At 70.4% G+C, this 461,373-nt stretch carries 389 protein-coding genes, 9 pseudogenes and 1 riboswitch (1 of these 399 only partly in view); of the genes and pseudogenes, 195 read left to right on the top strand and 203 right to left on the bottom strand.

What is annotated here, in order from left to right; all coding sequences use genetic code 11:
• From ACFVUT_RS01990 to ACFVUT_RS01975, 4 genes are all read right to left on the bottom strand, one after another.
• Positions 1–138 carry the start of a fibronectin type III domain-containing protein gene (locus ACFVUT_RS01990; protein ID WP_389642727.1) on the bottom strand. 2,685 nt of this gene lie to the left of the window's left edge, so the window shows 138 of its 2,823 coding nt (coding positions 1–138); the start codon lies at positions 136–138; the stop codon falls past the left edge of the window.
• A 25-nt stretch (positions 139–163) separates the two neighbouring features.
• The gene (locus tag ACFVUT_RS01985) at positions 164–1,084 is read right to left on the bottom strand and encodes a carbohydrate ABC transporter permease (RefSeq protein ID WP_389642724.1); all 921 of its coding nucleotides are present in this window, start codon (positions 1,082–1,084) and stop codon (positions 164–166) included.
• Entirely contained in the window at positions 1,084–1,986 is a 903-nt protein-coding gene (locus ACFVUT_RS01980) for a carbohydrate ABC transporter permease (protein WP_389642721.1), read from the bottom strand. Before ACFVUT_RS01980 ends, ACFVUT_RS01985 begins: the two co-directional genes overlap by 1 nt.
• Before the next feature lie 74 nt (positions 1,987–2,060).
• Positions 2,061–3,350, bottom strand: coding sequence for an extracellular solute-binding protein (locus ACFVUT_RS01975; RefSeq protein WP_389642718.1), 1,290 nt, complete (start codon positions 3,348–3,350; stop codon positions 2,061–2,063).
• Positions 3,351–4,019: 669 nt separating this feature from the next.
• On the opposite strand from ACFVUT_RS01975, the gene ACFVUT_RS01970 reads away from it, so the two are divergent.
• Both ACFVUT_RS01970 and ACFVUT_RS01965 read left to right on the top strand, forming a co-directional pair.
• Positions 4,020–4,721: a GntR family transcriptional regulator gene (locus ACFVUT_RS01970; RefSeq protein ID WP_389642715.1), complete on the top strand. Its 702-nt coding sequence runs from the start codon at positions 4,020–4,022 to the stop codon at positions 4,719–4,721.
• 141 nt (positions 4,722–4,862) lie between these two features.
• Entirely contained in the window at positions 4,863–5,939 is a 1,077-nt protein-coding gene (locus tag ACFVUT_RS01965) for a mannonate dehydratase (protein ID WP_389642712.1), read from the top strand.
• A gap of 192 nt (positions 5,940–6,131) precedes the next feature.
• Here the strand turns inward: ACFVUT_RS01965 and ACFVUT_RS01960 are convergent, their stop codons facing one another.
• Positions 6,132–7,124: a LacI family DNA-binding transcriptional regulator gene (locus ACFVUT_RS01960; RefSeq protein WP_389642709.1), complete on the bottom strand. Its 993-nt coding sequence runs from the start codon at positions 7,122–7,124 to the stop codon at positions 6,132–6,134.
• A 121-nt stretch (positions 7,125–7,245) separates the two neighbouring features.
• Positions 7,246–9,279 (bottom strand): beta-galactosidase, encoded by a 2,034-nt coding sequence (locus ACFVUT_RS01955; RefSeq protein WP_389642706.1) that lies wholly within the window; start codon positions 9,277–9,279, stop codon positions 7,246–7,248.
• Positions 9,280–9,585: 306 nt separating this feature from the next.
• On the opposite strand from ACFVUT_RS01955, the gene ACFVUT_RS01950 reads away from it, so the two are divergent.
• From ACFVUT_RS01950 to ACFVUT_RS01935, 4 genes are all read left to right on the top strand, one after another.
• Positions 9,586–10,368, top strand: coding sequence for an SDR family NAD(P)-dependent oxidoreductase (locus tag ACFVUT_RS01950; RefSeq protein ID WP_389642703.1), 783 nt, complete (start codon positions 9,586–9,588; stop codon positions 10,366–10,368).
• Positions 10,369–10,433: 65 nt separating this feature from the next.
• The gene (locus tag ACFVUT_RS01945; protein WP_389642700.1) at positions 10,434–11,294 is read left to right on the top strand and encodes an SMP-30/gluconolactonase/LRE family protein; all 861 of its coding nucleotides are present in this window, start codon (positions 10,434–10,436) and stop codon (positions 11,292–11,294) included.
• A gap of 247 nt (positions 11,295–11,541) precedes the next feature.
• Complete coding sequence (locus ACFVUT_RS01940) at positions 11,542–12,213, top strand: HEAT repeat domain-containing protein (protein ID WP_389642697.1); 672 nt, start codon at positions 11,542–11,544, stop codon at positions 12,211–12,213.
• A 3-nt stretch (positions 12,214–12,216) separates the two neighbouring features.
• Positions 12,217–13,221, top strand: a complete 1,005-nt coding sequence (locus ACFVUT_RS01935) for a HEAT repeat domain-containing protein (RefSeq protein ID WP_389642694.1) — start codon at positions 12,217–12,219, stop codon at positions 13,219–13,221.
• A 121-nt stretch (positions 13,222–13,342) separates the two neighbouring features.
• Here the strand turns inward: ACFVUT_RS01935 and ACFVUT_RS01930 are convergent, their stop codons facing one another.
• From ACFVUT_RS01930 to ACFVUT_RS01895, 8 genes are all read right to left on the bottom strand, one after another.
• The gene (locus ACFVUT_RS01930) at positions 13,343–14,167 is read right to left on the bottom strand and encodes an NAD-dependent epimerase/dehydratase family protein (protein ID WP_389642691.1); all 825 of its coding nucleotides are present in this window, start codon (positions 14,165–14,167) and stop codon (positions 13,343–13,345) included.
• Entirely contained in the window at positions 14,164–18,186 is a 4,023-nt protein-coding gene (locus ACFVUT_RS01925; protein ID WP_389642689.1) for a hypothetical protein, read from the bottom strand. Before ACFVUT_RS01925 ends, ACFVUT_RS01930 begins: the two co-directional genes overlap by 4 nt.
• Positions 18,183–19,124 carry a carbohydrate ABC transporter permease gene (locus tag ACFVUT_RS01920; RefSeq protein ID WP_389642686.1) on the bottom strand — a complete coding sequence of 314 codons (942 nt, stop codon included), beginning with the start codon at positions 19,122–19,124 and terminating at the stop codon, positions 18,183–18,185. The genes ACFVUT_RS01925 and ACFVUT_RS01920 overlap by 4 nt, the downstream gene beginning before the upstream one ends.
• Positions 19,121–20,020 carry a carbohydrate ABC transporter permease gene (locus ACFVUT_RS01915; RefSeq protein WP_389642684.1) on the bottom strand — a complete coding sequence of 300 codons (900 nt, stop codon included), beginning with the start codon at positions 20,018–20,020 and terminating at the stop codon, positions 19,121–19,123. Before ACFVUT_RS01915 ends, ACFVUT_RS01920 begins: the two co-directional genes overlap by 4 nt.
• A 23-nt stretch (positions 20,021–20,043) precedes the next feature.
• Entirely contained in the window at positions 20,044–21,402 is a 1,359-nt protein-coding gene (locus ACFVUT_RS01910; protein WP_389642682.1) for an ABC transporter substrate-binding protein, read from the bottom strand.
• A gap of 25 nt (positions 21,403–21,427) precedes the next feature.
• Positions 21,428–22,699, bottom strand: coding sequence for an enolase C-terminal domain-like protein (locus ACFVUT_RS01905; protein WP_389642680.1), 1,272 nt, complete (start codon positions 22,697–22,699; stop codon positions 21,428–21,430).
• A 315-nt stretch (positions 22,700–23,014) separates the two neighbouring features.
• Complete coding sequence (locus ACFVUT_RS01900) at positions 23,015–25,843, bottom strand: sugar-binding protein (RefSeq protein ID WP_389642678.1); 2,829 nt, start codon at positions 25,841–25,843, stop codon at positions 23,015–23,017.
• Between the two features lie 79 nt (positions 25,844–25,922).
• A complete protein-coding gene (locus tag ACFVUT_RS01895; protein ID WP_389642676.1) occupies positions 25,923–27,698 on the bottom strand; it encodes an alpha-galactosidase in 1,776 nt (591 codons plus the stop codon).
• An 866-nt stretch (positions 27,699–28,564) separates the two neighbouring features.
• On the opposite strand from ACFVUT_RS01895, the gene ACFVUT_RS01890 reads away from it, so the two are divergent.
• Positions 28,565–28,816: a hypothetical protein gene (locus tag ACFVUT_RS01890; protein ID WP_389642674.1), complete on the top strand. Its 252-nt coding sequence runs from the start codon at positions 28,565–28,567 to the stop codon at positions 28,814–28,816.
• A gap of 217 nt (positions 28,817–29,033) precedes the next feature.
• Positions 29,034–29,387, top strand: coding sequence for an antibiotic biosynthesis monooxygenase family protein (locus tag ACFVUT_RS01885; RefSeq protein ID WP_389642672.1), 354 nt, complete (start codon positions 29,034–29,036; stop codon positions 29,385–29,387).
• A gap of 81 nt (positions 29,388–29,468) precedes the next feature.
• Here the strand turns inward: ACFVUT_RS01885 and ACFVUT_RS01880 are convergent, their stop codons facing one another.
• The 3 genes from ACFVUT_RS01880 to ACFVUT_RS01870 form a co-directional block, all read right to left on the bottom strand.
• Positions 29,469–30,545 carry a LacI family DNA-binding transcriptional regulator gene (locus ACFVUT_RS01880; RefSeq protein ID WP_389642670.1) on the bottom strand — a complete coding sequence of 359 codons (1,077 nt, stop codon included), beginning with the start codon at positions 30,543–30,545 and terminating at the stop codon, positions 29,469–29,471.
• An 88-nt stretch (positions 30,546–30,633) separates the two neighbouring features.
• Entirely contained in the window at positions 30,634–33,714 is a 3,081-nt protein-coding gene (locus tag ACFVUT_RS01875; RefSeq protein WP_389642668.1) for a glycoside hydrolase family 2 TIM barrel-domain containing protein, read from the bottom strand.
• A 102-nt stretch (positions 33,715–33,816) separates the two neighbouring features.
• Entirely contained in the window at positions 33,817–34,845 is a 1,029-nt protein-coding gene (locus tag ACFVUT_RS01870; RefSeq protein WP_389642667.1) for a LacI family DNA-binding transcriptional regulator, read from the bottom strand.
• Positions 34,846–35,045: 200 nt separating this feature from the next.
• On the opposite strand from ACFVUT_RS01870, the gene ACFVUT_RS01865 reads away from it, so the two are divergent.
• Positions 35,046–37,232 (top strand): hypothetical protein, encoded by a 2,187-nt coding sequence (locus ACFVUT_RS01865; RefSeq protein ID WP_389642662.1) that lies wholly within the window; start codon positions 35,046–35,048, stop codon positions 37,230–37,232.
• A 291-nt stretch (positions 37,233–37,523) separates the two neighbouring features.
• On the opposite strand, the gene ACFVUT_RS01860 is transcribed toward ACFVUT_RS01865, so the two are convergent.
• The gene (locus tag ACFVUT_RS01860; protein WP_389642659.1) at positions 37,524–37,892 is read right to left on the bottom strand and encodes a hypothetical protein; all 369 of its coding nucleotides are present in this window, start codon (positions 37,890–37,892) and stop codon (positions 37,524–37,526) included.
• A 442-nt stretch (positions 37,893–38,334) separates the two neighbouring features.
• Here ACFVUT_RS01860 and kdpF point away from each other — a divergent pair, with 442 nt between their 5' ends.
• From kdpF to ACFVUT_RS01835, 5 genes are all read left to right on the top strand, one after another.
• A complete protein-coding gene (gene kdpF / locus ACFVUT_RS01855) occupies positions 38,335–38,424 on the top strand; it encodes a K(+)-transporting ATPase subunit F (protein WP_389642656.1) in 90 nt (29 codons plus the stop codon).
• A gap of 12 nt (positions 38,425–38,436) precedes the next feature.
• Positions 38,437–40,101: a potassium-transporting ATPase subunit KdpA gene (gene kdpA / locus ACFVUT_RS01850; RefSeq protein ID WP_389642653.1), complete on the top strand. Its 1,665-nt coding sequence runs from the start codon at positions 38,437–38,439 to the stop codon at positions 40,099–40,101.
• The gene (kdpB, locus tag ACFVUT_RS01845; protein ID WP_389642649.1) at positions 40,101–42,230 is read left to right on the top strand and encodes a potassium-transporting ATPase subunit KdpB; all 2,130 of its coding nucleotides are present in this window, start codon (positions 40,101–40,103) and stop codon (positions 42,228–42,230) included. The genes kdpA and kdpB overlap by 1 nt, the downstream gene beginning before the upstream one ends.
• Positions 42,231–42,261: 31 nt before the next feature.
• Positions 42,262–42,930 carry a K(+)-transporting ATPase subunit C gene (gene kdpC / locus ACFVUT_RS01840; RefSeq protein WP_389642646.1) on the top strand — a complete coding sequence of 223 codons (669 nt, stop codon included), beginning with the start codon at positions 42,262–42,264 and terminating at the stop codon, positions 42,928–42,930.
• Between the two features lie 148 nt (positions 42,931–43,078).
• Positions 43,079–43,975 (top strand): aminoglycoside phosphotransferase family protein, encoded by an 897-nt coding sequence (locus ACFVUT_RS01835; RefSeq protein ID WP_389642643.1) that lies wholly within the window; start codon positions 43,079–43,081, stop codon positions 43,973–43,975.
• 217 nt (positions 43,976–44,192) lie between these two features.
• Here ACFVUT_RS01835 and ACFVUT_RS01830 read toward each other — a convergent pair whose 3' ends face one another.
• From ACFVUT_RS01830 to ACFVUT_RS01810, 5 genes are all read right to left on the bottom strand, one after another.
• Positions 44,193–45,008: an ABC transporter permease gene (locus tag ACFVUT_RS01830; RefSeq protein WP_389642640.1), complete on the bottom strand. Its 816-nt coding sequence runs from the start codon at positions 45,006–45,008 to the stop codon at positions 44,193–44,195.
• A gap of 149 nt (positions 45,009–45,157) precedes the next feature.
• On the bottom strand, positions 45,158–46,042 hold the full coding sequence (locus ACFVUT_RS01825; protein WP_389642637.1) for an ABC transporter permease: 885 nt from the start codon (positions 46,040–46,042) through the stop codon (positions 45,158–45,160).
• 91 nt (positions 46,043–46,133) lie between these two features.
• Positions 46,134–47,345: an ABC transporter substrate-binding protein gene (locus tag ACFVUT_RS01820; protein ID WP_389642635.1), complete on the bottom strand. Its 1,212-nt coding sequence runs from the start codon at positions 47,343–47,345 to the stop codon at positions 46,134–46,136.
• A 103-nt stretch (positions 47,346–47,448) separates the two neighbouring features.
• Entirely contained in the window at positions 47,449–48,486 is a 1,038-nt protein-coding gene (locus tag ACFVUT_RS01815; protein ID WP_389642632.1) for an ABC transporter ATP-binding protein, read from the bottom strand.
• A 400-nt stretch (positions 48,487–48,886) separates the two neighbouring features.
• Complete coding sequence (locus tag ACFVUT_RS01810) at positions 48,887–49,378, bottom strand: molybdopterin-dependent oxidoreductase (RefSeq protein ID WP_389642629.1); 492 nt, start codon at positions 49,376–49,378, stop codon at positions 48,887–48,889.
• A gap of 317 nt (positions 49,379–49,695) precedes the next feature.
• Between ACFVUT_RS01810 and ACFVUT_RS01805 the strand changes: the two genes are divergently transcribed.
• Positions 49,696–50,463, top strand: a complete 768-nt coding sequence (locus tag ACFVUT_RS01805) for a thioesterase II family protein (protein ID WP_389642627.1) — start codon at positions 49,696–49,698, stop codon at positions 50,461–50,463.
• 104 nt (positions 50,464–50,567) lie between these two features.
• Positions 50,568–51,581, top strand: a complete 1,014-nt coding sequence (locus ACFVUT_RS01800; RefSeq protein ID WP_389642624.1) for a LacI family DNA-binding transcriptional regulator — start codon at positions 50,568–50,570, stop codon at positions 51,579–51,581.
• 138 nt (positions 51,582–51,719) lie between these two features.
• On the opposite strand, the gene ACFVUT_RS01795 is transcribed toward ACFVUT_RS01800, so the two are convergent.
• Positions 51,720–52,343 (bottom strand): histidine phosphatase family protein, encoded by a 624-nt coding sequence (locus ACFVUT_RS01795; RefSeq protein ID WP_389642621.1) that lies wholly within the window; start codon positions 52,341–52,343, stop codon positions 51,720–51,722.
• 148 nt (positions 52,344–52,491) lie between these two features.
• Positions 52,492–54,054: a glycoside hydrolase family 43 protein gene (locus ACFVUT_RS01790; RefSeq protein WP_389642618.1), complete on the bottom strand. Its 1,563-nt coding sequence runs from the start codon at positions 54,052–54,054 to the stop codon at positions 52,492–52,494.
• A gap of 398 nt (positions 54,055–54,452) precedes the next feature.
• Here ACFVUT_RS01790 and ACFVUT_RS01785 point away from each other — a divergent pair, with 398 nt between their 5' ends.
• Positions 54,453–54,599 (top strand): hypothetical protein, encoded by a 147-nt coding sequence (locus ACFVUT_RS01785; RefSeq protein ID WP_389642615.1) that lies wholly within the window; start codon positions 54,453–54,455, stop codon positions 54,597–54,599.
• A gap of 21 nt (positions 54,600–54,620) precedes the next feature.
• Positions 54,621–55,025, top strand: a complete 405-nt coding sequence (locus tag ACFVUT_RS01780) for a hypothetical protein (RefSeq protein WP_389642613.1) — start codon at positions 54,621–54,623, stop codon at positions 55,023–55,025.
• 37 nt (positions 55,026–55,062) lie between these two features.
• Here ACFVUT_RS01780 and ACFVUT_RS01775 read toward each other — a convergent pair whose 3' ends face one another.
• Positions 55,063–55,584: an SMI1/KNR4 family protein gene (locus tag ACFVUT_RS01775; protein WP_389642610.1), complete on the bottom strand. Its 522-nt coding sequence runs from the start codon at positions 55,582–55,584 to the stop codon at positions 55,063–55,065.
• A gap of 434 nt (positions 55,585–56,018) precedes the next feature.
• On the opposite strand from ACFVUT_RS01775, the gene ACFVUT_RS01770 reads away from it, so the two are divergent.
• From ACFVUT_RS01770 to ACFVUT_RS01760, 3 genes are read left to right on the top strand one after another with little or no spacing between them, the layout of a single operon-like run.
• On the top strand, positions 56,019–56,345 hold the full coding sequence (locus ACFVUT_RS01770; RefSeq protein WP_389642607.1) for a helix-turn-helix domain-containing protein: 327 nt from the start codon (positions 56,019–56,021) through the stop codon (positions 56,343–56,345).
• Complete coding sequence (locus tag ACFVUT_RS01765) at positions 56,342–56,977, top strand: hypothetical protein (RefSeq protein ID WP_389642604.1); 636 nt, start codon at positions 56,342–56,344, stop codon at positions 56,975–56,977. The genes ACFVUT_RS01770 and ACFVUT_RS01765 overlap by 4 nt, the downstream gene beginning before the upstream one ends.
• Positions 56,978–56,981: 4 nt before the next feature.
• Positions 56,982–57,284: a hypothetical protein gene (locus tag ACFVUT_RS01760; RefSeq protein ID WP_389642602.1), complete on the top strand. Its 303-nt coding sequence runs from the start codon at positions 56,982–56,984 to the stop codon at positions 57,282–57,284.
• Between the two features lie 712 nt (positions 57,285–57,996).
• On the opposite strand, the gene ACFVUT_RS01755 is transcribed toward ACFVUT_RS01760, so the two are convergent.
• Positions 57,997–58,473 (bottom strand): MarR family winged helix-turn-helix transcriptional regulator, encoded by a 477-nt coding sequence (locus ACFVUT_RS01755; RefSeq protein WP_389642599.1) that lies wholly within the window; start codon positions 58,471–58,473, stop codon positions 57,997–57,999.
• Positions 58,474–58,562: 89 nt separating this feature from the next.
• Here ACFVUT_RS01755 and ACFVUT_RS01750 point away from each other — a divergent pair, with 89 nt between their 5' ends.
• Both ACFVUT_RS01750 and ACFVUT_RS01745 read left to right on the top strand, forming a co-directional pair.
• Entirely contained in the window at positions 58,563–60,713 is a 2,151-nt protein-coding gene (locus ACFVUT_RS01750) for an MMPL family transporter (protein WP_389642596.1), read from the top strand.
• Between the two features lie 65 nt (positions 60,714–60,778).
• Positions 60,779–60,913 (top strand): hypothetical protein, encoded by a 135-nt coding sequence (locus tag ACFVUT_RS01745; protein WP_389642593.1) that lies wholly within the window; start codon positions 60,779–60,781, stop codon positions 60,911–60,913.
• A gap of 133 nt (positions 60,914–61,046) precedes the next feature.
• Here the strand turns inward: ACFVUT_RS01745 and ACFVUT_RS01740 are convergent, their stop codons facing one another.
• The 4 genes from ACFVUT_RS01740 to ACFVUT_RS01725 all read right to left on the bottom strand — a co-directional run bounded on the left by ACFVUT_RS01740 (position 61,047) and on the right by ACFVUT_RS01725 (position 71,916).
• The gene (locus ACFVUT_RS01740; protein ID WP_389642591.1) at positions 61,047–61,709 is read right to left on the bottom strand and encodes a lysophospholipid acyltransferase family protein; all 663 of its coding nucleotides are present in this window, start codon (positions 61,707–61,709) and stop codon (positions 61,047–61,049) included.
• 401 nt (positions 61,710–62,110) lie between these two features.
• Positions 62,111–65,371, bottom strand: a complete 3,261-nt coding sequence (locus ACFVUT_RS01735) for a family 78 glycoside hydrolase catalytic domain (RefSeq protein ID WP_389642588.1) — start codon at positions 65,369–65,371, stop codon at positions 62,111–62,113.
• A 113-nt stretch (positions 65,372–65,484) separates the two neighbouring features.
• Positions 65,485–68,919 carry a glycosylhydrolase-like jelly roll fold domain-containing protein gene (locus tag ACFVUT_RS01730; RefSeq protein WP_389642585.1) on the bottom strand — a complete coding sequence of 1,145 codons (3,435 nt, stop codon included), beginning with the start codon at positions 68,917–68,919 and terminating at the stop codon, positions 65,485–65,487.
• A 423-nt stretch (positions 68,920–69,342) separates the two neighbouring features.
• Positions 69,343–71,916 carry a beta-L-arabinofuranosidase domain-containing protein gene (locus ACFVUT_RS01725; protein ID WP_389642582.1) on the bottom strand — a complete coding sequence of 858 codons (2,574 nt, stop codon included), beginning with the start codon at positions 71,914–71,916 and terminating at the stop codon, positions 69,343–69,345.
• Between the two features lie 253 nt (positions 71,917–72,169).
• Between ACFVUT_RS01725 and ACFVUT_RS01720 the strand changes: the two genes are divergently transcribed.
• Positions 72,170–75,148 (top strand): glycosyl hydrolase, encoded by a 2,979-nt coding sequence (locus ACFVUT_RS01720; protein ID WP_389642579.1) that lies wholly within the window; start codon positions 72,170–72,172, stop codon positions 75,146–75,148.
• Between the two features lie 118 nt (positions 75,149–75,266).
• Here ACFVUT_RS01720 and ACFVUT_RS01715 read toward each other — a convergent pair whose 3' ends face one another.
• Positions 75,267–76,115, bottom strand: a complete 849-nt coding sequence (locus ACFVUT_RS01715; RefSeq protein ID WP_389642577.1) for a helix-turn-helix transcriptional regulator — start codon at positions 76,113–76,115, stop codon at positions 75,267–75,269.
• 138 nt (positions 76,116–76,253) lie between these two features.
• On the opposite strand from ACFVUT_RS01715, the gene ACFVUT_RS01710 reads away from it, so the two are divergent.
• Entirely contained in the window at positions 76,254–77,033 is a 780-nt protein-coding gene (locus ACFVUT_RS01710) for an NAD(P)H-dependent oxidoreductase (protein ID WP_389642574.1), read from the top strand.
• 73 nt (positions 77,034–77,106) lie between these two features.
• Here ACFVUT_RS01710 and ACFVUT_RS01705 read toward each other — a convergent pair whose 3' ends face one another.
• From ACFVUT_RS01705 to ACFVUT_RS01680, 6 genes are all read right to left on the bottom strand, one after another.
• A complete protein-coding gene (locus ACFVUT_RS01705; protein ID WP_389642572.1) occupies positions 77,107–78,243 on the bottom strand; it encodes a LacI family DNA-binding transcriptional regulator in 1,137 nt (378 codons plus the stop codon).
• Positions 78,240–78,560 (bottom strand): L-rhamnose mutarotase, encoded by a 321-nt coding sequence (locus tag ACFVUT_RS01700; protein WP_389642569.1) that lies wholly within the window; start codon positions 78,558–78,560, stop codon positions 78,240–78,242. The genes ACFVUT_RS01705 and ACFVUT_RS01700 overlap by 4 nt, the downstream gene beginning before the upstream one ends.
• Before the next feature lie 76 nt (positions 78,561–78,636).
• Positions 78,637–79,725, bottom strand: coding sequence for a rhamnose ABC transporter substrate-binding protein (gene rhaS / locus ACFVUT_RS01695; RefSeq protein ID WP_389642566.1), 1,089 nt, complete (start codon positions 79,723–79,725; stop codon positions 78,637–78,639).
• Between the two features lie 153 nt (positions 79,726–79,878).
• Positions 79,879–80,913 (bottom strand): ABC transporter permease, encoded by a 1,035-nt coding sequence (locus ACFVUT_RS01690; RefSeq protein WP_389642563.1) that lies wholly within the window; start codon positions 80,911–80,913, stop codon positions 79,879–79,881.
• The gene (locus ACFVUT_RS01685) at positions 80,906–81,961 is read right to left on the bottom strand and encodes an ABC transporter permease (RefSeq protein WP_389642560.1); all 1,056 of its coding nucleotides are present in this window, start codon (positions 81,959–81,961) and stop codon (positions 80,906–80,908) included. Before ACFVUT_RS01685 ends, ACFVUT_RS01690 begins: the two co-directional genes overlap by 8 nt.
• Positions 81,958–83,487: a sugar ABC transporter ATP-binding protein gene (locus ACFVUT_RS01680; RefSeq protein ID WP_389642558.1), complete on the bottom strand. Its 1,530-nt coding sequence runs from the start codon at positions 83,485–83,487 to the stop codon at positions 81,958–81,960. Before ACFVUT_RS01680 ends, ACFVUT_RS01685 begins: the two co-directional genes overlap by 4 nt.
• Before the next feature lie 388 nt (positions 83,488–83,875).
• Between ACFVUT_RS01680 and rhaI the strand changes: the two genes are divergently transcribed.
• The 4 genes from rhaI to ACFVUT_RS01660 all read left to right on the top strand — a co-directional run bounded on the left by rhaI (position 83,876) and on the right by ACFVUT_RS01660 (position 90,253).
• The gene (gene rhaI, locus ACFVUT_RS01675; protein WP_389642555.1) at positions 83,876–85,036 is read left to right on the top strand and encodes an L-rhamnose isomerase; all 1,161 of its coding nucleotides are present in this window, start codon (positions 83,876–83,878) and stop codon (positions 85,034–85,036) included.
• Positions 85,037–85,236: 200 nt separating this feature from the next.
• On the top strand, positions 85,237–87,276 hold the full coding sequence (locus ACFVUT_RS01670; RefSeq protein WP_389642553.1) for a bifunctional aldolase/short-chain dehydrogenase: 2,040 nt from the start codon (positions 85,237–85,239) through the stop codon (positions 87,274–87,276).
• Between the two features lie 208 nt (positions 87,277–87,484).
• On the top strand, positions 87,485–88,990 hold the full coding sequence (locus tag ACFVUT_RS01665) for a rhamnulokinase family protein (protein ID WP_389642550.1): 1,506 nt from the start codon (positions 87,485–87,487) through the stop codon (positions 88,988–88,990).
• Between the two features lie 159 nt (positions 88,991–89,149).
• Positions 89,150–90,253, top strand: a complete 1,104-nt coding sequence (locus tag ACFVUT_RS01660) for a serine hydrolase (RefSeq protein ID WP_389642547.1) — start codon at positions 89,150–89,152, stop codon at positions 90,251–90,253.
• Between the two features lie 97 nt (positions 90,254–90,350).
• Here the strand turns inward: ACFVUT_RS01660 and ACFVUT_RS01655 are convergent, their stop codons facing one another.
• Positions 90,351–92,921, bottom strand: coding sequence for an ATP-dependent Clp protease ATP-binding subunit (locus tag ACFVUT_RS01655; RefSeq protein ID WP_389642544.1), 2,571 nt, complete (start codon positions 92,919–92,921; stop codon positions 90,351–90,353).
• Between the two features lie 837 nt (positions 92,922–93,758).
• Here ACFVUT_RS01655 and ACFVUT_RS01650 point away from each other — a divergent pair.
• Positions 93,759–94,913 (top strand): DUF3103 family protein, encoded by a 1,155-nt coding sequence (locus tag ACFVUT_RS01650; protein WP_389642541.1) that lies wholly within the window; start codon positions 93,759–93,761, stop codon positions 94,911–94,913.
• A gap of 106 nt (positions 94,914–95,019) precedes the next feature.
• On the opposite strand, the gene ACFVUT_RS01645 is transcribed toward ACFVUT_RS01650, so the two are convergent.
• A complete protein-coding gene (locus tag ACFVUT_RS01645) occupies positions 95,020–95,796 on the bottom strand; it encodes an IclR family transcriptional regulator (protein ID WP_389642538.1) in 777 nt (258 codons plus the stop codon).
• A 217-nt stretch (positions 95,797–96,013) separates the two neighbouring features.
• Here ACFVUT_RS01645 and ACFVUT_RS01640 point away from each other — a divergent pair, with 217 nt between their 5' ends.
• The 6 genes from ACFVUT_RS01640 (at position 96,014) to mmsB (ending at position 103,503) form a co-directional block, all read left to right on the top strand.
• Positions 96,014–97,168, top strand: coding sequence for a mandelate racemase/muconate lactonizing enzyme family protein (locus ACFVUT_RS01640; RefSeq protein ID WP_389642535.1), 1,155 nt, complete (start codon positions 96,014–96,016; stop codon positions 97,166–97,168).
• 83 nt (positions 97,169–97,251) lie between these two features.
• Complete coding sequence (locus ACFVUT_RS01635) at positions 97,252–98,253, top strand: zinc-binding dehydrogenase (RefSeq protein ID WP_389643583.1); 1,002 nt, start codon at positions 97,252–97,254, stop codon at positions 98,251–98,253.
• Positions 98,254–98,513: 260 nt separating this feature from the next.
• On the top strand, positions 98,514–99,515 hold the full coding sequence (locus ACFVUT_RS01630) for a hypothetical protein (protein ID WP_389642532.1): 1,002 nt from the start codon (positions 98,514–98,516) through the stop codon (positions 99,513–99,515).
• 2 nt (positions 99,516–99,517) lie between these two features.
• Entirely contained in the window at positions 99,518–100,618 is a 1,101-nt protein-coding gene (chvE, locus tag ACFVUT_RS01625; RefSeq protein ID WP_389642529.1) for a multiple monosaccharide ABC transporter substrate-binding protein, read from the top strand.
• 82 nt (positions 100,619–100,700) lie between these two features.
• Positions 100,701–102,242, top strand: coding sequence for a multiple monosaccharide ABC transporter ATP-binding protein (gene mmsA / locus ACFVUT_RS01620; RefSeq protein WP_389642526.1), 1,542 nt, complete (start codon positions 100,701–100,703; stop codon positions 102,240–102,242).
• Between the two features lie 4 nt (positions 102,243–102,246).
• Positions 102,247–103,503 carry a multiple monosaccharide ABC transporter permease gene (gene mmsB, locus ACFVUT_RS01615; RefSeq protein ID WP_389642524.1) on the top strand — a complete coding sequence of 419 codons (1,257 nt, stop codon included), beginning with the start codon at positions 102,247–102,249 and terminating at the stop codon, positions 103,501–103,503.
• 145 nt (positions 103,504–103,648) lie between these two features.
• Here mmsB and ACFVUT_RS01610 read toward each other — a convergent pair whose 3' ends face one another.
• From ACFVUT_RS01610 to ACFVUT_RS01590, 5 genes are all read right to left on the bottom strand, one after another.
• The gene (locus ACFVUT_RS01610; protein WP_389642521.1) at positions 103,649–104,572 is read right to left on the bottom strand and encodes a TIGR03620 family F420-dependent LLM class oxidoreductase; all 924 of its coding nucleotides are present in this window, start codon (positions 104,570–104,572) and stop codon (positions 103,649–103,651) included.
• A gap of 225 nt (positions 104,573–104,797) precedes the next feature.
• Positions 104,798–104,980, bottom strand: a complete 183-nt coding sequence (locus ACFVUT_RS01605) for a DUF6480 family protein (protein WP_389642518.1) — start codon at positions 104,978–104,980, stop codon at positions 104,798–104,800.
• 158 nt (positions 104,981–105,138) lie between these two features.
• Positions 105,139–107,847 carry a M4 family metallopeptidase gene (locus ACFVUT_RS01600; protein WP_389642516.1) on the bottom strand — a complete coding sequence of 903 codons (2,709 nt, stop codon included), beginning with the start codon at positions 107,845–107,847 and terminating at the stop codon, positions 105,139–105,141.
• A 152-nt stretch (positions 107,848–107,999) separates the two neighbouring features.
• On the bottom strand, positions 108,000–109,169 hold the full coding sequence (locus ACFVUT_RS01595; RefSeq protein ID WP_389642513.1) for a helix-turn-helix transcriptional regulator: 1,170 nt from the start codon (positions 109,167–109,169) through the stop codon (positions 108,000–108,002).
• 318 nt (positions 109,170–109,487) lie between these two features.
• A complete protein-coding gene (locus ACFVUT_RS01590) occupies positions 109,488–110,069 on the bottom strand; it encodes a TetR/AcrR family transcriptional regulator (RefSeq protein ID WP_389642510.1) in 582 nt (193 codons plus the stop codon).
• 102 nt (positions 110,070–110,171) lie between these two features.
• On the opposite strand from ACFVUT_RS01590, the gene ACFVUT_RS01585 reads away from it, so the two are divergent.
• On the top strand, positions 110,172–111,395 hold the full coding sequence (locus ACFVUT_RS01585) for an MFS transporter (protein ID WP_389642506.1): 1,224 nt from the start codon (positions 110,172–110,174) through the stop codon (positions 111,393–111,395).
• Between the two features lie 101 nt (positions 111,396–111,496).
• On the opposite strand, the gene ACFVUT_RS01580 is transcribed toward ACFVUT_RS01585, so the two are convergent.
• Positions 111,497–112,630, bottom strand: coding sequence for a glutathione-independent formaldehyde dehydrogenase (locus tag ACFVUT_RS01580; RefSeq protein WP_389642503.1), 1,134 nt, complete (start codon positions 112,628–112,630; stop codon positions 111,497–111,499).
• Positions 112,631–112,804: 174 nt separating this feature from the next.
• Between ACFVUT_RS01580 and ACFVUT_RS01575 the strand changes: the two genes are divergently transcribed.
• The 8 genes from ACFVUT_RS01575 (at position 112,805) to ACFVUT_RS01540 (ending at position 118,184) form a co-directional block, all read left to right on the top strand.
• Positions 112,805–112,996, top strand: coding sequence for a hypothetical protein (locus tag ACFVUT_RS01575; protein ID WP_030931808.1), 192 nt, complete (start codon positions 112,805–112,807; stop codon positions 112,994–112,996).
• Positions 112,997–113,243: 247 nt separating this feature from the next.
• Positions 113,244–113,531 (top strand): hypothetical protein, encoded by a 288-nt coding sequence (locus tag ACFVUT_RS01570; RefSeq protein WP_389642501.1) that lies wholly within the window; start codon positions 113,244–113,246, stop codon positions 113,529–113,531.
• Positions 113,532–113,753: 222 nt separating this feature from the next.
• Positions 113,754–114,359 (top strand): TetR/AcrR family transcriptional regulator, encoded by a 606-nt coding sequence (locus ACFVUT_RS01565; RefSeq protein ID WP_389642498.1) that lies wholly within the window; start codon positions 113,754–113,756, stop codon positions 114,357–114,359.
• Positions 114,360–114,606: 247 nt separating this feature from the next.
• Complete coding sequence (locus ACFVUT_RS01560) at positions 114,607–116,064, top strand: FAD-dependent monooxygenase (protein WP_389642496.1); 1,458 nt, start codon at positions 114,607–114,609, stop codon at positions 116,062–116,064.
• Positions 116,065–116,350: 286 nt separating this feature from the next.
• Positions 116,351–116,692 carry an ArsR/SmtB family transcription factor gene (locus ACFVUT_RS01555; RefSeq protein WP_389642493.1) on the top strand — a complete coding sequence of 114 codons (342 nt, stop codon included), beginning with the start codon at positions 116,351–116,353 and terminating at the stop codon, positions 116,690–116,692.
• A gap of 3 nt (positions 116,693–116,695) precedes the next feature.
• Positions 116,696–117,202, top strand: a complete 507-nt coding sequence (locus ACFVUT_RS01550; RefSeq protein ID WP_389642490.1) for an SRPBCC family protein — start codon at positions 116,696–116,698, stop codon at positions 117,200–117,202.
• Positions 117,202–117,822, top strand: coding sequence for a dihydrofolate reductase family protein (locus tag ACFVUT_RS01545; protein ID WP_389642487.1), 621 nt, complete (start codon positions 117,202–117,204; stop codon positions 117,820–117,822). Before ACFVUT_RS01550 ends, ACFVUT_RS01545 begins: the two co-directional genes overlap by 1 nt.
• A gap of 86 nt (positions 117,823–117,908) precedes the next feature.
• Positions 117,909–118,184 carry a hypothetical protein gene (locus ACFVUT_RS01540; protein WP_389642484.1) on the top strand — a complete coding sequence of 92 codons (276 nt, stop codon included), beginning with the start codon at positions 117,909–117,911 and terminating at the stop codon, positions 118,182–118,184.
• 127 nt (positions 118,185–118,311) lie between these two features.
• Here ACFVUT_RS01540 and ACFVUT_RS01535 read toward each other — a convergent pair whose 3' ends face one another.
• Positions 118,312–118,734 carry a winged helix-turn-helix transcriptional regulator gene (locus tag ACFVUT_RS01535; RefSeq protein WP_389642481.1) on the bottom strand — a complete coding sequence of 141 codons (423 nt, stop codon included), beginning with the start codon at positions 118,732–118,734 and terminating at the stop codon, positions 118,312–118,314.
• Between the two features lie 86 nt (positions 118,735–118,820).
• Between ACFVUT_RS01535 and ACFVUT_RS01530 the strand changes: the two genes are divergently transcribed.
• Entirely contained in the window at positions 118,821–119,642 is an 822-nt protein-coding gene (locus ACFVUT_RS01530) for an NAD(P)H-binding protein (RefSeq protein ID WP_389642478.1), read from the top strand.
• Positions 119,643–120,207: 565 nt separating this feature from the next.
• On the opposite strand, the gene ACFVUT_RS01525 is transcribed toward ACFVUT_RS01530, so the two are convergent.
• On the bottom strand, positions 120,208–120,810 hold the full coding sequence (locus ACFVUT_RS01525) for a TetR/AcrR family transcriptional regulator (protein ID WP_389642476.1): 603 nt from the start codon (positions 120,808–120,810) through the stop codon (positions 120,208–120,210).
• An 86-nt stretch (positions 120,811–120,896) separates the two neighbouring features.
• On the opposite strand from ACFVUT_RS01525, the gene ACFVUT_RS01520 reads away from it, so the two are divergent.
• From ACFVUT_RS01520 to ACFVUT_RS01505, 4 genes are all read left to right on the top strand, one after another.
• Positions 120,897–122,384 carry a carboxylesterase/lipase family protein gene (locus tag ACFVUT_RS01520; protein WP_389642474.1) on the top strand — a complete coding sequence of 496 codons (1,488 nt, stop codon included), beginning with the start codon at positions 120,897–120,899 and terminating at the stop codon, positions 122,382–122,384.
• 331 nt (positions 122,385–122,715) lie between these two features.
• Complete coding sequence (locus ACFVUT_RS01515; RefSeq protein ID WP_389643580.1) at positions 122,716–124,113, top strand: glycoside hydrolase family 76 protein; 1,398 nt, start codon at positions 122,716–122,718, stop codon at positions 124,111–124,113.
• Positions 124,114–124,296: 183 nt separating this feature from the next.
• Positions 124,297–125,085: an NPP1 family protein gene (locus ACFVUT_RS01510; RefSeq protein WP_389642471.1), complete on the top strand. Its 789-nt coding sequence runs from the start codon at positions 124,297–124,299 to the stop codon at positions 125,083–125,085.
• Between the two features lie 310 nt (positions 125,086–125,395).
• Entirely contained in the window at positions 125,396–126,841 is a 1,446-nt protein-coding gene (locus tag ACFVUT_RS01505; RefSeq protein ID WP_389642468.1) for a glyceraldehyde-3-phosphate dehydrogenase, read from the top strand.
• A 249-nt stretch (positions 126,842–127,090) separates the two neighbouring features.
• Here ACFVUT_RS01505 and ACFVUT_RS01500 read toward each other — a convergent pair whose 3' ends face one another.
• On the bottom strand, positions 127,091–127,327 hold the full coding sequence (locus tag ACFVUT_RS01500; protein ID WP_389642465.1) for a hypothetical protein: 237 nt from the start codon (positions 127,325–127,327) through the stop codon (positions 127,091–127,093).
• A gap of 354 nt (positions 127,328–127,681) precedes the next feature.
• On the opposite strand from ACFVUT_RS01500, the gene ACFVUT_RS01495 reads away from it, so the two are divergent.
• Positions 127,682–128,353 carry an HAD family hydrolase gene (locus ACFVUT_RS01495; protein WP_389642462.1) on the top strand — a complete coding sequence of 224 codons (672 nt, stop codon included), beginning with the start codon at positions 127,682–127,684 and terminating at the stop codon, positions 128,351–128,353.
• A 263-nt stretch (positions 128,354–128,616) separates the two neighbouring features.
• Positions 128,617–128,823 (top strand): DUF5988 family protein, encoded by a 207-nt coding sequence (locus tag ACFVUT_RS01490; RefSeq protein ID WP_389642459.1) that lies wholly within the window; start codon positions 128,617–128,619, stop codon positions 128,821–128,823.
• 73 nt (positions 128,824–128,896) lie between these two features.
• On the opposite strand, the gene ACFVUT_RS01485 is transcribed toward ACFVUT_RS01490, so the two are convergent.
• Positions 128,897–129,604: an SDR family NAD(P)-dependent oxidoreductase gene (locus ACFVUT_RS01485; protein ID WP_389642457.1), complete on the bottom strand. Its 708-nt coding sequence runs from the start codon at positions 129,602–129,604 to the stop codon at positions 128,897–128,899.
• Positions 129,605–129,705: 101 nt separating this feature from the next.
• Here ACFVUT_RS01485 and ACFVUT_RS01480 point away from each other — a divergent pair, with 101 nt between their 5' ends.
• Together ACFVUT_RS01480 and ACFVUT_RS01475 are read left to right on the top strand one after the other, a co-directional pair.
• On the top strand, positions 129,706–130,536 hold the full coding sequence (locus ACFVUT_RS01480; RefSeq protein WP_389642454.1) for a helix-turn-helix transcriptional regulator: 831 nt from the start codon (positions 129,706–129,708) through the stop codon (positions 130,534–130,536).
• A gap of 550 nt (positions 130,537–131,086) precedes the next feature.
• The gene (locus ACFVUT_RS01475) at positions 131,087–131,806 is read left to right on the top strand and encodes a peptidoglycan recognition protein (protein WP_389643577.1); all 720 of its coding nucleotides are present in this window, start codon (positions 131,087–131,089) and stop codon (positions 131,804–131,806) included.
• 119 nt (positions 131,807–131,925) lie between these two features.
• Here ACFVUT_RS01475 and ACFVUT_RS01470 read toward each other — a convergent pair whose 3' ends face one another.
• On the bottom strand, positions 131,926–132,486 hold the full coding sequence (locus tag ACFVUT_RS01470; RefSeq protein ID WP_389642452.1) for a TetR/AcrR family transcriptional regulator: 561 nt from the start codon (positions 132,484–132,486) through the stop codon (positions 131,926–131,928).
• A gap of 124 nt (positions 132,487–132,610) precedes the next feature.
• Here ACFVUT_RS01470 and ACFVUT_RS01465 point away from each other — a divergent pair, with 124 nt between their 5' ends.
• The 4 genes and pseudogenes from ACFVUT_RS01465 to ACFVUT_RS01450 all read left to right on the top strand — a co-directional run bounded on the left by ACFVUT_RS01465 (position 132,611) and on the right by ACFVUT_RS01450 (position 136,593).
• Positions 132,611–133,297 carry an SDR family oxidoreductase gene (locus ACFVUT_RS01465; RefSeq protein WP_389642450.1) on the top strand — a complete coding sequence of 229 codons (687 nt, stop codon included), beginning with the start codon at positions 132,611–132,613 and terminating at the stop codon, positions 133,295–133,297.
• Positions 133,298–133,560: 263 nt separating this feature from the next.
• Complete coding sequence (locus ACFVUT_RS01460) at positions 133,561–134,478, top strand: NmrA family NAD(P)-binding protein (protein WP_389642448.1); 918 nt, start codon at positions 133,561–133,563, stop codon at positions 134,476–134,478.
• A 101-nt stretch (positions 134,479–134,579) separates the two neighbouring features.
• A pseudogene (locus ACFVUT_RS01455) lies at positions 134,580–135,462 on the top strand (ABC transporter ATP-binding protein).
• A gap of 516 nt (positions 135,463–135,978) precedes the next feature.
• Positions 135,979–136,593, top strand: coding sequence for a GPP34 family phosphoprotein (locus tag ACFVUT_RS01450; RefSeq protein WP_389642445.1), 615 nt, complete (start codon positions 135,979–135,981; stop codon positions 136,591–136,593).
• Positions 136,594–136,965: 372 nt separating this feature from the next.
• Here ACFVUT_RS01450 and ACFVUT_RS01445 read toward each other — a convergent pair whose 3' ends face one another.
• Positions 136,966–138,432 carry an MFS transporter gene (locus ACFVUT_RS01445; protein WP_389642443.1) on the bottom strand — a complete coding sequence of 489 codons (1,467 nt, stop codon included), beginning with the start codon at positions 138,430–138,432 and terminating at the stop codon, positions 136,966–136,968.
• Positions 138,433–138,608: 176 nt separating this feature from the next.
• On the opposite strand from ACFVUT_RS01445, the gene ACFVUT_RS01440 reads away from it, so the two are divergent.
• On the top strand, positions 138,609–139,055 hold the full coding sequence (locus ACFVUT_RS01440; RefSeq protein ID WP_389642441.1) for a MarR family winged helix-turn-helix transcriptional regulator: 447 nt from the start codon (positions 138,609–138,611) through the stop codon (positions 139,053–139,055).
• Between the two features lie 343 nt (positions 139,056–139,398).
• Here the strand turns inward: ACFVUT_RS01440 and ACFVUT_RS01435 are convergent, their stop codons facing one another.
• Entirely contained in the window at positions 139,399–139,989 is a 591-nt protein-coding gene (locus ACFVUT_RS01435; RefSeq protein ID WP_389642438.1) for a hypothetical protein, read from the bottom strand.
• 668 nt (positions 139,990–140,657) lie between these two features.
• Here ACFVUT_RS01435 and ACFVUT_RS01430 point away from each other — a divergent pair.
• Complete coding sequence (locus ACFVUT_RS01430) at positions 140,658–141,125, top strand: DUF1348 family protein (protein WP_389642435.1); 468 nt, start codon at positions 140,658–140,660, stop codon at positions 141,123–141,125.
• Between the two features lie 95 nt (positions 141,126–141,220).
• On the opposite strand, the gene ACFVUT_RS01425 is transcribed toward ACFVUT_RS01430, so the two are convergent.
• On the bottom strand, positions 141,221–141,736 hold the full coding sequence (locus ACFVUT_RS01425) for a DinB family protein (RefSeq protein WP_389642432.1): 516 nt from the start codon (positions 141,734–141,736) through the stop codon (positions 141,221–141,223).
• Positions 141,737–141,945: 209 nt separating this feature from the next.
• On the opposite strand from ACFVUT_RS01425, the gene ACFVUT_RS01420 reads away from it, so the two are divergent.
• Positions 141,946–142,635: a YoaK family protein gene (locus tag ACFVUT_RS01420; protein WP_389642429.1), complete on the top strand. Its 690-nt coding sequence runs from the start codon at positions 141,946–141,948 to the stop codon at positions 142,633–142,635.
• A gap of 204 nt (positions 142,636–142,839) precedes the next feature.
• Here ACFVUT_RS01420 and rpmG read toward each other — a convergent pair whose 3' ends face one another.
• Complete coding sequence (rpmG, locus tag ACFVUT_RS01415; RefSeq protein WP_389642426.1) at positions 142,840–143,004, bottom strand: 50S ribosomal protein L33; 165 nt, start codon at positions 143,002–143,004, stop codon at positions 142,840–142,842.
• A 493-nt stretch (positions 143,005–143,497) separates the two neighbouring features.
• Between rpmG and ACFVUT_RS01410 the strand changes: the two genes are divergently transcribed.
• Complete coding sequence (locus tag ACFVUT_RS01410) at positions 143,498–144,952, top strand: PP2C family protein-serine/threonine phosphatase (protein ID WP_389642424.1); 1,455 nt, start codon at positions 143,498–143,500, stop codon at positions 144,950–144,952.
• Between the two features lie 154 nt (positions 144,953–145,106).
• Here ACFVUT_RS01410 and ACFVUT_RS01405 read toward each other — a convergent pair whose 3' ends face one another.
• Positions 145,107–146,606, bottom strand: coding sequence for a hypothetical protein (locus tag ACFVUT_RS01405; protein WP_389642421.1), 1,500 nt, complete (start codon positions 146,604–146,606; stop codon positions 145,107–145,109).
• 231 nt (positions 146,607–146,837) lie between these two features.
• On the opposite strand from ACFVUT_RS01405, the gene ACFVUT_RS01400 reads away from it, so the two are divergent.
• Positions 146,838–147,974: an aminoglycoside phosphotransferase family protein gene (locus ACFVUT_RS01400; protein WP_389642418.1), complete on the top strand. Its 1,137-nt coding sequence runs from the start codon at positions 146,838–146,840 to the stop codon at positions 147,972–147,974.
• Between the two features lie 96 nt (positions 147,975–148,070).
• Here ACFVUT_RS01400 and ACFVUT_RS01395 read toward each other — a convergent pair whose 3' ends face one another.
• Positions 148,071–149,402, bottom strand: a complete 1,332-nt coding sequence (locus ACFVUT_RS01395; protein WP_389642415.1) for an N-acetylmuramoyl-L-alanine amidase — start codon at positions 149,400–149,402, stop codon at positions 148,071–148,073.
• A 413-nt stretch (positions 149,403–149,815) separates the two neighbouring features.
• On the opposite strand from ACFVUT_RS01395, the gene ACFVUT_RS01390 reads away from it, so the two are divergent.
• Positions 149,816–152,029, top strand: a complete 2,214-nt coding sequence (locus ACFVUT_RS01390; RefSeq protein ID WP_389642412.1) for a germacradienol/geosmin synthase — start codon at positions 149,816–149,818, stop codon at positions 152,027–152,029.
• Between the two features lie 152 nt (positions 152,030–152,181).
• On the opposite strand, the gene ACFVUT_RS01385 is transcribed toward ACFVUT_RS01390, so the two are convergent.
• The 6 genes from ACFVUT_RS01385 to ACFVUT_RS01360 all read right to left on the bottom strand — a co-directional run bounded on the left by ACFVUT_RS01385 (position 152,182) and on the right by ACFVUT_RS01360 (position 157,424).
• Positions 152,182–152,682, bottom strand: coding sequence for a hypothetical protein (locus ACFVUT_RS01385; protein ID WP_018550733.1), 501 nt, complete (start codon positions 152,680–152,682; stop codon positions 152,182–152,184).
• 167 nt (positions 152,683–152,849) lie between these two features.
• Positions 152,850–153,254, bottom strand: a complete 405-nt coding sequence (locus ACFVUT_RS01380; RefSeq protein WP_389642409.1) for an ACT domain-containing protein — start codon at positions 153,252–153,254, stop codon at positions 152,850–152,852.
• A 199-nt stretch (positions 153,255–153,453) separates the two neighbouring features.
• Positions 153,454–154,620: a thiolase domain-containing protein gene (locus ACFVUT_RS01375; RefSeq protein ID WP_389642407.1), complete on the bottom strand. Its 1,167-nt coding sequence runs from the start codon at positions 154,618–154,620 to the stop codon at positions 153,454–153,456.
• Positions 154,613–155,665 carry a thiolase domain-containing protein gene (locus ACFVUT_RS01370; RefSeq protein WP_389642405.1) on the bottom strand — a complete coding sequence of 351 codons (1,053 nt, stop codon included), beginning with the start codon at positions 155,663–155,665 and terminating at the stop codon, positions 154,613–154,615. The genes ACFVUT_RS01375 and ACFVUT_RS01370 overlap by 8 nt, the downstream gene beginning before the upstream one ends.
• Complete coding sequence (locus ACFVUT_RS01365) at positions 155,666–156,607, bottom strand: Zn-ribbon domain-containing OB-fold protein (protein WP_389642402.1); 942 nt, start codon at positions 156,605–156,607, stop codon at positions 155,666–155,668.
• A gap of 16 nt (positions 156,608–156,623) precedes the next feature.
• Positions 156,624–157,424, bottom strand: coding sequence for a crotonase/enoyl-CoA hydratase family protein (locus ACFVUT_RS01360; protein ID WP_389642400.1), 801 nt, complete (start codon positions 157,422–157,424; stop codon positions 156,624–156,626).
• A 166-nt stretch (positions 157,425–157,590) separates the two neighbouring features.
• Between ACFVUT_RS01360 and ACFVUT_RS01355 the strand changes: the two genes are divergently transcribed.
• The 3 genes from ACFVUT_RS01355 (at position 157,591) to ACFVUT_RS01345 (ending at position 161,670) form a co-directional block, all read left to right on the top strand.
• Entirely contained in the window at positions 157,591–159,219 is a 1,629-nt protein-coding gene (locus ACFVUT_RS01355; protein WP_389642397.1) for an acyl-CoA synthetase, read from the top strand.
• Between the two features lie 250 nt (positions 159,220–159,469).
• Entirely contained in the window at positions 159,470–160,558 is a 1,089-nt protein-coding gene (locus ACFVUT_RS01350; RefSeq protein ID WP_389642394.1) for a nitrous oxide reductase family maturation protein NosD, read from the top strand.
• Between the two features lie 35 nt (positions 160,559–160,593).
• On the top strand, positions 160,594–161,670 hold the full coding sequence (locus ACFVUT_RS01345) for a methyltransferase (protein WP_389642391.1): 1,077 nt from the start codon (positions 160,594–160,596) through the stop codon (positions 161,668–161,670).
• A 69-nt stretch (positions 161,671–161,739) separates the two neighbouring features.
• Here ACFVUT_RS01345 and ACFVUT_RS01340 read toward each other — a convergent pair whose 3' ends face one another.
• The 7 genes from ACFVUT_RS01340 to ACFVUT_RS01310 all read right to left on the bottom strand — a co-directional run bounded on the left by ACFVUT_RS01340 (position 161,740) and on the right by ACFVUT_RS01310 (position 167,039).
• The gene (locus tag ACFVUT_RS01340) at positions 161,740–162,072 is read right to left on the bottom strand and encodes a TcmI family type II polyketide cyclase (protein ID WP_389642388.1); all 333 of its coding nucleotides are present in this window, start codon (positions 162,070–162,072) and stop codon (positions 161,740–161,742) included.
• Between the two features lie 67 nt (positions 162,073–162,139).
• Entirely contained in the window at positions 162,140–162,619 is a 480-nt protein-coding gene (locus ACFVUT_RS01335; protein ID WP_389642385.1) for an SRPBCC family protein, read from the bottom strand.
• A gap of 1 nt (position 162,620) precedes the next feature.
• Entirely contained in the window at positions 162,621–162,878 is a 258-nt protein-coding gene (locus ACFVUT_RS01330) for a phosphopantetheine-binding protein (protein ID WP_389642383.1), read from the bottom strand.
• 16 nt (positions 162,879–162,894) lie between these two features.
• Positions 162,895–164,145 (bottom strand): ketosynthase chain-length factor, encoded by a 1,251-nt coding sequence (locus tag ACFVUT_RS01325; RefSeq protein ID WP_389642380.1) that lies wholly within the window; start codon positions 164,143–164,145, stop codon positions 162,895–162,897.
• Positions 164,142–165,410 (bottom strand): beta-ketoacyl-[acyl-carrier-protein] synthase family protein, encoded by a 1,269-nt coding sequence (locus ACFVUT_RS01320; protein ID WP_389642378.1) that lies wholly within the window; start codon positions 165,408–165,410, stop codon positions 164,142–164,144. The genes ACFVUT_RS01325 and ACFVUT_RS01320 overlap by 4 nt, the downstream gene beginning before the upstream one ends.
• On the bottom strand, positions 165,407–165,841 hold the full coding sequence (locus tag ACFVUT_RS01315) for a cupin domain-containing protein (RefSeq protein ID WP_389642375.1): 435 nt from the start codon (positions 165,839–165,841) through the stop codon (positions 165,407–165,409). The genes ACFVUT_RS01320 and ACFVUT_RS01315 overlap by 4 nt, the downstream gene beginning before the upstream one ends.
• Positions 165,842–165,917: 76 nt before the next feature.
• On the bottom strand, positions 165,918–167,039 hold the full coding sequence (locus tag ACFVUT_RS01310) for a SchA/CurD-like domain-containing protein (RefSeq protein ID WP_389642372.1): 1,122 nt from the start codon (positions 167,037–167,039) through the stop codon (positions 165,918–165,920).
• Between the two features lie 265 nt (positions 167,040–167,304).
• On the opposite strand from ACFVUT_RS01310, the gene ACFVUT_RS01305 reads away from it, so the two are divergent.
• Positions 167,305–168,933: an FAD-dependent oxidoreductase gene (locus ACFVUT_RS01305; RefSeq protein WP_389642369.1), complete on the top strand. Its 1,629-nt coding sequence runs from the start codon at positions 167,305–167,307 to the stop codon at positions 168,931–168,933.
• A gap of 107 nt (positions 168,934–169,040) precedes the next feature.
• Here ACFVUT_RS01305 and ACFVUT_RS01300 read toward each other — a convergent pair whose 3' ends face one another.
• Entirely contained in the window at positions 169,041–170,564 is a 1,524-nt protein-coding gene (locus tag ACFVUT_RS01300) for an alpha/beta fold hydrolase (protein ID WP_389642366.1), read from the bottom strand.
• Between the two features lie 213 nt (positions 170,565–170,777).
• On the opposite strand from ACFVUT_RS01300, the gene paaK reads away from it, so the two are divergent.
• Positions 170,778–172,067: a phenylacetate--CoA ligase PaaK gene (gene paaK, locus ACFVUT_RS01295; protein ID WP_389642363.1), complete on the top strand. Its 1,290-nt coding sequence runs from the start codon at positions 170,778–170,780 to the stop codon at positions 172,065–172,067.
• A gap of 62 nt (positions 172,068–172,129) precedes the next feature.
• On the opposite strand, the gene ACFVUT_RS01290 is transcribed toward paaK, so the two are convergent.
• The 4 genes from ACFVUT_RS01290 to ACFVUT_RS01275 form a co-directional block, all read right to left on the bottom strand.
• A complete protein-coding gene (locus tag ACFVUT_RS01290; RefSeq protein WP_389642360.1) occupies positions 172,130–173,629 on the bottom strand; it encodes an acyl-CoA synthetase in 1,500 nt (499 codons plus the stop codon).
• A 79-nt stretch (positions 173,630–173,708) separates the two neighbouring features.
• Positions 173,709–174,137 (bottom strand): DUF3592 domain-containing protein, encoded by a 429-nt coding sequence (locus ACFVUT_RS01285; RefSeq protein WP_389642357.1) that lies wholly within the window; start codon positions 174,135–174,137, stop codon positions 173,709–173,711.
• Between the two features lie 302 nt (positions 174,138–174,439).
• The gene (locus ACFVUT_RS01280; protein WP_389642354.1) at positions 174,440–175,990 is read right to left on the bottom strand and encodes an acyl-CoA synthetase; all 1,551 of its coding nucleotides are present in this window, start codon (positions 175,988–175,990) and stop codon (positions 174,440–174,442) included.
• Complete coding sequence (locus ACFVUT_RS01275) at positions 175,987–177,096, bottom strand: NAD(P)H-dependent flavin oxidoreductase (protein ID WP_389642352.1); 1,110 nt, start codon at positions 177,094–177,096, stop codon at positions 175,987–175,989. The genes ACFVUT_RS01280 and ACFVUT_RS01275 overlap by 4 nt, the downstream gene beginning before the upstream one ends.
• Positions 177,097–177,277: 181 nt before the next feature.
• Here ACFVUT_RS01275 and ACFVUT_RS01270 point away from each other — a divergent pair, with 181 nt between their 5' ends.
• The 3 genes from ACFVUT_RS01270 (at position 177,278) to ACFVUT_RS01260 (ending at position 182,402) form a co-directional block, all read left to right on the top strand.
• The gene (locus ACFVUT_RS01270; RefSeq protein ID WP_389642349.1) at positions 177,278–179,125 is read left to right on the top strand and encodes a serine hydrolase; all 1,848 of its coding nucleotides are present in this window, start codon (positions 177,278–177,280) and stop codon (positions 179,123–179,125) included.
• Between the two features lie 303 nt (positions 179,126–179,428).
• Positions 179,429–180,310, top strand: a complete 882-nt coding sequence (locus ACFVUT_RS01265) for a phosphotransferase (protein ID WP_389642347.1) — start codon at positions 179,429–179,431, stop codon at positions 180,308–180,310.
• 706 nt (positions 180,311–181,016) lie between these two features.
• Positions 181,017–182,402, top strand: a complete 1,386-nt coding sequence (locus ACFVUT_RS01260; RefSeq protein WP_389642344.1) for an endo-1,4-beta-xylanase — start codon at positions 181,017–181,019, stop codon at positions 182,400–182,402.
• Positions 182,403–182,650: 248 nt separating this feature from the next.
• On the opposite strand, the gene ACFVUT_RS01255 is transcribed toward ACFVUT_RS01260, so the two are convergent.
• Entirely contained in the window at positions 182,651–183,760 is a 1,110-nt protein-coding gene (locus ACFVUT_RS01255) for a LacI family DNA-binding transcriptional regulator (protein WP_389642341.1), read from the bottom strand.
• A 226-nt stretch (positions 183,761–183,986) separates the two neighbouring features.
• On the opposite strand from ACFVUT_RS01255, the gene ACFVUT_RS01250 reads away from it, so the two are divergent.
• From ACFVUT_RS01250 to ACFVUT_RS01200, 11 genes are read left to right on the top strand one after another with little or no spacing between them, the layout of a single operon-like run.
• Complete coding sequence (locus ACFVUT_RS01250) at positions 183,987–185,255, top strand: ABC transporter substrate-binding protein (protein WP_389642338.1); 1,269 nt, start codon at positions 183,987–183,989, stop codon at positions 185,253–185,255.
• Positions 185,256–185,267: 12 nt separating this feature from the next.
• A complete protein-coding gene (locus ACFVUT_RS01245) occupies positions 185,268–186,239 on the top strand; it encodes a carbohydrate ABC transporter permease (RefSeq protein WP_389642335.1) in 972 nt (323 codons plus the stop codon).
• Positions 186,226–187,149 carry a carbohydrate ABC transporter permease gene (locus tag ACFVUT_RS01240; RefSeq protein WP_389642332.1) on the top strand — a complete coding sequence of 308 codons (924 nt, stop codon included), beginning with the start codon at positions 186,226–186,228 and terminating at the stop codon, positions 187,147–187,149. The genes ACFVUT_RS01245 and ACFVUT_RS01240 overlap by 14 nt, the downstream gene beginning before the upstream one ends.
• A 45-nt stretch (positions 187,150–187,194) precedes the next feature.
• Positions 187,195–187,959, top strand: a complete 765-nt coding sequence (locus ACFVUT_RS01235; RefSeq protein ID WP_389642329.1) for an SDR family NAD(P)-dependent oxidoreductase — start codon at positions 187,195–187,197, stop codon at positions 187,957–187,959.
• The gene (locus ACFVUT_RS01230; RefSeq protein WP_389642326.1) at positions 187,947–189,737 is read left to right on the top strand and encodes a heparinase II/III family protein; all 1,791 of its coding nucleotides are present in this window, start codon (positions 187,947–187,949) and stop codon (positions 189,735–189,737) included. The genes ACFVUT_RS01235 and ACFVUT_RS01230 overlap by 13 nt, the downstream gene beginning before the upstream one ends.
• A 3-nt stretch (positions 189,738–189,740) precedes the next feature.
• Positions 189,741–191,726 (top strand): hypothetical protein, encoded by a 1,986-nt coding sequence (locus tag ACFVUT_RS01225; protein ID WP_389642324.1) that lies wholly within the window; start codon positions 189,741–189,743, stop codon positions 191,724–191,726.
• A gap of 2 nt (positions 191,727–191,728) precedes the next feature.
• Entirely contained in the window at positions 191,729–192,331 is a 603-nt protein-coding gene (locus ACFVUT_RS01220) for a DUF624 domain-containing protein (protein ID WP_389642321.1), read from the top strand.
• Positions 192,328–193,407: a DUF1565 domain-containing protein gene (locus ACFVUT_RS01215; RefSeq protein WP_389642318.1), complete on the top strand. Its 1,080-nt coding sequence runs from the start codon at positions 192,328–192,330 to the stop codon at positions 193,405–193,407. The genes ACFVUT_RS01220 and ACFVUT_RS01215 overlap by 4 nt, the downstream gene beginning before the upstream one ends.
• Positions 193,404–194,555 (top strand): SGNH/GDSL hydrolase family protein, encoded by a 1,152-nt coding sequence (locus ACFVUT_RS01210; RefSeq protein WP_389642315.1) that lies wholly within the window; start codon positions 193,404–193,406, stop codon positions 194,553–194,555. Before ACFVUT_RS01215 ends, ACFVUT_RS01210 begins: the two co-directional genes overlap by 4 nt.
• Positions 194,512–196,989: a polysaccharide lyase 8 family protein gene (locus tag ACFVUT_RS01205; RefSeq protein WP_389642312.1), complete on the top strand. Its 2,478-nt coding sequence runs from the start codon at positions 194,512–194,514 to the stop codon at positions 196,987–196,989. The genes ACFVUT_RS01210 and ACFVUT_RS01205 overlap by 44 nt, the downstream gene beginning before the upstream one ends.
• Positions 196,990–196,993: 4 nt before the next feature.
• The gene (locus ACFVUT_RS01200) at positions 196,994–197,971 is read left to right on the top strand and encodes an acetylxylan esterase (protein WP_389642309.1); all 978 of its coding nucleotides are present in this window, start codon (positions 196,994–196,996) and stop codon (positions 197,969–197,971) included.
• Between the two features lie 6 nt (positions 197,972–197,977).
• Here the strand turns inward: ACFVUT_RS01200 and ACFVUT_RS01195 are convergent, their stop codons facing one another.
• From ACFVUT_RS01195 to ACFVUT_RS01180, 4 genes are all read right to left on the bottom strand, one after another.
• A complete protein-coding gene (locus ACFVUT_RS01195) occupies positions 197,978–199,522 on the bottom strand; it encodes a phytoene desaturase family protein (protein ID WP_389642306.1) in 1,545 nt (514 codons plus the stop codon).
• A 22-nt stretch (positions 199,523–199,544) separates the two neighbouring features.
• Positions 199,545–201,821, bottom strand: coding sequence for a tetratricopeptide repeat protein (locus ACFVUT_RS01190; RefSeq protein WP_389642303.1), 2,277 nt, complete (start codon positions 201,819–201,821; stop codon positions 199,545–199,547).
• 27 nt (positions 201,822–201,848) lie between these two features.
• The gene (locus tag ACFVUT_RS01185; RefSeq protein WP_389643574.1) at positions 201,849–202,736 is read right to left on the bottom strand and encodes an oxygenase MpaB family protein; all 888 of its coding nucleotides are present in this window, start codon (positions 202,734–202,736) and stop codon (positions 201,849–201,851) included.
• 282 nt (positions 202,737–203,018) lie between these two features.
• Positions 203,019–204,332: an MFS transporter gene (locus ACFVUT_RS01180; protein WP_389642301.1), complete on the bottom strand. Its 1,314-nt coding sequence runs from the start codon at positions 204,330–204,332 to the stop codon at positions 203,019–203,021.
• A gap of 62 nt (positions 204,333–204,394) precedes the next feature.
• On the opposite strand from ACFVUT_RS01180, the gene ACFVUT_RS01175 reads away from it, so the two are divergent.
• Positions 204,395–204,787, top strand: coding sequence for a MerR family transcriptional regulator (locus tag ACFVUT_RS01175; RefSeq protein ID WP_389642298.1), 393 nt, complete (start codon positions 204,395–204,397; stop codon positions 204,785–204,787).
• A gap of 201 nt (positions 204,788–204,988) precedes the next feature.
• Here the strand turns inward: ACFVUT_RS01175 and ACFVUT_RS01170 are convergent, their stop codons facing one another.
• The 3 genes from ACFVUT_RS01170 to ACFVUT_RS01160 all read right to left on the bottom strand — a co-directional run bounded on the left by ACFVUT_RS01170 (position 204,989) and on the right by ACFVUT_RS01160 (position 207,697).
• Positions 204,989–206,167: an acyl-CoA dehydrogenase family protein gene (locus tag ACFVUT_RS01170; RefSeq protein WP_389642295.1), complete on the bottom strand. Its 1,179-nt coding sequence runs from the start codon at positions 206,165–206,167 to the stop codon at positions 204,989–204,991.
• Between the two features lie 101 nt (positions 206,168–206,268).
• The gene (locus tag ACFVUT_RS01165) at positions 206,269–207,426 is read right to left on the bottom strand and encodes a methyltransferase (RefSeq protein WP_389642292.1); all 1,158 of its coding nucleotides are present in this window, start codon (positions 207,424–207,426) and stop codon (positions 206,269–206,271) included.
• Positions 207,427–207,496: 70 nt separating this feature from the next.
• The gene (locus ACFVUT_RS01160; protein ID WP_389642290.1) at positions 207,497–207,697 is read right to left on the bottom strand and encodes a hypothetical protein; all 201 of its coding nucleotides are present in this window, start codon (positions 207,695–207,697) and stop codon (positions 207,497–207,499) included.
• Between the two features lie 247 nt (positions 207,698–207,944).
• On the opposite strand from ACFVUT_RS01160, the gene ACFVUT_RS01155 reads away from it, so the two are divergent.
• From ACFVUT_RS01155 to ACFVUT_RS01145, 3 genes are all read left to right on the top strand, one after another.
• The gene (locus tag ACFVUT_RS01155; protein WP_389642287.1) at positions 207,945–208,769 is read left to right on the top strand and encodes an endonuclease I family protein; all 825 of its coding nucleotides are present in this window, start codon (positions 207,945–207,947) and stop codon (positions 208,767–208,769) included.
• A 354-nt stretch (positions 208,770–209,123) separates the two neighbouring features.
• Positions 209,124–210,239: a chemotaxis protein gene (locus ACFVUT_RS01150; RefSeq protein ID WP_389642285.1), complete on the top strand. Its 1,116-nt coding sequence runs from the start codon at positions 209,124–209,126 to the stop codon at positions 210,237–210,239.
• A gap of 135 nt (positions 210,240–210,374) precedes the next feature.
• A complete protein-coding gene (locus ACFVUT_RS01145; RefSeq protein ID WP_389642281.1) occupies positions 210,375–210,698 on the top strand; it encodes a plasmid stabilization protein in 324 nt (107 codons plus the stop codon).
• Positions 210,699–210,909: 211 nt separating this feature from the next.
• Here ACFVUT_RS01145 and ACFVUT_RS01140 read toward each other — a convergent pair whose 3' ends face one another.
• The 8 genes and pseudogenes from ACFVUT_RS01140 to ACFVUT_RS01105 all read right to left on the bottom strand — a co-directional run.
• Positions 210,910–212,334: an NADP-dependent succinic semialdehyde dehydrogenase gene (locus tag ACFVUT_RS01140; RefSeq protein WP_389642278.1), complete on the bottom strand. Its 1,425-nt coding sequence runs from the start codon at positions 212,332–212,334 to the stop codon at positions 210,910–210,912.
• A 164-nt stretch (positions 212,335–212,498) separates the two neighbouring features.
• Positions 212,499–213,008, bottom strand: coding sequence for an ATP-binding protein (locus ACFVUT_RS01135; protein ID WP_389642276.1), 510 nt, complete (start codon positions 213,006–213,008; stop codon positions 212,499–212,501).
• 173 nt (positions 213,009–213,181) lie between these two features.
• Entirely contained in the window at positions 213,182–215,281 is a 2,100-nt protein-coding gene (locus ACFVUT_RS01130; protein WP_389642273.1) for a xanthine dehydrogenase family protein molybdopterin-binding subunit, read from the bottom strand.
• A 41-nt stretch (positions 215,282–215,322) separates the two neighbouring features.
• Positions 215,323–216,309 carry an FAD binding domain-containing protein gene (locus ACFVUT_RS01125; RefSeq protein WP_389642270.1) on the bottom strand — a complete coding sequence of 329 codons (987 nt, stop codon included), beginning with the start codon at positions 216,307–216,309 and terminating at the stop codon, positions 215,323–215,325.
• Entirely contained in the window at positions 216,306–216,872 is a 567-nt protein-coding gene (locus ACFVUT_RS01120; protein ID WP_389642267.1) for a 2Fe-2S iron-sulfur cluster-binding protein, read from the bottom strand. Before ACFVUT_RS01120 ends, ACFVUT_RS01125 begins: the two co-directional genes overlap by 4 nt.
• A gap of 135 nt (positions 216,873–217,007) precedes the next feature.
• Entirely contained in the window at positions 217,008–217,433 is a 426-nt protein-coding gene (locus tag ACFVUT_RS01115) for a hypothetical protein (RefSeq protein ID WP_389642264.1), read from the bottom strand.
• A pseudogene (gene nrfD, locus ACFVUT_RS01110) lies at positions 217,430–218,257 on the bottom strand (NrfD/PsrC family molybdoenzyme membrane anchor subunit); the annotation flags it as partial. The pseudogene nrfD and the gene ACFVUT_RS01115, both read right to left, overlap by 4 nt.
• 120 nt (positions 218,258–218,377) lie before the next feature.
• Positions 218,378–219,028: pseudogene (locus ACFVUT_RS01105) on the bottom strand (formate dehydrogenase); the annotation flags it as partial.
• A gap of 212 nt (positions 219,029–219,240) precedes the next feature.
• On the opposite strand from ACFVUT_RS01105, the gene ACFVUT_RS01100 reads away from it, so the two are divergent.
• The 3 genes from ACFVUT_RS01100 (at position 219,241) to ACFVUT_RS01090 (ending at position 221,153) form a co-directional block, all read left to right on the top strand.
• A complete protein-coding gene (locus tag ACFVUT_RS01100; RefSeq protein WP_389642261.1) occupies positions 219,241–219,573 on the top strand; it encodes a DUF6479 family protein in 333 nt (110 codons plus the stop codon).
• 172 nt (positions 219,574–219,745) lie between these two features.
• Positions 219,746–220,573 (top strand): VOC family protein, encoded by an 828-nt coding sequence (locus ACFVUT_RS01095; RefSeq protein WP_389642258.1) that lies wholly within the window; start codon positions 219,746–219,748, stop codon positions 220,571–220,573.
• A gap of 190 nt (positions 220,574–220,763) precedes the next feature.
• Positions 220,764–221,153 carry a VOC family protein gene (locus ACFVUT_RS01090; protein ID WP_389642256.1) on the top strand — a complete coding sequence of 130 codons (390 nt, stop codon included), beginning with the start codon at positions 220,764–220,766 and terminating at the stop codon, positions 221,151–221,153.
• A 78-nt stretch (positions 221,154–221,231) separates the two neighbouring features.
• Here ACFVUT_RS01090 and ACFVUT_RS01085 read toward each other — a convergent pair whose 3' ends face one another.
• The 6 genes from ACFVUT_RS01085 to ACFVUT_RS01060 form a co-directional block, all read right to left on the bottom strand.
• Positions 221,232–221,723 (bottom strand): GNAT family N-acetyltransferase, encoded by a 492-nt coding sequence (locus tag ACFVUT_RS01085; RefSeq protein WP_389642254.1) that lies wholly within the window; start codon positions 221,721–221,723, stop codon positions 221,232–221,234.
• Positions 221,724–221,809: 86 nt separating this feature from the next.
• Positions 221,810–222,214: a DUF1992 domain-containing protein gene (locus ACFVUT_RS01080; protein ID WP_389642251.1), complete on the bottom strand. Its 405-nt coding sequence runs from the start codon at positions 222,212–222,214 to the stop codon at positions 221,810–221,812.
• Between the two features lie 131 nt (positions 222,215–222,345).
• Positions 222,346–223,143: a tyrosine-protein phosphatase gene (locus ACFVUT_RS01075; RefSeq protein WP_389642249.1), complete on the bottom strand. Its 798-nt coding sequence runs from the start codon at positions 223,141–223,143 to the stop codon at positions 222,346–222,348.
• Between the two features lie 187 nt (positions 223,144–223,330).
• Positions 223,331–225,298, bottom strand: coding sequence for an ABC transporter permease (locus tag ACFVUT_RS01070; protein WP_389642246.1), 1,968 nt, complete (start codon positions 225,296–225,298; stop codon positions 223,331–223,333).
• Between the two features lie 272 nt (positions 225,299–225,570).
• Positions 225,571–226,371: a molybdate ABC transporter substrate-binding protein gene (modA, locus tag ACFVUT_RS01065; protein ID WP_389642243.1), complete on the bottom strand. Its 801-nt coding sequence runs from the start codon at positions 226,369–226,371 to the stop codon at positions 225,571–225,573.
• 49 nt (positions 226,372–226,420) lie between these two features.
• On the bottom strand, positions 226,421–226,816 hold the full coding sequence (locus ACFVUT_RS01060) for a molybdopterin-binding protein (protein WP_383074873.1): 396 nt from the start codon (positions 226,814–226,816) through the stop codon (positions 226,421–226,423).
• Between the two features lie 195 nt (positions 226,817–227,011).
• Here ACFVUT_RS01060 and mutA point away from each other — a divergent pair, with 195 nt between their 5' ends.
• The 5 genes from mutA (at position 227,012) to ACFVUT_RS01035 (ending at position 234,669) form a co-directional block, all read left to right on the top strand.
• Positions 227,012–228,877 (top strand): methylmalonyl-CoA mutase small subunit, encoded by a 1,866-nt coding sequence (gene mutA, locus ACFVUT_RS01055; RefSeq protein WP_389642241.1) that lies wholly within the window; start codon positions 227,012–227,014, stop codon positions 228,875–228,877.
• A complete protein-coding gene (scpA, locus tag ACFVUT_RS01050) occupies positions 228,877–231,078 on the top strand; it encodes a methylmalonyl-CoA mutase (RefSeq protein WP_389642238.1) in 2,202 nt (733 codons plus the stop codon). Before mutA ends, scpA begins: the two co-directional genes overlap by 1 nt.
• A 12-nt stretch (positions 231,079–231,090) precedes the next feature.
• Positions 231,091–232,110 carry a methylmalonyl Co-A mutase-associated GTPase MeaB gene (meaB, locus tag ACFVUT_RS01045; RefSeq protein WP_389642235.1) on the top strand — a complete coding sequence of 340 codons (1,020 nt, stop codon included), beginning with the start codon at positions 231,091–231,093 and terminating at the stop codon, positions 232,108–232,110.
• 335 nt (positions 232,111–232,445) lie between these two features.
• On the top strand, positions 232,446–233,585 hold the full coding sequence (gene rho, locus ACFVUT_RS01040) for a transcription termination factor Rho (protein ID WP_389642232.1): 1,140 nt from the start codon (positions 232,446–232,448) through the stop codon (positions 233,583–233,585).
• Between the two features lie 85 nt (positions 233,586–233,670).
• The gene (locus ACFVUT_RS01035; RefSeq protein ID WP_389642230.1) at positions 233,671–234,669 is read left to right on the top strand and encodes an aldo/keto reductase family protein; all 999 of its coding nucleotides are present in this window, start codon (positions 233,671–233,673) and stop codon (positions 234,667–234,669) included.
• Positions 234,670–234,773: 104 nt separating this feature from the next.
• On the opposite strand, the gene ACFVUT_RS01030 is transcribed toward ACFVUT_RS01035, so the two are convergent.
• The 11 genes from ACFVUT_RS01030 to ACFVUT_RS00980 all read right to left on the bottom strand — a co-directional run bounded on the left by ACFVUT_RS01030 (position 234,774) and on the right by ACFVUT_RS00980 (position 249,562).
• Complete coding sequence (locus tag ACFVUT_RS01030) at positions 234,774–236,135, bottom strand: NAD(P)/FAD-dependent oxidoreductase (protein WP_389642227.1); 1,362 nt, start codon at positions 236,133–236,135, stop codon at positions 234,774–234,776.
• A 132-nt stretch (positions 236,136–236,267) separates the two neighbouring features.
• Positions 236,268–236,609, bottom strand: coding sequence for a hypothetical protein (locus ACFVUT_RS01025; RefSeq protein WP_389642224.1), 342 nt, complete (start codon positions 236,607–236,609; stop codon positions 236,268–236,270).
• Positions 236,610–236,637: 28 nt separating this feature from the next.
• Positions 236,638–238,368, bottom strand: coding sequence for a cytochrome c oxidase subunit I (ctaD, locus tag ACFVUT_RS01020; protein ID WP_389642221.1), 1,731 nt, complete (start codon positions 238,366–238,368; stop codon positions 236,638–236,640).
• Between the two features lie 353 nt (positions 238,369–238,721).
• The gene (locus ACFVUT_RS01015) at positions 238,722–239,459 is read right to left on the bottom strand and encodes an SDR family oxidoreductase (RefSeq protein ID WP_389642218.1); all 738 of its coding nucleotides are present in this window, start codon (positions 239,457–239,459) and stop codon (positions 238,722–238,724) included.
• Between the two features lie 195 nt (positions 239,460–239,654).
• A complete protein-coding gene (locus tag ACFVUT_RS01010) occupies positions 239,655–241,874 on the bottom strand; it encodes an NADP-dependent isocitrate dehydrogenase (RefSeq protein WP_389642216.1) in 2,220 nt (739 codons plus the stop codon).
• Positions 241,875–242,023: 149 nt separating this feature from the next.
• Entirely contained in the window at positions 242,024–243,070 is a 1,047-nt protein-coding gene (locus ACFVUT_RS01005; protein ID WP_389642213.1) for a glutathione S-transferase family protein, read from the bottom strand.
• A gap of 10 nt (positions 243,071–243,080) precedes the next feature.
• The gene (locus tag ACFVUT_RS01000; protein ID WP_389642210.1) at positions 243,081–244,598 is read right to left on the bottom strand and encodes an MFS transporter; all 1,518 of its coding nucleotides are present in this window, start codon (positions 244,596–244,598) and stop codon (positions 243,081–243,083) included.
• Between the two features lie 259 nt (positions 244,599–244,857).
• Positions 244,858–246,219, bottom strand: coding sequence for an MFS transporter (locus ACFVUT_RS00995; RefSeq protein WP_389642207.1), 1,362 nt, complete (start codon positions 246,217–246,219; stop codon positions 244,858–244,860).
• On the bottom strand, positions 246,219–246,620 hold the full coding sequence (locus ACFVUT_RS00990) for a nitrite reductase (NAD(P)H) small subunit family protein (protein WP_389642204.1): 402 nt from the start codon (positions 246,618–246,620) through the stop codon (positions 246,219–246,221). Before ACFVUT_RS00990 ends, ACFVUT_RS00995 begins: the two co-directional genes overlap by 1 nt.
• Positions 246,617–249,190, bottom strand: coding sequence for a nitrite reductase large subunit NirB (gene nirB / locus ACFVUT_RS00985; protein ID WP_389642201.1), 2,574 nt, complete (start codon positions 249,188–249,190; stop codon positions 246,617–246,619). Before nirB ends, ACFVUT_RS00990 begins: the two co-directional genes overlap by 4 nt.
• A gap of 99 nt (positions 249,191–249,289) precedes the next feature.
• The gene (locus ACFVUT_RS00980; RefSeq protein WP_389642199.1) at positions 249,290–249,562 is read right to left on the bottom strand and encodes a hypothetical protein; all 273 of its coding nucleotides are present in this window, start codon (positions 249,560–249,562) and stop codon (positions 249,290–249,292) included.
• A 192-nt stretch (positions 249,563–249,754) separates the two neighbouring features.
• Between ACFVUT_RS00980 and ACFVUT_RS00975 the strand changes: the two genes are divergently transcribed.
• Positions 249,755–250,882: a uroporphyrinogen-III synthase gene (locus ACFVUT_RS00975; RefSeq protein WP_389642197.1), complete on the top strand. Its 1,128-nt coding sequence runs from the start codon at positions 249,755–249,757 to the stop codon at positions 250,880–250,882.
• The gene (locus ACFVUT_RS00970; protein WP_389642194.1) at positions 250,879–251,712 is read left to right on the top strand and encodes a sirohydrochlorin chelatase; all 834 of its coding nucleotides are present in this window, start codon (positions 250,879–250,881) and stop codon (positions 251,710–251,712) included. The genes ACFVUT_RS00975 and ACFVUT_RS00970 overlap by 4 nt, the downstream gene beginning before the upstream one ends.
• Before the next feature lie 200 nt (positions 251,713–251,912).
• Here ACFVUT_RS00970 and ACFVUT_RS00965 read toward each other — a convergent pair whose 3' ends face one another.
• Positions 251,913–252,623 carry a hypothetical protein gene (locus tag ACFVUT_RS00965; RefSeq protein ID WP_389642191.1) on the bottom strand — a complete coding sequence of 237 codons (711 nt, stop codon included), beginning with the start codon at positions 252,621–252,623 and terminating at the stop codon, positions 251,913–251,915.
• Between the two features lie 212 nt (positions 252,624–252,835).
• On the opposite strand from ACFVUT_RS00965, the gene ACFVUT_RS00960 reads away from it, so the two are divergent.
• From ACFVUT_RS00960 to ACFVUT_RS00950, 3 genes are all read left to right on the top strand, one after another.
• Positions 252,836–253,351, top strand: coding sequence for a universal stress protein (locus ACFVUT_RS00960; RefSeq protein ID WP_389642188.1), 516 nt, complete (start codon positions 252,836–252,838; stop codon positions 253,349–253,351).
• Between the two features lie 900 nt (positions 253,352–254,251).
• Positions 254,252–254,710 (top strand): Crp/Fnr family transcriptional regulator, encoded by a 459-nt coding sequence (locus ACFVUT_RS00955; protein ID WP_389642185.1) that lies wholly within the window; start codon positions 254,252–254,254, stop codon positions 254,708–254,710.
• Between the two features lie 49 nt (positions 254,711–254,759).
• Positions 254,760–255,383, top strand: a complete 624-nt coding sequence (locus tag ACFVUT_RS00950) for a CBS domain-containing protein (RefSeq protein WP_389642182.1) — start codon at positions 254,760–254,762, stop codon at positions 255,381–255,383.
• A 545-nt stretch (positions 255,384–255,928) separates the two neighbouring features.
• On the opposite strand, the gene ACFVUT_RS00945 is transcribed toward ACFVUT_RS00950, so the two are convergent.
• Together ACFVUT_RS00945 and ACFVUT_RS00940 are read right to left on the bottom strand one after the other, a co-directional pair.
• Positions 255,929–256,954, bottom strand: coding sequence for an alpha/beta hydrolase (locus ACFVUT_RS00945; RefSeq protein ID WP_389642179.1), 1,026 nt, complete (start codon positions 256,952–256,954; stop codon positions 255,929–255,931).
• Between the two features lie 245 nt (positions 256,955–257,199).
• Positions 257,200–257,393: pseudogene (locus ACFVUT_RS00940) on the bottom strand (sporulation domain-containing protein); the annotation flags it as partial.
• Positions 257,394–258,051: 658 nt separating this feature from the next.
• Here ACFVUT_RS00940 and ACFVUT_RS00935 point away from each other — a divergent pair.
• From ACFVUT_RS00935 to ACFVUT_RS00925, 3 genes are all read left to right on the top strand, one after another.
• Positions 258,052–258,558: an NUDIX domain-containing protein gene (locus tag ACFVUT_RS00935; protein ID WP_389642176.1), complete on the top strand. Its 507-nt coding sequence runs from the start codon at positions 258,052–258,054 to the stop codon at positions 258,556–258,558.
• Positions 258,559–258,733: 175 nt separating this feature from the next.
• The gene (locus tag ACFVUT_RS00930; RefSeq protein ID WP_389642173.1) at positions 258,734–259,579 is read left to right on the top strand and encodes a hypothetical protein; all 846 of its coding nucleotides are present in this window, start codon (positions 258,734–258,736) and stop codon (positions 259,577–259,579) included.
• Positions 259,580–260,052: 473 nt separating this feature from the next.
• Complete coding sequence (locus ACFVUT_RS00925) at positions 260,053–260,484, top strand: MarR family winged helix-turn-helix transcriptional regulator (protein ID WP_389642170.1); 432 nt, start codon at positions 260,053–260,055, stop codon at positions 260,482–260,484.
• 18 nt (positions 260,485–260,502) lie between these two features.
• On the opposite strand, the pseudogene ACFVUT_RS00920 reads toward ACFVUT_RS00925, so the two are convergent.
• Positions 260,503–260,685 (bottom strand): annotated as a pseudogene (locus ACFVUT_RS00920) (ISAzo13 family transposase); the annotation flags it as partial.
• A 658-nt stretch (positions 260,686–261,343) separates the two neighbouring features.
• Between ACFVUT_RS00920 and dhaK the strand changes: the two are divergent.
• From dhaK to ACFVUT_RS00905, 3 genes are read left to right on the top strand one after another with little or no spacing between them, the layout of a single operon-like run.
• Complete coding sequence (gene dhaK, locus ACFVUT_RS00915) at positions 261,344–262,336, top strand: dihydroxyacetone kinase subunit DhaK (RefSeq protein WP_389642160.1); 993 nt, start codon at positions 261,344–261,346, stop codon at positions 262,334–262,336.
• Between the two features lie 21 nt (positions 262,337–262,357).
• Positions 262,358–262,972, top strand: a complete 615-nt coding sequence (dhaL, locus tag ACFVUT_RS00910) for a dihydroxyacetone kinase subunit DhaL (protein ID WP_389642152.1) — start codon at positions 262,358–262,360, stop codon at positions 262,970–262,972.
• The gene (locus tag ACFVUT_RS00905; protein WP_389642149.1) at positions 262,969–263,379 is read left to right on the top strand and encodes a PTS-dependent dihydroxyacetone kinase phosphotransferase subunit DhaM; all 411 of its coding nucleotides are present in this window, start codon (positions 262,969–262,971) and stop codon (positions 263,377–263,379) included. The genes dhaL and ACFVUT_RS00905 overlap by 4 nt, the downstream gene beginning before the upstream one ends.
• Positions 263,380–263,498: 119 nt before the next feature.
• Here ACFVUT_RS00905 and ACFVUT_RS00900 read toward each other — a convergent pair whose 3' ends face one another.
• Complete coding sequence (locus ACFVUT_RS00900) at positions 263,499–266,927, bottom strand: phosphodiester glycosidase family protein (RefSeq protein ID WP_389643571.1); 3,429 nt, start codon at positions 266,925–266,927, stop codon at positions 263,499–263,501.
• A 310-nt stretch (positions 266,928–267,237) separates the two neighbouring features.
• Between ACFVUT_RS00900 and ACFVUT_RS00895 the strand changes: the two genes are divergently transcribed.
• Complete coding sequence (locus ACFVUT_RS00895; RefSeq protein ID WP_389642146.1) at positions 267,238–267,744, top strand: NUDIX domain-containing protein; 507 nt, start codon at positions 267,238–267,240, stop codon at positions 267,742–267,744.
• Positions 267,745–267,831: 87 nt separating this feature from the next.
• On the opposite strand, the gene abc-f is transcribed toward ACFVUT_RS00895, so the two are convergent.
• The 3 genes from abc-f to ACFVUT_RS00880 form a co-directional block, all read right to left on the bottom strand.
• The gene (gene abc-f / locus ACFVUT_RS00890) at positions 267,832–269,481 is read right to left on the bottom strand and encodes a ribosomal protection-like ABC-F family protein (protein WP_389642143.1); all 1,650 of its coding nucleotides are present in this window, start codon (positions 269,479–269,481) and stop codon (positions 267,832–267,834) included.
• 403 nt (positions 269,482–269,884) lie between these two features.
• The gene (locus ACFVUT_RS00885) at positions 269,885–270,829 is read right to left on the bottom strand and encodes a M56 family metallopeptidase (protein WP_389642140.1); all 945 of its coding nucleotides are present in this window, start codon (positions 270,827–270,829) and stop codon (positions 269,885–269,887) included.
• Positions 270,826–271,158: a BlaI/MecI/CopY family transcriptional regulator gene (locus tag ACFVUT_RS00880; RefSeq protein ID WP_389643568.1), complete on the bottom strand. Its 333-nt coding sequence runs from the start codon at positions 271,156–271,158 to the stop codon at positions 270,826–270,828. The genes ACFVUT_RS00885 and ACFVUT_RS00880 overlap by 4 nt, the downstream gene beginning before the upstream one ends.
• 255 nt (positions 271,159–271,413) lie before the next feature.
• Between ACFVUT_RS00880 and ACFVUT_RS00875 the strand changes: the two genes are divergently transcribed.
• The 3 genes from ACFVUT_RS00875 (at position 271,414) to ACFVUT_RS00865 (ending at position 274,033) form a co-directional block, all read left to right on the top strand.
• Entirely contained in the window at positions 271,414–272,082 is a 669-nt protein-coding gene (locus ACFVUT_RS00875) for a DedA family protein (RefSeq protein ID WP_389642138.1), read from the top strand.
• Entirely contained in the window at positions 272,082–272,684 is a 603-nt protein-coding gene (locus ACFVUT_RS00870; RefSeq protein ID WP_389642135.1) for a phosphatase PAP2 family protein, read from the top strand. Before ACFVUT_RS00875 ends, ACFVUT_RS00870 begins: the two co-directional genes overlap by 1 nt.
• A gap of 266 nt (positions 272,685–272,950) precedes the next feature.
• Positions 272,951–274,033, top strand: a complete 1,083-nt coding sequence (locus tag ACFVUT_RS00865; RefSeq protein ID WP_389642132.1) for a bile acid:sodium symporter family protein — start codon at positions 272,951–272,953, stop codon at positions 274,031–274,033.
• Between the two features lie 174 nt (positions 274,034–274,207).
• Here ACFVUT_RS00865 and ACFVUT_RS00860 read toward each other — a convergent pair whose 3' ends face one another.
• The 7 genes from ACFVUT_RS00860 to ACFVUT_RS00830 form a co-directional block, all read right to left on the bottom strand.
• Positions 274,208–274,522: a DUF6191 domain-containing protein gene (locus ACFVUT_RS00860; RefSeq protein ID WP_389642129.1), complete on the bottom strand. Its 315-nt coding sequence runs from the start codon at positions 274,520–274,522 to the stop codon at positions 274,208–274,210.
• 111 nt (positions 274,523–274,633) lie between these two features.
• Positions 274,634–275,674 (bottom strand): NAD(P)-dependent alcohol dehydrogenase, encoded by a 1,041-nt coding sequence (locus ACFVUT_RS00855; RefSeq protein ID WP_389642126.1) that lies wholly within the window; start codon positions 275,672–275,674, stop codon positions 274,634–274,636.
• 91 nt (positions 275,675–275,765) lie between these two features.
• The gene (locus tag ACFVUT_RS00850; RefSeq protein ID WP_389642123.1) at positions 275,766–276,539 is read right to left on the bottom strand and encodes an SDR family NAD(P)-dependent oxidoreductase; all 774 of its coding nucleotides are present in this window, start codon (positions 276,537–276,539) and stop codon (positions 275,766–275,768) included.
• On the bottom strand, positions 276,536–277,207 hold the full coding sequence (locus ACFVUT_RS00845) for a TetR family transcriptional regulator (RefSeq protein ID WP_389642121.1): 672 nt from the start codon (positions 277,205–277,207) through the stop codon (positions 276,536–276,538). Before ACFVUT_RS00845 ends, ACFVUT_RS00850 begins: the two co-directional genes overlap by 4 nt.
• A gap of 43 nt (positions 277,208–277,250) precedes the next feature.
• On the bottom strand, positions 277,251–278,543 hold the full coding sequence (locus ACFVUT_RS00840; RefSeq protein ID WP_389642118.1) for a PP2C family protein-serine/threonine phosphatase: 1,293 nt from the start codon (positions 278,541–278,543) through the stop codon (positions 277,251–277,253).
• Between the two features lie 177 nt (positions 278,544–278,720).
• Positions 278,721–279,497: a GNAT family N-acetyltransferase gene (locus ACFVUT_RS00835; RefSeq protein ID WP_389642115.1), complete on the bottom strand. Its 777-nt coding sequence runs from the start codon at positions 279,495–279,497 to the stop codon at positions 278,721–278,723.
• Entirely contained in the window at positions 279,494–280,414 is a 921-nt protein-coding gene (locus ACFVUT_RS00830) for an NADP-dependent oxidoreductase (RefSeq protein ID WP_389642112.1), read from the bottom strand. The genes ACFVUT_RS00835 and ACFVUT_RS00830 overlap by 4 nt, the downstream gene beginning before the upstream one ends.
• Before the next feature lie 234 nt (positions 280,415–280,648).
• Between ACFVUT_RS00830 and ACFVUT_RS00825 the strand changes: the two are divergent.
• The 8 genes and pseudogenes from ACFVUT_RS00825 to ACFVUT_RS00790 all read left to right on the top strand — a co-directional run.
• A pseudogene (locus tag ACFVUT_RS00825) lies at positions 280,649–280,852 on the top strand (VOC family protein); the annotation flags it as partial.
• 168 nt (positions 280,853–281,020) lie between these two features.
• Positions 281,021–282,673: an ABC transporter substrate-binding protein gene (locus tag ACFVUT_RS00820; protein ID WP_389642109.1), complete on the top strand. Its 1,653-nt coding sequence runs from the start codon at positions 281,021–281,023 to the stop codon at positions 282,671–282,673.
• 58 nt (positions 282,674–282,731) lie between these two features.
• On the top strand, positions 282,732–284,879 hold the full coding sequence (locus tag ACFVUT_RS00815) for an alpha/beta hydrolase family protein (RefSeq protein WP_389642106.1): 2,148 nt from the start codon (positions 282,732–282,734) through the stop codon (positions 284,877–284,879).
• On the top strand, positions 284,876–285,949 hold the full coding sequence (locus ACFVUT_RS00810; protein WP_389642103.1) for an ABC transporter permease: 1,074 nt from the start codon (positions 284,876–284,878) through the stop codon (positions 285,947–285,949). The genes ACFVUT_RS00815 and ACFVUT_RS00810 overlap by 4 nt, the downstream gene beginning before the upstream one ends.
• Positions 285,946–286,773, top strand: a complete 828-nt coding sequence (locus tag ACFVUT_RS00805) for an ABC transporter permease (RefSeq protein WP_389642100.1) — start codon at positions 285,946–285,948, stop codon at positions 286,771–286,773. The genes ACFVUT_RS00810 and ACFVUT_RS00805 overlap by 4 nt, the downstream gene beginning before the upstream one ends.
• Positions 286,773–288,749 (top strand): ABC transporter ATP-binding protein, encoded by a 1,977-nt coding sequence (locus tag ACFVUT_RS00800; protein WP_389642097.1) that lies wholly within the window; start codon positions 286,773–286,775, stop codon positions 288,747–288,749. The genes ACFVUT_RS00805 and ACFVUT_RS00800 overlap by 1 nt, the downstream gene beginning before the upstream one ends.
• A 45-nt stretch (positions 288,750–288,794) precedes the next feature.
• Complete coding sequence (locus ACFVUT_RS00795; RefSeq protein WP_389642094.1) at positions 288,795–289,409, top strand: helix-turn-helix domain-containing protein; 615 nt, start codon at positions 288,795–288,797, stop codon at positions 289,407–289,409.
• A 307-nt stretch (positions 289,410–289,716) separates the two neighbouring features.
• The gene (locus tag ACFVUT_RS00790; protein WP_389642091.1) at positions 289,717–290,625 is read left to right on the top strand and encodes an RNA polymerase sigma factor SigF; all 909 of its coding nucleotides are present in this window, start codon (positions 289,717–289,719) and stop codon (positions 290,623–290,625) included.
• Positions 290,626–290,756: 131 nt separating this feature from the next.
• Here ACFVUT_RS00790 and ACFVUT_RS00785 read toward each other — a convergent pair whose 3' ends face one another.
• Together ACFVUT_RS00785 and ACFVUT_RS00780 are read right to left on the bottom strand one after the other, a co-directional pair.
• On the bottom strand, positions 290,757–291,665 hold the full coding sequence (locus ACFVUT_RS00785) for an NAD(P)-dependent oxidoreductase (protein WP_389642088.1): 909 nt from the start codon (positions 291,663–291,665) through the stop codon (positions 290,757–290,759).
• Between the two features lie 54 nt (positions 291,666–291,719).
• Entirely contained in the window at positions 291,720–292,304 is a 585-nt protein-coding gene (locus ACFVUT_RS00780; protein WP_389642086.1) for an adenosylcobinamide amidohydrolase, read from the bottom strand.
• 404 nt (positions 292,305–292,708) lie between these two features.
• On the opposite strand from ACFVUT_RS00780, the pseudogene ACFVUT_RS00775 reads away from it, so the two are divergent.
• Positions 292,709–293,017 (top strand): annotated as a pseudogene (locus tag ACFVUT_RS00775) (PRC-barrel domain-containing protein); the annotation flags it as partial.
• 1,164 nt (positions 293,018–294,181) lie between these two features.
• Positions 294,182–298,363 (top strand): carboxypeptidase regulatory-like domain-containing protein, encoded by a 4,182-nt coding sequence (locus ACFVUT_RS00770; protein ID WP_389642083.1) that lies wholly within the window; start codon positions 294,182–294,184, stop codon positions 298,361–298,363.
• Between the two features lie 106 nt (positions 298,364–298,469).
• Here ACFVUT_RS00770 and ACFVUT_RS00765 read toward each other — a convergent pair whose 3' ends face one another.
• The 11 genes from ACFVUT_RS00765 to ACFVUT_RS00715 form a co-directional block, all read right to left on the bottom strand.
• Positions 298,470–299,270: an ABC transporter ATP-binding protein gene (locus ACFVUT_RS00765; protein WP_389642080.1), complete on the bottom strand. Its 801-nt coding sequence runs from the start codon at positions 299,268–299,270 to the stop codon at positions 298,470–298,472.
• Positions 299,267–300,277, bottom strand: coding sequence for a FecCD family ABC transporter permease (locus ACFVUT_RS00760; protein ID WP_389643565.1), 1,011 nt, complete (start codon positions 300,275–300,277; stop codon positions 299,267–299,269). Before ACFVUT_RS00760 ends, ACFVUT_RS00765 begins: the two co-directional genes overlap by 4 nt.
• Before the next feature lie 89 nt (positions 300,278–300,366).
• Complete coding sequence (locus ACFVUT_RS00755) at positions 300,367–301,425, bottom strand: ABC transporter substrate-binding protein (protein ID WP_389642077.1); 1,059 nt, start codon at positions 301,423–301,425, stop codon at positions 300,367–300,369.
• Positions 301,426–301,467: 42 nt separating this feature from the next.
• Positions 301,468–301,658, bottom strand: a riboswitch (cobalamin riboswitch).
• 77 nt (positions 301,659–301,735) lie between these two features.
• Positions 301,736–302,959 (bottom strand): beta-ketoacyl-[acyl-carrier-protein] synthase family protein, encoded by a 1,224-nt coding sequence (locus ACFVUT_RS00750; RefSeq protein ID WP_389642075.1) that lies wholly within the window; start codon positions 302,957–302,959, stop codon positions 301,736–301,738.
• Positions 302,956–303,234 (bottom strand): acyl carrier protein, encoded by a 279-nt coding sequence (locus ACFVUT_RS00745; protein ID WP_389642072.1) that lies wholly within the window; start codon positions 303,232–303,234, stop codon positions 302,956–302,958. The genes ACFVUT_RS00750 and ACFVUT_RS00745 overlap by 4 nt, the downstream gene beginning before the upstream one ends.
• An 87-nt stretch (positions 303,235–303,321) precedes the next feature.
• Entirely contained in the window at positions 303,322–303,498 is a 177-nt protein-coding gene (locus ACFVUT_RS00740) for a hypothetical protein (RefSeq protein WP_389642069.1), read from the bottom strand.
• The gene (locus ACFVUT_RS00735) at positions 303,495–305,369 is read right to left on the bottom strand and encodes an acyl-CoA dehydrogenase (protein WP_389642066.1); all 1,875 of its coding nucleotides are present in this window, start codon (positions 305,367–305,369) and stop codon (positions 303,495–303,497) included. The genes ACFVUT_RS00740 and ACFVUT_RS00735 overlap by 4 nt, the downstream gene beginning before the upstream one ends.
• 13 nt (positions 305,370–305,382) lie before the next feature.
• Complete coding sequence (locus tag ACFVUT_RS00730; protein ID WP_389642063.1) at positions 305,383–306,660, bottom strand: beta-ketoacyl-[acyl-carrier-protein] synthase family protein; 1,278 nt, start codon at positions 306,658–306,660, stop codon at positions 305,383–305,385.
• Between the two features lie 196 nt (positions 306,661–306,856).
• Positions 306,857–307,789, bottom strand: coding sequence for a carbohydrate kinase (locus ACFVUT_RS00725; protein WP_389642060.1), 933 nt, complete (start codon positions 307,787–307,789; stop codon positions 306,857–306,859).
• Positions 307,790–308,176: 387 nt separating this feature from the next.
• Complete coding sequence (locus tag ACFVUT_RS00720; protein WP_389642057.1) at positions 308,177–308,440, bottom strand: type B 50S ribosomal protein L31; 264 nt, start codon at positions 308,438–308,440, stop codon at positions 308,177–308,179.
• Positions 308,441–308,590: 150 nt separating this feature from the next.
• Positions 308,591–309,478: an ABC transporter substrate-binding protein gene (locus ACFVUT_RS00715; protein ID WP_389642054.1), complete on the bottom strand. Its 888-nt coding sequence runs from the start codon at positions 309,476–309,478 to the stop codon at positions 308,591–308,593.
• A gap of 209 nt (positions 309,479–309,687) precedes the next feature.
• Here ACFVUT_RS00715 and ACFVUT_RS00710 point away from each other — a divergent pair, with 209 nt between their 5' ends.
• Positions 309,688–310,188 (top strand): GNAT family N-acetyltransferase, encoded by a 501-nt coding sequence (locus ACFVUT_RS00710; protein WP_389642051.1) that lies wholly within the window; start codon positions 309,688–309,690, stop codon positions 310,186–310,188.
• Positions 310,189–310,255: 67 nt separating this feature from the next.
• Here ACFVUT_RS00710 and ACFVUT_RS00705 read toward each other — a convergent pair whose 3' ends face one another.
• The gene (locus tag ACFVUT_RS00705) at positions 310,256–310,573 is read right to left on the bottom strand and encodes a cupin (RefSeq protein WP_389642048.1); all 318 of its coding nucleotides are present in this window, start codon (positions 310,571–310,573) and stop codon (positions 310,256–310,258) included.
• A 292-nt stretch (positions 310,574–310,865) separates the two neighbouring features.
• Entirely contained in the window at positions 310,866–311,348 is a 483-nt protein-coding gene (locus ACFVUT_RS00700; protein ID WP_389642045.1) for a GNAT family N-acetyltransferase, read from the bottom strand.
• Between the two features lie 249 nt (positions 311,349–311,597).
• On the opposite strand from ACFVUT_RS00700, the gene pgm reads away from it, so the two are divergent.
• From pgm to ACFVUT_RS00685, 3 genes are all read left to right on the top strand, one after another.
• Entirely contained in the window at positions 311,598–313,238 is a 1,641-nt protein-coding gene (gene pgm, locus ACFVUT_RS00695) for a phosphoglucomutase (alpha-D-glucose-1,6-bisphosphate-dependent) (protein WP_389642043.1), read from the top strand.
• Positions 313,239–313,438: 200 nt separating this feature from the next.
• On the top strand, positions 313,439–315,793 hold the full coding sequence (locus ACFVUT_RS00690; RefSeq protein ID WP_389642040.1) for an FHA domain-containing protein: 2,355 nt from the start codon (positions 313,439–313,441) through the stop codon (positions 315,791–315,793).
• Between the two features lie 450 nt (positions 315,794–316,243).
• Entirely contained in the window at positions 316,244–318,280 is a 2,037-nt protein-coding gene (locus ACFVUT_RS00685; RefSeq protein ID WP_389643562.1) for a SpoIIE family protein phosphatase, read from the top strand.
• Positions 318,281–318,695: 415 nt separating this feature from the next.
• Here ACFVUT_RS00685 and ACFVUT_RS00680 read toward each other — a convergent pair.
• The 3 genes and pseudogenes from ACFVUT_RS00680 to ACFVUT_RS00670 form a co-directional block, all read right to left on the bottom strand.
• A pseudogene (locus ACFVUT_RS00680) lies at positions 318,696–319,184 on the bottom strand (lamin tail domain-containing protein); the annotation flags it as partial.
• Positions 319,185–319,900: 716 nt separating this feature from the next.
• Entirely contained in the window at positions 319,901–320,674 is a 774-nt protein-coding gene (locus ACFVUT_RS00675; protein WP_389642037.1) for an ABC transporter permease subunit, read from the bottom strand.
• Positions 320,671–321,591 (bottom strand): ABC transporter ATP-binding protein, encoded by a 921-nt coding sequence (locus ACFVUT_RS00670; protein ID WP_389642034.1) that lies wholly within the window; start codon positions 321,589–321,591, stop codon positions 320,671–320,673. The genes ACFVUT_RS00675 and ACFVUT_RS00670 overlap by 4 nt, the downstream gene beginning before the upstream one ends.
• A gap of 178 nt (positions 321,592–321,769) precedes the next feature.
• Between ACFVUT_RS00670 and ACFVUT_RS00665 the strand changes: the two genes are divergently transcribed.
• Positions 321,770–322,978, top strand: a complete 1,209-nt coding sequence (locus tag ACFVUT_RS00665; RefSeq protein WP_389642031.1) for a sensor histidine kinase — start codon at positions 321,770–321,772, stop codon at positions 322,976–322,978.
• Entirely contained in the window at positions 322,975–323,721 is a 747-nt protein-coding gene (locus ACFVUT_RS00660) for a response regulator (protein WP_389642028.1), read from the top strand. The genes ACFVUT_RS00665 and ACFVUT_RS00660 overlap by 4 nt, the downstream gene beginning before the upstream one ends.
• A gap of 340 nt (positions 323,722–324,061) precedes the next feature.
• Here the strand turns inward: ACFVUT_RS00660 and ACFVUT_RS00655 are convergent, their stop codons facing one another.
• The 3 genes from ACFVUT_RS00655 to ACFVUT_RS00645 all read right to left on the bottom strand — a co-directional run bounded on the left by ACFVUT_RS00655 (position 324,062) and on the right by ACFVUT_RS00645 (position 326,439).
• Positions 324,062–324,697 (bottom strand): DUF6629 family protein, encoded by a 636-nt coding sequence (locus ACFVUT_RS00655; protein ID WP_389642025.1) that lies wholly within the window; start codon positions 324,695–324,697, stop codon positions 324,062–324,064.
• 211 nt (positions 324,698–324,908) lie between these two features.
• Positions 324,909–326,021 carry an XdhC family protein gene (locus ACFVUT_RS00650; RefSeq protein WP_389642022.1) on the bottom strand — a complete coding sequence of 371 codons (1,113 nt, stop codon included), beginning with the start codon at positions 326,019–326,021 and terminating at the stop codon, positions 324,909–324,911.
• A gap of 118 nt (positions 326,022–326,139) precedes the next feature.
• Entirely contained in the window at positions 326,140–326,439 is a 300-nt protein-coding gene (locus ACFVUT_RS00645; protein WP_389642019.1) for a DUF1876 domain-containing protein, read from the bottom strand.
• Positions 326,440–326,612: 173 nt separating this feature from the next.
• Here ACFVUT_RS00645 and ACFVUT_RS00640 point away from each other — a divergent pair, with 173 nt between their 5' ends.
• Both ACFVUT_RS00640 and ACFVUT_RS00635 read left to right on the top strand, forming a co-directional pair.
• Entirely contained in the window at positions 326,613–327,443 is an 831-nt protein-coding gene (locus ACFVUT_RS00640) for a PP2C family protein-serine/threonine phosphatase (RefSeq protein ID WP_389642016.1), read from the top strand.
• 66 nt (positions 327,444–327,509) lie between these two features.
• Positions 327,510–328,490 carry an MASE1 domain-containing protein gene (locus ACFVUT_RS00635; protein WP_389642013.1) on the top strand — a complete coding sequence of 327 codons (981 nt, stop codon included), beginning with the start codon at positions 327,510–327,512 and terminating at the stop codon, positions 328,488–328,490.
• Positions 328,491–328,523: 33 nt separating this feature from the next.
• Here the strand turns inward: ACFVUT_RS00635 and ACFVUT_RS00630 are convergent, their stop codons facing one another.
• Positions 328,524–329,783 (bottom strand): FAD-binding protein, encoded by a 1,260-nt coding sequence (locus ACFVUT_RS00630; protein ID WP_389642010.1) that lies wholly within the window; start codon positions 329,781–329,783, stop codon positions 328,524–328,526.
• Between the two features lie 334 nt (positions 329,784–330,117).
• On the opposite strand from ACFVUT_RS00630, the gene ACFVUT_RS00625 reads away from it, so the two are divergent.
• On the top strand, positions 330,118–331,659 hold the full coding sequence (locus ACFVUT_RS00625) for a sugar transferase (protein ID WP_389642007.1): 1,542 nt from the start codon (positions 330,118–330,120) through the stop codon (positions 331,657–331,659).
• Positions 331,660–331,774: 115 nt separating this feature from the next.
• Here the strand turns inward: ACFVUT_RS00625 and ACFVUT_RS00620 are convergent, their stop codons facing one another.
• Positions 331,775–332,758 carry a GDP-L-fucose synthase family protein gene (locus ACFVUT_RS00620; protein ID WP_389642004.1) on the bottom strand — a complete coding sequence of 328 codons (984 nt, stop codon included), beginning with the start codon at positions 332,756–332,758 and terminating at the stop codon, positions 331,775–331,777.
• Between the two features lie 113 nt (positions 332,759–332,871).
• On the opposite strand from ACFVUT_RS00620, the gene gmd reads away from it, so the two are divergent.
• The 4 genes from gmd (at position 332,872) to ACFVUT_RS00600 (ending at position 337,734) form a co-directional block, all read left to right on the top strand.
• Positions 332,872–333,885, top strand: coding sequence for a GDP-mannose 4,6-dehydratase (gene gmd / locus ACFVUT_RS00615; protein WP_389642001.1), 1,014 nt, complete (start codon positions 332,872–332,874; stop codon positions 333,883–333,885).
• Between the two features lie 80 nt (positions 333,886–333,965).
• Positions 333,966–336,227, top strand: coding sequence for a LamG-like jellyroll fold domain-containing protein (locus ACFVUT_RS00610; RefSeq protein ID WP_389641998.1), 2,262 nt, complete (start codon positions 333,966–333,968; stop codon positions 336,225–336,227).
• Positions 336,224–336,910, top strand: a complete 687-nt coding sequence (locus ACFVUT_RS00605) for a hypothetical protein (RefSeq protein WP_389641995.1) — start codon at positions 336,224–336,226, stop codon at positions 336,908–336,910. The genes ACFVUT_RS00610 and ACFVUT_RS00605 overlap by 4 nt, the downstream gene beginning before the upstream one ends.
• Positions 336,907–337,734, top strand: a complete 828-nt coding sequence (locus ACFVUT_RS00600; protein ID WP_389641992.1) for a glycosyltransferase family 2 protein — start codon at positions 336,907–336,909, stop codon at positions 337,732–337,734. Before ACFVUT_RS00605 ends, ACFVUT_RS00600 begins: the two co-directional genes overlap by 4 nt.
• On the opposite strand, the gene ACFVUT_RS00595 is transcribed toward ACFVUT_RS00600, so the two are convergent.
• On the bottom strand, positions 337,706–338,896 hold the full coding sequence (locus ACFVUT_RS00595) for a glycosyltransferase (RefSeq protein WP_389641989.1): 1,191 nt from the start codon (positions 338,894–338,896) through the stop codon (positions 337,706–337,708). The two genes, ACFVUT_RS00600 and ACFVUT_RS00595, sit on opposite strands and share 29 nt — an antisense overlap.
• A 105-nt stretch (positions 338,897–339,001) precedes the next feature.
• Here ACFVUT_RS00595 and ACFVUT_RS00590 point away from each other — a divergent pair, with 105 nt between their 5' ends.
• The gene (locus tag ACFVUT_RS00590) at positions 339,002–340,513 is read left to right on the top strand and encodes a hypothetical protein (protein WP_389641986.1); all 1,512 of its coding nucleotides are present in this window, start codon (positions 339,002–339,004) and stop codon (positions 340,511–340,513) included.
• On the opposite strand, the gene ACFVUT_RS00585 is transcribed toward ACFVUT_RS00590, so the two are convergent.
• From ACFVUT_RS00585 to ACFVUT_RS00575, 3 genes are read right to left on the bottom strand one after another with little or no spacing between them, the layout of a single operon-like run.
• On the bottom strand, positions 340,482–341,729 hold the full coding sequence (locus tag ACFVUT_RS00585) for a hypothetical protein (RefSeq protein ID WP_389641984.1): 1,248 nt from the start codon (positions 341,727–341,729) through the stop codon (positions 340,482–340,484). The two genes, ACFVUT_RS00590 and ACFVUT_RS00585, sit on opposite strands and share 32 nt — an antisense overlap.
• Positions 341,726–343,402 carry a lipopolysaccharide biosynthesis protein gene (locus ACFVUT_RS00580; RefSeq protein ID WP_389641981.1) on the bottom strand — a complete coding sequence of 559 codons (1,677 nt, stop codon included), beginning with the start codon at positions 343,400–343,402 and terminating at the stop codon, positions 341,726–341,728. Before ACFVUT_RS00580 ends, ACFVUT_RS00585 begins: the two co-directional genes overlap by 4 nt.
• Complete coding sequence (locus ACFVUT_RS00575; RefSeq protein WP_389641978.1) at positions 343,399–344,664, bottom strand: glycosyltransferase; 1,266 nt, start codon at positions 344,662–344,664, stop codon at positions 343,399–343,401. The genes ACFVUT_RS00580 and ACFVUT_RS00575 overlap by 4 nt, the downstream gene beginning before the upstream one ends.
• 210 nt (positions 344,665–344,874) lie before the next feature.
• Here ACFVUT_RS00575 and ACFVUT_RS00570 point away from each other — a divergent pair, with 210 nt between their 5' ends.
• Positions 344,875–345,324 carry an adenylyltransferase/cytidyltransferase family protein gene (locus ACFVUT_RS00570; RefSeq protein ID WP_389641975.1) on the top strand — a complete coding sequence of 150 codons (450 nt, stop codon included), beginning with the start codon at positions 344,875–344,877 and terminating at the stop codon, positions 345,322–345,324.
• Here ACFVUT_RS00570 and ACFVUT_RS00565 read toward each other — a convergent pair.
• On the bottom strand, positions 345,290–346,021 hold the full coding sequence (locus ACFVUT_RS00565) for a CDP-alcohol phosphatidyltransferase family protein (protein WP_389641972.1): 732 nt from the start codon (positions 346,019–346,021) through the stop codon (positions 345,290–345,292). The genes ACFVUT_RS00570 and ACFVUT_RS00565 overlap by 35 nt on opposite strands.
• Positions 346,022–346,168: 147 nt before the next feature.
• Positions 346,169–346,861: a ribonuclease H gene (locus tag ACFVUT_RS00560; protein ID WP_389641968.1), complete on the bottom strand. Its 693-nt coding sequence runs from the start codon at positions 346,859–346,861 to the stop codon at positions 346,169–346,171.
• 143 nt (positions 346,862–347,004) lie between these two features.
• Between ACFVUT_RS00560 and ACFVUT_RS00555 the strand changes: the two genes are divergently transcribed.
• A complete protein-coding gene (locus ACFVUT_RS00555; protein ID WP_389641965.1) occupies positions 347,005–347,196 on the top strand; it encodes a DUF6381 family protein in 192 nt (63 codons plus the stop codon).
• Between the two features lie 449 nt (positions 347,197–347,645).
• Positions 347,646–349,367, top strand: a complete 1,722-nt coding sequence (locus ACFVUT_RS00550) for a protein kinase (RefSeq protein WP_389641961.1) — start codon at positions 347,646–347,648, stop codon at positions 349,365–349,367.
• A 25-nt stretch (positions 349,368–349,392) separates the two neighbouring features.
• Here ACFVUT_RS00550 and ACFVUT_RS00545 read toward each other — a convergent pair whose 3' ends face one another.
• The 5 genes from ACFVUT_RS00545 to ACFVUT_RS00525 form a co-directional block, all read right to left on the bottom strand.
• Positions 349,393–350,022 (bottom strand): hypothetical protein, encoded by a 630-nt coding sequence (locus ACFVUT_RS00545; protein ID WP_389641958.1) that lies wholly within the window; start codon positions 350,020–350,022, stop codon positions 349,393–349,395.
• Positions 350,019–350,399 (bottom strand): hypothetical protein, encoded by a 381-nt coding sequence (locus ACFVUT_RS00540; RefSeq protein WP_389641955.1) that lies wholly within the window; start codon positions 350,397–350,399, stop codon positions 350,019–350,021. Before ACFVUT_RS00540 ends, ACFVUT_RS00545 begins: the two co-directional genes overlap by 4 nt.
• 21 nt (positions 350,400–350,420) lie before the next feature.
• On the bottom strand, positions 350,421–351,395 hold the full coding sequence (locus ACFVUT_RS00535) for an acetylxylan esterase (protein WP_389641953.1): 975 nt from the start codon (positions 351,393–351,395) through the stop codon (positions 350,421–350,423).
• 227 nt (positions 351,396–351,622) lie between these two features.
• On the bottom strand, positions 351,623–352,111 hold the full coding sequence (locus ACFVUT_RS00530) for a TetR-like C-terminal domain-containing protein (protein WP_389641950.1): 489 nt from the start codon (positions 352,109–352,111) through the stop codon (positions 351,623–351,625).
• Entirely contained in the window at positions 352,108–353,367 is a 1,260-nt protein-coding gene (locus ACFVUT_RS00525) for an MFS transporter (RefSeq protein ID WP_389641947.1), read from the bottom strand. The genes ACFVUT_RS00530 and ACFVUT_RS00525 overlap by 4 nt, the downstream gene beginning before the upstream one ends.
• 96 nt (positions 353,368–353,463) lie before the next feature.
• On the opposite strand from ACFVUT_RS00525, the gene ACFVUT_RS00520 reads away from it, so the two are divergent.
• Together ACFVUT_RS00520 and ACFVUT_RS00515 are read left to right on the top strand one after the other, a co-directional pair.
• On the top strand, positions 353,464–353,916 hold the full coding sequence (locus tag ACFVUT_RS00520) for a winged helix-turn-helix transcriptional regulator (protein WP_389641944.1): 453 nt from the start codon (positions 353,464–353,466) through the stop codon (positions 353,914–353,916).
• A gap of 382 nt (positions 353,917–354,298) precedes the next feature.
• Positions 354,299–355,366: a PP2C family protein-serine/threonine phosphatase gene (locus ACFVUT_RS00515; protein ID WP_389643559.1), complete on the top strand. Its 1,068-nt coding sequence runs from the start codon at positions 354,299–354,301 to the stop codon at positions 355,364–355,366.
• 147 nt (positions 355,367–355,513) lie between these two features.
• Here the strand turns inward: ACFVUT_RS00515 and ACFVUT_RS00510 are convergent, their stop codons facing one another.
• The 4 genes from ACFVUT_RS00510 to ACFVUT_RS00495 form a co-directional block, all read right to left on the bottom strand.
• Positions 355,514–356,737, bottom strand: coding sequence for an aromatic acid exporter family protein (locus ACFVUT_RS00510; RefSeq protein ID WP_389641941.1), 1,224 nt, complete (start codon positions 356,735–356,737; stop codon positions 355,514–355,516).
• Positions 356,738–356,831: 94 nt separating this feature from the next.
• Positions 356,832–356,957, bottom strand: coding sequence for a hypothetical protein (locus ACFVUT_RS00505; protein ID WP_389641939.1), 126 nt, complete (start codon positions 356,955–356,957; stop codon positions 356,832–356,834).
• Between the two features lie 154 nt (positions 356,958–357,111).
• A complete protein-coding gene (locus ACFVUT_RS00500; RefSeq protein ID WP_389641936.1) occupies positions 357,112–358,038 on the bottom strand; it encodes a carbohydrate kinase family protein in 927 nt (308 codons plus the stop codon).
• 209 nt (positions 358,039–358,247) lie between these two features.
• The gene (locus ACFVUT_RS00495) at positions 358,248–359,834 is read right to left on the bottom strand and encodes a glutamate synthase subunit beta (protein WP_389641933.1); all 1,587 of its coding nucleotides are present in this window, start codon (positions 359,832–359,834) and stop codon (positions 358,248–358,250) included.
• A 325-nt stretch (positions 359,835–360,159) separates the two neighbouring features.
• On the opposite strand from ACFVUT_RS00495, the gene ACFVUT_RS00490 reads away from it, so the two are divergent.
• Together ACFVUT_RS00490 and ACFVUT_RS00485 are read left to right on the top strand one after the other, a co-directional pair.
• Positions 360,160–360,609: a hypothetical protein gene (locus tag ACFVUT_RS00490; RefSeq protein WP_389641931.1), complete on the top strand. Its 450-nt coding sequence runs from the start codon at positions 360,160–360,162 to the stop codon at positions 360,607–360,609.
• A gap of 106 nt (positions 360,610–360,715) precedes the next feature.
• Positions 360,716–361,924 (top strand): MFS transporter, encoded by a 1,209-nt coding sequence (locus tag ACFVUT_RS00485; RefSeq protein ID WP_389641928.1) that lies wholly within the window; start codon positions 360,716–360,718, stop codon positions 361,922–361,924.
• A gap of 142 nt (positions 361,925–362,066) precedes the next feature.
• Here the strand turns inward: ACFVUT_RS00485 and ACFVUT_RS00480 are convergent, their stop codons facing one another.
• Genes ACFVUT_RS00480 through ACFVUT_RS00465 form a run of 4 tightly spaced genes read right to left on the bottom strand, consistent with a single transcriptional unit; the run spans position 362,067 to position 365,540 of the window.
• Positions 362,067–363,311 carry a cytochrome P450 gene (locus ACFVUT_RS00480; protein WP_389641925.1) on the bottom strand — a complete coding sequence of 415 codons (1,245 nt, stop codon included), beginning with the start codon at positions 363,309–363,311 and terminating at the stop codon, positions 362,067–362,069.
• The gene (locus ACFVUT_RS00475) at positions 363,308–364,318 is read right to left on the bottom strand and encodes an amidohydrolase family protein (protein ID WP_389641922.1); all 1,011 of its coding nucleotides are present in this window, start codon (positions 364,316–364,318) and stop codon (positions 363,308–363,310) included. Before ACFVUT_RS00475 ends, ACFVUT_RS00480 begins: the two co-directional genes overlap by 4 nt.
• Positions 364,315–365,205 carry an NAD(P)-dependent oxidoreductase gene (locus tag ACFVUT_RS00470; protein WP_389641919.1) on the bottom strand — a complete coding sequence of 297 codons (891 nt, stop codon included), beginning with the start codon at positions 365,203–365,205 and terminating at the stop codon, positions 364,315–364,317. The genes ACFVUT_RS00475 and ACFVUT_RS00470 overlap by 4 nt, the downstream gene beginning before the upstream one ends.
• A complete protein-coding gene (locus ACFVUT_RS00465; protein WP_389641916.1) occupies positions 365,202–365,540 on the bottom strand; it encodes an antibiotic biosynthesis monooxygenase family protein in 339 nt (112 codons plus the stop codon). Before ACFVUT_RS00465 ends, ACFVUT_RS00470 begins: the two co-directional genes overlap by 4 nt.
• A gap of 494 nt (positions 365,541–366,034) precedes the next feature.
• Here ACFVUT_RS00465 and ACFVUT_RS00460 point away from each other — a divergent pair, with 494 nt between their 5' ends.
• Positions 366,035–366,190: a hypothetical protein gene (locus tag ACFVUT_RS00460; protein WP_389641913.1), complete on the top strand. Its 156-nt coding sequence runs from the start codon at positions 366,035–366,037 to the stop codon at positions 366,188–366,190.
• Between the two features lie 175 nt (positions 366,191–366,365).
• On the opposite strand, the gene ACFVUT_RS00455 is transcribed toward ACFVUT_RS00460, so the two are convergent.
• Positions 366,366–367,295 (bottom strand): LLM class F420-dependent oxidoreductase, encoded by a 930-nt coding sequence (locus tag ACFVUT_RS00455; protein WP_389641910.1) that lies wholly within the window; start codon positions 367,293–367,295, stop codon positions 366,366–366,368.
• Positions 367,296–367,634: 339 nt separating this feature from the next.
• Here ACFVUT_RS00455 and ACFVUT_RS00450 point away from each other — a divergent pair, with 339 nt between their 5' ends.
• Both ACFVUT_RS00450 and ACFVUT_RS00445 read left to right on the top strand, forming a co-directional pair.
• Positions 367,635–368,663 carry a sporulation protein gene (locus ACFVUT_RS00450; protein ID WP_389641907.1) on the top strand — a complete coding sequence of 343 codons (1,029 nt, stop codon included), beginning with the start codon at positions 367,635–367,637 and terminating at the stop codon, positions 368,661–368,663.
• Entirely contained in the window at positions 368,663–368,890 is a 228-nt protein-coding gene (locus ACFVUT_RS00445) for a twin-arginine translocase TatA/TatE family subunit (RefSeq protein ID WP_389641905.1), read from the top strand. The genes ACFVUT_RS00450 and ACFVUT_RS00445 overlap by 1 nt, the downstream gene beginning before the upstream one ends.
• 180 nt (positions 368,891–369,070) lie before the next feature.
• Here the strand turns inward: ACFVUT_RS00445 and ACFVUT_RS00440 are convergent, their stop codons facing one another.
• Together ACFVUT_RS00440 and ACFVUT_RS00435 are read right to left on the bottom strand one after the other, a co-directional pair.
• The gene (locus ACFVUT_RS00440) at positions 369,071–370,003 is read right to left on the bottom strand and encodes an SRPBCC family protein (protein WP_389670888.1); all 933 of its coding nucleotides are present in this window, start codon (positions 370,001–370,003) and stop codon (positions 369,071–369,073) included.
• Between the two features lie 34 nt (positions 370,004–370,037).
• A complete protein-coding gene (locus tag ACFVUT_RS00435) occupies positions 370,038–370,781 on the bottom strand; it encodes a histone protein (RefSeq protein ID WP_389641899.1) in 744 nt (247 codons plus the stop codon).
• Positions 370,782–370,904: 123 nt separating this feature from the next.
• Here ACFVUT_RS00435 and ACFVUT_RS00430 point away from each other — a divergent pair, with 123 nt between their 5' ends.
• The 8 genes from ACFVUT_RS00430 to ACFVUT_RS00395 are packed head-to-tail and all read left to right on the top strand — an operon-like array spanning position 370,905 to position 374,579.
• Complete coding sequence (locus tag ACFVUT_RS00430; RefSeq protein ID WP_389643556.1) at positions 370,905–371,225, top strand: gas vesicle protein; 321 nt, start codon at positions 370,905–370,907, stop codon at positions 371,223–371,225.
• A 32-nt stretch (positions 371,226–371,257) separates the two neighbouring features.
• Positions 371,258–371,728, top strand: a complete 471-nt coding sequence (locus ACFVUT_RS00425) for a gas vesicle structural protein GvpA (RefSeq protein ID WP_389641896.1) — start codon at positions 371,258–371,260, stop codon at positions 371,726–371,728.
• Between the two features lie 3 nt (positions 371,729–371,731).
• A complete protein-coding gene (locus tag ACFVUT_RS00420) occupies positions 371,732–372,445 on the top strand; it encodes a GvpL/GvpF family gas vesicle protein (protein WP_389641893.1) in 714 nt (237 codons plus the stop codon).
• Positions 372,446–372,455: 10 nt separating this feature from the next.
• Positions 372,456–372,716 carry a gas vesicle protein GvpG gene (locus ACFVUT_RS00415; protein ID WP_389641890.1) on the top strand — a complete coding sequence of 87 codons (261 nt, stop codon included), beginning with the start codon at positions 372,456–372,458 and terminating at the stop codon, positions 372,714–372,716.
• Positions 372,717–372,724: 8 nt separating this feature from the next.
• Positions 372,725–373,162, top strand: a complete 438-nt coding sequence (locus ACFVUT_RS00410) for a gas vesicle protein (RefSeq protein WP_389643553.1) — start codon at positions 372,725–372,727, stop codon at positions 373,160–373,162.
• Positions 373,155–373,976, top strand: coding sequence for a GvpL/GvpF family gas vesicle protein (locus ACFVUT_RS00405; protein WP_389641887.1), 822 nt, complete (start codon positions 373,155–373,157; stop codon positions 373,974–373,976). The genes ACFVUT_RS00410 and ACFVUT_RS00405 overlap by 8 nt, the downstream gene beginning before the upstream one ends.
• A complete protein-coding gene (locus ACFVUT_RS00400) occupies positions 373,973–374,185 on the top strand; it encodes a gas vesicle protein (RefSeq protein WP_389641884.1) in 213 nt (70 codons plus the stop codon). The genes ACFVUT_RS00405 and ACFVUT_RS00400 overlap by 4 nt, the downstream gene beginning before the upstream one ends.
• Positions 374,175–374,579, top strand: a complete 405-nt coding sequence (locus ACFVUT_RS00395; protein ID WP_389641881.1) for a gas vesicle protein K — start codon at positions 374,175–374,177, stop codon at positions 374,577–374,579. The genes ACFVUT_RS00400 and ACFVUT_RS00395 overlap by 11 nt, the downstream gene beginning before the upstream one ends.
• 88 nt (positions 374,580–374,667) lie before the next feature.
• Here ACFVUT_RS00395 and ACFVUT_RS00390 read toward each other — a convergent pair whose 3' ends face one another.
• The 4 genes from ACFVUT_RS00390 to ACFVUT_RS00375 all read right to left on the bottom strand — a co-directional run bounded on the left by ACFVUT_RS00390 (position 374,668) and on the right by ACFVUT_RS00375 (position 377,479).
• On the bottom strand, positions 374,668–375,387 hold the full coding sequence (locus tag ACFVUT_RS00390; RefSeq protein WP_389641878.1) for a dienelactone hydrolase family protein: 720 nt from the start codon (positions 375,385–375,387) through the stop codon (positions 374,668–374,670).
• Between the two features lie 320 nt (positions 375,388–375,707).
• Entirely contained in the window at positions 375,708–376,601 is an 894-nt protein-coding gene (locus tag ACFVUT_RS00385; protein WP_389641875.1) for a sulfurtransferase, read from the bottom strand.
• The gene (locus ACFVUT_RS00380) at positions 376,598–377,032 is read right to left on the bottom strand and encodes an OsmC family protein (protein WP_389641872.1); all 435 of its coding nucleotides are present in this window, start codon (positions 377,030–377,032) and stop codon (positions 376,598–376,600) included. The genes ACFVUT_RS00385 and ACFVUT_RS00380 overlap by 4 nt, the downstream gene beginning before the upstream one ends.
• A 9-nt stretch (positions 377,033–377,041) precedes the next feature.
• Positions 377,042–377,479, bottom strand: a complete 438-nt coding sequence (locus ACFVUT_RS00375; RefSeq protein ID WP_389641869.1) for a hypothetical protein — start codon at positions 377,477–377,479, stop codon at positions 377,042–377,044.
• Between the two features lie 362 nt (positions 377,480–377,841).
• On the opposite strand from ACFVUT_RS00375, the gene ACFVUT_RS00370 reads away from it, so the two are divergent.
• Genes ACFVUT_RS00370 through ACFVUT_RS00340 form a run of 7 tightly spaced genes read left to right on the top strand, consistent with a single transcriptional unit; the run spans position 377,842 to position 386,828 of the window.
• Positions 377,842–379,461, top strand: a complete 1,620-nt coding sequence (locus ACFVUT_RS00370) for an ABC transporter substrate-binding protein (protein WP_389641866.1) — start codon at positions 377,842–377,844, stop codon at positions 379,459–379,461.
• A 4-nt stretch (positions 379,462–379,465) separates the two neighbouring features.
• The gene (locus tag ACFVUT_RS00365) at positions 379,466–380,395 is read left to right on the top strand and encodes an ABC transporter permease (protein ID WP_389641863.1); all 930 of its coding nucleotides are present in this window, start codon (positions 379,466–379,468) and stop codon (positions 380,393–380,395) included.
• A gap of 1 nt (position 380,396) precedes the next feature.
• Positions 380,397–381,308: an ABC transporter permease gene (locus ACFVUT_RS00360; protein ID WP_389641860.1), complete on the top strand. Its 912-nt coding sequence runs from the start codon at positions 380,397–380,399 to the stop codon at positions 381,306–381,308.
• Positions 381,295–382,962 carry a dipeptide ABC transporter ATP-binding protein gene (locus ACFVUT_RS00355; RefSeq protein WP_389641857.1) on the top strand — a complete coding sequence of 556 codons (1,668 nt, stop codon included), beginning with the start codon at positions 381,295–381,297 and terminating at the stop codon, positions 382,960–382,962. The genes ACFVUT_RS00360 and ACFVUT_RS00355 overlap by 14 nt, the downstream gene beginning before the upstream one ends.
• A 25-nt stretch (positions 382,963–382,987) precedes the next feature.
• On the top strand, positions 382,988–384,442 hold the full coding sequence (locus ACFVUT_RS00350; RefSeq protein ID WP_389641854.1) for an NtaA/DmoA family FMN-dependent monooxygenase: 1,455 nt from the start codon (positions 382,988–382,990) through the stop codon (positions 384,440–384,442).
• The gene (locus ACFVUT_RS00345) at positions 384,439–385,806 is read left to right on the top strand and encodes an NtaA/DmoA family FMN-dependent monooxygenase (protein WP_389641851.1); all 1,368 of its coding nucleotides are present in this window, start codon (positions 384,439–384,441) and stop codon (positions 385,804–385,806) included. Before ACFVUT_RS00350 ends, ACFVUT_RS00345 begins: the two co-directional genes overlap by 4 nt.
• 8 nt (positions 385,807–385,814) lie before the next feature.
• On the top strand, positions 385,815–386,828 hold the full coding sequence (locus ACFVUT_RS00340; RefSeq protein WP_389641849.1) for an aldo/keto reductase: 1,014 nt from the start codon (positions 385,815–385,817) through the stop codon (positions 386,826–386,828).
• An 85-nt stretch (positions 386,829–386,913) separates the two neighbouring features.
• On the opposite strand, the gene ACFVUT_RS00335 is transcribed toward ACFVUT_RS00340, so the two are convergent.
• Entirely contained in the window at positions 386,914–387,780 is an 867-nt protein-coding gene (locus ACFVUT_RS00335) for a sulfurtransferase (protein ID WP_389641846.1), read from the bottom strand.
• 391 nt (positions 387,781–388,171) lie between these two features.
• On the opposite strand from ACFVUT_RS00335, the gene ACFVUT_RS00330 reads away from it, so the two are divergent.
• The gene (locus ACFVUT_RS00330; protein WP_389641844.1) at positions 388,172–389,194 is read left to right on the top strand and encodes an aldo/keto reductase; all 1,023 of its coding nucleotides are present in this window, start codon (positions 388,172–388,174) and stop codon (positions 389,192–389,194) included.
• A 121-nt stretch (positions 389,195–389,315) separates the two neighbouring features.
• Here ACFVUT_RS00330 and ACFVUT_RS00325 read toward each other — a convergent pair whose 3' ends face one another.
• Complete coding sequence (locus ACFVUT_RS00325; protein ID WP_389641841.1) at positions 389,316–390,023, bottom strand: hypothetical protein; 708 nt, start codon at positions 390,021–390,023, stop codon at positions 389,316–389,318.
• Here ACFVUT_RS00325 and ACFVUT_RS00320 point away from each other — a divergent pair.
• The gene (locus tag ACFVUT_RS00320; RefSeq protein WP_389641838.1) at positions 389,994–390,464 is read left to right on the top strand and encodes a helix-turn-helix domain-containing protein; all 471 of its coding nucleotides are present in this window, start codon (positions 389,994–389,996) and stop codon (positions 390,462–390,464) included. The genes ACFVUT_RS00325 and ACFVUT_RS00320 overlap by 30 nt on opposite strands.
• Before the next feature lie 19 nt (positions 390,465–390,483).
• On the opposite strand, the gene ACFVUT_RS00315 is transcribed toward ACFVUT_RS00320, so the two are convergent.
• Complete coding sequence (locus ACFVUT_RS00315) at positions 390,484–391,143, bottom strand: response regulator (RefSeq protein WP_389641835.1); 660 nt, start codon at positions 391,141–391,143, stop codon at positions 390,484–390,486.
• 406 nt (positions 391,144–391,549) lie between these two features.
• The gene (locus tag ACFVUT_RS00310; protein ID WP_389641832.1) at positions 391,550–393,019 is read right to left on the bottom strand and encodes an MFS transporter; all 1,470 of its coding nucleotides are present in this window, start codon (positions 393,017–393,019) and stop codon (positions 391,550–391,552) included.
• A 123-nt stretch (positions 393,020–393,142) separates the two neighbouring features.
• Here ACFVUT_RS00310 and ACFVUT_RS00305 point away from each other — a divergent pair, with 123 nt between their 5' ends.
• Positions 393,143–393,790: a TetR/AcrR family transcriptional regulator gene (locus ACFVUT_RS00305; protein ID WP_389641829.1), complete on the top strand. Its 648-nt coding sequence runs from the start codon at positions 393,143–393,145 to the stop codon at positions 393,788–393,790.
• Positions 393,791–393,877: 87 nt separating this feature from the next.
• On the opposite strand, the gene ACFVUT_RS00300 is transcribed toward ACFVUT_RS00305, so the two are convergent.
• The 4 genes from ACFVUT_RS00300 to ACFVUT_RS00285 all read right to left on the bottom strand — a co-directional run bounded on the left by ACFVUT_RS00300 (position 393,878) and on the right by ACFVUT_RS00285 (position 399,083).
• A complete protein-coding gene (locus tag ACFVUT_RS00300) occupies positions 393,878–394,717 on the bottom strand; it encodes an SMP-30/gluconolactonase/LRE family protein (protein WP_389641826.1) in 840 nt (279 codons plus the stop codon).
• Between the two features lie 100 nt (positions 394,718–394,817).
• Entirely contained in the window at positions 394,818–395,747 is a 930-nt protein-coding gene (locus tag ACFVUT_RS00295; RefSeq protein WP_389641823.1) for an NADP-dependent oxidoreductase, read from the bottom strand.
• A gap of 67 nt (positions 395,748–395,814) precedes the next feature.
• Positions 395,815–396,660, bottom strand: a complete 846-nt coding sequence (locus ACFVUT_RS00290; RefSeq protein ID WP_389641820.1) for an alpha/beta hydrolase — start codon at positions 396,658–396,660, stop codon at positions 395,815–395,817.
• A gap of 89 nt (positions 396,661–396,749) precedes the next feature.
• On the bottom strand, positions 396,750–399,083 hold the full coding sequence (locus tag ACFVUT_RS00285) for a CoA transferase (protein WP_389641817.1): 2,334 nt from the start codon (positions 399,081–399,083) through the stop codon (positions 396,750–396,752).
• A gap of 678 nt (positions 399,084–399,761) precedes the next feature.
• Here ACFVUT_RS00285 and ACFVUT_RS00280 point away from each other — a divergent pair.
• Entirely contained in the window at positions 399,762–400,820 is a 1,059-nt protein-coding gene (locus ACFVUT_RS00280; protein ID WP_389641814.1) for an LLM class flavin-dependent oxidoreductase, read from the top strand.
• Positions 400,821–400,933: 113 nt separating this feature from the next.
• Positions 400,934–401,698, top strand: a complete 765-nt coding sequence (locus ACFVUT_RS00275; protein WP_389641811.1) for a dienelactone hydrolase family protein — start codon at positions 400,934–400,936, stop codon at positions 401,696–401,698.
• Here the strand turns inward: ACFVUT_RS00275 and ACFVUT_RS00270 are convergent.
• Positions 401,670–402,206 (bottom strand): winged helix-turn-helix transcriptional regulator, encoded by a 537-nt coding sequence (locus tag ACFVUT_RS00270; RefSeq protein WP_389641809.1) that lies wholly within the window; start codon positions 402,204–402,206, stop codon positions 401,670–401,672. The genes ACFVUT_RS00275 and ACFVUT_RS00270 overlap by 29 nt on opposite strands.
• Here ACFVUT_RS00270 and ACFVUT_RS00265 point away from each other — a divergent pair.
• Positions 402,159–402,794: a TetR/AcrR family transcriptional regulator gene (locus ACFVUT_RS00265; protein ID WP_389641807.1), complete on the top strand. Its 636-nt coding sequence runs from the start codon at positions 402,159–402,161 to the stop codon at positions 402,792–402,794. The genes ACFVUT_RS00270 and ACFVUT_RS00265 overlap by 48 nt on opposite strands.
• Before the next feature lie 55 nt (positions 402,795–402,849).
• Here the strand turns inward: ACFVUT_RS00265 and ACFVUT_RS00260 are convergent, their stop codons facing one another.
• Together ACFVUT_RS00260 and ACFVUT_RS00255 are read right to left on the bottom strand one after the other, a co-directional pair.
• The gene (locus tag ACFVUT_RS00260) at positions 402,850–404,433 is read right to left on the bottom strand and encodes a class I adenylate-forming enzyme family protein (protein ID WP_389641804.1); all 1,584 of its coding nucleotides are present in this window, start codon (positions 404,431–404,433) and stop codon (positions 402,850–402,852) included.
• Complete coding sequence (locus tag ACFVUT_RS00255) at positions 404,430–405,662, bottom strand: MaoC family dehydratase N-terminal domain-containing protein (protein ID WP_389641801.1); 1,233 nt, start codon at positions 405,660–405,662, stop codon at positions 404,430–404,432. The genes ACFVUT_RS00260 and ACFVUT_RS00255 overlap by 4 nt, the downstream gene beginning before the upstream one ends.
• A 408-nt stretch (positions 405,663–406,070) precedes the next feature.
• Between ACFVUT_RS00255 and ACFVUT_RS00250 the strand changes: the two are divergent.
• Positions 406,071–406,890 (top strand): annotated as a pseudogene (locus ACFVUT_RS00250) (12-oxophytodienoate reductase); the annotation flags it as partial.
• Positions 406,891–406,901: 11 nt separating this feature from the next.
• On the opposite strand, the gene ACFVUT_RS00245 reads toward ACFVUT_RS00250, so the two are convergent.
• Together ACFVUT_RS00245 and ACFVUT_RS00240 are read right to left on the bottom strand one after the other, a co-directional pair.
• Positions 406,902–407,663 carry an SDR family NAD(P)-dependent oxidoreductase gene (locus tag ACFVUT_RS00245; RefSeq protein WP_389641798.1) on the bottom strand — a complete coding sequence of 254 codons (762 nt, stop codon included), beginning with the start codon at positions 407,661–407,663 and terminating at the stop codon, positions 406,902–406,904.
• A gap of 81 nt (positions 407,664–407,744) precedes the next feature.
• Positions 407,745–408,737: an NAD(P)H-dependent flavin oxidoreductase gene (locus ACFVUT_RS00240; RefSeq protein WP_389641795.1), complete on the bottom strand. Its 993-nt coding sequence runs from the start codon at positions 408,735–408,737 to the stop codon at positions 407,745–407,747.
• 304 nt (positions 408,738–409,041) lie between these two features.
• Here ACFVUT_RS00240 and ACFVUT_RS00235 point away from each other — a divergent pair, with 304 nt between their 5' ends.
• Entirely contained in the window at positions 409,042–409,644 is a 603-nt protein-coding gene (locus ACFVUT_RS00235; RefSeq protein WP_389641792.1) for a flavin reductase family protein, read from the top strand.
• 13 nt (positions 409,645–409,657) lie between these two features.
• Here ACFVUT_RS00235 and ACFVUT_RS00230 read toward each other — a convergent pair whose 3' ends face one another.
• Positions 409,658–410,341 carry a GntR family transcriptional regulator gene (locus ACFVUT_RS00230; protein ID WP_389641789.1) on the bottom strand — a complete coding sequence of 228 codons (684 nt, stop codon included), beginning with the start codon at positions 410,339–410,341 and terminating at the stop codon, positions 409,658–409,660.
• A gap of 252 nt (positions 410,342–410,593) precedes the next feature.
• Here ACFVUT_RS00230 and ACFVUT_RS00225 point away from each other — a divergent pair, with 252 nt between their 5' ends.
• The 3 genes from ACFVUT_RS00225 (at position 410,594) to ACFVUT_RS00215 (ending at position 413,754) form a co-directional block, all read left to right on the top strand.
• On the top strand, positions 410,594–411,535 hold the full coding sequence (locus tag ACFVUT_RS00225) for a fumarylacetoacetate hydrolase family protein (RefSeq protein WP_389641786.1): 942 nt from the start codon (positions 410,594–410,596) through the stop codon (positions 411,533–411,535).
• A 43-nt stretch (positions 411,536–411,578) separates the two neighbouring features.
• Positions 411,579–412,391 (top strand): cupin domain-containing protein, encoded by an 813-nt coding sequence (locus ACFVUT_RS00220; protein ID WP_389641783.1) that lies wholly within the window; start codon positions 411,579–411,581, stop codon positions 412,389–412,391.
• Positions 412,392–412,503: 112 nt separating this feature from the next.
• The gene (locus ACFVUT_RS00215) at positions 412,504–413,754 is read left to right on the top strand and encodes a DUF3500 domain-containing protein (RefSeq protein ID WP_389641780.1); all 1,251 of its coding nucleotides are present in this window, start codon (positions 412,504–412,506) and stop codon (positions 413,752–413,754) included.
• Between the two features lie 108 nt (positions 413,755–413,862).
• On the opposite strand, the gene ACFVUT_RS00210 is transcribed toward ACFVUT_RS00215, so the two are convergent.
• The gene (locus ACFVUT_RS00210) at positions 413,863–414,054 is read right to left on the bottom strand and encodes a hypothetical protein (RefSeq protein WP_389641777.1); all 192 of its coding nucleotides are present in this window, start codon (positions 414,052–414,054) and stop codon (positions 413,863–413,865) included.
• 1,049 nt (positions 414,055–415,103) lie between these two features.
• On the opposite strand from ACFVUT_RS00210, the gene ACFVUT_RS00205 reads away from it, so the two are divergent.
• Complete coding sequence (locus tag ACFVUT_RS00205; protein ID WP_389641774.1) at positions 415,104–416,486, top strand: MFS transporter; 1,383 nt, start codon at positions 415,104–415,106, stop codon at positions 416,484–416,486.
• Positions 416,487–416,540: 54 nt separating this feature from the next.
• Here the strand turns inward: ACFVUT_RS00205 and ACFVUT_RS00200 are convergent, their stop codons facing one another.
• The gene (locus ACFVUT_RS00200) at positions 416,541–417,020 is read right to left on the bottom strand and encodes an NUDIX domain-containing protein (RefSeq protein ID WP_389641772.1); all 480 of its coding nucleotides are present in this window, start codon (positions 417,018–417,020) and stop codon (positions 416,541–416,543) included.
• A gap of 30 nt (positions 417,021–417,050) precedes the next feature.
• On the bottom strand, positions 417,051–418,652 hold the full coding sequence (gene lnt, locus ACFVUT_RS00195) for an apolipoprotein N-acyltransferase (RefSeq protein WP_389641769.1): 1,602 nt from the start codon (positions 418,650–418,652) through the stop codon (positions 417,051–417,053).
• Between the two features lie 168 nt (positions 418,653–418,820).
• Here lnt and ACFVUT_RS00190 point away from each other — a divergent pair, with 168 nt between their 5' ends.
• On the top strand, positions 418,821–420,008 hold the full coding sequence (locus ACFVUT_RS00190) for an O-antigen ligase family protein (RefSeq protein WP_389641766.1): 1,188 nt from the start codon (positions 418,821–418,823) through the stop codon (positions 420,006–420,008).
• Positions 420,009–420,069: 61 nt separating this feature from the next.
• Here the strand turns inward: ACFVUT_RS00190 and ACFVUT_RS00185 are convergent, their stop codons facing one another.
• On the bottom strand, positions 420,070–420,627 hold the full coding sequence (locus ACFVUT_RS00185) for a hypothetical protein (RefSeq protein ID WP_389641763.1): 558 nt from the start codon (positions 420,625–420,627) through the stop codon (positions 420,070–420,072).
• Between the two features lie 59 nt (positions 420,628–420,686).
• A complete protein-coding gene (locus ACFVUT_RS00180; protein WP_389641760.1) occupies positions 420,687–421,472 on the bottom strand; it encodes a glutamate racemase in 786 nt (261 codons plus the stop codon).
• A 58-nt stretch (positions 421,473–421,530) separates the two neighbouring features.
• Between ACFVUT_RS00180 and ACFVUT_RS00175 the strand changes: the two genes are divergently transcribed.
• The gene (locus tag ACFVUT_RS00175; protein WP_389641757.1) at positions 421,531–422,703 is read left to right on the top strand and encodes a glycosyltransferase; all 1,173 of its coding nucleotides are present in this window, start codon (positions 421,531–421,533) and stop codon (positions 422,701–422,703) included.
• Between the two features lie 52 nt (positions 422,704–422,755).
• Here the strand turns inward: ACFVUT_RS00175 and ACFVUT_RS00170 are convergent, their stop codons facing one another.
• Positions 422,756–424,072 carry a TerD family protein gene (locus tag ACFVUT_RS00170; RefSeq protein WP_389641754.1) on the bottom strand — a complete coding sequence of 439 codons (1,317 nt, stop codon included), beginning with the start codon at positions 424,070–424,072 and terminating at the stop codon, positions 422,756–422,758.
• Between the two features lie 393 nt (positions 424,073–424,465).
• Positions 424,466–425,128 (bottom strand): hypothetical protein, encoded by a 663-nt coding sequence (locus ACFVUT_RS00165; protein WP_389641751.1) that lies wholly within the window; start codon positions 425,126–425,128, stop codon positions 424,466–424,468.
• Positions 425,129–426,048: 920 nt separating this feature from the next.
• Between ACFVUT_RS00165 and ACFVUT_RS00160 the strand changes: the two genes are divergently transcribed.
• Positions 426,049–426,582: a hypothetical protein gene (locus ACFVUT_RS00160; protein ID WP_389643550.1), complete on the top strand. Its 534-nt coding sequence runs from the start codon at positions 426,049–426,051 to the stop codon at positions 426,580–426,582.
• Positions 426,583–426,586: 4 nt separating this feature from the next.
• On the opposite strand, the gene ACFVUT_RS00155 is transcribed toward ACFVUT_RS00160, so the two are convergent.
• Positions 426,587–426,775 carry a hypothetical protein gene (locus tag ACFVUT_RS00155; protein WP_389641748.1) on the bottom strand — a complete coding sequence of 63 codons (189 nt, stop codon included), beginning with the start codon at positions 426,773–426,775 and terminating at the stop codon, positions 426,587–426,589.
• 260 nt (positions 426,776–427,035) lie between these two features.
• Here ACFVUT_RS00155 and ACFVUT_RS00150 point away from each other — a divergent pair, with 260 nt between their 5' ends.
• The 3 genes from ACFVUT_RS00150 (at position 427,036) to ACFVUT_RS00140 (ending at position 430,965) form a co-directional block, all read left to right on the top strand.
• A complete protein-coding gene (locus tag ACFVUT_RS00150) occupies positions 427,036–427,518 on the top strand; it encodes a DUF6643 family protein (RefSeq protein ID WP_389641745.1) in 483 nt (160 codons plus the stop codon).
• A gap of 279 nt (positions 427,519–427,797) precedes the next feature.
• A complete protein-coding gene (locus tag ACFVUT_RS00145; RefSeq protein WP_389641742.1) occupies positions 427,798–428,388 on the top strand; it encodes a hypothetical protein in 591 nt (196 codons plus the stop codon).
• 150 nt (positions 428,389–428,538) lie between these two features.
• Positions 428,539–430,965: a right-handed parallel beta-helix repeat-containing protein gene (locus ACFVUT_RS00140; protein WP_389641739.1), complete on the top strand. Its 2,427-nt coding sequence runs from the start codon at positions 428,539–428,541 to the stop codon at positions 430,963–430,965.
• Here ACFVUT_RS00140 and ACFVUT_RS00135 read toward each other — a convergent pair.
• Positions 430,935–433,325, bottom strand: coding sequence for a hypothetical protein (locus ACFVUT_RS00135; protein ID WP_389641736.1), 2,391 nt, complete (start codon positions 433,323–433,325; stop codon positions 430,935–430,937). The genes ACFVUT_RS00140 and ACFVUT_RS00135 overlap by 31 nt on opposite strands.
• A 183-nt stretch (positions 433,326–433,508) precedes the next feature.
• On the opposite strand from ACFVUT_RS00135, the gene ACFVUT_RS00130 reads away from it, so the two are divergent.
• The 4 genes from ACFVUT_RS00130 (at position 433,509) to ACFVUT_RS00115 (ending at position 437,243) form a co-directional block, all read left to right on the top strand.
• Entirely contained in the window at positions 433,509–434,345 is an 837-nt protein-coding gene (locus tag ACFVUT_RS00130) for a DeoR/GlpR family DNA-binding transcription regulator (protein WP_389641734.1), read from the top strand.
• Positions 434,346–434,411: 66 nt separating this feature from the next.
• On the top strand, positions 434,412–434,864 hold the full coding sequence (locus ACFVUT_RS00125; protein WP_389641732.1) for an SRPBCC family protein: 453 nt from the start codon (positions 434,412–434,414) through the stop codon (positions 434,862–434,864).
• Positions 434,865–435,012: 148 nt separating this feature from the next.
• Positions 435,013–436,524 carry an SDR family oxidoreductase gene (locus ACFVUT_RS00120; protein WP_389641729.1) on the top strand — a complete coding sequence of 504 codons (1,512 nt, stop codon included), beginning with the start codon at positions 435,013–435,015 and terminating at the stop codon, positions 436,522–436,524.
• Positions 436,525–436,763: 239 nt separating this feature from the next.
• Positions 436,764–437,243 carry an SRPBCC family protein gene (locus tag ACFVUT_RS00115; protein WP_389641726.1) on the top strand — a complete coding sequence of 160 codons (480 nt, stop codon included), beginning with the start codon at positions 436,764–436,766 and terminating at the stop codon, positions 437,241–437,243.
• Positions 437,244–437,284: 41 nt separating this feature from the next.
• Here ACFVUT_RS00115 and ACFVUT_RS00110 read toward each other — a convergent pair whose 3' ends face one another.
• Positions 437,285–438,418 carry a PLP-dependent cysteine synthase family protein gene (locus tag ACFVUT_RS00110; RefSeq protein ID WP_389641724.1) on the bottom strand — a complete coding sequence of 378 codons (1,134 nt, stop codon included), beginning with the start codon at positions 438,416–438,418 and terminating at the stop codon, positions 437,285–437,287.
• Between the two features lie 228 nt (positions 438,419–438,646).
• Between ACFVUT_RS00110 and ACFVUT_RS00105 the strand changes: the two genes are divergently transcribed.
• The 4 genes from ACFVUT_RS00105 to ACFVUT_RS00090 all read left to right on the top strand — a co-directional run bounded on the left by ACFVUT_RS00105 (position 438,647) and on the right by ACFVUT_RS00090 (position 441,204).
• Positions 438,647–438,964, top strand: a complete 318-nt coding sequence (locus tag ACFVUT_RS00105) for a hypothetical protein (RefSeq protein WP_389641721.1) — start codon at positions 438,647–438,649, stop codon at positions 438,962–438,964.
• A 187-nt stretch (positions 438,965–439,151) separates the two neighbouring features.
• Positions 439,152–439,673, top strand: a complete 522-nt coding sequence (locus ACFVUT_RS00100; protein WP_389641718.1) for an ATP-binding protein — start codon at positions 439,152–439,154, stop codon at positions 439,671–439,673.
• Positions 439,674–439,809: 136 nt separating this feature from the next.
• Complete coding sequence (locus tag ACFVUT_RS00095; RefSeq protein ID WP_389641716.1) at positions 439,810–440,379, top strand: TetR/AcrR family transcriptional regulator; 570 nt, start codon at positions 439,810–439,812, stop codon at positions 440,377–440,379.
• Between the two features lie 243 nt (positions 440,380–440,622).
• Positions 440,623–441,204, top strand: coding sequence for a DUF4865 family protein (locus tag ACFVUT_RS00090; protein ID WP_389641713.1), 582 nt, complete (start codon positions 440,623–440,625; stop codon positions 441,202–441,204).
• A gap of 162 nt (positions 441,205–441,366) precedes the next feature.
• On the opposite strand, the gene ACFVUT_RS00085 is transcribed toward ACFVUT_RS00090, so the two are convergent.
• Positions 441,367–442,581 carry an ROK family protein gene (locus ACFVUT_RS00085; RefSeq protein WP_389641710.1) on the bottom strand — a complete coding sequence of 405 codons (1,215 nt, stop codon included), beginning with the start codon at positions 442,579–442,581 and terminating at the stop codon, positions 441,367–441,369.
• 122 nt (positions 442,582–442,703) lie between these two features.
• Between ACFVUT_RS00085 and ACFVUT_RS00080 the strand changes: the two genes are divergently transcribed.
• The gene (locus tag ACFVUT_RS00080) at positions 442,704–443,918 is read left to right on the top strand and encodes an MFS transporter (RefSeq protein ID WP_389641707.1); all 1,215 of its coding nucleotides are present in this window, start codon (positions 442,704–442,706) and stop codon (positions 443,916–443,918) included.
• Between the two features lie 136 nt (positions 443,919–444,054).
• Positions 444,055–444,804: a maleylpyruvate isomerase family mycothiol-dependent enzyme gene (locus tag ACFVUT_RS00075; protein WP_389641705.1), complete on the top strand. Its 750-nt coding sequence runs from the start codon at positions 444,055–444,057 to the stop codon at positions 444,802–444,804.
• 192 nt (positions 444,805–444,996) lie between these two features.
• Here ACFVUT_RS00075 and ACFVUT_RS00070 read toward each other — a convergent pair whose 3' ends face one another.
• The gene (locus ACFVUT_RS00070; protein ID WP_389641702.1) at positions 444,997–445,917 is read right to left on the bottom strand and encodes a LysR family transcriptional regulator; all 921 of its coding nucleotides are present in this window, start codon (positions 445,915–445,917) and stop codon (positions 444,997–444,999) included.
• A 180-nt stretch (positions 445,918–446,097) separates the two neighbouring features.
• Between ACFVUT_RS00070 and ACFVUT_RS00065 the strand changes: the two genes are divergently transcribed.
• The 3 genes from ACFVUT_RS00065 to ACFVUT_RS00055 are packed head-to-tail and all read left to right on the top strand — an operon-like array spanning position 446,098 to position 449,933.
• Positions 446,098–446,895, top strand: coding sequence for an enoyl-CoA hydratase/isomerase family protein (locus ACFVUT_RS00065; RefSeq protein WP_389641699.1), 798 nt, complete (start codon positions 446,098–446,100; stop codon positions 446,893–446,895).
• Positions 446,896–446,940: 45 nt separating this feature from the next.
• Positions 446,941–448,578: an acyl-CoA synthetase gene (locus tag ACFVUT_RS00060; RefSeq protein ID WP_389641697.1), complete on the top strand. Its 1,638-nt coding sequence runs from the start codon at positions 446,941–446,943 to the stop codon at positions 448,576–448,578.
• Positions 448,575–449,933: an MFS transporter gene (locus ACFVUT_RS00055; protein WP_389641694.1), complete on the top strand. Its 1,359-nt coding sequence runs from the start codon at positions 448,575–448,577 to the stop codon at positions 449,931–449,933. Before ACFVUT_RS00060 ends, ACFVUT_RS00055 begins: the two co-directional genes overlap by 4 nt.
• Before the next feature lie 106 nt (positions 449,934–450,039).
• Here the strand turns inward: ACFVUT_RS00055 and ACFVUT_RS00050 are convergent, their stop codons facing one another.
• Positions 450,040–450,750, bottom strand: a complete 711-nt coding sequence (locus ACFVUT_RS00050; RefSeq protein WP_389641691.1) for a TetR/AcrR family transcriptional regulator — start codon at positions 450,748–450,750, stop codon at positions 450,040–450,042.
• A gap of 127 nt (positions 450,751–450,877) precedes the next feature.
• Between ACFVUT_RS00050 and ACFVUT_RS00045 the strand changes: the two genes are divergently transcribed.
• Positions 450,878–451,330: a nitroreductase/quinone reductase family protein gene (locus ACFVUT_RS00045; protein WP_389641688.1), complete on the top strand. Its 453-nt coding sequence runs from the start codon at positions 450,878–450,880 to the stop codon at positions 451,328–451,330.
• Between the two features lie 63 nt (positions 451,331–451,393).
• Here ACFVUT_RS00045 and ACFVUT_RS00040 read toward each other — a convergent pair whose 3' ends face one another.
• Positions 451,394–452,644 carry a geranylgeranyl reductase family protein gene (locus ACFVUT_RS00040; RefSeq protein WP_389643547.1) on the bottom strand — a complete coding sequence of 417 codons (1,251 nt, stop codon included), beginning with the start codon at positions 452,642–452,644 and terminating at the stop codon, positions 451,394–451,396.
• A 147-nt stretch (positions 452,645–452,791) separates the two neighbouring features.
• On the opposite strand from ACFVUT_RS00040, the gene ACFVUT_RS00035 reads away from it, so the two are divergent.
• Positions 452,792–454,156 (top strand): dipeptidase, encoded by a 1,365-nt coding sequence (locus ACFVUT_RS00035; RefSeq protein WP_389641685.1) that lies wholly within the window; start codon positions 452,792–452,794, stop codon positions 454,154–454,156.
• 161 nt (positions 454,157–454,317) lie between these two features.
• Here ACFVUT_RS00035 and ACFVUT_RS00030 read toward each other — a convergent pair whose 3' ends face one another.
• Positions 454,318–455,355, bottom strand: coding sequence for an NUDIX domain-containing protein (locus ACFVUT_RS00030; protein ID WP_389641682.1), 1,038 nt, complete (start codon positions 455,353–455,355; stop codon positions 454,318–454,320).
• Between the two features lie 485 nt (positions 455,356–455,840).
• Here ACFVUT_RS00030 and ACFVUT_RS00025 point away from each other — a divergent pair, with 485 nt between their 5' ends.
• Both ACFVUT_RS00025 and ACFVUT_RS00020 read left to right on the top strand, forming a co-directional pair.
• Positions 455,841–456,041: a CsbD family protein gene (locus tag ACFVUT_RS00025; protein ID WP_389641679.1), complete on the top strand. Its 201-nt coding sequence runs from the start codon at positions 455,841–455,843 to the stop codon at positions 456,039–456,041.
• A gap of 356 nt (positions 456,042–456,397) precedes the next feature.
• Positions 456,398–456,661 carry a hypothetical protein gene (locus ACFVUT_RS00020; RefSeq protein WP_389641676.1) on the top strand — a complete coding sequence of 88 codons (264 nt, stop codon included), beginning with the start codon at positions 456,398–456,400 and terminating at the stop codon, positions 456,659–456,661.
• A gap of 667 nt (positions 456,662–457,328) precedes the next feature.
• Here ACFVUT_RS00020 and ACFVUT_RS00015 read toward each other — a convergent pair.
• A complete protein-coding gene (locus ACFVUT_RS00015; protein ID WP_389641673.1) occupies positions 457,329–458,294 on the bottom strand; it encodes an ROK family protein in 966 nt (321 codons plus the stop codon).
• A 180-nt stretch (positions 458,295–458,474) separates the two neighbouring features.
• Between ACFVUT_RS00015 and ACFVUT_RS00010 the strand changes: the two genes are divergently transcribed.
• Positions 458,475–459,503, top strand: coding sequence for a LacI family DNA-binding transcriptional regulator (locus ACFVUT_RS00010; protein ID WP_389641670.1), 1,029 nt, complete (start codon positions 458,475–458,477; stop codon positions 459,501–459,503).
• Between the two features lie 329 nt (positions 459,504–459,832).
• Here the strand turns inward: ACFVUT_RS00010 and ACFVUT_RS00005 are convergent, their stop codons facing one another.
• Positions 459,833–461,119: a DUF6986 family protein gene (locus ACFVUT_RS00005; protein ID WP_389641668.1), complete on the bottom strand. Its 1,287-nt coding sequence runs from the start codon at positions 461,117–461,119 to the stop codon at positions 459,833–459,835.
• Positions 461,120–461,373 lie beyond the last annotated feature (254 nt).

Genomic DNA, 461,373 nt, shown 5'->3' with positions numbered 1-461,373 from the left:
GCCGCTGTCGAATCCGGTGTCCAGGTCCGGGGCGAGAAGATTCGTCGGCGGGTCATCGGCTGCTACGGCGGGGGTGCCTGGTGCCGCCAGAAGAAGGGCGGCACACACGGCCGCCAGACTTCGCGTCAGGATGTTCATGGATCATCCTTTCGGGGTGGGTGAGCTACTTGACGGCTCCCGTGACGAGGCCCTTGCTCCAGAACGACTGCAGCGACACGAACATGGCGACGACGGGCACGACGGAGACCAGCGCGCCGGTGACGACGGTGGTGTAGCTGACGGGATAGCCCTGGAGTTCGCGCCAGCCCACGAGGCCCACCGTCACCGGCTGGAGCGAGGTGTCGGCGAGCATGAGCGAGGGCAGCAGGAAGTTCGTCCAGATCGCGACGAACTGGAACAGGAAGACCGTGACCATCGCGGGTGCCATGAGCCGCGCGCACATCGCGAAGATGCGCAACTCGCCGGCTCCGTCGATCCGCCCGGACTCGATGAGGGCGTCGGGTATCGAGGACGCGGCGTAGATCCGGCTGAGGTACACACCGAAGGGGCTGACGATGCTGGGGATGAACACGGCCCAGAAGGTGTTGATGGTGCCCGTGTAGCTGAACACGAGGTAGAGCGGGATGGCGAGCACGGGTGCGGGCAGCAGCACGGCGGCGAGCACCGTCCCGAAGACGGCCTCGCGCCCGGGGAACGGGAACTTGGCGAGCGCGTATCCGCACAGGGACGCGAGGAGTGTGGAGACGATTCCGCCGCCCACCGCGTACAGCAGTGAGTTGAGCAGCCAGCGCGCGTAGATGCCGCCCTGGGTCTCGAACAGGGTGCGGATGTTGTCGAAGAGCGCGAAGTGCCCGCCGAACCAGAATCCGTTGCCGGAGAAGATCTCTCCGCTGCCCTTGGTGGCGGAGACGACCAGCCACCACACCGGGAGCAGGAAGTAGACGGCGAAGAGGGTCATGACGCCCAGCACGAACAGGCGCGAGACCGGGGTGACCGTCGTGAGGGCGCCCGACCGGGAGCGTCGCGGCCCCGGTTCACGGGGCACGGGGGCGGTGCGGGTGGGCGGTTGCAGGGTGGCGGTCATCAGTCGACGCTCCTGGCCGATGCGCGGAAGACAAGGACGGACAGCACGCAGATCAGCGCGCCGAGCACCACGGACTGGGCGGCGGCGTAGTTGAAGTCGTTGGCCGACAGCGACCGCAGCGCGGCCATGATGGGTGTGTAGGCGGACGACAGGTTCGGCGCCACGGACTTCATGGTGGCCGGCTCGTTGTACAGCTGGAACGTGCCGATGATGGAGAAGACGAGGGTGAGCAACAGGGCCGGCCGGATCTGCGGGACCTTGATGAGCAGCGCGGCCTTCCAGCCGGAGCAGCCGTCGAGCGCGGCGGCCTCCATGGTCTCCTCGGGGACCGCCTGCAGGGCCGCGTAGATCAGGATGGTGTTGTAGCCGGTCCATGCCCAGGTCAGGATGTTGGCGATGGAGAAGGGCAGGGCGCCGTCGGTGACGAAGCTGAAGTGGACGCCCATCGAGCCGAGGTACTGGGTGATGGGGCTCAGTGAAGGCGCGTACAGGAAGGACCACACCAGGCCGGCGATCACGCCGGGCAGGCCGTAGGGGATGAAGTAGGCGATCCGGAAGAACCTGCGGCCCTTCGTGGCGGACGAGTCGATGAGCAGGGCGAGCAGGAGTGCGAGGACGAGCATCACGGGCACCTGGATGACGCCGACGAAGGCCACCCTGCCCAGGGACGCGAGGAAGTCCGTGTCGTGGAACACGCGGACGTAGTTGTCGAAGCCCGCGAAGACGGACTCGGCTCCGGACAGGCCGAGGCCCGAGCGTTTTTCGGCGAAGAAGCTCTTCACCACGGAATACCCGGTGGGCACCAGGTAGACGATGACGAACAGCAGGAGGAACGGCAGGACGAAGGGCGCGGCTCGCCTCAGTTCGCGCAGTCGGCGCCGTCGGATCGTCGAGGAGGACACGGTCACCTCTTCCGTGGAGTGGCGGATGTGCGGATCCGGCGGGGGCCGCGTCGGAGCGCGGCCCCCGCGCGGGACTACTTGCTCACGGAGAATCCCTGGGACCGCAGTGCGGAGACCGTGCCCTTCTGGGCGCTGTCGAGGGCGTCCTGGAAGGTTCCCTTCTTGGTGTGCACCGTGCCGAGGCCGTCACCGAGCGCCGTGGCGGTGGTGGACATGACCGGACCCCACTGCCAGTCGGGGTTCACCTTGGCCGCTTCCTGACGGAACAGCTGGTAGACGGGCCGGCCGCCGTAGTAGCTCTGGGGGGCGTCCAGTGCCTTGTTGGCGAGCCCGGACTCGGAGGCGGGGAGGATGGCCGCGGAGGCGATCAGGTTGGACACCGAGCCGGAGTCGGTCGACATCCACAGGGCGAACTCGGTGGCTTCCTTCGGTCGTGCACAGTCCTTCGTCACTGCCGTGGCCGAGCCGCCCGAGTTGCCGACGGTGTCCTGGGCGCCCCACCGGGGCATGGGCGCGACGTCCCATTTGCCCGCGGAGCCTGCGGCGTTGTCCCGGATGAGGGAGGCGGACCAGACCGGGCCGACCTCCGCCCAGACCTTGCCCTTGCTCCACGCGGAGTACAGCGCGGCGTCGAAGGCGGGGTGGGAGGTGACGAGGTCCCGGTCGAAGAGTCCCTGCCAGTAGTCGGCGACCTTGCCGTTCGCAGCGCTGTCGAGCGAGACGGACCAGGCGTCGTTCTCGGTGCCGAACCAGGGCGCACCGCCCTGCCAGGCGAATCCGGCGTAGAGGTAGGGGTCGGTGGGGAGGTTCATGATGCGGGACGACGGGTCCGCGGCCTTCACCGCGGTGGCGGCAGCGGTGAACTCGTCCCAGGTCCTGGGGACTTCGATGTGCGCCTTCTCGAAGAGGTCGGCGCGGTAGAACATCGCCATCGGAGCGGTGTCGACCGGGACACCGTAGGCCTTGCCGTTGACGCCGACGTTGCCCCACACCCAGTCGGCGAACTCGCCCTTCTTCGGTGCGACGTAGCTGCTGACGTCCTGGAGGACACCGGCGGCGAGGAAGCTGGAGAAGGTCTCGTATCCGACCTGCGCCAGGCAGGGGGCTTTGTGCGCCTTCGCGGCGGTGAGCATCTTGTCGTAGCCACCCGCGCCGCCGTCGGTTATCGCCTCGTACTTCACGTGGATGTCGGGGTGCGACTTGTTCCACAGCTCGACGGATTTCTCGTAGCCCGACGCCCACCCCCAGAAGGTGATTTCGGCCGGGCCGCTGGTGCTCGCTCCGGTACTGCCGCTGCTGCACCCCGACAGCGTGATTCCGGTGGCGGCGATGATGGCCGCCGCGGCGAGTCTCGCCCTGCGCATGACCATGACGTCCTCTCAATTTCGGCTCTGTACAGCGTGGTTCGTGTCAATGAGTGGATCGAGGCCGACCGTGCGGACGGCCTGAGGCGTGCCTGACTGGGCCTGCGGGATGTTCTGGTCGGTGTCGAGTCCGTCGGCGCGCTCCCGGACCCGTGCGGGCCGGCGGCTGCACAGCCCGGTGGGAGGGGCGCGGTGGACGTACTGACGCGTGGCCTGGCGCGGACAGGTCGTCCGCGGGGGCCGGATGACGGCTCGGAACGCGATGCCGGTGGAGCGGGCACCGGGCGCGGGCGCGAGGGGGGTTCGCGCTGCGGGGACATACCGGAACCGCGATCGTCCGCGCGTTCCGGCAGTTCGGCGGAAGGGGTTCCCGGAGAGACGCGGCTTCCGGCGTCAGCGGGAGACGGGCGTGGGGCCTGTTCTCACGGTCGTCGCCACCGTGACGGCGCGTCCCCGTACGGGCACGGGCCCAGGTCCCTCCGTCGAACCCCTTGGACAGGAGGGGAGGTGAGAGCGGGCCCTACGGTGACGGGTCTCGCGAGTCGGCGCACACGGTGAATCCCTTCCACGGCGGGTGGGGCAGTGGTTGGGATACTTGCATACAAGCATACGGCGTGCAACGATCATTTCGTGAATCCTCCTCAACAACCTCGTATCCCTGAACGGACCTTGGCCGGGAACGATGCGGGACTGACCCCCGTCACCCGGGACGGGGCGCGGACCCGGACGTCCGACCGCGTCTACGAGGAGCTGGTCGCGGCGGTCCGTGAACTCCGGCTCGCTCCGGGCGCCTCCCTGTCCGAGACCGACCTGGCCAGACAGCTCCACGTCAGCCGCACCCCGGTGCGCGAGGCGCTCGCCCGGCTCGTCGACGCGGGACTCGTGCGGGTCGTGCCACAGGTCGGCACGCGGGTCGGGCTGATCAGTCTGCGTGACGTCGAAGAGGCGCGGTTCGTCCGCGAGAGCCTGGAGGTCGCGGCCTTCGAAGTGGTGTGCGCCGACCCGGCGGTGGACGTCACCGTACTGCGCGACCTCCTCGAACAACAGGAACACAGCTGCCGCGCCGAGGACTACGACGCGTTCTTCACCGCCGACGAGGCGCTGCACTGCGAGATCTTCTCGCTCAGCGGCTACCCGGGGGCGTGGCAGGCCGTGCAGCGGATGAAGCTGCAACTGGACCGGCTTCGCCGTCTCGCGCTGCCGGACTCCGCCGCGATGCGCGAACTGATCGACGAGCACCGGCTGATCGTGGACGCGCTGGAGAACGCCGATCTGCCCGCCGGTCGCGCCCTGATCAGCCGGCACGCGCGGCGCGCCCTGGAACGCGGCCCGGCGCTCCGGGCCGCGCACCCCGGCTACTTCACCGACTGACTTCGATCCGGACACGCGGCCGGTCCACCACCACGCACGCCCGAGGGCGTGACCGCGGCCGGCCACTCCCCTACCTCAAGGAAGGCGACGCATGGACTTCGCGCACGCGGACGGGCTCGGCCGGCAGCGGGTCGGGCAGGCATGACCATACGACTCTCCCTCGGCCACATCGACACCTACGACGCCCGGGTGGCGACCTTCGCCCACCAACTCGGGCTCACCGGCGTGCAGTTCCACACACCGGATCTGCTGCCCGGAGCCGACGGCTTCTGGAGCCTGGAGGAGTTGCGGGCCCTGCGGGACCGCTGCGACGCGGACGGTCTGGCGATCGACGGCGTCGAGAACGTGCCCCTCGCTCATTTCTGGAAGATCCAGCGCGGTCTGCCCGGCCGCGACGAGCAGATCGAGAACTACCGGAAGACCATCCGCAACCTCGCCGCCGTCGGGGTGGACGTACTCGGCTACAACTTCCTCGCCACCTACGTCTGGCGCACGGACATGGCGGCGAAGGGCCGCGGTGGCGCCAAGGTCTCCGCCTTCGACCTGGCCGACGTCCACGCGGGCAACGCGCTCGCCGGCTACCGGCTGACCCCCGACCGGAGTCCGGACGAGCCGATCACCGCCGAGCGGATGTGGGAGAACCACCAGTACTTCCTGGACGCCGTACTCCCCGTGGCGGAGGAAGTCGGAGTGCGGCTCGCCCTCCATCCCGACGATCCGCCCACCCCGGAGCCGCTCGGGGGCATCGCCCGGATCTTCACCTCTCCGGATGCCATCGGACGGGCCCACGCGCAGGCCGGCGGCAGCCCCTCGTGGGGGCTGAACCTCTGCCTCGGCACCGTGTCGGAGATGGCCGGCGAGCAGAGCGTCAACGAGGTCATCGACCTGCTGGGACCGGCCATCTGCTACGTCCACTTCCGAGATGTCCGCGGCACCGTGCCGCGCTTCAGCGAATGCTTCCTCGGCGAGGGGAACTTCGACCCGGCACGAGTGATCCGCCGACTCGAATCGGCGGGCTTCGACGGGTTCCTGATCGACGATCATGTGCCCGCGATGATCGGCGACTTGGACACCTGGGGGGACACCTCCTCCGAGGCGTACTGCAGCCGGGGCCGGGCACACGCGATCGGATATCTGCAAGGCGTCCTGAACGGCCTGTCACTCGACGAGCCGATCGGCACACGCGCTGCTCCGGCGAACGGCCGAGTGTCGGCGTGACGGGGTGAGATGCCCCCGTCCGCGTGCGGGTGGGCCCGGCCGGGGTCGTGGATACGGCCCCTCGAATTCGCCGAACCAGGGGCCCGCATCGCGGTCCTGCGCCGGGGTCCTGCGCCTCATCTCCCTACGCCGCGTGCGGGACCGATCCCCGGCGGCCCGGCCGGCTCGCGGGCACCGCGCCGGGCCTCCCGCCTACCGGGCTTCTGCCGGATCCGGTCGCTCGGATCCCCTGAGGACGAGCCGCGTGGGAAGCACCCGGGTGACGAACTCCGAGGTGTCGCCGTTGAGCCGGCCGATCATCAACTCGGCGGCCGTACGCCCCATCAGCTCGATGTCCTGGCTCACCACCGACGCCGGAGGGCTGCCGAGCAGCGACGTCTCGAAGTCGTCGAAGCCGACCAGCGGCAGCCGCCGACCGGTCCGCTGGAACGCGAGCAACGCACCGATCGTCGCCCGGTTGTTGGCGGCGAAGACGGCGTCGGCCGAGCCGTCGTGCAGCAGGTCCCCGACCGCGCACTCCGCCTGCTCCCTGGTGTGCGCCGTCGTGACCGTCGGTGCGTCCGCCACCGGGATCCCCGCGTCGGCGAGCGCCGTGGCGTATCCGGCGTACCGTTCGCGCATCGTGTGGATGCCGGGCGAGTCACCGACGTACGCGATACGCCGTGCACCGGCGCGGCAGAGCGCCGAGGTCGCCTCGTGGGCCCCGCCCGCGTTGTCGGCGAGCACCGTGTCGGCGAACGGGTACGGCGTCGGCCGGTCGAGAAGGACCAGCGGAGGAATGGGTGACGCGACCTCGGACCAATCGCGCGCCGCGTGCTGCGGCGGTACGACGATCAAGCCGTCCACCCGCTGTTCCATGAGCCGGTCGACCAGACGGTCGTGGCGCGGCCCCTCCTCGTTGGAGCTCGCGATCGTGACGAGGTAGCCCGCGGCGTCCGCCACGCTCTCGACGGCGCTCGCGAGCGTGGAGTAGTAGGGGTTGGCGAGATCGCTGATGACCAGACCGATGGTCCTGCTTGTCCGGCCGGGCCGGATGCTCGCCGCCGAGAGGTTGCGGCGGTATCCCAGCTTCACGATGGCCGCGCCGATCCGAGCCGCGAGTTCGGGATCGATGTTCGTCGCGCCGTTGACGTGACGCGAGACCGTCTTCAGGCTGACGCGCGCTTCGCGGGCGACGTCGTTCATGGTGGGATTCCGCGGCACGGCTCTCTCTCCAGCCGACGACTGTGGGGCGGTCGATCGTACTCGGCGAAGCCTCGCGCCGGTCTTCCTCGGCCTGCCCGCGGGCAGGTACCTTCCGGGGCGGTCAGTGGGCCCGTCCGAGGACTCGCACCCCGCCCGCGGGCACCGATACCCCGTCCTCGTGCACCGATCCGTCCAGCAGGTCGGTCCCCCGGCCGGGAACGGTGGTGTCGGTGTCGCCGTGGTTGATGAGGAAGACGTAGTCGCGACCGGCCGTGCGACGGGTCACGGCCTCGATTCCGCTTCCGGCCGGAAGCGCCGTCGCCCCGGAGCGCTTCACGAGATGCCCCACCAGACGCGCACGCGCGTCGGCATCCAACTCCACACCCGTGTACCAGGCTTCCCCTTCTCCCCGGTCCACGCGAGTGATCGCCGGTGTGCCGGCGAAGTCACCGCTGTCGTACCAGCAGGCCGCTTCCGCGTCCGTGAGGTCGATCTCCTCGTGCCAGGTCGCGACCCGGACCGGCCCCGTGACCCCGTCGATGTCCACGAAGTCACCGTCCACCATCGGTGCGAACTCCTCCACGCGCACGCCCAGCAGTTCGCGGAACGCTCCGGGATAGCCGCCGAGCCGTACCCGGTCGAGCGGATCGACAATGCCCGAGAAGCAGGTGACGAGCACGGTCGCCCCGGCGTGCACGGCGGCGGTCAGTGCGGCCACGTCCTCGTCGTGGACCAGGTAGAGCAGGGGCACGATGATCAGCCGGTAGCCCGACAGGTCGGCCGACGGCGCGGTGATGTCCACGGTGACGCCCGCGTCCCGCAGCGCCTGGTACCACCCGAGGGCGGACTCCATGTACGACAGACCGTTGTGCGGGTGCGACTCGCGGTCGGCGGCCCACCACGACTCCTCGGAGAAGAGCAGCGCGCAGTCGGCCGCCACCCGGCTGCCGAGCACCTCGGCGCAGCGTGTCAACTCCGTGCCCAGCGCCTTCACTTCCCGGAACTTTCTGCTGGTGGGACCGGCGTGCGGGAGCATCGCGGAATGGAACCGCTCGGCGCCCGCGTGTGCGGCGCGCCATTGGAAGAAGCAGATTCCGTCGGATCCGCGGGCGAGGTGGGCGAGTACGTCTCGCCGCAGCTGCCCCGGTCGCTTTGCCGGGTTGACCGGCCGCCAGCTCGTGGCACCGGTGGCCGTCTCCATCAGCAGCCACGGCTTCCCCCGGGACAGTCCGCGGGCCCGGTCGGCGGAGAAGGACAGCTCGGTCCGGGCATCGGACGTCGGACGCAGGTAGTGATCGGCGGCGATGAGGTCCACATCACCGGTCCATGAGCTGTAGTTCATGTTCTTGCCGGCGTCGAAGAGCACCAGGTTCGTGGTGACCGGCACATCCGGCGTGACCCTGCGCAGGACGGCCGTCTCGGCACGCAACTGCGCTCGCAGCTGGTCGGAGCTGAACCGGTCGAAGTCCAGCACCTGCGTGGGGTTCGAGTCGGTGAACGTCAGGCGCGGTGGCTGGATCTGCTCCCATGCCGCATAGGTCTGGCTCCACGCGGCGGTCGTCCACGCGGCGTTCAGCTCGTCGAGCGAGTCCCCGTAGCGGTCCTTCAGCCAGCTCCGGAAGGCCACGGCGCTCGCTTCGCCGTAGCACCGGGAGTTGTGGCCGCCGAGTTCATTGGAGACGTGCCACAGTGCGAGCGCCGGGTGTCCGCCGTAGCGCTCCGCCAACTTCTCCACCAGCGCGAGCGAGTGCTCGCGGTAGATCCGTGACGACGGCGACCAGGCCTGGCGTCCGCCCTGCGCCATCGTCCGCCCCTCCCGGTCGACGGGCAGCACCTCCGGGAAGCGTGTGGTGAGCCACGGCGGAGGGGAAGCGGTGGCGGTGGCGAGATCGACAGCGATGTCGCCCGCGTGCAGGAGATCGAGCACATGGTCCAGCCAGCCGAAGTTCCATCGGTCGGGCTCCGGCTGCAACGTCGACCAGGCGAAGACGCCCACGGTCACCAGATTGACGCCGGCCTCGCGCATCAGCCGGACGTCCTCGGGCCACACACTCTCGTCCCACTGCTCCGGGTTGTAGTCGCCGCCGAACGCCACCGGTTCCCCGCCGAACCGGTCAACGACGTTGGCGGGCCATCTGATCCACTCTGCCGTCATGAGCTTCTTCTCCTCACCGCCCGACGAACGAGCGCCCACGCGAAGGACCCCGGCACGACGTCGAGCGATGGCCGGGCACAGCGAAGAAGCACCCGCTCCGAAGTGCGCCGGAGTGCGGAACGACCACAGACTAGCGGGCTGAGACAACGTTGTTTAGAGTGAAGTCGACACCATCGGAGCGCAGTTCGTCCGGCCCGTCCGTGGGTGGTCGTCAGCCGAAACCGCCCGTCGCAGCTGCTTGTGGATCGTCTCGGCGGCGGGGCCCGGCCGGGCGCGAGGCCCGGAAACACATCGAGGGAGTGGAACGTGGCGGAGTTCGATGGCAAGGTCGCCATCGTCACCGGTGGATTCAGTGGCATCGGGGGCGCGACAGCCCGGGTGCTCTCCGCACGCGGGGCGACGGTCGTGGCGGCCGGCATCCCGCCGGAAGGCGCGTTCGACGAGCTGCCTCCCGGTGTCGAACGCATCGAGGTCGACGTCACCGACGAGGCGGCCGTCGCTCGGCTCGTCTCGCGGGTCGCGGCGGCACACGGCGGACTCGACATCCTCGTCGCCGCGGCCGGGATCCAGCGCTACGGTGCCGCGGCGGAGACCGGCGCAGACGAGTGGAACGAAGTCCTCGCGGTCAACGTGACCGGCGCCTTCCACGCCGTCAAGCACGCGCTGCCCCATCTGCGCGCCCGTGGGGCGGGCTCGGTCGTGATCGTCTCCTCCGTGCAGGCCTTCGTCACCCAGACCGCCGTCGCCGCCTACACCACCAGCAAAGGGGCGCTCAACGCGCTCGCCCGGTCGATCGCCATCGACGAGGCGAAGAACGGGATCAGGGCCAATGCGGTCTGTCCCGCGTCGGTGGACACCCCGATGCTGCGCGCCTCCGCCCGTTCCTTCTCCGACGGCAGCGACCGGGGCACGCAGGAGCTGGTCGAGTCCTGGGGGCGGATGCATCCGCTCGGACGGGTGGCGCGACCGGACGAGGTCGCCGAGGCGATCGCCTTCCTGGCCGGGGACCGTGCCAGCTTCATCACCGGCGTCTCGCTGCCCGTCGACGGCGGGCTGCTGGCCAACGCGGCTGTGGTACTGCCTGGTTGAGGGCGGCGGATGCCGTATTCGACCGCAGGCGATGACGGCGGACATTCGATGACGGAGGACTTTTCATGACGGCCGAGGTCGCGATTCCGGGGACGGCCAGGGTGGGCGAGGGGCCGGTCTGGGATCCCGGGCTCCGGCGCCTGCACTGGGTGGACATTCCCGCCGGGCTGATCCACACCAGCGACCCGGCCACCGGCCTGACCACCAGCCTTCGGCTGCCGACGCAGGTCGGCGCCGCGGTGCCGCGGCGCGGCGGCGGAGGATTCGTGGCGGCGACGGCCGAGGGGTTCGCGAGCGTCGACGCCGACGGTTCGATGACGACCCGGCGGGCGTTCCTGCCCGCCGGTGAGCGCATGAACGACGCGAAGTGCGACCGGCAGGGGCGGTTCTGGGCCGGCAGCACGGCACTGGACTTCCGGCCGGGCAGCGGCGCTCTGCACGTCCTCCTGCCCGACTGGACGAGCCACGTGCTCCTCGAAGGACTCACCCTGCCCAACGGGCTCGGCTGGAGCCCCGACGGCCGCACCTTCTACCTCGCCGACTCGATCGCGGGCGAGATCTATGCCTTCGACACGACTGACGACGCCCCGTGGATCAGCCGTCGGCGCACACTGGTGCGGCTTCCCGCGCACACGGGCATGCCGGACGGACTCACCGTCGACTCGGCCGGGTGCCTGTGGGTCGCGCTGTGGGGTGGCGCACGCGTGGCACGGATCTCCCCCGACGGCGACCTGCTCGGCGGGATTCCGCTGCCTGTGCGCCAACCGTCGTCCTGCACGTTCGGCGGACCGCGCCTCGACGCCCTGTACGTCACCTCGGCCCGGGAGGGCCTGGAGCTCCCGGGCGACGATCCGGCAGGGTCCGTCTTCGTCGTGGACGAGATGGGCGGCGCCGTGGGCCTGCCGTCGGCCACGTTCGCCGGATGAGCAGATCGGCCGGGGCAGCACCGGGCCGGGCCGGCCGGGCCGCGGCATGGACCACGACCGCGCGGGCACAGCCCCACTTCGACGGCGGGCCATGGTGGCGGACCGGCCGACAACGCGGCCAGGTGCCGTAGCTGTCACCGTGCCCCCACCAGGGATCACGGGCCGGCCCGTGGCCCTCTCCGAGCCTGGCTCCGCTTGACCTTGACACAGTGACAAGGTCTTCACTGTGGCCAAGGAGGTGGTCCCGATGACCGTGCCGAAAGAGGACACGAACACGATGCGAGCTCTCCAGGCGCTGGAGAACCACAGCTCGTCGATCCGGCTGCGGGCAGCGCTCGCGGTGGGCACGACCCCGGACCCGGGGTTCATCGACAAGATCGTCGAGCGATGCGCGATCGAACCCGAGTTCCACGTGCGCGAAATGCTGACGTGGGCACTCACCCGCCACGCGGCATCGATGACGGTCCCGGTGCTTCTCGAAGAAGTCCGCTCGGAGCGTGCGCAGGCACGGAGCCAGGCGTTGCACACGCTGTCCAAGATCGGGGATCGGCGGGCATGGCCGGCGATCACACCGGCGCTGCTGTCCGACGCCGACGACGACGTGGCCTTGAGCGCCTGGCGGGCAGCGGTCGTGCTCGTGCCCGAGGGTGAGGAGCACGAGTTGGCCGTAGTGTTGGCGACACAGCTCGGGCGCGGCGGACGCGAGACGCAGCTGAGCCTCAGCCGGGCGCTGATCGCGCTCGGCGAGGCGATGTTGCCGACACTGGGCTCCGCGAGGGGGGATCTCGACCCTCGGGTGCGCGCGCACGCCCTCGCCACGGAACGGCTGTGGCACGACCCGGATGCCGGTTTCGAGTGCGCGATCGAGGAGGCGAAGCGCGTCGTAGCCCTCGGCGGGGCCGGCCAGGAGGGACGGTAGGCAGTGTTGATCGGCGATGTCGCACGGAGGTCCGGGGTCAGCGCCCGCATGCTCAGGCATTACGAATCGCTCGGCCTGGTGCGGTCGACGGGTCGTACCGGCTCCGGCTATCGCGAGTACTCCAACGAGGACATCCGGCGAATCTTCCACATCGAGAGCCTGCGGTCATTGGGGTTGTCGCTGCGCGACGTCGGGCGCGCGCTCGATGACCCCGGCTTCGCGCCCGCGGAGCTCGTCGACGACCTCATCCACCAGACGCGAGACCGCATCACAGCGGAGACGGAGCTGCTCACGCGGCTCCGTCGGATCGGTGCCGCGGAACCCGCCGGCTGGGAGGACGTCCTCCAGATCGTCGCGCTCCTCCAGGCGTTGGGGGCGCAGAGCGCGGGGGCGCGGCAACGCGCGGCCCTGTCCGCGGGCGGGCAAGTCAACGTGCCGGTGGAAGCACTGGTCGAGGCCGTGCTGAGCGAGTCGGACCCGAACGTCGCCGGAGCCCTTCGTTGGGCTCTGGCGCAATCGGGCGAGGACGGGCTGCCCCTGCTGGCGGAGGGCCTCGGCTCACCCGCGGCCGAGGTGCGGAAACGTGCCGTCCGGTCCATCGCCGAGATTCCGAGCGGTGAGGCGACCGCACTGCTGCACAACGCCCTCACCAACCCCGACGTCGTGGTCCGCGGGTACGCGGCTCTGGCGCTCGGGGCACGTGGCGTGGCCGACGCGGTCCCGACCCTCATCGACATGATCGTCGAGGAGAGGAACGACGCCGACGCAGCCGATGCGTTGAGCACGCTGGCGAGTGATCCCGCGCTGGAGGACCAGATCTCCACTGGGCTCGTCGACTGCCTCGACCGCGTACCCGTCGGATCGTCTGCCCGTCGACGGCTGACACAGGCGCTCGCGGACATCCCGGGGATCGCGACGTCACGTGCCCTCGCCGATCTTTCACATGACGAAGACCCTGCCGTTGCGCTGACTGCCACGTACATTCTCAAGCTGCGCAGCGCACGCTAGTACGGCAACAGGCACTGTGCCGCGTCGCGACGCCTGGCACGCACGCTCACCGCACCCGGAACGCACAGCGCTCCCGCGCAGGGTGCAGGCCGCACCCCCCGTCCCGCGGCCCCTCCGGCCGTCAGCCGAGCGGCATCGTGCAGAAGCGGGCGCCGACGCGGAAGTTGCGGGGCTCGGCGGGGTCGAGGTCCGTCGGGACGAAGGTCCCGGGAGCGAGGATCGACGCCAGATGGTGTTCCGCGTCGTCCTCGGGCCGGTACCCGATGGCCTCCGCCTCCGCCAGGGACCACCACCGGCGGGTGTTGCGGGAGATGCCCCAGAGGACGCGGAACGCGGCGGGCCCGGCCCGCAGACACGCCTCGACGAGCCGGGCCGCGTCACCCGGCGACAGCCAGGCCGCCAGGTCCTCGGGGGCGAGCGGGCGCGGCCGGAACGCCCCGATGCGCAGGCAGGTGACGTCGATGCCGAACCGGGAGTGGTACAGGCTGCCCAGCGCCTCGACTGCGGCCTTGCTGACCCCGTAGTAGGTGTCCGGGCGTGGCGGTGCGTCGGCGGGCAGGAGGCCGTCGGTCGCGTCGTCCCGCGTGTGGAAGCCCGCGGCGTGGATGCTCGACGCGAGGACCACGCGGGGCACGCTCTGCCTCCGTACGGCTTCGAGGACGTGCCGGGTGCCGTCGATGTTGATGTCGGCGATCCGCTCCCATGACGTCTCACCGGCGAGTCCGCCCAGGTGGAGCACCGCGTCGACGTTCCGGCAGGCCGCGTCGACGGCGTCCTGGTCGGTGAAGGACGCCTGTACGGTCTCCACGCTCTCGCCCGGTCCGGCGGGCTCGGTCTCCGCGATGTCCATGAGCCTCAGCGTCCGGCCCGCGCGGGCCAGGCGCGGACGCAGTTCGCGGGCGATGCGGCCCGCGGCGCCGGTGACCAGGATCCGCTGCCCGGTCACGGCGCCTCCCCGCACGGGTGGGCGACGGCGGGCAGTTCCGGGGGCGGAGCCGGGCGGTCGTAGGGGCGCGGGGTCGCGGACGCGGGCACGTAGGGAGGCTGGTTGTAGGTGTGCTGCCGGCGGAAGGCGAGTTCCACCGGTGGGGACCAGTGCCGCCAGCTGCCGGGGTCCGTGTCCACGGCCGCCGACCTCGGGCCGACGCCGTTGCCGTTCTCGGCCGCGACGGCGTACTCGTACACGGTCGCGTCCGCCGGGCAGGCCCGGCCCGGATCGTCGTGGGCGGGACGGACGCCGGGCGCGTGATCGACGTGACGGAACCCGAACCCGGCGAAGATCTCGTCGTAGGTGACCTCACCCTTGCGGCGCCGGTAGAGCCGGTACCCGCCCGCACCCAGCACCTCGCCCCAGGTGGCGGTGACGGTGCCGTGGCCGAGTCGGAGTCTGAGTCCGTCGGGCGGTTCGGGCGCTCTGCGGCTCGGGTGGAGGGGGTAGTCGGTGCCCGGCGCGGCCTGTCGCCGGCTGTTCCGGGCGATGACGCGGACGTGGCGCTTCTCGTCCTCGACGAGACCGGTCAGGTGGACGGGGCTGTGTTCCGCCTCCTCGGCCGTCGCCCAGGTGCGGCCGCCGTCGGAGCTGAGCTGAATGGCGTAGCGGTCCGCGGCGGCGGCCGTGGAGAAGTGCACGAGCGCGCCGTCACCGACGGTCTCGGTCCGTACGACCTGGGACGGAGGCGGCTCCGGCTGTCGGCTCGTCAGTTCCCAGTGGTGTCGGCCCCGGGGCAGGGCCACGGTGAGCGTGTCCGGTGCCGTGGCGAGGGGGCGTACCCGCTCGCCGTCGATGTGGAAGCGGGCCGCCGCGTCGAGACCGTGGGGAGTGTGCAGGGTCACCGAACTGTCCGACGGGGCGTGGTAGATGCCTCGCATCTCGGTGAGGTCCCGGTAGTGGAGGCTGATGCCGAGGTCGTCGTCCTCGGTCGTCAGCAGGAGGTCGGAGGTTCCCACGGCGCTTCCGTGGAAGAGGCTGAGGTGGCGCAGGCCGTCGTCGAAGAGTCTGATGGTGCCGGCCGTACCGGCGAAGCGCAGTCCCTGTTCGGCGAACTCCACCGTCCTCGGCTCGTAGTGCGTGGACGGCTCGTGCCGGAACACGAAGTCCAGACTGTGCGGGGTCCGGATCCGGGCGCCCCAGGGTGTCGAGTGCGCGGGGGCGATCTTCAGGTCGTCGCGGTGGCTCACGACGGCCAGCGTGTTGCCGTTCGCACCGTCGGCCCTTCCCTCAAGGCGCACGCCTCGGGAGGATCCCGTCGAGAACGTGCCGTCGAGTGCGCCGTCCGTACGTACGCCGCGGACCACATGGATGAACGGCATCCGCTCGGCGAGGTGCGGGAAGCTGTTGGCGTCGTGGCCGGTGGCCTCGGTCAGCGTGGACCAGGTCCACACCATGCGCTGGCCCGCGGCGAACGCGTCGTGGACGACGAGGTAGTCGTTGCCGACGAGCAGCACGCTGCGGCTCAGGTAGAGGCCGGCCACCGGGCCGTCCGGGTCGGGGACGATCTCCGCGTACTGTGCGCCGCCCAGGTCGTGGAGGGGCCGGTCCAGGGTGTTCTGGCCGATCGAACGGTAGGCGCCGTCCTTCCAGAGCGCGCAGGAGGTGGCGAAGGTGGCATCGGGGGCCCTGCGGTCCCCGGCGTCCTCGGGACCGTGGCCGCTGTAGGAGTGTCCGGCGGCGTAGTAGTAGAGGTGTCCGCTGCCGTTGTCGTCGGCGATCCCCCACCGGTAGTTGGGGCCGCGGTCCACCTGCTGGAGGAAGACCGCGACCTCGCCGGGCCCGTCGACGTCGGCGCGCAGCGTGATGCCGTACCCGGTGTACTTCGAGCTCCTCAGCCGCGGATTGGTGCCCCGGTCCCCTGCGGACCGCACCGTGACCCGCCACGGGTCAGGGGCTCCGGGCGGACTGTCGAGCCGGTGGGCCGCCTCGTCGCTCCCCCAGAGCAGATGTTCCGCGACGAGTGGGCGGTAGCGGCGCAGAGCCTCGCCGAGGAGCCGCATCTCGATGGGCGGGCGCCGGGGCCAGAAGGCGTGGGCGCCCTGCGCGGGGTGCAGGCGGCGCATTTCGCCGTCGGCGCCGGTCTCGACCGGGGCGGTCAGGGCGTTCACCAGCCAGCCGCCGAGGGCCGCCAGTTCCGGTGTGGCGAGGCGGTTGCGGCCGTCGGTCAGCTGACCGAGGAAGTTGCCCTGGGTGACCGGGCGGAGGAAGGCCCAGACGTAGGTGGCCAGGCTCTCGGTCCAGCGGCCGGCCCGGGATCCGTGGGCCGGCAGTGCCGGTCTGGTGTGGAGGACACCGGCCAGTTCGACGAACTTCTCGAACTGGTCGAGCCATTGCGGTGCTGCCTCGTGGTCGGGGAAGAGCCGGGCGAGGCAGGCGAGTGCGGCCTTGCCGTCGGCGAGGAAGTTCGGGTGGCCCGCGATCATGCGGCGCAGCGGGCCGATCTCCTCGCCCGCCGAGATGTGGGCGGTCAGCAGCAGCAACGCGTCGGCGCGCTCGCGGTCGGTCGCGTCGAGCCCGTCGGCGAGACGGTCGTAGCCGTCCAGCAGCCGGTCGTAGAGCGGGCGTTGACCGATGTTGAGGTAGCCGGGGTGTTCGTTGACTCCGTGGGCGATGAGGCTCGGGCCCTCCTGTCCCGTGAAGAGGGCGGCGATCAGGTCGTCGGGGGAGCCGAGTTCGCCTTCGGAGCACAGTCGGGCGGGTCGTCTGCCCGAGTAGGTCAGCCTCCAGTCCTTGACCCGGTCGAGGCTGAGCGTGCCCTGCCAGTGGTGCAGGTGGCGTACGTACGAGGACGGGTACCGGACGCCTTTCTGGGCGCTCAGCACCTCCCGGTCGCGTGCGTGGTCGTAGAAGGCGATCGCGGTCCGGCGGGTTCCGGAGCGCAGGGGCCAGGTCCAGCGCAGAACGCCGTCGTGACGGAAGCGGAGCTGGAGGTGTTCCGCGGAGGCCCAGGAGGCGTAGGCGCGGTCGTCCCATCGGTCGTGGTCGCGGATGAACACGCCCATCGCGTCGTCTCCGGTGGCGTCCCGGAAGGTGGCGTGCGGGCGGATGTTCCAGGCGTAGCTCGGGGCGTACGGGCCGACCGTGAAGGCGAAGTCGGTGTCCGGTCTCTCTCTGCCGCCGGGCCCGGAGAACGACGGGTCCTCGCCGCTGTCGCCGAGCACGATCGGCTCGTCGATGCCGAGCCAGTGGTAGAAGTGCGGTGATTCCCGGTCGGCGTGGTCGTCGGAGGACTGCGAGAACGGCCAGGTCGACGAGAAGCGGTGCGTGGGTGTCACGCCGTCCCAGCTGAGTTCCCATGCTGTCGTGGTGGAGTCGAGCGCCGTCATCTCCTCGGCCACGTCGACGAAGTCGCAGCCCTGAAGGCAGGTGACGGTTGCCGTGTAGGCCGCCTCACCGGTGAAGCGGTAGCGGAGTTCGTGGGTGGCGAAGAGCGGACCGGCTTCGAGGAGCCGTACGTCCAGGCGTTCGACGCGTTCGGTGCCGCAGCGCAGGGCGGACCGTCCCACCCAGCCTTTTCCGCGGTCGAGCTGGAGGACGGGGCCCGGTGCGGCGTCGGCGCCGAACCGGCCTGTGGAGGGCAGCCGGATCCGGAGCGCTCCGTTGTCGACGACGGTGGACGAGCCGTCCTCGGTGATCCGGACCGGTCGCGGAACGTGGGCCTTCGGCAGCGACGCGTCGGCGCACAGCGTGAATGCGCGCGTCGCGCCGGACGGCAGGTCGGCGAAGAAGCAGACGTCGGCGGACTCCAGTTCCCCGCCCGCCGCCGGGATCACCCGGGAGAGCTGGAAGGGCACCGCCCGCCCCGTCTCGTCGACCAGCCGGAGCTGTTCGGCGCGGATCGACGGGGCGGCCCAGCGCACCGGGTGGTGGAGCAGCGTCCTGGGCCAGGCGAAGTCCGGGTGGCGCAGCGGATCGGCGAGCCGGAACCGCACCCCGTCGGCGCCCGCGGGCCAGGAGGTGGCCGGGCCGGTCACGATCCGTCCTCGCCCTCGGCCCGGACGGCAGCCGCTCCGGTGACGCCCTGCGTGCCGAGCGCCGCGCCGCCCGCGACGCCTTCGACGAGATAGCGCTGGAGCAGCACGAACAGGATCAGGATGGGCGCGGCCACGATGAAGGTTCCGGCGGCGATCAACGGCCAGTTCTGTGTGTACTCGCCGAAGAACGAGTACAGCCCTCGGGTGACCGGCCACAGGTTCGGGTCGGACAGCATGATCAGCGGCAGGATGAGGTTGTTCCAGGCGTGCACGAACCCGAAGATGGCGAAGGCAGCCAGGGCCGGTTTCATCTGCGGAATGATCATCGTGAAGATGAACCGCACGTACCCGCAGCCGTCCAGTGCGGCGGCCTCGTCGATCTCGCGCGGGATCCCCTTGATGTAGCCGACGAAGAAGAAGAACCCCGCGCCCGACAGGCTGGTCAGGATCAGGTACCCGGCCGCGCTGTTGTAGAGGTGGAGCGACTGGGCCTCGATGAACAGCGGGATGAGGCCGCCGGGCAGGAAGCCGGAGAAGATGAAGAACGTGTACAGCGCGTTGGAGCGTTTGAAGTAGCCGCGGGAGATCGGGAACGCCAGGAAGACTCCGAGGATCAGCGTGACCACGTCGGGGATGACCGCGTAGATCAGGCTGTTGATCATCTGGCGCCCGAAGTGGCCCTGGCTCCAGGCCGTCGAGAAGCTGTCCGTGGTCCAGGGGCTCGGCAGCCCGGTCGGGTTCTGGAGGAATCCGGTGTACGTCTTGAATCCCTGGATCAGCATGTACACCAGCGGTACGGCGAACAGCACGGCGGCGATCGCGAAGCACAGCAGGTTCGCCCCGGCGGACTTGGCCGGCCTGAGGGACAGGGGGAACGTCCTCGTCCGCGGGCCGCTGTCGGGGGCGGTCCCATCGAGCACCGCGGGGTTGGCTTTCACAGCGAGACCTCCCGTCGGCGCAGGGTGAACAGCACGCCGGCACCGATCACCACGGTCAGGAGGAACTGGAGCATGGCGAGCATCGAGCCGTAGCCGAGCTGGCTGTCGCCGCCGAACGCGGACTGGAACATGTACAGGCCCAGGGTCTTGGTGCCGAAGTTGCCGCCGGTGAGGACCATGATCAGCGCGTATTCACCGAGGGTTCCCATCGCGGTCAGGAACACGGTCACCGTGGTGGCCGGGGCCAGCAGCGGCCACGTCACGTGCCGGAACACCCGCAGGCGTCCGGCGCCGTCCATGGCCGCCGCCTCGTAGACCGCCGGCGGGATGTTCCGCAGCCCGGCGATGTAGATGAGCATCGTGTAGCCGGAGAACATCCACACGTTGACCAGGATCACCAGGGGCAGGGCCAGCGACGTCGATCCGAGGAACGCCGTCGTGCCGCCGAGGACACCGTGCACCACCTTCTCCGCCGGGCCCGAGTACGGGTCGAGGATCAGGGAGAAGATCGCGCCGACCACCGCGACCGAGAAGATCTGCGGCATGAAGATGATCGCGCGGTAGACGGTGTACGACCGGCCGGGCCGGTTCAGGAGCAGGGCGAGTCCCAGGCCGACCGCGGTCTGCAGCACCGTCACGCCGACCACGTAGATCAGTGTCACCCTGATCGCGTCTCCGACCACGGACGACAGCGAGGTGAAGGCAGCCTGGTAGTTGCACAGGCCGCAGAAGTTGAGGGGCGTGCCCGGCAGACCGGAGTACCGGGTGAAGGAGTATCCGATGGTGGCGAGCGACGGGTAGAGCCCGAAGAGCAGCCAGCCGGCGCCGGGGATCGCGATGCTGGCCCAGGGGATGAACCGCCGTGTCCGCCGGGTTCCGAAGGGGCAGCGTGCCACGCTGGGCCTCCTTTCCGTGGGCACTAGTTGCCGACCGACTTGCGGTAGGCCGTTGCCGCGCGGGACAGGATGGTGTCGACGCCGTCGCCGCCGATCGGCGCCAGCTTGTACAGGTCGGGTCCGGCCGCGTCCAGGGGTGCCCCGGCCGGTACCCACGGGTTGGTGAGCTGCGGGTAGGCGTCGTCCATGTGGCTGTTGAGCCAGTCCATCCACGGCAGGCTGGTGTTCTTCAGCGCCGGCTGCGTGGAGATGGAACCGGTCGCTGCCAGCCACTTCGTGTAGTTCTCGGGCTCGGAGAACATCGCGAGCCACTCCATCGCCAGGTCCTTGTGCTTCGACCCGGTCGGTACCACCCAGCTCAGGTCGGGCTTGAACGCGACGCGGTTGGCCGCGGCGTCGTCAGTGCCCGGCATGACGAAGAACCCGAGGTCGAGCTTCGGGTTGGCCTGCTGGACGGCCGCTCCGTCCCAGGAACCGTCGAGCAGGAACGGGTAGTTGTCGGCCTGTGCTGCCCAGACGCCGGGCGCGGTCTGCTGGGACACGCCGGAGGCGCCGGGCTCGATGTACCGCATGACCTTCTGGTGCTGCTGGGAGATCTCCTTGTAGATCGGGTCGGCCCAGGACTGTGAGCCCTTCCAGAAGGCGGCGGCCCGGTCCTGGGACACCTTGACGGACTCCGAGGGCTGATGCCCCTTCATGATCATCTGGTTGGCGATGCCCTGCCACACGCCGCCGTGCATGCCGTCCTTCGCGGACACGAAGATCGGCGTCACCCCTGCCTTCTTGAGGGTTTCGCAGTCGTCCAGGAACTCCTGGAGCGTCGTGGGGACGGTCAAGTGGTACTTCTTGAGCAGGTCCTTCTTGTACCAGATCGCGCCCGCGCCGACGTACTCCGCGGCCATCACGCCGTAGACGCCGCCCTTGTACCCGACGGCGGCAGCCTGATCCGCCGCGTCGTAGCGCTTCATGAACGGCTGGTCCTTCAGGTCGGTCAGCTGTCCCGATGTGATGAGCGCGGCCGATCCGCCGGGCTTGAGGTCGGTGTAGTCGGGGGCGAATCCCTGCTGGGTCGGCGCGAACTGGGCCAGGACGTCCACCGACTTGGAGTGCAGCATGCTGTTCCACAGCTGCTGCCAGGCGCCGTTGGCGGTCGGGGCCGTCTGCAGTTTGACGGTGACGCCCGGATGCGCCTTCTCGAACTTGGCGTTGAGCTCCTTGGTGAACTCGACCGCGCCGGGGTTGGTCCACTCCGCGACGGTCAGCGTGACGTTCTGCTTCGTACTGCCGCCGCCGTTGTCGGAGGCGGGGGTGGTGCAGGCGCCGAGGGCCGTCGTGAGACAGACGGTCGCGGCGAGGATCGTGAAGGGTGTGCGGGTTCTCATGGGTCGGGCTCCTTCGGGCGGTCGGTCAGGGGCGCTGGAGCGTGCCGTCGGCTCGTCGCGGCGGCTTCCACGCGCGACCGGGGGCGGGGGTCCTGGGCGGGTACTTCAGGGCGAGGCGTTCGTCGAAGCCGATGCCGAGTCCGGGGCTGTCGCTCGGCCACAGGTGGCCGTCGTGGATCTCGGGGCAGCCGGGGAACACCTCCCGCGCGGCAGCCCCGAACAGGTGCTGCTCCTGGATCCCGAAGTTCGGGCAGGCCAGGTCCAGCGCCAGGTTGGCGGCATGGCCGACCGGCGAGACGTCACCGGGCCCGTGCCACGCGGTGCGCACGCCGAACAGTTCGCACGCGGCCGCGAGCCGCCAGGCCGGGGTGATGCCGCCGATGGCGGAGATGTGGACACGGATGAAGTCGCACAGCCGCTCCTGGACGACCGGCCGGTACTCGGCGGGGTTGGTGAACAGTTCACCGATGGCGATGGGTGTCACGGAGCGGCTGCGCAGGGTCCGGAGCCACTCGATGTCCTCGGGCGCCACCGGGTCCTCCAGATAGAACAGGTCGTACGGCTCCAGGTCCTTCGCGAGCCGTACGGCATCGGTGGGGTGGATCCGCTCGTGGACGTCGTGGATCAACTCGACCTGGTCGCCCAGCTCCTGGCGCAGATGCCCGAACAGCTCCCGGACGGTGCGCCGGTACGCCGCCGGATCCCAGGCGTTCGGGGTCAGGGGCGGGCGGGCGCCGATGGGGGCCGCGGCGGCAGGCGCCCCGTAGGTTCCGGCGCCGGGCACGGCGACCTGGCAGCGCACATGGCGGTACCCCTGGGACATCAGGTCGCGCACCTCGTCGGCGACCTCCTCGGCGTCCCGCCCCTGGGCGTGCGCGTACACGGGAACGGCGGTACGGCACCGGCCGCCGAGCAGCTGCCACACCGGGAGACCGGCCTGCTTCCCCTTGATGTCCCACAGCGCCATGTCCACCCCGGACAGTGCGTTGTTGAGCACCGGACCGGAGCGCCAGTAGCCGCTGACGTGCAGGGTCGACGCGATGTCGGTGATGTCCGCCGGGTCGCGCCCGATCAGCTGCGGCGCCAGGTACGTGTCGACCGCGGTGGCGACCGCCGCCGCCCGCTGGGTGAAGGTGGCGCAGCCGAGGCCGTACAGTCCGGGTTCGCTCGTGTCGACCCGGACGACGACGAGCGTCGTGCCGGCCGGTGCGGTGAGAACGGCCCGGACCGAAGTGATCCGGATGCCGGAGGGCTGCGCCCACGGCGGCTCGTCGGGCTTGTCGGGAGTGTCGCTCACGGGTGTGTGCTCCTGGTTCTGGGCCGGTGCTCGCCGTGCGGGCGGGCACCGGGCTGACGGGTACCGCTGGGGCATGTTCGGTACGGTTCGCCGGTCGGGACCACGGGTCGTGTTCGAACCCGCCGCCCCCGGCCGGGACTACGGGCCGTGTGCCGATCCGGTCCCCCGCCGGGGCTACCGGCCGTGCGCGATGCGGCCCCGGCCGGGTGCCCGACGGTGTGTGCGGGGCGGGCGGGAGCCCGGCGTCGGAACCGCCCGGCCGTCGGACTGCCGCCGGGTGTCCGACGGGCGGGCGCCGCGGACGGCCGGGGGCGCTCAGCGCCCGATGCCCCACCGGGTGTCGACGCGACCGCCGGTGAACTGCGCGCCGGTGCCCCAGAACGGGGCGAAGTTGTAGCAGCCCGATGTGGGGGGCTCCGACTGCGCCGTCCAGTAGGTGGCTCCGTGACCGGTCGTCCCGGCGTCCTGCACCTGGACGGCGAACGTGGCCCGGGTGACGCTCCCGGGACGCGCCGCTCTCACCTCGGCCGCCAGTTCCGGGAGTTGACTCCACGCGAGAGCGATCTCGTATCTGGTCAGCTTGTTGGCGTCATCCCTGGAGACGAGGACACGGCCCTCGCTGCCCTCGGCCGGCTGCGCGTCCATCGGGCCGAGCGGCGTCGGGAGCACCGCGTTGGTCGGGTAGAACGTCTGGTAGTTGGTGCCCGGCGCGAGTTGCCGGTGCAGTTCGGAACGGCCCCCGGTGGCCAGGGTGGCGACGTACAGGTGCGAGACCGACCGCAGGCACTTCTCGTAGTGCGGGTCACCGGCGAGCAAGTCCTCGGTCTTGTCAGCCGTGGCGTCGAAGGCCAGTTGGACGCTGTCCGCCTGGAACGGGAACTTGTAGGCGTCGGCGGTGAACGCCGGGTTCGACACCTGGACGTCGTCCTCGACCAGGGCCCTGACGTACAGGAATCCGTCGTCCCAGGCGGCCTGGAACGAGTAGGACCTGCTGTCTCCGGCCGCGGTCACGCTGGTCATCGTCACCGGGACGACGTCGTTCCACTGGCTCGCGCTCCCGCCGACAGTGATGTGCCGGAACGGCAGATAGGCGACCTGAACCGTCCGCGATCCGCTCTGCCGCGGGCCCGCCGCGTGATCCACGGTGACGTCGTATCCGATGGTGTACCGGTTGTTCTCGCTGACCACGGACTCCGTGACGGGGAAGGAGATCACGCGGGACTCCCCCGGCTCGATCCCGTTGACCGGGACCGTCCGCGGTGCGACCCGCCACCCCTGCGGCGGGGTGATCCTGAGCGAGGCGTCCAGCGCCTTCGGCGTGACGTTCTCCACCCGGACATCGATGGTGCCGGCCGAGTCCACCGGCTTCACGAAGGACAGGGGGCTGACGAGCAACGGCGTGGTGTAGTCGAAGCGCGCGCCCTGGGTGAGGGCCTTGCGGAGCGCCGCCGGTGAGAGGTCGCTGTCGAAGTAGACGGCCTCCCACGGTTTCAGTGTCAGCGTGACACGGGACGACCTGCCGTCGGTGAGCCGGCGCCCCAGGTAGTCGTAGGCGCGAATGCCTCGGGCGTCGTTCAGGGTGAGGGTGCCGGTGTAGCCGGCGCTCTGGTGCTCGTCGGTGCCGTCGTACAACTGGTCGGCGTAGACGGCGGCTCTGCCCTTGCCGTCCGCGCCGCGGAAGAGGAAGCCCCAGGTGGACTTGGCGTCCGGGTACAGCTCCTCCTGCAGTGCGGAGTCTTCGAGCAGGCTCGTCATCGTGGCGTAGGCGACCACCACGGGCCGCGGGGTCTTGGTGGTCGCGTCGTAGATGTTGAAGTCGTCGCCGGAGTAGCCCTTGTCGTAGGACAGGGAGAACCAGAAGATCCGGATGGGCGTGTCCTCTTCGGCACCGGCGAGCATGTGCAGCAGATACGTCGGCGCCAGTGTCCGGGCCACCCCGTAGGCGGCCTCCTCGGCCGGCAGGTCCGCGAAGTTGTAGCGGGTGGCGGTGCCCAGCTCGGTCTGCCACTGCCCGGCGCGCCCGTTCGTCCGCGACCAGAGTCTGTCCATCTTGATCTGCGTCTTGGTCATCGCGTACTGCGTCGCGTCGGGGTATCCGTAGGCGTGGTTGACCGAACCGTCGATGTAGCCCGTGTCCTTGGAGCCCTGGGCGTAGACGATGTCGCGGTTGTACGAGACCGAGCCGCCGCCGATCAGGTTCACGTCCGGGTACTCCGGCTTCACGCGTTCCCAGATCATCCGGCACATGTCCCGGTAGTCCTGCGCCTCGCCGGTCTTCCAGGTCCAGCCGTGGACCCACGGCTCGTTCCACAGCTCCCAGTTGGGGACCAGGTCCTGCAGTGGCGCGATCGCGTGGTAGACCATCTCGACGTGCGCGGTCATGTCCTTCGGCCGGTTCTGGTACAGCTTGAGCGGCTCGCCGTTGGGCCCGGGCTGGACGTTCCACGACATGTTGTAGTTGATGCCGCCGAGGGTGTCGATCCCGTGGTCGTGCCAGTCGGCTATCTCGGCCCGGGCGATGTCGATCTGGGGCTGCTGCCAGAACACCCCCGCCTTCGGGGACACGGTGTCGGGCTGGACGGAGGCAATGCCCCGGGTCCACTTCACGCCGATGCGCTGCGCGATCTGCTTGGTGATCGCCGGGGTGGACTCCGACCGGATGCCCATGCCGAACACGGACTGCGGACGCCGTCCGGCGACCGTGGGCCGGACCACGCCGAGTCCGACGGTGCGGGCGAGCAACTGCGCGCCGGCCGAGTCGGTGACGGTCGCGGTGACCAGGTAGTAGTCGGGGCCGAGCGGGCCGAGCGGGATCGTGACGGTGCTCGGGGTGCCCGCCGCCGCCTCGAACGGCTCCGTTCCGTTTCCGGGTGACTGGCTCCGCGCCGAGACGGACCAGGCGATGGTTCCGCTCAGCTCGATGGGGCTGGACACCGTGACCAGCAGGTCGGGGGTGGCCGGGGCGTCGCCGTCGACCGGGTAGAGACCGGTCGGATCGGAGAAGGCGAGGGTGACCGCGGGCCCTGCGGCGGCATCCTGCGGGGCGGCCGGTCCGGCGGCCTGGGCACGCGGTGCCAGGAAGCCGGTGGCCGCTGCTCCGAGGACGGTCGCCGCCCCCAGACCCACGACGTTGCGGCGGGACATCTCGCCGGAAGCCGTCGATTCCGCGGTGGTACGAGGACGTCGATCTTGACTGTTCGACACGAGCGGACCTCTCCAGACGTCAGCGCGGGCAATCCGCGGATGGCACCGGCCTGAGTACGCACAGGCCGGAGGGGGGAACAGGGATCGAGTGCAGGCCGGGGCCCAGGGTCCGGACGGACGATCCGGCGGGCCGGCCACAGGCGTCCGACGCGTCCAGCCGGACCTCCACGGCACTGCCGTCGACGGCCAGGGCCACGTGCGCGGCGGCGGTGGAGTTGACGAGAGCGGTCTCGGTGAAGGCTTCGAGGCGCAGCGGGGCGATACGGTGTTCGGCGTAGTAGGTGATCACGGCTCGTTTCCCGGCGCTCGCAATCACCGTCTCGTAGAGCTGGTCGGGCCGTCCCGCGTGGATCTCGCCGCGGGTGAGGACATCGCGGTGGTCCCGCCAGAACCCGAGCCAGAAGGCCGTCATCGCGCGGTGCTCGGCGGACTGCCCGGCCAGGCGTACGGAGATCTGCGGGGTCGCGTACAGGGCCGAGTGGAGCTGCCTGGCCGCCGCCTCCGCCGTCGCCCCGGGATCCCACATGAGCATGTCCGAGTGCACGGATCCGGCCGTCGTGGCGGCGGCGATGTCGAGCGTCCGCACCCGGTTGGCGGTCGCGTCGGCGGGGCAGTCCCCGGCGCGCAGGAGGTTGCCGAAGCCGAGCATGCCCGGACCGGTGTAGGGCTGCCGGAGTTCGACGAGCAGGTCGTCGCCGCGCAGTTCGCGCAGCCTCTCGCGCAGCTCGGTCAGCAGCAGCCGCATCGCCACGCCGACGTCGGTCCCGGCCCGGCCGTCCTCCTCCTGGGCGTGGACCATCGCGAAGTCCAGGAAGTCGATCTTCAGCCCGTCCAGCCCGTGGCGGCGTACGAGATCGACGCAGGATTCCGTGACGAATCGTCGGACCTCCTCGTGGCGCGGATCGAGGACACGGCACGAAAGGCGCGGTACGGCATGAGGGGCGAACTCCTTCATCTCCTCGTACGCCAGGGTGCGTTCGCCGAGCAGCAGTGGGGCGATCCACGCCACGTAGCGCAGTCCGAGGCCCTGAACGGTCTTGACGTGCGCGGCGAAGTCGGGGAACTTCGCCGGGTCCGGCGTCCAGTCACCGCTGCCGGAGTAGCCGGGGCCCTGGGCTCGCCGCTGCCAGCCGTCGTCCAGCAGCAGGACCCCGCAACCCGCCTCGGCCGCGTGCACCGCCTCCGCCTCGACACGTGCCGCGTCCACGTCCCGGTGCAGCGAGTACCAGGTCGAATAGGCCGGGGTGCGGGCCGCGTCGGGCGTGGGCAGTTCGTTCCCGTCACGAAGCCGTCGTGTCAGGGCCCGCGTCGTGTCGGCGAAGGACTGTCCCGGGGCCTGCACGCGTACCCGGCAGCTCTCTCCCGGACGCAGGTCCATGGCCAGCCAGACCCCGAAGCGGGCCGTCTCCTCCGCGACGCCGAACCGGATCCTGGTCGTCTCCGTGACCCGGTCGGACGCGAACGCCAGCAGCGCCGAGCCGGCCGCGTCGTACAGGCAGCCCAGCGGTGCCGAGTCGACGAGGCCGACGCTGCGCCAGCCGCTCACCCAGTCCGCGACCAGGTGCCGGTCCCAGCCCGCTGCGGGATGCCAGTAGCCGACGGCGTCGCCGATCGGGACGTCCAGACGCAACAACACCGGCCCGGACGGACCGGTCCGAAGGTGGATCACCGCGCCGTCCTCGTCGTGCTCCACCTCGGGGCGCGGCCCTTCGGTCAGCAGGGCGACCTCAATGCCGTGCACGTGGAGCGTGTCGTGGTCGGCCCACAACCGCGCCAGATCCATGATGTCGGCCATCTCCGCTTCCCTCCTGGGTTCGGCTCCTCAAACACCACACAACAAGGTGAGACAACGTTGCCTCACGGCGGAACGCTCGCTCTTGGGACACCTTCATCGGCCTGAAGGTGTCGGCTCCGCATCGGTAGTTTTCCCGTGGACAGCCGGGGTGAGCGTCCCTGACCAGGCAGTTGACCGCAAGAAACTGGTGGCCGTCGACTCGTGCGACGCGAGCCGCATCAACACAGGGCCGTCGCCGTCGCCCTTCCTGGACCGGTTCTGAACCATAGCCAGTCGAGACAACGTTGCCTAGGGGTTGGGAGCGACTGTCGGCAGTCGGTTGCCCGAGCGGCTGACACCCACGACACTCGGGTGTTCCCTGCGCCTCACTGTGTCCAACTGGGCCTGGTGGCAAGGACGTCACACCTGGATGCGGCCGGCGCTTCCTGACGGACGTACGGCGGGAGGCGGGAGGCAAGGGTCGGTGGGGTTGGGGGTGGCGGTGGGCAGTGCACTCGGGGGTGTCCACCGTGTGCGCCTGGGGGTGTCCACCGTGTGCGCCCGGATGGCGTCCGCCGCCATCTGCCCGCCGCCATCCGTGGACGCCCGAAACGCATCGCCGGACACACCTCGTGGGCAACGCCGGTGCGCGACACGCATCGAGCCGCGTGGACAACACCCGCTGCACGGAACATCGTTGGGCGGCCCCGTGGAGCGGACCACACAGAGCAGGCCCCGTGGAACGGACAACACCGCTGCACGACGCGTAGCCGGACACGCCTCAGGACGGCATCCGTCGGGCGATCCACCGGAACCCCCGTTGCCGGGGCCTTGCCTCACAGCGCACCACCGCCTCAACGCGTCGGCAGTGCCGGTACCGTGGACCCTTGACCCGTGCGTCCGCCCACGAGTTCGCGTCCGACGGCCACGCCGGCGCCGCCATTGCCCTGCTCGCCGCCATCGTCAGGGAACTGGATCCCCTGGACGACCTCGAAGACGAAGACGCGCGCGAGGAGGCCCTGAAGGCGGCCCTCCAAGAGGTCGACGCCTTCGTCGAGGCGCTCCCGCACGACCTGGGCGGCTCCCACTTCTGGAAGAGAGCGACCGAGGGCCTCGCCGACCACTACGAGACGTGGTGACCGGCCCTTCAGCCCATCCCCCAACCAGTGCCGCAGCAGGCAACGTTCGCCCCTGAGTTCCCCGTCCCTTGCGCCGTTCTGTGAGCCGGTGGCCTCGTGCCCGTTTCCGGGAGCTGGGGGAGAGCTCGCACGGCTTCGGTCAAGAGTCCGATCCCTCATGTATCCCGTTCAGGAAAGACGCTGGATCGTGGGGCACATCCCGCCCTACGGTGGCGCCATGAGCGATCACTCGGAAGCGCCTGTCACGCCCGTCGAGGCATATGAACCTCCTTACTACGTCGCTGTCTTCACTACGGTGCGAACCCAGGACCAGAACGGCTACGGCGAAACCAACGCACGCATGGAAGACCTGGTGAAGGACGTCCCTGGGTTCCTGGGGATGGACCACGCGCAGACTCCGGGCGGGCTGGGCATCACCGTCGGGTACTTCCGCGACGCCAACGCCCTCACGGAGTGGCGGAGCAACGCCGAGCACCGCGCGGCGCAAAAGCGCGGGCAGGCCGAGTGGTACCAGAGCTACACGCTGCATGTGGCGAAAGTGGAGCGGAGCCACGGGTTCACGCGAGCGTAAGTAGTGGTGTGTTCCTGGACAGCTCCACCACACCGGAGGTCTTCGCCCTCATCGAGTCCCCCGTGTCCACCACGCTCGTGATCAATACACCTGTCGGACGGCGCCCGGTGCGGTGGGACGGTCTGCCGCCGCGGCGCCGGACGTGCGGCGCTCGACGAGGGTCGTGGGGATGACGACCGTCTTGGGCCGCGACTTGTCCCCCGCGATGCGCTTGAAGAGCAGTTCTGCGCCGATCCTGCCGATGGCTCGCACGTCGTAGGAGACGACGGTCAGCGGACGCGCCATCAGACCCGCGGCCTCGAAGTCGTCGAAGCCGACCACGTCAAGATCCTCCCCCAGCCGGTTCAACGCGCCGAGGGCGCCGAGGGTGATCCGGTTGTTGAGGGCGAAGAGCGCGGTGGGCGGCTGCGGCACCGCGAGCATCCGCTCGACCGCGGCCTCGGTGTCGCGCAGTGTGTGCAGGCCGTACCGGATCAGGTCGGGCCGATAGGCCAGCCCTGCCCCCTCCAGCGTGCTCTCGGCGGCCGACAGCCGCTCGGCCATGGGATGGATGCTCAGCCAGTCCGACAGCACGCCGATCCGCTCATGCCCTCGGGCCACCAGGTGCTCGATCGCGGCCCGCGCTCCCGCCGCGTTGTCGATGAGCACGGTGTCGGCGCGCAGGTTGGTGGGCGGTCGGTCGAGAAACACGGCCGGGGTGCCCATCTCTATCTCGGCCCGCAGGTAGACGTGGTCGGCGGTGCTGCCGGCTGGAACCACCAGCAAGCCGTCGACCCGGTGTTCGCACATCTGGAGCAGGAGCTTGCGCTCGCGGTCGGCGTCCTCCTCCGAACTGGCCGTGATCAGCAGCGTGTCGTGCTCCAGGGCGCACTGCGCCGCGGCGGCGGCGATGCCCGCGTAGAAGGGGTTGGCCAGATCCTCGATGAGCAGTCCGACCGTCGCCGACGTACTGCTCGAACGCAGGTCCCTGGCCTTGTTGTTGCGCCGGAACCCCAGCCGGGTCACTGCGGCCAGCACGCGCTCCGCCAGCTCCGGGTCGACGGTCGACACGCCGTTGACGACCCGCGAGACGGTTTTGAGGCTGACGCCCGCCTCGCGTGCGACGTCGACCATCGTCGGGCGTCGCGGCCTGGACGTGCTCGGACCCGGTGTACTCATGGACGGAACGCTCCTCCCGGCGACATGGCGCTGCAAGGTGCCCACGTTGTCTCATGGGGCAATCGCACAGCCGCCGAGGTCCCGCGGATCACCCTACGCCATCACGGGCCTCCGCTTCGATGGGCCTGATCCCGAGCGTGAAGTGGGCGGGGACCGCGGCCAGATGATGGCGCGGCTGGGCGGAAGGACCGCACGCACCGCTGCCGAGGCCGTGGTGTTCGAGGTCGATGTTGAGGTGGACGAGGCCGTCGGGTTCCAGGCCGACGGTGTGGGCGGTACTCCGCAGCACCTCCGTGGACCACGGTTTCACGGTCAGGTCGAACAGCGGACTGCCGGTGATCTCGATGCCCGCGGTGCCGTCCCCGCCAGGACGTGGAGAGGTTCCGCCCGCACCGTCCCCGCCAGGACCCTGAGAGATTTCCCCCGCACCGTCCCCGACCGGACGGGAGCGGGTGAGGCGGGCCCACCGCAGGTGTCTGCGGTTGCCGTTCTCCTGCGGGCGCACGTAAGGGGTCTGCAGGGCGTCGACGGTGCTCTCGTACCGTCCGACCCGCACCGCGGTGTCGCTGTCCCGGTATGCCTCACCGGGGCCGAGACCGAACCAGGTGACCCGGTCGAACTCTCCCGGCACGGTCATCGCCACGCCGAGCCGCGGCAGCGGAACGGGCCACGGCCGCGTGGGTGCGGTGTCGACGGTCAGCACGAGCCCGTTCCCGTCGCCGGTACTCCAGTGGTAGTCGGCGAGCAGGGCGAGGTCCGAACCCGCCGGGGAGATCCTGGTCCGTACGGTGATCCCGTCGTCGTCGGTCTCGACGTCCAGGACCTTGTGCCGGAGGCGGTCAAGTCCGGCCTGCTGCCATGCCGCACCCAGCGATGAGAACCGGTCGTTGTCGATCGGCGCCCGCCACACATCGACCCGGGGCCCGGCTACGGGCAGTTCACCGAGGCGGACCAGGGCTCCGGTGGCCGCGTCGAACCGGCCGGCGCCCAGCGTGATCGTGTCACCGTCGCGGTGCGGTCCCGCGCCCCGGCCGCCGCTTCCGCGTACCGGCGGAGTGTCCGGCGGGACCGTCCGCGACACCTTGTCGGCGCCCACATCGATCTGGGTCCATGCGACGGTGTGGCCCGCGTCGGCCCAGGGTTCGTTCGCGGCGAGTTCGGCGCTCACGGTCAGCCAGTGCTCTCCTCGCCCGGCCGTGCCGACGGCCTTGGTCAGGGAGTCGGGCCAGTCGACACGGTCCCGTGCCCCGGGCCCGACCACCGGCATCTCCCAGTCGCCCCCGGCCAGGGGAACCCCCTCCGCCTCCAGGCGCCAGGTCCACCTGAGATACCCGGTGTCGCGCGTGTGGTGGAGGTTGCGGACCACGATGCCCCGGTCCGGCGCGGCCTCGATCCTGACCGGTTCGATGACCTTCGCGTACTCCAGCAGTCCGGGCGAGGGGGTGCGGTCCGGGAACAGCAGCCCGTCGATGACGAAGTTGCCGTCGTGGACCGGCTCCCCGAAGTCCCCGCCGTAGGCGTGGTACAGGTTTCCGTCGGCGTCCCGCCGTGCGATGCCGTGGTCGATCCACTCCCAGACGAAGCCTCCGGCCAGTCGCGGATGCTCCTCGAACAGCTCCTGGTACTCGCGCAGCCCTCCGGGCCCGTTGCCCATGGCGTGCCCGTACTCGCACAGCAGCAACGGCATGGCGCGCCGCCGCGCGTCGTTCGCGGGGTCTCCGGTCAGTGGTTCCTGCCCGCAGGCGATCGTCGCCACCGTGGAGTGGTCCGGGTACATCACCGAATAGAGGTCGGTGCACACGCAGTTGTCCCAGTCGCCCTCGTAGTGGACGAGGCGGTCCGGATCCCGGTCGCGAATCCACGCCGCCATGGCCTCCAGGTTCGCCCCGGTGCCGGACTCGTTGCCCAGCGACCAGATCACGACGCTGGGATGGTTCTTGTCCCGCTCCACCATCCTCTCGGCCCGGTCCAGCAGCGCCGCCCGCCAGGCCGGGTCGGCACCGGGGTTGCCCCGCCAGGCGGTCTTCGAGAAGCCGTGCGTCTCCAGGTCGCATTCGTCGATCACCCAGAGCCCGTACGCGTCGCACAGGTCGAGGAAAGCCGTGTCCGGCGGGTAGTGGCTCGTTCTCACGGCGTTGACGTGGTGCCGTTTCATCAGCAGCACGTCATCGAGCATCGTGTCGTGCGACAGTGTCCGTCCGGTGACGGGGTGCCATTCGTGCCGGTTGACACCGCGGAACAGCAGGGGCTTGCCGTTGGCGGTCAGCACGCCGTCCTCGACCGCGACCCGTCGGAAGCCGATCCGGACCGGCACCCGTTCCGTCGCTGTCGTCAACTCGCCGTCGTAGAGGCGTGGTTGTTCGTCGCTCCACGGGGATACCCCGGCCACGGCGTGCGGTCCGGCCGGGTCGGCGTCGACGAGCCCGAGCTCCGGGACGGTGAGCCGGGCCTCGCCCCGGACATCGACACGCAGCGTGCCCAGCCCCGTTCGGTGGTCGTAGTCGGCGTGGACGAAGAAGTCCGCGATGCCCCCGGCGGGTCGGGCCGACAGCCGCACCGAGCGGAAGATTCCCGACAGCCACCACATGTCCTGGTCTTCCAGGTAGGTTCCGGCGGACCACTGGTGCACCCGGACCGCCAGCACGTTGCGTCCGGGGCGCAGCACGTCCGTGACGTCGAACTCGGTCGGCAGCCGGCTGCCCTTGCCGTCGCCCAGCCGCACCCCGTTCAGCCAGACCGCGAAGCACGAGTCCACGCCTTCGAACCTGAGGACCGCCGCTCCCCCGTCGGCGAAGCCCTCTTCGGCCTCGAACTCCCGGCGGTACTCCCCCGTCGGGTTGTCGTCGGGCACCCGGGGCGGGTCGACCGGGATCGGGTACGTGATGTTCGTGTAGGCAGGGGTGCCGAACCGGGTGGGCCCCGGCAGTCCGTCCATCTGCCAGCACGAGGGCACCGCGATGCGGGGCCAGTTGTCCGCGTCGAACGCGGGGTCCTCGAATCCCGGCGTCAGGTCGTGAAGGCCGGCGGCGAGCCGGAAGCTCCACGAGCCGTCCAGTTCGATCACCGGTGCGTCGGAGCGGAAGGACGCGTGGGGCCGTGCCCGGCCTGTACCGGGTGACACGTCCTCGACGTACGTGTTCGCCGCACGGCAGCGCTGCGCGTGGTCCATCGGTTCGGCCGTCCTTTCCCTGTGCTCGGATCAGTGCGCCCTGGGGCGGCGCCCGCTGTGTCGGGATCAGTGCGTCCTGGGGCGGCACTCGCTGTGTCGGGATCAGTGCGCTCTGGGGGGCGGCGCCGTTGATGCGCGGACCTTCAGGGTGCTGGGCATGACGTTGTCGCGCTGGGCCGGAGGCCTTCCGTCCAGGAGGTCGAGCAGGATCTGCGCGGCCCGTCGGCCCACGTCGACGCTGTGCGGACTGACGCTGGTCAACGGCGGATCGACGAGTTCTGCGGCGGCCGTGTCGTCGAAACCCGCGACCGAGACGTCGGCGGGCACGGCTCGTCCGTGCTCCCGCAGCCAGCGCATCGCGCCGAACGCCATGCCGTCGTTGAAGGCGAAGACGGCGGTGGGCGGCTCGGCCCGCGCCATCAGCCGTCCGGTCGCGGCGTAGCCGGACTCCCTGGTGAAGTCGCCGTGTTCCACCAGGTCGTCCGGGATCGTACGGTGCGCATCGGCGAGGGCGCGACGCACGCCACGCAGCCGGGCGGCCATGGCGAGCCGGTTCTCCACCGGGCCGCCCACGATGCCGATCCGGCGGTGCCCCAGGGCGAGCAGGTGCTGGGTGACCGCGTAGGCGCCGCCCTCGTCGTCGGGGTGGACCCGGTAGAGGTCTTCGTCGGTGTAGCCGATGACGACGGTGGGATAGCCGGCCGACCGCAGTGCGGGAAGCGCCTCCCCGCCGACCCCGGCCTCGACGAGCAGCCCGTCGACCTGTCGGCGCCGGGTGAAGCGCCGGTGGGCCGACGCCGCGTCGTCGGGTGCCTCGCGGGTGGAGAGCAGCAGGCCGTAGCCGCGGCCTGCAAGCTCCTGGTCCGCGCCCCCGACCAGGCGGATCAGGTGGTCGTTCGAGAATGCGAAGCCGGGGGCGTGCGGAAGGACGACGCCGACGACCTCCGTGCGGCCGCTCGCGAGGGCGCGAGCGCCCGCGCTGGGGCGGTAGTCGAGCGCGCGCATGGCGGAGAGCACCTTGTCCCGGATGCCGTCGGTGACCGTCGGGTCGCCGTTCACCACCCGGGAGACCGTCTGGTGCGAGACACCCGCCTTGGCTGCGACGGTGCGCAGAGTCGCCCGATCGGACACGCAGAGACCCCTGTTCCATGACCGCTCACTTGAGGACATCGGATCATACGGCTCAGGATCGCCCCGTGGAAGCTGATCGGAAGCTGATGCAGATGGATTGACGCGGTACTTGAGCGACTCTATCTTCAACGACGTCAAGTGAGCGGTCACTTGACGTCGCACCAGACCGGATGCAGCTCGCCGAGCAAAGGATCCTGACCATGAGCGACAGGACGCCGGAACGCAACCTCCCCTCACCCGGCAAGAGCGCGGTGACCCGCCGCCAGGCGCTGGCCTACGGCAGGAACGCCGCGATCGCCGCGGGACTGGCCGGTGTGTTCTCCTTCGACAACGCCGCCACCGCGGCAGCCACGACCGACGCCGCGTCAGGGAGTCTCCCTGCGCGGGCGCCGGGCGCCATCCCGTACGCCGGCACGTCCGACGTCGTCACCTCCTGGACCGGGAACACGTTCTCCGGGGCCACCGAGTGGGTGCAGGACTTCGTCTTCGACATCGCCGTCGCCGCCGACGGCACGGTCTACACCGTCAGCTTCTGGGACGAGGCCGGCAACTACGCCGGTATCTACAAGGACGGCCACCTCGTCGGGAACTGCCGAGGGGCCAACGGGGACGCGGTCGCGGTCAACGGGGCCTACGCCTACCTCGCCGTCGGCAACGGCCTGACGCGCTTCGCCCTGAACGGCACCGGCACGTCTTTGACGTTCAATGTGGGCAGCCCGCCGGCCGCGGCGACCGCCTCGGCCACACAGGTGGTGGCCACCGACCGGGTGTCCAACCTGGTGAAGGTCTTCGACGCGGCCACCGGATCGCTGCTGCGGAGCTGGAGCGTCAGCAAGCCGGGTGCGGTCGCGATCGACGCCGACGGCGGCATCTGGGTCGTCGAGAACATCACACGGGACACGAACGACGGGCACTTCTGGCACGTCGATGCCGCGCATCCGGCACGGATCCTGCACTTCTCCAACACCGGGGCCGCGTTACCGGGCACCATCAGCGGGCCTGCGAGCGACTGGATCCCGACCTCGCTGGCGATCGACGTCCACGGGGATCTGCTGGTCGGCGACAACGGCCCGCTCCGCCAGGTGCACACGTACGGCAATCTGTCCGGGACGCCGGTGTTGGCGCGGAGCCTGGGACTCGCGGGCGGCATCGGGGCGGGGACGCCGGGCCGGAACCTCGCCGACAAGTTCTTCGGCATCACCGGGGTCGGCGGCGACGCGGCGGGCAACGTCTACGTCGCCCTGTGCGAATTCGGTTCGTGGATCCGCAAGTTCGACTCGGCGGGCAACCTGGTCTGGCAGCTCCAAGGGAGCGCCTTCGTGGACGCCGCCGACTTCGACCCGGACTCCGACGGGCTGGACGTCTACACCAAGCAGTGCCATTACCGCATCGACGTCACCAAACCACCGGGGCGCGATGTCGCCTGGCGCGGCTACTCCCTCGATTCCGTCAAGTACCCCCAGGACCCACGCCTGTTCCTGACCGGGCACCAGCACCACGCCGCGTCTCCGACGCTGCTGCGCAAGAACGGCTCCCTGTACATGTACGTCACTGGCATGTACTGCTCGCACCTGCTCATCTACCGTTTCGAGGGCGAGATCGCCAGGCCGTCCGGAGCGTTCTTCAAACAGCACTGGACGGGCGACGACCCCACGTGGCCCCCGTACCAGCCGGCGCAGGGCCAGTGGATCTGGCGCGACGTGAGCGGGAACGGCGCGTTCGAGGCCGGCGAATACCTCCAGCCCGGCACCGGTCTCAACTCCCCGGGGAACTGCTGGGTCTGGTTCGTCGACACCAACGGCGACGTCTGGGAGGGCGGGGACCGCGACCTGCGCCGGTATCCCCTGCAGGGCTTCGACGCCAAGGGCAACCCGATCTACGACTACGCCAGCATGGTCACGATCCCCCTGCCCGCCCCGTTCACGACCGTCCGCCGCCTGCACTACGACGTGGACAGCGACGTCATGTACATGGCCGGGTACACGCCCACCGCACCGTTCGAGAACGCGTACTGGAAAGAGTGCGGCAAGGTCCTGGCACGCTACGACCGTTGGAGCACCGGCAACCGTACGGCGACCTGGACCATGCTCCTCCCCTGGGACACCACCGCGACGCCGGGCGTGACGACGGTGAGCCTCGCGTGGGCAGGCGACTACATCTTCACGGTCGGCGTCCAGACCCGCGGCCAGGTCTGGGTCTGGAGGGCCAGTGACGGAAGCGCCGTCGGCAGCTGGCTCCCCGGCAGCAATGTCGGTGGAGTCACGCGGACCGGGTGGGTCGACATCCCCTACGGCATCTCAGCAGTCCAGCGCTCCACCGGGGAGTACCTGGTCAACGTCGAGGACGATCTCTTCAACAAGGTGCTGCTCTACCGCTGGGTTCCCTGAGGGTCGTCCCGCCGGAGTCGTCGACGGCCGCAGCACCTGGGCAGACGACCTGTCGAAGTCACCGGCCACGCTCGGTACCCTGCCCGGTCCGGCCGGCCGGTGGGGATGTGTCGTCCTTCTGCTCCCTGCCGCCCGTCCCCCCTCGACACCAGGCCGAGCAGAACATCGGGCCGCAGATCCCACGCCGGCCCGCCTTCGCCGCGGCGGACTGCGGGTCGGCGGCGGTGGAGAGCCAAGGGCGACGGGGAGATGCTTCAGCCGGATCCCGCCGCACGGCTGTCCGCACTGCTTCTACGCGCTGCCGAGCACCCCGAAGACACGAGCCACCCACTGATCCATCCGGATCCCGAAGTCCGATCCCGAGGTGATGTCCGAGGCCGGGAGGCAGCCGACGTCGTCGAGGTCGGCAGCAAAATCCACGTCGGCCCAACCACCACGGAACAGCACGACAGACAGCTCGGCTTCCGCCGGGTCGGAGATGACCACACCGACCGAGTCGGGGTCGTGAACCCGAGCCCTGTCGGTTTCGAGCGGCTGCGGCCACGAAGCCTCCGCGTCCCGCCACGTCAGCTGTCCCACTTCGAGACCAGCCGATCTCCAGCTCACGGCCCGTCCCAGCAGAACGGCAGCAGCCTCGTCGAGGTCGAGCGCTCTGTCCATGACGGGATCATCCCTCATGGACGGAGCCCGGCCGAGCCGGGGCACACGTGCGCCGGACGGCCACGACGCCGCCGCCGGGGCCCCGGCCCACGCAGAACGCCGTGATCACCGCCCGCACCAGGTCGAGGGAGCGCGGACGCCGGTCCGGGGCACAGCCCCAGGCCCTCTCGCCGGTGTGACGACCGGATCCGGTGGCGGTTCCATCCGGCGAGGCCGGTAGGGGGTCACGGCGATCACCCCATCGGCCCGCATCACATCGGACTGATCCGGATTTCTACTGATATAGCCTCAGGTGCTGCAGTGATCTCATCCACGGGTGGGACGAAGAGTTCCGCTCACTGACTCTGCGGGGTGCCTCGCGCATGTCGGACGTCGTGTACATCGGCCTCACCGTCGCGGTGTTCGCCCTCATCGGTCTGGTGGCCAGGGGGGTCGAGCGCTTGTGAGCGCGGACAACATCGTCGGCCTGAGCGTCGCCTGCGTCCTGGTGGTCTACCTGGTCGTCTGCCTGATCTTCCCCGAACGCTTCTAGGGACGGGCCCGGATGAACGAAACCCTTGCGGGCTGGCTCCAGGTCATCGCCCTGGTGGTGGCGCTGGCACTCTCGTACCGCCCGTTGGGTGGATATCTCGCACGCGTCCTGACGAGCAGTCATCACTGGCGGGCGGAACGTCTGGTCTACCGGTGGGGCGGAGTGAGCGGCGACGCCGACCAGAGCTGGCCGGCCTACCTGCGCGGGGTCCTGGCCTTCTCCGCCGTATCGGTGCTGTTCCTCTACGGGTTCCTGCGTCTGCAGAACCACTTCCTGCTCTCCCTGGGCATGAAGCCGGTGGCCGCTGACCTGTCGTTCAACACCGCCGCGTCCTTCGTCACGAACACCGACTGGCAGGCGTATGCGGGCGAGTCGACGATGGGACATCTGGTCCAGATGGCGGGCCTCGCGGTGCAGAACTTCACCTCCGCGGCCATGGGAATCGCCGTCGTCGCCGCACTCATCCGCGGCTTCACCAGGAAGAAGACCGATCGGGTGGGCAATTTCTGGGTGGACCTGACCCGGATCGTGCTGCGTGTCCTGCTGCCCATCGCGTTCGTCTTCGCGATCGTCCTGGTGGCCACGGGCGTCATCCAGAACCTCCACGGCGCCCAGACCGTCACCACCATCGCCGGAGACCACCAGAGCCTGACCGGCGGTCCCGTCGCCTCGCAGGAAGCCATCAAACAACTGGGCACCAACGGCGGCGGCTTCTACAACGCGAACTCGGCGCACCCCTTCGAGAACCCCAGCGCCCTCACCAACCTGATCGAGATCTATCTGATGCTGGTGGTCTCCTTCTCGCTGCCGCGGACCTTCGGCGAGATGGTCGGCGACCACCGGCAGGGCTACGCGGTCCTCGCCGTCATGGCGGTCATCTGGACCGCTTCGGTCGCCGTCGTGACCGCCAACGAGCTGCACGACGTGAGCAGTACCGCCGGTCAGGCGGCCGGCGGAATGACGGAGGGCAAGGAGACCCGGTTCGGGATCTGGGCCTCCGTCCTGTTCGCCGTGTCCACCACGCTCACGTCGTGCGGAGCGGCCGGCTCGTCCCACGACTCGTACACACCGGGCGGGGGCGGGATGACGATCTTCAACATGATGCTGGGCGAGATCGCGCCGGGGGGTGCGGGCTCCGGTCTCTACGGGATTCTCGTCCTGGCGGTCGTCGCGGTCTTCGTCGCCGGGCTGATGGTCGGCCGTACACCCGAGTACCTGGGCAAGAAGCTCCGCGGCCGGGAGATGAAGTTCGCCTCCCTCTACATCCTGACCACGCCCGCCCTCGTGCTCGCGGGTGCGGGATTGGCCATGTCGTTCCCCGGCGAACGCGCGGCCATGCTCAACACCGGGGCACACGGCTTCTCCGAGGTCCTGTACGCCTTCACGTCCGCGGCGAACAACAACGGCTCGGCGTTCGCGGGTCTGAGCGCGAACACCGTCTGGTACAACACGACGCTCGGCGTGGTCATGCTCTTCGGCCGGTTCCTGCCCATGGTGTTCGTCCTCGCCCTTGCCGGATCGCTCGCCCGTCAGCAACCCGTGCCGGTGAACGCGGGCACACTCCCCACCCATCGTCCGCAGTTCGTCGCCCTGCTCACCGGAGTGGTCCTCATCGTCGTGGGGCTGACGTACTTCCCGGCCCTCGCACTGGGCCCCCTCGCAGAGGGGCTGCACTGATGTCGACCACCTCCGCCTCCGGCCCCGTCCCGCCGGGGACCGGGCCCCGTCAGGACCGGATCCCCGGCGGGCTGATGGATCCGGGACAGTTGTTGCGATCCTTTCCCGACGCCCTGCGCAAGCTGGATCCGCGCTCGATGTTCCGCAATCCGGTCATGTTCGTGGTGGGCGTCGGGGCGCTCCTGACCACGCTGTCGGCGGTCGGATCCCCCAGCGTCTTCGCCTGGGTGATCACCGCGTGGCTCTGGCTGACGGCCGTGTTCGCGAACCTGGCCGAAGCGGTCGCGGAGGGGCGGGGCAAGGCACAGGCGGCGACGTTGCGCCGTACCAAGACCACGGTGACGGCCCGGCGTCTCACCGGCTGGCGGCCCGGCGCGACCGACACCGCGGAGGAGGAGGTTCCGGGCGCCGACCTGCGACTGGGCGACCACGTGGTCGTCGAAGCCGGACAGACGATCCCGGGCGACGGCGATGTCGTGGAGGGGGTCGCGAGCGTCGACGAGTCGGCCATCACGGGAGAGTCGGCACCGGTGATCCGCGAGTCGGGCGGCGACCGGTCGGCGGTCACGGGCGGCACGAAGGTGCTCTCGGACCGGATCGTGGTGCGGATCACCTCCAAGCCCGGTGAGACCTTCCTCGACCGGATGATCGCCCTCGTCGAGGGGGCGGCCCGTCAGAAGACGCCGAACGAGATCGCGCTCGACATCCTCCTGGCATCCCTCACGATCGTCTTCCTGATCGCCGTGGTGACCTTGCAGCCCTTCGCCGTCTTCGCGGGGGCCGAGCAGAGCATCGTGGTCCTCGTCGCCCTCGTCGTGGCACTGATCCCGACGACCATCGGCGCGCTGCTCTCGGCGATCGGCATCGCCGGCATGGACCGCCTCGTCCAACGCAATGTGCTGGCGATGTCCGGGCGTGCCGTGGAGGCCGCGGGCGACGTCAACACCCTCCTCCTCGACAAGACCGGGACCATCACCCTGGGCAACCGTCAGGCCGCCGAGTTCCTGCCGGCGCGCGGGGTGAGCGTCGATGAACTCGTCGACGCCGCTCAACTGTCCTCCCTCGCCGACGAGACACCCGAGGGCCGTTCGATCGTCGTTCTCGCCAAGCAGCGGTACGCCCTGCGCGCACGGGGCGAGGGCGAACTGGACCGGGCCGTGTTCGTCCCCTTCACCGCTCAGAGCCGGATGAGCGGGGTCGACCTCGATGATCCGGGGGAAAGCCGGTCGCTGCGCAAGGGCGCGGCGACCGCGGTGATGCGCTGGGTGCGGGACCACGGCGGCCACCCCACCGACGATGTCGGACAGATCGTCGACGGCATCTCGGCGAGCGGCGGAACCCCGCTGGTCGTCGGCGTCGTCTCCCGGACCGAGGGGACACAGACCGCGCGCGTCCTGGGTGTCATCCACCTCAAGGACGTCGTCAAGGCGGGCATGCGGGAACGCTTCGACGAACTCCGCCGCATGGGCATCAGAACCATCATGATCACCGGGGACAACGCGCTCACGGCACGCGCCATCGCGCAGGAAGCCGGTGTGGACGACTTCCTCGCGGAGGCGACGCCCGAGGACAAGATGGCCCTGATCCGGCGCGAACAGGAGGGCGGGAAGCTCGTCGCCATGACCGGCGACGGCACGAACGACGCCCCCGCCCTCGCCCAGGCGGACGTGGGCGTGGCGATGAACACCGGCACATCGGCCGCCAAGGAGGCCGGGAACATGGTCGACCTCGACTCCAACCCGACGAAACTCATCGAGATCGTCGGAATCGGCAAGCAACTCCTCATCACCAGGGGCGCGTTGACGACCTTCTCGATCGCCAACGATGTCGCGAAGTACTTCGCGATCATCCCCGCGATGTTCGCGAGCGTCCATCCGGGGCTCGACCTGCTCAACATCATGCGCCTGCACAGCCCCACCTCGGCGATCACCTCGGCGATCGTCTTCAACGCGCTGATCATCATCGCGTTGATCCCCCTGGCGCTGCGTGGCGTGCGCTACCGGCCGTCCTCCGCCTCCCAGTTGCTCGGCCGCAATATCCGGATGTACGGGCTCGGTGGTCTGGTCCTGCCGTTCGTCGGCATCAAGCTGCTCGACCTCGTCATCCAGTACATCCCCGGACTGCGCTGACCACGGTCCGACGAGAGGAGAAGGCGATCCCATGGCGCCCGTCACCCTTCCAGCCGTGCTCCGCCACCATCTGGCCGCCCTGCGCATGCTGCTCGTGTTCACCGTCGCCACGGGCCTCGCGTACCCCCTGCTCGTCACCGGCATCGCCCAGGCCGGCCTCACCCACCAGGCCAATGGCTCGCTGCTCACCACCGACGGCCGGCCTGTGGCCTCCCGGCTGATCGGCCAGAACTTCGCCCTGCCGAGGAGCGACCCGCGCGACCCGCGCGAGGAGCCGCGTCCGGACCCCGTGTGGTTCCAGCCGCGCCCGTCCAACGGTGGCTACGACCCACTGAATTCGGGCGCCTCCAACCTCGGCCCGAACAGCGCCCGGCTCATCAGGACGGTCCGGGAGCGTCGCGCCGCCGTCGCAGCTTTCGACGGCGTGCCACCGGCGTCCCTTCCTGCGGACGCCGTCACGGCCGGCGGCTCCGGCCTCGACCCGGCGATCTCCCCGTCGTACGCGTACGCACAGGTCAACCGGGTCGCGAAGGCCCGCCACCTCGCTCCGGCCAGGGTCAGAGCCCTGGTCACCCGGCATGTCCGGGGACGTGTGCTGGGCTTTCTGGGGCAGCCCTGCGTCAACGTCGTCGAGCTCAACCACGATCTGGGCCCACTGGACCGGGCGGCGTCCCCGGGCCCCGGGCACACACACGGCTGATGTCCCGTCTCCCTTGATCTGGTCCGGATGCCGGGCTGTGGCCTGGGGCGATACGGTCACGCGAAAGAGGGACAGCCCCGCCTCGGGCAATCTGGTCGCACTGCCTGACGAATTCCGGACGCAGGACCAGAGGAAGAGAGTGCGAGAGATGGCCATGCACGATGACCAAGTGGACGTGACCACCGCAACAGTTGCGGCCTTGATGCGGGAACAGTTCCCTCGGTGGAGCGGCAAGCAGATCCGACTCCTGCAGTCGACAGGGACGGTCAACGCCGTCTTCCGCATCGGGGACGACCTCTCAGCACGTTTCCCCCTGCGTCTGACCGATGCCGCAGAGGTGCTGGCGGTTCTGGAACAGGAAGCCCGGGCGAGCACGGAGCTGGCACGGGTGTCTCGGTTCCCCACCCCGGAACCCGTAGCCCTGGGAGAGCCCGGCGCGGGCTATCCCATGCCGTGGTCGGTCCAGACGTGGCTGCCGGGAACGGTCGCCTCGGACGCCGACCCGAGTGGGTCGGATGCCTTCGCACAGGATCTTGCGCTCTTCATCGCCGCCCTCCGTAAGGCCGATACGCGAGGGCGGGTCTTCAGCGGCGAGGGTCGTGGCGGCGTCCTCACTCACCACGACGCATGGATGGAGAGGTGCTTCGAGGAGAGCGAGGGGCTGCTCGATGTTCCCCGGCTGCGCCAACGGTGGAGCCGGCTGCGGGAACTGGCTCGCACAGGTGCCGATGTGATGAGCCATGGTGACTTGATCCCCGGCAATGTGCTGGTCACGGGCGACCGGCTCAGCGGCGTGCTCGACACCGGCGGCTTCGGACCGGCCGACCCTGCGCTGGATCTGGTCAGTGCCTGGCACCTGCTGCAGCGGGGTCCGAGGGCAGTGTTGCGGCGGACACTGGGTTGCGACGAACTCGAATGGGAGCGCGGCAAGGCGTGGGCGTTCGTACAAGCGATGGGCGTTGTCTGGTACTACGTCGAAAGCAATCCGACGATGAGCGGGATGGGGCGCCGGACACTCGACCGCGTTCTGGAGTCGGTGGAGTGATGTCGCCCGGCTGCAGGTCGTGACCAGGACGATCGATTGCCACCCCCACCGACCGCAGCACCGACGGGGCCCGACCATAAATCCTCCGCCGTCCGAACGTACGCGTCCGGATCGCCGCGGTCGGGGTCGTGCGGGTCATGGATCGCGGCGAACCGTGTGTGTGTCCGAAGCAGCCGTCAGCCATGCGGCGGGGCGCCACGCCTCCGTGCGGGTGGCCTCAGACCCTGCCGCCCGAGACCGTGTCCGAGGACAGCCGTTGGGCGATGTAGATCGGAATCACGGACAGCAGGACGAGGAGCGCAGCGACCACGTTGACGACCGGGGCCTGCTGCGGTCTGGCCATGTTGTTGAAGATCCAGATCGGAAGAGTCTGGACACCGGGGCCCGCGGTGAAGGTGGTCACCACGACCTCGTCGAAGGACAGCGCGAAGGCCAGGAGCCCGCCTGCCAGCAGAGCCGACCGCAGCAGGGGGAAGGTGACGTCGGCGAAGGCGCGGAAGGTGTGTGCGCCCAGGTCCATCGCGGCTTCCTCGTAACTGCCGGGCATGCGGCGCAGTCGCGCCACGACGTTGTTGAAGACGACGACGACACAGAAGGTGGCGTGGCCGACGACGACCGTGAAGAGGCCGAGGCCCACGCCCAGTGGCTCAAGCACGGTGTGGAAGGCCGAGTTGAGGGCGATTCCGGTGACGATGCCGGGCAGCGCGATCGGCAGGACGACGGCGAACGAGATCGCCTGACGGCCGAAGAACGTGTGGCGGTGCACCGCGAAGGCGACCAGTGTGCCGAGCGCCAGCGCGATCGCCGTGGCGGCGAGGCCCGCCTCGACGGATGTCCACAGGGCGGACCGGGCACCGTCGTTGCGCCAGGCCGCGGCCCACCAGTCGAAGGTGAGGCCGGGTGGCGGCCAGCTCGAACTGCGTTCAGGGTTGAAGGAGTTGAGAAGGACGAGCAGCAGCGGAAGGTAGATGACCGCGAAGCCGATGCCGGCGGCGGTACGCACCGCGATGCGTGCGGGGCGGGAGAGTCGCATGACGTGGGCTCCTCGAAGCCGGCGGTGTTCGAAGACTGCGGTGTCCGTGAACTGCGGTGTGCGCGAACTGCGGTGTGCGCGAACTGCGGTGTGCGCGAACTGCGGTGTCCGCAGACGGCGGTGTCCGCAGACGGCGGTGGCGGCCGTGCTCAGAGACTGCTGAGCGCACCTGTACGACGCACCGCGAGCAGATAGAGCACAATGACGATCACCGGAAGGGTGCCGAGTGCCGCGGCCAGGGGCAGGTTCAGTGTCACGTTGGAGTACACGAGGTTGCCGATGAGCTGGGTCTTGCCGCCGACGATCTGCACGGTGATGTAGTCGCCGAGGCTGAGCGAGAAGGTGAAGACCGATCCGGCGGCGACGGACGGCAGCACCATCGGCACCACCACGGAGCGGAAGGTGCGTGCGGTGCGGGCGCCGAGATCGGCGGAGGCGTCGAGCAGGCTGTCAGGAAGGTGTTCGAGCGCCGTGTGGATCGGCAGGATCATGTACGGCAGCCAGAGATAGGTGAGGACGATGACGGTGGCGGGCAGACCGTAGCCGGGGCCGCCGAGGCCGAGAGGCTTGAGCAGCCAGTCGAGCGGGCCGCCCTCGGACAGGATGAGCCGCCAGGCGTACACCTTCACCAGGTAACTCGCCCACAGCGGCGTGAGGATCGCCACCACCAGCAGTGGACGCCATCTGGGCCGGGCCACCCGTGCCGTGCAGAGAGCGATCGGGAACGCGATCACGGCACACAGGACGGTGACAAAGAGCGCTACACCGATGCTGCGCAGCGCCACCTGCCGGTACAACGGTTCGGTGAGCAGCGCCTCGAAGTTGTCGGTGGACCACACTTTCACGACTTCCGAGGTGAAGGAGTCCGTGGTCCAGAACGCCGACAGGAACAGCACGGCCAGTGAGCCGAGGTAGGCGAGGACGAGCCACAGCAGCGGCGTGGCCAGGAGCAGGGACAGCCGCAACCGGGGGCGGCGGTGCAGGTTCCCAGCGAGCCGCCGGACGGGTCCGGCGGCTGCGACGGATTCGGTCATGGGTCAGCCCCTGCTCTGTTTCACAGCCACGTCCGGTCCCGGACGCGCGTCATCGACGGATTCAGCCTTGCTCCGCGCGTCATCGACGGATTCAGCCCTTGATCTCGTTCCAGGCCCGCACCCACGTCGCGTACGGCACGCAGGTGACGTCGGTGCGGCCGTCCAGGCACTGCGGGATGGGCGTGTTCCAGTAGTGGACGTTCTTCCAGTAGGGCTCGTCCGCGGCGTGGTACGTGGCGCAGTGGTTTGTGTCGGCGGTCTCGACGCAGGACTTCTCATTGGACGGGGCCTCACCGAAGTACTCGGCGACCTGCGCGTTCACCTTGGGTGAGATGATCCAGTCCAGCCACTTGTAGGCACAGTTGGGGTGCTTGGCCTCAGCGGCGAGCATCCAGGTGTCGGACCAGCCGGTGGAGCCCTCCTTGGGGAGGACCGCCTTGACCTCGGCGCCTTCGGACCGGGCGAGGTTGGCGATCACCTGCCAGCTGGTGCCCACCACCGAGTCACCGCTCTTGAAGGCGGAGATCTCCTTGAGGTAATCGCTCCAGTATTCGCCGATGTTCGCGTTCTGCTTCTTCAGCAGGTCCACGGCGGCGTCGAACTGCTTCTGGTCCAGGGCGTACGGGTTCTTGATGCCGAGGTCCGGCCGTGTGGCCTTCAGGTAGAGCGCGGCGTCGGCGATGTAGATCGGCGAGTCGTACGCGGTGACCTTTCCCTTGTGCGCGGACGCCTTGTCGAAGACCGCGGACCAGGAATCGGGGGCGGGCGTGACCTTCTCCGTGTTGTACATGAGGAGATTGGCGCCGCGGCCGTGCGGGATGCCGTACGGGACACCCTTGACCGAGTTCCAGTCCTGGTTCTTCAAGCCCTCGAAGACGTACGCGTAGTTGGGCACGAGCTCGGTGTTGACGGGGGCCGCGTCTCCGGAGGCGATGAGGCGCAGCGAGGCGTCCCCCGAGGCGGACACGGCGTCGTAGGCGCCGGTCTTCATGAGGCTGACCATCTCGTCGGAGGTGGCGGCCGTCCTGGCGTTGACCTGACAGCCCGTCTGTTTCTCGAAGCCGCTGACCCAGTCGGTCTTCGGGTCGTTCGAGCCGTCCTCGACGTAGCCGGCCCAGGCGATCAGATTGACCTGGCCCTCCGTCCTGCCGAGCTTCGACTGTGCTGTGAGGTCCGGGGGGTTGAGCCCCTTCGAGGACGGGCCGCTGTCCGGGTCCGAGGAGCCGCAGGCGGTGGCCAGGAGCAGCGCGCCGATGGCGGCTGCGGCCTTGAGCGAACGGTTCAGGCGCACGAATCTCTCCATGGGTATGGGGGCGGAGCGGGACGGAACGTGCGGGCTGTGCGGTCAAGGCGACGTGGGGCCGCGTGCGGTCATGGCGGTGTGGCGGCGTGGCGGCGTGGTGCGGTCACCGCGCCTCGGGAACCCGGAACGTGTGGCGGTCGCGCCAGAGCAGCCTGACCCGAGCGCCCCGGTAGGCCGCGACATCCTCGGAGGAGGTCTCCAGGTTCTGCTGGACGGCGGTGAGGCGCCCTCCCGCGTCGAGATCCACCAGGAAGCGGGTGACGTCGCCGAGATAGACGACTTCGGCGACGGTGCCGGTGGCGGTGGAGTGCTCACGTTCGTCGGGGGTGGCGGACTCCTTGAGGACGCGGATCTTCTCGGGCCGGATGCTGTACGTACCCGTGGAGCCGACGACCCGTTCGGCGGCGTCCCCTGCGAGCAGGTTGGAGGTGCCGACGAAACCGGCGACGAAAGCAGTCGCCGGTCGCTCGTAGATCTCGGCGGGAGTGCCGGTCTGCTCGATACGGCCCTTCCGAAAAACGGCGATCCGGTCGCTCATCGTCAGGGCCTCCTCCTGGTCGTGGGTGACGAACACGAAGGTGATGCCGATATCACGCTGGATGGCCTTGAGTTCGACCTGCATCTGCTCGCGCAGCTTGAGGTCGAGGGCGCCGAGCGGTTCGTCGAGGAGCAGCACCCGGGGTCGGCCGACCAGGGCGCGGGCGAGAGCCACGCGCTGGCGCTGGCCCCCGGAGAGCTGTGAGGGCCGGCGTCCGTCGAAGCCGTCGAGGCGGACCTGAGCGAGGGCTTCGCGGGCGCGGTCCAGCCGTTCGGCTCTCGGCACCTTCCGAATCTTGAGTGCGTACGCGACGTTCTGCTCGACCGTCATGTGCGGGAAGAGCGCGTAGTCCTGGAACACGGTGTGCACGTCGCGCTCGAAGGGTGCGAGGCGGGTGACGTCGCGACCGGCGAGCTCGACAGTGCCGGAGGTGGGCGTCTCGAATCCGGCGATCATCCTCAGCACCGTGGTCTTGCCCGACCCGGACGGGCCCAGCATCGAGAAGAACTCACCGTCGGCTATCTCCAGGTCGACCCCGGTCACCGCCTCGGACCGGCCGAAGGCCTTGCTCAGCCCATGCAGCCGGATCGCCGTTCCCTCCATGGGCGGACACCTTTCTGATGCTGTTGAGCGTCGGACGGGCACCGCAGCGGGTGCTGCGGCCGGAAGGGCTCACCGGCGCACGACGCCCGGCAGACCTTTCCGGCCACGGCACTGGAACCATAGGAAGCCGTCGTTCACATCTCAATGGCCACCTCGCGGCGCAGGACGGGTCAACACATGAGCTTTACAGGGTGGTTGCCGTTGAAACCCATGAAGCCGAGAGAAGCGGTACGCGAAGCGCCGGTTGCGCGGCGGTCGACGCCCGTGGTGCAGCCGGTCCGGGCTGCCGCACGCGCAGGGGAGGCGGACCGCCGCTCTGCACGGTCGGCCGCTCGGTGCGGTCGGCCGCTCGGTGCGGTCGGCCGCTCCGTTCGGTCAGCCGCTCCGTTCGGTCAGCCGCTCATCGGGGGCCGCTCATCGCGGGGTAGCCGCCGTCCACGCGGATCGCGTCGATGCCGCTGATGTGCCGGGCCCCGCAACGGTCTTGGGGCAGGACGAGTTGGGCGCCCGCGTGATCGAGGGGGCTGTCGTCGATGGTGACCGCGAGGAGAACGGGGGCGCGGCCGAAGTCGGGGTCGATCTCGGCCCAGGACAGCAGGGCGTGGTGGCCGTCCGCGCCACGTACGGCGATCAGGAAGCGCAGGCGGTCCTTGCGCCGTGCGAGGTCGAAGGCCGGACCGGCGGACGTCAGGACGTCGTACAGGAGCGGTCCGGTGAAGGTGTGGTGCTGGATGCCGCTGGTGGCGCACTCGAAACTGACCCGTGCCCGGTGCTGGGGCCAGGCGAGCAAAGCGGAGACCGTCAGGCGGGCCGGACGGGCGAGATCACCGGTGAGGGTGAGTTCCGCCACCGGACCGGCGGTCGTACCGGCAGCTGCGTGGGACTGACTCACGGGCTACCACCTCCCGCATGACCGTACCCGAACACCCCTCCCCCACAAACGCACATACCATCCGTTTTGATGCGTGTCCGAGCTCATGCAAGGAGACAGATGGCATTCACCTCGCATCTGCGGATGCATTCCGCGCGTATGCGTCCCCGCCGGAGACGCGTATGCGTCCCGCCGGAGCGGGGCGCGACCGCTGCGACGGCGCCTGCGCTCCGACCGTTCAAGCGAGGCTTTCGAGGCTTTCGCCGAGGAGCCGGACCGCATGAGGGTCTTCCGATTCTTGTGGCCGAAGTCAAGTGCCGGATGAGATCGTGGTCTTCATGAATCCCAACGTCCAGAACCCATCGGCCACCGACTCCTGGATGAGGCGCTATCACCGCGCCGACGAGGGTGTGCGGCTCATCTGCCTTCCGCACGCCGGCGGCAGTGCGACCTTCTACCGCCCGATGTCGGCCGCGCTGGCGCCGCACATCAGCACCGTAGCCGTGCAGTATCCGGGGCGGCAGGACCGCTACAGGGAGGCGTGCATCGCCACCATCCCTGAACTGGCCGATGCTATTTTCGACGCACTCGTGCCGTGGGCCGACGAGCCGATGGCCCTGTTCGGGCACAGCATGGGTGCCACGCTCGCCTTCGAGCTGGCGGTACGCCTGGAGAAGCGGCTGGGGAAGCCTCCGCTGGCCCTCTTCGTCTCAGGACGCCGAGCGCCCTCCCATTTCCGGGCCGAGTTCGTGCACACCCGCGACGACGAGGGCATCATCGCCGAACTGACGACGCTCAGCGGCACCGACCCCGCGCTCCTGAAGAACCGGGAAATCCTCGACATGGTGTTGCCGATGCTCCGCAGCGACTACCGGGCCATCGAGACCTACCGGGGCGGAGCGGATGACGTGGTCTCCTGCCCGATCACCGTGCTCACCGGCGAGAGCGACGACCGGGTATCCGCCCAGGAGGCAGAAGGCTGGGCGAACCACACCCGCGGCGGCTTCGTCCTGAAGACCCTCCCCGGGGGCCACTTCTTTCTCAACGACCATGGGGAAACGGTCACCCGTCTCGTCCGCGATGGCCTTTCAGATGTGCGGAGTTGAGACGCCCGCGGTTCGCGCCTGTCGGGATCTGCCGGGCTGTGTGACACCATCACTGTTGAGGCAGAGGTCACGGTCGTGCGGTCGAGGGCGGAGAAGCGAAGAACATGAATCGCCCCCCAGGGATGATGGATGTGGCGCGTGAGGCCGGCGTATCGCACATCACCGTGTCCCGGGTCGTCAATGGCCACCCGTCGGTACGCGCGGAGACCCGGGCCCGGGTGGAAGTCGCGATCCAGAAGCTCGGTTACCGTCGCAACAGCGTGGCCAGAGCCCTGAAGAGTCGCCATTCCTCGACGATCGGCGTGGTCATAGCCGGATCGGAGCTCTTCGAGCTGTCGCACGTCCTGCACGGGATCGAGACGGCGGCGAAGCAGGCCGGCTACTGGGTGAGCCTGGCGAGCTGGCAGGGAGACAGTCCCGGAGACCTGGTCGAGACGCTGCGGCGGCTGACCGACCAGTCGGTGGAGGCCATCGCGGTCATCGCCGACCGGCCCGTCGCAGTGGAGGCGTTGGCCGACCTGGTGTTCAACGTGCCGATGGCAGTGATCATGTCCGGGAACGCGCCCAACCCCGATCTGAGCTTCGTCGAAGTCGATCAGAAGCTAGGCGCACGACTGGCCGTACGGCATCTGCTCGACCTCGGCCATCGCCGCGTCGCGCACCTGACGGGTGCCCTGCACACCTTCGACGCACGGGAGCGGGTCGAAGGCTGGCGGGCCGAGATCGCTTCGGCGGGGGCCGAGGGCATCGTGCTGGAGGGTGATTTCACCGCGGAGAGCGGGTTCCGTCTCACTCGTGAGCTGTGTGCGAGCGGTGACGGACTGCCGTCAGCGGTCTTCGCAGGGAACGATCACATGGCCATGGGGGTGCTGGCAGCATGCGCGGAACAGGGCGTGCGGGTACCCGAGGACGTTTCGCTGGTCGGCTTCGACGACATGGCGGGGGCCGGGTACCTGGTACCCGCGCTGACCACGGTTCGGCAGGACTTCGGCCGTCTCGGCAGGAGCTCCGTCGAATCGCTGCTGCGCATGCTGCGTGGGGAGCGGGCGGTACGAGAGAAGATCTCACCCGAGCTCATCGTGCGACGCAGCACTGCCGCACCCCAGGTCCGCCGTTAGCGCTGCGACCGGAACGGTTTGCCGCAGGCCTCGCCGACCAGCCGCTCGCGCTCCAGCAGGCCGCAGGCCGGCCCGCACGGCCGACGGCCCTGCGAGCCGAGCCGGGTCGTGTCGTCGGACCGGCCGCAGGGGACGCACTCAGACGCGCGCCTCAGGGGGAAAGCCGGTCCAGCACAGTTCGTCGGGCAGATGCCGCATGTCGTTGGAGAGGAGGACGGAGGCCGGCCGGCCGGGCGCGTAACGGATGACCGTCAGGGCGGCGTTGCAGTGGTTGAGGCCGAGCCAGCGCCACTTCGGCGCGTACATGGCTTCCCGGACGAACCAGGCAACGAGGAAACTGTGCGTGACGACCAGTTCGTGCCGGTCCTCCTGGCCGTCCACCGGCCCGGTGTACAGGTCCAGCGCCTGACGGGCCAGGACAGGTCCCCGCTCCCGCTCCTCGGCAGTGGCACCGTCGAGGAAGCGCAGGAAGAAGTCCGCCGATTCCGGCGGGAGTTCGCCTCGCTCCGGCATGTAGGGGACATAGTCGCCGGCAGCTTCCGAGATCCGCAGCGGAACGTTCTTCAGCTGGTCCGCGATCAGGCGTGCGGTCTGCTCGGCCCGGGGCAGCGGGCCATGGTGAACCGCCGCGAAGGGAATGTCCCGGAGCCGTCGGCCGAGCAGTTCGGCTTGCCGGCAGCCGGCCTCTGTCAGCCGCGTCTCGTCCGGCGACGCCTCGCCGTGCCGAACGAGATAAAGGTAGCGGGTACCTGTGGCGGCCATCTCAAACTCCTTTGCGCCCATGGTCGATCTTGCACATGGACGGACGCTGCCTCGTCGGCACCGGTTCCCTCTGCCGTGCGTGCCGGGATGCCGTACAGCCGACGTCAGGACGGACCGGCCCCTGGGCGATGGTTTGCGTCAGGAGTGCTCAGTCCGTGCGGCGAGGGACGTAATCGAACCACCGCACGTGGGCTTCGCCCCTGCCCGCCTCTCCGTTGGTGGTGCCGTACGGGCCGATGTGGACGCCGACGAATCCGCCGGCCCGCTCGGTACTGAAGAAGGCCCGGTCGATGCTGCCCACGGTCGTCCAGGCGCTGTCCTTGACGTGGAAGGTGTAGCCGGTCTCGTCACTGTCGACGGCGAGGATGACGTCGTCTTCCGACACGGCCACCGCGGCGAGGCGGGTGCCGACGCCCGCCTCGCGGACAGTGAGCACGACGTGAGGGGTTCCTGCGGCGTCGGAGGTCAGGGCGAGGGTGGCGTGGTGGTCCTGGTTCTGGAAGACGGCCAGTCCCGCTTCCTGGGCCGGTGTGGCAGCGGTGAAGCGGATACGGAGGGCGGCCCGGACGCACAGGTGCTGCTGGCGGCGGGCGATGAAGGCGGGTGTGCCTGTCGAAGCCGGCGATTCCGTGGACAGGCGGATGGTGAGGCCGCCGCGCCCGGGGCGGGGCATGACGAGGTCATCGACCGGACCGCGCAGGCTGCTCCACTCCGGAGGGAGGGTGGCCTCGTCGAAGTGCTCCCGCAGGGGGCTGTCCAAGTGCGGGACCGCGGCCGCCTCCGAGACTCCCGCGGGCAGCCGCTCACGGAGACTCACTCCCCCGGTGTCCGGCGCGAAGACAGGCCCCGCCGGGGTCCAGTCGACCGGAACGAGAAACACTTCGCGGCCGAGGGTGTGCGTGCCGTCGACCGGTCGCACGCCCAGGGTGACCGCCCACGTCTCTCCGGCGGGGGTGTCGACGAGGTCGGCGTGACCGACGTTGTGGACGGGCTCCGCCGCACCACGGTGGCGGTGGGTGAGCAGCGGGCTTCTGGGGTCGGTGACATAGGGGCCGGTGACGGCCTGTGCGCGAGCCGCGGTCACGGCGTGATGGCTTTCAGTGCCTCCCTCAGCGGCGATCAGGTGGTACACCCCGTCACGTTTGTGGATGTGCGGGCCCTCCACCCAGGTCCCACGCATCGCACCGTGCCACAGCACATGGGTCGGTCCGGTCAACATCAGTGCCTTGAGGTCGAGTTGACGCATCCACAGCTCACCGGGCCCGGCCACATCCGGACGGGCGGCGTCCCGGCAGGCGGTGAACCAGCACCGGCCGTCGTCGTCGAAGAACAGGGACGGGTCGATACCTTCCGCGTCCAGAGGCACTGGAGGGGACCAGGGGCCCGCGGGATCGGAGGCGGTGGTGAGAAAGGTGACGCCGCCCCGGCGGCCCTTCGCCAGGGTCGACACCACGTAGAAGATGCCGTCGTGATGACGAATGGTCGAGGCCCAGATGCCGTCGGAGGTGTCCAGCCCCGACAGGGACACAGCGCGGGAGTGGTGCAGCACATGACCCAGCTGGCGCCAGCGCACCAGGTCGCGGCTGTGGAAGACGGGGATCCCCGGGTAGTACGCGAACGATGACGTGACCAGATAGAAGTCCTCCCCTGCCCGGCAGATGGACGGGTCCGGGTGGCTTCCGGGCAGGACAGGGTTGACGAAGGTCGGCACGTGGACACTCCGAGTCAGGTGGGATGGCACCGGTCCGTTCCGTCGCGGCGCAGAGCTCGACGGGTTGTTAACGTTAACATCATGGCGGTTCCGGACCGATTGACAAGGTGTTTCTGAACTCGATCCGGCCTACGAGCCATTGACCTCTGGCCGCCGAGTCCGACGGCGACGTGAAGTCAGTGGGCCTCCGCCTTGAGGGCAAGACGACTGGAAGCAGGTGGAGAGGTCACACGGGTACTCGCAGTAGAACTCGACGGCTCCAGTGGACATGAACGCCCCCGCCCTCCAAGTGGTAGCACTCTGTGCTCTGCCGGCCTGTGACGCAATTTCGAGATTCCTGAAGCGTTCTCATCTCGTCCGACCCATCCGCAGTCGGGCCGACGGCGAGGAGGCTCGGGTTGGCGGCGCCGGCGGTCGTACGGGACCTGCGTGAGCACTGGGCGCCCACGTCGGCGGACGAGCTGGAGCGGTTCGAGACCGACATGCTCCACCGCCGGCTTCTGGAAACGGCCGCCGAACAGAAAACCCGTGAGGGCCGACAGTGACCTTCTGCCATTCTGCTTGCCATGTCCGCACGAAATCGAAGACTGCCCCGGCACCGTGCCTGGCCACTGACCACCACCGACATCAACGAGTGTCTCGGCCCCTACATGACCCGAGTCACGGACGTGCAGTTCCTCACCGGACATGACAGCGGGACCATCGTCCTGGGAGCAGCATGGATCGCTCCGAACCCCCGCAACTACGGCCGCGGCATCCACCCGGACATGGTCGGCTTCCGCATGGACGTCCACCCCGTCGATGCCACTGAGCGTGCTGCCACCCGCGCTGTTCTACGAGCGCATGCCCTCCCGCAACTCCACGAATGGATCACACAGGCGATCGCCGCCGACGAGACCTGGCAACTGACGCCGCACCAGCACTACTGGCGGCTCACCAACGGCCACCTCACCCACCGCGACGAAGCGTGAACCGAGTCCGGACGACACGCCCCCCACATCAGCGAGGTCACACGCGCGGGTTCACAACGGGCGTCCTTCCCGGCCAGCCGCTGTCGATGAACGGCGGGCGGTCCACCCGCTCGAAGCACCGCAGCAGGAACTCGGTGAAGGTGCCGGCGGTCTCGAACCACTCTCCGATCTCGCTCCAGACGATGATGCGCCAATCGTCCGGGTCCGGTTCCACGGCGAGGAAGTAGTACGTGTTGCCCTGTTCGTCGTGCCCCCAGTTGATCAGACCGCCCTCCTCGGGATGGAACGGCCATGGGTACAGTTCGGGGTCATTCATTCCCTGCCACCGCTGGTGCCAGAGCCGCTCCGCCTCCTCGTGGCTGCCGTCCATCGGCCGGTCCAACCACACGTATCCGTCTACGGCGCCGGGCCCAAAGAGGTCCAGAAACGCCTTGTAATCGGTCGGCAGGGCCAGGCCCAGGTAGGCCTCCGACGCTTGCCACAACTCCGGCCGCGCCTGGCCCCACCACTCCGGCTTGCCAAGCCGATCTCTCAACATATCCAGCGCCGTTGCTGGCATGACCGCCCCCATCTGCCGTGTCCCATTGGTGCTGGAAGCATCCTGCCGCCACGGACCGGCAGAACGGCGCCCGCCCTCGCATCAGGCCCGGCAATACGGCCGGCCGACAGGTCCGAGCTGAGCACGTTCTTCCGTACTTGGCTGAGCACCTCAACGCGTACGCGGACATGCCAGGTCAATAACGATCGGCCCGTACTGAAAGGACTCCCAGTGCCCGCATCCGCTACGTCACGGCGAACCACCGCGACGCAAACACCCAGGTCAACAGCCTGCCGGGCAAGCGAACTCAAGATAATCCAGCAGCAGGTTGGCCATGACCACGCTTCGACCACCGCCATCTACACCTGCGTCTCCTCCGACTTCCGCACCCGCTCCCTGCGCCGCGTCCTGGACGCCACCATCGAGGCCGCTCTGCGGCCGGGAAGGACCTCCTGATGCCACGCCAGATCAGCTACCGGTGGCGCCTGCGCGAACTGATGGCCGCCCGCGGCATGTTCACCGTCGCCGAACTCATGCCGCACCTGACCGAACGCGGCATCACACTGTCCTCCTCCCAGGTCCACCGCCTAGTCTCCGGCACCCCGGAACGACTCTCCCTGCCGGTGCTGGCCACCCTCTGCGACATCCTCGACTGCACGACCGCCGACCTGATCACTACCTCGGCCCAGAACCTCCCAGCTCGACGCGCCGCCGGCGAGGAGGCGCCGATCAATCTGGCCGCCCGGCGGCCCACACGGGTCCGCCTGACACCCGAAGGATGAGCAGTGACGCCGGCGGCGTCCTGCCGCGCGTCGACCGGCAGCTCATGCTCTATCAGCGTTGGCTGACCGAACGGCTCGCCACCATCGAGAACCCCGAACACCGTCGTCATCTTCAGCACTTCGCCACCTGGCACCAGATGCGGCGCCTGCGGAGCAAGGCGGAGAAGGGACCGCTGGGACGCTCCCAGACCAACCAGACGAAGCAGGAGATTACCCAGGCCGGCGCCTTCCTCACCTGGCTTGCCGACCGAGGCCGCACCATCGAGCACTGCCAGCAGGCCGGCCTCGACGCCTGGCACACGGAGAGGCTGGCCACCCGGCGCCCGGCCCAGACGTTCCTGCGCTGGTGCATGAAGACGAGCCGGATGCCCCGCCTCACCCTGCCACCCCAGGTCATCAACCAGGACCAAGCGCCGCTGCACCAGCATCGCCGACTCGCCATTCTCCGGCGGGCCCTCAACGACGACTCTCTGCCCCTGCGGGCCCGGGTCGCCGCCGCGCTCGTTCTCCTCTACGCGCAGCCCGTGACCAGTATCGTCCGCCTCACGGTCGACGACGTCCTCGACGACGGCGCCACCGTTGCCGTCCGGCTGGGAGATCCACCGTCCCCCCCTCCCGGAGCCCGTGGCTGACCTCATGCGGGCCTACATACAGTCCCGCCAGCATCTGCCCTACGCCAGCAGCAGACGCTCACAGTGGCTCTTCCCCGGCCGCCAGCCCGGACAGCCCATGAACCCGGTCAGCCTCCAAGTCCACCTGCGAAAGATCGGCGTCCCGCCGCAGCGCGGCAGGACCTCCGCGATCCGACAACTCGTCCTCCAGGCCCCGGCCCCCGTCATCGCGAAGGCACTCGGTTACCACGACAAGACCGCCACCCGTCTGGTCACCGAAGCCGGAGGAACCTGGGCCCGATACGCCCCCGGCGACCACTCTCGGTGACGCCAGGGCCGACCTCACCGAGAGAAGAGTACGAGGAGCACCCCAGTCGGTTGAGCTGCACATCATCCCTGCCCGACGCCCCTGTCGAGCAGGCCCAGAACTGAGTACAGCGAGATGGAGAGGGTCATCCATACGACGAATGCCCCACCACCGCAGAGCACTGCACGTGGCACGCTTCCGTCCGCTGCCCAAGACAGCACACCAGCGATGACTGCGACTAGCAGGGACAGGACAGTTGCCAGGGCGACGAGCAAGAGGCGCGTCAACGGTCCGGAACTCAACGGCCGACATCCTTCTGTGAGGGTGGCCGTTCCGAGACATGCCGTCTCAGCCCGACCACCGAAGCACGATGGTTGGCTGAGACGGTGTAACCCCTGGGAAGCGGCGGACCGTTACAGGTCCGCGCAGCCGCGAGGTCACGCCCTCAATCAGTTCTCGGATGATAAGCGACTCCAGGAGAGCACGCCAGAGTGTGGTCAGAGCGAGGACTATCGGCCGTTGCCCAGGGTGACCGCAGGGGTGGCCCTGGCAGCAATACGCGACACTTCAACATGCGAGCCCACCAGTCCCGAGGCCGTCCACCAAACCTGGAACAGCATCCGGCCCTCCCTCCACGACCCGGCTCCGGGAGGCAGCAGGCGAGACCACCCGGACCTCGCCGACACAGCTGATCGTCAGGCAGCCGAGGGACCGCCGCGGCGGCGAATCCGTGTCAGCGCTCGGCGGCAAGCTCGGTGTTGAGGGCATCGAGGAAGGCGGCGATCGTCTCAAGCTGCTCGGGGGTGAACTGCCGCCGGGCCGCCTCGGTGCTGCGCGCAAGCGGGCTGAAGTACTGGCGGGCGAGGTCGCGGGCTGCCGGGTTGTAGTGCAGGTGCACCACGCGGCGATCCGCGCTGTCACGGTTGCGCGTGATATGACCCGCGCGTTCGAGCCGGTCCAGACAGGCGGTGACGGCGCCCGACGTGAGGTCAAGACGCTCCCGGAGGCGCGAGGGGGTCATGGGCTGCCCGTCCGCGGCCGAGGCGTCCATGATCGCGGCGAGGGCGTGCACATCCGTGGCGTGCAGGTCGTGCGCCTGTGCGAAGGCATGGGCGATCCGGTTGAACTCGCCATTCATACGACGCAGGAGGACGGCGTACCCCTGGAGGTCGCCGGCCGGACCTTCTGGAACCTCAGGGCTGGACTGCATGGTTCAAGTCTATTATCTCTCGATGCTTGAGATACTTTCTCCTTGAGATATCTTCGCTCCCGTACCTGCCCTCGCCCCTGGGGAATTGAATGAAGACCGCGCGTCGACCGGCCCGATGGCTGGTCCCTCTCGTTCTCACCGTCGTCTGGCTCGGCCTGGGTGGAGCGTTCGGCTCCTACGCGGGCAAGCTCGGCGAGGTATCCACCAACGACCAAGCCGCCTTCCTGCCGCAGAACGCCGAGTCCACCAAGGTCATCGCCGAGCAGCGGGCGTTCGACCAGCAGGAGACCCTGCCCGCCGTCGTCGTATGGACCGGGAACGGCGGCGAAAGCGTCAACGCGGCTCAACAGGATGCCGCCACCCGGGCCCTGGGGGACCTGGCGAACACGGAGGGCGTCGAAGGTGCGCCCTCCCCGGCGATACGTTCGGACGACGGAAAGGCTCTTGAAGGCATCGTTCCGCTGAGCCCCGGCCTCGGTGACAAGCTGAGCGAGGTCCTCGACAGGGTGGAGCGGGCCGCTGCAGGCGTCGACGGCACCCGCGTCCAGATCGCCGGACCCGCGGCCGGCCAGGCGGACCTCTCCGACGCCTTCGCGGGCATCGACGGCATCCTGCTCGGTGTGGCACTGGCCGCTGTCCTGGTCATCCTGTTGCTGGTCTACCGGAGCGTGCTGCTCCCGTTCACCATCATCATCAGCTCCGTGTTCGCCCTGGGCGTCGCATGCGCCCTCGTCTACGTGCTCGCCGACCACGACATCGTGCGCGTGGACGGGCAGGTCCAGGGCATCCTGTCCATTCTCGTGATCGGCGCGGCCACCGACTACGCCCTGCTGCTGACGTCACGCTTCCGCGAGGAACTCCTCCGGGTCGACGACCGGACGGCCGCAGCCTGGGCGGCCCTGCGGGGCTCCTTCGGCGCGATCACCGCCAGCGCCGCGACCGTGGCACTGGGCCTGCTCGCCCTCCTGATCAGCGACCTCACCAACAACCGAGCATTGGGCCCGGTCGGGGCGATCGGCATCGTCTGCGCAGTGCTGACGACGCTCACCTTTCTCCCTGCCGTGCTCGCCCTCATGGGCCCTGCCGCGTTCTGGCCGGCCAAGCCCCGGTCGACCGACGCGCAGAGCGGCGGACACGGGATCTGGCGGCGCGTGGCACGCGCGGTCGACACACGTCCCCGCCGGCTGTGGCTGGCCACCTTCGCCGTACTGCTGGTCGGAGCGGCCTTCGCCCCCACGCTGGAGTCCAAGGGCGTGCCACAGAACGAACTCTTCATCAACGACGCCCCGTCCGTCGCGGCCCAGGAAACGCTCGGCAAGCACTTCCCCGGCGGATCCGGTCAGCCGGTCGTCATCATCGCGGACGCCGACAGGGGCGCCGAGGCAGCGGCGACGGCCGCGAAGACCACCGGGGTCGCCGACGCCGAGCTCGTGACCACGTCCGGGCAGCCGGGCGGTACGCCGCTGGTGGTGGACGGCCGGTTGCGCATCGACGCCACCCTGGCCGACGCGCCGGACAGCGACGCGGCGAAGCAGACGGTACAGCGGCTGCGCGATCGTCTTCCCGCAGTCGAGGCGAACGCGCTGGTGGGTGGCTACACCGCGCAGCAGTACGACACTCAGCGCACCGCCGAACACGACCGCGATCTGATCGTCCCCGTGGTTCTGATGATCATCCTGGTGATCCTGATCGTGCTGCTGCGCTCGCTGCTGCTGCCGGTCGTACTGGTCGCGACGGTGGCACTGAACTATCTGGCAACGCTCGGAATCGCCAGTCTGGTCTTCCAGCACGGTTTCGGCTTCTCCGGCACCGATGCCTCGGTTCCGTTGTACGGATTCGTCTTCCTGGTGGCCCTGGGCGTCGACTACAACATCTTCCTGATGTCGCGCGTACGCGAGGAGACCGTGCTCCACGGCACACGGGAGGGCATGCTCCGGGGGCTCATCGCCACCGGCGGGGTCATCACGTCCGCCGGTGTGGTGCTGGCCGCCACGTTCGCTGCGCTCATCGTGATCCCGCTCGCGTTCCTCGCTCAGATCGCCTTCATCGTCGCCTTCGGCGTCCTTCTCGACACCATCGTCGTGAGATCGCTGCTGGTACCCGCTCTGGTCCGGGACATCGGGCCCGCTGTCTGGTGGCCCAGCCGTCTCCGCCGCACGTCCTTCGACCAGCCGCGTGAGCGGCCGCTGCGGGTCGAGACCGTGGAGGGGGCGATCACCGGGCACGGAGCGGACCGTTGAATCCGGCCGCTGCGCGGATTCCCCGTCATCAACAGCGATGAGGGCTGCCGGTACGTGTCGGCACCGTGCTGGGAACGACCCGGCTGGAGGGCACCGACGGCGCTCTCCCGCGCGTGCAGGATCTCGCGACGGTCCTGGCCACGCGCATCCAGCAGGTGGAGCAAGGCGAGAAGGCCGACGCGGCGCCGTCCGCGAACTGACGAAGAACGTCCACGCGCGCGGATCCGACGGCAGACTGTTCAGGCTGTTGGCTGCGGATGCCGACGGCGTCGCCGCGACCGCCGGACCCGCTCCCCGCGGGATGCGACGGTGCGAGTCACGGTCGGTAGCACCTCAGGCGGCGAGCGCGGCGGGCTCGCGAAGGTGGACGGCCGCCGTCCTCCATGCGGCCGTGACCGCCGTGTGGGCCTGCAGCGTCCGCGCGGCGCGGTCGCCCGCCGGCGTCAGCGGAACCCCCACGTGAACGTGGAGACGCGGGCGGCGCAGCGGCGCCGTGGCAAGGCCGGCGAGTTGCTTGCCGACGTTGCCGGAGGTGATCCGGCGGACGCCGGCCTGACCGAGGGGGATGACCGGAGCTCCGGTCCGCTCGACCAGTCGGGACAAGCCGCTGCGGAAGCGCCTGGGTGCGTCTTCCGCTGCGTCACGGCGGTCCGGGAGACCGCCTTCGGCGTAGATGAGGACGATGCGCCCCCGCTCCAGGGCCGCCACGGCCAGGTCGAGCGAGCGGGCGGCGCGCCGGTCCCCCCGGTGCACGGGTATGTATTCCATGTGGGAGAGAGCGCGGCCCAGCACGGGGACGCGCCACAGGCCGGCGGCCGCCATCACCGTTGGCTGGACACCGAGTCGGTGGAGCGCGGCAAGCACCACGGCGGGGTCCGCGAGCGAGGTGTGGTTCGCGGCGATGATGCTGCCCGGTGCGAAGTCGATGTCCGCGTCGGCGGTCACCGACAGGCGTCCGAACACGGGCACCAGAACGTCGGCGAGGCGGCTGAGCATGCGTGTCTCCTGATGTCGATGGTGGTCCTCATCGTCATCGAGCGTGCGACCGTCGGCATGAGTCCTCCTACTCACTTTCGGATGTACGGGGTTCCCGGATCGTCGACGGCCGGTCGATGTCGCGCAGCGTCTCACCACTCACCGGGGCGGCAGGTGTCAGTCGAGGCCGGGTGCGTCGCGGCGCGGTCACGTGGCGAGGCGCCGTGCCACGAAGGTCTGTACACGCCCGGGCCGTGCCCACCGCACGCCCGCCGGGAAGCGCGACGACGGGCGCCACACACCGCGGCCCCGGGAGGGGCGCCCGGCAACGAACCCGGGCGCCCCTCCCCCACGCTTCATGACGGCGCCTCCCTCGGCGCCTGTACCCCACACTCGGTTGTGGAGGCTCCTTGAGGGTTCGCTCAATTCCCGGGTGTGTAACTCGACTTGAAGGTCCAGGTCCCCGATCCCACCTGGTAGATCCGCACGCCGTCGCGGTGTCCGACCAGCCGGGCGCCGTCGGGGGCGTTGACCCGGTCGGAGGTGGACGGGACCTCGACGGTGGCTGTGGTGCCGGCCGGGACGCGCGCGGTGAGCGAGAGCCTGTCCTTGTCGCGCTGCCACTCGCTGGCCGCCTCGCCGTACGGCGTGAGGAAGGTGGCACGTGCCGAGGTCACGTCGCCGACGACGGCAGGGGCGATCCGCAGCGTGCGGTAGCCGACCGATCCGGGTGCCTGGTCGAGGCCCGCGAGCCGGGTGGTGAACCAGGAGTCGATGGCGCCCAGCATGAAGTGGTTCTGCGACTGGCCCGAGCCGCCGTCCCAGGATTCGCCGAGGGCGGTGTTGCCCGCCAGGACCTGGTAGCCGTAGCTGGGGCTGGTGGTCTGCGTGGCGATCCGGTGGACGATGTCGTCCCGGCCCGCCCCGGACAGGACGCGGAACGCGGCCGGCAGGGAGATCTCACCGAGCAGCAGATGGTGGTCGGCTGCCTCCACCGATGCGGTGAAGTGGTTCAGGAGACGGTCGCGTTCGCCCTCCGGGTAGGCACCCATGTCCAGGGCGAGGGCCTCCGCACCCTGGCCGCCGCCGCCGAAGGTGCCGCTCTGCCGGTCGTAGTACGTGTCCGACAGGGCCTTGACGCTCGCGTCGGCCTTGGCGCGGTAGGTGGCCGCGTCCCCGTCCTCTCCCAGTACCTTCGCCATGGCGGCCAGGGTGTCGACGATGTGCCAGTAGCCGTAGGTTCCCGACACCGCCTTGGGGAAGGTCTTGTCCGGGGTGAACCAGTCGCCGAGGGAGTAGTCGAGGAGGCCGCCGGAGACCTTCTGCTCCAGGAACGCCACGTACTCCTTCATCCGGGGGTAGTACGCGCGCATCGTCTCCCGGTCGCCGTAGGTGGTGTACAGCTGCCAGGGCACGAGCACGAACGCGCCGCCCCAGTTGGCGTCGTTGCGGTAGGTCCCCGCGAGTTCGACGTAGTCGGGGACGGTGGAGGGGATCAGGCCCTCATCGGTCTGAGCGTCGGCCATGTCCCGCACGATCTTGCGGAGGTAGGCGCGCATGTCGTAGTTGGCGGCGAGGGCGGGGAAGACCAGTTGGTCCTGTTCCAGCCAGCCGAGCTTCTCACGGCTGGGGCAGTCGGTGAGGATGCTCATCATGTTGCCCTCGACGGAGCGCCGGATGAGCGAGTGGATGCCGTTGATCAGGTCGTCGGAGCTGGAGAAGGAACCCGCGGAGTCGTTGTCGGTCCGCAGCACCTTGCCGGCGACCGAGACGCTGGCGCCCTTCGGCAGTCCCTTGATCTCCACGTAACGGAAGCCGTGGTAGCTGAACTTGGGATGCCAGGTCTCGGAGCGCCTGTCGCCGCCGGTGGTGTAGCTGTCCCACAGCGGGGCGCCGACGTTGCTGATGGACTGGTAGGCGTGCCCGTTCTTCAGGCTCTCGGCCGGGTAGGCGCGGACCGTGGTGCCCTTGGGGGCGGAGACGGTGATCTCCGGCCAGCCCGCGATGTTGCGGCCGAGATCGAAGATCCGGCTGCCCTCGGCGGCCCCGTCGACCTCCTTGCCCTTCAACGTCTCCACGACGCGGACGGGTTCCGTCTCGCGGGCGCTGAGAGCGGCCGGGGCGGAGCCGGCGCCGACGGTGACGGCCCGGTCCCAGTCGGAGTGGTCGCCCCGGGGGCCGTCCCAGTCGCGGATCTCGCGCCGGGCGTCGTAGTCCTCGCCGCCGTACCAGTTGGAGGAGGTGGTGGCGCCGAGGGTGGTGCGCCAGTCGTCGCCGCTGGCGATGCGTCGTACGGTGCCGTCGGCGAGCGTCACCTCCAGCTGGGCGATCAGCTTGGGGTCGCTGCGGTTGCCGTACAGCTTGCGGTACCGGTCGGCGGTGCTGAGCTGGTTGGAGATGCCGTTGCCCAGCTCGACCGCGAGCGTGTTCCCGCCGTTGCGCAGCCGGTCGGTCACGTCGTAGGTGGCGTACTGGACCCGGTCGGCGAAGTCGGTGTTGGCGGGTTCCAGGACGGCGTCGCCGACCGGTTCACCGTTGACGCGGGCGTCGTACACACCGAGTCCGGCGATGTAGAGGCGGGCCGACCGGATGTTCCCCGGGAGGGTGAAGTCCTTCGCGAACAGCGGCAGTCCGGAGGGCAGATAGGGCTTCGGCGGCTTCTGGCCCGTGACCTGCGCCATCCGCGTGTACGAGCTGTCGGCCTCGGCGGACGCGGACAGTGTGTAGTCGACGGGGAAGCCGGGCACCTGCCCGTCGTCGGTCAGGACGTCGGCACGCGGGTACAGCACGACCTGGTCGAAGGTCTTGGTCTCCTTCAGGTCCAGGGTGACGGTGACGGGCGTGCCGGACACGTCGGAGCCGGTGTGCGGCAGGCTGGAGTAGCCGGCTGCCTGGCTCCAGGCGCTGTTGGTGACGGCGTCGGTGGCGAGCTTGGGCTCCCACACCTTGCGTTCGGTGTCCGACTCGGAGGCGGTGACCGCGGCGCCCTCGGCGAGGTCGGTGCCGGAGTCGTCGCTGTCGCGCACCTCGATCTCGGCGAGCTGGAGCCGGTGGGCGAGAGCGGGAAAGTCGTCGGCGAGGGGCAGACCCAGCTCGGTGACGTCGAGCCGGACGTACCGGGCGGAGGTCCGGGGCACCGTGACGACGACCGGTTCGACGGTGTGCTTGCTCAGCTGCCAGTCGTCGTGGGTGATCCAGTCCGCGGACCAGTCGGCGGCGCGGGTCAGTCCGGTCTCGAAGACGACGGGGCTGCTCCAGTTGCCGGGGTGTGCGCCGCCGCGGGACCAGAGCTGGACCTTCCAGTGGACGCGGGTGCGGGAGCCGAGCGCGCGGCCCGCGTAGGTGGCCTGCGGGACGGACGACACGACCTTGCCTGAGTCCCACAGGTCGGGCCGTCCCGACATCAGCCGGTCACGGCTGGTGGCGGCCTGGACGCGGTAGGCGGTCTGGGCCGTGTCGCGTCCGCGGGAGGTGAGCTGCCAGCTCAGGTCGGGGGTGGTGTCGTCGATGCCGAGGGCGCTGCTGAGGTGCTGGGTGCGCAGCTCCTCGGCGGTGACCGCGGCCTGCCGGGGGGAGGCCGCGGCGGGCGGCACGAAGGGTGCCGTGGTGACCAGGGCGGTCAGCGCGCAGGCGAGCACGAGGGACCGTCTTGACGTGCGGGGTGTACGAGGTGTGCGGGGCATGCGGAAACTCCACGAGTACGTCGGGACAGTGCGTCGGAACAAGGTCGTGTCGTCGCACGGCAGACGGCAGTGTGACGACACGGCCGAGGAGTGCGGCCGGTACGGTCCGGGCGTCAGTCCAGTTCGACGGTGAACGGCAGGCGCGGAAGCAGCTTCACCGGGCCGAGCAGGCCGGACGGCAGGGGCTTGTTCCGCTCGTTGGAGAGGGTGTTGGAGACCCGTACCGAGAACCGGTTGACGCCCGGCCTGAGGGCTTCGGTGACGTCGACGAGGTAGGGCGACCACAGGGCCGGGGCGAGCTTGTGCCCGTTGACGGTGACCTCGGCGACCTCGCGGACCGTGCCGAGGTCGAGGATGTGGTGCCGGCCGTCCAGGGCGCGGGCGTCGAGCGTGACGTCCTTGGTGTAGGTGCCGCTGCCCGAGTGGAGGCGGGCGATGTCGCTCCAGTCGGCCAGGGGGCGGGTGACGGGTTCGGCGCCTTCCTGGGCGAGGGTGAGTGTCCAGTCGCCGTCGAGGGCGACGGGCGTGAGCCGGTCGGTGACGCGGGCCGTCCCGGTGCGGGAGTGGTTGCCGTCGCGGGCGGTGAGGCGGTACGTGCCGGGGGCTTCGCCCAGGACGGTCACCCGCAGCCTGTTGCCGTGCCGGGTGATGCCGGTGACCGGCAGGCCGTCGGTGCCGGTGAGGTACGGCACCTCCTTGGCCTTCTTGCGCACCACGACCGCGAGGGTCTCGTAGGGGGCGAGGGCGATCCGTACCCGGACGCCTTCGGTGGTGGGCAGGCCGCGCACCAGGGCGGGGCCGGTGGCACCGGTCGCCGGATCCCACACCTCGGGCACACCGCGGGCCGGCAGCAGGGCCTCGGTGGTGACGGCCGCGCCGCTCTCGTTGTTGAAGAGGAACGCGATGTCGTCGCCGCGCCGGGTGCGCAGCACCCGCACGGCCTCGGCGGCCGGTTCGAGGACCGCCGCTGCGACACCGGCCGCGTGGCAGGGGGCGCGGAGGCCGGTGTCGTCCGCGACCCGTACGGCTCTGCCCCTGCCGACGGTGCGGCTGCCGGTGCCGGACGGGAAGAGCTCCGCCAGCGACCGCTTGAGTGTGGTGTTGTCCCCGTCGGCGGCAAGGGTCGGCAGGTCCCCCACGGCGACGACGGTACCGCCGCCGCGGACGAACGAGGTCAGGGTGTGCACCGCGGCCGTCTCCAGCACGGGGGTGACCGGCAGCACCACCAGGTCGTAGGTGGCCTCTCCGACCCGGAGCACACCGTCGCGCGGCTCGGCGTGCGCGAGGAGGTCCGGGTCACCGGCGAGGGCGCCCTCGTGCAGCAGGTCGAAGTCGACCTGGGCGCGCTCCAGGGCGAAGGCCGTCCGGGCGAAGGCGTCGTCGACCTCGCCCTGGCGGGCGGTGGCCGTGAACTGTTCGGCGGCACGCTGCGGTTGCAGCAGCGCGGTGCGGGCACCGGAGGTGCCGCGGGCCAGCTCCATGACCCGGCCGATCCAGGCGGTGATCGGAGGCATCGCCCACCACCAGGGGTTGCGGGGGCCGAACGGCGGCGCGAAGTAGACATGGGTCTCGTCGGTCCACAGTGCGTGCAGCACGGTGAAGTTGATGCCACGCGTCGCGTACGCGCCGAGCAGGGCCCGTATGAAGTCGGGGGCGACCTGCCAGCCCATGTTGCCGAAGGTCTCCATGAGGACGCGCGGGCGCCCCATCTGGTGGGCGACGGAGGCGGGGTTGCGCGGATCCATGGTGGGCGTGTCGAGTTCGTACTCGGCGGTGATCGCGTCACCGCCCGGCACCTGCGCCCACTGGTTGACCTTGTGCAGGTCGCCGGTGGACTGAAGGCGCTTGGAGGGGGACGTCTCGTCGTAGAGGGGGTTGGTGATCAGTTGGACGCCGCGCTCGCCGTACCACGTGGCCTGCTTGGCGAAGTACTGGGCGAAGCGGTTGGACACGGCCTCCCAGTAGCGGCCGTGCAGGATGCGTCCCTGTTCGCCGAGTTCGTCGAAGGCGCCGGCGTAGGCGGCGCCGGGCTCGGCGCCGACGGCCTTCAGTTCCGCGGCGAGCGTGGGCGACCAGGGCCTGCGCTTGAAGGGGTGGGGAGCAGCGGAGGCGATGAACGGCTCGTCGTCCCAGAAGCCCTTGAGTACCGAGCCGAAGTAGCGGCGGAACCGGCGGTAGTACTCTCCGGGCACGATGTCGAGGAAGAGCTCGACGGGCTCGTCGTCGAGGAGGTCGGCGTACCCGCGCGTGTAGCCGCTGGAGTCGTCGGTGAGCGTCGCCGCGCCGAACAGGTCGATCTGCCAGCGTCCCGACGGAACCTGCCAGGTGCCGTCGAGGTGTCCGGTGAGTTCGATCAGGTCGCCGGCATCGGCGGTGCCCACGGGGCGCGCGGTGGCGGCGACCGGGCGGGCGACGTCCTCGGGCAGGTCCCGGACGGCGAAGTCGCCCGCGGCGGACGACTCGTCGAAGGTCTGCTGGTAGAGGACGGTGCCGTCGTCGGCGGTGACGGTCAGGCTGTCCCACAGGGAGCGCTGCCCGTCCCGGGCGTGCACGCCGACGCCGCCCCCGGAGAGGGCGTCGACGGTGACGGTGCCCTTGTCCTTCCCGTCGAGGGTGACGGTGGCCGTGCCGTGGCTGACCTGGACGGCCAGGGTGTGGAACTTGGTCTTGTTGAAGCCGTCGGTGCGTGTGGACCGGGCGAGCTGGGTGACCCCCGTACCGGCGATCCGGCTGAGGGTGACGACGCCGGTCTGCTCGAACTCCACCAGCAGCGCGTCGTCGCCCGCCGCCGATGCCTTCACCAGCATTCCGGCCGCGATGACATCGGGCTTGATGGCGGCGGAGACAGTGCAGTCGCCCCATCCGGCGCTGCCGTCCAGGACGGCGGGGCCTGCCAGGACAGCCGCGTCGGCGACCAGGTTCCCGGTGTCGACACCGACTCCGGTGGTCCGGGTCGGGCGCGTGCTCGTCGGTCCCTGAACGATGTGGGTGGAGCGCCAGAGGCCCTTCAGGCGCAGATCGGGGCGGGCCTCGTAGGTGCGTGAGCCGACGGTGCCGCCCTGGGTGATGAAGTAACCGGCCCGGCCGCTGGGGAAGTGGTTGTCGTTGAACAGCCATACCTTCATGCCGGTCTTCTCGGCCGTGGTCAGCACGTGCTCGATGATGTCGAACCAGTCCTCGGTGAAGAAGGCGGGCTGCATCTCGGCATTGTCGAAGGGGAAGACGATGACCTCGTACATGCCCTTGGAGCGGAGGTCGGCCATCTGGGTCTCGACGAGTTCGTTGGTGACCGGGCCGTTCCAGTACCAGTACACGGCGGGCCGGCTGTCGCGGCCGGGGTCGGCGAAGTCGATGTCGCCGAAGGCGGGCAGGGTGGTTCCGTCGGAGTGACCGGACTGCCCGGACTGCCCGGACTGCCCGGACGCGAAGGCGGGCAGTCCGTTCAGAACACCGCTGGTGGCGGTCGCGGTGGTGAGTGCGGCCAGGGTCACGAAGCGACGTCTGGTCAGGCGCGAGGCGCCATCGGGCGAGCTGAAGAGATGCGGCATGGGAGTGCGATCTGCTTTCTGTGCCGGGGGCGTACGGACGGCACGGCGCGGCACGCATGAGGCGTGGCAGTGCCGGGGAGCGACGCTCTGTCAGGTAGGGGCGGGACTGGCGGGAAATCGGCGCTCGATCGATGGCGGGACTGGCAGGTGGTGGTGGTGGTGGTGCTGCTCGGCTCATGACGCTGTGTCAGATATCGATGCTCGACTCATGGCGTTCTGTCCGACGCTGATGCTCGGCTCATGGCGTTCCGTCAGATGCTGATGCTGAGGTAATGGCGCGCTGCCCGGGTCCGGTGTCGACGGCGTCCGACCGTCGGCTCCGGGGGCGGGTCCGCGAGCGGGGTACGGTTCACACCGGGCCCGCTCCGGCCGCGTACCCGGCAGTTCAGGACCGGGAGGTTCGCGGCCGGCGCGGAGGCGGGCTCATCTGCGGGCCATCGCCGCCACGTCCTGCGGCGACAGCACCCGGTTGTGGATGCGGAAGTCCGCCACGGCACCGTGCAGATAGGGGTGGGTGGCGTTCTGTGAACGCCCCAGGTAGTTGCGGCTGGTGTCGCCGAGCAGCAGGGGCGAGCAGACCATGGCCTCGTTGCGCCCGGTCTCGGCCCCGTCGATGTACAGCACTCCCCTGCCGCCGCCGAGGGTGAGCGCCACATGGACCCAGCTGCCCAGCGGCAGCGGCAGGGCGGAGTCCACGAAGTCCTCGCCCTCCATCCCGGCGATCTTGACGGCGGCCCGCGGAAAGCCCGTTCCGGTGCGGGCGGCAAGGAAGAGGTAGGTGCCCTTGTGGTAGCCGAGATCGAAGATCCGTGCCGAGTTGGCCACGGAGTCCAGGCGTGTCCAGGCGCTCACCGTGAGTTCGGTCAGGCCGGTCAGCAGGCCGCGCGGCAGCACGACATGGCCGCGCGTGCCGTCCAGGGCCACCGCGCCGGCCGTTCCGCGTCCGGTGGTCCACTCCGCGCCTTCGGCGAGCCGGCCGTCCGGACGGTGTCCTGTGGTGTCGGCGACGGTGGTTCCGGTGCCCTCGTCGAGCAGGTAGCGGGCGATGTCGCGCGGGGGGTCCTGCCGGGGCGGGCGCGCGAAGTAGACGTTGTAGTGCTGGTGGTGGACCTGATGGAAGGGGCGCAGGCTGATCGGCGCCCCGTTCGCACGTGCCGTGAACGCGGTCCCTCCGTGCGCGGTCTGTCGTACCGGTCCGTCCTCAAGCGTGGGAATCGTCACGGACCCGGACGTCCCGTACTCGCCGGCCAGCACCAGCGGCCCGTAGGACAACCCCACGACGTGCGGGTTGTCCGGGGCGGGGCGCTCCACGACCTCACGCGGCAGGGTCATCTCGACGGTGTCGCCGGACCGCCACTGCCGGTCGAGGGTCGCGTACTCCCCCGGCCCGGCGTCGCAGTCGACGCCGCGGCCGTTGACGGTGATACGCGGGGTTCGGTGGCGCGTGCCGTCGCCGAGCCATCCCGGCACCCTCACGCGCAGCCGGAACCGGGACGGCGATCCGGTGACCGTGAGCCGGACGCGTCCGGATTCCGGGTATCCGCTGCCCTCTTGACGGATTGTCACCTTCTGTTCGTGCCAGTGCAGTTCGGACGGGATGAAGAGGTTGACGTACAACTCGGGGCGGTCGGCGCGGGCCGAGCGGAAGTAGATGCTGTCCGCGAACTTCGTGTGGGTCTCCAGGCCCGTGCCGTGGTCGCAGGAGAAGTTGTCGTAGTCGCTGCTGTAACTGCCGGGCGCGGCACCCAGACCACCCTTCGGACTGCGCTGCGACCCTGCCCACAGGCCGGTGTAGTAGGTGACGAATCCGTGCTCGGAGTCAGGGTCCTGCTCGCCGAGCATCTGGTTGTACAGGGCCCATTCGTAGTGGTCCATGCGCTCGGTCCGGGACGGGTCGTGCAGGAACAGCCGCCGCCCCAGCTTGAGCATGTTGTACGTGTTGCAGTTCTCGCACGTCTCCGCGGACAGCCGGCTGACGATCTCGCCGGGCGGCCCGAAGAACTCCTGGTTGGCATTGCCGCCGATGACGTACGAGTGGTCGTGGACCACGATGTCCCAGAAGTTCGAGGCGATCGCGCGGTAGCGCTCCTCACCGGTCGCCTCGTACATCCGGGCCGCGCCCACGATCTTGGCGATCTCGGTGTTGGCGTGCCGGCCGTCCAGCTCGTCGCGCCCCTCGGCGAGCGGACCGAACAGGTCCTCCTGGTCGAAGCGGCGGGCCGTGCGCAGGGCCGCCTGACTGCCGGTGGTCAGATACAGGGAGGCGAGCACGTCGTTCATGCCGCCCCACTCCACGCGGCGCACATGGTCGAGCTGGTCCGGGGTGAGGGGTGCGGTGCGGCGGTCGGCCCAGGCCGCCATGGCTTCGAGGACGCCCAGAGCCCGCTCGTTCCCGCACAGCCGGTACTGGTCGAGGAGACCGGCCATGATCTTGTGGATGGTGTAGTATGGCGCCCAGGGCTTGGCACCCGCTTCCAGGTCGGCGAAGACCTGCTCGGGAAACGCGGAGAGGTAACCCTCGTGGTACCCCGCGGCGGGGGAGGCCGCCTGACACTCCGCCAGCACGTCGACGATGCGGCGCCCCTTGTCCGCGTACCGGTCGTCCCCGGTGCCGGCGTGCGCCAGCGCGAGCCCGGACAGCAGGTGCCCGGTGCTGTGGCCGCGCAGCTGGATGTCAGGGGCCTCCCAGCCGCCGCAGGGCTGCGCGCTCGACGGCAGGCCGACGTTGACGCGGAAGGTGTGCAGGAGACGGTCGATGTCGACGGCTTCGAGGTAGGCACAGGTGCGCCGCATGTTGTCGAGGAAGGGGCTGTCCAACAGCCGAACCGATCCCGGCGCGAACTCGGCCAACGCGGGGCGCGGGCCCGTGGATCCGGCCGGGGAGCCGCGGTCACCGGCCGCGGCGGCCGGCCCCCCGGCCACCGCCCAAGCGCCTACCGCGGCCCCGGTTCCGGTTCCGGTCACGAAACGTCTGCGCGTCAGGCCCTGTCGTGGCATGCGGAGACTCCTCTGCACAGCGAGAGTTGAATCGTTTTTTTGGGACGACGGCAACTCTGGGGGTGCGATCACCGCACGTCAAGATGTACGCAACAGCTCTTTCCCTCACCCTTCCTTCGCCCCTATTGCCTTCAGCCCAGCCGAGGACGTAGGTTTCCGGCGCGTTAATTGAATCGTTTGAAACGTGGTTTCAAACGGACCTGTGTTCCGGGGCCCGGTACGTGGCGCCCCGGTGGGCCCGACAAGGAGCAACATGAGCCTGCGACGGCGAACGGTACTGACGATGGGGGCCCTGGCCGGTGCGGCCGCAACGTCCTTGCCCCTGGCAGCAGTTCCCGCGACGGCGAAGGAGGGCGGGGGCGGCAGCCTCGCGCCGCGCGGCTTCGACGACCCCTCGTCCGGCGTGCGTCCCAAGTTCCGCTGGTGGTGGCCCGACGCACTGGTGAACACCCGTGAGATCGCGGACGAGATCGAGAGGATCGCCGCCGCCGGTTTCGGCGGGGTGGAGATCGCGGCCGTCACCCACAGCCTCAGTCAGCCGATCGACGCCGGGCGCTACGGCTGGGGCACCCCGGCGTGGACGGCGGCCGTGGAGGCCGCGCTGCGGGCCGCGAAACGGCATGACGTGGTGGTGGATCTGACGATCGGCCCGGCCTGGCCGGCCGCGGTTCCCTCGATCACCCCGGACGGTGCGGCGTCGGCCAAGGAACTCGCGCACGGCCAGGCCCTGGTGGCGTCGGGCGAGACCTACTCGGGGCCGCTTCCGGCCGCCGTGTCCGAGGCCGAGCAGGGCGTCACCGCCCAGCGACTCCTGCTGGTGCAGGCCGTCCGGATCGCCACGGGCAGCTCGGCCGGCGCCGTCCCCGTCGTCCTGGACCGGTCCAGCGTCACCGACCTCACCTCGACGGTCCGCGGCACCGCCCTGACCTGGACCGCACCCGGCGACGGCGACTGGCTGGTGATCGCCTACTGGGAGCGCGGCTCCGGCCAGCGCCCGGAAGGCCCCGCGCACACCGCCCCGCTCTCCTACGTCGTCGACCACTTCAGCGACGCGGGCACCGAGGCCGTCACCGCCTTCTGGGAGAAGCACATCCTCACCCCAGCGATCCGGTCACTGCTGCGCCAGGTGGGCGGCGCCCTGTTCGAGGACTCCATCGAGCTGGAGACCGACGCCACGCTGTGGACCCCGAAGCTGCCCGCCGAGTTCGAGCGCCGCAAGGGGTACGGGCTGCTGCCGTACCTGGCGACCGTCGTCGAGAAGAAGGAGAAGCCCGTCTACAGCTTCGGTCCGGACATCGACAAGCCGGTGCGCGGCGACGTCATGGACGTCATCACCGAGCTGTACGTCGAGCACCACCTGCTTCCGCTGCAGAACTGGGCACACACCCTGGGGCTGAAGCTGCGCATCCAGCCGTACGGCCTGGAGACCGACGCGATCTACAAGGCGGCGATCCTGGACATCTCCGAGGGCGAGTCGCTGGGCTTCAAGAACCTGGACGACTTCCGGTGCCTGGCGGGCGGCCGGGACATGGGCGGCCGGCTCATCCTGTCGAACGAAGCCGGGGGCGTGGCCGGCGGCGCCTACTCGACCACCTGGTCCGCCACCCTGAAGAAGCTGGTCACCCAGTACGCGGCCGGTGTCAACCAGGCGGTGTTCCACGGCTTCGCGTACGCCGACGCGCCCGGTGCCGCCTGGCCGGGCTTCGCCGCCTTCTCGCCGTACAACGGCGGTGCCGGATACGGCGAGGCATGGGGGCCGCGCCAGCCCACCTGGCAGCACGCCGACATCGTCGCCGACTGCCTCGCCAGGATCCAGCAGGTGCTGCAGACCGGGGTCAACCGGGTCGATGTGGGGGTGCTGCGCCAGAAGGGCTACGCGGGTGCGGGGCTGGGGGCGCCCTGGTTCACCAGTGACGGCGTGCCCGTCGGCTGGACGCACACCTTCCTCAGCCCGCGGCTGCTCGACCTGCCCGGCGCCGTGGTGCGTGACGGCCGCTTCGCTCCCGACGGCCCCGCCTGCAAGGCGCTGGTCGTCGACGGCGATGTCATGAGCGGCCGTGAGCACACGCTCCGGCTCGATGTGGCCCGACGTCTCGTCGCGTACGCGGACGCTGGTCTCGCGATCGTCCTGATAGGCGACTGGTCGGACGCGCATGTGCCCGGGATGCCGGCCGCCGCGGACGACAACACGCGGCTGCGCGAGCTTCTCGTGGAGTTGCAGAAACGCCCCACCGTGCACACCGTCGCGGACCGGCCCGACGTCCCCGAGGCCATCGAGGCACTGGGTCTGCGCCGCGACGTGGAGTACGCCGAGACGTCGATGCTGGTGCACGCGCACCGCCGGGACGACGACGCGGACTACTTCTTCTTCGCCAACGACGCGGTCAGCAAGAAGGGCTCCACGGGCTCCCGGATCCGTCATGACGTCACCCTGAGCGGCCATGTCCGCGGGGCCGTCCCCCACCTGCTGGACCCGTGGACCGGTTCGGTCGCGCCGCTCGCCGCCCATACCCGTACCGAGGACGGGCGGATCCGTTTCACCGTGGACCTGGCGCCCGGTGCCGTGAGCATCGTGCGGCTGTCCCGGCCCACCGGTCGGGGCTCCGTCCGGTACGTCACCGCCACCGCGGCCGACGAGGTGGTCACCGCCGACGGCCGGAGGTTCGAAGTGCGGGCCGCTGCCGCGGGCGCCTACCGCACCACGTTCGACAACGGGCGTTCGGTGGACGCCGTCGTCGGGGCGGTGCCGCCGCCGTTCGCACCGGAGTCGTGGAAGCTGGACGTGGAGGACTGGCGGCCGGGCTCGAACGCCACCGAGACGGTTCATGTGCGGCACCGGCTGTCGCTGCCGGACGGCCTCCTGCCGTGGTCGCAGATCCCCGAACTGGAGGACGTGTCGGGCGTGGGCACCTACCGCGCCACCTTCACCCTGGGCAAGGAGTGGACGCCGGGGACGGGCGCGCGGCTGGAGCTGGGCGAGGTGTGCGACACCTTCCGTATCCGCGTCAACGGCCACGCCCTGCCCCCGGCGGACCAGGTGACGCGGGTGGTGGACCTGGGTACGCGGCTGCGGCACGGATCCAACACCGTCGAGGTGGAGGTGGCGACGACGCTCCTGAACCGGCTGCGGGTGGCGAATGCGCCGGTGTTCGGCGCCGCCAAGCGTCAGGAGTACGGGCTGCTGGGCCCGGTACGGGTGGTGCCGTACGGCACCACGACCGTGCACGCGTGAGCACCGCAGGCGGGTGAACGCGGCGGTCCGGGGCGCGGGTATCCGGGATGTGACCCGGATACCCGCGCCAAGACCGTCTGTGGTGAGGCGTTCCCGGCGGCGGACGGGTGTCGTCGAGTTACTCGCGGACCTGAGCGTTCACCGTGGGATGCGCGTCGTCGCTGTCCGCGCCCAGGCCCGCGAGCAGACGCAGTCCGTCCTCGGCGGGGCTGCCGGGGGCTGCGGACAGCACCAGCAGCTCCATGCCTGATCCGCCCGGTAGTGCGAAGTTCTCCTGGTGCAGTTCCAGCAGTCCGACCAGCGGATGCCGGTACGCCTTGCGTCCATGGGTGCGGGCGCGCACGTCCGCGCGGGCCCAGAGGCGGCGGAAGCGCTCGCTGCCCATCGCCAGCTCGCCGATGAGCGAGGCCAGACGGGGGTCCTCGGGGTATTTGCCGGCGGCCAGGCGCAGGTGCCCGACCACGTCGAGGGTGCATTTCTCCCAGTCCGCGTAAAGGCCGCGCTCGGACTCGTCAAGGAAGATGTGCCGGGCGGTGTTCAGGCCCGGCATCGGCCGGCCGTAGAGGAGCCCGGCGAGGCGGTTCCCGGCGAGCACGTCCAGGCGGTGGTCCATGATCAGTGCGGGTGCGTCGGCGACCAGGTCGAGGACGCGGAGCAGCTCCGGCCGGACCCGCCCGCCCGGCGCCTTCGCGCGGCGGCGGCGCTGCCGGGCGAGCCGGTGGAGGTGCCCGCGTTCGGTCTCGTCCAGGCCGAGGACGCGGGCGAGCGCGTCGAGGACCTGCTCGGAGGGCTGGGTCGCGCGGCCCTGCTCCAGGCGTACGTAGTAGTCGACGCTGACTCCGGACAGGTGCGCGACCTCTTCGCGGCGCAGCCCTTCGACCCGGCGGCGGCTGTCGGTGGGGATGCCGACGGCCGCCGGATCGACCCGGGAACGCCGGGTCCGCAGGAAGCCCGCAAGATCGTCCATGCCTCAAGTATGGCCTCGCTGGTGCCCGTGAAGGTGGTCCTGCCGTTACCAGGAAGTCCCGTCCGATGGAAGCGGCGCCCCTGAACGCCCGGCGTCGCGGCGCCCAGAATCGAAGGCATCCGATCCGAAGGACTTCCCATGAAGACGCTGATTGTCTACGCCCACCCTGAGCCGAAGTCGCTCAACAACTCGCTGAAGGACCTCGCGGTGTCCACACTGGAGACCGCCGGGCACGAGGTACGGGTGAGCGATCTGTACGCGATGAACTGGAAGGCGGTCGTGGACGCCGCGGACTACGGCCCGGACGCCTCAAGTCCGCTGAAGGTCGCCCTGGACTCGGGCCGGGCCTTCGACGCCGGGACGCTCACCCCGGACGTCCTCGCCGAGCAGGAGAAGCTGCTGTGGGCCGACACGATCATCTTCCAGTTCCCGCTGTGGTGGTACTCGATGCCCGCGATCCTCAAAGGCTGGGTGGACCGGGTGTTCACCTACCATTTCGCGTACGGCGTCGGCGAGCACAGCGACACCAGGTATGGCGAGCGCTTCGGCGAAGGCACCCTCGCGGGCAGGAAGGCTCTGCTGTCGGTGACCGCCGGCGGCCCGGAGTCGCATTACGCCGCTCGCGGGATCAACGGCCCCATCGACGATCTGCTGTTCCCGATGCACCACGGCATCCTCTACTACCCGGGTATCGAGGTGCTGCCGCCGTTCGTGCTGTACGGCACCGACCGGATGACCGGGCAGGACTTCCCGGACGTCGCCAAGGCCTGGGAGCAGCGCCTGCTCACCCTGGAGTCGACCGAGCCGATCGCGTTCCGGCGGCAGAACTTCGGTGACTACGAGATCCCCTCGCTGCACCTGAAGGAGGGACTGGAGCCCGCGGGCCGCACGGGTTTCGGGCTGCACGTGCGCGGCTGACCACCGGCGGGGGACGGGACGGGCCGGGGTACGAACCCGAGGGGCATCCCGAGGGCCGTGGCCCCGGCGCGCCTCAGACGCCGGGCGTGCTCGACTGCCGTACCACCAGCTCCGGCTGGAGCACCACGTGTTCGTGACGGTGTTCGTCGGCCTGCTCACCCGTCTCCCGCAGCAGCAGGTCGGCGGCGATGGTGCCGATGGCGTAGGCCGGCTGCCGTACCGAAGTGAGCGGCACGGCGGCCGCGGCCGCGAACTCGATGTCGTCGTAACCGACGATGGCGATGTCGTCGGGCACCCTCACCCCCGCGGTGTACAGCGTCTGGAGCACCCCCAGGGCCAGCAGGTCGTTGACGCAGAACACGGCGGTGGGCCGCCGCGCCAGCCCCAGCAGGCGGGCTCCGGCGTCGCGGCCCGCGGCCACGTCGAGGCGGTCGGTGGGCAGTTCGTGCAGGGCTTCGGGGGACAGTCCCGCCGCGGCGAGGGCCGCCAGAGCGCCCGACCGCCGGTCCTGCACCTGTTTGAGGTGTTCGGGCCCGCTGACGAAGGCGATCCGGCGGTGCCCCACGGACGTCAGGTGCCTGATGGCCAGGGCGCCGCCGGCCACGTTGTCGACGGCGACCGAGCAGCCCTCCTCGTTGCCCGCCACCCGGTCCACGACCACGAAGGGAATTCCGAACCGGCGGAACTCGCGGAGCGTACGACCGCTGGAGTCGGCGGGAGTGATCAGTGCCCCGCGCACCCGTTGCTCGGCGAAGAGCGCGAGATAGTCCGCTTCCTCCTGGACGCTCTGGCCGCTGTTGCAGACCATCACGCCCATGCCCGCGTCGCGTGCGGTGCGTTCGGCCCCGCGCACGACCTCGACGAAGAACGGGTTGCCCATGTCCAGGACCAGCACCGAGACGATGCGGCTGCGGCCCGCCCGCACTTGGCGGGCGAACTCGCTGCGCACGTAGCCGAGTCGGGCGATCACCTGCTGGACGTGGTGGCGGGTCCGGTCGGAGACCCGTTCGGGGCGGTTGAGCACATGGGAGACGGTGCCGACGGAGACTCCCGCCTCCCGTGCCACGTCCTTGATACCGGCCGGGGGCCGATGGCCCGTCGTACGTTCTGCCGAGCCGCCCTCCCGTCCGGCGGCGCGGACGACGGGTCCGTCGGGCGGCGGGAACGGCGCGGGGCCGTCCGGTCCGGAGAAGCCCTGCCCGGTTCTCATGTCAGGTGGAACACCTCCGTGAGGGGGAGCATGGCGGCGTCCGGGGCCCGGCCGTCCAGCTCCTCGAAGAACCCCGACATCTCGGCCTGCCACCGCGCGTTCACGCCGGTGGCGTCCATGGCGGCGCGGGCCGCGTCGAAGTCCTCGGTCTCCAGGTAGCCGACCAGCAGACCGTCCTCGCGCAGGAAGAGCGAGTAGTTGTGCCAGCCGGTCGCGGACAGCGCCTCGCGCATCTCGGCCCACACCTGCCGGTGGCGTTCGCGGTACTCCTCGGCCCGGTCGGGCCGGACCTTGAGCAGGAAGCAGACACGCTGCATGTCATGTCCTCGGTGGGTACGTGCGGGGGTGGGGCCGCTCCCGCGGTCGCGGCGGAGCGGCCCCACACCGGCCGGATCAGAACTTGTACTGGTCGATGTTCTTCGCGTCGAAGACGGTCGGCTTCCCGAGGGACACCACACCGTCCTTGCCGATGGTGTACGTGCCCATGTCACCGGCCTTGAACGTCTGCCCCTCGGCACCGGTGATCTGGCCCGACTGCAGGGCGATGACCGTGCGGGCGGCGAGCTCACCGAGCTTGTTCGGGTCCCACAGCTCGAAGCCTTCGACGGTGCCGTTCTTGACGTAGGCACGCATGTCGTTGGGGGTGCCCAGGCCGGTCAGCTTGACCTTGCCCTTGTACTTGGAGCCGGACAGGTACTGGGCGGCGGCCTTGATGCCCACGGTGGTCGGGGCGATGATCCCCTTCAGCTGGGGGTGCTCCTGGAGCAGGCCCTGGGTCTGCTGGAAGGACTTCTGTGCGTCGTCGTCGCCGTAGGCGACCTTGACCAGCTTGATGTCCTTGTACTCGGGCTTCTTCAGTTCCTCCTTCATGAAGTCGATCCAGGTGTTCTGGTTGGTGGCGGTCTGGGCGGCGGAGAGGATCGCGATCTCGCCCTTGCCGCCGATCTGCTGCGCCAGTTGCTGGACCTGGGTACGTCCGATGTCCTCGGTGGACGCCTGGGAGACGAAGACCTGACGGCAGTCGGTCTTGGTGTCGGAGTCGTAGGTCACGACACTGACGCCGTTCTTCATGGCCTGCTTCAGCGCGGTGCACAGGGCGCCCGGGTCCTGGGCGGACACCGCGATGCCGTTCACCTGCTGCTGGGTGAGGGTGTTGACGTAGGAGACCTGGCCGGAGGTGTCGGTGCCGCTGCTGGTGCCGACCTCCTGGTAGGTCGAACCGAGCTCCTCGACGGCCTTCTTGCCGGCCGTGTCGGCGATGGTGAAGTACGGGTTGTTGACCTGCTTGGGCAGGAAGGCGATCTTCAGGCCCTTCTTGGTCTCCGCGTTGGCGTCGGCCTTGCCGGTCGTCACGGCGGAACCGGACGTCTTGTCCGTGTCGTCCTTGGTGGTGCCGCCGCAGGCGGTGGCGCCCAGGGCGAGAACGGTGGCGGTGGCGACGGCAAGGGTGAGCCGACGGGTTCTGACGGTGGCGAGAGACATGGCAAAGGGTCCTATCGTTGCGAAGTACGGCTTTGTACAGGGCAGTTGTCTGGTTCGGGGTGCGGCGGACGGTGCTTGCCCGCCTCCCCTCGGGTGCGGCGGACGGTGCCGGTCCGCCTTCCCCCGGGTGCGGCGGACGGTGCCGGGGCCTCGTCAGGTGATGGCGGCCGGTGGTGACAGGGGGGCCGCTGTCGCCTTTCTGCGGGCTCTGCTCTGGGCGATCTGCCGGCCGACGCGCGGGGCGAGGACGGAGACCACCAGCAGGACGCCGGTGACGACGATCTGGGACTGGGCGGAGACGTTGAGCAGGCTCATCACGTTCTGCAGGGTGCCGAGCAGGAACACCCCGGCGATCGCGCCGCCGAGGGTGCCCTTGCCGCCGTCGAAGTCGATGCCACCGAGCAGGACCGCGGCGATGACGGAGAGTTCGAGGCCGGTGGCGTTGTCGTAGCGGGCGCTGGCGTAGTGCAGGGCCCAGAAGACGCCGGTGAGAGCGGAGAGCACGCCCGTGGTGACGAACATGGACAGCTTCAGGCGCTTGACGCGGATGCCGGCGAACCGGGCCGCTTCCTCCGAGGCGCCGGTCGCGAACAGCGAGCGCCCGACGGGAGTCGCGTGCAGGACGACGACGGCGATCGCCAGCAGCACGAGGAACGGCAGCGCGGCGTACGGGATGAAGGTGTCGCCGATCCGGCCCGCGCCGAAGTCCAGGTACTGGGCGGGAAAGTCGGTGACCGAGTCGGAACCGAGGACGATCTGGGCGATGCCGCGGTAGGCGGCCATCGTGCCGATGGTGACGGCGAGGGACGGCAGGCCGAGACGGGTGACGAGCAGCCCGTTGATCAGGCCGCAGACCACGCCGAGCACCAGGCACAGCGGGATGATCGTCTCGATGGCCATGCCCTCGTTCCACAGGGCCCCCATCACCGCCCCGGACAGGCCGGCCGTGGAACCCACGGACAGGTCGACCTCGCCGGAGATCACGAGCATCGTCATGGGCAGCGCGATCAGGGCGATCGGCAGGGTGTTGCCGATCAGGAACGAGACGTTGAGCGCGTTGCCGAAGTTGTCGACGAACGAGAAGGAGCACAGCAGCAGGACGACGAACAGGGCGCCCACCGCGGTGTCCCAGCGCACCGCGCCGCCGAGGCCGAGTCGGCCCGTGGCCTTCGTAGTGGTGTCAGTCATGGCGGGCACTCCTCATCTGTGCTGCCTTCTTGCGCAGCGCTGCGGCGACCCGCAGGGCCAGGATCCGGTCGACGGCGATGGCGAGCAGCAGCAGGATGCCGTTGATCGCGGTGACCCAGACCGAGCTGACGCCGATCGCGGGGAGCACGCTGTTGATGGAGGTGAGCAGGACGGCTCCGAGCGCCGCTCCGTAGACGCTTCCGGAGCCTCCGGTGAAGGCGACGCCGCCGACCACCACGGCGCTCACGACGGTGAGTTCGTAGCCGTTGCCGGTGGCGGAGTCGACGTTGCCGAAGCGGGCGAGGTAGAGGGCGCCGGCGAGTCCGGCGAGGGCTCCGCACAGGACGTAGGCGGTCATGATGCGGCCCCGGACCGGGACACCGGCGAGTCGGGCCGCCTCGGGACTGGAGCCGAGGGCGTACAGGTCGCGTCCACTGCGGTAGCTGCGCAGGTAGTAGCCAACCGCGAGGAGCACGGCGAGGGCGAGCAGGGCGAGGTAGGGAATCGCCCAGACGCCGTCGTGGCCGAAGTCGACGAAGCCTTGGGGCAGCGCGTCCGCGGTGATCTGGCGGGAGCCGACCCAGATGGAGTCGATGCCGCGGATGATGTAGAGGGTGCCGAGGGTGACCACGAGGGCGGGCACCTTGCCGAGGCTGACCAGGGCGCCGTTGAGCAGTCCGAAGAGTGCTCCGAGCGCGGCGGCGAGCACCACCGCGATCAGCGGACTGCCGCCGCCGCTCAGGTAGTTGCCGGCGGCGAAGGCGGAGATGCCGAGCACCGAGCCGACCGACAGGTCGACGTTCCGGGTGATCACCACGACGGCCTGGCCGGTGGCGACGAGGGCCAGGATGGTCGCGTTGAGCAGCAGGTCCTTGATGCCCTGTTCGGACAGGAACTCGCCGTTGTAGATCTGGGTGGCGCCGAGCATCACCACGAGTACGGCGAGGACTGCCAGTTCGCGCACCTTGAACATCTTGTCGATGAGTGTGCGCGCGCCGGTGGTCCGGGATGCGGGTGCGCTGCGCACCGGTTCGGCTGTGGTGGTCATGCCGCGTCCCTTCCACGGGCTGCGCGGCCGGTGGCCGCCGCCATCACGGTCTCCTCGGTCGCCTCCGCACGCGGTATCTCCGCGGCCAGGCGGCCTTCGTGCATCACGAGGACCCGGTCGGCCATGCCGAGGATCTCCGGGAGGTCGGAGGAGATCATCAGCACCGCGACGCCCTCGGCGGCGAGCGAGGACAGCAGCCGGTGCACCTCGGCCTTGGTGCCGACGTCGATGCCGCGGGTCGGCTCGTCCACGATCAGCACCTGGGGAGCGGTCGCGAGCCACTTGGCCAGGACGACCTTCTGCTGGTTGCCGCCCGACAGGGTGCCGACGACGTCGGCCAGCCGGGCGTACTTCACCTGGAGCTTCACGGCCCAGTCGACGGCCCGGTCGCGCTCGGCCCGGCGGTTCATCAGTCCGGCCCGGGTGGTTTCGGCGAAGCCGGTGAGCCCGATGTTGCGTCCGATGGACATGTCCATCACGAGGCCCTGGGCGCGGCGGTCCTCCGGGACGAGGGCGACTCCGGCGGCCATCGCCAGGCTCGGGGAACCCGCCTTGAGTGTGTGGCCGAGCACCTCGACCTCGCCTGCGTCCCAGCGGTCGACGCCGAACACGGCCCGAGCGACCTCACTGCGGCCCGCACCCACCAGTCCCGCCAGGCCCACGATTTCGCCGCGCCGCACCTCGAAGGACACGTCGGTGAAGACGCCTTCCCGGGTGAGCCGGCGCACCGTGAGCGCGGCCTCGCCGATCTCGGTCTCCTGCTTGGGGTACAGCTCGTCGAGGTCGCGGCCGACCATGCGGCGCACCAGGTCGTCCTCGGTGAGGCCGGCCAGCGGTTCGCTGCTGATCCAGGCTCCGTCGCGCAGGGTGGTCACCCGCTGGCACAGCTCGAAGATCTCCTCCAGCCGGTGCGAGATGAACAGCACGGCGGCACCCTGCTCGCGCAGCGTCTTGACGACGCCGAAGAGGCGGGCGACTTCGCTGCCGGTGAGTGCGGCGGTCGGCTCGTCCATGATCAGGACGCGGGCTTCGAAGGAGAGCGCCTTGGCTATCTCGACGAGTTGCTGGTCGGCGATGGACAGTCCGCGGGCGGGCTGTTCCGGGTCGAGATCGACGCCGAGACGGGCGAAGAGACCGGCGGCGGCCTGCTTCACCGCGCGGTGGTCGACCCGGCCGAGGGAGCGGGACGGCTGGCGGCCCACGAAGATGTTCTCGGCGACCGACAGATCGGGGAAGAGCGTCGGCTCCTGGTAGATCACGGCGACACCCGCGTCCCGGGCGTCGGCGGGGCCGTGGAACTCCACCGGTGATCCGTCGAGCAGCACCGTGCCGGTGTCGGGCCGGTGCACGCCGGCCAGGGCTTTGATCAGGGTCGACTTGCCCGCACCGTTCTCGCCGGCGAGGGCGTGGACCTCTCCGGCGAACAGCTGTAGGGAGACTCCGCGCAGGGCCCGGACGGCGCCGAAGGACTTGCTCACCTCCTCCAGCGCGAGGACCGGAGTGGCATCCGGTTCGGGTTGCGTCATGTGTCTCTCCATGGAGGTCAGGGTCGGCCGGGGGATCCGGGCACGCCGAACCGCGCCGATGCGATCACCCGGCATGAAATGTTTCAGTGAGGTTGCCCGGAAGCTAGCCCCGCCCGCTCCTCAGGTCAAGGGGTCGACTCTGGCGCAAGGGGCCGAATCAGGAGAAGACCATCCAGTACAACCGGCCCGCACCCCTTGATCTGTGCGGAATAAGGGCTGCCCGACGGCCACCTGGGGCCAATAGCACGATTGAGTAACGCGACACCGGGCTGACGGAAGCCCTTGACGCTCACGAAACCCGGGGCTAACTTGCCGATGCAATGAATCGATTCACACAATTGTGTGTCTGCCGGCCCTCTTCAGGGCTGTCGCGCTTCCCGAGGTGAACATGACTGACATCGCTGCCGTGAAGGCCGCACTCGCCGGACAGCGGATCGAGACGCCGTCCTGGGGGTACGGCAACTCCGGTACCCGCTTCAAGGTGTTCGCGCAGACGGGAGTGCCGCGCACCCCGTGGGAGAAGCTGGACGACGCGGCCAAGGTCCACGAGTTCACCGGGGTGGCGCCGACCGTCGCGCTGCACATCCCCTGGGACAGGACCGAGGACTACGCGGCACTCGCCTCGTACGCCGAAGAGCGCGGCCTCACGCTGGGCACCATCAACTCCAACACCTTCCAGGACGACGACTACAAGCTGGGCAGCGTCTGCCATCCGGACGCCGCCGTCCGCCGCAAGGCCCTGGACCATCTCTACGAATGCGTCGACATCATGGACGCGACCGGTTCGAAGGGCCTCAAGCTGTGGTTCGCCGACGGCACCAACTACCCGGGTCAGGACGACGTCCGCGAGCGCCAGGACCGGCTCGCCGACGTGCTGGCCAAGGTGTACGAGCGGCTCGGCGACGACCAGCGGCTGCTGCTGGAGTACAAGCTCTTCGAGCCCGCCTTCTACACGACCGACGTGCCGGACTGGGGCACGGCGTACGCCCACTGCCTCAAGCTGGGCGAGAAGGCGCAGGTCGTCGTCGACACCGGACACCACGCCCCGGGCACCAACATCGAGTTCATCGTCGCCACGCTGCTGCGTGAGGGCAAGCTCGGCGCCTTCGACTTCAACTCCCGCTTCTACGCGGACGACGACCTGATGGCCGGTGCCGCCGACCCCTTCCAGCTGTTCCGGATCATGTACGAGGTGATCCGCGGTGGCGGCTTCACGCCGGACGTCGCCTTCATGCTCGACCAGTGCCACAACATCGAGGCCAAGATCCCGGCGATCATCCGTTCGGTGATGAACGTCCAGGAGGCGACGGCCAAGGCGCTGCTCGTCGACCGTGCGGCGCTGACCGTCGCTCAGCGCTCGGGCGACGTGCTCGCCGCGAACGCCGTCCTGATGGACGCGTACAACACGGACGTACGTCCGCTGCTGGGCGAGGTGCGTGAGGAACTGGGCCTGGACCCGGACCCGGTCGCCGCGTACCACCGTTCCGGCTGGGCGGCGAAGATCGCCGCGGAACGGGTCGGCGGGCAGCAGGCCGGCTGGGGCGCGTGAGCGAGGCGGCACAACCGGCCGGGCCGCCACGGGACCGCGCACGTGCGGTGGTCCCGCCGGGACGGCCGCGTCCGCCGCACGGCCGCCCGGCGGCGGCACGGTTCACCGCCCCCTGACAGGGCCGTACGGCCGGTGCCGCGGCTCCCCTCGCCCCTCGGGGCTCCGAGCACAAGCAGACACTCTTCTTAAGGACTAGGAACATGGCTCCCCATCCTGAAGCCGCGGCCCTGCTGGCCCGGTCCCACCGGCTCGGCGCCGATCCCCGCAACACCAACTACGCGGGCGGCAACACGTCCGCGAAGGGCACCGGAACCGACCCGGTGACCGGCGGCGACGTCGAACTCATGTGGGTCAAGGGGTCGGGCGGTGACCTCGGCACGCTGACCGAGGCAGGTCTCGCCGTACTGCGCCTGGACCGGCTGCGCGCCCTCACCGACGTCTACCCCGGCGTGGAGCGCGAGGACGAGATGGTCGCCGCGTTCGACTACTGCGCGCACGGCAAGGGCGGCGCCGCCCCGTCGATCGACACCGCGATGCACGGCCTGGTGGACGCGCCCCACGTCGACCACCTGCACCCCGACTCCGGCATCGCGCTGGCCTGCGCCGCCGACGGCGAGAAGCTGACCGCCGAGTGCTTCGGCGACCGTGTGGTGTGGGTGCCCTGGCGCCGCCCCGGTTTCCAGCTCGGTCTGGACATCGCGGCCGTCAAGCGGGCCAACCCGCAGGCGATCGGCTGCGTGCTCGGCGGCCACGGCATCACCGCCTGGGGTGCCACGGCCGAGGAGTGCGAGCGCAATTCGCTGCACATCATCCGCACCGCCGAGACCTTCCTCGCCGAGCGCGGCAGGGCCGAGCCGTTCGGGCCGGTCGTCGAGGGGTACGAGGCCCTGCCCGCGTCGGACCGCCGGGACCGGGCCGCGGCCCTGGCACCGCACATCCGGGCCCTCGCCTCCCAGGACCGCCCGCAGGTCGGCCACTTCACCGACTCGGACGTCGTCCTCGACTTCCTCGCCTGTGCCGAGCACCCCCGGCTCGCGGCGCTGGGCACCTCCTGCCCGGACCACTTCCTGCGTACGAAGGTCCGCCCGCTCGTCCTCGACCTGCCGCCGACCGCTCCCCTGGACGAGGCGGCCGCCCGGCTGAAGGAACTGCACGCCGCCTACCGCGAGGAGTACGCCGCCTACTACCGGCGCCACGCGGAGCCCGACTCCCCCGCGATGCGCGGCGCCGACCCGGCGATCGTGCTCGTACCCGGCGTCGGCATGTTCTCCTTCGGCAAGGACAAGCAGACCGCGCGCGTGGCCGGCGAGTTCTACGTCAACGCGATCAATGTGATGCGCGGAGCGGAGGCCGTCTCCACGTACGCGCCGATCGAGGAATCGGAGAAGTTCCGCATCGAGTACTGGGCCCTGGAGGAGGCCAAACTCCAGCGGATGCCGGCACCCAAGCCGCTCGCCACCCGCGTCGCACTGGTGACGGGCGCGGGCAGCGGCATCGGCAAGGCGATCGCCCGCCGACTCGCCGCCGAGGGTGCCTGCGTCGTGATCGCGGACCTCGACGCGGCGAACGCGCAGGCGGTCGCGGACGAGCTGGGCGGCCCCGACAGGGCCGTCGCCGTCACGGTGGACGTCACCTCCGAAGAACAGATCACCGACGCGTTCAAGACGGCGGTACTGGCCTTCGGCGGCATCGACCTGGTCGTCAACAACGCGGGCATCTCCATCTCCAAGCCGCTGCTGGAGACCACCGCGAAGGACTGGGACCTCCAGCACGACATCATGGCCCGCGGCTCCTTCCTCGTCTCCCGCGAGGCGGCCCGCGTGATGATCCAGCAGGAACTGGGCGGCGACATCGTCTACATCGCCTCCAAGAACGCGGTCTTCGCCGGCCCCAACAACATCGCCTACTCGGCCACCAAGGCCGACCAGGCCCACCAGGTACGGCTCCTGGCGGCCGAGTTGGGGGAGCACGGCATCCGCGTCAACGGCGTCAACCCGGACGGCGTGGTCCGCGGCTCGGGAATCTTCGCGGGCGGCTGGGGCGCGCAGCGCGCGGCCACCTACGGCATCGAGGAGGAGAAGCTCGGCGAGTTCTACGCCCAGCGCACCCTGCTCAAGCGCGAGGTGCTTCCCGAGCACGTGGCGAACGCGGTGTTCGCGCTGACGGGCGGGAACCTCACGCACACCACCGGCCTCCATGTCCCGGTCGACGCCGGTGTGGCCGCCGCCTTCCTGCGGTAGCGCACATGCCGTCACCGGTCCGGGCCGACCGCGCCCGGCCCGGTGACGGCCCGCCGATCCCGCCGATCCCGCCGGAGCCGGTCTCCCCACCCGGAGGCGTTCGGAACCCGCGCGAAGGCGTCCGGACGGTTCACCACCGCACAGGCCGTCCCGTTCGCCCCGCCCTGCCCATCGACACCACCGCAACGCCTCGCGGAGGAGCCCCCCCATGACCACCGTCCCGTCCCCCTCCGCGTCACCCTCCCTGTTCGCCGCGGCCGATCTGGGCGCCACCAGCGGACGGGTCGTCCTCGGCGAGGTCGCACCGGACCGCCTCGTCCTCACGGAGCTGCACCGGTTCGCCAACACCCCGCTGCGGCTGTCCGACGGGCTGCGCTGGAACGTACTCGCCCTCTTCCAAGGTGTGCTCGACGGGCTGCGCGAGGCCGCCCGCAGGACCGACGGCCGCCTCGCCTCCATCGGGGTGGACAGCTGGGCCGTCGACTACGGGCTGCTGGACCGTGACGGCGCGCTGCTCGGGCACCCCTTCCACTACCGCGACAGGCGCACCGAGGGCGCCGCCGACACCGTGTGGTCCCGGATCGACGCCCAGGAGCTGTACCGGATCACCGGTCTTCAGCACCTCCCCTTCAACACGGTCTTCCAGCTCGCCGCGGCGGCGGGCACCGCGCAGATGGACGCCGCCCGCACCCTGCTGCTCGTCCCGGACCTGTTCATCCACTGGCTGACGGGGACCGTGGGCGCCGAGGAGACCAACGCCTCCACCACCGCGCTCTTCGACGCACGGACCGGCGCCTGGCGCCCCGACCTCCTCGACCGGCTCTCCCTCGCCCCCGGCCTGCTGCCGCCACTGCGCGCACCCGGTGACCCCGCGGGCACCCTGCTGCCGCACATCGCCGCGTACACCGGACTCGACACCAGCACCCCGGTCACCGCGGTCGCCTCCCACGACACCGCCTCCGCCGTCGTCGCGGTACCGGCCACCGACCCGCGCTTCGCGTACATCTCGTGCGGCACCTGGTCCCTGGCGGGCCTGGAGCTCAACGCTCCCATCCTGAGCGAGGAGTCCCGGGAGGCCGGCTTCACCAACGAACGCGGCATCGACGGCACCATCCGCTATCTGCGCAACATCATGGGCATGTGGCTTCTGGAGGAGTGCCGGCGCACCTGGGCGGCGCAGGGCCTGCCGGCCGGGCTGCCCGAACTGCTCGCCGAGGCCGACCGGGCCCAACCGTTCGTCTCGGTCATCGACCCGGACGCACCGGAGTTCCTCGCCCCCGATGACATGCCGGAGCAGATCCGCGCCCACTGCCGCCGCACCGGGCAGCCCGTCCCCGACAGCCGGGGCGCGCTGGTGCGCTGCGTCATGGAGAGCCTGGCACTGGCCCACCGCCGCGTCCTGCGGCAGGCCGCCCGGCTCGCCGACCACGACATCGCCCAGGTCCATCTGGTGGGCGGCGGCTCGCGCAACGAGCTGCTGTGCCGGCTGACCGCCGACGCCTGCGGGCTGCCGGTGGTGGCGGGCCCCGCCGAGGCCACCGCGCTGGGCAACGTCCTCGTCCAGGCCAGGGCGGCCGGTCTGGTCGGCGACCTCTCCTCGATGCGCCGGCTGGTCGCGGACACCCAGCCATTGCGTCACTACACGCCCGGCGGCGACCCCGGCGCCTGGGACGCGGCCGAGGCCCGTCTCGCGTCGTTCGCGAAGGAACGGTGACGCGCGGGACAGCCGGGCGGCGAACCGGGGCGGGGGGAGTGACAGGGGACACCACCCCATAGTCCGGTTTGGGCCGATGTGCTTATCATCACGAACTATTTCACGTAACTGTTACGTGCGACATAGCTTGTGCCGGAACTGTCTCCTTATTCTCACGCCATGTCCCGGCATTCCTTCGCTCCCCTGCTTGTCACACTCACCCGGCGCCGTGCGTCGCGCTTCGCCCTGGCCGCCCTCGCGCTCGTCATGACCGGCTCCTGGGCGGCGACCGGCGCCGACCTCGACACGGCCGGGGACGACGAGGCGCGGACCGCCGCACGGTCGGGCCCGGCGGCGGGGCGGACGCCCGCTGCCGTGGGGCTGGGTACGGTTCCCACCGTGCCCGCTGCCGTGAGGCTGGGCGCGGTTCCCACCGTGCCCGCTCTCATGGGGCTGGGTGCGGTCCCCACCGTGCCGTCCGCCTCCACCGCGGTGGCGTCCCCGCCGGCGGTGTCCGCAGCGTCGCTGCGTACCACTGGGGCCGGTGGGGCCCCTGGTTCGGCTCCGGACCAGGTGCTGTCCCAACGGCTCGACCCGGTCGTGGCGGCTTCCCCCGCCTCGCTCTCGGTGGCGGTGCTCGACCCGGCCGACGGGCGCACGGCGCGGTACGGCGTGCGGGCGGACACGACCTACGACACGGCGAGCATTGTCAAGGTCGACATCCTGGCGGCTCTGCTGCTCAAGGCCCAGGACGAACACCGCGGACTCACGGCGCAGGAGAAGAAAGCCGCCGCGTCGATGATCCGCGTCAGCGACAACGCGTCCGCCGACGCGCTGTGGCGCGTGATCGGCAAGGCACCGGGCCTGGAGGCCGCCAACCGCAGGCTCGGCCTGACCGGCACGACCGGCGGCCTCGACGGGCACTGGGGGCTGACCCAGACCACAGCGACCGATCAGCTCGCTGTGCTGGCGGCCGTCTTCGGCACCGACTCCCCGTTGAACAGCTCGAACCGTACCTACGTGCGCGGCCTCATGGGAGACATCGCGGCAGACCAGTCCTGGGGCGTTTCCGCGGCCGGCCCCGTCACCGGCCTGAAGAACGGCTGGTTGCAGCGGACGGCGACGGGCCGCTGGGACGTCAACAGCATCGGGCTCGTCCAGGTGAACGGACACGACCGCCTCGTGGCGGTGCTGTCGCGGGGCAGCGTCACCATGGCGGACGGCGTCTCGCTGGTGGAGAAGGCAGCCGAGGCGGCGGTCCAGGCCCTGGAGGAGACGGCCTGACCCCGCACCACGGCCCCGGTCGGGCCCCGGGGCCGCAGCACCACCTGCGCCGGGCCCGAAGCCGCACACCTCACGGTGCCACCACCCGGTCCCGGGCCTACCCGCCGGCCGTCTGCCGGCCGCCGCCCGGTTCCGTACCGTCGGCGTCGTCCGCCGCCATGACCTCCTCGGCGTCCTTCTCCTGCCGCGCCGAACCGCGCACGGCGCAGTGGAGGCTGTCGTCCACCACATCGGCGACGATGGTGTCTCCCTGCTCGGCCTCACCGGAGAGCAGGAGGGAAGCGACGCGGTTGTCGAGTTCGTTCTGGATGGTCCGCCGGAGGGGACGGGCGCCGAACTCCGGCTGATAGCCGTGGGCGACCAGTAGTTTCTTGGCGGCCTCGGTGACTTCGAGCGTCATCCCCTGGGCGCGCACCCGGCGGTCGCTCTGGGCCAGGAGGTGGTCGACGATCTCCGCGAGGTCGTCCTCGGTGAGGCCCCGGAAGATGATGATCTCGTCGATACGGTTGAGGAACTCCGGCAGGAACCGCGCCTTGAGGTCCTCCATGAGATCGTCCTTGATCTCGGACACGTCGCCGTGGTGATCGAGGATGAGGTGGGCGCCGATGTTGGACGTCATGATGATTACGCAGTGGCGGAAGTTGACCGTGCGGCCCTGCGCGTCCGTGAGCCGGCCGTCGTCCAGGATCTGGAGCAGTGTGTTGAAGATGTCGGGGTGGGCCTTCTCGACCTCGTCGAACAGCAGCACACTGTACGGCTGCCTGCGTACCTTCTCGGTGAGCTGGCCGGCTTCCTCGTAGCCGACGTATCCGGGAGGTGCTCCGACGAGGCGGGCCACGGTGTGTTTCTCCTGGAACTCGCTCATGTCGAAGCGGATCATGCGGTCTTCCTCGCCGAACAGCAACTCGGCCAGGGTCTTGGCCAGTTCCGTCTTGCCGACGCCGGTGGGGCCCAGGAACAAGAAGGATCCGACGGGGCGCTTGGGATCGCCCATGCCTGCCCGGCTGCGGCGGACCGCGAGCGAGACCGCGGTGACCGCCTCGTCCTGACCCACGACTCTGGCATGCATCGATTCCTCAAGCCGCAACAGCCGGTCCTTCTCACTGGCGGTGAGTTGTGAGACGGGGATCCCGGTCCGGCGCGCGATCACATCGGCGATGTCGGCGGCGGTGACGGAGACGACTCCTTCCCGGCGCTCGTCGATCCCGGCGAGTTCCCCTTCGGTTTCGGCGATCTCGGCCTTCAGCTCAGAAGCTCTGTCGAAGTCCTCGGCGGCGACGGCCTGGTCCTTCTCGCGGCGCAGTTTCGCGAGGCGGTCCTCACGGCTGACGACTTCGGTGGACCGTGCCGCGCTGCGCAGGCGCACCCTGGCTCCCGCCTGGTCCATGACGTCGATGGCCTTGTCCGGCAGGAAGCGGTCGCTGATGTAGCGGTCCGAGAGCTCCGCGGCGGCGGACAGGGCTCCGTCGGCGAAACGGACCTGGTGGTGGGCTTCGTAGGTGTCACGCAGACCTTCGAGGATGGCGACGGTCTCCTCGACCGACGGCTCCGGAATGAGAACCGGCTGGAAGCGGCGTTCGAGAGCGGCGTCCTTCTCGATGTGCTTGCGGTACTCGTCGATGGTCGTCGCCCCCACCACATGGAGCTCTCCACGGGCCAGGGCGGGCTTGAGCATGTTGCCCGCGTCCATGGAGCCCTCACCGGTCGCGCCCGCCCCGACGACCGTGTGCAGTTCGTCGATGAAGAGGATGATGTCGCCCTCGGCCGCCTTCACGTCCTCGATGACCTTCTTGAGACGCTCCTCGAACTGACCGCGGTACTGCGCGCCGGCCACCAAGCCGGACAGGTCGAGGGAGATGACCTGTTTGTCCTTGAGAGTGTCCGGTACCTCGCCCGCGATGATGCGCTGGGCGAGCCCTTCGACGATGGCGGTCTTGCCGACACCGGGTTCCCCGATGAGCACGGGGTTGTTCTTGGTGCGCCGGGAAAGGATCTCGACCGTCTGCTCGATCTCCTCGGAGCGCCCGACGACGGGATCGAGTTTGCCGGCCTTGGCCTCGTCGGTGAGATTTCGGCCGAACTCCTCCAGCGTCGTCGCGGGCCCCGCCTCACCGGGCTGCGCGCCGTCCGCCCCCGCGGCCCTGCCCGCCGGCTTCCGGAGTCTGTCCACTTCGATGTCGTTGGCGCGCAGGATGCGCGACGCACCCGAGTCCGGATCGTCCAGGAGAGCAAGGAGGATGTGCTCGGGGCCGATGTAGGAGACGCCCGCTGCCTGCGAGCGCGCGTAGGCGGTGGCGAGTGTGCGCTTGGCCGCCGGAGTGAGGCCGGGCTCGGAGGACGGCTCGCCGGATTCCTTGGGCAGGACCCGTGAGATCTCCGTGGCGAGTTCCTGCGGGTCGACCCCGGCCTGGGCGAGGATCCGCCGCGAGGGATCCACCTGCGACGCGGCCCACAGCAAGTGCTCCGTGTCCAGGTCGGCGGTGCCGTCCTGGACCGCACGCTGCGCCGCCAGGTTCAGCAACTCGTGCGACGAGTCGCTCAGGAGGCGTCCGATCGGTACGCGCTGCACGGCGGGAGGTGACGATGCCGGTGACGTACCGAAGAAACGGCTCAGCATCTCACTGAACGGGTCTGCGGAACCGAAGGCTGAACCGAAGGGGATCGACATGACAGCTCCTGTGCATGAGACCGGCTTCCACTCAAACAATCGCGCGAAACACCCGCAACCGGAGTCGGTACCACCCTTGCTCCTCCTGCTCTCCGCCGACCATGGCGCCGGCCGGAGGCGACACCCGTCGGGGCCGCGTCGTCACACCTCGTGAACCTGTGGCCCGAGAACCGTGCGCACCTGTTCGGGGTGAGGGTCGAAGGACGCTCTGCGTACGGTCAATCCCCGACGGGCTTCTCGGCCTCGACGGACCCGGCGCATTCGGCGCCGCCACCGGCTCCCGGGCCCACCGCGGCCGGACCGAACGGGGAACGGTGGCACGCCGGGGAGTCCGGCGTCCGTGGAGTACGAGGTGAGGGCGGCGGACTCGGTGACCGGCAGCAGACCCTCGCAGTACGTGGCCAACCGGCCTTCGTCACACCACCGTTGACCGGTGTCGCTCATCCGGTACCCGCCGTGGCCTACGCCGAGCACCAGGGCCGGCGGCATCACGGCGTACAGCGCGATGCGGCGCATGATCTTCATCAGGCGTCGCCCTCCCCCGTATCGATCAGACGTTCCTGCCCATCATCCGCGGGCCCGGATCCGGCGCCCGCCCCCTCCGGATGAACACCACTCCGGACCTCGAACCGCACATGTCACACCACCGATGAACCCATCATCCGGAGGCGAGTCCGGTGACCACTCGGACGCGCACGATCGGCCTGAACACACCGGTTCACGCGGCGGAATGGTTTGGCCACACCTTGTCATGCACATCCTTACAGACGGGTCTACCCGCATAGACAAGACCTGCTCATCCCCCGCAGCGCACCACTGACTCAGCAGGAGACCGCCTTGCGTGCTTCCACCCCGCTGCGTACGGCCCTGATCGGGCTCGTACTGGCCGCGACCGCACTGATCCCGATTCAGGGCACGGCTCTGGCAGCGCAGACCGAAACGGCCGAGACCGCCACCACCCCGGCGCCCTCGGTCTTCACGACAGCGGACGCGACCGCTCGCACCCTCGCGGGTTCCCTCGCCGACCCCGCCTGGAACAGACAGGTCCGCACGGCCCTGCTGGCCGCCGAATCGGTGGAACTGAGCACGCTGACCCGCGGATCAACCACCGCGGCCGGCCAGCGGCTCGCCGCCGGGGTGGCCTCGGCCGACCGCAGCGTCGCCACCGCCAAGGGCCTTGGCGACGAAGCCGGTTCACTGCTGCGGGTGGGCCTGGCGGACGCCTCGATGAAGGCCCGGCTCGCCGGGGGCGCGGCCCCGCTGGTGGCCGCCACCCCGTCCGATGACGACGCCTCCACGTTCACCGCGTACGACAGCCGGGGCGCCGCCCACGTACTGCCCCTCGACACGATCCCCGACCGGCCCGTCTACCTCGTCGACATCGACGGCGCCAAGGCGGTCACCGAGGGCCTCGCGATCGTCGACGCCGCCCTGGCGAAGGCGGGACTCGACGTGCCGGTCCCGGCGGCCGAGGTGAGGGCCGTCGCGCCGTCTGCCACGACGGGCATCGACACCACTCTGATCAACTCGGTCCGGGTCTCCGACGTGAAGGAGCCGTGGATCAAGGGTGACGCCGAGATCTTCACGCTCGTCACCGGGTTCGGCAAGGACGGCAAGCCGCGCGTCGACACCGTCGAGATGCCGTACCTGGACAAGGACGCCACCACGTACTACCCGAACCAGGTCCTCGTGAACTGGTCGAACTACAAGTACGACTTGGCCGACGCGGTCATGATGGAGGACGACGGCGACACCAACTACCAGGCGCTCGCCAAGGCCATCGTCGCGGTCCTGCTGACCATCACCGACCAGGGCGCGTACATCCCCCTCGCCGACGCCCTCCTGGACGCCATCCCCACCTCCTGGTGGACCGACGACCCGGACTACGTCGACTCCTGGTACACCCTGGCCAAGACCAGCAGCGGCACGCGCAACGGGGCCGCGGCCAACGGCTGGATGAACGTCTCGCCGTACTACGTGTCGGAGCTCTGACCCGACACGCACGCACCTCGCACCCCTCGCCCACCGGCCGGCCCTTCCCCCGGGGCCGGCCGGTACCACGCGGGCAGCCGCTCCTCCCCTGCGGCCCCGGCCGCCGTCACCGAGCGCCGGCGCGGTGGCCGAGGCTCACGGAGAGATCACCCGCGCCCTTGGCCACCAACTCGGCGAGTTCGGCCTCGCGCTCCTCGGACCAGCGGACCATGGGAACCGAGATGGACAGCGCGGCGACGACGCGGCCCGAACGGTCACGCACGGGCGCGGCCACACAGCTCACGTCCGGATTGGACTCGCGGTGTTCCGTGGCGATGCCACGACTGCGGATTCCGGCAAGGACGGCGCGCAGTTCGTCGGGGTCGGTGATGCTGTCGCGGGTCATCGCGGCCAGAACACCCTCCTCCTCGATGCGGAGATCCAACTCGCCGGCCGGGAGCGCGGCGAGAAGCATCTTGCCGACCGATGTGCAGTGCGCGGGAAGTCTGCGTCCCGCCGCCGAGACCATGCGGACCGCGTGGGTCGAGTCGACCTTGGCGATGTAGATGACATCCATCTCCTCCAGGATCGCGACATGGACCGTCTCGTCGCAGGTCTCGGCGACCTCACGGGCCACGCGCAGGCCCTCGGCGGCGAGGTCGAGCTGTTCCGCGTACCGGCTGCCCAGCTGGTAATTGCGCACGCCGAGGCGGTAGCGGCCCGGTCGCTCGTGGACCGCCACGAGGTAGGAGCGGGCCGCCAGCGTCGCCACCAGCTCGTGCACCGTGGTGCGGGGCAGTTGGAGCTTGCGGGTGATCTCCGGCGCGGAAAGGGTTCCGTCGCCTTCCAAGAACAGTTCGAGCACATCCAGTGCCCTGGTCACCGCCGGGACAAGACGTCCCACGCCCCTCACCCACCCCTGTTGTTCGAGATTACGGTCAATGACCGGCATGACGAACACAGGCTATCCACACGACTGTTGGGCGGGCAATGGACCCGTGGGAAACGGCTGTCGCACGCCCCATTGACACTCCCCCGGCAGCCTGAATACCGTCACGCCAACATTTCGAACGTGTGACGAAATCTCGAACGCCCAGACATAGACCTGAGGGACAACTGCTGTGCGCATCACGGGAATCAGCACTCACGTCGTCGGGACACCCTGGCGCAATCTCACGTACGTTCTCGTCCATACCGACGAGGGCCTCACCGGAGTCGGCGAGACCCGCATGCTCGGCCGCACCGACGCACTGATCGGCTATCTCCGCGAGGCGGAGGCCAACCACATAGCCGGTTCCGACCCCTTCGCCGTGGAAGATCTCGTACGCCGCATGAAATACGGCGACTACGGACGGGCGGGCGAGATCGTCATGTCCGGCATCGCGGTCGTCGAGATGGCGTGCTGGGACATCAAGGGCAAGGCGCTCGGCGTACCCGTGTGGCAGCTGCTCGGCGGCCAGGTGACCGACAAGGTCAAGGCCTACGCCAACGGCTGGTACACGACCGAGCGCACCCCGGAGGCGTACCACAAGGCGGCCCAGGAGGTCATGGCGCACGGCTACCGCGCGTTGAAGATCGATCCGTTCGGGACCGGGCACTTCGAGCTGGGCACCGAGGAGACCCGGTACGCCGTTTCGCTGATCGAGGCGGTGCGGGACGCGATCGGGCCCGACGCCGAGCTGATGCTGGAGATGCACGGGCGGTTCAGTCCCTCGACGGCGGTGCGGCTCGCCCGGGAGCTCGCGCCGTTCCGGCCCGCCTGGCTGGAGGAACCGGTGCCGCCGGAGAACCTCAAGGCCCTGGAGAAGGTCGCCTCGAAGGTGGACCTCCCGGTGGCGACGGGTGAGCGGATCCACGACCGGATCGAATTCCGGGAGCTCTTCGCATCGCAGGCAGCCGACATCATCCAGCCGGATGTCGGCCACATCGGCGGCATCCTGGAGACCCGCAAGCTGGCGGCGACCGCCGAGACGCACTACATGCTGGTCGCACCGCACAACGTCGGTGGTTCGGTGCTCACCGCGGCCTCCCTCCAACTGGCCGCCTGCACACCGAACTTCAAGATCCTTGAGCACTTCAACGACTTCGCGGACGCGGAGATCAAGAAGGTGGTCAGGGGCGCACCGCAGGTCGACCCGGAGACCGGATGTTTCGAGGTGTCGCACGCTCCCGGTCTCGGCGTCGAGCTGGATGTGGACGCGGCAGCCGAGTTCCCGCAGCAAAGAGCCCGCTTCGACCTGTGGGCCGAGGGCTGGGAGCGGAGGTCACCCGAGTGAGCGCCGTCCCGAGCGAAGCGGCCCGTCCGCCCGGCGGGAACCGCCCGGGGTCCGACCGCTCCCCGAGCGGGGGCAACCGTTCCCTGGTCATCGAGCGCCCCGGCGAACACCGTCTGGTGCTGAGCGAGGTGCCGGTACCGGACCCCGGTGAGGTCCTGGTCCGGGTGGCCGCCGCGGGGATCTGCCTGAGTGACCGCGAGGTCTACGAGGGACATCGCGACGCCTCCTACGTCAGCTACCCCGTGACACCCGGGCACGAGTGGTCCGGGACCGTCGAGGCGGTCGGCGAGGGCGTCGACCCCGCGCTGCTCGGTCGCAGAACCGTGGCCGAGGGATTCAGGGCCTGCGGGGTCTGCGAGCGCTGCCGGTGCGGTGAGACGAGTCTGTGCACCGGTGGGTACGCCGAGACCGGGTTCACCGAGCCGGGGGCGTTCGCCGACTGGCTGACCGTGCCCGCCCGCCTGCTGCACCCGCTCGACGACGACGCCGACCTGCGGGCGGCGGCCCTCATCGAACCGGCCGCGGTGATCGCCGCGGCGGTGCGGGCCGGGCGTCCGAGCCCGGGCGAGCGGATCGCCGTGGTCGGCGCGGGCACCCTCGGACTGCTCGCGGTCCAGTGGCTCGCCGCCTGCTCGCCCGCCGAGCTGACGGTGATCGAACCGCGGGCCGAACGCGGCGAGCAGGCACGGCGGTTCGGGGCCGGCGAGATCCTTGCGCCGGATGCTGCCGCATCCCTGTTGCAGGGCCGTTTCGACCTGGTCGTCGAGACCGCGGGAGCGCCGTCCACGGCCGCCTCGTCCTGCCTCCTCGCGCGCCGGGGCGGCCGGGTGGTGCTCACCGGGATGTTCACACCGGGGGCCCTCGGCATCGACCCGGTGCACCTCTCGTTGAGCCAACTGGAGATCCGCAGCGTCTTCGGCGCCTCTTCGTCCGCCTGGTCGGACGCGGTGCGGGCCTTCGGCCTGGGACTGCTCGATCCCGCGCCACTGATCACCCACGAGTTCCCCCTGGAGCGGTTCGACGAGGCCATGGCGCTGGTCGGCGGCGGCGACCCGAAAACCGGGAAGGTGCTGCTCCGCCCCTGAGCCGCACGGGCGGACAGCTGTCGTCACGCCGCACAGAACTGATCCGCCGCACCCGCACCGTGGACCGCACCGGGTCCGTCCATCGCCCGCACCGACTCCGCCCGTCGACCCACGGGTCCGTCCCTCGTCCCCATCGACCCCACCGGCTCCGCCCGTCGGACGGACTCCCGGCCAAACGGCGGTACGCGGCCGCCCGACCTGCTCCTGCCATCGCCCCCATCACCTCGAACATCGTCCGATATATCGAACATGGGAGTACCGTGATCGCCCGATCCTCACCCCGTCGCCCCGGCGTCGACGCCCTGACCCGCATCGGGCATGCCGTGCCCGTCCTGGACCCGGCCGACGCATCGGCGCACTCCTTCCCCGACGGCGGCACCTGGCGCATCGAGATCCCCTCGGTGGAGGGCCCCGAGGCGCTCTCCGCCGTCCTCAAGGAGAGCGCACGCCTGGATGTCCCGATCCACCGGATCAGCCAGGGCAGCGGCGTCTGGATGCTGTCCGACGCCGAGATCACCGAGATGGTGGAGACGGCCGGCGAGCGCGACATCGAGCTGTGCCTCTTCACCGGCCCCCGCGGCACCTGGGACACCGGCGCGTCCGTGCGCACCGACTCCCACGGCGCGGGGCTGCGCGCCCGTGGCCACGACGCGCTCGCCGGATGCGTCGAAGACGCCGTGCGCGCCACGCAGTTGGGCGTCACGTGCCTGCTCGTCGCGGACGAGGGCGTGCTCTGGGCGTTGCACCGGGCACGCCTGGCGGGCGTCGTGCCGGCCGACACCACGCTCAAGGTCTCGGCACTGGCCGGGCCCGTGAACCCGGCCTCGTACGCCGTGTACGAGCGGCTCGGCGCGGACTCGCTCAACGTGCCGTCCGACCTCACGCCCGCCCACCTCACCGAGATCCGCCAGGTCTCCGCCGCGCCGATGGACATGTACGTCGAAGCACCGGACGATCTCGGCGGCTACGTGCGGATGTACGAGATCGCCGAACTGATCCGGCGCGGCGCACCCCTGTACCTGAAGTTCGGTCTGTCGAGGGCGCCCGGGATCTATCCCTACGGTGCGCATCTGCGCGATCTCACTCTCGCCACCGCCCGCGAACGCGTCCGCCGTGGGCGCCTCGCCCTCGATCTGCTGGCCCGGCACGGAGCGGAGGGCGGCATGTCACCGCTCGGCTCCCGCCTGCCCGGCACGCTGAACCGCTTCACGACCCACCCCGTAGAAACCGTTCCGGAAGACGCCATCGAGAGGGATTCCTGATCATGCGCACACGTATCGCGGCAACCGCGGCAGCCTGCTTCGCCCTCGGTCTCGGCCTCACCGCCTGCGGCCAGGACGGATCGGGCGGCGACGAGAAGAAGGACACCAAGAACGCCACGGTCGGCATCGCGATGCCGACGAAGTCGTCCGAGCGCTGGATCTCCGACGGAAACAACGTTGTCAAGGACCTCAAGGCCAAGGGCTACCGGACCAAGCTCGTCTTCGGCGAGGACGACCCGGACCAGCAGGTCTCGCAGATCGAGAACATGATCACGCAGGGCGTGGACGCGCTGGTCATCGCGGCCATCGACAACAAGTCCCTGGACAACGTGCTCCAGCAGGCCGCCGACGCCGACATCCCGGTGATCTCCTACGACCGTCTGATCCTCAACTCGAAGCACGTCGACTACTACGCGTCCTTCGACAACGAGAAGGTCGGCAGGCTCCAGGGCACGTACATCGTCGAGCAACTCGGTCTGGACAAGGGCAAGAAGGGGCCGTTCAACATCGAGTTGTTCGCCGGTTCCAACGACGACAACAACACCCGCTACTTCTTCAACGGCGCGATGAAGGTCCTGCAGCCGTACATCGACAAGAAGCAACTCGTCGTCCAGTCCCGGCAGACGAAGCTCAACCAGGTCACCACCCTGCGCTGGGACGGCGGCACCGCCCAGCGGCGCATGGACGACCTGCTGACGTCCTCGTACGGCGGGTCCAAGCGCGTGGACGCGGTGCTCTCGCCGTACGACGGCATCTCCATCGGCATTCTCTCCGCGCTCCGCGGCGACAGCTACGGCACCGCGTCCAAGCCCTGGCCGGTCGTCACCGGTCAGGACGCCGAGGTCGCCTCGGTGAAGTCGATCATCGCGGGCGAGCAGCGGCAGACCGTCTACAAGGACCTGCGCCGGCTCGCCGAGGTCGCCACCGGCATGGTCGACGCCGCGCTCAAGGGCGAGAAGCCCGAGACCAACGACACCACGTCGTACGACAACGGCGCGAAGGTCGTCCCCGCCTATCTGCTCAACCCCGTGAGCGTCGACAAGAGCAACTACAAGAAGGAGCTGGTCGACAGCGGCTACTACAAGGAGAGCGACCTCGGCTGACCGGCCCGGTCCGCCTTCCCCGCCCTCCGGGCTTCCGCGCGGAGGGCGGGAGCCCCCACCCGTGACAGAGAAAGGCAGGACCATGGCGGAACCCGTCCTGGAAATGCGCTCGATCGTCAAAACCTTCCCCGGAGTCAGGGCGCTCTCGGACGTCACCCTGACCGTCCGCCCGGGCGAGGTCCACGCCGTCTGCGGGGAGAACGGCGCCGGCAAGTCGACCCTGATGAAGGTCCTCTCCGGCGTCCATCCGCACGGCAGCTACGAAGGGGAGATCCTGTTCCAGGGCGAGCCGTGCCGGTTCAAGGACATCAGGGCGAGCGAGCAACGCGGCATCGTGATCATCCACCAGGAACTCGCCCTGGTGCCCCATCTCTCCCTCGCGGAGAACATCTTCCTCGGCAATGAGCACGCCGTGCGCGGCGTGATCAGTTGGCACGAAACCCTGCGGCACGCCTCGCAGTTGCTGCGCCGGGTCGGCCTCGACGAGCATCCACAGACCCGGGTCGCCGACATCGGCGTGGGCAAGCAGCAGCTCGTGGAGATCGCGAAGGCACTGTCCAAGGAGGTGAAGCTGCTGATCCTCGACGAGCCGACGGCGGCGCTGAACGACGAGGACAGCGGCAAACTCCTCGATCTGATAATGGAGTTGAAGGACCACGGCATCACCTCGATCATCATCTCGCACAAGCTGAACGAGATCGCCCGGGTCGCCGACTCCGTGACCATCCTCCGCGACGGGTGCTCCATCGAGACCCTGGATGTGAAGGCCCCGGAGACCACCGAGGAGCGGATCATCAGCGGCATGGTCGGCCGCGATCTCGACCACCGCTTCCCCGACCGCACCCCCCATCAGCCGGAGCACGGCACGGCCCCGGCCCTGGAGATCCGCGGCTGGACGGTGCACCACCCGGTCGACCAGCACCGCAAGGTGGTCGACAACGTCTCGCTGCAGGTGCGCCGCGGCGAGATCGTGGGCATCGCCGGGCTCATGGGCGCGGGCCGCACCGAGCTCGCCATGAGTGTCTTCGGGCGCACGTACGGGCGCTATGCGGGCGGCACCGTCCTCAAGGACGGCAAGGAGATCCGCACCCGGACCGTGCCCGAGGCGGTGCGGCACGGGATCGCCTACGTGACCGAGGACCGCAAGCACTACGGGCTGAACCTGCTCGACACGATCGGCCGCAATGTGTCGCTCGCCGCCCTCGGGAAGGTCGCCAGGCACGGCATCGTCGACGAGCACGCGGAGCGGCGGGTCGCCGAGGGCTTCCGCACCAGCATGAACATCAAGGCGCCGACGGTCGCCGAGCCGGTCAGCAGGCTCTCGGGCGGCAACCAGCAGAAGGTCGTCCTCAGCAAGTGGATCTTCGCCGGTCCCGACGTCCTGATCCTGGACGAGCCGACCCGCGGCATCGACGTCGGCGCCAAGTACGAGATCTACACGGTGATCGACGCGCTCGCCGCCGAGGGCAAGGCCGTCGTCTTCATCTCCTCGGAACTCCCCGAACTGCTCGGCATGTGTGACCGCATCTACACGATGTCCGCCGGCCGGCTGACCGGTGAGGTGCCGCGGGCGGAGGCCACGCAAGAAGTACTGATGCGCCGGATGACGAAGGACAAGGGGTAGCGGGATGAGTACGGATCTGACAGCCACGACTCCGGCGGGCGCCCCGCTGCCGTCCGGTGTCGGCAAGGGCGGCGGCCGGGCGGGGGGCGGTCTGCTGGACCTGCTCCTCGACGGTCTGCGCCGCAACATGCGCCAGTACGGCATGCTGATCGCGCTCGGCCTGATCGTGGCCCTGTTCACCGTGTGGACGGACGGCGACCTGCTGCTCCCGCGCAATGTCTCCAACCTGGTGCTCCAGAACAGCTACATCCTGATCCTCGCGATCGGCATGATGCTCGTCATCATCTCGGGCCACATCGACCTGTCGGTCGGCTCCATCACCGCCTGCGTCGGCGCGGTCGCGGCCGTGCTGATGGTGCAGCACCACATCTCCTGGCCGATCGCGGTCGTGCTGTGCCTGGCTCTCGGCGCGGCCGCGGGCGCGATGCAGGGCTTCTTCATCGCGTATGTGGGCATCCCTTCCTTCATCGTCACGCTGGCCGGGATGCTGCTCTTCCGGGGGGTCACCGAGATCGTCCTGAAGGGGCAGACGCTCGGCCCGTTCCCCAAGGGCCTGCAGACCGTCGCCAACGGCTTCCTCCCGGAGGTCGGCCCGGACACCAACTACCACAACCTCACCCTGCTGCTCGGCTTCGTCCTGATCGCCTTCGTCGTCGTCCAGGAGCTGCGCGACCGCAAGCGGCAGCAGGAGTTCGCGCTGGATGTACTGCCCGCGAAGATGTTCGCGCTCAAGCTGGTCGCCCTGGTCGCCGCGCTGCTGGCGGCCACGTTGCTCCTGGCCAGCTACAAGGGCGCCCCCGTGGTGCTGCTGATGCTGGCCGTCCTGGTCGTCGGCTTCGGCTACGTGATGCGCAACGCGGTCGTGGGCCGTCATGTCTACGCGATCGGCGGCAATCTGCCCGCGGCCAAGCTGTCCGGTGTCAAGGACAAGAAGGTCACCTTCCTGGTGTTCCTGAACATGGGCATGTTGGCCGCCCTCGCCGGGCTCGTCTTCGCGGCCCGTTTCAACGCCGCCTCTCCCAAGGCCGGCACCAACTTCGAGCTGGAGGCGATCGCCGCCTCGTTCATCGGCGGCGCGTCCATGAGCGGCGGCGTCGGCACGGTCCTCGGCGCGATCATCGGTGGCCTGGTCCTCGGCGTGCTCAACAACGGCATGAACCTCGTCGGCGTCGGCACGGACTGGCAGCAGGTCATCAAGGGCCTGGTCCTGCTCGCCGCGGTCGGCTTCGACGTGTGGAACAAGCGCAAGGGCGGCTCGTAGGGGTACGGCGGGCGCCGCCGGGGCGGGTGCGGGCGATGCGACGGCGCCGGGAGAGGAGCGCCGCGCGGGGACGGACCGGACGCCCGCAGTACCGTCCGGGTGCGCGTTGGGGCTCGCGCGCACCCGGCGGGAGCGGGGCCCCGGGTCAGCGGTGCAGGACGGGGGCGAGCAGGCGCAGGTCCTCCAGCTGCCGGTCCAGCGTCGGTGCGATCGGCTGCACGGCGACATGGTCGGCACCGGCCCGGTAGTGCGCCCCGATGTGCTCGGCCAGCGTCTCCGGATCGCCCCACGGCACCACCGCGTCGATCAGCGCGTCGCTGCCTCCGTCCTCGAAGTCGGAGTCGGCGAAGCCCAGCTCGCGCAGGTTGTTCAGATAGTTGGGGAGGGACAGGTACATGGCCGCGTACGCGCGGGCTGCGGCGCGCGCCCGCCCGGGGTCGGTGTCGACCACCACGGCCTGCTCGGGGGCGAGGAAGGGGTCGGGGCCCAGGGTCTCCCGGGCCTTGCGGGTGTGTTCGGGCGTGACGAAGTAGGTGTGCGCGCCGTGGGCCCGTGTCGCGGCGAGTTCCAGCATCTTCGGGCGCAATGCGGCGAGCACCCGCGGCACCGCGTCGGGCAGCGGCGCGCCGGGGGGCGTGGCGTCCATGGCGTCGAGGTACGCCCGCATGGTGGAGACCGGTTTGCCGTAGTCGTGCCCGCGTCCGCTGACCAGCGGCACATGGCTGACGCCGAGGCCCAGCACGAAACGGTTCTGCCACGCTTCGAAGAGCGTCCTGGCTCCGTTGGCCGCGGCGGTGGCGTCGCGCCCGTAGATGTTGGCGATGCCGGTGGCGATGATCAGGCGCCGGCTCGCGGACAGCAGGACGGCCGCGTGGGTCAGCGCCTCCTTCCCGGTGGGGCCCTCGGCGAACCACAACGTGCCGTAACCGAGTTCCTCGATCACGGCGACGGCTCTGCGCTCCTCCTCCGCGGTCACCTCGGACAGGGACGAGAGCCACACCCCCGTGCGGCCCAGGCGCTGCTTGAAGGCGGGCAGCTCCGCAGGAGTGGGCGGGTTTCCTTCAGCCATGCGTGTGCTCCTCATCGTCCTCGGAGATGTTCACAGAATCGGAGATGCTCACAGAACAGGTGATCCGGTCGGTTGGCCGCGTCCGGTGGCTCCGGTCGGGTGGCGGCATCCGGTGGCCGAGATCGCCGCGGCGCACGCCTACGGGACGGTGAGCATCAGGTGTCCCGCTCACCGCCGCCCAACAGTGCCGAGGTCCGGTCGCCGGTCATCGCCGGGTGCGGACGGTCATCCGTATCCGAAGATCCGCGCGATGAAGAAAGCCGCGAAGACGACCGATCCCAGCAGGATGAGTCCGGCCCACAGAGCAGGGTGTTCCCAGACTCCTCCGTCCGCCCGTTCCTGATGGGCTTCACTGATGGAGCCCTCGGCAGGTGGTGTCTCCCCTGGGGGATTCAGTGATATAGCCACACGTCCATAGTCCCTCGGCTTCTTCCTGTTCGCATCGCACGCGAAGAGGCGGTCAGTCAGTACGGGACGGGCCGAACGAGCACGGTTCAGCTCCTCCGCCCGTACGCGCAGAGGCGGCCACCGGAGGATCCGGTGACCGCCCCTACCCGTGGCGGGTGTTACGCGCAGGTGCCCGCGAACGTCCCGCGCGTCACGACGTCCGTCGCGGCGGCGGTGGTGTCCAGCCAGACGATCCGCTGTCCGTCACCGAGCGACGGGGCCAGCTGCGAACCGGAGGAGCAGGACGCGAGGCTGAAGTTGTTCAGCCCGGCCAGCACGTCCGCCGTGGTGGAGACCTTCACCTTGGTCGGGCCGCTCCAGGAGCCGAGCGCGCCCCAGAGGTCGTACGTGGAGTACGCGAAGTACGCGTCGGTGACGGAGAACTGGGCGACGTACAGGCTCCTCGGGTAGGACAGGCTCTTCATCTGGGTCACATCGGCGGCCGGCGTCGATCCGATGGTGGTGCTCGGGATCAGGAAGCCGCCGGTGGTCCGGTAGAAGACCCGGTCCGAGGTGAGCTGGATGTCCGAGATCCGGTCGAACAGGAAGCCGGAGATCCGCTTGTTCTGGGTCGTTCCCGTGGCGATGTCGTAGACGTACAGGTACGTCCCGTCGACACCGGCCCAGGCGATGGTGCCGTTCTTCATGGCGAGGCGCGAGGCCTTGGTGCCGGCCTCGGGCGTCACGTTGACCGTGGTGCCGTCCGCCTTCAGGAGCATGACGTCCTGCTCGCCGTCGGCGGTGGTGCTGATGTAGGCGAGGGAGCCGTTCTCCGTGACCGGCTCGGTCTCGTCCGCGTCCGGCCTGTCGACCAGCTTCTTGATGGCGCCCTGGCCCTTGTCACCGGCCCGGTAGATACCGACGCCGTCGGCGGAGATCCGGGTGAAGACGACACGCTGGTCGTCGAGGGACGGGTCCATCAGGTAGGCGTCCGACTGCGCCAGCTCGTGCTGCGGCTTCTTGCCGAAGCGGCCGACCGTGATACCGAAGGCGGCGCCGCCCTGGTCCCAGGCGATCGCGTCACCGTGACCGATGGCGTAGACGTCGCCGTTGATCTGGGCGGCCTGCTCGTCGATGCCGCTGTAGACCTCGTAGGCGGGCAGGACGTCGGCTCCGATGGTGGTGCCGTCGTGGGTGCCGGACTTCTTCTCCCAGCCCTGCTCGATCCCGTGGCCGTCGAAGGCCCGGCCGATGGCGTCGAGGTCGGCCCGGGACACCTTCAGCGACTTCGCGGCCAGGGTGACCGCGTTGCGCATGTCGGTGAAGCCGGACAGCGGGGTGAGGTAGTTCTGGGCCGCCCGGTACAGGATCCGGTCGGCGAGGTCGGCGTCGATGTTCTTCCGGATGTCCCACAACGCGCCACCGACGATGGTGGAGTTGTAGTGCACGCCGCCGTTGTCGATGTCGAGCGTGATGGGCTCGTAGTCCGTCTGCGCGTTGCGGCCGTCGTTGAGGTCGCGCAGCGCGCACTCCTCCAGCGGCTTCGTGCCGTTGCAGAGGTACTCGCCGACGAGGCCGGAGGTCGGGTCGCTCATCGCGACACCCTTGTCCGCGGTCTCCATGGCGTTGCCGAAGTAGTCCGAGATCGCCTCGTTGAGGGCACCCGACTGGTTCAGGTAGACGAGCCCGGCGGAATGCTCGGTGACGCCGTGGGTCATCTCGTGGCCGACGACGTCCAGGCCCACGGACAGCGGCACGCCGTCCAAGTGCCCGTAGACCATCTTGGAGCCGTCCCAGAAGGCGTTGGCGTAGTCCTTGCCGTTGCTGGCGACGTTGACGACGGAGTAGATCGTGCCGCCCTTGCCGTCGACCCCGTCGCGGCCGAGCTTGTCCTTGAGGTATTCGTAGACCTTCGTGGCGTTCAGGTGTGCGTCGACCGCGCCGGACGTCGTGTTGGCGGCGTCGAACCGGTCGCTCGCGGAGGTCGCCAGGGGAATGTCGTCGGTGACGGGACCGCCCGCCACCAGCGAGTAGCTCTTGCGCTGGGCGTCGTACGTGCGTATCTGACCGCCCGTGTTCGCGTACATGTCCCGGGTGGAGTCGACGAGCGTGTAGGACCCGCTCGTCTCCTTGTTGATGTCCAGCTCCGCCTCGGAACCGTCCACGCGCACGCCCGTGCCCTTGGCCGGTGCGGCGTCCGCGGCGTCGATGTTGTTGTAGGACAGGGCGATGCCGCCGATGTTCGCGTCGACGTACACCTCCTGGCGCACGGGGCTGCCGTTGGCTTCGGCGCCGGTGACGGTGAAGTGCCAGGCCAGCCTGCCGCCCCGGGCGTCCGGCAGGACGATGAGGCCGTGGTCCTCGGTCGTGGCGCCCTTGACCCGCGACAGCTTTCCGTCGAGCGAGAACATCCGCTTCCGGGCGAGGGACTCGGACACGCTCGGTGCGGTGGAGACCGTCAGGTCCGTGTACAGGGTGCCCGTGGCGGAGTCGACGCTCTGGCCGCCGTCCGCCGCCTCGGTCTGCACCGCGTACTCGGCGCCGAAGACCGGCACCCCGTTGTGCTTCTGCTGGAAGCGGACGGACGACTGCTTGCCGTCCTTGCTGGTGCTCACGGTCTCAAGGTCCGAGACCGGAACCCTGTACGTGTCCTGATGGGCCTTCAGGTGCGCCCGTGCGGCCTGGGCCGGAGTGCCCTTGCGGACCGTGTCGTCGATGCGCTGCGTCATGGCCGGCGCGACGGGCACCCGGTCACCGGCCACCGTCGTGGCCGGCGGCGCCTCCTCGTCGGCCCAGGCCGGTGACGTCAGCAACGTCGAGCCGGTGGCCGCGACGACCACTGCGGCGGCCAGGACACGGCGGAGCCGTCTTTGTCGTGTCGGGAACACGTGAACCCTCCCCTATCGCACGGATGCGTGAACTCGCCCGACTGCTGGGGTTGTGGGAGAACCCCCGCGGTCGGTGCCTTGATGGTTCGGCACGGCCGGTGGGGCGTACAAGAGATGGACTTGGCGTGAACACGCCGCGGCGTAAATACGCCTCAGACAGCGCTGCTTTCACTCCGGTTCAGGAGGTTTTGCGCTTCCGCCCCCTCCAGCCAGCCGCTGCGCGCCGCATGCCACCCGAGCTGAAAGCGGGTGGCCGCGCCCACCTCGGCCATGAGGGACTGCAAACGGCGTTGGACGGTACGGTGCCCCATGCTGAGCTGGCGGGCGATGGCCGCGTCGGTGAGCCCCACGTACAGCAGCGAGACGATCTGGCGGTCCACGGCGTCGAGTTCGACTCCGGGGGTGTGCCCCGCCCCGGGAGCCGTGCCGGCGGGCAGCAGGCGCCAGCCCCTGCCGAAATGCGTTTCGAAGAGCGAACTGAGCGCGGTGAGCAGTCCGGTGCCGTGCACGACCAGCGCGACGGGATCGATGCCTTCACGCTCGGGGGCGAGCGGCAGAAGAGCGATCCGTCGGTCGACGATGATCAGTTTGATGGGAAGCTTGTCGACGACGGAGATGAACTGGCCCTGGGCGGCATAGGTGGCAATGGTCGACGCGATTCCGGGACGGTCCAGCCAGTCGCGCTCGATGACGCCCCGGATGGCGACGCCACGCCGCATGAGGACATCCTCGATCTCGTCGTAGTTGTCCTCGAAGGTGATCACCGCGTGGTATTCGCGCAGCGGAATCATGCTGCACACTTCGATGGTCGCCTGATCCTGCATCAGCAGGAGTCTGCGCCGGATCGCGACCGCGCCCGACAGCACTTCGATGGGCACTCCCGAGGCGTGGGCCTGGGCGGAACGGTGGCGTTCGGCCAGGGTCGTCACGAGCGACTCGACGTGGCGCAGCGTCGCCCGGCGGCCCTCCAGCAGAGGGCCCAGCGCGAGCACGGGGGCGGCGGCCCGGTACTGGACGACGGCACCGCCGACGGGTTGAGCACTGGCGAGACCGCGCTCCACCAGGACGTCGAGGGCGCGCGCGACGTCCTCGACGTGCCCCGTCGAATCGCCCGCGAGCGCGGCGGGTTCGCTGTCGGGCCGGTCGACGAGGAGCCGGTACACGGCATCCTCCAGCGGCTCCAGGCCGAGGAACGTGAGCAGGGATGCCTCTGCTCCGTCCGGCGTGACGAGGGCGTCGCCGGACGGGCGAGGGCCGTCCGCGCTCAGGGCCGTCTCTCGACGCGGTGATGCCCGGCCGCGCCGGTCGCCCGCATCGGACACACACCACGACGCGGGAGCAACCCGGTCCCTGCCGCACCGTCGGTCATCGTCCCCACCCCTTGCCGTCGCACCGCCACCGCACGGATGATCACACTATCCGGCTGACTCGGCGCGCGATACAACGACGTCCGGGCGGCCGGGACGCGATCCCGAGGGCGGTCAGCCCGGCCCGAAGCGAGGCGGCGCCCGACGGCGACGAGTCCGGACAGCCGGGAGCCGGCCCCGACGGCAACGAGTCCGAGCAGCCGAGAGCCGGCCCCGACGGCAACGAGTCCGAGCCGCCGGCCGGGGAACAGCCGGAGCGCTCCGGCTTCCGGCTCACGTGCTGCTGCGGCCATCTCCGCATGCGGGGCGGGCGCTGACCGCGTCCACGACGGCGGCGACGTCGTCGCGGCTCATCGGTTCGGAGTCCATGGAGTTGTGGATGGTGAGCCCTTCCACCAGCGCGTCGAGAGCGCGGGCGGTCCTGGGGTCGAAGTGCTTGCTCAGCGAGGTGCGACTGGCGCGCATCCAGGACCTGATGACGCCGAGCAGCGCCGGGTTGCGTGACGCGAAGGCGTACAGCTCGTAGCTGAGAATGAGCTCCCGGGAGCTTCCCCAGTGAGTCCCGCAAATGATCTCCACGACCGCGGAGCGCGCCTCCTGAGTCGTCTCCGCGGCGTCCAGCAGCTCGCGATAGCGGGCGGACATCGATTCCGCGAGGCGGGTGAAGGCTTCGATGAGCAGCTGCTGCATGCCGTCGAAGTAGTAGGTCATGGATCCCAACGAAACCCCGGCGGCCCCGGCGATGCGCCGGTGCGTGGCGCCCGTGACTCCATGCTCGGCGATCACGTCCAACGCCGCATCGATGATGCGGTCCCTGCGCCCCGGGTCGTTCGGACCGCGAGAGCTCCCCGTCACACTGATCCCCTTCTCCCTGTTCCGCACCGGCGTGTACGTTTGTACATACTTAGCCGAGGGCGCCGTCCGCCCTGCCACTTCCTCTCGAAAGAGCACGTTCCGATGGACCTGGCCACACGCCGCCGCCGAACGGCATTGTTCCTCTTCTTCCTCATCCCCGGCCTGTCGATCTCCTCCTGGGTGACCCGGACACCCGACATCAGGGACCAGCTCCATGCCTCGACCGCGCAGATGGGCGTGATCCTTTTCGGCCTGTCCGTCGGCTCCATGCTCGGCATCCTCAGCTCCGGTGCGCTGGTCTCCAGGTTCGGCACCAGACCGGTCATGGGCATCGGAACGCTGCTGGTCATTCTCAGTTTGACCGTCATCGGGTGCGGAACCCTGATCTCGTCCGCCCCCGCCGTCACAGCCGGGCTGTTCCTCTTCGGCGCCGGCATGGGTGGCGGAGAGGTGGCGGTCAACATCGACGGCGCCGAGGTGGAGCGGATCACCGGCCGGACGGTGCTGCCCACCCTGCACGGCTTCTTCAGCCTCGGCACCGTCGCGGGAGCCGCGCTCGGCATCCTGAGCACGGCCGTCGCGTTCCCCGTGCACTGGCACCTGATCGCCATGGCCGTCATCGCGGCCGCGTTGTTCGCGCACGCCTTCCGCGCCATCCCCGGCGCCGTCGACATGCCCGCAGAAACGGTTCAGCAGACCGAGGTCGAGACCGGCCCCGCATCGGCACCGGTGGCCGTCCGGAAGGACCGGCGCCTGCTGCTGATCGGCGGCATCATCCTGGCCATGGCTCTGGCCGAGGGTGCCGCCAACGACTGGCTGCCCCTCCTCATGGTCGACGGCCATGGCATGGATCCCGCCCTGGGGTCGGCCGTCTACGCCGGTTTCGCCGCAGCTATGACGATCGGCAGGTTCAGCGGCGGATTCTTCATCGACCGCCTCGGCCGCGCGCCCGTCGTGCGGGCCAGCGCCATATCCGCGGCGCTCGGGCTCGGCCTCGTCGTCTTCGCCGACTCCACTGTCCTCGCCGGTGCCGCAGTGCTCTTCTGGGGGCTGGGAGCCTCGCTCGGCTTCCCCGTCGCCCTCTCCGCGGCCGGCGACTCCGGCCCGGACTCGACGGCCCGGGTCAGCCTCGTGGCGATGATCGGCTACATCGCGTTCCTCGTCGGGCCGCCCAGCCTGGGCTTCCTCGGCGACCACTACGGCTTGCGCACCGCGATGATCCTCGTCCTCGCCGTCGTCGCCGTGGCGGTCTTCCTCGCCCCCGCCGTCGGCGCCCGCCGCACCACCGGCCCGCACCCCGTCCCCGACCCGGCAGTCCGGCACTGAACGGTGGCCGAGGTGGCGTGCCGGCGGCAGACGAACCGTTTCAAGGGATCAGCACTGTCGAAGGCCCTGCTTCAGGGGCGCAACTCCGCCGAGGCGCCGCTTCAGGGGTGCAGCACCACCTTCGTGTAACCCTCGATCCGCTTGTCGAACTTCTCGTACGCCGACGGCGCCTGGTCCAGGGACAGTTCGTGCGAGACGACGAAGCTCGGCTTCGCCCGGCCCTCGATGATCATGTCGCGCAGGTACCTGTTGTAGCGCTTCACGTTGCACTGCCCGGTGCCCATGCGCAGCCCCTTCTCGAAGAGCTTGCCGATCGAGACGAGGAGCATGCCGTGCTTGGCCTGTTCGTCGGGACCGCCGGGGTCGGACGGGACGTACAGACCGGGTACGCCGAGTGCCCCGGTGGCCCGGACCGTGCCGACGAGCGAGTTCAGGACGGTGGCCGGTTCCTCGCCGCCGGTGCCGCGCGCCGCCGCCTGGTAACCGACAGCGTCCACGCCCTTGTCCGTACCGACGCCCTCGGTCTGCTCCTTGATCTGCTCCACGGGATCGCCCTCGGCGAAGTTGATCGGAACCGCACCCATCTCCCGGGCCTTCTCCAGCCGCTCGGGCACGCGGTCCACGACGAACACCTTCTTCGCACCGCGCAGCAGGGCCGAGTAGGCGGCCATGAGCCCGACCGGCCCGCCGCCGTACACGGCGACGCTCTCGCCGGGACGGACGTCGGCGAGTTCGCAGCCGTGGTAGCCGGTGGGGAAGATGTCGGCGAGCAGCATGAAGTCGGTCTCGTGCTCGCTTCCCGGCGGCAGCTTCAGGCAGTTGAAGTCGGCGTAGGGAACGCGCAGATACTCAGCCTGGCCGCCGGGCCAGGGCCCCATCGCGACGTAGCCGTAAGCACCGCCCGCGAAGCCGGGGTTGACGGTCTGGCAGAACGCGGTGAACCCCTCGACGCAATTGATGCAGAAGCCGCAGGCCACATTGAAGGGCATGACGACGCGGTCGCCCTCCTTGAGCAACGTGACGCCCTGGCCGGTCTCCTCGATGATTCCCATGTTCTCGTGACCGAAGACGATGCCGGGTTCGGCTGCGGTACGACCCTCGTACATGTGCAGGTCGGAGCCGCAGATCGCCGTGGAAGTGATCCTCACGATCACATCGTTCGGGTGCTGGATCCTGGGCTTCTCGACGTCTTCGACCGCCACGGTGAACGGTCCCTTGTACACGACGGCCTTCATGGCTGCCACCTCCGCTCGGTGCTGTGCGCACGTACTTCTGTCCGCTCTCGCCCGTTCAGTTCCGCGTGACCCACCTCTCATGATTCTCCGGCCTGAACAAACAGACAACCCGGTAATATCAGGATGAATATGCACTGCGTTTCTGCATCGAGAAACGGAAAAGGAGGGCACGGAGTGGCCGCCCAACGCCTCGGAACCCTGCTCGTCCCCGTGCCCGGCCTGTCCGGCACCACGTACCCGCCGGGAACGACGGTGACCGTCCGCGGTCGCGGCGCGACTGTCGACGCCTTCGTCAACGGCGACTGGCTTCCGCTGTCGTGGTGGGAGTTCTCCGACGGCCTCCGCGAGGACATCGCGGACCGCTGACCCCGACACACGGACGTGCCCCCGGCACACGGACGGCGATCCACCAGAGGCGTCCGGCGCTCGCGCGCGATCACGCCGACGGCGGGGCCGAAGCGGCCGGTGAGCCGATGCCGCCACTCCGGCGCCCCGGATCGGGACCAGGACCCGTCCGGCACCGGGCATCCGGCGTCCGGCCGCCTTCGCCGACCGGGCCCGTCGTACGGCCCATGACCTTGCCGGTTCGACGCGGTGCCGCAACGATGAGCGGATGCCAGGGCAGAGGAAGCGGAAGCGACAGCGACAGCAGGGGCGCGAGTGGGCTGCCGCCCGCTTCAGCCCCGAGGCCGGACACTGGGAAGTGCTCTTCGAGACCCACGACCAGTCGGAATTCCGCGCCCGGATTCAGCGCCTGCGAACCGAGAACCGGCAGCTCGACGACACGTCCCTCCGACTGGACACGCTCTGCGGGCGGTTGACCCACCCCACCACCTACCGACTGAGCCTGTTCGCGCCGGCCGCTGCACCCGTCGCCGCCGATGACGACGACCATCACTGAGCCTTCGGCAGGCCGGACAGAGACGTTCTCGCAACCGCAGTTCCGGACCGCGTGGATCGACACGCCGCCCTCAACCGCTTCCCGAGATTCTCGACTGCTTCTCGACCGCTTCTCGACTGCGCACCGAAGCAACTTATCTGCGTGAGACGCACTTTTTCGCGACAAGCAACTTTACGTTGCACGCATCTTTACGTGTCACGCAATATTCACTACGGTGGATTCATGGGGTTGCGGGAGCGGAAAAAGGTCGAGACGCGCACGGCGCTCAGCTGGGCGGCGCTCCGGCTCACCGTCGAGCGCGGGCTCGACCACGTCAGGGTGGACGACATCGCCGAGGCCGCCGGTGTCTCGCCACGCACGTTCAACAACTACTTCTCCAGCAAGGCCGAGGCCGTCGTCGCCCGCCACCTCGACCGGTGCCTGCGCATTGCCGAGGCGCTTCGCGAGCACCCGGCGGAGCCGCTGTGGGAGGCCATCCCCTTCGCGGTTCTGCCGCAGTTCGAACTGGACACCGCTTCGTCCGCCGCCCCTGTTCCCGACGCGGAGCAGTGGGCCGCCGGCGTGCGCGTGATGCTCGCCGAACCGGCCCTGCAAGGCGAGATGTTGCGGGCCGGCGCCCTGGCCGAGGCCGGAATCGCGGCAGCCGTCGCCGAGCGCACCGGAACCGACCTGCGGCAGGACCTGTACCCCCACCTCGTCGCAGCCGCGGTCATGGCGGCCACGAACGCCGCCATGGCTCACCACCTCCGCACCGATCCACCCGTACCGGTACGGCAGTTGCTCGCTGACGCTCTCGGCCGGATCGCGGCAGGGCTGCCCGCACCCTAGCGCCGTGGCCGGACGGGGGTGCCGGGAAACTCGCGGTGTCCGGCGCGGTGCGTCGCAAGGCGGAGGACCGCTCTCGTACAGGACGTGCTCGGGCAAGGCGGCGAGGTGCCGGGCCGTCGCGAGCAGGCGCACCCTCCCGGTCGCCCTCCGGCCTCCTCCCGGCCTCACAGCACCAGTTACCCACCAACGGCGGAAGGCCCGGCAGGCAGTCGGGCGGAGCCCCGCTGCCCGGAGAGGGAGTCCGCCCATGATCGACGTCGTCATCGCAGGTGCCGGGCCCAACGGTCTGATGGTGGCCTGCGAACTCGCTCTGGCCGGCGCACGTCCGCTCGTACTGGAACGCCTCACCGAGCCCACCGGCGAGCAGCGCGCGAACGGATTGGTCGGCCAGGTCGTCCGCATGCTCGACCGGCGCGGACTGTACGAGCGGCTGACCGCGCCCGGTAGCGCGCCCGAACCCGTACCCGGCTTCGTGTTCGGCGCGTTCCCCCTCGACCTGAAGGACCTGACGGACAACACGCTCCATACGCTGATGGTTCCGCAGCGCCGGATCGAGCAGATGCTCGCCGAGCGTGCGGCCGAACTGGGCGTCGAGGTCCGCCGCGGCCACGAGGTCACCGGCCTGGCTCAGGGCGAGCAGTCGGTGGTGATCGAACTGCGCGGACGGGAGCCGGTCGAGGCCGCGTTCCTGGTCGGGGCCGACGGCGGACACAGCGTGGTCCGCAAAAGCGCCGGAATCGAGTTCCCCGGCGTCACCACGGACGACTCGGTGTCCCGCACCGGACATGTGAGCGTGCCACGGGGCATGGTCGGGGCCGACGGCAGCCTGTCCGTGCCCGGGTTCGGCATCGTGCCGCCGTTCCAGCACCTGCGGACCGAACGCGGCCTGATCGCCTGGGCGCCGTTCCCGGGCAACGACCCACTGATCAGCATCGTGGAATGGCAGCAGCCGGCCGAGGGTGAGACCTCGCTCGACGAGCTTCGGGCCGGCGTCTCCCGGGTGCTCGGCGCGGACGTACCGCTCGGCCCGCCGACCGGACCGGGGCCGCACCTGATGAGGCGGCTGTTCGGTGGCAACACCCGGATCGCGGCACGGTACCGCGCCGGGCGCGTGTTCCTGCTCGGGGACGCCGCGCACGTGCACTCGGCGATCGGCGGGCCAGGGCTCAACCTGGGTTTGCAGGATGCGGTGAACCTCGGCTGGAAGCTGGCCGCGGAACTACGCGGCCACGCGCCGGAGGGCCTGCTGGACACCTACGAGTCGGAACGAGCCCCGGCGGCACGGCGGGTCGTCATGCACACCCGGGCGCAGTCGCTGCTGATCCGACCGGGCGGCGACGTGACGGCACTGCGCGAACTGTTCGGCGAACTGCTCGCCCAGCCCACAGCGCGGCAGCACATCGCGAATCTGCTGTCCGGCGCGGACATCGCCTACGACATGGGGCCCGCGACCGGAACACATGTCGGCCGATGGGCGCCGGACGTGCCGGGCCTGCGCGAACTGACCCGTAGCGGCCGCCCCGTCCTTCTGGATCCCACCGGCAGCCTCGACACGGGCCCCTGGGCATCACAAGTCGACACGGCGACGCTCCCGGAACTCGACACCGCGCTGCTGCTCCGACCCGACTGCTACGTCGCCTGGCAGGGCACCACGGGCGACGGCCTGCACGAAGCCCTGGAAACCTGGTTCACGGGTGAGCAATAGTCCCCGAGTTCCGCGTTCGTCCGTGGCCGGCTCGGCGCGGAGCCGGGGCACCAGCATGAAGCGCGGGGGGTGACCCTTCGGGGCGACCTTGCCGCCGCAAGTGCGGCAGGTGCTTGCAGACACGAAGCGTGACGGTTTCCGCCTGAACCAGGTCAGTCGCGCCGATCATCGAGACCTGCCATCGCTCGGTTTCCGCAGCCGCCGACAAGGGTCGCGATCGTCATCCGACAAGACCCGACTGATTCCTCCGGCTTGACGCATGCCGATATCGGAATACGATGAACCCATGGCACGAGCAGCGACGACGTCGGACGTCTTCAACGCGATCGCCGAGCCGCAGCGCCGGGAGATCCTGGTGCTGCTGCGGGCGGGTGAGCGGTCGGTGACCGAGTTGGCCCAGGAGTTGGGGATGACCCAGCCGGGGGCGTCCAAACACCTGCGGGTGCTCCGGGAGGTCGGGCTGGTGCGCGACCGCAGGGCAGGCAAGCAGCGCCTGTACGGCCTGGACGCCCGCGGGCTGCGACCGGTCCACGAGTGGACCGGCGGGTTCGAGCAGTTCTGGAACGAGAGCTTCGACCGGCTGGACGCCTACGTGCAGGACCTGAAGCAGACAAGGAATGCGGAGTAGCTGATGGGCACGACAGAAGAAGGAACGCCGACGCAGTCGGCGACAGCGGACCGCGAGATCGTCATCTCCCGGACCATCGACGCCCCACGGGAGCTGGTGTTCGAGGCGTTCACCGAGGTGCGGCACCTGTCACGGTGGTGGGGACCGGAGGGGTTCACCACCACCACGCGGGCGTTCGAGTTCCACGTCGGCGGAGCGTGGGACTTCGTGATGCACGGACCGGACGGGACGGACTACCAAGAGTGGATCACCTGGACCGAGCTCGCCCCACCGGAACGGATCGCGATGCTCCACGGTGAGACCCGCGACGACCCGAACGCCTTCGAGTCGGTCCTGACGTTCGCGCCCGACGGTGCGGCGACCCGGATCGAGATGCGCACAGTGTTCCCCACCAAGGAGCTGCGCGACGAGGCGGTCGAGAAGTACCACGCGATCGAGGGCGGCCGGCAGACCCTGAGCAACCTGGCTGCATACGTCACCGAGATCGTTCGGAAGGGAGCGGAGGGCTGATGGCCGGGAAGGTGTTCTTCAGCGTGTCGATGTCGCTGGACGGTTTCATCGCGCCCGAGTCCCCCGAGGAATTGATGGGGCAGCTATGGATGGAACTGCAGCAGTGGATCTTCCCGCAGCGGTTCTTCCGGGAGAACCTGAAGCTCGGCGAGGGCGGCGAGGAAGGGCGCGACAACGACATCGTGCGGGAGACGTTCGAGCGCACCGGCGCGAGCGTGATGGGCAAGCGCATGTTCGACGCCGGCGAGAGGATGTGGCCGGAGGAGACGCCGTTCCACACGCCGGTGTTCGTCGTGACGCACGAGAAGCGTGACCCCTGGGAGCGTCCCGGCGGGACCACCTTCCACTTCGTCAACGACGGCATCGAGTCCGCGCTCGACCAGGCCCGCGAGACCGCCGGCGACCGCGACGTCCGCATCGCGGGCGGCGGCGCGACGATCCTGGAGTACGTGAACGCCGGCCTGATCGACGAGTTCTCGATCGCGCTGTCACCCGTGCTGTTCGGCTCCGGAATCCGCCTGTTCGAGGGCGTGGACGCGGGCCGCGTGGCCCTGGAGCAGGTCCGCGCGGAGCCCTCCCCAAGGGTGACGCACCTGACCTACACCGTCCGGGAGCGGTAACTGTCCCGAACTCAGCGCTCTCCCGCCGAGATCAGCTGCCCGCGGACGGCCCGGCCCGCCCTGGCGGCGACAACGGATGGCGATACGTGCTCACCTATGGGGACGGGGAGCTGGCCATGTACGCCGACTCGGTGTCCGAACCGCTGTCCGCAGTGATCCCCGGCCACGACGAACTTCCCAGCAACGAGAACGGCGACGAAGCAGCGTTCGTGGCTCGCTACGAGGCGGCGATCGAGCTGGCCGACCTGGTGCGGACCGGGCTGGTGATCGACGCCACCGAGAACGACGGCTGGTCACCGGAACAGGTCACCGCCAGGCCCTCACGGGGCCGTACGCTCCAGGCGTCCGAACGGGGAGAGTGACGGCCTTCGTCCAGGCGTGACCACCAGGTCCGCCGCCCGGCGCACAACACCCTCCGACCCGACTGACGGCAGGCGTGCGACGCCGACGACCGGTCAGGCACAGGCCCCGTCAACGGCACCGACCCCGTCAGCGGATGTCGTGGTCCGGGTGGGTGCGGTCGTACGCGTGCCGTGCCTCGGTGATGACGGCGCGGTGGGCGAGGGACCAGTCGGCGAGCGCCTTGACCAAGTGGGTGAGGCCGGCTCCTGTCTCCGTCAGGCGGTAGTCGACGTGGGCCGGGACGGTCGGGTACACGGTGCGCAGCACGAGGCCGTCGCGTTCGAGCCTCCGTACGGTGAGGGTGAGCATGCGCTGGGAGATGCCGTCGACGGCGCGCTGGAGTTCACGGAACCGCCGTGGCCCGCCCGCGAGTTCGACGATCAGGAGCACCGACCACTTGTCCCCGATGCGGTCCAGGACATCGCGGATGCCGCAGTCGGGGTGGTCCGCGCGTCCGCAGGGGTCGAGGTCGGCGGGGGTGGTGGTTACCCCGGTGTGCGTGAGTGACATCGAACTGCCTTCTTGTGGCCGGTGGGCGTGCGATCAAGGATCAAGCGTAGTTACCGATGAGAACCACGAGGAAGACGGTGATTGACATGATCTTGGTGACGGGAGCGAGCGGGAAGCTCGGCTCGGCCACTCTTGCGGCGCTGCGTGCTCGCGGCATCGACGCGACGGGCGGCAGCCGCACGCCGGACGCGGGAATGCGGCATCTCGACTTCGACGATCCCATGAAGCCGGATCTCGCGGGTGTGTCGACTCTGGTGCTGATCTCCGCCGGTTATGCCGAGGACGACCAAGTCGTCACGCGGCACGCGGCGGTCCTGGACGCCGCCGTCCGCGACGGCGTCGACCACGTCGTCTACACGAGCCTGACCGGCGCCGGCGACCACCTCGGCTTCGCGCTCGCACACCGTGCGACCGAACGCCTTTTGCAGGCAAGCGGATTGTCGTGGACGATCCTGCGCAACGGTCTCTACGCCGATCTCTTCAGCGGTCTCCTGATGTGGGCCGGCAACGCGGTGGAGTCCGCGTTCGGCGACGGCGCCCTGGCCGCGGTCGTGCGAGAGGATCTGGCCGATGCCGCGGCGACTGTTGCGGCGGATCCGGCACGGCACAGCGGGCTCGTCCATGACCTCGTCGGCACCACGATCACGGCGGGGCAGGTGGCCGAACAGCTCGGGGTTCCGCACCGCACCATCAGCCTGGGCGAGTATCGGCGCAGACTCCTCGACGAGACGCCGGGGCTGCTGCCGTTCCAGCCGCCGATGCTCGCCTCGATCGCCACGAGCGTCCGGCACGGTTTCCTGGGAGGCTCCTCTCCCGCCCTCGCGGACCTTCTCGGCCACCCGGCCCGCGATCCACTGGCCACGGCCGTCGCGGTCGCGTCCGCCACGAGACCGGAGGCGAGCGTTTAGATCGTGTCCTATGGGGTGACGGCTTTCACGAAGCGGGTCTCGCCCATGAGCCACCGATGACGGGCCGCCCATCGGCCAACGCGAGCGGCTCCTCGAACACCATGGTGAAAGAAGGATCCGGTCCGGTTCTTCGTCGAGCGACTCGACGAAGAACCGCACCTTGATGAGCTGGATCTGAGCCCGCATCCGGACCCCTACGTGGGTCTCGCAGGCAACCGTGGCCTCTTCCCTCAACTCCAAGACCGGCAGCCAGTCCGTCGGCCCAGCGCCAGGGCTGGGTGATTGACATACACCTCGACGCCAGCGACCTGCATGCTCAGTCCTCCTCCCGTCTCGCGTCGCGAAACGCTGCGATGCCAGCCGGGAGCACTGGCATGCCCTGAGGGTGCTTACCGAGTGACGCCTTGAGAGCCAATCGCCCACGCGAGCGGGTCACAAGATCAGCGACGGAGCCCGTTCATCTGCACGTGGCCATGCGCTTTCACGTGTACGCCGACATCAGATTCTGCGAACCCGCGCGCTTCGAGCCTCCGTCCCGGAACGTGACCGCCGGCGATTGGTGCGGTCAGGCCTTGTTGGTGAACAGTCGGTTGAGGTGCTGGTCGACGGCGGCCAGGGCCTCCTGGGGCTTGATCACGCTCAGTTCGATGAGTGGGGTCAAGCCGGTGAGTGTCAAGAGCAGGTTGGTTTCTGTCGCCGGGTCGCGGTCGGGGCTGATGTGGCCATCGGTGATTGCCCGGCGGACGATCTGCTCGATGAGGTCGCGGCCATGAGTCAGCCCGTCGCGTGCCCGTGTATGGATGTTCGCGTTGTGCAGTGCCTCCAGGACGTAGGCGGCGCTCATCCGGCTCGTCGCGCGTGCGTCGGGATGCAGCGGGAGCATCTCCGCGAGCATCACTCGGAGCATGTCACGGGGGTGTGGTGCGTTGCCGAGTTCTCTGATGCCTTCGGCGACGCGTAGTGATGTCTGTTCGGACGCGAAGTCCATGGCGAAGACCAACATCTCTTCTCGGGTGGCGAAGTAGTGCTGCACCGCGCCGTGGGAGATGCCCGCTTCATGGGCTACTTCGCGCACGCTCGCGTGCGCGATGCCGCGTTGTTCCACTACGCGCCACAGTGCTCGGGCGATCGTCTCGCGGCGTTCGCGGTGATCCACTTGCTTGGGCATCGTTGGCCTTCCCTGTTTCAATACAGTTGACATATTACATCTGACTGGTAAAAGCTGGGAGTCCGTCCGTGGAGGAAGGGTGTGGCATGTCCGAACGACCAAGGGCACGGACTGCGGCGGGCCTCGTCGAAGGGCGCCGGCGGGGAGAGCATGCGGTGTTCCGCGGCATCCCCTATGCTCGGCCGCCGATCGGGCCGCTGCGCTTCCAGGCGCCTGCCCCGGTCAAGGGGTGGGACGGGACGAGGCAGGCGGCCGAGTTCGGCCCCGTGGTTCCGCAGGCGGGGCCGACGGCCGAGAGCTCAGTCGGGAACGACTGGCTCACGCTCAACGTCAGCACCCCGGCCCTGGGGACGGTCGCGCTGCCTGTGCTGGTGTGGATCCACGGTGGCGCCTACATCGCGGGAGCCTCCAGCGATCCGATGTACGATCCTGCGGCCCTGTCCGGCGCCGGCCTGGTCGTGGTGAGCATCAACTACCGCGTGGCAGCCGAGGGTTTCGCTCTTGTCGAGGGTGCCCCGGCCAATCGCGGGTTGCTCGACCAGATCGCGGCCTTGGAATGGGTACAGCGCAACATCGCCGCTTTCGGCGGAGACCCTGACCAGGTCACGGTAGCGGGACAGTCCGCCGGAGCGGGGTCGATCGCGGCCCTGCTGACGATGAAGCGGGCGCACGGGTTGTTCCGCAGGGCCATCGTGCACTCGGTGCCGGGAACACTGTGCACCCGCGCACTGGCGGAAGAAGTCGCCGCCGCGCTCGCGGCCCGGGTCGGTGCGACACCCGACGTCGAAGCCCTGTCCGGCATCGACCCCTCACACCTGGCCGTCGAGCTCACCGCTCTTGGTGTCGACCTTCCTGGCCATCACAAGAGTTGGGGACGGCTCTCGCAGACCGGTGTCGCCGTGTGCCCGGTCCTCGACGGCGTGGTGCTCACCGAAACACCCTGGAGGGCGCTGGCCGGCGGGCGTACAGGCGGGATCGAGCTCCTCGTCGGCCACACCCGCGATGAATTCCGGCTGTTCAGCGTCATGATGGGGCGGCTGGGCACCTTCACTGAGGACGAGGCCCATACGGCCTTGGATCTGTTCGCCCCAGCACCAGCCGGCGCCGATGCCTACCGTGCCGCCTGCCCACAGGCCACCCCTGAAGAACTGCTTGAACTGGTCTACTCCGATGCCCTGTTCCGGATGCCCTCACTGCAGCTGGCCCAGGCGAACCAAGCGGCTGGAGGCACGTCGTTTCTCTTCGAGCTGCAACTGGCGGCTCCGGCGGGCGGCGGAGTCCTGGGCGCCTGCCACAGCCTCGACGTTCCCCTGGCGTTCGGCACGTTGGACAGCCCCGCCGGCCGGCACTTCTTCGGCGACCGGCCAACGCCGGAGGTCTCGGCAGTATCCCGGGAAATGCAGCGGGGATGGGTCCGCTTCGCCACGACCGGCGACCCCGGGTGGCCCGCCCACCGACCCGAGCGACAGCTGACTCGCGTCCTGGACATCGAGTCGAAGACCTTGCCCTACCCAGAAGTGGCCTCTCGCCAGATCTGGGAGGGACACGACCCGGCCCCCTTTGACCTCATGTAGACGAGGTTCCAGTCCGCCTGGGTCTCCCCTGGCTTCGTTCGGCTTCAGCGACAGCGCTTGCCGGCCAGTTTGGGCAGCGGTGAGCGATCTCCAGGGCGACAGGTCGAACCGCAGTCGGCGTGCGGACCTGTCCGGTCCGCACGCCGGCTGGGCCTTCGGACCCACATCAGGCCCAAGCGGAACAGAAATCCTTGACATGGACAGAGCGATGCCGGTTCGGTTCTCGCGGCGGCACTCAGCCCTCTCAACCAGACCGGAGGCCCGGCCCATGCCCCCCACGCGACCTGCCCCCACCGGAAGAACCGTCTTGTTCGCCTCACTGCTCGCCCTGATGACCGTCGGCGTCGCACCGACCGGCGCGCAGGCGGCCGAGAACCAGGTGTGCAACAAGCAGTGCGACGCCCGCGATCCCCGGTACGCCACGGGAGAACGCGTCCCGGTCACCACATCCCTCTACGGACGCACCATCAGACTGCACCTTTCCGACAACGATGTCATGGGGTGGGCCTCGCTGGACGACGGCGCTCCCGGCGATCAGGTCTGGCTGGACCGGTCGTTCGACGGCGGCCGGTCCTGGTCCTCCGGCAGCAAGCTCGGGGTGACCGCGGTCCCGGAAGGAGCGGCCGGCTGGCGCACCCAGATGTACAACGTGGACGAGTGGGCCACCGGCGGCATCGGCGCGCTCCGGGCCTGCGGGAAGGCCGGCAACCGGGCGGAGATCTCCTGCACCGGCTGGGCCCGGACCCATTGGAACGCGTGGAGCAGGAGCACGGCGGCGGCCACCTCGCTCATGATGGAGTACGACCGGAGCACGGGGAAGTTCGCCGGGTGGTGGACGTCGGCCACCGCGCTCACCTCACTGATCGACAACATCCGCGTCAGTGGGATGCCGAGCTATCGCTACGCGATCTCCGAGACGTACGACAAACTCATCGACGACGAGGGGGGTGATTTCACCAACGCGTATCTGGACGACACCGGTTGGTGGGGCCTGGCCTGGGTGGCGGCGTTCGACGCCACCGGTGACGAGCGCTATCTGCGGACCGCACGCACGGACGCCGACCACATGCACGACTACTGGACCTCCACGTGCGGCGGCGGAGTGCAGTGGGCCACCGACAAGCCGTACAAGAACGCCATCACCAACGAGCTGTACCTCCAGCTCAACGCGGCGCTGCACAACAGGATCGGCGGGGACACCACCTATCTGCGACGGGCCCAGGACGAGTGGGCATGGTTCCGGACCAGCGGCATGATCAATGCGGGTGGCACCGTCAACGACGGCCTGACGTCCGCCTGCGCGAACAACGGTGACACCACGTGGACCTACAACCAGGGCGTGATCCTGGCCGGTCTCGCGGAACTGCACCGTGCGACGGGCGACGAAGCGCTGCTGGACAACGCCCGCGGCCTGGCCGACGCCTCGACCTCGTCGGATTACCTCAACCCCGGCGGCACCCTGCACGAGCCCTACGAGCCCGACGGCACCGGTTGCACCTCCGACGGCGACTCGTTCAAGGGCGCCTACGTCCGTGGTCTTGGCATTCTCAACAAGGAACTGCCCGACCGCCCCTACAGCGCCTACCTGGATCGCCAGGCGTCCACGCTGTACGCGAACCGGAACTCGCTGGACCAGTACGGCCCGCACTGGGCCGGTGCCTTCACAGTGACGGGCAACGGCTGCCAGCACAGCGCCCTCGACCTGCTCAACGCCGCCGAGGACAGCTGACGCGCGCGGTGGGCTGCCGCGTACACCCCGCTCCCGCACCGCCGTTCCACGGACACGGCATCGGGACACCCGCGATTCCCGCGTCCCTGCGGGCAGTCCGCGGGCACCCCCGTGACCGTGCCCGGGCACGCCTCGGGCCGACCGGCCCATGACACAGCGACTGATGAACGGAATCGAGGACTCATGACCGACAGGCAATCAGCGGACCGCAGGACGAGGACATGGCGCAAGGGCGCGGCCACCGCCCTGGCCGCGGCCGCCCTGGTACTGGTCTCCCCCGCGTCGGCCCACGCCGCTCCGCCACCGGCGTTGCCGGGCAACGCGGACGCCAGGGAGCTGGAGTTCCAGCCGGCCTTCGACTACGACAAGGACGGCTGCTACGCGAGCCCGGCCATCGGGCCCGACGGAACGATCGCGCCCGGCCTGAAGATCGGCGGGGACGTGAACGGCAACTGCCGTGATCTGTCCGACCTGGAGAACACCAACAGCTACTCCCGGGAGAAGTGCAACAACGGCTGGTGCGCCATCATGTACGCCCTCTACTTCGAGAAGGACCAGGTCTCGCTGGGCGGGGGCAGCGCCGGTCACCGCCACGACTGGGAGCATGTCGTGGTCTGGGTGCAGGGCGACCAGGTCGAGTACGTCGCGACCTCCGCCCACGGCGGGTTCACCGTTCACCCGCGCTCGGAGATGTTCTTCGAAGGCACGCACGCGAAGGTCGTCTACCACAAGGACGGGGGGAGCACCCACTGCTTCCGGGCGGCGAACGATAACGACGAGCCGCCGGAGAACCATCGGGGCACCTGGCAGTACCCCACGCTGGTCGGCTGGAACGGCTACCCCGACGGGTTGCGTGACCGGCTGGGCGCCGCCGACTTCGGGAGCGCTCTGCTCGGCATCAAGGACGGCGAGTTCAACCGGCATCTGGCGAAGGCGAAACCCTCCGGCATCCCCTTCGACCCCGAGGGCTGACCCCGCGCCGACCCCCTGCTGACCGCGCGCCGACCACCGGGGCACGCCGTCCGGGACGCGACCCCGGCCCGTATCGGCTCATGCGTCTCACGCGTGCACCGGGGCCGTCGCGGACGGCGGAGAACCGTGGTGTGACGGCTTCGCGAACCGAGCCGCACGTGCCCCGGGCGGGCCGGGCCGCCACACGCGCCGGTGGTCCTGCGCAGCGCGTCGGCCGGGCCCGCCCCGGCCCTGGCGCGCTGGGCCGTTCGAATGATCAAAGTCGCCGGGGGTTACCATATGAGCGCCGCCTAGCTCGAAAGATAATCCTGTGACTGTCAACGAAGACTCGTTCACCAACTGGAAGAACCGCGAAGAGATCGCGGAGTCGATGATCCCGATCGTCGGGAAGCTGCACCGCGAGCAGGACGTCACGGTCCTGTTGCACAGCCGCTCCCTGGTGAACAAGTCAGTGGTCAGCATCCTCAAGACCCACCGTTTCGCCCGGCAGATCGCCGGTGAGGAGCTTTCGGTCACCGATACGCTGCCGTTCCTGCGGGCTCTCACCACGCTCGATCTCGGCCCTTCCCAGATCGACATCGGCATGCTCGCCGCGACGTACGCGACCGACGACCGCGGCCTCTCGGTGGAGGAGTTCACCGCCGAGGCAGTCGCCGGCGCCACGGGTGCGAACAAGATCGAGCGTCGCCAGGGGCGTGACGTGGTCCTCTACGGCTTCGGCCGCATCGGCCGCCTCGTCGCCCGTCTCCTGATCGAGAAGGCCGGTTCCGGCAACGGTCTGCGGCTGCGCGCCATCGTCGTCCGCCGGGGCGGCGAACAGGACATCGTCAAGCGGGCGTCGCTGCTGCGCCGCGACTCCATCCACGGTCAGTTCCAGGGCACGATCACCGTCGACGAGGCGAACAGCACGATCGTCGCCAACGGCAACACGATCAAGGTGATCTACGCCAACGACCCGGCGGAGGTCGACTACACGGCGTACGGCATCAAGGACGCCATCCTCATCGACAACACCGGCAGGTGGCGCGACCGCGAGGGGCTGTCCCAGCACCTCCGCCCCGGTGTCGCGAAGGTCGTCCTGACCGCACCGGGCAAGGGCGATGTCCCCAACATCGTCCATGGCGTCAACCACGACACGATCAAGCCGGACGAGCAGGTGCTGTCCTGCGCGTCCTGCACCACCAACGCGATCGTGCCGCCGCTGAAGGCGATGGCGGACGAGTACGGTGTCCTGCGCGGACACGTGGAGACCGTCCACTCCTTCACCAACGACCAGAACCTGCTGGACAATTACCACAAGGCCGACCGCCGCGGTCGCTCGGCGCCGCTCAACATGGTGATCACCGAGACCGGTGCGGCCTCGGCGGTCGCCAAGGCTCTGCCCGACCTCAAGGCACCGATCACCGGCAGCTCGATCCGTGTCCCGGTGCCGGATGTCTCGATTGCGATCCTCAGCCTGCGACTGGGGCGCGAAACCACCCGCGAGGAGGTCCTCGACCACCTCCGCAACGTGTCGCTGACGTCGCCGCTCAAGCGTCAGATCGACTTCATCAGCACTCCCGACGCGGTGTCGAGCGACTTCATCGGCTCCCGGCACGCCTCGATCGTCGACGCCGGCGCCACCAAGGTAGACGGGGACAACGCGATCCTCTACCTGTGGTACGACAACGAGTTCGGCTACTCCTGCCAGGTCATCCGCGTCGTCCAGCACGTCTCCGGGGTCGAGTACCCGACCTTCCCGGTTCCGGTGGCCTGACCTCGGCCGGCTGTCCCCGGCGGCCCGACCCCCGCCGACTGCCCCCAGTGCCCGACAGGCGGAGCGGCAACCGACCCCGGTCGGTGTGCGGTTGCCCATCCGGCGCCCCCGTCCTCCACCGCCGGCAGCGGCCCTTCCCGGCTGCACCGCGGGCCGCCGCTCCGCACAGTCCGCGGCCGTCGTCCGAGCCAGGGGCAGGCGGTCGGCGGTCGGGCACCCGAGCATCCGAATGCCGGCAGCCGAGCCGACTCAGTGCAGCCTCCAGGTGTACTTGCCGCCGCCCACCCAGCGGACCACGTCCGGGTCATCGAGGTCGTGGACCATGATGCCCGCGGCCAGGGCGGTGGCGAGCACATCCGTCATCGAGGTCGCCGCGCAGACGACGTCCCCGTCGATCTCCACCAGCCGGAAGGGGGGATCACCCGGTTGCACTGCCAGCACGGTGATCCTGGGCGCGGCGATATGAGGGCTTGCACTTTCGGTCATGCGTGGATCCGTTCCACGCCATGGTCGGCAATATGCCCGGCGGCCGAGTGGGTGAAGCGGCGTCACCCGGTGCTCCTCGGCGGTCGTTCCGGGGCGACCATACGACCGGGAGCAGCCCGTTGCGCATGAGCCGACGGCGGGTCGGCGCGCCGCAGGAACTGCATGTTCCCCTCACGGGCGTTCGCCCCACGTCTTCGGCGTCACCGGCCCGCCGGACCTGGATCTGGACCTGGATCTGGACCTGGATCTGGACCTGGATCTGGACCTGCCAATCCGGACCCACCGCACGCAGCCGACGCACATCAGCAGGCGCGGTCCGCCGGCCCCACGGTCGGGCCCTCTACGCTGCCGGTCATGACTTCGAACCCTGTTGAACTGGTGATCTTCGACTGCGACGGCGTGCTGGTGGACAGCGAGCGGATATGCACCAAAGTGGACGCGGTGGTCATGGCCGACCTGGGGTGCTCGTTCACCGAGGCCGAAATCGTCGAACGGTTCGTGGGCTCGTCCACCGAGGTCTACACGGCTGCCGTGGAGGAGCGGCTCGGGCGCCGGCTGGAGAAGAACTGGCAGCAGCGCTACAACCACCTGTACGAGGCGGCGCTCGAAGCCGAGCTGACCGCTGTCGACGGCATAGCAGAGGCCCTGAACAGCCTCACCGTACCCGTCTGCGTCGCATCGAACGGCAGCCATCACGGCATCAGGCGAAACCTGGAGATCACAGCGCTGAGCAACCACTTCGCGGAGCGCATCTTCAGCGCCCGCGACGTCCCGAGGGGCAAGCCCGCCCCTGATCTCTTTCTGCACGCCGCCCGGTCCATGGGCGTGGATCCCGGACGATGCGCGGTGGTCGAGGACAGTGCGTACGGAGTTCAGGCGGCCCGTGCCGCCGGAATGCGGGCCTTCGGCTACTGCGGCGGTCTCACACCGGCCTCGCGGCTGGAAGGCCCGGGCACCGTTGTGTTCGACGACATGCGCGGTCTGCCCGAGTTGCTGCGGCACGGAGCCCGCCGACAGGCGCCGTGACACCCCCACTCGCCTTCAGGTGCGGGACCGGACGCCCGCACAGGGCCGGACAAGCACGGCACCCACCCACCCACACTGCAATGCACCGCACTGCACTGCACTGCACCGCATCCAGCGGGATTACTCAGGGATCAGGCATACGGCGCCCCGGACAGCCCCACCAGGTGTCACGCATGCGCGGTGGGCTGCCGACTGGGCACCCGGCGATGCGCCCTTCGGCGCGTCATGGAGGAGCCGGACCACCGTCCGGGGACACTTTCGCCATGACCAAAGCGATGAAAGCAGTCCTCGAAGGCGGACCTGACGATCTTCCTGAGCGGGTCGTTTCGCTCACCGCACCCGGGACCGACATCAAGATTCCGTTCCGTGGTGGCTACGAGCATTTCAAGGCCACGACGCGCCACCAGGAAACCGCCGAAGGCTCATTGCCGGTCTACCAATGGTGGGAGCGCACGGAAGTGCCGGGATGAGGGGTGCACGCCACTCCCCACGCCGGACAGGGGGCGGGCGGGGCGACGCCGAGGCCGTGGCCCCCGCCGCCTGTTACCAGGGAAGGGCGCCCTCGGCGTCGAAGTAGCCTCCGGTGGGGCCGTCGGGATCTACCTGTGCCATGCGCACGATGATCTCGGCCCCCTGCTCGACCGTCTGGATCCCGGTGTTGCCGTTCAGGTCGGTCCGGGTGAAGCCGGGCTCCACCGCGTTGATCCGCATGTCCGGGAACGCCTTCGCGTACTGCACCGTGATCGCGTTGACCGCGGCCTTGGACGCCGGGTAGGCAACGCCCGGATAGGCGTACGTGGGAGTGTCCCGGGTGGTGAGCCCGGTGAGCGAGGCCAGGCCGCTGCTGACGTTGACGACGACCGGGGCGTCGGAACCCTTGAGCAGCGGGAGGAAAGCGTGCAGGACGCGTACGGTGCCGAAGACGTTCGTCTCGAAGGTCTTCCGCATCAGGTCGGCGGTCACCTCCGCCGCCCCGATCACACTGTTTCCGGGGCCCCTTTCCTCGATGCCCGCGTTGTTGATCAGTACGTCCAGACCGCCGTCGGACCCGATGGTCCGCACGGCGGCCTCGACGGACGCGTCGTCGGTGGTGTCGAGCCGGACCAGCCGTGCGCCCAACTGCTCGGCGGCCCGGCGCCCGCGTTCCGCGTCCCGGCTGCCGACGTACACGAGGTGGCCCGCGGCAATGAGCCGTCGGGCGGTCTCGAAGCCAAGCCCCTTGTTCGCTCCGGTGATCAGTGTCGTCGTCATGTCTCCACGGTGCCGCTCAGTGGTGCGTTCAGCCACGTACCCCGTCTTCCTGGGACTGCCAGTACCACGACGGTCCGGGCGGGGCGGTGCACAGTGGTGACATGGCGAGCACGGAGTTCGGGCGGACGGTACGGCACTGGCGCGACCGGGTGTCGCCGGAAGCGGCCGGACTGCCTACCGGCGGCCATCGGCGCGCGATCGGCCTGCGCCGCGAGGAGCTGGCCCTGCTGGCCGGAATCTCGGTCGACTACGTGACCCGGCTGGAACAGGGCCGGGCGACGAACCCGTCGGATCAGGTCGTCGAGGCGCTGGGGCGGGCGTTGCGCCTGTCGGGAGACGAACGCGAGCATCTGTTCCGTGCCGCCGGGCTCGTGCCGCCGGGGCAGGGCACGGTGCCCGCCCACATCACTCCGGGTGTGCACCGGGTACTGGACAGGCTGACCGGCACGCCCGTCGCGGTCTTCGACGCGGCGTGGACGCAACTGCTGGCCAACCCGCTGTACACAGCGCTCATGGGCGAGCGGCGCGGCCGGGAGCGCAACGGCGTGTGGCGCGCATTCCTCGGCTCGGGCGGTCGCGTCCGCCACACACCGGAGTCCCGGCGGGCGATGGAGTCCGCGGTGGTCGCCGATCTGCGTGCGGCTGCGCGCCGCTATCCGGCAGACCGAGGAGTGCGGCATCTTGTCGCGGAGCTGCGCGCGAGCAGTGAACGGTTCGCCGAGCTGTGGGAATCCGGTGCCGTGGGCCGGCACGAGTCGTCCCGCAAGACCATCGATCACCCGACGGTCGGCGCCATCACGCTGGACTGCGACGTACTCGGCGTCGCGGGCGGCGACCTGCGCATCATGATCTACACGGCCGAACCCGGATCGGGGGACGCCGAACGCCTGGATCTCCTCGCCGTCCTCGGCGTCCAGGCTCTCGTCGGATAGGCGCGCCGCCGCCGTGCGCCCTCGTCCAGGCGCACACGGCGGCCCGCCGGTCCCGGTCCCGAACTCGTTCCCCGGCCCCGGGGCCAGGTCCGGATCCCACTTTCCCGCTCCCGCTCCCCTTCCCGCTCCTGCTCCTGCTCCTGCTCCTGCTCCTGCTCCCCTTCCCGCTCCCTTTCCCGCTCCTGCTCCCGCTCCTGCTCCTGCTCGCTGTCGCGACGCCTGGGGCGGATCCTCCTGCCGGTCCTCAGCCGTGCGGCGTCTGCGTGAGGGACATGCTCGCCTGCATGCAGTAACCCGGGACGCGCACCGAACCTCGCGCCGCAAAGCTATGGGGATACGCGCTCCCGCCATCCTCTCGGCGAAAGACGAAGAAGGTTCACCCGTGCGTTTCTACCGCATAGCGCTGTGGGTCTCGGCTCCTGTGGCGATTCCTCTCCTGGTGGCACCGCCCGGAACACCGACGGCCGGTGCCGCCGGTGAGACGGCACCGGAAGGCCCGCTTTCCGTATGGCGCGCCGGAGCAGGCCCGGCGCTGGCCGTCCAATCCGCGTTGCCGTTCCCGGCTCTCGGGGCGGCATCGGTGACGTTCCTCCACGGAGCGCCCCGTCCGGCCATCGTGTCGCGTACGCAGTGGCAGGCCGACGAGACCAGACGCGATCCCCACGCCCACTACGCGCAAGGGGTGAAGGCGGTCTTCATCCATCACACGGACACTCCCAACACCTACGACTGCGCGGACGTCCCACGCACCGTGCGCAATCTGTACACGGGCCAGACCCGTGACCGGAGCTGGGGAGACCTCGGCTACAACTTCCTCGTCGACAAATGCGGCACCATCTACGAGGGCCGCGCCGGCGGCACCGAGCGTCCGGTCGTCGGCTCCCACACGCTCGGGTTCAATCAGGACACCACGGGCATCGCGGCGATCGGCACCTTCGGACGAGGCACGCCCGTACCGGCGGCCATGGAGCAGGCGATCGCGGCCCTCGCCGCCTGGAAGCTCGGCTTGAGCGGTATCGACCCCGCCGGCAAGGTGCGGCTCACTTCCACGAACGACAAGAGCCGTTTCACCAAGGGAACTTCGGCCTCATTCGATGCCATCTCCGGCCATCGCGACGGCTATGCCACCAACTGCCCCGGCGACGCCCTGTTCGCGCGGCTTCCGGCGATCCGGACTCTCGCTGCCCGCCTCCAGGGCAGATCCCTGCGAGCACCCTCCCTCGTCGGCCTGCCCACGGGCCTGCCGGGTCTTCCGCCCGCCGGTCATTGACGACTGTGGCGCCTTCTGACGCGCCGGCCGGTCCACCCCGGGTTCCGAAGCGACCTGCGCGGCACGGCACTTGGCGGTGGCATCGGCCGGCGGTGCGACGGACGCGGACCGGGCAGAGGTCAGACGCCATCCGACAGCGCCGCGCGTGCGGAGGCGAGGATCGCGTCGGACAAGGGGGATTCCCTGGTGGCGCGGGCGAGAACGAGCGCGCCGACCATGGTGCAGAGCCGGGCGATGCCGTCGTCGTCACCGGTGGCCAGCCAGCGTGCGAAGTCGCTCACACCCTCGGCGTAGGCGCGGTGGGCGTCGTCGTCGCCGGGGGTGCGTCCCATGTCGGCGGCGAGACCGGCGACAGGACAGCCTGTTGCGGCGTTGTCCCGGTGCCGGGCGGAGAGATAGTTGTCCACCAGGGCCCGCTGAGCGGCGTGGCCGTGCCCTTCGTTCTTCTCCGACTCGGTCGTACGCTGCTCGGCCAGTTCGCCGAACGCATGGAGGGTGGCCTCGTCGATCAGGGCCTCCTTGGAGGCGAACTGCTTGTAGAAGCCGCCATGAGTCAGGCCCGCCGCCTTCATGAGGTCGGCGACGCTGACGCCGGTGCCCTGCTCGCGGAACAACTGCGAGGCGGTGGCCACGACCCGCTCCCGGTTCTCCTGCGCCTGCGCCTGCGATACGCGGCCCATCGGACCACCTCCTCGAATGGATGACGGTTGCCATCTATTCTATGGGCATGTTTAGATTATGAACGAAATCTATTGATCGCCCGTGTCGCCTTCCGGCCGGCACCGCCCTCACCAGGAGAAGACCATGGACCTCAAGGACGCTGTCGCGGTGGTCACCGGCGCAAACCGGGGACTGGGCCGCCATCTCGCCATGCAGCTTCTGGAGCGCGGAGCGACGGTGTACGCGGCCGCGCGCCGCCCGGAGAGCGTGGACCTGGACGGCGTGACGCCCCTGCGCCTCGATCTGGCCGACCAGGGCTCCATCCGGGCCGCCGCCCGCATCGCCTCGGATGCGACGGTACTGGTCAACAACGCCGGGATCTCCACCCGCACCCCCCTGATCGAGGGCGACCTGGATGCCGTACGGCTGAACATGGAGACGAACTTCTTCGGGCCGCTCGCGGTGGCCCGGGCTTTCGCACCGGTCATCGAGAGCAACGGCGGCGGCTCCGTCCTCAATGTCCTGTCGGTGCTGTCGTGGCTGCACCCGGCCGGCTACGGAGCCTATTCCGCGTCCAAGGCCGCCGCCTGGTCCCTGACGGACTCGATCCGCGAAGAGCTGGCCCCGCGCGGCATCACGGTCACCGCCCTGCATGTCGGGTACATGGACACCGGCATGGCCCGCGACATCCCCGCCGACCAGAAGACCGACCCCGCCGCGGTGGCGGCCCAAGCTCTGGACGGGATCGAGAAGAACCTCCCCGAAGTCCTGGCCGACGAGGTCACCCGGCAGGTCAAGCAGAGCCTGAGCATGACCCCGACCGCGCCCTGACCCGCGGATCCCCGTCACCCTCGGGTACCGGTGCGCCGGTATGGCGCCCGCACGCCGCTCCCGGGCCCCGGCCCCCGGGCCCGGAGCGCGCGTCGGCGTCATCTGCGGTCCGCCGGTGGCGTCGGGCCGGGCTCCCCCGCGACTCTTGAGCGGACGCAGCGCAGGGCGACCGCCTCGGCACCGGAACGGACGCAGCGCAGGACGGCCGCCGTCCGGAAGCGAAGACTTGGCTGTGAAGACCACGTCCCGGAAGGAGACACACCATGGTGACCAGCGACCTCTTTCTCGTCACGGGGGCGGGTGGCGGCACGGGAAGCGTGAGCCGGATCGTCCTCGACTCGCTCCTGGCGCACGGGGTGCCCGTGCGCGCGATGGTGCACCGCGACGACCGACGCGCGGACGAGCTGCGCGCACGCGGCGCCGAAGTGGCCGTCGGCGACCTCACCCGGCCCGCCGATGTCGCGGCCGTCCTCGACGGCGTCGGCCGGATGTACTTCAGCATGAGCGTGTCACCGGACTACCTGCTGGCAGCGACCGTGGTGGCCACGGTCGCACGCGAACGCGGCACACTCGACTGCCTGGTGAACATGTCGCAGATGACGGTGGGCCAGATGACCGCCACCAGCACCGCCGAGTCGCACCAGCAACGGCTGCACTGGCTCTCCGAGCAGGTGCTGAACTGGTCGGGCCTGCCGCTGGTGCACGTACGGCCCACGATGTTCCTCGACAACCCGCTCTTCACCACCCTGGCCGCGCTCTCGATCCGGGAGAACGGCACACTCGCGCTGCCGTTCGGCACCGGCCGCACGTCGCCCGTGTCGGCGGACGACGTGGCACGGGTGGTCGCCACCGTGCTGCGCGAACCCGCCCCACACGTCGGTCACGTCTACGAGCTGACCGGCCCGCGCACGCTGGACATGAACGGCGTGGCGGAGGAGTTCTCCCGGGGGCTGGGCCGCCCGGTGGCGTATGTGGACGTCCCCCTGGATCAGTGGACGACCACCGTGCTCTCGAAGGCGGGACTGCCGCCCCACACCGTGCAGCACATCACAACCATGGCCCGGCTCCACCAGGAGAACCGTTACGACCGCGCGACCGACGACGTCGAACGCCTCACAGGCCGACCGCCACGGACGATCGAGTCGTACGTGTCCGCCCGCCGGGACTTCTACCTCGGCTGAACCCGCCCGGCCCCGGGGAGCGGGCCGGACACCTCGCACGAGGTGGACCGCCTCCCGGCAGGCCCCCGGCCTCGACCGGCGGGCCGGGACACCTTCGGCGGATGACGATCACATCACAGAAGGCCGCGCCGCTGCTGGCGGTGGACGGACTGCGCAAGACGTACGGGCTGCCCGGCAAGGGCCGTGTCACGGCCGCGGAAGACATCACCTTCGGTGTCCCGGCGGGCGGCTCACTCGGGATCGTCGGCGAGTCCGGGTCCGGCAAGACGACCGTGGCCCGGATGCTGGTGGGTCTCGTACACCCCGATGCGGGCAGCGTCTCCGTCGCGGGTCGGCCTCGTGCCCCGCGCGGCCGGGAGGCCCGGCTGGCGCGGGCGCGGGAGATCCAGACGGTCTTCCAGGACCCGTACCTCCCCCTGGACCCCCGGCTCACCGCCCGCCAGTGCCTCACCACAGCCCTACGCCTGCACGGCCGGGACAGAGCCCTGGCCGACGGGCGGCTCGACCGGGTGGGGGCTCGGCAGCCGGGAGGCGGATGCCGGACCCCACGGTCTCTCCGGTGGCCAGCGGCAACGGCTGGCCGTCGCCCGGGCGCTCGCGGTCGACCCCGCGGTGCTGGTCCTCGACGAAGCGGTGGCCGCGCTGGACGTCTCCATCCAGGCCCAGATCCTGCAACTCCTGAGCGAGATCCGCCGGAACACCGGGGTGGCCCTGGTCTTCGTCAGCCATGACCTGGCGGTCGTCCATCACGTCACCGACGAGGTCCTGGTGATGCGCCGCGGCAGGATCGTGGAGCAGGGGCCGACGGATCAGGTGCTCGCCGGTCCGCAGGACCCGTACACCCGGTTGTTGCTGGCCTCGGTGCCACGGGCCGGCTGGGATCCGGCGGACGCGGTCACGGCCCGGACCGCCATGGCCGGCCGGGCCCGCGGTCGGCGAGGGCCGGAAGGCGCGGGCGTTCCACGGACCGGGGCGCCGCGGTGAAGCAGCCGGTGCGGTAGGCCCGGGCGACCGCGCCGGAGCGCGGGCGGGTGCTGCCGGTGTCTCGCAGCGCACAGTGTGTATCCGCTCAGGTGGAGTCGCTTCCCTCGGGCGGCGATCACCCCGATCACGGTCTCGACCACGTTCGGCCTGCCGGTGCGGGGCCGCTCGGGTCCGGTGGGCCGACCGTGCTCGGTGATGTGCGGAGGCGGCGAGTGCCCCGCCCCGTCACCGGCCCCTCCCGGCTTGTGCGTTCCCCGGGCCGGAGCGTCGGTGCGGGATGCAACCGCCATCCGTACTCCGTAAGCTGGAGGGCGGCACCGGCCGGACGTCACACCCGCCGCGCTTCACGCTCATCGGCCGCACGCAGCACTTCCGTACGCGGCGCTCGCGGCGGCCGTCGAGTCGCGCGTCCGGCCTGATCCGTACGAAACCTCCGGCCGCCCTGCGTCACGCCGGACGCCGGACCGACTGATCAGCGACGCTTCGCCACTGACGCTGCCTGACGTGGAGCCATTCATGACCACACCGCGGGACCTGTTGATCACCGCCATGGACACGTCGACCAGTCGGTCTCTGGAGCGAGGCGATCTGTCGCTCGCGCTCGCGGGAGCTGAGCTGATCGACCTGCTGGACACCCGGGCCGTCGGGCTGGACGGCGATCGGGTCGTGCCGGACCACCCGCCGGAGTCGACCGACCGCCTGTTGGACGAGGCCGCGTCATCGCTCGTCCGACAGCCGCCGTACGAGTCGGTCGACGACTGGCTGTGGCGCAGGGGCCGTGGTCTGGCCGCGGTCTACCTGGACGCGCTCGAAGCCGATGGACAGCTCGCCCGGCAACGGCATGCCCGGTGGATGCCGGCCCGGGCCGACGAGATGGTGCTGGTCGATTCACCGGCTCGCCGCGGGGCGGCTGACCGCTGGGCATCGGGCGAGCCCGTCCTCATCGCCCTTGCCGCGGCCGTCGGGATCCGCGACAAGCCCGCGGAGGACTCGCCGGTCGCGGTGGACGACGCGGTGACGACGGTGCTCGCCGCCACTGAGGACGCGTTGAGGGATCTGGAGTTCCAGCGGCAACGGAAGGCCCTCGACCAGGCGGCCTTCGACAACATCTGGAGGGCTTGCGGCTTGTGAGCCGCCGCCGGACCGATGGAATCGTCGTCGAGGGAACGCCTCGACGGCCATGCGCGTCCCGGTCCGGGCCGAGCGTCGCCACGAGCACGGGCGAGCCGTACCACGGAGCCGTGCACATCCGTCGCGCCCGGACGACGTCCGGCGTACGCCGCGCGCCCAGCCGTTCGGCGCACGCCGGTAGAGCGTGGGGTGACGGCGTCGCGGCCATGCCGTGAGCCGGTGCGTGGGTCGGTCCGCTCCGAGGGGGCCGGCTCCCCGGGGCCGGTGAGCCCTGCCGCCCGCCGGCCCGCCCCTCGACGGTGCGTACAAAAGGAGCAGGCTGCCCCGCCCCGCGACGGGACAGGGCAGCCTGCTCCAACAGGTAATGGCCCGTCAGGCCTTGACCTCGACCTCGGGCACCTCTGATGTGGTGTGCTCGGGAGTGACGGTCTCCTGCTGTGCGCCTGCCCTCAGGGGGATGAGGGAGGCAACCACCGCGGCCACGAGAGCCACTGCGGACCCGATCAGCATGGCCGTGCGGAAGCCGCTCTCGGACGGCAGCGCGTAACCACCGAAATTGGTGGTCATCTGGGCCATGACCACACCGATCACGGCGGCCGAGACCGAGCTGCCGATCGAACGCATCAAGGTGTTGAAGCTGTTGGCCGAAGCGGTCTCCGACTGGGGAACCGCACCCATGATGAGGGCCGGCATCGCGCCGTAGGCGAAGCCGACACCTGTGTTGCAGACGATGGTGACCACCAGCAGGCTCCACGTGGAGCCGGAACTGATGAGCGGCAGGGAGATGCCGTAGCCGATGGCGATGATCAGGCTGCCCAGGGCCAGGGTGACCTTGGGGCCCTTGGCCGCGGAGAGCTTGGCGCCGATCGGCGACATGGCCATCATCATCAGACCCGCCGGCGCCATCCACAGACCCATGGCGAGCATCGACTGGCCCAGGCCATAACCGGTCTCCTTGGGCAGCTGGAGCAGCTGGGGCACGACCAGGGACTGGGCGTACATCGCGAAGCCGACCAGGATCGAGGCCGCGTTGGTCATCAGAACCTGCGGACGAGCGGTCACACGCAGGTCGACCAGCGGGTCACTGATGCGCAGCTCCCACCAGCCCCAGGCCAGCAGCACGACGACGGCGGCGGCGAACAGACCGAGCGTGGTACCGCTCCCCCAGCCCCAGTCGGCACCCTTGGAAACGGCGAGCAGCAGACAGATCAACGCGCTGCCCAGACCGACGGCGCCCAGCAGGTCGAAGCCTCCCGAGGCGCCGTTCTCGCGCCCCCCGGGCACGAAGAACCAGATCAGGGCACCGACGGCCAGAGCGAGGGCGGCGACCACCCAGAACAGCACGCGCCAGCTGGCGTTCTCGGCGATCGCGGCGGCGAAGGGCAGGCCGAGCGCGCCGCCGACACCCATGGACGCGCTCATGATCGCGATGGACGAGCCGAGCTTCTCGGCCGGCACGACGTCGCGCAGGAGGCTGATGCCCAGGGGTACGACACCCATGCCCAGGCCCTGGAGACAACGACCGGCGATCATCGGGACGACGGAGGAGGACACGGCGCAGAACACCGAGCCCGCGATGAGCGGAACCAGGGAGACCAGCAGCATGCGCCGCTTGCCGTACATGTCCCCGAGGCGCCCGGCGACGGGCGTGGCCACGGCGGCCGCCAGGAGTGTGGCGGTGATCACCCACGAGGCGTTGGACGCGGAGGTGTCGAGCAGCTTCGGAAGTTCCGCGATGAGCGGCACCACCAAGGTCTGCGTGATCGCGGCCACGATGCCCGCGAAGGCGAGGATGCCGACAACACCGCCTGAGCGGGCTGCGGGTTGGGGTCTGTCCACGGGTACTCCCTCTTATCTCTTCCGGACCATGGCGAAATGCACCATGCAATCGATGTGCACCATACACTGGATATGTTTCATGCACTTCACGTGCACCATGCATACAATCCGTGGTATATCTACCGAAGGTGACCTTCCCGAGGGGAAGGCGAGCCAGGAGCCAAAGGAAACCTTGCGTGGACAAGCACCTTGACCGGATCGAGTTCGAGACGATGCTTCTGAGCCGGTACATGCACCTGCTCACCTATCGGGGCACCGGGCGACTCGACCGCAGCGCCTACATCCTCCTCAGCCGCATCCAGGCGGAGGGCCCGCTGTCCATCAGCCAGCTCAGCAACGCCTTCGGCCTGGACACCTCCACCCTCAACCGGCAGACCGCCGCCATGCTGCGCGCCGGCGTCGTCGAGCGCATCCCCGACCCCGAGGGAGGCATCGCCCGCAAGTTCGCGATCACCGCCGAGGGCGAGCGCCGCCTGGACAACGACCGGACCGCGAACGTGAACGGCCTGGCCCGCGTCCTGGCCGACTGGTCCCCCGAGGAAGCGGCCCGCTTCGCGGACGGCCTCGGGCGCCTCAACCGCGACATCGAACGCCTCGACGGCCGCCCCTGGCCCCGCGGCTGATCCGGACCGGCCCGGATCACCCCCTCGGCACCCGCACCGGTCCGCGTTCCACTCCGATGGCGGAGCCTCTTCGCAGAAGACGCGGACGAGGCCCTTGCCCGCCCTCCCCCGTCGGCGCACGCCGAGGCCCCGCCGCACACCGGAATCCGATGGTCGCGCACGGCGGGGCCGTTCCTGATGAGCTGGCAGCACCTCACCGTCCGGCTCTAGAATGGCGAGGTAGCAGCACCCAGACCGGAACCCCGGCCCGATTCCGGCGGGCCGGGGTTCTGTGTCAGACGGGTGACTCGATCACCAGCCTTGTGTGTGGTGCTCGGTTACCGACCATCGTGATGGTGCTCGGTCACCGGTCGCCGAAGTCGCCGCCACCGAAGTCGCCACCGAAGTCGCCGCCGAAGTCGCCGCCACCGTGGTGACGCTCGATCACGCGGAAGCTGCCCACCACGCCGTTGTGGACCTTCACGCCACCGCGGACACGGCCCGGGTGGACGCCGTCGCTGGAGCTCCAGGGTCCGACGACCGCGAGCGGGGCGCCGTTGTCGCAGGTCGCGCCACGGAAGACCTCGACGGTCCGGCGGCTGTCGTTGCGGATGTTGAGGGTCTTGGAGCCGAGACCGCTGACCACGGTCACGCAGCCGCCGCCTTCGGCGGTGTAGGTGCGCTCGTTGATGTGGATGCGGCCCTCGAAGTGGCGCCTCTCGCCTCCCTTGTTATTGCCCTTCTCGTAGCCACCCCTGCCCTCGTTGCCCTTGCCCTCTTCACCCTTGCCGGCGTCGCCGCCGTTGAGAGCCGAGAGGGGGGCGGTGGCCTGCTGGACGACAGGGGCTGCCTGGGCCGGCTCCGTGGAGGCGGCCGAGGCGTACGTGATGCCGGTGGCGGCCAGAGCCGCGGCAGCCGCGAGAGCGGCGGTAACGACGGTGGAACGGGTAACCATGTCACTTCTCCTGTCTCAGAGAGGTCGGCTGAGCAGTCGACCCGAGATTGAACGTACTGAGGGCCACCAGAGCTGTCATATCGGACATATTGAAAGACTGGTCCCGTGGCGCCGATCGGGGTACACGGGACACCCGGATGCCATACCTAATTCTTCCGACGAGAAGTCAATGCGCCTTTTTTATAGGCGAGTTGAACTCCCTCTAGTCCGTCCAGGCGACTTGCTGATGCCCGCTCACCCCAGATGACAGCGTGTCTTCGTTGACACGGCCCGAATCCGGGTCGAACAACGCCACACCGCATGCTCGTCATACGCACCCGCACCCGCCGTGACCTGGGACGACACCCCCAACAGGCGCTACCCCCCGGCGCATTCCTGACGGACGAGGCGGAGGACGCCCCAGGAGTGACGCCGGAGTCCGACGAACTACGCACAACGAACGTGCGCATGCCTCGGCGTGCGCGCATCGCGGCGCACCGGAGCCATCGGACGCTCACAGAACGGTCCGCGCAAGCGCCGGCCGTGTCCGCGATGTTCCGGACCGGGAGGACCTCCTGCTTGCCCGTCAGGCCGCCGAAGTTCACCTGGTGGGCGACCGTGGCACCGGTGAAAGGGGCCCTACCCTGCAAGGCACGTCGGGATCACCGTCACACGCGTCAGGAGAGAACATGTCCGCACGTCCCCCCGTCCCGCCGTTCACGCGCGAGTCGGCGATCGAGAAGGTCAGACTGGCGGAGGACGGCTGGAACTCCCGGGCGCCCGAGAAGGTGGCGCTCGCGTACAGCGAGGACTCCCGGTGGCGCAATCGCGCCGAATGGGTCGCCGGGCGGGACGACATCATCGCCTTCCTGACCCGGAAATGGGCCAAGGAGCTCGACTACCGGCTCATCAAGGAGCTCTGGGCGTTCGACGGGAACAGGATCGCCGTCCGGTTCGCCTACGAATGGCATGACGACTCGGGCAACTGGTACCGCTCGTACGGCAACGAGAACTGGGAGTTCGACACGGACGGGCTCATGACCGTCCGGCACGCGTCCATCAACGACGTACCCATCCGGGAAGCCGATCGAAAGTACCACTGGCCGCTGGGCCGCCGTCCCGACGATCACCCCGGACTGAGCGACCTCGCCCTCTGAGGAGCCGACCGGGTGGACACGAGGCCACCGGCGACAGGAGCCGAAGTCGCCCGGCATCCGCTCGGATGCCGGCCCGGACCCTGCTCAGTGGCGCATCACCCGCCGGTCACGCCGTCGATGCGCTCACGCAGCAGATCGGCGTGGCCGAGGTGGCGCGCGTACTCCGAGATCATGTGGATGTGGACCATCCGGAGGGAATACATCTCGTCGGCATGGACGAAGGTGTCGTCCATCGAGGCACCGGCGACGATCTCGTCCGCCAGCCGGCATTCCTCGACGAGACGCGCGTAGTCCTCGGCGGCGCGGGCCGGGTCCAGGTCCTCGAAGTCCGCGTCCTTGCCCTTCTCGGGGTCGTACATGGGGTCGAGCGGCTGACCGGCGAACCGCTGCCGGAACCAGACACGCTCGACCTTGGCCATGTGGCGGATCAGTCCGAGCAGTGTGAGGTTCGACGGCGGAACGGCCTGTTCGGCGAGCTGATCGCCGGTCAGACCCACACACTTGTGCAACAAGGAAGTGCGGAACCACGCGAGATAGCCGGTGAGCATCTCCCGCTCACCGGCCACGAGCGAACCGGGTACGCGTTTCACATCAGGTGCTGTCCATGTCATCCCGCGATCTTGCCTCGTCCGCACCGGAACCGGAAAGAATCCATCCGCCGGTGGGCTCGCTCGCAGGATGGAAGCCACGACGCCGGGTCCGCCGTGCGCCGTCGTACGAGCGGCGGGCAAGCGCGGCGGCGCCCGGTCCGTGGCCGGCTCGGCACGCCGTACCGGCCGCGGGTCGGCACCCTCGGCGCGGCCGCGCCGAGAATGCAGACGTGTCTACTCCCACCCTCCCCGCCGGCCGCGATCCACGGAGCGAAGGGGCGCTGCTGCTTCTGTCGGCCGCTTCCGGGGCTGCCGACGCCTTCGTCTTCATCTGCGTCGGTCAGGTCTTCGCCGGAGTGATGACCGGAAATCTGGTCCTACTGGGCGCCTCCACCGCCGGCGTCGGGGAGCACGGGGTGGCCCTGCGCGTGATCACCGCGCTCGGTGCGTACGGCTTCGGAGTCATGTGCGGCGCGTGGATGAGCGACCGCCTGCGGTGGCCCCTGCCGGTGATGCTGCTGATCGAGGTGGCCCTGCTCGCGGCGGGCGCCGCGCTGTGGGCCGGGGACCTGATCGTCTCGGACGGGGACCGGCTGGGACTGCTGGCCCTCATTGCCGTGGCCATGGGGATTCAGGGGCGTATCCGCGCGACGCCCACCAACTACTTCACGGGCACGCTCACGTCCCTCGTGAGCCGCGTGACGCTGCGTTCGCGGGTCCAGGGAGACGGCTGGGTGGCCGGTCGGCTGATCGCGGTCGTGGCGGGCGCGGCGGTGACGGCGCTGGCGGTGAGGTTCTGGCCGGGCGCCGCAGCCATGGCGGCCGTGGTGCCGGCAGCGGGTGCGCTCGTGATGGAGTCCGCGCCCGGGCTGTTCTCCCGCATCCGTCTCCGCCGTTCCCGCCCACCCCGCATCGGGTAAAAAGATGCCCCGACCGGATCGGGGGAATCCGGCCGGGGCCGCTGGGCTGTGGGCGCGATGCGCGGCATCCACATATAGGTGAACACTAAACCATCAAGGATGGTTCCCGGGCACCCGCACCCCGCACTGTGACTCACGGCACGAAATCAACCATTTCGGAGTGCGGGCGACCTCCGACGGACCCACCTCCGACGAACCCTCCGGTCAGCGCTCCTCACGGAAGAGAACATGCTGCCCCGCCACGGGGTCGAACTTGCGCAGGACCAGTCGGTCGGGGTTGTTCCGGCGACTCTTGCGCGTCACATAGGTCTGCCCCGTTCCCGCCGTCGACCTGAGTGTCACGACAGGACGGATCTCGCTGCGCGCCATGGGCGTCTCCACTCTCTCGCACCGATCCCGCCCCCTTACCTGATGAGGATGGGTATCGTTTTCGTTCTGCTCGTCACCAACGCGCGCGCACCCCGCCGCATTCCCGTCCCCCCGCACACCGCCCCCGCCCCTTGGGCCACATCGAGACGCGGCCCGCTTCGAGACCCGTCCGCGACCCCCGTCCACCTCTCGCATCGAGACCCTCACTCACGCCGGACGCCCTCGCATATGCCCCGCCACAGTGGGACGCGGCACCCGTGAGACCACTCGCGCGGGCACACAGCCGCCCGGACACACCGGGCGACTTGCGTCAACGTCCGGCAACAGCATGGCTGTTCGACGAAGCGGCGCCCCGTACGGCCTGAGGCATATGCCAGAAGCAATAACTCATCGAGTGTTGCCAAATCCCTTACGGGGTTCGGCCGCCTGTGCAACAGTCTTCATCGGTCCCCCTTTCGGACTTGGTCGTGCCGCGCCTGTATCGGAGTACGAAATGCCGTCCCATTCCCTCGGGGACCGCCCAGCCCCCCAGCCGCCCGGGCGCGACGCCGTCGACGCGTTGATCACCCGGACCCGTCGGCTGCGCGGCGACGTGGACGCCGTGCGGCGGGACACGGTACTGGTCGACGAGGAAGACCCGCAGACGCGCTGGCAGCGCGCACTCTGCGATCTGGCGGTCCATCACCTCGATGATCTCGGCACACATCTGGGGCAGCTCCGAGAGGGACTTTCGCCGGACGCCCCGGGGCGGCCCACAGCGGTGTCGACGCCGGACGCCGTGCAGGAGACCGTCGAGGAACCGCGGACCGGTTCCCTGATCGGCCGGGTGGGCAGCGCCGAATGGAACCTGCTGACGGACGAGGTCACCTGGTCCGAGGAACTGTTCCAGATCTTCGGCAGATCCCCCGCCGCCGGACCTCTCTCGCTGGACGAACTCCCGTCCATGCTTCTCCCCGAGGACCAGCCCGTACTCACCGCCCTGGTGACGGACTGCTTGATCGACGGAAGACCGATAGACGGCGAGTTCCGCATTCTGCGGACCGATGGCCGGATGCGCACACTCCACATGATGGGCGAGCCCGTCCTCGACGCGGACGGGTGCACGGCCTCCATGTGGGCGGTGCTCCGCGACGTCAGTGCGCTGCGGCGCAACCAGCACGCCGCGCGTACGAGCCATGACTCACTGCGGCACCGGCAGAACATGGCACGGACCGAGCGCCGGATGGCGGTCGAGCTCAAAGAGGCCGTGCTCCCCCCGTGGCGCGGCTCCCTGCCGCTTCCTTCACCAGGACCGGGCGCGCTGGACATCGCCGCCCACTGCCTTCCGTCGGAGTCGAGCTCCCTGATCGGCGGTGACTGGTACGACGTGCTGGAACTGCCGGACGGCAGGTCCGCCCTCACGGTCGGCGATCTGACCGGTCACGGCATCCAGACCACCTCGGCGATGGCCATGCTCCTGGGTGCACTGCGCGGAATGGCCGTGGCCGGCATCGAGCCGGGGGCCCTGATGGGGCATCTCAATCAGTTACTGGAGTCCTCCGTCCAGTCGGCTCTCGGCAGTGCGCTGTACTGCCGCTACGACCCGGCCACCGGCACCCTCGCCTGGGCGCAGGCGGGGCACCCCGCACCGCTGCTGTTCCGCGACGGAGCGGGACGCCCCCTGATGCCGCCGGACGGCGTCCTGCTCGGCGCGGCCTCCGGTGTCGCGTACGAGCAGGACGAAGTACGCCTGCTGCCCGGTGATGTGCTGGTCCTGCACACCGACGGGCTGAGCCCCCACAGCGACCGGGGTGCGGGCCGGGACGCGCTGCTCGCTCTCGCACCGCACTTCGCGCGGTCCCGTACGGCACAGGAGTGCGTACGGAGGGTCGTCACGGAGTTCGGCGGCGCCGAACGCCTGAACGGTGCGTGCGTACTGATCGCCCGCATCGGGGACCGGGCGCAGTGAACCCGCACAAGGTCGCGGACACGCGGAACACCGAACACGGCGCGGTACGCAGGAGGTCGAACCGCCTGCGAGCGGGGCGCTCGGACAACCGGTGCCGGACTGCGGCCGGTCGGACAGGTGAAGGCCGGGTCGGCCTCATCGCGGCACCCGTAGGTCAGATCTCCGTGGAGCGCCTCGACTGCTTGACGATCGAGCTCTGCGGCAGGGAGAGCTCGATTTCCTCGCGCAGGTCCTTGATCCTCGCGTAGCCCGCGAACTGGCCCGTCAGTCGGTACATCTCACGCAGCCGGTCCCAGGTGCGGTGCGAGGAGGTCTCCCCCATCGTCACCAGGGCGAGCCGCGCGTAGCGGTCGGCCTGCTCGGGATCATCGGCGATGAAGCACGCCGAGGCGAGCGAGATGTAGTCGAAGATCTTGGACCGTTGACGCCCGTTGACCCGAAGCTCCAGAGCCCGCTTGGCGTGGCGCTGAGCCACGACCGCCACCGACGGGTCGTGTTCGGCGAGCGTACGGAACGCCAGCGCCTGCATGCCGTGCAGATCCGCCTCGTCGAACAGCTGCATCCAACTGGGCGGCGGCACATCGCTCTTGTCCGATACGAAGAGCTCCTCCGCCTTGCCGAGGGTGCGGCGCATGGCCTGGCCCCGGCCCAGGGACGCCTGCGCCCAGGCCTCAATGGTGTGCAGCATGGCCTGGGTTCGCGGAAGCACCATCTCCCCGGAACCCGACTTGGCGAGTTTCATCAGATCCAGGGCGTCGTCGGGACGGCCGAGGTGAACCATCTGGCGGGCGGCGCGGGAAAGCGCCTCGCCCGCGCGCGGGCGGTCGCCGCCCTCGCGCGCCGCATGGGCGGCGATGATGAAGTACTTCTGGGCGGTGGGTTCGAGTCCGATGTCATGGGACATCCATCCCGCCAGTACGGCGAGATTGGCCGCCACGCCCCAGAGACGGCGCTGCAGGTGTTCGGGGTGGCGGAAGGCGAGCATGCCACCCACCTCATTGAGTTGGCCCACGACGGCCTTGCGCTGCAGTCCGCCGCCCCGGGACGCGTCCCAGGCGCGGAACACCTCGACGGACCGTTCGAGCGCCTCGATCTCCTCCGACCCGATGGGTGCGGCCTCGTACCGGTCGAAGCCGGCCGGATCCGCGGTCAGGGGGTCGTCGGTCCTTGGAGCATCGGCCGTCAGGACGGGGTCGGTGTGCAGCCAGTCGTGCATGGGGCCGGTGATGGTCGATCCTGCGGCGAGCGCGGCGCCCGCGCTCACCAAGCCGCGTCGGTTGAGCATGAGGTCCATTCCCGTGAATTCGGTGAGGACCGCTGCCGTCCGCTCGGGCGCCCACGGCAGTCCGTCGGGATTGTGCTGCTTCCCGACCTCTCTCCGCTTCCCCACACGCCCTCGCCGGCCGAACCCGAGGTCCTCGATGGTCACGACACGGCCGAGCCGCTCGGTGAACAGGGCAGCCAGCACTTTGGGCACGGGATCGCGGGGGGACTCCCCCATGTCGATCCAACGCCTCACCCGCGAGGTGTCGGTGGCCAGTTGCGGATGGCCCATGGCCGCCGCCTGCCGGTTCACCATTCTCGCGAGTTCGCCCTTGGACCAGCCGGCGAGGCCGAACAGGTCGGACAGGCGGGTGTTGGGTTCTCCGGTCACGTCAAGCCCCCAGGTTCTCGGCTGTCTTGACAGTAACGCCCTGGCAGATGCGTTGCGACTATTCGCCAGGGTTCGCCAGGGTGCGCCAGATGGTCTGCCACCCGCGGCCCGGTGTCAGGTAGGAAAGCGCCACCCCGCCCGGCAGCCCTAGGTACTCCCCAGGGTGCCGAACGGCCGCCGGCCGGGGCGGTGCACGCAACTTGTCGGCGCGCGAAGGGATCTGTCTCGCCCATGTACACAGCATCGTCCTCCGTGACCGCCCCGCCCCGTCCGCTTCGTCCCCTGGGGGCGGGCGGCGGACCGTACCTCGCTCCGCACGCCGCTCCGTCGGTACCCGGCGCGGTCCGGCCGCGGCGGCCGGCGGGGGCGGGTGGCCCACAGCTCAGCGGCCGGCTGGACCTCTCCGGTCCGCAGGGCGCCCAGCTGAGGATGGCGATCGCCTCGGTGCACCGGATCTGCCCGGAGTTCAATCCGGTGCAGGTGCTGCGCCGCAGCGGCCGTTCGGTACTCCTCGTCGGCTCCACCGGTCGCGCCACCGCGGTCGCCAAGTGTTTACTGGACCACTCCCCCGCGTGGTCGGAGCGATTCCGTCACGAAATAGCGGCATATCGCGCGTTCGTCCGGCACCGCCCGCCGGTGCGTGTGCCGAGACTCATCGCGGCCGACCCGGAGAACTGCACCCTGGTGATCGAGCGGATGCCCGGCCGGGTGGCGGCGCTGACCCGGCATCCGTCGGAGGCACCGCCCCGTGCGGATGTGCGAGCAGCGCTCGGAGCGATCAGCCGGGTCAATGCCTGGAGACCGGCTCCGGGGCTCTTCGAGGCGCCGCTGAACTACGCCTCGCGCATCGCCCACCATCACGAGCTGGGGCTGTTCACCGACCGCGATCTGGGCGACATGCAGAAGCTGTTGCACGGTCTGGCACACGCCGGCGGCCGTCACGGCATGGGGCAGTTCTGCCACGGTGACGCACTGCTCTCCAACATCCTGCTGTCGCCCGCGGGTCCGGTGCTGGTGGACTGGGAGCACGCGGGCTGGTATCTGCCGGGCTACGACCTGGCGACGCTCTGGGCGGTCCTGGGTGACGCGCCTGCGGCGCGGCGTCAGATCAGCCAGTACGCGCAGGCCGCGGGGCCCGCGGCGCGGGATGCGTTCCTGGTGAACCTGATGCTGGTGCTGACGCGGGAGATCCGTACGTACGAGACGGCGGTCCAGCGGGCCATGCGGGAGCCCGCGCCCGCGGTGGCCGGTCAGGACCGGCCGGGTGCGCTCTCGTCGAGTGAGGAGCAGCGGCTGCTGCTGCGCCGGCTGCACGACGACTGCGCGATGGCCCGCCGGGCCATGCGTGCGGCGGTCGGCACTCGCTGACCCCGTCCTCGGGGGAACACGCGCGCTGCGGGTCCGGTGCCGACACTCCGGTCCCGCAGCGCGCTGTCGTACGTGCCGGCCCGGCGGGGCCGTGGCTCAGTGCGCGCGCACGATGTCCACGTCGGATGCCTTCACGAAGGCGACGCGGTGGCCGATCTGCACCGTCACGTACTTCTCCTTGCCACGGAAGTACGAGTGGTCGAGCGGGTACGAGGCATCGATCGTGGGGGCGTAGAAGAAGCCCGTGGGCGCCTCACCGCCGCCGGGGTAGGACTGGCCGGCCTTGATGGTGTAGGCCAGCGGCGCGCCCACCCGCTGGTCCGCGAAGTCCGCGGGGTACTCGGCCTTCTCCGGGTACGCCACGCCGTACACCGGCACCTCCGTACGGCCCGCCTTCGGCCGGACCACGTAGCCGGAGGTGGGTGTGGTGGTCCGGGTACGCGCCGGGGTCTGGAACCACGCCTTCTGGCCGTACCACCAGATAGCCGTCCAGCCCGGGGCACGGTCCGCGACGACAGCCTGCTGGGTGGCGCTGATCTTGCTGCCCCAGTCGGCGGCGCAGTTCGTGCCGGGTGAGCCGTCGGTGTGCAGGCCGGGGTCGGAGAAGAGCGGCGCGTCGGTGGACGGCGCGGTGTGGAGCGGGACGGCGCTGGATCCCTGGACGGGCAGGTCCACCCCCTTCTCGCAGTCGCGGAACGCCTGCTGGTTCTTCTTGAAGTCCGGGCTGACGGTGATGAGTTCACTGCTCTTGGGTGCGCTGGGCACGGTGGGCTTGCCGAGCAGCGCCATGAAGTGGTTCCAGTCCCAGTACGTACCCGGATCCCAGTGCATGCCCTTGGTGCCGGACGCGCTGGTGGGCGGCACGCTGTCGTGCCCGAGGATGTGCTGCCGGTCGAGCGGGATGTCGTACTTGGCCGCGAGGTGACGCACCAGCTCGGCGGTCGAGCGGTACATCTCGGGGGTGTACCACGTGGCGCCCTCGACGGCGACGCCTTCCTGCTCGATGCCGATGGAGTGGCTGTTGACGTACCAGTTGCCCGCCTGCCAGGCGACGTCCTTGTTCTTGACCATCTGGGTGACATGGCCGTCGGCCGAGCGCACCACATAGTGGGCGGAGGCCTGCTTCAGCGGGTTCTGGAAGATCTTCAGGGTGGTGTCGAAGTCTTCCTCGGTGTCATGCAGAACAATGAACCTGATCTTGTTGGTCTGCGGCCGGTCCGAGGTGTCGTAGTTCCCGTACGTCTCCTTGTCGGCGGCGTCGCCCGTCTGCTGGTAGGCCGCCGGTACCCAGTCGCATTCGAGGCCGCGCGGGCACTCCGGCCGTACCCCGTCCGCGCCGGCCTGTGCCGCGGGGCTGAGCAGCGCCATGCTCAGTGCGCCGACCGTCGTCAACGCGAGTGCGAGTCCGGTCCTCTGCTTGGACGTCATGACAACCCTTCTTGGAGCCGTGCGTGATGAACCCGTGCGTGATGGAGCCGTGCGTGATGGAGCCGTGCCTGATCCGATCTCATGTTCTGGTGTGCGCGCACACTCTCTGACCTGAGGTGATTGCACGTCAAGGGTTCCGTGGAGGTCGCGAGTCGAGCCAGTGGACCAGACCACTGGCAGGGTTCCTGACCTGCGCAGGAAAGGAGCAACCGGCTGTTGAGGACGCCGCGTTACCCAGGTTTTACGGAGCGGCCCGCCGGTCGTCGGCATGCCCTCGCCCGCCGCAGACGAGCGCACTTTTTGTATGACTAATTTCGGATGTGCGTGCCTCGAACAGCCGAAGGGTAGTGCTCGCGCGGACACGACCGGTCCGTGCGGCGCACGCACGGAAATCTCGGAAAGGCCGTACGTACATGGCTCAGCCCTTCACCCTGCCGGACTTCTACGTACCGTATCCGGCGCGGCTCAACGCCCACGTCGAGGAGGCTCGCCGGCACACCAAACAGTGGGCACGCAGCATAGGGATGGTGGAGGGTTCCGGCATCTGGGAGGAGAAGGACCTCGACTCCCACGACTACGCGCTGCTGTGCGCGTACACCCATCCCGACTGCTCGTCCGAGTCTCTCTCGCTGGTCACCGACTGGTACGTGTGGGTCTTCTTCTTCGACGACCATTTTCTGGAGCTCTTCAAGCGCACCCCCGACCGCGAGGGCGGCAAGCAGTATCTGGACCGGCTGCCGGCGTTCATGCCGATGGACCGGGGGGCCGGGATGCCGGAGCCGACGAATCCCGTCGAGGCGGGACTCGCCGATCTGTGGACGCGGACGGTGCCGCACATGTCCGACGCCTGGCGGGTCCGGTTCGCCGAGGCCACGAAGAACCTGCTGAACGAGTCCCTGTGGGAGCTCGCCAACATCAACGAGGGGCGGATCGCGAACCCCGTCGAGTACATCGACATGCGCCGCAAGGTGGGCGGCGCCCCGTGGTCTGCGGGTCTCGTGGAATACGCCGCGGGAGCCGAGGTCCCCGAGCAGGTGGCCGACGCACGTGCGCTGCGGGTGCTGCGGGACGCCTTCTCCGACGGTGTGCATCTGCGCAACGACCTGTTCTCGTACCAGCGGGAGGTCGAGGACGAGGGCGAGAACAGCAATGGCGTGCTGGTCCTCGAACACTTCCTGGGCTGCTCCACACAGGAGGCCGCCGACGCGGTGAACGATCTGCTGACATCACGGCTGCAGCAGTTCGAGAACACAGCCCTCACCGAGCTCGGTCCGCTCTGCGCGGAAAAGGGTCTCGGCCCGGCGGGGACGGCAGCGGTCCTGGCCTATGCCAAGGGGCTCCAGGACTGGCAGTCGGGCGGTCACGAGTGGCACATGCGCTCCAGCCGCTACATGAACGGCGGCGGGGCCGGTGAGGCCGTGCCCGGCTTCGGGATGTCCGCGGCGTCGATCCGGTTCACCTCCCGCGCGGAGTCGGCCCGGCTGCGCAGCCACACCCATGTGCCCTACCAGCACGTCGGTCCTTCTCTGCTGCCCGACGTGGAGCTGCCGTTCGACACGACCCTCAGCCCGCATCTGGAGGGGGCGCGGGTGCGGATCGTCGGCTGGGCGGAGCGCATGGGGATTCTGGAGGCACAACCGGGTGTGCCGGGTTCGCACATCTGGGACGAGGAGCGGCTCCTCGCGACCGACCTGCCGCTGTGCGCGGCGGGTTTGCACCCGGATGCGACGCCGGAGGAACTGGATCTGTCCTCCCAGTGGCTGGCCTGGGGGACGTACGGCGACGACTGGTTCCCGGTGGTACACGGGCGGACCCGCGACCTGGCAGGGGCCAAGCGCGCCAATGAGCGGCTGTCGCTGTTCATGCCGCTGGACGGGTCCGCGACGCCCGAGCCGGTCAACGCCCTGGAGCGCGCTCTGGCCGATCTCTGGGTGAAGACCTCGGCTCCGATGGACACGAGCGGACGCCTGGCCTTCCGGACGTCGGTCGAGGAGATGACCGCCAGTTGGCTGTGGGAGCTGGCGAACCAGGCGCAGAACCGCATTCCGGACCCGGTGGACTACATCGAGATGCGGCGCATGACGTTCGGATCGGATCTCACCATGAGTCTGTGCCGGCTGGGGCATGGCCGGAAGGTGCCTGAGGAGGTCTACCGCAGCGGTCCGTTGCGCTCACTGGAGAACGCGGCGGCCGACTACGGGTGTCTGCTCAACGACCTGTTTTCGTACCAGAAGGAGATCGAGTACGAGGGTGAGGTCCACAACGGCGTCCTGGTGGTGCAGAACTTTTTCGGGGTGGACTATCCGACCGCGGTGGGGATCGTGCACGACCTGATGAAATCCCGGCTGCGACAGTTCCTGCACGTCGCTGAGCAGGAACTGCCAGTGCTGTACGACGACTTCGGGCTGGACACGGAGGCCAGGGAGATCCTGACCGGGTATGTGCAGGAGCTCAAGCACTGGCTGGCGGGCATCCTGATCTGGCACCGGGGCTGCCGGCGCTATCGCGAGCAGGATCTGCGGCGGGGTACCGGTACCCCGTGGCACGTCAGCGGTCCCACCGGGCTCGGTGTCTCGGCGGCGCGGGTGACCGCGCTGTTCGCCCGGCCTTCGGTCACCAGGGTGTAGCGCCCGCCGGGGCGCGCCTCGGGAGACCTTCTCACCGCTCGCGAACGGCGAGCCGCGCACGGTCACTTCGTGGCTGCGGCTCGCCACCGCCACCACACGGCGAGCCTGCCTGACGCCCCAGGCCGCCCCCTGCGTGTGGGCGGAGGGCTGTTTCAGCCCTGCTGGAACAGCTCAGCGGGCAGGGGCTTCAGCAGCGTGTACAGGTCGTCGGTGATCGGCCGGTCCCAGCTGGCGATGGTGACGAGCACGCCGTCGCTGCGGTCGAACTGGACGCAGGAGATCCGGCTCTCGGAGAGCTTGACACGGCGGACGATCAGCAGATTGTCGCCCTGCATCACGGGCATGTCCTCGGTGCCGGTGACCTCGACCGGCTCGTCGTTCTCCAGCGCGAGCAGCAGCTGGGCGACCTCGAACGGAACCTGGCCCTCTTCCGTCTCGCGGGCGGGCGAGCCCTCGGGGAGATTTCCGATGATCATCGCGGGGCCGCGGCCGCCGAACAGGTCGTAGCGCAGAAAGACACCCTGACAGCTGCCGTCGGGCGCGGGCAGCAGACCGGCACCGAGGTTTCCGGGCCAGTCCCCCGGGTCCATGGCCAGGACGTCGAAGTCGGGGCCCGCGGGTGTGGCGGCGCTACGGCGGCGGAGGAAGGACATGCAGACATGTTACGTGTCCGAGCTCACGTTGCGGAGCCGGGTCCTCGCGGGCCGGGGCCCGGCCGCCTGCCCGGGTCGGGCCCGGCCGGGCCCTGTTGCCGCACTTCGGGGGGTTTCCCGGACTCCGGCCGCTCCCCTCCAGGGGAACGCGGCACCTCGGCCTCACGTCATGAGGCGGACTCGGCGGCCAGCGCCCTCAGCACGTCGACGGCCTCGGCGGCCCGGTCGTACGGGACGAAGAGGTGGTCGTGGTGGAAACCGGCCACCACATTGCAGCTCAGTCCGACATCGGTGAGCGCCAGGGACACCGCGGCGGTGAGCCCGACCGCGTCCAGAGCGGAGTGGATACGGAGGGTGATCCAGCCTGCCACGTAGTCGTACCGGAGCCCGGCGGAGACGGCTTCGGCCTCCGGCAGCACGAGCGTGAGTCCTTCGGGCTCGGCGACCGCGACGACCGGGTGGACGCCGTCGGGCATCACGCCGCCGGGCGTTGTGGTGAAGACATAGCGGCCCGGGTTCAGCTCCGGCCGCATGCCGCTCAGCAGGGTTCGAAGATCTCGCTCGCCCGTCACGGTCACCACGCTAAGGGCTGTCCCGTGATCCCTGGTGGATGAGCGCGCGGCGTCGGACGCGGTGCATCGCAAGGCGTAGGGACGCCCGCATGCCGAATGTGTTCAGGCGTTCCGACAACGCGGCGAGGTGCCGGAGCCGGCGGCGCGCGCCCGCCGGGGAATGCGGCGTCGCGCGCCGCCAGGAATCGCGGCGTCGCGGTCAGCGGGTGGGAGGTTCCGCCCCGACCAGCCACATGGAGAAGAACTGCGCCCCGCCGCCATACGCGTGGCCGAGCGCCTTCCGTGCCCCGGCGACCTGGTGCTCGCCCGCCTGTCCCCGTACCTGCAATGCGGCCTCGGCGAAGCGGATCATGCCGGAGGCGCCGATGGGATTGGTGGAGAGCACCCCGCCCGACGGATTCACCGGCAGATCTCCGTCGAGCTCGGTGACACCGGACTCGGTGAGCTTCCAGCCCTCGCCCTCGTCGGCGAAGCCGAGGTTCTCCAGCCACATCGGTTCGTACCAGGAGAACGGCACGTACATCTCGACGGCGTCGATCTCACGTCGCGGGTCGCTGATCCCCGCCTGCCGGTACACATCGGCCGCGCAGTCCTTGCCCGCCCGCGGCGAGACGAAGTCCTTGCCCGCGAAGAGTGTCGGTTCGCTGCGCATCGCGCCGCCGTGCACCCAGGCGGGCGGACACGGCGCACGCTCCGCTCCGGCACGGTCGGTGAGGATCATCGCGCAGGCCCCGTCGGAGGACGGGCAGGTCTCCGAGTAGCGGATCGGATCCCACAGCATCGGTGCGGACTGGACCTTCTCCAGGGTGATGCCGTGGTCCTGGATGTGGGCGTACGGATTCCTGAGCGCGTTGCGACGGTCCTTGTACGCGACGAGGGAGCCGATCGTGTCGGGCGCACCGGTGCGCCTCATGTACGCGCGTACGTGCGGGGCGAAGAACCCACCCGCTCCGGCCAGCAGAGGTTGCTGGAACGGGATGGGCAGGGAGAGGCCCCACATGGCGTTGGACTCGGACTGCTTCTCGAAGGCGAGCGTGAGGACGGTGCGGTGCACCCGTGCGGAGACGAGGTTGGCGGCGACGAGTGCCGTGGAGCCGCCGACCGATCCCGCGGTGTGCACTCTGAGCATCGGTTTGCCGACCGCGCCGAGGGCGTCGGCGAGATAGAGCTCCGGCATCATCAGGCCCTCGAAGAAGTCGGGTGCCTTGCCGATGACGACGGCGTCGATGTCCGCCCAGGTCAGTCCCGCGTCCTCCAGCGCACGGACGGCGGCCTCGCGGACGAGCCCGGCGATGGAGACGTCCCGGCGGGCGGAGACGTGCTTGGTCTGGCCGATGCCGACGACGGCCACGGGCTCCTTAGGCATGAGCGCTCTCCCCTTCGAGGACGGCGACCAGGTTCTGTTGCAGGCAGGGTCCGGAGGTGGCGTGGGCGAGAGCCCGGTCCGACTCGCCGCGGTGGATGCGGGCCGCGGCCTCGCCGAGGCGGATGAGCCCGGCGGCCATCATGGGGTTGGCGGCGAGGGCACCGCCGGACGGATTGACGGTGACGCTGTCGTCGAGCCCGAGCGCCTTGCGGAGCACCACCTCCTGCGAGGTGAACGGCGCGTGCAACTCGGCGGTGTCCACAGGGCGTTCGAAGACTCCGGCGTGCGTCGCGGCGAGCCGGGTGGACGGCGATTCGGTCAGTGTCCGTACGCCGAGGCCGTGGGCCTCGATGCGGTGATCGATCCCACGGATCCAGGCGGGGCGGGGACACAGCGCGCGGGCGGTGTCACCGGCGGCGAGCACCACGGCGGCCGCGCCGTCGCCGACCGGCGGGCAGTCCCCGGTCCGCAGCGGCCGTACGACGTAGTCACCGGCCGGGACAGGGCCGCCGAGCTGGGCGTGCGGGTTGTCCGCGGCGGCTGCGCGGCTGCGGGTGGCGATCGCGGCGAGGGCGGCCTCGTCGGTCTCCCCCGCGTCGATCAGCGCCTGCGCCTGGAGTGCGGCGAGCGCGACGGGGTCGGGCCAGAGCGGGGCGGCGTAGTACGGGTCGAGCTGCCGGGTGAGGACGTCGCGCAGCTCGCCGGGCGACGACTTCCCGTAGGAGTAGACGAGCGCGGTGTCGGCCTCGCCCGTCCGGATCTTCACCCAGGCCTCGTACAACGCCCAGGCACCGTCCATCTCCACGTGGGACTCGGAGATCGGCGGGTAGGCGCCGACGCCGTCGAGCGCCATGGTGAAGGAGAAGGCGCGGCCGGCGAGGTAGTCGCTGGATCCGGAGCAGGTGAAGCCGATGGCGTCGGCGCTGAGCCCGGTCGCCGCCAGGACCTGGTGGAGGACGGGCATGAGCATCTCGACTTCGGAGAGTTCGTCGGTGCGCCTGAGGTGGTCCGTCTGCGCGAAGGCGACGATCGCTACGTCCCGCATCTACAGCAGCTCCTTGTACGCGTCGTAGTCGGCGTCCGGCTCCCCGGTCGGCCGGTAGTGATCGGGGTGGCGCCCGCCCTCGGTCCAGACGGGTTCGACCCGCAGGCCCATGCGCACCCGGTCGTACGGGATACCGCCGATCCGCGCGTGCAGTGCGAGGTCGGCCCCGTCGAGTGCGATGTGCGCGTACACGTAGGGAACCTCGATGTCGAGGTTCTTCGCCTTGATGTTGACGACGCAGAACGTGGTGACCGTGCCGCGCGGGCCGACCTCGACCTGTTCCGCGGTGGCGACACCGCAGGTGGGGCAGGCGCCGCGGGGCGGTACGTAGACCTTGGCGCAGGACGGGCAGCGCTCGCCGACGATGCGCTGCTCGGACAGTGCGCCGAGGTACGCGCTCTGCGCCCGGCCGGGGGTGTACCGGTAGTCGAGGCGGGCGGGAGTGACGATGCCGTGGACGGGGTCGGTGAACGCGCCGCTGTGCGCCGACGGCCCGCCGGCGGGCCCGTCGTACGGTTCGAAGCAGGCGATGTCCGTGATGGCGCCGGTCCGCTCGGCGGCCCAGCGGATCCGTACCCGCATGCCGGTGCGGACCGCTTCCGGTCCGGGCGCGGCGAGGACGTGCAGCAGGGCGGTGTCGGCGCCGTCGAGGCGGACGAGGACCCAGGCGAAGGGGGTGCCGAGGGGCTGGCCGGGCCGCGGGGCGGGGTTCCAGGCCCAGGTGGTGACGGTGCCGGTGGCGGCGACCTCGGTCAGCTCGCGGATCTCCTCCGCGGTGACGGGGTCGTACTCGACGGGTGGGACCAGGATCTTTCCCCCGCCGGTGCGGACGCCGAGTACGGTGCGTTCGCGCAGTCCGGTGAGGAAGGCGCTCTGCACGGGTCCGAGGGAACGGGTGAAAGGGAATTCGAGCACCAGCGGTGCGCTGAGGATGTCGGACACGGTCGGACTCCTGGGCTCAGGCGCGCCGGTAGACGGGCGGGCGCTTCTCGGCGAAGGCGCGGGCGCCTTCCTTGGCGTCGTCGGTGGCGAAGATCGGCCAACCGCGTTTCAGTTCCGCGGCGAGCCCCTCGGTCTCGGTCAGTTCGGCGCTCTCGTACACGGAGGCCTTCACGGCTTCGACGGCCAGCGGTCCGCAGGCGTTGATCTGCTCCGCGACGGCGAGGGCGTGTTCGAGCGCGGTGCCGTCGGGGACGACTTTCCCGATCAGCCCGATTCCGGCTGCTTCCTCGGCGCTGTACGGGCGTCCGGTGAGGAGCATTTCGAGCGCGTGGGTCCGGGGGATCTGGCGCGGCAGCCGTACCGTCGACCCTCCGATGGGGAAGAGGCCGCGCTTGACCTCGAAGAGTCCGAAGGTGGCGCCCTCCCCGGCGACGCGGATGTCGGTGCCCTGCAGAATTTCGGTGCCTCCCGCCACGCAGTGGCCCTCGACGGCGGCGATGACCGGCTTGCGGGGGCGGTGGTGGCGCAGCATCGCCTTCCAGTGCAGATCGGGGTCGGCGGTCAGCCGGTCGCGGTACTGCTCGCCTTCCATCCCCTTGCCCGCCAGGGCCTTCAGGTCCATGCCGGCGCAGAAGCAGCCGCCCGCGCCGGTGAGGACGACCGAGCGGACGGTGTCGTCCTCGTCCGCCGCCAGCCAGCCGTCGTACAGCCCGACCAGCATCGGCAGCGAGAGGGCGTTCTTCGCCTCCGGCCTGTTCAAGGTGAGCACCAGTGTGGCGCCCTCGCGCCGCACGGTGAGGTGTTCCGTACCACCCATTGCCTGCCTCCCGTCTCACGACCTAGAACAGGTTGCAGTAGCCGGGGTTCCAGTTCAATAGTTTTCTGACAGTCAGTCAGTTTTCTTCATCGGCCCCCTTCCCACTTGTGCCTCCCGGCGCTCTAATGACCGCCGAGCCAGTCAGCATCCCGGGTCAGGAGGAACGGTGGAGTACAACCTTGCCGACCTGTTCGAGTCGGTCGTCGACGCGGTCCCCGAACGCGAGGCGCTCGTCTACCTCGACCACCCCGGTACGGGTGCGGAACGCCGACTGACGTACGCGGAGCTGGACGCGGCCGCCAACCGCCTCGCCCACCATCTGATCGAGGCGGGCGTCACCCCTGGCGAACATCTCGGACTGCACCTGTACAACGGAGTGGAATACCTCCAGACCGTGCTGGCCTGCCTGAAGGCCCGCATCGTCCCCGTCAACGTCAACTACCGCTATGTAGAGGAGGAGTTGGCGTATCTCTACCGTGACGCCGATCTGGTGGCCCTGGTCTTCGACTCCGAGTTCGACGCCCGGGTCTCGGCAGCGGCACCGAAGGCTTCGACCCTCCGTCACCTGATCCGGGTGGACGCGACGGCGGCCGGCGCCGGCGGCCCGGAGGCCGTGGCGTTCGCGGACGCCGAGGCGGCCGGGAGCCCGGAGCGCGGCTTCCCACCGCGCTCGGCCGACGACCAGTTCATCATCTACACCGGCGGCACCACCGGCATGCCCAAGGGCGTGATGTGGCGCCAGGAGGACCTCTTCTTCTCCGGTCTCGGCGGCGGCGCGCCGACCGGTGAGCCGGTGAAGTCCCCTCAGGAACTGGCCGAACGGGTGGCCGCGGGCGGCGACGGGATCACCTTCTTCCCCACCCCTCCGCTGATGCACGGCACGTCGACCCTCACGGCGTTCATCGGTTTCAACTTCGGGCAGAAGGTCGTGATCCACCGCAAGTTCGTGCCCGGGGAGGTGCTCCGCACGATCGAGAAGGAGAAGGTCACCAGCGTGTCCCTGGTGGGCGACGCGATGCTGCGGCCGCTGATCGACGCACTGAAGGGCCCGCTGCGGGGCACCGACTGCTCGTCGATGTTCTCCGTCTCCAGCTCGGGCGCGATCATGTCGGACTCGGTGCGTGCGGAGTTCCAGGCACTGGTGCCCACGGTGATGCTGCTGAACAACTTCGGCTCGTCGGAGTCCGGCTTCAACGGCACGGCGACAGCCGATTCGGGCCCGGAGAAGGGGTTCCGGATCCAGGTCAACTCCCGTACGGCGGTGGTCGATCCGACGACCCACGAGCCGGTCGCCCCGGGCGAGCCGGGGCGGATCGCCCAGCGCGGCCATGTGCCCCTCGGGTACTACAACGACCCGCAGAAGACGGCGGAGACGTTCTTCCACCGGGACGGACGGCGCTGGGTCCTGCTCGGCGACATGGCGACGGTCGACGCGGACGGCGTCGTCACGGTCCTGGGGCGGGGCTCGCAGTGCATCAACACCGGGGGCGAGAAGGTGTACCCCGAGGAGGTCGAGCAGGCCCTGAAGGCCCATCCGGACGTGTACGACGCGTTGGTCGCCGGGGCGCCCGACGCCCGGTGGGGCAGCCATGTCGCGGCGGTGGTGCAACTGCGCGAGGGAGCGGCCGAGCCTTCGCTCGACGACGTCCAGGCGCACTGCAGGACCCGTCTGGCCGGCTACAAGATTCCCCGCCGGCTGGTGATCACTCCGCAGATCCGGCGCTCACCGAGCGGCAAGGCCGACTACCGGTGGGCCCGCTCGGTCGTCGCGCCCCCGCACGCGCCCGAGAACTGAGGTCCACAACCGTCACGCGCACCCCGGGGGCACGCACGCTGCCGCGCGTGCCCGGGAACCGAGGCCGCTGGCCGGAGCCCGGGGCGGGGCGTCACCCGAACGCCGCCGCGGCCCGAATCACCCGAACGCACCCTCGCGCCTCCGCTCCGCACGCCGGGCGGCGGATTCCGACTGAGCCATTCAGGCACGCTCCGTGTCCAACCGCTCACTTTATGTGGCAATAGGAGTAAATCGCCCATAGCTTCGGCTCATGAGGAAACGACACATCATGAGCCTTGCCTCTGTCGCGGTCGTCTCGGCGGGAGGACTCGCCGTTTCGGCCGTGGGGCTTGGCGCAGCCGACCCGTCTGCCTCCGTCGCGAGTCCGCGCGTGGTGCACCCCAACCAGTCGATCCAGAAGGCCGTGGACGCCGCCAAGCCGGGTGACACGGTCGTCATCTCTCCCGGCACGTACCGGGAGAGCGTCCTGATCGACAAGGCGGGCCTGACCCTGCGCGGTTTCGGCGACCGGACCGTCATCAAACCCCCGTCGGCGAAGACACCCGCCGCCGACGCCTGCGCGAAGGCCGGTAACGGAATCTGCGTCCTGGGCAGATCGGGCCGGACCGTGGACGGCGTGCGCATCGACTCGCTCACCGTCTCCGGATTCAAGAAGACCGGCGTCTGGGCCTCCTGGACGGACCAGCTGACCGTCCGGCACGTGACCTCCGAGCACAACGGCGTCTGGGGCATCGCCCAGGAGCGCTCGACCCGAGGTCAGTTCACGGGCAACACCGCCCGCGCCAACGGCGACGCGGGCCTCTTCGTCGCGAACACCGTCGACGAGGAGGGCGGCGCCACCGACACCCGCGGCACCGAGGTCCAGGACAACACGCTGACGAACAACCGGATCGGCTTCACCGCCAGGCGCGTGCGGAACATGTCGGTCCACGACAACGCCTTCACCCGCAACTGCAGCGGTGCGTTCATCGTGGGTGACGAGGGCAAGCCGCAGGCCGGAGCCATGACGATCAAGTCCAATCTGATCAGCGACAACAACAAGTCCTGCGCCAAGACCGAACGGCTGCCGGCCATCCAGGGCTCCGGCATCGTGCTCACCGGCGCCGCGGACACCCAGGTCCGCTCGAACACGATCAGCAACAACGTGGGTACCACGCCCCTCTCCGGCGGCGTCGTGCTGTTCAAGAGCTTCGTCGGCACGAAGAACACCGGCCACACCATCAGCGGCAACGTCGCGCTCGGCAACAAGCCGGCCGACCTGGCCAACGGGGACACCGGCAAGAACAACACCTTCGTCGCCAACGTCTGCACCAAGTCCACCCCCGCCGGGATGTGCTGACCGGCGCACCCCCGCACGAGGAGAAGCGAAACAGTATGACCACTGTGAGCCCCACCCCCGCCCCGAACTCCGTACACGCCGCACTCCCGCACCCCGTCACGCCCCCTCAGCCGGCCATGCAGTTGCGCGAGATCGCCTTCGGGGCAGCCCGCGCGGCCGCCGTGCGCGCCGCCGCCCGGCTGCGTGTCGCCGACGCGCTGGGCGACACGCCCGCGACCGCACAGGAGCTCGCGGCGCAGGTGAAGACCGAGCCCGCGCCCCTGCGCCGCCTGCTGCGTGCCCTGTCCTCCTGCGGAATCTTCACCGAGACCCCGGAAGGTGCCTTCGCGCACACGGAGATGTCCCGCCTGCTGCGTGAGGACGACCCGAACAGCCTGCGCTACATCTCCCTGTGGTGCACCGAACCCTGGACCTGGGACGTCTGGCCGCGCCTCGACGACGCGGTCCGCACCGGCCGGAGCGTCTTCGAGGACGTGCACGGCAAGGGGTTCTTCGACTACCTCCACCAGGACGCCGACGAATCGGCCCACGTCTTCAACCGGGCCATGACCACCTCCAGCATGCAGTCCGCGCTGGACGTCGCCGAACTCCTCGACCTCACCGGGGTGTCCGCGGTGGCGGACATCGGCGGCGGCCAGGGGCACGTGCTGGCGAGTCTGCTGGAGAAGCACCCTTCGGTCCGCGGCACCCTGATGGACCTGCCCGGTGTGGTGGCACGTGCCGACGCCCGGCTGCGGGACGAGGGACCGCTCGTCGACCGGACCCGCATCGTGGCCGGGGACTGCCGCGAGGCCATCCCCGTCGAGGCCGATCTCTACATCATCAAGAACATCCTGGAGTGGGACGACGACAGCACGCGCAGGACGTTGCGCAACGTCGTCGCGGCAGCCCGCCCCGGGGCCAGGGTCGTCATCATCGAGAACCTGGTCGACGACACCCCGTCGATGCGGTTCACCACCGCGATGGACCTGCTGCTGCTCCTCAACGTCGGCGGCGCGAAGCACACCAGGGAGAGCCTGGTGAGCCGGATCTCCGACGCCGGGCTCCAGATCGACAGGGTCGTCCCGGTCAACCCGTACCTTGACGCGTTCGAATGCGTGATCCCGCGCTGATTCCGCTGCCAGGGAAACGACGGACGTCGCCCCGGGTCCGGCCGGCCGGACCCGGGGCGACGTCACGTCTCAGGCAGTGGTGTCGCGCTCCCACCGGTAGAACTCGTGGGCCATGGCGTCCTTGGGGCCGCGCCAGGTCTGCGGGTCGTACGCGCTCACATAGGCGGTGAGCTTGTCACTGATGTCCTTGAACGCCGGGTGCTCCGTCACCTTGGCGATCTCGGGGCCCGGCGGGCGTTCCGATTCGATCAGGTGCAGATAGACGTCGCCGAACTGGAAGAGCTTGCGCCTGGTGACCCCGACGAGGTGCGGCAGTTCGCTGCTGTCGGAGGCGGCGAACAGTTCGGCGATGTCCGGCGCCGAACCCGGCGCCATCTTGGCGACGATCAGAGCGTGGTGCATCGTGGGATGCCTTTCTGGTTCCCGGCCCGGCGCCCGGCCGGGCGCCGGGCCGTGGGTGGACGGCGGATCAGCCGGCGGCGACCGAGGCCGTACGCTGCTCCCGGGCGCGCTGCTCGACCTTGTCCCGGATGAGCTCCATCTGAACCTTGGAATTCCGGTTGATGTTGTCCGTCATCCACGCGTCGTCGACGGGTGCGTCGGGCTTCATCGCGAAGTCCTGCACCCAGCGCATCTTCGTACCGCCGGGGACCTCGGAGTAGTCCCACCGGATGTCCATGCGCTGGAACGGGCCGGTCTCGACCCGGCGGGCCCGGACCGTGCGGGCGGCGCGGTCGACGGTCCGCTCCGAGACCCAGCTCCAGACCTTGTCGTCCTCGTCGGGGTGCATGGTCAGGCGGAACGTCGTGCTGTCACCGTTCCGTTCGATCACGTCGACCGAGGCGTACTCGCTGAACAGCCGCGGCCAGTTCTCCAGATCGTTCGTCACGTCCCAGACGAGGTCCAGGGGGGCGGCGATGGTGATCTCGTTCTCGGTGTGTCCGGACACTTCAGGCTCCAGTCATGAGGGTGTTGTTGACGAGGTCGAGGAATTCCTGCGGGGTCTTGCAGCGGTCGGCGTCGGCCGGCAGCGCCCGGCCGTGCCGGTTCTCCAGCACGCCCACGATGCCGAGGAGGCCGAGCGAGTCGAGGCCGAACTCGTCGAAGGCGGACCCGGGGCGCTTCTCCATGTCCCGCGGGTCGACGGTGAGTCCGGCGCCCTTCTTCATCAGGACGGCGAGTTCCGTGTAGGTCAGTCGGTCGGTCATGAGGACTTCTCCTTGCTCACACTTGGATATCGGTGGGCCGCCGCAGCACCATTGCCGCGTTCGAGCCCATGAGCCCGCGGCTGAGCACGAGCGCCGTCCGCAGTTCGACGGGGCGTGCCCGGCCGGTCACCAGGTCGAGGTCGTGGCAGACGTCGAACACGTTCGGGGTGGGCGGTATCAGCGCGTTCTCCATGGAGAGCACGGCTGCCGCCGCGTCCAGCACCGGCGCACCGCAGTAGGCCCGCCCGATGCCGGTCTTGGGTGCCGTCACCGGCACCCGCCGGCCGTGCGCGCCGAGCGCGTCCGCGATCGCGAGCGCCTCGGCCCGGTCCGCCGCCGGTACGCCGAGGGCGTCCGCGAAGACGACATCGATCTCGTCCGGCGCGCAGTCGGCCTCCCGCAGGGCACCGATGATCGCCTGGGCGAGCCCCTCCCGGGACTCCTCCCAACGGGACGCGCCGGTGAACGTGGCGGCGTGCCCGGCGACTTCGGCCCGGACCCGGGCTCCACGCCGAAGGGCCGACTGTTCCTCCTCGACCACCAGCATGGCGCCGCCCTCGGCCGGCACGAATCCGCGGGCGTCCGCCGTGAACGGCCGGTAGGCCCGGGTGGGGTCGTCCTCCGTGCTCAGGTCCTCGTACCCGAGCTGGCAGACGACCGAGTACGGCGCCAGCGGTGCCTCGGCGGCGCCGACCACGACCGCTTCGGCGCCGCCGCGAATCGAACGGGCGGCATGCGCCACCGCGTCCAGACCGCCGGCCTCGTCGCTGGCCACGACCGCGCACGGCCCCTTGAAGCCGCCACGGATCGAGATCTGTCCGGTGCTCGCGGCGTAGAACCAGGCGATGGACTGGTACGGACCCACGTAGGTGGATCCCTGCCCCCACAGCCGTTGGAGTTCGCGCTGGCCGAACTCGCCACCACCTGATCCGGCGGCGGTCACCACACCGACGTCGAAGGGCGCGTTCTCGTAGTCGGCACGGCCCAGCCGCGCGTCGTCCAGCGCCATGTCCGCCGCGGCCATCGCGAAATGCGTGAACCGGTCGGTCTGGACGAGGAAACGCTCCTCGATCAGCTCGGACGCCTCGAAGCCCCGCACCTCGCCCGCGACCCTCAGCGGCAGCTGTTCGCATCCCTCGCGGGTCACCCCGTCGAGGACACTCACGCCTTCGTGCGTCCGCTTCCAGAACGCCTCGGTGTTGGTGCCGTTGGGGGCGACGACACCGATGCCGGTGACGACGGTGCGCCGCGCTCTACGGGTTTTCATGGTGTCCTCCCACCTGTTCTCGTCAGGGCCACCGCAGACTGGAAGCCGCCGAATCCGCTGCCGACCGAGAGAACGCTGCGCAGCTTCATCGGACGTGCCGTGCGCGGCACGTAGTCGAGGTCGCACTCCGGGTCCGGGCTCTCGTAGTTCGCCGTCGGCGGCACCGTCTGGTGGACGAGGGCGAGAACACAGGCGGCGATCTCAATGGCCCCGATCGCGCCGAGCGAGTGGCCGACCATGGACTTGATCGAACTCATCGGAACGTCATAGGCGTGCGCGCCCAGTGCCCGCTTCACGGCGGCCGTCTCGTGCCGGTCGTTCTGCTTGGTGCCCGAACCGTGTGCGTTGACGTAGTCGATCTGCGAGCCGTCCATGTGGGCATGGCCGAGGGCTCGGTTGATCGCCTCGGCCATCTCCAGCCCTTCGGGGGTCAACCCGGTCATGTGATAGGCGTTGCCGAAGGTGGCGTAGCCCGCGATCTCGCAGTACACGGTCGCCCCGCGGGCACGGGCGTGCTCCAGCTCCTCCAGCACGAGCACCGCTCCGCCCTCGCCCATGACGAAGCCGTCGCGGCGGGAGTCGAACGGCCGGGAGGCGTGCTCGGGGTCGTCGTTGTTCGCCGAGGTGGCCTTGATCGCGTCGAAGCACGCCACCGTGATCGGGGTGATCGGCGAGTCGGACGCGCCGGCGATGCAGACGTCGACCCGGCCCTCCTCGATGGACTGGAAGGCGTACCCGATGGCGTCGAGACCGGAGGTGCAGCCCGTGGAGACGGTCTGCACCGGACCGTGTGCGCCGACCTGCTCGGCGACGGCCGAGGCGAGGGAGCTGGGCGAGAACGCCCGCTCCAGATGCGGGCCGGCCGGCCGGTGGTCGACATCCCACCGGGCGCCGCTGCCGCTGACGGCGACGTAGTCGTGCTCCAGCCGGGTGGTGCCGCCGACCGCGGTGCCCAGTGACACGCCCATCCGCCAGGAATCCACCTTCTCCGGGTCGAGGCCCGCGTCACCGAGCGCCTCTCGGGCGGCCACCGTCGCGAACTGGATGTACCGGTCCGACCTGGCGATCTCGTCCGCGTCCAGCCCGTGCGCCGCCGGGTCGAAATCGCACTCGGCGGCGATACGGGAACGGAAGCCGGCCGGGTCGAAGAGTGTGATGCCCCGGGTCGCGGTGCGGCCGTTCGCGAGGAGGTCCCAGAAAGCCGGTGCGCCGATGCCGCCGGGGGCCACGACACCGACGCCGGTGACCCCCACGCGGCGGGTCATGAGGCGGCCTCCGTTCGTTCCGGCGGCGCGACGCGTCCGGCGGACTCCGTGTGTTCGGTGTCGACATGGCCGAGTTCCGGGCGCGGGGCCAAGGGACCGAGGTGGAAGACCATGCGTGCCTCGACATCGCCCACGTTTCGGAATCGGTGGCGTACATGGGGAGGGATCAGCAGGCCCTGGTCGGGCCGCATCGGGTGCGGTTCACCGTCCAGATCCACCTCCAGGAGACCGTTCACGACGTAGACGAACTCCTCGGAGTACGGGTGGTAGTGCTCGCCGATGCGGTCGCCGGGCTGAACGATGGCCAGCCCCATGAAGCCGCTGGTGGCTCCTACCGCCGTCGGTGTGAGCATGGCGCGAAGGTCGCCTCCGCGCCTGCGGTTGGGCTGCGTCTCGCTGAGGTCCACGATGCGTGGCCGGTGCATGGTCATGACTGCTTTCCTCCTGGCGCATTGCGCGTTGTATTGACGGGTTGAGCGAGAACCCCCCAGGGTGCGGATGCGCGGTTCAGGACTGCGTGGCCCGCCGATCTGTGATCTGGGTCATCTCGGACTCCTTCAGGAACTGCGAGGTGTCCAGCTCGGTCGCGGGCACGGCGTGCGCGCCGCCGTCGAGGAGGCGACCGAGCCGGGCCACCTTGCCGGGGCCGTCGATACCGACCACCTGGGCCGGCTGCGCGTCGATCGGTCCTGCGGCTTCGAGAACGCGGACGACGACGTCGTCACGCTGGAAGATGGTGCTGCTGTCGATGACGCTCGCCGGGTCGTCGGCCGCCTCCTCGTCGTGACCGGCGAGCAGCCGGGCGAGTGCCATGCCGCAGCCTTCCTTGGCCTGGTAGAAGAGTGCGTGCCGGCTGATGTCCTCGGCCTTGTGCCGGCCCGCACTCACGTGGTGGACGGTCGGGAGCGCCGCCCGGGTGAAGAACATCCGGGCGGAGTCCGGATCGCTGAGGTCCCGGTCCTGTTCCAGATACGGGTTGATGGCCTCTTCGACGGCCCTGACCTCGGGCTGCCGGGCGACGTGACGCAGGGCCGCGAGGAGGTCGCCCTCGACCTCGATCGCCCGCACGACGCGGTTCCCGTGCATGAAGAGGGAAGTCCGGCGCAGTCGGGTTACTTCGTCGACACGGGCGCTCGGGGAGTCGTAATCCGCCAGGATTTTGGCCACGATGTCCTCTGTGCCCGGCTTGACGGTGAAAGTGAGCGCGTGGCGCACGACTCCATCACCCAGTCGCGGGGACGCCTGCAGTCGGCCCTTGGGCGCCTCGGGCGCCGCCTCGAAGGCCTTGCCGGTCTCCCGCAGAACGCTGAAGCGCAGCGAACGGGTGTCACGCACGCAGTTGTGCAGTGGCTGAACGGTCGCGACGTGCTCCTCGCTGTTCACCCAGGCGAGGAACGGCGGAGCGCTCTCCCATTCGCTGGTGATCAGCCACTGGGAGGGGTTCTCGATCGACTGGCACAGTTGGTCGCTGACGTGCCCGGGGACGGATGCCACCTGGTTGCGCAGGTGCTCATACGCCTCCAGGAACTGCTTCTGGGCCCCGTCGTAGAGGTCCAGCAGCAGAACGACTCGAAGCCGGGAACCGTCGAAGGCGGACTGGGAGATCCGTTCCGAGAGGGTGGCGGTCATCTTTCGATCTCCTTCGAGACGGCGTCGTGGTCAGGCCGGGTGGCATGCCGTCAACCGTCGGTTGGCGAGTGGTTTCGGAGCGGGGACTCTCCCGCGGATGTGATCGGTCCGCCCCGTGACTGCAAGCAACGTCTCCGTGACCGATCGTGAAACGCTGGTCCGGGTGGCGCGAGATTTATGAACCGTTCAGGTGAGCAGCCGTCCGAACCGCCCCGACAAGGGCATTGAACAATGCATCCGCACAGCGTCCGACCTGGAGCAACTGATGAACGAGAACGTCGACATTCGCGTACCGGTCCTCATCGTGGGCGGCTCCCTGGTGGGCCTGTCCACCTCGCTTTTCCTCGGCCGGCTCGGCATTGAGCATCTGCTCGTCGAGAAGCATCGATCCACCTCGACGCATCCTCGCGGACGCGGCAACAACGTGCGCACGATGGAGGTTTTCCGCACCGCGGGCGCCGAGCAGGGCATCCGGAAGGCCGCTTCGGTCCTCGCCGACAACCACGGCATCCTGCAAGCCGGATCGCTCACGGGGGACGACCAGGAGTGGCTTTTCAAGGAGATCGACCCGGGTGGCGGACTCGCCCGTTTCAGTCCGACGGGATGGTGTCTGTGCAGCCAGAACGATCTGGAACCCGTGCTCGTCGAACTGGCCCGTGAACAGGGCGGGGATCTTCGGTTCTCCACCGAGATGCAGAGCTTCGACCAGGACCGGTCGGGGGTGGACGCGGCGCTCAAGAACCGCGAGACCGGCGAGCACATCAGTGTGCGCGCGGACTACCTCGTCGCCGCCGACGGGCCGCGCAGCCCCATCCGTGAGCAGCTGCGCATCGACCGGACGGGCCCCGGTGACCTCTTCCACAACGTGAGCATCACCTTCCGCTCCCGACAGCTCGCCGAAGTGGTGGGCGACCGGCGCTTCATCGTCTGCTATCTGACCAACCCCGCTGCGGACGGCGCCCTGTTGCCGGTGGACAACACGAAGGAGTGGGTGTTCCACGCACCGTGGCAGCCCCAACTCGGCGAAACGCTGGAGGACTTCACCGACGAGCGGTGTGCGGAGCACATCCGTACGGCGGTCGGTGCTCCCGGTATCGACATCGAGATCACCGGGAAGGCGCCGTGGCACGCGGCGGAGCGGGTCGCGGAACGGTACGCGTCCGGCCGGGTCTTCCTCGCCGGGGACTCGGCCCATGAGATGTCCCCCACCGGGGCGTTCGGCTCCAACACCGGTATTCAGGACGCGCACAACCTCGCCTGGAAGCTCAGCTCCGTGCTGCGGGGCGAGGCGGGCCCGGGTCTACTGGGCACCTACGAGGCGGAGCGGCTCCCGGTGGCGCGGGCGACGAGCGCGCGGGCCTCGGCGCGCTCCAGCGAGCACAGCCATCCCGGGTACGCGCCGGCGGCGGGCATGGGCGGCGGCAGGCAGGGCGGCATGCTCACCGTGGCACTGGGCTACCACTACGTCAGCGGCGCCGTGCTGGGTGCCGATCCGCAAGCACCGGTGGTACCGCAGGGGATGCGGTTGAACGGTCAACCCGGAAGTCGAGCTCCGCACCTGTGGGTACGTCAGGCCGGTGAGCGCAAGTCCACACTGGACCTGTACGAGCGCACTCTCGTACTGCTCACCGACGGTGACGACGCGGTGTGGCGGCAGGCTGCGGCGCGGGTCGCCGACCGCCTCTCGGTACGGCTCCCGGCGTACGGCATCGGCCCGGGTGCCGATCTGGAACCGGAGGACGGGGCCGACTGGGCCGAGATCCACGGCACGACGTCGCAGGGTGCCGTGCTGGTGCGTCCCGACGGCTTCGTGGCCTGGCGGTCGACGGGTTCCGTGGCCGACGCCGAGACCACCCTCCAGGAGGTCCTGACCTCGCTGCTGCACCGGTCCTGACGCCGCGGGCGTCGGGCACCGGGCACCGGGCGTCGGGCGTCGGGCGTCGGGTGTCGGGTGTCGGGTGTCGGGTGTCGGGTGTCGGGTGTCGGGTGTCGGGTCGAGTGTCAGGCCAGGCCGAACGACCGCAGTTCCGTGAGGAATTCGTCAGGTCGCTCGGTGTGGACGAGGTGCCCCGCGTCGATGGTGACGAAGCGTCCGCGGGGTATCCGCCCCGCCATCCAGGCCAGTCGGTCCTGGGCGATCTGGCTGGTGGGGCCACCGCCGATGACCAGGGTGGGGGCGGTGATCTCTCCGAGGCGTTCCCGGGCGGCCGGGTCCGGCGCGTTCAGCTGGGCATCGGTCGACGGCACCACCGGCCAGTCGAAGTCCAGCTCCTCGTCGGGCCGTTCGGCGCGGCCGCGGGGCGGGTCGAGCGGAAACGGCGGCGGGACCTCCTCCAGTACGAGCCGGCCGATCAGTGCGGGTTCCCGCTCGGCGAGCAGATAGGCGGCAGCGGCCCCCATGGAGTGTCCGACCACGGTCGCGCCCGCCAGATTGCGGGCCTCCAGAAATGCGTGCAGATCATCGCGGAACAGCTCCAGGGAGTAGCTGCCGGGCCAGTCGCTGAGGCCGTGGCCCCGGAAGTCGAAGGCGTAGACCCGGTGTTCGGCGGCCAGGCGTTCGGCGACCTCGGTCCAGGTCCTGCTGTCGCCGCAGCGGCCGTGGGCAAGCACGACGGGCGGCGCCGACGGCTCCCCCCACACCCGGTAGGCGAGCCGGATCCCGCCGGCCTGGACGCTCAGGACCTCCGGGTCGAGGAAGGCGCCGACCGTGCGGACGAAGGCGCCCGGGTCGTCGAGCCAGGGGTAGTGCGCGGCGCCGCGCTGCACGACGAACTCGGTGTGCGGGAAGAACGCGACCAGTTCGGCGGCACGGTCGGGCGTCGGCGCTCCGTCGTACTCCCCGGCGAGGACGAGGACCGGCGCGGTCACCTCCGCCAGCGCGGCGACGGTGGCAGCGGGGTCGAAGACGCTGTCCCGGTCATAGATCGCCGCCGCTTCGGAGTTGGTCTGCTCGGGTGCGGTGGCCGCGTGGGCCCGGGCGAGGGCGTCCCACCGCCCGTAGGTGAACGGCTCGACGGCGGACCGGACGCCGGCCGCGTCGCGCCCCGACCGGATGTCGTCCGGGGCGGCCCGCCCGGTCGTGTGCCACGGTTCGTCGCCGCGCAGGTCACCGGCTTCGCGCCGGTCCTGGTCGGTGACCTCGATGCCGACGGCCCGGGTGCCGGGTGTGATGAGGGCGAGCGTGCGCAGTCGCCGCGGGTGCCGGGCGGCGTAGAGCATGGCCGGCTCGGCGGCCCCGGAGTGGGCGAGCAGGTCGACGCGCTCCTGGCCGAGGTGTTCGCGCAGTGCCTCCACGTCCTCGACCAGCCGGTCGCATCGGTAGGTCGACGGGTCGTCCGGAACCGCGGAGTCCCTCGTGCCACGCAGATCGAGGACCACCAGCTGCCGGTGGGCCTGGAGTCCGCCGAGGTCACCCAGGTACGCGCCGGCTCTCATCGGGCCACCGGGCAGGCAGATGAGCGGTGCGCCCGTTCCGATGAGGCGGTAGGCGAGTTCGGTTCCGTCGTACGCGTGGAAGGTCGGCATGTACGTCATCCAAACAGGGCCGCCGCGGCGGTGCGGCCGTGTTCGGTGTGAGCGTATCCGTGAGCGATGGCACAGGCGCACCCGGTGACGCCGGCGCCGGGGCGAGGCGGATGAGCTGCCTCGCCCCTCTTGCCAGGGGCGGAACATCCTGAATTACTGCTCCCGAGAGATCGACCGAATGATCGGTCGTCTGCACGGAAGAGGGAGATCCGGATGACGGCTCTGCTGGACACGGCGGAACGACTGAGCCGGGGCGAGCTGGAAGCACTCCAGCTGGAGCGGTTGCGGGCCACGCTGCACCACGCGTACGAGAACGTCGGGCACTACCGCGCCGCGTTCGACAAGGCCGGGCTGCGCCCGGACGACTGCCGTACGCTCGCCGATCTCGCCCGCTTCCCCTTCACGACCAAGGCGGATCTGCGGGACAACTACCCCTTCGGCATGTTCGCCGTCCCCGAGGACCGTGTGCGGAGGATCCATGCCTCCAGCGGGACGACGGGCCGCCCGACCGTGGTCGGCTACACCCAGCGGGATCTCGACACCTGGGCGGACGTGGTCGCCCGCTCGATCCGGGCCGCCGGCGGCCGTCCGGGGGACAAGGTCCATGTCGCGTACGGGTACGGGCTGTTCACCGGGGGTCTGGGGGCGCACTACGGGGCGGAACGGCTCGGCTGCACGGTCATCCCCGCCTCCGGTGGCATGACGGCTCGTCAGGTCCAGCTGATCCAGGACTTCCGGCCCGAGATCATCATGGTGACGCCCTCGTACATGCTGACCCTCCTCGACGAGTTCGAGCGGCAGGGAGTCGATCCGCGGACGACCTCCCTGAGGGTGGGGATCTTCGGCGCCGAGCCGTGGACACAGGAGATGCGGCGCGAGATCGAGGAGCGGTTCGCGATCGACGCGGTCGACATCTACGGCCTTTCGGAGGTGATGGGGCCCGGTGTCGCGCAGGAGTGTGTGGAGACCAAGGACGGGCTGCACATCTGGGAGGACCACTTCTATCCGGAGGTCGTTGATCCGTTCACCGGCGAGGTGCTTCCCGAGGGTGCGAAGGGCGAGCTGGTCTTCACCTCGCTCACCAAGGAGGCCATGCCGGTGATCCGCTCGCGGACGAGGGATCTGACCCGGCTGCTTCCGGGCACGGCGCGGGTGTTCCGGCGGATGGAGAAGGTGACCGGCCGCAGCGACGATCTGGTGATCCTGCGCGGGGTCAACCTCTACCCGACCCAGATCGAGGAGATCGTGCTGCGCACGACGGGGGTGGCGCCGCACTTCCAGTTGCGGCTGACCCGCGAGGGACGCCTCGACGTGCTGACCGTCCGGGCCGAGGCGCGTGCGACGGCCACGCCGGAGCAGCGGACGGCGGCCGCGGAGATGATCAGGACGGCGGTCAAGGACGGCATAGGGGTGTCGGTCGGTGTGGAGATCGTCGATCCCGGGACGCTGGAGAGGTCGGTCGGCAAGTTCAGGCGGATCGTGGACGAGCGCGGGAGGGATTAGGCGCCTCGGGGGCCCGGGACATGGTGCCGGGCGCCGCCGCGTGGGACACGGTCCGGATGCCGCTACGCGAACCGGTCGCGCAGTTCCCGTTTGAGGATCTTGCCGCTCGCGTTGCGCGGCAGTTCCGTCACGAAGAGGACCCGCTTGGGGGCCTTGAAAGGGGTGAGCCGCTCGCGCGCGTGAGCGATGAGTTCGGGCGCTGTCGCTTCACCGCGCAGGACGACCACTGCGGTGACGGCCTCGATCCACCGCTCGTCGGGGAGCCCGATGACCGCGGCTTCGGCGACGGCGGGATGCGTGTAGAGGGCGTCCTCGACCTGGCGGGAGGCGACGAGGACACCACCGGAGTTGATGACGTCCTTGACCCGGTCGACGACGGTGAGGAATCCCTCCGCGTCGCGCACGGCGAGGTCTCCGGAGTGGAACCAGCCGTCGCGGAACGCCTCCGCGGTCTCCTCGGGTTTGTCCCAGTAGCCCTCGCACAACTGGGGTGAGCGGTAGACCACTTCACCGGCCGAGCCGTCGGGCACCTCTGTGCCGTCCTTGCCGACGACCCGGGCCTCGACGAAGAGGACGGGCCTGCCGCAGGAGTCCATCCGGCCCTCGTGCTCGTCCGGCCCGAGGACGGTGGCGAGCGGGCCGATCTCGCTCTGGCCGAAGCAGTTGTAGAAGGAGAGCGCGGGCAGCCGGTCGCGGAGGCGTTCCAGTACGGGCACGGGCATGATCGACGCGCCGTAGTACGCCTTGCGCAGGCCGCCGAGTTCGCGGGTGGTGAAGTCCGGGTGCTGGGAGAGGCCGATCCAGACGGTGGGCGGGGCGAAGACGCTGTCGGCCTGCCCCGTCTCGACGAGGTCGAAGATCCGGTTCACGTCGGGTGCGTCGAGGATGATGTTCTGGGCGCCGACCGCGAGGTAGGGCAGCAGGAACACGTGCATCTGAGCGGAGTGGTAGAGCGGCAGTGAGTGGACAGGGCGGTCGGTGGCGCGCAGGTCGAGTGCGGTGATCGCGCTGACGTACTCGTGGACGAGCGCTCCGTGGGTCATCATCGCGCCCTTGGGGAGCGCGGTGGTGCCCGAGGTGTAGAGCAACTGGACGAGGTCCTTCGCCTCCGGTTCCCGCTCCGGGGTGAACGGGCGCGGGTCGGCGGTGGCGGCGAGGAGGGAGTCCGGTGCGTCGCGCAGCGCGCGTACGGAGAACGCGTCCGGAATCCGGCCGGCGAGATCCGGGTCGGTGAGCACGAGGGCGCTGCCGGACTGTTCGAGGATGTACGTGAGGTCGTCGCCCGTGAGGTTCTGGTTGACCGGCACGTGGACCAGGCCCGCCCGGGCACAGGCGAGGTAGCCGATCAGATAGGCGTCGGAGTTGTGCGCGTAGCAGGCGACCCTGTCCCCGGGACGCAGTCCGTGCTCGTCCGTCAGCACCGCCGCGGCGGTACTGACGGCGGTGTCGAGTTCCCCGTAGGTCCAGGACCTGTCCGCGTACCGCAGTGCGGTACGCGCGGGGGTACGCCGGGCGCTGCGCGCCACGACGCCGTCGACTGTGCTGCTCCGTACACCGGTCATGGCGTGATCCTGTGCGGTCGGCACCCGGTGGTCAAGGGGTCGGATGCCGGCCGGGACGCGTACGGGGGTGCGGGAGTGGTTACAGGACCGCGGCCAGGACGGCGGCGGTGGCCAGGGCGAACGCGCCGCCCACCACGGTGATCAGGGCCCTGAGGTGGCGCGGGGCGAACGCGGGAGGCCGGGTGGTGGCGGCCTCGGGGCTCTGCGCGCTGTAGTGCACTGTCACGAAATCGCCCTCGGCCGGACCGGGGCGCGCCTGGTGCTCCTCGAAACTGACGGTACGGCCGTCGGCGGTACGGAACTCCAGGGTGAGGTGGACGCGGACGAACGGGACACCGTCGGCGTCCTCGACCTCCTCCGTGCGCACGCTGACGCACCGGGCCTCGGCGGTGAGGCCCTCCGCCCAGGCGGCGCGCAGCCGAGGGCCCTGCACCTGACGGTCCAGGGCCCTGCCGAAGAACACGGCTGCGCCCACGGCGACTACGAAGTACACGACGGCGATGACCATGGCTCCCCCGGAACGGTCCCGGCCCTGCCGGACGCGGTGGCGTCCGGCCGCCGAAGATCTCTGTGGACCGCCATGATCCCGTGGCCACCGCCCGTCGGCAAGGCCGCTGATGAGCCGGGCCACCGGTGCTACGGCGCGGTGCCATGATGCCTCACCGACCGGCGGCGAGTCGGTCGTGGACGGCCCGGCGTGCGCCTGCGGAGGCCGTACGGGACAAGCGGCGGGGCGGCGGTTCACAGCGGGGCGGCGGGCGGCAGTGGGCCGTGGTTCACAGCGGGCGGCAGCGGGCGGCGGGCAGTGGTTCACAGCGGCCGTCGGTGGCCTTCCCAATACGGGTCGCGCAGCCGCCTCTTGTACAGCTTGCCGTTGGGGTCGCGTGGCATTTCCTCGATGAAGTCGATGCTCCTGGGGCGTTTGTACCCGGCCAGGCGCTGTTCGCAGTGGCGCAGGATCTCGGCGGCCAGCGCGTCGTCCGGCCGGTGTCCCCCGGCCGGTTCGACGACCGCCTTGACCTCCTCGCCCCAGTCGGGGTGCGGAATGCCGAAGACGGCCGCGTCGGCGACCGCGGGGTGGCCGAGGAGGGCGCCCTCGATCTCGGCGGGGTAGATGTTGACGCCACCGGAAATGATCATGTCGATCTTGCGGTCGCGGAGGAAGAGATAGCCGTCCTCGTCGAGGATGCCGAGGTCACCGACGGTGAAGAAGTCGCCGATGCGGTTCTTCTTCGTCTTGGTCTCGTCCTTGTGATAGCTGAAGCCGCCGGTGTTCATCTTCAGGTAGACGGTGCCGAGTTCACCGGGGGGCAGGCGGTTGCCGTCGTCGTCGAAGACGGCGATCTCGCTGATCGGCCAGGCGCGGCCGACCGTGCCCGGTTTCTTCAGCCAGTCCTCGGCGGTGGCGAAGGCGCCACCGCCCTCGCTGGCCGCGTAGTACTCCTCGACGCACCGCCCCCACCAGTCGATCATGGCGCGTTTGACGTGGTCGGGGCAGGGGGCCGCACCGTGGATGGCGTGGCGCATGGCCGTGACGTCGTATGCCCGCTTCACCTCGTCGGGGAGGGCGAGGAGGCGGTGGAACTGGGTCGGGACCATGTGCGTGTGGGTGCAGCGGTGGGCGTCGATGAGCCGCAGCATCTCCTCGGGCGTCCACTTGTCCATCAGGACCAGCGGGTGCCCGATGTGCAGGGACGCTCCCGCGAACTGGAGGACGGCCGTGTGGTAGAGCGGCGAGCACACCAGATGGACGTTGCCGTCGAAGGGTCTGATGCCGAAGATGCCGAGGAATCCGCCGAGGTGGCTCTCCTCGGGGAGCTTGCCGGGGAGGGGGCGGCGGATGCCGCGCGGGCGTCCGGTGGTCCCCGAGGTGTAGTTCATGACCCAGCCGAGGGTGCGGTCCTCGGGAGGCGTGACGTGCTGTCCTTCGAGGAGTTCGGCGTACGGGCGGAAGCCGTCGATGCCGCCCACGGCGTAGCGTCGGTCGGCCGGGAGCCCGGCCTCGTCCGCGGCGGCGACGGCCGCTGGTGAGAACCGCTCGTGGGCGATGAGCACCTTGGCACCGGAGTCGGAGACGATCCAGGCGATCTCGGGGCCGACGAAGTGGTGGTTGACGGGTACGAGGTAGAAGCCCGCCTGGGTGGCCGCGAGGTAGGCGGTGAAGAACTCGACGCCATTGGGCAGGACGACGGCGAAGGCGTCGCCCCGTCGGAGCCCTGCCGCGCGCAGTCCGTGGACGAGGCGGTTGGCCGCGGCGTGCAGTCGGCCGGCGCTCCAGCGCTCGCCGTCGGGTGCGATCAGGACCGTGCGGTCGGGGTCGGCGGCGGCGTGGGCCCAGAAACCGTTGAGCGTCGGGTTCATGAGGCGCTCCGTCCGGCGATGCGGTTGATCCGGTCGACGGCGCGTTCGAAGCCGCGGGTCAGGTCGTCGAAGACGGCCTGCACGCTGCGTTCGCTGTTCATCCTGCCGACGATCTGGCCGACGGGAGTGCCGAGCAGCGCGCCGGTCTCGTACTTCTGGATACGGGAGAGGGCTTCGGCGACCAGCAGCCCCTGGAGTGGCATGGGCAGGGTGCCGGGTCCGGACGGGTCGTCCCAGGCGTCGGTCCATTCGGTCCGGAGCTGGCGTGCGGGTTTGCCGGTGAGCGCGCGGGAACGGACGGTGTCGCCGGAGCTTGCGGCAAGGAGTTTGCGGGTCAGCGCGCGGGAGTGGAGGTCGGCCTCCTGCGTGGTGAGCCAGAGGGAGCCCAGCCACACGCCCTGGGCGCCGAGTGCGAGTCCGGCGGCGATCTGCTCACCGCTGCCGATGCCTCCGGCGGCGAGGACGGGGAGAGGTCCGACGGCATCGACCACGTCCGGGACCAGGACCATGGAGGCGATCTCACCGGTGTGGCCGCCCGCCTCGTAGCCCTGGGCGACGACGATGTCGATGCCCGCGTCCGCGTGGTGGCGGGCGTGTCTGGCGCTTCCGGCGAGCGCGGCGACGGGTACGTCCTGGTCATGGGCGCGTCGGACGACGTCGGGGGGCGGGGAGCCGAGGGCGTTGGCGAGGAGTCCGATGGGGTAGTCGAAGGCGACGTCCAGCTGGCTGCGGGCGACTTCCTCCATCCACCCGGTGATCCGCCAGCCGGACGGCTCCCCCTCGGCGAGTTCCGGCACGCCGTGCTTGGCCAGGGTCTCCTGGACGAACTGACGGTGCCCGGCCGGGATCATCGCCTCGACGTCGGCCTCGGTCACCCCCTCCACCTTCTTCGCGGGCATGACGACGTCGAGCCCGTACGGCTTGCCGTCGGTGTGCTCCTGCATCCAGTCCAGGTCGCGCACGAGGTCGTCAGGGGCGGTGTAGCGGACCGCGCCGAGTACGCCGAATCCGCCGGCCCGGGTGATGGCCGCGGCCACCGCGGGGAACGGCGTGAAGCCGAAGATGGCGTGCTCGACTCCCAGTTTCTTGCTCAGCTCCGTCTCCATGGGGCGCAGGATGCCGCAGTCCGACAACCGAGGGAAGAGATTTTCTGATGCAGTGTCAGATTGTTTGTGACGCCGGGGCCCTCCGCGGCGGCAGCGGTGACAGTAACCTCTGCGCGGAAAGAAGTTTCAAGGTCGGACGACATTTCGAAAGTTACTTTCGTGCAGCGGGAAGGGGTTCCGGATGACCGAGGACACGGCCGGCAGAGGGATCAGCCGACGCAGGCTGGGTGGGATGCTGGCCCTGGGCGGAGCACTCGCCCTGGCGCCGGTTCCGTTCGCGGAGCGGGCGTCGGCCATGGAGTCGGGGACGGAGCCGTCGGGGATGCGCGCAGCGAACGGGCAGGACGCCGCGGCCGGACGCGCACGGCCGACGCTGCGACGCGGATCCGCCGCCCGTGCGGGGCTGTTGCAGGAACCGCTGGACCAACTGGTCACCGATGCTGAGAAGTTCCTCTCCGACTCCCCCAAGCACCCGTGGTACGCGGGTGCGGTGCTGCTCGCCGGACGGGGCGGCACCGTGGCTCTGCACCACCCGATCGGCAAGGCCGTGCGCTACGCGGCGTACGACGAGAAGACCGACACGGGGGTGGAGTTCCCGCCCGACCAGCAGATCGACATGGCCGAGGACACGGTCTTCGACCTGGCGTCGGTGTCGAAGCTGTTCACCTCGATCCTGGCCGTGCAGCAGATCGAACGCGGAACACTGGAGCTGGAGGCGAAGGTCGCCTCGTACCTGCCCGATTTCGCCGGCGGCGGCAAGCAGGACATAACGATCCGCCAGCTGCTGACGCACACGTCGGGCTTCCGTGCGTGGATTCCGCTGTACAACGCACCGACGCGGGAGGGGAAGCTGGAGCTGCTGTGGAACGAGGTGCCCGCCAACCCGCCCGGCACGGTCTACCTCTACTCCGACCTCAATCTGATCTCGCTGCAACTGATCCTGGAGAAGATCACCGGCCGCACTCAGGACGTCCTGCTCCGTGAGCAGATCACCGCTCCGCTCGGGATGACCCGCACCCGGTACAACCCGCCGGCCTCCTGGCAGCCGAAGATCGCCGCGACCGAGGACGCCCGGCTCCCCTGGTCCGGCCTCGACCGGGGACTGGTCTGGGGCGAGGTGCACGACGAGAACGCCTACAGCCTGGACGGCGTGGCGGGGCACGCCGGAGTCTTCTCCTGCGCCTGGGACCTCGCGATCCTCGCCCGTACGCTGCTCAACGGCGGGGTCTACGGCCGCGCGAGGATCCTCTCCTCGGACTCGGTCGACCTGCTGTTCACGGACTTCAACACCGCGTTCCCCGGCGATGCGCACGGCCTGGGCTTCGAGCTCTACCAGCACTGGTACATGGGGGCGATGGCCACCCCTCGCACCGCGGGCCACACCGGTTTCACCGGCACCAGCCTGGTCCTGGACCCCACGACCGACTCGTTCCTGATCGCCCTCGGCAACTCGGTTCACCCGGTGCGTAGTTGGCGTTCCGGCAGCGCACCGCGCGTCGCCACCGCCAACCAGATGGCACGCGCCGTCGCGGTCCGTCCCGCCCGCGGACGGACGGCGTGGTTCGCGGGACTGGCGAGCGCCACCAGTGCGACGCTCACGCTGCCCGCGCTGCGTCTCGCGTCCTCGCGGGCCCGGCTGAGCTCGGCCCTGTGGTGGGACACCGAGCCGGGGTCCGACTTCCTCTTCCTGGAGGCGTCGTCGGACGCAGGGGCGACCTGGCAACCGGTGCCGTTCACCACCGTGCCGTCGGCCGGTCAGTCCCAGCCGGATCCCGAACAGCATCCGACGGGCTCGGTCTCCGGCTGGTCCGGCCGGGTCTGGCACCGCCTCGACGCCGACCTCGCCGCATGGCGCGGGAAGGAGGTGCGGCTGCGGTGGCGGTACGCCACGGACCAGTTGTACGTCGGGCGCGGGGTGTACGTGGACGCCGTCCGGGTCGAGGACGGCAACCGCACGGTCTTCGACGACAGCCGGTCCGGCGATGCCGGAGGTATCGAGGCGCTGGGGTGGACGGCTTCGGCGGACTGAGGGGGGTGGGGCCCGCCGCGGACGCGGCGGGCCGCGCGAGACGACCGCGGTTCGCCGCGGGCCACCGGATCACGGACCGGCCGAGCCGGGGCAGGACCGTCACCCTCCCCCGGCAACGGCAACGGCCACGGCGGCCGGCCCGCGAGACCGACCAGCCACTGCCCGTGCGGCATCCGTCCATGGACGCACACGGGCGGGTCGGCCCGGCAGCGCGACCGCCGACCGCGGCCCTCCCCCTTGGTCGACGGCTCGGCATCGGCACCCCCTGCCGCGGGGTGGAGCCCGGCGGCGGAGAATGCTGCGATGACCACATCTCCCTCGCCCCGGAACCTGCCGCGCGCCGAGCGGCTGGATGCCGACCGACTGGCACGGGCCCTGCATGCCGGGACGGGCGTCCGGCTGATGGTGGAGGGGCCCTGTGAGGGAGGGGAGGTCGGTGCGGCGTACGTGCGGTGGCCGGACGGCCACAGGTCCGTGCTGAAGTGGCGGCCGGACACCCGGCTCAGGGATCTGCGAGCGGGACCGTTGGCGGTCTGCGAGGTCCTGCGCAGGCAGGGATACCCCTGCCCTTCAACGGAGTTGGCGGTTCAGGTGGATCACGCGGTCGTCCTGGTCCAGGAGCTTCTGCCGGGCACACCGATGGAGTCCCTGGACCACCACGGCCTCGACCAGGCACTCGCCCTCAACGCGTCACAGGCCGGGCTGCTGGCCGACCGGAGAGACGTCCCGTCGATGCATCTGTACCTGCTCGACGACGGCCCCGGCTACTGTCTCCACGAGCCACTGCGTCGGCACAGCCGTCGCAGTGGTGCGCTGGAGCACCGGATCACCACGCTCGGAACCCGTCACCCGCGGCAACTCCTCGGGGACGACGTCGTGCACCAGGACTTTCACCACGGCAACGTTCTCGCCCTCGACGGCTCGGTCACCGGCGTCATCGACTGGGACGGCGCCGGCCGTGGCGACCACCGCTTCGACCTGGTCACCCTGCGCTTCGGACTGCATGCGAGCGAGCAGGCCCCGGGCGTCACGAGCCGGCTCGACGCCGTCCTGGACGGCCTGCCCGACGAGATCCTGCGCCCCTCCTGGGCCCACATGAGTCTGCGGATGGTCGACTGGGCCATCAGGCACTTCCCCCCGGGCGAGGTGGAGCACTGGCTCGACCTGGCCGAACAACGGCTGTGAGGCACCGGAGCCTACGAGTGGGACCAGGGCCTGGGCCCCGCCGTCGAGGATGAGGCCGGCGGAGCACCCCACCTCGGCCTCGCCGCCGGATGCCTTCTGCGACGTGACACCGGATACCTTCTGCGACATGCCAGGTGACGCCCCGGACGGCGCCCGACACCACCGTACGCACAGTCGCTCCGGACGAGGCCGCAGAAATCACCCGCCATCCGGCAGAACTTCGAAATCTTTCGACATCCAAGCGATCGACTTTCGAAGAAAACTCAGGCCCTCATGAGATCGCTTCCTTGAACAGGCCAGGTCAGCATCCCACTTGCCGTCACGGAGCTTGATCCATCCGATCGATTTCGACCGCGAAACCCAACATCATTTCGGAAGACTTTCGTAATGCTCGGACACGATTTCACACCACCGCTCACATCTGAAGCCCATATCGACCCCATCGCATGCCATAGAGGCAGGTCAGAGCATCAGGTCGAGTAGGTCGCACGGTTTTCCGCTACGAAACATTTCGGAAATGCAGCGTTGACGTTGTGCGTCGGCGCGCGCATACTCTCCCTCACCCCCTTGCAACACCGATCAACTCCGCGCCATGGAAACGCCGTTCTTCGGCGTGTCCGGCGTGTACACAACCCTGCGAACGGTCCACCCCCTGCCCGGACGGTCCGCTCCGTTCCGTCCGGCAACCGGAAGAAGAGGTTGGAAAGTGATCGTCAATTCCTCGCGCGGCTCCGCCCCCGCACGCCCACAGCTCCGCACCCGGGCCAGACGGGCACTCGTCCTCACCACGGCAGGTCTGCTGAGCGCCGCCGGCGTCCTGTCGCTGGCCGGCACGGCGAACGCCGCGAGCACTCTCGGCGCATCGGCTGCGGCGAAGGGCCGGTACTTCGGCACGGCGGTCGCGGCCAATCACCTCGGCGAGGCCGCCTACGCCTCCACTCTGGACACCGAGTTCAACGCGGTGACCCCCGAGAACGAGATGAAGTGGGACGCGATCGAGCCCACCCGCAACTCGTTCTCCTACGGCTCCGCCGACCAGATCGTCAGTCACGCCCAGGGCAAGAACATGCAGGTCCGCGGCCACACGCTGGTGTGGCACTCGCAGTTGCCGGGCTGGGTCAGCGGGCTCGGCACCGACGATCTGCGCTCGGCGATGAACACCCACATCACTCAGGTCATGACGCACTACAAGGGCCAGATCTACGCCTGGGACGTGGTCAACGAGGCGTTCCAGGACGGCAGCAGCGGGGCACGGCGCAGCTCACCGTTCCAGGACAAGCTCGGCAACGGCTACATCGAGGAGGCGTTCCGCACCGCGCGCGCCGCCGACCCCGGGGCCAAGCTCTGCTACAACGACTACAACACCGACGGTCAGAACGCGAAGAGCAACGCGGTCTACGCCATGGTGCAGGACTTCAAACAGCGCGGCGTCCCGATCGACTGCGTGGGCTTCCAGTCGCACTTCAACAGCGCCTCCCCTGTCCCCAGCGACTACCAGGCCAATCTCCAGCGCTTCGCCGACCTCGGCGTCGACGTGCAGATCACCGAGCTGGACATCGAGGGTTCCGGCTCGGCCCAGGCCACCAGTTACGGCAACGTCGTCCGTGCCTGCCTGGCCGTGTCGCGCTGCACGGGCATGACCGTCTGGGGCATCACCGACAAGTACTCGTGGCGCAGCAGCGGTACCCCGTTGCTGTTCGACGACAACTACGGCAAGAAGCCGGCGTACGACACGGTGCTCTCCACCCTCGGGGGCACGAGCGGAGGCGGCGGGGGCGGCGGCAGCGCGGGCTGCACAGCGGCCTACACCCAGACGAGCACCTGGGACGGCGGCTTCAACGGACAGGTGACGGTGACGGCCGGAAGCTCCCCGATCAGCAGCTGGACGGTGCCGGTGACCGTCACCTCGCCGCAGAAGGTCTCCGCGACCTGGAACGGCAACCCCACCTGGGACAGCAGCGGGAACGTGATGACGATGGCTTCGAGCTACAACGGCAACCTGGCGGCCGGGGCGTCGACGTCCTTCGGGTTCACCGTCGTGACGAACGGCAACACGAGCACACCCGTGGTGGGCGCCTGCACCGCCTCCTGACCATCCGGCACCCGGCACCCGGCACAGGCATGACGGCGCGGCGATCCCTGATCGTCGCGCCCTTGTGTGTCGCATCGGCAACCGAGGGAACACCGTGCACGCTGCGGACACTGCGGCCGTCCGCCGCCGGGCGCCGGTGCGGTGGTCGCCGACGGCACCACCCCACCGCTGACCGGACCACGCCCTCGCGGCCCTCGCGGCCCTCCGCCGTGTGGGCGCGCCGGGCGCGCGCTGCGTGCGTCGGCGCACTATGCCGGAAGGCCCGCCACCGGAGCCCCGGCCACACTCTGCCCGGGCACCGAGCCGATCGCACCGGCCGGGGCCGGAGCCGTCGACTCCCGTACGACCAGCCTCGGCCGGATGAGCAGCGACCGTCCCGCCGCCGGCGCCGAGTCGATCCGTGCCCGCAACTGCTGGAACGTCTCCGCGGCCATCTCCGGCAGCGGCTGGCGGACGGTCGTGAGCGGCGGCTCGAAGAGGTCAGCGAGGAGGATGTCGTCGAAGCCGACCACGGAGATGTCCTGCCCCGCGCTGCGCCCGGCATCCTTCGCACCCCGGCAGATCCCGATCGCGCACATGTCGTTGATGGCGACGAACGCGGTGGGCGGGCGCGGTCCGGCGAGGAGTTCCCTGGCCGCGTTCCGCCCCAGTTCGGCGGCGTCCTTGTCGCCGAACTCGGCGGTGTCGGCGCCGGGCCAGACGATCGCGTCGGCCGGGTCCAGGCCGGCCGACTCCAGGGCGGCCCGGAAGCCGCGCAGCCGCTCCCGCCGGTTGACGCTGTTGACCGAGCCGGAGACGAACGCCAGTCGGCGGTGGCCGAGTTCGATCAGATGCCGGGTGGCGAGCTCGGCGCCCATGGCGTTGTCGACACTGATGGAGGCGAGGGACGGCGGGTCGCCCGCCTGCGCGGTGCGGTCGAAGGCGACCATCTTCAGGCCGCGGCTGAGCAGCGGCGTCACATGGTCGAGCGAGGGCAGCGAGGAGCAGAGCACCACTCCGCTCACCCCGTCCGCGAGTAGTTCCTCGCCGTACCTGAGCTCGCGGGCCGGATCGCGCTCGCTGTTGCAGAGCAGTACGTGATACCCCTCGGCGAGCGCGATGGCTTCCAGCTCACGGGCGAGCGCCCCCCAGAAGGGGTTGGCGACGGACGGCACGATGAGGCCGATGACCTTGATCCGACCCGTGCGCAGCATCCGGGCCGCGCGGTTGGGCCGGTAGCTGAGCTGCTCGATCGCCTGCTCCACGCGGGCCAGTGTGGCCGCCTGCATGCGGTCCGTTCGCCCGTTGAGGACATTGGAGACCGTGCTCGCAGAGACCCCCGCAGCCGCCGCGACCTGATGGATCGTTACCCCGCTCATGCCACCTCCTGTTCGGAACGCGTTTGACCATACCAGTGTATCGATTTACTGAACTCTGTTCACCGTTACACCCGTTAACATCCCTGAAAATTCATGTGCATCAGCTGTTGACGTCCGTCTCGGGGCGTTCCTAGCATCAGTGCATCGATTTACCAGCGCTTCCCGGCCATGACCGGGTCGTCATGGCTGGATCGATCCACAGCTTCCACCTCAAAAGGGGTGTCCCATGGAACTCAAAAGACGGTCGCTGCTTGCTGCCATCGGCGCCGGGACGGCTGCCGCGGCCCTCAGCGGGTGCGGCACCGGCACTTCGACGACCGGCTCCGCCAGCGGTCCCGCCGAGGGCGAGATCACGCTGCTCACCCCGATCTACGAAGGTGCCGACGGCAAGACGCTGTTGGAGAAGGAGATCCTCGGCGGGTTCCGGAAGAAGTATCCGGACGTCAAGGTGAACGTGGACTACACCACGTACGCGCAGCTCAACGAGAAGATCACCACGGGCCTGGCGGGCGGTCTGCTGCCCGATGTCCTGATGATGGGTGTGGGCTGGATCCCTCCGTTCGCCGCGAAGAAGGCGATCGCCGAGCTTCCCGAGAAGTTCGCCACCGCGCACGACTACGAGAAGCGGGTGCTGGAGCCGTCCCGGTACGACGGCAAGCTGTACGCGCTGCCGGTCGTGCTCGACACCCGGATCGTCGTCTACCGCAAGGACCATTTCGCCGAGGCCGGCATCAAGAAGACCCCTGCGAACTGGGCCGAACTGCGCGCCGTGGCGAAGCAGCTGACCAAGGCAGGCCGGATCGGGTTCGACCCGTTCTCCATCGATCTGCGCCAGTGCTGGGAGACCTTCCTCTTCGCCAACGGCGGCCAGTTGTTCAGCGCGGACGGCAAGAAGGTGCTGTTCACCGACGCCCGCGGGGTCGAGGCGCTGCAGTTCTTCAAGGACCTGATCAAGGACGGCTCCGCCGACTACGCCAAGAAGACGGACGCCGGCGCCCCGTCCAACGTACAGACCGGCAAGGCGTCGATGATGATGTCCACCAGCGCCCTGTGGAGGCAGGCCGGGGATCAGTCCCCGGACCTGCTGAAGGACGACAAGCTCGGTGCGTTCGTCCTCGCCAACCGCAAGCCCGCGATGCTTCAGGGCGGCACTCTTGTCAGCCAGTCCGCCCGTTCCAAGCACCCGGCGGCGGCACGTGCGCTCGTCGAGTACCTCGCGTCGCCCGAGTCCATCCTCGGCGCGGCCAAGCAGCGTGGTTCGGTGCCCGGGCTGAAGGATCTCAGCGATACCAGCTATGTGAAGGAGAACAAGTTCGTCGACCTCTCCCTCCAGAGCATGGGCGATGCCTGCTCCGAGGGCGGCACCGCCGCCTGGATGGAGATCCGCGAAAAGATCAAGCCCACGCTGGAGCCCGCGATCGTGGGCAACCAGTCCGCGAAGGACGCCATCGCGGAACTCGGCCGGCTCGCCGAGGCCGCGATCGGCCGGATGTAGGGACCGGTCACTGTGGGAGCGACATCCGTACTGAAGGCGCGGCCCGCGCGGCCCCCTTCCCCGACCGCGCACAACACGGTCGCGAAGAAACACTCCGGCCGGACACCCGTCGGCCCGGGCCGCCGCAGGGAGCGCGCCGGGATGCTGATGGTGGCGCCCGCCCTGCTGCACGCCGCCCTCTGGATCGGCCTGCCGGTCGTCGCGTCGGTGGCCCTGGCCTTCACGAAGTACGACGTGCTGACGGCGCCGCAGTTCGTGGGCCTGGACAACTTCCGGGACATGTGGGAGGACGCGGTCTTCCGGAAGTCCATCGTCAACACCGTCGTCTACACCTTCTTCACCGTGCCGTTCGGCATGATGCTGGGGCTGCTGGTGGCGCTGGCGCTGCACACCGGGCTGAAGGCACGCGGTATCTTCCGCACCGCGGTCTTCCTTCCGCAGGTGACGGCGACCGTGGCGATCGCACTGGTCTGGCTGTGGATCTACAATCCGGGCAACGGGCTGCTGAACACGCTCCTGTCGTTCGTCGGGATCGACGGGCCCGCCTGGCTCTCGTCGACCTCGTGGGCGATGCCTTCGGTGATCCTGGTCGGCATCTGGCAGGGCATCGGCATGAAGATGCTCATCTACTTGGCCGCGTTGCAGTCCCTGCCGAAGGAGCTGTACGAGGCGGCTTCGGTGGACGGCGCGTCCAAGGTGCGGCAGTTCTTCTCGATCACCCTGCCGCTGCTGAAGCCCGCGACGTTCTTCGTGCTCATCACGTCGATGATCAGCGCGTTCCAGTCGTTCGACCAGATCTACATCCTCACCGACGGCGGCCCTGCCAACAGCACGACGATGATGACGTACGAGATCTACAAGTCCGCCTTCAGGGAGTTCCGCGTCGGCTACGCCTGCGCTCAGTCACTGGTGCTGTTCGTGCTGCTGATGGGCTTCACCCTCGTCAACCGGCGGATCATGGGAGGCACCCGTGGCCACAACTGAGCTGCAGAGGGGCGGGGTGGTGAAGCGCACCCGGCCCCGGACCAAGGGCAAGCCGCTCTCCGTCGGCCGGATCGCGCTCTACGCGACCCTGACCGTCGTCTCGCTCCTGATGGTGGTGCCGTTCGTCTGGATGGTGCTCACCTCACTCAAGACGCCCGTCGAGATCGCCTCGCAGGACACCGGACTGCTGCCGGAACACTGGGAGTTCGGGAACTATGCCGAGGCGCTGAAGGCGGCGCCGTTCGCGACGTACGCACGCAACAGCTTCATCATCGCGTTCAGCCACACCCTGATCAATGTGGTGGTGGCCTCGATGGCCGGATACGCGCTGGCACGGATCAAATTCCGCGGCAGCGAGGTCATCTTCTACCTCTTCATCGCCGCGCTGATGATCCCGACGTACACCAAGGTGCTGCCCGAGTTCCTGATCGTCCGCTTCATGCCGCTGGCCGGCGGGAACGACATCTTCGGTCAGGGCGGCAGCGGCTGGCTGGACTCCTGGTGGGCGCTCATCGTTCCCGGTGCCGTGACCCCGTTCGCCGTCTTCCTCTTCCGCCAGTTCTATCTGGATCTTCCGGTGGAGCTGGAGGAGGCGGCCAGGCTCGACGGTCTGGGCGAGTTCCGGATCTACGCCCGGATCATGACGCCGCAGGTCAAGCCCGCGCTCACCACCGTGGCGCTGCTGACCTTCGAGTCCTCGTGGAACAACTTCCTCTGGCCACTGCTGGTGACCCACTCGGACAGCCTGCGGGTGATCCAGGTCGGACTCTCCGTCTTCAAGACGGAGAACGGCCCCCAATGGCACTTCCTGATGGCCGGCACCACGCTGGCCACCCTGCCCATGGTCGTTCTCTTCCTCATCGGCCAGCGCTACTTCGTGCAGGGATTCGCAACCGCCGGTCTCAAGTGACCGGTCCCGGCCCCCAGTGACCGGTAATCGAAAGGTTTTCACTTCATGTCTGCTGATCTCAACGGCTCCCGCGCACTGGTGACAGGGGCGGGCCACGGAATCGGCCGCGCCATCGCCATCGCTCTCGCCGAGGCCGGCGCCGACGTCGCCGTCCACTACCACTCCTCCGCCGACGAGGCCGCGAAGACGGTCTCGGCGATCGAGGCGCTGGGCCGCCGGGCGAAGGCGCTCCAGGCCGATGTCACGGTGACGGGCGACGTGGACCGGCTCGTCGAGGAGGCGACAGGGTTTCTCGGCGGCCTGGACGTACTGGTCTGCAACGCGGGACATCTGATCGGCCGGGCCACCATCGCCGAGATGTCCGACGACCACTTCGACCAGGTCATCTCCACCAATCTGACGTCCACGTTCCGCACCGTGCGGGCCGCGCTGCCGCATCTGACGCAGTCGTCGGCCGGACGCATCATCACCATGTCCTCGCTGGCCGCGCACAACGGCGGCGGCCCCGGTTCGGTCGCCTACGCGGCGGCCAAGGCCGGCATCCGCGGCTTCACCAAGGGCCTGGCGAAGGAGCTGGGCGGCACCGGTATCACGGTCAACACGGTGGCGCCGGGCTTCATCAAGGGCACCGCGTTCCACAACACGTTCACCGCGCCCGAGGCGCAGCAGGCGATGGAGGCGGGCATCCCGGTCGGCCGGGCCGGCACCCCGGAGGACGTCGCCGCCGCGGTCGTGCACCTGGCATCGCCGTCGTCCGGCTTCCTGACCGCCACCACGGTGGACATCGACGGTGGCGTGTGGCCGCGTTGAGGCGGATCGCCCGGGAGCGCGGCGGCTGGTGGCACGCGTACGTCTGCCCCGCGCACGGTGTGGAGCTCGACCACGGTGACCTCCTCACCGGTGTCTTCCCGGCAGGCGGCGCGCGCTGCGCGTACGGCTGCCGGGTGGACGACGAGGCCGTCCGCGGTGCCTGGCTGGTGCTGTCGCACCAGGCGTGGGCGCGGCACCTGCGGGTGCTCGCCCACCGCGGCGACCGCACCGAGGCGGTGGAGCGGCTCGTGGAGTACGCCGGTCTGTACGCGGAGCTGGCCGCCGAGCGGCACGGCGAGGCGCAGAGCTGGATGCTGCGCGGCAGGCTCTTCCACCAGGCACTCACCGACGCCATCTGGGCCGTCAGCATCGGACACACCGTGATCACGCTGGCCGAGAAGTCCACGGAGGACCTGGCGGAGGTGGTGCCGCTCCTCGACGCCCTGGAGCGCGCGGCGCTGGACGCCCGCGCGGTGCTGACCGGTCAGGGCCACCTTGCCTCCAACTACACCGCGTGGCTCAACGCCGCGGGTGCGGCGGCGAGTCGGGGCGCCGCCGCGGCCCGCGGCCAGGAGTGGGACGGCGCCGGTCAGTGGCTGGAGGGCGAGCACGGGCTGTACGCGCACCTGCGGGTCGCGGTCGCCGATGACGGCTGGGAGTGGGAAGGCAGTACCTATTACCACGGGTTCGTGCTGCGAGCCGCCCTGCTGGCGCTGCGTGGCACCGCCCCTGCGGCTCTTCCGTCGGACGTGGTGGACGTACTGGCCGGGATGACGGACGTGCTGGCGGCGATCGCCACGCCGGGCGGCATCCTTCCGGCGTTGCACGACGGCCCGTACCTGCGCGGTCCTCTCGCCCTGGAGTGGCTGGAACTTGCCGCGCTGGCCCAGCAGTTGGTTCCCTCACCGGCTCTCGACGCGGTGGCGGCGCGGGCCCGTGGGGAGCTCGGCGCACACGACGACGGGCTCGACCGCGAGTTGGGCGGATGGTTCGCCGGACCACCGCTGCCCGAGCGTCCGTCGGCCGGTCCGGTCACGGTGTTCCGCACCGCCGGCTACGCGGTGCTGCACCACGCGGGCGTCCACGCGCTTCTGGACTTCGGTCCGCACGGCGGCTCGCACGGACACCGCGACAAACTGTCGCTGTATCTGTACGGGGACACCACCCCCTGGCAGCCCGACCCCGGTCAGGTGCCCTACGCCCACGCCGAGTTCCGTGATCTCTACGCCTCCACCCGGGCGCACCCCGCCTTCCGGGTGGACGGAGCCGAACAGGCGGAGTGCACGGGGAAGTTGCTCGGTTCGGACCGTTCCTCCGTCACCGCCGAAGTGACGACGGCGTACGAGGGTGTGCGCGCGGTCCGGCAGGTCGCGCTCGGTGACAGCTTCGTGGTCGATCTGCTGACCGTGACCGCCCACGACGAGCGGCGGCTCACCGCGCAACTGCGTCCCGGTGTCGCGCTGGACATCCAGTTCCAGGCCGCGGGTCCGGTGCGCACCACCTGGTACGGCGACGAGACCCTGCACGGCTGGCACACCCACACCCCGGGCCGGGCCGTGCGTCCGGTCACCCGGCCGGGCCCCGGTCCGGCCGACGATCCGCAACGCATGGCCAGCTGGGTCGACTTCACCGCGGAGTCGGACCGGATCACCTTCGCCTCGGTGTACCAGGCGGCGTCGGCGGGCCCGGCGGTGACCGACGTGCAGCTGGACGGCGACGGGCTGCTGACGGTCGCGCTGGCCGACGGCCGCACCGCACAGTTCCGGACGGAGGACTGACCCTTGTTGCTCTCGGCGACCCCGCCGCCCGGCCCGCGCCCCGCGCAGGAGGTGCGGTTGTACGAGGAGGCCGCCCGCCACCGCGGGCTGACCCCGCCCCTCACCCACCCCCTGGCCAGCATCACCTGGCTGGGCCCCGCCGCCTCCAACCCGGCGCTGGCCTACCGGGTCGGCGGCGATCCTGCCCATCTGGCGGAGAGCCGGCGCTGGATCGAGGCCGCGGTGCGGCTGCCCCACTGGGGCAGGGCCCATATGCCGGACCACGACCTGGACGCCGGCTGGCTGCTGCACCACCTGTCGCTCGCGTACCGATGGATCGGCGACGACCTGCCGGACGAGGTACGGGCGCTGCTCCGGTACAAGCTGCTGCTCCAGGGGCGGCGGCTGTACGAGTTCGCGGTGGCGAGCGAGGGCGGCTGGTGGTCGTCGTCGTACTGGCAGAACCACAACTGGATCTGTTACGCGGGCCTGGCGACGGCCGGATACGCGCTGGGCAAGGAGGAGTGGACCGAGCGTGCCAAGGACAATCTCGGCACGGTCCTCGACCTGATGCCCAAGGACGGCTCGCACGCGGAAGGTGTCGTGTACTGGCGCTACGGCGTGCCCTTCCTCGCCATCCATCTGGACCTCCTCCAGGAGGCGGAGGGCATCGACTGGTGGGAGCGCGGCGACTTCCTTCCGCACACCTTCCGCTACCGGCTGCACCAGACCGCTCCGGGTTTCGCGTTCAACGTCGACCACGGCGACTGCCACGACCGGCGCAGCGGGCACAGTGCCGGCCTGTACTACCGTCTCGCGGCCCGGTTCGGCATCCCGGAGGCGCAGTGGATGGGCGATCTCGCCTCGGGGGAACTGCTGTGGCAGGAGGCCGCGGAGAGCGGGGTGCGACCCGGGATCCTTCCGGAGGCCTACCTCGAATACCTCTGGTACGACCCGTCCGTGCCCCGTGCCCGTCCCACCGAGACCAGGGCGTTCTTCCCGGACCTCGGTCTGCTCGCGGTCCGCACCGGGTGGGACGACGACGCCACGCTGGTGTCGTTCAAGGCGAGTCCCGGTGGTGGCCACGGGGCGTGGGAGACGTCGGCGAAGCACCGGGCCGAGCGCGGGTGGGAGACCCTCAACCAGGGACACCACCACCCCGATTCGGGCTCGTTCGTCCTGATCTCGCAGGGGGCGTTCCTCGCGGTCGACGAGGGTTACAGCAACCGCAAGCGGGCCGCGCACCACAACTTGCTGCTGGTGGACGGACAGGGGTACGCGGACGAGGACCGCTACCACGTCTACAAGGACATTCCGTACGAGCGGCAGGCCCGGCAGCGTGATGTGCTCGTCTCCCCCGACTGCGGCTGGGCGCATGCCACGGCGGAGATCGCCGCGATGTACGACCCGGGACTCGGCGTGCGGCGGCTGGACCGGACGCTGGTGTTCACGCCGTCGGGGCGGCTCGTGCTGCTGGACCTCGCCGAGGCGGACGCGGAGCGGGAGTGGACGTTCCTGCTCCAGACCGACGGGCCGACCGAGCCGCAGCCGGACGGCAGCCGGCTGATCCGGTCCAAGGGCGCCTCGGCGCTGGTGAGGCAGTTCGCCCCGCTCGACGGTGCGATCGTCTCCCAAGTCACCGAGGTGGAGGCCAATCCGACCTCCAGCACGCCGGAACTGCGCCTCACCCGCACCCTGCACACGCTGCGTTCGACGGTCCCGCGCTCGTCGAGCGCTCTCTTCCTCACCGTGATCGTTCCGGGCACCGTGCCGACCGCCCCCGAGCGCGTCGTGTGCGAGGAGGGCGAGGGCGTCACCTTCGGCGAGGAGACGGTCCTCCTCTCGCCGGCCGCCCGTCGCATCCGCACCGCCGGCGTCTCGGCCGATGCGGCGGCGGTGCTGCTGGGGGGCGGCGATCCGGCCCCGTACGTGGTGGCGGCCACCCGGCTGGAGCTGGACGGCCGCCTGCTGCTCGATGTCCCGGAGCCGTACACAGGAAAGGTCGGCTGACCATGCAGGCAACCCTCTCGTCCGGCTGGCCGACGCTGCTGCGGCGGCTGGAGTTCGTGGCCTATCCGGCCGCCGCCGGGGCCGCGTTCGCCGTGATGTCGCTCGGTGTCGTGACGTGGCTTCCCGCGCTCGCCGCGATGGGGCACGCCCTTCAGCGGTGGCGGGCGGAGGGTGACAGCCATTGCTTCACCCAGGCGTTCCGGGCCTTCCCCCGGTACTGGCGCGCGCTGTGGCGGCACGGTCTGGCGTCCACCGCGGCGGGACTGGTCCTGATCGCCAACATCGTCCATCTGCTGGGCCGTCCGGAGCCGTGGACGTTCGTGCTGCTCGCCGCGCAGGTGGGCATCGCGGCCGCTCTGGTCATCCATCATGTGGCGCTCGCCGCCGAGGCGGGGCGGTCGCCGCACGGGACGGTCCGTACCTGGACGCGCGGTGCCCTGGCCCTCGGGTTCGGGTCCGCCGCCCGCGGCACCGCCCTGCTCGGCGCGGTGATCTCCGCCGCGCTGCTCTCCCTCGTCGTACCGCTGGGTCCTCTGCTCCTCGGTCCCAGCATCCCCGTACTACTCGCTCTGTCCTTCGCAGACCCCAGGAGGCACACCCCATGAGCCGTGTACTACGCACCACTCTCGTCGCCGCGCTCGCGGCCGGCGCCCCGCTCTCCCTTCCGGCGGCGTCCGTGGCCGCCGAAGCCGCCACCGCGTACTACGTGTCTCCGTCCGGCAGCGACTCCAATGCCGGTACGTCGGCGGGCGCCCCGCTCGCCTCGATCCAGAAGGCGGTCGATCTGGCGCCGACGGGCGCGGTGGTGAACCTCGCCGCCGGTACGTACAAGCAGGACGTGGTGACCAAACGCGCCGGGGTCACCATCACCGGCCCGTCCACCGCCGTGGTGAAGGGGGCCGGTGACGCCCGGATCATCCAGGTGCAGCACGACTCGACGACGCTCAGCGGCTTCACCGTGGACGGACTGCACGGGTCGTCCACCGATGTGTCGGGATACCGCCTCAAGCTCATCTATGTCATGAGCACGACTCCCGGCAATGGCGTGGGAGGTCTGCGCATCACCGGGATGACGCTGAAGAACGCCGCCGACGAGTGCCTGCGGGTGCGCTACCTGGTGACCGGCGCCGACATCTCCGAGAACACGATCACCAACTGCGGCGTCAACGACTTCAAGTTCGGCGGCGGCGGCAAGAACGGCGAGGGCATCTACCTCGGCACGGCCCCCGAGCAGCAGGGCGCCAACGGCGCCCCGGACGCCGCGCCCGATGTCAGCAAGAACAACCGCATCCACCACAACACCATCGCCACCCAGGGCAACGAGTGCGTCGATGTGAAGGAGAACTCCACCAACAACTACGTGGAGTACAACGACTGCAGCGGTCAGCAGGACCCCAGCTCCGGCGGCCTGGACGCACGCGGCAACGGCAACATCTTCCGCTACAACACCATTCACGACAACGTCGGCGCGGGCATCCGGCTCGGCGGTGACGCCGAGACCGACGGCATCGACACCAGCGTCTACGGCAACACCATCACCGGTAACGCGGGCGGCGGCATCAAGTTCATGCGCACCCCGCAAGGACCCGTGTGCACCAACACGATGAGCGGCAACACCGGTGGCGACGCGGTCGGCACCTACGGCAGCGCGTACGACCCGACGGGTGCGTGCCCCAAGTGAACGGGAGGGGGCCCGCGCGACGCGGGGTACTGACGGCGGCAGCCGGTCTGGCGGCGGTCGCCGCGACGGCACCGGGAGCACAGGCCGCCGAGGCTTCGAGCAGCGGCGGGGGCCGGTCGCGCTGGACGACCTCCTGGGCGACCGCGCAGACCGCGCCGACCGCCACCGACGAGGTGGCGAGCGCCGGTCTGACCGACGGCACCTTCACCGCCGGCGTACGGCTGTCGGCGGGGGGCACGGTCCGGCTGCGCTACGGGCACGCCTTCGGCACGGAACCCGTTCTGATCGGTCCGGTGACAGCGGGCGGGCGGCCGGTGACGTTCGGCGGGCGCCAGCAGGCGTGGATCGCCGCGGGCGCCTCGCTGACCAGTGACCCGGTCAAGGGGCTGCGTACCGCCGAAGGAGCCCGGCTCACCGTCGAGACGCGGCTGCCCGGACCCACCGGGCCGCTGTCCTTCCACCGCAACACCCATGCCTCGCACACCGTCGACGGCGTGCGCACCACGTCGGTGTTCCTGCTGACGGGGGTCGAGGTGACGGGCGCGCACGGGCCGGTGATCGCGGTGCTCGGCGACTCCATAGCGGAGGGCGTCGGCACACCGGACGACGCCGACCTGCGCTGGCCCGACCAGCTGGCCCGGCGCCTGCGCGGTTCGGCCGTCGCCAATCTCGGTATCAGCGGCAACCGGGTGCTGCTGGACGACGCCCGGTTCGGGCCGGGCGGACAGGCCCGCTTCGACCGTGATGTGCTGTCGCTCCCGGGGCTGCGGACCGTTCTCGTCCATCTCGGCGTCAACGACCTCCAGCAGCCGCCGAGCCAGACCGACCCGGCGCGTGTCCTGGCCGGGTACCGGCAGCTGGTGCTGCGCGCCCGCAAGGCCGGGCTGCGGGCGGTCGGCGCGACCGTCACCCCGTTCGAGGGCTGGACCCGCTGGACGCCGGAACTGGAAACGGTACGGCAGCAGATCAACGCGGCGGTACGGACCGGACGCGTCTTCGACGCCGTGGCCGACTTCGACGCGGCGCTTCGCGACCCGAGCCGCCCGTCGCGGATGCTGCCCGCGTACGACAGCGGCGACGGACTGCACCCCAACCCCGCCGGTCATGCCGCGTTGGCCGCGGCCGTGGACCACCGACACCTTCTGTGAGGGCCGCATCATGATCCAGGACACCGCTGTGGGCACCACCCGGCGCACCGTTCTCGCCGGGGCGGCGGCGCTCGGCGCGGCCGCCGCCCTGCCCGTCGCCCTCAATCCGGCCACCGCGCACGCGGCCGCCGGGGACGCCGCCGCCGACGACGCCGCGGCCCTGCGCACCCGGTGGCACACGCTGCTCACCGGCGGCCCGGGCCTCGACCTGACGGACGCGCAGATCGCCGCGGCCGTCGCCAGGACCGGCAAGGCCGCGACCAGTTCGGCGAAGGGCCTCGACCCGGCCCGTACCGACGGACTGTTTCCCGATCTGACCAGCACCACGCTCTCCAACCACGTCACGACATCCTTCAAGCGGCTCGCCACGGTCGCGACCGCGTGGGCCGTGCCCGGCACTCCTCAGTACGGCGACACCGCACTGCGCGATCTGCTGCTGGCGGGCATCGACTGGATGCTGACGAACCGCTACGGCCCCGACCACACCAGGTTCGACAACGACTGGGACTGGGAGATCGGCTCCCCGCTCGCCCTCAACGACGCGACCGTGCTGCTGTACGACGTGCTCGGGACGGAACGGCTCGACCGGATCACCACGGCCGTACGGCACTACACGCCCGACCCGAACCTCTGGCGCGCCGACCGGCAGATCGCGACGGGTGCCAACCGGGTGTGGATCTCCACCGTCGTCGCCGTCAACGCGGTACTCAGGAACGACGGCGACGATCTGGCCCGGGTCCGTGACGCGCTTTCGGACGTCGAGGGTTCGGGGGCCAACAGCGTCCTCGCCTTCAACGACGCCGGCACGGCGGCGGAAGGCACCGGGGAGGGCTTCTACTCGGACGGTTCGTTCCTCCAGCACTACAAGCACCCGTACAACGGCGGGTACGGCAAGGAGCTGCTGAACAACCTCTCCCGGCTGCTGAACCTCCTCGCGGCCACGGCATGGACGGTCACCGACCCCGATCTCGACAACATCCGCGGCTGGGTCGACGACGGCTTCGACCCGCTGCTGGCACGCGGCGACGTGATGGCGTCGGTGTGCGGGCGCGAGATCGCCCGGCCCAGCAAGCAGGGCCACGTCTCGGCGCAGACGGTCATCGAGGCCGTGGTGCGGCTGATCCCAAGCTTTCCCGGGGAGACCGCCGACCGGTTCACCGCCCTGGTCAAGCAGTGGATCGCCGAGGACACCTACCGGGACTTCCTCGCCGTCACCGACCTCGCCTCGCTCGTCGCCGCCCGGCAGGTCATCGCCTCCCCGGTTCCGGCGCGCGGGCCGCTGGTCACGCACAAGCAGCACCCCCGGATGGACAAGGCGGCCCACCACCGGCCGTCCTTCGCGCTCGGCATCTCGGCGTACTCGTCCCGGATCTACAACTACGAGTCGATCCAGAACGAGAATCTGCACGCCTGGCACCTCTCCGACGGCATGGTCCTGCTCTACACCGACGACCTCGGGCACTACAGCGAGGACTACTGGCCGACCGTCGACCCGACCCGCCTCCCGGGCACGACCGTCATCGCCGGACGCCAGGAGGACGCGGCGGGGCAGCGCATCACCAGCACCGCGGACTGGGCCGGCGGCACCGTGCTGCCGGGCACCACGCTCGGGGCGTACGGCATGGAGCTGCGTGCGTACGGGAGTTCGCTGCACGGGCTGAAGAGCTGGTTCTGCCTGGACGACGTGATCGCCTGCGTCGGCTCGGGGATCACCTCGGACGCGGGCACGGCCGAGACGGTCGTGGAGAACCGCAAGCTCCGCGACCCGAAGGCGGCCCTGCTCGTCAACGGCACGGCCGCCCCCGCCGACACCGGCTGGTCGGACCGGCTCGACCAGGTGCGGTGGCTGCACATCGACGGCACCGGCGGCTACGTCTTCCCGGAGCCCGCCACGCTCCACGGACTGCGCGAGGAGCGCACCGCGACCTGGCGCGAGATCAACATCAAGTACGGCACCGACACCCCGGTGACCCGCCCGTACCTGACGCTGTGGCAGGACCACGGCACGGCGCCGAGCGGCGCGGGCTACTTCTGGTTGCAGGCCCCGGCCGCCTCCGCCGAGCGCACGAAGCAGTGGTCGTCCGCGCCGCCGGTGGAACTGATCGCCCGCTCCACCGCCGTGCACGCGGTACGCCGCTGCACGGACGGGCTCGTCGCCGCGAACTTCTGGACCGCGGGCACGGTGCAGGACCTCTCCTCGGACGGTCCGGCCTCGGTGCTCGTACGGCCGGACGGCCGGACGGTCCGGGTGTCGGTGTCCGACCCGACGCAGTCACGGTCGTCGGTCGTGCTGGACCTGGCACGGCGCGGTCTGAAGGTCGTGGCGGCCGATCCGGGGATCGGCGCCGCGCCCTCCGGCAAGGGCATCCGGATCACCGCCGACACGGCCGGACGCCACGGCGAAACCCTCAACCTCACCCTGAAGTGGAGCTAGACCCTTGCTGTTCGACATGGATCTCGACCGGCTGCGTGCCTACCGGCCGGAACCGGAGGAACCTGCCGACTTCGACGCGTTCTGGGAGAAGACGCTCACCGAGACGGCCCGCCACCCGCTGGACGCGGAGTTCGTCCCGTACGACGCCGGACTCACGACGGTCGACGTCCTCGACGTGACGTTCCGGGGCTGGGGCGGGCAGCCCGTGAAGGCATGGCTGATGCTGCCGAAGACCCGCTCGGGCCCGTTGCCCGCCGTGGTGCAGTACATCGGGTACAACGGCGGCCGGGGCATTCCGTACTCCTGGCTGACCTGGAGCGCGCTCGGGTACGCGCATCTGGTCATGGACAACCGGGGCCAGGGCGGCGGCGGCAAGAACACCGCGGACACCCCGGACATCGGTCCGGACGGGCACGGCTCCTCCTCGCCCGGCTTCCTGACCCGCGGCATCGAGGACCCGTACCGCCACTACTACCGGCGGCTGATCACCGACGCGGTGCGGGCCGTGGACGCGGCGAAGGCCCATGAGGCGGTGGACGCCTCCCGGGTCGCGGTGCTCGGGGGCAGCCAGGGCGGCGGGCTCGCCCTGGCCGTCGCCGGGCTGCGGGACGACGTCGCCGCCGTCGTCGCCGACGTGCCGTTCCTCTGCCACTACCGGCGTGCCTCGCAGATCACGGACGCCGGACCGTACGCCGAGATCGCCCGCTGGCTGTCCGGGCACCGCTTCCGGATCGACGAGGCGATGGAGACCCTCTCCTACTTCGACGGGGTCAACTTCGCGGCGCGGGCGACCGCACCGGCGTGGTTCTCGGTCGGTCTGATGGACAGGATCTGCCCGTCGTCGACGGTCTTCGCCGCGTACCACCGCTACGGGGGTCCGGCCGAGATCGAGGTGTTCACCTACAACGGGCACGAGGGCGGCGCGGAGTACGACCTGCCGCGCAAACGCGACGCGCTGCGTGGCGTGTTCGGCCGCCCGTAGCGAGGGTCACCGGCCCAGCGCCGCCATCGCGGCGTTGTGGCCGGGAACTCCGCTGACCCCGCCCCCGCGCACGGCGCCCGCCCCGCACAGCAGCACGTTGGCGTGCGCCGTCTCCACACCCCACCGGCCGGTGGAGTCGGAGGCGTACGGGAAGGCGAGGTCGCGGTGGAAGATGTGGCCGCCGGGCAGCCGCAGATCCTGTTCGAGGTCGAGCGGTGTCTTCGCCTCGATGCACGGCTCGCCGTGCTCGTCGCGTGCCAGGCAGTCGGTGATCGGCTCGTCCAGGTGCGCGTCGAGTTCGGCGAGCGTGGCCGTCAGCAGCTCGGCGCGCGTCGCCGCGTTGTCGGCGGCGAAGAGCCGGGCGGGGGTGTGCAGACCGAAGAGGGTGAGGGTCTGGTATCCACGTGCGGCGAGGTCGGGGCCGAGGATCGACGGGTCGGTCAGTGAGTGGCAGTAGATCTCGGACGGCGGGGCGGCGGGGAGCCGGCCCGCCGCCGCGTCCCGGTAGGCGTCGGCGAGCTGCCCGTACCCCTCGGCGATGTGGAACGTGCCCGCGAAGGCCTCACGCGGGTCCACGGAACGGTCACGCAATCGGGGCAGCCGGGTGAGCAGCATGTTCACCTTCAGCTGCGCACCCTCGGCCGGGACGGGTGGCTCGTCACCGAGAAGGGCGGCGAGCGCCTGCGGTGAGGCGTTGACGAGGACCGTGCGGGCCGTGACGACGTATTCCGCCTCGGGCGACCGGACGGTGATCTCGGCCCGTGTCCCGTCGGTTTCGATGTGGGTCGCCTCGTGCCGTACGCGGATCCGCGCCCCGGCTTCACCGGCGGCACGGGCCAGGGCGTCGGTGAGCGCGCCCATGCCGCCGACCGGGACGTCCCAGTCGCCGGTGCCACCGCCGATGACGTGGTAGAGGAAGCAGCGGTTCTGGAGCAGGGACGGATCGTGTGCGTCGGCGAAGGTGCCGATCAGGGCGTCGGTGAGCACGACCCCGCGCACGAGGTCGTCCCTGAAGTTCTTCTCGACGGCGACGCCGATGGGCTCCTCGAAGAGCGTCCGCCAGGCATCCTCGTCGCCGATCCGCGTCCGCAGCGCGTCGCGGGCCGGCAAGGGTTCGGTGAGGGTCGGGAAGACGCGTTCGGCGACGCGTCGCGTCATGCCGTAGAAGCGCTGCCACGCCTCGTACTCCCGGTCCGATCCGGTGAGCGCGGCGAAGGAGTCCCGGGTGCGGTCGCCGCCGACGAGCAGTCCGGTGGCCCGGCCGCCGCGGACGGTCGGGGTGTACGAGGAGACGGTCCGCTTGCGTACGGCGAAGTCCAGTCCGAGATCGCGGACGATCTTCCGCGGCAGCAGGGACACGAGGTACGAGTAGCGCGACAGCCGGGCGTCGACCCCCTCGAAGGGGCGGGTCGAGACGGCCGCTCCGCCGGTGGCGGCGAGCCGTTCCAGGACCAGGACGGACTGTCCGGCGCGGGCGAGATAGGCGGCGGCGACCAGACCGTTGTGGCCGCCGCCCACGATCACTGCGTCACAGCTGTCGGGTGCGGGCATGCCCCTTCGTAACACGGGTCGATCACCGCTGACCAGAGGTGGTGGTTCCCGGTGGGTGCGGCGGCGCCTCCTGCCCGTTGCGCAGTGCAGCGACCCGGCGGTAGAGCTCCACGGCCTCCGGTCCCCGGCCGAGCTGTTCCAGACAGTGCGCCTCGTCGTTGCGGGCGGCGAGCGTGTCGGGGTGGCCGGCGCCCAGGACGCGCTCGCGGGCCTCGGCGACCTCGCGGTAGGCGGTGAGGGCGTCCGCCCAGCGGCCGAGCCAGCCGAGGCCGACGGCGACCTCGCGGCGGCTGACGAGGGTGTCCGGGTGGTCGGTGCCCAGCACGCGCTCGCGGACCGCGCACACGTCGCCCGCCTCGGCGAGTGCCTCCTCCCAGCGGGCGAGGCGTCCCAGGTTCACGCCGAGGCCGTGGCGGGCGCGGAGCGTCTCGGGGTCGGCGGGCCCGCCCACTCTCGTCCGGTCGTCCACGAGGGCGCGGTACAGCTCCAGGGCCTCCGCGCTGCGGCCCAGGCGGCCGAGGCTGATGCCGACCTCGTAGCGGGCGGAGAGCGTGTCGGGGTGGTCGGCGCCGAGCGACCGCGCACGGGCCTGGACGACCTCCCGGTAGGTGTGCAGGGCCTCCGCCCAGCGCCCCAGCCTGCCGAGCGTGTACGCCACTTCGTAGCGCGTGACGAGCGTGTCGGGATGGTCGGCGCCGAGCAGACGGGAGCGGGCCGAAGCCACGTCCCGCGCCATCCGGTACGAGTCCTCCAGACGGCCGAGCCGGCCGAGGTTGAAGGCGAGGTTGTGGCGGCAGCGCAGGGTGTCCGGGTGGTCCGGGCCCATCGACCGCTCCCGGGAGGCGAGGACCTCCGCGTACACCTGATGGGCCTCCAGGTGCCGGCCCAGCCGTCCGAGGACGTACGCCATCTCCTGGCGGGCGGCCAGCGTCTCCGGGTGGTCGGGGCCCAGGGCGTGTTCGCGGCCCCGGGCGACACGGCCGAACTCCCGGAGTGCGTCGGACGCGCGCCCGGTGCGGCTGAGGGTGAAGGCGACCTCGTACCGGCTGGAGAGGGTGTCGGGGTGGTCGGGGCCGAGGGCGTGCTCGCGTTCGGCGGCGACCACGCGGTGCACCTCGCCGGCCTCCTCCCAGTGGCCGAGCCGGCCGAGGTTGAGGCCCGCGCTGTGCCGGTTGGCGAGGACGGAGAGCAGTTCGGGCGACGGGGTCGGCCGCTCGGCCCCGACCGCCGGCAGTGGGCCGGTGGCGTGCCGCAGGTCGGTGCCGGTGGTCCACTCGCCGGTGAGACCCGCGGAGTGGTCGGGCAGGGCGAGCCCGTGGTGGACGCGGGACGCCTTGTGTCCGGTGGTCATGCCGCGGGTCCAGGCCGGCAGCTGCTGCCCCGGGCGTACGACGGGAACGGGGGGCGCGAGGCGTACCCCTCCCGTGGAACGGAGTTCCGGCTGCTCGCCGGTGCGGCCGACGACGATCCGCTGCCGCAGGTCGCCCGCGTCCACGGGCCGTTCCTCGGGGGCCTTGGCCAGCAGGTCCAGGACGACGCGGTCGAGGAACCCGGGGAGTTCGGCCCGGTGGGTGCGCGGGGGTTCGGGCTGGGTGTCGCGGTGTCCGACGAGGATGGCCCAGGCGTCGTCGAGGTCGAACGGCGGTACTCCGGTGGCGATTTCGTACAGGACGCAGCCCAGGGAGTAGAGGTCGCTGCGGTGGTCGACATGGCCGCCGCTGATCTGCTCGGGCGACATGTAGTGCGGGGTGCCCATGGCGATGCCCGTGCCGGTGAGGCGGGAGGTGAAGCCGATGTCGTGACCGAGCCTGGCGATGCCGAAGTCGCAGATCTTCACCGTGCCGTCGGTCAGCCGCATGATGTTGGCGGGCTTGAGGTCGCGGTGCACGACGCCCTGCTGGTGGGTGTAGCGGAGGGCGTCGGCCACCTGTTCGGCGATGTCGACGACGTCGGACACCGGGAGCGGATGCTGTTGGTTGTCCTCCAGGAGCTGGCTGAGGTTGCGGCCGTCGAGGAGTTCCATGACCAGGTAGAGGACACCCTCGTCCTCGCCGAAGTCGTGCACGACCGTGATGCCGCGGTGCTGGAGCGCGGCGGCGACGCGGGCCTCGCGGCGGAAGCGCTCGCGCAGCACGCGGGTGAAGGACCGGTCGTGCTGGGGCGCCATCGGCTTGAGGCACTTGACGGCCACGTGGCGGCCGAGCGACTCGTCGCGGGCACGCCATACCTCGCCCATGCCCCCGCGCCCGATCCGGTCGAGCAGTCGGTACCGGCTCTGGATCAGCCTGGTGTCCGCCATCGCCTGGTGTCGCCCCCGTCGCGTCGCCTACCCCTGTGCTCTCCCCGGCCCGTCCAGTATGGCGGCCTGGCTGCGCAGTTTGTACGGGGTGGGTCGGCTGCCGGGACCGAGCCGGGCCATCGCGTTCCGGATGTGACCGGGCGGGAGTTGCCAGCGCAGCCGGGAGGGAATGCGGCGCAGCACGGTTCCGGTGGTGCGCAGGCGGCGGTCGACGACGTGCACGGGTTCCCCGGGTCTGCCGTAGAGATCACGGGCGTACGGGGGCAGTGACTGGTAGGCGAGTGCGGCGACGCGCTGCCACAGCAGGGCGCGGGCCGGCCGGAGCAGCGGGTGGACCGGCGGGCGGCTCAGGAAGTCGTCGACGTCCCGTGCCTCCGGGGTCGCGGCGAGTTGCGGCCTCACCCGTTCGAAGTAGGCGGCGAGCTGTGCGGTGGTGGCCGGTACGCCGGCGGGGTCGAGGCCCACCAGGCGCGCGCTGTGGCGGTGCTCGTCGATGTAGCGGTCGGCCTGGGCGTCGGTGAGCGGGAAGCCGGAGCGGCGTTCGACCTGGAGGTAGGAATCGACCTCCGCGCAGTGCACCCAGAGCAGCAGCTCGGGGTCGTCGACGCCGTACGTCTCTCCGGTCACCGGGTCGGTGGCCTTGAGGAGGCGGTGGATCCTGCGGACCCGGGCGCCCGCCTTCTCGGCCGCTTCGCCGGTGCCGTAGGTGATCGTCGCGACGAAACCGGCCGTACGCATCAGGCGCCCCCAGGTGTCCTTGCGGAAGTCCGAGTTCTGCATGACCCCGCGTACGGCGCGCGGGTGCAGCGCCTGGAGGTAGAGCGCTCGCACTCCGGCGACCCACATCATCGGGTCGCCGTGCATCTGCCAGGTGACGGAGTCGGGCCCGAAGAGCCCGGGGTCGGCTTCGGCCATCTCTGCGCGTACCTCCCGCTCGGCGGCGTACGTACGTATGCCGTACGCCCCCAGCATGCGCCGTGACCGGGCCGATGCTCCAGGCCCCGCCCCCTCGTCACGCCCCGGCCCGTCACACCCCGGCGATGACCGCCCCGCAGACCTGCCCGCCGTCGGCGCCGAGCGCGGTGTCGTGGACGAACGCCGCCTCGTCGCCTGCCTCTGACCCGCGACGGGACACCCGCGAAAACGGTCCGCGACTGACGCACGCGCCCGGTCCGCGGTGCAGGGAGTCGGCAACCGTCAACGATGTCCGGTCTCAGGCAGTGCGCCCTGCTCCCCCGGCCGGACTGCGTGAGGGCTGATGCCGCGTCGGTGCCTTCCGCGGAGCGTCAGCACAGCGGCGCTGATGGGGACGATGACGATCATCAGTGCACCGCAGCCGACAAGGACGACCGGGGCATCGGTCCGATCGAGGAGAAAGCCACCGAGGGCCGCTCCGAGGGGAGAGGCCGTCAGGAGCACGGCACCGCGCACAGCCAGAACCGTGGTGAGCGCGTCGGCGGGTGCGCGTTCCTGGAGCAGGGTGAGGGAGAGCGCGGAGTAGGGGCCGTAGACGAGTCCGGCGAAGGCGAAGCCGATCAGGGAAGGAAGAGCGGTGTGCGTGTGGGCAAAGGGAAGCATGGCGATGCCATGGCCCGCGATGATGCCGAGGATGGCCGGCCACAAGGGGAGTCGTCTGACCGCGCCCAACGCGGAAGCCCCGATGACGGCTCCGACACCGAAGGCGGCCCAGTAGGCGCCGAGCAGCCCCGCGGTGGCATGGAGGTTGTCGGAGACGAACAGGGGCAAGGCGACTTCGACGGGGCCGTACGCAAGGTTGAACACCCAGGTCACGACGACCAGGCCGAGGAGTTCCGGTTGATGGCGCAGAACGCTGAGCCCGCGCTGTGCGCCGCCGGCCACCGGTGCCGGTGCCGGTGCCGGTGCCGGAGACGGGGGCAGGACCGTACGGGCGGTCTGGAGAGCGAGCACGGCGAACGTGGCGGAGTCCAGGCCGATGATCCAGGCCGGCGACACCGTTCCCATGAGAAGGCCGGCGAGAGCGGGGCCCGCGATGGTCGCGCTCCACATGCTGGTGCTGAGCACACTGTTCGCTGCCAGACGCTGGTCGCCGGAGAGCAGAGGGACGAACAGGGCGTGCTTGCCGGCCTTGCCCCAGGCGTGAAGCAGCGAGGAAGCGCCCAGGAGCCCGACATACACGGCCGGGGTGAGCAGCCCCGCCACGTGCGTGAGCGGGACCGCCCCCAGCAGCACGGCCCGCAGCGCGGAGTCGGTGACCAGGAGTCGCCGAGCGGGAAGCCGGCGCATCCACCTGGCCAGGATCAGTGCGCCGAGTGCGCCGGGCAGGACGTAGGCGGCGACAGCGAGGCCGGCCAGCGCGCCTCGGCCGCCGTCGGGCCCCAGCGCGAGCGCGAGCCACGCGACGGCGACGACGGTCATGCCGTCGCCCAGGTCGGACAACGCGAAGACCGGCATCAGCCGCCGAAACGTCCGGTCGGCGAACAGCGCGCGGTAGGGGCCGGGCACCAGACGCCCCGGTAGCACTGAGAACATGCAGGCCACAGTCGTCCTTCAAGCACGCTTGAAGTCAAGGCCGGACCGGGAAAGGGACAGCCATGCGGTATCTGCCCATCGGTGAACTGGCAGACAGGGCCCGCGTGCGTGCTTCGGCGCTGCGCTACTGGGAAGAACGCGGTCTCCTTCCCGGCGCGCGCCGGGAAGGAGGACGCCGAGTGTGGCCCGCGACCGCCGTCCGCCGGGTCGCCCTGATCAGAATGGCGCAGCGGGCCGGGTTCACCCTCGCCGAGATCACGCAGTTGCTGGCCGACAACACCACACCATCGGCAACCCGACAGTGGCGGGACATGGCCACGCGCAAGCTGCCCGAACTCGACCGGCACATCGCACAGGCCCAGGCCCTGCGGCAGGCAGTGGCCAACTGCCTGGAGTGCGGCTGCATGAACTTCGATCAGTGCGTGCTCCTCGACACCACGGACGCGGCACCCTGACCGCGGGCGCGCCCACCGGCCGTGCACCTGCCGCAGCGGCAACACCCGCCCGCATCAGGCCATGCCCGGCGATACCCGATGCAACTGCCTTGCTCTCACCGGCTGACGCGGCCCCGTACCGGGACGGATCTCAGCGCCCGGTCCTCGCGACGACGGCGCGGTCTCGGCCCGTCCTCCGCAAGGAGTCCGCGCCGCACGCCCTCAGCGTCGCACGCGCGGCATCCCCAGCCCGATCCACGAGATGATCTCCCGCTGGATCTCGTTGTTGCCGCCGCCGAAGGTGAAGATGACCGCGGAGCGGTAGCCGCGTTCGAGTTCGCCGTGCAGTACGGCCCCCGCCGACCCTTCCTTCAGCGGTCCCGCCGAGCCGACCACCTCCATCAGCCAGGCGTAGGCGTCGCGGCGCGCCTCGGAGCCGTAGACCTTGACGGCGGAGGCGTCCTGCGGAGTGAGAGTCGCGTTCTGGACCGCGGACACCATCTGCCAGTTGAGCAGTTTCATGGCGTCGAGCCTGGTGTGGGTGCGGGCCAGGAGGGCGCGGACCCAGCCGAGGTCGATGACCCGGCGGCCGTCGGCGAGCCGGGTGTCCGCCGCCCAGCGCTGCACGTCGTGGAGGGCCCGGACGGCCATGGTGCCGTGTGCGGCGAGGGTGACGCGTTCATGGTTGAGCTGGTTGGTGATGAGCCGCCAGCCCTTGTTCTCGTCGCCGACGCGGCGGGAGACGGGTACGCGGATGTTCTCGTAGTAGCTGGCGGTGGTGTCGTGCGAGGCGAGGGTGTTGATGACGGTGCAGGAGTAGCCGGGGTCGCCGGTCGGGACGAGGAGCATGGTGATGCCCTTGTGGGGCGGGGCGTCCGGGTCGGTGCGGACGGCGAGCCAGACCCAGTCGGCGGTGTCCCCGTTGGTCGTCCAGATCTTCTGGCCGTTGACGACGTACTCGTCGCCCTCGCGCACCGCCCGGGTCTTGAGCGCGGCAAGGTCGGTGCCCGCGTCGGGCTCGCTGTAGCCGATCGCGAAGTCGGTCTCGCCCGAGAGGATCTTCGGCAGGAAGTGGTCCTTCTGTTCGTCGGTGCCGAATCGCATGATCGTCGGGCCGACGGTGTTCAGGGCCATCAGCGGCAGCGGCACACCGGCCTGGGCGGCCTCGTCGAAGAAGATGAACTGTTCCATCGGGGACAGGCCGCGTCCGCCGTACTCCTTCGGCCAGCCGACACCCAGCCAGCCGTCGGCGCCCAGGCGCCGGATCGTCTCGCGGTAGAAGCGCTTCTGCACGGCCGGATCGGCGTGGCGCGCGTAGGCGTTGTCGGGGACGAGTCCGGCGAAGTACGCACGCAGCTCGGCACGCAACTGCTGCTGTTCAGGCGTGTATTCGAGGTGCACGGCCCCTCCAGGTGTCTCGCGGTCGCGTCGCCCGTGTGCGGCGGCGCACACAGTAGAACGTGTTGCAAGAATCTGGAAGGGTCAGGGCACCGCGACGGGTGTCAGCGCTTGACGGCGCGCAGGACGACGAACTTCGGATCTCCCGCGACCGTGGTGCAGTTGCCGAAGATCCGGCGCAGCCGGGAGTGGTGGCCGAGGTGCCGGTTGGCGACGACCCACAGCTCGCCGCCGGGACGCAGTGCGGCGCGTGCGCCCTGGAACATGCTGCGGGCGGTTGCGTCGGTGGTGGCCTGATGGGAGTGGAACGGCGGGTTGTTGAGGATCAGGTCCACACTGGCGGGCGCCAGGTGAGCCACCCCGTCGCCGACCACGAAGTCGGCCTCGGCGTCCGGGCCGGCGTTGGCCCGGAACGTCTCCTCGGCGGAGGCGACCGCCTGGTAGGACTCGTCGATGAAGGTGACCGCAGCGTCGGGGTTGGCGAGCGCGGCGGAGAGCCCGACGACACCGTTCCCGCAACCGAGATCGACGACCCGGTCGGGGCCACTGCGCGCGGGGAGGTGGCCGAGGAAGAAGCGGGTGCCGATGTCGAGGCGGTCCGCGCAGAAGATCCCGGCGTGGTTGGTGACGGTCCGCCCGGAGACGGGGCCGACACCCTCGGGCAGCGCGTAGCGGTACGGCCAGGGGCTGGGCGTACGGTCCAGGGCCGGGTCCGGCGTGCAGAAGATGAGCCGGGCCTTCTTGACCGCGAGGGACGTGCGGGTCGGCCCGATGATCCGCTCGAAGAGGGCGAGGGTGGAGGTGTGGATCTCCTTGACCATGCCCGTGCCGATGACGACGGTGCCCGCATGGACGGCCGGAGCGAGGCGGTGGAGCTGGTCCTCCAGGAGCGCGAGGCTCTTCGGGACGCGTACCAGCAGGACGTCGACACGGTCCGGTGGCACGTCCCTCGCCGACAGCAGCCGTACGGCGTCCGCGGCCACTCCGTTGCGGTCCAGATTCGCCAGGGTCGCGCGCTGCGCCAGGTAGGAGTCGGTGATCTGGACGGGGCGGTGCGCGGCCAGCACGGTGCTCAGGGCGCCCCAACGGTCGCCCACCACGACCACGGCGCCCGAGAGGTCGACCGGTTCCGATCCGTCGACCCCCTCCAGCCGCCGCAGCAGGTACTCATCGGCGGCATCCCAGGCGCGGAACGGGTCGCGCGGGTCCTCGGGGAAACGGGTGAGGTCGTAGCCGACCCCTGACACGGTAAAACGGTTCATTGTGCCGCTCAGGCTAGCCGAGACGCGGGGAGCGCCCACACGCTCCCCGCGCCGGCTGCCGGACCACTCGCTACGGCAGCGTCTTGTCGATCGCCGCCCGGCCCTCCCGGGCGAGCCTGCGCTCGGCCCACTGAAGATTCTTCGGAGTCAGGTCCCGCCCGGAGGCGAGCACCAGGTCCTCTGCCGACGGATTGTCGCTCCCGCCGGTGTGCAAGAGGCTGTCGGGAGTCACTCCCCGCACTGGGGATACGGATTCGGGCTCGTCGCTCATGCCGCCTCCTCGTCCTTTCGGTCATTCTCGCCCCGCGCCACGCCCTCCGCATCCGATGCTCCCGCACCCCTCCCCGCGCCGCGGACAGGCCCTCACTTGACCTGCACATGATAGGTACACAGCGTTCACACCCTGGTCACGGTGCGTGTGGAAGGCTCCCGCTGACCACGTTCCACACGACCGCCGCGGCGCCGCCTCCACCTCGTGACGGCTCCGCGGTGCCCGCATTTCGGAGAGGACACCCCACATGTCCCGTCGTCACGTTCCTTACCGGCGCCCCCTGCTGGCGACCCTGGCCGCCTTCGCGGTCGTCGCCGGCACCGCGGCCGCCGCACCGGCCGCCCTGCCCCAGGCCCCGCCGGCCGCCGCGACGCCGCTCGCCACCCTCGACGACACGTACTACCAGGACGCGCTCGGCAAGTCCGGAACCGCCCTCAAGAGCGCCCTGCACACCATCATCAGCGACCAGACCAAGATCTCCTACAGCCAGGTCTGGGAAGCCCTCAAGGACACGGACGAGGACCCCGACAACCCCTCGAACGTGATCCTTCTCTACTCCGGACTCTCCGAATCCAAGAGCAACAACGGCGGATCGGTCGGCCAGTGGAACCGCGAACACGTCTGGGCCAAGTCCCACGGCAACTTCGGCACCGCCACCGGCCCCGGCACGGACATCCACCACCTGCGGCCGGAGGACGTCCAGGTCAACTCCATCCGCGGCAACAAGGACTTCGACAACGGCGGCAGCGCCGTCAGCGGCGCACCGGGCAACTACACCGACAGCGACTCCTTCGAACCGCGCGACGCGGTCAAGGGCGACGTGGCCCGCATGATCCTCTACATGGCGGTGCGCTACGAGGGCGACGACAGCTTCGCCGACCTCGAACCCAACGAGAAGGTGTCCAACGGGTCCGCGCCGAACATCGGCCGCCTCTCGGTGCTCAAGGAATGGAGCCAGGAGGACCCGCCGGACAGCTTCGAGCAGCGGCGCAACGACGTCATATACGAGCAGTACCAGCACAACCGCAACCCGTTCATCGACCACCCGGAATGGGTCGAGTCCATCTGGTAGACGGACCGCCCCGGACAGACCCCTTTCCCATAGCGGCCGGCCAGGCCGCTCGCGCGCCGGGCCAGGGTCTCGTCACGGGAGGAAGAGCACCGAAGGGCCGCCTCGTCCCGCATCCCCTCACCGGGAGGCGGGGCGGGGCGGCCTTCCGCGTCACCAGAGACGGCGCCAGAGGCAGAGGCCGAAGCAGAGGCGGCGGCAGAGACAGGAGCGGAGGCAGAGGCCGAAGCAGCGGCCGAGACAGAGTCAGGCACTGCGCAAGAATTCGCCCACCCATGGATCAAACGGTATGAATTGACTCGTCGAGAGCACCGCTTCGCTCGGGAGCGGATGCCGCCGAAGCCCCTGGGAGAGCACATGGATACGGACGCCCTGACCGCCGGTGTGTTGCAGGAACTGCGGGCGGTCAAGCCCTATCCGGCCCTGTCCCTGACCATGCCGACGCACCGCCGCGCTCCGGACCATGCCCAGGACGCCGTCCGGCTGCGCAACCTGGTCGCCGAGGCCGTCGGCCGGCTCGAAGCGGACCCCGCGGTCACCCGTGAGGCGCGAACCGCGATCAAGGAGCAGTTGGACCGGGCGGTCACCGATGTGGATCCCCGACGGGCCCTGGACGCCCTGGTGCTCCTCGTCACCGCCGACGAGCACCAGATCTGGCAGCTCCCCCGCACCGTGCCCGAACGGGTCGTGCTCAGCGACACCTATCTGACCCGCAACCTGGTCGCCGCGAAGGCCCAGGCCCAGCCGTTCTGGGCGCTCACCGTGTCGGCCGAGCGCGCCACCCTGTGGAGCGGCACGACGGACGCCCTGCACGAGGAGCAGGGCGACGGGTTCCCACTGACGGCTCCGCGGGAGGCGCCCAACCCGCAGCGCGAGGAGCGGATCGGCGACACCCCGAGCACCTTCAGCGACGAGGAGACGCGCAATTTCCTGCGCACGGTCGACGAGAAGCTGCGCGCGGTACTGGCCGCGGACCCGCGTCCGCTGTACCTCGTCGGCCTCGCACCCGCGCTCGCCCTGCTGGACGAGGTCGGCGAGGGTGCGGCGTCGGCCGTCGGCCGCGTCACGAAGGGTGCGCCCGCCGACATGGCACCGAGCGACCTGCTCAAGGAACTGCGGCCGGCGCTCGACGAACGGCAGCGGCGGTTCGCGGCGGAGATCGACGGCAAACTGGACGAGGCGCGCGGTCGTCGTGCCTTCGCCGGCGGTCTCGACGAGGTGTGGGCCGCCGTGCGCGAGGGCCGTGCCGGACTGGTCGCGGTGGAGGAGCACTTCCAGCAGACGGTACGGATGGCGGACGCGCACCTGGAACCGGTGAGTGGCGAAGCCGCCGACCTCACGGACGGCTCAGTCCGGGAGGACATCGTGGACGAGCTGGTCGAGGCGGCCCTGGACAGCGGCACGGACGTGGTCTTCCTCGCGGACGACTCCCTCGCGGAGCACGGACGGATCGCGGCGGCCCTGCGGTACTGAACAGGCACGGACGCCACCCGCGCACCGCATCGGGGCCCGCACGCGGCAGGCGTGCGGGCCCCGATGTCCGCTGGGACACTGAGGAGGGGCCCGATCGAGCCCCGGGACAGGTCCCGGGAGAGGAGTGAACCCACCATGCCACGCGGATCCAACCCCAAACGGGAACGACAGTACGAACACATCAAGGAGAGCGCGCAGGAGCGCGGGGTCAGCGAGGAGCGGGCCGAGGAGATCGCGGCTCGTACGGTCAACAAGGAGCGCGCCCGCGCCGGTGAGTCGAGGACCGCGAGCCGTACCTCCCTGGAGGACATGTCGTCCTCACGGCGCGGTGGCCTGCGCTCGCACACCGGAGCCGCAGGGCCGACGCGCGACCAGCTCTACGAAGAGGCCAGGAAGAAGAACGTCCAGGGCCGTTCGCACATGACGAAGGCCCAGCTGGAACGGGCGCTCGGCCGCTGATCCCGCGTCACCGGGTCCGGGACCGCGGTGTCAGCCGCTCCAGGACCGGTCGGCGGCCTCGGACAGATCCGTGCCGCGTTCCCGGATGCGGGTGGGGTAGCGGGTGCGGGCATCCGCCACCCCACCCGGCGTACATCCGCCGCCCCACCCGGCGTCGTACCCACCCGGCGTAGATCCGCCGCCCCGCCACGTCGTACGCGGAGGTGTCCGCCTACGACGTGGCGGGCACGGCCTCGGGCCCGTACCAGACCGTGGTCGCATTGCAGAACTCGCGGATGCCGTGCCCGGCGAGTTCGCGCCCGTAGCCGGAGCGCTTCACGCCGCCGAAGGGCAGCGCGGGATGGGACGCGGTCATGCCGTTGAAGAAGACAGCGCCCGCTTCCAGGTCGCGCACGCAGCGGCGTGCCTCGTCGGAGTCGCGGGTCCACACGTTGGAGCTCAGCCCGAAGGGGCTGTCGTTGGCGAGTTCCACGGCTTCGTCCAGCCCCTCGACGCGGTACAGCGTGGCGACGGGGCCGAAGGTCTCCTCGCGGTGGATGCGCATGCCGGTCGTGATCCCGGTGAGGACGGTCGGGGCGTAGAACCAGCCCCGTTCCAGCTGCGGGCCGAGGCCCTCGGGCCGGCCGCCTCCGCACAGCACGTCCGCGCCCTGCCGCACCGCGTCGTCCACCAGCTCCTCCAGGTCGGCGCGGCCCTGTTCGCTGGAGAGGGGTCCGACGTCGGTGGATTCCCGCATCGGGTCGCCGACCGTCAGGTCCCGCATGCCCAGGGTGAACCGCTCCGCGAACTCGTCGTACACCTGCGTGTGCACGATGAACCGTTTGGCGGCGATGCAGGACTGGCCGTTGTTCTGCACCCGCGCGGTCACGGCGGTCCGGGCGGCCCGTGCGACGTCCGCCGACGGCATGACAAGGTACGGGTCACTGCCGCCCAGTTCCAGCACGGTGTGCTTCACCTCGTCCCCCGCGACCGCCGCGACCGAGCGCCCGGCCGGCTCACTACCGGTGAGCGTGGCAGCGGCGACCCGCGGGTCACGGAGGATCGACTCGACCGCTCCGGAACCCACCAGCAGTGTCTGGAAGCACCCCACCGGAAATCCGGCCCGGCGGAACAGGCCCTCCAGATACATCGCCGTCTGCGGCACGTTCGACGCGTGCTTGAGCAGGCCGACGTTTCCGGCCATCAGCGCCGGGGCGGCGAAGCGTACGACCTGCCAGAGCGGGAAGTTCCACGGCATCACGGCGAGGACGGCGCCGAGCGGCCGGTAACGGACGTAGGCGCGGGAAGCACCGGCGTCCTTCACGTCCTCCGGCCGCGGACGCTCGTCGGCGAGAAGTTCCTCGGCGTGGGCCGCGTACCAGCGCATCGCCTTCACGCACTTGGCGGCCTCGGCCCGCGCCGCCTTGACGGGCTTGCCCATTTCGGTCGTCATGGTGCGCGCGATGTCCTGCACGTCCTCGTCGAGAAGACCGGCCGCCGCGTTCAGCAGGCCGGCCCGCTCGCCGAATCCGGTGGTGCGGTACTTCCGGAACGCGGTGGCGGCGGCAGCGAGCTTCTGCTCGATCTCCGCCTCTCCCAGGGCGTCGAACGTTCTGAGAGTCTCGCCGTTCACGGGATTGACCGTCGCGATGGGCATGGCTGTGGCCTCCTTGCCTCGGTACTTCGACCGTGCAGCGCCGTGCGCCGCACCGCAACGCGGACCCTGCCGGGCGCACAACCCACCGGCGCGGACCCTGCGTGCGCTGTGCACGCCGTCCGCGCCGGAAGGGTTCGGCGTCTCACGGGTCCGGAATCGGCACCTCAGGCGGGCGCGGGCACGAAATCGCCGGCCGTCGCGGGCTCGGGTGCGGGGTCCGGAGCGACGGCGGGCGGGCGGCGGAACTCGCCCGCGCCGGGCAGCGGCGGCAGCGGCATCAGGCCGACGGTCTGCGGCTCCTTCGCGTACCGGGTGAACCACACGACCTTGCCCTCTGCCGTACGGCAGGTGCCCCAGCTGTCGCTCAGGGCCATGACGCGGCTGAGGCCCCCGCCGCCGGTGCTGAGCAGGCGCGGCATACCGGAGCCGTTGTCGGAGACGGAGACCGTGAGATGCCTCCCGGACCAGCGGAGTTCGACGACGCATTGATTGTCGTCACCGACATGCCGGTGGACATTGGTCAGCAGCTCCTCCACACCGCGGCACACCGGCCGGATGTGGAGTTCGAGACTCCAATGGCGGAGGTGCGCGGCAATGATCCGCCGCAACTGCGAAACACGCTCTGCCGAAACCTTGAGTTCGACCAGATAGTGCCGGTCGAATGGAACGGTCATCGTCGAGGCTCCTCACATCGAGGCCCACTGACTTCGCCCCGTTGAACCAACGACCCCCGAATACGAAGAGTGAGCAGATGTCACTTCTGGGTCACTCAACAGGGTGACCCCGCGGAGCCGGTTGTGCAACACAGGAACGGACGGCTCCGCCATCCGGGGCACATCGGCCCAGGTCACAGAAGGTAGGGCAGAAGGGTGTCCGGAGTGAGGGGAAGGCTGCGCAACCGGACTCCGGTGGCGTGCCGGACGGCGTTGCCGACGGCCGCCGCGGCGCCGACGATGCCGATCTCGCCGATGCCCTTGCTGCCCATCGGGTTGAGGTGCGGATCGTGCTCGTCGATCCAGTGCGCCTCGATCTCGGGCACGTCCGCAGAGGCCGGCACGTGGTAGGAGGCGAGATCGCTCTCGACGAAGTCGCCGAAGACCGGATCCATGGTGCTGCCCTCGGTGAGCGCCATGCCGATTCCCATCGTCATTCCGCCGATGAACTGGGAGCGTGCGGTGCGGGGGTTGAGGATGCGCCCGGCAGCGAAGACGCCGAGCATGCGGCGCACCCGCGCTTCGCCGGTCCGGGAGTCGACGGCGACCTCGGCGAAGTGCGCACCGAACGCGTGACGTGCGTACGGCGACCGTACGGAGGTCTCCTCCCCGGTGTCCGCGAAGGCTGTCAGCCCCTCGGCGGGAAGGGGATCCGTGCGCTCGCGCAGCTGTCCCAGGAGGGCGGTGGACGCCTTGTGCACGGACCAGCCCCAGGAGGCCGTGCCCGAGGAGCCACCGGCCAGCGGGGCGTCCGGCAGGTCGCTGCTGCCGATGTCGATCCGGACGTTCTCCGCCGGTGTGTCCAGTACGGAGGCCGCGATCTGCGCGAGCACGGTGCGGGAGCCGGTGCCCATGTCGGTGGCGTTGACCCGGATGCGGTACGAGCCGTCGGGTGCCGCGTGTGCCGAGGCGCTGGAGCCGGAGATGTACACGGGGTACGTGGCGGACGCCACGCCCGTGCCGACGAGCAGCGGACCCTCTTCACGGACCGCGGGAAGGGGATCGCGGTCGTACCAGCCGAACCGTGCGGCGCCCTCCTCCAGGCACCGGGCGAGGCCCCGGCTGCTGAACGGGCGGCCGGAGTCGGGTTCGTCGACCGGGTCGTTGCGCAGACGCAGTTCGACGGGGTCGACGCCCAGGGCCGCGGCGAGCTCGTCCATGGCGGATTCCAGCGCGTACATGCCCGGCGCCTCGCCCGGTGCGCGCATCCAGGACGGGCTCGGCACATCGAGGGCGGTCACGCGGTGGCTGGTACGGCTGTGCGGCGACCTGTACATGATGCGGGTCGGTACGGCGGCCTGCTCCACGAATTCCTTGAGGGTGGAGGTGTGGGTGACGACCTCGTGCGCGATCGAGACGAGGGTGCCGTCCAGCTCGGCACCGAGCCTGACGCGCTGCACGGTGGGCGCGCGGTGGCCGACCACGGCCGCCAACTGGCGCCGGGGCAGGACGACCTTGACGGGACGACCGGTGTGACGCGCGGCCATGACCGCCAGGACGGACTGCGGGCGCGGGGTGCCCTTGCAGCCGAAGCCACCGCCGACGTGCTCGGAGACCACGGTGACCTGGTGCGGTCGGAGTCCGAAGGCGGCCGAGAGGCTTTCGCGGACCGTGGTGGAGCCCTGGCTGCTGTCGTGGACGTGCAGGTGCCCGTCCCGCGTCCACCGCGCGGTGGAGGCGTGGGGCTCCATGGGGTGGTTGTGCAGCGCGCCGATGGTGTAGGTGGCGTCGATCTGCGCGGGTGCCCCGGCGAAGGCCCGGTCGGCGTCGCCGCGTTCGCGGACGGCCGGGTAGTCGCCGTTGACCGTCTCCGGGGTGTACAGACCGGGGTGGTCCTCGGACAGCAGCACATCGTGCTCGGCGGTTTCGTACGTGATCCGCAGCGCCTCGGCCCCGGCACGGGCGTGGTCGAGCGTGTCGGCCACCACGAGCGCGACGGGCCAGCCCCGGTGCGGAACCCGGTCGTCCTGGAGGACGGCGAGGATCGGGTCGTCGGGCTGCTTCAGCCGCGGGGCGTTGTCGTGGCTGAGGACGGCGTGCACGCCCGGCAGGGCCAGTGCCTCGTCGGTGCGGACGGCTTCGACGCGTCCGCGGGCGATGGTGGCGGGGACGGGCCAGCCGTACAGGCAGCCCGGTGGGGTGTGCTCGGCGGCGTAGCGGGCGGTGCCGGTGACCTTGTCCCGGCCCTCGCGTCGCGGGACGGGGGTGCCCAGTGGTGGAGGTGCCTGGCTCATGACGGGTCCTCACGTCTGCGGGTCGGCGTCGGTGCGATGGCTCAGCTGTCGGCCGCGAGTTCGGTGAGCGCGGCGACGGCCAGACTGCGGGCGAGACCGACCTTGAACGCGTTGTCACGCAGCGGCCGGGCCGCCGCGAGTTCGGCGTCCACGGCCCGTGCGAAGGTCTCGTCGTCGGCCGGTGCGCCCCGGAGCGCCTCTTCCGCGGTGTGGGCGCGCCAGGGCCGGTGGGCGAGTCCGCCGAAGGCGAGGGCGGCGTGCGCGATCCGCCCGTCGCGCACGCCGAGTACGGCGGCGACGGACGCGAGGGCGAACGCGAACGAGGCACGGTCGCGGGCCTTGCGGTAGAGGGAGCCGGCCCCGTCCGGGCGCGGCGGCAGGACGACTTCGGTGATCAGTTCGCCCGCCCGGATCTCGGTGTCCCGGTCAGGGGTGTCGCCCGGCAGCCGGTGGAACGCCGCGGCGGGTACGGTCCGTTCGCCGTCCGGCCCGTGGAGCCGGACGGTGGCGTCGAGGGCGGACAGGGCCACGGCCATGTCGGAGGGGTGTGTGGCGACGCAGTGCTCGGAGTGGCCGAGTACGGCGAGATCGCGGTGGGCGCCCTCGACGGCGGGGCAGCCGGTGCCGGGCTCCCGCTTGTTGCAGGGCTTGGACGTGTCCTGGAAGTAGGGGCACCGGGTGCGCTGCAGCAGGTTTCCGCCGGTCGTGGCGGTGTTGCGGAGCTGACCGGACGCGCCGGACAGCAGCGCCTGGGACAGGACGGGGTAGCGGGTGCGTACGGCCGGATGGGCGGCCAGGTCGCTGTTGCGCACGGTCGCGCCGATACGCAGCCCGCCGTCGCCGGTGTCGGCCACCTGGTCCAGGGGAAGCCGGCTGATGTCGATGAGCAGGTCGGGGGTTTCCACACCGAGTTTCATCAGGTCGACGAGGTTGGTGCCGCCGCCGAGGAATCCGGCGCCGGGGTGTGCGGCGCTCGCACGGACGGCTTCGGCGGTGGACCGGGCGCGGACGTAGGCGAAGCGTTTCACGGCGCCACGTCCTCGATCGCCTCGACGATGCGGGGGTAGGCCCCGCATCGGCACAGGTTGCCGCTCATCCGCTCGCGGATCTCGGGGGCGTCGAGCGGCGCCGGGACGGACACGGATGCGGTACGGGCGGTGGCGTGGGACGGGAAGCCGTCCGCCGCCTCGCCGAGCATGCCGACGGCCGAGCAGATCTGGCCGGGTGTGCAGTAGCCGCACTGCAGGGCGTCGCGGTCCAGGAAGGCTTCCTGGAGGGGGTGGAGCCGGTCGCCGTCGGCGAGGCCCTCGACGGTGGTGATGCGGGCTCCGTCGTGCGCGACGGCAAGCAGCAGGCAGCTGTTGGCGCGCCGCCCGTCGACGATGACCGTGCACGCTCCGCACTGACCGTGGTCGCAGCCCTTCTTCGCGCCGGTGAGGTCGAGGTGTTCGCGCAGGGCGTCCAGGACCGTGGTGCGGTGATCGAGCGTCAGGGTCCGCTCGGCGCCGTTGATGTGCAGGGTCAGGGTGGCGCGGTCGCCGGTCGCTCCCGGCTGTTGCGCAGCGTCTTCCCGCCCGTGAGAGGGATCCACTCACTCGCGCCTTTCAGAGGTGGCATTTCATCCGTTTTCTACCAGACAGGTGGTGCCTTCCCGTTTCATTGCTCCGTCGCCGGGCGGTGACCTGCCCGGCGATCGACTCTCCCGGCCCTCCCGGCTCCTCCGGCCCTACCGGCTCTTCCGGCTCCCCTGGCTCTCCCGGCTCCCCCGGTTCTCCAAGCGGAGGCGGACCTCCTCCTCCTGGTCTCCGGAGACCGTGCCGACGACCCGCACGTCGAAGGCGTGCGCCAGGCTCCGCCGGATCCGTTCGACCGCCCAGTAGCCGCCCTGCACGTCGACCGACACGGGCGCGCCGATCGTCACCGGTCCCGTGACCACTCGCTCCTCGGTGACATCGACGGTTGCCACCCAAGCGGTGGGACGTTTCTGCGCGAGCTTTTTCGGTACGTCGACCGAGGCCCGGTCGGTGGTGAACGCGGCCCGCAGCGCGTCGAAGACCGCCCGCGCGTCGCCCGTGTCGCACCCGCTGATGACGACCGAGACCTCCTCGCCGTGCAGGCTCTCCTGCGACGGCTGCTCCTTGATGGTGTTCACCGCGGCTCCTTCCGCTCGGCTCGGTGCGGTGCGTCCCCGCGCTGGGGACCGACGGTGTAGACGGGGTCCTCGGCGGAGGCGATGCCTGCCGCGAAGATCCCGAAGCGTGTGCAGGCCGAACCGGCGAGCAGCGCCAGTCCTGCCCCGACGGCGGCCGGACGGCCGCAGCCCGCGAGGAGCGCCGCGCCCGCGCCGCCGGCGACGGTCAGGATGCGGGCGGAGCGCAGCAGCGCACCGGCCCGCCCCCGGTGGTAGGTCTCGGCCACCATGCCGAGCCGGCGATCCGCCGCCCCTTCCGCGAGACTCTCGCCCGCGGCGGCGAGCACTGCGGCGTACCGGGCCGGTGCGTTCTCGTGTGCGGGGGCGATGGCCAGCGCCATCCCGGCGGCGGCCGCCGTCGCGGACGCGGCGAAGAGGTACGGGAGTTCGCGGTGTACTCCGTGCCAGGCGGGTACGGCCGTGTCCGCGGCGAGGACGGCGGTGTAGGTCGCCACGGCGGGACCGAGGAGCGCGGCGGCGCCGGTGGCGGCGGCCCCGGCGCGCGGCAGTCGGCCGGTGGTCGCACAGAGTGCGGCGACGCCCGCGGCCGGCCCGTATCCGGACAGCAGCCAGGAGCCGACGCTCATCGGGGAGGTCGGTTTGAGGACGCGGAGCATGTGGGTGAATCGGGCGGGGCGGCCGAGGTCGTGGACGAGCGCGGCGGCCGAGAGGGTGACCGCAGCGAGGGAGGACACCTTCATCGCGGTCGCCGTCCCGCCGCGGCCGGTCAGCTGCGCCCCTGCGGCGATCACGGAGCCCGCCCCGGCGAGTCCGCCGAGGAAGAAGTAGCCGGCGATGTCACGCGCGGACCAGGCCGGCGCCTTGATCACGGGGCGCCCGTAGTACGAGCCGAACTCGGCGCGCGGAACCATGGGTTCGTCACCGCGCCGCCGTCGTCCCGGCCGGTCCTTCCGCTGGAGGTCCTGCATGAAGGTAGTCGCTCCGCCGCGTCCGAACGAGGTACCGAGGCCGGACACGGTCGAGCTGTGGCAGACCCGCGCCTGGTTCTCCACCTGCACCACACCGAGCCCGGTCAGCAACTTCTTGATCAGGTAGTTCTCCTCGTTGTCGAGGGTGGCCCCGCCGAGACTGGCGATGCCGAGCGTGCGTACGGTGCGCAGCCCCTCGTGCTCCCACTCCCAGGTCCGGCGCCGGGTCTCGATCACCCGGTCGGCCACCATGTCCATGGCGGTCTCCAGGTCGAGCGGCTCCCAGTCACGCGCGTACGGGCGGCGGTGGAGCACCTGATGGCGGCGGGAAGGGCCCGTGGTGAGCTGGAGCGTCGCGGAACCCTTGGGGCAGAGCCGGCCTCGGCTGATCGGGGAATCGGGGTCGCCCTCGATCTGCACGACACGGTCGTCCTTGACGTACACCTGCTGCCCGCAGCCGACCGCGCAGTACGGGCAGACGGACGGCACGACCCGGTCGCTCGTGGCGGTGCGCGGTCTGATGCCCTCCGTCGCGGACGACATGGCGGCACGCCCTCTGCCCAGCGGGTCACCCCCGGTCAGCTGCCGGTACACCGGCCACCGGCTGAACGGATTCGGCACTCCCATCGCTTCCCTCCGGCGGTTCGAGGATCCTCTCCAGGCTCGCCCCACGACGGGCCGACTGCGACACGGAACGGCCGACCGGATCGACGCCTCCGGCAGTGGGCTCGCGCCGATTGGCCTGACGAGACCGAAACACTTTTAGGTCCATATCCACTTAAAACATGAATTCATGGTCATTGCCGAGTGATGCCCCTGCCTCGGGGTATCCGGGAGGCATGGACGTATCGAACGGAGACTTCAGCGCACTGGCCTTCCCCCTCGCCGACGGGCGGGGTGCGACCGGGGCGGTGATGGGCATTGTCGGAGTGGTGCTGGTGGCCGTACTGATCGGCGCGGTCTGGCTGGGCAGGCGGCGCCGCGCCCAGGAGCTGCCTCCGCCCCGGCCCGAGGAGCAGCCGCCGCACCCCGACCACCGGAGCCACATCGAGCAGCGCGATGTCCACGGCGACGACAGCTTCCCGCCCGACAAGCGGGGTCTCTCCCCCTACGAGCTCGGTGACCACGGAAGCGAGACCATCCGCCGCGACACCGACGAGCAGCGCGACTGATCCTCCGGGAGCCACTGGCCTTCCGGGAGCCGAAGCGTCCGGTCTCCTCGCCGGGCGGCGCGGCGCGCGGCATCGCCGCGTGTTGCGGGAGCGGGCGACCGCGGTGAGGCTGGTGAGGCTCCGACGGCCGCCGCCACGCGCAGGCCGCAGAACCCATGAAGGCAGTAGGACCATGACCGGAAGCCATCCCGGAACGGCGTCGATGCCGGCGCCGCTCACCGGATCCGCAGCGCCCTGCTGGGTCAACCTCATGACCCGGGACCTGGAAGCGGCACAGGCCTTCTACGCCGCCGTGCTGGGCTGGACCTTCCGCCCGGGCATGCTGGGGCAGGGGTTCTCCGTCGCACGCCGGGGGGATGTGCCGGTGGCCGGGATCGGCGAGGTGGCCGCCGCGTATCGGGTGGCCGTGGCCTGGACCCCGTACTTCGCGGTCCCCGACGCCGACGCGGCGGCCTCACGCATCCGTGAGCGCAGCGGCACGGTCGCGGTGGGCCCGATGGCTCTCGGCAAGGGGCGCGGGGCACTGGCGGCGGACCTTGACGGTGCGGTGTTCGGCATCTGGGAGCGGACCGAGCCCGCGACCTCGCCCCCCGCTCCGGACGGCCACTCGCACGCCTGGCTGCGCCTGCACACCAGGAACGCCTTCGACGCGGCGATCTTCTACGGCGGGGTGCTCGACTGGGCGAGCGGGCGCCCCGGGTGCTGCGAGGTCTCCTACGAGACGGACGAGGTCATCGTCGTCTGCGAAGGGCGTCAGCTCGCCCGGATCAGCTCCGGTGCGGTGGAGGCGGCGCCCGATCCGCTGGTCCGCCCGCACTGGCAGGTCCACTTCCCCGTAGCCGATGTGGCGGCCACCGTCGACGTCGCGCGGAAGGCCGGCGGCAGCCTCGTCGAGCAGCGCCGGCTGGAGCGGGGCTACGAGGCGACGCTGCTGGATCCGGACGGCGGGCTCTTCACGGTCACGGATCTCGCGAACCCCACGGCAGCCCCTTCCGGCTGAGCGGACGGCCTCGGCGGCGTACCCCCTCGCGGTCGGCGGTCACTCCCGGCGATCGGGATCTCGCAGGTCGCATCAAGTCTCGACGGGCGGTGGGAGCACGCCTAGGATTTTCAGTACGGCATCGCGCGCCGGTCACCGGCCCGGTGAGGCGTGGAGATGCTGGTGAGATGCCCGATGGAGGCATTCCACAGTGTCAGTCGAGTTGAATCACACCATCGTCCATGCCCGGGACAACCAGAGATCCGCGGAATTCCTGGCGGACATACTCGGTCTCGAAGTCGGTGCGGAATGGGGCCCGTTCGTCCCGGTCGCCACCGCGAACGGCGTCACCCTGGACTTCGCGACCGTTCAGGAAGCGCCGATCGCCACGCAGCACTACGCCTTCCTCGTCTCGGAGGCGGAGTTCGACGCCGCGTACACCCGCATCAAGGACCTCGGAATCACGTACTACGCGGATCCGCATCACAAACACCCGGGCGAGATCAACCACAACGACGGCGGCCGGGGCATCTACTTCCCCGATCCCGCCGGGCACGCCATGGAGATCATCACGCGCCCCTACGGGGGCTCCCCCTCATAGGCACAACGCGACAGACACCACGCGCGAGAGGGTGTGGCCACCATCGCGTCGACTGCGGCCGAACCCTCCCGTGCCGGTTCAGGCGATCGGCAGCATCAGTTCAGGCCGGTCCCACATCACCGCGGGCGGCCGGGCCGCGAGGGTTCCGGTCCGCCGGGCACCCACAGCACGGTAGAAACCCTCGGCGGGCGGATGGGCGACGATGCGGACGTCGGCCAGGCCGGCGCGTCGCGCCTCGTCACGCAAGTGCCCGATGAGCAGCCGGCCGATACCGAGCCCCTGCGCCCCGTCGGCGACGAACATGAGGTCGAGCTCCGCAGGGGCGAGGATCAGCGCGTAGAAGCCCAGGAGGCGGCCGGTGTCGGGCTCGACGGCCGTGAAGACCTGGTGGGTCTCGATGTAGTCGGGCCCCACCCGGTATCCGGCGACCATGGCGGCGTAGCGCCCCTCATAGGCGCGAGAGGTCCTGACCAGCCGGGTGAGCCGCTTGGCGTCCCGTGCGGTCGCCCGCCTGATCTGTACGGTCTCGCCGCGTGCCCCGCCGACGAGTCGCGTAACGCTCGGTTCCATAGACGGAGTATTACGCACCTCACTGCGGCACCTCATTGCGGCACCTCATTGCGGCACCTCACTGCCGGGTCCGCGGACCCGGCGCGCTACGACGGTCCGCGCGCGGCGCGCCACTCCTCGACCACGGCGTCGATGTCGAACGGCTGGAGGTTCAGCAGCGGACCGGGCGGTGGCCGCCTGACGGCCGCCGCGATCTTCTCGTTGACCTCGGCCAGCATGCGCCGCACCTCGGCCTCCGTCCGTGCCCGGGACACGGCGTCGCGAACGTCCTCGGCCTCTTTGCGCAGCGCCAGGGCGGGCGGGAGCATCGACACCCCCTCCCGCTGCATCTTCTGCTTGATCCACCAGGTTTCGTCGTAGGGGGCCGAGAGGCTGTCGAGCGGCTTGCCGAATCCTGGCAACTGCGCGAAGTCGCCGCGCTGTTCGGACTCGTGGATCTGCCGGTCGACCCATGATTCGAAGCTGACACCCGCAGGCTTACGATCGGTCAACGCACACCCCTCCCGGAGGACTCGTCACCCTCTCCTCTCACGATACCCAGGATCGCGGTGCCGGTGTCCGGGGTGCCGGTGCCCGAAGTGCCGGAGTGCCGCTGTCCGGACTGCCGGTGCCGGCACCCAGCTCAGGCTGACACCACGAGCCCGTTGCGCAGCCGCTCCACGGCGGCCTCCGGAACCCTCAGCCCGTCGCGCACATATCCGTCGAGCCCGCCCCACCTCTCGTCCATGGCGTCCAGTGCCATGTCGAGATAGCGGGGGCGGGCCTCGATGACCGCGGACGCGATATCCGGGTCGCCGCCCGCGTCGAGAAACCCCTGGACGTACGGGGCGTAGGCGACCCGTACGACCGGGTTCACCGCGAGGAACTCGGCGCGCACCACGTCCCGTGACGCACCGACGAGCATCAGGAGCAGCGCGGTGGCCCAGCCGGTGCGGTCCTTGCCCGCCGTGCAGTGGAAGAGCACCGGGCGGGCCAGGTCGTCGGCGGCCGTCTCGACGAAGGCCCGGTACGCGGCGGCGGCGCAGGGCGAGAGCACCATCTGCCGGTAGGTCTCGGCGAACATCTCCTCGGCCTTCCCGCTCCCGAGCAGCAGCTCCGCCTCGACCGGGTCGGCGAGCAGCGCGCGCAGCCGGGCGGGTGCGACGCCCGGGTTGTCACCGAGCACATCGGCGACGAAGAGCCGCGCACCGGGCGGCAGCCGGTCGGGGGCCATCGCCCGCTCGTCGGCGGTGCGCAGATCGACGACGGTGCGGACGCCGAGCGAGGTCACGGCCGCGTCCCGTGCCACGTCCAGTTCGTTGAGCTGGCCGGAGCGCAGCACGGCGCCCGGACGGAAGCGACGGCCGGGCCCCAGAGCGATGCCGCCCAGGTCGCGCAGATTGATGACGGAGGATGCCGGGACGGCCCTGGCGGTGTGCACGATGAACTTCCCCTTTTCCCGACACGTGTCCGAATAGGTGCGATCCGACCGAAGTAGCATGATCTGACCGGATCCAACGTCGCACGCGGTCGGGGGAATCGACAACGTAAAACGCCGGAGGACATCGATCGGCGACGCCGGAGGAGACGCGGTCGAGGCGTTGGGGGCCGGCCCCCAACGGATGCCGTCACAGGGTGACGACGGTGACCTCGGTGGCCTTCACACCGGTCCACACGGCCGTCCCCTCGCTGAGGCCCAGTTCCGCCGCAGCCTCGGGGGTGATCTCGGCGACCAGGTCCGGAGCCTCGTGCGAGACGACCACCACCCGGAGCCGGCTGCCCACGGCTATGAGCTCACGGACCGTGCCGGGCCAGACGTTGCGGGGACTTCCGCCGGGCCTCTCGCGGTGCACGGAGACCGCTTCCGGCGCGATGATCGCGAGAACCGCCGCCCCTTCGTCGGACGAGTCCGCGACGACCAGGCGGCCGCCGTCGGCGAGCGCGAGGCTGCCGTCGGGGGCCACGGTCCCGGGCCAGGCGTTGCGGCCGAGCATCCGGGCGACCCAGGGCGAGCGCGGATGCCGGGTCACCTCGGCGGGTGCCGCGTACTGGAGGGCGCGGCCTTCGTCGAGCACGAGTACCCGGTCGGCCAGCGAAACCGCTTCGACGGGGTCGTGGGTGACGATCAGGCAGACTCCGCCGAACGCGGAGAGATGCCTGCGCAGGGTGTGCCGGACATGGGCCCGGGTGGTCTGGTCGAGGGCGGCGAGCGGCTCGTCGAGCAGCAACAGCCGTGGGCGGGCGGCGAGCGCCCGGGCCAGGGCCACGCGCTGGGCCTGACCGCCGGAGAGCTGGGCGGGCCTGCGGTGGGCGAGATGGCCGACGCCCAGCCGGTCGAGCCACTGCTGCGCCTCGCGGCGGGCGTCGGCCCGGCGGACGCCGTGGGCCCGGAGCCCGTACGCCGTGTTCGTGAGTGCGCTCAGGTGCGGGAAGAGCGCGCCGTTCTGCGGCACCCAGGCGACGTGCCTGCGGTGCGGGGGCAGTGCGGTGACGTCGGTGTCGCCGAGGCGCAGCCGGGCCCGGGAGCGCGGGGTCAGGCCGAGGAGGGCGCGCAGGAGGGTCGTCTTGCCCGCTCCGTTGGGGCCGACGACGGCGATCGTGGTCCCGGGGGCCGCGTCGAGGCTCAGTCGGTTGAAGCCGGTGACCTCGGCGTGCAGCGAGCGGAGTTCCCGCGCAGCCGGAGGGATCCCGTCGCCCGGTCCGGCGGCCGACGGGCCCACTGTGTCCCCGCCGTCCACACCGCCCCCGCCGTCCACGTCGGCTGCGGGTTCGGTGCGGTGCGTGCGCTCGCGCGGTGTCCCGGTCCAGCGCCCGCGCAGAGCCATGAGTACGGCCATGGCGATGGCGAGCAGGAGGAGCGAGACGGAGGTGGCGGCCTCCGGGGATTCCTGGAGCAGCAGATAGACCTGGAGAGGCAGCGTCTGCGTGGTGCCCGGCAGGTTGCCCGCGAAGGTGATGGTCGCGCCGAACTCGCCGAGCGCCCGCGCCCAGGTGAGCGCGGCACCGGCGGCCAGACCGGGGGCGACCATCGGGAGGGTGACGGTGAAGAACACCCGGGCCGGTGAGGCTCCCAGGGAGGCTGCGGTCTCCTCGTACGAGGGCCGCAGGCCGGCCAGTGCTCCTTCGAGACTGATGACGAGGAACGGCATCGCGACGAACGTCGCCGCGACCACCGCGCCCGACGTGTGGAACGGCAGCGTGATCCCGAAGGTGTCCTCAAGCCAGGGGCCGAGCAGACCCCGGCGGCCGAAGCCGAGAAGCAGCGCGACGCCGCCGACGGTCGGCGGCAGCACCATCGGCAGCAGGACGAGCGACCGGACGAGCGCCTTGCCGGGGAAGTCGACCCGGGCCAGCAGCCAGGCCAGGGGCACCCCGAGCAGCAGCGAGAGGCCCAGGGCCCAGAACGAGACGAGCAGGGACAGTCTGAGCGCCTGTGCGACGCCCTGACTGGTCAGGTGGGCGCCCAGGTCGCTCCACGAGGTACGGACCAGGATGCCGATCAGCGGCACCAGGAGGAACGCGACGGCGAGCAGCGCGGGGAGCGCCAGGGCGACGGGCGTGCGCGTGCCGGGCACCCGGCTGCGGAGGGCTCTCATCGAAGGTTCCCGTGATCGGTCGGTACGTGCGGAACTGGTTCGGCCGCGCGCTGCTGCCCCGGTCTCCCCCGGTCCGGGGCAGCAGCGCGCGGGATGCCGGTGGGCATCCTTCGTCCGGGTCGGGCCGAGACGGCGAGCGGGGTCCGGAGCCCGGCGTCGCGAGGAGCGGCGGGGAGCCGACGCGCCGTGTCGGCTCCCGGTGGCCCCGCGGCGGGGCACGCCGCCGGCCCTCCGCGCGAACCCGGCCCGGTCCGGACCCGGACGAAGGAGCCTCAGGGCTGCTGGAAGCCTGCGGCCTGAAGGATCTTCTGCGCCTCGGGGGTGCTCAGCCACTTCACGAACGCGGTGGCGGCCTCGGCGTTCTTGGACTGTCGCAGCGTGGCCGCCGGGTAGGAGGCGACGGCGTTCTGCGCGTCGGGGATGTCCACGGCATCGACCTTGTCGGTGGCCGTGGCGGCGTCGGTCTTGTAGACGATGCCCGCGTCGGCCTCGCCCAGTTCGACCTTGCTCAGGACGGCTCGGACGTTGGGCTCCTGGGAGACTGCCTTGACCGTGAGCTTCTGCGCGTCGAGGACCTGCTTGCTGTAGCGGCCGACCGGAACCTCGGGGGCGGCCAGGACCACCTTGAGGTCGGGGTTCGTGAGGTCCTTCAGGCTCGCGATCTTCTCCGGGTTGCCTTCCCCGGTGGCGATGACGAGACGGTTCTTGGCGATGACGGTGGGCGTACCGGTGTCGGACTTCAGCCCGTCCATCGTCTTGGTGTCCGCCGTGACCAGGGCGTCGGCGGGGGCGCCCTGCTTCACCTGCGCGGCGAGTTCCTGGGATCCGGCGAAGGAGAACGTCACCTTCGTGCCCGGGTGTTCCTTCTCGTACGCGGCACCGGCGGTCTTGAACACATCGGTGAGCGAGGCCGCGGCCAGCACGGTCAGCTTGGCCCCATCGGCGGAGGAGGCCGTGGACTTTCCGGCGGAGTCCTTCGGCTTGTCGTCGCCGCCGCAGGCGGCGAGCGGGAACAGGAGTGCGGCGGTCACGATCGCGGCAGCGGTGCGGCGCGTGGTGAGGGTGTTCGTCATGGTGCCGTGGGCTCCTTGGAATTGAGGGGCGTCGGAGGGTGAGGGGCGGTCAGACGCGGTCGATGTGCACGTTGGTGGACTTCACCCGAGCGGTCGCCTGCATGCCGACCTCCAGGCCGAGTTCCTCGACGGCCTCCCGGGTGAGCAGCGACACCAGCCGGTGGGGGCCGGCCTGGATCTCGACCTGGGCCGCGACATCACCGAGCTTCACCCCGGTGACGATGCCCGGGAAGGCGTTGCGGGCCGACGTGTACGAGGTCTCGTCCTCGCCTCCGCCGCCCTGGCCGATCTCGATGGAGAACGCGGCCAGATCACGGCCGTCGATGAGCCTGCGGCCGCCTTCGTCGCGGTGGGTCGCGACCCTTCCGGCGTCCGCCCAGCGACGCGCGGTGTCCGGGCTGACTCCCAGCAGGCGCGCCGCCTGCCCGATTGTGTAGGACTGCATGTGCGACAAGATATTCGGATTTCCACCGCAGCTGCAATCCATTCGGCCCAGTCAAGGAGCACATGCCAGGCCCGGGGAAGGCGGCACCAGAACCCCGTTCCGGAACCGTGCGTGAAGAAGCAAGTGCGCTCGGAGAGGGCAAGGTCACAAGCGAAGTCCCTGCTGCTTGTCGGGGACCTGCCCTAGAGTCTGGGCATGACGGTCCTGCCTGCCGACGGGCTTTCGTTGGCCGCCGAGTTCCCTCACCCCTCCCACGAGCAGTGGCAGAGCCTCGTCGAAGGCGTGCTGCGCAAGTCGGGCAAGGACGTTGCGGGTCCGGCCGCCGAGGAAGCGCTGTCCACCACGATCGAGGACGGGCTCCTCACCCGCCCCCTCTACACCTCTCGCGACAGCGCACCCGATGCCGGATATCCGGGATTCGCCCCCTTCACCCGCGGCAGCAAGGCCGAGGGCAACGCGGCGGGTGGCTGGGACGTACGGCAGCGGCACGCCCTGTCGGATCCCGCGCGCCTCAACGAGGCAGTGCTCGCCGACCTGGAGAACGGGGTCACGTCGCTGTGGCTGACGGTGGGGGGTGCCGGCGGTGTCGCAGTGTCCGCCCTGGCGGCATCCCTGGACGGCGTCCATCTCGATCTGGCTCCGCTGGTGCTGGACGCCGGCAGCGAATTCGACGCCGCGGCAACGGAGTTGCTGCGTCTCTACGCGACGCGGGGCGCCGATGCGCGGGCGGCACGCGGCAACCTCGGCGCCGATCCTCTCGGGCAGGCCGCCCGCGGCGGCACCGAGGCCGACTTCACCGCGGCGGTCGGCTGGGCCCGGCGATGTGCGCGTGAGTTTCCCGGACTGCGGGCCCTGACCGTCGACGCGCTGCCGTACCACGAGGCGGGCGGCTCGGCCGCCCAGGAGCTGGGCGCCTCGCTGGCGACCGGCGTCGCCTATCTGCGGGCGCTGACCGGGGCCGGCCTCTCGGTCGAAGAAGCCTGCGCACAGCTGGAGTTCCGGTATGCGGCGACAGCCGATCAGTTCCTGACCATCGCCAAGCTGCGGGCAGCCCGGCGGCTCTGGGCCCGGGTGGCCGAGGTGTGCGGGGCCGCCGACGCCGGGGCGCAGCAGCAGCACGCGGTGACATCCTCGGTGATGATGACGCGGCGCGATCCCTGGGTGAACATGCTGCGGACGACACTGGCCTGTCTGGGCGCGGGTGTCGGCGGGGCCGACTCCGTCACCGTGCTGCCGTTCGATCACGCCCTGGGCCTGCCGGACGCGTTCGCCCGGCGCATCGCCCGCAACACGTCGACGATCCTGCTGGAGGAGTCGCATCTGGCCCGGGTGATCGACCCTGCGGGCGGTTCCTGGTACGTGGAGCGGCTCACCGCCGAACTCGCCGACTCCGCCTGGGAGTTCTTCCAGGAGATCGAGCGGGCGGGCGGGCAGGCCACGGCCCTGCGCTCGGGAATGGTCGGCGAGCGTCTCGCGGCCACCTGGGCGGCGCGGACGAAGAACCTGGCGCGTCGCAAGGAGCCGGTCACCGGCGTCAGCGAGTTCCCGCAGCTGGCGGAGCAGCCGGTGGAGCGCGCGGCGGCCCCCGCGGAGGAGTCCGCCACGGTATCGGGCGGTCTGCCCAGGGTCCGTCGTGACGAGGCGTTCGAAGTGCTGCGTGCCCGGTCGGACGCCCATCTCGCGGTCACCGGGCAGCGGCCCCGGGTGTTCCTCGCCGCGCTCGGCCCGGCCACGGCCCACACCGCGCGGGCGTCGTTCGCCTCGAACCTGTTCCAGGCGGGCGGGATCGAGCCGGTCCACGACCCGGTCTCGGTGGACGCGGCAACGGCCGCCGACGCGTTCCGGGCGAGCGGGGCCCGCGTGGCGTGCCTCTGCTCCAGCGACACGCTCTACGCCGAGCAGGCCGGTGCGGTCGCCGAAGCACTGGGGACGGCCGGCGCCGAGCGGGTGTTCCTCGCGGGCCGGCCCGGCGAGTACACCGGTGTCGACGAGTACGTCTTCGCGGGCTGCGACGTGGTGGCCGTCCTCTCCTCCGTTCTCGACCGTATGGGTGTGGCGTGATGGGTATCCCTGACTTCTCCGACATCGATCTCGGTCCGGGCGGCGCCGCCGAGGTGACCGAGGACCAGTGGCACGCCCGCGTGAAGGAGTCCTCCGGGACGTCCGACGGCGATCTGCTGTGGGACACCCCGGAAGGCATCGCGGTCAAGCCGCTGTACACGGGGCGTGACCTGGAGGGGCTCGACTTCCTCGACACGTACCCGGGCGTGGCCCCCTATCTGCGGGGCCCGTATCCGACGATGTACGTCAACCAGCCCTGGACGATCCGGCAGTACGCCGGGTTCTCCACCGCCGAGGAGTCCAACGCCTTCTACCGCCGCAACCTCGCGGCCGGGCAGAAGGGCCTCTCCGTCGCCTTCGACCTGCCGACCCACCGCGGCTACGACAGCGACCATCCGCGGGTGACCGGCGACGTCGGTATGGCGGGCGTGGCGATCGATTCGATCTACGACATGCGTCAGCTCTTCGACGGCATCCCGCTGGACAGGATGTCGGTGTCGATGACGATGAACGGCGCGGTGCTGCCCGTACTGGCGCTGTACATCGTGGCCGCCGAGGAACAGGGCGTCGCGCCCGAGAAGCTGGCCGGGACCATTCAGAACGACATTCTGAAGGAGTTCATGGTCCGCAATACCTACATCTACCCTCCGAAGCCCTCGATGCGGATCATCTCCGACATCTTCGCGTACACCTCGCAGAAGATGCCGCGCTACAACTCGATCTCCATCTCCGGCTACCACATCCAGGAGGCGGGCGCGACAGCCGACCTGGAGCTGGCGTACACCCTCGCGGACGGTGTGGAGTATCTGCGGGCCGGACGGGACGCCGGTCTCGACGTGGACGCGTTCGCACCGCGACTTTCGTTCTTCTGGGCGATCGGCATGAACTTCTTCATGGAGATCGCGAAATTGAGGGCGGCCCGGCTGCTCTGGGCCAAGCTGGTCAAGGAGTTCGAGCCGAAGAACGCCAAGTCGCTTTCGCTGCGCACTCATTCACAGACGTCGGGGTGGTCGCTGACCGCGCAGGACGTGTTCAACAACGTCACCCGGACCTGCGTGGAGGCGATGGCCGCCACCCAGGGGCACACCCAGTCGCTGCACACCAACGCGCTCGACGAGGCCCTCGCGCTGCCGACGGACTTCTCGGCGCGGATCGCCCGGAACACCCAACTGCTGCTCCAGCAGGAGTCGGGCACCGGCCGGGTCATCGACCCGTGGGGCGGCAGCGCATACGTGGAGCGGCTGACGTACGACCTGGCGCGCCGGGCCTGGAAGCACATCGAGGAGGTCGAGGCGGCGGGCGGCATGGCGCAGGCCATCGACGCGGGCATCCCGAAGCTCCGCGTTGAGGAGGCCGCGGCGCGCACCCAGGCGCGCATCGACTCCGGGCGCCAGCCGGTCATCGGCGTCAACAAGTACCGGGTGGAGAGCGACGAGCAGATCGATGTGCTCAAGGTCGACAACTCCTCGGTGCGCACCCAGCAGATCGAGAAGCTGCGCCGGCTGCGTGCGGAGCGCGACGAGGAGGCGTGCCGGGCGGCGCTGCGGGCGCTGACTGCGGCGGCGGAGCGGGCCCCCGGTCCCGGTCTCGAAGGCAATCTGCTGGCGCTGGCCGTCGACGCGGCCCGCGCGATGGCCACCGTCGGCGAGATCTCGGACGCCTTGGAGAAGGTGTACGGCAGGCATGCGGGCCAGATCCGTACGATCTCCGGTGTGTACCGCAACGAGGCAGGTGAGTCCCCTTCCGTGGACAGGACCCGGGCACTGGTGGACCGGTTCGAGGAGGCCGAGGGGCGCCGTCCGCGCATCCTGGTCGCCAAGATGGGCCAGGACGGTCATGACCGCGGCCAGAAGGTGATCTCGACGGCCTTCGCCGACCTCGGCTTCGACGTCGACGTGGGCCCGCTGTTCCAGACCCCGGCCGAGGTGGCACGACAGGCGGTGGAGGCGGACGTGCACATCGTGGGCGTCTCCTCGCTGGCCGCCGGGCATCTCACGCTCGTACCGGCACTCCGCGAGGAGCTGGCCGCCGAGGGCCGCGACGACATCATGATCGTGGTGGGCGGGGTGATCCCGCCGCAGGACATCGAAGCGCTGCACGAGGCGGGGGCGACGGCGGTGTTCCCGCCCGGCACCGTGATTCCGGACGCCGCACACGACCTGGTGACGCGCCTCGGTGCCGCGCTCGGCCACGAACTGTGAGCCGCTGACCCGATGCCTCCGAAGATCGACATCGACAGTTATGCGAAGGGGGTGCTCGACGGGAAGCGTGCGTTCATCGCGCGCGCGATCACTCTCGTCGAGTCCGTCCGCCCCGATCACCGGTCGCTGGCCCAGCAGCTGCTGCGTGAGCTGCTGCCGCACTCCGGGCACGCCCGGCGCATCGGCATCAGCGGCGTGCCGGGGGTCGGGAAGTCCACCTTCATCGACGCGCTCGGCACCATGCTCACCGGGCTCGGTCACCGGGTCGCGGTGCTGGCCGTCGATCCCTCCTCCAGCCGTACCGGCGGCTCCATCCTGGGCGACAAGACCAGGATGGAACGCCTCGCGGTGGATCCCGCGGCGTTCGTGCGCCCCTCCCCCACCGCGGGAACGCTCGGCGGAGTGGCGAAGGCGACCCGCGAGTCCATCGTGGTGATGGAGGCCGCCGGATACGACGTGGTGCTGGTGGAGACGGTCGGCGTCGGCCAGTCGGAGACGGCGGTGGCCAATATGGTCGACACGTTTCTGCTGCTGACTCTGGCCCGTACCGGCGATCAGCTCCAGGGCATCAAGAAGGGCGTCCTGGAGCTGGCGGACGCCATCGCGGTCAACAAGGCGGACGGTCCGCACGAGCGCGACGCCCGCGCGGCCGCACGCGAACTGGCGGGCGCACTGCGGCTGATGCACCCGGTGGACGCGGCCTGGACGCCTCCGGTCCTGACCTGCAGCGCCCGGGAGTCGGCCGGTCTCGACACCCTGTGGGAACGGCTGGAGCAGCACCGCGCGCTGCTCGACTCGACCGGCCGGCTCGCGGCGAAGCGGCGTGACCAGCAGGTCGACTGGACGTGGACGATGGTGCGGGACGAGCTGCTGGAGAGTCTGCGCAGCCATCCGGAGGTGCGCTCCATCGCCCCGGATCTCGAACAGCGCGTGCGGGACGGCGCGTTGACGGCCACGCTGGCGGCCGAGCAGATCCTGGGCACGTTCCGGGGCACGCTCCCGGCAGCGGAGGACAACGCCCCCACGGGCTGACGAGGACCGGTCCGAGGACCGGTCCGGGGACCGGTCCGGGGACCGGCTTCGGAGATCGATCCGGTGCCCGCGCCCCGCAGCCCGGGTGCGCCGTGGTACGGTGCAGTTGGTACGTGTGTACGCCTCGGTTTGAGGCGCCGGTGCCGATTCACCTTTACAAGCCCCAGCGTCCGTCCTTCTCGGACCGACGATCCGGCTTTCCCGCACCATTTCATCCCGTTCGGTTCGGGCCTTCCCCGTCCGGGCTTTCCCGCCCGTCGTCCGGGGCGTGATCTCTTCCGCCCCCATACCGTCCGGGCCCCTTCATTCGCCATGTCCGCGAAAGGACCACCCGCATGACCAGCCTCCTCGAACACCCCGTTGTCCAGCAGGAATCGCCCACCGAGGCCGTCGGTGTGCTTGACATCACACACCAGGGGCACGGTGCGCTGCGCGTCCGTGACGGCCGCCCCTCCCCGGCCGATGTACAGGTCTCGGCCACCCTGATCCGCCGCCACGGGCTGCGCAAGGGAGATCTCGTCGAGGGCTCCTGCGACCGGCCCCGCGTCCTGTCCGGCGTCGTACGGATCAACGGCCGCTCGCCGCAGGCCCTGCGCGGTCGGCCCCACTTCCGGGACCTCACCCCGCTCCACCCCCGGCACCGGCTGCGTCTGGAGACACCGTCCGGCAGTCCGGCGATGCGCCTTGTCGATCTGGTCTCCCCCATCGGCAAGGGGCAGCGCGGGCTCATCGTCGCGCCGCCCAGGACCGGCAAGACCGTGCTGCTGCAACAGGTCGCGGCAGCCGTCGCCGCCAACCACCCCGAGTGCCGTCTGATGGTGGTACTGGTCGACGAACGTCCTGAGGAGGTCACGGACATGCGCCGGTCCGTGCGGGGCGAGGTGCTGGCCTCGACGTTCGACCGGCCGGCGAAGGAGCACGTCGCGCTCGCCGAACTCGCGATCGAACGCGCCAAGCGCATGGTCGAAGAGGGCCAGGACGTCGTGATCCTGCTGGACTCCCTCACCCGGCTGTGCCGCGCCCACAACAACGCGTCGGCCGCGGGCGGACGCACGCTCAGCGGCGGTGTCGACGCGAGCGCCCTGCTCGGCCCCAAGCAGCTCTTCGGTGCGGCACGGCTCACGGAGGAGGGCGGCTCGCTCACCATCCTGGCCACCGCGCTGGTGGAGACCGGCTCCCGCGCCGACGACTACTTCTTCGAAGAACTGAAAGGCACCGGCAACATGGAACTCCGGCTCGACCGCTCCCTGGCGGACCGGCGCATCCACCCCGCCGTGAACATCCAGGCGTCCGGCACCCGGCGGGATGAACTGCTGGTACCGGCAGGCGAGTTCCGGGCGGTGCGGGGGCTGCGGCGCGCGCTGCACTCCCGGGATCCGCAGACTGCGCTGGAAACGCTGCTGGACAGGATCCGGCACACTCCGGACAACGCGGCCTTCCTCCGTACGATCCACCGCACCGTTCCGGACGCCTGAGCCTGTCCGGGAGGGACGGGGCGTCGCAATACCATGGACCGTTCTCGAATGATCCGCCCCTCACCAGCACAGGGAGTGCAGGCCCATGGAATTCCGCCGACTCGGCCGCAGCGGTCTGACCATCAGTGAGATCGCCTACGGGAATTGGCTCACCCACGGTTCGCAGGTGGAGGAGGACGCGGCGGCGGCCTGTATCCGCGCCGCCCTCGACGCCGGGATCACCACCTTCGACACGGCGGACGTCTATGCCGAGACGCGGGCCGAAGCCGTCCTGGGCCGGGCGCTCAAGAACGAGCGCCGCGAAGGACTTGAGGTGTTCACCAAGGTCTACTTCCCGACCGGTCCCGGCCAGAACGACCGGGGGCTCGGCCGCAAGCACATCATGGAGTCCATCGACAACTCACTGCGCCGCCTGCAGACCGATTACGTGGACCTGTACCAGGCACACCGCTACGACCACTCGACGCCACTGGAAGAGACCATGGAGGCGTTCGCCGACGTCGTCCGCTCCGGCAAGGCCCTCTACATCGGCGTTTCGGAGTGGACGGCCGACCAGCTCCGCGCCGCCCATGGACTGGCCCGCGAACTGCGGGTACCGCTGATCTCCAACCAGCCGCAGTACTCGGCCCTGTGGCGCGTCATCGAGAGCGAAGTGGTGCCCGCGTCCGAGGAGCTGGGCATCGGTCAGATCGTCTGGTCCCCGATCGCTCAGGGTGCTCTCACGGGCAAGTACAAGCCGGGTGCGCCGCTCCCGGCCGGCTCCCGGGCGACCGACGAGAAGGGCGGCGCGTCCATGGTCGCCGGCTGGCTGCGCGACGAGGTGCTGGAGCGCGTCCAGCGGCTGCGGCCGCTCGCCGACCAGGCCGGTCTGAGCCTTGCCCAGCTCGCGGTCGCCTGGGTACTGCAGAATTCCAATGTCTCCGCCGCGATCATCGGTGCCTCCCGGCCCGAGCAGGTGACGGAGAACGTCGCGGCGGCGGGGGTGACACTCGACGCGGAACTGCTGAAGAGCGTCGACGACATCCTGGACCCCGTGGTGGAGCGGAACCCGGGGCTGACGGCCGGGCACGAGAACAACAGCTGATCCGCCGGGCTCGCGCGTGCGGTACGGGGTCGGCCGGTCCGGCGGACCCCGTCCCGTCCTCGGGCGCGCGGGACGGCGCGTCACCGGCACCGACAGGTACGAGGTCAGGTGCCGGTGTGCAGGGAGGCGGTGTGTTCGCGGACCTGCGCGGGTGTGAGGTAGTAGTCCGTGTACTCGAAGTCGCGCAGCTTGGCCGGCTTGCGGGCCTGGAATCCGGTACGTACGAAATCGTCGCCGGCGATGGCGTTGAGCATCCAGTTCGTCATGACCCGCGCCTTGGCCACATTGGTCCGCAGAGCCGACCAGTGGTAGCCGCGGGCCACGGCCTGCGCGGTGATTCCATGCATTTCGATCCCGAGCGGCTTGGAGACCGCGTCCTTGCCACCGAGGTCCACCACGAGACCGAGATCCTTGTGGACGTACGGCTTCAACGGCTGGTGCCGCAGCGTGGCGATGAGGTTGGCGGCGAGCCTGCGGCCCTGGCGCATGGCGTGCTGCGCGGTGGGCGGGCAGACCGCGCCGCCCCCCTTGCTCAGGTCCGGTACCGCCGCGGCGTCGCCGAGCGCGAAGACGCCGTCGAAGCCGGGCAGCCTCATCTCGGGCGTCACCGCCAGCCGGCCGCGTACGGTCTCCGCGTCGAAGGTGGCGACCAGCGGACTCGCGGTGACTCCGGCGGTCCAGATCAGGGTGCGGCAGGGCAGCACCCGGCCGTCGGTGAAGGTGACCTCCTCCGGTCCGGCTTCCGCGACCGAGACGCCGAGCGACACCTCGATGCCGCGTGCCCGCAGCACCTCCAGGGCGCTTCGGCCGAGCTTGTCCCCCAGTTCGGGCATCAGCTTCGGAGCGATGTCGATCAGATGCCACTTGATCAGTCTCGGGTCGAGCCGTGGGTAGTGCCGCACCGCGTTGGTGGTGAGGCGCTGGAGGCAGGCAGCCGTCTCGGTGCCCGCGTATCCGCCGCCGACCACCACGAACTGCAGGCGCGAGGCCCGTTCGTGCTCGTCGTGACTGGCGTCCGCGAGATCGAGCTGGGCGATCACGTGATCGCGCACGTAGGCCGCCTCGGCGAGCGTCTTCATGCCGCGGGCGTTGTCGAGCAGGCCGGGGATGTCGAAGGTACGGGTGACGCTCCCGGGACTGAGCACGATGTAGTCGTAGGGCTCGTAGACGACCTCGTCGGTGATCTTGCGAATGACGCAGACCTTCGCCTTCGGATCCACTCCGATGGCCCCGCCCGGGATGATCCTCGTGCGGTGCCTGCGACTGCGGCGCAGCGACACCGCGACGGACTGCGGGGTGAGCACACCTGCCGCGACCTGTGGCAGCAGGGGCAGATAGAGCTGGTACGAGAACGGGGCGACAAGCACGATCTGCGCCTCGCCCGGCCTCAGTCCGCGTTCCAGACGCCGGACGCACTCCACCCCGGCGAATCCGGCACCGACAACGAGAATCCTGGGTCGTGCCACAGTGTGTGTCCCTTCTCGGGCCTGCGCGGTCGTCCGTCCGCCTGCCCTGTCGCACGCGTCCGTCGTCTCACATCCTGACGAGCCGCACCCGACTTCGCCTGCTGAGGACGGCGGACGGACGACACCACCGGGTCAGCGGGCCAGGAAGGTGACCGCCGTGCAGGTGCTGCCGACCGCGCCCACCAGCACGACGCCGGCGGCGACGCAGCGTGTCCTGAGCCTGCGATAGCGCGCTTCGTACTCGCCGCGCAGTTCGGCGGCGCGGGCGGAGATGCGGCAGAGCGTGGACCGCGACACGGCGACACGGTCCGCGATGTAGACCCGTGTCACGTCCTCGCGCTGTGCCGTGGTGAGCCACGGGAGCGCGTCGGTGAAACGGCGGGCCTGTCGACGCGCCGCCTCGACCTCGGCGTTCCACATCAGATAGCCCTCCAGCTGTGCCAGGCCGCGGGCGCTGTCCTTGTCGGGATCCATTCGCTTCTCCTCTCCGGGGCCGCCGTGCTCACGGCTGCCGGTCCCCCGGGGGCCACGTCGTACCGGTGTCGGGTCGGTTGACGGCTTCGTCGACGGCACGCACCGAGGGGTGGTGCAGGTCGAATGCCGGGGATTCGGAACGGATCCGCGGCAGGGTGAGGAAGTTGTGCCGCGGCGGCGGGCAGGAGGTCGCCCACTCCAGCGAACGGCCGTAGCCCCACGGGTCGTCGACGCCGACGTTCTTCCCGTACTTGGCGGTCTTCCACACGTTGTACAGGAACGGCAGCAGCGACAGGCCGAGCAGGAACGAGGCGATCGTGGAGATGGTGTTCAGTGCGGTGAAGCCGTCCGCCGCGAGGTAGTCCGCGTAACGACGCGGCATGCCCTCGGCACCGAGCCAGTGCTGCACCAGGAACGTGCCGTGAAAGCCCACGAACAGCGTCCAGAACGTGATCTTGCCGAGCCGCTCGTCCAGCATCTTGCCGGTGAACTTCGGCCACCAGAAGTGGAATCCGGCGAACATCGCGAAGACCACGGTGCCGAAGACGACGTAGTGGAAGTGCGCGACGACGAAGTACGAGTCCGAGACGTGGAAGTCCAGCGGGGGCGACGCCAGGATCACACCGGTCAGACCACCGAAGAGGAAGGTGACCAGGAAGCCGATCGACCAGAGCATCGGCGTCTCGAAGGACAGCGATCCCTTCCACATCGTGCCGATCCAGTTGAAGAACTTCACCCCGGTCGGTACCGCGATGAGGAACGTCATGAACGAGAAGAACGGCAGCAGCACACCGCCGGTCACGAACATGTGGTGCGCCCACACGGTCGCCGACAGGCCGGCGATCGCGATCGTCGCGCTGATCAGACCGATGTAGCCGAAGACCGGTTTGCGGCTGAAGACCGGAAGGATCTCGGTGACGATGCCGAAGAACGGCAGCGCGATGATGTACACCTCGGGGTGGCCGAAGAACCAGAAGAGGTGCTGCCAGAGCAGGGCACCGCCGTTGGCCGGATCGAACACGTGTGCGCCGAACTTGCGGTCCGCCTCCAGCACCAGCAGGGCCGCCGCGAGGACCGGGAAGGCCAGCAGGACCAGTACGGCGGTCAGCAGCACGTTCCAGACGAAGATCGGCATGCGGAACATCGTCATGCCGGGGGCACGCATGCCGATGATCGTGGTGATGAAGTTGACCGAACCGAGGATCGTGCCGAAGCCGGAGAAGGCCAGGCCCATGATCCACATGTCGCTCCCCACGCCCGGCGAGCGGACGGCGTCGGTGAGCGGGGAGTAGGCGAACCAGCCGAAGTCGGCCGCACCCTGCGGGGTGAGGAAGCCGGCCACCACGATGAGCGAGCCGAAGAGGTACAGCCAGTAGGCGAGCATGTTCAGCCGCGGGAACGCCACATCGGGCGCGCCGATCTGCAACGGCATGATCCAGTTCGTGAAGCCGGCGAACAGCGGCGTCGCGAACATCAGCAGCATGATCGTGCCGTGGATCGTGAACGCCTGGTTGTACTGCTCGGGCGAGACGATCTGGATCCCGGGACGGGCCAGCTCTGCGCGCATGACCAGGGCCAGCACACCGCCGACGACGAAGAAGGCGAACGAGGTGACGAGGTACAGCGTGCCGATGGTCTTGTGGTCGGTGGTGGTCAGCCACTTGATGACGACGTTTCCCGGTTCCTTGGCGCGGACCGGAAGCTCGTTCGCGTACGCCTCCTCTTCCTCCGCTGCCCCTGATGTGCCCGTCGTCGTCACTGGGACGCTCCTTCGATTGTCATTCGCGGGTGGACTGAACACCCGGCAGGGGCGCCGCCTCCTCCGGGCGGCCGTCAGGCCGTTCCCGCGCGTCGCGCCAGATTCCAGATGCAGCAAATCAGCCGCGGGGCCCCTGTGCGCGGCCCTGCGCCCGCCGTCGCACGACTTTCACTCGTCAGGGCGTCCTCGGGCTCGGGGCCCGGCCCGCTCGCCTACGACGCGTCCCGGTGGGGATCTCCACGTCGGCGCAGGGCATGCCAGGGTTCGACGAACTCCCTTACCAGTCACCGGAGTCAATGAAAAAATCGGTGCACGCCGGATCGTCGGCCGGCTCCGGGCGAGCGGCGTCTCGCTCAGGCCAGCCCGCCCGTCGCGCGCACATTCTGGCCCGTGATCCACCGGCCGTCATGACCGGTCAGGAAGGCGACCACGTCGGCCACATCGGCGGGTTCACCCAGTCGGCGGAGGGGGGTCGTGCCGGCGGCGGCCTCAAGTGCCTGCGGCTGGTTGGCGGCGCGCAGCAGATCGGTGTCGGTCGCGCCGGGCGAGACGGTGTTGACGGTGATCCCGCGCGCTCCCAGTTCGTGGGCGGCGATGGCGGTGAGCTGCTCGACCGCGCCCTTGCTGGCGGCGTACGCACTGATACCGGAGCCGGGCCGCACGGTGTTCGCCGTGGAGATGTTCACGATGCGGCCGCCGTCGCGCATCCGCAGGGCGGCATGGCGGACCGTCATGAAGACCGCTCGGGTGTTGACCGTCATCACCTGGTCGAACACCGCCGGGTCGGTGTCCGCGATGAGGGACGGAGTCGGGCACAGTGCTGCGTTGTTCACCAGGATGTCCAGGCCGCCCAGCTGTGCCTCGGCGGTCTCCATCAGCTGCTGCGGCGCGTCCGGGTCCGCGAGGTCGAGGCGGATGGGCCAGGCACTGCCGCCGTGGTCGCGCACCGTGCGGACGACCTCCGCGGCGGCGTCGTCGCTGGTGGCGTAGTTGAAGACCACATGGGCCCCGTCGCGGCACAGGCGTTCGACGATCGCGCGGCCGATGCCCCGTGATCCTCCGGTGACCACGGCTTTCTTGCCTGTCAGCACGGTCTCCCCCTCGAAGAGCAGTCGATCCCGGTGAGGCGAACCTACCGGCGTGACGGCTCACTGTCCGCGATTGCGCGGAGAACGGCCGGCCCGGGCCGGGGCGATCGGGACACACCACCGCCCCGGCCGGGCAGGTGCCGACCGGGGCGGGAGGGGCGAGGGGCGTCCGGATGTGCCCCTTGCGCAGGTGTCGCGTCAGCCGATGGTGGCGAGGGCCTGCGTGAACGCCGCCGACGGACGCATGACGGCCGCGGCCTTGGCCGGGTCGGGCTGGTAGTAGCCGCCGATGTCGGCCGGCGAGCCCTGTACCGCGATCAGCTCGTCGACGATGGTCTGCTCCTGCTCCTCCAGCGTCTTCGCGAGCCCGGCGAACGCCTGCGCGAGCTGCGCGTCGTCGGTCTGCTGTGCCAGCTCCTGCGCCCAGTAGAGGGACAGGTAGAAGTGGCTTCCGCGGTTGTCGATGCCGCCCAGCTTGCGGCTCGGCGACTTGTCCTCGTTGAGGAAGGTGCCGGTCGCGCGGTCCAGGGTGTCCGCGAGGACCTGGGCCCGCGCGTTGCCCGTGGTCGTGGCCAGGTGCTCGAAGCTGGCCGCGAGCGCGAAGAACTCACCCAGGCTGTCCCAGCGGAGGTAGTTCTCCTTGACAAGCTGCTGGACGTGCTTGGGAGCGGAGCCGCCGGCACCGGTCTCGAACAGTCCGCCGCCGTTCATGAGCGGGACGACGGAGAGCATCTTCGCGCTCGTGCCCAGCTCAAGGATCGGGAACAGGTCGGTCAGGTAGTCACGCAGCACGTTGCCGGTCACCGAGATGGTGTCCTCACCCCGGCGGATGCGCTCCAGCGAGAACGCGGTCGCCTTCTGCGGCGACATGATCTCGATCTGCAGACCGTCGGTGTCGTGGTCGGCGAGGTAGGTCCCGACCTTGGCGATGAGCTGCGTGTCGTGGGCGCGGTCCTCGTCGAGCCAGAAGACGGCCGGGGCGCCGGTGGCGCGGGCGCGGGTGACGGCGAGCTTGACCCAGTCCTGGATCGGCAGGTCCTTGGTCTGGCACATGCGGAAGATGTCGCCCGCGCCGACGACCTGCTCCAGCACGACGTCGCCGTTGCCGTCGAGGACCCGCACCGTGCCCGTGGTGGGGATCTCGAAGGTCTTGTCGTGGCTGCCGTACTCCTCGGCCTTCTGCGCCATCAGACCGACGTTCGGCACCGAGCCCATGGTCGACGGGTCGAAGGCGCCGTTGGCCCGGCAGTCGTCGATCACGACCTGGTAGACGCCGGCGTAGCTGCTGTCCGGCAGGACGGCGATGGTGTCGGCCTCCTTGCCGTCCGGACCCCACATGTGGCCGGAGGTGCGGATCATGGCCGGCATGGACGCGTCGACGATGACGTCACTGGGGACGTGGAGGTTGGTGATGCCCTTGTCGGAGTCGACCATCGCCAGGGCGGGGCCTTCGGCGAGCTCGGCCTCGAAGGACGCCTTGATCTTGGCGCCGTCGGGCAGCGCCTCGACGCCCTTGAGGATGCCGCCGAGCCCGTCGTTCGGGGTCAGGCCGGCCGCGGCGAGCGTGTCGCCGTACTCGGCGAAGGTCTTCGGGAAGAAGGCACGCACCACGTGACCGAAGATGATCGGGTCGGAGACCTTCATCATCGTCGCCTTGAGGTGCACCGAGAACAGCACGCCTTCGGCCTTGGCGCGGGCGATCTGCGCGGTGAAGAACTCGCGCAGGGCCGCGACGCGCATGACCGCCGCGTCGACGACCTCGCCCGCGAGGACGGGAACCGACTCGCGCAGAACCGTGGTGCTGCCGTCGTCACCCGCGAGCTCGATGCGCAGCGAACCGGCCTCGGCGACGACGGCGGACTTCTCGGTGGAGCGGAAGTCGTCGACGCCCATGGTGGCGACGTTCGTCTTCGAATCGGCCGTCCATGCGCCCATGCGGTGCGGGTGCGTCTTGGCGTAGTTCTTGACCGAGGCAGGGGCGCGGCGGTCGGAGTTGCCCTCGCGCAGCACCGGGTTCACCGCGCTGCCCTTGACCTTGTCGTAGCGGGCGCGGACGTCCTTGTCCTCATCGGTCTGCGGGTCGTCCGGGTAGTCCGGCAGCGCGTAGCCCTGTGCCTGCAGCTCGGCGACGGCGGCCTTCAGCTGCGGGATCGAGGCCGAGATGTTCGGCAGCTTGATGATGTTGGCCTCGGGCTTCTTGGCCAGGGCACCGAGCTCGGCGAGCGCGTCGTCGATGCGCTGGCCCTCCTGGAGGTACTCGGGGAAGCCGGCGATGATGCGCCCGGCCAGCGAGATGTCACGGCTCTCGACATTGACCCCGGCCGTCGAGGCGTAGGCCTGGACCACGGGCAAGAAGGAATAGGTCGCCAGGGCCGGAGCCTCGTCGGTGTGTGTATAGATGATGGTCGAGTCAGTCACCCTGCGCTCCGCTCCACGTCTGCAACATTGCTTGACATCAAGATATCTCGTGATCGCTGCCGACTCGACAGGGCCCTGCCCCCTTGCCCCGCGGCTCTCGACGGGGCCCCGCCTCCTTGCCCGGCAGCGGCCGTCGCGCGCTCCGGAGGTCAGGGCCGCCCCGGCGGCGGGACCTCCTCCCCGGGCGGCACAGGACCTGGCGGAGTGCCGTCGCCGAACGGGCGTCCGCCCAGCTCCTCCCGGTGGTGCGGGGCCGGCCAGCCCGACAGATCCGGGCCGGCGGGAACGATGCCGGTGGGGTTGATGCCGGTGTGGACCCGGTAGTAGTGCTGCTTGATGTGGTGGAAGTCGACCGTGTCACCGAAACCGGGCGTCTGGTACAGGTCCCTGGCGTACGCCCACAGAACGCGGTCCTCGGCGAGCTTCGAGCGGTTGCACTTGAAGTGTCCGTGGTAGACGGCATCGAACCGCACCAGGGTGGTGAACAGCCGGATGTCGGCCTCGGTGAGGGATTCGCCGACCAGGTAGCGCCGGTCCGCGAGTCGGGCGGACACCAGATCCAGTCGGCGGAAGACATCGTGGTAGGCGGTGTCGTACTCGGACTGCTGTGCCGCGAAGCCCGCGCGGTACACGCCGTTGTTGACGTCGTTGTAGATGTCCTGCATGACGTCGTCGATCTCGTCGCGCAGGGCCTCGGGATACAGATCGGGGGCGCCGGGCCGGTGCAGCGCGGTCCACTCGGTGGCGAAGTCCAGCGTGATCTGCTGGAAGTCGTTGGTGACGAGCCTGCCGCTGGGCACGTCGACGATCGCGGGCACGCTGACCCCTCCGGTGTAGTCCCGCTCCCGCGCCTGGTACGCCTCGCTCAGGTACTCGATGCCGAGCACCGGATCCCTGCCGCCCTCGTCCAGGGTGAACCGCCAACTGCGCTCGTCCTGGAGGGGGTCGGCGACGGCGAGTGAGAGGGCGCCCTCCAGCCCGAGGAGCCGACGGGAGACCAGGGAGCGGCTCGCCCAGGGGCAGGCGCGGCTGACGACCAGCCGGTAGCGGCCGGCCTCGACGGGCCAGCCGTCCCGGCCGTCGGCGGTGATGCGGTCGGCGAAGTGACTCCTGGACCGTTTGAACGGTTTGTGCCCGTACGCCGCGTTGCTGTCGGTCTCCGAACCGGTGGCCGCGCCGGTGTCGCTCCTGTTCATGATGTTCTCCCTACGATGGCGTTTTCCGTGCGAACGATCTGCGGGCTGCCCGATGGGTACGTGTCCGGCCGCGGTGCTCCCCGCGCGCATCCGCCAGCCCGATGAGCAGAGCGACGACGACGAAGGCGGTCGCGACGACAAGTCCGTGGTCGTACGCGGTGGCCCACCCGTCCCGGCCCAGTTGCGCGAAGAACATCGAGCCGACCGCGGCGATCCCGACGGCCGAACCGACGCGCTGGCTGGTCTGGAGGGTGCCGCCGGCGCTCCCCGCACCCACCACCGGCACCTCGGACAGGGTCAGCGTCTGGTTCGGGGCGATGACCAGGCCGCTGCCGAGCCCGGCCAGCAGCAGGGGCGCCGCCATCGCCCATCCCACGCCCCGGCCGGGCACCAGATGCGCGGCGAGCACGGTGAGCGCCAGCCCGAGGGCCACCGTGGCCAGCCCGGTGACGACGAGGGGCCGGCCGAAGCGGCCGACCAGCCGGCCGCCGGGGGTCGCCGCGACGGCCGCGCCCACGGCGAAGGGGGTGATGGCGAGCCCCGCCTGCAGAGCCGAGTAGTGCAGGCCGCTCTGGAGGTAGAGCGTGGTGATGAAGAAGATCGAGGTGAATCCGGCGAAGTACAGCAGGATCAGCAGACAGCCCAGCCAGTAGGAGCGGACCCGGAAGAGCGCCAGGTCGACGACGGGTTGCGTGCCGCGTCTGCCGCAGCGGGACTCCCACCCGACGAAGGCGGCGAGGAGCACCGCGGCGCCCACGAGCAGCAGCCACTTCCGGTCTCCGGGCCACTGCTGCGACTGGACGAAAGGCAGCAGCAGGGCGAGCACGCCCGCGCCGAGCAGGAGCACTCCGAGCGGGTCGAGGTCGCGCAGGCGCACCCGTCCGGCCGAGGGGGTGTCCGGGAGCAGGCGCCGGGCGAGCAGGAGGCAGACCGCACCGAGCGGCAGATTGACGTAGAACACCCAGCGCCACCCCTCCCCGGAACCGGCCGCCTGGATCAGCAGCCCGCCCGACAGCGGGCCCACGGCGGTGGAGATGCCGACCACGGTGCCGAACATGCCGAAGGCCCGGCCGCGCTCCCCACCGGAGAACATCTGCTGGATCAACGCCGAGATCTGGGGCGAGATCATGCCGCCGGCCACACCCTGGACGAGACGGGCGATCACCAGCCACTGACTGGACTGCGCGGCTCCGCAGGCTGCCGACGCCAGGGTGAACAGCGCCAGCCCGGTCATGAACACCGCGCGGCGCCCGCGCGCGTCACCGAGTCGCCCCGCAGGAATGAGGAACAGGCCGAAAGCGAGGGAGTAGCCGGAGAGCACCCATTGCAGGTCGGACTCCGGCGTGTGGAGGCCCTCCCGGATCGACGGCAGGGCGACATTGACGATGGAGACGTCCAGCAGGGTCATGAACCCGGCGATCAGACACACGGCGAGCGCCCGCCAGCGGCGCGGGTCCGGGGTGCGGGGGCCCGGGGCGGGGTGGTCGTCCCACCCCGCGGCACCCCGGTGACCTGCGCTCTCTGCCATGGCTCGCACCCTAGGACGAAGCGCACCGATACTCGTCCCGGCAGGGCCGCGGCGGCGCCTTTTCCGGCGTCCGTTCCAGCCGACGGGCGGCACCGGACACGGCCGTGCCCCCTGGGGTGAGGGGACACGGCCGTGGTGGTCGGTGGAGCGTCCGGGACGGTGTCGGGTGACGGGCGGGCCCGGTGGGCGCCGCTCGCAGCGCCGGCCCGGTCACGTCGCTCGGGGCGGCGTGCACGCTCCGGGCCCCGCGGACCGGTGGTCAGACCCCCGGCAGGCGGTGCTCGGACCGTCGCAGGTAGAAGACCCAGGTCGCCACCAGGCACAGGCCGTAGAACCCGACGAAGGCGAGATATGCCGCCTGGCCGTTGCCCGTCTCCAGGAAGGACTGCCGGAAGGCCAGGTTGACCAGGACTCCGCCGAAGGCGCCGATCGCCCCCGCAACCCCGATCAGTGCGGTGGTCAGCTGGCGCGAGCGCCGCTCGGCCTCGTCCCGGTCCTCGCCGGCCTCGATCCGGGCCCGCGCCTTGGCCCGGAAGATCGCCGGGATCATCTTGTACGTCGATCCGTTGCCGAGCCCACTGAGCAGGAAGAGTGCGATGAACCCGCACAGGAAGAGTGGCAGTGAGTGCTGCCGGGACGCCTCCAGTACCAGGCCCGCGCCCAGCGCCATCGCGGCGAAGGTCCAGAAGGTCACCCGGGCGCCGCCGAACCGGTCCGCCATCAGTCCGCCCAGCGGGCGGGAGAGCGAGCCGAGCAGTGGTCCGAGGAAGGTGAGGGAGGCCGCCTTCACCGGAGTGTCGAACTGCTCGTGGAACTGCACCTGGAGGACCTGCCCGAAGGCGAAGCCGAAGCCGATGAACGAGCCGAAGGTGCCGATGTAGAGCAGCGACATCACCCAGCTGTGGGTCTCTCCCAGCACCTCACGCATCGCCCCGCGTTCGTTGCGCGCACCGGCGAGGTTGTCCATCCGCAGCGCCGCGCCGAGTGCCGCCAGCACGATCAGCGGCAGGTAGATCAGCACCAGCACCCGTGGGTGTCCGGCGCCGGCGGTGGCCAGGACCAGCAGGCCGAGCAGCTGCACCACCGGTACGCCGAGGTTGCCGCCGCCGGCGTTCACGCCGAGTGCCCAGCCCTTGAGGCGCTGCGGGTAGAAGGCGTTGATGTTGGCCATCGAGGAGGCGAAGTTGCCGCCGCCCACCCCGGCCACGGCGGCCACCGCGAGCAGCGTGCCGTAGGAGACGCCGGGCTCCAGCACGATCCCGGCCAGCACGGTCGGGACCAGCAGCAGCAGCGCGCTGAAGACGGTCCAGTTCCGCCCGCCGAAGCGCGCCACCGCGAAGGTGTACGGGATGCGCAGTACGGAGCCGAGTGCGGTGGGCACGGCGGTGAGCATGAACTTCCCGGCCGCGTCGATGTGGTACTCCGGGCCGAGGAAGAGCACCAGCACCGACCACAGGCTCCAGATGGAGAAGCCGATGTGCTCGCTGAGCACCGAGTAGACCAGGTTGCGCCGGGCGATCCGGGCGCCCGCCAGGGTCCAGAAGGAGGTGTCCTCGGGATCCCAGCCGTCGATCCGGCGCGTGCTGGTACCGGAGTCCGCGGCGGTTGTGGTGGTGGTCATCAGCATGCCTCCGCGGGGATCATCGCGAGCACCCGCACCGGCCAGACCCGCAGGTCGGCGGTGGAGCCGTCGGGGGTGCGGTCCTCGTCCAGGCAGTGCCCGGTCCGCAGGTCGAACGCCTGCTTGAGCATCGGTGAGATCACCACCGGTACGTTCCCCCGACTGCCGAGCAGGCCGCGGGAGATGACGTGGGCGCCGCTGAACGGGTCGCGGTTCGCCACGGCGTGCACCGCGCCGCCGCGGTCGCGGAAGACGGCCACTTGCTCGTCCCGCGGGCCGACGAGCACGGCTACGCCGCGCCCCGGAACCAGGTCCTGGTACCGGCAGACCGGTGTCCATGACAGGCCGTCGTCGATCTCCACCATGTGCTCGGTACTCATGGGCAGGCTGGCCTCGCTCATCGCGTGCGTACCTCCAGGGAAGGGCCGGCGATCATGGCCGGCGCGAGGGGGAACCCGTCCTCTTCGGGACGGGCCGGGCGGATCTGGTCGCGCTCGTGGACGAAGCGCACGGTGGGATCGGGGGTTCCCGGGGCGTTGGTGAAGGAGACGAAGCGGCGTACCCGCTCGGGATCGGCGAGCGTGGCCGCCCATTCGTCCTCGTAGGTCTCCACGTGCCGGGACATCAGTTCGTCCAGTTCCTCGCAGATGCCCAGCGAGTCGTCCATGACGACCGCGCGCAGGTGGTCCAGGCCGCCCTCCAGGCGGTCCAGCCAGGGGGCGGTGCGCTCCAGGCGGTCGGCGGTGCGGATGTAGAACATCAGGAACCGGTCGATGGTGCGGATCAGCGTGTCGTGGTCCAGGTCCTTGGCCAGCAGATCGGCATGGCGTGGTGTCATGCCACCGTTGCCGCCGACGTAGAGGTTCCAGCCCTCCGCCGTGGCGATCACGCCGAAGTCCTTGCTCTGCGCCTCCGCGCACTCCCGGGCGCAGCCGGAGACCGCGGACTTGAGCTTGTGCGGTGACCGCAGGCCGCGGTAGCGCAGTTCGAGTTCGATCGCGAGGGCGACCGAGTCCTGCACTCCGTAGCGGCACCAGGTCTGCCCGACACAGGACTTGACCGTGCGCAGCGCCTTGCCGTACGCGTGACCGGACTCGAAGCCCGCGTCCACGAGGCGGCGCCAGATGCCGGGCAACTGGTCGACGGTGGCGCCGAACATGTCGATCCGCTGCCCACCGGTGATCTTGGTGTAGAGGCCGTAGTCCCGTGCGATCTCGCCGATGGTGATGAGGCCGTCGGCGGTGATCTCGCCGCCGGGGATCCGGGGCACCACCGAGTAGGAGCCGTTGCGTTGCAGGTTGGCCAGGAAGTGGTCGTTGGTGTCCTGGAGGGAGGCTTGCTCGCCGTCCAGGACATGGCCGTTGCCGAGCGTGGCCAGGATCGAGGCCACGGTCGGCTTGCAGACGTCGCAGCCCTCACCGGACCCGTGCTCGTCGATCAGACGGGAGAAGCTGGTGATGCCCTTGACCCGGATAATCTCGTAGAGCTCGGCGCGGGTGTGCGTGAAGTGCTCGCAGAGGCCGCGGGCCACCTCGATGCCGCCCGCCTCCAGTTCCTCGGCCACGAGGGAACCCAGCAGTTTGACGCAGCTGCCGCAACCGGTACCGGCCTTGGTGCACTTCTTGACCTCGGGGACGGTGCGCATGCCCTGTTCGGACACGGCCGCCCGGATGGCGCCCTTGCTGACGTTGTGGCAGGAGCAGACCACCGCCTCGTCCGGCAGTACCAGGGGGCCGCTTCGTCCTTCCCCGGCGGGAACCAGCAGCTCTTCGGGCGAGCCCGGGAGTTGGGCCCTTCCGATGGCGAGGGGGCGGAGCGTGGCGTAGGACTCGGCGTCGCCGACCAGGACTCCGCCGAGGAGCCGGCCGTCCGCGCTGACCACCAGCTTCTTGTAGATCCCGGCCCGGCTGTTGGCGTACAGCACCTCCAGGGCGCCGTCGGTGGCGCCCAGCGCGTCACCGAAGCTGGCCACGTCCACCCCCAGCAGCTTGAGCTTGGTGGAGGTGTCCGCCCCGGTGAACTCGGCAGTGGTACCGGTGAGTTTCCGGGCCGCTGTGTCGGCCATCGCGTAACCGGGGGCGACCAGTCCGTAGACCCGGCCGTCGACGGCGAGTGCGCACTCGCCGATCGCCCAGATGTGTGGGTCCGCGGTGCGGCAGTGCTCGTCCACGGTGATGCCGCCGCGCTCGCCGACCGGCAGGCCGCAGTCGCGGGCGAGTTGGTCGCGCGGGCGCACCCCCGCCGAGAAGACGACCAGGTCGACGGCGAGATCGGTGCCGTCGGAGAGGGCCATGGCCCGGGCCCGGCCGTCCTCGTCCGCGTCGATGCGCTGGGTGCCGGCGCCGGTGTGCACCTGGACGCCGAGCTCTTCTATCTTGCGTCGGAGCACGGCGCCGCCGCCGTCGTCGACCTGGAGGGCCATCAGCCGGGGCGCGAACTCGACCACGTGTGTCTCAAGTCCCATGGCCCGCAGCGCACCGGCCGCTTCCAGGCCGAGGAGTCCGCCGCCGACGACCGCGCCGACCGTGGCGCGCTCGGCGCTCGCGGTGATGGCCTCCAGGTCCTCGATGGTGCGGTAGACGTGGCAGCCCTCGGCGTCGTGGCCGGGCACCGGCGGCACGAACGGGTAGGAGCCGGTGGCCAGCACCAGGGCGTCGTAGTGCAGTTCGGCGCCGCTGCGGGTGGTGACGGTGCGGGCGCCGCGGTCGATCGCGGTGGCCGGGTCGCCGAGACGCAGGTCGATGCCGTGCCGCTCGATGAACCCGGCCGGGCACAGGCTCAGTTCTTCAGCCGTGGTGCCGGAGAACCAGCTGGTCAGGTGGACCCGGTCGTAGGCGGGGCGGGGCTCCTCGGCGAGCACGGTGACGCGCCAGTGGTGCGGTTGTCCGGCGGCCGGCTGTTCGAACAGGGCTTCCAGGAAGCGCTGTCCGACCATGCCGTGGCCGACCAGGACCAAGGACTTCTCGATCACGGGCGGGCTCCTCGGGTGGCGGTGCAGACGGTCATGGGGTGGCGGTAAGGACGTCGCGAGGGTCCGGCGGCAGCGGGCCCTCGCGCTCGCAGGCCCTGGTCAGGGTGGGGGCGGCGGCCAGGTCGCCCGGCAGACCGGACCACCGTGTCGTCGACGATCGCCAGGTGCAGCAGTCCGAGCGCCGGTGCCAGGTCGGTGCCGGGAACCGGGAGAAGTGCAGGCCGACCGGCCCTTGCCGCACAGTGCGCCGCGGTTGACCGGGACGTCGGGGCGCGCCGGCACCTGCGCCTCACCGCCGTCGTACGGCGCCTCCAGGCGCATGCCGCACCGCGGTGAGCAGGACGGGCAGCAGTGGGTGTCGGTCGTCGTCATGCCGTTGAGCGTCGGTCCGCACGATTACGCGACCGGGTCACACGTGTTGCGTACGAGGTACGGCTCCTTCACCGTCCACCGGGCCCAAGGTGACACGGCGGAAATCCTGCGTAACGTGGGGGAAGCCTCCGCTTACCTCTGCGTGATGGTCACGCAACCAGGACGAAACAGTGCTGGCCGAGCCTGCACGACATGGACAGCACGCACCTTTCGGGCCCTCTGGTCGGCTTCACCGTCGGAGTCACCGCCGCGCGCCGCCGCGAGGAGCTCGTCGCGCTGCTGCGCCGGCGCGGCGCCAGAGTGGTGGAGGCACCGGCCCTGCGGATCCTCCCGCTGGAGGACGACGCGGCGCTGCGCCGAGCCACCGCGCGCTGCCTGACGGCACCGCTCGACTACGTGGTGGCGACCACCGGAGTGGGCTGGCGTGGCTGGCTGAGCGCTGCCGACGGCTGGGGCTACGGCGGGCGGCTGGCCGAGGTGTGCCGGGACGCGGTGGTGCTCACCCGCGGTCCGAAGGCAACCGGCGCGGTGCGCGCCGGAGGTCTGAGCGAGACCTTCTCCCCCGTCACCGAGGCCACCGACGAGCTGCTGACCTGGCTGCTCGCGCGCGACCTGCCGGGCAGGCGGATCGCCGTGCAGGAGCACGGTGTGCCGCTCGACGCCTTCACCGCCGCACTGAGCGAACGCGGGGCCGAGGTGATCCCGATTCCGGTCTACCGGTGGGGTCCGCCCGAGGATCCGTCGGCGCTGCGCCGCCTGGTCGAGCAGACCGTGCGCAGCGAACTGCACGCCCTCACCTTCACCAGCGCACCCGCGATCACTGCCTTTCTCGCCTCCGCGGACGAACTCGGTCTCCGCGAGGAGGTGCTGGTGCGGCTTCGGGACGATGTGCTGTCGGTCTGCGTCGGTCCGATCTGCGCCCGGCCGCTGGAGGAGGCCGGCGTTGCCGTGCTCTGCCCCGAGCGGGGCCGGCTCGGGGCCATGGTGCGGACCATCGAGGACGCTCTGCCCGCCCGCGGCAGGCGTGAAGTCCGCAGCGGTGCCAGCACGTTGGTGCTCCAGGGGAACGCCGTGCTGGTCGACGGCGGTCCGCCCGTGCAGCTGCCGCCCCTGCTCGCGGCGGTGTTGCGCGCGCTGGCCGAGCGGCCGGGGAGGGTGCTCAGCCGGGCCGAACTGCTGCGCCGGGTCTGGGTCACCGGCCAGGCCGACGAACACGCCGTGGAGGCGGCCGTGGCCCGGCTGCGCGCGGCCCTGGGCGGGCACGCACGGCTGATCCGTACGGTGCCCAAGCGCGGCTACAGCCTGGTGGCGGCGGCATGACGGACGCACCCGCGGCGCCCACCCGTGCCACACGACCCGACCGGCCCGAAATCCTCCTGGCGGACGGCCCCGCGGCACCCACCCTTGCCGCACGACCCGAAAACCTCGTGGCGGACTCACCCGCGGAACCCACTGAACCCACCCTGCTGGCCGTCGCCCATGGCACGCGCGACCGGGCGGGCATCGCCACCTATCACGCGCTTCTCGACGAGATCCGCGCCCAGCGCCCCGGCCTGACGGCCCGTCTCGCCTTTCTCGACCTCGCGGCGCCCACCCCGGCCCAGGTGCTGGCCGACGCGTGCGGCCCGGTGGTCCTGGTCCCGCTGCTCCTGAGCACCGGGTACCACATCCGGGTCGACCTCCCCGCCGTACGGGCCACCGCACCGCACCTGGATGTGCGGATGGCCGCGCCGCTCGGCCCCGACCCGCTGCTCGCCGCCGCTCTCGACGACAAGCTCGCCGAGGCGGGCTGGTCCCCGACACGTTCCGGATCCGATGCCGTCGTGCTCACGGCCGCCGGCTCCACCGATCCGGCGGCCGGCGCGGACACCGCGCTGATGGCCGACCTGCTCCGGACGCGGCTCGGACAGCCGGTCGTCCCGGCCTACCTCTGCGCGAGCACGCCGACCCCGGCCGAAGCGGTGGAGGCCCTGCGGGCTGCGGGCCACCGCCGGGTGGCGGTGGCCCGCTATCTGATGGCGCCAGGCCATTTCGCCGTCCGCGCGCAGACCGCCGGTGGCTGTCTCACCTCCGCCCCGCTCGGCGCGCACCCGGCCGTGGCGCGCCTGGTACTCAAACGCTTCGACGAAACGGCCGGGGGGACGGCGTAGCCGCGAGCCGCGGGACGGCGTAGCCGCGATCGCCGATCCGGTCACGGCCGTTCACTTCACGGCGTTCACTTCATGACCGATCTGCTCACGGCTGTTCCGATCACAGCCCGCTCCGGTCACGGCCGACCGGGTGCGGTCGTTCCGGTCGCAGCCGATTCGGTCGAAGCCTTCCGGTTACGGGGCGCCCAGTCGCGTGCGCGTCACTCGCGGGGCACCCGCACCGGAGCGTCGCTCGCGTCCCGGCGCCTGCTGTCGCTGTGCCGACGCAGCTCCTCGACCTGGCGGACGAGTCGGTCCACGCGACCGGCGAGGTCAGGGCTGGCTTCCAGATGGGGGCGCGCGTCGGCGAGGGGCCCGATGAGACGTCCGGGGTCGTTGTCGGCCAGGGCTTCTCCGAGAGCGTCGACGGCCGGACGGGACCGCTCGGAAAGACCGGTGAGCGAGGTGATCTGTCCGGCGAGCCCGCGCAGGTCCGCTGCGTTGTCCCGGGCCCAGGCGGCGACTGTGCGGTTGGCGGCGCGGTGGTCGCGGATGGCCCGCACCCGCTGTTCCCCGGTGGTGCCCAGAGGGCCGGTGCGCAGGCGCAGATAGCGACGTTCGGCGGCCTGACGGCTGGTGACGCCGAGCGGGTGGGCGATGTCGGCCCAGCTGGCACCGGCCTCGCGGGCGGCCTCGATGAGGGACGGCTCCCAGGCCGCGAGCCGACGCCGTACGTCCCGCAGGAGCAGGAGGGCGTCCAACGCCTCTCCGCGCTCGGTCGCGACGCCGACCAACTCCGTGCCGTCGGGCACGCATGCCCGACGCAGAGCGGCCTCGATCGCGCTCAGTGCGACCGTGGTTGCCGGGAGAGAGACCGGCAGACCGAGGTCGCCGGGCGTCTCCGCGGGGATCTGCGGGTCGACTTCAGTCACGTTCAGCCCTTCAGGGTGAAATGAGCGTCATCATCCGCATGACATCGCACATGTCATCCTTTGGATGACATGTTACAACCGGATCGATGGCGAAGCGCGTAATCAACAGGTGTCTCGATCGATCCGGAGGTCATGCGTTCTTCCGGTCCTGGGCAGTGGGGCCGGCCCCGCTGTGACACTGTGGACCGGGCCGCAAGCCATCGGAGGCCGACGTGACCGTGCTCGTGTGGATCAATGAAGGCACCTGGCAGGCTGCGGTGGACGCCGCCCGCGCCCACACCTCGGCCGGGGACGAGATCGCGCTGCTGCACGTCACCGGCGACGACGTCGCGGAAGCGGTGCACGGCGCGTTCGTCGGCCTGTTGGGCCGTGGCCGCCGCGAGCGCGACCCCGGCGACCGGGTGGCGGCTCTGTCGGCGAGCGCGGCAGCCGACCTCCTGGACGCGGCGGCCGAACGTCTGGACCGGCCCGCGGTCCACCTCCAGGCCCACGGTCGCGCCGAACGGGAGGTCGTCCGCGCTGCCGCGGAGGCCGATCTGCTCATCTGCGCACGCGACGGCGACCGGCGCCGTCTGGGGCCCCGCAGCCTGGGCCCCGAAACACGCTTCGTCGTCGACCACGCCCCTTGCCCGGTCCTCTTGGTCTGGCCCGAACCACCGCCCGGCATCGGCTCGCTGCCTCCGCCTCCGCACCCGCACCCGCACCCGCACCCGCACCCGCACCCATGAGCGCGAAGGCGCGCCCCTCGTAGCCGGGCGGGGCGCGCCGGATCCGCCCGCTTCTGTTCTCGTCACGGGCCGCGCCCTCGACGCAGCGCGTGCGTCCCGTCCGGCGGACCAGCGCCCACCGGTGAGTACCCCTGCACGGCTCCTTCACAGCTCCGGTGCCTACCCCAGGAATGCCGCGGTGGTCGCCACGAACCCGTCGGGGTCGTCGAGCCAGAAGAGCGCCGTTGCCCGAACACGTGATAGGCGAGCTCGGTTCCGTCATGCGCGGAGAAGGGTGGCACGGCCGGAACCCTTTCAGCGGCGACCCGGCACAGCAACGGGAATATCCCGCCGTGCGCCCGAAGGGCCCGCGCGTGGGGCCGGGAACGCGTGCACGCCCACCGTGCCGAGGAATCGGCGTCGGGCGCGCTCGGCTGCCGTGCCCGCAGAACGTCGACGCCGCTGACACCCGGCATCCGCATCCGCATCCGCCACCCGGCTGGCCCACGGTGTGCGGGAGGCAGATAGTGGAGGAAAGAACGCAGGGGGCCGGTGTGACGTGGCGCCGCGGGGACGTGCGGCGAAGTGTCCCGCAGCGTGCCCCGTGCGTGCGAGGGCGTCCGAGCCGGCCGCCTCGCCGTTGTGAGCTGCACACGTCTGCCAACGGCGGTGGCCCCGGCGCAGCGGGGAGACCGACGGGGCGGGGAGGAAGGTGCCGCCGATCCGAATGCCACGGGCACCGATTCTCTACGGGGTCACGCCGGCTCAGCCGTTCCGGGATCGGACGGCCACGGACCGTGCGCGATGCCGCACCCTCGTCGCTGTCATCGATCGACAGCGGCCCGGCAGGGACCGCCCGACCACATCCGTGAACCGGCCGTCCGGCCCTGTCGACGTCGGAGGTCACGAAGGAGGCCAACGATGACCGCTTCGGCAACCCGCATCACCACCGCCCTGCCCGCCCTGTACCGCAACCGCCTGATGCAGCAGGCGCAGGAGGTCAATTTCCCCCAGGGAGCCCGCCTCTTCCAGGAAGGAGACCACGCGGAACGCTTCTGGATCCTGCGCTCGGGCTCCGTCACGCTGGACTTCCGCGTACCGGGCAGTTTCCCGGCAGTGATCGAGAGTCTCGGACCCGGCGAACTGGTCGGCTGGGCCTGGCTGTTCGAGCCCTACGTCTGGCACCTGGGCGCGGAGGCGATGACACCGGTCCGTACCCATGAGTTCGACGCGGCGGCCGTGCGCATGATGATGGACGCGGATCCTGCCTTCGGTTCGGCCGTCGGCCATTGGGTCGGGCAGGTGCTGGCCCACCGGTTGCAGGCCACGCGGATCCGTCTGCTCGATCTCTACGCCCCGCACGGCAGCGGCTCCGTGTGAGGCGCATGACCGTGCCGCCACTGCGCGAGCCACGTCTGAGGAGCACGTCATGGCCGCATCCCGGTACACCGTCAGCGATGTCATGACCCGCACCGCCGTGGCGATCGGCCGCGATGCCTCGTACAAGGAGATCGTCGAGCTGATGCACCGGTGGAAGGTCAGCGCGGTGCCGGTACTCGAAGGTGAGGGCCGTGTCGTCGGGGTCGTCTCCGAGGCGGACCTGCTGCCGAAGGAGGCGTTCCGGCAGGTCGAGCCGAGGCTGCCCGACCAGCTGGCGGATGCCTCCAAGGCCGATGCGGTGCTGGCCGAGGAGCTGATGACGAGTCCGGCCGTCACCGTCCACCCCGATGCCACGCTCGCCGAGGCCGCCCGCATCATGGCGCGCAAGCGAGTGAAGCGCCTGCCCGTCGTGAACGGCCAGGGCATGCTGGAGGGGGTCGTGAGCCGCAGCGACCTGCTGAAGGTGTTCCTCCGCCCGGACGAGGAGATCGACGAGGAGATCCGCTCCGCCGTTGTCGCCGAACTCGCGCCATCGGACCGGCCGGAGTTCTCGGTGCTGGACGGTGTCGTCACCCTGCGTGGGCCTGTCCGGAACCGTTCCCTGCTGTCGATTCTCGCTCGGGCCGTGCGCGCGGTGGAAGGCGTCGTGGACGTGCGCACGGACCTCGCCTGACACGCCACGGGAACGCCGCGTCCCGTGGGGCCGATCCGGTGTCCCGCTCGCGCCACCGGTGGTGTCCTGCGCGTCCACGGCCGTCACGGGGTGTCCGGTGCGGCGTCCGGTGCGACCGCCGAGCGCTCGCACCATGGGACGGAAAGAGTCCATCCACTTCTCGCGGATCCCGATTGTGCGGTGCGCGACCCATCGGCCGCTTCCCCGCATCCTGACGATGACTCTTTCCGTCACTCTCATCAAAGCACTGTTCGAGCCGGGACGACAGGGCAGACGGTCACGCCTGGGCTCGGGGCGGCCTGCCGCCCCGAGCCGAGGCGCCGGAAACCCGGCAGGGCTCGCGGAGACATGGGCTACGACGATCACCCTCTGCGCAACGGCTCCGCAGCCGCAGCATCACCCACCGCATCGCCCGAGTGCGATCGGCTTCTCCGAACGCCGGAACCGCCACCGACCGGAGCGTGGAACGGCCGATGTCCCGGCTCGTCGGCTGCCGCCGCCTCCACCGCCACGTCGCACACCGACCGGACCCGACGCGCGGCCGTTCAGCCGTGGACCCGCAAAGCCTGGAGCAGCATGGGCAACGAGGAGTGCAACTCCCGCTGCCAGTACGCCCAGCCGTGCGTCCCCGGTCCGTAGAAGTTGGTGGTCACGCGCTTCGCGCCGTTGCGTTCCAGTTCGCTCGCAAGGGCCTGGTTCTGCCTGTTGAAGTCCGCTTCGAGCGCACTCGTGCTGCCCGGCGGGTCCAGGGGGCCGGTGGTGCCGTCACCGCACGACAGGTAGACGGGGATCGACGTGAGGCGCTTGGCCAGGTGGAACGGGTCGTGGGCCGCCCAGACCTCCCGTTGTGCCACCGGGTCGCCCCAGACCCTCAGCGGGTCGTCGCCCTGACCGGCGAAGAACCCCATGATGCGGTTCACCGACTCGTCGTTGAGCAGCGGATGCACGGAACCGGAGTACGCCGCGGCCGCCTTGAACATGCCGGGGTGCCGGGCGGCATACAGCAGGGCGCCCTGGCCACCCATCGAAAGTCCTGCCACGACGCGGTTCGTGCTCGCCCCCCAGCCGTGTTCGAGGAGCAGGCGCAACTCCTGGGTGTGAAAGGTCTCCCACGCCGGGTCACCGCCCCGGCCGTCGTTCCACCAGTCGCTGTACCAGCCGTTCCAGCCGGCCTCCGGCATGACCACGAGAACGTCGCGCAGGCTGTCGGTCCGTGCGATGTCGGTCTGACCGGTCCAGGACGTGTAGTCCCCGCAGCAGCCGTGCAGCAGCCAGAGCGTCGGCCAGTGCCGGCTCCGGTCGGCCGGGTTCCAGCCATCGGGGGTGAGCAGACGTACGTTCACCGTCCGGCCGCCGAGGGCCGGTGAACGGACCGACAGGTCGACCTGCCGGTCGGCGACCCGGGTGACCCCAACGACCTCGGCCCCCCGGGACGGGCGGCCGGACCCACTCTCCTCTCCGGCAGGTGACACGGCCGTCGCGGTGGCGAGCGCTGGCGGGGACACCAGGCTGAACAACACCGCGGCGAGGAGGAGCAGGAGGCGGGTTCGGCGGATCGGGACGGCGGTCATGACTGCTCCCGGAGGTCGGCGGTTGGTGGTCGGCGGTCGGCGGTTGGTGGTCGGCGGTCGGCGGTCGGCGGTTGGTGGTCGGCGGTCGGTGATCGCTGGCTCGGACGTTCTCGGAACGGACGGGGTCAGCCCCGGTCGGGCAGGATCAGCAACGCGTCGCCGACGGGGCGCTCACCGGCCGCGTCGGACGGCTGGTTGATCACGTCGCGGCCGAGCACCATGGTGGTCGAGCGGCTGCCGTGGAGACGGTCCGTGGCGTTCCCGTCCCAGCCGCTGTGGACGGGCGCCCCGGTGTACCCGGCCCGCTCAGCCGGGCGCGTTCGGCCGTCGCGGCGGACTGCGGGTCGAACCGCCCGACCCGGACCCGCCACCCGAGTGTGCCTCCGGTGCAGTCGGCGACCGCCGGAGTCGTGACCTCCTCGCCCCGGGCGTCGAAGCCGAAGCAGGCATCGACACGGCTGCCACGGCGGCGAAGAGGACCAGGGCCGTACACGCGCTGGGCAACTCGCTTGTTCACGTACCCCCCTTGGAATCAACGGCCCAGCAACGGTGCGTGCGACAGCAACCCTCCGTCAAGGCGTGTGCACGTCAATCTCGTCCTGTCCGGCGCCGCACGGATCGGCTCGGACCTGACGGCGGCTCCGGCGCATTACGGCGACGCGCGCACTCCCGCTGCTTTTCGCCATTCGTCATCGGGGCGCCGCCTCTCACGTCCGGCGCCGTTTCCTCAGGTGAATGGTGCCGATTCCTCGGGTGAGTGGCGCCGTTTCCTCGGGTGAGCGAGGAATCGGCCGCTGCACCTCGCGGGATCCGGAGCGGGAGCGGCGAGGGTGACAAAGGGGCGGATACCCGCGTCCACCGAGGTCAGCGACTCGGGCGTGCAGACTCATGCGCGACCGGGCGGTGTGACGCCGATGGCTTGATGGCGGCTCGGGCGGGATCGGCGCCGTGATGATCCAACTGTTGCTGCCCGCGCCCCCGTTCCACCCGTTCGGAGCTCGCCACAGGCGCGTCGGACCTGCCGATGACACGCACGTCCGGCGCTCCCCTGCCCGGCGTCCGACCTGGCACAACCGGCCCGACCACGAGGAGATCCGTTGACCCGCACCTGGCTGCCGCCCGAGCAGTACGCCGCGACCCTGATGAAGGCGACCGGCTTCGCCTGCTTCCACTTCACCGATGAGCAGGACCGGCCCCTGCAGTTCCATTCCACGTATTCCCCGTCGCACCCCTGGCACATGGCGGGCGGCACGATGGAGCCCGGCGAGCGGCCCTGGCAGACGGCGGTACGCGAGTGCCGCGAGGAGACCGGCCTGGACATGAACGGACCCCCGCGTCTGCTGGCCACCGTCTTCGGGCTGCCCGGCGCCGAGTGGCCGTACTCGACCATGGGACTGATCTTCGACGGCGGACGGCTCACCGGCACTCAGATCGATGCCATCACACTGGATCCCGACGAGCACGACGAGGTCCGCGCCCTGTCGCTCGATCAGTGGCGGCCACTCATGCCGCGGCGCGACTACGCACGACTGGAAGCCGTGGTGGAAGCCCGCCGCGCGGGCACCACCGCGTACTTCGACTCGTGGGACTGGGGGCAGGAATGACTTCGCGCGCAGGCGCAGCGAGGGCCCGTACCCCGGGAACCACGGCCGGCAGGGCGGGCGCACCCCGTTCTCGGTGAACCGTCCCCGCCGCAGCTCTATATTGGTCCGGGGGAACATCGTTGCGGGGCGGGGAGGTTGAGCTCTTTTGCGATCCGGGAGAACGCGTGGAGCGACCGTGGCCACTCTGCTCTGCGCTGTCGCCGTGCTGCTCCTCGGCGCATGCGGGACACAGGTGGCGGGCCAGGGTGGAGGGAGGCCAACGGCTACCGGGCCGATCCCGTGGAGCACGATGCAGCCGTCCGCGGTCACGGGGGCCCGCCTCACCGACGACCGCCGCACACTGCTCCTCGACGCGCAGGTGCCCAGTGGCGAGCACCCGTGTGTGCGGGATCTCAAGGCGGTGCTCACCGACCCTGCGCTCGACCCCGTGCGCGTCCAGATCACCTTCACCACACCGTCTTCGGACAGGCGGTCCGGATGCACCGAGGAGAGCACGGCCACGGCGCGGGTCGGACTGCCCGAGCCGCTGGCCGACCAGGTAGTGGTCGTCGACCACTACGTGCAGTTCACCGCTGACGGTGCCCAGCCGCCCGCGCTGCGACTGTGCGGGCAACTGGGATGCCACCCGCCGGCCACTGGCTGCACCGCCGCGTCCTACGAGCAGGCCTTGTTGGCGGTCAATGCGCCCAAGCACACGTACCGGGACTCCGAGGACTGCAGAGGGAAGTGGCTGGTGCTGGAATTCTCCTGGCGCACGGGACCGGCCTGCGGCGGCTCGCCGGACCCCGCCTGCTCGTCCCGGCTGGGCGACCGCTGGTTCTTCCGGGCGGAGAGCTCCGGCTGGGTTCCGATCGCCGAGGGCGCCGCCGGGGGCTGCCGGGACGTGCAGCGCACAGAGCCCGCTTTCCCGACCTCGATGTGCGACCTCGGTCCGCTCTCCCCCTCGTTGCATCCGAGTCACCCCGCGTCATCCGTCTCCCCGAGCCCCGGTGGGCGTTCCCCCGCGGCAACGGCCCCGTGAACCTGCGTGAGCGTCCTCTCCGGGCTCTGCGGCTGCGTGGCACGTCGTACGGAAGCCGGTGGCGGACCGAGTCCGGGGCCGTCCACTGACCGGGCACCCACCACCACGAGCCGCTTCGTACCCGCGAGCCCTCCACTGCCGACGGGTGAAGAACCGCCCGGTACGCACTCGCGCCCGGACTCGGCGTCTTTCAGACATGGGGAAAGGGCATCTGAAAGAGCGTCTGGCCGTCAGGCGCCCTTCTCGGCGCACCTGCGGGGTCACCGGGCAAGCCGACTCCAGGATCTCGTCCGGCACCGGCTCGGCGGACTCCTGGGCGGTACGCGGGGCAGCCGGCAGGAGGACAACTGCTGCCGGAACGTGGCCAGGGTCGAGGTGGCCGTCATGAGGGCCTTCGATACGATCGACAAGAACCTGACGAGCCCGGCATGCAGAGTCGTCAGGAACCTGTCGACATTTGAGGAGGCTGGGCGTTGGATCCCAACGGGACCGTGGCCGGCTCGCTGACCTTCCTGGTCCGCAAGGTCTGGTTGAACATGCGGTCGGCGATCGCCGCCGAGCTCAAGGAATTCGGGCTGTCCACCTCGCAGTACGCCACCCTGCTGATGGCCGAGGCACAGCCCGGACTGTCGGCCGCGGACATCGCCCGGGAGGTGGCGAGCTCACGTCAGGCCGCCAACGAGATGCTCACCGGTCTCGAAGCGGAGGGGCTGATCGAACGGCGCCCGCATCCGACCGATCGGCGCAGTCGGCTGATCTTCGTCACCGAGACAGGGCGGAACCGCCTGGCCGAGGCCCGGGCCGCCGTCGACCGCTGCGAAGGCGAGTTGGAAGCCGCGTTCACACCGGAGCAGCGAGCCGCGAGCCGCAATTGGCTGGAAGGGATCTCCAAGGCTTGCAGCTGAAGGGCTTGCAGATGACTGACACGTTGTCTTGATCTTCTTGTTGGGCTGGGTGGTCAGAGCGAGGACCTCGCCTGGAGGGTTGCGAGGGCCGCGGGGGGTCGTCGCGGGTGGGATGGCGGTCGCGTGGGTCTTGAGCAGTCTTCTGTGCTTCAGGAGGGTGCCGTGCATGGCTGTGCGGCTGCTGCCGAACAGTGCGGCAAGAATCAGCGCGCTGTCGTAGATCGCTTTGCCGCACCAGTGAAGGGCGGACCGGTCCGGCGCCGATGCGAACACCGAGAGAATATCCAAGACGAAACTGTCGCTTTCGGTCCACCAACGGTCCTGTGGGGTCATGCCCCTGCCTCTCGACAGGTGCCCCGAAGCGTCGCGATCTGCGGGCCGGGTGCCATGCGATCCTGCCGGTCGGCGGATGCGCGGAAAAGGACGTGCGAGCCGGTGAAGCGGCGCATGGAAGTGCCCGCCCCATCGGTGTAGCCGTTCGGGTACACCGATCGCGCGCCCCGGGACCGCGGCCGCACCGAGGCGGCGCGGGCAGCACGGAGTCCGGCCTGTCTGGACGGCACGGAAGCATGCGCCGGGGTCTCGGGGTGACGCACCACCGGCACACATCACGTATCGCCCTCGTGACCTTCGCAGTCGCACGGTCGATACTGCCGACAGCAAGGTTTTGGCCGACACGCAACCAACCCGCCGCAGATATGTGACGTACCGTCATCGAAGTCGGCGTCACGTCAGCACCAGTACCGCCCACAGCCGCTTCCGACCACCGCCGACCGGCACGACCAAGAGTGAAACCCCCCTCCGACCGGTGGAAACACAGGTCGGAGGCCGACCTTCCGAGCTCACCAGGAGGTAACCCGTGAGGATGCTCATCAACGTCCCCGAAACCGTCGTCGCGGACGGGCTGCGCGGGATGGCAGCCGCCCATCCGGAGCTGGCAGTGGATGTCGAGAACCGTGTCGTCGTGCGGCGTGACGCACCCGTGGCCGGGAAGGTGGCGCTCGTCTCCGGCGGCGGGTCGGGGCACGAGCCGTTGCATGCGGGATTCGTCGGGCCCGGGATGCTGTCCGCTGCCTGTCCGGGAGAGGTGTTCACCTCGCCGGTGCCCGATCAGATGGTCCGGGCCGCCGCGGCGGTGGACAGTGGGGCGGGGGTGCTGTTCGTCGTCAAGAACTACACAGGTGACGTGCTGAACTTCGAGATGGCTGCCGAGCTCGCCGAGGAGGAGGGCCTGCGGGTCACCCGGGTGCTCGTCAATGACGACGTGGCCGTGACCGACAGCCTCTTCACCGCGGGGCGGCGGGGCACGGGCGCGACCCTGTTCGTCGAGAAGATCGCCGGTGCGGCCGCCGACGAAGGCGCGCCGTTGGAGCGGGTGGAGGCCGTCGCCCGGCGGGTGAACGAGTCGTCGCGGAGTTTCGGGGTGGCGCTCAGCGCCGTCACCACACCGGCCAAGGGATCCCCCATGTTCGATCTGCCGCCGGGCGAGCTGGAACTGGGGATCGGAATCCATGGCGAGCCGGGGCGGGAGCGGCGTCCGATGATGACGTCGCGGGAGATCGCCGATTTCGCCGTGGACGCGGTGCTGGCGGACCTGCAACCGCGCGGACCGGTGATCGTGCTGGTCAACGGCATGGGCGCGACGCCGCTGCTGGAGCTGTACGGGTTCAATGCCGAGGTGCAGCGGGTGCTGTCCGAGCGGGGTGTCGTGGCGGCTCGTACGCTCGTGGGGAACTATGTGACCTCGCTCGACATGGCGGGCTGCTCGGTGACGCTCTGCCAGGTGGACGAGGAGTTGCTGCGCCTCTGGGACGCGCCGGTGGAAACGCCCGCGCTGCGCTGGGGCCGTTGAACCGCCGGAAAAGGAGATCATGTGCTGGACGCCGACTTCTTCCACCGTTGGATGATCGCGACCGCCGATTCCGTCGCACGCGAGGCGAACCATCTCACCGAGCTCGACGCGGCGATCGGGGACGCCGATCACGGCAGCAATATGCAACGCGGATTCGCCGCAGTGAAGGCGGCCCTGGACAAGGAGCCGCCCCCGACCCCGGGAGCCGTGCTGATGCTCGCCGGGCGACAGCTGATCTCGACCGTCGGCGGGGCTTCGGGGCCGTTGTACGGGACGCTGCTGCGGCGTACCGGCAAGGCTCTGGGCGACGCGCCCGACGTCGCGCGGCCGCAGTTGGCGGAGGCGCTCGGGGTGGGCGTCGCGGCCGTGGCGCAGATGGGCGGGGCGCAGGCCGGCGACAAGACGATGCTCGACGCGCTGCTGCCGGCAGCCGAGGCGCTCGGCACCTCGTTCCGGGCAGCTCGGGAGGCGGCGGACGCGGGGGCGCTGGCGACCGTGCCGCTGCTGGCACGCAAGGGCAGGGCGAGCTATCTGGGTGAACGCAGCATCGGGCATCAGGACCCGGGCGCGACGTCGTCCGCGCTGCTGATCACCGCATTGGCCGAGACCGACGGTGTGAACGGTGGTGACGCGTGAGCGGCGGGAAGATGGTCGGGATCGTACTGGTCTCGCACAGCGGGCCGGTGGCCGAGTCCGTCGCCGAGTTGGCCAAGGGGCTCGCGGCAGGTGGCGCGACGGCTCCGGTGGCCGCCGCCGGGGGCACTCCCGAAGGCGGTCTCGGGACGAGCACGGAGCTGATCGCCGAGGCGGCCAGGTCCGTGGACGGCGGTGCGGGGGTGGCGTTATTGGCCGACCTGGGCAGCGCGGTGCTCACGATCAAGACGATGCTGGCCGAGGACGACGAACTGCCGGCAGGCTCGCGGCTGGTGGATGCCCCGTTCCTGGAGGGTGCGGTGGCGGCTGTGGTCACCGCTTCGGCGGGCGGCGACATCGCGGCGGTGGCGGCTGCTGCGTCGGAGGCCCACGACTACCACAAGGTGTAGGCGGACGCGGCTGCGCGGTCGTGACGGCGCCCCGCACCGCTGCCCACGGGTGGTACGGGGCGCCCGCGGGCCCGTCCGGCCGTGATCGCCGGACAGGCCCCCGGGCCGTCAGGCCGCCGTCAGGCCGCCGGCGCGGCTGCGGCTGCCTCGATCCTGATCTGCACCTTCCGGGTCGTTCCGTCGACGGTCACGGCGAGCGTGATCGTGCCGGGCCGGAGCGCGGTGAGGGTGCCGGTGGACGGGTCGAGGACAGCGGTGTGCCGGTGGCGTGCGTCCTGCGGGGCGCCGATGTGGACGTTCGGGGATCCGGTCCAGTCCGCGGCCAGCGGGAAGCCGACCGGGACGCTGCGGGTGCCTTGCGTGACGGTCGCGGTGACCTTGCCGCGGCTTCCGGCGCCGAGCACCGCGGGCGCGTCGATGTCCAGCGCGTCGACGTGCGCACGGGTCTGTACGGAGACCCAGTCGGGCCCGCCCTGCCAGGGCCGCTGCTGTGCCGCCCGCTGTTCACCGGGCGTGATGCGGTCGGCTCCGACCAGCGACCAGCCGGTGAAGCCGCCCGCGTCCGCCGGCCCGGCCGGTGCCTTGCCCGCGTTGCCGTTGATCAGATAGGGCACTCCGTCGACGTGGGAGGCGTGGAAGACGCCGACGTGGCTGCCGATGAAGGCCGCCCCCTTGCCCGTCGAGCGGCGGAAGTCGGCGAGCCACTGTTCGACGAGGGCCGCCTCCTTGCGGTCTCCGAGCTGGCTGCCCTTCTGTACGGTCGGGTCGCGCGGCGGCACGTGCTCGATCAGCATGACGGAGTCCACGGCCCGGTCCTTCGCCGCCGCGTCCAACTGGGCGCGCAGCTGCTCGATCTGGGCGAAGCCCCCGGCCCGCAGGCTGAGGCCGGACGTGTCGAGCGTGATGACGCGGGTGCCCTTGTGGTCGAACGTCCGCCGGGCGGGTCCGAACTCGGTGACGAAGTTGTCGATGGTGCCGCCCATCACCTCGTGGTTGCCCGGTACGTAGTACCAGGGCAGTGAGTCGCCCAGTTCCTCGGTGAGGATCCGGTGGGCGAAGGCCAGGTCGGCGGGCGATCCCTCGTCGACGAGGTCGCCGTTGATCACGAGGAAGTCCGGGCGGGCCGCCTTGATCTCGCGCAGGGTGCGCCGTGCCTGGGCGACGATGGCGCTGTCCGGGTCACGCGCGACGAACTGGGCGTCGGACATCACCGCGAACTGCCAGTCCCTGCCCTCGGTCACGGCTGCGGGGTCGATCAACGGGTCGACGGGAGCGGCCTGTTCGGGAAGGTCGACGGTGGGCGGAACCTGGGCGGTCAGTTCATCGATGACGATGTCGCCCGTGTACTGCTCGGCGGCTGCGGTCTCCGCGAGGTAGAAACGGGACACGGAGAGCGGCATGGCGGCTCCCGGCGGTACGGCGAAGGTGACCTGACGCCAGCCGGTCCAGGTGACGTACGGTCCGCGCAGCAGTTGGTCGGAGCCCGCCGCGTCCTTGAGGTGCAGGGTCGGCCAGGCGCCGTTGCCGTCGCCCTTGATCCACAGCTTGAACGACTGGGGCTGGCCGGGCACGGTGATCGGCTGGGGCGGGGACGCGTAGGCGGCACGGGTCGCGGTGGACTGGGTGAAGTCGTAGGTGAGCCGTAGTCCTGTGCCGGTGCGGCCGTCGGGCGTGGCGGCGAGCGCACCGCTCGCCCGGGCCTGGCTGAACTTCCAGTCCGCCGCGTCGTCGAAGGAGGAGACGGCCTGCTCGGCGAGGCCGACGCTGACGGCGAGGACGGTGGTGGTGCCGGCCACGGTCGCCTCGATCTGCCCGGCACCGGCGCCGGTGCGTGAGGTGACGGTGAAGGAGCCCTGGCCGTCGTCGCGGATGTCGAACAGCGCGTGGTCGTAGTCGAGGTCGATGTCGCCCGGTTCGACCGGGGCGCTGGTGCCGTGGGCGTCGAGTCCGACGATGCCGAACGTGCCGGTGGCCTCGGCGTCGGCGAGGCCCACCCGCCGGGTGGTCGGCTCGATCCGGGCCAGCTTGTCGAGGACGGTCAGGGTCGTCCTGCCCCGCGCCGGTCCGTGTTCGGCGCGTACGTCGGTGGTGCCGCTGCGGCGTGCGGTGAAGAGTCCGTCGCTGTCGACCGTACCGACGGCGCCTCGCGTCGTGCGCCAGTGCGGCTCGCCTTCGGCGGGGCCGTAGGTCTCGTCGTATCCGGTCGCGGTGAGGCGCCGGGTGAGTCCGGGGAAGACCCGGTCGGGGTGGCCGCCCTTGACCGGGTCGACGCCCGGTGCGGAACCGGCGGGTGTGCGGGGCTGGACCCAGAAGCCCTTGAGCCGGCCGCTGCCGTCGGGGGCGGTCAGGGCGAGGCCGTTGGGGACGGTGCGTTCGCTGCCGTCGGACGGACTGTTCTCCACCCGGAGCGCGTCGCTGCCGGGCACCCGTGCCACGAGGGTCGACGATCCGCCGCCGTCCAGGTTGAGTGCGCTGTACGAGCCGGCGTCCCGCATCATCAGACCGAGTTCGGTGAGGGTGACACCGCCGCTGTCGGCCTGCCGTCCGTCGACGGTGAGGATCTGCATGGAGCGGCCGTCCTGGGAGAATCCGACGGCGGTGCGGGGCGCGGCGGTGTTGTTGCCCTCGCCGTCGTGGTTCTGCGCGACCCCGTCGACGACGAGCAGTTCACGGCCGCCGACGGCGGTGCGCGGCACGGCTCCGCTGTCGGTGCGTGCCCGGTAGGTCAGCGACACCGGGTCGCCGGGCTTCAGCGCGTCGAGTGCGGCGGCTCCGGCTTCACGGCCGATCAGGACGGTGGTGTCGTCGGGGACGGCTCCCGATCCGGGGGTGTGCGCGACGGAGACGACCGTGCCGTCCCGTACGACCGCTTCGGTGACCGGCGCGGCGTTGTCCACGGTCAGGGCCCGGTCGGCGGCTCCCCAGGCGGAGGTGTACGCGCCGATTCCCCCGGCCGGCACGTTGGCGGCGTTGTACGCGGCGAGCGGCTGCTGCCCGGCGGGCAGGGTGAGTGTTCCCTCGAAGTACAGGTTCAGGATGCGTCCGGCGCCGTCCGGTCCGATGCCGACGGCCCGGTTGATTCCCGGGGCGGGCGACTGGACGGTGGCGCCGTCCCTGATACCGATCCCCTCGGGTGCGCCGGTCTGGTTGATGTCGAAGAAGTCGGCGTTGATCGCGGCGACCGTCCGGCGGCCTCGGCCCGCGTCGTGTCCGGCGGCGAGTTCGGAGACCGTGCGCCGGTCGGAGACCTTGCCGGAGGAGAGGTAGTCGGCCTGTACCCCGGTGCCGGAGAGATCGACGGAGAGCGCGTCGATCCGCAGCCACTTGTCGGATTCGAGCCGGTCGTAGGAGTCGAGACGGACACCGGGGGCGATCGGGCGCGACGCGCGTGCCGTCTCGATGCCGTCGTCGTCCGCGACGGCTCCGGCTGTCCCCGCGGGGTTGCTCGCGGGGGGCGGGGCGACGGGTCTGAGAACTTCGGCGGAGGTACGGGGCCGGGGATCGGGGTTCGTATCGGCGAGAGCGGGAGAGATCGCGCCGACCGTCATCGCGGACACCGTCGCCAGCAGGACGAGCGGTCGGACAGCCCCGTACCGTCGTTCCTTCCTGCCACCCGGTCCGGTCGTCCCGCCGACTATGCCAAGGAACACAAATCCTCCTGAGATTCCCGTGGTTGCGCGGTCGCCCGTGGGCGGGAAGCGCTGTCGGCGGCCAGCATGGCCGCGCGCGCAGCGGCGCACCAGAGGGCATCGGGAACCCCGGGCGGAACAGGAAACGTCGAGTGGATGACGGCGTCGATCGGCGGGACGAGGGTGTCGTCCGCGGCGGCGTACGGTACCGGGACGCAGACTTGACGTCATGTCATCCCAGAAGCGCGCCACGCGCAGTGCGGGTCTTCTGCTGTTCCGCCGGCCGGAGGGGACCGCGGACGGCGGTGATGGTTTCGAGGTGCTCATCGGGCACATGGGCGGCCCGTTCTGGGCGGGCCGTGAGAGTGCCGCGTGGTCGATTCCCAAGGGGGAGTACGGCCCGGCCGAGGAGCCCGCGGACGCCGCCCGCCGGGAGTTCGAGGAGGAGTTCGGCCTTCCGGTGCCGGACGGTCCGTGGGTGGCGCTCGGTGAAGCCCGCCAGTCCGGGGGCAAGACCGTGGCGGTGTGGGCGATGGAGGCGGATCTCGATGTCACGGCGGCCGTTCCGGGGACGTTCACCATGGAATGGCCGCGTGGCTCCGGTGTCGTGCGCGAGTTCCCGGAGATCGACCGGTTCGCCTGGTGCACGCCCGCGGCGGCCGCCCAGCGGCTCGTATCGGGGCAGCGGATCTTCCTCGACCGGCTGCGGGAACACCTGGAGCGGTCGGCGGGGTGACGCCCGCTCAGGACGGTTCCTGAGCGGGGCGCGCACCGGCTGCGGGGCCTGGCCCCGGGCCGCGGAGATCCCGTTCCCGCTCGGGGCTCACCCAGGGACGTCACCGACCGGGTGGCCGCCGTTCAGCTCCAGCCGGTCACCGGTGAAGCGGCTGCGGAAGCTTCGGTCGTGCGAGACGACGACCACGGCTCCCCGGTACTCCCCGAGTGCCGCTTCCACCTCCTCCACCAGGCTCAGCGCGATGTGGTTCGTCGGCTCGTCCAGCACCAGCAGGTCGGCGGGGCGGGTGACCAGCCGGGCCAGTGCGAGCCGCCGCTGCTGGCCGACGGAGAGGGCGGCGACCGGCACCGTCAGGTCCTCGGGGCGGAACAGTCCCAGAGCGAGGAGGCTGTCGGCGTACTCGTCGGGGTGGCCGGGCCGTCCCGCGGCGAAGGTCGCCAGCAGTGTGCGGCGCGTCGGCCGGACAGGAAGCTCCTGCGGGAGGTAGCCGATCCTGGCCCGGCGGCGCACCGTGCCCCCGTCGGGCGCGAGATCCCCGGCCAGGACCCGCAACAGGGTGGACTTCCCGGCGCCGTTGGGACCGGTGACCAGGAGGCGCTGCGCCGGGTCCACCCGGAGAGCGGGCAGGTGGAGCCGGTCGCCGACGACGACGGAGTCGAGCAGGACGAGGGTGCCGGTGCCGGCATCGTCGTCCGCTGCGACGGGGATGTCGGCGCGGAAGCGCAGGGGCCGGGGCGGGGCGGGCACGGGTTTCCCGCGCAGCCGCTCCAGTCGGGTTCTGGCGGCCCTGACCTGTCCGGACAACTTGGCCTCGTGTGAACGCCGGTGCTTGCCCAGACCTTCGCGCGGGTCCTTCCCGGTACCGGTGAGCCGCCGGCCGGCGGCGCTCACGAGTTCTTCGGTGCGGGCCACCTCGTCCAGCCATTCCTGGTGGTCCTGCGCCCAGCGGCGTCGCGCGGACGCTTTCGCGGTGCGGTAGCCGCCCCAGCCGTCCCCGTACCGGACGACGCCGCGCAGGTCGCGGTCGACCTCAAGAATGGCGGTGGTGGTCCGTTCCAGGAAGGTCCGGTCGTGGGTGATGACGACGGCGGTGCCCCGGTGAGCCCGCACGTGCTCCTCCAGCCAGGTGGTGGCGCGGAGGTCGAGGTGGTTGGTCGGCTCGTCGAGCAGCAGGAGTTCGGGAGCGGAGGCGAGTACGCAGGCGAGCGCGAGTCTGGACTGTTCACCTCCGGACAGTGTGCCGAGGGTGCGTTCGCGGCTGAGGTGGGCGAGTCCCAGTCCGTGCAGGGCCGCGTCGACCCGGGTGTCGGCCAGGTAGCCGCCGCGTTCCTCGTACGCCGTCAGCAGGTCGCCGTACGCGTCGAGTCGGGAGGCGTCCGGGGTGCGGGCGGTGGCGAGCGCTTCTTCGGCGGCGCGGATGTCGCGCTCCAGCCGGCGCAGCTCGGCCAGCGCCGTGTCGACGGCGTCCTGGACCGTGCGGCCGGGGGCGAGCGCGAGTGTCTGGGCGAGGTGGCCGGTGCCGCCGGGGAAGCGGACGGTGATCTCGCCGCTGTCCGGTGCCTCTCCTTCGGCCATGAGCCGGAGAAGCGTGGACTTTCCGGAGCCGTTCTCGCCGATCACTCCGATTCTTTCGCCGGGGTGGACGGTGAACGACACCTGGTCGAGGACGGTTCGCTCCCCGTAACTCTTGGAGACGTCCTTCATGGTCAGCTGGGCGTGGCTGTGCTCGGGGGCCATGGGTGCTTTCCCTGGGGTGACATGCCGCGGCGGCGCACGACGATGCGCTGCGGGGCGGGAGTTCCGGACGGACGAGAGGGACTGCGGCACGCGGGACGGCCTGAGGCATCCGGCGACGCTCGGCGTCACACGGCGTCAGACATCACGCGGCGTCACGCATCACGGTGCGCTCGGCGTCACGCGGCGGCGTCCGTGCCCGGAATCAGCGAAAGAAGTAGTACGAACCCATGGCGCCCAGTGTAGCCACGGCAGCCGGTGCCGCCACGGGATTTCGGCGGCCAGTGGCGGGGGTCGTTGTCGGCGGCCAGTGGCGGGGGTCGTTGTCGGCGGCCGGTGGCGGGGGCTCGGCCACCGCGGAGAATCCGGCAGGGGCGGTACGCCGGGCGGGGTCAGTGCTGCGGGGTCAGTGCTGCGCGCTCTCGCCCTGTGCTGTCTCGATGCTGCTGTGGAGATCGCTCGTCGCGTCGAGCGCGGCGGCTCCGGAGACGACCAGGCAGGCCAGCAGCGTCGCGGCGGCCGCCCGGCCGACGCGCGGTCGCGGGGTGCCGCGGCCGAGAAGTGCGGCGACGCGGCGCGGTACGGGTCCAGCAGCCGCCGCGAGCGCCATGCGCGGACGAGTCCGCGCGGCGCCTTCGGCGGCGCGTGCGGCGAGTGCGGCTCGGCCGATGGCCCGTGCGGCGACCCGCCGGTCACCGACGGCGGAGGCGGCCGCCTCGTCGGCGCAGCGCTCCAGGGCGTAGCCCATGGGGGCGCGCAGAGACCGCAGCGCGGGGTGGCAGAGTGCCGACAGCTCGGCCGCGGCGATGAAGAGGTGGTGGCGGCCCACGAGATGGGCACGCTCGTGCGCCAGCAGGGCGTCGCGTTCGGCGGGGTCCAGGGCGCGCAGCATTCCCGTGGTGACGACGATCCGTCCGGGGGTGCCCGGGCGTCCGGGCAGTGCGTACGCGTCGGGGCTGCTGTCGCGCAGAACCGCGAGCTCGCCACCCGCGTACGCGGTCGGCCGCACGGGCCGGTGCAGTTCCGTCCAGTGGCGGCGGATGCTCCGGGCGACGGCGACGGCACAGCACGTGAGCAGCGCCAGCGCGGTGGCCGCGAGGGGCACGGCGAGGGCGGGAGCGACGTCGGAGAGTGGTCTGACGAGTTCACCGAAGGCGGAGACGGCGGAGAAGCGGGTCGCGCCGGGCACGACCAGGAGGGCCAGGGCGAGCAGGCTGCACAGGGCGAGGCCGATGCCCGTGGAGGCGAGCAGACGTACGGCGCGCACCGGCGACAGGGCGTCCGCGAAGCGACGGGCCGCGGGGACCGCGACGAAGGGCATGAGCAGCGGAACCCACACGGCGTAGATCATCGGGCTTCTCCGTCGAGCAGGTCCCGCAGCAGTTGCTCGTCCTCGTCGGTGAGCTGGGACACGAATCGGGCCAGCACCGTGCTGCGGTCCTCCTCCTTCTGTAGTTCGCTGTGCATACGACGGGCGGTCAGCCCGGGGGCGTCCTCGGTCGGGGTGTACGCGAACCCACGGCCGGCGCGGGTGCGGGTGACTGTTCCCTTTTCGTAGAGCCGGGACAGGATCGTGGTGACGGTGGTGCGGGCGAGCGCCGCCCCGATGGCCCCCTGCACCTGGCCCGGCGTGAGCGGGGTTTCCGCCGCCCACAGGGCCGCCAGGATCGCGGACTCCAGCTCGCCGGAGGGGCGCCGCTCCGGCGCGGCGTGGTGCGGTGACGGGCGCTCCGGCGCGGCTTCCGGGGCCGGTCCGGGGACCGGTTCGCCGCGCCGACGGGGGTCGGGCTCTCCGCTCGATATCCCCTTCACCTGTGGCATGGGAACTCTCCTCCCCCTTCGGGCGTCTACAGTGACGTAGACCGTCTACACCACTGTAGTCAGTCCGGGCGTTCCGCACGGCCGCCCGCTCACCATTATGGGAGACCCTCCACCGTGTCCGTATTCTCATGGGCGGCCGCGCCACAAGCGGTGAATCTGCTCGACGCGGGTTCCCTGCTCGGAACGTTCGGTGCGCTCGGCATCGCCGTCGTGCTCTTCGCCGAGACGGGACTGCTCGTCGGCTTCTTCCTGCCCGGCGATTCCCTGCTGTTCACGGCGGGGCTTCTCTGCGTGACCGGCACGGGCGGCCCGGTCGAACTGTCATTGTCACAGGTGCTCATCGCGGCCGTGGCCGGCGCGCTGCTCGGCGCGCAGGCGGGTTACTGGATCGGCCGCCGCGGCGGCCGGGCCCTGCTCGCCCGCAGCCGCGCGAAGCGACTGCACGAGGGTGCCGCCCGCGCGGAGGAACTGCTCGGGAGATACGGGCACGCGCGCGCGATCGTGCTGGCCCGCTTCGTACCCGTCGTGCGCACGGTGCTGAACCCACTGGCCGGGGCGCTCAACGTCCCTGCCGGGCTGTTCACCCTGTGGCAGGTCATCGGCGGGACGGTCTGGACCGTGGGGCTGGTCCTCGCGGGATACGCCCTGGGCTCGTCGGTGCCCAACGTCGACCGCTATCTGCTGCCGATCGTGGCCGTCGTGGTCGTGGTCTCCCTCATTCCGCTCGCCGCCGAACTGCTCCGTTCCCGCAACGGGCGCACCGCCGAAGGAGACCGCAGCTGATGCTTCTCGCCTCCACCGCCACCACGATCGACGGCGGCCTGTACACCTGGATCACCGAGCTGGCCCGGCACTCCCCCGCCGCTCTGGACTCCGCCGTCCGCGTCTGGTCGGACTACGGGCTGGCCCTGTTCGCCCTGCTGATGCTCGCGTCCTGGTGGCGTTCCCGCTCGGCGGGCCCCGCCCGTACCGCCATGGCGCTCTGCACGCCGCTCGTCGTAGGGGCCGCGTACGTCGTCAACGACCTGGTGAAATCGATCGTCCACGAGCAACGGCCGTGCCAGACCCTGCATGTGGTGACGGTGGAGGCATGTCCCGCGCTCGGTGACTGGTCCTTCCCCAGCAACCACGCCGCCATCGCGGCGGCCTCGGCGACGGCCATCTGGCTGGCCGATCGCCGGCTGGGAGCGATCGCGGTGCCGGCCGCTGTGCTGATGGCGGCGTCCCGGGTATGGATCGGTGTGCACTACCCGCACGATGTACTGATCGGGCTGGTCACCGGCGTGCTCGTCGCATGGCCGCTGACGATCGCGGCACGACGCTGCGCCCCCGTCGTGGTGCGACTGCGCGACAGCGCCCTGCGCCCCCTGGTGGCGAGCCGGTGACCGGGGACGCCTCGACGGCCGCGCGCGCCGGGTCAGGGCCCGTCGCGTTACGCCTCCGTGTGCCCCTGGCGGCCGTGGTCGCCGGGGTGCTCGGCCTCTGCGGGCCGGTGGCCCCCGTCCGGGCGACTAGGCACGGCGTGCGCGCGGGACGGCTGTCCGCCACGATCCGGGCCGGGTTCGGGACCGCGCTGATACGGAAGGCACTGCCGCTCCCGCAGTGACCGTTCCGTCAGGCCCCACCCCCACCGAGGTCCCCGATGCCCCTCATGGCTCCCGTCCGTGCCGACCGTGTCCACCGTGCCCCTGCCGTGCCACGGCTGCTCTCGCTCCTCCAGCGCCGGCTGACCTGGGTGACGGTCGCCGCGTACGCAGGGGCCGCGCTCCTGCCGCAGGCCGGACTGGCGCTGCGGCACCTGCACCTCGCCACGGTTCCCGTGCCCGGTGGCGCCCGTGCGCACCTCGCCCTGCCGTCGCTCCTGCTGGGCCTTCTGCTCTTCGTCGCGGCGTTACGGGTACCGGCCGGCCGGTTGCCGCAGCTCCTCCGACGGCCGCTTCCGCTGCTGGTCGGAACGGCCGCCAACACACTCATTCCGCTGGCCCTTCTGCCCTGCGCCGCGGCCGTGCTGGGCCGACTGCCCGACGCGGACGGCTGCAGCGGGCTGATCACCGGACTCGCGCTCGTGGGAGCCATGCCGGTCGCCGCGGGCGCCACGGTCTGGGGCGGCCGGGCGGGCGGCAGTCACTCCCTCGTCGTGGGCATCGTGCTCGCCTCCACACTGCTCAGTCCGCTGACCATTCCGCTGACGCTCTCGATGGCCTCGACGGTGACACGTGGCCACTACGCTCACGATCTGTCCCTGATGGCGGCGACGGACGGCGGGGCGTTCGCCGTGATCAGTGTGATCGTGCCGTGCGTCGCGGGTCTGGCCGTCCAGTGGGCGACACCCGGTCCCGTGCTCGCACGGCATCTGCCGTGGCTGGGACTGCTCGGACTCGTCGACGCGGTGCTCCTCACCTACAGCAACGCCTGCGGGGCGCTCGGCGGGTTCCTCACCCACCCGCGGCCCATGCTGCTGGTCGCGGACGTCGTCGTGACCGGGGCGCTGTGTGCGGCATCGTTCGTCATCGGCTGGTGCCTGGCCCGTACGGTACGGGCGAACCGCGCGGACACCGTGGCGATCACGCTCACGTGCGGGATGAACAACAGCAGTGCCGGTGCGGTGCTCGCCGCCACCCATCTCCCGAGCAGTCCCCAGGTGCTCCTGCCGGTTCTCGCGTACAGCCTGCTCCAGAAGTGCGGGGCGGGGTTGGCTGACGCGGTCCTGCGCCGCCGCGCCGCCTCGTCCTGAACCCGGCGCGGTGGCCGGGAAGGCGTGCCGGGAAGCGCGCGGCGACCGGTGCGATGCCTCGCAGGGCGGACGATCGCCCTCGCACCGGCGGAACGGGGATGCGGGGACCACGCGGCGAGGTGCCGTGACGGACGCCGTAAGCCGGTGACTCCATGCACCCGTGCTCTCGCGGCGTCAGCGGCCTGGCAGGCGGATGACGGCGCGGCCGCCGTCGAGGTCGACGGTGGAGCGGTGGGGCGGGGCGCCGTCCTCCTCGTCGTCGCGCAGCAGCAGGGCGCTCTGGCGTTCCTTGAGTTCGCTCTGCTTTCCGGGCGAGAAGCTCGCGTGCAGCTGCTCGAACCCCGTTGCCGACACCTGCCCCTGGCGTGCGCTGTTGCGCCAGGGCAGCAGCCCCGCCCGCCCTGCGCGCAGCATCAGTTGATCGAGGAAGGCGACGACGGTCAGCCCGATCACCAGTCCGGGCAGCGTCATCAGCGCGACGAATTCCATCCGCGCATTCTCGGCGGTGCGCGGTGCGGTGCGCATCGGTCGCGGGGATGACCGTGCGGGCCGGCGCACTGCGCGACGGCCCGCACGGCACTGCCGAGGAGGTCGGACCGGTCAGCCGTTGGGGAGGATGACGGCGCGTCCGTTGATCTTGCCGGCGTGCAGCCTCTCGTACGCCAGCGGTGCCTCGTCCAGGGAGTACGTCTCGACGTGCACCTTGACCGATCCGGCGCGGGCCAGGTCGAGGACCTCGGCGAGCTCGGAGCGCGAACCCCAGTACGGGGCGGTCACCGTGGTCTCGAAGGGCAGGTGGCCGAAGCCGACCGGCAGGGCACCGCCGCCGATGCCGACGATCGTGACATCGCTTTCGACCGCGGCCACGGCACCGGCCGTGGCCACCGTGGACGGTGCCCCGACGAAGTCCAGGACGACCTGGGCGCCGACGCCGCCGGTCAGTTCGCGGACCTTCGCCGCGGCGTGCTCGTCGGAGAGGACCGCCTCGTGGGCGCCGACGGTGGCGGCGAGGGCCAGCTTCTCCTCCGTGACATCGAGCGCGATGACACGGACGGCCGTCATGGCGCGCAGCAACTGGATCGCGACATGGCCGAGGCCGCCGGTACCGATGACGACGGCGGTGGCACCGGGCACCAGCTTGGGCAGGGACCGCTTGATCGCGTGGTACGGGGTGAGACCGGCGTCGGTGAGAGGTACGGACTGCACCGGGTCGAGGTCGCCGAGCGGGACCAGGTGGCGCGGGTCGTCGACGATCATGTACTCGGCCATGGCCCCGGGCGAGCCGAGTCCGGGCGGGTTGATGCCCAGTTCGGTGGCGCGCAGGCAGTAGTTCTCCTTGCCCTCGGCGCACTTGACGCACGTGCCGCAGCCCCACGGGCCGTAGACCGCGACGGACTCGCCGAGCGCGAGGCCGGTGACGCCGTCGCCGAGGGCCGCTACGGTACCGACGCCCTCATGGCCGAGCGTGAGCGGCAGCGGGTAGGGGAACCCCTCGGCCGGCCAGCTCATCACGGCGATGTCGGAGTGGCAGACACCTGCGGCGGTGACCTTCAGCAACACCTGGCCGGGGCCGGGCTCCGGGTCGGGCACGGTGACGACTTCGGGTGCCGAGCCTATGGTGCGGTACTGAACGGCCTTCATGGGATTCTCCTGACTCTTTCTTCGTGTGCTGTGCTCGCCCCCGTTCCCCCGTTCCCCCGTTCCCCCGTTTCCCCCGTTTCCCGTCCGTCGATCAGGAGGCGGAGTAGGCGCCGTCCACCAGGTGGTAGCTGCCGTGGATGAAGGAGGCGCGGTCGGAGAGCAGGAAGGCGGCGAGTTCGGCGACCTCCTCCGCCCTGCCGAGGCGTCCGGCCGGGTGCAGCGAGATGAGGTGGTCGCGGGCCGGGCCCTCCGTGTTGCGCAGCAGCGGCGTGTCGATGAAGCCGGGGCCGACGGCGTTGATCCGGATGTTCTGTGCCGCGTATTCGAGAGCCGCCGACTTCGTGAGGCCGACGACACCGTGCTTGGCGGCCACGTACGCGGGCGATCCGGCGAAGCCGTTGGTGCCGAGGATCGACGCCATGTTGACGACGGCGCCGCCGCCCGCCGCGGCGATCGCGGGAAGCTCGTAGCGCATCGAGTAGAAGACACCGTTGAGGTTGGTGGCGACGACCCGGTTCCAGTCCTCGATCGCGTACTCACCGGTGGGCTTGCTGGGGCCGCCGATGCCCGCGTTGTTGACGGCGAGGTGCAGGGCGCCGAACGTCTCGACGGCGAATCGCACGCCCGCTTCGACGGACTCGGGGTCGGTCACGTCCATGGCGACCGCGGCGGCCTTGGCGCCGGCGCTCTCCAGTTCGGCGACCGCCTTGCGGGCGTTGGCCTCGTCGTAGTCGGCGACGACGACGGCCGCGCCGCCTGCGGCCAGCCGGTGGGCGAGGGCCAGTCCGATGCCGGAGGCGCCGCCGGTGACGAGGGCGGTCCTGCCCGCGAACTCCTGGTCGGCGGGGGTGAGGGGGGTGCTCATGAGGTGGTGTTTCCTTCCGTGGTGCTGTGCGGCGCCGGCCCGGCGGGAAGCTGCGCGAGCAGTTCTCCGGAGAGGGCGTCAAAGGCCTGCCCGACCAGTCGGGGCAGGTCGTCCGGGTGTCCGCCACGCGCCCAGGCGGCCTGGGCCGCGAGGAGTGCCCCGGCGCCCGCGGCCACCGTGACGGCGGGACGGATGTCCAGCCGCGGGTCGACTCCGAGCCGGTCCGCGACGATGGTGACCGAGTCCTCCTGGGCGTCCACGCGGATGTGGTGGAACGCGGCGTAGAGGGTCGGCTCCTGCTCGGCGAGGACCAGCAGGTCGAAGATCCGCTCGCGCCGGTGCCATGCCTGCGCGCCCGGGTCTTCGAGCCAGGCGAGAACGGCACGGTGGTAGGCGGTGAGCGGGGGCTCGTCGGCGGGGCGTACGCGCAGGGCGTCGTTGATCCGGTCGCCGTCGCCCCGGAGCGAGTCCAGGACCGCGGCTTCCTTGCTGGTGAAGTACCGGCTGAAGGTCCGCCGGTCGACGTCCGCGCGTTCCGCGATCTCCTCGACCGTCACGTTCTTCAGCCCTCGGTCGAGTACGAGCTCGAACGCGGCCTGCGCCAGGGTGTCCCGGGTCCTGCGGGCCTTGCGGCTGCGCCGCTCCGGGGTCTTCCGTTCCGGATCCATAAGTGCACGGTACACCGGAAAATGTCCCATCGCGACAGGAGTCTCACCGGGACAGTCGATCAGCATCCAGGTGCCCCCTCGCCGCCTGTCCACGGGCCACTGGAGGCGTCGGCCCTGTCCGGTCCACGAAGGTCTCCGCGGCGCGGCGAGCACCGGCGCCGGCGCCGGCGGCCACAGGCTGTCGGCGGCTGTCCGCCGTCGTCCGGCACAGGGCGAGCGCGGCGATGTCGTCGCGTCGCACGCCTCCGGAAAAGGTCGCCAGGTCGGCATGGAGGGCGTCCAGGATGTCGCGGGGGCCGAGCCGCGCCCAGCGTCCCAGCCGGGCGTCCAGCGGATAGAAGGCTCCGGACGCGTCGCGGGTCTCGGTGACCCCGTCGGTGAGGACCAGGAGCGTGGCGCCGGGCGGGAAGTCCAGCCACTCCGCGGCCCGTGCCTCTGTGCTGAGCTCCGCCAGGCCCAGCGGAACGGATGTGCGGCGCAGCGGGACCGGGCGGGCCACGTCGTCGTCCAGGAGCCGGGGCGGCAGATGGCCGCAGTTGACGACCCGCACGCGGTCGCCCTCGTCGAAGCCGAGGACCAGGGCGGTGACGAAGCGTTCGATCTCCCCGGTCTGGGCGGAGAACATGTTGTGCCGGGCGACCGCGTCCTCCAGCGCGTCGACCACCCCGATCAGGGTGGGCTCGCGGATGGCCGCTTCCCGGAAGGCTCCGAGTACGGCGAAGCCCGCCCCGATCGCGGGGAGCCCCTTGCCCTGGACGTCTCCGATGATCACCCGGGTTCCGTAGGGCGACTGGACGACCTCGTAGATGTCACCGCCGACCAGGCGGTCCTCCTCGATCGGCGTGTAGATGCCGTGGGCGAGGATCTGCTCGGTCGGGATAGGCAGCGGGCGCAGGATCTGCCGCTGGAGCGCGACGGCCGCGGAACGCAGCCTGGCTATCTCGGCGGCGTGCCGGATGCGCAGCGCACAGGAGCCGACCCCCAGGAAGCAGGCCAGCACGGTGAAGGCGACGCTGCTGGCCATGTCCCAGAACGTTCCGCCGGTCACCAGCCGTGAGCAGACGGCGACGGTCATGATCGCGGTGGCCACGCCCACGGTCTGCCGGATCGTTCCGAAGACGGAGACGAGTGCGGGCACGACCACGAGGAGCGGCACCAGGCGCAGCTCGTCCCCGGTCCAGATGTCCAGGATGCCGACCAGGGCGGTCAGTACCGCGAGGCCGCCGAACAGCGTTCCGTTTCCGACCCGGGGAGCGAATACGGCCGCCTCCCCCGCGTCCGTGCCCGGGAGCGTCGCTCCACCCGTCGCCCATCGGCGCTGGAGCCCGATCGTCACGGCCCGTTCCTCCCGGGATCGGCCGGCCCTGTGCCGGCGTGTGCTCCCAGTCCATCCCGTACGCGGGCGGCGGCGCACGAGGCTTAGGGCCTCATGGGGTGCGCCGAAGGTCCCGGTGCGGTGCACGACAGTGGCCTTCGGCCCGGAGCTCCCGGGCCGAAGGTCCCGCGTCGCGGATCAGCGCACGGCTGCCGCGCGGGCATCGCCGTCGCGGCGGGCATCGCCGGTCCCCGGCCGGGGCGTCAGGGGGTGTGCCGGTGCGAGCACGCCGAGGAAGGACGTCCGGCGGCGGAGCACGAATCCCAGCGACTCGTAGAGCCGGACGGCTCCGGTGTTGGACGCGGCAGCGTGCAGGAACGGCGTTTCGCCGCGCTGCCTGATCTCGTGGGCCACCGCGCGGACGAGTCCGCTGCCGAGCCCCTGTCCGCGCACGGAGTCGTCCGTGCAGACGGCGCTGATCTCGCTCCAGCCGGGTGGGTGGAGTCGTTCGCCGGCCATCGCGACGAGCGCTCCTTCGCGCCGGACGCCGAGGTAGGTGCCGAGTTCGACCGTACGGGGCAGGAACGGACCCGGGCGGGTGCGGGCGACCAGGTCGAGCATCTCGGGCACATCGGCCGGACCGAGCCGCTCTGCCTGCGGGAACGGGGCCGCGTCGACGCCGGCGTCGACGAGCTGGACGCCCTCGGCGTGGAAGGTGATCTCCCAGTCGTCCGGCGGCGGCTCGTGGAAGGACATGAGGGCGATGGCCCCACCGGGACCGGAGAGTGCGGCGGCGTCGGCCCAGTCCTCGGCCTGTGGCGCGTCGGGGAGGGCGGCCCAGGGTGCCACGTCCACCGCGTAGCGCAGGACACGGCCGCGGCGCTCGGCGAAGTGCGCGTGCGGACCGGTCAGTGCGGCGTGGGCCGGGCTGTCCAGCGGGTGCGGGTCACCGCTGGTGGCGTGGGGCGCGCTCACCGGGTCGCCTCGATCACGATCTTGCCGCGCGCGTGGCCGCTCTCCACGGCACGCAGTGCTTCTCCCGCTTCGGTGAGCGGGAAGGTCCGCGTCACATGCGTCCGCAGGACCCCGGTGACCACGAGCTTCGCCACCGCGTCGAGGACCGCCGCGGTGCGGGCCCGTGCGACGGCCGCGCCGCCGAGTTCCTCCGCCAGAGGCTTGCCCCCGGCGCTGATGAGCGCGGAGCGGTCGGCGACCAGCGGGGCCACGTCCCTGAGCGTGTCGCCTCCGACCAGGTCGAAGACCGCGTCGATGCCGTCGGGGGCCGCTGCCCGGATCCTGTCGGCCAGGTCCGCCCCTGATGCGACGTGCACCGCGCCGAGCGACTCGATGAAGTCCTTCTTGCCCGCGCTCGCGATGCCGATGACATGGACACCGGCATGGTGGGCAAGTTGCGCCGCGACCGTCCCGACGCCGCCGCCCGCCCCGGTGATCAGCAGGGTGGAACCGGGGGCAGGAGAGAGCTGGACGAGACCGTCGTACGCGGTGGCCGCCGCGACGGGCAGCACGGCCGCGTCGGTGAACGACAGGTCCGCCGGCTTGTGTGCCGTCACGGCCACGGGCAGCAGCGTGTACTCGGCGTACCCGCCGGTCACCGGGTTGCCGAAGACCTCGTCCCCGACCTCGAATCCCTCGACGTCCGGGCCCACGCCCGCGACGACTCCGGCGGCCTCGCTGCCGAAGACGGTGGGAAACGGCTTCGGCTCGCTTCCGGGCCTGACGTAACCGGTGCGCAGCTTCCAGTCGACCGGGTTGACCCCGGCCGCGCGAACGGCGACGAGCAGCTCGCCGGGGCCGGGCACCGGCACGTCCTGCTCGACGAGTGCCTCCACCTCCGGTCCGCCGTTGCGGGTGAACACGTACGCCTTGGGCATGGGTTCCCTCTCTCCTGTTCGTGGCAGCGAGTGCACGACAACGGCTCACGGTTCCACCGGCCGGGCCGGTCACCGCGGCGTCACAGCAGACAGGAAGGTCCTTCTCCGTTCGTGTATTCCCGGGCGTGCGGAGTGTTCACCGGGTCGCAACGATCCAGCGGAAGCCACCCGTTTCGCGCTCCACGAACGCATCCACCGGGAGTGCGTGAGATGCCTCGGGCCACCGCCCTCCGACGGGGCGCGCATGCCTCCGCGACCGTCGTCGTGTCGGATCTCGACGCACTCGTCGAGAGCCTCACGGCCCACGGGGCGACGATCACGACACCGCCGAGTACGAGCGAGACGGGCCGCTGTCCCTGCGCCCGGCACGCGGGCGGGGCCGAGGTCGAGTACGTCGAATGGAGGCCCGAGCTGGTCCGCCGGATCGTCGCACGGTGATCCCCTGCCGGTGATTCCCTGCCAGGCGGTCTCCTGCCGGTGATTCCCCGCCGAATGTCCACGTCCTGGACATTTATAAGCCGCCCTTTGACGACCTCAAAGGCATCGGATACTGTCCACGCCCAGTTGGGCAGTTCTAGTGGACAGATGCGAGATGGGTGGTTCCCGATGACCTCGGAACCGGGTGGCAACCTCAGCCGACGGCGACTGCTGCGCCTTGCCGGTGCGGGAATGGGCGTATTCGCCGCTTCGGGTGTGCTCGCCGCGTGTGCGCCCCAGCCTGCGAAGGAGTCCGGTGACGACCAGGCCGGTTCGGGCGCCCGGGCCCAGGGCGCGGACGTGCCGGTCGACAGCCTCACCCTCGCCCTGCCCTCCTCCATCTCCAGCCTCGACGTGGGCCGCGAGTCGGGCGTGCTCAATTACACGGTCGCGGTGCTGGCCCAGGAGTCCCTGCTCTCGGTCGACCCGTCCGGAGAGCTGAAGCCCGGTCTCGCGTCGTCCTGGAAGCAGCCCGATGCCAGGACGTACGTGTACACGCTGCGCCGCGGGGTCACGTTCACCGACGGCACTCCGTTCACCGCGGACGACGTGGTGGCCTCCGTCGAAGCCATCCGGGATCCGAAGAACGGTTCAGCCCTCGGTTACGCCTACGCGGGGGTGCAGTCGGTGAAGGCCACCGGCGACCACGAGGTGACGATCCGGCTCAAGGAACCCGACGCGATGTTCGCGTGGACGACGACCGCGGGCGGACTCCTCATCAGCAGCCGCGCGTTCCTCACCCGCAACCGGGGACGGATCGGCACAGCGAAGACGCTGCTGCTCGGCACCGGCCCGTACCGGATCACGGAGTTCGCCGCCGACGACCACGTGCTGCTCGAACGCAACGACGCCTGGTGGGGCGAGAAGCCCGCTGTCCAGAAGCTCAAGCTGTCCTTCGTCCCGGACGCCGGAACGCGGCTGGTCGCGATGAAGTCCGGCGCGGTGGACGGCGCCCTGAACCTCGCCTCGGACGAGGCCCGTACCTGGGAGTCGACCGCGGACGTCACGTACACCGGCGACCGCTCGGTGGTGTCGCTGGCGTTCGACACGGCCAAGGCCCCCTTCGACGACCTCCATGTCCGGCGTGCCCTCGCCCACGCCACCGACCGCGAGGGCATGGTGAAGGGCATCCTGCACGGCAGGGCCGAGGTCGCCGACGCACTGCCCTCGCGCGACATGTGGGGCGATCTGATGCCGGCCGACGAGGTCCGCTCAGGCTACGACGCGATCCCCGCCCTGCCGTACGACCTGGACGCCGCCCGTGCGGAGCTGGGCAAGTCCTCGGCGAAGGACGGCTTCACCGCGGAGCTGCACTACCCCAACAGCGGGCCGCAGCTGGGCAAGGCGGCGCTCGCCCTCGCCGCCGCGCTCAAGAAGATCGGCGTCACACTGAACGTCAAGGAGATCACCCTGGAGCAGTGGGTGGCGGAGCTCGGCTCCGGCAAGCAACCCCTCCAGTTCCTGTGGTACTTCCCCGTCACGGGTGACCCGGCCGAACTGGCCGACCCGTACCTCAACGCCGCCGCCACGGCGACGGACATCGCGCACTACGACAACAAGACGGTCAACACCGCGCTGAACACCGCGAAGGCCGCCACCGACAAGGAGACGCGGGCCCGGGAACTCATGAAGGCGGTGCAGACGGCCGGCGCCGATCTGCCGTATCTCCCGCTGTGGTGGGCGCAGACCGCCACAGCGCTGTCCAAGGACCTCGTGCTGCTGGACCAGGGGCCGTTCGCGTTCATCGGGCCGTGGGCGACCCGGATCCGCAAGGCCGCCTGACCCCATCTGCTCCCCCGGCTCTCCGGGCACATCACCCCCGCACAAGGAACGGACCGTCATGCCCAGTACCACCGCGCCCAGACCGCCGCAGCGGCGTGCCGCCACCGTCGTGCGGCGCGTGCGTGAGGCGATGCTGCGACTGGTCCATCCCGTCGAGGCCCGGATCAGTCCGGACGGACGCGCGGTCGCCGTCGCGGCGGCCGGTCCGCAGAACGTCGGACTGGTCCTGGCCCCGGTCCCGGCCGGACCGCGGGGCGCGCGGGCCGACGAGCGGCCCCCGGTGCTCCTCGCGCCGCCGGAGCCGTCCACACCCACGAACCGCCACAGCCCGCGCTGGCTGCCGGACTCCCGGACGCTGCTGCACATCGCCGAAGCCGAAGGGCGCACCGGGACCGATGTGCGGCTCGCGGCCCTGGACACGGCCTCCGGAGTCGTCCGCACCATCGCCGCCGCACCCGGTTCGGTGGAGGAACTACTCGTCTCCGACGACGGAAAACAGGCGCTGCTGCTCTGCGCGCGGGACGGCGCGGAACGCGACGGCATGCATCTCGGCCTGCCGGTACGTCTCGGAGCCGTCCCCGCGCCCGAACGGTTCGCCCCGGGCACCGGCCGCCGCTCACTGCATCTCGTCGATCTCGCTGAGGGCACGGTGCGCGAGGCCGGACCGGCCGGGCTGACCGTGTGGAACGTCGCCTGGCGCGGTGGCGCCACCGCCGTCGCCACCGTCTCCGAGGAGACGCTGCCCGCCGGCTACTACGGCGCCCGGTTCGCGGCTCTGGATCTCGAAGCCCGCACGGCCAGGACCCTGCACACACCCCAGGGGCAGCTGGGCGCTCCCGCCGTCTCGGCGGACGGCCGGACCGCGGCGGTCTGCGAGGGGATCTCCATCGTGTCCGGACAGCCCGTGGTCGCCGACCTGACGACCGGGCGCACCGAGGCGGTGCCGGGCGTCGAGGACGCGACCTGGCTGCGGTTCGACGACTCCGGCGCTCCCGCGTCCCGCTCGCTGTGGTTCGCGGGCTGGGACGGGACGGGTTCCCGCGTCGGACACAGCGGGCACACCGCGGGCACCCTCTGGTCGGGGCCGGTGACCCTCGGCGGGGCCGGCTTCCAGCCCGAGCTCTCGCTCAGCGGCGACGGACGGCTGGCCGCCACCGTGCTCGACGCACCGGGCCGCCCGGCCGAGGCCGTCGTCGCCCGCACCGACGGACCGGACGCCTGGAACTGGGTGCCCGTCACCGCGCTGAACGTGCCCGCCGACCCCGCAGTCGCCGCGATCCGTACCGAGGAGACCTCCTGGTCCGCGGCCGACGGACGTACGGTACGGGGCCTGGTTCTCTCGTCCGGCGAGCACGCGGGGCCACGCCCGCTCGCCGTCCTCGTGCACGGCGGCCCCGCCTGGCTGTGGTCCGCGGGATACGCGCCCGGCGACGTCCTCGGGCTCGCGCCGGCGCTGGCCGCCGCCGGGTACCTGGTCCTGCTCCCCAACCCGCGCGGCAGCAGCGGCCGAGGGCTGGAACACGCCCGCGCCGTGGTCGGCGACGTCGGCGGCGCCGACCTGGACGACGTGCTGTCCGGTGTGCGCCACCTCGTCGACGCCCGGCTCGCCGACCCGGACCGTACGGCCGTCCTGGGGCACAGCTACGGCGGCTACCTCGCCGCTCTGGCCGCGGCCCGCACCGATGTGTTCCGGGCGGCGGTCGTCGTCTCCGCGCCGACCGACTGGCTGAGCTTCACCCACACCAGCAACATCGGCGGCGGCTACGACCGCACGTACCGGATCGGTGGCGCGGACGCGCACGCCGAACTGATCCGGCGCTCCGCGGCCTTCGCCCACGGCGGCGGCGGCACACCGACGCTCATCGTGCACGGGTCAGCGGACCGGGTCACTCCGGTCGGCCAGGCGCACGAGCTGTACCGGTCGCTGCTGCGTGCCGGACGCGCCGCCGTCGAACTGTACGTATACCCGGACGAGGGCCACGAGTTCACCGACGAGGCCCACCTCCTCGATGCCGCCGCGCGCGTCGAGGAGTGGCTCGCCACCCACCTGGACCGGGCCGCAAGGGCCCTCCACCAGACCGCCGTGCCCGGAGACGCTTCCCCCGAGCGGATCCCCGGCACGGCTTCCGAGGCCGGGCCGGAAGGTGCCACCCCCCGAGCGCCCTCCGGCCCGGCCGCCCTCCACCCGGCCGGGGGTGGGCGATGAGGCCCGCCGCCCGCTCGCGGCTGCGCGCGGCTCTCCCCCTCGGCCTCGTGGTCCGCCGTCTCGGCGGCACGCTCGCGCTGCTGTTCGTCCTGTCCGTCGCCGTGTTCGCGCTGCTCCAGGCCGCGCCGGGCGACCCGGCCCAGACGCTGCTCGGGCCGCGCAGCGCGACCCCCGAGGCGCTGGCCGCCGTACGGGCCCGCTACCACCTCGACAGCCCGCTGGCCGTGCAGTACTGGTACTGGCTCAGCGACGCCGTCCGTCTCGATCTCGGCACGTCGATCCGTACCGGGGAGAGCGTCGCCGCCGCGCTGGGCGACCGGCTCGTGCTCACGGGACAGCTCGTCGGTCTCGGTTTCGCCGTGGCGTTGCTGCTCGGTCTGCCGCTGGGGGTCCTGGCGGGCCTGCGGAGCCGGCGCTTCACCGACCGGGCCGTACAGAGTCTCGGTGTGGTCGCGCTGTCCACTCCCGCGTTCGCGGGCGGTCTGCTGCTCATCTATGTGTTCTCCCTGATGCTCGGCTGGTTCCCTGCGTACGGACCGGGAGAGGGCTCGGGTACCGACCGGTTGATGCATCTGGTGCTGCCCGCGCTGGCGCTCGGAGTCGCCGTGACCGCCGTCCTGCTGAAGCTGACCCGGGCCGCGGTGATCCGTGAGCTCGAACGGGAGCACGTCACGTTCGCCCGTGCCCGGGGTGTGCGTGAGCGGGACATCCTGATGCGGTACGTGCTGCGCGGCACCGTCGTTCCCGTGCTCACCGGGATCGGTCTGATCCTCGCCTATCTCCTCGCGGGGACGGTCATGGTGGAGCAGGTCTTCGCGCTGCCCGGCCTCGGTTCCCTGCTTGTCGATTCGGTCACCTTCCGGGACATCCCCGTCGTCCAGGCGGAGGCGCTGCTGATCGCCGCCCTGGTCTGTCTGGCGAACCTCGTCACCGACCTCGTACAACCGCTCCTGGATCCACGGCTGCGGAGCGCCCCCGTGACGAGGACACCGCCCGTGAGGAAGAAGACGCCCGGGTCACCGGTCTCCATCGCCGCGTCGTTGGAAGTCCGTGAGGAGGAGGGCCGTTGAAGACCCGATCGCTCCACCGCCGGTTCTCACCGCTCACCGTCTGCTGTTCCGTCCTGTTGGTGCTGTTCGCGTGCGCCGCGGCCTTCGGCCAGTTGGTCCTGCCCGACTGGGACGCGCAGGATCTCGCCACCGGTGCCACCATGCCGGGCGGCGGCCACCCGCTCGGCACCGACGAACTCGGCCGGGACATCGCCCAGATGGTGATCGCCGGGGCACGGAGCACACTGGTCGGTGCGGCGCTGGTGGCCCTCGGTTCGATGGTCATCGGCAATGTGCTCGGGCTCGTCGCGGGCTACCGGGGCGGCTGGATCGACACCGTCGTGCGCCGCTGGGCCGATCTGCTGCTGGCGCTGCCCGCCCTGCTCGTGACGATCGTCGTCGCGGGGATCGGCGGTGGCGGTTACGCGCTGGCCGTCGGCGTCCTCGTCGTGCTGACGTCACCCGCCGACATCCGACTGGTGCGGTCCGCCGTGCTGGAGCAACGCCACCGCGCCTACGTCGAAGCGGCACAGACACTGGGTCTGTCCCGGTTCACGGTGATGACCCGGCACATCTGGCCCAACGTGCTGCCCGTCGTGGTGGCCAACACCCTGCTGAACTTCGCCGGGGCGATCGTCGCGCTGAGTTCGCTGTCCTTCCTGGGACTCGGTGTGCCGCCGGGCGCCCCGGACTGGGGCCGGATGCTCTCCGAGAACCGCACCCTGCTGTACGACAACCCGTCCGCCGCCCTGGCACCGGCCCTGCTGATCATCGCCGCCGCCGTGGCGCTCAACCTCCTCGGCGACCGGCTGTTCGAGGCGTTCTCCGACCGTGGGAGGTCCTGATGACAGCGCGCACGGCGACACCCGGCCCTTCCGCCGCCCACCCGGCACCTGGCACCGGCCCGCTGCTCTCGGTGGAGGGCCTGAGGGTCGCGGCCACGGCGGGGGCGGGCGGCCCGGTCCCGATCCTGGACGGTGTCTCGCTGGAGGTCGGCCGGGGCGAGTGCATCGGCATCGTCGGCGAGTCCGGCAGCGGCAAGTCCCTGGCCATGCGGGCCGTGGCGGGTCTGCTCCCGACCGGGACCGGAGTGACGGGCGGGTCCGTACGGATCGACGGGCAGGAAGTCCTCACCCTGACGCCGCGCGAGCGGCACGCCCTGCGCGGACGGCGCGTCACGCTGCTGATGCAGGACCCGTTCACGATGCTGCACCCGCAGCTCACCTGCGGACGGCAGATCGCGGACGGGCTGCGCGGCCTCGACGGCCCGCTCCGGGGACGGGCGGGGAAGGCGGCCAGGCGCGCCGCGGTGGAACGGCGGCTCGCCGAGGTGGGGCTCGGCCCCGATGTCGCCGACCGCTATCCGCACGAGCTGTCCGGAGGCATGCGCCAGCGGGTGGCGGCAGCCGCGGCGCTCGCGGGCGACCCGGAGCTGCTGATCGCGGACGAACCGACCACCGCGCTGGACGCCGCCAACCAGCGCGCCGTGCTCGATCTGCTGCGCGGCCTCCAGCGCGGCCGGGGCATGGGACTGGTCCTGATCACCCATGACCTGCGGGTCGCGTTCTCCGCCTGTGACCGGGTGTACGTGCTCTACGCGGGCAGTGTGCTGGAGCACGGCCGCTCCCACGAACTGGAGTCGGCCCCGCTGCATCCGTACACGGCCGGCCTGCTGGCCTCCGAACCGTCCGTACGCGAGCGGTACGCCGAACTCCCGGCCATTGCGGGTTCCGTGCCGGCACCGGGCGCCAGGAGTGGCGGCTGTCCGTTCGCCGACCGGTGCGCCCATGCGGCCGCTGTGTGCCGCACCGAACCGGTCGTGCTGCTGGCGCCGCCGTCCGCCGCCGGTGCACCGGACGACGGCTCGCCCGGAACGCGGCGGCTGTCGGCCTGCGTGCGGCTCGCGGAGATCGGCGACGCGCTCGCCGCGCCGCCGGTGCGGGCCGCCGCCATGCCGTCGTCCGGGTCCGGGCACGCCCCGGACGACGAGGCGCACGCCCGGGACGCCGCGCTGGTCGTCCGCTCCGTCGACCGCACGTTCCGGTCCTCGGCCGGCGATCACACCGCGCTGCGCGACGTGAGTCTGACCGTTCCCCGGGACGGCGTCGTGGCCCTGGTCGGCGAGTCCGGCTCGGGCAAGACGACACTCGCGCGGATCGCGATCGGGCTGGAGACCTTCGACGGTGGCGCGGTCACCGTGGGCGGCGTCGCCCTGCCCCCTGGGCGTCTTCCCGGCACCGCGGACCGGCGGCGCCTGGCCGGACAGGTACAGATCGTCTTCCAGGACCCGTACTCCTCGCTCAACCCACTGCGCACCGTGGGCGCGACGCTGCGCGAGGCGCTGGCCGCCGCGTCCGGCCGGCGAGGGCGCGGCGCCCCGGAGGCCGAGGTGATCACGCTGCTCGAACAGGTGGGGCTGCCGGGCTCGTACGCCACGCGACGCCCGGCCGCGCTCTCCGGCGGCGAGCGTCAACGGGTCGCCCTGGCACGGGCGCTGGCCGCCCGGCCCAGGCTGCTGATCTGCGACGAGGCGGTGGCGGCGCTCGACGTGTCGGTCCAGGCCCAGTTGCTCAATCTGCTCGCCTCGCTCCAGCGGAGCGAGGGCTTCGCGGTGCTGTTCATCACCCATGACCTCGGTGTGGTGCGGCAGATCGCCGACCGGGTGGCCGTGATGCATCGGGGGCGGATCGTCGAACAGGGCGCCACGGACGAGGTACTGGACGATCCGCGGCACCCGTGGACCCGGCGCATGATCGACGCGCTGCCCGAACTCACGGGCCACGACGACACAGCTCTGACCGATGGCCGGCCCCGCCGGTAGAGTGTGCCGCTGACCTGCACGTACCACCGACAGCGAGGAGGAACGGTGTCCGAGCCGCCTCTCACCATCGGCCTGCCCGCGCCCGCGCATCCCCCGGAGACGCAGCCGTCCGCCGCCTCCGGGGTACGGGCGGCGTTGGCCGGGAACCTCAACCGCCGTCGGCTGGCACGTGGGTGGAGCCTGCGCGAGCTGTCGGCTGCCACCGGTGTCAGCAAGGGGCTGCTGTCCCAGATCGAACGCGCCGAAGCCAATCCGACGGTCGAGGTGCTGGTACGGATCGCCGACGTCCTGGACACGAACTGCACGGATCTGCTCCGTCAGCCGCTGCTGCGGCCGGAGATCATCCGCGCCGCCTCGCTGGACGAACCCGCGGACGAGACCTCCGTCAATCTGCTCTACTCCGGCCACGAGCCCGGCCGCATCGAGATATACCGCACCCGTCTGCATCCGCACGCCCAGAGCCAAGTCAGCTCGCACGGTGTGGACTCGGTGGAGTACGTGCTGGTGATGTCCGGTCAGGTGACACTCGTCGTCAATGACGTCCCGCATCTCCTGGGCACAGGTGACACGGCCCGGTTCTCGGGGCTCAGCAGCCACTACTACACCACCGAGGACTCCCCCGCCGTCACACACACCATCGTCGGCTACCCGCGCGACTGAGCCCCGCGCGCGCCGCTCCGCGGTCGTGCCACCGTCGATTTCGACTCAACCATCGCTGGATATGCCCCGGTCGGCCCCGATGTGCCGTCCGGTGTGGCACTCTGGAGACGACCGCCCCACCGGGCTCCCCCGTACCGGTGGGGCGGTTCCGCTGTCCGGCGCGCGTCGCCCGCGCGGACACCGACGCGCACACGACGGTTCTCGGCCGTTGACGCCATTTCGCAGATCGCCCCCTCTTCTCGCGCATGAGAACTCCCTTCGGGGGCAGGCGCATCCACCTCACCTACGACCCGGGGAGCGTGACGAGATGACGGCGCACACGGCGCGGACCGCCGGTACGGAACGAGCGGGGGGCGCACGGTCGACGCCGGCGGGAGAGGCCGCCGGGAACACCAGCGACCTGCCATGGATCGAGGACGCGGGGAAGATCAGCCCGCCGGACGCACGTGAGCTGTCCCGGCTGTTCTTCGACCGCCTCCAGCTCCTGGAGGAGGGAACCCCCGACCACCAGTACGCGCGCAACACCCTCATCGAGATGAACCTCTCCCTCGTCCGGTTCGCCGCGGGCCGGTTCCGCAACCGCGGCGGCGGCGACATGGAGGACATCGTCCAGGTGGGCACCATCGGGCTCATCAAGGCCATCGACCGGTTCGATCTCTCCCGCGAGGTCGAGTTCACCACCTTCGCGATCCCGTACATCACCGGCGAGATCAAACGATTCTTCCGGGACACGAGCTGGGCGGTGCATGTCCCGCGCCGGCTCCAGGAGTTGCGGGTCGACATCGCCAGGGCCAAGGAGTCCATGGCCACCCGGCTCGACCGTGACCCGACCGTCGCCGAACTCGCCGAAGAGCTGGGGCTCACCGAGAGCGAGGTCACCGAGGGCATCGTGGCGGCGAACGGGTACACGGCGGGTTCGCTGGACATGTCGGCCGATCCGACGGACGCGGATCTGCGGAACACGCCGAAGCGCACCTTCGCCGACGTACTGGGCGAACCCGATCCCGGCATGGAGGCGGTCGAGAATCTGCATACGCTCGCACCGCTGATGGGCGGCCTCGACGGCCGTGAACGCCGCATCGTCGACATGCGTTTCGGCCAGGAGATGACCCAGTCCCAGATCGGCGCGGAACTCGGCATCTCGCAGATGCATGTGTCACGGCTGATCAGCAGGATCGTGCGCAAGCTCCGCGACGGGATGCTCGTCGAGGAGTGATCCGGGCGAAGGCGGTCTCCGGCTGCCGCCCCGACCGGTCCACGACTGCACACGCCGTCCCGGAGTGCGGGCGGTCCGGCGGCGGTGCCGGAGTGGGCGGCACCGGCACCCGGCCGCCCGGACGGCGGGGCTCAGCCGCCGTCCCTCTCCGGGGCGCGACCCGCGTAGTAGGTGGCGATCATGTCCTCGTCGCCGTGCCCCGCCTCCTCGGCGCGTGCGAACCGTTCGGCCGACGCGGCGACGAGATCCAGTCGCACCCCCGCCGCCTGTGCCGCGTCCAGGATGAGGCGGCTGTCCTTGAGCGCGTTGGACAGGGTAAAGCTCGGGGTGAGGTCACCGGAGAGAAGGGCGGCGGACTTGCCCTGGAGGTAGCCGGTGTCCAGCGGGCCGCCCTTCATGGCATCCAGGAACATCTGCGGATCGATCCGAAGCCCTTCGGCGAGATTGAGGCATTCCGCGATGTTGTTGACCATGCCGATCACCCAGGTGTTGGCGACAAGCTTCAGCCGCGAGGCCGTTCCGGGGGTCTCCGCGACCCAGACCGTGCGCTGCCCGATCGCGTCCAGTACAGGGTTCACCACCGCCCGGGCGGCGGACGGACCGGACACGAAGACCGTCAACGTGCCCTGTTCCGCGGGCTGTTTCGTACCGAGGACCGGTGCGTCGACGTAGACGAGGCCGGCCTCGCTCGCGCGGCGGGCGAGATCGGTGGTGGCTTCGAGCCCCACGGTCGAGCTCTGGAGGAGCACCTGGCCGACGTGCAGCCCCGGTGACGCGGCGGTCAGTGCGTCGGCGACGGCGGAGCCGTCGTTGAGCATGGTGAGGATGACATCGGCACCGCGCACGGCTTCCTCCGCCGTATCGGCGACCGTGGCTCCCTCGGAGGCGAGCGGGGCCGCCTTCACCCTCGTACGGTTCCAGGCACGGACGTCGAGTCCGGCCCTCAGCAGACTCCTGGCCATGCCGGATCCCATGATTCCGGTGCCGAGGACGGCGACGGTCGGCCGCTGCGGGGTGGCATCGGCAGCGCTTGAGGTCATGAGAGGACTCCCTTCATCGGCGGCGCCCCGGTCGGCTCGCGCCACGGTGAGCTCTCAGGATTGCCGCAGCGCGCCGTCGAGGACGGCAGCGTGCACGGCCCTGGCGAGTCGCGCGCCCCAGCGGGAGCGCGGTCCCGCGAAAGGTTCACCGGGGGCCGCGCCCGGGGACGGGGCGGCGATGCAGACGGCGTCGGTGGGGGTGCCGGAGCAGTCGAGTCCCGCGTCCAGGAGTGCTTGGACCTTGGCCTCGGTCGCCGTGGCGACCGCGTTGACGAACGCGGCGTCGGAGAGCGCCACCGGCAGGGTGACGACGACGTTGACCGTGCCCGGGCGCGGGGGCTCCTCCGTGTCCTCGGCCGGGGCCGCCGCCCACCCCCGTACGCCGAGTCCGCAGGTGGCGGTCGCCGTCACGCCGTCGTCGGCCGCGACCGTGTACGCGGTGACATCGGCGGCGGTCATCAGTCCGGCGCCGGGTCCGGTGAGGCGCTCCGCGGCGGCGATCTCGGCGAGGTGACGGTCGGGGTCGAGGCGCGGATAGCCGCCGGGCACCTGGGCGTTGAGGATCCAGGCGCGCGGCCCGATGCCTCCGCCGAGCACGGCGCTGCTGCACACCCGCCACCCCGGACCGAGCCGCCACACCAGATGGTGCAGGTCCAGACCGTCCTCGCGCCGGGTCAGCAGTTCGCCGCGCTGTTCGGGCAGCCGAATGCGTACGGAACGGATGAGACACCCCCGGTGGCGCGGCAGGACGACGGTCGTCAGTCGGCAGGTCGATCATATGCGCCGGTGTCCGTCGGCCCGCCCCCGGTGCGGCGCGGGCCGACGGACACCGAAGTCCGACTCCGGGAAACGCCACCCGACCGGGCCAACCCGAAAGCGGTGTGTGTGCCTCCCCTGCCTCCCCTGTGGACGGCCGCCGGGCACGTCGTGGGCGGCCTGCGGGAACGCGGGCGGTTGCGCCCTCCGCACGGGTGCGGCGCGATGGATCCCGGACACGCCGCGAGCCCAGCCATGGGCCGCGCCCGGGCGAGGAGGAATCGGACATGGAAGCCGCCGGCGGTTTCACGGATCCCGGAGAGCTCGACGGCCTGACGGTGTACGACGCGACGGGTGAGAAGATCGGCAGCGTGGGCCGGGTGTACGTCGACGACGACACCGGCCGTCCGGACTGGATCACGGTGAAGACCGGTCTGTTCGGGATGAAGGAGAGCTTCGTCCCCCTCGCCGGGGCCCGTCGCGTGGGTTCCGATCTGCACGTCGCGTATCCGAAGGAGCGTGTCGTGGGAGCTCCCCGGGTGGACGCGGACGCGCATCTGTCCGTGGCGGAGGAAGAGGAGCTCTACCGCCACTACAGCCCGTCAGGACCGCGGCCGCCGGGCCCGGAGGCCGCGTAGCCCTGTTGAGCCCGCGGAGATCCGCACGAGATGCCCCAAGGGCTGTCCGGTCATCCCTGGCGGGACAGCCCTTCCCTATGGCCCGGAAGGCGTGGCCAGCAGGAACGAGATCGAGGACTTCCTGGCCTCCATGACAGTGGCTCCCGCGTTCGTCCGCGACAGTCGCCTCGCCTTCCTCGCCGCCGGCCGACTCGGCTACGCCCTGTACGCACCCCTGTTCGCGGAGGGGCAGCCTTCCCTGAGCCTGACGGCCATGAGCGCCGAACCCGGATCCCCCGTCGGCCGTGCCCGGCGCCCGCGGCCGCGGGCGCTTTCGTCCCGGACGACTTCATCCGCTGTGTCGCGTTTACCTTTCGAACCCCGCCGGAATTTCCACCCACGCATCGCCGATAAACCTTGCCGAGCCCTCTGGGCGTTTAGTGGTTTTCTGCCCGAACGGCGGACCTGAGCACAAGACCGCCGAAATGGAGAAGAAATTTCCAAAAACCGTTCCACAGCAGAAAAATGCCTCACTCGTGTAACGTACATTGTTCATTGTCCGAAAGCGATCGCCCCGCCCCGTCCACCGCCGGAAAAATGCTGGTCACGCTCGTCTCGCACGAGCCCGACGGGCGTCCGGCCGCCACCGGTTGGCTGGATTCCACCCCCACCCTCCCCGAGACTTTCGACCGGTTTCCGATCACGTACCGCCCAGCCGCACCCACCCCGGCCCCCTGGTGCGGAATGAACAACTCCCCTTGCGTGAGCCAAGGTTGGAGCGCTTGCGGTACGAACTCGCACGGCAGCGACCGAGCCGGGTCGCGACGGCGACCAGCGACGGACCGTCACCGATCCCGTCCCGGGCATCACCCCGGCCACCGGCGATATCCGGTAACGGCCGATCTCACCCAGGACGCGGAGAATATCCCGGAACAGCCGCTCGATCGACATCACGCGGGCGCCGCTTTCCTCTCGACTTGCCGGTAAATGAGCCCCTTTGACGTCGCGGAGAAATAAATCATTAACAGCAACATCATTGACAGGCGTCTCCCGGATACCGACCAATTGTTGAACGGCGAAAACTATTCGCCGTCGACCCGAAAAGCGTGTGGTCGACCCGTGCATCACATGGGAGACACGCAATTGACTGTCACCGGCATATCCAGACCGGCAGCCAGACCCTCAGCGAGACGAAGAAGATCGGTCTGGACCGGGCTGACCGCCCTGGCCAGCGCCTCAGCCATCGCCGTACTGGGGCTCACCGCCCCGACGGCCGTCGCGGCGACCTCCGCGGGCTCTGACACCACCGCCAAGCCGTCCGTGGAGGCCTCCTGCGCCGAACCCGGGCCCGGCGAGGTGAGCTGCTTCGCTCTGCGCCGCACCGACGTGACGCCCAAGGAGGGCGTCCAGCCCAGCGACACCACCCCGAGCGGCTGGGGCGCCTCCGCGCTTCAGGACGCCTACAACCTGCCGGCCGACGGCGGCGCGGGCCAGACGATCGCCATCGTCGACGCCTACGACGACCCGACCGCCGAAGAGGACCTGGCGGTCTACCGCGCTCAGTACGGGCTGCCTGCCTGCACCACGGCCAACGGCTGCTTCAAGAAGGTCGACCAGCGGGGCGGCACCGACTACCCGGCTCCGAACAGCGGCTGGGCCGGTGAGATCTCGCTCGACCTGGACATGGTCTCGGCGTCCGCCCCGTACGCCAACATCGTCCTGGTGGAAGCCGACTCCGCAAGCTTCGAGGACATCGGCGCCTCGGTCGACCAAGCGGTCGCGCAGGGCGCCAAGTTCATCTCCAACTCGTACGGCACGGGGTACACCAGCACCCCCGGCAGTGGCGAGGACCCGTCGGAGACCACCGAGCTCGACGCCCACTACGACCACCCTGGTGTCGCCGTGGTTGCCTCCTCCGGCGACGACGCCTACGGTGTGGCCTACCCTGCGGCCTCGCAGTACGTGACGTCCGTGGGCGGCACCGCGCTGGTCCAGGACTCCTCCACCAGCCGCGGCTGGTCCGAGTCGGTCTGGAACAACAGCTACGGCGGTCCGGGCTCGGGCTGCTCGGTCTACGAGGCCAAGCCGGCCTGGCAGGAAGGCGTCACCACCGACTGCGACAAGCGCGCGGTCTCCGACGTCTCCGCGGTCGCCGACCCGTTGACCGGCGTCTCCGTCTACCAGACGTACGGCGGTGACGGCTGGGCCGTCTACGGCGGCACCAGCGCCTCCTCGCCGATCATCGCCGGTGCCTACGCCGCGGCCGGCACACCGACCGCCGGCACCTACCCGGCCGCCTACCCCTACGCGGCCGGCGGCAGCGGTCTGAACGACGTCACCGACGGCGACAACGGCTCCTGCTCCCCGGCCAAGCTGTGCACCGCGGGTGAGGGCTGGGACGGTCCGACCGGCCTCGGCACCCCGAACGGTGTCCAGGCCTTCCAGAACGGTCCGCACGGCGTGCTGAACGGCACCGTCACCGACAGCACCACCGGTGACCCGGTCACCGGCGCGGAGATCACCGCGGGCGACTCCAAGGCCAAGTCAGGGGCGGACGGCACCTACTCGCTGACCCTGGCGGCCGGCACCTACGACCTGACGGTCGACGCCTACGGCTACACCACGGCCACCTTCTCCGATGTCGAGATCACCGACGGAGGCACGGTCGCCAAGAGCTTCGCGCTCACGCCGGTCCCGACCCAGACCGTTTCCGGCAAGGTCACCGACGGCTCCGGGCACGGCTGGCCGCTCTACGCCGAGATCTCCGTGGACGGGCTGCCGGGCGCGCCCATCGAGACCGACCCGCTCAACGGCACGTACTCGGTGAACCTCCCGGCCGGCAAGAAGTACGCCCTGAAGGTCACCAGCAACTACCCGGGTTACCAGAGCGCCACCAAGATCATCACCGTGCTCGACTCGGCGGTCTCCGCCAACGTGAGCCTGCCGGTGGATGTCTGGGCAGGCACCGCGGCCGGGTACACAGCGGTGGACGACGGCACCACCGAGCCCTTCGACTCCACCGCTTCGGCCCCCGAGGGCTGGACCGTCGGCAACGCCGAGGGCACCACCGGCGGCTGGCAGTTCGACGACCCGGGCAGCCGCAAGAACACCACCGGCGGCACCGGCGCCTTCGCCATCGTGGACAGCGACGACGCGGGCAGCGGCAAGACCCAGGACTCCACGCTGACCAGCCCGTCCTACGACTTCTCGGACACGGACCTGCCGGAGCTCAGCTACCGGACCAGCTACAAGTCGTACTCCGGCCAGACCGCCAAGGTCGAGGTGAGCTCGGACGGCGGCACCACCTGGTCCGCGGTCTCCTCGCTCACCAGCGCCGTGACCGGTTCCAAGATCACGCTCCCACTGACCGACTACGCGGGCGAGTCCGATGTGCGGGTGCGGTTCCACTTCACCGGCAAGTTCGGCTGGTGGTGGGAGGTCGACGACGTGTTCATCGGCGCCCGCGGCGTGTCGCCCATCCCCGGCGGTCTGGTCGTCGGGCAGGTCGACGACGCCAACACCGGCGACGGCATCAGCGGGGCCACTGTGACCGGCTCCGGAACCGGCGCCGTGAGCACCACCTCGGCCGCCACCCCGAACGACGCGGCCCTCGGTGACGGCTTCTACTGGGCCTTCGCACCGGTCGGCAAGCAGACGCTGGCCGTCGCCAAGTCCAAGTACACCTCGGCCTCCAAGGCCGTGACCTTCGCCGCCGACTCCACCGTCGAGAAGAACTTCTCCCTGAAGGCCGGCGAGCTCAAGGTCACGCCCGCTGCGATCGACTCGTCGGTGGCCTGGGGCGGTTCGGCGACCAAGACCCTCACGATCAAGAACACCGGTGGTGCCGACGCCACCGTCAAGCTGGCCGAGAAGACCGGCGGCTACACCCCGGCGGCCTCGGGTGCGCCGTTGATCAGCAAGAAGGGTGACTACTCACCGCTGTCGGCGAAGAGCCAGGCGGGCAAGTCCGGTGCCACGGCGGCTCCGGCCGAGGCGGGCGACGCCTGGGAGACCGTGGCCGATCTGCCCGACACCATCGAGGACAACGCCGTCGCCGCCGACAACGGCAAGATCTACTCGGCCTTCGGCTACAACGGTTCGGCCGACATCAAGTCGCTGTACTCCTACGAGGCCGAGAGCGGCTGGACCAAGCTGGCCGACGCGGCGGACACCCGGGAGGCCCCGGCCCACGGCTTCATCAACGGCAAGCTGTACGCCGTCGGCGGCTGGGGTGCCGGCGGGAGCCCGGACGCCAAGCTGGAGATCTACGACCCCGCCACCAACACCTGGACGACCGGTGCCTCCTCGCCGGCTCCGCTGGCGGGCTCGGGCTCCGCGGTCCTGGACGGCAAGCTGTACTCCGTCGGCGGCTGCACCGCCGACGCCTGCGGCTCCGACTCGGTGACGGTCTACGACGCTTCGGACAACTCCTGGTCCACCGCGGCGAGTTACCCCGAGATCGTCGCCTGGGAGTCCTGCGGCGCCATCAGCGGACTGCTGTACTGCTCCGGCGGTGTCACCGACGACGGCGAGCTGAAGTCCGCGTACGTCTACGACCCGGCTGCCGACTCCTGGTCGGCCCTGCCGGACATGCCGAAGACCCTGTGGGGCTCCGCGTCCACCGCGGCGAACGGCCTGCTGCTGATCTCCTCCGGCGTCAGCGGCAACGCCCTCACCAACGTGGGCTACGCCTACGACCCGGCCGCGGGTACGTGGTCGTCCCTGCCCAACGCCGATGTCGCGACCTTCCGCGGCGGCGGCGCCCCGGGCTTCTACAAGGTCGGCGGCGCGATCGGCAGCGGCAACCCGGTCAGCACGGTCGAACTGCTCCCCGGCTACGACCAGACCGGCGGCTCCGACGTCAGCTGGCTGTCGCTGGGCTCCTCGGAGTTCGAGCTCGCTCCGGGCGCCAGCGTCTCGGTCGCGGTGTCGGTGAAGGCCTCGGTCGACGAGATCACCCAGCCGGGTGAGTTCACCGCTCAGATCGCCCTCTCCTCCAACACCCCGTACGCGACGGCGCCGGTCCCCGTCACCATGACGGTGGCCCCGCCGAACACCTGGGGCAAGATCACCGGGACGGTGCTCGGCAAGGCGTCCGACGGCAGCACGGCACCCCTGACGGGGGCGACCGTCCAGGTCGACTCGTGGGCGTCCTCGTACACCCTGATCACCGACAAGGACGGCCACTACGCCCTCTGGCTGGACGCCCGCAACAACCCGCTCACCGTGATCGTCGCCAAGGACGGTTACGCCCCGACGGTGACCACCGTCAAGGTCGTCAAGAAGGGAACGGTGACCACCGACTTCACCCTGAAGAAGTCCTAGAGGACGGAGCGGGCCCGGCCGCAGGACGGGCCCGCTCCGCGCCGGATGTCCCGGGGCCGCGCTCACCACGGTGGGCGCGGCCCCGGCCGGTCCCGGGCCGGCCCCGTCAATCGGTCCGCGCCGCCCGCTCCGGCAGGAAGCGCACGGAGGGCCGTCCGTCCGGGCCGTCGGGAGTGACCCGCGCCCCGACCCGGTAGACCTCGGCTATCAGCTCCTCGGTGATCACCTCAGCCGGGGTTCCGGCGGTCACCACCCTCCCCTCCGCCATGACGACGATCCGGTCACAGAACATCGCCGCCAGATTGAGGTCGTGCAGAGCGATCACACAGGTGAGGGGAAGTGTCGTGATCAACGACAGCAGCTCCAGCTGGTGCTGGATGTCGAGGTGGTTCGTCGGCTCGTCGAGCAGCAGTTCACGCGGCTGCTGGGCCAGGGCGCGCGCGATCTGGACCCGCTGCCTCTCGCCTCCGGACAGGGTGTGCCAGGACTGGTCGCTCCGGTCGGCGAGACCGGTCCGCTCCAGGGCTTCGCGCACCGCGTCGTCGTCCGCCCGGCCGGGTGCCGACCAGGCCCTGCGATGCGGGATGCGTCCGAGGCCCACCACGTCAAGGACGCTCAACTCGACCTGTGTGGTGGCGTGCTGGTCGACCACGGCGACCCGCCGGGCCACCCCTCGGCGGCCGATCTCGTCGAGCCGCCTGCCGTCGAGCGTCACCGTCCCCTGCTGCGGGGCGAGCACTCCTGCCAGTACCCGCAGCAGGGTCGACTTGCCGGATCCGTTCGGTCCGATGAGCCCGATGGTGGCGCCGGGCGGCGCGGCGAGACGGACCCCGTCGAGGACGAGGCGCCCGCCCGCCTCCCGGCTGACCCGCTCGGCCCGCAGGCCCTCGGCGGCTCCGTCCGTCATGTGACCCTCCGGGTGCGGTACAGGACCAGGACGAACGCGGGCACGCCGAGGAGAGCCGTGACGACTCCGACCGGCACCTCCTGCGGGTCGAGGGCCGTCCTGGCGAGAGTGTCGACCCAGACCAGGAACACGGCCCCGGTGAGAGCCGTGACGGGCAGCAGCCGCCGGTGTCCGGAGCCGATGAGCGCGCGGGCGGCGTGCGGCAGGACCAGGCCGACGAAGCCGATGGCTCCGGCCGAGCTGACGAGTACGGCGGTCAGCAGCGCGGTCGTGCAGAGCAGCACGATCCGGGTGCGCGCGACGTGCACGCCGAGTGCGGCGGCGGCGTCCTGGCCGAACGCGTAGGCATCGAGCGTCCGGGCGTGGCCGAGACAGACGGCCAGGGTCGCGACGAGAACGGCACAGCCGACCCACACATCGGTCCAGCCGACCCCGCTGAGGGAGCCGAGCAGCCAGAACAGCACGCCGCGGGTCTGCTCGGCGTCGGCGGAGGTCATCACGACGAAGGAGGTGAGCGCGGAGAACAACTGCATGGCCGCGACACCGGAGAGGACGACCCGGTCCGTCGTTCCCCCCAGGGTGTGGCTCAGCAGCAGCACGAGGGAGAACGAACAGAGCGCCCCGAGGAACGCGCCGGCCGAGATCGACACCGCTCCCCCACCGATACCGAGGACGACGACCACGACCGCGCCGGTCGAGGCGCCGGACGAGACGCCGAGGACGAACGGGTCGGCGAGCGGGTTGCGCAGGAGCGACTGCATGACGGCGCCGCACACCGCGAGCCCGGCGCCGCACACCGCGGCGAGCAGCGTGCGCGGCATGCGGAGGTTCCAGATGATGCCGTCCCGGATCGGGGTGAGCGGCGACCGGCCCCAGCCGACGTGGGCGGCGACCGTGGACCAGACGTCGCCGACGGAGATCCGGGCCGGACCGATGGTGACCGCGACCGCCACGGACAGCACGAGCAGTGCGATGCCACCGGCCCACAGGGCTCCGCCGCGCAGCATCTCCGCCCCCGCCCGTACCCGTTCGCCGCCGCGCGGGGGTGCTTCGGGGGCCCGCGGGGCATCCGCCCGGGTGGCCCGTCCCGTGTTCGTCACCCGGCGAGCCCGAAGGTGCGCAGCCCGGCGGCGACGCGTTCCACGCCCTCGACGGTCCGGATGGACGGGTTCATGGCCTGGCCGCTCAGCAGGACGTACCGCTTGTGCTTGACGGCGTCCATGTTCTTCGTGACGGGGTCGGACTCCAGGAATTCGATCTTCTTCGCGGCGCTCTCGGCGGTCTGTGTCCGGCGGGTCAGGTCGCCGATGACCAGGACATCGGGGTTGCGGTCGGCGACGGTCTCCCAGCTGATCTGCGGCCATTCCTCACGGGTGTCGTCGAAGACGTTCTTCGCACCGAGTTCGCGGGTGATGACACCGGGTGCACCGCAGCAGCCGGCCAGGTACGGGGCCTTGGAGTCGGAGAACCAGTAGAGGAGGGTGGTGTCGGAGGCGTCGATGCCCTCGGTCGCCTTCTTCACCCGGGCGCGCAGCTCTGCCACGAGACGGTCGCCGCGCTTCGGCACCCCGAACACCTTGGCCAGGTCGCGGACTTCTTCGTACACGTCGTCCATGGTCAGTGGCGACGTACGGGCTCCGTCGCCGCTGCCGCTGTTGTCCTTGCCGGTGCAGTCGGCGGGCGAGACGTAGGTCGGGACGCCGAGTTCCTCGAACTGTTCGCGGGGGGCCACACCGCCCTTGGAGAGCGTCGACTCGAACGACGCGCTGATGAAGTCGGGTTCCTGGTCGAGGACCTTCTCCGACGACGGCCGGTTGTCCGCGATCCTGGGAACCGTGGCGTTGGCCTTCTCCAGGCCCTTCATCACCGGGTCGGTCCAGGTCGCGGTGGCGGCCAGCCGGTCGGCGAGACCGAGGGACAGCAGGATCTCCGTCGATCCCTGGTCGACCGGGACGGCGTGGTGCGGCGGGGCTTCGACGGTGACGGTCCGTCCGCAGTTCTTCAGCGTCACCGGGTATCCGTCGACAGGATCCGACTTCGCCGCGGAGTGGTTCGTCCCGCCCCCGCAGGCGGTCAACAGGACGAGTCCCGTCGCGAACAGGGCGACGGTGCGGACAGGGTTGGCTATGGGCGGCACGGAGTCCCTCTGCGTCATGGGGCTCATGCGCGGAGCCCGCCGTACGGAGCCTGCACCCGTTACCGGGTGGCAGGTGCCAGCAGGTCTTCGGACTCGGGTTCTTGCGGACGGAGCGCCTTCCCAGGACTCCCGAGGGTGGTCCCAGTGGCTGTGGCCCCGCCCGTCCCCCTCACCGCTGCGCGTCAGTTCCGGATTCCCACCGGATTCCCTGACCCCATACGTGGAGTTCGACTGGCTCCGGCAAGCTATCACGAGCCTCCGCGCAGCTCACCGGCGGTGCGACCGGTGGTACGCCGGGCTGTGTCCCGTCGCACCACCCGCCCGGTGCCTACGGATGCTGGAGGGCGATCACGGCGTTGTGTCCGCCGAAGCCGAAGGAGTGACTGACGGCGCGCCTGATGGGCTGCCGCAGGGGTTGCTTGGTGACGCAGTTGATGTCGAACTCGGGCGCCGGGGCGTCGAGGTTGGCGATCGGCGGGACGACGCCGCGTTGGAGCGTCAGCACGGTCAGTCCCGCCTCGATCGCTCCGGCCGCCCCCATGCAGTGCCCCAGCACGCCCTTGGGGGCGGTGACGGGCGGCCGGTGGGGGTAGACCCGGCCGATGAGGGCGGCCTCGGCGGCGTCGTTGGCCGGTGTGGCCGTGCCGTGGGCATTGACGTGGTCGACGTCTTCGGCGGCCCAGCCCGCGTCGCGCAGCGCGGCCTCGACCGCGGCCTGGGCCACCGCGCCGGAGGGGTGCGGCCTGGTGGGGTGGTAGGCGTCGGTGGTGGCGCCCGTGCCCGCGAGCAGTGCCCGTGGCGCGGCGTTCCGGGCGGTGGCGTCGTCCGCCCGTTCCAGCACCATGACGGCGGCGCCCTCGCCCATGACCAGCCCGGAACGGTCGGCCGCGAAGGGCCGGCAGCGCCCGGCCGGGTCGCCGTCCGCCCCGGCCGCGGCTCCGGACCGGGAGAAGCCGGTCATGGCGACCCGGTGGATGATCGACTCGGTGGCGCCGGCGATCGCGATGTCGCACCGGCCCATGGCCAGCAGATCGCGGGCGACGGACAGCGCGGTGGCGCCGGACGAGCACGCGGTGCACGGGGCCATGCTGGGACCGGTGGCGCGCAGTTGGATGGCGATCTCGGCCGCGGGCATGTTCGGAATGGTGAGCAGGATGCCCGACGGCGAGGTCGCGTCCGGTCCGTGCCGGTCGAGCACGACGGCCTGTTCGGTCAGTGCGGAGGAGCCTCCGCTGCTGGTGCCGACGACGACGGCGACCCTGCTGCCCTCCCACCCCGCCGGGTCGAGTCCGGCGTCGGCGACCGCCTCCCGGGCGGCGAGTACGGCGAACTTGACGTACCTGCCCATCCGGAAGGGCGTACGGCCGCCGATCGCGGCGTCCAGATCGATACCGTCGACCGTGCAGGCGAAGTCGACCGCGCACCCTTCGAGTGCCGCGACGGTACGCACCGGTGAGACTCCGGCGCACACACCTTTCCAGGTGGATTCGGTGTCGTTGCCGACCGGGGTGATCATTCCCAGGCCGGTCACGGCGATGTCGGGCCTTTTCATCGGGTGTTGCTCATCGGTGCCTCGCCGCCCGCCGGTGTCCCGCTGTCCGCTGTCGTGTCGATGAAACGCGTGATGTCGGCCAGGGTGGCGCCCTTGGGGAGCTTGTCGAAGTCCCCGTCGCCGCCCGTCGTCTCCCTGATGAGGACGGCGAACTCGGCGACGGCCAGGGAGTCCATCTCCAGGCTGTCCATCGTGGAATCCGGGTGGATCTCGGCAGCGGGCACTTTGAAGGTGTGGATCAGCACCTCGGTGATCCTGGGATGAATCGCACGCATGAGCTTCCTCTCCATCGTTCGGTACGGCTGTCGGTGACGGTGCGGGAATCGTCCCGACGCCGAATCAACTGGGTGGAGTCCCTCCAGTTACGCCTTGTGGCGAACCGATTCGTCACCGCGCTTCCCGAACCACGCGCAGCACCGGGCCAGGACGGCTGGCGTACCCCAGAAGGCCAGCAGCACAGCACGGACGCCGAGGGCCTCGGCCGCCTCCCGTGCCCGGCCGGACCGTACGGCTGTTCCCGTCCTCGTCGCGGCGCTCATCGCTCCCCCCGGTCGCGCGTCCGGCCCGCGTCCAGGTGCCAGCCGCCCGCCGGATCGTCGTACGCGTCGACGTAGTCGGGCCCCGCGATGGGCCAGTCGGCGAGCAGTTCCTGCGGCAGCGCGAAGGAGTCGGCGAGCACGGGCAGGTGCGCGGCGACGGTGGCGATCAGTTCGTCCGTCAGGTCCGGCAGCGCGTTGACCTGCGCGGCCGTCACATACCCCGCAGCCAGCAGATCACCGCTGCCGCGGGCGATCCGGTCGAGGGCGAACAGCCGTTGCAGCTCGACCAGCAGTTCGCGGGCGGGCCCGTACGGCAGGCCCGCCACCGCGTCCGCGTACGCCTCGGCCGCCTGCCGGTGGGCGTGCGCCTCGACGCCGCGCAGGGCGGCACCGGATGCGGCGTTCCACCGTGCCAGCGGGTCTCCGTGCGGTGCGCGGCCCATTCCGTGCCTGGCCCGGTCGAACCAGATCTTCTCCAGCGCCGCCAGGAGTCTGCCGAGGAACCGTGGATCGGAGAGGTCACCGGATTCGCCGCCCACGGGGACGTCGTACACGGCCGGTTCGGTGGCGAAGAGCATCTCCGCTGCCGCCTTGGCGTGGATGGCGAGGTTGTCCCCCTCGGCGGTGATGGCGCCTTCCACCCCGGTGACGAGCGCGCTCATGCCGTTGTTCTCCAGGAGCGCCTGGGCACCGCACCGTTCACGGCATTCGACGATCACGTCCCTGGCCTGCCAGGTGATCCATCCCTTGGCTACGGCGACCAGCCGCTCCGCCTCCGCCCGGTCCGGTGCAGAGTCCTCGTCCAGTCCCTCCCAGCGGTCCAGCGCCCTGCGGTGCAGCAGGCTCATCGCGAAGACGGCGGCCATGGACCGGGCGAGCGGACCGTGGTGACTGCGGTGCGCCATCACCGGCACCTGGTGTGATCCCCGGGGCCCGGAGATGTACCGGTGACCGCCGTAGCGGACGGCGACGGCGAGCGTCGCGCGCGCGGAGCCGACCGCGCAGGCGCTCATCGAGATCTTGCCGGAGGTGACGCGACCGATCGACGTGAGGAGGCGGCGCCTGCGGTTGGCGACGGCGCTGGTGAACTCGCCGTCGTCACCGATCCGTCCGTGGTCCCCGCCGAGCAACGCGTCGCGCCCCACGAAGACCTGGTCGAAGGAGGTCAGGGCGTGGTCCACCGGGCTCCCCAGGCGCGCGGGAAGTGTGCGCACCCGCACGCCCGGCAGGGTCCGCACCGCATCGGTGAGCGGCACGAGGAAGAGGAAGACACCCTGGTCGACGCCGTCAACGAGCAGGCGCGCGGCCACGAGGCCGGTCTTGGGGCCGCCTGCCGGCGTGGTGTTGGGCATGAACTTCTGGGCGCCGGCGTGCGGCGTGCGCAGCACGAACCCGTCACGTGCGCGGTCGTACGCCGCGGTGGTCTCGACGGCCGCCGCGTCGTTGCCGTGCGCCACCTCCGTACAGAGGAAGGTGCCGATGCCGCGCAGCAGCAGGAAGTCCGACAGATCGCGTCGGCCGCCGTCGCCCTCGTGATCGAGGAGGCTGCCGAGGAAGAGGTTGTAGTGGATGCCCGCCACCGTGGCGAGGGCCGGGTCGACCGGGCCGAGCCATTCGTGCAGGGCCGCGAGGGCACGTGTGTCGGCGGCGAGCCGGGCACCGCTGTCGAGACTGTCATTGAGGACGCGCAGCCGGTCGTAGGCGAGACGCAGGCGTTCCTCGGGGGTGCGGAGTTCCGGACGGCGGAACGGTTCTGTACTGATCAGCCGCCGCCAGAAGCCGTGCTCCTGGCGGACGTTGTCGCCGAGGAGCACACCGGTGAGGAGTTCCCTGGTCCGTTCGGCAGAGGGGCTGTCGAGGATTGCGGTCATGAGACAACAACGATCAGCCGACGGTGAGGACACCGGGGGCCGTCCACGGCGGGCCGTCCGGCTCGGCGCGCCGGAAGGCGAGCACGACGTTGTGTCCACCGAAGCCGAAGGAGTGGCTGAGTGCCCGCTCGACGTGCTGCCTGCGGGGCTCCTTGAGCACACAGTCGAGGTCGAAGCCGTCCGGCAGCGAGTCCAGGTTGGCGATCGGCGGGACGAGGCCGTGTTCCAGGGTCAGTACGGTGGCCACCGCTTCGATCGCGCCGGCGGCGGCGAGCGTGTGCCCGAGCACCCCCTTCGGGGCGGTCACCGACGGCCGGTGGGGGAAGAGTCCGGAGATGACCGCGGTCTCCATCGCGTCGTTCAGTGGGGTCGAGGTGCCGTGGGCATTGATGTGGTCGACCTCGTCCGCCGCCCACCCCGCCTCGTCCAGGGCGGCCTCCACGGCCCTGCGCGCCCCCGCCCCTTCCGGGTCCGGGGCCGTGGGGTGGTACGCGTCGGTGGCGGAGCCCGCACCGGCCAGCAGGGCGCGCGGCCGTCCCCCGCGGGCGTGCGCGTCGCGGGCCCGCTCCAGTACGAGCACACCGGCCCCCTCACCGATCACGAAACCGTCCCGGTCCGCGGCGAACGGCCGTGACGCCCCCGCCGGATCAGCGGTGCGCAGGGAGAGCGCCCCCATTCCCGCGAAGGCGCTCACCACCAGCGGATTCAGTACGGACTCCGCCCCGCCGGCCACCACGACATCGCATCGGCCGCTCGTCAGCAGGTCACGGGCGACGGCGATCGCGGTCGCCCCGGACGCGCAGGCGGTGGCCGGTGCCAGGCTGGGGCCGTGGGCCCGCAGGGCGATGGCCACCTCACCGGCGGCGGCATTGGGCATCATCATCGGGACGAGGAGCGGCGACACCGCATCCGGTCCGCCGCCGTCCAGCCTGCGCACGTTGTCGACGAGCGCGGACACCCCGCCCACCCCGACGCCGAGCACCACTCCGACCCGGCCGCCGTCCCACCGTCGCGAGGACAGCCCGGCGTCCGTCACCGCCTGACGGGCGGCGACCAGTGCCATCTTCACGAACCGTGCCATCCGCCAGGCCGAGCGCCCGCCGACGGCCTCGTCCAGGTCGGTTCCGTCGACCGGACAGCCGAAGTCGACCGGGAGTCCTGCCAGTTCGTCACAGCTCCGGGCCATGGAGGCTCCGGCGCACAGCCCTGCCCAGAAGGTGTGCTCGTCCGCGCCCGCGGGAGTCACCAGTCCTACTCCCGTCACCGCGATCCCCGTGTCGGCCCGCCCCATGTTCCGCACTCTCCTCCGTAATCGATCACGTCTACCGGTTGTCGAACGGCCGTAGCCCCCGGGAGGATGCGTCCACTGGGCCGAACGGGTCATGGACGGGCCCGGTGGACGGAGCGGCGCGGTGCGGCCCGGGGCCTCGGGCCGGCCCTGCCGCCACAGGTGCCACCGCCGCGCGGGGGCGCTGGCACCGTCGTGTTCAGCCCCGGGCGAGTGCCGCCCTCAGCTCGGCCTCGTCCGGTGGGTTGGCTCCGGCCCGTGCGACGGTCACGGCGGCGGAGGCAGTGGCGTGGCGCAGGATGTCGGTCGTGGTGTCCCTGTCCAGCGAGCGCAGCCGCGTGCGGCCGTCCGTACCGAGCAGGCCGTGGGTGGCGAGCGCGTGCAGGGTGCCGGACATGAAGGCGTCACCCGCCCCCACTGTGTCGACCACATCGGTGGCGAACGCGTCGACCGTCACATGCCCGCCGGGGAGGACGGCGAGGGCGCCGTCACCTCCCCGGGTGACGAGGACGACGGCCGGGCCCGTGGCGAGCCACCGCTCGGCGACCGCCCCCGGATCCTGGCCCGGATACAGCCACTCCAGGTCCTCGTCGCTGGCCTTGACCACGTCGCTGAGCGCGACGCAACGCTCGGCCTTGCGAACGGCCTCGTCGTGGTTCCCCATCAGCTCGGGGCGCACGTTGGGGTCGTAGCTGACGGTCGCGGAGGTCCGCAGCGACTCGACTGCGGCGAGGACGGTGGCCGCTCCGGGCTCGCTCACCGCCGCGATGGATCCGGTGTGGACGTGGTGGGGCGGCCTGTCCAGGGAGGTCGGGGCAAGTGTCCAGGTGATCTCGAAGGTGTACGTGGCCCGGCCGTCCCCGTCCAGGGTCACGGCGGCGGACGGGGTGGGCGCCGTGGCTCCGTCCGTGCGGACCTCGACCCCGGCACCCGCGAGATGGTTCCTGATCAACCGCCCGTCGTCGTCGGGGCCGAGCTGGGTGAGCAGGGTGGCGCCGTGCCCGAGCCGGGCCAGACCGTAGGCGACGTTGGCCGGGCTGCCTCCGGGGTGGATCCGGTCGGCCTCACCCGGTACCCGGACGATGTCGGCTACGCATTCGCCGATGACCAGCAGGTCGAGTCTGTCGAGCATGAGGTTGGGATCTCCTGGAGTGCGGTGACGAAGGTGTCCTGGCAGGCGGTGCGGCCTCCCCACACATTGAGCCCGATGCTGCCGCCCGCGCGGCGCGGGGGTCGGTCGCATCGGTGGCGCGGGTGGGCGAAGGCATCAAGGGATGTCCGGAGGGCGCGTGGACGCACAACGCCCTCCGGCCCCGGAAGGGGGCGGGAGGACGCTGTGCGGGAGGCGGGGCGGTTCGGCCGGGCAGGGGGCTGTTTCGGCCGTGTACGGCCCGTCGGGTCCGGGCCGGGCCGCACGCGAGTCCCCTCGGGGCCGAGTACGGGCCGAGTACGGGCCGAGTACGGGCCGAGTACGGGCCGAGTACGGGCCGAGTACGGGCCGACTGCCGTGGGGACGCGGTCAGGAGGCGTCCGTGTTCCCCTGTTCCCCGTACCGGCGCTCGAACTTCGCGACCTGCCCCTCGGAGTCGACCACGCGCGCCTTCCCGGTGAAGAACGGGTGGCTCTCCGCCGAGATCTCGACGTCGATGACGGGGTAGCTGTTGCCGTCGTCCCAGTCGATGGTCTGCTCGCTCGATGCGGTGGACCGGGTCAGAAAGGCATAACCCGCCGAACGGTCACGGAAGACCACGGGACGGTACGGCGGGTGCTTGTCCTGCTGCATGTCTGCTCCTGGCAACGTACGGTGTCGGCTCGGGGCGCTCCGGATCAGCCTGACGAACCGGTGCGGCCGGCGCGATCGGTGGCGTCCGTACGGGGCAACGGCACACACGGCGGGCACAGCCCGCGACCGCGCCCCACGGCCACCTGCGCGTCATCGCCCCTGGGCGACGGCCTCCAACGCGTCGGCCACGAGCGTCAGGAACCGTGCGTGGGCCTGGGCACTGCACACCGGCTCAGGGTTCCAGGGCAGCACCCGGGCGGCGTGCGCGATCGCCGACCACTGCTCGTGCACCCGGAGCTCGCCGAGCGGGGTGGCGTTGGCCCGGGTGTCGACGAGCACGATGTCCGGGTGCAGGTCCGCGGCGTCCGCCCAGCCGACCGTGGACCAGTTCGCCCCGGGTCCGTCGGCCGGTTCCACGAGGCCGACGCCGAGCTCGGCCAGCACGCGCAGTTCGGGCCACATGCGGGGACGCGCGAGATGTGCCTGATCCTGACCGGCCGGCGACAGGGCGACGACCCGGGGCCGGTCCGGTCCGTCCGCGAGCGCGCGCAGCCGGTCCCGTGCGGTGTCCAGATCCTGGGACGCCGTCGTGCCCTCCTGCGCGCCGAGCGATCGTGCCAGCTCCGCGAACCGGTCACCGATCTCCGCGAGGGTGCGCGCCTGTCCCACGTCGATGACGACGACGGGGACCTGCTCCTCCAGATGCTTGGCGGTCTCCGGGGCGAGCCCGTAGACATGACCGCCGCCGTAGCTGACGGCGACGACCAGATCCGGCCCGCCGCTCAGCAGGGTGTCCACATCCAGTGTGCTGCCCGCGCCGAGATAGCCGACCTCGGTGAGCGGCAGCGACCCGGTCTTCGCCGCGTCCGGCACAACTCCGTTGTCGTGATCGGATCCGAATATCGCGTCCGGACGTATGCCGTGGTCCCACAGCGTCGCCCCGGCCTGGACATAGGCGAGCACCCGAGTCGGGCGCCGCCCGGCGGTCGACACCTGTCCACGATCGTCGGAGAACTGCCACACGGTTTGCTCCCTCACGTCACACGGCCCTCAGCACCGGCCGCTTCGCCCCTCGTCCGAGCTCGTACACCTGTACTGCCCACCCCGACCGCGCGACACCCTCCATTTTCGGCCTGTCCGGTACGGGTGGCGCGAAGACGCTCGCGGGTGTCCGGGGCCGGCGCGCGTCCGGCTCCGGTGGACGGGCCCGCGCGGGCTCGTGGGAACGGGCGTGTGATGCTGGGGCCATGACCGATCGAGCCGGAGTTGCCGTGTCCCGGTGGCCCGGGCGGAGTCCTGCCGACGAGGAGGGGCCCGCGCGGCTGCTGACGGCCTACCATCTGCGGACCCAGGCGGAGAAGGGCGAAGCCGTCGCCGACGCGGCCGATCTGCCCGCCCGCTACCGCGCGGAGATCTCCGACCCGCGGACGGCGTTCCATGACGACACCGTCCTGCTGGCGACGGACGAGGGTGTCGCCGTGGGCTGTGTCGTGGTCACGGCCCACGTCGGGGGACGGTCGGAGATCAAGCGGCTGTGGACCGATCCGGAGTTCCGTGGGCGCGGCATCGCTTCCCGTCTGATGGAGGCCGCTCTGACGCACGCCGGTCAGAGCGGCGTCGGCACGGTCCGGCTCTCCGTGTGGAAGTGGCGCACGGGTGCCATCACCCTGTACGAGCGGCTCGGCTTCGTAACCACTGATCGGTGGGACGCGCGGGACGATCTGTTGTGCATGGAGCGCACCGTGTGAGTGGGTGCCGGACGTCGCCCCGCCGGGGAGGGCAGTCGGACACCACCGGAATTCGTGGACGCCGCCGTCACTCGTTGACGGTCGTGAGCAGGACCACCGCGTCCTCCAGCGCCAGCAGCCCGTGCCGCTCCTGCGGGATCGGCTGAAGTCCGCCGGCGCCCACTTCCACGTCGCCCGAGGCCGCCGTGAGACGCACCCTGCCGCGGAGCACCTGGAGGGAGGCCGCAGTGGGTGCGTTGTGTTCGTCGAGTGCGGAGCCCGAGGTCAGGGCGATGACAGTCTGGCGCAGGGGGTCCTCGTGCAGGAGGCGGTGGGCGCTGCGGCCGTGCGCGGAGCTGCGGGCCGTGGCCAGGTGCTCGTCGGCGAGGGCATTCAGATCGTCCATAGGCCCACTGTGCCGCAGCCCCCGCCCGCTCGCGATCCTGCCGGGAGCCTGCGCACGGGGCATCCGCACCTCTCCGCCGGCCCCGCACGGTCTCAGCTCCGCGGCCGGTCGCGGAGCTGACGGCCGCGGAGCTGACGGCCGCGGAGCTGACGGCCGCGGAGCTGACGGCCGCGATGTCCTTCGGTGGAGCCGGATCGGTGCGACACGGGCGCAGGGCTTCGCCGTGGCGGCTGAGCCCCGACTGCGGACCCGTGCTCAGCCGGTCGTCGGCGTACGCGGACGGGGCGGCCCGTCAGTTGTGCGCGGTCCACCGGTATCTGACGTCCGGTTCCTTCTCCTCGTTGCGGCTGCCGTCGTCGAACCCGACCGCGGTGAAGCCGTGCCGCTCGTAGAAGGCCCGGGCGTCGGAGTTGCGCTGGAAGGCGTACAGGTTCAGCTCGTCGGGGGCGAGCTCCCGTGCCTTGGCCAGGAGGAGCGATCCGATGCCCCGCCGCCGCACGTCCGGTCGCAGGTAGAGGTGTTCCAGCTCGGTTCCGTCGAGGGAGGCGAATCCCAGCAGCTCCCCGGTGCCGGTCTCGGCGGCCCACACCGTTGTTCCGGGCAGCACGACGTGGGTCATCCAGGCGAGTGTCTCCTCGTCGCTGTGCACCTTCGGCAGGTACGGCATGGTCGCGGCGCGGCAGGCGAGGAAGAGTCGGGTGAGCGGCTCCGCGTCCTCGGCGGTCGCCTCGCGCAGCAGGACGCGGTCGGCCGTGGCGGACACATTCGGTGCCATCCCGTCTCTTCCCCTCCGGTCAGAACCCGCCGCTTCTCACGAGCCGCGGTGGACTGTTCGTGTTCGTGCCCGCACCATAGGCCCCGGACCAGCCGCTTCTCCACGGAATTCCGGCCGCCCGTCCCGTCCGGCTCCGCCTTTCGCGCCGGTGCGCGTCCGCGGCGGGGCAGTCGTCGGCCGGTGCGGGCCACCCGCGAAAATGGCGGAGGGGAAGATCGCAACGACCGACCGATACGGAGGAGTGGGCACATGCCGCACGAACGAGCTGGACAGCCGGCCCGGCCGGAGGATCTCATCGATGTGGCCCGGCTGGTGACGGAGTACTACACGCTCCACCCGGATCCGGCCGAGCCCGGCCAGCGGGTGGCGTTCGGCACCTCCGGCCATCGGGGGTCGTCCACGGCCACCGCGTTCAACGAGGACCACATCGCCGCCACCAGCCAGGCCATCAGTGAATACCGGGCACGACAGGGCACGGACGGACCGCTCTTCCTCGGCGCCGACACCCATGCGCTGTCGGAACCGGCCCGTGTCACCGCCATCGAGGTGTTCGCCGCGAATGACGTGACGGTGCTCATCGACCCGGCCGACGGCTGGACTCCGACTCCGGCGGTGTCGCACGCCGTCCTCACGCACAACCGGGGCCGGACCTCCCGGCTCGCCGACGGTGTGGTGGTCACCCCGTCCCACAACCCGCCCGGCGACGGCGGCTTCAAGTACAACCCGCCGAACGGCGGTCCGGCGGGTTCCGAGGCCACCGGCTGGATCCAGGAACGGGCCAACGAGATCATCGCGGGCGGGATGAAGGACGTGCGCCGCCTCCCCTACGCCCGCGCGCGGGCGGCATCGACCACCGGGACGTACGACTTCCTCGGCACCTACGTCTCAGACCTGCCCACCGTGCTCGACCTCGACGCGATCCGCTCGGCCGGGGTACGCATCGGTGCGGACCCGTTGGGCGGCGCGTCGGTCGCCTACTGGGGCCGTATCGCCGAACAGCACCGGCTCGATCTGACCGTGGTCAATCCCCTGACCGACCCGACCTGGCGGTTCATGACGCTGGACTGGGACGGGAAGATCCGGATGGACTGCTCGTCGCCGTACGCGATGGCCTCGCTGATCGGGCAGCGCGACCGGTATGACATCGCGACCGGAAACGACGCCGACGCCGACCGGCACGGCATCGTCACGCCCGACGCCGGGCTGATGAACCCGAACCACTTCCTCGCCGTGGCCATCAACCACCTGTACACGCATCGCGAGCAGTGGCCGGCCGGCGCGGGCGTCGGCAAGACGCTGGTCTCCTCGGGAATGATCGACCGGGTCGCCGCCGACCTCGGCCGCGCACTGGTCGAGGTGCCGGTCGGCTTCAAGTGGTTCGTGGACGGGCTGGTCGACGGAACCCTCGGTTTCGGCGGCGAGGAGTCCGCCGGGGCCTCGTTCCTTCGCCGGGACGGGTCGGTGTGGACGACCGACAAGGACGGCATCATCCTGGCGCTGCTCGCCTCGGAGATCCTCGCGGTGACGGGCACGTCCCCGTCGGAGCACTACGCGGAACTGACCGCCCGGTTCGGCGAGCCCGCGTACGCCCGGATCGACGCACCCGCCGACCGCGAGCAGAAGGCGGTACTCGCGCGCCTCTCCCCCGAGCAGGTCACGGCCGACACCCTCGCCGGTGAACCCGTCACGACCGTGCTGACCCACGCGCCCGGCAACGGCGCTCCGATCGGCGGCATCAAGGTCACCACCGAGAACGCCTGGTTCGCCGCCCGCCCCTCGGGCACCGAGGACGTGTACAAGATCTACGCCGAGTCGTTCCTGGGCGCCGACCACCTCGGCCGGGTGCAGGAGGAGGCCAAGGCCGTGGTCTCCGCGGCGCTGGACGCCTGAGTCAGATGTGCGGCCGGGGCCGCCACCCGACCTGCCCGAGAACGGGGCGGACACGGCCCCGGCCGTGCGGCGCGACAGCGCCCGGTGCCGGCGACGATCCGGGCGGATCGCGGGTCGGCCGATGCGTCCTGTCGAACGGCCGTTGGCCGTCCGACAGGACGCATCGGGCATATAACGGGACGTATCGCTAGAATTTGGGCATGGGAGAACGGCCTGTCACGACCGCGCCCGAACTCGTTCTTGAAACCGACGCGGGGCCCACGGTGATGAGTCCGAGCCGGGACTACCACGTCGGACGCGACCCCCGGAGCGACATCGTCTTCGACGACGCACGGGTGTCGTGGCACCACGCGGTGCTGCGGCCCGTCGCCGATCACTGGTCACTGGAGGACGAGGACAGCGCGAACGGCACCTACACCGGCGGCAGGCGCATCCATGAGTCGGGCGTGGGCCCCGGCAGCATCATCCGGTTCGGCGATCCCGCGGACGGGCCGTGCGCGGTTCTGGTCAGCCAACACATACCCTCGCCCCCCGCACCGCATCCGGCCGACCGTCCCACCACCGTCACCATGCCCGCGGCCACCGTCACGTTTCGGCAGCCGACCACCGTGCGGCCACGACCCGTCCATACCGTGCGTATCGGCCGCAGCGCCGACAGCGACCTCGTCGTCGACGACCTGACCGTCTCGCACCGCCACGCAGAGCTGCGGGCCCATCACGACGGAACGTACGAGATCGTCGACCTCGGCTCGTACAACGGCACGTACCTCAACGGCCAGCTGGTCGGCCGCGCCCCGGTCGCCGCCGGCGACATCATCGGCATCGGCCACTCCGAGTTCTCGCTGATCGGCGACGTGCTCCAGGAGTTCGTCGACACCGGCGAAGTCTCACTCGACGTACAGGACCTGGCGGTCACGGTGGACGGCGGCCGCAAGCGCCTGCTCGACGGTGTCTCCTTCCCGGTGGGCGAGAAGTGCCTGCTCGGCGTGGTGGGTCCGAGCGGTTCCGGTAAGTCGACACTGCTCAACGCGTTGACCGGCCTCCGCCCGGCCGACGAAGGCACCGTCCTCTACGACGGGCGCGACCTGTACCGCGACTACGCCGAGCTGCGCCATCGCATCGGGGTCGTCCCGCAGGACGACATCCTGCACACCCAGCTGACCGTGGGCCGTGCCCTCGGATACGCCGCCGAGCTCCGCTTCCCCCATGACACCGCCCCGTCCGAACGCCGGGCCCGGGTCACCGAGGTGATCCGCGAACTGGGGCTGGAGAAGCGCACGAACCAGCCGATCCACAGCCTTTCCGGCGGCCAGCGCAAGCGCGTCAGCGTCGCGCTGGAGCTGCTGACGAAACCGTCGCTGCTCTTCCTCGACGAGCCGACGTCGGGGCTCGACCCCGGAATGGACCGCTCACTCATGCATATGCTCCGCGGGCTCGCCGACGACGGGCGTACGGTCATCGTCGTCACGCACAGTGTGCTCAGCCTCGACGTCTGCGACCGGCTACTGGTCCTCGGCCCCGGCGGGAAGACCGCCTATTTCGGGCCCCCCGACGACGCGCTCGCCTTTCTCGGGTTCGAGCACTGGCCGGAGGCGTTCGAGGCGTTCGAGAGCGACCGGGACCGTGACTGGTCGGGGCAGTTCCGCGCGTCCCCGACCCACCAGCAGTACATCGCCGACTGCACCCCCCAGCCCCCGCCGCCGCATGTCGCGGCAGCCCCGATCGCGCCGCCGCCCAAGGCCCGGAGCGGCGGCGCACAACTGCACACGCTCGTCCGCCGCTACGCCGCTGCGCTGAGTGCCGACCGGACCTTCCTGGCCGTCATGATCGCCCTGCCGTTCGTGATGGGAGCGATGACCCGGGCTCTGGCCGGCGGCCGGCTGACCCAGGAGACGGCGATCAACGCGCTGCTGATCCTCTGCGTGGGCAGCGTGCTCACCGGCGCCGCCAATGCCGTACGGGAACTGGTCAAGGAGCGGGCGATCTACCAGCGGGAACGGGCCGTCGGCCTGTCCAGATCGGCGTATCTGATGTCCAAGGTGGTGGTCCTGGGCACCATCACGGTCCTTCAGGCCGTGGTGCTGACCCTGGTCGGCCTGGTGGGCGTCGATCTGAACGCCCCGGGCGGCAAGGGCGTTCTCCTGCCACCCCTGGTCGAGATCACGCTGGCCGTGGCCCTGTTGTCGTTTTCGGCGATGATGCTCGGTCTGGTCGTCTCCGCACTGGTCCGCAAGGAGGAGGTCACCATGCCGCTGCTGGTGCTCCTCGCGATCGTCCAGGTCGTCTTCTGCGGCGCGTTGCTGAAACTGCACGGGGTGCCCGGTCTGGAGGAGCTCGCGTGGCTGGTGCCGTCCCGGTGGGCGCTCGCGGCCATGGGCGGGACCATCGGGCTCGCCCGGATCGTGCCGGGCAGGGTGAGCTCGGATCCGCTGTTCGATCACTCCCCGGCGGCGTGGTTGCTGAACATGGGGATGCTGATCGTGCTCTCCGTCGTCTCCGGATTCGTGGTCACCCGCCTGCTGCGCCGGCAGGAGCCCGCCGTCATGCGGAAGTAGCGGAGGCAGGACCACGACCACTCCGGCCACTCCGGAGTTCCGCCCGGTCCACGTCGCCCCCCGGGACGGGATGCCCGCCCGGGAGGCGCCGGATGCCTCCCGTCCCGCCGAGCCGATCGACCTGTCGCTCCCCCGTCTGCCCCCTCTGCGGTGGCGGAGCACGTGAGGTGGTCCGACTCTTGTCCCTAGGGCTGTCCCGTGATCCCTGGCGGGCGCACGACGACAGCTACGGCGCCTCGCAGCGTTGTCGGAACGCCCGCATGCATCCGGTATGCGAACGTGCCTCCGCCTTGCGACGCACCGCATTCGACGCCGCTCGCTCATCCACCAGGGATCACGGGACAGCCCTTGGCCGCTGATTTCGACAGGTGACAGGTAGACGCAGCCGATGGGGGTGAGTTCGTGGCGAACGCCGACGCACCGGGCAGCGCGTCGACCGCGGCCCACGGCATGGGCGCGGCGATCCTCCACACCCTGTTCGCCCAGCCCGCGGTGGGCCTGCACGTGCTGGACACGCAGTTGCGGGTGGTCCGGGCGAACGCCCTGACCGGCCAGGTCCCGGCCGAACGCCTCGTGGGGCGTCACTTCACCGAGGCTTACCACTTGGAGAGCCCGGACGAGTCGGAACGGGTGCTGCGCGCGGTACTGGACAGCGGCGTGACCGTGCGCGACCACGTGGTCCGCGGCTGTGTCCGGGGGGCCTCCGGCCCCATGCGCAGCCTCAGGGTGTCCGTCAACCGCCTGGAGGATGCCCAGGGAACCCCCCTCGGGCTGCTGGCTGCGGTCGTCGATGTCACCGAGCAGGAGAAGGCACGCACCCGGGCCGCGTGTCTCGCCGCGGTGCGCACACGGGTGGGCAGGTCGCTCGATGTGGCGGCCACCTGCGAGGGGCTCGTCGAGGCCGTCGTTCCGGTGTTCGCCGACTTCGCCGTGGTCGAGGTCGTGGACGACGTCCTGCGCGGTTCGGACCCGCCGATCCGCCCGCTGGGGCCGGATGTCCCGCTCCGTCGAGCGGCGGTCCGGAGCCAAGAATTCGAAGGCCACCAGGACGGCCTGGTCGGAGAGATGCGCCGACTGCCCGCCCGTACGCCCTACGCACTGGCCGCGTCGGATCTCCGGCCCCGCCTCGTCCAGATCGGGCCCCGGACACCGTGGCTCGACGCGGACCCCGACACAGCCCGGGTGATCGAGGCGACCCGGGCCCACTCCTTGATCGTGGTCCCGCTGAAGCTGCGCGGCGCGATTCTCGGCCTGGCGAGTTTCTACCGGTGCCGGGGCACGGAGCCCTACGAGGAGGACGATGTCCCGCTCGCTCTGACGGCCGCCGCGCACGTCGCGCTGAGCATCGACAACGCACGGCGCTACGAACGCGACCATGTCATCGCGTCGACGGTCCAGCGACGGCTCCTCCCCCAGCGCCACGGTGACCGGATCGCCGTGGACACGGCGCACGTCCTGCTTCCCGGACGCAACAGCGGCAGTTGGTTCGACACCGTCGGTCTCTCCGGCGCACGCACCGCGCTGATCATCGGGAACGTCGAAGGCCCCGGCCTCCAGACGGCCATCACGATGGGGCAGCTGCGGACCGTCATCCACGCCCTGGCCGGTCTCGACCTGGAGCCCGACGAGGTACTGGCCCGGCTGGCGGACACCGCCGGCCGCCTCGCCATGGAACGGGCGTCATTGCCGCCCGGCGACCGGCTGCGCCGGGTATCACTCCGGGCCACCTGCCTGTACGCGGTCTACGATCCCTTCTCCCGCACCTGCACCGTCGCGAGGGCGGGGCACCCGGCGCCGTTGCTCGTCACGCCCGACGGGAACACGACCACCTTGGACGTGCCCGAGGGGCCCCCGCTCTTCTCCACCGACAGTTCACCGTTCGCCACCGCCTCCTTCGCACTCGACGAAGGCAGCCTTCTGGCGTTCTTCACCGGCGGTCTCGCCGAGCACGCGGCCACGGACCGGATGCGCGATGTGCTCGCACGGCCCGGCCGGAGTCTGCGGCGCCTGTGCGACGAGGTGGTCTACAACCTTCCGGCCGACGCCTGTCCCGACGGTGCCGCGCTTCTCCTGGCCCGTACCGGCGTCGTACCGCCCGAACGGATCGCGACCTGGGAGCTGGCCCACGACCGCACCACGCCCGCCATCGCCCGTACGCTCGTGCGCGACCGGCTCGACGGCTGGGACCTCGACGAGGAGACGATCGAGGCGACCGAACTCATCGTGAGCGAACTGGTCACCAACGCCGTGCGCTACGGCACCCCTCCGCTGCAACTGCGGCTGATCCTCTGCCACACACTCACCTGCGAGGTGCATGACAGCAGTCGGGTGTCACCCCATCTGCGCCATGCGCGGACCGTCGACGAGGGCGGACGCGGGCTGTTCATCGTCTCCCAGCTCGCCAGCCAGTGGGGAACCCGGTTCAGCAGCGAGGGCAAGGCCCTGTGGACCGAGCAGGACATCCCGTCCGCGGCGGACGAGTCCTGACCTCGACATGCGTCACCCGCCGCGCACGATCGCCCGTCCCGGGAAAGCCGTCGGTTCGGCACCGTGGTCCCGCGTGTTCCACCAATCCGGAAGGGCGACGCCGTTCGTCGCGCCCGCCCGGCGTTCCGGTGATCGTTGACGCGTGCGGCGCCCCGCGGCCGGGAGGGCCGCGGGGCGCCGCGTTCAGGATGAGGACGGCCGTTCCGGGGACGGGGAGCGGTCGCCTGCCGGATCAGTGACGACCTTCGTGACCCTTACGACCGTCGTGACTGTTGCGACCGTTGCGACTGTCCTGTCCATATCGGCCGTCGTGGTCACGGCTGTCGTGGTCACGGCCGGTCCGGTCACGGCCGTCGTGGTCACGGCCGTCGCGGTCACGACCGGTCCGGTCACGACCATCCCGGTCACGGCCGTCGCGGTCACGACCGTCGCGGTCACGACCCCAGGACTTCGAGTCGACCCGGTGACCGCGCGCGTCCCGCAGGGTCGCCGTGTCTCTCGCGTCCCAGACGTACGCACGGAGGCCCTGATAGACATCGCGGCTGGTGTCACGGCCGACTCCGGTGTGCACACGCACCGAGGAGCGGCCGGCCAGCCGCAGGGTGAAGCGGTAGGTGCGGTGGCTCTCGTCGCTCAGGGTCCAGCCGCGGAGATTGACCGAGTGACGGCCGGTGTTGGTGACGGTGACCCATTCACCGTTGAGGCTGCGGTTGGAGCCGTTGTCGCGACCGGGGCTGTCGTACTGGACCTCGCCCAGGACCACGGACGAACGCGGGTCGATCCTGGTGTGGCCGTGACCGTATCCGTGGTCGTGCTCGTCTGCGATCGCCGGCAGTGCGGCGGCGGCCACCAACGCGCCGGAAGCGAGAACGGCAGCGGTGAACCGTCGTGCGGAACGGGACATGAAGACCCCTTCTGATGCGGGCTCGGACCGTACGGCCCGAGCCTTGTTCGGTCTCGGCGTGCTGCCGAGAACGCACACTGTGGCCCGATTGCCCGAGTCACGAAAGACGCACCCATGCGTGTTACCAAGTACGGACATTTCCGTCACGCGCGTCTGTAACCGGCACACATCCCGACCGTCCGAGTACCTGTCAATTCCTGCCCGCAGCACGCATCCGCGCGACGCTGCACGGACACCGTCCCTGGCGCAATCTGCCGCCCGGCACGCACCGCGCGCGCCCCGCGCGAGCGGTACGGCGAATCCGTAACAGGCGTCACCCGCCCGCCCGTGAACTGCCGTTCTCCTGCCCACGAAAAAGGGGAACGGCAGTTCTACGGAAGGTCGTTGCACCGCCCGTTCAAGCAGCTCTCGGCCGACCGAGGCCACGGCCGCGACGCATACGGGCAGGACGGGCTGCGGAAGCCGATCCAGCTGACGGCCGGGCGCCTGGGTGTGGACCATCGGCAGTTGCAGCGGTTCATGACGTCCTCGACCTGGCCGGTTGACCGGGAAAGGCGAGTACGAGCCGGGAGAAGGCAGGGGCGACGCCGGCCTCGTACCGGTCGAGGCCGACGTCGACAGCGGCGGTGAGGTCGGTGATGGCCCGGTCGTATCGGCCGGCCTGCCGATGGGCTTCCCCACAGGACCTGGCGACGCGGGACCGGCTGGTTGTCCCGTCAGGCGTCCTTTCGGCGCAGTACCAGGTAGCCGCTGATCAGGGCGGCGGCCGTCCAGGTCAGCAGGATGGCGAGAGCCGCCCCCGATCCGTAACCGGGTCCGTAGCGTCCGTCGTTCGACGGCCCCGCGATGTGCATCAGTTCCAGGCCGGCCTGGTCGGGCAGATACCGCAGGACGGGCTTCAGAGCGGGGATGTTGCCGAGCCCCTGGGAGCCGAGGAACAACAACGGCAGCAGGATGCCCATCGAGATCGCCGAACTGCGCACGACGGTCGCGATCCCCATGGAGAAGGCGCAGATCAGGGTCAGGTAGACGACTGCCCCGGCGAGCGCGGCCGGCACTCCGTCCGCGGTGAGGTCGGTTCCGTACGGGCCGAGCGCCGCCTGTGCCGCGACGAACGTGATGAGGACGATCACCGTCGAGGCGGTGAGGGCCGTCAGAGTGCCGGCCAGCACCTTGCCGCCGTAGAACAGACCGCGTCCCGGCACCGCGGCCAGCGAGGTCCTGATCGAACCGGACGAGTACTCGGCCCCGACGAGCAGGACACCGAGCACGACGAGGGCGAGCTGCCCGAGGGTCACGCTGTACAGGGCGGCGACCAGCGGATCGAAGTTGACGACGTGCTCGATGTCGTTGCGCCAGTTGGACGCGATGAGTGTGCCGATACCTGTGCTGAGCACGAAAGCCAGCAGCAAGGTGTAAGCGGTCGAGCGCACGGTCCACACCTTGGTCCATTCGGCGGCGAGCACCGCCCTGGGCGAGTTGCTGGTCATCGCTGTGCTCCTCCCGGCTGCTCCGCCCGGTACTCGACCGCTTCGGCGGTCAGCCGCATGAACGCCTCCTCCAGCGATGCGTGACTCCGTGCCACCTCGTGCACCGGCACCGCATGGGCCGCGACCAGTTCACCGATCCGCTCCGGGCCGGCGGCCGCACTCAGGCTCCCGTCCGCGCATTCGGTGACCTCGATCCCAGCGCCGGCCAGCACGTCGAGCAGCCGCTGCGGTTCCGGAGTACGCACCCGCACCCCTGCTTCCGTGTGTTCGTCGATGAACGCGGTCATGCCGGTGTCCGCGAGGAGCCGGCCGCGGCCGATCACGAGCAGATGATCGACGGTGAGTGCCGCCTCGCTCATCAGGTGACTGGAGATCAGCACGGTTCGCCCTTCGGCCGCCAGGTCCCGCAGGAGGCGCCGGATCCACAGGACGCCCTCCGGATCGAGCCCGTTGACCGGCTCGTCGAGCACCACGACGGCCGGTTCGCCGAGCAACGCCGCGGCGATTCCCAGTCGTTGGGCCATACCCAGCGAGAACGTCCCCATCCGTCGGCGCGCGGCGCTCGCCAGCCCGGCCAGCTCGATCACCTCGTGCACGCGGCGTGCCGGGATCCGGTTGCTCCGGGCCAGACACCGCAGATGGTTCAGTGCGGTCCGGCCGGGGTGCACGGCCCTGGTGTCGAGCAGAGCGCCCACCGTACGCAGCGGATCGCGCAGCTGTCGGTACGGTGCGCCGTCGATCCGCACCTCGCCGGCGGTCGGGCGGTCCAGGCCCAGCATCATGCGCATCGTGGAGGACTTTCCGGCGCCGTTGGGGCCGAGGAATCCGGTCACCAGGCCGGGCCGTACCCGGAAACTGAGCCCGTCCACCGCCGTGGTGTTCCCGTAACGCTTGGTCAGGTCGGTCGCTTCGATCATGTCGGCGATGTTCCGGGACGAAAGGCCGCTGCCACATCCGGCCCAGGGCCTACCGCCTTTCCTCCACCCACGGGTGGAGGGGGCCGGCATAGGAGCCTGTGCCTCCGCCCCTGGGAGGAGCGCCAGGTTCAACTGCCGGACGGAGGTGGCGGGCTTTGCGCCTGGATAGGGTCGAGAGGTGCGAGCACGAACTACTGAGGTGGACCCGGACTATCATCCGATCCTGGCCCCGCGGCTGAGCCGACGCCAACACATCGCTCTGGACTGCGTGTTCGTATGCGTGTACGCGGCCGCGCTGTTGCTGACCGGCTCGACGGCCGATGCGCCGTCGTCCACGGCGCCCTCCCCGGCCCCGGTGCCGTGGGAGCGGCTCGTACTCATCGCGGCGGCCACCGCGCCCGTCGCCGTGCGGCGGATCTGGCCGTTGCCCGTGTTCGTGTTCGTGCTGGCGGTTACCGTCGTCGCCGTTGTACGGGACGCCACCTGGGATCCGTTCCTGGCGGCGGCGTTCGCCATGTACACCGTCGCCCTCACGGTGCCGTCACACCGTTGGTGGCAGCGGTGGCTGCCCGGACTGGCGCTGGCGGCCCTGTCCCTGGCCGGTGCCGCCGGAGCGACGCACGCGGGCGACGCATACTGGTGGCGCGGCGGCCCAGGGCTGCTGTTGCTCGGCTTCACCGCGCTGCTCGGCGCCTGGCAGCTGGGACGGGCCGCGCGGCAGAGACGCGCGTTCGCCATTCGGGCGGTGGAGCAGCTCGCGCAGCGAGCCGTCACGGAGGAACGCCTGCGGGTCGCCCGCGAACTGCACGACGTCGTCACCCACAGCATGGGCCTGATCGCGGTCCAGGCCGGTGTCGCCAACCATGTCCTGCATGTCAGACCGCAGGAGGCGCACGACGCGTTGCAGGTCATCGAACGCACGAGCCGCACCGCACTGAACGACATGCGCCGGATGCTCGGTGTGCTCCGCACTCCCGAGGGCGAGCGGCAGCCGGCCTCTCTCGGCCCGGTCCCCGGCGCTGCCGCACTTCCCGAACTCGTCGGGCAGGCCGGTGCGCAGCTGACGATGCGCGGTGTCGAGAACCTGCCCGCCGGAGTCGCTCTGGTCGTCTACCGAATAGTCCAGGAGGCGCTCACCAACGTCGCCAAGCACGCCGCCCCGGACTCCCGTTGCCAGGTGGAGGTCGTCGCGAACGGCCGCGACGTCCGGATCGACATCACCGACGACGGCGGAGGCCGGGCGCCCCTGACGAAGACGACCGGCGGCCATGGCATCGTCGGCATGCGCGAGCGCGTCGCCATGTACGGCGGAACCCTCACCACCGGACCGCGTCCGGAGGGCGGCTTCGCGGTGCACGCGTCCCTGCCGTACGAGGAGAGCACATGACCAGGCCCGCCGGCTCGCCCGCCGAACCGCCCGCTGTTCCGCCCGCTGTTCCGTCCGGAGATCCGGTCCGGGTCCTGATCGCCGACGATCAGGCCCTGCTGCGCGGCAGCCTCCGCGTGCTCGTCGATGCCGAACCCGGCCTGGTGACCACATCGGAGGCGGCGAACGGGACGGAGGCGGTGCGCTGCGCCCGGCAGGACCCGCCGGACGTGATCCTGATGGACGTACGGATGCCCGGGATGGACGGCATCGAGGCGACCCGGCAGATCTGCGGTTCTCCCAGCAGCGCGAACGTCAAGGTGCTGATGCTGACGATGTTCGACCTGGACGAGTACGTCTATGCCGCGCTGCGGGCCGGCGCGAGCGGCTTCCTGCTCAAGGACACGCCGCCCGGCGAACTGATCGCGGCGATACGGGTCGTGGCTGGAGGCGATGCGCTGCTGGCACCGGCCGTGACGCGGCGCCTGATCGCGGAATTCGCGCATCGCCCACACCCCTCGCGATCACTGCCGCACACCCTGGACGGTGTGACCGGGCGCGAGCGCGAAGTCCTCACCCTCATCGCCCGCGGCCTGTCCAACACCGAGATCGCCGAACGGCTGTACCTGGGCATCGCCACCGTGAAGACCCACGTCGGCCATCTGCTCACCAAGCTCGACTGCCGCGACCGCGCGCAGTTGGTGATCGTCGCGTACGAGAGCGGCCTGGTCACGGCAGTACGCCCACCGGCGATCGGTCCTTGACGACCGCCTTCCGGCACCGCGGCCGGAGGCCTCACCCTGCCGCGGACGATGTGGGCCCCGAAGAGGTGCGGGTTGTGTTCCGGCATTCCGATCACCACAGCACCGCACGATGCGGCATCAATCGCGGACCACGGACCGCAGACCGGACAAGCGGTCCGCACTGGTCGGCGCGCCCGGCCGGAGCCGGTGGGCGTGCCTGAGAGCCGCAGGCGCCGCGCTCAACCGTGCGCTGATGGTTCTCACATGAACCGGCGGCCGTGACGAATGCCGAGCGCGCGAGGGTGATGCTGCTCGAAGACGAGGGCGATCCCGGCGAGCATGCCGTGGATCCCGGGGCCGATCAAAGAGATACGCTCTGGGCCCGGCCCACGGCGCGACCGCGGATCCAGCCGAGCAGGACCACCGAGCACACCGCCGCGAAGGCGCACCAGGTGGAGACGAACTCCAGCCGCCAGAGCGCCGCACAGACAGCGGACCCGGCCGCGACCAGCAGACCGAGACGTCGCAGTAGGTCTTCGCCGGACAGGAGCAGTGAGCCCACCGTGGCCAGGAGGTACCCGCCGACGAGCACACCGGAGCCGGGAAGGTCGAGTACGTAGCCGAGGGTGTGCCCGCGGATCTCTGCCGTGACGGGACGGTTCGCCAGGCAGTACGCGAGTGGGACAGCGGTCGCGATTCCGGCCGCGAGGGGCATCAGCAGCCGCCGTCGGGCATGCGGCGGCGCGGCGCACAGCACACCCAGGGGAACCCACAACGGCAACAGGGGAAGAGCGATGACGGCCCAGGCGAGGGTGGCGGGCCCGGTGCCGCCGCCCGCGTGCCAGATCACGGACTCGATGATCTGGTGGATCCCGAGGAGCAGCGGAAGCGCCGCGAGCGGCAGGTCACGCACCCGGCGCACCTGCGCCACACACGCCACTCCGACGACGGCGATGCCGGTGCCCGCGACGAGATCGGCGGTGGCACTCCAGCACATGGCTCCCCCTGGCCCCCGGCATCGCGGTATCGGTCGCTTCCGGGCTCAACGCTACGGTTCTTCCGGCAGCCGCCCGACGTGGCACGACCGGCACACCCGGCGCGAAGGGCTGCCGGGCGTGCCGCCCGAAACGCGTTTGCCGTCGAGAAGCGCCCGCCGGGCGTCGTCCTCCTCAAGGCACCCGAACCACGGCCTCACACGGAGCACCGGGTCACGCGGTTTTCGGCTGCCGCGGGTGGATCGCCCCGGCCGTGTCCGTCAGGGGGCCGCCGGTGCCGCCCCAGCGCAGGGCCACGATCTCCGCCGCGATCGAGACGGCCACCTCTTCGGGGGTGCGCGCGCCGAGGTCGAGGCCGATGGGTGAGCGCAGGCGCGCCAGTTCCGCATCGCCGAGGCCGGCCTCGCGCAGCCGGGCCACGCGGTCCTCGTGGGTGCGGCGGCTGCCCATCACACCGATGTACGCGGCCGGGGTGCGCAGGGCCACCTCAAGCAGTGGCACGTCGAACTTCGGGTCATGGGTGAGAACGCACATCACGGTCCGTCCGTCGGTCTCCGTGCCGCGAAGGTACCGGTGCGGCCAGTCGACGACCACCTCCGCACCGTCCGGGAACCGGCGAGGGTCCGCGAAGGCGGGACGGGCGTCGCAGACGGTGACGCGGTAGCCGAGGAACGCACCGATCCGCGCCACCGCCGCGGCGAAGTCGATCGCGCCGAAGACCAGCATCCGGGGCGGTGGCGCGAACGACTGGAGGAACACGGTGACATCGTCCTCACGCCGTTCGCCGTGGGAGCCGTAGTGCCGCAGACCGGTTGCGCCCTGGGCGAGTTCACCCCGGGCGTCGGCGGTGACCGCGGCGTCCAGGCCGCTCGTTCCCAGCGAACCGCGGACGGTGTCCGGACGGACGGCGAGGGTGGCACCGCGCGGGGCGGGCCCGTCCGTCACGGTGGCCAGAACCACCGGGTGGTGGACGGCGACCGCTGCGGCGACCTCACCGAAGGTGGTGTCGTGCTCCGCTGCCACACGACGCACGAGAAGGGTGATCTCGCCACCGCAGGTGAGTCCGACAGCGAAGGCGTCCTCGTCGCCGCAGCCGAAGCTCCGGAGCTGGGCCCGGCCCGTTTCCACGACTTCCTTGGCCAGTTCGAAGACCGCGCCCTCGACGCAGCCGCCGGAGACACTGCCCACGACATGGTCGTCCGGACCCACGGCCATCACCGTGCCGGGACCGCAGGGCGCACTGCCGCTGATGGCGACGACGGTGGCCAGCCCGAACGGTTCCCCCGCGCTGTACCAACGGCTGAGCGCCGGAAGAATCTCACGCATCGGCCGCCTCCGCCGGAGCGGAGGTGACGGAACGGCAGCGGGCGGGATGCGGCGCCGTGCGCGTGCCCCGTGCCGGCCGCGCTCTGCGAGACGTGGGGCGCATGGCTTCTCCAGGGGCTCAGGCCGTGGTGTCGGACCATGCGTACGGCGGTGCGACGGGCCCGTTCGCGGGTCCGGCCCCGACCGTTTCCATCTCCTGGTCGGCAACCTTCATCAATTGCGCGGCGACGTCCTTCATGGCACGACTCGCCGCGAGTTCGTCACCGATGGCGGGGATGTCGACGTCCTGCGGGTTGCAACGGGCGACGCCGTGTCCCACGACCTTCTCGGAACCGGTGTCCAGCACCGCCTCGGCCCGGGTCGTGCCGTCCTCCTCGGACAGTCCCACTCGGACCTTCCACTCCAGCGTACGAGTCATCGCGCACCTCCTGCGCCCGCGCCCGTGCCCGGCCTCGGTCCGCCGCCACGGCACGTTCCCTGCCCCCAGGATCCACCCGGCCGGACCGGTTCGCGCGTTCCGGCTCGTCCTGCGGGGATCGCACCGTCGAAATACTATGGGTCACGTCACTTCCACCCAGTGCGGAGCGGCCAATGAACCGGCGTCGTCCTGCTCGTTCGGCGAGCGCCGGCGAACTGCTCAGCACGTTGCAACAGCTCACCTCACGGGCACGCCGTGAGGTGGAGCTGCATCAGGCGCAGGTGGAGCTGGCCGAGGCACTGCAACGCGGGATGCTTCCCGCGGAACTGCCCGTCTGCCCGAGTCTGCAGACGGCCGCCCGGTACGCGCCGGCCCGCAGCGGGCTGGACATCGGCGGTGACTGGTACGACGGATTCCTGCTGCCCGACGGATCGCTGGCGTTCGCGATAGGGGACGTACAGGGCCATGACGTCGAGGCAGCCGCCCTCATGGGGCAGATCCGCATCGCCATGCGCGCGATAGCCGCCACCACCACGGACCCCGGAGAGGTGCTGGGCCGGACCAACGACCTGCTGCTGTCGGTCGGCTCCGACCTCTTCGCGACCTGTACGTTCGCCCGCCTCGACCCGGTCACCCGGGAGCTCCGGAGCGCCCGGGCCGGGCATGTCGCGGCCGTGTGGGCCACCGCCGACGGACGGTCCGGCCTCACCTCCGACGAGGGCGGCCTTCCTCTGGGGATCAAGCCGGGCGAGCGCTATCCGGTCACGCGACGACGGCTGGCCGGCCGCGGCGCCTTCGTCCTGGTCACGGACGGCGTCATCGAAGGCCCGTCGTTCCCGATCGACGACGGTCTGGAAGCGGTCGAGCGGCTGGTGGTGTCCCGGGTCCGGGACGGCGCCGGTGAACTGGCCGACGCGGTGCTGCGGGCGGCGGAGCGGACCGGGCACGAGGACGACGCCGCCGTTCTCGTCCTGCGCCACGGAAGCGCCCCCGGCAGCGGATGAGGCCCGTACTCGGGCCGAGCGTGTCAAACAGCCGACACTCGTCCGGGTCGGTGTCTGATGAAAAGTGTGATCCACAGCGAGAGAACCAGACATACGACGTCGGCCGCACTGCGTCTCCTGGCCGTCGCCGTCGCCTACTACCTGGCCGGTGGGCTCGGTCTGATCCGCGGGGTGTACATCAACGGCGCGGTCGTCACACCGCTCTGGCCACCCACCGGGATCGCACTCAGCGCGCTGCTCTGCCTGGGCCTGCGCGTCTGGCCCGGTATCGCGCTGGGCGCCCTGCTCGTCGTCGCCACGCTCGACGGCTCGGTCTCGCTGTTCACCTTCGCCGTCGTGGCGGGGAACACCCTCGCGCCCGTCTGTGCCTTCCTCATACTCCGCAGGGCCGGGTTCCGCCAGGAGCTGGACCGGCTGCGTGACGGAGTGATGCTGGTCTTCCTCGGCGCGCTGGCGGGCATGGTCATCAGCGCGAGCGTGGGCGCGGGCACGCTGGTGCTGGACGACGGCCTGCCGCTGGGTGAATTCTGGCCGGTCTGGGCGGCGTGGTGGTCGGGTGACGCGATGGGCGTACTGGTCGTCACCCCTCTGCTGCTCGTGCTCCGCAGGGCCCGGATGCCGCGGGTGACCGACCGGTGGATCGAGGCGAGCGCGCTCGTGGTGGTCTCCGTGGCGGTTTCGCTGGTGGCCACCCGGACCCCATGGGCGATGATCTACCTGGTGTTTCCGCTGCTCATCTGGGCGGCCCTGCGCTTCCAGCTCGCGGGGAGCGCGCCATGCGCCTTTCTGGTGTCGGTCCTCGCGGTCGTGGCGGGAACGCAGGGCGTGGGACCGTTCGAAGGCCACTCGGTCCTTCATGTGATGGTCAACCTCACCGTGTACAACGGCTGCGTGGCCCTGACCGCGCTTCTGCTCTCGGCCGTCGTCACCGAGCAGAGCAACATCCGCCGGCGCATCGAGCGGGCCTGTGAGGAGCTGGCCGATGTGGTGGAGCATCTGGCGCGGAACGCCCGGCCGCGGTCGAAGGACGAACTCGACGGCCTCTGACCCCGGCGGCCGGCCCCACTTGGGCCGGACGGCTCAGTTCGGGAAGTGGTGGGCCAGGAACGCGTTGCGGAAGGTGCCCTGCGGATCGAATCGGGCCACCAGCCGCTCGAAATCGGCGTAGTGCCCGTACAGCGTGCGCAGTGTCTCGGGAGCGGTGGTGAACACCTTGCCCCAGTGCGGCCGCGCGCCGAAGGGGGCCAGGGCCTCCTCGACGGCCCTGAGCACCGGTGCGACAGCGGCCGTGTCGGGCACCCAGGTGAAGTGGAAGGCCACCGAGTCCCTGCCGCTCGCCGGGCTCAGCCACAGGTCGTCGCGCGCGGCGGTACGGATCTCGGCGATCTGCAGAAGAGGAGCGATCCGCTCCCGGAGCCGGCTCAGTGCCTCGTACGCCGCGGGCGCGTCCTGCCGGGCCACGAAGTACTCCGACTGCAGCTCGTCACCGTTGCTGGGGGTGAACTCCAGACGGAAGTGCGGAAGGCGCCGGTGCCACGGTCCGGGCACGCCCTCCTGGCGGGTGCAGTTCTCGGCCGGCATCCCCGCGATCGGGTGGCGTGGGCCGTCAGCGAGGCGCGCGCCGAGCCACTCCCGGGGCGCGCGCTGCGGCCCCTCGGAACCCACCCGCTGCTTGAGCCACACCTGGTTGAGCGGCCCTTCACGCCAGTCGGTGAAGACGCTGACGCTGTACGCGGCCGACATCACCTCGTCGAAACTGTCGGTGAGCCGCGCCTCCGGCAGATCCTCGTAGACCCACTGCTGTACGTCGAAGGACGGCACCAGGTCCAGCGTCAGCGCCGTCACCACGCCCAGCGCGCCCAGGGCGACCACCGCTCCGGGGAAATCCGCTTCGCCGCGCCGCAGGGACACGATCCGGCCGTCGGCCGTGACCATCTCCAGCGCCCGGACGGCCCCCGCGATGCACCTGTTACCGACTCCCGAACCGTGGGTTCCGGTGGCGCAGGCACCGGCGACGGAGATGTGCGGCAGCGAACCGAGATTGTGCAGGGCGTACCCGTTCTCGTGCAGCTCGTCGGCGAATTCCCCGAAGCGCAGCCCCGCGGAGACGGTCACCGCGCCGGCCTCCCGGTCGATCTCGACCCTGCGGGGCAGCCCGGCGACCGACACCAGATCGCCCCGGGTGTCGGCGACGGCGTTGAAGGAGTGCCGGGTTCCGAGCGCACGCGCCGAGTCCGAGGCGCAGACCAGATCCCGCAGCTCGGCCACCGAGCGGGGCACACTCAGCCGCCGCGCCCCGAATGTGATGTTTCCGGCCCAGTTCTTCTCCGCGGGAGTCACCGCACGTCCCCACTTTCGCTCATGGCCGGATGTCGCAAACCCGACGGGCCATCCTCCCAGACGGGCCCATCGGTGCGACCATGCACCCCGTGGCGAACATGTCCGCACACGGTCCGATTCCACCACCTCCCCATGCGAACACTCACCCGCAGAAGGCCACATCCCGCACGGAACGGGATGAGTTCGGAGTCGGTACAGATGTCTGAACTTCACTGGAACTCCAGCGAAATGGCACGTGTGTGGATATCGTGCACCGAGCTAGGGCGCATCCGTCAGTCCGTGGGATCGGCGGATGCGCCCCGTTTGTGGCGATGCAACTGTGGCTGGGGGGTTCATGGGGCATGTCGAGCTACCCGATTCGGACAGATCAGGACCTGTGGGACTGGCGGGGGCGCCTCGTCCACGGGCTGCTTCGCATCCGTCTCGCAGCAAGGAACTCGAAGATCTGTGGAGATCGCCGACCGTACAGCGCGAACGCCGCGAGCCGGCTGCGGCCCGGAGGAGACCGGGCCGGTGTCGGCCGGTCGTCGTCGGGGTCGAACTTCTCGGCCTGGGCATTCCGGCATGGCTCGTGCTGCGGGCCGGCGGGCAGCCGGGGGCCGCGCTCGCCGCTTCGGTGGGCGCGCTCGTGTGGACCGGTGTGCGGGCCGCCCGGGGCCGGTACGCGGACCGGCCGGGGGGCCGTTCGCCGGGGGTGCTGAGCACGACCGGTGACTGGTTGCTGCTCATCGGCGCGCTCGCCGTGCTGCAGACCGTGACCGGTGATGCGGACGATCCCGCGACGGCGGTCGCGGCACTGCTGCCCGGCCTGCTCGTGGGCCTTGCGGCCGGGGGGTTACGGCGGTTGCCGTGGCCGCGGCGGCGGGAGACCCGGCGGGTTCTGGTCGTCGGCGACGCCGCAGGAGTGGACCGCGCGGTACATCTGCTCGGTTCACGCGCGGACCATCCGTACGCGGTCGTCGCCGCCATACCGGTGGGGACCGCACCGCTGACGTGCGAGGTCCAGGTGCCGGGCCGGCTCGCACCGGCACCGGCGGACGACGACGCGTCGACGGTACTGGGGGGCGCCTTCGCCCATGACGCGGATCTGGCCCTGGTGGTGGCCGGGCCTCAGCTCTCCGAGGAGCGGCTGCACCGCCTCTTCCGGGCGCTGCACGACGGCGGGCTTCCGCTGTCCGTTCTGTCGGATCTCTCGGGCATCGCGGCCTGCCGGGTCAGTCCCGTCACAGCGGCCGGACTGACCCTGCTGCACATCGCGCCGCCACTGCGCCAGGGACCTCAGATGGTCGTGAAGGCCGTGCTGGACCGGGTCGGCGCCGCACTCGGTCTCCTGGTCCTGGCACCGCTGCTGCTTCTCATCGGAGCGGCGGTACGGCTCGGCTCGGACGGGCCGGCGTTCCACCGGCAGATCCGCCACGGGCGGCACAACCGGCCGTTCACCATGTGGAAGTTCCGGACGATGGTGGTGGACGCCGAGAACCGCAAGGAGCAGCTCGTCTCGGCGAACGAGAACGACGGCCCGATGTTCAAGATGCGCCGCGACCCCCGGGTGACCGGGATCGGCCGTCTGCTGCGCCGGACGTCTCTCGACGAGCTGCCACAGCTCCTCAATGTGCTCCGGGGTGACATGTCGCTGGTCGGTCCACGGCCTCCGCTGCCGGAGGAGGTGTCCCGCTACGACGAACGCGAGCTCCACCGGCTCGCGGTCAGGCCGGGGCTGACCGGGCTGTGGCAGGTCAGCGGGCGCTCGGACCTCTCCTGGCAGGAGACCGTCTCGCTCGATCTGTGGTACGTCGACAACTGGTCGGTGGCTACGGACATGGGGCTGATGGCCCGTACGCTGCGCGCCGTCGCCGACGGCCGCGGGGCGTACTGAGAGCGGCGGCCGAAGGATGCGAGCCGTACGAATCCACCGGCCGTACGGGGCCGGAGGGACGGGCGGTCGTCGAGTGCCGGCGGCCGGCCCGTGCCGATGGGACCACCGGGCCCGCTCAGAGCTGCACGGTCTGCCGCTCCAGCCACCACGCGTAGGTGTGGGCGATGCCGTCGCGCAGCGGGATCTGCGGTGCGAAGCCGAGGGAGGTGAGCCGGGAGACGTCGAGCAGCTTGCGCGGGGTACCGTCGGGCTTCGACGTGTCCCATACGACACTTCCCTGATATTCCGTCACCTGACTGACTATGAAGGCGAGTTCACGGATGGTCAGGTCTTCCCCGCAGCCGATGTTGACGGGCTCGTCGCCGTCGTAGCGCTCCAGCAGGAGAAGGCACGCGGCGGCCAGATCGTCCACGTGCAGGAATTCGCGGCGCGGGCTGCCCGAGCCCCAGAGCGTGACCGTCGGCGAGCCGTCCCGTCGCGCCTCGTGGAAGCGGCGGATCAGCGCGGGCAGCACGTGCGAGGTCTCCAGGTCGAAGTTGTCCCCCGGCCCGTAGAGATTGGTGGGCATGGCGCTGATGTACGAGGCCCCGTACTGGCGGCGGTAGGACCGGGTCTGCACGATTCCGGCGATCTTGGCCAGTGCGTACGCCTCGTTGGTCGGCTCCAACGGGCCTGTCATGAGGGCGCTTTCGGGGATCGGCTGCGGCGCCTGCCTGGGGTAGATGCAGGACGATCCGAGGAAGAGCAGCCGCTCGACCCCGGCGGCATGTGCTCCGGCGACGACGCTGAGCTGGATGCGGAGATTGTCCTCAAGGAACTGCACCGGATACGTGTGGTTGGCCATGATCCCGCCGACCTTGGCGGCGGCCAGCACCACGGCGTCGGGACGGACGTCGCGGAGAAACGCCTCGGTCCGCGCCGCGTCACGCAGATCGAGACGGTCACGCTCGCGGGTGACCACCTCGTGTCCGGCGGAGGCGAGGCGGCGTACCACCGCCGAACCGACGAGACCGCGGTGGCCCGCGACGAATATGCGGGCGCCGGGCCGCAGGTGCGGGCGGACGGATTCCTGGGGAGAGCCGGGGAAATCAGTCGTCATGGCTCGGATTGTGCCAGCAGCCGCAGCCCGCGGTGACGTTGTGCCGCAGATCGCTCAATTCCGATATTTCGGCGAGAATCTACAGCCTTTCAGGCGAAGGCGGAGGGGGAGTCGTGGCGAAGACCGCGCTCATCACCGGCGTGACCGGGCAGGACGGTTCGTACCTGTCCGAGTTGCTGCTCGAAAAGGGGTACACGGTCCATGGACTGATACGCCGTTCGTCGAGCTTCAACACCGAGCGGATCGACCACATCTATCAGGGGCCGGAGGAGGAGAACCGCTCGTTCGTCCTGCACCACGCCGACCTCGCCGACGGCGTCGCACTGGTGAATCTGCTGCGCGACATCCGGCCGGACGAGGTCTACAACCTGGGTGCGCAGTCGCACGTCCGCGTCTCGTTCGACGCTCCGCTGTACACCGGTGATGTCACCGGTCTCGGCACGATCCGGCTGCTGGAGGCCGTCCGGGCGAGCGGGGTCGACACCAGGATCTATCAGGCGTCCTCGTCGGAGATGTTCGGCGCCACCCCGCCGCCGCAGAACGAGAAGACCCCGTTCCACCCGCGGAGTCCGTACAGCGTCGCCAAGGTCTACTCGTACTGGGCCACCGTCAACTACCGTGAGGCATATGGGATGTTCGCGGTCAACGGCATCCTCTTCAACCACGAGTCACCGCGCCGTGGTGAGACGTTCGTGACCCGGAAGATCACGCGTGGCGTGGCCAGGATCAAGGCGGGGCTGCAGGCCCACCTCCATCTGGGCAACCTCGACGCCGTGCGCGACTGGGGCTACGCACCCGAGTACGTCGAAGCGATGTGGCGGATGTTGCAGTGCGACAGCCCGGACGACTATGTGGTGGCCACCGGTGAAGGCGTCAGCGTCCGGCAGTTCCTGGAGTACGCCTTCGCGCACGCCGGCCTGGACTGGCGGGAGCACGTCCGCTACGACGCCAAGTACGAACGCCCCAGCGAGGTCGACGCGCTCATCGGTGATGCCGCCAAGGCCGAGGAACTACTCGGCTGGAAACCGTCGGTCAGAGCGCGGGAACTCGCCAGGATCATGGTCGAGGCGGACATCCGCCAACTGTCCGACCAACTCGCCGGAGCGGCTGTGCGGGTGGACCGATGAGAGGTCCGGGCACGACCGGCAACCGCACCGCCCACAACCGCGGCCTCCCGGCCGCAGCTCGTTCCCACCTTCGGAGCTGAATGATGAAGAGACGTACGGGGCGCAGACTCCTCGGACGCGGCAGGGCCCGCGCCGCGGCCGGAGCACTCTGCCTGCTCGCCGGAGCCCTGACCGCCGCCGCGTCCGGGGGCTCCCCGGCCGCGGCCCTCACACCGCCGGTCTCCCTGACCGCGGACGACCTCACCACCTGGCAGACCAACGGCATCGTCTGGTCGATGGCCGCGTCGGACGCCGGCGTCGTGTACACCGGCGGGACCTTCTCCACCATCCGGCCGCCGGGCGCCGCAGCCGGAACATCCGACCAGCCGGCGGTGAACTTCGCCGCGTTCGACGCGGCGACCGGTGCGCCGACCGGTTGCAGCCTGTCGTTCACGCTCTCGTCGGGGACAGCGACCGTCCGCGCACTCGCGCTCTCCCCCGACCAGAAGACCCTGTACGTCGGCGGGCAGTTCGGGGCGGTGAGCGGCGTCGGAGTGAGCAATATCGCCGCGATCGACACCGCGACCTGCACCCCGCGCCAGGACTTCAAGTTCGCCGTGTCCGCGACGGTCCGGGCGCTGGCCGTCACCGCCGACACCGTCTATCTGGGCGGTGACTTCAACAGCGTGGCGGGGCAGACCCGGAACAAGTTCGCCGCGGTCACCACGGGCGCCGCGCTGAAGCCGTGGAAGGCCGACACCGATGAGGTGGGACGGGCTCTGGAACTGACGCCCGACCAGAAGCACGTACTGCTCGGTGGTGACTTCTTCACCGTCAACGGCACCACCTCGCACGCACTGGCCGTCGTGGACGCCACCACCGGGACCGTCACCAAGAGCTACCCGGCAGGCTTCATTCCGGACACCTCCACGGTGCAGGACCTGACCACGGACGCCACCGGGTTCTACACCGCCAACGAGGGCACCGGCGGAGGTGTCTTCGACGGCCGGATCGCCCTGGACCTCAGCAACTTCGAGCAGCGCTGGCGGGACACCTGCCTGGGCGCCACCCAGGCCGTACTCGTGCACAACGGCGTTCTGTACAGCGGGAGTCACGCGCACGACTGCGCCAGCATGGGCGAGTTCCCGGACCAGCCGCGCAAGCACCTGCTGGCCCAGTCCGTCGACGATCCGAAGCTGCTTCCCTGGTTCCCGGACACCAACGACGGCATCGGGGAGCCGGTCGGACCGCGGGTGATGGCGCAGACGGACAAGGGCGGCCATCACTACCTGTGGGTGGGGGGCGAGTTCACCACCGTCAACGGCTCCGCGCAGCAGGGCCTGACGCGGTTCGCCGACGGTCCCGACACCGGAACGCCCTGGGTGCCGAACGTCAGTCTGTCCACCGTCACCCCGGGCAAGGTGGAGGTGAACTGGCAGACGAGTTTCGACGCCGACGACGGTGAGCTCACCTACCGGATCTACAAGGACGGTGCGACCACCCCGGTGTACACCACGACGGGGTACTCACTGTTCTGGGACCGGCCGCAGCTGCGATGGACCGATACGGCCGTGGCCGCGGGTGAGACCCACTCGTACCGGATCAGTGCGAGCGACGGCACCAACACCAGCGCCAAGTCGCCCGCCGTGTCGGCCACCGTGGCGTCGACGGCCCCGAAGTACTCCGCCAAGGTGCTGGCGGACGGCGCCTCGCTGTACTGGCGGTACGACGAGGGCACGTCGACCTTCGCCGCGGACACCGGCGGCGGCCTGGACAACGGATTCCTGCGCAACTCCCCCGCCTACCGGCAGACCCCGGCCGCCGTCGCGGGCGCGTCGACCGCGATCGGCTTCAACGGATCGAACCAGTACGCCTACAGCAACAAGCGTCATGCGCAGCCCACCAAGTTCTCGGTGGAGACCTGGATCAAGACCACGACCACCAGAGGAGGGAAGATCATCGGCTTCGGCAACGTGACCATGCAGAACAGCACCCAGTTCGACAAGCATGTGTACATGAGCGATAACGGGCGGCTGGTCTTCGGCATCTACAACAGCGGCGCCAAGACCATCACGACGCCCGCCGCCTACAACGACGGCGCCTGGCACCATGTCGTCGCCACGCAGGGAACCGGCGGCATGGCGCTGTACGTGGACGGGCAGCTCCGCGTCTCGAACACCCAGTACACCACCAACCAGAACTACAGCGGTTACTGGCGTGTGGCCGGGGACAACCTCAACAACTGGCCGAACCAGCCGACGAGCAACTTCTTCGCCGGGCAGATCGACGAGACGGCCGTCTACCCGACCGCGCTCAGCAGTTCGCAGGTCAGTGCCCACTACGCACTGAGGACGAGTGGATGAGGCGTCCGTTCCTGGCCGGCGTCGTCGTCGTACTGACGGCGGTGCTGGCCGCCTGCGGCTCGTCCGGCGACAAGCACGGAGCGCCGGGCGCGGAAGGGCCGTCCGCCTCCGGATCCCCGGCCATGGCCCCCTCGGCCGGTCCCGGGACCGTCGCGCCCGGCGATTCCCCGGCCCCGCGGACGAGCGAGCCGCCGAAGCTGCCCAGCGATCAGCTCACCCCGGCCACCGGCTCCTTCACCAAGAAGCAGAAGGAATACCTGGTCGACCGCGTCCCCACCGGCATGGATCCGGCCGCCGTGCTCCAGACCGGCCAGGAGACCTGCGACAAGCTGACCTACCTCGTCAAGGTCGACCGGGACACAGCCGTCGGCGCGATCGTGACGGGCGAGATCGCCGATGCGGAGCCCGCCGTCGAGCACCTCTGCACCCAGCACCGGGAGCTGGTGCAAACGGCCGCGCGCGGGTACGCGGACGGCACGTACAAGGACGAGCAGATCCGGCCGGGCCGATACCGCGACGTCACTCCCGGCCCGAACTGCACCTGGCGGATCACCGGGGCGAACGGCAAGAACCTGGTGTCGGGCTCCTCCGGCGAGCGGGCCGGGATCACCGTCCCCCAGGCGGCCCGGGTCTTCACCTCCACAGGCTGCTACGCCTGGCTGCCCGAAGGAGGGCACGGATGAGCAAGCTGCCGATAGCCGTGGCGATCCCCACGAAGAACGAGGGGCTGAACATCGCCGAAGCGGTGACGTCGGTGCTCGGCCACTTCGAGGCGGTCGTCGTCGTCGACTCGCACAGCACGGACGACACCGTGAAGATCGCCGAGGAGTGCGGTGCCGAGGTGATCACCTACACCTGGGACGGTGGCCATCCACGCAAGAAGCAGTGGTGCCTGGACCATGTCCGCACGGACCTGGACTGGATTCTGCTGCTCGACGGCGACGAGCGGCTCAGCCCCGGTCTGCTGGCCGAACTGCGGCAGATCTTCGCCGATCCCGGCGCGCCGAAACCGGCGGCGTACGACATCCCGCTGGGCTACTGGTTCTCCGGGAAGCGGTTGCGCCACGGCTACACCATCCGCAAGCGGTCACTCACCGACCGCACCCGCTGCCGGTACCCGGAGGTCGGGGACCTCGACGCGCCGGGCATCGGCGAGGTCGAGGGCCACTACCAGCCGGTCGCCGAGTCGGTCGGCTCGCTCCGCGGTCCGATCGAGCACCAGGACCTCGATCCGGTCACCGCCTGGTTCGAGCGGCACAACCGGTACTCGGACTGGGAGGCCTGGCTGGAACTGCATCCCGAGGTCAAGGAGCAGGTGCGGAAGGTGAAGTCGCGCCAGGGACAGCTGTTCCACAAGGCCCCCTTCAAGCCCTTGGTGTCGTTCGCGTACATGTATGTGTACCGACGGGGTTTCCTGGACGGACGGGCGGGCTTCGACTTCGCGCTGGCGATGAGCTTCTACCGATGGCAGATCGCGCTCAAGTCCCGTGAGGGGAAGACGGCGTGATCCGGTGGGCCTTCCGGCGGACCACGTCCTCGTAGGTCCGCCGGAGGGTCCGGGTCACGGCGTCGATGGTGAAGTGCTCGTCGACCAGGTTCCGAGCGGCATGTCCGGCACGGGCGTTGGCCTCGGGTTCCAGGAGTTCCAGAATCGCCCCGGCGACCTTGGCCGCGTTCTGCGCGTCCTCGCCGGGCCTGCTGTCGATCACCCGTCCCGCCCCGGCCCTCGCGACATCGGGGCCGAGGCCGCAGGTACGGGTGATGACCACGGGAGTGCCGACCGACATCGCTTCGAGGACGGACACCCCCAGGGGTTCCTCGATGGACGGCAGGACGTACACATCGGCCCGCCGCCCCGCGGCCAGGACCTCCTCGTGGTCGAGCGGTCCCACCGGGTCGAGGGAGCCCATCACGCCCAGTCCGCGGGCGAGTTCGAGGGTTGCGGACAGCGCTCCGGTGTCGGGCCCGGCGAGCACGAACCGGGCGTCCGGATGCTCGGCCAGGACCGCGGGCATCGCGGCGACGAAGTCCTCGGGGCGCTTGCGCTCCTGGATCCGGGCGAGGAAGAGGACGTTCGGCGGGCGCCCCGGTTCTCCGGCGGGCCCTGGCTCCTGCGGTCGCACGCCGTTGACCAGCCGTACCGTGCGGGTCAACGGCACCGGTGCGGCGACCGCGTTCACATCGAGGCGTTCCCGCTCGGTCAGGTGCAGCACGGCGTCCGCGCGGCGCAGGACCGTGCGCACCCCCAGCAGATCGGTCAGTCGGGCGACCCGCTTCTCGGTCGGGTCCACCATGCCGTGGGTCTGGACGACCAAGGGGGTGCGGGTGGCCAGTGCGATCAGCGCCGCGGGCAGCGTCACCAGATCGCGCATCAGGTGGACGTGGACGAGATCGGCGCCGCGCATCATGCGACGGGCGGCGAGGAGCAGCGCGCCGGAGGTGATGCCGCTGACCTCGAACACGGGGAGCAGATGGCGGGCCCGGAAGAGATGGACCGGTACTCCTTCGACCTCGCGCGGCAGCCGGCCCTCGAAGCCGTCGCCCAGTGCCATGATGCGGGCGTCGTCGCCCCCGGCCCGTTGGACCTTCGACAGGTTGAGTGCCACCCTGGTCGGACCGCCGAACGCGTGGTCCGGAGTGTGCAGTGTGACGACGTGCAGGATCTTCACCAGGGTTCCCCTCGACCTCGGCGGACCCTTCGCAGACTAGTCGTCCAAACCCCCCAAGTGGGTTGATTCGTTAGAGTGTTCACAGGTCCACGGAACGGGGAGCAGATGACGTCCGTGCATGAGGCGGGGCCGTCCGCACCCGTCCCGGAGCACGGCCCGCGAGACCCGGTCCAGCCGCCGGCGGTTCCGCTGTCGTGGGCGATGCTGTCGCGGGCCCTGGCCGTGCCGCTCATTCTCGGTCTGGTCTGCTTCCTGCCCGCGGTGATCGCCGCGCAGCCGGGGGCGGGCGTCCGGGACACGGCGTACTGGCTGCAACTGGTGCTGACCTGCTATGCGGGGGCGCGGCTCGCGACGATGATCCTGTCCACGCGGCGGCGGCTGCTGCAGGGCGTGTTCTGGATGTTCGTGTACATCGCGATGGGGGTGGCTCCGTTCGCGCAGACGGTCATCGGGCGGACGCCCACGCCGATGGTGGGGCCGCGCTCGGACCTGGTGACGGCGATCGCGCTGGTGCTGGTGGGGTGTGCCGCGTTCGACCTCGGGGCGCTGCTGGCGTCCCGGCGTCCGCTGCGCCGCGGGACCACCGGGCGCTTGGGGAGCGGTCCGGCCGTCGCGCACCCGGTGCGGCTCAGGCTGCTGGTGGTGCTGGCCTTCGCGGCGAGCGGTTACTACATCCTGAAGCTGGGCGGGCCCGCGATCTTCTTCACCAGCCGCGAGGAGATCAGCGCCTCGGTCGCGGTCGGGGTGGGGTCGGGCCGGTCCCAGGTGGGATCGGCCTTCCTCAAGGGATTCGGTACGGTTCCCGCGCTGCTGGCGCTGCTCTTCTGCACCCGCCGGCTCGTGACGTCGCGCCGGGCGCGGCGCTCGCCGTCGACGGCGTTGGCCTGGTGTGCTCTGGTGGCCTTGAACGTCGTCGTGAACAACCCCGTCTCCAACGCCCGTTACTGGTTCCTGACCGTTCTGGTCTCGCTGCTGTTCACCGCGTTCCCGAGCAGTGCGGCGATGTACCGGACGGTGCTGGCCATGGGGGTGGTCGGGGCGCTGGTGCTGTTCCCGTACGCGGACCGGTTCCGTTACGACAGTGCCGGGTACCGGCCGGTGGAATCGTCATCGGTCTTCGAGCCGCTGGCCACCAAGGACTACGACCAGACGGTGATGTTCGCCAACGCGATCACCTGGGTCGACACGGGTGGCCACACCTATGGGCGTCAACTGGCGGGCTCCGCGCTCTTCTTCGTGCCCCGGTCGCTGTGGGACGGCAAGCCGGAGGACACGGGGGTGCGCGTCGGTCAGTGGATGGGGATGAACATGACCAACCTGTCGGCGCCGCTGTGGGCCGAGCTCTGGGTCGACTTCGGTGCTCCGGGCACGGTCGGCGGTCTCGCGCTCGTCGGGTACGCCGCCGCACGCACCGACCGGCGGTACGCGCGCGCGGTGTCCCGGGACGGTCCGGGGCCCGGCAGCGTTCTGGCCGTCGCCGTGCCGCTGGTCGCCGGATACACCTTCATCCTGTTGCGTGGGCCGCTGTTGCAATCGGTCGGGAAGCTGGCGATCGCGGCGCTCTGTCTCCTGCTGGTCACCAGCTTCAGGAGCCGGAGCGGACCGCGTTCGCGCTGACGGGCGCCCGTTCCACCGCGGTGCGGCGTCGCAGCCGGGCCACGCGGGTCCAGGTGGCGACCGCCTTGCAGACGGACCCCAGACACAGTCCCCAGGCCGCGCCCGGCACCCCGCCGAGCACGTACCCGCCGGTGAGGAAGCCGACGGCGGCGAGCGAGAAGACCACCTGGACGGAGAGGGTGGAACGGGGGTCGAGCAGGCGGAGCGCCAGCAGTCCGCAGGTGCCGACGGCCATCGCCGCGTACTGGCTGCCCGTCGCCGGGAGCAGGGAGGCGGCCGTGGGCCAGGTGGCGCCGAGCAGATGGCGGCCGATCGCGTCGGGCAGCAGGGCGAGTGCGGTGGCCCAGCCGGCGGCTGTGGCCGCCAGGACGGCGGCGAGCGTCGCCGTCGCGCGGATCCTGCGCCGTTCGGAGGCGAGCCGGCCGAGGAGGGGCGGGCCGAAGCCGGTGGCCGAGGTGAACAGCACGTTCAGCGGCCCGAAGAGTGTGGTGGCGCCGCGCAGGGCGCCGACCACCAGCGGCGTGGCGGCCATGCCGAGTCCGAGCACGGAGAGCTGGCTGGTGGCGTTGCCCACCCCGAACTCCACCACGAAGCGGCGCCCGAGATGCCCACGGCGCAGCAGGACCTTCAGCCGCAGCGGTGTCCCGGCCACCCTGCGGTGCAGCAGAACGGCCGACAGCAGCAGGGCGGGCAGCGCGGACAGTCCCCAGGCTGCGACGAGCCGGGCGGCCGGCGCGCCGTGCGGCTGGACGGCCAGCGCGCCCAGCACACCGACCAGCCTGAGTACGTCGCCCGCCAGCGCCAGGTGCGGCAGGTGCAGGGTGGAGAAGGCGTAGCGCATCGTGTCCTGCCCCAGGACCACGGGCAGGACGAGCCCCAGCATCAGCAGGGCGTGTGCGGTGGCCGCCCCGAACAGGGTCAGGCCGACGGTGGCGAGCAGGGCACCGAGCACGGTCGCGGCGAGCAGGGTGAAGACGACCGCCGACCGGCACGCCCCGCGCACCTCGTCGCTCTCGCCGCGCCGCAGCACGAGCGGCTGCCCGGTGTAGGCACCGGAGGTGCCCAGCAGCACGGTGAAGACGAGGTAGACCGCCGAGAAGCGGGCGAATTCGGCCACGGTGGAGAGCCTGGCGGCCGTCACCAGCACCAGGATGTTGGTGAGCGCCGCCACGCCCTGGTCCGCGACCGAGCAGACGATCGCGGTCCGTGCCTTCATCTGTGTCCTGCGGTGGAGTCGAAGGTACGCAGGCCGAGTGTCTCGGCCGGGTCACCGGTGTGCTCCGGGCCGCCGTTGTCGCGTCCCGTCGTGGTGCCGGGCCCGCCGCCCGCGCGGCGCCCGGCAGCCTTCTTCGCGGCCCGGCGTTCGTGGCGGCCCCGGCCGGGGTGCAGCAGGACTCCGAGCACGGAGCCGCCGGCCGCCCCGATGATTTCGCGGATCCGTTCCAGGTCGCTGCGGTGCACCTCGCGCGGGTCGCAGACCACCATGACGCCCTCGACCCGGTCGATCAGCGCGACGGCGTCCGCGTACGAGAGGACGGGCGGGGCCAGCACGATGACGACCGCGCCCGGCCGGTCGCCCTCGGCGGCGATCCGTCCGACCGGCGCGGAGGTCAGGGCACGCGGCACGTTGTCCGTGCGCCGGCCGGCGATCAGGGTGAAGGCGCCCGAACCGGGCACGTCCACGTTCATCCGGCTGTCCGACGGCCAGGGCCGCCGGCTGTTCGGCGCCCAGCGCGGCCCGGCCCCCTGCACGGCCGGGCCGAGGTCCCTGGCCAGCGAAGGGGTCCGCAGGTCGGCCTCCACCAGGAGTACGTACCGTCCCATCTCGGCGAAGGCGGCGGCCAGGTTGACGGCTGCGGCGGCGGCCGCGTGGCTGTCCCCGCGCGGGGCCGTGACCAGGAGTCTGCGGCGCTGGTCGAACGACGGGTCGTAGGCGAGTCGGAAGGCCACCGCCCGGTACTCCTCGGCGAGCCGGCTTCCGCCGCGCCCGATGGCGAGCAGCGTGTCCGCGGACGCGCGTTCCCGGGGCAGGGTGCCGAGCAGCGGGGCGCCGAGCGAGCGGACCAGTTCCCGGGTGGAGCGGACGGCCGGGTCGAAGACGAGGCGCACCCACGAGAGGAGGAGTCCGAGTGCGAGCCCGACGACGCCCCCGAGTCCCAGCAGCAGGGGCAGCCCCGCTCCGGTGGGCTCCGAGGGCGCGGCGGGCTTCTTCGTCAGGTAGCCGGGAGTGGTGTCCAGGGCGCGCAGCTCCGCGATTTTCCTGCTCAGTTCGGAGATCGAGACCACGAGGTTGGCCCGTGCGCTGGTCACGTCGTTACTCGTGCCGGCCTGCTCCGCCAGTTGGTCGCGCTGTTCGGTGAGGGGCTCCAGTTGGGCGCGGTAGCCGTCGACCATGTTGGCGATGCTGTCCTCGGTGCGCTGCCTGCGGATCTCCAGGTAGGCGTCGGCGAGCGCCCGTGCCCGTGCCCGCGCCAGGGCGGGGGTGCGGCCGGTGTAGGAGAAGCGGAGCGCCAGGGTGTTCGGCGGGTTCGTGACCTGGAGACCCGACATCAGCCTTCCGAGCTCGACCCGGTCGTCGTGCCTGGCCAGGGTGGTGACGGCCAGGGTGCCCACGGTGTCGCTGACGGCGGTCTGCCGCTCGGAGCCGATGTTGATGCCCTTGTCGGCGGAGGCGCCCGCGGCGAAGGGGTCCGAGGCGGCGGAGCGTACGACCACCTCGCCCGTCGATGTGTAGCTCTCCTCGCCGCTCAGGGCGAGCCAGCCGCCGCCGAGGAGCCCGAGGACCACGCCGGAGGCGAGCAGTGCGCGGTAGCGCAGGAGCTGACGGAACTGGTCCCGCAGCAGCGCGGGTTCGTCCTGGTCCTCCAGGGTGCGGATGGGCTCGGTCATCGGCGTGGTCTCCCTTGTGCGTCCGCGAGGGCCTCGGTGAGCAGTGCGTCGAAGCGGGCGAGGCCCGCCTCTCGGCTCAGGTGGCGTGCGACGTACAGCGGTCCGTTGGCGCCGAGCCGGTCCGCGTCGGCCGGCGCTTCGGCGAGCTTGCGCACGGCGGACAGGAGCGCGGCGGGGTCCTCCGGGGCGACGAGGATACCGGCGCCGGATCGCTGGACCTCCTGTGCGGTGCCTCCGGCCTCGGCGACCGAGGCGACGACGGGGCGGCCCGAGACGAAGTACGAGGTGAGCTTGGACGGGACGCTCATGTCGAGCACGGATGCCCGCTGCGTCACCGCGAGCACGTCGGCGGCGGCGAGGATGTCCGTGAACTCGTCCGCGTCGGCTGTCGGCAGGAAGTCGAGATTGCGCAGTCCGGTCGCCCGGCCCAGCAGCGCCTGGCGCTGATTCCCGTCCCCCATCAGCACGACGCGTATCTCCGGTGCCAGCCGGGCGGCGTCGACCAGGACCTCCAGTCCCTGTTTGAGCCCCATGTTCCCGGAGTGCAGGACCACGGGGGTGCCCTCGCTCCAGCCGAGCCGCGCGCGGGTTGCCGCGCGGTCGCCCGAAGGCGGGTGCACATGCGACCAGTTGGGTACGGTGCGGATGCGTGCCGGGTCCACGCCGTACGCGGTGACGCGCGGGACGAAGCTCTCGTGGATGACACCGACGAGCGCGGCGCCGCGCAGCGCGTGGCGTTCGGCCACCGAGGCGACCGCTGCCACCCGGCCGCCGCCGCGCATCCCGCTCTGCGCGGCGGCGGCACCCATCAGGTCCTGCACGACGGGGATGTGCGGGACGCCGTGGCGACGCGCCAGGAGGGCCCCGATGACACCGCCGGCGAGACTCGGTACCTGGGAGATCACCGCGTCCGGCCGATGCGGTACCGCGGGCGGAAGCAGGCCGTGACCGAGCACCGTGGCCTCGAACACCGCTCTGCGCAAAGCAGTCTGACGGGACGGTACATAATGTCTGCGACGGTGGACGGTGACCCCGGCCCTCTTCTCGGCGACCCGCCACACGCCCCGGTACTGCGCCTCGGTGCGCCAGGACGGGTAGTGCGGCATTCCGGTCAGTACGTGGGTCCGGGCCCCGGAGGCGGCCCAGTGCTCGGCGAGCTGCGTGGCGTACGGGCCGATGCCCGTGACCTCCGGTGCGTAATTGGTCGAGACGAGCAGCAGAGTGCGGCCCTCGAACGGCTTGTGACGATCGGCATCGGCCATGGACGTTCGCCTTCCCCCCGGAACTTCCGGTGTTCCCCCAAGGAACAGCCCCAAAAGTGAGCTTATCCGTTCACGAGATGCGCAAGTGGTCTTCACAGTAAGGTCGTTGCACCATCACCACCGATACCGATATCCCGCGGCACCGGACGCCATGTCCGGACAACTGCCGCGGGACACGGACATCACGTTCACCGTGGGGGGAGAGAACGGATGGCGCACAGGGTCGGCTACGCGCCGGGGGTCTACGACCTCTTCCACGTCGGGCACCTCAACATCCTGCGGCATGCCCGCAGTCAGTGCGACTACCTCGTCGCGGGAGTCGTCTCGGACGAGATGGCCGCGCTGGCCAAGGGCCACAAGCCGGTGATTCCGCTTCGGGAACGGCTGGAGATCGTGCGCAGCGTCCGCTACGTGGACGCTGCGTTCGTCGAGACCGTGCCCGACAAGGTCGAGACCTGGCAGCAGGTCAGGTTCGACGTCATCTTCAAGGGGGACGACTGGCGGGACACCGAGAAGGGCAGACGGCTGGAGCGCGACTTCGCCGAGGTCGGCGTCGAGGTGGTGTACTTCCCGTACACCGTGCACACATCCAGCACCCAGTTGCGCAGGGCGCTGGACACGCTCGTCAATCCGCAGCCCGGAGCGCTTTCAGCTCCCTGAACCATTTGACGAGAAACGCCACCAGGAACAGTGCGTGCACGGCGGCGAGCACCGCATAGCCGAAGCGGAACGCGGTCCGGTCGCCGAGCAGCAGGAACACCAGGCAGAACACCCCGTAGTCGGCGGGCAGCAGGGCCACGGCCCGGACTCGGGACACCGGGGCCGTGGCGCTGCCGCCCTGTGTCGGCGAAGCGGCCGCCCTGCCCAGTTGTTCCCGCAGCAGACCGGCGCAGAAGGTCAGCACGGCGGCGAAGAGGAAACCCAACGGCAGGAGCAGCCAGCCCTCGCCGGGCAGCGTGAAGAACCGCCGGAACGAGACCAGTACGGCGGTGTGCACGAGGATCATCTTGGCGCAGTCCACGACGTGGTCCAGCCATTCGCCGTCCGGGCCTCCCGTGCCGGTCAGCCTGGCCAGTTGCCCGTCGGCCGAGTCGAGGGCGAAGCCGATGACGAGACCCGCGTACACCGTGCCGGCGAGCCACCACGACGGCCGGACGAGAGCCACCGCAGCGACGGCGGAGAAGGTGAACGCCGCACTGATCAGGGTGACATGATTGGGCGTCAGTCCGATGCGGTACGCACCGGCCGCGAGCACCCGTCCGGCCGGCCGGTTCACGTACCGTGAGTACAGTGACACCCCCTTGGCTGTCTTCTGCGCCCCGCGCAACTCGCGCAGAACCGTACCCGTGCTTCCCATACGCCCCCCAGCGTGCAGTGGTGTTGCCGACGGCATCGGCAGAGCACTGCGGACGCCGTCGCCGAAGCCGCATCATGGCACGCGAGCCCCGTTTCGCGTGGCTGCTCAGCGGCTCCGGCGGGCGATGCGTGCCCGGCGCACCGCGCCTCAGGAGGCTGTGGCGCGGCACTCCGGGTGGCCCCAGCCGTTCGGATTCTTGGCGATCATCTCCTGGGCCGCATACGGCTTTCCGCAGTGGCAGCGGCCCGCGAACCTGGCCCGGATGGTTCCGCCGGAGCGTGCGGGACGCCCGGCGCCCGCCGCCTTCTTCGCCGAAGCACCTCCGCGCCGCGCCGCGGTCGCCCGCGCGGGAGCAGGCGTCGGCAGTGGCGAGCCGTGTCCGGTACCGGCGGGGTGCTGCGCCACCGCGGCTTCGCTGGCCGCCTGGTCGGCGAGCGCGTTGAGCGGATCTCCGTCCACCTGGTGGGCGGGCACGTAGACGAACTTCACGGTCCGGCCGGTCAGCAGGGCGTCGATCCTGACCACCAGGTCCCGGTTGGCCACAGGCTTTCCGGCCGAGGTCTTCCAGCCGTTGCGCTTCCATCCCGGAAGCCACTTCGTCACCGCGTTCATCGCGTACTGCGAATCCATCCGTACCTCGATCGGCGCGGAAGGGTCCGTGGACTCCAACAGCTCCTGCAGTGCGGTGAGTTCGGCGACGTTATTGGTGGCCGTCCCCAACGGGCCGGCTTCCCACCGCTCCGGTCGCCCCTGCGCATCGGCCACGACCCACGCCCAGGCCGCAGGTCCCGGATTTCCCTTCGATGCGCCGTCACACGCGGCGATGATGCTTTCGTTCATGCCCCTGATCATGCCAGCGCCGCACCACCCCACGGACCGCCGCACGGCACACGGTAACCCTGAGTGACGATTCGAGGTGCGGCGGATCGACGACGCTGGTTCTCTGATGGAGCAAGCTCTTCCCAACCGCACAAGGAGCGATGATGAGCGCTGCACGTGAATCCGGTGACCGTGCGCAGCAGCTGCGCGAGAAGGCCCGGCACATGACCGAGGCCGCGGAGCGCACCACCGACCCTGAGCAGCGCCAGCGGCTCCAGGAGAAGGCCCGGAAGCTGGAGGAGCAGAGCAACCAGCAGGGCCACATGGGCGGCGAGAACATCCGCCCGTCGAAGTAACGCCCGGTCACGCAGCACCTGCGTCCCTCAGTACCTGTCTCAGGTAAACGGCCGACGTCTTGCCGCTCTTCCATGAGTGAGTGGCAAGCCGTCGGCCGTTCCGCGTTCCGGCGCCCGGATCACACGGGACGCGGCCGGCGTCGGCCCGGCAGCGGCCGATCGCCCCGGATGACCGCAGTCACGTCGCGGGCGCAGGAGTTCGGCGGCTCGGACCGCTGCCGGACAGTTCGCCGTCAGCACCCGGAAGCCGAGGAGTGGACCGCAAGCAGGACCTCCGCCGGCGAGTGGTGCCACAGGACCATCTCCGCCGGACACCGCGGGGGCCGATCACGACGATCCCTTCGCGCCGGCCCGCGAGGAACGGATCGGCCACCGTGCCCTGCGGCCGGCCCCCGAGGCGCACAGGGTGGGTGTGCCCCGCCGCGGGCCCGCCCCGTAACCTCTCCTCCATGAACGCTGGGGGGCCCGTGCGCCGGGTGATCGACGACCGCTTCGAGCTGGTGAGCAGGCTCGGCAGCGGTGGTATGGGCACGGTGTGGCGGGCTCATGACCTGGCTCTGCACCGCGATGTGGCGCTCAAGGAGGTACGGCCCCCGGACCCCGCACTCGCCGAGAACGATCCGGAGTCGGCCCGGCTGCTGCGGGCGCGGGTCATGCGCGAGGCCCGTGCGCTGGCCCGGCTCGACCACCCGGGTGTCGTCACGATCCACCACATCGTGGACGGCGGAGCTCACCCGTACCCGTGGATCGTGATGGAGCTGGTGCCCGGGGCCTCGCTCGCGGAGCGTCTCGCCGAGGGCCCCCTCACCCCCGTCGAGGCTGCGGAGCTCGGCCGCGGAGTGCTGTCCGCGCTGCGCGCCGCGCATGCCGCCGGTATCCACCACCGTGACGTCAAGCCCGCCAACGTCCTGTTGCGTGCCGACGGCAGCCCGGTGCTCACGGACTTCGGCATCGCCGCGATCCGTGAGTCCACGAGCCTGACGGCGACCGGCTCCCTCATCGGCTCCCCCGACTACATGGCGCCGGAGCGGATTCGGGGCGCGGAGGGCGAGCCGTCCTCGGACCTGTGGTCGCTCGGCATGATGCTGTACGTCGCCGTGGAGGGTGTGCACCCACTGCGCAGGGCGACCACGCTGGCGACGCTGGCGGCCGTGCTCGACGAGGAGGTGCCGCCGCCCCGGCGGGCCGGCCCGCTGACCCCGGTGCTCACCGCGCTGCTGATCCGGGACACGGCCGCGAGGCCCACGCCGGAGGAACTGGACCGGATGCTGGCCACGGTGATCGCACCGGAGCGCGCACCGACGACGCCGCGCACGGCCCCCGAGCCGCGGGACGCGGTGCCGCCGGGCCACAACCCCACACTGCGCGACGCTGTGCCGCCCGGTCACGGGCCCGCGGGCCCGACCGCCGCCCTGCCCGGCGCACCCGTCCGCCCGCCCGTCGCCGCAGCCGGGACGGGCCGGACCCCGGACGTCACGCCGACGCGTCGGGAGCCCGCGTCACTGGGTGCGCGGGACATACACCGCCGCGTGCGGCGGAGCCGCGCGGTCGCGATCTCGACAGCTCTCGCGGGAACCACGCTGACCGGTGTCCTCGTATGGGCGCTGCTGCCCGTCCCGGACACGGATGCCTCCGGCGGCCCGGTGTCCGCCGCGGAACAGCCCACCCCCGGCCCGTCCGTCACTGCCGAGAAATCCCCGGGCCCGAAGGAGACTCGGCCCGCGTCCCTGTTGACGCCGGACGGAGCACGGTCCGTCATCGCCGCGCTCAAGCCGGTGATGGGCGGCACCCGGGTCAGCTCGTTCACCCTGTTCGAGGAACACGCGCGCGCCGAGGCCCCGGTGAAGGGCGACAAGGGCCTGTACGACGTCTACGCGTACAGCGACGGCAAGGCCACCCGCGAGCGCGCGGGCGGCACACTCACGCAGAACGCCGCACCGGTGGACCTCGAAAAGTTCGACTGGGACACCCTGCCCGCGCTGATGCGCCGGGCGGACAAGGAACTGGGTGTCACCGAACCCGACACCCACTACGTGATCGTCGACCCGGCATCCCCGTTCGACAACGGCCGGCCGACCCTCAGCGTCTACGTCAGCGACGAGTACGGCGGCGCCTACCTGCGGGCCGACATCAACGGCAAGGTACTCAGGAGGTATCCGCGCAACGGCTGAGCCGGGCCGGATTCCGCGCGCCGGTTCAGCCGGCCGCCCGCAGGAGCGCCAGCAGCACGGCCGCGCACACCACGCCCGCCACCAGAGTCCCGATGCCGGCCGGCCGGCCGCCGACACGGCTGTTCACCGCCGCAGGCGGGGAAAAAGTGTTCGCGCGGGCCAGCCATTCGCGCGGCGGGTTGTTGGGGATGACGACCCGCCAGGGCTGTTCGGGGTCGTACTCGACGACCGCCCGGGACCGGTGCAGCAGGCCCTGTACGTCGAGGGGGTGGCGGACCACGATCCGGTACGCGGGGAGCTTGTCGGGAACGACGGTCAGATCGAAGGCGAAGACCGATTCCACCGCCTGCCCGTCCGAAGCCGTCCGGCCGGTCTTCTTGTTCACGGCTTTCACGCCCTCGACCACGGCGGGTGCGAAGGCGCGCGGTCCGCCGGAGCGCAGTTCGCTGAGCGCGGTGCCCGTCCGGGCCGACTCGGCCGCATGGCCCAGAAGCGTCAGAACCAGGGCCGTCGCCGGCACACCCATGAGCAACAGCCAGCGGGGGCCGTCCATGGCGCCGTGAACCAGTGCGGCGAAGGCGAGGCCGGCGAACGGGGCGGCCACCAGCCTGAGCACGGTGAAGAACCTGCGCAGGGACGACAACGAGCGGTTCATGTCGGGTTCAGCAGCTTTCGGCGGGGAACGGCGACCCGGGTGCGGGCGGGATCGTCGGGGCGGTCGGCGTCGTACACGGCGAGGACGTCACGCCGGAGAGCGATGCGTTCCACGACGGCCGGAACCTCATGGCGCACTCCCTCCGTGTCGTCGAAGACCACCGTGACCTCGCCGTAGTTGCGGCCCACGGACCGCCAGCCCCTCAGCACCGCCCCCGCCGTGCTGGAGCGGCGGAAGAGCCTGCGCAGGCCCGCGGTACGCCGCAGGCTCACCGCGGCGCCCCACCAGGCGGCGAGGCACCCCGCACCCGCCGCGGCCCACAGGAAGGTGAGCCACTCGGAGACGGTGAACCGGCCGAGCGGAAGGATCCACACCACGCGGCCGGGCGGCGCCGGGGCTCATCGCCTCCGGTCGAGGACCTCCGGTACCCAGCGGAGCTGGGCGGCCTCCTGGAACATGGCACCGCCCTCGTGCCCGTTGAACGGGTAGACCTTGATCTCCTTCTCGCCCGGGTACGCGTTGTGGGCGGCGAAGACCGTGGAGGGCGGGCAGGTCTGGTCCATCAGCGCGGCGGAGAAGAGCGCGGGGGCGCGGCCCCGGGCGGCGAAGGACACCCCGTCGAAGTACGACAGGGTGCGCAGGACGGTGTCCTCCTTGCCGCGGTGCATCCCGAGGTAGCGGGCTATCTCCGCGTACGGGTTGGCGTCGGTGAGGGTGACGGCCCGCCCGAAGTGGCACAGGAACGGTACGTCGGCGGCGACGGCGGCCAGGTCGGGGACGAGACCGCCGACGGCGAGGCTGATGCCGCCGCCCTGGCTGGCTCCGAGCGCCACCGTGCGGGCGGGGTCGGCGAGCGGGTGGGAACGGGCCGCTTCGACGGCGCGCACGGCATCGGCGTAGACGCGGCGGTAGTAGTAGTTCTCGGGGTCCTCGATGCCACGGGTCATGAAGCCGGCGTGGGAGGGGGCCGAGCCGACCGGGTCGGGGGTGTCGCCGACGTTGCCGCCGCTGCCCTGACCGCGCACGTCCATGATGAAGTGGGCGAAACCGGCCAGCGGCCACATGCCCCAGCAGTGCGGGAGGCTGCGGCCTCCGTTGTAGCCGTGGAACTGGACGATCAGCGGGAGCGGGCCCTCGGCGTGCGCGGGGGCGCTGAACCAGCCCTTGATCGGGTGGCCGCCGAAACCGGCGAACGTGGTGTCCCAGGTGCGCAGTCCGGTCAGCCCGGTGTCGACCGGTTCGAAGGAGACCGCGGGGTCATGGGCCCGGGTCTCGGCGAGGGTTCTGGACCAGAAGGCGTCGAAGTCGTCCGGTTCGTCGATCTGCGGCCGGTAGGCGCGGAGTTCATGGAGCGACAGGTCGAACTGGGCCATGGTGGGGCTCTCCTCATGGTGCGGCATGGAGCGGCGGGGCCGGGCACTGTCAGGCGCCCCGGCCCCGCGTGTTCACGGGTGGATCAGTGTGTCAGCCGGACGGTTCGCGGTCCGTCGGCCCTCCGGGAGTCCTGGCGGTGCACACGTCCCGCTCCCAGCCGCGCGACTGCCGCTCCCGCATGGGACGAACCGGAACGCCCCTTCCAAGACCCTGACGTTCGTTCGCGTCAGCGTGTCGCGGACTCGCGCGCTGCGGCTGTGGGGGTGAGGACGAGGGGAAGGAAGAGGGTGTCGACAATCTCTTCGAGGGTGGCGTCGGAGGCAGGGGTGTTGGTGGTGAGCAGTTCGTGGCGCAGGAGGTCGAAGGGGAGGGACATCATGCGGTCGGTGACGTGCTCGGGGTCGATCTCGCCCCGCTCGGCGGCGCGGTCGAAGATGGTGGCGACGGTGGAGCGGCGTCCTGCGTGGAGGTGATCGCGCAGGTCGGCGGGGGTGGTACCGGTCTCCTGGTAGTAGGCGGCGAGCTGGATGAGCTCTTGTGCGGCGGCCGTCGGTCCCCGGCCATGCCACGTCTCAAGGCGTTGGCGTCCTGCCCGGCTCGTAGTCCTGGCCGTTGCCTTGATGGTGGAACAGTCGGCGGACCAGGAAGTGGCGTAGTGGTCCTTGAGGGGGAGGCGGTGACGTCGTTGCGCCTTGCCCCCCGAGGGACGCTTCACGATGAAGAAGCCACCTTGGCGGCGGGGTCCGGGGTGCTGTGCCGAGTGAACGCCCACAGCACGAGCCCGAGGCAGCTGAACGCGGCACCCAGTACGCATACGGCGCCCCAGCCGGCTGCCGCGTAGAGGAAGGTCGCGGCGATGGCACCGGTGGCGCTGCCGACCGAGTAGAAGACCATGTATCCGCCGATCAGCCGACTGCCCGCGTCCGGGCGCAGCGCGTAGATCAGGGTCTGGTTGGTGACATGGACCGCCTGCACGGCGAGATCGAGAAGGATCACCCCGACGACCAGGGCCCAGAGCGAGCTGCGGGTGAAGGCCAAGGGCAGCCACGAGGCGGCGAGCAGTGCCAGGGCGATGCCGGTGGTCCGCCGGGAGAGTCCACGGTCGTTCAGGCGGCCCGCCACGGTCGCGGCCAGGGCGCCGACGACACCGATCAGCCCCAGCGCCCCGATCGCGCTGTGGGACAGGAAGTACGGGGCCTCGCTGAGCGGCAGCGCGACGCTGCTCCACAGGGTGCTGAAGGCGGCGAAGATCAGCAGACCGAACAGGGCCCGGAGCCGCAGCAGTCGTTCCTGTGCGAACAGGGTGATCGTGGAGCGCAGGAGCTGTCCGTGGCGCAGGGGCGTCGGCGGGGCGTCGCTGTGGCGCGGCAGCACTCGGTGCAGGACCAGGGCGAGCAGAGCGGTGAGCGACGCCGAGGCGAGATAGACGGAGCGCCAGCCCGCGAGATCGGCCACAAGACCGGATGCGGTGCGGGCGAGCAGGATTCCGATGACCACGCCGCTGGTGACCTGACCGACGATCCGTCCGCGCCCGGCGGGAGGGGCCAGTGATGCCGCGAAGGCCACCAGCGTCTGCGTGACGACCGCGAGAAGCCCCGTCGCGGCCATGCCCGCGAGCAGCATCGCCGCCGTGTGTGCGGCGGCCACCACCACCAGTGCCGCCACCAGGAGCAGCAACTGGGCCACGATGAGCCGTCTGCGGTCGACCACGTCGCCCAGCGGCACGAGGAAGAAGAGCCCCAGCCCGTATCCGACCTGCGTGAGGGTGACCACGCTGCCGACAAGTGCCGGGCTCATGGCGAGGTCGTGACCCATGGTCACCAGGAGCGGCTGGGAGAAGTAGACGTTGGCCACCGCGGCGCCGCAGGCGACGGCGAACAGTATGACGACGCCGCGGGACAGGGCGGGCGGGGAACCTTCCTCGCTTCGGGCCTCGGCCTGTCGTGTCACAGCCTCACCGTTGCCGGGCATCAGCACCCCTCCGTCCACCTGGTTGCATCTTGCTACCAGTGGTGACCGTAAGCCTTTTGGTAGCATGTTGCAACCGTTGTGAGAGTGAGGGACGCCATGGTGACCAGGACGCGCTTCGACGACAGCGAATGCCCCGTTGCCCGGTCGGTGGACGCGATCGGCGACTGGTGGTCCCTGCTGATCGTGCGGGACGCCTTCGACGGAAGCCGGCGCTTCGGGGAGTTCCAGCGCAGCCTCGGCGTGGCGAAGAACATCCTCACCGCGCGTCTGCGCACCCTGGTCGCCGGTGGTGTCCTCGAATCCGTCCCCGCCTCGGACGGCAGCGCCTACCGCGAGTACGTACTGACTCCGAGGGGAAGGGCCCTCTTCCCCGTCATCGTGGCGCTGCGGCAGTGGGGCGAACAGAACTTCTTCGCCCCCGGTGAACCGCACTCACAGTTGGTCGACCGCCGGCAGGGACAGCGCCTCCACCCGCTGGAAGTACTGTCCGCGGACGGGCGACGGCTGAACCCCGACGACACCACCGTCCACAAGGTCTCCGCCCGGTGATCTGAGCCGGAGACCCGTGCCGACGCGCCGCTCTGACCGATGATTCCGGGGCCTGGCGGGGCGGGGCCTGGCGGGGCGGGGCCTGGCGGGGCGGGGCCTGGTGCAGGGCCTGGTGCAGGGCAGCCCGTTGCTCCGGTTCCTCCGGCCCGACCGGATGAACGGCGCGAAGAGGTGCGTCGCGCGCTGCGGAAGGCGTCCGAAAGAACCCACCGTCCGCATCGACGCAGATGGACGCAGCGTGACGACGCAGGCGGCCGGGCCCTACCGATCAGTCGTTCAATGAGCGGCGGCGGGCGGCGTGAGGTAAGCCAGAAGCATGGCTTGGAGGCGGTTGCTGCAGTCGTTCCGCGAATCCCGAGGACGCAGGAACGCGCTCTTGACGATGCCGTTCGTGCTGATCGCCGTTGTCACGGTGGTGGACATCATCTCGCCACCGAACGTCCAGCTCAGCCCGTTCCTCGTAGCGGCGCCCGCGGTGGCGGCCTCGTTCACCGGGCCACGCATGACCGCCTTCGTCGGTGTCGTCGCCGTACTGGCCCAGTCCCTGGTGGCCCTCACGCATGCCAGTTTCAACGACCTCAACCACACCTACCAGATCGTCGCGCTCGTGCTCATCTCCGCCGTTGTGACCCTCTTCGCCCACTTGCGAGAACGGAACGAACAGGCGGTGAACCGACTGCGTTCGGTGGCCGAGGCGGCCCAGCGCGTGGTGCTGCGTCCGTTGCCCGCGCGCAGTGGCCCGCTGCGCATCTCGTCGGTCTATCTGGCCGCGGAGGAGGAGGCGCAGATCGGGGGCGACCTCTACGCGGCCGCCCGCACCCGCGACGGAACCCGCCTGATCATCGGTGATGTGCGCGGCAAGGGGCTGGCTGCGATCGGCGAGGCGGCCAGCGTGCTGGGGGCTTTCCACGCCCTCTCCCGCCAGGAGACGCAGCTGCCCGATCTGGTGGCCCATCTGGAGGTGAGCATCGCACCCGATGAGAACGGTGCCGCCGACGGAGGTGAGCAGAAGGACGAGGAGGAGAACCTTGCGGAGTCCTTCGTCACCGCTGCCGTTCTCGACATCCCCGATTCCGCCACCGAAATCCGTCTGGTCAGCTGCGGTCATCCACCGCCGCTCGTGCTGCGTGCCGGAGAGGTGATCCCGCTCGATGTGCGTGTGCCCGCCCTTCCGCTCGGTCTGACGCACCTGCTGGTCACCGAGCACCACGCGGAGACCTTCCCCTTCGATGTCGGCGACACTCTGCTTCTCTACACGGACGGTGTCATCGAGTCCCGGGACCGGTCAGGGGCCTTCTATCCGCTCCGGGAGCGGGCCGCTTCGCGGTGCGGCCAGGCTCCGGACACGCTGCTGAAGTCGCTCTGTGACGATCTCGTCCGGCACGCCGGCGGCCGCCTCGGCGACGACGCGGCGCTGGTCGCCGTCGAACGCCTTCCGGCTTCCGGATAATGGCCCAAGCCCAAGCCCGTACCTGTCAGGCCCGTACCTGTCAGGCCCGAACGTGTCAGGCCCGAACTTGTCAGGCCCCTACCCGTCGGGTCCATACCTGTGAGGCCCATACCCGTCATGCCTGGCCCTGCCGGGACCGGCCGCCGCTCAGCCGCGGTTGCCGCTCAGGCCCGATGTGCCCCGCAGCCGGCGCGATACGGCGCGCAGCCAGGGATGGCGTTCGTGCAGGTGTGCCGAGCGCCGGTCGAGCTCCGCACCAAGGCGTTCCGTCCGCTTGTCGATGTCGAGCTCGTCCAGGATCCGGTCGACCTCCGCGAGCAGCGCACCGTGCAGCTGCCACTGCCGGGGATGCTCCTGGACGTCTTCGAGAAGCAGGTGCGCCACCCGGTCCCTGGTCGCGCGGCTGACGGTCAGTGCGTGGGCGAGCCGGTCCTCCGCCTCCTCGGCGTTCTCCGCGACCGGCGTGGTGATCAGCTCCGAGAAACTCTCGATGGCACCGGCCATCTGTCCGAACAGTTCCGTCAGGGATTCGGCCACATCGGCGGGGAACAGCGTCTCCTCGGTCCTGGCCTTGGCCAGGTCCGTCAGGGTGCGGGACAGCACCCGCAGCACCACGGCACAGATCTCCAACGTGTCCAGACCGGTGCGCAGCACGACCCGGTACAGCAGCCCCTGCCGGACACGCGGATTGAACGTGAGCCCCTCCTCCGCCTGCCGCAGCGAGGCGTCGACCTCCACGATGTCGTGGTCCAGTCGGCGCGCTTCGTGGAGCCGGTCGGCCGCGCGCCGGACCGGGATGTGGCCGCTCACGTCCTCCCCCATCGCCCGGAGCATGCCTCCCATCGCGCGGGCCAGGCTGTCGATGGAGGTGCCGGCCGACTGCACCCACACCGGCGGTGCGAAGAGCAGGTTGAACAGCATTCCCACGCCCGCGCCGATCAGCGTCTCCAGCACGCGGTCCCACGCCGTGTTGGCGACCTGCGAGACACCCAGGACGAGCATCGCGCTGATCGCCACCTCGGGTACGAACTCGTCGACCCGCACGAGTCGCCCGATGATGAGCGAGGCGAAGATCGTGAGCCCGAGGCTCCACCAGCTGAGTCCCACCAGGGAGCTGAGCACGCCGGCGATGAGCACGCCGACGACGACGGAGTTCACCCGGCGGATGCCCGTGGTGAGGGTCGCGTAGAGGGTGACCTGTACGACGAGGAGCGCGGTGAGCGGCGCCGTGAGGGGCGCCGGATGCGGAAGGGTCCACACCGCCACGGCGTAGGCGATGACGGCAGCCGCCGTGGAGCGCAGGGTCTGCGCTCCGACGGGCTCGGTCGTGCGCCGGACAAGGTTGATCACGGGTGCGGATACTCGTGCCATCTCCTTCCCATGCCCGCCCGTACGCCGCCACAGCGCCTCGGCCCACCGAACCCCACCGGACGGACGTGCCAAGGGCTGTCACGCCCTTCCTGGATCACGTCACCACTCCCACCGTGCTTGCCGACCGGTCGGGCGCGTCGGGGTGGTGGTGTGCGGGGCGGTCCGGCGCCAACACCTCGTGGCGGCTGCCGTGCAGGGCGGGGCGCATGTTGCCGCTCATCCCGCCGTCGATCAGGACACCCGGTGGGCCGGGTGTCCTCGTGGGGCGCGGCGGGCCGGGTGTCCTCGTGGGGCGACACGCAGCACACCGGGCGTGCCGCCCCGGGCCGCGTGTCGCGTGGTCGCTGCCCGAGGCGTCCAGCCCGTTCCGAGGGCTACCGAACCCCGTTCCTGACCTGCTCCGATGCCAGAAGGGCGGCTTCGGAGACGAGGGCGGTGGATCCCGGAGCCGTGCAGGCGTGGGCACCCGCCACCGCTCCGAGGTGAGCACAGTCCAGGACGTTCCGGCCGGTGAGTCTCCCGTAGAGGAACCCGGAGACGAAGGCGTCACCCGCACCGTTGGAGTCCACCACGGGTGCGGGCGGGGCGGTTGCCGGGACGTGGTGCGGCACCGAACCGCCGTCTCGGGTAAGGACGTACGAGCCGTCCGCACCCGCCGTGACGACGCCGGTGTCCGCCCGGCCCTCGCGGATGATCTCGCGCATCAGCGCGATGGCGTCCTCTCCCACGCCCGCCGCGCTGAGGAAGACGAGGTCGGAACGGAGCGCGAACTCCCGGTGGTGGTCGGACAGTCCGTCCCAGTCGTGCAGATCCGTGGAGACAGGGAGGCCGAGTTCCTCGATGTCGTCGTAGAGGAAGCGCGCGAAATTCATGATGGAGAGGTGGACATGTCGGGTGCGCCGCAGCCGGGGGAGGTAGAAGTCCCGCGGCATGCGCAGTTCGGCCGGGTCACGGCTGTCGTAGAAGGACATCCGGCGTCCGGTCGCGTCCACCAGGTTGACCGCGCGGCGGGTGCCCGCGGGAGAGATCAGCGGGGCGAACTCCACGTCCCCCTCGGCCAGCCGCTCACGCACCTGCGCGCCCGTCCAGTCGTCGCCGATGCAGTCGAGCAGGGCGACGTCGAGGCCGAGCGCCCGGATTCCGAGGGCCACGTTCCCTCCGGTGTGGCCCGGCCATTCCTCGATCGGACCGACGTGGACCGAGTCGGCCGCCGGGACCGGCAGGGAGTCGACACGGACCACCGTGTCCACCCCGCTGCCTCCGACCACCAGGACGTCGTACTCCGCTGGTTGCTGGGTCATCATTCCGCCTCTCCGGCTCCCGCCGCGGCCCAGTATGACGTGGCTGCGAGACACGGTTTCCCAGCCGTCCGCGCGTGGATTCCCCGCGAGCCCCCGCGCCCGGCGGATTCCGCCCCCGCCGCGTGCCCCGCCCCGCCCCCGTCTCCGCCGCGTGCCCCGCCCCGTCTCCGCCTTCGGCTCTGCGTCCTGTGCCCTGCGCCGTGCACGTGTCAGGCGACCAGCGGGCGGTCCTGCGGACCGATGGGCGCCGGAAGCGCCGTGGCGCCGCTCAGATAGCGGTCTGCCGCAGCCGCGACGGACCGTCCCTCGGCCAGGGCCCACACCACGAGGGACTGACCGCGGCCCGCGTCACCGGCGATGAACACCCCGCCGGTCCCGGTACGGGCCGGCCGCCCGGCCGATTCGATTGTTTCGGCGGTCTCCGCCCGTTCAGTCGTTTCGGCGGACCCGGCCCCCGTCGCGTCGACGGATTCGGCGATCTCAGCGGTCTCGGCGGCGAAGGCGGCGTTCCGGGCGAAGTTCCCCCGGTCGTCCAGCGTGAGCCCGAGCTGCCGCATCAGGCCGGTGTCCCGCTCGGGACCGAAGAAGCCCAGGGCGAGCAGAACCAGATCCGCCGGGATCACACGCTCCGTCCCCGGCCGCGGCCTCCTGCCTTCGGGCTCCACCTCCGCCAGGCGCAGCGCGCGCACTCGGCCCGACCGGTCTCCTTCGAAGCTGAGGGTGCCGCAGGAGAAGACTCTCGGATCCGCCCCCTCCTGCCCCCTGGCCTCCTCATGAGCGTGGGATATCCGGTAGACCTTCGGATACACGGGCCACGGCTCGGTGTCCCTCCGGGTGTCACCGGGTTCCGGATGGATGTCCAGCTGCACCACGGAGGCGGCGCCCTGACGCAGGACGGTGCCCAGACAGTCCGAGCCGGTGTCCCCGCCACCGATGATCACCACATGTCTGCCCTCGGCGGAGACCACGGGGACATCGCGGTCCCCCTGCGCGACCCGGTTGGCGAGGGTCAGATAGTCCATCGCCTGGTGGATGCCCAGGAGCTCACGGCCGGGGACGGACAGTTCCCGCCGCCCTGTGGCTCCGACGGCGATGACGACCGCGTCGTGTCGTTCCGTGAGCTCGCCGGCGTCGAGATCGCTGCCGACATCCACGCCGGTACGGAAGGTGGTGCCCTCCGCCCGCATCTGCTCGATACGGCGGTCCAGGTGGTGCTTCTCCATCTTGAACGCGGGAATGCCGTACCGCAGCAGCCCACCGATGCGGTCGGCCCGCTCGTAGACGGCGACGGCGTGACCGACGCGGGTCAGCTGTTGCGCCGCCGCCAGCCCCGCGGGGCCGGAGCCGATGACGGCGACGGTCTTGCCACTGAGCCGTCCGGGCGGCTGCGGAGTCGCGTACCCGCGCGCCCAGATCTCGTCGGCGATCGCCTGTTCCACATTCTTGATCGTCACCGGATCGGCGTTGATGGTGAGCACGCAGGCGTCCTCACACGGTGCCGGGCACAGTCGCCCGGTGAACTCCGGGAAGTTGTTCGTCGCGTGCAGTCGCTCGGCCGCTGCCCACCAGTCGCCCTTCCTCGCGTACGCGTTCCACTCGGGGATGAGATTTCCCAGCGGGCAGCCGCTGTGGCAGAACGGTATGCCGCAGTCCATGCAGCGCCCCGCCTGCTCGGACACGAGCGGAAGCCGGGCCTGCCCGGCGTAGACCTCGTTCCAGTCGCTCAGCCGTTCCTCGACGGGGCGCGCCGGGACGGGCCGACGGGGCGTCTTGAGGAAGCCGTGGGGGTCGGTCATACGCCGCCTCCGTCACTCGACTCGCGGTGCACAGGCGTTACGGCCAGACTACGCCCGCACACCGCGACGGCCACGTGCTCGGGACAACGGCTCTCGCGCGATCCAGAGACGCTCCCCGGGACTCCCGGAGACGTGGTCGGCGCCCGGTCGACCGCACAGGTGGTGCATGTCCGGCGACGGTCGTAGCGTCGACTCAGGAACAACCGCTCACACGGGGGCGCCCACCACCGTCGACCGCTTCCGGCACACAGCCCGCGGCGTACGGGGCGGCTCGGGCGCACCGGGAGAGTCGCCCGCGCTCGGAAGAGGCAGCTGGGGAGCCGATATGCAAGGAAACAAGTTCACCACAGCGGTCATGCTGTGTGCCGTCACAGTGCTCGCGGCTGCAGCGGTACCGGCATCCGCGTCCGCGTCCGCCGCTGCGGCGCCCGAATCGTCCCGGGCCGTGGCCGTCGACTGCTTCTCGCATTCGCAGGTTCGCCCCGGCGACTTCCTGATCGCCTGCGGGGACGGCAACAACCGCCTCATCGCACTCCGGTGGACCGACTGGGGGCGCACCGGTGCCGAGGGCAGAGGGCTCGACGCGGTGAACGACTGTCAGCCGTACTGCGCCGCTGGCACGTTCCACTCCTATCCCGTCGTCGTGAGGCTCGACCGCCCGCAGTCCTGGGAGAAGCATCCGGAGCTCAAGCACTTCACCCGGCTGCAGCTCACGTACACCGGCGAGAGGCCGTCGCAGACGCCGCGGAACGTGACGTACGCGCTCTGGGACTGACGATTCGCACGATCCCGCGGATCCGTCCCGCCACCCGCCGGCCCGGGGTGCCTCGCCCCCTCGTGCCGGGCCTCCGCGCCCGGGTGCCGCTCGTGGGGTGGCGCGCGTGACCGTTCCCGAGAGGGCAGTGGACGCAGGCGACGGTCGTCGACCGGGCTACGCGGCGGCGGCCGTGGTCTTCGCCATCGGGATGGCCGGAACCACGCTGCCCACGCCGTTGTACGGGCTCTACCAGGAACAGATCGGGTTCTCCGAACTGGTGGTGACCGTGGTCTTCGCCGTGTACGCGGTGGCGGTCATCACCGTGCTTCTGGTGATGGGGAACTACTCCGACGCCGTGGGCCGCAGGCCGGTGCTCATGTGCGCCATGGTTCTGTCGGCCGCGAGTGCGGGCTGCTTCCTCCTGGAGAATGGCCTGCCGCTGCTCTTCGTGGGACGGCTCCTGTCCGGCTGTGCGGCCGGCCTCCTCAGCGGCGCGGCGACGGCGGCCGTCATCGAGCTGGCCGGCCCGGGCCAGAAGGCGCGGGCCGGGTTCGCCGCCACCGCGGCGAACATGGGCGGTCTCGGCTGCGGACCGCTGCTGTCCGGCCTTCTCGCGCAGTACACGCCGTGGCCGCTGACGCTGCCGTTCTGGACCCACCTGGGGCTGGTGGCGGTGGCGTGTGTGGTCACCTGGTACCTCCCGGAGACCGTCGCGGAGCCGAAACGCCTGCCCCGGCTGACACCGCAGGGAGTCACGGTGCCGCCCGAGGTGAAGGGTGTGTTCACACCGGCCGCACTCGCGGCGTTCGCCGGTTTCGCGCTTCTCGGGTTGTTCACCGCGGTCGCGCCGAGTTTCGCCGCGCGGACGCTGGGTGTGCGCAACCTGGCTGTTTCGGGCGCCGTGGTGTTCTGCGTCTTTCTCGCGTCGACCGCCGGGCAGTCCCTGACACAGTGGATCGGCGCGCGCCGGGCGCTTCCCGCGGGATGCGGCATCCTCGTCGTGGGCCTGCTGCTGGTGGCGTCGTCGCTGATCGCCGAGTCCCTGCCCCTGCTCGTCCTGGGGGCCCTGTGCGGCGGCACCGGCCAAGGTCTGGCCTTCCGCGGGGCACTGACCCTGGTCAGCGACGCGGCCCCGGTGCAGCGGCGTGGCGGCACCATTTCCGCGTTCTTCGTCGTCGCCTACACCGGGATCTCGGTACCGGTGGTCGGGGTCGGCGCCATGGCCACCTGGCTGGGGCTGCGCCAGGCCGGGCTGGTCTTCACGGGCTGCGTGATCCTGCTGGCGGCGGGTGCGGGCGCGTACGCTGCGCGCAGGCCGCCGGCGGGGGCGTGAACGGTCACGGCAGTGGTCGGAACGCCGGCGCCGGCCGCGCCCGGAACCGAGCACCCCGAGGCGTCAGGGCCGCCCCGGGGTGTCCGGGGCGGCCCTGACGACGGGACCGGTGTCCTTTGGCCGGTGTCCTCACACCGCCAGGTCACGATCCGGCGGGCTTGAGTACGACGGGCAGCTCCGCGAGACCGCGGAAGGCCGGGAACGGAACCTCCATCCAGGGCGCCTCACACTCGGGGTCCGCCAGTGCCACCTTCGGGAACCGGCTGAACAGGCCCGTGAGCGCGAGTTGCGTCTCCAGCCGGGCCAGGGACGCTCCCAGGCAGTAGTGGATGCCGTGTCCGAAGCCAAGATGGGCACGGAGCGCGGGCTCGGGCCGGCTCACGTCGAACTCGTCCGGAGCATCGAATTTCAGCGGGTCGCGGTTGGCCGAACTGAGCGCGATCTGAACCAGGGAGCCCTTCGGGATCCGTGTCCCCGCGATCTCCACGTCCTCGGTCGCGTGGCGGAAGGTCGCGCTCTCCACCGAGCCGTCGAAGCGGATCAGTTCCTCCACCGCCTGTTCGACCAGCTCCGGGTTCCCCTGCACGGCGCGGAGCTGCGCGGGGTGGGTGAGGAGATGGTGGACGGCGTTGCCGAGTAGGTAGGCGGTCGTCTTGTGACCGGCGAACATCAGCAGAAACGCGGTCGAGATCAGCTCCTGCTCGGTGAGCCCGCCGTTCTCGTCCCGTGCCGTGACGAGCGCGCTGAGCAGGTCCTCACCGGGACGGCCGCGTTTGCGGGCGATGAGATCCGCGAAGTACGCGTGCAGCTTCTCCTCCGCCTCCTGCTGCGCCTGTTTGGACTCCTTGCTGAATCCTGTCTGCGCCACCGTGGTGGACAGGCGTTGCAGCTCCGGCCGTTCGTCGGGCGACACACCGAGCAGTTCGCAGATCACGATGATCGGCAGCGGGAACGCGAACGCGGGCAGCAGGTCGACCGGTGTCCGTGTTTCGCAGTTGTCCAGCAGCGTGTGGACGATGTCCTGGATCCGCGGCCGCAGCGCCTCCACGCGGCGCGGGGTGAACGTGGAACCGACGACCTTGCGCAGCCGGGTGTGCTTGGGCGGGTCGGAGTTGAGCATGTGGTCGTCCAGAGCCAGGGACGAGTCACCGAAGATCCTTCGGTAGGCGTCCTCGGCCCCGTACATGTCCTTGCTCAACCGCGGATCGGCCAAGGCCGCCCGGGCGTCCGCGTACCGCGTGATCAGGTACGTGTCGATGCCGTGCGGCGGTCGCATGGGGCAGACGGGGGCCGTTTCCCTGAGGCTCGCGTAGACCGGGTACGGGTTCCGCCGGAACTCGGGTGTGCACCGCTCGGCCGCGGTGGCCGGATCCTCCACTGTGGTCACGGACGGCTCCTGAGGTCGAAGAGCGCCTCGGCGTTGCCGCCGAGGATGAGCTGCTGGGAAGCCTTGTCGATCGGCAGCTTCTCGATCAGGCGCTTGAGCTCCTGCAGCGGGACGGACATCGGCGGCGAGTCGGTGCCGAACAGCATCCGTTCCGGCCCCAGCACCTCCGCGTTGAGGCCCAGGTGCGTCGGGCTGAACGTGCTGGTGTCGACGTACATGCGCTGGAGCGCACCGCCCGGGTCGGCCGTCGGCGGACCGGAGGCCGGCGGTGCGGCCGAGGCCGGCGCCGGTGCGGAAGGGGGCGCCGGGGACGAGGACGGCGCTGCCGGCTTGCCCCCGCCCCAGTGCCGGGGGCGCGCCGCGGTCTGCAGGCGTTCGGGCAGCAGGGCCATCGCGCCGCCGCCGGTGGCACCGATCAGCCGCAGGTCCGGATACTTGTCCAGCCATCCCGCGAACGCGATCATCGCCATGCTCATGGTGAGGTCGCCGAACCGGCCGATCTGTTCCACGAAGCCGAGGTCGTCGACCCGGTCCGTGCCGATCGGTTCGGCGGGGGCGTGCACGAGGACCGGCACTCTGGCCTCGGCCGCCAGCGCGAAGAAGGAGTCGGCCCGCGGGGAGCCGAGCAGTTCTCCGTGAACGCTGGAGGTGGTGATCAGGCCGACGAAGGCGGGATCCGCCAGCGTCTCCCGGACGCCTTCCAGGTGATCGTCGTCGCCGAACGGGTTCGCGTACACGTACCCCCGCAACTGCTCCGGGAAGGAACCGATCAGCCCCGACATCCAGGCGTGGAAGCTTCGGAGCCGGTCTCGTGGCTGGGCGTAGTTGTCGACGCCCGGCACCCTTGCCATCGCGCCGGCGCCGACCGGGCTGCCGATGATGGTGAGGTCGATCCCGGCCTCGGCGCGGGCGGCGAGCATTCCGTCGACGTCGGTCAGGCTGGGAGGCATGGGGAAGCGTCGGGCGGCCTCCGGAGGGGACAGATGTCCGTGGATGTCGATGATCACGTGTGCGTTCCCGGGTTCGGTGTGAGGGCGTGGGCGACCGCGACGCAGTCCTCGTCGCCGTGTCCCTGGTCGATGGCGCGGACGTGGGTCCGCGCGGCTGCGGCGACGAGAGGGAGCCGCAGTCCGGCCGTCGCGGCCTGGTCCGCGGCGAGCAGCAGGTCCTTGGCCATCAGGCTGAGACGGAAGTCGGGCTTGTCGAAGCGCCCGGCGGCCAGCCGCTTGGACTTGAACGACATGACGGGCGAGGCGAAGCCGCTGCCCGCGATCGTGCTCAGGACGAGCTGCCGGTCGAGTCCGGTGGCGACGGCCAGTTCGACGGCCTCGGCCAGGGCCTGTACCTCGATGCCCATCAGCAGGTTGAGGAGCAGCTTCATCCGCATGCCGGAACCGAGTTCGCCGAGGTGGACGACCTCCTTGCCCAGCAGTTCGAGCAGCGGCCGCCCGGCGGTGAAGACCCGTTCCTCCCCGCCGACGAACAGCCGCAGCTCGCCGTTGCGGGCGTGTTCCCGGTTGCCGAGCATGCCGACGTCCAGGACGGAGTGCAGGTCGCCGGTCAGACGGAGGACCTCTTCGGGGGCGACCGTGCTGGCGCAGACCAGGGCGCCGGGGTACGAGCCCCTGCTCAGCATCCCGTTCGGTCCGTGCAGCACGGTGGAGAGGGCTTCGCCGTCGGTGACCGTGCAGATGGTGGCGCTCGTGCCCTCTACGGCATCGGCCGGATGTGCGGCGGCCACGGCGCCGGCCCGGGTGAGCGGTTCGGCCCGCTCCGCGGTGCGGTTCCAGACACGCACCTGAACGCCCTGCTCCAGAAGGCGCGAGGCAAGACCGGTGCCCATCGTGCCGAGCCCGAGGACGGCGACGGGGCCGGTGGTGGGGTGGTGCGTCATGCTTCCACCCCCACGGTCTCCTGGATGACCCGGTACCTGAGCGACTGGGTCTGGTCGACCCAGACGCGCAGCGGAGCCAGCAGGGCCCGGTGGTCCTCGCCCTGCTGCCAGGCGAAGAAGTGGGCGGGGGTCTCCCACTCGCTGGTGATCACCCACTGGCGGGAGTCGTCGATGGGCTCGCCCAGCCGGTCGATGATGTGTCCCGGCACGCTGGCGACGGACTTCCGGATGCGCTCGTACGCGTCCAGGAACCCCTGCTCACCGCCCTCGATGACGTGGACGGTGTAGACGACGGAAAGCGTGTCGGCCGAGCGGCCCTGCTGCTCGGTGTGCATGTCTCCTCCTGAGGGGTGGAATCGGGCAGAGCTCGATTCCACGGACTCATGGCCCCCGTGGCCACGCAACTGGGCCGTGGCCACGGCCCAATGGGGAGAAGGAGGCGTCCCGCGTTCGCCGACGCGGTCGGGTGAGACCCCCGGGGCCTGCCCGACGTCCACACGGAATCCGCTCGCGGGCTCCGGCGTCGGTCCGGCGTCCGCCGGAGGTCCACCGTCGGCCGACCGTGCGTCGTCAGTCGGAGGTCCGGCGAAGGAGCTCGCAGGCGCTCGAAACGGCCGCGACCCGACGCTGTCCGGGTCGGCGGGGTGGTCCAGGGTCCAGGAGGCCAGAGCGCCCCGACAGGCCCACGCGTAGTCGTCCCGCTCACGGCGCGTGCTGACGTGCCCGTGGACGGGAGTCCACGCGGAGACCCCGAGCACAGCCCGGGCTGCCGAACCGGCGAGGCGTTACGCTCATTTTGTATGCAAGTGTCCCGACCGTGGAGGCGGTCATGCGCGAGAACGAGGAGTACACGACGCCGTCGCAGGCAGAGGGCGAGCGTCTGGAAGAGGACATGAATCCGGCCGAGGAGCGGCACCCCGCCACGATGCGCACACAGCCGTCCCAGGCGGAGGGTGAGCGCGGCACCGAGGACACGGAGAGCTGACGGAAGCGGCACGGAGCCGGCCCCCTGCTGCCGCGCCCGCGGGCGCGGATGCGGCAGCAGGGGGCGTCCGGCAGCCCGAGGACGCGGCTGCCGGACGTGTTCCGGACGACACCGTTGCGGAACGACGTCAGACGCGACTGCCGGAGGGGTTCCGGACGGCGCCTTCGCGGAACCGTCAGACGCCCGCCGCACGCGCCGCTTCGTACACCTCGGTCGCCACATCGATCAGCTCCGCGGCGTCACGTGTCGTGCTCTGAAGGTCCAGCAAGATCTCTGTCACGCCCGTCCCGGCGTGCACCGCCAGGTCTTCGACGATCTGGGCCACGTTTCCCTGGAAGGGCTGTCGGCCCGTGCCCTCGAACGGCTTCGCGCTGTACCGCGCGTTGGCACGGGCGCAGACATCGATCGACCGTTCCCGACCGCGCTCGGCGGCCACATCCCGGACCCGCTGCCACTCCTCGGCCAGCCGGGCGGCCCCCGCCGCCACGGGCATCCAGCCGTCCGCCCGGTCCACCAGACGACGCGTGGCGCGCGGGCTGTTCGCGGGCAGGTAGACCGGGATGGGGCGAACCGGCTTCGGACCGACCTCGGACGGTGCGATGGTGGTCAACTCGCCCTCGTACTCGACAGGGTCCGGCCCCCAGACGGCCGCGCACACGTCCAGCAGCTCGTCCAGGACCGCGCCGCGACGCCCGAACGGCGCTACGGAGGCGGCCGCGTACTCGTCCAGGGACCATCCCGTGCCGAGCCCCGCGATCACTCGCCCGCCGCTCGCGACGTCCAGCGAGGCGAGCGACCGGGCCAGTTGGAACGGCACGTGCAACGGTGCGACCAGGACGCTGGTGCCGAGCCGGGCCCGGTCGGTGGATGCTGCGGCCATCGTGAGCGTGACCAGCGGATCGGCGACACTGCGGTACTGGTCGGGCCACGGCAGGCCCGGTACGCCGTACAGCCCTTGGGTGGCAGGCTCGGGGAACAGGACGCGCTCGAAGACCCACAGACTCGCGTATCCGGTCTCCTCCGCCGCGCGTGCCACGGTGGCCACGTCCCGGCCGATGTCGTACTGCTTCATCTGCGGGAGACCGAGACCGAGTGCGATCGTCATGTGTGTCCTCCTTCGTGATGACTGCAACGCAGCCAACGTAGGTCACCCCCTTGTTCGTGGACAGGATCACCACCGGAACGGGGGACGAGCACCGGAGCAGCAGTGGCGCGCCGGCACTCCGGAGTTACGGTAAAGGCACGGCAAAACGCGCTCGTCAAGCGGCTGCCCGGACCGTCTGGGCGATCTTTTTCGGACTTTCCCGCCCTCCAGGTCCACGAAGGTCTCGGAGCCCCGTCGCCCGCTCTATGCTTCTACACGCCTGTAGAGCGTGGGTGCCTGCCTTGACACTTCCGGGCTCCCTCGCGCCCCTCGTACGCACGTAAGGGAGTGAACGCCTCGATGGTGTTCAAACGACTGCTCGGCTCACTCGGTGTGGGCGGCCCGACCGTCGACACGGTCCTCACCGCAGGGGCTGCCGTCCCCGGCGGTCCCCTGTCCGGCCAGGTCCATCTCGTGGGCGGCAGCGCCGACTTCGACATCGAGCACATCACGCTGGAACTCGTGGCCCGGGTGGAGGCCGAGCACGAGGAGGGGGAACGGGAAGGCGTCGTCGTCTTCGACCGCTTCACCGTCGGCGGCGGCTTCCGGCTGGCCGAGGGCGAGCGGCGCAGCCTGCCGTTCTCGGTCGCACTGCCCTGGGAGACGCCGGTCACCGAGCTGTACGGGCAGGGCCTGGGCATCGTCCTCGGCATCCGCACGGAGCTGTCGGTGGCCGGCGCCAAGGACAAGGGTGATCTGGACCAGCTCACCGTGGGCGCGTTGCCGGTGCAGGAGGCGATCCTCGGAGCGTTCGGGCAGCTCGGATTCGGTTTCAAGTCCGCGGATCTGGAGTACGGCCGCATCGGTGGCACCAACCAGCAACTCCCCTTCTACCAGGAGATCGAGCTGACCCCGTCGCCGCAGTACGCGCACGCGGTCAACGAGATCGAGGTGACCTTCCTCGCCACCCCGGGCGGCATGGACGTCGTCCTGGAGGCCGACAAACGCGGCGGGCTCTTCTCCGGCGGGCACGACGCGCTCACCCGGTTCACGGTCGGCCACGACACGGACCCTCAGCGGGACTGGTGCGCGATCGTCGAATCCTGGCTGCGGGAGTTGATCGAGCACCGGTCGGCGTACGCGGCGGGTTCTGCCTACGGGCACGGCGATCCGTACGCCGGGCACCACCACGGCCACGGGCAGGGCCATGACGACGGGCACCGTCACGACGGGGGTCACCGGTCCGGCCCGGGCGTGGGTACGGCCATCGCGGTAGGCGCGGCCGGACTGGCGGTCGGCGTCGTCGGCGGGATGGTCGCCGCCGAAGTCGTCGACGAGGTCGGGGACTTCTTCGAGGGTGACGACGAGGACGAGGGCGGCGAAGACTGATGTTCGGAATCAGCGAGATCGCGATCATCCTGATCGTGGTCATACTCGTCCTGGGTGCCAAGAAGCTGCCCGACCTCGCGCGTTCGGCGGGCAAGTCGGCCCGCATCCTCAAGGCCGAGGCCAAGGCGGTGAAGGGGAACGAGGACGCGGAGGGAGAAGCCGGGGCTCCTCGCGTCATCCGCGGTGAGACCGTCGACCGGCGGGACTCCGGGGCCTCGGACCGGTAGAACTCCGGACCTCGCAGACACCGAAGGTGTGCCTTGAGCGCGGACGCCCGAGGCGCACCGAGGGAGGCTGCACAGGAGAACACGCGGCGCACCGGGCAGGTACCACAAAGTCAGCTGTTCAAAAGCGGGTTGGCGTCCCGGCCGGTGCGCGGGGCGAAGGACGTCCCGGCGCGCTGAGGGTCATCCTTCCTCCTCTTCGTACTCCTCCTCGTCTTCGTATTCCTCCTCGTCATCGTCGTCCGGAGCATCATCCTGTTCCGTCTCCCCTTCGTCGTCCCCCTCGGCCTCCTCGTCGTACTCCCCTTCGTCCTCCCCCTCGGCCTCTTCCTCGTATTCCTCTTCCCCCTCTTCCTCCTCCATGGCCTCTTCATGAGAGCGGACCACTTCACCGTCACGGATTTCCCCACGCCATCCTTCGACTTCCCCATCGGCGAAGGAGACGTAGCGCGCGAAATGCTTGAAGTCCAGGCGCAGGCGCCGCCCTTGAGCCCTCCAGAGGTTTCCGGTCTTCTCGAAGAATCCAGAGGGGTAGTACTCGACCACGAGCACGATCCGTGTCAGCGCGGGGCCCAGTTCATGGAAGCTGACACATCCGCGAGTCGTTCCTTTGGCACCTTCGGAAGTCCAGATGATGCGCTCGTCCGGCACCTGTTCCTGGATCGTGGCCTTCCAACCACGCGTCGAGGGACCGACCTTGGCCTTCCAGTCACTTTCGGTCTCGTCATGCCGCGACACACTGCGGACACCCTTGGTGAAGGTGCTGAACTTCTCGTACTGGGTCCAGTAGTCGTACGCCGTGCGGACCGGCACGCCCACGTCGAGCACTTCAAGGATGTTCATGGATTTGCCGCCGCCGGACTTACCGCCGCCGCCTCCCCCACCCATGAGGTCCTTGGCCTTGCCCAGCACGGACTCTTTGATCCCCTTGGCCTTGCCGCCTATGAGAGCCTTCATGATCCCGCCGCCGGAAAGCACACCGGAGAGCCCACCCCCGTTCTGGGCTACATCAAACAACTGATCGGTGAGGCCGGCTATTTTGTCTCCGGCCTTGTCCGCCAGGTTCCCCACCTCGGCGCCGACGTAGTCGACCAACTCGTCGCGCAGCAGCTCCATACCCGAGGCTTCTCTGCTTTTCGTGGCCATGGCCCTACCTCCGCCGTCCGGCCGTCTTCTTCGCGGCGGTCTTCTTCGCCGTAGCCTTCTTGGCCGGCGCCTTCTTGGCGGGTGCCCTCTTCGCGGGGGCCTTCTTGGCGGGTGCCCTCTTCGCGGGGGTCTTCTTCGCGGGGGCCCTCTTGGCGGGAGCCTTCTTCGCCGGGGGCTCGGCCTTCCGGGCCGGCTTCCTCTCGGGCCTCTTCGCAGCACGCTTCGCGGGTGCCGCCCGGGTGGCCTTCTTCGCAGGGGCCTTTCGCCGGCGCGGCGGCGCTTCCTCCTCGGACTCATCTTCCTCTTCGGGCTGTTCCTCCTCTTCCTCCCCTTCCTCCTCAGGCTCTTCCTCCTCCTCGGGCTCTTCCTCTTCCTCCTCCGCTTCAGGCTCTTCCTGCTCTTCTTCCTCCGGCTCTCCCTCTTCCTCTTCGCCCTTGTCAGCGAGGCGAAGTCTGCGATCGTGGAGCGAATCGGCCAGATCCGCGAGACGTTGGTCGAATGTGGCGGCGAGCGCCTGCCGTCCGGCGTCCAGCAGTTCCCCCCGAACCTGTTCGTTCAGCTCGGCGATCTGCGGAACATCCTTGAGTCGGCGCAGGCCTTCTGTAGCCAGCTGCTGCGGATCGAGCCCGAACCGTCTTCCGGCGAGATACGTCGCCATGGCGAAGGCGAGTCTTCCCTTCTTCGCGCGTCCGAGCACGTACCCACCCGCGACTGCGGCAGCGAGGGCGATCTTGGTCGTGTCGTTCATGAACTGATCCTTCCGGCATGAGCCATTGAGAAGGAGAGACGGGACACGGCGGGGCGCGATGAGACCGCCCGCACAGATGTCAGCTATGTCCCTATATGATGAAATTGTATGCGCGTGCATGGAATGCCGCCCCCTCCACATCGGAGGTCGATCGTGGCCGCAGAACCCGCCAAGCGGCGGTCAAGGACCAAGCCGGCAGCCGCCATGCGCGCTGCGGCGGAACAGCTGCAGGAGTTGCTCGGACGCCCCCCTGAATCGGTGTCGGCCCTGAAACCGACCGAGGACGGATGGACGGCCGATGTGGAGGTGCTGGAGCTGGAGCGCGTCCCTGCGACGACCAGCGTGATGGCCACCTATCGCGTAACACTGGACAGGGAGGGCGACCTGGTGGCGTACGAAAGAAGGCGTCGTTACACCCGAGGGCAAATCGACCGACGGGACTGAAAGCCACAGGCCGGCCGGTGAAGGGAGGCACCATGACCATGGTGCCGCAAGGCAGTGGCAGCGTATCGAGACCCAGTGGCAGCCTCTACGACGTCCTGGAACTCATTCTTGACCGCGGACTCGTCATCGACGTGTTCGTGCGTGTGTCACTCGTCGGAATCGAGATTCTGAAGATCGATGCCCGCATCGTCGTGGCCAGCGTCGATACGTACCTGCGCTTCGCGGAAGCCTGCAACCGCCTCGACCTCGAATCGGGCAGCAAGCAGCCGGCGCAGCTCACCGACATCGTCGGGGACACGCTGGAGAGCGGCGCACGCGGCAAGTCCAAGGGTGCTCTCACCGGTGCGGTGGAAGCCGTGACCGACACCCTCAAGGGTGGCCGGGAAAGCGACGCGGAGGACGAGGACGACGAAGGCGAGGAGGAGCGGAAGGAACCCGTGGAGAGGCACCGGCGACCGGCGCGGCGGCCCGCGCGACGCACGCGGGAACGCGAGGAGGAGTGAGCCATGGCCGTGTACGTCTACTCCATCGTCGGCGAGAAGCATCCGCTCCATCTCGACTCGATCACGGGGATCGGCGAACCGCCTTCGACTCTGCGCACGGTCACCGAGGGACCACTGCGTGCAGTGGTCAGCGACGCGCCGGAAGACCTGCGCCCCAAGCGGCGCGACATCACCGCGCATCATGAGGTCCAGAACCGCCTCATGGCGGACGGCGCGGTGCTGCCCTTGAGATTCGGCCTGACGGCGGAGGACGACGAAGCCGTACGAGCCGCACTGGAGGCCCGCGCCGCCGAGTACGTGGAGAGGCTTCAGACACTTGAGGGTTGCACCGAATACCACCTGAAGGTGGCGCAGGACGAGGAAGCCCTGCTGCGTCAGATCTTGCGGGATTCGGACGAGGCCCGGCAGCTCAACCGTGACATCCGAAGCGGCGGTGCCGGCCCCGATGCCTCGCTCGCGCTGGGTGAACTGGTCGCGAACGAAGTACAGGCGCGCCAGGACGCACTGGCCAAAGGTGTGATCGAGGCGCTCCGGCCGCTCGCCCGGGAACAGGAGATCTCGCAGCCGACCGGCAGTGATTTCCTCAGCGCCTCGTTCCTGGTGGCCGCGAGTCAGGAAGAAGGCTTCCTCACCACGGAGTTGAGCCTCGCCAACCAGATGGGGGACGAGTTCGACTTCCGGCTCAACGGCCCCCTCCCTCCGTACAGCTTCGTCTGAAGGACATCCGATGGGCCTGCTCACTCACCTCGTGACACTGCCCCTGGCGCCTGTGCGCGGCGTCGGCTGGGTGGTGGGCCGTGTCCTCGAAGCGGCCGAGAACGAGTACTACGACCCGGCGCCGGTGCAGCAGGCACTCGCAGCGCTGGAGGCGGACCTCCTCGCCGGGCGCATCGACGACGAGGAGTTCGACCGGAGAGAGGACGAACTCCTCGACCGGCTTGAGGAGATCACGGAGTACTGGCAAGGAACTGAGAGGCCGGGGCAGTGACCGATCCGATGGCCAACAGGCTCGGCTCCTATCCGTCAAGGGCGGCGCCGCCCTACGGCCAGGGCTCGTCCGCGAATCTCGCCGACATCCTTGAGCGTGTACTCGACAAAGGCATCGTCATCGCAGGCGACATTCAGATCAACCTGCTCGACATCGAGCTGTTGACCATCAAGCTCCGGCTGTTGGTCGCCTCCGTCGACAAGGCCAAGGAAATGGGTATCGACTGGTGGGAGCACGATCCGGCGCTCTCGTCCCGTGCCCGCGGAGAACGGTCCCTGGCGGACGAGAACAAGCGCCTCCGGGCGGAGATCGACGCGCTGCGGCGGGGCAAGGAACTTCCGGAGAGCGAGGCTGTCCCCGGAGCCGAAGCGGCACTCGACGGGGCCGGCGCGCGCGAGCGGGAACCCAGGGCCGGCCGTCGCGGAAAGAAGGCGCGCGATGACTGAGCGCGTCACCTACGCCTACGCGGTGGCCCGTCACACCGACGGGCTCGACGAGGTCGCCGCGGCACTCACCGGGGTGGCCGGCGCCCCGGTCCACCTCGTGCGGGGTACCCCCGGTGACGAGCTGGTGCTCGCGGTGAGCGAGGTGTCCTCCCAGGACTTCCAGGAGGACGCCCTCAAGCGCCACCTGGAGGATCTGGAGTGGCTGGAGGCGGTGGCCCGCGCCCACCACGGAGTGATCGAGGAGCTGGCCTCCCGCACCACGGTCCTCCCGCTGCGGCTCGCCACCGTGTACCTCGACGACGACCGGGCGCGACGCGTCCTGGACGCCGAGTGGAGCACCTTCGCGGACCGGCTGTCCCGACTGGCCGCGCACATCGAGTGGGGGGTCAAGATCTTCGTGGAGGCGTCCGACCGGCCCGCCCCGGCCGACGCCGGATCGGCAGCCGCGAACGACCTCGGCCCGGGGCGCTCCTACCTCCGGACCCGCAAGGCCCAACAGCATGTGCGCGACGACGAATACCGGGCGGCGCAGCGGGTTGCGGAGCGGGTCGAGGCCGCGGGACGCAGGCATGCCGCCGACCGTGCCAGGCACCGGGTGCAGCAGGGCGAGCTGGCCACTGCTCCGGGCGAGAACATCGTCAACGACGCCTATCTCGTGCCGCTCGACCGTGCCGAGGAGTTCCGCGCCGAGGTGAGCGGCGCCGCCGAGGGCGTTTGGGGGGTGCGGGTCGACATCACCGGCCCCTGGGCTCCGTACTCCTTCGCGATGCCGCCCGCCGCAGGCGACGACGCGGCGGAAGGCGCAGGTCCATGAGCACGCCCCGTGCCTCCTCACAGGTGGAGCCTCTGGCGAGCCGCCAGGTCGCACTCGTCGACCTGCTGGACCGGCTGCTCAGTGGCGGTGTGGTCCTGACCGGTGATGTGGTGCTCTCCATCGCCGACATCGACCTTGTGCGCATCTCGCTCCGCGCCCTGATCATGTCCATTCGTACACCGCCGCCCGGGAGTGCCCATGGCGAGTGAGGAGCCCAAGGACGTGGGGCGCCGGCTGGAGGAAGTCACGGACGCCGCGGCCCGCGCCTTCCGCCTGCTGCCGGCCGGCCCACATGAGGCCGCCCCCGCCGGGACCGGTCATCACCTGCCACACCGGATCAGCACCGATCCCGACCACGTGGAACGTGATCTGGTGAAACTCGTCCTCACTCTGGTCGAGTTGTTGCGCCAGCTCATGGAGCGGCAGGCGCTCCACCGGGTCGACCAAGGAGATCTCACCGAGGAGCAGGAGGAACGGCTGGGGGCGACGCTGCTGGTCCTCCACGACCGTATGAACGACCTCTGTGCCCAGCACGGACTGAGCATGGACGACCTCAACCTCGACCTCGGACCGCTGGGAACACTGCTGCCGCCCCCGGAATGAGTCGCCTCCCCTCCTCTGCCGCCTCCGAGATGGATGGGGTGTGGCCGGCCGATCGCCTACCGTCCGTCGCCGGCCTGACGGCCCGGCCTCACTTCAGGTGCCGGGCGAAGAACCGGTCCCCGTCGGCCACCTCGAACCACGGGGTGCCGGCGTGCCCGCCCATATTGGCGTGCAGCGTCTTCTCCTTGGTGCCGAAGGCGTCGAACAGATCCAGGGCCAGCTGCCGGTCGTTCCCCTCGTCGTCCCACTGCAGCAGGAACTGCAGCGGAATGGTGATCTGCCGGGCCTCCTCGCGCTGGGCGCGGGGCACGTAACCCCCGGCGAAGAAACCGGCGGCCGAGATGCGTGGTTCGACCAGCGCCAGCCGAATGCCGATGGCGGTCATCCCCGAGTACCCGACCGGGCCGCCGATCTCGGGCAGCGAAAGGAGGGCGTCCAGGGTGGTCCGCCATTCCGGGACCGCCTTTTCGACCAGCGGGACGATGAAGGACTCGAAGATCTCGTCGACCGGCTCGCCGGCCGCCATCGCCCGGCGGAGGTCGGCGCGGGCCTGCTCATCGACGGCGGATCGGGGCCGGTCGCCGTGCCCGGGGTGGTCGATGGCGGCCACCGCGTAGCCGTACGCCGCGGAGTGCCGGGCGCGGGCCACCAGCCGCGATTCCCGCTTGTGCAAGCCGCCGTTGTGGCCGATCAGGATCAGCGGGGCAGGTGCGGATCCAGGCGTCCACAGGATGCCGGGGATCTCGCCGAGGGTGAATTCGCGTGCGAGGACGCCGTCGTCGAGACGCTGTTCAGAAGTGAATTGCACGGTCGTGCCTTTCGGGAGTGCTCAGATACGGCGCTCCCGGACGACCTATCGTCCGACCGTGACCCCGGAGGGGAGCACCCATGTCACTACTGCGTTCACGGGTACCACCTCCTCGTTCTCTCGCACGGCCGCCGGAAGACTAGCAGTGGTCGCCGTGGCCCCGCCAACAGGCGGTCGATCGTCGTGGGCGCATACCGGGCACGGAGCGCCGGCCTGCCGGTCCTCGGGTTCACCGACCCCGGGGCATCTCCGCCCGCCCGAGTGCGCCGGCGCCGCGGATTCGAGGCCGTCCGCAGCCACCCCGCCGGGCGGTCTCCGCGTCACGCACAGTCGGTGTCGACGGCGGCGGACCGGCTCAGGGCAGTGCCCTGTTCGACGGGCAGAGAGGAATCACGCTCCCATGCGGACCAGGAGTCGACGAACAGGCCCACCTGCTGGCCCAGCAGGGCCCCGGCGAAGACCAGCAGGGAACTGGACACTCCGCCGCCACAGTAGGCACCGACCTCGTGGCCGCCGATCGCCCGACGGGACAGGAACCACTTGCGCAGTTCTGTCGGTGATCGGAGCAGCCCGTCGGGAGCGACGAGTTCGGTCGAGTGAGCGTGGATCGCGTGCGGAATGTGTCCGGTCCTCCGGTCGTCCACCACGCCGTTGTACGAAGCGGCCGGCCGTGAGTCGAGCAGGGTGCCGTAGCGCGAGATCTCCAGGACATCCGCGATCCCGAGGACGCGACGGCCGCCGTCGGGGGGAAGCACCGGTTCGAACGGGTCGTTGACCGCGGCAGGTGTCGGCGCTGCCCGGAGACGGGCCGTCGGGCCGCCCGCACGGACCCAGGCCGGCAGACCCCCGTCCAGGACACGCACCGAACGAAAACCCGCCCAGGTGAGGACGAACCACGCCCGGGTGGCCGATGACAACTCCTCGATCCGTCGGGTGTACAGCACGAGGTCGTCAGCAGGCCCGATCCCCCGGGCCAACAGGGTGGCGCGCACCGTGGTGCGGCTCGGCAGCGGCAGGTGACCACTGACCGCCGTTGGGGTACCGGCGAAGTCGGCCTTGACCGAGGTCCGGAACGCGCCGGGGATGCTGCCAGAGACCGGATCCACTCCTTCCGCCATCACCCGCCAGGGCATGACCTCGATGAACACCGACCGATGCCGCTCGGCGTACGCCGTCGCGGCGTCGACGACCCAGTCGGTCCTGGCCGGCGTCATCGCAGCGATCCCGAGGCATGCGGGACGAACACCACCGGAAGGCTCTCCTTGAGGGCGTTGTAGATGCGGCACCGCTTCTTGTACTCGGTGACGAGCACATCCGCGGTGATGTTGTCGACGCCGTCGATGAAGCACTCCATGATGAGAGTGCCCAGGTAGTCTCCTGCGGCCTTGCGCTCGATCCGGGCGAAGATCTCGACCTGACGCTCCGGCTGCCCGCTCTCGACGAAGTCCTGACGGAACGCGTTCAGGGCGCAGGAGACGAGCGAGGCGACGAGCAGGTCGAGTGAGCCGGCTTCCTCGCCCCGGCCTCCGCTGCGTACCGAGCCGTCCGACACGATCTCGAATCCGGGGCCGCCGATGACGTAGCGGCCGCGGACGTCGGTGGTCCGGCCGTGCAGATTACTGGTCACGGTTGTCTTGTCGTTCATCGCGGGATTCTAGGCGCGTGGCGAGTGGCCGATCACGGAGTCCGGGATCTGGACACCGGTCGTGGTCGCCACCCTCAGTTGATCCGCCAGCAGCGACACGACACGGGTGAGCGAGCGGTTGTCCTCCTGGAGGACGACGATCCGCTGTTCCAGCTCCTCGATCCTGGCGAGCAGCTCACGCTGGCCCGGTCTGCGCTGCTGGCGTCCGGCCGGGGGCGTGCGCGACTCCCCGCCGTCTCCGTGGCCCTCGGCGGATTCGTAGTCGTAGTCGTAACTGCCGTCGTCGTAGCGTGCGAGCCACTTGCGCAAGGACTGCGGGCCCACCTCGAACTCGGTGGCGACCTCGCGCACGATCGAGCGGTTCTGAGGCTCGTCGCGGCGCCGCTGCTGCACACGTTCGACCGCGCGCTGGCGGATCTCGTCGCTGTACTTCCTGTCAAACACCACGTCGGCTTCCCCGTTCAGAAGACTGCAACACTGCTGTCACGATACTTAAAGCGTACTCGTGCCACCATATCGACTACGAGATACCCGCACCTAGCAAGTATCGCGCCACTCTCCGGCGCACACTCCAGGCCAGGCCACACCTCAAGCCTGACCAGGGGAAATCCTGGTACGGGTAGTTGGCTGAGCAGAGCCGAACACGTTTTCGTCGCACAGGGCATGGAAGCTGCTTCGCAACTTCATATGCATCGAATACATAAATCAGAGAGAGATAGGCGCGCGGCTATGTAGCGCTGCCTGCTCGCCCATAGCAGTGCCATCACTGAGCGCTCGTCTCTGAGTCGATCGAAGGGAAACAACAGGTCGTGTCCAGTTCACGCCGGTGGCGCTGGCTCGCCGCAACGGCCGCCGCACTGTCGCTCCTTGTCACCGCCTGCTCGGGCAGTGACGGGCAGAGTGCGGCCGGAGCGAAGGTCGCCAAGAAGGACCGCTACGGAGGAACACTCAACATCGGTCTCAGCGCCGACCCCGGCGGTGTCGACTCCGCCGTCGTCAACCAGGTCTGGCGCACCGTCGCTCGCGCCCTGGCCGACTCGCTGGTGTTCTACAACCCCGAGACCAAGCAGGTCGAACCGTGGTTGGCCACGAGCTGGACCGTAAGCGATGACGCACGGCAGTACACGTTCAAGCTGCGTGACGACGTGACGTTCCACGACGGCACCAAGCTCACCGCGAAGGTCGTGAAGGCCAACCTGGAGAGCCTGAACCGGCCGGGCATCCACTCCAGCGCCAAGACCGTCGTGCAGGGCATCCGTACGATCAAGACGCCCTCGGAGCACGAGATCACCGTCGAGTTCGCCGAGCCGAACGCCGCCTTCCTGGTCTCGCTGTCGCGTGCGTACGTAGGCATCGTCTCGCAGAAGACGGCCGAGCTCCCGGTGGAGGAGCGACAGAAGTGGCTGGACGGCTCCGGCCCGTTCTACCTGGAGAAGTACGTCCCGAACCAGAGCATCGTGCTGAAGAAGCGTGATGACTACGACTGGGCGCCGAAGTACTTCGAGCACGACGGTCCGGCCTATCTCGACGAAGTCGTCTACAAGATCATTCCGGAGGACTCGGTCCGCAACGGCGCGGTCATCGGCGACGACGAGCTGCAGTTCATCTACTGGGTGAACGCGAAGTACCTTCCGCAGTTCAAGAGCGCCGGGCTGACCATCTCGAAGACGCTGAACCCGGCGACCGGGACCGAGCTTCCGGTGAACACGTCGTCGAAGTTCCTCAAGGACGTCCGTGTCCGGCAGGCTCTGCAGGTCGGAACCGACCGGGACGAGTTCGTCAAGATCGACTCGGGTGGTGTCGACCAGGCAGCGACAGGTCCGCTGAGCAAGGACAACCCCTACTACTCCGACCAGAGCGCGCTGCTGAAGTACGACCCGGAGCGGGCCAAGTCACTGCTCAAGCAGGCCGGTTGGACCAAGACCGGTTCCGACGGCATCCGTGTCGACGCCGACGGGAAAAGGCTGTCGCTGCGCGCGCCGGAGGACGACGCGGGCTGGCAGGTGCTCCAGGACCAGTGGAAGAAGCTGGGCATCGAGCTCGTCCTCGACCCACCGCTGCCCGCCGAGGCGAACGAGAAGCTGCTGAGCGGCGAGTACGACATCGCCTACTGGTACGCGTCGTCGCCCGACCCGGACGTACTGCGCGCCAACTACGGGACGACCACCGGGTCGAACCGCAGCTTCATCGCGGACGGCGACAAGAAGGGACAGGAGCTCGACCGGCTCCTCCAGGAACAGAACCAGACCATCGACCGGACCAAGCGTCAGAAGCTGGTCGACGAGGCCTCACGCATCCTCGTCGAGCAGGCCTACGACATCCCCGTGTCGAACGACGTCGACATCTGGGCCTACTCGCCCCGGCTGCACGACATCACACCCGTCGGCCTCGACCAGTACCTGATCAATGCCTGGCTCACGAAGAAGTAGACCGATGGCACGACACGGTCTTCGGCTCCTGTACGGCGTCATCGTGGTGTGGGGTGCGTTCACCGGAGCGTTCTTCCTCCTGTACATCGTGCCCGGTGACGCGGCGGGCGGTCTCACGGCAGGCGCCGACGGCGCCGACGTCAAGCAGCTCCTGGCCGAGCAGCGTGAGTTGCTCGGTCTCGACCGCCCGGTGTACGTGCAGTACTGGGACGCTCTGACCGGAGCCCTCCACGGCGACTTCGGCCAGAGCATCTACCAGCGCCGGCCTGCGGTGGAGGTGTACTTCGAATCCTTCCCCGAGACGCTGAAGCTGGCCTTCCTCGGCCTGCTGCTCGCCGTCGTCCTGGGAGTGACGCTGTCGGTGGTCATCGAACTGACCGACTGGAAGTGGGCGCGTGAACTGCTCATCTCACTGCCGCCCGTCGCGGTGTCCCTGCCGCCCTTCCTGGTCGGCCTGGTCCTGCTCCAGCTGTTCGCCTTCCAGTTGCACTGGATCAAAGCGGTCAGTGACCCAGGGTTCGGCGGACTGCTCATCGCCTCGGTGGCGCTCGCCGTCGCCGGAGGCGGCAGCATCTCCCAACTACTGACGGCCAACCTCCGCGGCGCTCTGACCTCACCGTACGTGGAGACCGCTCGCAACTGGGGGCTCAGCCAGTTCGACATCGTCGTCCGGCACGCCCTGAGGAACGCGGCACTGCCGGTCATCACGTCGCTGGGAACCACCGTCGGCGTGATGGTCGGTGGGACGGTGCTGACGGAGACGGTGTTCTCCCGGCTCGGCGTGGGACGGCTCGTGGTCGACGCGGTCAACGGACGGGACATGCCCGTCGTCCTGGTCGCGGTCACGATCAGTGCGGTGATCTTCGTCGTCGTCAACCTCGTCGTCGACGCGCTCTACCCGCTGCTCGACAAGCGGATCCGATGGGACGGGTGACATGACGGCTCTCGAAGTGAAGACGCATGGCACGCCGCCCCCCGAAGGGAAGGCGTCGACACGACCGCCCGCGCGCTCGCCGAGGCTGGGCGGCCCTCTGGCCGAACTGCTCCGCTCGCCCGGACTGCTCGCCGCGTACCTGTGGGTCGCCGTGATCCTGGCCGCCGCGATCCACCCCGGCCTGTTCGTGCCCGGCGACCCGCTCCGGCAGGACGCGTCGCACATGCTGCTGGAACCGAGCCTGGACCACCTGTTCGGCACCGACGACTTCGGCCGCGATCAGTTCACCCGCACCGTGTGGGGCACCCGGCTGTCGCTCCAGGCGGCCGTGATCGCCGTGCTCATCGGCCTGGTGAGCGGTTCGTTGCTCGGTCTCGCGGCCGGCGCGCTGCGCGGCAGGGTCGACAGCATCCTGATGCGGATCATCGACATCATGCTGGCCGTGCCGAGCCTGATCGTCTCACTCGCGATCATCTCCGCCCTGGGGCGCGGCACACTCAACATCGCCATCGCCATCGGCATCAACAGCACAGCGGGGTTCGCCCGTCTGATGCGGTCCGAGGTCCTCAAGGTGAGCAACGCCACGTATGTCGAGGCCTCGGTCTTCACCGGGCACGGCTACGTCTACCGGCTGTTCAGGCACGTCGTGCCGAACGCGTCCCGCTCGGTACTGGCCGCGGCCACGATGGACATCGGCACGGCGGTCCTGACCGTCGCCGCGCTGAGTTTCCTGGGGCTGGGCGCGCCCCCGCCGACGCCCGAGTGGGGCCTGCTCGTGGCCGAGGGCCGCACGTTCATCGGAGTCCAGTGGTGGCTGAGCCTGCTGCCCGGCCTGGTGATCGTGCTGACCGTGCTCGCGGTCTACCGCATCGGCAGATCGTTCAACCGAGGGAGGACCCGTGTCGTCGCCTGACCAGGGGAGGACCGCGCTGCTGAGTCTGCGCAACATCAGTGTCGAGTTCGCGCTGCCCGGCCGCGCCACGACCCCCGTTCTCGACGACGTGAGCCTCGACGTCCCGGCCGGATCGATCCGGGCCGTCGTCGGCGAGTCCGGCTCGGGCAAGTCCACCCTCGGCCGGGTCGTCACCGGCACCCTCGCCGAGAACGGGCGCGTCACCGCGGGCGAGGTGGCCCTCGACGGCCGTACCCTCACCGGGCTGTCCCCACGGCAGTACCGATCCGTCCGCGGCAAGGAGATCGGCTACATACCCCAGGACGCGCTGCTCGGCCTGAACCCCTTGATACCCGTAGGTGTCCAGGCCGGTGAACCGCTGCGCGCCCACGGCCTGGCGTCCCGCGCGGAGCGCCGCGAGCGGGTCATCGACCTCTTCGCGAAAGTGGGACTGCGCGACCCCGGAAATCTGTACTCGCGCTATCCGCACGAACTGTCCGGGGGGATGTGCCAGCGGGTGCTGATCGCCGCCGCGATGAGCACCCGGCCCCGGCTGCTGATCGCGGACGAGCCGACGACCGCGCTCGACGTGACGGTGCAGAAGACGATCCTCGACCTGCTGTCGAGCCTGGTGGAGACCGACGACCTCGGGATCCTGCTCATCACCCACGACCTCGGGGTCGCTGCCGAGCGGGCTGACGACATCGCCGTGGTGAAGGACGGGCGGATCGTGCGCAGCGGGCGGACCGACGACGTCGTTGCCGATCCCGGGAACCCGTACACGGAGAGTCTCCTGCGCTCCTCCTCGCTCGGGTTCTCCGGTCCGCGGGCTGCGACCGCACGACTGGAGTACTTCCGCACCGTGCCCGCGGGCTCCCCGGTGGTGGTGGAGGCCAAGGGAGTGGGCAAGACCTTCACGTCCCGTCGTGCCTCGGACACCGTCACGGCGGTGTCCGAGGCGACGTTCCAGGTGCGCAAGGGAACCACGCTGGGGATCGTCGGTGAATCGGGGTCGGGAAAAACCACCCTGGTACGTATCCTCGCCGGCCTGACCCCGGCCGACGCCGGCTCGGTCGAGATCGACGGCGAACCCGTCGTCCACCACCGGCGCGGCGCCGGGCAGGCCGGCCTCTACCGCAAGGTGCAGATGGTCTACCAGGACCCCTACGCGTCCCTGAACCCCCGGGCCACGGTCCGCGCCATCCTCGACGAGCCGCTCACCGGTCACCGCTACGGTTCCGCGCGGGAACGTGCGCGCAGGATCACTGAGCTCCTGGAGGTGACCGGGCTGCCCGCCTCGGTCGCCGACCGGTACACGGCCGAGCTGTCGGGTGGTCAGCGCCAGCGGGTGGCCATCGCGCGCGCGCTGGCACCACGACCGGACGTCGTCGTCCTGGACGAGCCGGTCTCCGCCCTCGATGTGACCGTGCGGCGCCAGATCCTCGACCTGCTCGATTCGCTGCAACGCGAGCTCGCCCTGACGTACGTCTTCATCTCGCACGACCTCGGCGTGATCGCGGAGGTCTCCGACGACATCGTCGTCCTGCACCACGGGCACATCGTCGAGCGCGGCCCCGCCCTCGGCATCCTCACCCGGCCACGGACCGACTACGTCAAGCAGCTCTTGGCGTCGATCCCCGGCGCGGCAGAGCCCAGCGCGGCCCTGCCCTCGTAAATCCGCGACAGACAAGGACCACACCATGCCCGAGCGACAGCTCCACCTGGGCTACATGCACTGGTTGAACGGCACACACTGGGGCGGCTGGCGACACCCGGACGCGCCCACGGCGCAGGCCTTCGAGCTGGAGTACGCGACCAAGGCGCTACGCCTGGTCGAGGACGCGAAGTTCGACTTCTTCTTCCTCGGGGACACGCTGCCCGGCGACATCGTCAAGGAACAGTGGATCACCACCCACAACACCGGACGCCTGGAGCCGTTCACCCTGGCCTCCCAGCTCGCCCTGCACTCCTCGAAGATCGGGCTCGTCGTCACGGCGCACCCCACGTTCTACGAGCCTTACATCCTGGCCCGGCTGACCGCCTCCCTCGACCACCTGAGCGGCGGGCGGCTGGCGTGGAACGTCGTGCTGGGCGCCTCCGACCTGGCAGCCCAGAACTTCAGCCTCCCGGACCTGGGCGGCGCCGCCCGCTACGAGCGTGCGGACGAGTTCATCGACGTCACCCAGCGGCTGTGGGACAGCATCGAGCAGGGCGCCTACCTCCAGGACAAGAAGCGCGGCCACTACATCGACGAATCCAAGGTCCACCGGCTCGACTGGGAGGGCCTGCACTTCCAGGTCTCCGGCACGCTGCCGCTCGAACGCCCGCCGCAGGGCCACATCCCGCTGCTGTACGCCGGCGCCTCCGAGCTCTCCCGGGAACTGACCGCGAAGTGGGCCGACGTCAACTTCACCGGCCCGGCCACACCCGAGGACTCGATCGCGTTCAACACCGACGTGCGGCGGCGGGCCGAGCGTCTGCGCGGACGCGTCGACCCGATCTTCTTCATGCCGGGCATCACCCCGCTGATCGCCGACACCCGCACGGAGGCAATCGACCTGTACGAGGAGCTGAACGCGCTGCTCCCGTACGACGACGACATCGTCGAGGGGGATCAGGACGAGGCGTTCTGGGCGGGCCCGGAGGGGGCCCGGATCGCCGCCGCCCCCTTCCCGCTTCCCAAGGGCGTGCGCAGCGTCCGCTCCCTGTCGGAGCGGGTCGGCACCGATCTGAGGCCGCTCGGCATCGACGGCACGGTCAAGCCGGACACCGCCGAGCAGTTCAACGCCTACGGCCGCAAGCTGCTGACGGCGCTCGCGGGGCGGACCGGCCGTAGCGTGGACAACGGCGGGGTCCGGGTCAGGGACGTGCTGGGGGCCGCCATCGCCGGGAACTTCCCCCTGGTCATCGGTACGGCCGAGCATGTCGCCGACATCCTCATCGACTGGTTCGACCGGGGTGCCGCCGAGGGATTCAACATCAGCTCGCCCTTCCTGTGGGGCCAGCTGGAGCGCTTCACGGGCGAGGTGGTGCCGATCCTCCAGGAGCGCGGTGTGCACCGCAGCGACTACACGACCGACACCTTCCGCGGCCACTTCGGTCTGGACGTCCCCTCGAACCGCTTCTCCGCCGAGAACGAGGAGGAGGTCGCATGAGCGCCCGACGCACACTCCGCCTCGGTCTCGCGGCCTACGGCACCGGCTGGGACCTGGACGCCTGGCGGCTGCCGGAAGCCACCAACTTCGGCCTGCGCGATCCGAGCGTCATCCTCGACATCGCCCGTACCGCGGAGCGCGGCAAGCTCGACTACGTCTTCGCGGGCAGCGCCCTCGGCAGCGAACCCGACCGCCTCAACCGGATCTTCCGCTGGGACAACTTCGTCTACGCCGGCCACGCCGCGGCGATCACGGAGAACCTCGGGTTCGTGATGTCGGTGAACTCCTCCTTCGAGCATCCCTACTCAGTCGCCCGGCAGTTGGCCACTCTGGACAACTTCAACCGGGGACGCACCGCGCTGAACGTCGTCTTCGGCATCGACCGCGACGGCGACCCGGTCCGCAACTACGGCAAGAACCCGGTTCCCACCGAGGAGACGAAGTACGCCCGCGCCCGGGAGTTCACCTCGGTCGTCAACCAGCTGCTGCACGACAGCTGGGACGACGACTTCCTGCTCGACGACAGGACGGGCGGCACCCTGGTGAAGCCCGGCTCCTGGCGCGAGATCGACTTCCACGGTGAACACTTCGACGTACGCGGCCCGTTGAACGTCCCACCGCCGGTACAGAGCCATATCCCGATCGTTCAGGTGGGGCTCTCCGAGGAATCCCTGCGCTACGGCGCCGACTTCGCGCAGGTGCGCTTCTCCCCGTATTTCGGGATCAGCCGCGGCAAGGAGGAGTACCGCAGGCTCAAGGAGCGTGTCGCAGCCAACGGGCGCGATCCGGAGAAGTTCAAGATCATCCCTGGGATCACCTTCTACCTCGCCGGCACCGTCCGGGAGGCGCAGGCGAAGTTCAACGAGATCAACGCCTTCCAGCTCACGGAGGCGCTGCCGGCGGCGTTCTCCGAGGCGCTCGGCGTCGACCTGTCGCGGGTCCGCGACAGTGAACGCGTGCTCGACGTCGTCGATGTCGAGGAGGTCGGCGACGACGCCCTCAAGCCGCTGATCAGCGACCGCGCACGCGAGGTGAGGAACGACCGCGAACTGCTGCGGCAGATCCTCGCCACCCGTATCGGCGAGGACGCGACCCTGCGCGAGTTGTACCACTACGTCCAGCGTGCCCGGCACGAACAGCAGCCGGCCGTCGTCGGTGACGCCCGGGCCGTCGCCGACTGGCTGGAGGAGAACTTCGAGGAGCGGGTCCTCGACGGCGTCCAGCTGTTTCCCCCGTACCACCGCGGACCGGCCGACCTGTTCGTCGACCTCGTCGTGCCGGAGTTGCAGCGCCGCGGCATCTTCCGGACCGAGTACGAGGCCTCGACCCTGCAGGGCCTGCTGGACACCGACGACGTCCATTGAGGAGAACCATGCCCCCCGCCCTCCCCCTTCCCGACGGACACCGTCAGCTCGGCACGTCCGGCCTCGTCCTGTCCGAGATCGGCATCGGCGCCAGCACCTTCGGCCGCTCGGGCATGCGCGCGACCGGCCAGGAGGCCGTCACCGCGATCGTGGACCGCGCCATCGACCTCGGCGTCACGTACTTCGACCTCGCCGAGGGCTACGGAGACCGCCCCGGCCAGAGCGAGGAACTCTTCGCCGCCGCGCTCGGCGGCCGCCGGGAACAGGTCGTCATCGGCACCAAGTTCGGGCTGAACCTCAGCCGGGAACGCGGTCCCGCCTATGCCCGCCCCGGATCCCGCAAGTACATCGTCGCCGCGGTCGAGGAGTCACTCCGGCGGCTGCGAACGGACTACATCGACCTGTACCAGATCCACTTCCCGGACCCGTACACACCGGCCGAGGAAACCCTGTCCGCGCTCGACACGCTGGTGACGTCGGGCAAGGTGCGCTACATCGGCGCGTCGAACTTCAAGGCGTGGCAGATCGTCGAGGCGCAGCACGTCGCGAGGTCGCACGGACTCACTCGTTACGTGTCGACGACCGACGAGTACAGCCTGCTGTGGCGCAGGCCGGAGGAAGAGCTGATTCCGGCGCTGCGCCACCACGGCCTGGGCTTCATCCCGTACTTTCCGCTCCAGAACGGGCTGCTCACCGGCAAGTACTCCGCGGACCACGCGCCGGACGACGCCAAGATCACCAACCTCAAGCGCTACCTGCTGCGTTCCGCGCCCTGGGCGGCGCTGGCGAGGTTCGAGCAGTTCGCGCGCGACCGGCACATCACCCCGAGCGCGGCCGCACTCGGCTGGCTGCTCGCCCAGCCGACGGTCACGAGCGTGATCGCGGGAGTGACCGTGCCCGAGCAGCTCGACGAGAACGTCCTCGCCTCCCGCTGGAGCCCGACCGCCGAGGAGGAGGCCGAGCTGCGCGGCCTGTTCACCGGCGATCTGTCGGGCGGCCCCGGCGTGGTCGACCGCGGCTGAGGTGCCGGGAGCACCGCGCTCCCGACACCCGGCATGGTCGACCGCGGCTGAGGTGCCGGAAGCACCACGCTCCCGACACCTCCTGTCATCCGGTCGGCGCCGGGTCGACGCCGGGCCTGCCCCCGGTCGTGGTCGGACGCGTGGGATCGCTGATCCACGCGGACCACGAGCCGGGGTACAGCGCCGCCTCGACGCCGAGGGAGGCGAGTGCCAGCACGGTCGTCGTCGCCGACACCCCGCTGCCGCAGTACGCGCCGACCTCGCGGCCGTCCAGGTGTGCGGTGTACAGGGCGCGCAGCGCCCCGGCGTCGAGCAACTCGTCCCCGGCGAAGTTCGCCGCTCCGGGGACGCTGTGCGCGCCGGGGATGTGACCGGTCCCCGCCCGGTCCGGGTCACCTCGGTACGCCGCCGCGGCACGCGCGTCGAGCAGATGCCCCGCGGCGGCGAGCCGTCGGGCGTCCTCGGCTGTCAGGACCGGAAGCGCACCGGGCCGTACGACGGCCTTCCCCGCGGTCGGCGCAGGCACGTGGACGTCGAGTGCCCCGCCGATCTCCCGCCAGGCGGCGAGGCCACCGTTCAGATACCGCACGTTCTCCACGCCGGCCCAGCGAAGAAGCCACCAGGCACGGGCGGCGACGGCGGGGTTGCGGCGTGTGTGGACGACGACCGTGCTGTCATCGTCCACCCCCCAGATCCTCAAGTGTTCCTGCAGGGCGCTCGGGTCGGGGAGCGGGCTGTTGCCGGACGTCTCGGTCCGCGGGCCGACAAGATCCCTCTCGAAGGAGACGTAGTGAGCGCCAGGTATGTGTCCCGTCGGATAGGAGTCCACTTCCTCGGCGGGGTCTCCTGGCTCCCGATCGACCTCAAGGACGACGATCTTCGCGCCGCCCCGTAGGGCGATGTCGAGTTCCTTCGCCGACGTGGTGACGGCCTTCGTGGTCGCTGAGCGCACCTGAAATTCTCCCTCACTCGCTGATGAGGCGACTATCATCCACAGACGAGCATTGCGCTATATATCTTCTATTACATCCTCAATAACCTTCACCCACTCACTATTTATCTTGTCCTGTTTGATTCGCCAACTTATACTTACTGCCGACCGAAGAGCCTCATCAGGCCGCGTCCGGACCGGCACCAAGGCCACGGCGCGCTGTCGCGAGCACGATCAGATGCCCGGTCAGGAGTACGGACTCAACGCTTACGGCCCCACGGCATCGGCAAGGGCGAGCTCGTCGGCCTCGTCGGCGACCTGTCCCTGACGGGCCCGGCGGGGGGCGGCAGCCGGTCGAGCGGGCACACAGAATTCCCGGCCATCACCCACGTACGACGAACGGATACCTCCCATGTCGGCCAACGGCACCCCTCACCAGGCGGCGGCGAACCGCTACGAACGGCTCCCCTACCGGCGCGCCGGCCACTCCGGCCTGCGGCTTCCCGCGTTCTCCTTCGGCCTGTGGCAGAAGTTCGGCACCGACTACCCGTACGAGACGCAGCGCGAGATCGTGCTGCGCGCCTTCGACCTGGGCATCACCCACTTCGACAACGCCAACCGGTACGGTCCCCCGCACCGCGCGGCCGAGAAGTTCTTCGGTCAGGTGCTCCGCAAGGACCTCGCTCCCTACCGGGACGAGCTGATCCTGTCGACCAAAGCCGGCAACCCGATCGGGCCGAGCCCCTACCAGCGAGGCGGCTCCCGCAAGTCCCTGCTGACCTCGCTCGACCACAGCCTGCGCGACCTGGGGACCGACTACGTCGACATCTTCTACAGCCACAGCCCGGACCCCGAGACACCGCTGGAGGAAACCGTCGGCGCCCTGGTGACCGCGGTGACCTCGGGCAAGGCGCTCTATGCAGGCATCTCCAACTATCTGCCCGAGCAGGCCGACGCGGCGGCCGGCCTGCTGCGTTCCGCGGGCGTGCCACTCGTGGTGCACCAGCCCCGGTACTCGCTCTTCGACCGGGGACCTGAGCTGAACGGCCTCATGGACCTGGCCGCGCGAGACGGCTTCGGGCTCGTGGTGTACAGCCCGCTCGCGCAGGGGCTGCTCACCGACAAGTACCTGGGCGACTCCATCCCCGAAGGTGCCCGAGCTCGCGCCAGCGCCTTCCTGTCGCCGGACGTCATCGACGACACCTACCGGAAGCGGGCGTCCGCCCTGCACGAACTCGCCCGGGAACGAGGACAGTCCCTGGCACAGCTCGCCCTGCAGTGGGTGCTGCGCCGGCCGCAGGTGACCAGCGCCCTGATCGGCGCCAGTTCGGTATGGCAGCTCGACCACAACGTCGGATCCCTGGACTTCCCCCCGTTCACCGAGGAGGAACTCACCCTCATCGACACGCACGGCGTACACGGGACCGCTCTCTGAGTGGCCGCGTTCGAAAATCCTTCGGGGGTTGACGGATCTTTTTCCCCCCGAGTGGTGGGAAGATCCTCGGACGCTTGCACCGCCTCGGTAGTCAGCACCTTCGGTGGGCCGGTGTCGCCCGTCAGGGCTGCCGGGGTCGGTCGATCGACGGGTTGCTCGTGCATTCCGCATCCTGGTCCTGTCCGGTCGTGGCGGACCAGCCGGCGAGCAGCTTCAGGCCGTCCTCGGCGGCGGTCTTGGGGGGCGCGCTGTAGACGACCATGCTCAGGCCGCTTTCGTCCGGAAGGCTCATGGTCTCCAGGTCGAGTTCCAGGTCACCGACGAGCGGATGGTTGAGGCGTTTGGTGCTCTGACGGAAGACATGCACGTGGTGGGATCCCCCCATCACGCGGAAGGCGTCGCTGCGGGTGGACAGTTCACCGATCAGGTTCGATAGTTTGGCCAGGTTCGACCCCGACGTGATCGTCGACGAGCCGATCCAGCTCCCTATGGCGGTGTGCACCGGGGCCGTGAGGTGTTCGTGCAGTCGATCCTGGGCGCGATGATGGGCTAGGCCAACGTCGCTGTCACCGATACCGAAGTGTTCGAGGGCCCGGCCGGCGTCGTCGGAACGCTCACCGGAACGCTCACGGCCCACACCACCGGTGAGGAGTTTGCGCTGACCATGGTCGAGATCCACCAGGTCGAGGACGGTACGGTAGGCAAGATCGACGTCTACACCAAGAACCCCCACGAGCTCGCCGCGTTCTGCACGCGCGCCGAGGCGGGCACCCGCTGACGACGACATGCCGAGTATCGGATGCGCCTGCGCGCGCAGGTCGTCCTGCACGCGGCACGGGGGCGCTCCAACGCGCGTATCGCCCGCGAGACGGGCCTGCACCTGGACACGGTTCGTGAGTGGCGGGGCCGGTACGCCGCCGGCGGGCTGCCGGCCCTGGCCGACGGCAAGCGCTCAGGGCGCCCGGCCCGTTTCACTCCCGTGCAGGTCGCCGAGGCCAAGGCGCCGGCCTGCCAGTTACCTGCCGAGACCCTCATGCCACTGTCGCGCTGGTCCTGCCCTGAGCTGGCCGCCGAGCTGACCGCGCGCGAGATCACCGACAGCATCTCGGCGTCCACGGTGCGCCGCCGGCTGCACCAGGACGCGCTCAAGCCCTGGCAGTACCGGTCCTGGATCTTCACCCGCGATCCGGACTTCCGCGCCAAGGCCCAGCGTGTCCTGGACCTGTATGCCCGCACCTTCGAGGGTGTCCCGCCGGGCGAGGACGAGTAGGTTGAAGCAACCCGAGCGATCACGCGGCGGGCCTGACGAATCCGATGTCGTAGGCGAAGATCACCGCTTGTACGCGGTCACGCGCGCCGATCTTCGTGAGGAGGTGACTGACGTGGCTCTTCACTGTCGACGGAGCCACGTGGAGGCGCTCGCCAATTTCGGCGTTGGTCCAGCCGCACGTGATTGCGGTGAGAACGTCGCGCTCGCGTGGCGTAAGGGTGGCGAGCCGCTGCTCCTGGGTGGGGCCCAGGATGGGGAACTGGTCTGGAATGGTGTCGAGGAGTTGCCGGAGCAGCGGAGGTGAGACGACGTTGTCTCCGACGGCTACGACACGGATCGCAGCGACGAGTTCGTTCACGTAGGCGTCCTTGAGCAAGAAGCCGCTGGCGCCGGCCCGCAGCACGGCGTAGATGTGGCCGTCCAAGTCGTCGGCACCTATCCCGAGCACCCTGGATGCACTGCCTGAGTGCCTGATGTGGCGGGTGGCTTCGATACCTTCGAGATCCGGCATCTGAATGTCCATCAGCACCACGTCGGGACGCAGCTGGGTGATCTTGCGCAAAACGTCATCGCCGCCTGACGCCTCACCGATTACTTCGAGATCCGGTTGCTTCTGCAAGAGCATGCTGTAGCAGCGGCGCTCCAACGTGTGAGGGCTGACAACGAGGACTGTCGTCATGTCGCTGGTCGTTCCACGCAGCGCAGGGAGAGAGGGCGTGTGCACGGGGGTCATGACGGTTCGACGAGCCACATGAGCGTTCGACTCCTGGGGTGATCTCGGTAGGGATCCTGGCAGCGCGCTGGGCGTGTGCGTCGTACGCGATTCGGCTGCAGTCCGTCGCCCTGCCCACACACCTCGAGCTTGCTGCAGTCGGTCCGCGGAGCAGACGTCGCACCGGACAGAGACTGTGCACTAGTTGATCTGACTCGCCGGACTCGTCATACATGGCACTGTCGGCAAGATGGTGCAGCCTTGTCGCCTTGCGTGGAATCTTCGCCTCACATCGAGAGCCCGGCGCCCTTCTGGCAAAAGTCGATGCCGGTCCGCACGAGTGAGTGTCAGCCACCGTGCGGACCGGCGCCCGCTAGTTCCTCTCGGCCTGCGGGGCGACACCCGCTGTCCAGGTGGAGTGAGATCGCGCGATCACCAGACCGAACACTGCGCTCAGGAGTGCAGCTGCGGCGCAGATGCCGAACAGAACCCGGTAGGCGTCGAGAGAGGGGAGTTCGAACTTCCCGAGCGTGATCGTCATGGAAGCGAGGATGCTACCGCCCGCGGCGCTGGCAAATGTGCTGCCCATGGAGCGAGCGAGAGTGTTGATGCCGTTCGCGGCCGCGAGGTCCTCGGGCGGGGTGAAGTTGTTGATGAGGGTGGGCAGAGCCGCATAGCCGATGCCGGTGCCGGCTCCGATGATGGCGGTGCCGAGGACGATCTGCCAGAGGCTGTCCGTCAGCACGATCCGCACGATGAGCCCGCCGGCGACAATGAACCCGGCGAGGGCCAGGACACGGCCAGCGCCCCAGAGTGTGCTCAGCTTGGCGGTGACCGGCGCGAGGAGAAGCATGAACAGGCCGCTCGGGAAGAGGCACAGTCCGGCAACGAGTACCGACGATCCGAAGCCGTAGCCGGTGGCTTCAGGCGCCTGCACGTAGTTCGCGGTGCCGACGAACGTGGCGAAGAGAGCGAAGCCGAAGCACATGCTCGCCAGGTCGGTGAGGGCCACCGGAGGGGCCGAGAGTGCGTGCAGGTCGATAAGTGGTGCCGCGGAGCGCTTCTCCACGATCACGAGCAACACGAGGAGCACGACGGACACCGCGAGCAAGGACAGGGTCTTCGCGTCCGCCCATCCCCAGGTGCCGCCCTGCGACAGCGGAAGGACCAGGCAGGTCAGTCCAGCGGCCAGCAGGACAATGCCGGGCAGGTCGATCGAGCGGGCCCCCTGCGTGGGCGGTTCCGCAACAAGGATCGCGGTCAGAACGATGCTGACAACGGCTCCCACGGCCCCGATCCAGAACAGGACGTGATAGTCGACGCTGTCGGCAATGGCACCGGCCAGCGGCAGCCCCAGGGCGCCACCGATGCCGAGCATCGCGCTGATCAGGGCGACTGCAGAACCCTTCCGCTTGGCCGGAAGGACACTGGCGAGCAGGCTGATGCCGAGGGGGATGGCCGCCGAGGCAACACCTGTTATGGCGCGACCGATGATCATCACGGTGGCGTTGGTCGTGAGCGCGTCGATGAGCGAGCCGACCGCAAGGCCGCCGAGACTCAGCAGCAGCAGGCGACGGCGGCCGAACATGTCGGCGAAGCGCCCGATGATGGGCACGGCCACCGCTGCCACCAGCAAGGTTGAGGTCAGCAGCCACTGGGTCTGGCTTGTCGACGCACCGATGTCCTGAGAGATCACCGGCAGGACGGGGATGACGAGGGTCTGGGTCAGCGACGCCATCAGGGCCCCCAGGGCCACGGCGATGATCTCCAGGTTGGCCCGGAACGCGGATGTTCCGGCCCCCAGGTCGGTGTCTTCTGACGACGCCGTCGTCTGAGATGTCATGAGAATCCCTAAGTAAACAAGCGATTACTTGGCTCCAGGGAGCATAGGATCCCGGCCCGCCGTTTAGCAAACGCGTGATTACATAGGTCGAGAGCCGCATACGACCTGGGAGATGATGGGGGCATGGCTGAGGAAGTGACTGAACCAGCACCACGCCGCCGAGATGCTGACGCCACACGACGGCGCCTGCTGCGGGCGGCGCGCCGACGGTTCACGGTGCTGGGCTACGAGCGCACGACGACTCGGGACATCGCTGCTGACGCCGAGGTCAACGTCTCCATGATCAAGCGCTACTTCGGGTCGAAGGAGAACCTGTACGTCGAGGTGGTCAATGAGGTGGCAAAGTTCCTCGACGGCCAGGCGGCAGAGGACTCGGGGGACGAACTCCCCGAGGACCAAGCGCTGTTGGAGTCCTTGATGGGCGGGCTACGTGCCGACGCCTGGGCAGAGTACGGGCACGTCCATCCATGGATGCTGGTCTTGCGGCAGGCGGGTGCGGACCCGGTGACGGACCGGCTCCGCCGTCATTCCCTCCTGGCCGGGATCGCGGCGGTGGAACGATCGGTGGTCTCGCCGGACATCGAGGCCCCGAAGAGCCGCAGGGTGCGAGCCGAGATGCTCATCGCCCTCTACACAGGGCTTGTGATCCTGCGGGAGATGCTCCCCGAGGACCTCCTCGCGACCGCCGACGAGGCAGGCGTGCTGGAGGAGGTCATGAATCTGACGCGCGACCTTGCCGACCGGCCTGCTGACTGGCCACCGTCGTCCTAGCGGCCCTGCGCCACGACGGAAGGAGTACGGCCAGTGCGGCACGCCGGCGGCACTGGCCGACGGCGCCGGTTGGCTGCTCCTGCATCTTCAGCGTGCGAGCTCCTTGGCTGTGGTCTTGGTCAAGCCGATGATGCCGGCCTTCGCCGCGGCGTAGTTGGCCTGGCCGTTGTCCTCGAAGACGAGGCAGCAGGGTGTACGCGGGTCGGGGAACTCCACGACAGCCTTGGTCGCTCCATCCTCGCCGGACAGGACGACCGCCCCATTGGTCATGTCCGCCCACCACATGTCGCCATCGACGTCAAGGCTCATGCCGTCCGGCTCCCTGTGCTCCAGCAGGATCACGGGATCGTCGGACAGGATCTGGCCGTCAGCACCGAGCGAGAACCGGTGCACCGTGCGGGTCAGGGATTCGACGATGCAGAGTGTTCGCTCGTCCTCGCTGAGCACCAGCCCGTTGGCGAAGAGCACCTCGGGACCGGTCTCTGCGATCACGCTGTCCGGCGAGACCAGGAACATGGGCACGGCACGTGGGGTGCCGAAGCCCTCGGTGACGGGATTGAAACCCATCGACCCGACGAGGAAGGATCCGTCGGAGCGCCGGGCGAACTCGTTGACGGGTGCGCTGGTCTCGGCGGACAGGTCGACGACCACCTCGTACTTCCCGCCGGCGATCCGGTAGATCTTCCGGTCGAAGGCGGCTGCCGCGTACACCGCGCCGTCCGGCGCCGGGCTGATGCCGAGCACCAGCGGCGTCGGGAGTTCGGCGACCAGGCGCACGTTCCCCTTCAGGTCCGCGGCACGTACAGCGTTCATGTCCGAGAAGTAGACCTCACCACCGGCGAAACGCGGGCTCTCGACGAAGCCGAGGCTGTCCGCCAGGACTCGGACGCCGGGAAGGTCGGCGAGCTGTATCCGTGGAGCAGTCATCGTGGTGCCCTCTCCTTCGGGTCGCACTGCGCTGCGCTGGGAACTCACCTGCCGGACAGAGGCACCCACGCCCAGCGGGCGTGTGGCACCTGGTGGTTCGTCAGAGGATGAGGACCGTCTTGCCGCCGAGCGAGCCCCGGTCGGCCGCGGCGTGCACCGCGGGGAGGTCGGCGAGCGGGCGCCGGTCTGCGACGTACAGCTGCAGCTCTCGGGAGCCGACGCGGGCGAGGAGCTCGGCGAGCTGACCCGCGTCGCTGCGAGTGCCCATGCGGACGGACCGCACGCCACGACCGGGATCCGTGGACGCAGCCGTCGTCGCGCTGACGAACATGCCACCGTCGGCGACGAGGGCAACGAGGGCGTCCGCCTCCTCACCGGTGCTCGGGGCCAGATGGACGGCCAGGTCGAACGGCCCTTCGGGGGCCTCGGCGACGGGCGTGGCCGTGTAGTCGATGACGGCGTCCGCTCCGTAGCCGCGTACCCGGTCGGCGCTGCGCGCACTGGCGGTGGCCGTCACCTCGGCCCCGGCCTTGTTCGCCAGTTGGACCGTGTACGCGCCGACGGCTCCGCCCGCACCGTTGACCAGCACCCGCTGTCCGCTCCTCAGCCCGCCGTGGCCGAACAAGGCTTGCCAGGCGGTCAGCCCGACGGCGGTCACGGCTGCCGCGGCAATGGGGTCGACGCCGTCGGGGAGTGACGTGAGCAGTCCGGAGGGTGCCAGCACGTACTCGGCGGAGGCTCCGGCGGCGTTCAGTGGGAGGAAGGCCGCTACAGCGGCGCCCTCGGCCCACTCGCCCACTCCGTGGCCGACGGCCGCGACCGTGCCGGCGACTTCGAGGCCCGGGGTGTGGGGCAGCCGCAGAGGGAGCGCCGACTGCATGTGTCCGGCGCGGATCGCGGCTTCGACGGGATTGAACGACGTGGCCCGGACCTCGACCAGGACCTGCCCCGGGCCGGGCTCGGGGACCGGGGCCTCCTCCAGCACCGGGTTCGAGCTGTCGCCGTAGTGGTGAAAAAGCACTGCCCTCATGTGTCTCGGTCTCCCCAACTGTGCGATGCATGAGTGAAAGTGACGTCGCGACAGGCGGCGGGGAGTGCTACCTGGGCGGGAACGGGTAGAGCTCGGCCTCGGCCTCGACGCGCTTGCGGTCCGTCACATAACACTCGAGGAACAGGGCGACGTCGCGGCTGGTGTGGGCGAGCATCGTGGGAGCACGGTCGAATTCGTGGATGCGTCCCGCGTACACGTGCAGGCTGCTGGGCACGCCCAGCGCGCTGAGCCGGGAGTGGAGCAGGAGGCTCGATCGGTGGTGCAGCGCCATGTCCTGGGTTCCGTGCAGGAGCACGGTGGGTGGGAAGCCGCCGTCCAGCCGCGCGATCGGGCTGGCGGCGTCCAGGTCCTGCGCGGACTCGCCACCGGCGGGGAACACCATCCAACTCGGCATGCGGCCCTCCTCGTCGAGAACGAGGTCTTCCGGGCGGAGCTGACTCGAGGCAGGCGGGGCCACCGGGTGGAATCCGACCGGCGGATAGTAGGCAACGATGGCCGCAGGCCGCTCGGAGCGGTCGAGCGTGCCACTCATGAGGGCGAGGTGGCCGCCCGCGGAGTGTCCCTGTACGACGATGTTCTCCGGTTCGATGTCCAGCTCGTGCGCGTGGGCTCGGACCCAACCCAGGGCGGTGCGCAGGTCATCGACGGGGGCGGGCCACGGGGCGGCGTCGAGCAGCCGGTAATCGGCGGCTATCGCGGTGAAGCCCCGCTCGGCGAGGGCGCCGGCGCGGTCGTGCACGTCCTGCGGCGTCCCCGTGCGCCAGCCACCGCCGTGGAAGACGAGTACGGCGCAGCGCCGGCTCTCCCCGGTCGGCCGGAACACGTCCAGCTTCTGTGTGAAGCCGGCGGCGGTGGTGTGGCTGTGGGTCTCCGTCGGCAGGGGCTTCGTCACTGGGACCTCTCGGGTGGGATGCGAAGTGGGGCGCCACGGGCGCCGGCCGGGAGACCGGCGCCCGTGGGCATGCGTGGGCGACGCGATGGCTACGCGTTCTCGGTCGCCGGCTCCTTGACGGTGCCCTGCGCGAGGAGGTCGTCGACGCGGTCGCCGAAGCCGAAGTCCTTGAGCACCGCGCGGGTGTCGCTGCCGGGAGGGCCGACCGGGAAGCCGATCCTCGCCGGCGTACGGGACAAGCGGGGAGGGGGACCGACCAGCGTTCCACTGCCGGCGCCGGGAAACTCCCGCGGCTGGATGAGGCCGTGGGCAAGGGCCCATTCGTCTGCGGCGACCTCTTCCAGGGTGGTGACCAGGCCCGCCCCGATACTCGGGGCCGCCTTGTTGACCTCGGTGACCCAGGTCTGGGCCGGCTTCTGGGAGAAGCGGGCGGTGAGCTCGTCCTGGAGGGCGTCGGCCTCGACCTTGTCGATGCCCTCGAGCCCGGCGACCACGGCGAGGGCGGCCAGGTCGGTGGAGGGCTTGACTGCGAGGTAGAGCCAGCGTCCGTCACTGGCCTCGTAGACGTGGTTGAGGGGGTCGTAGCCGCGGAAGTCGAGGCCGCCCGGGTCGCTGTCCCAGTCGCGTGTGCGGTGGTCGACCATGTACGGGGTCATCCAGGCGACGCTGGTCTGGGCGAGAGAGCTTCCGACGAACTGGCCGGTGCCGGTGCGCAGGCGGTGGAGGAGCGCAGCCATGACGCCGAAGGCCGCGATCTGGCCGGTGCCGTTGTCGTTGATGAGGAAGAACTCCATGTTCCCGGCCAGCGTCTTGCTGAAGTGCATCAGGACGCCGGTGGCGGCCTGGCCGAGTTCCTCGTGGCCGCGGTACTCCGCGCGCGGGCCGAAGACGCCGTGGGCGGAGAGGCGGGAGTAGACGACGTCCGGGTTGAACGCGCGGACGGCGTCCTCGCCGACCCCGAGGCGCTGGCCGACTGCCTGGGAGAAGTTGGTCGCGATGACGTCGGCGTCCTTGGCCACGGCGCGGAAGACGTCCAGGGCGCCGGGCTTCTTCAGGTCGAGAAGGACAGTGCGCTTGCCACCGTGTGTCTCGTAGTGGAATCCGTTCATGCCATGGAAGTTGGGGTTGCCGACGTGGATGACCTCGGCTCCGTACTCGGCCAGGATCCGGCACGTGTTGGGGCCGGCCAGCAGAACGGTCATGTCGACCGCACGAATACCCTCCAGCGCGGACGTGAGCTCGACGGCCTGCGCATCCGCGGGCGCGGCCGATTTGGCGGGCAGGCTGTCCAGCTCTGCGAGGATGTCGGCGCGGTCGGCGTCCAGCGCGCGTCGGGGCCGGGGGGAGGCCGGGGTCTCGGTCATCATGACCGGGCTACCGGCCTGCCGGGTGACGCCGAGCTCAGGGTCGACCAGGTCGACCGTGCCGCCGATGGCGCGCGCCTGCTCGTCGTAGAGCAGCCATTCGCGCTTGGAACGGACCATCACGAGGTCGGCGATCGCTCCGACCTCACGCTCCCAGTACTCGGCGGTCTGGGTCTTGAAAGCGGCGGCGATCTCGCCGGCCAGCGCCTCGACGAACTCCTTGTCAGCAATGACACGCTGGACGCCCGCGTCCAGGAAACCGCGGGCCTCCCACTCGTCGTACGTTCCGATGATGCGGGCGAAGTCGCCGACCTGGCGGCCCTCAAGCCAAGTGACCCGGACGAAGCGGCCGTCCGCGCACTCGTAGGCGCGCGCGATCGGGTACGCGTGGCTGCCGCCGAAGGTGCCCAGCGGCCTGTGCTCCCGGCCGGGTGTCCGGTCGATGAAGGTGCGGGTCAGCTCGAAGGCCGCGTCGTAGAGCGAGACCTCCACGCGCTGGCCGCGGCCGCCACGCTCGCGGGCGATCAGGGCCGCGGCGATGGCGTTCGCCGAAATGAGGGCGGCTGAGACGGAGGCCAGCGGAAGCGTGTTCACCACCGGCGGCTCGGTCCAGTCGCCGTCCTGGGGCGGGTACAGGCCGGCTGCGGCTGCAACGACACCCTCGTCCGCGTAGAGGCCGGCGCGCTCGTCGTCCGAGGCGAAGCCGGGGATCGAGCAGTAGATCAAGCCGGGGTTGCGCTTCAGGGACTCGGCGGATCCGAGACCGAGCCGGTCCATCACACCGGGGCGGAAGTTCTCGATCACCACATCGGCGGAGTCCACCAGCCGGCGGGCGGTCTCGGCGTCACCCGGCGCCTTGAGGTCGAGGACGATGCTGCGCTTGCCCCGCTGCAGGATCGCGTTGCCCTCGTGCTTCCACAGCGGCCCCGTCGGCGGGTCGACACGGATCACGTCCGCGCCGTAGTCGGCCAGCAGCTGGGCGACCAAGGGGCCGGCTACGTACTGACCGAAATCGATCACACGCACGCCATTCAGCGCGCCACCACTGTGTTCACTCACGAGTGCTACCTCCGCGTGACTTGCCTTGCGGCCGTCGAGCCAGGGACTCGGACGGCGCGGCTCATTTATGGACGGGTTGTCGGGCCGGTGCGACACACCGCTCGTAACATCCTGTACACATGTTCAGGAGCCTAGGTATACGCGGGAAGTCCCGTCAAGGGCCCGGTTTTCACGGGAATTCGACAGGTGCAGGCGGAAGGAATTCCAAACCATTCCCGACAGGGAAGGCTCGGCCGCGGCGCGAGCTCGTAACCCCGAGCGCCGCCGACCGGCGCGCGGCCGGGGCAGGGCGGCGCGATGGCCATCTCACCTCTCCCACCGAGGCTCGACCAGCCACTGAACATGTGTGCAGCCGCACCGTATGCAGGACCTGTCGCCGCGTCAATAGGTCCGCCCGACAGTCCAGGTGGGGGCGGAACGGACCCCCGCCGCACCCCTTGACATCCCCCGGGGCAGGACTATCGTCACTGCACAGTCGTTCAGCGCCTGGGCTCGTACGGTGCCGGCTCGACGACGTTTCCGTAGCGGCGAGGAGAGCCGGCTGCGCCGACGGGCACGCGTTCAGAGCTCTCTCCCACGCGGAGATCGCAGGTCTGATCGTCGTCACCCGGCCGAAATACCGCCTGCCCGCGTCTCCCGTACCGCCCAACCCTGAATGCCCTGAGAAAGGCGACTGCAATGATTGAAAGCTGGGGCTTTTACATCATGACTCCGGAGAAGTACGTGGAATCGCACGCGGAGTTGACCAGTGAGGTCATGGAGGACGCCTTCGAGCACTGGCTCGACATCCTGACGAAGACGGAGGCGTGGGGATTCGACGGCGTCTCGTTCGCCGAGCACCACTTCATGAACAACTCCATGATCCCGTCGCCGCACCTGGCGATCGCGGCGCTCGCGGCCAAGACGGAGCGGCTGCGCTTCTCCACTGCCGGCAGCGTGCTCTCGCTGCACCACGGCTGGCGCTACGCCGCCGAGATCGGCATGCTGCGTTACCTCTCCAAGGGGCGGTTCGAGCCAGGTATCGCACCAGGTTCCGGCCCCACGGAGACCGTCATGGCGGGGTACCCGGCCGACGAGGTACGGCCTCGCTACGAGAGTGGCGTGGACTTCCTGGAGCAGGCACTGACCGGCAAGCCGGTGACGCTGCACGACCAGTTCTACAACGTGGATCAGCTCGGAATCGTCCCGCGCTGGGAGCCCTCGGTGGGCCAGGAGCCCGTGTGGGTGACCGTCATGTCCCCCGAGTCCGCCGCCAGGACGGCGGAGCGCGGCTGGAAACTCCTCACCGGCTGGGTTCCCACCGAGCACGTGGTGGCACTCGCCCGCTCGTACCGTGAGGCCGCAGACGCCAGCGGGCACTCCACCGAACCGTCCATGCTCGGCCTGCGCCGCAGGGTCTTCGTCGCGGAGACGGACGCCGAGGCCCGCGAGAAGTTCGAGGCCGCACAGAATCTCGTACCCATCCTGCTCCGCGGCGAGGGCAGCAAGATGGAGCTTGCCGACTCCCGCGCCGCCGCCCTCGTCAACAACCCCGAGGACTACGTGATCGGCTCCGCCGAGACGGTCGCCGACACGCTGATCGAGCAGTGCCGGGCCGCCGGAATCGGATCGCTCTTCGCCTGGGCCGACTTCGCCGCGTTCAGCTGGGCCGACCTCACCCGCTCGCACGAACTGTTCGGAACCCGGGTGGCCCCGCGCCTGCGCACCGCCGACGTCGGTTCGGGCAAGGCGGAGTAGCAGTCCCCTCCACGGCAGGCGGGCCGTGGGCCTGCTGATGCAGGTCGCTACCACAGGCTGTGACGGCCCGCCGGCCGATTTCCTTCGGAACGATTCGCATCCCGGGAGTGAACATGATCCAAAGCCGTGTCGTGGCGCAGACCGCCGACGGTCCGATGACCGCACGGGTGTGGCACCCCAGCACCGTCGGCCCTCATCCGGTGGTGGTGTGCTACCACGACGGTCCGGGGCTCAGGGAGTGCATATACGAGACGGCGCGCCGCATCGCCGAAGACGGCTACTACGTCGCGGTGCCCGACCTCTACCACCGTGAGGGCGAGGAGATCTCCTTCGACCTGGCGGAGGTGATGAACCCCGACAGCCCGGAGCGGGAGCGGTTCGACCGTGTGATCGGCAGCACGACTCCCGAGCAAATGGTCGGCGACTCCCTCGCCCTGGTGGAGGCAGTGCGCGGCGATGCTGCGGCAGCGGACGGCCCCTTCGGCTGCGTAGGGTTCTGCCACACCGCCCGCACCGTCATCGGCGTCATGGCCGGACACGGCGACATCTTCACCGCCGGCGCCATGCTGCACCCGGCGTTCACCGTGACGGACTCGCCCGACTCACCTCACCTACGGGTCAAGGACATCACCGGCGAGGTCTACGCCGCGTTCGGTGGGGCCGATGCCGTCGTCCCACTACCCCAACAGCAGCCTCTCATCATGCAGTTGGAGCAGCTCGGCGAGCAGGCGGTGATCGAGGTCCATGCCAAGGGCGGCCACGGATTCCTGTGGCCGGGCACGCCGTCCCACGACCCGGAGGGCGCCGCGGCGGCGTGGACGCGGATGTTCGAGCTCTTCGGCCGCCGCCTCAAGGGTTCCGCCGTGCCCGCAGGGTGACGCCGTAGTGGATCCATGGGCCCCGGGTACGGATCGGTTTGCAGCTGATTCTTGCCCGGGGCCTTCGTGTGCCCTGCCCCGCGCGGGAGAGGGCCACGGACGGGCGGTGTGGGTCTTGAGGCCAACAGGCACCGTGCTGTGCGCCCGGCCCTCCTGGTCCAGCAGGCGTGCGCCGTGCTTGACCGGCCGGATCGTGTGTCGCGGTGATCGGGCGGCTCACGGCACACGGGGACACCTCGCAGCGCAGCATGACAGCGCCGGTCTCCACGAGCCGGCGCAGTCGGCGGGCGGCCCTACTGTCTCCGATACCGAATCGCTGCGCGAGCTCGGTCGCTGTGACGCGGCCGTCCCGGCTCAGCCCGACCCTGATCTGACGGTCCAGTTCGCCCAGCGGCCCGAAAGGCGGCAGCCTTGCAGCCCCCGCGGCCTGCCGTGGGGGCTGCAAGGTATTCTCAGCGCCATGCCGAAACTCGTCGACCTGCCGGAGCCCGGGGCCTTTTCGCCCCATGAAGTCCGGCTGATCGAGGCAACGTATGCCGCGATCGCGCGACAAGGTGTCCAGCAGCTCTCGTTGCGCGCGATCGCCCGGGAAATCGATGTGAGCCCGGGGCTCCTTGTGTACCACTTCTCCAGCCACGAGAACCTGCTGCTGGCGACGATGCAGTGGGCCTTCGATCAGGCCGTGCAGAGAATTCGCGACCATGTCGAGGAAATCGAAGATCCCCTGGATTTGCTCTCCGCGCTCCTGGACGCGATGTTCAACGGCGCCGAATCCAATCGCGAACACATCATGATTTACATGGATTTCATGCAGTTCGGCATCCGCAACCCGGACCTCGGCGAGACGATGAAGCTGTGGCGGAAATACATGAGCGCCGTTTTCGCCAGCGTGGTCCGTGTCGGGGCCGAGGCCGGCGAGTTCCAAGTCGAAAACGTCGACGCCGCTGCCCGGCATGCGCGAGCCATAGTCGAAGGGCACTGCCTTCAGTGGATCCAGGAAGATGACTGGAAGAAAATGCACAAAGTGCTGCGCAGGGAGTGCGAGACTTACCTCCTCGCATTCCTGCGCGGCCGGCATGCTGAGCGCGTGAACTGAACTCCCTCAGCTGCGCCCTGGGCCCGCGGCGTGCGTACGCCGCGGGCCTTCGGCTCTACGCCTCCGACCGAGCCTGCTCTCCCAGCGCGACAGCCCGTTGCCGCAGTCCGAAGCGGTCGACCTTGGCGGTCGTGACCATCGGGAAGGGCTCCTCCCCCATCAGGGTCCAGTGCCGCGGGCGCGCAAAAGCGTCCGCATCGGCACGTTCACTCCACCACTGGACCAGCTGACGGTCCCCGAGTTCGCCCCGGTGGCGCACGAAGGCGTGTGGTACCGAGCCGAAGCGGTCATCGGGGACTGCGACGACCACGGCGTCCAGGACCTGCGGATGGGCTTTGAGTACCGTCTCCACGTCTTCAGTCGATATCTTGATCGCGCCGCTCTTGAACACGTTGTCACCGCGGCCGGCGAAGGAGAAGTAGCCGTCCTTGTCGCGCACGAGCAGATCGCCGCTGCGCCACCAGCCGTCGGGGAAGTTGCGTGTTGTCAGCTCCTCGTCTCCCCAGATGCCGGAGGCGATGGGGCCACGGACGTACAGCTCACCAGGCCGGTCGGGCCCGGCGATCAGCTCGCCGGAGTCAGGATCCCTGAGTTCCGCGGTGATGCCCGGCATCGGCTTCCCGACGAGCCGTCCGTCGTCGTGCCGGACTCGCTCGTTGCCCAGTCCGGTGTGCATCATCGCACCGCCGCTCTCCGTCGCTCCGAAGCTCCCCATGAGCTGGAGGGAGGGGAACATCTCCCCGACCGCGTCGAGCACGTCCTGGGTGATCGTCTCTCCACCGAGCATGCCCACGCGCATCCGGTTTCCGGCGAAGGTGCCCGGATCGCGGGTGTACAGCTCGCGCAGCATGCGGACCATGGTCGGGGTGGTGATCAGGTGGGTGCACTGCTCCTCGGTGAGGGCGGCTGCGACGCGCAGGGGGTCGAACCGCATGCAGACCTGTGAAGCCGCGCCGATGACCGACGTCGTCTGGACGCTCAGCCACGCGGCGAAGTGCGGTGGGAAGTAGTTGAGGAAGTGATCCTCGTGGAAGACGGACCACGCGTAGGCCATGTTCCGCTGGCTCTCCAGCCAGTTCTGCTCGGTGAACATGACCGGCTTGGGCGGGCCTGAGGATCCCGAGGTGTAGATGACGTGCGAGATGTCGTCCGGCTGAACGTCCACGGCCGGCTCGCCCGCGTCCCCGTACTGCCCGTAGACCGCGTCCATGTTCAGGTGCTCGGGTTGGACGGGCTCGTCGAGCGCGAGGAAGCGCTCGACGGTGGGTATGCCGGCCGCGCGCACACGATCGAGCAGCTCGGCCGTCTCCGCCGTGTAGGCGAGCAGCCGCGCCCCCACGTTGGTGATCATCCAGGCGAGGCGCTCGACGGAGGCACGTCCGTTCATGACCGTGAGCACCAGGCCGGCCTTCTTGGCCCCGAGGGTGAGGGCGGCAAGGTCGGACCCGGGTGCCATGGCGAGCCAGGCGATACGGTCGCCCTTGACCAGGCCCGCGTCCGAGAGCCCCGCGGCGACGCTGCGGGCACGGGAGTTCAGATCGGCGTAGGTCCAGCGCACCCCGCGGTCGAGGTCGACGACGGCTTCCTTGTCCCCGTAGCCGGACTCGGCCCACAGCAGCAGTTCCTTGAAGGTCCTCACGCCGTCGCGTCCGATCCGGCCAGTACCCGCCGGACGACCTCGTCCAGGTCTGCCCGGTGGGGGAGCTGGACGATCGCGCGGGCCGTCATCAGCTCGACGCCACTGCGCTCGACGACCTTGAGCGCCAGCTCCGCCAGGCCGCGTCCGTCCTCCTCATAGGTGCGCACGACGGTGCCGGTGGTACGCATGATCTCGCCCGAGAACATCGGGGCACCGAGCCGCGTGTCGAACTCCAGGACCCAACCATGGTCGCCGATCCAGTTGTTGACCAGGTGGGTTGCGTTCATGTCCATGTAGGCGCCGAAGTTGATGGCGCGGGGCATGCCGACGGACTGAGCGGAGGTGTCGCACATGTGCCAGTCCATCTGGAAGTGGTAGGCGCCCGTCTGCGGGTCGACCGGTGAGCGGTCGAGCTCCGTGCGAATCATCTCCCACTTGCGGGCGTGGGCGATGCCGACGCCCGCCACACCAACGAAGGAGGCGACGTCGAGGATGTCCACCGGCCCCTTGAGGTCGACTCCTATGTCGTCGCCGGCCTTGACGTCCTCCCAGAACCGGGGCTCCGCGCCGCGGCGCAGGCTGCCGGCCAACTCCTGGTCGTAGTGCCGGTAGATCTCCTGAAGGTCCTGCTCGGTGTACGGAATCAGCGGGCGGTCCGCACCGGGCTGCCGCTCCTCGCGCGCCGCTCCGGGCAGCGCCACCGTCCCCACGACGCGGCAGTCGAGGGTGGCCACCAACTCGCCGCGCTGGTTGGCGTAGCGGCGCTGACCGTTGAAGACGAGGGTCCGGTGCGGACGGCCCGGTCGGGACCGGTTCTCCACGCCCTTCCACACGTCCTCGGCCGTCACCGAGTCGCCGTGGCGCAGCGGGCGGAGCATCCGCACCCGGTTGCCGGCGAAGAAGAGGTCGAAGCCGTCGATCTCTGGAGGCTCGGGAAAGACAGTGGTGGCGGAGGCGGTGTAGATGTACAGCGGCGGGGCGACGATCCCGCCCCACGGAGACTTGGCGGCGTAGTCCTCGTCCTGCCACAGCGGGTTGGTGTCGCCGTTGGCGACAGCGAAGAGCCGGATGAGGTCGTCGGTGACGTGCCGGTAGGAAAGCGTGTACTCGTGGTGCGATGTGCGCTTGACCGGCACGGGCTTCACCTCGCCCACGTTCGCGTTGACCCGCTGCAGGTACTGGTCGAGGAGCTCGTCGAGTGCCTGCTGCTCTTCATTGAGCGTGCCCATGCTTGTCCTCATTCGATGGGTGGAATTGACCTTCCGGCGCAGCCGCCCGGTGCTGCCGGTGCATGACGGCACCGAGGGGTTGGGGCAGCCAGGGACTCAGGCAGAGCGCGTGTCGGGTCGTCCCGTGGGTGGGCACCGCGTCTGCGGCAGGAGCCGACGGCCAGGTCCACAGACTGAACATTTGTGCAGTCACCCTAGGAGCCGCTGCAACACGCGTCAAGAACGTGGCCAGGGATCGAGCACCCCGGCTCCGCGTTCCGCCCTTACGACCCGTCAGGAGCACCTCACATGGCACGTACCCAGGACCTTCAGTCGCCGCAGCGACCCGGCCACGGTGCCGACCGCGTGTCACAGGCGCTGGGCGGGCCCTTTGCCGTCGGCTCGCTGACACTGGCCAACCGCTTCGTCATGGCACCGATGACGCGCAAGTTCTCGCCCCGGGGAATACCGGGTGAGGACGTGGTGCGGTACTACGCGCGCCGCGCCGAGGCCGGCGTGGGGCTGATCGTCACTGAAGCGTCTACGTGGGGCACGACAGCGCCGGCGCCAGCGACCAGGTGCCCCGGTTCTACGGCGACGACGCGCTGGCCGGGTGGAAGCGGGTCGCCGACGCGGTGCACGCCGCCGACGGGAGGATCATCCCGCAGCTGTGCCACGTCGGCGCCGCCCGGGCGACCGGCACCGGGCCGGTACCCACCGCACCGACGCTCAGTCCCTCGGGCCTCGCTCTGGACGGCTCGCCTCAGGGCACCGCACTCGGCACCGTCGACACCGACGAGGTGGTGCGGGCATTCGCCGACGCGGCCGCGGCCGCGCAGCAGGCAGGGTTCGACGGCGTAGAACTGCAGGGCGCGCACGGATACCTCATCGATCAGTTCCTGTGGGAACGGACCAACAGGCGCGGCGACCGCTACGGCGGCGACCCGGTCTCCCGGTCCCGCTTCGCGGCCGAGGTCATCGCAGCCGTACGCGCCGCGACCGGACCCGACTTTCCGGTCTTCTTCCGGCTGTCCCAGTGGAAGACCGGCCTGTACGACGCGCGCCTGGCGCACACCCCCCACGAGCTGGAACGGATCCTCGTCCCGTTGCCGCAGGCGGGGGTCGACGTCTTCCACGCGTCCACCCGCCGGTTCTGGCAGCCCGAGTTCGACGGCAGCGACTCGAACCTGGCCGGATGGGCGAAGAACTCACCGGCAAGCCCTCGGTCACCGTCGGATCGATCGGTATCCCGAGCGCGCCTCAGCGCGGCGCCATCCGGATAGCGCCGTCGAGCCGAATGACCTCACCGTTGAGCATCGGATTGGTGACGATGTGCTCGATCAGAGCCGCGTACTCGGATGGGGAACCCAGGCGGCTCGGGTGAGGCACCTGCGCGCCGAGGGAGTCCTGCGCGGCCTGCGGCAGACCCTGCATCATCGGCGTGAGAAAGATTCCGGGGGCGACGGTGACGATGCGGATCAGCTTGTCCGCCAGGTCACGGGCGATCGGCAGGGTCATGGCGGCGACCGCCCCCTTGGAGGCCGCATAGGCGGCCTGTCCGATCTGTCCGTCGAACGCGGCGACCGACGCTGTGTTGACGATGACCCCACGCTCCTCTCCGATCGGACCGGTTGCCGCGATCCGTTCAGCGGCCAGGCGCAGGACGTTGAAAGTGCCGACGAGGTTGACGTTCACCACGCGCCTGAACTGGTCCAGGGACAGCGGCCCGTGCTTGCCGATGACGCGGCCCGGCGTGGCGATCCCGGCGCAGTTGACGGCGATCCGGACGGGCCCGAGCTCAGCGGCTCGGTCCAGGGCGCCCTGCACTTCCTCCTCCGAGGTGACGTCGGCCGGCGTGAAGACGGCCTTGCCCTCGATCGACGCGACTGCGTCGTCCCCCGCAGCGGACGGCAGGTCGATGAGCGCGACGGTCGCGCCCGCCCCTGCCAGCCGCCGTGCGGTCGCCAGTCCAAGGCCGGATGCCCCGCCCGTCACCACGGCGACGCTCTCTGCGATCTCCACGATTCTCCTCTCCGCGTATCACGAACTTTGCGCCTGACGCGGACGCGCGCCTCCACGGCCTTGCGTCCGCGCCGACAGGCGTCAGCCGATGCGGCCCGACCTCACGGCCGCGACGAGACCTTCCTTGGCCTCTGCGTACTGCGCGGTGATCCGGTCGACGAGCTCACGCACCTCAGGCACGTCATGCACGCCCGTCACCGCATGGCCCGCGGAGAACAGGTCGCTCCACCGTCGCGGTCCGAAGCCTTCGGCGTCCGGCCCGTACATGGCGCGCGCCTGCTCCGCGGTGATGTTCTCGTCCAACTCGGAGGCGTCGATGCCCGAGGCGACGATGGCCGGGCGCAGAATGCTGGTCGGCAGGCTGGTGAAGGCCCGGGTGAGGATCACGTCGTCCGCGGTGCTGTTGACGAGCATCGCCTTGTACCCGGCGCCGGCCATGCTCTCGCGCGTAGCGATGAACCGCGTTCCCATGTAGGCCAGATCGCACCCGAGGACCTGGGCGGCGAACAGGGAGGCGCCGTCGGCGACACCACCGGCCAGCACGATGGGGCCGTCGAAGAACTCGCGGACCGCCCGCACGAACGCGAACGGGTTCATCCAGCCTGTGTGGCCACCGGCACCGGCGGCCAGCAGCACGAGGCCGTCGGCACCGGCCTCGACAGCACGGTGTGCGTGTCGCAGCGAAGCCACGTCGGCGAAGACGAACGCGCCCACCGCGTGCAGCGGCTCCACCACCGAGTCCGGCGAACCGGTACTGGTGATCACCATGTCCACGCGGTGCTCGACCAGCACGGCGAGGTGGTCGCTCAGGTGAGGCTGACGGATGATCAGGTTGGCGCAGACAGGCGCGGCCTGCGTGCCGTCGAGACGCTTGTCGATGTCCGTCAGCCACTCGGCGAGACGCTCCGGCGTCCGGGCGTTCGCGGTGGGGAAGGATCCGACCACCCCTGCCTGACATGCGGCCACCACGAGATCAGGGCCGGATACGCGCAGCATCGGCGCGGCGATCAGCGGCAGACGCATCCTCGCCCGGAGGGACGGCCATATCTGCGCGGGATCTGCGGGCTCAGCCATTGTTCTCTTCGCTCCTCATCACGGTACGTGTCAGGACCCGCCCGAGACGCATGCCCTGGGTGGGGGATCTGCCCCCGAAGCTCCTGAACAATTGTGCAGGGAACCTACCAGGCGCAGCCCCCCTGTCAACGCATGCGAGCACGTCACTAATCAACGAGGGGCGGGGCGCCGGGAACCGTCCGCATCGGCCGCGCCGACGCGACGCCTTGACACCACTCCAGGTCGTGCTTACGTTTCGACTGCACAATCGTTCAGTCGCCTGTCGGCCACGGGGCTTCACCAACGGCCCCGCCCCAACAACCACATGACGCCGACACCGCAGCGGGACGCAGCGGCGAGCAGCGCGTGGGATGCACCGCGCGAACGTGGATCCAAGCGGGTAGTCGCGAAAGGACTCGTCATGACCTCTGCAAGCGATCTGTCAGATATCCAAGTGCGGTTCCGCGATGTCATGACCTCGGTCTGCACCCCGGTCTCCGTGGTGACCGCCATGACCGACGGCCAACCCTACGGAACGACGGTGAGCGCATTCGCGTCGCTGTCCATGGACCCGCCGATGGTGTTGGTCGCACTGGATCGCGGGTCGGACCTGCTGACGGTCATCCAGGCCACCGGCTCGTTCGGCCTGAACATCCTGAACAGCTCCCAGCCGGCCACAGCCCTCATCTTCGCCCGCAAGGGCGGGCCTTCCAAGTTCGACGGCGTGCCTTGGGTGCTCGAAGGTGGGCTCCCGCGCATCGGCGGGTCGGGCGGATTCCTGGCATGCCGAGTGGACGCGCTGATCGAGGGCGGCGACCACATCGTCGTCTTCGGCGAGGTCCTTCAGGCGGACACCGTGGCCGCACCCCCGCTGACCTATCACGGGCGCGCCTTCGGCACCCACGCGGCACACGCGACGGCCGACTGAGCGGGCCGTGACTTCAGGCACGCGAACCGGCTCGCAGCGCGTCGAGCATCGGGGCCAGGGTGGCCAGGATATTGACCTTCAGCGCCTCGACCGCGGTATCCGCCTGACGGGCCAGCGCCGGCAGCACGATCGCCCTGTGCTCGGCGTTCAACTGGTCGGTCGACCCACGGGGCAACGGCTCCAAAGCCCGCCAGTAGACCTCGAAGCCGCTGCGGACGGTATCCGCCATCGACAGCAGGCGGCCGTTGCCGCAGCCGGACAGCAGTACCTGATGGAGCCGCTCGTGCCGTTCGTACCACAGCTGCGCGATGGGGCCGCCCTCGACTTCGGTCAGGGGCACCGCTTCGAGCTCGTGCTGAGCCTGGAGCACGCCCATCTCCCAGGCCGGCCCACCGCGTTCGATCGCGCGGCGCAGTGCGGTCGTCTCCAGGTCCACCCGGACCTCGCCCAAGTCGACGAGCGCCTCGGGCGACACCGGTGTGACGCGGAAGCCACGGTTGCGTTCGGCCTGGACAAGCCACTCGCCGCTCAGAGCGATCAGCGCCTCGCGCAGTGAGGCGACGCTGCACTCCAGGCGCTGCGTCAGCTCACTGAATTTCAACCGCGTACCGGGGGCCAGTCGACCGGCAAGGATGTCGGCTCGCAACTCGTCGAGCACCTCTCCCCCGTCGCGCCGCAGGCCACCTGGTTTCACCATGCACCGGAGCGTAGCAGCCTCGCTCTGAGGCAGATTTTCGAATCTTTACATCTCGATGAACTCTAGTTACCACCTGGTGTTTTCGAGCTAAATGCCTCGATCAACGCTGCACCACATGATCAATACACCTTGACTTTCGAACCTTTGGAAATAGAGTCGCCGCCGATGGTTCACCGGCACCGGTCGGCTGCCCCGTACGGGCAGTCGGCCGGGGACGTGCTGTCTGCTGCGACGCACAGGCGTGGAGGCGCTATGAAGTTCGCGACCCATCTGACCGAGGCCGGCCCTCAGGGGGCCGTCGTGGTCGACGGCCGGCTCTGCCCGGTCGCCGACGCCGCAGCTGAGGCGGGCATCACCTTGGAAGACCCGTCGGTCCGCTCCCTGTTGGCCACGACCACAACCGCGCAACGGCAGGCCGTGGCGGCAGCGGCCGCCGCGGTCGCCGCCCGGGCCCACGAACAGCTGCCGCTTCTCGAGCACGTGAGCCTGCTTCCGCCGGTCCCCGACCCGCAGAAGATCATCTGCCTGGCCCTCAACTCCCGCGACCACTGCTCGGAGGTTGGCATCGACGAGCCGAAGGCCGCATGGTTCTTCCCCAAATGGCAGACCTCGCTGGTCGGCCATGGCGCGACGGTCCACGCCACCACGGCGACCCGGCAACTGGACTGGGAGGGCGAGGTCGCCCTGGTGATCGGGGCACCCGCTCGCAACGTGCCCGAGGACCGTGCGCTGGAGTACGTCGCCGGGATCATGCCCTTCAACGACCTCAGCGCCCGGGACCTCATCCACGGGCTGGAGAGCATCGCGCTGACCAAGTCCGGTGACGCTCAGGCCCCTTGCGGTCCGGTGCTGGTGAGCCTGGACGAGATCGGGGACCTGGACGACCTGCGCTACCGCACCCGTGTCAACGGCGAGGTCAAGCAGGACGGCAGCACCAGCGACCAGATCTTCCACGCGGCCGCTGTCATCGCGGCGCTGAGCCGCTTCACCACTCTGGTGCCCGGCGATGTGATCGCCATGGGAACCCTGCCCGGTGTCGGAGTCGCCCGCACACCACAGGAGTTTCTGCAGGACGGCGACGTGGTCGAGGTCGAGATCGACGGCGTCGGCGTGCTGACCACGACCATCGGCGCCGCCTGCGACGAGCCGGTCCTCGGAGCGAGCGCAGGTTCCCCGACCGCGCGCGCCGTATAGCAACGAAACCCACCCGTCCGAAGAGTATGGAGAGGAGCCCGGGATGGAGTTCATCCGCCCCTTCGACAACGTGAAGGCCGTCGACACCGGCTTTCCCGGCTACCGCGCGCAGTTCCTGTCGCACCAGGAGAGCGCCATGCTGATCGCCAGCCACATAGACGAGGGCGGATGCGGTCCGTCTCTCCACTACCACCGAAGCGACCAGCTGTACTACCTCATACGCGGGAGCATGACGGTCCGGCTGGGCGACGACGTGCACGAGATCGCCGCGGGCACTCTGGTGTTCATCCCGGCCGGCCTGCCGCACTGCAACTGGAACACCGGTCCCGGCACCGAGACCCACTTTGAGATGATCATCCCGGCGCCGACGCCGGGCGCGCAGATCGCACTGCTCGTCGACGAGGCCGACGACATTCCGCTCGACCACCGCGCCGACCGCGCGGGCTACGTGCGCCGCGTGGACGGCGACGCGCTCGTCGAGCCGATGCCCGGCTTCCGGCTCCAGCCGTTGGCGGACCCCGTCACGGGCTCGGTGCGCACGGTGGTCAACTACGCGGAGCTCGAACCCGGTTCGGCCGGGCCCGGAACCCACGTCCACGACTTCGACCAGTACTACCTCGTACTCGAAGGCGAACTGACCGTCGAGGTCGCGCTGGAGAAGCACCAGGTCGGCCCCGACACACTGGTGCTCCTGCCGGCCGGGGTTCCGCACCGGCAGTACAACGAAGGCCCGGGCGTGGAGAAGCACCTCGCCGTTCTGGCCCCCGCCCCCGTGTACGGGCGTCCCTGGGACCAGGGCGTGAGCCTCACGACAACCGACGAACAGCATTACGGCGTGACCACCGCCCGCGCGTGATCCGCACACCGTCCGGCAGTCGGCCGCAACGACCCCGGGAGGCGCTGCCCGACCCATCACCGGTAGCCGACGGCTCCCGGGCGCCATCACCACCACGTGCAATGGAGCACTGATGTCTGACGCACCCACCCCTGTCTACGGTGCCCGACCGCTGGGTCTGCCGCTCAAGCGCGGCGCTGTGGACTTCACCGACCAGCAGGGCATGTCCACCATGCTGCGCCTCATCGGCGACGCCGAACTACCCCCGGTGGAGCAGACGACCGCCGAGCCCTTCACCGGTGTCACCACCGACGGCACACCGCTCGGGGACTTGTTCGCACTCGGTGACGACGGCTTCGACGCCACTGCCGCCGAGCGTGCCGCGACCGGCTATCTGGAGTTGCTCGACGCCGAGGCTCGCTCCACGGCACAGTTGCCGGTCGACGCGACCGAGTGGCAGCTGTGGATCAACGCGTTCCTGACGTTCCCCGAACACGGGCTGCTCCTGCAGGAACTCGGCGAGCCCCAGCGCCACGCGGCGATGGCGGTGGTCAGCGCCACGCTCAGTCCCGAAGGGTTCGACCAACTGCGCGCTGCGATGGCCCTCAACGGCCGCCTCGGCACCTTCACCGGCGGCTATGCCGACACGCTGACCGAGTGGTGCTACTGGTTCACGCTCTTCGGTGATCCGGCCGACGGCGTCTGGGGTTGGCAGCTGCAGGGACACCACATCGACGTGCACCGCGTCATCGTGGGGCGACAGCTCGTCGGGACACCGACGTTCCTCGGCTGCGAGTTCCACGCGGACGAGATATTCGCGGAACACCGCACCCGGGCGCGGGAGTTCATGGCCTCCCTGAGTACCGGGCAACGGAGCAAGGCTCTGCTCTACGGCTCGATGCTGGCCCCCGAGCTGCCGGCGGCCCTGGCCGGCTCGGTCGACGGCCGCCATCGGGCCGGCGCGGGTCGTGACAACCTGGTCCTGCCGTACGAGGGGGTGCGGGGCGACGATCTCAGTGCGGGCCGGCGCGAGCTGCTGCGTGGCCTGGTCGAGCCCTACCTCCGGCCGCTACCGAACGCCGCGCGTCGTGCCCGCCAGGCCGAGCTGGACGCCTACCTGCACACGACCCACCTGGCGTGGATCGGCGACTGGGGAGAGGGCAGCCCCTTCTACTACCGCGTGCACAGCCCTGTCGTCCTGGTCGAGTACGACAATCACCCGGGGATCTTCCTCGACAACGAGGAGCCCGAGCCGTACCACGTGCACACGATCGTGCGTACACCCAACGGGGGCGACTACGGAAAGGCTCTGCTGCGTCGGCACTACGCCCGGGAGCACGACCACAGCCACGACCACGCCGACCCCACTGGAGAGCGTGCATGAGCGGCGGGCGGAAGCGACCCTGACTGGACGTCTACCCGGCCCACCTTCCGAGCGACATCACCACCCCGTACACCACCATGCTCGACGCGTTCCGCGCCGCTCGGACGATCACCTGAGGCCGTCGCCCTCCGCTACTTCGACGGCACCGTGACGCTGCGGGAACTCGACAGCGCTTCCGACAGCCTGGCGGCGGCCCTTGTCGATCGAGGGTTCGCTCCAGAGGACCGGCTGGGCTCGTCCGGAGCGGACGGCGTGCTGGGCATCGCCCCGCTGTTCCACATCACCAGGTTCGTCGGTCACGTGTGCGCCGCCCTGTACGTGGGCTGCTCGCTCGTGCTCTGCCACCGCTACCACCCCCCAGTGGTGCTGGCGGCTCTGCGCGAGCACCGGCCGTCCTTCACCGTCGGGGCGGTCACGGCGCTCACGCGCCTCTCCCGAAGACGCTCACCGGCAAGGTTCTGCGCCGCGAGCTCCGGGCACGGGGCAGCACGTCGCCCACGGAGCGAGCGGAGGGGCGATAGTGAAGACCTTCAAGGAACCCCTCCTGTGGACCGAAGCGGACTTCAGCGGCAAGGAGGCGCTCATTGATGGGGACGGCCCGGAACATCGCGGCCCCGCGCCACCCCGCCGCAGCGTCTGCACACCGGCCTGCAGGCCACCGCCACGTGCCTGTCCGGCCAGATAATCACGACACCAGCCCACGATCTGGTCACCCGAAGCAACGAGTCACCCTTGAGTCTCTCGGCACCGAGATCCGGACCGGGGGCGGACCAAGCCGGACGAAGACGGGGCGACTGCATTCATTTGCACAGGTCAGAAGCGGCGAGAGTCCTGCATCTCCAGCCGACGAAGAACCTGCTAAGGGCTGTCCCCCAATCCGTGGCGGATCAGCGCGCGGCGTCAGATCAGAGCAGTAGAAGTTGCGGGTGCACATAGCGAGGCACGCGCAACGTGGGCGACCTCGCCGCGGAACGAAAGCTGCCCGTCTCACACCAGCCTGTCGTCAAATCCACCGGGCAGATCCCCTTAATCGTCGAGCTCAACGCTCCGTAGTCAGCACCAAGTCAGCACAGGAGGGGTGACGAGGGGTGCTGACATGGGACTTCAGGTCAGCACCAAACCAGCACGGGAGTCAGCAACACTGGGTCAATACACCCCAATTGATGTATGCCGCAACGAGGGCAAGCGCGCGACATCCTGGGCTTCGGACACTCCCGTCCTGACACGAAGCACAGCGCAACCACACCCGGGCCCCAAAGTATGGTGCCCCACCACATGTGCCACTGACCTGCGTGTTCCTACTTTGTGGCAGCACGCAGACGTCCCCTCCCCACCTGGAAGTGGTGCACATGGCCTCCGCAGCGTCCGCTCCGCCAACCGCCAACCTCAAGCGCATTGTCGCGGCGAGCCTCATCGGCACCACCATCGAGTGGTACGACTTCTTCCTGTACGGGTCAGCCGCCGCGCTGGTCTTCAACAAGTTGTTCTTCCCGGATTCCGACCCGCTCGTCGGCACGCTTCTCTCCTTCCTCACCTACGCGGTCGGCTTCGCCGCCCGGCCGCTCGGCGCCCTGGTGTTCGGGCACTACGGCGACCGGCTCGGCCGCAAGAAGCTGCTGGTGCTCAGCCTGTTGATGATGGGCGGAGCGACGTTCGCCATCGGACTGCTGCCGACGCATGCCACGGTCGGGGCCGCCGCCCCCGTACTGCTCACCGTCCTGCGCCTGGTGCAGGGGTTCGCTCTCGGTGGTGAGTGGGGCGGAGCTGTGCTGCTGGTGTCGGAACACGGCGACGCCGAGCGGCGCGGCTTCTGGGCCTCATGGCCGCAGACGGGCGCGCCGGCCGGGCAGTTGCTCGCGACCGGAGTGCTCTCCGCGCTCACGGCGCTGATGTCCGACTCGGCCTTCGGAGCATGGGGCTGGCGCATCCCGTTCCTGCTCTCCGGGGTTCTCGTGGTCATCGGCTTGTGGATTCGTCTCTCCGTCGATGAATCACCGGTGTTCAAGGCTGCGCTGGCACAGGCCGAGCAGCGCAGGTCGGAAGCCGGGGCGGCAGAGAAGATGCCGCTCGTCGCCGTGCTGCGGCACCACTGGCGCGACGTGCTGATCGCCATGGGGGCCCGGATGGCGGAGAACATCAGTTACTACGTCATCACAGCGTTCATCCTCGTCTACGCGACCACGGCAGCGGATCTGAGCAAGCAGACGGCGCTCAACGCGGTACTCATCGCCTCCGCCGTCCATTTCGCGGTCATCCCGGTGTGGGGCACGCTGTCGGACCGGTTCGGCCGCAAGCCGATCTATCTCATCGGTGCGGTCGGCGTCGGAGCGTGGATGTTCCCGTTCTTCGCGCTGATCGACACCCGGAGCTTCGGAAGCCTGCTGCTCGCCGTCACCGTCGGGCTCATCTTCCACGGCGCCATGTACGCACCGCAGGCGGCCTTCTTCTCGGAGATGTTCGCGACCCGGATGCGGTACTCGGGTGCGTCGATCGGGGCGCAGTTCTCGTCGGTCGCGGCCGGTGCTCCGGCACCGCTCATCGCCACCGCGCTGCTCGCGGACCACAACAGCTCGACGCCCATCGCGCTGTACGTCATCGCCGCTGCGCTCATCACCGTGCTGGCGGTCGGCTGCGCGAGGGAGACCCGGCACCGGGATCTCGCGGACATCGAAGGGGCCGCCGCGGAGCCGGACGCACCCGCGGTGCCCGCGGCGGACGCCCGTACTCTCTGAGCCGCACTCGCCGGGCGGGGCCACGATCCGCTCCCGCCCGGCGGGCGTACGGCGTCACTCCTGGGGGGTCCGGGCGAACCAGGCGGGTTCGTCGGCCATGGACTGCTTGATCCTGAAGAGACCGAACTCGTCCAACGGCGGCAGCGCGTCCACGGGGAACCAGCCCACCTCCAGCGACTCGTCGTCGTTGACGCGTGCCTCGCCGCCCGTCGCCCGGCAGCGGAAGGTGATGTCCAGGAACTGGCAGCGGTCACCATTGGCGTACTGCACCGGCGCGAGCGCCTTGGTGAGCACCACCCGCTCCGCCACGCAGCGCACGGCGGTCTCTTCGTACACCTCGCGCTCCGCCGTGGCGGCCGGTTCCTCGCCCGGCTCGCAGATGCCTCCGGTGACCGCCCATTTGCCGGTGTCGGAGCGGCGTCCGAGCAGCACTCTGCCTTCGTCGTCGAAGACCACGGCGGTGACGCCCGGCAGCAGGAGCAGCTGCCGGCCCGCGGTGGCACGGATCTCACGGATGAAATCAGGAGTAGCCATGGGCCGACTCTACGTGGCTCGCCTCCGAGGTCAGCGGCTACGCCACTGCCGTACCGAACGGACGATGACCCAGCCGAGCCCGGTCAGGGCGATCAGTGCGAGCACGCCCTCGGGGAGCACACCCATCCGGGTCGCGGGCGTGAGCGAGGACCTCAGGGGCACCTCGTCCACCAGTGCGTCCGCGGTGAACAGCTTCGTCTTCTGGACGACCGTCCCGTCCGGCCGGATGATCGCGCTGACTCCACTGGTGACGGGGACGACGACCGACCTGCTGTGCTCGACCGCCCGCACCCTGGACATGGCCAGCTGCTGGTAGGTCATCTCGCTGCGCCCGAAGGTGGCGTTGTTGCTGGGTACGGCGATCAGCTGGCCACCGTGCTTCACCGTGTCCCGCACGGCGTCGTCGAACGCGGCCTCGTAACAGGTCACGAGCCCGACGTGGGTACCCCCGAGGTCGAAGACGCCGACCGTCTTCCCGGGGCCGAAGTCCCGCTGCACACGGTCCACGTCGGAGTTGAAGAGGCGTACGAAGGAACGCATCGGGATGTACTCGCCGAACGGCTGGATGTGGCGCTTGTCGTAGGTGCTGACGGGGCCCTTCTCCGGATCCCACTGGATGAGGGTGTTGCGCAGCGGGCCGGTGTCCGGCTCGACCACCGCGCCGATCACGGTGGGTACCCCGATCGCCCTCACCGCGTCGTCGATCAGGATGCGGGCGTCGGCGTTGCGGTAGGGGTCGAGGTCGGAGGAGTTCTCCGGCCACAGGACGAAGTCGGGCTGCGGAACCTTGCCCGCCTTCACCTCCCGGGCGAGCTGTTCCGTGCGGCGCACATGGTTGTCGAGGACGGCACGGCGCTGGGAGTTGAAGTCGAGTCCGAGCTTCGGAACGTTGCCCTGGATCGCGGCGACGGTCGCGGTGCCGTCCTCGGCCGAGTCGTCCACGAGCGGCAGGGCCGCGAGCGCGGCGGCGACGGGTACGAGGACGGTCGCGGCGACGGCGGCGACGGCGGCCCGGGGCACCTCGCGTGTGCTGCGCCAGGAACGGAACCGGCGTACCGCCTCGAAGAGACCGAAGCCGCACAGCACCACCCCGAAGGAGAGCAGCGGCGTGCCGCCCACGGCCGCGAGCGGCAGGAACACACTGTCCGCCTGACCGAAGGCGATCTTGCCCCAGGGAAAACCGCCGAACGGCACCCTGGCCCGGATTCCCTCGTCGAGGATCCAGACGGCGGCGGCCCACACGGGCCAGCAGACGAGCCGGGAGACGGCGGCGATCCCGACGCAGCCGACGGCGACGAACAGCGCCTCGGCCGCGGCGAGTGCCAGCCATGGCACCGGCCCGACCTCTTCGCCCGTCCAGCGCAGCAGGGGCAGCATGAAGCCCAGTCCGGCGAGGAGGCCGAGGCCGAACGCGGCGCGCAGTCCGCGTTCGTGCAGTACCCAGCCGAGCAGGGCGAAACCGGGCAGCACCAGCCACCACAGGGGGCGGGGCGGGAAGCTCAGGTACAGCAGCGCTCCTGAGAGCACGGCGGCTGCGGGCCGTACGAGCCGCGACAGCAGCCGTTTCCGCAGGGGCGTGGAGGCGGATGCGGGCTGCTGCGGGTCGTCGACCGGAGTGATGGTGGCGCTCACCTGGCGGAGTCTACGGTGGCCGGCTGTGCGCCCGGCAGTCGCGACCGGGTGGTGGAACGCTCCGTACCGGATCGTTCCGTCGCTTTCCCGCACAGATCCGGTCCACTGCCAGTACCGTGTCCGCCAGTCCCCCCACCGGTCGGCCGGTTCAGGCCGAGCGTGAACAGGATGGTCACAGGTCGGGGGGCGAACGTGACAGTCGCAGAAGCGGGGCGGGACCGGACTCAGGAGCGCGGTGGCGCTTCCGACGCGGCCGGGGCGGTGCTGCTCGCCGCCTGTGCCGTCTGGTCGCTGATCAGCGCCGCCGGACGCGAGACCGGCCCGGAGGGCGTTCTGCTGGCTCTGCTGGCCGTCGCCGCGGGCTTCGCCTGCGGACGGATCTGCGGAACGCTGCTTCCGGTGGCGACCGCCGCGGCCGCCGCCGTCGGTGCGCTCCTCATGTGGCTTCTCATCCGTGAGGGTGTGCCGGGTGCCACAGCCGCGGTGGACACGGCGCCCGGTCACGCCGGTGCCGCTGCCGCGCTGCTGGTGCTGGCCGCGGGCTTCGCCTGCTGCGCGGCAGCCGCGGCCCGGCCGGGGGCGCTGCGGTTCTCACTGCGGCTCCTGGCACTCGGGACCGCCTGCGCCGCGCCGGCGCTGGGCTCGGTGGCCGGATGCGCGGCGGCCTTCGGTGTACTGCTGTGTTCGCTGGCCGCCGCCCGGATGCGCCGGCGGCTGCTCGGTCTCGCCGGGCTCGCCCTGGCCGGCGGGCTCGTCGTCGGTGCGTCATGGGCGGTCGCCGCGGACGCGCTGCCTCAGGGCCTCATGGTGTCCCTGGAGGGTCCGCTCACCACGAACAGGGTGATGCTGTGGCGGGACGCGCTGGAGCTGGCCGGCGACCATCCGGTGCTGGGCGTCGGCCCCGGCCGGTTCGCCGAGCTGAGCTCCACGGCGGAGCAGACCGTGAACTCGGACGGCACACCGCACTCCGCACCGCTCCAGCTGGCCGCCGAGCAGGGAGTGGTGGGGGTGGCGCTGCTGGGTGCGGCCTTCGGGTGGGTGTTGTACGTGCTGTGGCAATCGCCCCGCACCACGGCCGTCGTTCTGACGGCGGGCGCCGCGCTCACCGCGCTCGCCGTGCTGGCCGCCGTCGGCAACGCGCTGAGCTTCACGCCGGTGACCGCGGGAGTGGGGCTGCTCGCGGGGCTGGCGTCGGCCCGGCAGCCCATCGGGGACGGTACGGCGGGGGCGGACGGGCCGGACGCCACGGACGGGGCGCGTGGAACGGACAGGGAGAATGCGAATACGGACGAGGGAGGCGCGGCCCCGTCAGGCGCGGCCCCGTCAGGCGCGGCCCCGTCAGGCGCGGACTCCTGATGGTCCACGGCCCGCGAGGCTCGGCGCGTGGGAGGTCTCAGGGCCGTGGCCGTGTCGTGGGTCAAGCCCCGGCCGGAGCGCCGGTCGCCGACAGGTGCAGCCGCTCACGGATGAACCGCACGCCCGCTTCCGCGTCGTCGACCGTGATGGTGAACGTCCGGCCGTCACCCAGCCGGAGCACCAGCCCCTCGCCCCTGCGGACCACCACGGCCGTGCCCTGGTCGGGGCGCCAGCGGTAGCCCCAGCCGCCCCACTGGCGCGGGGTGACCTGGGGGACGAACTCCGCTCCCACCACATGCGTGAGCAGAATCCGGCGGCGCGGCAGGCCCATGTGGCCGCAGCGCACTTCGAGGGCATCCCCGTCGACCCTGACGGCCACGTTCACGAAGGCGAGGGTGCCGAAGAGCATGAGCAGCCCCGCGGCGACGCAGCCGATCACGGACATCAGCAGCGGCACGACTCCGGAGGTCCAGTTGGAGGTGACGGCCAGCTGGACGCCGAGTGCCAGACAGGCCGCGCCTGCGGCGGCGAGCACCCACTGGACCTTGTTGGTGGCCCGGCCGATCCAGACGTCGGAGTGGGCTCCGGTGTGCCACGGTTTTCGGGGGTGGTCCCTCATGTCAAGCAGCGTACTTAACATTCCGCACGCCGGGGACGGGTCCGACGGCCCCGGCCGGGTCAGCGGGCGGGGCTGACGGCCACCAGCAGCCGCCCCTCGGCGTAGGCCAGAGCGGCTTCCGGCAGGTCGGCGGTGCGCCCGCCGAGCAGCACGGTGAGATCGACGGCCGGTTCGGCCGACGGAGCGGGTTCGGCCCCGATCCGGCGCAGTGCCTGGGCGGCGACGGCGTCGGCGGAGCCGTGCAGCACGACCGGCGGCAGACCGGGCTGCCGGAGGGCGGCACGGATGCGTTCGGCGACCAGTTCGTAATGGGTGCAGCCCAGGACCACGGCCCGCACGTCGCGCGGGGTGAGTGCGGCGGCCGCGGCGACGGCCCGGTCGATCGCCGGTTCGTCCGCGTGCTCCACGGCGTCGGCCAGGCCGGGGCACGGGATCTCGGTGACGGCGACGGAGCCGGCGAATTCCCGGATGAGTCCGCGCTGGTACGGGCTGCCCGTGGTGGCGGGCGTGGCCCAGATGGCGACGGGCCCGCCACCGGCGACGGACGGCTTGATCGCCGGAACGGTGCCGATGACCGGCAGAGCGGGTTCCAGCTCGGCGCGGAGCGTCGGCAGGGCGTGCACGGAGGCCGTGTTGCAGGCCACGATCAGTGCGTCGGGCCGCTCGGCGGCGGCGGCACGGGCCACGTCCAGCGCGCGGACGGTGACGTCCTCGGGGGTACGCGGCCCCCAGGGCATGCTGCCGGGGTCGGAGGAGAGCACCAGATCGGCGTCGGGCCTCAGCCGGCGTACCGCGGCGGCGGCCGCGAGCAGGCCGATTCCGGAGTCCATGAGCGCGATCTTCACCCGGTCACCATAGTCGACCGCCCTTGCGATTCCGTCGCAGTGGGGCAGACTGCGGCGAATGAGTGCCGTTGCCTGGATCGCCGTGGGTTCGCTGGCCGCGTGGGTGTGGCTGCTGCTGGGACAGGGGTTCTTCTGGCGGACCGACCAGCGGCTGCCGCGCCGCGAGGAGCCGGAGCGCTGGCCGTCCGTGGCGGTCGTCGTGCCCGCACGTGACGAGGCGGACATGCTTCCGGTGAGTCTGCCGTCACTGCTGGCACAGGACTATCCGGGAGTCGCCGAGGTGTTCGTCGTCGACGACTGCAGCGAGGACGGCACGGGCGATATAGCCCGTTCGCTGTCCGTACGGTACGGGGGCCTGCCGGTGACGGTGGTGTCGCCCGGCGAGCCGGAACCCGGCTGGACCGGCAAGCTCTGGGCCGTGCGGCACGGAATCTCGCTGGCCCGCGCCCGCGAGCCGGAGTATCTGCTGCTGACGGACGCCGACATCGCGCACGAGCCGGACAGCATGCGGGAGCTGGTCGCCGCGGCCGAGTCGGGCGGATTCGACCTGGTCTCGCAGATGGCCCGGCTGCGGGTGGCGAGTGTCTGGGAGCGGCTGGTCGTCCCGGCCTTCGTGTACTTCTTCTCGCAGCTCTACCCCTTCCGGTGGGTGAACCGGGCGGGGACGCGGACGGCCGCGGCGGCCGGCGGGTGTGTGCTGCTGCGGACCGGGGCGGCGGACCGGGCGCGGGTGCCCGAGTCGATCCGGCAGGCCGTGATCGACGACGTGTCGCTGGCGCGGGCGGTGCAGCGCAGTGGTGGGCGGATCTGGCTGGGCCTGGCCGAGCGGGTGGACAGCGTGCGGCCGTATCCGAGGCTGGCGGATCTGTGGCGCATGGTGTCCCGGAGCGCGTACGCCCAGCTGCGGCACAGTCCGCCGCTGCTCGTCGGGACGGTGCTGGGGCTCGCCCTCGTCTATCTCGCGCCGCCGGTCACGCTCGTCGCCGGGCTGCTGGGGGGCGATCCCGTGGCGGCGTGGGCGGGCGGGGTGGCCTGGGCGGTGATGGCCGGGACGTACATGCCGATGCTGGGCTACTACCGGCAGTCCCTGTGGCTGGCGCCGCTGCTGCCGTTCACGGCCGTGCTGTATCTGCTCATGACGGTCGATTCGGCCGTGCAGCACTACCGGGGGCGCGGCGCGGCCTGGAAGGGGCGCACGTACGCCCGCCCCGAGGCCGCGCCGGACCGTTGAGCGCAGTCGGCCGTGGGCCGATGGCCGCAGTGCCGGCCGGACTTCCGGGGGGTCATTTACGGCCGGGCGTCCAGTTCATTCCCCATCCGTAGGCGTAGTCGATGGTGCGCTGCGGGCTCACACCGCGCTGGGGTACGAGATAGCGTGCCTCGCGCTGCACGGTGAGGTCTCCGCCGTTGTTGGTGAGGAGCGCGAGCGCGCAGACGGTGGACGGGACGGTGCATTCGTCGAGCGAGAACTCGATGGGGGCGCCGTGCTGGGGTTGGAGGGTGACGCTCGCGTGGAGATCCGCGAAACTCCGGGCGCCCTCATAGATGGTGACGAAGATCAGGACGCGGCGGAGCTCGTCCTTGTGGTCGAGGTTGACGGTGAGGTTCTCGCCGGCGGCGAGGGCACCGGTGCGGTCGTCTCCGTCGAGATGGATATAGGGCGGCTGCCGGAGTGCACCGAACGCGTTTCCGAGGGCCTGCACGACTCCCTTGCGGCCGTCGGTGAGTTCGTAGAGGGCACACAGATCGAGATCGAGGTCCGCGTGCTGGGCGACCGCTCTGCCGAGTTTGCTTCCCCAGCCCTTGAACTGCTTTCGCACTTCCCAGTTGAGGTTGACGCGGAGGGCTCCCGAGTTGCCGCCCTGTTTCGCGAGGGAGACGGACGGCGCGTCCTTGGTGAGTGTCACCTTGGACAGACGCACGGGCTGGGCGGCGGGAGGGGGCGGTGGTGCTGCCGCGGGGGCGGGCGGGAGCACCGGCGGAGGGGGCGGCAGATGATCAACCCTCTTTGCCGCCTGGGGCGGTGGGGGCGATTGCGGTGGTTGGCGGGGCTGGGACCGCTGTGGTTCGTCGACGGAGATACCGAAGTCCGTCGCGAGACCTTGGAGGCCGGTGTCGTATCCCTGGCCGACCGCACGGAATTTCCAGGCGCCCTGGCGCCGGTAGAGCTCCCCGAGAATGAACGCGGTCTCGACCGTCGCGTCGGCGCTGTCGAAGCGCGCGATCTCCGAGCCGTCCGCGGCGTCCGTGATCCGTACGTGAAGCCCCGTCACCCGGCCGAAGGTGCCTCCGTCCGCGGAGGCCGCCAGGACCACGCGCTCGATGGCGGGCTCGACGCGTGTCAGGTCGACCGCGAGGCTGTCCGTCACCGTGCCGCCGTCGGCCCGCTTGCCTTCGTGGCGCACCGCGCCGGACGCGTGGGACGGCTGGTTGTAGAAGACGAAGTCCGCGTCGCCGCGCACCTTTCCGGACACGAGAAGGAGTGCGGAGCCGTCCACGTCCGGCGCTCCCGGGGAGGCCCGCCACCCCAATTCGACCCGCACGGCGCGAGCCGCCACCGGAACATTGGCGCCTTTTAGCATGGTCATGCTCGCCCCCATCGCGAGTCCGGCTGCCCGAAGGCTTTCTCCGCCAACCTAATGCCCGTGCGGTCGATGGGACGAAGTGACGCCGTCTCTCCTCACCGAGGTGACGGGGTCCGTTTCGCCGCTCTCCGAACGCAGGCGCCTGGTGCCCGGTGCCACGCAGCTCGGCGTTCCGGCGAGCGTGGTGCGCTGTTTGTCGAGAGCATGCCAGAAACGGGGCACTCCAGGGCACCGCGAAGGCACGTGCCCGCCGAGGAGCAACCATCGCGATCAGGCCGTCACTTCACGTGCGGATCAAACGCCGCGACGTCTTCGCCCGCCACCGTGCCCGCGAATTCGCGCGAACCCGGCGACTTCATCGCAGGCTCCGATGCTCGCCCGCCTCCCCGCCTCCCCGCATCACGAGCCTCATCCAAGCCACTCTCCCCGCCTGCGACTGCTCGGCTCAGGCCGAGGACGGAAAAGCCCGGTGTCGCAGGACAATGCGCCGGGCTCGTCATCAGCAACACCTCCGGCCCCATCGAAGTGGATCACCGAACCGTCCGAGCCGGTGCGCAGAAGTAGTCTTTCTTCGGGGAAGGCCACCAGAATCGACAGCGCGTGAGGCGTCGGCTTTCGGGTTGCGGAAGCACCTGTCCGGTCCCGGTCGGCCACCTCGATGTGGTCGATCCGCGGCGCTGTGAGCACTTCCAGGAAGCGGACGCTTTCGTATCCGTCATCGCCACCGAACCGGCCGGTGTAGACGAGCGATTCCGCATACGAGATCCCTGTCATGGTCTCGCCACGCAGCGCGTCCTGGACATCCCTGGCCACTTGCGGATCAATTCCGACGAGACCGCCACTGAGGTGATCGGGCTCCTGCCAGGTTCCGTCGGAGTCCCGTAGCGCACAGTAGATTTCCTCGGCCACCAATCCGTCACGTCGGCGATGAACGACCAGGACGAATCCGATGTCGCCATGAAGAGCGACATCTGTCATGAGGATACGGCCGGAGGAGCAGTCGAATCCGTCGCACCCTGATTGAACTGTCGAGGAAGAGCGGGAAAGAGCGGCGTGAGCAATCTGTTTCATATTCACAAGGATTTTTACTCTCTTCGAGGGGGAGGGCACCTCAAGCGCGTGGCGAGCGCCCCGAACAGGGCGTGTCACTAGGTTCGTCCACATTCGCCCATGTTCGTCAGAGCACTCCGACGCCGAGCGAAAGAATCATTTGGCGACACAGGTGTGCGTCATCGATGCCACAAAACTGTTCCGGCCCATGCCGTGCAGTCGTTACGGTTGCCCTGCCCGCCCGTCCGATCGCGACGGCCGGGCAGGTGTCGGCGTCGATGACGACCTGGTGATTGATGGAGCACCTTTTGCCGCAATGGTCGGCACAGGACAATTTCTCGCTTTCGCATCAGTCGACTCCTGCCCCAATTTCCCTCCTGAACGCTGACGTGATTCCCATGAGGGCACGTCAGACACTATGTAGCATCTGCACAGTTCAAGGAGGTCCGTGTGACCCGCAACGGTCGCGTGCTGGTGGCGGGCGTCGATGCGACGACAGCACTGGGAACCAATGCGCCGTCGTCGTGATCGGGGCTGCTGGACGGTACGTCGGGGTGCGTTTCCTGGAGGAGGAGTGGGCCGCGGACCTGCCCGTGCGCGTTGCGGCCGGGCTCATGGTGGATCCTGCTCCCCGCTTCCGAGGGCCGAGGCCAGGAAGCCGGACCGCGGGGGGAGGACGACGTCTTCGAACGCGCCGGGATTCGCCGGCTGTCGCCGTTCACGGCCGCCACGCTGATGCCCAACGGGCCGACTGCGCGGAGGTCGAGGCGATCGACCGAGTGTGGGACCGTGCCCCCGGCTGTTCGGCGGTGTCGTGATCGCGGGTGGGAACCAGTGCGCCGTCCACGATGAGCAGTGCCCCGCTCACTGGGCGGTGTTGTCGTCGGCCGGTACCGTGCGGGGCAGGAGCAAGGGGGGGTGGGCGGGTGCGCCCCGTGCTGATGGTGGATGTGGACGGACCGCTGAATCCGTATGCAGCGAAGCCGCACCGACGGCCCGAGGGCTATGAGACACACCGCCTTCTGACACCTCGCTGGAAGGCCGCCGAGCGGCGCCGGCTGACTGAATGGGGGCTGCCGGACAAGCCGGTGAAACCGCTGCGGGTGTGGCTCAACCCGGACCACGGCCCGGCGTTGGACGCGCTTCCCTTCGACCTGGTGTGGGCGACGACGTGGGAGGAAGAGGCCAACGCTTTCGTCGCGCCGGTCCTGGGACTGCCCGAGCTGCCCTTCATTCCCTGGTCCTCGCCGCGGGCCGAGCCCAGGGGCGGTGTGTTCTGGAAGACGCCGGAGATCGTCGCGTGGGCGAAAGGCCGGGCGTTCGCCTGGATCGACGACGAGATCACGGAGGCGGATCGGACGTGGGTGAGGGATCACCATGACGGTCCCGCTCTGCTGCACCGGGTCGACCCCCGATACGGCCTTGCCATCGACGACTTCGCCGCGCTGACGGCATGGGCGACCGGCCTGGACTGACTCCTCAGCCGGTCGGCAGCGGGTCGAGAATCACCTGCGGCGCCGTGCTGCGCGCCCGTTGCGGGGCAACCCCAGCGGGGTGGATGTCCTCCCGAAACCGGTGGGCGGCGACGCCGCCGAGCCGGTGGGCCCAGGAGCCACCGAGCGCGCTGCCGGCGGTGGCGGGCGGCAGGCCGCGGTCGGTTACCGTCAACGGTCTCCTGACAATCGCAAGGTTCCAGGCGCTCAGGGTCGAAGCCCTCCGCCCCAACGCGTGCCACGCGGGCGTTGCCCTTTGTAGCCCACCCGCCACTTCTCGTCAGCCATGGGACGGCCCTCCAGCAAAAATGTCCTTGCTGTTAACAGAAGCTTTAACGATGTTTTGGCAGTTCAGGCAAACAGAACCAGCGTAAATCGGATGACCCGAAGATTGGGACTCCCCAACCAGCACATCGTGGGCTTAACTTAGGTGTTATGACCTCCCCCCGCCCCGCCTACGGCGGTGGCTACTACGCCGCACCGTCGTTCCCCGACACTCCGATCTACGACTCCCTGGTCGCGGAGCGGGGTACTCCTCAGATCGCACCGATCCGAGTGCCTGCCGCCTACGACACCGGCAACAGCTACCTGCCGGCGCTCCCGGCGGCGCTGCCGGCTCTTCCCGCGGCACCCTCCCCTCCCACGCCGTCGTACGGCTACCAGCAGCCGGCCCAGCAGGGTTACGCGCCGATGCAGCCCGCACAGCTGCAGCACGCTCCGGCGCCGTACATCCCGCAGCAGCCGACCGCGACCCGCGGCGGATACCAAGGCCCCTATACGCCGCCGCAGCAACAACAGCAGCGGCCGGCGCCGGGCACCGGTTACGAGGCGATGCGTCCGGCGTCACCACGCCCCGCCCCGGCACCCTCGCCCTACGAGGACCCGTACAACCGTCCGTACCAGGGCCGGGGGTACTGAGCAGAGAAATCCCGCACGGCCGCACGGGGCCGTCGTCGGACCATGGGGATCCGACGACGGCTCCGGTGTGCGCGTGCCGGCACCACAGCCACCTCGGTCGCACGCGCGCCCCGGACGGTCCGTCAGCACGGAGCCCGGGGAAGGGGAACTCGCGGGGGCGGTCCATGCGTTGACCGGGGTGAGGTTGCTCTCTCTTCGCCGCTCCGGCGAGCGAAGCACGCCGTATCGGGTTAAGACGGATACGGAAGGGGGTGCGGGACTGTGCGAGCGGTTACGGGAGTGTGGCGTTGGCGTCACAATCCCCTGCGCCGCGCCACCGACCGGCGCGAGGCGTGGGTGGCTCTTTTCGCGCTGCTTCTCATGGTGCTGGCGGCGCCGGCGCTGGGCTGGGCGTGCGGTTCGCTCACCGACGACGCCTTGCAGGAATCGGTGCGGGTCCAGCAGGCCCGGCGCCACGCCACGACCGCTGTCGTGGTGCGCCGGGCACCGACCCCACGACCTCTCGTCGTCGATCCCGAGGTGTCCTCGGAGCGCTCCACACAGACCTCGGTGGTGGCGCGCTGGAAGGCCCCGGACGGCACGGACCGCCGCGGTACGGTGACGACCTCCGCCCGCAGGACGGATCCCGGGGCCGAGGTGGAGATCTGGACAGATCTCGACGGCCGCCCCGCGCTGCGCCCCATGGACGCTCCGACGGCGCATACGCACGCGGTGCTGGCCGGGTTCGGGGTGACACTTCTCGCCGTCGGTGCGGTCGAGGGCGGCCGGCGCCTGATCGTCCGGTGCATGATGCGGCGACGGTACATACGGATCGACCGGGCCTGGGCGAAGGCCGGTCCGGACTGGGGAAGGACCGGGACCGGCAGCTGATCAGCGGCCGATCGGGTCAACTCCCGCCCGCCGCGCGCGCTACGGTGGACCGGCCCGCCCGCTTCCTCGGCGGGCGTGCCCGGGTTCGTCGCTGCCGGAAGGCGGCGACAGGGGCATCAGACACGCACGAGGTGGGGGCACAACAGCGCCATGGCACAGGGCACGGTCCAGGTGACGCACACCGGCACATCGCGGTGGCGGCGCCGCACAGGCGAATACGCCTCCCTCACCGCAGCCCTGGAGGCCGCGGCCGACGGTGATGTCCTCACCATCGCGCCGGGCACCTACCGGGAGAATCTGGTCCTGCACCGTGCGGTGACCTTGCGCGGCCCCGAGGGCTCGGTCGGTTCCGTACGGATCGCTCCGGTCGACGGCGTGCCGTTGACCGTCCGCGCCGCCGCCGTCGTGTCGGACCTGCATGTGGAGGGTCAGGACTCGACGGCTCCGGCCCTGCTCGTCGAGGACAGCGCGCCGGAGCTCGCGGATCTGCGGATCGTCACGCGCTCGGCCGCCGGGATCGAGGTGCGCGGTACGGCACGGCCGACCGTGCGCCGATGCACGGTCGACAACCCGGCCGGGGTCGGCATCGCCGTACTCGACGGCGCGGGCGGGGTGTTCGAGCAGTGCGAGGTCGTCTCGGCCGGCCAGTCCGGCGTCTCGGTACGCGACGGCGCGCATCCCCGGCTGGAGCGCTGCCGGATCCACCACGCGTCGGGGGCGGGTCTGAGCGTCACCGGCGAGGGCAGCGGCCTGGAAGCGGTCGGCTGCGAGGTGTACGAGGTCAAGGGCAGCGGCATACAGGTGACCGCTCGCGGGTCCGCGCACCTCACCGAGTGCACGGTGCACCGCACGGCGGCGGACGGGGTCACGCTCGACACCGACGCCGTCCTGACGCTCGCCGACTGCGACATCCACGACATCCCGGAGAACGCCGTGGATCTGCGTTCCCGTTCGGTCCTCACCCTGACCCGCTCCACGGTGCGCCGGTTCGGCCGCAACGGACTGTCGGTCTGGGATCCCGGCACCCGTGTCGACGCCAACCAGTGCGAAATCCACGACAGTACGGGCGACTACCCGGCGGTCTGGGTCAGCGACGGGGCGACCGTGATACTGGACTCCTGCCGGGTCCACGACGTGCCGGACGCCCTCTTCGTGCTCGACCGGGGGTCGCGCGCCGATGTGGTCGACAGTGATCTCACCCAGGTCCGCAACACCGCGGTGTCGGTGAGCGACGGAGCGACCGCCCAGCTCGACGACTGCCGTATCCGCGAGGCGTCCACGGGCGCGTGGTTCCGCGACCACGGCAGCGGCGGCACACTGAACAACTGCACCATCGACGCGGCACAGACCGGGGTGATCGTCACCAAGGGCGCCGACCCGACGATCGAACGCTGCACGGTCACCTCGCCCGCCGAGGCCGGTTTCTACGTCTCCGCCGAGGGACGCGGCACCTTCCGCAGCTGCCGGGTCACCGGAAGCGAGGGCTACGGCTTCCATGTGATGGACGGCTGCCGTACCACGCTGACCCATTGCCGTACCGAGCGCTGTGCCCGCGGCGGATACGAGTTCGCCGAAGGAGGCGACAGCCAGGGGGTGGGGCCCGTCGTGGAGGACTGCACGAGCGACGAGAGCGCGCTGCGCTCCCCCGCTCCCCCGGCGCCGACCGTGCTGACGGCGGCTCAGTCGGCCCCCGGGCTGCTCGGCGCGGTACCCGTTCCGCGGGCCGCGGAGCCCGCCCCGGCCGAGGTACCCGCCGCCCCACAGGTCCGTGCTTCGGACGCCGTTCTCGGCGAACTGGACGCGCTCGTGGGCCTGGAGAGCGTCAAGCGTGAGGTGCGGGCCCTCACCGACATGATCGAGGTGGGCCGGCGCCGCCAGGAGGCGGGGCTCAAGGCCGCGTCGGTCCGGCGCCATCTCGTCTTCACCGGCTCGCCCGGCACCGGCAAGACCACCGTGGCCCGGCTCTACGGCGAGATCCTCGCCTCGCTCGGGGTGCTGGAGCGGGGCCATCTGGTCGAGGTGTCCCGCGTCGATCTGGTCGGCGAGCACATCGGCTCGACCGCCATCCGCACCCAGGAGGCCTTCACCCGGGCACGCGGCGGAGTGCTGTTCGTCGACGAGGCCTACGCCCTGTCACCCGAGGACTCCGGCCGGGACTTCGGCCGGGAGGCGATCGACACGCTCGTGAAGCTGATGGAGGACCACCGGGACGCGGTGGTCGTCATCGTCGCCGGTTACACCCACGAGATGGAGCGCTTCCTCACCGTCAACCCCGGTGTGGCCTCCCGCTTCTCACGGACGATCACCTTCGGTGACTACGAGCCCGCGGAGCTGCTGCGCATCGTCGGGCAGCAGACCGACGAGCACGAGTACAGCTTGGCTTCCGGGACGGGGGAAGCGCTGCTGAAGTACTTCACGGAGCTGCCCAAGGGCCCGGCGTTCGGCAACGGGCGTACCGCCCGGCAGACCTTCGAATCGATGGTGGAGCGGCATGCGGGCCGGGTCGCCCAGCTCGCCGAGCCGAGCACGGACGACCTGACACTGCTCTACCCCGAGGACCTGCCGGAACTCCCCTGAGCCCGCGGGGCCTCCTGATTTCCTGCCCCGTCGCTCTGGCGCGGCAGGACCGGCGCCAACCGGTCCAGCAGTGCGGCCCGCTCCTGGGCGAAGACCGGGTCGGCCTGGTAGTCCGAGTGCCCCAGGATGGGTTCGGGCAGGGGGTGTTCGGGGGTGCGCCCGTAGACGAGGGGGTCCTTCAGCGGTCCCCGGTCCACCCCGGGCCCCGGTCCCTCGTCGAGCCGGACCCGGCCGCCGATCGGGTCGGTGGCCCGCCACAGATTGCGCCAGCAGTCCACGGAGCGGTGCAGCACGTGCAGCGGTCCGGGGCCGAAGTAGGCCGGGAACCAGCGCGCGTACAGTCGCTCGATCGGTGACCCGTAGGTGAGCAGGGCGACCCTGCTCCGGGTCTCGGCGGGTAGCTGCCAGACCGCGGCGGCCGCGAGGACGCTGCCCTGCGAGTGGCCGGAGATGACGAGTCTGCCGCGCGTCTGACCGGTCCAGCCGGACATCCGTGACGCGAGGTCGGGGACGGCGCGTTCCGCGTAGCAGGGCGGCGCGAAGGGGTGGGCGGCACGTGGCCAGAAGGTGCCGACGTCCCAGAGGATGCCGATGGTGCGCCGGGCGGACGCGTCGCGGTAGGCACGTCGGCCCCAGGTGACGAACAGTATGAAGCCGAACCCGATCATCCAGGAACCGGTGGACTGGGCCGCTTCGGCCACGGACTCCAGGAAGGGCCCGCTTCCCTTCATGGCGAGTCCGGGCACCTCACCGCTCGCCCAGGCCCCGCCGACCGCAGCCGCACCGAGCAGCAGCGCGGAAGCGGCGACCGGGCCGAGGATCCAGGGCGCGGAGTCGGTGAGGGCTGCCGTGGCCCGGATCCGGGCGATCTGCCGGGTCCGGCCGGGGTCCGGCCGGTCGTTTCCGTACTCCCGGTCGATCTCGGGCTCCAGGGCACGGGCGGCGAGCCAGGTGCGGACGAGCAGCAGAGCGGCGGGCACCGCCAGCAGCACCAGGAGCACGGGGATGACCGAGGCCTGCCAGCTGAGCAGCACGGGCGGCCCCTCGATGGCGGCGTCCCGGCTCATGCCCGGGGTGCCGGAACCGTCGAGCCAGTCGGCGACACGCTGGGCGACCCCGCCGGTCATGACGCCGCCGAGCGCGCACGCGAGCATGGCGACGGCGGGCCCGCCGAGTCCACGCATCACGGTGCGGGGTTCGGGCGTCCGGCGGTACAGGCCCAGCGACACCGCGGCGAGCACCACGACGAGCACCGCCTGGCCGAGCGTGAGAACACTGAAGGCGAGGTCGCCGGGCAGTGCCCCCGTCGAGACCCAGGCGGGGCGCGACCAGGCCGCGTACACCGCGGCGAGCACGAGCAGAACCAGGGCCGCGCCCGGCAGATAGGTGATGAGAGCGCGGTCGAGCCCGTTGTCGGGACGCCGTTCGCTGCGGCCGCGGCGGCAGACGACCCAGAGCACGACGAGCGCGCCCAGGACGAGCGCCGCCTCGATCAGCCGGCCGAGGGTCTCGGGCACGGGTCCGCCGGCCCCACGGTCGTGTCGGGCCGCGGCACCCGCGACGAACGCGGCGACGGTGAGGATTCCGGCCGCCGTGTGGGCGGCGCGCAGCCGGGCGACCAGGCGGCGGCCGTACCAGAATCCGGGCCGGCCGAGGGCCGGGCGGACACCGGCCGCACCGCGGGGGGCTTCGGGGCCGTGATCGGTGTCGGCGTCGCCCGGCTCGGGTCCGGTGAGCGGGCGCTGCGATTCGTACGCGCTCCATGTCCGGTTGGACAGGAACCAGAGCAACCCGACCAGGGCGGTGGGCATCAGGGAGGCGAGGGCGAGCCGGCGTCCCGGCTGGGACCACCAGCCGCCGTGCGCCGTCGACAGGAAGCCCAGCCAGGACCTCCGGTCCGAGCATGCGGGTGCGCCCGCGCACTGCCAGGCGACCAGATCGAGCGCGACCTCGCAGGCCGCCGCGGTCAGCAGGACCGTGAGGCTGAGCGCGACGAGTCGGACGAGCACGCCGTACAGACGCACCGCACGGGTACGGCCCCGGGCGGTGGGCCGCATCCAGTGGGCGAGGTTGACCACCATGAAGGGAAGCAGCAGCAGCCACAGGGCCCGGGAGCCGTTGCCCGAGGTGAGGTTGGACCAGCAGTAGGCCTCGGCGATCGGTCCGTCGCGGTAGCGCTCCGGATGCTGTTCGGCGTCCATGTCGCCGGCGTGCCGGTAGATGGCGGCGGTCGCGTCGCCGGTGACCCGGATCGGGCACGGGTCGTCCAGCATCTCCTGCGGGGTGGCCCCGCCCACGCCATGGACCAGCAGTTCCAGCGCGGGCCCCGGAGTCTGCGGGGCATGGGGGGCAGGTGGCACGGGGCGGCTCGCTCTCTCGGTCGTGGGGGGTGTGCTGATGCGCAGTCACAAGGATCGGGCAGGAGAAGGTGTGCACGCACCGCTCTCACGGAATCTCCCCAGTGCGACGGTCGACGACACCGCGTGACAGGATGGCCCCGTCCGAAGGGACGGTGACGGCGGGCAGGAAGGGCAGGACGGGCGTTGAGCGAGAATCAGAATCTGCTCGCGGAGCAGCGGCGCGCCCTGATCCTCGACGAGGTACGCAGGCGTGGCGGGGTCCGGGTGAACGAACTCACCCGCAGGCTGAGTGTCTCCGACATGACCGTCCGCCGGGATCTGGATGCTCTGGCCCGCCAGGGTGTGATCGAGAAGGTGCACGGCGGGGCCGTTCCGGTGGCCGAGGCCAGCACGCACGAGCCCGGTTTCGAAGCCAAGTCGGCTCTGGAGCTGACCGCCAAGGAGGACATCGCGCGGACGGCCGCGGCCATGGCCGCACCCGGCAGCGCCATCGCACTCTCCGGCGGCACGACGACGTACGCACTCGCCCAGCACCTGCTGGACGTACCGGATCTGACGGTGGTGACCAACTCGGTCCGGGTCGCGGACGTGTTCCACTCCGCGCAGCGGTCCCCAGCGGCGGGCGGCGCGCGGACCGGGGCGGCCACGGTGGTGCTCACCGGCGGGGTACGGACTCCGTCGGATTCGCTGGTCGGCCCTGTCGCCGATCAGGCGATCGCCTCGCTCCACTTCGATGTGCTGTTCCTCGGAGTGCACGGGATCTCGGTGGAGGCAGGACTTTCGACGCCGAATCTGGCGGAGGCCGAGACCAACCGCCGTTTCATCCAGTCGGCTCGGCGGGTGGTGGTGGTCGCCGATCACACCAAGTGGGGGAAAGTGGGCCTGAGTTCCTTCGCTTCTCTGGAGCGGGTGGACACCTTCGTGACGGACGCGGGCCTGTCGGCCGCCGCACGCGAGGAGATCGCCGAGCATCTGCCGGGCCTGCTGGTGGCGGGTCGCGCCGTGGCCGGGGATTCCTGATCCGGCCCGTTGTGCGCGGATTCCGCTCCAGCCCCCGATAGGTCGTTCACGGCCTAAAATCGTGCTGTGGCCGTCTTCCGGATCGAGCGTTTCACGTCCCTGCCCGCAGCGGAGTCCTGGCGTCGGGTGACGGACTGGGAGCGGCATGCCGCGCATGTACCGCTGACCACGATCACCACACCCCTCGGGCAGCGCGGCGGGCTCGGAACGGTGTTCGTGGCGCGCACGGGGGTGGGTCCGCTCGGCTTCGACGATCCGATGGAAGTGGTGCGGTGGACGCCGCCCGCGGCCGGGCGCGCGGGGCTCTGCCTGCTGGAGAAACGCGGCTCGCTGGTACGGGGCCGGGCATCGATCGATGTGTATCCGACGGATTCCGGATCCCATGTGGTGTGGGTGGAGGAGCTGACGGTCCGACGGCTGCCGAAATGGGCGGATCCGTTGATCGCCGGAGCAGGCCGCCGGGTCTTCGGCCAGGTGCTCGACGGCATGCTGGACCGTCCGTCGCGGCCGTTCTCCTGACGCGGCCGTTCGCCCGGCGCCCGGGCATCCCGCGTGTCCCGGGTATCCCGCGTGTCCCGCGCGTCCGGGTATTCCGGGTGGTTCGCGTGCCGCCGTTCGCAGTACTCCCATCCGGCACCGGACGGCGTCGCGGTGCAAGACTCGAAGGATGACCGAATCCCCCGGTGGTATGCGGCTGCGTTGTCTGGTGACCGGTGCGTCCGGATACATCGGAGGCAGGCTGGTGCCCGCGCTCCTCGACGCCGGGCACCAGGTGCGGGCGGTGGCGCGTACCCCGCGGAAGCTGCGTGACCACCCGTGGGCGGACCGGGTCGAGGTGGTCCGGGGCGACGTCCTCGACGCGGCTTCGATGGGGGCGGCGATGCGGGACGTGGATGTGGCGTACTACCTGGTGCACGCGCTGGGCACCGGTCCGGACTTCGAGGAGAGGGACCGCGAGGCGGCCCGGATCTTCGGTGCGCAGGCGCGGGCGGCGGGAGTGGGCCGGATCGTGTACCTCGGCGGGCTCACCCCGTCCGGGGTGCCCGAACGGGAGCTGTCACCGCACCTGCGCTCGCGGGCCGAGGTGGGGCGGATTCTGCTGGAGTCCGGAGTGCCGACGGCCGTGCTGCGGGCCGCGGTGGTCATCGGATCGGGGTCGGCCTCGTTCGAGATCCTGCGTCATCTCACCGAGCGGCTGCCGGTGATGATCACCCCGAGCTGGGTACGGACGTCGATCCAGCCGATCGCGGTGCGGGACGTGGTGCGCTGTCTCGTCGGCTGTGCCCGGCTGCCGTCGGAGGTGAACCGCACGTTCGACATCGGCGGCCCGGACGTCATGACGTACCGGGACATGATGCGGCGGTACGCCGAGGTCGCCGGACTGCCGCGCCGGGTGATCCTTCCCGTCCCCGTCCTCACCCCGCGACTGTCCAGTCTCTGGATCGGCCTGGTGACACCGGTACCGCCCTCCATCGCCCGGCCACTCGCCGAGTCGCTGCGCCACGAGGTGGTCTGCCGCGAGCACGACATCGCCCGGTACGTCCCCGATCCGCCCGGTGGTGCCATCGCCTTCGACGAGGCGCTGCGACTGGCGCTCCAGCGGATCAGGGATGCCCGGGTCGACACGCGTTGGTCGTCGGCGGCGGTGCCCGGTGCGCCGAGCGACCCGTTGCCGACCGACCCCGACTGGTCCGGCGGCAGCCTCTACCGTGACGAACGCGAGCTGACGGTACCGGTGGCGCCGGAGGCGCTCTGGCGGGTCGTCGAAGGCATCGGTGGCGAGAACGGGTGGTACTCCTTCCCCCTCGCCTGGGCCGTGAGGGGCTGGCTCGACCGGATCGTCGGGGGCGTCGGGCTGCGGCGCGGGCGGCGGGACGCGCAACGGCTGAGGGTCGGCGACTCACTGGACTTCTGGCGTGTGGAGGAAATCGCTCCGGGAGAGCTCCTGCGGCTCCGCGCGGAGATGCGGCTGCCCGGCCTGGCCTGGCTCGACCTGTCGGTCGGGCGGAACGAACAGGGGCTGACGGTCTATCGGCAACGGGCCCTGTTCCATCCGCGCGGGCTGCTCGGCCACGCCTACTGGTGGAGCGTGTGGCCCTTCCACTCGTTGGTGTTCGGCGGAATGGCCCGCAACATCACCGCGGCGGCACGTGCGGTCCCGCCGCGTCGTGCCCCATGACGCATCTGACGGACAAGGCCGCACGCCCCCCTGGGCGGGCGCGGACGCACGGCCGATTGCCGATCGTGCGTACCCGGTCCCTCTCCGAGCAGGGACGCACCACCGTGTTGCCGGGCGGGGCATCTGAAGACCTTGCGGGCCAGAACATCTGAATACCGTGCGGGCCGGGACATCTGACGCCCCGCCAGCTATGGTGTGCGCGACCCCGTCCGCCGCCGACCGCACGGGAGGTGCGTTGCGTGTCACGCCGACTCCGTTCCGTAGAACTCGACTTCGTCGATACGGCTCCACTGCGACTGGTCTTCGCCGCCGAGGTGTCCGCGCCCCCCGAGGCGGTCTATCGCGCGCTCGCCGATGACGTGGCGGGCTGGCCGACATGGTTCACCGCGGTGACGGCCGCCCGGCCCATCGAGGGCGGCGCGGGTCGCGAAGTCCGGCTCAGGGGTGGCGCGGTGCTGCGCGAGACGATCGTGGCGGCGGAGGCCGGCGAGCGGTACGCCTACCGCGTGGACGAAGCGAACGCCCCTGGGATGCGGGCCCTGTTGGAGGAGTGGCGGCTCACTCCGGCCGGGTCCGGCACACGGGTGCGGTGGACGTTCGCCGCGGACGGTTCCGCACCCTTCCGCGTCGCCCTGCGCCTGGGCCGGTCGGGGGTGGGCCGGTCGTTCCGGGACGCGGTGCACAAGCTGGACAGGCGGCTGGCCGGGCCCGCGGCCTGAGAGCTGCCGCGGACCGCGTGCGAACCTTTCCGGCCACAGCACTACCCGGGCCAGTTGCCGCCGGCCAGGAAGGAATCGATGGTGCGCGCGTACGGGGCGATGTCCAGGCCCTGTTCGGCAAGCCAGCTGTCGGAGTAGTACTTGTCGAGGTAGCGGTCGCCCGGATCGCAGATCAGGGTGACGATGCTGCCGGTGGCGCCCTGGCCGACCATCTCCGCGACCAGTTTGAACGCACTCCACAGCCCGGTGCCCGTGGAGCCGCCCGCCCTTCGGCCGATCGACCTCTCCAGGGCGCGCACGGCCGCGACACTGGCCGCGTCCGGCACCTTCATCATCCGGTCGATGGCTCCGGGCACGAAGCTCGGCTCCATCCGGGGCCTGCCGATGCCCTCGATCCTTGAGCCGCGGTCGCTGGTGGCCGAGGGATCGTGGCGGGTCCAGCCGTCGAAGAAACAGGAGTTCTCCGGGTCGGGCACACAGATCCGGGTGTCGAACTGCATGTAGTGCACATAGCGGGCGATGGTCGCCGAGGTACCACCGGTTCCGGCCGTGGCGACGATCCACGTCGGCTCCGGGTAGCGTTCCCGGCTCAGCTGTTGGTAGATCGACTCGGCGATGTTGTTGTTGCCGCGCCAGTCGGTGGCCCGCTCGGCGTAGGTGAACTGGTCCATGTAGTGGCCGCCGGTGTCGGCGGCCAGCGTGGCGGACTCCTCGTACAACGTGCGTGCATCGTCGACGAAGTGGCAGCGTCCGCCGTGGAATTCGATCAGCCGGCATTTCTCGGGGCTGGTGGTGCGGGGCATCACGGCGATGAACGGCACGCCGATCAGCTTGGCGAAGTACGCCTCCGAGACGGCCGTCGAACCGCTCGACGCCTCGATCACCGGTTTGCCCGGGCGGATCCAGCCGTTGCAGAGCCCGTAGAGGAAGAGCGAGCGGGCCAGGCGGTGTTTGAGGCTGCCGGTGGGGTGCGTCGACTCGTCCTTGAGATAGAGGTCGATGCCCCACGTCTCGGGCAGCGGAAAGCGCAGCAGGTGGGTGTCGGCGGAGCGATTGGCGTCGGCCTGGACCTTGCGTACGGCCTCCTTGAGCCACGCCCGGTACCCCGGGTCCGAGCGGTCGATGTCGATCGTCGCCATGGCCCGGTCGGCGGGGGTGTGCTCACTGGTGCCCATCGGCGCGTTCCTCCTCGTATCACCGGACTCTGCACCGCCCACGATATTCCCCCTACCTGCAGAAACGTTCACTTTGAGGTTCCATAGCCCTGCCTTGGTGCGGGCGGGCAGAACAGGTGTCGCCCGGCGCCACGAAGAGCAGGTGTTCGAACCGGACGAGCCCTGGCGCGCCGCTCCCGGCTTGTGCACACTTCCCCTGAGAAGCGTTCTGAAGGGGGCGAAGCAACCATGCCGGAAACGGAGTTCAACGCGTCGGGGGTACGGATCGAGCGGTGGGCCCGCTCGCTCACGAGGGCCGGGCAGGTGATCGTCAAGGACGGCAGGCTCGCCCTGCTGACCAGTTACGGACGGGAGATCGACAGCGCCCCGGTGGCCGCGGTGAGCGCGGGCAGGCCGTGGTTCTTCGGAGCCGATGCGGCCGTGGCGCGCCTCAACGGGACGCGGTACCGGCTGACGATGGGGCAGCGCAATCACGGCCCGGACAAGGCGGGGCCGGCCCTCAGGTTCCTCGAAACGCTGCGCCGTGCGGGCGGCCGGATGATCTGACGGAGTGGTGCCGCCGGACCACCGCGAGTTGCGCGGCCATGTCCCCTGAGCGACATTGGTCACACGTCACTCATGGTTGACCGGCGGTGACACCGTGACCCACGCCGCCGGGCCAGAAACAGCAGACGGCCATCTGCTGGATCCGTTCCTTCGTCTTCTTCCGGACCTATTTCGGGGAGTCGCAGCCGTGATCAGCGAGCCCAGCAGGCACTGCACGGTGGAGCTCCAGGCCCTGCCGTCGCGGATCGGTCAGGTCCGCAGAATCGTTTCGGCGCAATTGCGCTACTGGCATCTCGATCCTTTGATCGACCATGCGGCGCTAGGCGTCACCGAACTGCTGACCAACGTCCACCGGCACGCACAGCCGGATAAATCGTGCACCGTCGAGATCGAGCTGCTGCTCGAACGGCTGACCGTGTCCGTCCATGACCACGATCCGCGGATGCCGACCGTGCGTGAGGCCGGCGCGTCCAGCACGTCGGGGCGTGGGCTCGCACTGATTGCCGCGGTGAGCGAGAGCTGGGGGGTTCATCCGAGGGGCGAGGCGGGAAAGGTCGTCTGGTTCACCCTTCCGGCCCCTCCCCCGTTCACCACGGGACCACGGCATTCGGTGTACGGAGCAACCACCGACGGGCCGTTCGAGCTGGATGCCGTCATCTGCCTGGAGAGACGAGCCCCCTTCGCCGCCCGGTCCGCCGTGGTCGGCTGAGAGCCGCACCTGCGGCGCGCACCGCCGCAGGCGCCCGGCACAGCCCTCGACCGTGACGCAGCGCGCGGTGGGCCGGTGACCAGTCCCGTCCGCCGTGCCGCTAGAGACTGTACCTACTAGTATGTACAGTCTCCTCATGAGCACTCCTGAACGTCTGATCGAAGCCACGCAGGAGCTCCTGTGGGAGCGCGGCTTCGTGGGCACCAGCCCCAAGGCCATCCAGCAGCAGGCGGGCGCGGGCCAGGGCAGCATGTACCACCACTTCTCGGGCAAGCCCGATCTGGCGCTCACGGCCATCCGCCGGACGGCCGCGCGGATGCGTGAAACGGCCGGGCAACAGCTCGACGGGCCGGGTACGGCGTACGAGCGGATCTCGGCGTATCTCCTGCGTGAGCGCGCTGTGCTGCGCGGCTGTCCGATCGGCCGCCTGACGATGGATCCGGATGTCATCGCCAGTGACGCGTTGCGCGCACCGGTCGAGGAGACGATCGACTGGCTGCGCGGTCGGCTCGCCGAGATTGTTCAGGAGGGCCTGACCGAGGGCGAGTTCGGCCGCTCCCTGGACCCCGAGGACGTGGCGGCGACGATCGTGGCGACGGTGCAGGGCGGCTATGTGCTGGCCCGTGCCTCCGGTTCGACGGACGCGTTCGACGCGAGCGCCCGGGGGCTGCTCGCGCTGCTGGCCCCCGCTGACACCACCGTCTGACACCCGGGAGGCGGATCCGCGCCCGCACACCGCGAGCATCCGCCCCGGGAACTCCGCCCGACCGGCCACCCACGGCCACGGCACCGTCCGGACCGAGCCGGACGAAGGACGCGTGGGCTCGGCGCCGCACCGCGCGCGTGCGGACACATCTCGCGGTCGTCGAAGCCGCCGGGGACGGCGGCCCACGGCTTCCCCCGCGTCCGCGGGGCGACGTCGACGCATACCCGATCCAAGGAGCAGGCCATGCATGCCATGCAGTACGAGATCACCCTTCCCGCCGACTACGACATGGGGATCATCCGCGACCGCGTCGCGACCAGGGGGCAACTCCTGGACGCCTTTCCGGGCCTCGGCCTCAAGGCGTATCTGATCCGGGAACGCGGCGAACACTCACCGGTGAACCAGTACGCGCCCTTCTATCTGTGGGTGACGCCCGAGGGCATGAACTCCTTCCTCTGGGGCCCCGGATTCGACGGCATCGTCCAGGACTTCGGACGCCCCGAGGTGCAGCACTGGATCGGGCTGGCGTACGAGGAAGGGCCCGCGTCGGCCGCGCTCCCCCGTACGGCCACCCGCCGACGGACAGCCGTCCCCGCGTCGGTCGCGCCCGCGGACGCGGTGGGGACCGCACGAGAGGAGAGCAGAAGGCTGGCGAAGACCCCCGGAGCGGTCGCCTCGGCGCTGGCGGTGGACCCGCGCCACTGGGAACTGCTGCACTTCACCCTCTGGGAGCAGGACGCCCCAGAGGTGCCCGGCGACCGCTACGAGGTGCTGCATCTGAGCGCCCCGGAGCGGGACCGAATCGGGGAGGGAGAGCGGTGGTAGCGACCGTCCGCACGGTCCTCGGCGACATCCCCGGAGCGGAACGTGGCCGTGTGCGACGCACGAGGACGTCTTCGGGCCTGTCCGGCGGCTGAGAGCGCGGTGAGGCCGCCCGACGAGTGAGGCGTGAGGGGCAGCCGGGCGCCCGGCTGCCCGCCCCACCCGTCACGCGAGCGCGGCCAGTGGGTCGTCCAGCACCGGCTGCCAGGCCAACTCCGCCGCGCCCACCAGGCTGTTGTGGTCGAGCGTGCACGGCAGGATGGGCACACTGCCGCTGCGCCCCCACAGGCTGCGGTCGGCCACCACCGCACGCAGCCGCTCCGGATCCGCGTCCAGCAGCGCCCGGTGCAGTCCGCCGAGGATGATGCGATCGGGGTTGAGGATGTTGACCAGCCCGGCGAGCCCGAGGCCGAGCCGGTCGATCAGCTCCTCGGCCGCGCCGCGGACCGCCGCGTCCTCGTACTCCGTACGCAGCAGGTCGCCGGCCTGCTTGAGCAGCGACTCCTCCGGACCGGGTTCGCGACGGGCGGCGACGAGAAAGGCGAGCGGGTCCGTCTCGACGTCCAGACAGCCGCGACCGCCGCAGTGGCACGGGCGGCCCTCGGGGTTCACCGTGACATGGCCGACCTCCAGCGCCAGGCCCGAACTCCCGGTGTGCAGACGGCCGTCGAGGACGAGGGCGCCACCCACACCGCGATGGCCGGTCGCCACACAGAGCAGATGCTGGGCTCCGCGCCCGGCACCGTGCCGGTGTTCCGCGAGCGCGGTGAGGTTGACGTCGTTCCCGGCGAACGAGGGGCCGGGGATGCCCGCTTCCCGCACGCAGTCGGCGAAGATGTCGCGCACCGGGGCACCGGCCGGCCAGGCGATGTGCAGCGGGTTGAGCGCGGTGCCCTCCGGTTCGGCGACGGCGGACGGCACCGCGAGGCCCGCGCCCACGCAGCGCAGGCCGCTGTCCCGCAGCAACCGGGCGCAGTCATCGACCACTTCCCCGATGACCTGCGCCGGGTCCGCGGTGACGGTCACACGACCGGCGGCGGTGGCGACGAGCCGTCCGCCGAGCCCGACGAGCGCGGCCCGGAACCCGTCGGCGTGCACCTGTGCGGCGATGGCGACGGGCCCGGACTCCCGAATGGCCAGACGGTGCGAGGGGCGGCCCTGCGAGCCGGCGGCGGAGCCCGGCCGGGAGTCGACCCGGATCAGCCCGAGCGCCTCCAGTTCCGCGGCGACCGCGCCGGCCGTCGCCCGGGTGACGCCGAGTTCGGAGGTGAGGACGGCGCGGGTGGGGGCGCGTCCGGTGTGGACCAGTTCCAGCGCGGGTCCGAGCGCGCTGCGGCCCCTCTCCAGTTTTGTCCGGGTGGTGGTCACCTTGCCGTTCATGGGGGCGAGTCTCCCATGATCCGTGGGTGCCGCCGACGCTCCGGTGACGCACCCGTGCCCCTTGCCACCGCGTCGGGCGGGTCACCTTGCGCCCGTTGTCGGGGCGCCCCTATGCTGACTTTGTGCCGCCAATAAACAAACTGCGGACGGCCTTGCCGGGGGGACCGGGCGGAGACACCGCCCCGCTTTCGTCGGCCCGCCTTCGTACCACTCTGACCTTGTTCTTCGCCCTCGACGGCTTCCTCTTCGCCGGCTGGGTGGTCCGCATCCCGGCCATCAAGCACCAGACCGGGGCCTCGGCCTCCACCCTCGGCCTCGCTCTGCTCGGCGTATCCGCCGGGGCCGTGGTGACGATGATGTTCACCGGCCGGTTGTGCCGACGCCTCGGGAACCATCCGGTGACCGTGGTCTGCGCGGTCCTCCTCTCCCTGAGCATCGCCCTGCCGGCACACACGCACTCGGCACTCTCCCTCGGCCTGGTGCTGCTGCTCTTCGGCGCCGCGTACGGCGGGCTGAACGTGGGGATGAACAGCGCGGCGGTCGATCTGGTCACCGCACTGCGGCGTCCCGTGATGCCCAGTTTCCACGCCGCGTTCAGTCTCGGCGGAATGGTCGGTGCCGGGCTCGGCGGCCTGGTCGCGGGCGGCCTCTCCCCCGCCACGCACCTGCTCGCCCTCACCGTGATCGGACTGCTGGTCACGGCGGCGGCCGGACCGGCGCTGCTGCGCCATCCGGCCCCGGTCCCCGCCCCCGCCACCGACGGCGCCGAGAAGCCGCGGCGGCCGGGCGGCCGGGCCCGCCGCGTCGTGGTCCTTTTCGGCGTGATCGCGCTGTGCACCGCGTACGGCGAGGGAGCCCTGGCGGACTGGGGCGCCCTCCATCTGACGCAGGACCTGCACGCCCGTCCGGGCGTCGCCGCCGCCGGATACTCCCTGTTCGCACTGGCCATGACGGTCGGCCGGCTCAGCGGCACGGCCCTGCTCGAACGGCTCGGCCAGACCCGGACCCTCGTCGCGGGCGGCGTGACGGCCGCCGCCGGGATGCTGCTCGGCTCGCTCGCCCCGTCCCTGTGGGCCGCCCTCCTCGGTTTCGCCGTCACGGGCCTCGGTCTGGCCAACATCTTCCCCGTCGCGGTCGGCCGCGCCGGGGAGCTGGCCGGGCCCGGTGGAGTGGCCGCCGCTTCGACGCTCGGCTACGGCGGGATGCTGCTCGGGCCGCCCGCGATCGGTTTCCTGGCCGACTGGTTCACCCTCCCGACGGCCCTCACCACGGTCGCACTGCTGGCCACCGCCGCTGCGGCGCTGGGGTACGGGGCACGCAACGCGGCGCACACATGAGCGATTGAGTAGCCGTACTCAGAGCCTGTCGGGAACCGCTCGCTCGCCCTCGGCTGGTTCGCGCGCCTCATGCGGGGCGGCGGCCGGACCCGCACCGCCCACCCCGGGGAGACTGAACCGCTGGCACAATCCGGCCATGGAAATCGCTGATCACATCACGTCCCTGACCGTCGAGGGACAGCTGCTGGCAGCCGCCGCACAGGAAGCGGGTACCGCGGCACCCGTACCGACCTGTCCCGGCTGGCAGGTGCGCGATCTGCTCCGGCACACCGGGACGGTGCACCGCTGGGCGACCGCGTTCGTCGTCGAGGGCCACACGGCGTACCACCCGGACGGCGGGGAGCCCGATCTGGACGGGCCGGATCTGCTCGCATGGTTCCGCGAGGGCCACCGCCTCCTGGCCGATGCCCTGACGGCCGCACCCGCCGGACTGGAGTGCTGGACCTTCCTGCCCGCGCCGTCGCCGTCGGCCTTCTGGGCCCGGCGGCAGGCGCACGAGACCAGGATCCACCGGGTGGACGCGGAGTCGGCACGCGGTGGACAACCGTCGCCGGTGGCGGCCGATCACGCGGTGGACGGTATCGACGAGCTGCTGCTCGGGTTCCACGCCCGCCCGAAGAGCAAGGTGCGTACGGACACACCGTGTTCCCTGCGGATCCGGGCCACGGACACGGACGCCATCTGGACCGTGCGGCTCTCACCGGAACCGCCGCAGGCCGTACGGGAGGACGTGACACCCCATCCGGGCTTTGCGGACTGCGAGTTGAGTGCGACCGCCGAGCATCTCTATCTGACGCTCTGGAACCGGCTGCCGCTCACGGCGATCGCGCTGACGGGCGACCCCGGGCCCGCCCGGCTGTGGTGCGAGAACTCCCAGGTCATCTGAGCGTGACGGCGGGCCGGGGCGAGGGCGTGGACAACTCCCGGGCGCGTCGGCCGCGTTCGACGCCGAGGTGTTCGCGACGGCGCCGCGCGGGAATCGGCGGGCGAAGGACGGCTGCCGAGTCCGTGGGCTGATCCCGGACGGCCGGAGCCCGTCCATCCGGACGGCCGAGCGGCTGTGCGGGCGCGCCGCACGTCATCCGCCGGAGGGCGCGTCCGCGATGTGGTGACCGGCCTCGGCAAGGGCTTCCGAGACCGCTTCGGTGAACGCGGCGACCGCCTCGTTGTGCCGGCTCGGCACCCAGACCACCGAGGTCAGCCACGCGAGCGTCGCCCCTTCCAACGGTCGCCAGACCAGTCCGCCGGTGAGCGGCGTCACCGGAGCCTCGTTGAGGTGGATGCCGCGCCCCGCCAGCACCAGCCCGTGCACGAAGTCCGGATTCCGCGCGTGCCTGATCGAGCCGGGCAGGAAGCCCTCGTCCCGGCAGATGGTGAGCATGTGGTCGTAGAGACGCGGTGCCATCGCACGCGGGAAGATCACCAGCGGCGCCCCGTCGAGGTCCCTCAGCCGGACCATGCCGTCACCCGCCGCCGCGGGATGGTCCGACCGCAGGACCACACCGAGTTCACGTCGCGCCACGGGGCCGGACTCCAGGCCCACCGTGTCCGACGGGTGGCGGACCACCCCGGCGTCCAGCTCGCCCTCGCGCAGCCGCGCCAACTGCTCGTCCGTGGTGAGTTCGTGGAGGTCGATCAGCACATCGGGCACCCGGCGGGCGAAGCCCGCGGTCAGGGTCCGCAGCACGGTGGGGCCGGTGTCCGGAGGTACGCCGACCCGCAGCACACCCGCCTCACCCGGCCGGATCCTGCGCATCGCCTCGCGTGCGGTGTCCACCCCGGCGAGCACCGGCCGCACATGTTCCAGGAGCAGCGCCCCCGCCTCGGTCAGCTGGACGCGGTGCCGGGTGCGGTTGAACAGCCGAACGCCCAGTTCGCGCTCCAGGTCGCGGATGCGCTGCGACAGCGGCGGCTGGGCCATGTGCAGCCGCTCCGCCGCCCGGCCGAAATGCAGTTCATCGGCAAGGACGGCGAAGTAGCGCAAGTGACGTAGCTCCATGAGCGGACCATATCGTTCCGATATCACAGCCAGTCTCGATTGGTGTTGGCCGGATCACATCCCCTCCTGTTTGCATGACTGCTCACGGGGAGCCCGCTCGCGGACATTCGCCCGTCACCCGGTCTTCCGAGCGGCCCCGCCGCCTTCTTCCTCTGCCCATCCCGAGAAAGGCATGTCGTCATGACCGAGAACAGCACCGTCGTCGTCACCCACCACCCGGTGACGTCCGCAGCCGCCGACGCCTATGTCGCCGAGGTCACCCTGACGCGCCCCGACAAGCTCAACGCCTGGACGGCCGAGATGCGGAGCCGACTGGTCGCGGCGCTGGAATCGCTGGGCGACGACGAGCACTGCCGCGCGGTCGTCCTCACCGGCGCCGGGCGGGCCTTCTGTGCCGGTCAGGACCTCGCCGAAACGGCGGCCATCGATCCCGACGACCACGCGGCCGCCGAGGCGTGGATCGACGACTTCGGGCGGCTGTTCCGCGCCGTTCGCGGCCTGGACAAGCCGGTCGTCGCCGCCGTCAATGGTGTCGCCGCGGGCTCGGGGTTCCAGTTCGCGCTCCTCGCCGACTTCCGCATCGGTCACGCAGCCGTCCGGATGGGACAGCCGGAAGTGCTCTCGGGCATTCCCAGCATCACCGGTATCTGGGCCATGCGGGGCATCCTCGGCCGGGCGAAGACGGCCGAGTTCGCGCTCAGCGGCCGTCTCGTCGACGGCACCGAGGCTCAGCGGCTCGGCCTGCTCACCCGCCTCGTCGCACAGGACGAGGTCAAGGCCGAAGCACTGGCCGAGGCCGCCCGTCTCGCCGACCTCCCGCCCGGCGCGGTCGCCCTCACCAAGGGCCGGCTCCGCGAACTGGACGACGCGGCCCTCGACGACGCGATCGAGGCGGCCAAGAAGGTGCACACCGCCGCCTACGCCACCGGAGAACCCCAGCGCGAGATGGCCCGCTTCCTGGCCGGCCGCCGCCGCTGAGACCGCCACCCCGTCCCCGCCCCTCACCCGCAGGAGAGGTACCCCATGACCACCAGCGTCACGCCACGGACCGGTACGGTCCCCGAGGGCGAGAAGGCCTACCGCCGCCTCGTCGAAGAACACCGGTGGACCGTCCCCGACCGGTACAACATGGCCGCCGACGTGGCAGATCGGCATCCCGGAGACCGGCTCGCGCTCGTCTTCGAGGACCACACCGGTCATCGCGAGGAAGTCGTCTGGCAGCAGATCCAGGACCGTTCCCGGCAGATCGCCGCCCACCTGCACGCGCTCGGTGTACGCAAGGGCGACCGGGTCGCGGTGCTGCTCCCGCAGCGCCCCGACACCCCGGCGACCTACCTGGGCGTCCTGCACACCGGCGCCGTCCTGGTCACGATGTCGCTGCTGTGGGCCGACGAACCCATCCGCTACCGGCTGGCCGATTCCGGCGCCACCGTCCTGGTGACCGAGACCTCCGCCCTGGACCGTGCCGCCGGTTTCGACGGCACGGTCGTGACCGTCGACGACCCGGCGATCGACGCGCTGCCTCCGGTGTACGAAACGGCCGACACGGGCCCCGACGACCCGGCGCTGATCTTCTACACCTCCGGGACCACGGGCGCGGCCAAGGGCATCGTGCATGCCCACCGCACCCTGCTCGGTCACAACGAATTCCGCTACTGCCACGACCTTCGTCCGGGCGACGTGTTCTACGGAGCCGGCGACTGGGCCTGGTCCATGGCCAAACTCATGGGCCCTCTCCGGGCGGGCGCCGTTCATCTCGTGTACCGGCCCGCGGGCGGTTTCGACCCGGCGGGGCTGCTGGCCGCCATGTCCCGTAACAAGGTCACAACGGCCCTGGTCAACCCGACCTTCCTGCGTAAGATGATGCACGATGTCCCGGATGCGGGATCTCGTCACCCCCAGTCGCTGCGGGTGGTGTGCTCTTCGAACGAGCCGCTCACCCCCGATCTCATCGAGTGGTTCCGTGCCCAGTTCGGCGTCACCCTGCTGGACTACTACGGATCCACCGAGTCGTACCCCCTGCTGGGCAACTTCCCCGGCGTACCGGTCAAGCCCGGCTCCATGGGCCGGCCGCTCCCCGGCTGGGACGTCGCGCTGATGGACGCCGACGACCAGGAGGTGGCCGTCGGACAGCCGGGCGAGATATGCCTGCGCGCCGGATCCAATCCGCAGTTCCCGCTCGGCTACTGGAACCGTCCCGAGGCATCGGCCGAGTCCTTCGGCGGCTCCTGGTACCGCACCAAGGACCAGGCCGTCATGGATGAGGACGGGTACTTCTGGTTCCTCGGCCGCACCGACGACGTCATCAAGACGTCCGGTTACCGTGTGGGGCCCTACGAAGTGGAGGCGGTGCTGCGCGGTCACCCCGCCGTCGCCGACGCCGGAGTCGTCGGCGTCCCCGACCCGGTACGCGGCCAGGCCGTCAAGGCGTGGATCGAACTCAGCCCCGGCCACGAACCGGACCAGGCCCTGGCACAGGACATCACCCGCTTCGCCCGTGCCGCGCATTCCCGTTTCGCCTATCCCCGGCTGATCGAGTTCGTCGACGAACTGCCCCGTTCGGCCACCGGGAAGGTCCAGCGCGCCGCGCTGCGCGCCCGCGACCTCAGCCCCGCCGGCGCCGACACCGCCACGCCACCCCGGAAGGACGGACGGACATGACGACCGACAGCAGCACCCCGGTGTCCCCGCCCCTCTCGGCCGGGACCGCGGCACCCGCCGGTCCCGAGGCGCCCGACGTACGCCGCAAAGTGGCCACCGCCACCGCCATCGGCAACTTCGTGGAGTGGTTCGACTCGGGCGCGTACGCCATCATGTCCGCGACCATCGCGGGGCTCTTCTTCCCGCAGTACGACAAGACCGCGGCCCTGCTCGCCACGTGGGCCGTCTTTGCCGGCGGCTTCATCGCGCGTCCCCTCGGCGCCGCCTTCTTCGGCCGCTACGGCGACCGCATCGGCCGCAACCGCATGCTCGCGCTCAGCGTGCTGTGCATGAGCGGTTCGACCCTGCTCATCGGCCTGCTGCCCAGCTACGCGACGCTCGGCATCGTCGCACCGGTCCTGCTCTTCCTGCTGAGGGCCGTGCAGGGCTTCTCCACCGGTGGTGAGTACACCGGGGCCTCGGCCTTCATCATGGAGTACGCCCCCGAAGGACGCCGGGCCCGTTATGCCAGCGTGGTGCCGCTCACCGTCGGTTTCGCCTCCGTCGCCGGCGCGATGACCGGTTTGCTGATCACGTCCTCGCTCGACGAAGCCGCACTGAACAGCTGGGGTTGGCGCGTTCCCTTCCTGCTGGCCGGACCGCTCGGCCTGATCGGCCTGTATCTGCGCAGCCGCATCCAGGACACCCCGGTCTTCCGGACGTTGGAGAAGAGCGACGTGGTCCAGGAGGCGCCGCTGCGCGAGGCGTGGCGGGTCTGCCGACGGCAGGTGCTCACCCTGTTCGGGTACAGCATCACCAATGCCGTCGGGTACTACCTGATGAGCAGTTACATGATCGCCTACATGTCCGAGGAAGTCGGATACACGAAGTCGCAGGCCATGCTGACCAGCGTGGTGGCGATGCTGGCCTACAGCGCGGCCTGCCCGTTGATGGCCATGGCCAGTGACCGGTTCGGCCGCAGGCCGATGCTGCTCGTGGCGTGTGCCGGCTTCACGGTGGCCACTCTGCCCGCGTTCTGGCTGATCGGTACCGGGCTGGCGGGCGCGATCGTCGGCACGGTGGTCCTGGCCGTGCTGGTCGCCGTGATCGGCACCTCCAACGTGCCGGCGATGGTCGAGATGTTCCCCGGGCAGCTGCGGGCGAGCGGTTCGGCCATTGGCTACACCGCCGCCTATGTGCTGTTCGGCGGCACGGCACCGTTCGTCGCGACCGGTCTGGTCTCCCTCGCCGGAACCCCCCTCGCACCCGGCTTCTACCTGATGGGGCTCGCGGCGGTCTCCGCGCTGGTGGTGTTCTTCTCCTTCCGGGAGACGCTGGGCCTGCCGCTGGCGCGGACCACCGTGCTGGAGAAGTAGCGCCCGGACCGACGACGAACGGAGGCGGCCCCGAGACCCTGGGGCCGCCTCCGCTCGCCGTCGGTCCGGCGCGGGTTCGACCGGGAGTCCCGAACCCGGCGAAGTACTACTGGTCGGCCCCGCGGCCGAGCAGTCCGACCGAGCGGGCCAGTCCGGTGACGGCTTCCCGGAAGAAGGGCTCGCGCGCCTCCACCACCCGGTGGAACTGGCCGAAGATCTCGAAGGAGACCAGTCCGAACAGCTGCGACCAGGCGGCGATCAGCGGGACGGCGACCTCCGGGGGAAGTCCGGGGGCGAAATCGGCAACCATCCGTTCGGCCTCGGCCCTCAGCTCGACGGCGAGCGGCGGCACGGCGAGACCGTCCGCGCGGTAGGCCTCGCCGACGATGTCGATCAGCAGGACGCCGACGCGGGACGCGGGGCCGACCGTCGCTTGCGGCGCGGTGTATCCCGGCACGGGCGAGCCGTAGATGAGGGCGTACTCATGGGGGTGGGCCAGGGCCCAGTCACGAACGGCGTGGGCGACGGCGGTCCAGCGGGCGAGATGACGGGCGGAATCGGCCCGGACGGCCCGGTGGGCGGCCTCGGCCGCCTCGCCCAGGGAGTCGTACGCGTCGATGATCAGGGCCGTGAGGAGCTCGTCACGGCTGGGGAAGTAGCGGTAGAGCGCCGAGGACGCCATGCCCAGTTCCCGCGCTACGGCGCGCAGCGACAGCTTCGCGGCACCGTCGGCCGCAAGCTGCTTCCTCGCCTCGTCCTTGATCGCGGCGGTGACCTCGATGCGGGCCCGTTCCCTGGCTCCTCGGACAGTGCTCATGATCTCCACTCTGCCACGCAGAAGAGCGCCGATCAACAATGAGAGCAGTGCTCTTGATTTAGAGCACCACTTCCGTGCACACTGATCTCAAGCGAGAGCACCGCTCTCAAAACAGTGGGGGATCATCATGTCTCAGCCGTACTACCTCCAGGGCAGCCGGTTCAACGTCCGGATGAACAGCATCATCGGCCGGCTCGCACGGCACGGCGTCAGCCTTCTCGGCTCGGCCGAGATGTCGGTGCGCGGCCGCAAGAGCGGGCAGATGCAGCGCATCCCCGTGAACCCCCACACCTACCAGGGCACGCAGTATCTGGTCTCCGCGCGGGGCCACTCCCAGTGGGTGCGCAACATGCGCGTCGCCGGCGGCGGCGAGCTGCGCGTGGGCCGGAGGACCCGCACCTTCACGGCCGTCGAGATCGCGGACGACGAGCAGAAGGCACGGATCCTCCGCGCCTACCTGGAGCGCTGGGGCTGGGAGGTCAACCAGTACTTCAAGGGCATCACGGCCAAGTCCTCGGACGCGGAGATCCTGGCCGCCTGCCCGGACCACCCCGTCTTCCGGATCACCGTGGAGGGCTGACCGTGCGGCCCGGCCCCCGCTCCCGGGTTCAGCTGCCGGGGATCCGTTCCCGGACCTCGGCGGTCACCGGTCCATCGCCGACAGGGCCCGCTGTGCCAGCGGATGCGTACGGACCAGCTCCGCGAGCGATGTCGTCCCCCGGGTGATACCGGCGAACGCCTTCCACGCCGGGCGGAATCCCGTCAGCGCCGCGTGCAGCATTCCGGGACGGCGCTCGAACAGCTTCAGCATGCGCCGTCCGACCCCCATCTCGACGCCCAGCCCCGCCTTGATGGCGAAGGCGTAGTTGAGCGCCTGGCGTCGAGCGTCCACCGCGTCGTGCGACTCCGCGATCCGGACCGCCCACTCACCGGCGAGCCGTCCCGACCGCAGCGCGAAGGAGATGCCTTCGCGGGTCCACGGCTCCAGCAGCCCCGCCGCGTCGCCGCACACGAGCACCCGCCCGCGGGACAGCGGGGAGTCATCGCTGCGGCAGCGCGTCAGATGCCCGGAGGAGATCTTCGGCTCGAAGCCGGCGAGACCGAGCCGGGCGATGAAGTCCTCCAAGTACCGCTTGGTACCGGCCCCGTCGCCCCGTGCCGAGATCACTCCCACAGTGAGGGTGTCGCCCTTGGGGAACACCCAGCCGTAACTGCCGGGCATGGGGCCCCAGTCGATCAGCACCCGCCCCGCCCAGTCTTCCGCGACCGTCTCGGGAACCGGGATCTCCGCCTCCAGGCCGAGGTCCACCTGGTCGAGTTTCACCCCGACATGGGCTCCTATACGCCCGGCGCTGCCATCCGCACCCACTACGGCGCGGGCCAGGACCGTCTCGCCACCGGACAGCACCACGGCGACCGTGCGCCGGTCCGGCACGGCGGCGCCGTGCTGCTCGACCCTCGTGACGGTGGCTCCGGTACGGAGTTCGGCTCCGGCCTTCTGTGCCTCCTCCACCAGCCCCGCGTCGAACTCCGGGCGGTTGATGAGCCCGAAGAGCATCCGCTTGGAGCGGCGGGTCCGCGCCAGCCTGCCGTTGAGCGAGAACGTGACCGCGTGGATCCGGTCCCGCAGCGGCAGTTCGAAACCGGGCGGCAGCGCGTCACGCGTGAACCCGATGATGCCCCCGCCACACGTCTTGTAGCGGGGCAGTTCCGCCTTCTCAAGGAGCAGTACCCGTCGGCCGGCGACCGCCGCCGCGTATGCCGCGGAGGCTCCGGCCGGTCCGCCACCGACTACGACGACATCCCACACGGACGACTCTTCGTGCTCCTGTACGGCGTCTGCGTTCTCGCTGCTCACGATGTGCTTCTGCTCCCGATCCCACCAGTGGCCCATGCTGCTCACGGCATCCTACGGCGCGCCCGGCCCGGCCCCCGCTGTGGGAGGATCGACTATGTGTTCGCCGTACATGCAAGACCGCACACCCGGTGCGCATGTACCCCGATTCGTACGCATAACGTCGCACCCACGAGGAGCGTGCCCATGACCGCCCGTCCGATCTCCGAGACCATTGCCTCGTTGATGCCCCGCGCCAAGGCGGAGCTGACCGAGCTCGTGGCCTTCCAGTCGGTGGCGGACCCCGCGCAGTTCCCGAAGAGCGAGTGCGAGGCGGCCGCCAACTGGGTCGCCGACGCCCTGCGCGCCGAGGACTTCCAGGATGTCGCCCTGCTCGACACCCCCGACGGCACCCAGTCGGTCTACGGCTTCCTGCCCGGCCCGGCCGGTGCGCCCACCGTGTTGCTCTACGCCCACTACGACGTGCAGCCGCCGCTGGACGAGTCCGCCTGGCTCTCCCCGCCGTTCGAGCTGACGGAGAGGAACGGACGCTGGTTCGGCCGCGGCGCGGCCGACTGCAAGGGCGGCTTCGTCATGCACCTCCTCGCGCTGCGCGCCCTGAAGGCCGACGGCGGTGTCCCGGTCTCCGTCAAGGTGATCGCCGAGGGTTCCGAGGAACAGGGCACCGGCGGTCTGGAGCGGTACGTCGAGGCGCACCCCGACTTGTTGAGCGCCGACTCGATCGTCATCGGCGACACGGGCAACTTCCGGGTCGGCCTGCCGACGGTCACCGCGACGCTGCGCGGTATGACCATGCTGCGGGTCACGCTCGACACCCTCGAAGGAAACCTGCACTCCGGGCAGTTCGGCGGCGCCGCCCCTGACGCGCTGGCGGCGATGATCCAGCTGCTGGCGTCGCTGCGCGCCGAGGACGGCACCACGACCGTCGACGGCCTCGCCCCGGACGCCGAATGGGACGGACTGCAGTACGCGGAAGCGGAGTTCCGGAAGGACGCGAGGGTTCTCGACGGCGTCGGGCTGATCGGTACGGGTACGGTCGCCGACCGGATCTGGGCGCGCCCCGCCGTCACCGTCATCGGAATCGACTGCCCGCCGGTGGTCGGAGCGACACCGTCGCTGCAGGCGAGTGCGCGGGCGCAGATCAGCCTGCGGGTGCCGCCGGGCCAGGACGCCGTCCGGGCGACCGAACTGCTGACCGCGCACCTCAAGGCGCACGCGCCGTGGGGCGCCAGGGTGTCGGTGGAGCAGGTCGGACAGGGCCAGCCGTTCCGCGCGGACACCTCCAGCCCGGCGTACACGTCGATGGCGCGGGCGATGGAGGCCGCGTACCCCGGCGAGAAGATGCAGACGTCCGGAATGGGCGGCTCGATCCCGCTCTGCAACACCCTTGCCGCCCTCTACCCGGAGGCAGAGATCCTCTTGATCGGCCTGAGCGAGCCGGAGGCACAGATCCACGCGGTGAACGAGAGCGTGTCCCCCGAGGAGTTGGAGCGGCTGTCCCTCGCCGAGGCCCTGTTCCTGCGGAACTACGCGGAATCCAAGCAGGCCTGACACGGCGTCACCGGACCGGCCGGCTCCCGCGCGGGGGTCTCGACCTCGACCGGGCGCAGGCCGGGGCCTCGTTCCGACGGCCGACCGCGTCGGAACCGGCCACGGCCTGTTCCGGGCACGGCGATCCGCTCGCCGTCGAGGCGGCCGCCGTGCCGCGTGCCTCAGCCGACCGGGACTCCGGCCTCCAGGTTGAGCACGGTTGACCGCTCACGGGCGCGCAGCGCCCAGCGCAGTCGTTCGTAGCGGGTGGGAGGCAGCAACGTGGCCGCCTCCGCCTCCGTGACGAACCGCCAGCCGCGCAGTTCGGAGCCCGGCAGCAGGAGGCGTCCGGCGTCCGCCGCGGCCAGCAGGCCACCGTCGAAGAGCAGGCGCAGCCCTCCGTATCCGGGAGGAACCGGCTCCTCCCAGTCGATGACGAGCAGTTTCGGCACCTGTTCGAGGTGGATGCCTATCTCCTCGGCCACTTCGCGGACCCCCGCCTGTGCCGGTGCCTCGCCGGTTTCGACCACTCCCCCCGGGAACTCCCAACCGGGCTTGTACGTCGGGTCGACGAGCAGCACCCGGTCGTGTTCGTCGAAGAGGAGTACGCCGGCCGCGACGGTCTCCGCGGTCGGTTCGGGCGTCTGCACGATCTCGCACGCGGTGGCCGCTCCGGTGCGGACCGCGTCGGCTATCCGCTCGGCCGTCTCCTGCGGGGTGAGCGCGCTGGTGTCGATGGTGTGGGCGTCCCGGGTGAGCCAGCCGAGCGCCACCCGGTACGGCTCGATGTGCTCATAGGCCCACTGCCGGATCCGTTCGCTGTGCTCCGGGTCCTCGGCGAACTCCACCCGGCCGGCGATCCGTTCCCGCAGGATCGTTTCCTCGGGTGAGAGCAGCACATGGCACACCGGAATGCGCCGCGAGGCCAGCCCTCCGAAGATCTCGTCGCGGTACTCCTGTCGCAGCAGTGTCATCGGCACCACCAGCACACCTGACACCTCGGCGAGGAGCGCGGCGGCGGTGTCCACCACCAGACGCCGCCAGATCGGCAGGTCCTGGAAGTCCGTCACTTCGGCAAGTCTCTTCTGGGGCAGCAGATACCGCAGTCCCGCGCCGATCAGCTCGGGGTCGTAGAACGTGCTGTTCGGGATCAGATCGACCAGCTCGCGCGCGGCGCTCGTCTTGCCCGCACTGAACGCACCGTTGATCCAGACGATCACGCTTCCCCCTCTTCCGTAGCCCCCTGTGGCTTGCCCGCAACACCCTGCCGCGAAAACCCGACCGTGGCGATCCTGCCGAACGAATGGGGTGGCCGAAAGCCGTCGGTGAGCATCCCCCTGCACGAACCCGGGCCTCCCACGGCCGCGACGACGGCGGCGGGCGGCTGTCACGACCACAGGAGGAAAGAGGGCAAAGCGTGCAGCGTACGGTGCTGGAACGCATTCCGGCGGGAGAGCCGCGGGGCAGTCGGGTCGGCCCGGCGTTCCGCGCCACAGACAGCCACAAGGTCCGTCGAGGCGGGATCCCGTCCGCAGCCGGCGGGGAAGGCCGGGCCGACCGCGGCGAACAGGCTCGACGCCGGATACGGACACCGCGGCGAGACATGCCGGGGAGGCGCCTCGCCGACACCGCGGCCACGTCGTGCACCGTCCCCCGAACCGTCTTAGTTTGGTAGGGAAAGAATTCGTCCACGCGAGGAGTCGTGATGGCTCACGGAAGCGGCAAGGACAAACTCACGGGCAAGGCGAAGGAAGCCTTGGGCAAGATGACCGGCAACCGCCGCAAGGAAGCCGAGGGCAAGGCCGAACAGGCCAAGGGGCAGGCCAAGGAAGCATTGGACGACGCCCAGAAGCGCATGCCCGGAAAAACCGGCCCGAAGGATCCGCTGATCACCGACGACGAGTAGACGCAGACCCCGGGCCCCCGTCCGAGCGGCGGGGGTCCGGCCATGCCCGCAGGGGCCGCTCATGCCCGCACAGCGTCACGCTTCACGCGCGAAACAGGTGCGCGACGTCCGTGTACGCGACATAGGGCCCGCCCTGCCCCCCACCGCCCTCCGCCCGTCCTCCGCCCGTCCTCCGCGGACCCGAGGGGCCACAGGACCGGGGCACCCCCGGGAATCGTCGCGTCCCGCCCGTCCGATGCGAAGCAACCGCAGGGCCGGGACGTGTCGGTCGCCCCTGTCCGGGCCCTTGCCCCGGCCACCCGGCACGTCCGGGCCACCCGGATGCGCGCACCGCCGCCCCGGTCCACCCTGGAATCATGCCGACACCACCGATCACCATCCACGCACCCACGCCCTCCGGAGCCCGGCCCGTGAGCGTGCACGTCAACCATCGCGACGAACGGCTCGGGCTCGCGCACAGCGATCACGACCTCATCGAGTTCCTCGCCGACGCCGGGCTGTCGGATCCGGAGCGCATCCTCGACAACCCTGCCGTCGTCCAGTGGCAGGGAACCAAAGCGCACGCGTACGAAGCCACCCGGCCCACGGCGAGCGAGAGCGACCGCAAGGGTGCGCTGTGAATCGGGCGTCCGGCCGCGGTGCGCCGTTCCTCCTCGCGCAGAACTCGTGGCACGCACCGACCTCGACGTAGAGCGACGCGACGCCCCCGCCCAGGAGGCGTACGCCTGTATGCGACGCCACTCGGCGGACCGACCCGAGGGGCGCAGGAGACGCCGCCTCAGGGACGCGTGGCGGCGCAGGTCCACGACCTCAGCGGGTCAGCAGCACCCATCGGCCTGGCCGGCCTGGCGCGGGCCTCACCGATGGTGGCCGGGTCCGGTGGGCGGAGCGACTGCGAACGCCCCAGGACTGCACCGCGGTTCAGAACCTGATTCCGCCGTCCTGGGTGAGCAGCCACACGAGGACCACGACCAGGATCAGGAAGACGCAGCCGCAGGACTGTGACCGATCCGGGCCCTCACCCCGGGCCTCGCGGAACCTGCGTTCCGCGTCCGTCGGCCCTGTTCGTCACCCTCGTCACGCGCTCGTTCCTCTTCGTAGCCCCTGGCTCGCCCCCCATCAGTGGATCCTATTGGCGGGTGGCCTGCGCGGGACGTCAAGTGGCGGGTTCCACGCGCGGCCGGCAGGCACGGCCGCGGCAGTCGGCGGCTCCTGCCCGCACGGCTGCCGGACCGCGTCGCCCACCGCGCGCCGTCCGTTCGGAACTCGCCCGGCCACCGGCGGCGTTCAGCCGCTCGGCGCCGTCGTCGGCGAGGACCCGACCGGCCCGACCGACGAGGCGGCGGCGGCTGCGCCCACCAGACCGGCATCCGTGCCCATCTCCGCGGGAGCCACCGTGAGTTGCCGCACGAAGGAGAGCGTGGCGTAGCCGCGCAGGGCCCGGCGCAACGGGGCGAACAGGACCTCGCCCGCGCCCGCCACTCCCCCGCCGATCACGGCGATGTCGATCTCGACGAGCGTGGCGGTGGCGGCGATTCCGGCGGCCAGCGCCTGGGCGGCGCGCTCGAACGACGCGATGGCGACCGGATGTCCGGCCCGGGCGGCGGCGGCCACGGCTGCGGCTGTCTCGTCGCCGTCCGGGCCCGGCCGCCAGCCGGCCCGCAGGGCCCGTCGGGCGATGTTCGGTCCGCTGGCGATCCGCTCGACACAGCCGCGGGAACCACACGGACACGGATCGCCGTCCAGATCCACGCTGATGTGGCCTATGTGACCGGCGTTTCCGGTGGGCCCCGGGTGGAGCTTGCCGCCGAGGACCAGCCCTCCACCCACCCCGGTCGACACGACGAGACACAGCGCGTTGTCATGCCCCCGGGCCGCACCCAGCCAGTGCTCGGCCGCCGTCATCGCGACCCCGTCGCCGACCAGCTCGACGGGCAGCCCACCGGTGGCCTTCCGTACCCGCTCCACCAGCGGGAAGTCACGCCAGCCCGGAACGTTGACCGGGCTGACCGTCCCCGCCGACGCGTCCACCGGACCCGCGCTGCCGATGCCCACGGCAACCGCCCGCCCCCACAACGGCGAGGTCGTCAATTCGGCCAACACCTCCGCCACCGCACCCATGACCGTCTCGCCGCCTTCTCGGGCGGGCGTCGGCCGCTGCGCCCGTACGAGAAGCGCGCCGGCTCCGTCGACCAGGGCGCCGGCGATCTTGGTGCCGCCGATGTCGAGCGCGGCGACGAGGTCGGTATGCATCGGGGTGGACTCCGGATGGGTGAGGGCGGGACCTGCATCTTCAGTACACAGTCTGCATAGTCTCCCGACTGCTGACAACGTTGTCCAGGGCCTATGCTCGACGCCACAGCCTTCGGCCCGCTCCGCAGCACCCGACTGCGACCCGCCGGCGGCCCGCACCCGACGACAGGACAGCGCACCGTGGCCGAGACCGCCCGTCACCCCGAACCCCGCTACGGAAACCGGCCGACCATGAAGGATGTCGCCGCCCGTGCCGGAGTGGGCCTCAAGACGGTCTCGCGCGTGGTCAACAGCGAGCCCGGGGTCACCGCTGACACGGAGCGCCGGGTGCAGGAAGCGATCGAGGCGCTCGGTTTCCGCCGCAACGACAGTGCGCGCGTGCTCCGCAAGGGCCGCACCGCCTCGATCGGCCTGGTCCTGGAGGATCTCGCCGACCCCTTCTACGGTCCGCTGAGCCGCGCCGTGGAGGAGGTCGCCCGCGCGCACGGCGCTCTGCTCATCAACGGGTCGAGCGCGGAGGACCCGGAGCGCGAGCAGGAGCTCGCGCTCGCCCTGTGCGCCCGCCGGGTGGACGGACTGATCGTGATTCCGGCGGGCGACGACCACCGCTATCTGGAACCGGAGATGAAGGCGGGCATCGCGACCGTCTTCGTGGACCGCCCGGCCGGCCGGATCGACGCCGACATGGTCCTCTCCGACAGCTTCGGCGGCGCTCGCGAGGGGGTCGCACACCTGATCGCGCACGGCCACCGCAGGATCGGATTCATCGGTGACCTGCCCCGTATCCACACCGCCACCGAACGGTTGCGCGGCTATCACGCCGCGATGGCGGACGCCGGGATCACGGTCCGGGACTCCTGGGTCTCCCTCGGTTCCACCGACCCCGGGCGGGTCCGGACGGCGGCCGAGACGATGCTCTCGGGGCCCGAACCCGTCACCGCGCTGTTCGCCGGCAACAACCGCGTGACGGTCACGGCGGTACGTGTGCTGGCGGACCGGGAGCGTCCGGTCGCCCTGGTCGGCTTCGACGACATCGAACTCGCCGACCTGCTGGGCATCACGGTCATCTCCCAGGACGCCGCGGCCGTGGGGCGGACGGCGGCCGAGCGTCTCTTCCGCCGGCTGGACGGCGCGGACGACGCGCCGACGCGGGTGGAGCTCCCGACCACGCTCATCGCCCGCGGCTCCGGCGAGCTGCCGCCCCCCTGAGCCGGAACGCCGGCAGGCACCGCCCCGCCTGCCACGGGCGGGCGCCGCTCGCGCTTCCGCGGCCTGCGTGCGTGTGCGGAGGCCCGGGCGTCCGGCGGCGACGGGCCCAGGTTCAGCAGGACGGGAACATCGAAGGCCCGGTCCGCGGACGGCTCCACGGACCGGGCGAACCCGGCGACCGAGGCCGGATTTCGGAGATCTGCCGGGCCGACGGTTCGGACCTCAGCCCGTGCCGACCCGAGGAAGAGACAGCGCGGGCCCGGAGCGGGCGTGCTCCTGCGCCATCGCTGCGGGCTCACCGGACCCGGAGCGGGCATGCTCCTGCACCATCACTGCGGGCTCCCCGGGCGCGCCGACGCGAACGCGTCCAGGTCCGCGCGGGTCAGCCCGGTCAGGCGCGCGACCTCGGCGGTGTCGAGGGCGCCGCAGTCGATGCCGCGCAGGAGATACCCGCTGAGCGCCTTCGCCGTGGCGGGTTCGTCCATGACGTCGCCTCCGGCCTTGGCCACATAGGCGGCGAGCCGCGCGGCGGCCTGCTCGAAGCCCTCACGGTAGAAGGTGTAGACGGCCGCGTACCGGGTCGGCAGATGGCCCGGGTGCATGTCCCAGCCCTGGTAATAGGCGCGGGCCAGGGCGCGGCGGGTGAGGCCGTAGTGGAGCCGCCAGGCGTCGTGGACCTGGTGGGTGGGGCCGACCGGGAGGACGTTGGTGGAGCCGTCGCACACCCGTACGCCGGTGCCTGCCGCGGCGACCTGCATGACGGCCTTGGCGTGGTCGGCGGCGGGGTGGTCGGAGGCCTGATGGGCGGGGCTGACGCCGACGCAGGCGCTGTAGTCGAAGGTGCCGTAGTGCAGACCCGTGGCGCGGCCCTGCGCGGCGTCGATCAGGCGGGCGACGGTGGCGGTGCCGTCGGCGGCCAGGATGGACTGGCTGGTCTCGATCTGGATCTCGAAGGCGAGCCGGCCGGCTCGCAGCCCGTGCGTCCACTCGAACGCTTCGAGGAGTCGGACGAAGGCGGTGACCTGCTCGGGGTACGTCACCTTGGGCAGGGTGAGGACCAGCCCGTCGGGCAGGCCGCCGGCCCGTATCAGGCCGGTGAGGAAGATGTCCGTGGTCCGGATGGAACGGTCGCGTACCGCAGCCTCCATGCACTTCATCCGGATGCCCATGTACGGAGCGGCCGTGCCGTTCCCGTACGCCTCCGAGACGAGCCGGGCGGCGCGGGCGGCGGCCTCGTCCTCCTCGGCGTCGGGGCGGGGGCCGTAACCGTCCTCGAAGTCGATGCGCAGGTCCTCGACGGGCTCGCGCTCCAGTTTGGCGCGCACCCGGTCGTGGACGGGTCCGGCGAGAGCGTCCGGGATGCCGAGGACGGCGGCGAGCGAGGCAGCGTCGGGCGCGTGTGCGTCGAGGGCCTTCAGGGCCTGGTCGCCCCAGGAGCGGATGGTGCCGGCGTCGAAGGCGTCGCCGGGGACGTAGACCGTGTGGACCGGCTGGCGCGTCCCCGGATCCCCGGGGTATCGGCGGGCAAGCTCGGCGTCGACCGCGGCGAGAGAGGCTCCGATCTCCTCGCGGACCGCACCGGCGAGGCTCGTTGCCACCTTCTCCTGATGACTCATGTCCACACCCTCCGCAGCACGTCACATTCCGCTTCATGGAATCAACAGTCCGTACAGCGAAGCTATAAGTGCCTCGAACCTGCGTCAACGGTGATCAGAAACGGTCCGGGGCCGTGTGGGGTGATCACCACGCGGCCCCGGAGCGTCGGGGTAGGAAGCTCTGGTCGGGGTCAGCCCTTGCGGGACTTGATCTCGTCGGTGAGCTGGGGGACGACCTGGAAGAGGTCGCCGACGACGCCGTAGTCGACGAGGTC

This window comes from Streptomyces sp. NPDC058051 (genome assembly GCF_042885475.1).
In the GTDB taxonomy this organism is placed as follows: domain Bacteria; phylum Actinomycetota; class Actinomycetes; order Streptomycetales; family Streptomycetaceae; genus Streptomyces.
The sequence above is the reverse complement of the archived record's forward strand: the minus strand, read 5'-3'. Positions and strand labels throughout refer to the sequence as shown.

Bases quoted from the DNA above. Each gene is read 5' to 3' on its own strand.
- ACFVUT_RS01670 (WP_389642553.1), top strand. From the start codon at position 85,237: ATGGCTCCCCATCCTGAAGCCGCGGCCCTGCTGGCCCGGTCCCACCGG.
- ACFVUT_RS00800 (WP_389642097.1), top strand. From the start codon at position 286,773: ATGACAGCGCGCACGGCGACACCCGGCCCTTCCGCCGCCCACCCGGCA.
- ACFVUT_RS00970 (WP_389642194.1), top strand. From the start codon at position 250,879: ATGACGGACGCACCCGCGGCGCCCACCCGTGCCACACGACCCGACCGG.
- ACFVUT_RS00885 (WP_389642140.1), bottom strand. From the start codon at position 270,829: ATGATCTACGCCGTGTGGGTTCCGCTGCTCATGCCCTTCGTCGCGGTC.
- ACFVUT_RS00400 (WP_389641884.1), top strand. From the start codon at position 373,973: ATGAGCACGCCCCGTGCCTCCTCACAGGTGGAGCCTCTGGCGAGCCGC.
- ACFVUT_RS00730 (WP_389642063.1), bottom strand. From the start codon at position 306,660: ATGGGGCGGGCCGACACGGGGATCGCGGTGACGGGAGTAGGACTGGTG.
- ACFVUT_RS00740 (WP_389642069.1), bottom strand. From the start codon at position 303,498: ATGAGCGCCGCGACGAGGACGGGAACAGCCGTACGGTCCGGCCGGGCA.
- ACFVUT_RS00900 (WP_389643571.1), bottom strand. From the start codon at position 266,927: ATGACGGTCGGCGCGATCTCTCCCGCTCTCGCCGATACGAACCCCGAT.
- ACFVUT_RS01585 (WP_389642506.1), top strand. From the start codon at position 110,172: ATGGACCTGGCCACACGCCGCCGCCGAACGGCATTGTTCCTCTTCTTC.
- ACFVUT_RS00645 (WP_389642019.1), bottom strand. From the start codon at position 326,439: ATGACTCGTACGCTGGAGTGGAAGGTCCGAGTGGGACTGTCCGAGGAG.
- ACFVUT_RS01710 (WP_389642574.1), top strand. From the start codon at position 76,254: ATGAAGACGCTGATTGTCTACGCCCACCCTGAGCCGAAGTCGCTCAAC.
- ACFVUT_RS00255 (WP_389641801.1), bottom strand. From the start codon at position 405,662: ATGGGCACGCTCAATGAAGAGCAGCAGGCACTCGACGAGCTCCTCGAC.
- ACFVUT_RS01390 (WP_389642412.1), top strand. From the start codon at position 149,816: ATGGCTCAGCCCTTCACCCTGCCGGACTTCTACGTACCGTATCCGGCG.
- ACFVUT_RS01985 (WP_389642724.1), bottom strand. From the start codon at position 1,084: ATGACCGCCACCCTGCAACCGCCCACCCGCACCGCCCCCGTGCCCCGT.
- ACFVUT_RS01235 (WP_389642329.1), top strand. From the start codon at position 187,195: ATGTCTGCTGATCTCAACGGCTCCCGCGCACTGGTGACAGGGGCGGGC.
- ACFVUT_RS01500 (WP_389642465.1), bottom strand. From the start codon at position 127,327: ATGACCGAAAGTGCAAGCCCTCATATCGCCGCGCCCAGGATCACCGTG.
- ACFVUT_RS00660 (WP_389642028.1), top strand. From the start codon at position 322,975: ATGACCAGGCCCGCCGGCTCGCCCGCCGAACCGCCCGCTGTTCCGCCC.
- ACFVUT_RS01165 (WP_389642292.1), bottom strand. From the start codon at position 207,426: ATGAACCGTTTTACCGTGTCAGGGGTCGGCTACGACCTCACCCGTTTC.
- ACFVUT_RS01340 (WP_389642388.1), bottom strand. From the start codon at position 162,072: ATGCACCACGCTCTGATCGTCGCCAAGATGGCGCCGGGTTCGGCGCCG.
- ACFVUT_RS00465 (WP_389641916.1), bottom strand. From the start codon at position 365,540: ATGCACACCGAGCAGCAGGGCCGCTCGGCCGACACGCTTTCCGTCGTC.
- ACFVUT_RS01680 (WP_389642558.1), bottom strand. From the start codon at position 83,487: ATGACGCAACCCGAACCGGATGCCACTCCGGTCCTCGCGCTGGAGGAG.
- ACFVUT_RS00240 (WP_389641795.1), bottom strand. From the start codon at position 408,737: ATGGCTGAGCCCGCAGATCCCGCGCAGATATGGCCGTCCCTCCGGGCG.
- ACFVUT_RS00850 (WP_389642123.1), bottom strand. From the start codon at position 276,539: ATGAGCACCCCCCTCACCCCCGCCGACCAGGAGTTCGCGGGCAGGACC.
- ACFVUT_RS00560 (WP_389641968.1), bottom strand. From the start codon at position 346,861: ATGAACGAAAGCATCATCGCCGCGTGTGACGGCGCATCGAAGGGAAAT.
- ACFVUT_RS00575 (WP_389641978.1), bottom strand. From the start codon at position 344,664: ATGGCCGATGCCGATCGTCACAAGCCGTTCGAGGGCCGCACTCTGCTG.
- ACFVUT_RS00990 (WP_389642204.1), bottom strand. From the start codon at position 246,620: ATGAGCGAGGCCAGCCTGCCCATGAGTACCGAGCACATGGTGGAGATC.
- kdpA (WP_389642653.1), top strand. From the start codon at position 38,437: ATGAACGAAACCCTTGCGGGCTGGCTCCAGGTCATCGCCCTGGTGGTG.
- ACFVUT_RS00170 (WP_389641754.1), bottom strand. From the start codon at position 424,072: ATGGGGGCGAGCATGACCATGCTAAAAGGCGCCAATGTTCCGGTGGCG.
- ACFVUT_RS01975 (WP_389642718.1), bottom strand. From the start codon at position 3,350: ATGCGCAGGGCGAGACTCGCCGCGGCGGCCATCATCGCCGCCACCGGA.
- ACFVUT_RS00865 (WP_389642132.1), top strand. From the start codon at position 272,951: ATGGCTCCCGTCCGTGCCGACCGTGTCCACCGTGCCCCTGCCGTGCCA.
- ACFVUT_RS00440 (WP_389670888.1), bottom strand. From the start codon at position 370,003: ATGGAGCTGCTGCGCGACGAGTTGGTCGACTACGTCGGCGCCGAGGTG.
- ACFVUT_RS00280 (WP_389641814.1), top strand. From the start codon at position 399,762: ATGATTGAAAGCTGGGGCTTTTACATCATGACTCCGGAGAAGTACGTG.
- ACFVUT_RS00545 (WP_389641958.1), bottom strand. From the start codon at position 350,022: ATGAACCGCTCGTTGTCGTCCCTGCGCAGGTTCTTCACCGTGCTCAGG.
- ACFVUT_RS01450 (WP_389642445.1), top strand. From the start codon at position 135,979: ATGACCACACCGCGGGACCTGTTGATCACCGCCATGGACACGTCGACC.
- ACFVUT_RS00670 (WP_389642034.1), bottom strand. From the start codon at position 321,591: ATGATCGAAGCGACCGACCTGACCAAGCGTTACGGGAACACCACGGCG.
- ACFVUT_RS00345 (WP_389641851.1), top strand. From the start codon at position 384,439: ATGAGCGCCCGACGCACACTCCGCCTCGGTCTCGCGGCCTACGGCACC.
- ACFVUT_RS00410 (WP_389643553.1), top strand. From the start codon at position 372,725: ATGGCCAACAGGCTCGGCTCCTATCCGTCAAGGGCGGCGCCGCCCTAC.
- ACFVUT_RS00620 (WP_389642004.1), bottom strand. From the start codon at position 332,758: ATGACGACTGATTTCCCCGGCTCTCCCCAGGAATCCGTCCGCCCGCAC.
- ACFVUT_RS01250 (WP_389642338.1), top strand. From the start codon at position 183,987: ATGGAACTCAAAAGACGGTCGCTGCTTGCTGCCATCGGCGCCGGGACG.
- ACFVUT_RS01560 (WP_389642496.1), top strand. From the start codon at position 114,607: ATGATCGACGTCGTCATCGCAGGTGCCGGGCCCAACGGTCTGATGGTG.
- ACFVUT_RS01175 (WP_389642298.1), top strand. From the start codon at position 204,395: ATGCGGTATCTGCCCATCGGTGAACTGGCAGACAGGGCCCGCGTGCGT.
- meaB (WP_389642235.1), top strand. From the start codon at position 231,091: ATGCCTCCGAAGATCGACATCGACAGTTATGCGAAGGGGGTGCTCGAC.
- ACFVUT_RS00200 (WP_389641772.1), bottom strand. From the start codon at position 417,020: ATGGCTACTCCTGATTTCATCCGTGAGATCCGTGCCACCGCGGGCCGG.
- ACFVUT_RS01000 (WP_389642210.1), bottom strand. From the start codon at position 244,598: ATGGCAGAGAGCGCAGGTCACCGGGGTGCCGCGGGGTGGGACGACCAC.
- ACFVUT_RS01720 (WP_389642579.1), top strand. From the start codon at position 72,170: ATGAGCCTGCGACGGCGAACGGTACTGACGATGGGGGCCCTGGCCGGT.
- ACFVUT_RS01490 (WP_389642459.1), top strand. From the start codon at position 128,617: ATGACCAAAGCGATGAAAGCAGTCCTCGAAGGCGGACCTGACGATCTT.
- ACFVUT_RS00685 (WP_389643562.1), top strand. From the start codon at position 316,244: ATGGGCGCGGCGATCCTCCACACCCTGTTCGCCCAGCCCGCGGTGGGC.
- ACFVUT_RS01330 (WP_389642383.1), bottom strand. From the start codon at position 162,878: ATGACCGACCGACTGACCTACACGGAACTCGCCGTCCTGATGAAGAAG.
- ACFVUT_RS00235 (WP_389641792.1), top strand. From the start codon at position 409,042: ATGACGCCGACACCGCAGCGGGACGCAGCGGCGAGCAGCGCGTGGGAT.
- ACFVUT_RS00565 (WP_389641972.1), bottom strand. From the start codon at position 346,021: ATGGGAAGCACGGGTACGGTTCTGCGCGAGTTGCGCGGGGCGCAGAAG.
- ACFVUT_RS01185 (WP_389643574.1), bottom strand. From the start codon at position 202,736: ATGGCCGAAGCCGACCCCGGGCTCTTCGGGCCCGACTCCGTCACCTGG.
- ACFVUT_RS01305 (WP_389642369.1), top strand. From the start codon at position 167,305: ATGAACGAGAACGTCGACATTCGCGTACCGGTCCTCATCGTGGGCGGC.
- ACFVUT_RS00500 (WP_389641936.1), bottom strand. From the start codon at position 358,038: ATGACCCAGCAACCAGCGGAGTACGACGTCCTGGTGGTCGGAGGCAGC.
- ACFVUT_RS00140 (WP_389641739.1), top strand. From the start codon at position 428,539: ATGGCACAGGGCACGGTCCAGGTGACGCACACCGGCACATCGCGGTGG.
- ACFVUT_RS01470 (WP_389642452.1), bottom strand. From the start codon at position 132,486: ATGGGCCGCGTATCGCAGGCGCAGGCGCAGGAGAACCGGGAGCGGGTC.
- pgm (WP_389642043.1), top strand. From the start codon at position 311,598: ATGCCGCACGAACGAGCTGGACAGCCGGCCCGGCCGGAGGATCTCATC.
- ACFVUT_RS01220 (WP_389642321.1), top strand. From the start codon at position 191,729: ATGCAGGCAACCCTCTCGTCCGGCTGGCCGACGCTGCTGCGGCGGCTG.
- ACFVUT_RS00735 (WP_389642066.1), bottom strand. From the start codon at position 305,369: ATGACCGCAATCCTCGACAGCCCCTCTGCCGAACGGACCAGGGAACTC.
- ACFVUT_RS01770 (WP_389642607.1), top strand. From the start codon at position 56,019: ATGCCACGCCAGATCAGCTACCGGTGGCGCCTGCGCGAACTGATGGCC.
- ACFVUT_RS01690 (WP_389642563.1), bottom strand. From the start codon at position 80,913: ATGACTGACACCACTACGAAGGCCACGGGCCGACTCGGCCTCGGCGGC.
- ACFVUT_RS00035 (WP_389641685.1), top strand. From the start codon at position 452,792: ATGACCGCCCGTCCGATCTCCGAGACCATTGCCTCGTTGATGCCCCGC.
- ACFVUT_RS01155 (WP_389642287.1), top strand. From the start codon at position 207,945: ATGTCCCGTCGTCACGTTCCTTACCGGCGCCCCCTGCTGGCGACCCTG.
- ACFVUT_RS01320 (WP_389642378.1), bottom strand. From the start codon at position 165,410: ATGACCCGCCGCGTGGGGGTCACCGGCGTCGGTGTCGTGGCCCCCGGC.
- ACFVUT_RS01070 (WP_389642246.1), bottom strand. From the start codon at position 225,298: ATGAGAGCCCTCCGCAGCCGGGTGCCCGGCACGCGCACGCCCGTCGCC.
- ACFVUT_RS00520 (WP_389641944.1), top strand. From the start codon at position 353,464: ATGGTGACCAGGACGCGCTTCGACGACAGCGAATGCCCCGTTGCCCGG.
- ACFVUT_RS00320 (WP_389641838.1), top strand. From the start codon at position 389,994: ATGCGCCTGCGCGCGCAGGTCGTCCTGCACGCGGCACGGGGGCGCTCC.
- ACFVUT_RS00050 (WP_389641691.1), bottom strand. From the start codon at position 450,750: ATGAGCACTGTCCGAGGAGCCAGGGAACGGGCCCGCATCGAGGTCACC.
- ACFVUT_RS01190 (WP_389642303.1), bottom strand. From the start codon at position 201,821: ATGGCGGACACCAGGCTGATCCAGAGCCGGTACCGACTGCTCGACCGG.
- ACFVUT_RS01290 (WP_389642360.1), bottom strand. From the start codon at position 173,629: ATGACCGGTGTACGGAGCAGCACAGTCGACGGCGTCGTGGCGCGCAGC.
- ACFVUT_RS01135 (WP_389642276.1), bottom strand. From the start codon at position 213,008: ATGACCGTTCCATTCGACCGGCACTATCTGGTCGAACTCAAGGTTTCG.
- ACFVUT_RS01735 (WP_389642588.1), bottom strand. From the start codon at position 65,371: ATGCCCCGCACACCTCGTACACCCCGCACGTCAAGACGGTCCCTCGTG.
- ACFVUT_RS01395 (WP_389642415.1), bottom strand. From the start codon at position 149,402: ATGACGTCCAAGCAGAGGACCGGACTCGCACTCGCGTTGACGACGGTC.
- ACFVUT_RS01895 (WP_389642676.1), bottom strand. From the start codon at position 27,698: ATGGCCGACATCATGGATCTGGCGCGGTTGTGGGCCGACCACGACACG.
- ACFVUT_RS01545 (WP_389642487.1), top strand. From the start codon at position 117,202: ATGGCCGGGAAGGTGTTCTTCAGCGTGTCGATGTCGCTGGACGGTTTC.
- ACFVUT_RS01805 (WP_389642627.1), top strand. From the start codon at position 49,696: ATGAATCCCAACGTCCAGAACCCATCGGCCACCGACTCCTGGATGAGG.
- ACFVUT_RS00270 (WP_389641809.1), bottom strand. From the start codon at position 402,206: ATGGGGCGAAAAGGCCCCGGGCTCCGGCAGGTCGACGAGTTTCGGCAT.
- ACFVUT_RS00830 (WP_389642112.1), bottom strand. From the start codon at position 280,414: ATGCCCAAGGCGTACGTGTTCACCCGCAACGGCGGACCGGAGGTGGAG.
- ACFVUT_RS00150 (WP_389641745.1), top strand. From the start codon at position 427,036: ATGACCTCCCCCCGCCCCGCCTACGGCGGTGGCTACTACGCCGCACCG.
- ACFVUT_RS01945 (WP_389642700.1), top strand. From the start codon at position 10,434: ATGACGGCCGAGGTCGCGATTCCGGGGACGGCCAGGGTGGGCGAGGGG.
- ACFVUT_RS00535 (WP_389641953.1), bottom strand. From the start codon at position 351,395: ATGGCCCAGTTCGACCTGTCGCTCCATGAACTCCGCGCCTACCGGCCG.
- ACFVUT_RS00055 (WP_389641694.1), top strand. From the start codon at position 448,575: ATGACGACCGACAGCAGCACCCCGGTGTCCCCGCCCCTCTCGGCCGGG.
- ACFVUT_RS00330 (WP_389641844.1), top strand. From the start codon at position 388,172: ATGTCGGCCAACGGCACCCCTCACCAGGCGGCGGCGAACCGCTACGAA.
- ACFVUT_RS00165 (WP_389641751.1), bottom strand. From the start codon at position 425,128: ATGAAACAGATTGCTCACGCCGCTCTTTCCCGCTCTTCCTCGACAGTT.
- ACFVUT_RS00110 (WP_389641724.1), bottom strand. From the start codon at position 438,418: ATGGGCACCAGTGAGCACACCCCCGCCGACCGGGCCATGGCGACGATC.
- ACFVUT_RS00845 (WP_389642121.1), bottom strand. From the start codon at position 277,207: ATGGATCCGGAACGGAAGACCCCGGAGCGGCGCAGCCGCAAGGCCCGC.
- ACFVUT_RS00085 (WP_389641710.1), bottom strand. From the start codon at position 442,581: ATGAACGGCAAGGTGACCACCACCCGGACAAAACTGGAGAGGGGCCGC.
- ACFVUT_RS01830 (WP_389642640.1), bottom strand. From the start codon at position 45,008: ATGCGACTCTCCCGCCCCGCACGCATCGCGGTGCGTACCGCCGCCGGC.
- ACFVUT_RS00315 (WP_389641835.1), bottom strand. From the start codon at position 391,143: ATGACGACAGTCCTCGTTGTCAGCCCTCACACGTTGGAGCGCCGCTGC.
- ACFVUT_RS01530 (WP_389642478.1), top strand. From the start codon at position 118,821: ATGATCTTGGTGACGGGAGCGAGCGGGAAGCTCGGCTCGGCCACTCTT.
- ACFVUT_RS01535 (WP_389642481.1), bottom strand. From the start codon at position 118,734: ATGTCACTCACGCACACCGGGGTAACCACCACCCCCGCCGACCTCGAC.
- ACFVUT_RS00600 (WP_389641992.1), top strand. From the start codon at position 336,907: ATGAGCAAGCTGCCGATAGCCGTGGCGATCCCCACGAAGAACGAGGGG.
- ACFVUT_RS00310 (WP_389641832.1), bottom strand. From the start codon at position 393,019: ATGACATCTCAGACGACGGCGTCGTCAGAAGACACCGACCTGGGGGCC.
- abc-f (WP_389642143.1), bottom strand. From the start codon at position 269,481: ATGGCCCCCGAGCACAGCCACGCCCAGCTGACCATGAAGGACGTCTCC.
- ACFVUT_RS00070 (WP_389641702.1), bottom strand. From the start codon at position 445,917: ATGGAGCTACGTCACTTGCGCTACTTCGCCGTCCTTGCCGATGAACTG.
- ACFVUT_RS00720 (WP_389642057.1), bottom strand. From the start codon at position 308,440: ATGCAGCAGGACAAGCACCCGCCGTACCGTCCCGTGGTCTTCCGTGAC.
- ACFVUT_RS00365 (WP_389641863.1), top strand. From the start codon at position 379,466: ATGGCACGACACGGTCTTCGGCTCCTGTACGGCGTCATCGTGGTGTGG.
- ACFVUT_RS01940 (WP_389642697.1), top strand. From the start codon at position 11,542: ATGACCGTGCCGAAAGAGGACACGAACACGATGCGAGCTCTCCAGGCG.
- ACFVUT_RS00455 (WP_389641910.1), bottom strand. From the start codon at position 367,295: ATGACGATCGCACTCGGTCTCGGTCTCCCGCAGATGAAGCAGTACGAC.
- ACFVUT_RS00855 (WP_389642126.1), bottom strand. From the start codon at position 275,674: ATGAAGGCCGTTCAGTACCGCACCATAGGCTCGGCACCCGAAGTCGTC.
- ACFVUT_RS01005 (WP_389642213.1), bottom strand. From the start codon at position 243,070: ATGAACAGGAGCGACACCGGCGCGGCCACCGGTTCGGAGACCGACAGC.
- ACFVUT_RS01880 (WP_389642670.1), bottom strand. From the start codon at position 30,545: ATGAGTACACCGGGTCCGAGCACGTCCAGGCCGCGACGCCCGACGATG.
- ACFVUT_RS01525 (WP_389642476.1), bottom strand. From the start codon at position 120,810: ATGCCCAAGCAAGTGGATCACCGCGAACGCCGCGAGACGATCGCCCGA.
- ACFVUT_RS00395 (WP_389641881.1), top strand. From the start codon at position 374,175: ATGGCGAGTGAGGAGCCCAAGGACGTGGGGCGCCGGCTGGAGGAAGTC.
- ACFVUT_RS00075 (WP_389641705.1), top strand. From the start codon at position 444,055: ATGGAAATCGCTGATCACATCACGTCCCTGACCGTCGAGGGACAGCTG.
- ACFVUT_RS01195 (WP_389642306.1), bottom strand. From the start codon at position 199,522: ATGCCCGCACCCGACAGCTGTGACGCAGTGATCGTGGGCGGCGGCCAC.
- ACFVUT_RS01255 (WP_389642341.1), bottom strand. From the start codon at position 183,760: ATGAGCGGGGTAACGATCCATCAGGTCGCGGCGGCTGCGGGGGTCTCT.
- ACFVUT_RS01725 (WP_389642582.1), bottom strand. From the start codon at position 71,916: ATGCCACGACAGGGCCTGACGCGCAGACGTTTCGTGACCGGAACCGGA.
- ACFVUT_RS00190 (WP_389641766.1), top strand. From the start codon at position 418,821: ATGGTCACAGGTCGGGGGGCGAACGTGACAGTCGCAGAAGCGGGGCGG.
- ACFVUT_RS01360 (WP_389642400.1), bottom strand. From the start codon at position 157,424: ATGGGTGGTACGGAACACCTCACCGTGCGGCGCGAGGGCGCCACACTG.
- ACFVUT_RS00585 (WP_389641984.1), bottom strand. From the start codon at position 341,729: ATGAAGGCACGGACCGCGATCGTCTGCTCGGTCGCGGACCAGGGCGTG.
- ACFVUT_RS01960 (WP_389642709.1), bottom strand. From the start codon at position 7,124: ATGAACGACGTCGCCCGCGAAGCGCGCGTCAGCCTGAAGACGGTCTCG.
- ACFVUT_RS00205 (WP_389641774.1), top strand. From the start codon at position 415,104: ATGGCCTCCGCAGCGTCCGCTCCGCCAACCGCCAACCTCAAGCGCATT.
- ACFVUT_RS00340 (WP_389641849.1), top strand. From the start codon at position 385,815: ATGCCCCCCGCCCTCCCCCTTCCCGACGGACACCGTCAGCTCGGCACG.
- ACFVUT_RS00895 (WP_389642146.1), top strand. From the start codon at position 267,238: ATGTCATCCCAGAAGCGCGCCACGCGCAGTGCGGGTCTTCTGCTGTTC.
- ACFVUT_RS00265 (WP_389641807.1), top strand. From the start codon at position 402,159: ATGCCGAAACTCGTCGACCTGCCGGAGCCCGGGGCCTTTTCGCCCCAT.
- ACFVUT_RS01715 (WP_389642577.1), bottom strand. From the start codon at position 76,115: ATGGACGATCTTGCGGGCTTCCTGCGGACCCGGCGTTCCCGGGTCGAT.
- ACFVUT_RS01865 (WP_389642662.1), top strand. From the start codon at position 35,046: ATGAGCGACAGGACGCCGGAACGCAACCTCCCCTCACCCGGCAAGAGC.
- ACFVUT_RS01665 (WP_389642550.1), top strand. From the start codon at position 87,485: ATGACCACCGTCCCGTCCCCCTCCGCGTCACCCTCCCTGTTCGCCGCG.
- ACFVUT_RS00820 (WP_389642109.1), top strand. From the start codon at position 281,021: ATGACCTCGGAACCGGGTGGCAACCTCAGCCGACGGCGACTGCTGCGC.
- ACFVUT_RS01280 (WP_389642354.1), bottom strand. From the start codon at position 175,990: ATGAACCCGACGCTCAACGGTTTCTGGGCCCACGCCGCCGCCGACCCC.
- ACFVUT_RS00415 (WP_389641890.1), top strand. From the start codon at position 372,456: ATGGGCCTGCTCACTCACCTCGTGACACTGCCCCTGGCGCCTGTGCGC.
- ACFVUT_RS01085 (WP_389642254.1), bottom strand. From the start codon at position 221,723: ATGGAACCGAGCGTTACGCGACTCGTCGGCGGGGCACGCGGCGAGACC.
- ACFVUT_RS01760 (WP_389642602.1), top strand. From the start codon at position 56,982: ATGCGGGCCTACATACAGTCCCGCCAGCATCTGCCCTACGCCAGCAGC.
- ACFVUT_RS01800 (WP_389642624.1), top strand. From the start codon at position 50,568: ATGAATCGCCCCCCAGGGATGATGGATGTGGCGCGTGAGGCCGGCGTA.
- ACFVUT_RS00020 (WP_389641676.1), top strand. From the start codon at position 456,398: ATGCCGACACCACCGATCACCATCCACGCACCCACGCCCTCCGGAGCC.
- ACFVUT_RS01430 (WP_389642435.1), top strand. From the start codon at position 140,658: ATGTCCGCACGTCCCCCCGTCCCGCCGTTCACGCGCGAGTCGGCGATC.
- ACFVUT_RS00945 (WP_389642179.1), bottom strand. From the start codon at position 256,954: ATGACCGCCGTCCCGATCCGCCGAACCCGCCTCCTGCTCCTCCTCGCC.
- ACFVUT_RS01495 (WP_389642462.1), top strand. From the start codon at position 127,682: ATGACTTCGAACCCTGTTGAACTGGTGATCTTCGACTGCGACGGCGTG.
- ACFVUT_RS00995 (WP_389642207.1), bottom strand. From the start codon at position 246,219: ATGACCACCACCACAACCGCCGCGGACTCCGGTACCAGCACGCGCCGG.
- ACFVUT_RS00385 (WP_389641875.1), bottom strand. From the start codon at position 376,601: ATGACGCCGGCCAGGACCGACTGGGTCGTCGACGCCGCGACGGCGTAC.
- ACFVUT_RS00700 (WP_389642045.1), bottom strand. From the start codon at position 311,348: ATGGCACCGAATGTGTCCGCCACGGCCGACCGCGTCCTGCTGCGCGAG.
- ACFVUT_RS01180 (WP_389642301.1), bottom strand. From the start codon at position 204,332: ATGTTCTCAGTGCTACCGGGGCGTCTGGTGCCCGGCCCCTACCGCGCG.
- ACFVUT_RS00650 (WP_389642022.1), bottom strand. From the start codon at position 326,021: ATGCGTGAGATTCTTCCGGCGCTCAGCCGTTGGTACAGCGCGGGGGAA.
- ACFVUT_RS00060 (WP_389641697.1), top strand. From the start codon at position 446,941: ATGACCACCAGCGTCACGCCACGGACCGGTACGGTCCCCGAGGGCGAG.
- ACFVUT_RS00605 (WP_389641995.1), top strand. From the start codon at position 336,224: ATGAGGCGTCCGTTCCTGGCCGGCGTCGTCGTCGTACTGACGGCGGTG.
- ACFVUT_RS00040 (WP_389643547.1), bottom strand. From the start codon at position 452,644: ATGGGCCACTGGTGGGATCGGGAGCAGAAGCACATCGTGAGCAGCGAG.
- ACFVUT_RS01385 (WP_018550733.1), bottom strand. From the start codon at position 152,682: ATGTCCTTCCTCCGCCGCCGTAGCGCCGCCACACCCGCGGGCCCCGAC.
- mutA (WP_389642241.1), top strand. From the start codon at position 227,012: ATGACGGTCCTGCCTGCCGACGGGCTTTCGTTGGCCGCCGAGTTCCCT.
- ACFVUT_RS01130 (WP_389642273.1), bottom strand. From the start codon at position 215,281: ATGAGCCAGGCACCTCCACCACTGGGCACCCCCGTCCCGCGACGCGAG.
- ACFVUT_RS01765 (WP_389642604.1), top strand. From the start codon at position 56,342: ATGAGCAGTGACGCCGGCGGCGTCCTGCCGCGCGTCGACCGGCAGCTC.
- ACFVUT_RS00025 (WP_389641679.1), top strand. From the start codon at position 455,841: ATGGCTCACGGAAGCGGCAAGGACAAACTCACGGGCAAGGCGAAGGAA.
- ACFVUT_RS01900 (WP_389642678.1), bottom strand. From the start codon at position 25,843: ATGTCCCGCCGCAACGTCGTGGGTCTGGGGGCGGCGACCGTCCTCGGA.
- ACFVUT_RS00105 (WP_389641721.1), top strand. From the start codon at position 438,647: ATGCCGGAAACGGAGTTCAACGCGTCGGGGGTACGGATCGAGCGGTGG.
- ACFVUT_RS00550 (WP_389641961.1), top strand. From the start codon at position 347,646: ATGAACGCTGGGGGGCCCGTGCGCCGGGTGATCGACGACCGCTTCGAG.
- ACFVUT_RS00765 (WP_389642080.1), bottom strand. From the start codon at position 299,270: ATGACGGACGGAGCCGCCGAGGGCCTGCGGGCCGAGCGGGTCAGCCGG.
- ACFVUT_RS00225 (WP_389641786.1), top strand. From the start codon at position 410,594: ATGAAGTTCGCGACCCATCTGACCGAGGCCGGCCCTCAGGGGGCCGTC.
- mmsA (WP_389642526.1), top strand. From the start codon at position 100,701: ATGGCGGAACCCGTCCTGGAAATGCGCTCGATCGTCAAAACCTTCCCC.
- ACFVUT_RS00495 (WP_389641933.1), bottom strand. From the start codon at position 359,834: ATGACCGACCCCCACGGCTTCCTCAAGACGCCCCGTCGGCCCGTCCCG.
- ACFVUT_RS01740 (WP_389642591.1), bottom strand. From the start codon at position 61,709: ATGCTCAGCCGCCTCGCCGACGTTCTGGTGCCCGTGTTCGGACGCCTG.
- ACFVUT_RS00525 (WP_389641947.1), bottom strand. From the start codon at position 353,367: ATGCCCGGCAACGGTGAGGCTGTGACACGACAGGCCGAGGCCCGAAGC.
- modA (WP_389642243.1), bottom strand. From the start codon at position 226,371: ATGACGAACACCCTCACCACGCGCCGCACCGCTGCCGCGATCGTGACC.
- ACFVUT_RS01755 (WP_389642599.1), bottom strand. From the start codon at position 58,473: ATGCAGTCCAGCCCTGAGGTTCCAGAAGGTCCGGCCGGCGACCTCCAG.
- ACFVUT_RS00580 (WP_389641981.1), bottom strand. From the start codon at position 343,402: ATGACCGAGCCCATCCGCACCCTGGAGGACCAGGACGAACCCGCGCTG.
- ACFVUT_RS01300 (WP_389642366.1), bottom strand. From the start codon at position 170,564: ATGCCGACCTTCCACGCGTACGACGGAACCGAACTCGCCTACCGCCTC.
- ACFVUT_RS01565 (WP_389642498.1), top strand. From the start codon at position 113,754: ATGGGGTTGCGGGAGCGGAAAAAGGTCGAGACGCGCACGGCGCTCAGC.
- ACFVUT_RS01275 (WP_389642352.1), bottom strand. From the start codon at position 177,096: ATGGAGACGGAGCTGAGCAAGAAACTGGGAGTCGAGCACGCCATCTTC.
- ACFVUT_RS00090 (WP_389641713.1), top strand. From the start codon at position 440,623: ATGCATGCCATGCAGTACGAGATCACCCTTCCCGCCGACTACGACATG.
- ACFVUT_RS00980 (WP_389642199.1), bottom strand. From the start codon at position 249,562: ATGACGACGACCGACACCCACTGCTGCCCGTCCTGCTCACCGCGGTGC.
- scpA (WP_389642238.1), top strand. From the start codon at position 228,877: ATGGGTATCCCTGACTTCTCCGACATCGATCTCGGTCCGGGCGGCGCC.
- ACFVUT_RS01550 (WP_389642490.1), top strand. From the start codon at position 116,696: ATGGGCACGACAGAAGAAGGAACGCCGACGCAGTCGGCGACAGCGGAC.
- ACFVUT_RS01215 (WP_389642318.1), top strand. From the start codon at position 192,328: ATGAGCCGTGTACTACGCACCACTCTCGTCGCCGCGCTCGCGGCCGGC.
- ACFVUT_RS00860 (WP_389642129.1), bottom strand. From the start codon at position 274,522: ATGGAATTCGTCGCGCTGATGACGCTGCCCGGACTGGTGATCGGGCTG.
- ACFVUT_RS01965 (WP_389642712.1), top strand. From the start codon at position 4,863: ATGACCATACGACTCTCCCTCGGCCACATCGACACCTACGACGCCCGG.
- ACFVUT_RS00360 (WP_389641860.1), top strand. From the start codon at position 380,397: ATGACGGCTCTCGAAGTGAAGACGCATGGCACGCCGCCCCCCGAAGGG.
- ACFVUT_RS00160 (WP_389643550.1), top strand. From the start codon at position 426,049: ATGGTGGATGTGGACGGACCGCTGAATCCGTATGCAGCGAAGCCGCAC.
- rho (WP_389642232.1), top strand. From the start codon at position 232,446: ATGACCAGCCTCCTCGAACACCCCGTTGTCCAGCAGGAATCGCCCACC.
- ACFVUT_RS00625 (WP_389642007.1), top strand. From the start codon at position 330,118: ATGGGGCATGTCGAGCTACCCGATTCGGACAGATCAGGACCTGTGGGA.
- ACFVUT_RS01485 (WP_389642457.1), bottom strand. From the start codon at position 129,604: ATGACGACGACACTGATCACCGGAGCGAACAAGGGGCTTGGCTTCGAG.
- ACFVUT_RS01885 (WP_389642672.1), top strand. From the start codon at position 29,034: ATGAGCGATCACTCGGAAGCGCCTGTCACGCCCGTCGAGGCATATGAA.
- ACFVUT_RS01315 (WP_389642375.1), bottom strand. From the start codon at position 165,841: ATGACCATGCACCGGCCACGCATCGTGGACCTCAGCGAGACGCAGCCC.
- ACFVUT_RS01875 (WP_389642668.1), bottom strand. From the start codon at position 33,714: ATGGACCACGCGCAGCGCTGCCGTGCGGCGAACACGTACGTCGAGGAC.
- ACFVUT_RS01375 (WP_389642407.1), bottom strand. From the start codon at position 154,620: ATGCCTAAGGAGCCCGTGGCCGTCGTCGGCATCGGCCAGACCAAGCAC.
- ACFVUT_RS01205 (WP_389642312.1), top strand. From the start codon at position 194,512: ATGCCGCGTTGGCCGCGGCCGTGGACCACCGACACCTTCTGTGAGGGC.
- ACFVUT_RS00655 (WP_389642025.1), bottom strand. From the start codon at position 324,697: ATGTGCTGGAGTGCCACCGCCGATCTCGTCGCGGGCACCGGCATCGCC.
- ACFVUT_RS00710 (WP_389642051.1), top strand. From the start codon at position 309,688: ATGACCGATCGAGCCGGAGTTGCCGTGTCCCGGTGGCCCGGGCGGAGT.
- mmsB (WP_389642524.1), top strand. From the start codon at position 102,247: ATGAGTACGGATCTGACAGCCACGACTCCGGCGGGCGCCCCGCTGCCG.
- ACFVUT_RS00405 (WP_389641887.1), top strand. From the start codon at position 373,155: ATGACTGAGCGCGTCACCTACGCCTACGCGGTGGCCCGTCACACCGAC.
- ACFVUT_RS01285 (WP_389642357.1), bottom strand. From the start codon at position 174,137: ATGGTCATCGCCGTCGTGTACTTCGTAGTCGCCGTGGGCGCAGCCGTG.
- ACFVUT_RS00505 (WP_389641939.1), bottom strand. From the start codon at position 356,957: ATGAGCGGCAACATGCGCCCCGCCCTGCACGGCAGCCGCCACGAGGTG.
- paaK (WP_389642363.1), top strand. From the start codon at position 170,778: ATGACGGCTCTGCTGGACACGGCGGAACGACTGAGCCGGGGCGAGCTG.
- ACFVUT_RS00445 (WP_389641905.1), top strand. From the start codon at position 368,663: ATGTTCGGAATCAGCGAGATCGCGATCATCCTGATCGTGGTCATACTC.
- ACFVUT_RS00095 (WP_389641716.1), top strand. From the start codon at position 439,810: ATGAGCACTCCTGAACGTCTGATCGAAGCCACGCAGGAGCTCCTGTGG.
- ACFVUT_RS01150 (WP_389642285.1), top strand. From the start codon at position 209,124: ATGGATACGGACGCCCTGACCGCCGGTGTGTTGCAGGAACTGCGGGCG.
- ACFVUT_RS00215 (WP_389641780.1), top strand. From the start codon at position 412,504: ATGTCTGACGCACCCACCCCTGTCTACGGTGCCCGACCGCTGGGTCTG.
- ACFVUT_RS01815 (WP_389642632.1), bottom strand. From the start codon at position 48,486: ATGGAGGGAACGGCGATCCGGCTGCATGGGCTGAGCAAGGCCTTCGGC.
- ACFVUT_RS01140 (WP_389642278.1), bottom strand. From the start codon at position 212,334: ATGCCCATCGCGACGGTCAATCCCGTGAACGGCGAGACTCTCAGAACG.
- ACFVUT_RS00750 (WP_389642075.1), bottom strand. From the start codon at position 302,959: ATGAAAAGGCCCGACATCGCCGTGACCGGCCTGGGAATGATCACCCCG.
- ACFVUT_RS01345 (WP_389642391.1), top strand. From the start codon at position 160,594: ATGACCACTGTGAGCCCCACCCCCGCCCCGAACTCCGTACACGCCGCA.
- ACFVUT_RS01425 (WP_389642432.1), bottom strand. From the start codon at position 141,736: ATGACATGGACAGCACCTGATGTGAAACGCGTACCCGGTTCGCTCGTG.
- ACFVUT_RS00690 (WP_389642040.1), top strand. From the start codon at position 313,439: ATGGGAGAACGGCCTGTCACGACCGCGCCCGAACTCGTTCTTGAAACC.
- ACFVUT_RS00515 (WP_389643559.1), top strand. From the start codon at position 354,299: ATGCCGTTCGTGCTGATCGCCGTTGTCACGGTGGTGGACATCATCTCG.
- ACFVUT_RS01750 (WP_389642596.1), top strand. From the start codon at position 58,563: ATGAAGACCGCGCGTCGACCGGCCCGATGGCTGGTCCCTCTCGTTCTC.
- ACFVUT_RS01400 (WP_389642418.1), top strand. From the start codon at position 146,838: ATGTACACAGCATCGTCCTCCGTGACCGCCCCGCCCCGTCCGCTTCGT.
- ACFVUT_RS01685 (WP_389642560.1), bottom strand. From the start codon at position 81,961: ATGACCACCACAGCCGAACCGGTGCGCAGCGCACCCGCATCCCGGACC.
- ACFVUT_RS01270 (WP_389642349.1), top strand. From the start codon at position 177,278: ATGACCGAGGACACGGCCGGCAGAGGGATCAGCCGACGCAGGCTGGGT.
- ACFVUT_RS00790 (WP_389642091.1), top strand. From the start codon at position 289,717: ATGACGGCGCACACGGCGCGGACCGCCGGTACGGAACGAGCGGGGGGC.
- ACFVUT_RS01025 (WP_389642224.1), bottom strand. From the start codon at position 236,609: ATGGATCCCGACAAGGACAGCGCCCGCGGCCTGGCACAGCTGGAGGGC.
- ACFVUT_RS00490 (WP_389641931.1), top strand. From the start codon at position 360,160: ATGCAAGGAAACAAGTTCACCACAGCGGTCATGCTGTGTGCCGTCACA.
- ACFVUT_RS01580 (WP_389642503.1), bottom strand. From the start codon at position 112,630: ATGAAGGCCGTCGTGTACAAGGGACCGTTCACCGTGGCGGTCGAAGAC.
- ACFVUT_RS00185 (WP_389641763.1), bottom strand. From the start codon at position 420,627: ATGAGGGACCACCCCCGAAAACCGTGGCACACCGGAGCCCACTCCGAC.
- ACFVUT_RS01795 (WP_389642621.1), bottom strand. From the start codon at position 52,343: ATGGCCGCCACAGGTACCCGCTACCTTTATCTCGTTCGGCACGGCGAG.
- ACFVUT_RS00975 (WP_389642197.1), top strand. From the start codon at position 249,755: ATGGACAGCACGCACCTTTCGGGCCCTCTGGTCGGCTTCACCGTCGGA.
- ACFVUT_RS01820 (WP_389642635.1), bottom strand. From the start codon at position 47,345: ATGGAGAGATTCGTGCGCCTGAACCGTTCGCTCAAGGCCGCAGCCGCC.
- ACFVUT_RS00675 (WP_389642037.1), bottom strand. From the start codon at position 320,674: ATGACCAGCAACTCGCCCAGGGCGGTGCTCGCCGCCGAATGGACCAAG.
- ACFVUT_RS00295 (WP_389641823.1), bottom strand. From the start codon at position 395,747: ATGAGGGCAGTGCTTTTTCACCACTACGGCGACAGCTCGAACCCGGTG.
- ACFVUT_RS01700 (WP_389642569.1), bottom strand. From the start codon at position 78,560: ATGCAGCGTGTCTGCTTCCTGCTCAAGGTCCGGCCCGACCGGGCCGAG.
- ACFVUT_RS00220 (WP_389641783.1), top strand. From the start codon at position 411,579: ATGGAGTTCATCCGCCCCTTCGACAACGTGAAGGCCGTCGACACCGGC.
- ACFVUT_RS01265 (WP_389642347.1), top strand. From the start codon at position 179,429: ATGACCACATCTCCCTCGCCCCGGAACCTGCCGCGCGCCGAGCGGCTG.
- ACFVUT_RS00955 (WP_389642185.1), top strand. From the start codon at position 254,252: ATGACCGCTTCGGCAACCCGCATCACCACCGCCCTGCCCGCCCTGTAC.
- ACFVUT_RS01465 (WP_389642450.1), top strand. From the start codon at position 132,611: ATGGACCTCAAGGACGCTGTCGCGGTGGTCACCGGCGCAAACCGGGGA.
- ACFVUT_RS00425 (WP_389641896.1), top strand. From the start codon at position 371,258: ATGACCATGGTGCCGCAAGGCAGTGGCAGCGTATCGAGACCCAGTGGC.
- ACFVUT_RS01145 (WP_389642281.1), top strand. From the start codon at position 210,375: ATGCCACGCGGATCCAACCCCAAACGGGAACGACAGTACGAACACATC.
- ACFVUT_RS01515 (WP_389643580.1), top strand. From the start codon at position 122,716: ATGACCGTCGGCGTCGCACCGACCGGCGCGCAGGCGGCCGAGAACCAG.
- ACFVUT_RS00350 (WP_389641854.1), top strand. From the start codon at position 382,988: ATGCCCGAGCGACAGCTCCACCTGGGCTACATGCACTGGTTGAACGGC.
- ACFVUT_RS01160 (WP_389642290.1), bottom strand. From the start codon at position 207,697: ATGAGCGACGAGCCCGAATCCGTATCCCCAGTGCGGGGAGTGACTCCC.
- ACFVUT_RS01310 (WP_389642372.1), bottom strand. From the start codon at position 167,039: ATGACCGCCACCCTCTCGGAACGGATCTCCCAGTCCGCCTTCGACGGT.
- ACFVUT_RS01060 (WP_383074873.1), bottom strand. From the start codon at position 226,816: ATGCAGTCCTACACAATCGGGCAGGCGGCGCGCCTGCTGGGAGTCAGC.
- ACFVUT_RS01860 (WP_389642659.1), bottom strand. From the start codon at position 37,892: ATGGACAGAGCGCTCGACCTCGACGAGGCTGCTGCCGTTCTGCTGGGA.
- kdpC (WP_389642646.1), top strand. From the start codon at position 42,262: ATGGCGCCCGTCACCCTTCCAGCCGTGCTCCGCCACCATCTGGCCGCC.
- ACFVUT_RS01705 (WP_389642572.1), bottom strand. From the start codon at position 78,243: ATGAGAACCGGGCAGGGCTTCTCCGGACCGGACGGCCCCGCGCCGTTC.
- ACFVUT_RS00610 (WP_389641998.1), top strand. From the start codon at position 333,966: ATGATGAAGAGACGTACGGGGCGCAGACTCCTCGGACGCGGCAGGGCC.
- ACFVUT_RS01555 (WP_389642493.1), top strand. From the start codon at position 116,351: ATGGCACGAGCAGCGACGACGTCGGACGTCTTCAACGCGATCGCCGAG.
- ACFVUT_RS00590 (WP_389641986.1), top strand. From the start codon at position 339,002: ATGACGTCCGTGCATGAGGCGGGGCCGTCCGCACCCGTCCCGGAGCAC.
- ACFVUT_RS00005 (WP_389641668.1), bottom strand. From the start codon at position 461,119: ATGAGTCATCAGGAGAAGGTGGCAACGAGCCTCGCCGGTGCGGTCCGC.
- ACFVUT_RS00300 (WP_389641826.1), bottom strand. From the start codon at position 394,717: ATGACTGCTCCACGGATACAGCTCGCCGACCTTCCCGGCGTCCGAGTC.
- ACFVUT_RS00450 (WP_389641907.1), top strand. From the start codon at position 367,635: ATGGTGTTCAAACGACTGCTCGGCTCACTCGGTGTGGGCGGCCCGACC.
- ACFVUT_RS00510 (WP_389641941.1), bottom strand. From the start codon at position 356,737: ATGGCACGAGTATCCGCACCCGTGATCAACCTTGTCCGGCGCACGACC.
- ACFVUT_RS01350 (WP_389642394.1), top strand. From the start codon at position 159,470: ATGAGGAAACGACACATCATGAGCCTTGCCTCTGTCGCGGTCGTCTCG.
- ACFVUT_RS00430 (WP_389643556.1), top strand. From the start codon at position 370,905: ATGCCGCCCCCTCCACATCGGAGGTCGATCGTGGCCGCAGAACCCGCC.
- ACFVUT_RS00420 (WP_389641893.1), top strand. From the start codon at position 371,732: ATGGCCGTGTACGTCTACTCCATCGTCGGCGAGAAGCATCCGCTCCAT.
- ACFVUT_RS01775 (WP_389642610.1), bottom strand. From the start codon at position 55,584: ATGCCAGCAACGGCGCTGGATATGTTGAGAGATCGGCTTGGCAAGCCG.
- ACFVUT_RS00815 (WP_389642106.1), top strand. From the start codon at position 282,732: ATGCCCAGTACCACCGCGCCCAGACCGCCGCAGCGGCGTGCCGCCACC.
- ACFVUT_RS01610 (WP_389642521.1), bottom strand. From the start codon at position 104,572: ATGGCTGAAGGAAACCCGCCCACTCCTGCGGAGCTGCCCGCCTTCAAG.
- ACFVUT_RS00045 (WP_389641688.1), top strand. From the start codon at position 450,878: ATGTCTCAGCCGTACTACCTCCAGGGCAGCCGGTTCAACGTCCGGATG.
- ACFVUT_RS00175 (WP_389641757.1), top strand. From the start codon at position 421,531: ATGAGTGCCGTTGCCTGGATCGCCGTGGGTTCGCTGGCCGCGTGGGTG.
- ACFVUT_RS01510 (WP_389642471.1), top strand. From the start codon at position 124,297: ATGACCGACAGGCAATCAGCGGACCGCAGGACGAGGACATGGCGCAAG.
- ACFVUT_RS01035 (WP_389642230.1), top strand. From the start codon at position 233,671: ATGGAATTCCGCCGACTCGGCCGCAGCGGTCTGACCATCAGTGAGATC.
- chvE (WP_389642529.1), top strand. From the start codon at position 99,518: ATGCGCACACGTATCGCGGCAACCGCGGCAGCCTGCTTCGCCCTCGGT.
- ACFVUT_RS01095 (WP_389642258.1), top strand. From the start codon at position 219,746: ATGACCGGAAGCCATCCCGGAACGGCGTCGATGCCGGCGCCGCTCACC.
- ACFVUT_RS00230 (WP_389641789.1), bottom strand. From the start codon at position 410,341: ATGGTGAAACCAGGTGGCCTGCGGCGCGACGGGGGAGAGGTGCTCGAC.
- ACFVUT_RS00570 (WP_389641975.1), top strand. From the start codon at position 344,875: ATGGCGCACAGGGTCGGCTACGCGCCGGGGGTCTACGACCTCTTCCAC.
- ACFVUT_RS00810 (WP_389642103.1), top strand. From the start codon at position 284,876: ATGAGGCCCGCCGCCCGCTCGCGGCTGCGCGCGGCTCTCCCCCTCGGC.
- ACFVUT_RS01370 (WP_389642405.1), bottom strand. From the start codon at position 155,665: ATGCGGGACGTAGCGATCGTCGCCTTCGCGCAGACGGACCACCTCAGG.
- ACFVUT_RS00870 (WP_389642135.1), top strand. From the start codon at position 272,082: ATGCTTCTCGCCTCCACCGCCACCACGATCGACGGCGGCCTGTACACC.
- ACFVUT_RS01835 (WP_389642643.1), top strand. From the start codon at position 43,079: ATGGCCATGCACGATGACCAAGTGGACGTGACCACCGCAACAGTTGCG.
- ACFVUT_RS00435 (WP_389641899.1), bottom strand. From the start codon at position 370,781: ATGAACGACACGACCAAGATCGCCCTCGCTGCCGCAGTCGCGGGTGGG.
- ACFVUT_RS00015 (WP_389641673.1), bottom strand. From the start codon at position 458,294: ATGCATACCGACCTCGTCGCCGCGCTCGACATCGGCGGCACCAAGATC.
- ACFVUT_RS00640 (WP_389642016.1), top strand. From the start codon at position 326,613: ATGAACCGGCGTCGTCCTGCTCGTTCGGCGAGCGCCGGCGAACTGCTC.
- rpmG (WP_389642426.1), bottom strand. From the start codon at position 143,004: ATGGCGCGCAGCGAGATCCGTCCTGTCGTGACACTCAGGTCGACGGCG.
- ACFVUT_RS00555 (WP_389641965.1), top strand. From the start codon at position 347,005: ATGAGCGCTGCACGTGAATCCGGTGACCGTGCGCAGCAGCTGCGCGAG.
- ACFVUT_RS01435 (WP_389642438.1), bottom strand. From the start codon at position 139,989: ATGGTTACCCGTTCCACCGTCGTTACCGCCGCTCTCGCGGCTGCCGCG.
- ACFVUT_RS00305 (WP_389641829.1), top strand. From the start codon at position 393,143: ATGGCTGAGGAAGTGACTGAACCAGCACCACGCCGCCGAGATGCTGAC.
- ACFVUT_RS01655 (WP_389642544.1), bottom strand. From the start codon at position 92,921: ATGTCGATCCCCTTCGGTTCAGCCTTCGGTTCCGCAGACCCGTTCAGT.
- ACFVUT_RS00785 (WP_389642088.1), bottom strand. From the start codon at position 291,665: ATGACCTCAAGCGCTGCCGATGCCACCCCGCAGCGGCCGACCGTCGCC.
- ACFVUT_RS01570 (WP_389642501.1), top strand. From the start codon at position 113,244: ATGCCAGGGCAGAGGAAGCGGAAGCGACAGCGACAGCAGGGGCGCGAG.
- ACFVUT_RS01730 (WP_389642585.1), bottom strand. From the start codon at position 68,919: ATGCCGCATCTCTTCAGCTCGCCCGATGGCGCCTCGCGCCTGACCAGA.
- ACFVUT_RS00705 (WP_389642048.1), bottom strand. From the start codon at position 310,573: ATGGACGATCTGAATGCCCTCGCCGACGAGCACCTGGCCACGGCCCGC.
- ACFVUT_RS01520 (WP_389642474.1), top strand. From the start codon at position 120,897: ATGTCCGAACGACCAAGGGCACGGACTGCGGCGGGCCTCGTCGAAGGG.
- ACFVUT_RS01410 (WP_389642424.1), top strand. From the start codon at position 143,498: ATGCCGTCCCATTCCCTCGGGGACCGCCCAGCCCCCCAGCCGCCCGGG.
- ACFVUT_RS01460 (WP_389642448.1), top strand. From the start codon at position 133,561: ATGGTGACCAGCGACCTCTTTCTCGTCACGGGGGCGGGTGGCGGCACG.
- ACFVUT_RS01660 (WP_389642547.1), top strand. From the start codon at position 89,150: ATGTCCCGGCATTCCTTCGCTCCCCTGCTTGTCACACTCACCCGGCGC.
- ACFVUT_RS01910 (WP_389642682.1), bottom strand. From the start codon at position 21,402: ATGAGAACCCGCACACCCTTCACGATCCTCGCCGCGACCGTCTGTCTC.
- ACFVUT_RS01100 (WP_389642261.1), top strand. From the start codon at position 219,241: ATGGACGTATCGAACGGAGACTTCAGCGCACTGGCCTTCCCCCTCGCC.
- ACFVUT_RS01955 (WP_389642706.1), bottom strand. From the start codon at position 9,279: ATGACGGCAGAGTGGATCAGATGGCCCGCCAACGTCGTTGACCGGTTC.
- ACFVUT_RS01480 (WP_389642454.1), top strand. From the start codon at position 129,706: ATGGCGAGCACGGAGTTCGGGCGGACGGTACGGCACTGGCGCGACCGG.
- ACFVUT_RS00745 (WP_389642072.1), bottom strand. From the start codon at position 303,234: ATGCGTGCGATTCATCCCAGGATCACCGAGGTGCTGATCCACACCTTC.
- ACFVUT_RS01825 (WP_389642637.1), bottom strand. From the start codon at position 46,042: ATGACCGAATCCGTCGCAGCCGCCGGACCCGTCCGGCGGCTCGCTGGG.
- rhaI (WP_389642555.1), top strand. From the start codon at position 83,876: ATGACTGACATCGCTGCCGTGAAGGCCGCACTCGCCGGACAGCGGATC.
- ACFVUT_RS00470 (WP_389641919.1), bottom strand. From the start codon at position 365,205: ATGACGCACCACCCCACCACCGGCCCCGTCGCCGTCCTCGGGCTCGGC.
- ACFVUT_RS00950 (WP_389642182.1), top strand. From the start codon at position 254,760: ATGGCCGCATCCCGGTACACCGTCAGCGATGTCATGACCCGCACCGCC.
- ACFVUT_RS00275 (WP_389641811.1), top strand. From the start codon at position 400,934: ATGATCCAAAGCCGTGTCGTGGCGCAGACCGCCGACGGTCCGATGACC.
- rhaS (WP_389642566.1), bottom strand. From the start codon at position 79,725: ATGTCTCTCGCCACCGTCAGAACCCGTCGGCTCACCCTTGCCGTCGCC.
- ACFVUT_RS00460 (WP_389641913.1), top strand. From the start codon at position 366,035: ATGCGCGAGAACGAGGAGTACACGACGCCGTCGCAGGCAGAGGGCGAG.
- kdpB (WP_389642649.1), top strand. From the start codon at position 40,101: ATGTCGACCACCTCCGCCTCCGGCCCCGTCCCGCCGGGGACCGGGCCC.
- ACFVUT_RS00725 (WP_389642060.1), bottom strand. From the start codon at position 307,789: ATGCTCGACAGACTCGACCTGCTGGTCATCGGCGAATGCGTAGCCGAC.
- ACFVUT_RS00760 (WP_389643565.1), bottom strand. From the start codon at position 300,277: ATGCTGCGCGGCGGAGCCCTGTGGGCCGGTGGCATCGCACTGCTCGTG.
- ACFVUT_RS01780 (WP_389642613.1), top strand. From the start codon at position 54,621: ATGTCCGCACGAAATCGAAGACTGCCCCGGCACCGTGCCTGGCCACTG.
- ACFVUT_RS00065 (WP_389641699.1), top strand. From the start codon at position 446,098: ATGACCGAGAACAGCACCGTCGTCGTCACCCACCACCCGGTGACGTCC.
- ACFVUT_RS01325 (WP_389642380.1), bottom strand. From the start codon at position 164,145: ATGAAAACCCGTAGAGCGCGGCGCACCGTCGTCACCGGCATCGGTGTC.
- ACFVUT_RS00380 (WP_389641872.1), bottom strand. From the start codon at position 377,032: ATGAACGACAAGACAACCGTGACCAGTAATCTGCACGGCCGGACCACC.
- ACFVUT_RS00120 (WP_389641729.1), top strand. From the start codon at position 435,013: ATGACCGAATCCCCCGGTGGTATGCGGCTGCGTTGTCTGGTGACCGGT.
- ACFVUT_RS00755 (WP_389642077.1), bottom strand. From the start codon at position 301,425: ATGACGCAGAGGGACTCCGTGCCGCCCATAGCCAACCCTGTCCGCACC.